A 461,373-nucleotide genomic window follows, 5' to 3' on the forward strand; every position below is an offset into this window, starting at 1 on the left:
AAAATACGCGAAGAAAAAATAATACGAATAATCTCTATAAAGATAACAAAAAAGTGGGCATGCTTGCCCACTTTTGTTTTATATACTCAATTCAACGTGAATTCATAACCTCACAAACGATATTTATGCAATAATCATCAAACCCTGTATAATTGCGCCACCATTTTTATAGAGAGATAATCATGCAAATTAACTTTACACAAGTATTGCAAGACAGTTGGAACTTCTTCCGTAATCAACAAAAAATCATGCTGCAATTTGTCGCAATTTTATTTATTGTGCAAAGCGCGAGTGCACTTTTAAGCTTTCCAGTTAATGATGAAAATAAAAATGATGTATTAAATCTCGCCAATACAGATATCACTGGTTTTATCTTTTCAGTTGCAATCACTCAAATTTTAACGAGCTTTATTGCAGCTTGGGGATTAACCTCTATCCATAAAATTAGCTTACAAAATTACCGCACTTTAGGTGAAACCTTCTCACTTAGCGTGCGCCGTTTTGCAGGTGTAATTCTGTTAGATCTGTTAATGGTTGCACCAATGTTACTTGGTCTTAGTGAAGCATTTGCTGCATTACTCACAAAAAAATCGCCTTCCATTATGTCACTTATTGCGATGATTGTTGGCGTTTGGTTCTTCGTCCGTTTAAATTTGACGGCAGTACATTATCTTTCTACTCAAGATACACTTTCGCAAACTATCCGAAAAATCTGGATGCGAGGAAATACTCGAAAAGGCGTATTGTTTATTTATACTCTACTGGTTTATTTTCTCGTGCCAGTCCTCATTTTCCAATTAAGCGCATTTTCCAATAATGCTGTGTTTGATATGGTGATAGGCATTTTCACCGCATTACTTAATATTTTTATGCTAGTAGTGACTTATCGTTTCTACAGCTTATTTATGAAGGATTAATCAATATGAAACAACTCCTTGACTTCATTCCTTTAATTTTATTTTTTGTCACTTACAAACTCGGTGGTGTACGTGAAGCAGCCATCGTATTAGTAGTCGCAACAATTTTGCAGATCGTGATTTTAAAATGGAAATACGGAACCGTTGAAAAACAACAAAAAATCATGGCAAGTGCGGTCGTTTTTTTTGGACTTTTAACTGCTTACTTTAATGAGATCCGCTATTTGCAATGGAAAGTGACAATTATCAATGCCTTGTTTGCCATTGTTTTGCTCGTCGCACAATTTCAATTTAAAACTCCATTAATCAAAAAATTACTTGGGAAAGAGCTACAACTGCCGGAAAAGGCTTGGAATACACTTAACCTCGGCTGGGCAGTATTCTTTATTATTTGTATGTTGGTGAATATTTATATCAGCCATAATATGTCGGAAGAAGCTTGGGTTGATTTCAAATCTTTCGGAATTATTGGTATGACGGTGATTGCAACGATTATTTCAGGTGCTTATATCTATCGCTATTTACCTAAAGATGATTCAAATTCAAAAGATGGAGAAAAATAATGTCTTCCAATTTTACTGATAAAAATGGCCGCCATTCCAAAGGGATTCTATTACTACGAACCTTAGCAATGCCTTCTGATACCAATGCTAACGGAGATATTTTCGGCGGTTGGATCATGTCTCAAATGGATATGGGGGGTGCGATTTTAGCAAAAGAAATCGCACATGGGCGCGTAGTTACCGTTGCGGTTGAAAGCATGAATTTCATCAAACCAATCTCTGTGGGCGATGTGGTCTGTTGCTACGGTCAATGTTTAAAAGTGGGACGTTCTTCCATTAAAATCAAAGTAGAAGTATGGGTGAAAAAAGTGGCAAGTGAGCCAATTGGTGAACGTTATTGCGTGACTGATGCGGTATTTACTTTCGTTGCGGTAGATAATAATGGTCGCTCGCGCATGATTCCTCGTGAAAACAACCACGAATTAGAAAAAGCATTAGCCTCAATTGCAGAGTTTGAGGCTGAACAAAACGCTTGTTAATAGAAGGAAATAATGATGTTCTATGTGATTTTTACTAAAGATATTCCAAATACATTAGAAAAACGTCTTGCGGTACGCGAGCAACACTTAGCTCGTTTAAAACAGCTTCAAGCAGAAAACCGTTTACTTACAGCTGGTCCCAATCCAGCTATTGACGATGAAAATCCTGGAGAGGCAGGTTTTACTGGTTCAACCGTCATTGCACAATTCGCAAATTTACAAGCAGCAAAAGACTGGGCGGCGCAAGATCCTTATGTAGAAGCTGGCGTATATGGTGATGTTATTGTAAAACCATTTAAAAAAGTATTTTAGCCCTCCTCAATTCTAATAAGCTAATATGAAAAAAGTCGCTTTAATTTCTTTCTGTATTTTGACCGCACTTTCTGCTTTTGCCGATACACCTAACACGGCAATAGCATCCATCAATCTTGAGCAAGAAAAACAAAACTGGGCGTCAATACAGCATCAAGACTACTTAAAACGTTTAAAACAACGTGAAACCTTTTTACAGGTTGAAGGTTTGCTAAAAAGTGCGGTAAAAAACCAGCAATTTTCTGAAGCGACTCAAAACATCACAAAAACCTTAATAGATTCATTGCAAGGCTACCCTTTGCAATATGATTTGCTAGCACGCTTTTGGGAGACAAAAATCGTCTTTTTAAAAAGTGATGACATTCAGGGCAAACAACAAGCAATAAATGAACTCAATGCATTAGTGCAACAAAATTACCCTTTTGTAACGCCAGTATTTCAAACCTTATTACAAAAACTATCCACGTTAGAGGAACAAAAAACCTCAGCAACGTCGGATAATGCTAAAGAAAATAACACGAATCAAAAAGAACAAAATCAAGTAGAAAATCCTAAACAGCTTGCTGAGATTATAAAGAACAGTAATCCTAGCACTTTAGATAAAAGTGTATTAATCGATGCTTTTCCTCGTTATCTAAAAACACTATCGGAACAAATAGAGAATCCAAATTTTGAGCTCTATCAGCAATGGGGTGATACTTGGCAACTCTCAGAAGATGAAATCAAACAGTGGAAAATAGCCTTTTTAAATCGTTTTTTTGATAATGAAAACACTGATTTTCAGAAATGGCGTGATGAACAAATCCGACAATTAAAAACTGATAATCTAACCGAACGCCGTTTACGAATGGCAATTTGGCAGAAGACCGACCTTTCTCTGTGGCTTAATTCACTTACAACTGAAGGAAAAGCAAAACAAGAATGGCGTTATTGGGAAGCCAAACAAGACATATCAAAAAATATAGAAAAACTAACCGCACTTTCAAAAGAGCGGGGGTTCTATCCAATGTTAGCTGCTGCACAATTAAAGCAAGCATATAAAGTCGATTTTCCAGTAGCACCAAGTTTTACCGTAGAAGAACAACTTCCTTTCGAGCAAGTTTTTGCCATGATTCGAGAGCTGAGAGAACTTGGACGAAATGGTTTAGCAAAACAACGTTGGCGAATTTTACTTGATAATGCTGATTTCACAACTCAGCTAAAACTTGCAGAATATGCTGAAAACCAACAATGGTTTGAATTAGCTGTTGATGCTTCTATTGTTGCAAAAGCGTGGGATTACCTGACCCTTCGTCTGCCAAATGCTTATTCAGAATACTTCAATGCAGCATTACAGAATTTAAATATCAGCAAAACTTTTGCTATGGCAATCGCCCGTCAAGAAAGTGCTTGGAATCCAATGGCACAATCTTCTGCAAATGCGCGGGGCTTAATGCAACTTCTGCCAAGCACGGCAAAATTGACTGTAGAGAATAATCAACTACCTTATCAAGGCGAACAAGATTTATTCAAACCATTGAATAATATTTTACTAGGTACCGCACATCTTAATGAACTCAATGGAAAATATCCTAATAATCGAATATTGATTGCAGCCGCTTACAATGCAGGGGCAAATCGAGTAGAAAAATGGTTAAGTCGTGCTAATGGAAAATTAGCATTAGACGAATTTGTGGCATCTATTCCTTTTTACGAAACTCGTGGTTATGTGCAAAATGTAGTCACTTATGACTTTTACTATCAAATTTTACAAAATCAAGAAAACCCACAAATCTTTAGCCAAGAAGAATTGAATCGGCTATACTAAACGCACTAGTTTAATAGTGTGGAATGGGAGCGTAATTATGTATATCAGCCGCAATTTAGAACAATGGAATGCATTTCTTCAAATGCTAAAAATTGCCTTTGAAGAAAATAAAGCACAGGAGTTTCTAACCTTATTATTAACGGCAGACGAACGGGATGCGGTGGGATTACGCTTACAGATTGTCTCTCAGCTGATTGATAAAAATATGCCTCAGCGTGAAATTCAACAAAATCTGAATACAAGTGCTGCCACAATCACTCGAGGTTCCAATATGATTAAAACGATGGATCCTGATTTTATGCAATGGATGAAACAACATCTTGATCTCATTGAAAAAAACTAAGCGAATTTTTACCGCACTTTCTCACTTATTTAGTCCTAAATGGTGGAAAAAAAACTGGCAGCGAGTTGTCTTTCGTTTTTTTTTCGCCGTTTTTGCTTTGTTGCTGATTTTTCGCTTTGTACCTATTCCATTTTCCGCTTATATGGTACAACAAAAAATCGCTAATCTTTTACAAGGCGATTTTCGATATCAAATCCAATATAACTGGGTCAGCCTAGAAAATATCTCCCAAAATATTCAATTAGCTGTGATTTCATCAGAAGATCAGCGTTTTCCTGAACATTTCGGATTTGATTTTGAGGCTATCCAACGAGCAATTCGGTATAACGAAAAATCTAAAAAAGGAATCCGAGGAGCATCAACCATTTCCCAGCAAACCGCTAAAAACTTAATGCTTTGGCACGGACAAAATTGGCTACGAAAAGGTTTAGAAGTTCCAGCAACTATGCTACTCGAGCTGACTTGGTCAAAAAAACGTATTTTAGAAGTGTATTTAAATATTGCAGAATTTGGGAATGGCATTTTTGGTGTGGAAGCGGCAAGTCGCTATTACTTTAAAAAATCAGCTAAAAATTTATCTCAAAATGAAGCCGCACTTTTAGCTGCTGTGTTGCCCAATCCAATCATTTATAAAGTAAATAAGCCAAGCTTATTAGTTCGTAAAAAACAAACTTGGATTTTGAGACAAATGGGAAATTTAGGTACTGAATACTTGAGCCATTTATAAAAAACCCCAATCGAATTTCTAAAGTAAAACAAACTAAAAAATATTTACTTGATACACAAAATAAAAAAACGAGTTTTAAACTCGTTTTTTTATTTATAGCATTTTTATTACAGGTTTATTACCGCAAATAATACCCAAACAGTATAAATTGTGGCTAAACCATAAAAGATAAATCCACCAGCTGGCACATGCACTTTAAGATCGTGCATACCGTGGTGAATACGGTGTAAACCACACCACATTGGGAAAATGGTTAAAACTAAGATAACTAATTTTCCGATCCAAGAATAAGCGAATGTAATTAAGTTATGTGGATCAATTAATCCGAATGGTAACAATAAACCAAGGATCAAGATTACCACAGGGAAGAAAATCGCACTGACAGTCCCGCCAGCACCAAACATCAACCATACTGGTGGTTCACCAGAGCGTTTTGGATTTTGTTCGACCATTTTTTTCTCTCCCTACATATAAACTAAAATTAATGCGATAACACTAATCACAGCTGTAACTGCCCAAAGTGCATTTCTTAACACGTGATGTGGTAAACGCTCATTTTTAACAATGATGTTCATCACTTTTGGGGTCATCACGAAATAAGTTGCAGTGTGATACAAAGTCGCAATTAATGTGATGATATTTAAGAACACCACAATTGGATTTCTTAAGAAGCCAATGAAATCAACAATACCTAAGCCAGGTACAGGATTGCTTGCAAGGCAAAGTACGCCATAAAGCAATACAATGCAGAACCATACAGCAAAGATAGAGGTTGCTTCGCGCACCATATATGCTTTGTAGAAATCCAATTTTTGCCACCAAGTAGCCGTCATTGAGCGAACATATTTTTTGCGTTTACTTACTGTTACTGACATATTCTTCCCCTTAGCCTTTTGGTTTTAGCATTGAGATAACATAATCTTTGGCACTTTCCACTTTGCCTTGGTTGATTGCTGAAGCTGGATCCACGTGTTTTGGACACACTTCAGAACAATAACCCACAAAAGTACAGCTCCAAACACCGTTTTTACCATTTAATAATGGCATACGTTGTGCTTTACCATGGTCACGGTTATCAAGGTTGTAACGGTGCGCCATTGTAATTGCTGCAGGGCCTAAGAATTCAGGGTTTAAACCAAATTGCGGACAAGCGGCATAGCATAAGCCACAGTTGATACACATTGAGAATTGACGATATTTTTCAAGCTGTGCTGGGGTTTGTTTAGTACGGCTTACTTGCAATTCTTTCGATGGATGTGGTTTACCATCTAATGCTGGCGCTTCGTTGCCAATAATGTAAGGTTTAATTGCTTCTAAACTTTCGATGAAGTGGCTTAAATCAACCACTAAGTCGCGTTCAATAGGGAAGTTTGCTAATGGTTCAATACGCATATAGCCGCTGTAATCACGTAAGAACGTTTTACAAGCCAATTTTGGTTTGTTATTGACCATCATCCCACAAGAACCGCAGATTGCCATACGGCAAGACCAACGATAAGAAAGAGACGGTTCAAGTTTATCTTTAATGTAACCTAACGCATCTAAAAGAGAGCTTTGGTTATCATAAGGTACTTGATAAGAGCTTAAATGTGGCTCTTGATCGTTTTCTGGGTTGTAGCGTAATACTTCTACAGTCATTACCGGTGAATTAGCCATTTGCTTGCTCCTTAGCTTTCGCAGCCGCTTCTGCCGCTTCTGCTTCAGCACCATAAACACGTTTTGCTGGTTGAGATTTAGTGATTTTCACCGGACTGTATTCAATACGCGGTGCATCATCGCCATTGTAGTAAGCAAGGGTGTGTTTTAAATAATTCACATCATCACGTTCAGTGTAGTCTAAGCGTTGGTGTGCACCACGAGACTCTTTACGTTCAATTGCAGAGTTGGCAATAGATTGTGCCACATCAAGGATGTAACCTAATTCTACAGTGTAAAGCACATCGGTATTGAATACGCTTGAACGGTCTGCAACACGAATACGTTTATAACGTTCTTTAAGCTCAGCAATTTTATCTACTGCTTTTTGCATGCTTTCTTGGTCACGGTAGATACCACAACCTTCTTCCATCACAGTACCCATTTCGTCACGGATTTCAGACCAAGACTCATTACCTTCTTGGTTATAAAGTGCTTCAAGGCGAGCCACAACATCTTGAGCTTGTGCATCAACTGCTGCACGGTTTGCAGGTTGTGCTTCTGCTGCACGTTGTGCTGCATATTCACCTGCAACACGGCCTAAAACCACTAATTCTGCAAGCGAGTTAGAACCTAAACGGTTTGCGCCATGTAAACCAGAAGACGCACATTCACCCACAGCAAATAAACCTTTAATGCGAGTTTCGCTGTTGAAATCCACTTCGATACCCCCCATGGTGTAGTGAACAACCGGGCGAACTGGAATTGGTTCATTAACTGGGTTTACACCTTCATAAGCACTTGCTAATTCACAAATGAATGGAAGACGTTCATGTAAATATTTTTCACCTAAGTGACGTAAGTCAAGGTGAACCACATCAACACCTTTTGCAGTTTTTAAGGTGTTGCCTTTTTTCCATTCTTGCCAGAATGCTTGTGAAACTTTATCACGTGGACCAAGTTCCATATATTTGTTTTCAGGTTTACCGATTGGGGTTTCAGGGCCTAGACCATAATCTTGTAAATAACGGTAGCCGTTTTTATTCACTAAGATACCGCCTTCACCACGACAACCTTCAGTCATTAAGATACCGGTGTTTGGTAAGCCGGTTGGGTGATATTGGACGAATTCCATATCACGAAGAGGAACACCGTGACGATATGCCATTGATAAACCATCACCAGTTACGATACCGCCGTTGGTGTTGAATTTAAATGCACGACAACCACCACCAGTTGCAATTACAACCGCATTTGCGTTGATTTGAACAAGTGAGCCTTCCATCATATTCATCGCAACCATACCGCGAGCATGACCATCATCAACTAAGATGTCTAAAACGAAGTGCTCGTCAAAGCGTTGAATTTGTGGATATTGAATGGATGTTTGGAAAAGAGTATGTAATAAGTGGAAACCAGTTTTATCTGCCGCGAACCAAGTACGCTCGATTTTCATCCCACCGAAACGACGCACGTTCACATCGCCATCTGCTTTACGGCTCCAAGGGCAACCCCAACGTTCAAGTTGAGTCATTTCCACTGGAGAATGTTCAACGAAGTATTCCACCACATCTTGTTCACATAACCAGTCACCACCGGCAACGGTATCGTGGAAGTGTTTATCGTAGGAATCTTCCTCTTTAATTACTGCGGCCGCACCACCTTCTGCTGCAACCGTATGGCTACGCATAGGATAAACCTTAGAAACTAATGCGATCTTTAAGTTAGGGTTTGCTTCTGCTGCTGCAATTGCTGCACGTAAACCGCCGCCACCAGCGCCAACAATCGCAATATCGACATTAACTGTTTGCACGATATCCTCCAATAAATGTAGAAAGTAAAAAATAGAAATCACCCTAAAAGGGTAATCTAGTGAGTTCATTCTGCCATTTTTTGTTACAAATTAATAACGTTTTTTATGCAGGGTAAGAGGAAAAGGATGATTTTGTGATCTACCTCAAAAAAGCTTAGATTGAGTTGAGAAGGGCTCTCGTTTACAATGATGTAAATTTAAAAATGGGAATAAAAATGACCGCACTTACTCATTGGCAACCTTCTGCCGATATAAAAAGTCTGCTTAAACGTGCAAAAATTATTGCTGAAATTCGTCAATTTTTTACAGAGCGAGGCTTGCTTGAAGTTGAAACGCCTGTTCTAAGTGAATTTGGCGTCACTGATTTGCACCTTTCCACATTCAGCACAGAATTTATTGCGCCTTTTGGTGAACAATCCAAAACACTTTGGCTTTCTACAAGCCCTGAATATCATATGAAACGCTTGCTTGCTGCAGGCAGTGGACCGATATTCCAAATCAGCAAAGTATTCCGTAATGAAGAGGCTGGTAATCGCCACAATCCAGAATTTACCATGTTGGAATGGTATCGACCGCACTTTAGTATGCATCGTTTAATTAATGAAGTAGATGATTTACTCCAACAAATTTTAGATTGCCCACCTGCAGAAAGTTTAAGCTACCAATTTGTTTTTCAAGAATATGTAGGTCTAGATCCCTTATCAGCAGAACGTTCAGAATTAATCGAAGCGGCGCGTAAACATAACTTTATGGCTGAAGATGATGAAGAGCGCGATACTTTATTACAGTTCTTATTTAGTGAAGTCGTTGAACCTCAAATAGGAAAAGAGAGACCTGTTGCGGTTTATCATTTCCCTTCAACACAAGCTGCCCTAGCACAAGTGAGCCCAGAAGATCAGCGGGTTGCAGAACGCTTTGAGTTTTATTACAAAGGGTTAGAACTGGCAAATGGTTTCCATGAATTGACAGATGCACGAGAACAAAGACATCGTTTTGAATTGGATAATCAACAAAGAAAGAAACATGGATTACCTACTCGAGACATTGACGAACGTTTTCTGGCTGCATTAGAAGCTGGCTTACCAAACGCATCTGGTGTCGCGCTGGGAGTCGATCGCCTAATTATGGTTGCGTTAGGTTGTGAGAAAATTAATGAAGTGATTTCTTTTTCCGTGGATAATGCCTAGACGAAAAGTGCGGTAAAAAATCTACCGTACTTTTGATTCTTAGTTACTGATCCATAATGGCAATTGTATGGTAACTGCAAGTCCACCCATCGGGCTTTTTTCAGCCCAGACCTTTCCTTGATGCTCCTGAATAACATTAGATACAATCGCTAATCCTAATCCTGTGCCGCCAGTCGTTCTAGTTCGTGTTTCATCCACACGATAAAACGGTTTGAAGATTTTTTCAAATTCATCTGGATGGACTCCAGATCCGTTGTCATCTATACGGATTCTGAGAAATTCTTCTTGTATAAAAATATGAAGTTCGATCTTATCCTTGGTGTATTTGAGTGCATTTGTCACGATATTTTCAACCGCACTTTCCAGCAATCTAAAATTGCCGTTAAGTTGTAATTTATTTTTAGGTAAACGAATATTTGTGAGAAACGTTATACCTCGTTGTTCAGCTTCAAATAATGCATCTTTTATACTCTCCGTCCAAAGTGCTTCAACATGAAAGATCTCTCGTTCAACTTGGCTGTTCATCTTTTGACGAGAGAGCAAGAGTAATTCGCTAATCATTTTGTCCATTCGCCCTATTTCTTTCTCAATACGTTTTATACTATCTGTTTCACCATATTGGTGGCGAATAAGCGCTGTAGCTAATTGTAAACGTGTAAGTGGTGTTTTAAGCTCATGTGAAATAGATGAAAGTAAAGATTGTTGATTGGAGATAAGATTATCAATCGCTATTGACATTCTATTAAAACTTCTCCCGACTTGTCGGAGTTCAAGAGGGCCCGATAAAGATAGGTTATTGTCAATTTTAAAGTTCCCCAGGGCAACGGAATTTGCAGCTTCTTGTAAACGAGATATTGGGTTGACAATAGTTTTTGTGAACCACCAGAGTAATGGTGTAGTAATTAGTAAAATTAAGAAAGCAGTCACTGCTGGGTTATCAAATAAATAATTTAAAATTTCTTGTTGTGGATTTATATGGTTGATGAAAAATAAAGCATATTCATCAGATTTATCACTAAGATAAATTTGGAAGGGGCCTATAATTTCCAAGTCACCGAATATTTTACGCTTAGGATGAGAAAAATCATCAGATACAATGGTAAAGGATAAAATCGCATTATGTTCTTCTGGTAATTCACCTAATATATTTTTAGTCTGTAAATTGACTAAAACAGGGCGAGATGGATTATATTTATCTGTTGGCAAGACTGGCGCTTTGGCAAGTAGATCGCTAAGTTGTTTATTTCGTATTGTATCCATAATCTTTTTTTGATAGCTGATCACTTCCGATTCTTTTAAAGGGGTATAAATACGAAGATCGAAGTAAGGTATTATAACAACAAGTGTCATCATGAAAAAAAACGCTATCCAAAAAATTGAAAATGTACGTATAGCTAATTGATTGATATTAAAGATTCTAGAGAGTCTCATTATTCTAGGGAACTAAAAGATATCCTCGTCCACGTAATGTTCTAAACCAAGGTAGATCATTTTCTCGGAGAGGAAGTTTTTTACGAATATTTGACATATGCATGTCAATAGAACGATCAAAAGGAGCAAGTGGTTTCCCTAATGCTTTTTCACTGAGTTCTTCTTTAGTAGCAATACCATTTGGAGATTGAGTTAGTTGATAAAATAGTAAAAATTCAGAGCTAGTTAAATTTAAATCTTGTCCTTGGTAAATAGCTCGTTGAGCAATAGGGTGTAATTCAATACCACGAAAATGTGTTACCAGCTCTTCATTTTCATCTGATTCTATGCTTTCTGTTTTAACAAGTATGCTACGACGTAAAATAGCTTTTATTCTAGCAATAAGTTCACGGTCATTAAATGGCTTGGGTAAATAATCATCAGCGCCTAATTCTAAACCGAGTATACGATCAAGGTCATCTCCTCTTGCAGTAAGCATCATCACTGGTACATTAGAGACTTTACGAATTTCTTTTAATGTCTCAAAACCACTTAGCTTAGGCATCATGACATCAAGCAAAACCAACTCGTGGCTTTCATTCAGTTTTTGTAATGCCTCTAATCCATTATTTGCTGTTTGAACATCAAACCCTTCTAACGCTAAAAGGGACGAAAGTAATTCCGTCAATTCAACATCGTCATCAACGAGCAAGAGCTTCGACATGGGCACAGTCCTTTTTATCAAACTTCTGTGTTTATACTGTCACTATATATGTACAGCTTATTTCCAGAATTTCCACCAGCTTGATTTTTGTTTCTCACCAGTTTGAATAATGGTGTTGTTCTCGCCTTGTTGCGAAACTTCTGGCAAAGGTTTATCAAGATTGGTTTCAGTCACAATACCACGTTGATCAAATTTTACAGTGAAAGTGTGTTGAACAGGTGTTTCATAAGCACGTTGTTGTAAGAACACATAGTACCAAGTCTGACTATTATAAGGATCAATTAATACAGGCGTACCCAACAAATATTGTACTTGTTGAGCTGTCATGCCTTCTTTAACTTGAGCAACGGTAGTCGCTTCTAAATAGTTGCCTTGTGGCACATCAATTCGATATACAACTTTTTCAACGGTCGAACAAGAAACGACGCTTAATGCTAAGAAGGTTGCGCCTAAAAGTGTTTTAACTTGCATTTTCTTTACCTTATTTGTGCAAAAGTACTGTTAAATAATACCCAAGTTTGAGCATATTTCCAAATTAATTCTCTGATTTTAAAGCCTTTTGTAATTGATCTTTTAAATTTGGTGGCAAACCTTTGATTGTAAGCGTATCCGTCATCGGTTCCCATTGAATTCGAGTATTTAATAAATCAGCATCGAAACTAATACTCACCCCCTTTCCTGAACCAGTGAATTTCGTTAGGGATTTTAAAGTTGAACGTACTGGCGGAATGCTATCTTCCAAGCCATAGTTTTGTTCTTCCGCAAAAGTAACAAAAGGCTGTTCATTTAGAGTGGGTAAGGAATCAGAAAGTTCCTGCAATTCAATTTCATCACCGCCAGCAAGTTGAGCTTTGCAATATTCAAACACTTGTTTTTTCACCGCTTGAGTTTGCTCTTTGTTGAGTTCACCTTGATCACAATAATCACTCACAGCTTGCAATAAACATTGATTTTGAACTTGTGGATTTAATCCTTCTTCGGCACCTAAAAAATCCATGAAAAAATCACTAATTTTTCGACCAACTCGGCCTCTTATGAAAGTTAAATAACGATTAGAGTTTGCATTCACCTGCAAATCCGTCAAATTCACTCTTGCCGCAATATCAAACTGAGTTATATCAAGATATTCTGTACGACGAATCTCTAAATGCTCATCAACTAACATGCTATAACGACTATCAAGCAATGCAATAAACAAATAATCTGTCGCTAAGAAATTATATTGACATAAAATCAAAGTACCACTTTCTGCAAAGTTATATTTACCTAACTCATCTGCAAGCAATTTTGTTGAATATTGACTAAAACCTAAAAACTCAATTTCTTGTTCTAATAAACGATTTAAATGTTGTGCAAAGATAGACTTTTCCTGAAATACGCCAAAAGCCTTCGATTTATTTTGATAGCCTTGATGAAGTTGCAACATCATTTGTTCTACTTCTGGCGTAATGGACAGCAACTCATCGCGTAATACACTTTCCATTTTTATGATGTCGCCATCCACATTTTTGACTAACTGATGCAAAACAATTTGATTAACGGTAATACTCATTTTTGTCACCTTTGAAAAATTTGTCGCAAATTATAACCGCACTTTTTAAGCAAGAAAAAAGAAATTATTTAGGTTCTACCAAATAATCGGGTATCATAAGCTAAATTTTTTGTTTTATTTTTGACATTATGGCTCAACATTCTAAATATTCTGATGCACAGCTAAGTGCAATTGTGAACGATATGATCGCGGTATTAGAAAAGCATAAAGCCCCTGTAGATCTATCCTTAATCGCACTGGGTAACATGGCAAGCAATTTATTAACCACCAGTGTGCCACAAACTCAACGTGAGGCATTAGCTCAAGCATTTTCGAATTCCTTAATTAATGCGGTAAAAACACGTTAATATGAAATGGATTAAAAAAGGCACCTTCAGCGGCAAACAATACCGCGATGACGTTTCACGAAAAATTTCGTGGGGTCATTGGTTTGCTTTTTTTAATATTATTGTTGCTATTCTTATTGGCACTCGTTATGCCTTTATCATTGACTGGCCAGATACTCTCGCAGGAAAACTTTATTTCTTTGTGAGTTTGCTCGGGCATTTCAGTTTCAACGTTTTTGCGTTGTACTTACTCGTTGTCTTTCCACTGAGTTTCATTGTTAAAAATCACCGCACTTTTCGCGGATTAACCGTGATTTTTTCCACCATTTGTACAACCTTATTATTATTTGACACCGCCGTTTTCAATCGTTTCAATCTACATTTATCCTCTATTGTATGGAATTTGCTGGTCAATCCAGAAAATGGTGAAATGTCACGCGATTGGCAAATTTTCTTTGCACCAATGCCTATAATTTTATTGGCACAAATGTTATTTTCTCGCTGGAGTTGGGAAAAATTACGTAGTCTTGAACGCCAAAAATGGCTAAAAGGCACTGGCATATTCTTAACCACAACGTTCATTGCGACGCATTTAATTTATGCTTGGGCAGATGCTTATTTATATCGTCCTATCACCATGCAACGATCTAATTTCCCTTTATCTTATCCAATGACAGCTCGTTCTTTTTTAGAAAAACACGGTTTCTTGGATGGAGAAGAATATACGCAAAAATTGGCGCAAGAAGGTCGTTTAGATGCCTTAAAAATTGATTATCCGAAAAAAGAACTCACTTACGCACCAATTACGCACAAACCTAATATTCTGATCGTAACGGTTTCGGGTTTACGCCATGATGCGATTTCTAATGAAAAGATGCCAAAACTTGCTGAATTTGCAACAAGTTCAACGGAATTCACTAATCATTACAGCACAGGCAATAGTAATAACGCAGGCTTAATTGGGTTATTTTACGGGCTAAATGCAAATTACACCGATAGCGTTTTAAGCAATCATACCCAATCTGTTTTAATCGAAAAATTACGTGCTGAAAATTATCAATTGGGTTTATTTTCTGCTACGAATTTCAAAGATAGCGTCTTCCGCCAAGCATTATTTCGTGAAATAAAACTTTCATCGAATAAAACCAACAAACTAAATAATGAAAGTGCGGTAAAAAATCTCAATGCTTTTATTAAAGCACAAAAAACAGACTCACCTTGGTTTGCTTATTTGGATTTAGCCTTGGAGGCTAAAAACCCATCAGATTATGACCGCACTTTGCAAGACATTGATTCTCTTTTAGCAAAAGCGTTAGAAAATACACCGCTTGAAAATGCATTAGTCATCATCACGTCAGAGCATGGTTTAACCTTTAATGAAATGAATGAAAAAGAGCGAGAAAACTACTTTGGGCGCGATGAGGTTCAAGTGCCATTGCTTGTATATTGGAAAGATTTACCAGTAGGCAAACACAATGGATTAAGTAACCATGCTGATATTTTCTCTGCATTAATGCAAACAGTGTTCAGCGTAGAAAACCCGTTGATGGATTATAGTCAGGGGCATAATCTCTTTGATCTTAAGGGAGATGATTGGGTGCTTGCCTCTAATTTCCACTGGAATGTAGTGATTCAACCTGATGGAACACAATATCACATTGATCGCAAAGGTAATTACAAAAAATTCGATAAAGATTATATCGAGCAATCGTCAGACAGACCGCCACTTGGAATCTTCTTAGAAGCCTTCCAATTACAAAATTTCTTCTTTGAAAAATAATCTATAAGGGCATAAAAGAATAGATTTTTTGCCCTTAAGCCTTTATACTCACGACTCAGTTTAAGACTGAAAAATGTTATTAATGAAAATCCGTGAGTTTTTCATAACATTATCATAATGCTTCTCGCCGTACTTACAGTACCTTTCAATTAATATACATTCTCGTCTTTTTATCCTTTCTTTTTTACGGAGTTTGTATGAAAAGCCACGTTCGTAGTTTTAAAACCTATATTCGCGATGAAATTATCAAAAAAGGCGGATGGGTAAATGCCCATGCACATGCTGACCGCGCTTTTACGATGACGCCAGAGAAAATTGGGATTTATCATAGTAGTAATTTGCAACAAAAATGGGATTTGGTTGATGAAGTAAAACGCACTTCCAGTGTTGATGATTATTACGCACGTTTTTGCCAATCTATTGAATTAATGATATCCCAAGGTGTAACCGCATTTGGTACTTTTGTCGATATAGACCCAATTTGTGAAGATCGTGCAATTATTGCCGCACACAAAGCCCGCGAAGTGTATAAACATGACATTATTTTGAAATTTGCCAATCAAACTTTAAAAGGGGTAATTGAACCCACTGCGCGTAAATGGTTTGATATTGGTGCCGAAATGGTAGATATGATTGGTGGCTTACCATATCGTGATGAATTGGATTATGGGCGTGGTCTAGAGGCGATGGATATCTTGTTAGATAAGGCAAAATCCCTTGGAATTATGTGTCATGTACATGTAGACCAATTCAACAATCCAAATGAAAAAGAAACCGAGCAGCTTTGCGACAAAACCATTGAACACAGAATGGAGGGACGCGTTGTTGGTATCCACGGTATTTCCATTGGCTCACATTCAAAAGAATATCGCTACAAACTTTATGAAAAAATGCGTAAAGCCAAAATGATGATGATCGCCTGTCCAATGGCATGGATTGACAGTAATCGCAAAGAAGATCTTATGCCATTCCATAATGCGCTCACGCCAGCAGATGAAATGATCCCCGAAGGTATCACTGTTGCCCTCGGCACTGATAATATTTGTGATTACATGGTTCCTTTATGTGAAGGCGATTTATGGCAAGAATTAAGCCTATTGGCTGCGGGCTGCCGTTTCCCTCACTTAGATGAAATGGTCAATATTGCAAGTATTAACGGTCGTAAAGTGTTAGGACTAGATCCAATTTAGCTTTTTATTCCGCCCAATCAAAAGTGCGGTCAAAATGGGCAATATTTAAAAGTTGATTACAAAATCTAGCTTTTAAATATTGCCCATTTTCGTTGTGCTTTTGTGTTTTTTAACTTGCCAAAAAACAAAAAACAAATAAAATGAACGCTCATTCATTTTTGAGCAATAATTGCTCCTTATTTTACTCAAGGATCTTATGTGACAAGCTAAAACAGACTTAGCTGAACAGATTTTTTCAGCGACAGATCGTTTAATGGCAAAAGAAGGGTTGAATCAACTTTCTATGCACAAACTTGCGAAAGAAGCGAATGTAGCCGCAGGAACGATTTACCTTTATTTCAAAAACAAAGATGAGTTGCTTGAACAATTTGCACACAGAGTGTTTTCAATGTTTATGGCAACGCTTGAAAAAGATTTTGATGAATCTAAGCCTTTTTTCGAACAGTATCGACAAATGTGGAAAAATATTTGGTATTTCTTACAAGAAAATCCCACTATCTTATCCAATTTAAAGCAATATGAATCTTTGCCTAATTTCAAGGATATTTGTAAAAACGTAAAAAATTGCCGTTGGGATTTATTTTGTCATCAAGCACAAAAAGCTGGCTTATTAGCGGAATTATCTGAAGATATTCTCTTTTTATTAAGTTTGAAAACGGCGATAAATTTAGCCTCTGATGCAAAATTTATCGATTTCGATCTTAAACCTGAAATTTTAGAATCTGTGATTGAACGCTCTTGGCGTGCAATTCAGAAATAATAGTTATTATTTTATAACGGAGCTTTAAACATGAGTCAAACTCAACATCAAAGACCAAAACGCTCACATATTTTCTTTATGAAAATAATTTTAGTGGTATTTGTCTTAATTTTTGCCGGTGTCATCGGTTTTAATATGATAAAAGGCGTAATGATAAGCCGAGCAATTGCAGGAATGCCAGAACCTTCAAGCCCAGTGACCGCACTTGAAGTTCAACCTAGAGAATGGACGCCTGTTATCAATACAACAGGTCTTGTGCGTCCAAATCAAGGCGCAATGCTCAGTACACAAAATGCAGGTACGATTTCTCAAGTGCTCGTGCAAAATGGACAACAAGTTAAAAAAGGCGATTTACTCATTGAACTCGATAGTTCAGTAGAACATGCAAGCCTTCAAGCTGCACAGGCACAACTCCCAGCTCTTCGTCAAACTTATCAACGTTATGCTAATTTATTGAAAAGCAATGCTGTTTCACGACAAGAAATGGATAACGCAAAAGCGGCTTATGATGCTCAACTAGCCAATATAGAATCTATCAAAGCAGCAATTGAACGCCGTAAAATCGTTGCGCCATTTGATGGCAAAGCAGGTATTGTGAAAGTAAACGTTGGTCAGTATGTGAATGTTGGAACAGAAATTGTGCGTGTAGAAGATACTAGCTCAATGAAAGTGGATTTTGCTCTTTCACAAAATGATTTAGATAAATTGCATATCGGTCAACGCGTCACAGCAACAACCGATGCTCGCTTGGGCGAAACATTTTCAGCTCGAATCACAGCTATTGAACCCGCCATTAATTCATCAACTGGTTTAGTTGATGTTCAAGCTACTTTTGATCCTGAAGATGGACGTAAATTGCTTTCAGGCATGTTCTCACGTTTACGCATTGCGCTTCCAACTGAAACAAATCAAGTTGTCGTTCCACAAGTAGCCATTAGCTACAACATGTATGGTGAAATTGCTTATTTACTCACACCATTATCTGATGAAGACAAAGAGAAAATGGCTGAGAATAAAAAATTAGATCGTTTATATCGAGCAAAACAAATCACCGTATTTACTAAAGATCGCCAAGGTATTTATTCTCAATTACAAGGTAATGAAGTAAAACCGGGTGATAAGATTATCACTGGTGGTCAACAAGGTATCGGCAATGGCAGTCTTGTAGAATGGATTGAAAAAGACATTGTAGGTGCAACAGAGCCAGTAAATAAAACTAATCTTTAATTAACTAGGAAATACGAATGAAATTTACCGACATATTTATTCGTCGTCCTGTTTTAGCGATTTCAATTAGCTTGCTTATTATTATTTTAGGTTTACAAGCTATTTCGAAATTGGCAGTGCGTGAATACCCTAAAATGACCACCACGGTAATTACGGTAACAACCGCCTACCCTGGTGCTGATGCAAATCTAATTCAAGCATTTGTTACTTCTACATTAGAAGAATCTATCGCCCAAGCAGATAACATTGACTATATGTCATCTAGCAGCGCACCAAATACATCGACTATTACAGTCAAAATGAAACTGAATACCGATCCTGCTGGTGCGCTTGCCGATGTATTGGCCAAAGTAAATGCTGTGCGCTCAAAATTACCAAGCGGAATTGAAGCGCCAACCGTAGCCTCTTCATCAGGTGGTACGGGGATTATGTATATAAGTTTCCGCTCCAACAAACTCGACTCAAGTCAAGTAACAGACTACATTAACCGCGTAGTCAAACCTCAATTCTTTACGATTGAAGGTGTGGCAGAAGTACAAGTATTTGGTGCGGCTGAATATGCATTACGTATTTGGCTAGATCCTCAAAAAATGGCGTCACAAAATCTTTCTGCACCAACAGTGATGTCTGCCCTTTCTGCAAATAATGTACAAACTGCAGCTGGTAATGATAACGGCTACTACGTCACTTACCGCAACAAAGTTGAAACAACGACCAAATCCGTTGATCAATTAGGTAATTTAATTGTTGCTTCTCGTGGTGATGATTTAGTACGCCTACGCGATATTGCCACCATTGAATTGAACAAAGAAAGTGATAATTCTCGTGCAACGGCAAATGGTGCGGATTCTGTCGTATTAGGAATCAATCCAACTTCATCGGCTAACCCATTAACAGTGGCAGAAAAAATCCGACCGCTCTTTGACAATATTAAAAAGCAACTACCGGATAGTATGGAAACTGACATTCTTTATGACCGAACTATTGCGATTAATAGTTCAATCCATGAAGTAATTAAAACTATTGTGGAAGCGACTGTTATTGTATTAGTGGTTATTTTGATGTTTATCGGATCGCTTCGCGCAATTTTAATTCCAGTTCTCACCATTCCGATTTCGTTGATCGGTGTTTTAATGATGCTACAAAGTTTAGATTTTTCTATTAACTTAATGACATTATTAGCACTTATTCTAGCTATCGGCTTAGTAGTTGATGATGCGATTGTCGTGTTAGAAAACGTGGATCGCCATATTAAAGAAGGGGAAACACCATTCCGTGCTGCAATTATTGGTACTCGTGAAATTGCCGTGCCTGTAATTTCCATGACTATCGCATTGATCGCGGTTTACTCACCGATGGCTTTAATGGGGGGCATTACTGGCACATTGTTTAAAGAATTTGCTTTAACCCTTGCTGGTGCGGTATTTATTTCTGGTATCGTGGCATTAACGTTATCGCCAATGATGAGTAGTAAATTACTTAAATCCAACGCTAAACCAACATGGATGGAAGAACGCGTAGAACATACCTTAGGTAAAGTAAATCATATTTACGAATACATGCTTGATCTCGTTATGCTCAATCGTAAATCAATGCTAGCTTTTGCTGTGGTAATTTTCTCAACGCTCCCATTTTTATTTAATTCACTTTCTAATGAATTAACACCAAATGAAGATAAAGGTGCATTTATTGCCATTGGTAACGCGCCATCTAGTGTGAATGTGGATTATATTCAAAATGCAATGCAACCATACATGAAAAATGTAATGGAAACACCTGAAGTGTCTTTTGGGATGAGCATTGCTGGCGCGCCAAATTCTAATGGCTCGTTAAATATCATCACATTGAAAGACTGGAAAGAACGCTCACGCAAGCAATCTGCAGTAATGAATGAAATCAATGAAAAAGCGAAATCAATTCCAGAAGTCTCCGTATCTGCATTTAACTTTCCTGAAATTGATACAGGGGAACAAGGCCCTCCAATCGCCATTGTATTAAAAACTGCTCAAGATTATAAATCGTTGGCAAATACCGCAGAGAAATTCCTAAGTGCGATGAAAGCCTCTGGCAAATTTATTTATACAAATTTAGATTTGACCTATGACACTGCGCAAATGACAATTTCAGTCGATAAAGAGAAAGCTGGTACTTACGGTATTACGATGCAACAAATTAGTAGTACTTTAGGGAGCTTCTTATCGGGTGCAACAATTACGCGAGTCGATGTAGATGGACGTGCTTATAAAGTCATTTCGCAAGTCAAACGTGATGACCGTTTATCGCCCGAAGCATTCAAAAACTATTACTTAACGGCAAGTAATGGGCAATCTGTGCCATTAAGCAGTTTAATCACAATGAAGCTAGAAACACAGCCAACTTCATTATCGCGCTTTAGCCAATTAAACTCAGGACAGATTAGCGCAGTACCAATGCCAGGTTCATCAACGGGAGATGCTGTTGCATGGCTACAACAATATGCGACTGACAATTTACCGCAAGGCTATACGTTTGATTTCAAATCCGAAGCACGCCAATTAGTCCAAGAAGGCAACGCATTAGCCGTCACTTTTGCATTAGCTGTTATCATCATATTCTTGGTACTTGCCATTCAGTTTGAATCTATACGTGACCCAATGGTAATTATGATTTCCGTACCATTAGCCGTAAGTGGTGCATTAGTGAGCTTAAATATTTTATCCTTCTTTGGCATCGCGGGAACAACATTAAATATCTACTCTCAAGTTGGGTTGATCACTCTCGTAGGATTAATCACCAAACACGGTATCTTAATGTGTGAAGTGGCAAAAGAAGAGCAGCTAAACCACGGTAAAACTCGAATTGAGGCAATTACTCATGCAGCCAAAGTACGTTTACGCCCAATTCTAATGACAACCGCGGCAATGGTAGCTGGCTTAATTCCATTACTCTATGCAACAGGTGCGGGAGCAGTATCTCGCTTTAGTATGGGGATAGTGATTGTAGCGGGATTATCCATTGGTACTATTTTCACCTTGTTCGTGTTGCCTGTGGTATATAGCTATGTCGCAACCGAACATAAACCATTACCGGTTTTTGATGAAAATAAAACAACCCATTAATTAAAACATAGAAAAAACAAACCGCACTTAGGTCACCCAAAGTGCGGTTTATTTTTTTAGATTATTTTTAGCCTAAAATTTTATCTAACTCTTGGCTAACTTCTTCCACTTTTTGTGTACCATCTAAACGGAAATATTGAGTATTCCCCGCTTTCGCTTCTGCTTGGTAATAATCAATTAATGGGCTAGTTTGTTTATGATATACGGCTAAACGATCTAACACAGTTTCTGGTTTATCATCTGCACGAATAATTAAATCTTCACCAGTTACATCATCCTTACCTTCCACTTTTGGTGGATTATAAACGATGTGGTAAGAACGACCAGATGCTTGGTGCACTCGACGACCACTCATACGTTCAACAATCACTTCGTCTGGCACATCGAATTCTAAAACAAAATCAATTTTAACACCTGAGTCTTTTAGAGCATCCGCTTGTGGAATAGTACGAGGGAAACCATCTAATAAGAAACCATTTGCGCAATCAGGTTGAGCAATACGATCTTTTACAAGCGCAACGGTTAATTCATCTGGTACTAATTTACCTTCATCCATTAATGCTTTGGCTTGTTTGCCAAGTTCAGTCCCTGCTTTGATTGCTGCACGGAACATATCACCAGTTGAAATTTGTGGGATACCAAATTTGTTCATAATAAATTGTGCTTGAGTGCCTTTACCTGCGCCCGGTGCACCTAAAAGAATAATTTTCATAAAAAATCTCCATTAATAAAAAACGTGATTAAGATACTGATAAAGCATAGTACGGTCAAATTTTTTATAATTTTTACCGCACTTTTATAGTGAATTGGCCGTATTATTTTCTTGATTCCAAGGAGCTACCCAAAATAAACAAAGCATGCCTGGAATCGCTAAAAATAAACAAAACCAAAAATACTGATAATACCCCACTGCTCCCACAACATAACCAGAAAGCATACCTAAAACTTTACTTGGCAAGGCTGAAAGGCTTGTAAAAAGTGCAAGCTGTGTTGCGGTATAAAGGGGATTACTCTCACGCGCCATAAAAGCCACGAAAGCTGCGGTACCAAGTCCAACGCCGATATATTCTGCCGCAATCACAACACCTAGTTTCCATAACTCGGCTGATGTAATAACATCAAAATGACCGAAAGCCGCCAACCAAATAAACCCACCAATTGTCACCATCTGTACAAGCCCAAATAGCCACAATGCACGATTAATACCCAGTTTTAACATTATCACACCACCAGCAAGCCCAGATAAAATGCTTGACCAAAGTGCGGTACTTTTTACAACAATGGCTATATCCTCTTTGCTAAACCCCATATCATAAATAAATTTGGTTTGTAGCGTTGTAGCAAAAGAATCCCCGAACTTATACAAAAACAAAAACAGTAAAAAACCGATAGCCTGAACGACGCCCTTACGCTGGAAAAATTCTTGTAATGGAATCCAAAATGCTTGATAGAACGGCTGATTAGATTGTTGCACGTTGATTTTGGGCTCTTTAGCTAAAAATAGTGTCATGAAGATGCCCGCTAACATACAAAGTGCGGTCCATAAAAAGACGGTTTCCCAAGGATAAATCGCCGCCAAATAGAGCGATAATCCACCGGGAATTAATCCCGCAATTCGATAAGCATTAATATGAATAGTGTTTCCCAAACCTAATTCATGATCACTCAAAATTTCACGACGATAAGCGTCTAACACGATATCTTGTGTGGCTGAAAAAAAGGCGATAAGCAACGCAATATTTGCTACCGTGCTAAGTTGTGTGAGTGGATCAAAAAGGCTAATGATGTAAAGTAAAATCAATAATGCTACTTGTGAAAGCAACATCCAGCTACGACGACGCCCTAAAAAACTCGGGAAATAACGATCCAATAATGGTGCCCACAAAAATTTTAATCCATAAGGCAACATCACACCGGTTACAGCACCAATAAGCTCAATTGAAAGATGTTTATCTGTCAGCCAAACAGGCAACATTTGCAATAACACAAATAATGGCAAACCAGAATTAAAACCTGTGAATACGCAAATCAACATCTTGCGCGTAAAAATTTGGGAAGAAAGGGAATTTGACATAAAGTGCGGTTAATTTTGGTTGTATTTTAGAAACTTCTGCTTTCAATTAAAGGACAAGTGTAAAAATTAGGGGGATTTTTAATTACATCCCCCAATGTTTAGCATTCTTCTTCCTAAAAAAGAAAAACAAATATTAGAGAATATTAATCTCGATACCCTTTTGGATTATTTTTCTGCCAGTTCCACGTATCTTGCATCATTTTTTCAAGACCACGCTCTGCCACCCAACCGAGTTCTTTAGCCGCTAAACTAGGATCAGAATAGCATGTTGCAATATCACCAGGACGGCGTTCTACAAGTTTATATGCAATTGTAATGTCGTTGGCTTTTTCAAAGGCTTTTACCATATCTAATACGGAATAACCATGGCCTGTACCGAGATTATAAATATGTAAACCAGCATCATTTTCATGACGTTGAAGCGCTTTTAAATGCCCCACTGCCAAATCAACCACATGAATATAATCACGCACTCCTGTTCCATCATGAGTGTCGTAATCACTACCAAATACAGAAAGTTGTGCTAATTTACCGATAGCAACTTGGCTAATATAAGGTAATAAATTATTTGGAATACCATTTGGATCTTCACCAATTAAGCCACTTTCATGCGCCCCAACCGGATTAAAATAACGCAAGATGGTCATGCTAAATTTTGGTTCCGCTTTTGCTGTATCGCGTAAAATCTGCTCAACCATATATTTAGAGGTACCATAAGGATTGGTCGTACCGCCGACCTCACAATCCTCTGTAATTGGAATAATTTTTGGATCACCATAAACCGTTGCAGATGAGCTAAATACAAAGTTCCAAACACCTGCTTTTTTCATTTCTTGAATTAATACAAGGGTGCCAGCTACATTGTTCATGTAATATTCTGTCGGCTTTTGAACACTTTCCCCTACGGCTTTCAATCCAGCAAAGTGAATAACAGAGCTAATCTCATTTTCTGCAAAAATTTTTTGTAACAAAGCACGATCTAAAATATCACCTTCATAAAACTTTGCTTCTTTGCCCGTAATTTGTTTTACGCGCTCAAGGGATTTTGGCGATGAATTGCAAAGATTATCTAATACCACCACCTCTTTGCCAGCATTTAATAATTCTACAACTGTGTGAGAACCGATATAACCGGCACCACCTGTCACTAAAATGGCCATAATGATTTCCTTATTAATTATTGAGACTAAAAAAATTATATCACTATTTTGTGTGATAAGAACGATGTCTTGTATGCCCTTGCGGTGGCACCGCACGTTTTAACCGATACGGTTTCGGCAGTTCAAGCAAGGCTTCTGTTTCATATTGGCTGACTGGGATAGAATGGCCTATATATTCTTCAATTGCGGGTAAATTCATCGCATATTCTTCGCAAGCGAAACTAATAGAAACACCACTTCCCCCAGCTCGTCCAGTACGACCGATTCGGTGAACATAATCCTCTCGATCATCGGGTAAATCATAATTGAAAACATGAGTCACATCAGAAATATGTAACCCACGAGCAGCCACATCTGTTGCTACTAAAATATCTAAATCACCGTCGGTAAATTGTTTCAATAACGATAAACGTTTTTTCTGTGCTACATCGCCAGTCAGTAAACCGACACGATGTCCATCAGCCGCCAAATAACCCCAAATTTCTTCACAACGATGTTTTGTATTCGCAAACACAATACAGCGATCAGGCCATTCATCTTCCATTAAGGTTAAGAGAAGTGCCATTTTATCCTGATTAGATGGATAAAAAAGTTCTTCTTTAATTCTATGTCCTGTTTTTTGCTCTGGTTCAATTTCAATATATTCAGGGTCATCCATATCCTCGAATGCTAATTCTCGCACTTTATAAGAAAGCGTCGCTGAAAATAACATCGTTAAACGAGCTTGCGGAGCGGGGCATTTACGCAATAAATAACGAATATCACGGATAAACCCAAGATCGAACATTCGATCCGCCTCATCTAGCACGACAACTTGGATTTCATCTAAACCAATTATGCCTTGTTTCACATAATCAATGACTCGCCCCGTCGTACCAATCAAAATATCTACGCCACGCTCAATCGCTTGTAGTTGTTTATCATAACCATCGCCACCATAGGCAAGTGCGGTCTTTAATCCACAGGCTTTTGCAAGAAATTCTGCGTCATTACTAATCTGTACTGCTAATTCTCGAGTAGGCGCTAAAATCAAAGCTCTTGGGTGAGGATATTTAAGATTAGGATCTTGGTGAGTTAAAAGATGGTGAAAAGTAGCCGTTAAAAAAGCCATTGTCTTTCCTGTACCAGTTTGAGCTTGTCCTGCGACATCTCGTCCATTTAAACTGATAGGCAAGGATAAAGCCTGAATTGGGGTACAAAAATCAAAGCCTTTTTTTGCCAAAGCATCTCGTACCATCGGATGTAGAGGAAGATCGAAGAATCGTTTTTGGCTTAAATAATCTTGTTGCATAAAAATCACATTTTAGAATAATAAAATTACGTTTAGCATAGCATGCTTAGGGAAAATCCTCAAAAAAGGACCGCACTTATAAAAATTAACCGATAGGGTTCCCTATCGGTTAATCTCTATTTAGTACTCCATTCGTCACTCACATTTGGATCCATTGCAAAATCAGCAGTATCACTTGGAATCGCTTTTTCTTCGGCCGCCCATTCGCCAAGATCGATTAACTGGCAACGTTTGCTACAAAAAGGTCGAAAAGTACTTTCATTTGTCCAACGCACAGATTTTTGGCAAATCGGACAAGGTACTTCAATCATTTCGTCAGACATTTTTATTTTCCGCTTGTTGTAAATAAAACTGGTGCAATTCTAGCACCTTTTGTTGCAAGTGCGGTAAGTTTTGAGCCAGTTCAGCATCATTGTTAATCACATCATCCGCCCATTTCAAACGCTCTTGTTGAGAAACTTGATAATTCATAATTCGTTGAATTTGCTCAAAATTATTGTTATCTCGTTGAGCTGAACGAGCAAGTTGAGTTTGTGGACTCACATCCACCACCAAAATACGATCACAAAGTGTGGTCAATTTATTTTCTATTAATAAAGGGACGACAAATAATGTGTAAGGCGCAGTTTGTTCAGCTAATTGTTGTTTCATTCGTTCACGAATAGCGGGATGCAAAAGATTATTTAACCACAATTTATCTTCATCATGGCTAAACACTCGTTCTCGTAAAGCCGCACGATTAAGTTCACCTTGTTCCGTTAAAATTTGAGCTCCAAAATGTTCAACAATTTTAGACAATAAGGGGGAATCTTTCGCGACGACTTCTCTAGCAACCACATCCGCATCCACTAGAGGTACGCCAAGATCAGCAAATAAATTAGCAATCGTTGTTTTACCACTACCAATGCCACCAGTTAAGCCAACAATATAAGTCATATTATTCCCCATAAAAAAATTTCCAATATTATACAAAATAACGCTAGTAAAAATCAGTTCTCCGAGCCAATGCTTAGTGAACCATAACAAATTAATTTATCTACATTATCATGCTTTTATATATTGAAAAATAAAAGAAAAATATAACCATGGAAAAACGACAACCCAAAGAAATGCACTAATGACAACAATAAATTTAAAACTAAAATGCAGCGTTTTATGACGAAAATGTTTCATGGCTAAATGTATTCCCATAAAGCCACCTAAAAGACTTAGAAGAAAAAACGTTTTTTCAGGGATTCTCCACTCGTTACGCACCGCCCGAATTTTATCTCTCCACATAAAAAAATAAGCGGCGATATTTATCGCCGCTAACCATATAATCAACGAAAGAAAATAAATCATTTCGGATAAACTGGAAGACGTTTACAAATTGCTAATACTTTTTCTTTAGTTTCAGCAATCACTTGTTCTTCATTTTCTTTGCCTAAAGCATCTAAAACATCACACATCCAGCCAGCTAATTCACGCACATCATTTTCATTGAAACCACGGCGAGTCACAGATGGTGTACCTACACGGATACCTGAAGTAACAAATGGTTTTTGCGGATCGTTTGGTACAGCATTTTTATTCACTGTAATATTTGCTTTGCCTAATGCTGCATCTGCTGCTTTACCCGTTAATCCTTGTTTGATAAAACTTACTAAGAACAAGTGGTTTTCAGTACCATTTGAAACCACGTCATAACCACGTTGTTTAAACACTTCTACCATCGCTTTCGCATTTTTAATCACGTTGGCTTGATATTCTTTATAAGCTGGCTCTAATGCTTCTTTGAAACATACTGCTTTCGCCGCAATAATGTGAACTAATGGACCACCTTGGTTTGCAGGGAATACGGATGATTGTAATTTTTTGTAGATTTCTTCATCGCCACAAGATGAAAGAATTAAACCACCACGTGGACCACCTAAGGTTTTATGGGTGGTCGTTGTTACAACATGTGCGTATGGTAATGGGTTTGGATATAAACCTGCTGCGATTAAGCCCGCAACGTGAGCCATATCAACAAATAAATACGCGCCCACTTCATCCGCAATTTCGCGCATTTTTTTCCAATCTACCACTTGAGAATAAGCAGAGAAACCAGCCACGATCATTTTTGGTTTATGTTCTAACGCTTTTTGACGCACATCTTCATAGTCGATTAAACCATCAGCAGTGATACCATAAAGTACAGAATTATAGATTTTACCGGAGAAACTCACTTTTGCCCCGTGGGTTAGGTGACCACCGTGTGCTAAATCCATCCCTAAAATGGTATCGCCCACATTGATTAATGCACCATATACTGCCGCATTTGCTTGTGAACCTGAGTGTGGTTGTACGTTCACATAATCCGCACCAAATAACTCTTTCGCGCGATCAATCGCCAACTGCTCCACAATGTCTGCGTACTCACAACCGCCGTAGTAACGTTTACCAGGATAGCCTTCAGCATACTTATTAGTAAACTGTGAACCTTGAGCTTCCATTACGCGTGGACTCGCATAGTTTTCAGACGCGATAAGCTCGATATGCTCTTCTTGACGACGATTTTCGTCCTGAATGGCTTGCCATAGAACCGGATCGTAATCAGCGATGTTCATACTTTTTTTAAACATTGTGTTTTCCTCGTTGTTTGCATTATTTGTGTATAGTTTACCTGTTTCCAGGCAAAAACTTAACCAAAAATTTCGACCATATTTTTCATTATTACAATGAAAAACATTCATTTATCTAAATCGAGCCTTTTTCTTTCACTAATTTTTCAATTAATTTAACTTCTTTTGTTTTCTCACCTGCACCGAGTTTACGGCATTGGCTGGTTTCTTTCGTGTAAGTATTAAAATTTGTCATCCTTGTTGGACTTTTCATTTTAATCTTCATATCCAAATGATCACCACAACGATCACAAGGTGAAACAAATTCCTTCTCATAGTCTTTAAATTCTGGAACTTGCTCTATGATTTTCACGACTTGCGGTGAATGGGCGGTTTTAAATAGACGATCCGTAAAGTCATAACTTAACTTGTCATCATTCACCTGCCATTTAGCTTTAGCTTGCAATAAATAACGCATCCAGCCTTCTTTTGTATCAATCTGAGAGATACCACGCATCAGCACAGTTTGATCCGCTCGATAAGTGACATAATCAAAATGCTCAACAGGTAAAGGGGATTTGGCTGCAGGTTTTACATGGCAAATCCAATCGCCGACTAAGGCTTGTTCTTGTTCAGTTTGCTGATGAGCTACCGTACACCCTGAGAATAATACAGCAACAAGACCACCCAATATTAATTTTCTCATGAGATATTCCTTTTATTGACAGTAGAGATAACATTCATCAATACAAAGTAGGGAAATTTTCGTTTAATCAGGAATGTGTAAAAGGCGGCAGTTACATAAATCATCACTCTCAAATTCTGATATTTCACCTGCAACCTTATTCGGAATTGGAAATAAACGTACAGTGAGTGGTTTATTTAAGCGAAATGCCATCGTTCCCGTATCGCGCATAATAGCCGCTATGCTTTCTGCCTTAACATTTCCCGCCACAGGAACCGTGTCTAAACCGATACCACATACGGCGCTATAAGTCAGTAAAGCTCGAATATCAAAATAGTGTTTTTGTGTACCTTCGGCTAAACCTAAATCTTCTGTTACCGCCAACATCAATCCAGAAAACCCAACCAATGGCACGTGTTGGATTGATTTAAAAACTTTTGTCAGTAAAGCAGAAACTTCTACTGAACCAGCCGCACCAAAATATGGCAATCCCATTAATTCATAAACTTTTGTCATGGATGCACAATTTTTAGATGGTGCCGCCGAACTATCAATGCCTGCAAATTCAAATGCACCCGACAATTTGACCGCACTTAACATATCTAGTATTTCATCTACATGATATTGCAGAGCCTGCGACATAGCTTGATAGCAATCTGCATAAAATTGATTATGAGGAGACTTTGGTACAGATTTTAATACTTCGACTAATAAATCTGGTGTTTCTAAACCAATAACAAAACTGTTTGGCAAATGACTTAGATGATAACCGGCAGGGAAATAAGGAATAAATGGCTTACAGTTAAAATTGACAGTAAAGTTAAAATTACCTTCACCACGTGGTGTGATGTTTGCAATTTTTTGTACGGCATAAACAGATTGCTCAATGAGTTCATTATCTAACACAGCATTTTCATCTAATGGCACGTTGACACAAGCATTACACAAGTCTCCATAAGCCGCGATTAACTCAGGCAATAAAGCAATTTCCTCTGTATTTCTAGCTGCACCAATAGCAAATCGAATACGAATTCCACTTTCATTAAATTTATTCAATAACTCCGTTAAATACTGTAAATCTGCTTTTGCCGTCTGCAAATTGGTTAAATCCAAATATTCACCAAAAGGATTGGTAATGACTCGAATCGATTGCAAGGTATAACCAGCTTTCTGCACAGCAGGCAATAACAAATCAACATCACGTTTCACTGAATAAAGTACTCTTTCCCATTGCGATTTATCTTTATGTAATGTTAGAAAAAAACTTATTGTGCGAATACGACATAATTCTTTATTTTTATAATCCATGCGATACCTTAACATTTAATGTAGTTATTTTTGCTGCTCACGTTCAACAGCACGATAGCCAATATCTCGACGATAAAAACGTCCAGACCATTGAATTTGCTCAGCTAGTTTTAAGGCTTTTTGTTGCGCTTCAAATACACTTTCGCCTAACGCAGTAACACAAAGCACGCGACCGCCGTTCGTGACTAACTTGCCTTCTTGTTCTGCAACGCCCGCTAAGAAAACTTTCTCATTTTCGACCGCACTTTGTGGTAAACCGCTAATCACATCACCTTTACGATAATCGCCTGGATACCCTTCCGCAGCTAATACAATACCTAAGGACGCTTTTGGATGCCACTGGGATTTCACTTCATCCAATTTTCCCTCGCAAGCCTTAAGAGAAAGCTCAACGAGATCGGATTCAAGACGAAGCATAATCGGCTGCGTTTCCGGATCACCAAAACGACAGTTAAATTCAATCACTTTCGGCTGGCCATTCGGCATAATCATTAGCCCTGCATACAAGAAACCGGTGTAAGCATTGCCTTCTGCCGCCATGCCATTGACTGTTGGATAAATCACTTCACGCATAATGCGGTCATGAATTTCTGGTGTCACCACTGGGGCTGGTGAATATGCCCCCATACCGCCGGTATTCAGACCTGTATCATTTTCGCCCACGCGTTTATGATCTTGGCTAGTCGCCATAGGTTCGACATTTTTACCATCTACCATGACGATAAAGCTGGCTTCCTCACCATCTAGAAACTCTTCAATCACCACTCGGCTACCCGCTTCGCCAAAGGCATTACCTGAAAGCATATCACGCACAGCCTCTTCCGCTTCCTGCAATGTCATTGCCACGATGACGCCTTTACCCGCCGCTAAACCATCTGCTTTTACGACAATTGGCGCGCCTTTCTCACGCAAGTACGCTAACGCAGGCTCAACTTCGGTGAAGTTCTGATATTCTGCTGTTGGAATTTTGTGACGAGCGAGGAAATCTTTAGTGAATGCTTTTGAACCTTCCAATTGTGCAGCTGCTTTAGTTGGACCAAAAATTTTCAATCCAGCTTCACGAAACGCATCAACCACCCCAATCACTAGCGGTGCTTCAGGGCCAACAATGGTTAATCCAATTTGCTTATCTTGAGCAAATTTCACTAATGCAGGGATATCTGTTGCAGAAATATTCACGTTTTCTACTTTGTGTTCCAATGCTGTACCTGCGTTGCCTGGTGCGACAAAAACTTTATCTGCTAGTGGAGATTTTGCAGCTTTCCAAGCCAAGGCGTGTTCACGACCGCCATTTCCGATGATGAGGATGTTCATAATGATCCTTGTGTTTGTGAATCACCGAGGGTAAGTATACCCACGGTCAAGCATAATTGTTCCCCTTTGGGGAACATTACTCTTGCCCTTTAGGGCAAAATTATAACTAACCTAGGGTAACTTGTTACCCTAGGTTCCTCCTGCAATATTTAATGTCTAAAATGACGCATTCCAGTTAATACCATCACCATATTATGTTCATCTGCCGCATCGATGACTTCTTGATCGCGCATTGAGCCACCTGGATGGATCACACATTGAATACCCACTTTCGCCGCTGCATCAATGCCGTCACGGAATGGGAAGAAAGCATCAGATGCCATCACACAACCTGCCACAGTCAAGCCTTCATCCTGCGCCTTAATACCCGCAATCTTAGCAGAATACACACGGCTCATTTGGCCAGCACCAATGCCGATGGTTTGGTTATCTTTGGCGTAAACAATGGCATTGGATTTCACAAATTTCGCTACTTTCCAGCAGAATAATAAATCTTTTAATTCTTGTTCAGTTGGCTGACGTTTACTTACTACTTTTAAATCATCCAAACCAACCATGCCTAAATCCGCATCTTGTACTAATAAACCGCCGTTTACACGTTTGAAATCTAAACGTTCGGAATGAGAAGTCCATTCACCACATTCAAGCAAACGAACATTTTTCTTACGTTTCACGACTTCTTGCGCTTCAGCAGAAACTTTCGGCGCAATAATCACTTCAACGAATTGACGTTCCACAATTTCATTCGCAGTTTTTTCGTCTAATTCACGGTTGAAAGCAATAATGCCGCCAAATGCAGAAGTTGGATCGGTTTGGTAAGCTCGATTATAGGCTTCTAAAATATCTTTTCCTAAAGCCACGCCACATGGATTGGCATGTTTAACGATCACACAAGCCGGCTCATCAAATTCTTTCACGCATTCAAGTGCTGCATCAGTATCAGCAATATTATTGTAAGACAAGACTTTACCTTGTAGTTGGTGAGCTGTAGCTACACTCGCCTCTTTCACATTTAAATCAACATAAAAGGCTGCATTTTGATGAGAATTTTCACCGTAACGCATGGTTTGTTTACGAACGAAGTTAAGATTTAAAGTCCGTGGGAATTGACCGCACTTAGCATTCGCATCTTCTTCCTCAGCTACATGATACGGTTTCACCATTTGTCCAAAGTAGTTGGCAATCATGGAATCATATTGAGCGGTATGTTCAAAGGCTTTAATCGCAAGGTCAAAACGGGTTTCAAGTGTTAGGCTGTTTTGGTGTTTATCCATTTCCGCAAGAATTGCGTTGAAATCATGATTATTCACCACGATCGCCACATCTTTATGGTTTTTCGCGGCAGAACGCACCATGGTTGGTCCACCGATATCGATATTTTCTACCGCATCAGCCAAGGTACAATCTGGTTTAGCCACGGTGGCGGCAAACGGATATAAATTCACGACGACCATATCGATGCCTTCAATACCATGTTGTTGCATGATGGCATCATCTGTACCACGACGACCAAGAATCCCGCCATGTACTTTGGGATGCAAGGTTTTCACACGACCGTCCATCATTTCAGGGAACCCCGTATAATCAGACACTTCAGTCACCGGTAAACCATGTTGCTCCAATAATTTTGCGGTACCGCCTGTGGAAAGTAGTTTTACACCACGCTGTACTAAGCCTTGAGCAAATTCTACGATACCGGTTTTATCAGAAACACTCAGTAAAGCCTGACGAATTAGACGATTTGTCATTACATTTTCCTTCATTAAATGGTTAAAAATAAGCGGAGTGAATTATAGCGCAAACGTTTGCGCAAATATAGAAAAGATTAAATAAAATGTAATCAGAATAAAGTGCGGTAAATTTTAAGCATAAAAAAGCCCACATAAATGTGGGCAAATAAAAGGATTAAATTATGAAACTACAACTAAACTACTTTTTAAAAAACTTGTTATCTAAGGCACAAGCACCAGCGCCAGAAAATACAAAATATAAGAAGAGTACAGAGTAAAGTAACGCAAGCTCACCGCCATTTGCAATTGGGAATAGTAAATTCCCTTTTCCAGCCACATGCATAAAGAAATACGCAAAAGCCATTTGGCCAGATAAAATAAACGCAGCTGGGCGCGTAAATAATCCTAAAATTAATAAGATTGAGCCAACAATTTCAATCACGCCACCTACAATCATCATAGAGTCACCGACTGGACCATTTCCACCCGTCATGGAAATTGGGAACTCCCAAAATTTTGCTGTGCCATGTAAGATAAACATGTAAGCAGCAGTGATGCGTAATAGCGTTAATACATAAGGGCGATATTTTTCAAGATTGTTCATTTGCTTTCCTTTTGTTTAAAGATGAATTAAAACGGCGCCATATTAATCTTTAACGGATAGTTAAACAATAATCAAAATTGAAAAATACTTTTTACCAAAAGTAAAAAATAACTAAAGTAGCTTTTCAATCCAATTAGAAAAAGAATCAGCATCCATAAAGCCGGTTACTCTACTTCCTTGAATCTCATTATTTTGCTTATCAAAAAATAAAATTGTGGGCAATCCCATCACATTAAAGCGTTCCATTAATGCTTTATTTTCAGGGCTATTCTTTGTCATATTGACTTGTAACAATAAGATATTTTGAAATTGCTCTTGCACTTTTGGATCTGAAAAAGTCAGCTTTTCAAATTCTTTACAAGCCACACACCAATCCGCGTATAAATCCAACATCACGATCGAATGCGGATTTTCCGCTAAAGTGCGGTCAAATTCTTCAATATTTTTAATTTGCTTAAATTTAACCTGAGAAACAGGCTTATTTTCTACCGCACTTTGTGTTGTAGTTTGAGTTTGCCAAATCCAATTTTGCAAAGGTTGCACGGAAATCATAGCCAAAGCAAAACTAATAATTTTAATGGCATAGCCAAAACCACTCTTAGGCATCTGCAACGCAAACCAAATAAAGAATGCTGTCGCTAATCCAGCCCATAAGCGTGGCTCCCATGCTTCAGGCAAAATACGAGAAAGTAAAAACACAGGTAACGCCAACATAACAAAACCGAATGTTTGTTTCACTGTGTTCATCCACTCACCTGATTTTGGCAAAATTTTATTACCAAACAATGTGATTAACATTAGCGGCACGCCCATACCAAGTGCGAGTAAATAAAGAGTTGCCGCACCAGTGAATAAATCACCGCTTTGCGCCACATAAAGTAAAGCACCAGAAAGTGGTGCAGATGTACAAGGTGATGCCACAAGCCCAGCAATCATTCCCATCGCAAAGGAACCGCCAAAAGCGCCCGAGGTTTGTTTTTGGCTCCATGTATTGAGTTTATTTTGTAAGCTATTTGGCAATTGAATAGTAAATAAGCCAAACATTGAAAGGGCAAGAACAACAAATAAAATAGAAAGCCCAATCATTACATAAGGATGTTGTAAGGCAATTTGAAACGGCAAACCGATAGCCGCTACTGCGAGACCTAACAAGGTGTAAGTCAGTGCCATGCCTTGAACATAAAGAAAAGCTAAACTAAACGCTCGCATCATATTTGGACGTTGTTGCTGACCGATAACAATGGCAGAAAGCAACGGTAACATTGGCAATACGCAAGGCGTAAAAGCCAGTCCCAATCCCAATAAAAAGAAACCAAAAATCGCCCATTTACTATGGAATAAACCATCAGCTAAACGATCTTGTTCAGATAAAAGTGCGGTATTTTTTTCAACTGCTTTTTCGACAGTTTTCTCTTGAGAAACGGCTAAATCCCCAATTCGTAATACTTTAGTTTCAGGCGGATAGCAAAAACCTTCGGTACATCCTTGATAAGTGATTTCAACCTGATCATCAGCATTGCTAAATGCGCCGCCAAACACGCCATTAAATGAGCGAGTAAACACCTTCACTTCACCAAAATAAGGGTCTTGGTGTAATTCAGCTGCTTGTTGAGCATGTAAAGTGAGAGAATCCGATTTACCCACTAATTCAGCACTGATCTTATCTTGATATAGATAATAGCCATCGGCAATGTCCCAATGAACCTGTAACTGACTTTTATCCGTAGATAAAGTGGCAGAGAATGCAAAAGCATCATCTACTTTCAAGAAAGATTGTTTTTTATCAAATAGACCTGCGTTAGCTGCAAGTGCGGTAAAAATCAGTGTAAAAAAAAGAAAAAGTTTTTTCATAGAATTGAAAGGAAAAGTAAAAATGCGCGAAATTCTATCACAAAGAAATATGAATATCTAAAACTATGATTTAGATCATAAAAAGGAAAATCTTATAAAAAATAACCGCACTTTTTTATTGTTACAACAATGTTACACCGCTAGAATGGAATCATGATAGCATACACCAAAATAAGTATAAGGATGGAAAATGGCTACTCCACAAATTCTCGTTGTTGAAGATGAAATCGTTACCCGAAATACGCTTAAAGGGATTTTTGAAGCGGAAGGGTATGATGTACTTGAAGCAGAAAATGGTGCAGAGATGCATCACATGTTGGAAAACCACAATATAAATTTGGTGGTGATGGATATTAATTTACCAGGTAAAAACGGTTTATTATTAGCAAGAGAGCTCCGCGAAGAACTCAACTTGCCGCTTATATTCTTAACTGGTCGTGATAATGAAGTCGATAAAATTCTAGGGCTAGAAATCGGTGCCGATGATTATTTAACCAAGCCTTTTAACCCTCGGGAATTGACTATCCGTGCACGAAATTTATTGCATCGCACAATGCCACATCAAGAAAAAGAAAATACATTTGGTCGAGAATTCTATCGTTTTAATGGTTGGAAATTAGATTTAAATAGCCACAGTTTAATTACGCCAGAAGGTCAAGAATTTAAACTTCCGCGCAGTGAATTTCGTGCCATGCTACATTTCTGTGAAAATCCAGGAAAATTACAAACTCGCGAAGAATTACTAAAAAAAATGACGGGACGTGAATTGAAACCTCAGGATCGTACCGTAGATGTCACAATTCGACGCATTAGAAAACATTTTGAAGATCATCCTAATACCCCAAATATCATTATGACGGTGCATGGTGAAGGATATCGTTTTTGTGGGGATATAGAATAAAGCCATTATTTCGATCAACTGAGAGACTATTTTAAAATTCCTTTTTGAAATTAATTTCCCATTTTGATAGAATTCACACGCTTTCATTGTGATTGTCATAATGAAAAGTGAGTTCGGATGAAGGTAGCTGGAGAGCGGGGAATTGACCCCACACCGACGATGTAAAATCTTTCAGGTGCGATGGCAGGGACTGTTACTGGACGAACCCTTGGAGAGATCCATTTTAGAAATGGACGCCGAAGGCGCAAAAGAGCGGTTAATTTTTCAATCGTTTTTCAAACGCTCAGGCAAAAGGACAGGGGCAAAAGACAATCTATCGTAAGTGTGGAAATTATCTATTTTTTCACCGCACTTTCTTTTCTATTGTATCTTTTCGTCTTCTTGTCGTGTTTATTTTTGATTTAAACGACGAGGAATCACATGACAATTGAGTCAATTCTTTCAGCTATTGATAGCTTTATTTGGGGCGCACCGCTACTCATACTCTTATCGGGTACGGGGCTCTATTTAACGCTACGTTTAGGCTTTATTCAAATTCGCTATTTACCACGTGCGCTGGGTTATTTATTTAAAAAAGATAAAGGCGGGAAAGGCGATGTGTCATCTTTTGCCGCACTTTGTACCGCATTAGCAGCAACGATCGGAACTGGGAATATTGTGGGCGTTGCAACTGCTGTACAAGCAGGTGGGCCTGGCGCTATTTTTTGGATGTGGTTGGTCGCCTTATTAGGAATGGCAACAAAATATGCCGAATGTTTACTCGCGGTTAAATATCGTGTTCGCGATAAAAATGGCTTTATGGCTGGCGGTCCAATGTATTACATTGAACGCGGTCTAGGCATCAAATGGCTAGCAAAATTATTTGCATTATTTGGTGTAATGGTGGCCTTTTTCGGAATCGGTACATTCCCACAGGTCAATGCGATCACCCATGCAATGCAAGATACTTTTAATATTCCAGTTTTAGTTACTGCAATTATTGTGACGCTTTTAGTCGGCTTAATCATTCTTGGTGGTGTAAAACGTATCGCAACCGCATCATCGGTAATTGTGCCGTTTATGGCGATTTTATACGTCACCACTTCACTGGTTATTATCCTTTTAAATATAGAAAAAGTACCAGATGCGATCTCATTAATTATTTACAGTGCTTTTAATCCACAAGCTGCGCTAGGCGGGGCTGTTGGCTTTACCGTAATGAAAGCGATTCAATCAGGTGTTGCTCGAGGCATTTTCTCCAATGAATCTGGTTTAGGAAGCGCACCAATTGCAGCCGCAGCGGCACAAACTCGTGAGCCTGTCCGTCAAGGTTTAATTTCTATGACAGGAACATTCTTGGATACCATCATCGTTTGTACAATGACAGGTATTGTATTAGTGTTAACAGGCGCTTGGAATAACCCTGAATTAGCGGGTGCAACAGTAACAAACTACGCCTTTGCACAAGGTTTAGGGGCATCAATTGGCGCAACGATTGTAACTGTCGGTTTATTATTTTTTGCATTCACAACTATTTTAGGCTGGTGTTACTACGGTGAACGTTGCTTTGTTTATCTCGTTGGTATTCGTGGCGTAAAACTATATCGTTTAGCTTATATTGTGTTGGTGGGGTTAGGCTCATTCTTACACTTAAATTTAATATGGATTATCGCCGATATCGTAAATGGTTTAATGGCCTTTCCAAATCTCATCGCACTCATTGGCTTGCGAAAAGTTGTGATTGAAGAAACAAAAGACTATTTCCAACGCTTGAAAATAAATCATCACGATCAAGATGAAATCGTAGAATAATCAAATGAAAAAAGGTGTAGATACAGTCAATATCCACACCTTTTTTCTTATCACAATTTCCCATCTTAACAACTTATCTTAGAAAGAAAAGCAACTTTCTTCAGAAATTAGACATAGATCATATTTTTAAAAATTACTTTGACATTTCCTCTTAAAGCCCTTGAAAACCCGAATTAACAAAGCTATTTTGTAATTAAAGAAAACTGTAAATCACGCAACAAAGAGGTAAATGCTATGACACTTAATATCACCAGCAAACAAATGGAAATCACCCCTGCAATTCGTGAACACGTGGAGGAAAGAATCGCGAAATTAGGTAAATGGCAAACACAGTTAATTAATCCCCATTTTGTTTTAAACAAAGTACCGAATGGATTTACTGTAGAAGCATCTATTGGCACGCCACTAGGCAATTTATTGGCAAGTGCAACCTCAGATGATATGTATAAAGCAATTAATGAAGTTGAGGAAAAATTGGAACGTCAGCTCAATAAGCTTCAACATAAAAGTGAATCTCGTCGAGCAGATGAACGCTTAAAAGATTCGTTTGAAAGCTAATATTGAAAATAAACTAAAGAAAGAAAAGCAAAAGAGCGGTGAAATTTTTCACCGCTCTTTTTTCTTAACTAGGATTAGATTTGTGTTAAATCTACATTTTTAGTTTCTTTTGACGCTAATAATGCTAATAGAGTCATGAGAGCATTGATTGCTAAATAAATACCTACGCCCATCACACCAAATGATGCATTAATTTTTAAAGAAATCATCGCTGCAATCGTTGCACCAATAATTGATGCTAAATTATAGGCGAGAGATGCGCCTGAATAACGCACCTCCGTTGGAAATAATTCTGGTAATAGCGCAGCCATTGGACCAAATGTCATCCCCATGATCGCCATACCAATTACTAAAAATGCAAATACACTCATTGGAGTACCATTTTCTAAGAAGAATGGCATTGTTAAACCGAGCACGCCAACAGCTACGGTCACCCAAATCAACCATTTACGGCGACCAATTTTATCGGCATAAACACCAGAAATACTGATAAAAATACCAAATACAATAGCACTAATTAATAACAAGCCAGTAAATGTATTTGCTGGGATACCTAAGCCAAGCGCATAACCTGCTTCAGAAATCTTTGGTGCTGTTCGAGAATACGCCTGAGCAAAAGCCGTCATAATGTAAAACAGAGAATAAGTTGCCACCATGATAAATGTGCCAATAATCATTGGTTTTAAGTGTTTAGTAAAAACAACACTCACTGGTGCATTCAATTTTTTCCCTTTTTGCTCCGCTTCCACAAATACATGGCTTTCATGCAAAGTTAAGCGAACATATAAGCCGACAGCGACCAATAAAACGGAAGATACAAACGGGATACGCCATGCCCATTCCACAAGTGCATCTTGCCCGAGGAAATAGCTAACTAAGAAGAATGTTGCATTCGCTACAAATAAGCCAATTGGGGCACCTAATTGAGGGAAAGTACCGTACCAAGCTCGTTTGCCTTCTGGCGCATTTTCTGTTGCGACTAAAGCTGCACCGCCCCATTCACCACCGAGTCCAATTCCTTGACCAACACGGCATACGCAAAGCAAAATTGGCGCCCAAATACCAATTTGAGCATAATTAGGAAGTAAACCAATTACTACCGTTGAACCACCCATTAAAACAAGTGAGGCAACCAAGGTTTTTTTACGACCAATTTTATCGCCAAAGTGACCGAATAATGCAGAACCAATTGGACGCGCAAAAAATGCTAAAGCAAGCGTAGAAAGAGAAAGTAAATCATTAGAAAGCGGATCATCGCTATGGAAGAATTGCGTATTGAAAACTAATACAGCGGCAGCCGCATAGATATAATAATCAAAAAATTCGATTGCCGTACCGACCATCGAGGCTAACGCCACTTTCATCGGATTATTACGAAGTTGTGTAGACATGTGTTTCCTTAGTAGTTTATTATAAAGAGAAAGGATTGAATCCTAGCATTTTAACTAAGGCCTAGCAATTTTTAATATGCAATTTTCTATTTTTTCAGAGAAATATTTTGAATTTTCTAAATGTGAATTATGTCCAGCGGAAGGAATGGTTACTAAATCAATTTGATTTTCTTTGGCTAAAACTTGGAACTTATGATCTCGTTCCCCACAAAAATAAAAAAATGGCAAAGAACTTAACCGCACTTTTTCACTAAAATCAGGTTGTTTAGATAGACTTGTCGCCAGCAGCATCTTGCCAATATTTTCACCGCAATTTGATTTTCGTTTTTCAACCAACTGTAATCTTTCTTCGGTAGTCAAATGGGAAAACACGGGCTGTTGATACCAATCATTCAACACTTTTTCTGGTGGTTCTTGTATAAAACGTTGCGCCCAAGCAAAATCCTGCTGAAAACGAGCCTGCTTTTCTTCGTCAGTTTTTAAACCTAGATTCGCCCCTTCTAAAATAACGCCTTGCAAATTAGATCGTTCCACCTGAGCTTGCAGCGCATAATACAAAGCAATCCTTCCACCTAGAGAATACCCAACAAGAAAATAGGGTTCATTTTTCACCGCACTTTTGATTTGCTGAGATAAATACTCTGCCGTATCTTCAAAATTTGTGACTTCAATATCTTTAGCTTGCCCGTGAAAAGGTAAATCTAGCGCAATACAATTAAAGTGCGGTAGATTTTCAATGACTTTTTGCCAGTCATTTTTTGTACCAAGAAGTCCATGAAGAAAAATGATGTTTATCATTGAAGGGATTATTGATAGAAATAATAAAATATGGCGGGACTAAAACCCGCCTACAGAATACTTAAGCACCAATCACGGCGTGACTAATTTGCTCGATTAAGCGTTTATACAAACTACTACCATCACTCGGATTTGTTTTAATTTCAATTAACGTTGCCTTGCGACGACTATAAGCCTGTTTCACAACGGAATTGAGATCCGCCCAAGTATAAGGATGAGCGTATTTGAGATCAAACATTGCCGCAATTTGAGAAAAATCACCATTATGCGGTAATCGATAGAACTGATCTTTGACTTGTTCATCCACAGGTAACATATCAAAAATCGCGCCACCATTATTATTGATCACAAAGATTACCGTTGGTTGCGTAACATTTTTGAATAATGCAAAAGAATTTAGATCATATAAAGTGGACGTATCGCCAATCACCGCAACAACAGGTTTATTTGAACCAATACCAATTCCCGCAGCAGTAGCCAACAAACCATCAATTCCACTCGCGCCACGATTGGTATAAACAGGATAACTTTCTGGTAATTGCGTTAGTGCATCAACCAGACGAACAAGTAAACTATTACCTAAAAATAAAACACCGTTATAAGGTAAAAGTGTTGGTAAACGTAATGCGAGCGAGGCTTCCGTTAAATTTCCGCCTACTTGCTGTTCAATAAAGGTCGCACAGAACTTAGATAAAGCTAACGGCTCAAGCAACCAAGGCTTTTGGCGTAAAGGTGGATGTGCACGCAACCAATGATGTGCTTTAGCATTGAATCTTGTCAATGAATGATGGTAAGGATCTAATGCTTTACCGCTTTGTTCAACCAACCAAAATTCACCTTTAAACGCCTGTAAGAATTGATTAATTCGTTTACTGATAAAGCGTGCACCGAATTGAATCACAATATCAGCTTGCAGAAGTTTTTCACAAACAGTTTGGTTTGCTAGCCAAATATCTTCATAAGGCGTCGTTGGAACAACACCAGATTGAATATCCGTCAGTAACACCCAGCCCATGGCACTTGCCCAAGAGTTAATGCCCATCACTTGTTCTGCAGGTAATTGACCAACCACAACGACACCACGTTTTGTACGCCAATGATCCCAATTTTCATGCATTAATACTTCGTTCTGTTGCGCTTCCACATTCATCCAAGACTTAGTTTGAATTAACCAGCGTTGTAACGGCAGCAGCCAAGGGTGAGAGTCTACAGCCTCATCAGTTGCATCATAAAGAGGCTCGGCAAATGGCACATTAATATGAACAACGCCACCCTGTTGTTTTTGTTGGAAGGCCGCTTGTTCAAGCAGAGAAATCAACCATTGCGCAGAGTAATCAACGTTCGGTTTAGGTAAATTAACATTTGCAACTGGATATTGACCAAACATATTTTGCTGCAAAATAGCCTGGTTTGCACCGCACTCCCAAAGTTCTGGTGGACGGTCAGCAGTTAAAACAAATAAATTCACACCTGTTTGGCGTGCTTCAATAATTGCGGGATAAAGGTTTGCAGTCGCCGTACCTGATGTCACAATAATGGCAACAGGCGATTGAGTTGCCTTAGCAATACCCAAGGCAAAAAAACCTAAACCGCGTTCATCAAAATGCGTATGACAAGTGACTGAACCCGCATTTTGCAAACGTACCGCTTCTAGAGTTAAAGGTGTCGAACGCGAACCTGGCGCGATACAAACGTGAGAAACGCCTTGGCGCACCAAGGTTTCTAAAATCACTTTCGACCAACAACGATTAAACACGCTTACCGACATTTTTTTCTCCGTTATCATTTTTCTTCTGCAAACAAGGAAATTAACCCTGCCGCTTTACGTTCAATTTCTTTCCATTCTTCCAATGGCTGCGAGCCTGCCACAATGCCCGCGCCAGCAAATACACGAATACGATGACCTTCAATAAAGGCAGAACGAATCGCTACACAAAACTCTGAACATGCATCGCTCATCACGCCCAATGTTCCCGCATACCAGCCACGATCAAAGGTTTCAATTTCTGACAAAATCATTTTGGCTTGTTGCTGTGGCAAACCCGATACGGCAGCTGTAGGATGAATCGCTTTTAATATATTTACATCTGCATAATGTGCGGTCAAATTTGCACGAATTTTACGAATCAAATGTTGTACTTTACGTAACGGTTTCAATTTCACATTGCTTACATCAAAACTTTCTACTTGCTTACATAAATTCTGTGAAATATCTTCTACGACCAACCAATTTTCTTTTAAATTTTTCTCGTCATTTAACAACCAATTGGCTTGAGATTGCGTTTCTTCCTCACTTTCAGAAACCGATGCCGTCCCCGCCAAAGCTTCGGTTAGCAACAAGTTATACTCACGAGCAAATAGGCGTTCTGGTGTAGAACCAACAAAAACTGAATGAGGGTTTTCAGCCCACAAAAAATGATAACAACCTTGATTTTGTTTTTCGCTTTCTGCTAAAAAATCGTACGCATTAATCGCTTGCTTTAAATGAAAAGTGGTTTCATTGGCTAATACAATTTTTGTCAGATCCCCACTTTTAATTTCTACCAAAGCCTGATTTACCCAATCACACCAAGTTCTTTCGTTAGCTCGAGGCTCTGTATGCAAAGGAATTTGTTTTGGCAAAGCAGAAAGTGCTGTGAAATTTTCAAAAGTTTTGAGGTGGGCTAAAGTATCATTCGCACTTTGCTCATCTGGTACAAAAAATGATACCAATGCACCTTTCTCATCCTGTTCAACAAGAATTTTTGGCAATACAAATTGTGCGGTGCCTTGAAATTGCAAACCACCTACCAATGGGAAACCACTTTCTTCAATAAACTCTTGCGCTAAATTTAACTGTGAAAATGACCGCTCTTCACCAAGAGCGGCTAATGCTTTTGGTTCATCACGAAAATGTAAATAAAATTGTGGATACGCAGATTGACCTTTCAGCCAAGCCAACAAATCGACCTTGTCCAGTTTCACCTGAAAACGGACAAGTTCATTCGTTGATTGCTGTAAATATGCGTGAATTTGCGATTTTAACTCGCCTATTGCCTGCGCTAAATCATTCATTAGATTTTGTTTTAAATACACAAAAAATTAGCCGTATTCTACCGCAGATTGTTAATGACAAAAAATTTTTTTACAAAATCTTTTCAATATTGAAAATTCAGCGTAAATTAACCGCACTTTTCTCGAAAAATTTATTAGAAACAAAAGGATTTCACTATGCGATTATTCCCAAAATCCGACAAATTAGAACACGTATGTTATGACATTCGCGGGCCAGTGCACAAAGAAGCACTACGCTTAGAAGAAGAAGGCAATAAAATTTTAAAACTTAATATCGGCAATCCCGCACCTTTCGGCTTTGAAGCACCAGACGAAATTTTAGTGGACGTGCTACGTAATTTGCCGTCAGCGCAAGGCTACTGTGATTCAAAAGGGTTATATTCTGCTCGTAAAGCCATTGTTCAATATTACCAATCAAAAGGGATTCACGGCGCGACCGTCAATGATGTGTATATTGGTAACGGCGTCTCTGAGCTTATCACAATGGCCATGCAAGCATTACTCAATGATGGTGATGAAGTACTTGTGCCGATGCCTGATTATCCGCTTTGGACTGCTGCGGTAACACTTTCTGGCGGTAAAGCTGTTCATTACCTTTGTGATGAAGAAGCAAATTGGTTTCCCGCTATTGATGATATTAAAGCCAAGGTGAATGCAAAGACTAAAGCGATTGTCATCATCAACCCGAACAACCCAACTGGAGCGGTGTATAGCAAAGAATTATTACAAGAAATTGTGGAAATCGCGCGCCAAAATAATTTGATTATCTTCGCTGACGAAATCTACGACAAAATTTTATATGACGACGCAGTGCATCATCACATTGCCGCACTTGCTCCTGATTTATTAACTGTTACGCTGAATGGTTTATCAAAAGCTTATCGAGTTGCAGGCTTCCGCCAAGGCTGGATGATTTTGAACGGACCAAAACATAATGCGAAAGGTTATATTGACGGCTTGGATATGCTGGCATCAATGCGTTTATGTGCCAACGTACCAATGCAACATGCAATTCAAACCGCACTGGGTGGCTATCAAAGTATTAATGAGTTTATTTTGCCAGGCGGACGATTACTTGAGCAACGCAATAAAGCCTACGATCTCATCACTCAAATTCCAGGCATTACTTGCGTGAAACCAATGGGAGCGATGTATATGTTCCCAAAAATTGATGTGAAAAAATTCAATATTCACAGTGATGAAAAAATGGTGCTAGATTTACTCCGCCAAGAAAAAGTGCTACTTGTGCACGGTAAAGGATTTAATTGGCATTCACCTGATCACTTCCGCGTAGTGACCCTTCCTTATGTGAATCAGCTTGAAGAAGCCATTACAAAATTAGCAAGATTTTTGTCGGATTACCGTCAATAATGTATGCGTTGACAAAATTACAAAGGGGACTAAATGTCCCCTATTTTTATTGTAAATTTCAAAAATAAAGTGCGGTCATTTTTTTGACTAAATTTACTTAGCCATTTTTATCTTTAGCGGCTTTATAAAGCTCCATCGCTTCAGGTAATAAACGTTGTAAGTTTTCTTGACGAGATTGATCACTAGGATGAGTAGAAGCTAACACATCAAGAGCACCTCGAGAACCACCAGACACTTTTACCATTTTTTGCCACAATCCTGGCGCTACCTGTGGGTTGTATCCAGAACGAGCCATTAACATTAATCCCACTTCATCTGCTTCGGTTTCAGCGCTACGAGAATAAGGTTTGTCTAAAGCAAAATCTTTAGTAAGCGAAACCAAATCAGTCACATCCGTCCCAACTGCAATAGATAATGCTGTCCCTCCAATGGCACCAACAATATTACTAACGGTTCCAAAGTTAGTTTTAGCTTTACCATGCTCTTTTAATGCATGAGCCATTTCATGCCCCATTACCACCGCGATTTCGTTATCATTAAGTTGTAAAGTATCAACTAACCCAGTATAGAATGCCATTTTACCGCCCGGCATTGCCCAAGCATTCAATTCTTTTGACTTAATAACATTAATTTGCCAGTTAAATTGCTGTCCGGTTTCATTAGCTTGGTTTGCATAATTCACCATTTTATGAAACACATGGTGAATTCGTTTTGCGGTATTTGATGAAGTATCAATTGCCCCCTGAGTACGAATTTTTCCCATTTCTTGTGCATAACTACTCGCCGCCTCTCGATTTATAGAAGCCGAATCAGCACAAGCTGTGATAAGTGAACTAGCTAATAGCGCAAAAGCAAAACTTTTAAGTTGTTTTTTCATAAGTGATCCTTTTTTGAACTGACGCAGATTATATGAATTTATTATTTTTTGTCGATATAAATATATTGCACTTTTCTTTTGCACTACTATAATAGTGCAAATTTGTTTTAGAGGCATTTTATGACACAACAAAAATCCCCCTCTCTCTTAGGCGGAGCGATGATCATCGCGGGTACAGCTATTGGTGCAGGCATGCTTGCCAATCCAACTTCAACGGCTGGTGTATGGTTTATTGGTTCGATTCTCGCTTTAATTTATACTTGGTTTTGTATGACAACATCAGGATTAATGATCCTAGAAGCTAATCTACATTATCCAACAGGTTCAAGTTTTGACACTATCGTTAAAGATTTATTAGGAAAAAGTTGGAATGTTATCAATGGTCTTTCCGTTGCTTTCGTCTTGTATATTTTGACTTATGCCTACATCACCTCAGGCGGAGGCATTACACAAAATCTGCTCAACCAAGCATTCAGTTCTGCTGAAAGTGCGGTAGATATTGGAAGAACTTCAGGATCTTTAATTTTCTGCCTTATCCTTGCAGCTTTCGTGTGGCTTTCAACCAAAGCTGTGGACCGTTTCACAACCGTGTTAATTGTCGGGATGGTGGTCGCTTTTTTCCTTTCTACTACCGGTTTATTAAGCTCTGTAAAAACAGAGGTGTTATTCAATACCGTTGCTGAAAGCGAACAAACATATTTACCTTATTTATTCACCGCACTTCCTGTTTGCTTAGTGTCTTTCGGTTTCCATGGAAATGTACCGAGTCTCGTAAAATATTACGATCGCGATGGTAGCCGCGTGATGAAATCAATCTTTATTGGTACGGGGTTAGCACTCGTAATTTATATTTTATGGCAACTTGCTGTGCAAGGTAATTTGCCACGCAACGAATTTGCTCCGGTAATTGAAAAAGGCGGCGATGTTTCTGCATTACTAGAGGCATTACATAAATATATTGAAGTAGAATACCTTGCCGTCGCATTAAATTTCTTTGCTTATATGGCGATTGCCACATCATTCTTAGGCGTAACGTTAGGCCTATTTGATTATATTGCGGATCTGTTTAAATTTGACGATAGCTTGTTAGGACGAACAAAAACCACATTGGTGACATTTTTACCACCGCTATTATTAAGTTTACAATTTCCTTATGGCTTTGTGATTGCCATTGGTTATGCAGGATTAGCAGCAACCATTTGGGCTGCAATCGTACCTGCACTTCTTGCTAAAGCAAGCCGTCAAAAATTCCCAAATGCGACTTATAAAGTTTACGGTGGCAATTTTATGATTGGCTTTGTGATCTTATTCGGTGTATTAAACATTGTGGCACAAGTCGGTGCCAACTTAGGATGGTTTGCCAATTTCACAGGATAAGTTTTACTCAATACAATAAGGGCGTATATCATGCTCCCTTTTTATTTGTAATATAGGATACGAGATGAATAATAAAACTAGCGTTTATGACAAAGAAAACTTCTTTGATCTTTATCAGAAACTCCGCGCAAATCCAATTAGTCTCAATGAAATTGTTGAAAAGCCCACCATGCTCTCACTGTTGCCTGATTTAAAAGGGAAAAAATTACTCGATTTAGGCTGTGGTACAGGAGGACATTTACAACTTTACTTAGAACGAGGGGCGGCTAAAGTGATTGGAACCGATCTTTCCGAAAAAATGCTCGAACAAGCTGAAAAAGATCTGCAAAAGTGCGGCCAATTTTCAGGGCGTTTTTCCTTATATCAGTTACCTATGGAAAAATTAGCTGAGTTACAAGAACGTCATTTTGATGTGATTACTAGCTCTTTTGCCTTTCATTATATTGAAAATTTTCCAGCATTATTATCAACTATCTATGACAAACTCTTGTCCAATGGCACATTAATTTTCTCACAAGAACATCCGATAACTACCTGCCACAAAGAAGGAGAACGCTGGGAAAAAAATGACAAAAAACAGCAAGTTGCTTATCGTTTAAATCATTATCGAGAAGAAGGGAAACGCAATAGAAATTGGTTCAAACAACCTTTTCAAACCTATCATCGAACAACAGCGACAATTATCAATAATTTAATTCATACAGGGTTTCAAATCGAGCAAATGGAAGAACCTATGCTTGCCGACCAACCGCAATGGCATAATGAATTTAAAGATTTATCACACCGACCACCACTGTTATTTATCAAAGCAAGAAAAGTGGAGAAATAAACAAAATAAACTGGTTTTTAACCGCACTTTATGGTATAAATCGCCCCGCTGTTTTTGCCTTTCAAAAGCAGCTTTTTAATTACTAACAACACACACATATCAACAAGGCTTAATCGGGGTGCCAAACGGTCGATTAGCTGATATGTGGAGGCTCAACCCCAACAAAAGGAAAATATTATGGCACAAGTTTCAATGCGCGACATGATCAACGCAGGCGTACACTTCGGACACCAAACTCGTTACTGGAACCCACAAATGAAACCTTTCATTTTTGGTGCTCGTAACGGTGTTCACATCATCAACCTTGAAAAAACTTTACCTTTATTCAACGAAGCTTTAGCGGAATTAACTCGCATTGCTAGCAACAATGGTAAAGTATTATTCGTTGGTACAAAACGTGCAGCGTCTGAAGCAGTACAAGCTGCAGCATTAGACTGTCAACAATATTACGTAAACCACCGTTGGTTAGGTGGTATGTTGACTAACTGGAAAACCGTTCGTCAATCAATTAAACGTTTAAAAGATTTAGAAACTCAATCTCAAGACGGTACTTTTGAAAAATTAACCAAAAAAGAAGCGTTAATGCGTACCCGTGAGATGGAAAAACTTGAATTAAGCCTTGGCGGTATCAAAGATATGGGCGGCTTACCAGATGCGTTATTCGTTATCGGTGCTGACCACGAACATATCGCGGTTAAAGAAGCAAACAACCTAGGTATTCCTGTATTTGCTATCGTTGATACTAACTCAACTCCAGCTGGCGTAGATTTCGTTATCCCTGGTAACGATGATGCGACTCGTGCTATCCAACTTTACGTTTCTACAGCTGCAGCAGCGGTTAAAGAAGGTCGTGGTAATGAAGCTCAAGTTGCTGAAGAATTAGCAGCTGACGCAGAATAATTTAAGTTTTGCAGTAAGGCGAAGCCCTTAATAATCAAACGATTAATTGGCATAGGGGCTAAAATTTAGCCCCTATATTTTTATCTAAAAGTGCGGTCAAAATAAACCGCATTTTCGACAGAGGATTTTAAAAATGGCTGAAATCACAGCATCATTAGTAAAAGAACTTCGTGAACGTACCGGTGCCGGTATGATGGAATGTAAAAAAGCATTAGTTGAAGCAAACGGTGATATCGAGTTAGCAATCGACAACATGCGTAAATCTGGTCAAGCTAAAGCAGCTAAAAAAGCAGGCCGTGTTGCAGCTGAAGGTGTTATCCTTGCTCGTGTAGAAAATGGTTTCGGTGTATTAGTTGAAATGAACTGTGAAACTGACTTCGTAGCAAAAGATGCTGGCTTCTTAGGTTTAGCAAACGAAGTTGCTGATTTCGCAGCAGCAAACAAAGGTACAACTATCGAAGCATTACAAGCACAATTCGAAGAAAAACGTGCTGCATTAGTAGCTAAAATCGGTGAGAACATGAACATCCGTCGTGTTGCTTACTTAGATGGTCAAGTAATTGCTCAATACTTACACGGCGCGAAAATCGGTGTATTAGTTGCAGGTCAAGGTTCTGCAGATGAACTTAAAAAAGTAGCTATGCACGTAGCTGCATCTAAACCTGAATTCGTGAACCCAGAAGATGTATCTGCTGAAGTGGTTGAACACGAACGTCAAATCCAAATCGACATCGCAGTTAACTCTGGCAAACCAAAAGAAATCGCAGAGAAAATGGTTGAAGGCCGTATGAAGAAATTCACTGGTGAAGTTTCATTAACTGGCCAACCATTCGTAATGGATCCTTCTGTATCTGTAGGTGACTTCTTAAAATCAGTAAACACCTCAGTTTCTAACTTCATCCGTTTAGAAGTTGGTGAAGGTATCGAGAAAAAAGAAGAAGACTTTGCTGCTGAAGTAGCAAAAATCACTGGCGGTAACGCGTAATTCTTTAAAGATAACGATATGTTAATAAGCCCAACTTAAGTTGGGCTTATTTATTTTATAGGATAAGTTGTGCTTAATTAACGGGCTTAAACTTTTTTAGTTACGTTTAGTAAAATAAAAAATCCACACTTTAATAGTAAACTTTTAAAGTCTGGATTTTGTAATAAAACTTCAGAAGAAATTAAGAAATTTTCTTTTCTAACACTTTTAAACGTTTATTTATTCCATCAATACCTAACGTCAGTGCCGCTGTTTTACGCCATTCTTTATTCGTTTGCAATGGAATACCAGAGGAATATACTCCAGGCTCTGTAATTGGGCGCATAACCATTCCCATTCCAGTAATCGTGACTTTATCGCAAATTTCCATATGGCCATTAATCACACTTGCACCGCCAATTAAGCAATAGCGCCCAACAGTCAAACTACCTGCCATAATAACGCCACCAGCAACCGCTGTACCTGTGCCTATATGAACATTATGTGCAATTTGACAAAGGTTATCGATAATCACGTTATCTTCAATAATCGTTGCGTCTAATGCGCCTCTATCGATACAGGTATTCGCACCAATCTCAACGTTATTACCAATTATTACTTGCCCTACTTGTGGAATTTTAATCCAACGACCACGATCATTTGCGTAACCAAAACCATCACTACCGATGACTGTTCCTGATTGAATTAAGCAATTAGTGCCAATCTCAACGTTATGGTAAACAGTTACATTAGCCCAGAGTTGAGTGCCTGAACCTATCTTAGTATTTTTACCAACAAAACAATTTGCACCAATGATCACGTTATCACCAAGTACAACACCTTCTTCAATCACTGCATTGGCGCCAATTGAAACATTCTTCCCTAAAAATGTGTCATCAAAAATTACCGCACTTTTTGCAATGCCTTGCGCAGCCTTTGGTGTGCTATCCATATATTGAGCCAAAATTGCGTAAGCTACATAAGGATCTTTAACAATAAGTAAATTACTTTCTGGAGAACAGTGTTCGACATCCTCTTCAGAAACAACCAAAATTCCTGCTTTAGAATCTTTCAATAATGCACGAAATTTTGCGTTAGAAATAAAAGTAAGTTGATTTGATTGGGCTTTATCGAGTGGAGCGATATTCTCAACAACAACATCGGCGTTACCGCGAACGGTAGCGCCGATTTGAGTTGCCAATTCTTGTAAAGAATAGGATTTTTGCATTATGAGAACCTATTATTTTTTCTCTTGAGCTTTTTCAGAAGCAGGGATAGATTTTAATACTTCTTCTGTGATGTCTTTACCCTCTACCGCAAACACAACTGAATTTGCATCAAGCACATAAGTATAACCTTTCTCTTTTGCTAAATTATTTGTAGCAGTTTGAATACTATCTAATAATTTACCACGCTCTTCTGCTTGACGTTTTTCATTTTGCGCTTGGAACTCTTGAACTTTTTTATCTTGTTCCTGCATTAATTTTTGTAATTCAGCATCTTCAGCAGCGCCTAATTTATTAATTTCCTCTTGGCGTTTTTGAATATCTGCTTGACGTAAGCGAGGCGCATCTTTTTCCAAAGCGGCAACTTTTGCTTCAACTTTCTTACGAGCAGCTACGATTTTATCATCAACTGCTTTTTTACTTGCAGCTAATTTTTCAGCTACAGGCTTAAATTCAGCATCAAGTTTATCCGCTACCGCTTGACGATCTGGGTGATTTTGGAAAATATAACCTGCATTAATAAAAGCAATTTTTTCTTCAGCTGCAGCATAGCCTGAAGCAAGTGCGATACCTAAAGCAAGTGCGGTTACTTTTGCGATGTTTTTCATTTGATAAATATCCTTAATTAAATAGTGGTTTGTTTAATATTTTCTCTACCTAATAAAATTAGGCAGAGAATGTTATCTTTGAATTCTAATGATGGAAAAAGTTCAATTTATTAGAAAGAACCACCAATACTAAATTGGAACTGTTCTACATCATCATTTTCATGTTTTTTGATCGGTTTAGCATAAGAGAACACTAACGGTCCAATAGGTGATTGCCATTGGAAACCAACCCCAGCAGATGCACGAACTCGACTAGCTTTTCCATAATCAGGTAAATTTAACGCAGCAATACTTGCGTCTAATGCTTTATCGGATTTCCATTTTGTATTCCACACACTTGCAGCGTCCACAAATAATGAGGTTCTAACAGAGTTTTGGCCTTTATCACCGACAAATGGAGTTGGCACAATTAACTCTGCACTAGCTGTAGCTATTGCATTACCCCCCACAATATCTGTGCTTGGTACCCATTTATTTTGGGTTGGATTTAAATAAATAGCATTCGGTCCAACAGCACCATATGCAAATCCACGTAAAGAGCCAATACCACCAGCAGTATAATATTGATAGAATGGCAAGCGTTTGTTACCAAATCCATTTGCATAGCCAACAGATGCTTTTGCCGACATTACCCAGCGATGATCTCGATCTAATGGATAGAATCCTTGAACATCAGCACTTAATTTATAGTATTTATTATCAGAACCAGGAGTCGTAACTCGTCCACCAAGACTTGCTTTGACCCCTTTAGTTGGGAAATATCCTCTATTGAGACTGTTATAGTTCCAACCGAATGAGAAATCAAAGTCGTTTGTTTTAATAGCATTTCCATTAAAATTCATCGATTGCATATATAAATCACGACTATATTCTCTCGCGAAGTTACTAATTTTATTATAGCTATAACCTAATCCTACATAGTAAGAGTTATTTTCATTTACAGGGAAACCTAAAGTAACGTTACCACCATAAGTCGTACGTTTATAATTAGAAGAGGTGTCATTTCTAGAGTTGTCATAGTTTTCAAAGAAAACATTTCCACCTAAACTGACTCCATCTTTCGTGAAATACGGCTCAACATAACCTAAATTTACGCTAGTACCGTAGTCATTACGTGTTCCACCAAGGCTAACTGAAGCACCAGTTCCCAAGAAATTATCTTGTTTAACACTAGCTTGATAACTAATACCACTCTCTGTACCGTAGCCAATACCAAAGTTGATACTACCTGTATTACGCTCTTTAACTTTATACACGACATCTACTTCGTCATCCGTACCTTTTACAGGATCAATTCGGTTTTCTACGGTTTCAAAGAATCCTGTACGATCTAAACGGATTTTACCTAACTCAACTAATTGCGAGTTATACCACGCCCCTTCTTGCTGGCGCATTTCTTGACGTAAAGTACTATCCGCTGAAACAGTATTTCCTTCAAAGCGTAGTTGACGAACAGTTAAACGTCGACCAGCATCAACAACAAAAGTAATAGCTAAAGTTTTATTTGCATCATCAAAATCAGGTACAGCATTCACTGTTGCAGTACCGTAACCACGTTCACCCAATTTGGCTTTAATCGCATTTTCAACATCGGCAATGTCACTTCGACGGAAAGTGTCATTTAAGTGTAATGAAGAAAGCAAGGGTTCAAGTTCTGAAGCCATCCCACCCACATTACCAACAATGCGAGCACTACGAAGGTCATACTGTAAACCTTCATTTACATCAATGGTTACATTTACTTTCGTTTTTTCATCATTTAGCTGAACATCAGTTTTAGTGATTTGTGCTTTGGCATAACCATTATTTAAATAATAATCACGAATTGACTGTAAATCTTTCTCGAACTGAGCGCCTTCAAATTTATTACCCCATAATTTCCACCAAGAATCAGGTTGTAATTCCATTTGCTCTTGCAACGTACTGCTACTAACAGATTCATTACCATTGAAAGTTAATGATGCTAATTTTGCAGTATCATCTTCATTAATCTGAATTAAAATTTCAGCACGATTATTTGGTAACGTATTGACAATAGGTTCAACGGTTGCGTTATAGCGACCTACGCTTGCATAGTGCTCTTTTACACTTTTGGCAAATTCATTTAATTTTTCTCGAATTAAAACATCACCAACTTTAAAACCGTTAGCATCTAAGTTTTGTTTAAGTGCTTCAGTGGGAATAACAGAGTTACCTCTGATTTTAACATCTGAAATGATCGATTTAGCCACAACGCTAACAACAAGCACATCGCCTTCTTGATGCGCATTCACATCATCGAATCGACCACTTACGAATAAAGAGCGGACAATATTAGCCACATCATTGTCAGTCACACGCTGACCGGCACGAACAGGTAGACTTGCTCGGATTTGTTGTTCTAAGTCGCCTTGAACACCATCCACACGAATATCTTTTGCCACAAAAGGTGCGGCAAACACAGTCGTTGTCGTACCGAATAATAAACTTGCGATTAGAAGTTTTTTCATCGATTGTATCCTATATAAATTATAGACGTAAAAAATCATTAAATAATGCAAACACTGTTAAACTTAATAACAGTGCTGCGCCAATTCGATAACAGATGCTTTGCACCCGCTCAGAAACAGGTTTTCCTTTAACAGCTTCCATTGCTAAAAAAACTAAATGACCGCCATCTAATACAGGCAATGGGAATAAATTCATAATACCTAAATTCACACTAATCAATGCCATAAAACTTAAAAAATACACCAATCCAATATTAGCGGATGCACCAGCACCTTTAGCAATAGAAATCGGGCCGCTTAAATTGTTTAATGACAAATCACCCGTGATTAATTTTCCTAACACCTTCAAGGTTAACACAGAAAGTTGGCCAGTCTTTTCAATGCCTTTTTGCAAAGAGTTAAGGATATCATATTTTAATTCAGTACGATATTCATCAGATAATTTTACGAAAGTTGGGCTTAAACCTACAAACCATTTTCCACTCTGATTACGCACTGGAGTGATAATTTTGTCAAGCGTTTCCCCATTACGTTCAACTTTAATAGAAAAAGATTCGCCTTGTTCGACCTGTTTTATAAAATCTTGCCAAGGAAGTGCGGTTAAATTTTCTTTTAAAATTTTATCACCGATTTGTAAACCTGCTTTCTCAGCTGGAGAACCTTGAACAACTTTAGAAAGCACCATTTCAACTTTAGGACGCATAGGCATAATCCCTAATGCCTCAAAAGCACTTTCTTTTTCAGGATCAAAAGTCCAATTTGTAAGATTTAAAATACGTTGTTGTTCAACATTAGAACCGAAAGGAGAAAGGGTAATTTCAACATTAGGCTCACCCATTTTTGTGGCAAGTAGCATATTGATGGTTTCCCAATCTTGAGTTTCTTCACCATCAACAGCAAGAATTTGCGTATTAGGTTCAATGTGAGCTTGTGCTGCGATTGAACTTGGTGTTATTGATTCAATCACAGGTTTAACACTTGGCATTCCATAAAGGTAGATGACCCAATAGGCAAAAATGGCGAAAATAAAATTCGCCAAAGGGCCTGCAATAATCACAAATGCGCGTTGTAATACGCTTTTACTGTCAAATGCTTGTGACTTTTGTTCAACTGGAACCGCTTCATTACGTCCATCAAGCATTTTTACATAGCCGCCTAAAGGAATCATTGAAACCGCAAATTCTGTACCATGCTTATCGATACGTTTCCAAATTACCTTACCAAAGCCAATCGAAAAACGATGGACTTTTATACCGCACTTTCTAGCAGCCCAAAAGTGACCATATTCGTGAACGGATACTAATACCGCAATAGCAATGATAAAAGAACCTAGCGACCACAAAAATGACATTCAGAATCCTTATAACACAAAGAAATAGAAGTAGCTGAAAAAAGGTACCGCAGCAGTCAAGCTATCAATGCGATCTAATACACCACCATGACCCGGAATTAATTGACTGCTGTCTTTAACTCCTGACTCACGTTTAAACATACTTTCAGTTAAATCGCCCAATACTGAAATTGCAACTGTAGCAACGGAAAGAATAATGAATCCAGAGATATTTCTCTCACCAACTAAAACATCGCCAGAGAAATGAATAAATACAAAAGCAAGCACTAACGCTGTAATTAAACCACCAACAACGCCTTCCCAACTTTTACCAGGTGAAACTTTTGGCGCAAGTTTACGTTTACCAAATACGCGCCCGCTAAAATAAGCACCAGAATCAGCCGCCCAAACAAGCACAAATACATAAAGTAATAAAAATAAGCCGTGATAAGGATCATGGGTATAGTGTTCTAAACGTAAACGCAATACCCCAGCGATAAATGGAATTAAAGTAGAAAAGGCAAATAAAAGCTGTAAAAGAGGATTTTTAGACCAAAATTTAGCTGATTGAGGATAACTCACCACAAGCAATAAAGCTAAAAGCCACCAACCAACAGCGTTCATCAATAAAAGCTGAAGATGCTGTTCAAACACACGACCAGCATCTAAATAGTTGCCCTCAGTGTAGAGCCATAAAAAAATAAAGGCGCCTAAAAAGGCTGCAACACAAAAACGCGCTAAAGGCTGTTTAAGGCGAGCAAACTGAGTCCATTCCCAAACGCCTAAAGTCGCTACTGTACCTAACGCAAGGGCAAAATAAAAAGGCGTGAATAAAAATAGCGCACATAGCACCGCTACGATTAACACAATGGCAGATAAAACTCGTTGTTTAAGCATAATTTTAATCCATTTATTGAATTATTCTGTCCCACCAAAACGGCGATGACGTTGTTGATAACAGGCGATGGCACGGTTAAATTCCGCCTCATCAAAATCTGGCCACAGCACATCGGAAAAATAAAGTTCCGCATATGCAATTTGCCATAATAAAAAATTACTAATCCGTTGTTCACCACTGGTACGAATCAATAGATCTACTGGTGGTTCATCTTGTGTAACCAAATGACGCTGAAAAGCAATTTCATCAATCTCCTCAACGCTCATTTCATTATTTTTTACTTTTTCTGCAAGTTGTTTTGCTGCTTGCACAATATCCCAACAACCGCCGTAATTTGCAGCAATATTAAGCGTAAGTGCGGTATTTTTTTCTGTTAAATTTTCCGCTTTTGCAATTTTTTCTTGCAAAGATTCACTAAAACGAGATACATCGCCAATAATTTTCAGGCGAATATTATTTTTATGTAATTTTTTCACTTCGCGGTCTAACGCTTGCATAAAAAGCGTCATTAATGCGCTGACTTCTTGCTCTGGTCGATTCCAATTTTCGCTACTAAAGGCATAAAGTGTAAGAAAATTCACGCCAGTTTGGCGAGCATAACTTACTGCTCGGCGAACTGCAGATACGCCATTGGTATGACCAAAAATACGCATTTTATTTTTTTGTTTTGCCCACCGCCCATTACCATCCATAATAATGGCAACGTGTTTTGGAATATTGTTTTGATCGAGTTCTATCATTATTTTTATTATAAAAAGATCCCTATAAATTCGGCTGTGAACTATATCATAAGTTGTATTTGCTTGCTATGGATTAGCGATCCCTAATCCACACTTTATTTTTTACATAATTCATTTTTATAATAAAGAAAAATAAACAAAACGAAGAATTTATGTCTGCGATTGAACAAAATAAAGACGGTATTAGATTAAGAATATTCTTACAGCCAAAAGCCAGTAAAGATCATATTGCTGGCATTCACGATGATGAACTAAAAATTACCATTACTGCGCCACCTGTTGATGGTCAAGCAAATGCGCATTTATTGAAATTTTTAAGTAAATCCTTCAAAGTGCCCAAAAGCAGTATTATTTTAGAAAAAGGGGAATTGAGCCGACACAAACAAGTTTGGATTCCTGACCCAAAATTAATTCCCAAAGAAATTCAAAATCTATTGTAAAAACAAAGAAAAAAATCACCGCACTTTGGACTCTCACCCTATCAATTTATGCCGTTTTACGGTATTCTATACCACATTTTCTATTGTCAAAATGCTGCAAAAGTGCGGTTAAAATTTAAGGTGATTTTATGCAAGAACAATATCGCCCCGATATGATCGAACCAAAGGTTCAACAATATTGGGCAGAAAATAAAGTTTTCAAAGCAATCAAAGACGAATCTAAAGAAAAATATTACTGTCTTTCTATGTTCCCGTATCCTTCTGGCCGCCTGCATATGGGGCATGTGCGCAACTACACTATTGGTGATGTAATTTCTCGTTATCAACGCATGCTAGGCAAAAACGTATTACAACCATTTGGTTGGGATGCTTTCGGCTTACCAGCAGAAGGTGCCGCAATCAAAAACAAAACTGCGCCAGCTAAATGGACGTACGAAAACATCGCTTACATGAAAAAACAACTTCAGCTTTTAGGCTTTGGTTTCGACTGGGATCGTGAAATCGCAACCTGTAAACCAGAATACTACAAATGGGAGCAATGGTTCTTCACTGAGCTTTATAAAAAAGGCTTAGTGTACAAAAAAACCTCAACCGTAAACTGGTGCCCGAACGATGAAACCGTACTCGCAAACGAGCAAGTACACGAAGGTTGTTGCTGGCGTTGTGATACACCTGTGGAACAAAAAGAAATCCCACAATGGTTTATCAAAATTACTGACTATGCAGAGCAATTATTAGGTGGTTTAGATACCCTTCCACAATGGCCTGACATGGTAAAAACCATGCAACGCAACTGGATTGGTCGTTCTGAAGGGGTAGAAATTACCTTTGATGTTGCAGATACCAACGAAAAAGTAGCAGTTTACACCACGCGTCCAGATACCTTTTACGGTGTGAGTTATCTAGGCATTGCGGCGGCACATCCATTAGCAAGTTTGGCAGCTCAAAACAATCCCGAATTAGCCGCCTTTATCCAAGAAGCGAAAAACGCAAAAGTAGCAGAAGCAGATCTTGCGACAATGGAGAAAAAAGGAATGGCAACGGGCTTATTTGCTATTCATCCATTGACGGGTGAAAAATTACCGATTTGGGTCGCTAATTTCGTGTTAATGCACTACGGTACTGGTGCGGTAATGGCTGTTCCAGCTCACGACCAACGCGACTTTGAATTTGCTCAAAAATACAGCTTACCAATTAAACAAGTGATCGCACCACTTGCAGATGAAGAAATTGATTTAACCAAACAAGCCTTTACTGAACACGGCAAACTTGTTAATTCAGCTGAATTTGATGGTAAAGATTTTGATGGTGCTTTCAATGGTATTGCAGATAAATTAGAAAAATTAGGTGTTGGAAAACGTCAAGTGAATTATCGTTTACGTGACTGGGGCGTTTCTCGCCAACGTTATTGGGGGGCGCCAATTCCGATGCTAACCCTTGAAAATGGTGATGTAGTACCTGCACCAATGGAAGATTTACCAATTATTCTTCCTGAAGATGTGGTAATGGATGGCGTGAAAAGTCCAATTAAAGCTGATCCTAATTGGGCAAAAACAACCTTTAACGGCGCACTAGCGTTAAAAGAAACGGATACCTTTGATACCTTTATGGAATCCTCTTGGTATTACGCGCGCTACACTTGTCCACAATATCAAAATGGCATGCTTGATGCGGAAGAAGCAAACTATTGGTTACCAGTGGATCAATATATCGGTGGTATTGAACACGCAACAATGCACTTACTTTACTTCCGTTTCTTCCACAAATTATTACGCGATGCAGGATTTGTAACCAGTGACGAACCAGCCGATAAATTATTATGTCAAGGTATGGTGCTTGCAGATGCCTTCTACTACACCAGTCCAACAAATGAGCGTATTTGGGTAAGTCCAACACAGGTGACTCTTGAACGTGATGAAAAAGGCAGAATTATTAAGGCGACCGATCCTGAAGGGCGTGAACTAGTCCACAGTGGCATGACCAAAATGTCTAAATCCAAAAATAACGGTATTGACCCACAAGAAATGGTAGAAAAATATGGCGCTGATACTGTTCGTCTGTTTATGATGTTTGCCTCTCCAGCAGAAATGACCTTGGAATGGCAAGAATCTGGCGTAGAAGGTGCGAAACGTTTCTTAGGTCGTGTATGGAATTTAGTGTATCAATATCAACAAAATCCAGCAAAAACTAGCCTAGATATCACCGCACTTTCAGCCGCGCAAAAAGCGCTTCGTCGTGAAGTACATAAAACCATTGCAAAAGTGAGCGATGATATTGGTCGTCGTCAAACATTTAATACTGCGATTGCAGCAGTAATGGAGTTGATGAATAAACTGACTAAGGCTTCCTTAGAAAGCGATCAAGATCGTGCAGTCATGGCGGAAGCATTAAGTGCAGTTGTGCGTATGCTTTATCCAATTACGCCACATATCTGCTTTGAATTATGGCAAGCGCTAGGAAATGAAAGTAACATCGATACCGCTGAATGGGTGAAAGCTGATGAAGCCGCAATGGTAGAAGATGAAAAACTCATTATTGTGCAAGTAAATGGCAAAGTTCGTGGAAAAGTGACTGTTCCTGCAACGTCTTCAGAAGAGGAAATTAAAGCTGTGGCCAAAGCAGATCCTAATGTTGCAAAATTCCTTGATGGAAAAGAAATTCTTAAAGAAATCTATATTCCATTAAAAATGTTGAATTTTGTGGTTAAACCATAATCCGTAGAATCTGTGGAATATTGATATTTCACAGGTTCTATCTTTATATTAGTGTATGGATTTTAAATTCATACACTCCACAATAAAGGTAATTTTTATGATTAAATCAATCAAAGCGTTCTTTATTGTAGCAAGCATTACCGCGCTTTCTGCTTGCGGCTGGCATTTTCAAAATGGTACATTAATTCCACAAGAATTACGTACTCTTACATTTGAAAGCCCTGATCCATACAGCGAAATGTCAGTGGCGATGCATAATCAGCTACAAGCGAACAACATTCAGCTCGTCAATTCGACTCAAGGCGTTCCTGTTTTGCGTATCAATAAATTCCGCACAAATGATGAAGTCGCCTCTGTCTTTAAACGCGGACGTGAAGCTGAAAAAGTATTGATGTTAGAAGTGGAAGCAAGCATTCGTTTAGCGAATGGTGAAAGCCACCCAATCACGGCAAAAGTCAACCGTACTTTCTTTGATAACTCTCGCGCAGCATTGGCTAAATCCGCCGAACGAGAAGTAATTTGGAATGATATGCGGGAACAAGCTGCACGTCAGCTCATTACTAAAATGGTTGCATTAGAAAAACAAGTGAAAAACAAATAATGAATCGCATCTTTCCTGAGCAACTCAATCAACATCTTTCCCAGCGTTTAGCCAAAGTTTACTTTTTGGTAGGACAAGATCCCTTGTTACTGAGTGAAAGTGAAGATGCCATTTATAAAACAGCCAGCCAACAAGGATTCGATGAGAAAAATAGCATCCAGATTGATAGCCAAACTGACTGGGCACAACTCATAGAATCCTGTCAGTCTATGGGATTGTTTTTTAATAAACAAGTCATGGTATTAAATTTACCTGAAAATTTCACCGCACTTTTACAAAAAAATCTGCAAGAATTTATTTCGGTTCTACATGAAGATATCTTGCTAATTTTACAAATTGCAAAACTAACAAAAGCAAATGAAAACCAAGCATGGTTTGTTGAACTAAACCAATATGAAACCAGTGCGATTCTTGTAAATTGCCAAACACCTACGGCTGAAAATCTCCCTCGTTGGGTAAAAAATCGTACCAAAGCGATGGGATTAGACGCTGATGATGAAGCAATTCAACAACTTTGTTACAGTTATGAGAATAACCTGCTTGCGCTCAAACAATCTCTGCAGCTTTTAGATTTGCTCTATCCTGACCATAAACTTAACTATAATCGTGTCATTAGCGTCGTCGAACAATCATCAATTTTTACACCATTTCAATGGATTGATGCTTTGCTAATGGGAAAAGCAAATCGCGCTAAACGTATTTTAAAAGGTTTACAAGCAGAAGATGTGCAACCTGTTATTTTATTACGCACGCTACAGCGAGAATTATTTACGTTGCTTGAACTTACCAAACCACAGCAACGCATTATGACAACGGAAAAACTTCCAACTCAACGAATTAAGGCTGAATTTGACCGTCTAAAAATCTGGCAAAATCGCCGACCGCTCTTTTTAAGTGCGATTCAACGTTTAACCTACCAAAAACTCTACGAAATTATCCAAGAGCTTGCCAATATTGAACGTCTTGCTAAGCAAGAATTTAGTGATAAAGTGTGGATTAAACTCGCTGATTTATCTGTAAAAATTTGTTTGTAATTGCTATTGTTTTTTTTTTGCACTAAAGCGGTATAATAAAACGCCATATCGGCAATGACTTATTAATTAACTTTCGTGAGGATATCATGATGAAAAAAACACTAGCTACGCTTATTTTAATGGGATTTGGTTTTTCAGCTTCAGCAACTGATTTGTCTGCAAGTTGTAAAACTTATTTCGCTGAAATTGATTCTTTCTTAGCATCAATGCCAGCTGCGCAAGCAAATGCGATGAAAGCTCAATATGAATCAAGCAAACAACAATTTGCATCAATGCCCGTAGCGGCACAGGATCAGGCTTGTAATCAAGCGGCAGAGCAACTTAAACAAATGAAAGCCGCAATGCCGAAATAATTTGAAAAAATCAATAGATATTATATAAACCCTAGCCTGACTAGGGTTTTATTTTATGGGATGGAGAGCTTCATTCAATAAGCGATGAATTAATTTAGCATTAGCTGGCGGAAACTGTCCTGCATCTAATGCGCGTTGCTCAACCCAAAAACCTTCTTGCCCTTCTCTCCCAAAAGGCTCACCAATCCATTCATCTACAACATAAAAGAAAAAAGAAATAATCTTTGTTGGATATTCAAATTGGAAGCGTTCGTAAAGTTCAGCATTTAATACAACAATGCCAATTTCCTCTTCCAGTTCACGTTTTAAAGCCTGTTCTGGAGTTTCTCCCGCATCCACTTTTCCACCGGGAAATTCTAAAGATTGGGCAAAATCCTGTCCTTCTAAACGCTGCGTTAAATAGATCTGCCCAAACTCATTACGAATAATCCCCGCAGCAACTTGTATAATTTTTTTATCCATTTCTTCTATCCAATAGCACGTATGAAAAAAGTGCGGTGAAAAATCACCGCACTTTGGCTAATCATTAATGGCGAGCAGCACGACTGCCATGACAATGCTTGTATTTTTTACCCGAACCACAAGGACAAGGCTCATTGCGTCCAATGCGACGATCTGAATAATCTTCAGAATCTGAATTTTGGATTGCCTGACCATTTTCATCCACAGGTAAATGATTTTGATTGATACGAGCAGCCATCTCCTGACGAGCACGTTCAGCTTCTTCCATTTCTTCTTGAGTACGTACACGTACACGCGTTAAAGTCGTAATAACGTGATGTTTTAAAGAATCCAACATTTCCGTAAACATACGGAAAGATTCTTTTTTATACTCTTGTTTTGGATCTTTTTGCGCATAACCGCGTAAATGAATACCTTGGCGTAAATAATCCATCGCCGCTAAGTGTTCTTTCCAAAGCTCATCTAAGGTTTGTAACATGACGCCTTTTTCAAAGTTGCGCATAGTTTCTTCACCAGCCAGCGCTTCTTTTCCTTTATATTCTTTTTCAGCGACTTCTACGATGCGTTCACGCAAGTTTTCTTCGTGCAGATTATTATCTTCTTCCAGCCAATGAGAAATTGGTAATTCCATACCAAACTCTTGAGCCAAACGTTCTTCAAGCCCTTTAATATCCCATTGTTCTTCCAAAGATTGCGGTGGAATATATTGATCAATCACACTATTAAATACATCGTGGCGAATGGCGTTGATAGTTTCAGAAATATCATCATTATCAAGCAAATAATTGCGTTGCTCATAAATTGCATGACGTTGGTCATTTGCCACGTCATCATATTCAAGTAGGTTTTTACGACCATCGAAGTGGAAAGCCTCAACTTTTGCTTGGGCAGATGCGATAACTTTCGCCAACATTTTCGATTCCATTGCCTCACCAGGCACGGTGAACGCTTTACGCATTAAATTGAGTTTACCTTCATTCAAATAAATGCGCATTAAGCCATCTTCCAAAGAAAGATAGAAACGAGAAGAGCCAGGGTCACCTTGACGGCCAGAACGACCACGCAACTGGTTATCGATACGGCGAGATTCATGACGCTCTGTACCGATAATATGCAAACCACCGGCTTTCATTACAATCTCGTGGTTCTTTTCCCACTCAGCTTTAAGCGCTTCAATTTGTTCTTGAGTTGGATTTTCTAATTTAGCAGCCTGCGCTTTCCAATTACCACCAAGGATAATATCTGTACCGCGACCCGCCATATTCGTTGCGATAGTCACCGCACTGGGATAACCAGCTTCTGCCACGATTTCTGCTTCTTGTTGGTGGAATTTCGCATTCAATACATTATGTTTGATGCCCGCTTTATCTAAAGCCTTAGATAATTCTTCTGATTTTTCTACTGAAATCGTCCCCACTAACACTGGTTGCTGGCGTTCTACACAATCTTTGATGTCTTCAATAATTGCATTAAATTTATATTGTTCATTTTCAAACATCACATCGGTACGATCATCACGGATCATTGGACGGTTTGTTGGAATCACAACGGTTTCCAAACCGTAAATTTGTTGGAACTCAAACGCTTCAGTATCCGCAGTCCCCGTCATACCGGCAAGACGCTCATATAAACGGAAGTAGTTTTGGTAAGAGATTGACGCAACAGTTTGGTTTTCACTCTTAATTTCAACCCCTTCTTTTGCCTCAATGGCTTGGTGTAAACCATCTGACCAACGACGCCCTGCCATCGTACGACCCGTGTGTTCATCAACAATCACGATTTCACCATCTTTCACAATGTAATCCACATCTTTTTCAAACAATGTGTGCGCACGCAAGGCAGCCATAACATGGTGAAGCAATACAATTCGACCAGGAGAATACAAAGAATCACCTTCTGGCATTAAACCTTGCGCAATCAACCAATCTTCCACTTTTTCTTGGCCACGTTCAGTTAAGTGCGCCTGTTTAGATTTAAGATCTAAAGTAAAATCACCTTCACCTTGGTATTCTTCTGTATCTTCTTTTTCTTGCTTAATTAAGTTTGGAATCAGTTTATTTACCGCAATATAAAGTGCAGAACTGTCTTCCGCTTGACCAGAAATAATCAATGGTGTACGCGCTTCATCGATTAAGATAGAGTCCACTTCATCCACCAACGCATAGCCTAAAGTACGTTGGAAACGCTCTTCTTTTGAGTGAGCTAAGTTGTCACGTAAGTAATCAAAACCAAGTTCACTATTGGTTGCATAAGTAATATCTGCTGAATAAGCGGCACGTTTTTCTTCAGGCGGTAAACCAGGAATATTTACGCCTACACTCATGCCCAAAAATTCAAATAACGGACGGTTGGTTTCTGCATCTCGGCGAGCAAGATAATCATTCACCGTAACAACATGAACGCCTTTACCTTCAAGTGCGATTAAATAACAAGGCAAAGTCGCAGTTAATGTTTTACCTTCACCAGTGCGCATTTCTGCGATACAGCGGTTAGTCAATACCATCCCACCAATAAGCTGAACATCAAAATGTCTCATACCAAGCACGCGCTTACTTGCTTCACGTACCGTTGCAAATGCTTCTGGTAAAATTTGTTGCAAAGTTTCACCCGCACTTAAACGTTGACGGAATTCATCTGTTTTTGCACGAAGTTGTTCATCTGTGAGGGATTCAAACTCAGGTTCTAATTTATTGATTTTTGCAACTTGTTTTCTTAATTTACGTAAAATACGGTCGTTACGGCTGCCAAAAATTTTCGTTAAAATGCTCATAATTTCTCTTTTTAAATATATAAGTTAAATAGTTAAATGCGTATGAAATACTTTCTTTCATGCACAATAATTTTTTTAAAATATCGCTATTTCAATAGCAATATTCTTCACAGAAAACAGAAAATTAAATAAGCAAGGGACCAGCTCGAATTGGCGCACTAATGTTCAACACTTCAGCAAAAAAGTGCGGTTGAATTTTAGGTTGTTTTTCAGTTTGACGGAAAATTGAAGGTTGAGGAATGGCTTGTCGTTGCACTGCACGTGCTACTTTTACCGTTTCCAACGCTTGTTGAATGGAAACACTCGAGGAATAATTTTCCGCATTATTTTGATTTTCAAAACTTTGTGCGTTAGGCAAAGCAAAAATCGCGATAATACTTAAAAGTAATCGCGACCAAAAATTCGGTTTGACAGTGCCTGAAATCATCGTCTCGTTGTTTATTATGAAAATTGCGTGTATTGTAGCGGAAATCTAAACTAATGTCATTTACTGAGGGCAGACTTTATGGAAAACAAGGCTGAGCGTTATCAAAAAGCAGTCAATATTATGGATGTGCTTGAGCAATCCCCCTTTGCCAAAATAATGAAAAAAGGTCTTGCCATGAATGAACTTAATCAAAAATTTAACCGCATTTTTCCACAGGAATTTCACGGCAAATTTCGTATTGGTAATATGATAGATAACTCAATTTTTATTGAAACAGCAAATGCGATCGTTCGTCAAGGAATTTTATTCAGACAGACAGAATTGTTGAAACTCATTCAAGAAGAATTTCCGCAGGTAAAACGACTTGAGATAACAATAAACCCTGGTTTTTAAAAGCTAAGAATAGGAGAAAATGGAGATTTAATATCAATCAGACTTTTTTAACAATGCTTTCTCTATTTTTTTCTCTTCGCGTCTCTTCTGAAAAAATGCGCTTAATTTCTGACTACACTCTTCTGCCAATACACCAGATGTAATCTCCAGAGTATGATTCATTTTATAATCATCAAAAAAATGGAAACGTGATCCAACCGCACCAGTTTTATAATCAGAAGCGCCGAACACAAGGCGTTTAATTCGGCTATGCAAAATTGCCCCAGCACACATTGTGCAAGGCTCTAATGTCACATAAAGCGTGGTATTCAGTAGGCGATAATTTTGAATATTTTTCGCGCCATTACGCAAGGCGATAATTTCAGCATGTGCGGTAGGATCACTTTGAACAATGGAGAGATTCCAACCTTCGCCAATAATATTCCCACTCTCATCCACCAAAACCGCCCCCACAGGAATCTCACCTAACGCTTCTGCTTTATCCGCAAGAGTAAGGGCATAGCGCATCATTTTCTCGTCAAATTCTGATCGCACTTTTGTTGCATCCATTAGACGGAAAAAGGATATTTAATCGGTTCATGAGATTGATAGCCAATGACGTTGAAATCATCCATCGTGACCCAAGTTTCTAAATCTTCAAGGCTTTTTATATCTGGATTGATTTCTAATTTTGGCAATGGGAAAGGCTCGCGTTTAAGTTGCACATCACGCATTAACTCAAGCTGATCTTCATAAATATGTGCATTCACAATTTTATGATATGCCTTGCCTGCTTTTTTGCCCGTAATCTGAGCCATAAGCGCCAAGAACGTAAACACTTGGATTTGATTGAAATTCAATCCAAGCGGAACATCACAAGAACGTTGATAACTAGTAAGATGTAAAGTATTGCCCACAAGAGAAAAAGTATGCGTGTGCATACAAGGACGAAGACAACCAAGATCAAATTCCCCTGGATTAAAGAAGGTTAAAATTTCCCCTCTATCATCAATGCCCTTTGTCAAATTATTAACAATTTTGCGTAGCTGATCGATGGTTTCACCATTAGGCTTACGCCATGCTCTGCCCTGCACACCATATACGCGCCCCATATCGTCAATACCTCTACGGTGCGAATTGGCAAGCCATGCGGCATTTTCATTCGCATTGGCATCCCAAGTTTTAGTACCAAGTGCGCGGAAATCAGCGGCATTGTCATATCCACGAATATAACCTAAAAATTCAGCAATGGCCGCTTTCCAATAACTTTTACGTGTAGTAATCAGCGGAAATTGATTGTTCGCCACATCATATTCTAAATCAGCATTAATAACGGTGAGACAGCGCTTACCTGTACGCTCATTGGCAACCCATTCACCTTCATTAACAATGCGACGACAAAGATCAAGATATTGCTTCATAAAAAATCTCCTATTTTATTACCGCACTTTTGCGTGAATAAGGCCAAGCCATAATTAAAGCGCCACCAATAATCATTGGTAAACACAGCGCTTGTCCTCTTGTAATGACGCCAAAGAAATTTTCAACTTCAGGTTCACGCACATATTCCACAATAAAACGGAAGACGCCATAACCAATTAAGAATAAGCCTGCAACAGAGCCCATTGGACGTGGCTTTTTAATAAAAATATTCAGAATCGTAAACAACACTACGCCTTCTAAAAAGGCTTCATAAAGTTGTGATGGATGGCGTGGAAGTAATAGCGGATCATTCGGGAAAATCATTGCCCAAGGCACATCCGTTTCGCGTCCCCATAGCTCAAGGTTAATGAAATTACCAATTCTACCTAAACCTAAACCAAACGGAATCAAAGGCGCAACAAAATCAGCCGTTTGCCAAAAATTACGTTTTTGTGAATAAGACGTCCAAATCATGGCAACAATGACGCCTATTAAGCCGCCATGGAAAGACATCCCACCTTCCCAAACACGGAATAAATAAAGCGGCTCTTGTAAGAAACGATCTAAATTATAAAAAAATACATCGCCAACACGTCCGCCAATAAATACGCCCATAAAACCGTTGAAAAGTAAGGTATCAACTTGATCCACTGTCCAACCGCTATTTGGGCGATTAGCACGACGAACCGCAAGCCAGCGTGCAAAAATAAAACCTAAAAGGTACATCAAACCATACCAACGTAAGCCGATATTGCTATCACCAAGAGTAAAAATAGTTGGATCAAAATGAGGCAGAAGCAAGTAATTTGAATTCATAATTTTCTCTATCTAATAAACATATCAACAGCAATGGTAATTAATAAAAGGGCAAATCCTTTCTTTAAAGTTGGCACTGGTAGTTTTGAGGTGGCTGTCGCACCAAGTTTTGACGTGAAAAACGATGTAGCAGTAATACATAACACTGCAGGGAAATAAATGTAACCTAAAGAATATTCCGGCATTGCAGCATTGCCCCAGCCACTTAACATAAAACTGAACATTCCAGAAGTTCCGAGTAACATGCCACAGAAAGCCGAGGAACCAATAGCCTTTTTCATATCGATGCCGCGAGAATTTAAAAACGGCACAATAAATCCGCCACCACCGATACCTGCAGCACTAGATGCCATACCAATTAGAATGCCTCCGATAATAGACGATTGAGTCGTTAAAGGTTTAACTGTTTTATTTGTCTTAGGTTTAATAGATAAGACCATTTTAACTGCGAGATAAACCACTAAACAGGCAAATAATTTACTAGAAATATCGCGATCAAGTTTTCCGATAAAGAAACCACAAATAAATACGCTAACCATGATGCTTGGAGCAAGGATCTTCACCGCACTCCACACAATATTACCTAACTTATGATGTCGTTGAGCCGAAGAAAAGCCAGTAATAACAATCGTTGCGAAAGAGGTTCCAAGTGCGGTAGACATTAACAAAGGTTCTGGCACGCCTACCATTGGTAGTAAGTACACCAACACAGGAACAATCATTAATCCACCGCCGATACCAAAAAGCCCCGCAAAAAAGCCAGCCACAGCCCCCACAAGCAAACAAAGTAAAATAAAGCTAAGCATTATGAATTCCTTGTTTTATTAAAAGAACGTTTTGGAAATTTTGAACCATTATATTTTTTAGGATGAGTATAAGATTTTTGCTCCAATTCTCGCGCAGGTTGATATACAGGAGGATTTACTGAGAACAACACACTCGAAAACTCTTTCATTGCTTTGCGATACACTTCTTTTTTGAACGATACGACCTGACGAACAGGATACCAAAAACTAACCCAACGCCATCCATCAAATTCTGGCGATTTGGTTGTTTGCATATTGATATTTTTTTCATCGCCAACAAGCTGCAACAAAAACCAGCGTTGTTTTTGTCCTATACACATCGGTTTGCTGTCATAACGCAACAAACGTTTTGGTAATTTATAACGCAACCAATGCTTAGATACATATAAAATGCGTATATCTTTAGGCTGTAGACCAACTTCTTCGTACAGTTCACGATACATCGCTTGCTCGGCACTTTCATTATCATTAATGCCACCTTGCGGAAACTGCCACGAATTTTGCCCACAGCGCTTCGCCCAAAGCACTTGCCCGTTGCGATTACAAATCACAATACCCACATTTGGACGGTAGCCATCAAAATCGATCACTATCGTTTTACCTTAAATTTTTCATACAAAAATAGTCTGCAGATTGTTTCATAAATCAGTGTTTTTATCAACCAAAGGGCTGGTTACACAATAAAATACACAGATTGTGGATAACATTGTGAATAACGGATTTCTGATTGTGAATTGAGCACGTAAAAACAGAGTGAGATCCTTATCACATCGAACTTAAAAATAAATTGAGTTATTTTCGATCTAAAAATCTAAAGAAAAAATAAACCGCACTTTTCACATATAAAAATGGAAGAAAGTGCGGTAAAAAAATACAATTTTTAAAGAGACGCCATTCATCAAAGATCTTTTGGTCATCTCTTTGAGTTATTCAATATTTCTGTGGATAAAATTGTGATTGAGAAAATCCATAATGTTGTATAACTCAAACAAACCTTTCCAATATAATTTCAATATAAAATTTATCCATTTAAATTCAATCATTTAGTCACAAAACATAACAATATTTGTAATACACAGAAGTCTCTAAATTTTAATGTCTAATTTTTAAACAAATTATTTTAGGCTGGCAAAATAACGTTCCCAATCGAAATATTGACCTGGATCGATCTTACGTCCTGGCGAAATATCACAATGCCCAACAATCCGCTCTTTCGTAATCTTAGGATAACTTTTCATGATTAGGTTAGTTAATTCTTGCAATGCCCAATACTGCTCATTAGTAAAAGGTTGTTCATTACTACCTTCTAACTCAATTCCAATGGCAAAATCATTACATTTTTCTCGCCCTTGAAAGCAAGATAATCCAGCGTGCCAAGCCCTTTGGTTAAAATTAACATATTGCGTGATTCGCCCATCTCGTTCAATCAAACAATGGGCAGAAACACGCATTTGATAAATTTCTTCAAAATAAGGATGAATCTTAGGATCTAATTTTCCTTGAAAAAAATCATCCACATATCCGCCACCAAATTGTTCTGGCGGTAAGCTAATGTAATGGATAACAAGAAGTGAAATATCTTGTAAATCTGGGCGTTCATCAAAATACGGAGATGGAATTTGTCGACAATCAGTCAGAAATCCTTTATCAATATCTTTTATTTTTCGCATACATTTTTCCTATTTTTACGATCAGGATCACAGAAAAAGCGCGGTCTGTTTTACAAAACAATTTTCCCTTTTCACAATATTCCAGCCAATAAAGGCTTAATGAAAGGAAAATAAATGAAACTAACTACACAAACTACCTTGAAAAAAGGGTTTACCTTAATTGAATTAATGATAGTCATCGCCATCATTGCGATTTTAGCTACTATCGCTATTCCTTCTTATCAAAATTATACCAAAAAAGCAGCGGTATCCGAATTACTGCAAGCTTCCGCACCTTATAAGTCAGATGTGGAATTATGCGTTTATAGCACAGGCAAACCTTCTACTTGCTCGGGAGGAAGCAATGGAATTGCGGCTGATATTACAACTGCAAAAGGCTATGTAAAATCAGTGACAACAAGCAACGGTGCAATAACAGTAGCGGGTAATGGTACATTAGATGGAATGAGTTACACACTCACAGCTGAAGGAGATAGTGCAAAAGGCGTTACATGGAAAACCACCTGTGGCACAACGAATGCCGATATTTTCCCTGCAGGATTCTGTTCAAAATGATCGACTTAACTAGTGCAAAACCTCGTGTAAAAGCACAAAATGGCGAGATATTTACGATCTCGCCAGAGTTATGGGGGCGTAATCAGCAACAACAGTCGTTACTCTTACGTTATTTTGCTTTACCACTTAAAGAAGAAAATAATCGTCTTTGGCTAGGTGTCGATTCTCTTTCAAATCTTTCCGCCTGTGAAACTATTGCGTTTATAACTGGCAAGCTTGTTGAGCCAGTTTTATTAGAAAGCACTCAACTTAAAGAACTATTACAGCAACTTGCCCCTAATCAACCTAAAGTGGAAGAGCAAGTTAAATATTACCAACATCAAGAACAGTCTCATCTTGAACAACAAGATGACGAGCCCGTCATTCGCTTACTTAATCAAATTTTTGAATCCGCTTTACAAAATAATGCCTCAGATATTCACTTGGAGACTTTATCGGATCATTTCCAAGTGCGGTTTAGAATTGACGGTGTTTTACAAGCTCAGCCTCCACTTAGTAAAAATTTGGCTAATCGAATTATTTCTCGCCTAAAACTGCTCGCTAAATTAGATATCAGTGAAACCCGCCTTCCACAAGATGGACGATTTCAATTTAAAACTACGTTTTCCGATATTCTTGATTTCCGTCTTTCAACGTTACCAACTCATTGGGGAGAGAAAGTTGTCCTGAGAGCACAGCAAAATAAACCTGTAGAACTCAGCTTTTCTGAACTAGGCATGACTGAAAGTCAACAGAAAGAATTTCAACGCGCACTTAGCCAACCCCAAGGATTAATTTTAGTAACCGGCCCAACAGGAAGTGGGAAAAGTATCTCACTTTACACCGCACTTCAGTGGCTAAATACGCCTGATAAACATATTATGACCGCTGAGGATCCCATTGAAATTGAGCTTAATGGAATTATTCAAAGCCAAATAAATCCACAGATTGGATTAGATTTTAACCGCCTATTGCGTGCTTTCTTACGCCAAGATCCAGACATCATTATGCTAGGTGAAATTCGTGATGAAGAAAGTGCAATGATCGCGCTACGTGCTGCCCAAACGGGGCATTTGGTACTCTCAACTTTACATACCAATGATGCAATATCTGCCATTTCCCGCTTACAACAACTCGGTATTCAACAACATGAAATTGAAAACAGTTTGCTGCTCGTCATTGCGCAGCGTCTTGTACGAAAAATCTGTCCAAAGTGCGGTGGAAATTTAATAAATTCTTGTGATTGCCATCAAGGTTATCAAGGTCGAATCGGCGTGTATCAATTTCTACATTGGCAGCAGAATGGTTATCAAACGGATTTTCAAAATTTACGTGCGAGTGGTTTAGAAAAAGTTCGCCAAGGTATAACGGATGAGAAAGAAATTGAACGTGTGTTAGGTAAAAACTCATGACTAAAAAACTCTTTTATTATCAAGGTAGTAACGCATTAAATCAGAAACAAAAAGGCTCAATTATTGCGGATACGAAACAACAAGCACACTTTCAATTAATAAGCCGCGGGCTTACTCACATCAAATTACGACAAAACTGGCAGTTTGGGGCAAAGCCCAAAAATTCAGAAATCAGTGAATTACTCAATCAATTAGCGACATTGCTACAATCCGCTATTCCGTTAAAAAACAGTCTGCAAATTTTGCAACAAAATTGCACTCAAATTATGCTCAACGAATGGCTTGAACGACTGCTTCAATCTATTGAATCTGGTTTAGCATTCTCACAAGCAATTGAACAACAAGGAAAATATCTCACACAACAAGAAATTCAACTGATTCAAGTGGGAGAAATGACAGGCAAACTTGCCGTAGTTTGTAAAAAAATAGCCACGCACCGTAGTCAATCTTTGGCTTTACAACGCAAATTACAGAAAATTATGTTATATCCCTCAATGGTATTGGGAATTTCACTATTACTAACACTCGCATTACTGCTTTTTATCGTGCCTCAATTTGCTGAAATGTACAGTGGCAATAATGCTGAGTTACCAACAATAACCGCAATATTGCTCTCTATATCCAATGTTCTTAAGCAAAATATTGGCATTTTGCTATTTTTATCTTTTAGTTTTTTTCTATTTTATTACTTCTATCTAAAACGCCTGGTCTGGTTTCATCAACAGAAAAATCAACTTATTTCTATCACGCCTATTTTTGGCACAATTCAAAAGCTTTCACGTTTAGTGAACTTTAGCCACAGTTTACAAATTATGTTGCAGGCTGGCGTACCGCTTAATCAAGCACTAGACAGTTTTCTCCCTCGCACACAAACGTGGCAAACCAAGAAAACCCTCGTAAATGACATCGTATTAGATAAAGAAGTGCGGTCAATTTTACAATGGGTTTCTCAAGGCTATGCCTTTTCTAATAGCGTAAGTAGCGATCTTTTCCCGATGGAAGCACAACAAATGTTACAAATTGGCGAGCAAAGCGGAAAACTCGCTTTGATGCTAGAGCACATAGCAGATAATTACCAAGAAAAACTTAATCATCAAATTGACTTACTCTCACAAATGCTAGAGCCATTAATGATGGTGATAATCGGCAGCCTGATTGGAATTATTATGATGGGAATGTATTTACCTATCTTTAATATGGGCTCCGTTATTCAATGATTTACTTCGCAATGTTTTTATTAGGCGGCATCTTAGGGATCGCATTGTGGTTCTACCTATCTGGTTTTATTACGCGCTTGCAGCAAGAGATTTATGTGACTTACGTTGAATTATTTCCACAAAATCGTTCTCCATTTCAACCGCATTTTGTCTCTATTCAACAAAAAAAGTGCGGTCATATTTTGAGGTATTTTTTAAGCATTGGAGTAGGATTTATATTTTTACAAATTGCCTTTAAAGATTCTATTTTTACTGTATGGTTCGGACTCACACTTCTTATTCTTTGGACAATTAGTTATCTTGATTGGCACTATCAACTTATTTCTACTACACCCTGTTTATGGTTACTTACGCTCGGTTTATTTGGAGCAGACAATAACTTTTCATTGCTTACGTTATCTGAAAGCATAAAAAGTGCGGCAAGTTTTTTTATTGTTTTCTACGCAATCTATTGGATTGCAAAATTCTATTACAGAAAAGAAGCCTTTGGACGGGGAGATTATTGGCTAGCAATGGCATTAGGAAGTTTTATTCATTTAGAAACTTTACCGCACTTTTTGTTATTAGCCTCAGTTCTTGGAATATGTTTTTCGCTTATTCATAGGAAGAAAAAAGAATTTTTACCTTTTGCCCCTTTTATGAACTTATCGGCCGTCATAATTTATTTCGTCAAATATTACGGATATTAAAAAGGGGAAAACATAATATTTTCCCCTTGTTCTTCATAGAAGTGCGGTTACTTTTACGAACGTTTCATCACTTCAAAAAACTCTTCGTTGGTTTTCGCCATCATGAGCTTATCAATCAAGAATTCCATTGCATCCACTTCATCCATTGGATTAAGAATCTTACGAAGAATCCACATTTTTTGTAATTCATCAGATGTTGTGAGTAAGTCTTCTTTACGAGTACCAGAGCGTTTAAAGTCAATAGCTGGGAATACGCGTCTTTCTGCGATTTTACGAGAAAGGTGTAATTCCATATTACCTGTACCTTTAAATTCTTCGAAAATAACTTCATCCATTTTCGAACCGGTATCAACTAGTGCTGTGGCAATAATCGTTAAACTACCGCCTTCTTCCACGTTACGTGCAGCACCAAAAAAACGTTTTGGACGATGCAATGCGTTAGCATCCACACCACCAGATAAAATTTTACCTGAAGCTGGGGTTACCGTATTGTAAGCGCGTGCTAAACGTGTAATAGAGTCAAGCAAAATTACCACATCTTTTTTATGCTCGACTGAACGTTTCGCTTTTTCGATTACCATTTCTGCCACTTGAACGTGACGAGTTGCAGGCTCATCAAAAGTAGACGCAATGACTTCGCCTTTTACTGAACGTTGCATTTCTGTCACTTCTTCAGGGCGTTCATCAATCAATAATACGATAAGCTCTACATCAGGATAATTATGCGTGATACTTTGCGCAATATTTTGCAGCAACATGGTTTTACCTGCTTTTGGCGGAGCAACAATCAAACCACGTTGACCTTTACCAATTGGTGATGCTAAATCCAAAATACGGGCGGTTAAATCTTCTGTTGAGCCATTGCCTCGCTCCATTCTTAAACGAGAGTTAGCATGTAATGGCGTTAAGTTTTCAAATAAGATTTTGCTACGAGAAACTTCAGGTTTGTCATCATTAACTTGATCAACTTTTAAAAGTGCAAAATAGCGTTCGCCTTCTTTTGGTGGACGGATTTTACCTTCGATTTTATCACCAGTTTGAAGGTTAAAACGACGAATTTGACTTGGGGAAACATAGATATCATCAGGGCCTGCAAGGTAGGAACTGTCAGCAGAACGAAGGAAACCAAAACCATCCGGTAAGATTTCTAATACGCCACCGCCGAAAATATCTTCACCGCTTTTGGCGTGCTGTTTTAAAATTGCGAAGACAATATCTTGTTTACGCAAACGAGCTAAATTCTCTAAGCCCATTTGTTCTTCGCCAAGTTTCACAAGATCAGAAACAGGCGTATTTTTAAGTTCAGTTAAATGCATAATGAATAAATATTGGAATTAATAAGAATTGATGATTCGAATGGTGAGCCAATGCTCTTTGAATGGCGCGTAAATTACCACTAAAACCCTGTACTGTCTAGCGTTTCTTTATATTTAATCTAAAAAATTACCGCACTTTTCTTTCTCTTTTTAACATAGAAGTTTAGCCGTCTAGATTGTTATTTATTTGATTTTTCATTAGAATACGGACAATTTGTAAGGTTATCGATAAGCACTAAGGTAAATTATGGCGGATTGGGACGGAAAATATATCAGCCCTTATGCAGAACATGGCAAAAAAAGCGAGCAAGTAAAAAAAATCACAGTGTCTATTCCAATCAAAGTATTGGAAATTTTGACAAATGAACGCACTCGCCGCCAATTAAAAAGTTTACGTCATGCAACCAACAGTGAATTACTTTGCGAAGCATTTTTGCATGCATTCACTGGTCAACCTTTGCCTACCGATGAAGATTTAATGAAAGAGCGTAATGATGAAATTCCCGAAGATGCCAAAGTGCTTATGCGTGAATTAGGCGTCGATCCAGAAAGTTGGGAATATTAACCGCACTTTTCATTTATCCTTTTAATCCATTCAAAATTGAACATTCAGGGCAATCATTGCCCTGACAATTATCATGCCAACGCTGCAATTCTTGTACCATTTTTTGTAACTGTTCTATTTGTTGATTCAACGTTGCAATATGTTGAGCCGTTAACGCTTTTACTTCGCGGCTGCTACGCTTAGGATTATCTTGTAGTTCTAATAATTGTGCGATTTGATGTAGTGAAAATCCCACATCGCGTGAGTGACGAATAAAATGCAACCTTTCTAAATCACTTTCTCCATAATTTCGATAGCCTGACAAACTACGCACAGCGGGTTTAATTAAACCCATTTTTTCATAATCACGGATTTGTTTCGTAGATAAACCTACTAATTTTGCGGCTTCACTAATATTCATAAAAAATTCCTTGACCTTAACCTTACGTAAAGGTTTATAGTGTAGCCATCAATAAAACAACTCACAAGGAGAAAAAATGAAAACTATCACATTAAACATAGAAGGCATGCATTGCGGCGGTTGCGTAAAAAGCGTTACTCGAGTTTTAACTGAATTAGATGGCGTACAGTCTGCTGATGTGCAACTAGAAGGGAAAGCAAATGTTACTTTTGATGAAAATCGAGTCAATGTTGCACAGTTGATTGAGGTAATTGAAGATGCCGGATTTGACGCCACAGAGTAAAAAATTTCGATTCAGATTGGTGGGATGACCTGCCAATCTTGTACCAATCGTATTCATCAATAGAACCACTAACAAGGAGTAAAAATGAAAACTATCACATTAAACATAGAAGGCATACATTGCGGCTGTTGCGTAAAAAGCGTTACTCAAGTTTTAACTGAATTAGATGGCGTACAATCTGCTGATGTCCAACTAGAAGGGAAAGCAAATATTACTTTTGATGAAAATCGAGTCAATGTTGCCAAGTTGATTGAGGTAATTGAAGATGCTGGATTTGACGCCACAGAGTAAAAAAATTTCGATTCAGATTGGTGGGATGACCTGCCAATCTTGTGCTAATCGTATTGAAAAAGTTTTAAATAAAAAACCATTTGTGCAACAAGCTGGGGTGAATTTTGCCGCTGAAGAAGCTCAAGTTGTATTTGACTCTACGCAAGTAAACGAAACTCAAATTATAGAGATTATCCATAAAACAGGTTTCTCTGCTCATATCAAACAAGCCAATGAATTGCCAATAGAAGAAAAAAATACATTAATCCCTTGGCGATTAATCGTTCTTTGGATAATCAATATTCCATTTCTGATTGGTATGCTTGGTATGATGAGTGGATCTCATCACTTGATGTTGCCCCCGATTTGGCAATTTGCATTAGCGAGCATTGTGCAACTTTGGTTAGCCATTCCATTTTATCGCGGAGCAATCGGTAGTATTCGTGGTGGACTTGCCAATATGGATGTCCTTGTCAGTACAGGAACGCTCACCATTTATCTTTATTCTGCTTTCATGTTGTTTTACCACGCCAATCATGCAATGGGACATGTGTACTTTGAAGCTTCTGTTATGGTGATTGGTTTTGTCAGTCTTGGAAAATTTCTTGAAGATCGCACTAAAAAGCATAGCCTAAATAGCTTAAGCATGCTTTTGCAACTGACACCGAAAAAAGTCACTGCTCTACGTAATGACAAATGGACTGAAATTACTCTTGACCAAGTAAATATCGGCGAAATCATTCGTGCAAATCAAGGCGAGCGTATTGCGGCAGACGGCATAATTGAAAGTGGAAATGGATGGTGTGATGAAAGTCATTTAACGGGTGAGTCTCGCCCAGAAGAAAAACAGTCAGGTGGAAAAGTATTAGCGGGGGCAATGGTAACAGAAGGTTCTATTATCTATCGGGCAAATCAACTTGGTAGCCAAACCTTACTTGGCGATATGATGAATGCATTATCAGATGCGCAGGGCTCAAAAGCACCCATTGCACGATTTGCTGACAAAGTTGCATCAGTATTTGTGCCTGCTGTATTAGTGATTTCACTTGTTACTTTTGCGTTCACTTATATTCTAACTAATGATAGTGTGTCTTCACTTATTCACGCAGTAGCCGTACTTGTGATTGCTTGCCCTTGTGCCTTGGGATTAGCTACACCAGCAGCCATCATGGTTGGTTTGGGTAAAGCGGTCAATGCTGGCGTATGGTTTAAAGATGCAGCAGCAATGGAGGAAACCGCCCACGTGGATACCGTTGTACTTGATAAAACTGGCACACTAACAAAAGGCGAGCTTGAGATTTCGGCACTATGGCAACCACAAAGTGCGGTGTATTCTGAAGACGATTTGTATCGTTTTGCAGCTGCAGTTGAACGACAAGCTAACCACCCAATTGCAAAAGCTATTGCGCAAGCAGCAGAACAAAAAATGTTAGACATTCCAACCGCACTTTTTTCAAAGATGGAAGTCGGTCAAGGCATTCAAGCCGAATTAGAACAAGTGGGAACAATAAAAGTCGGTAAACCAGATTATTGCGGTTTAATCTTGCCTAAAAATTTAGAGGATATCTGGCAAATTGCGAGCATTGTCGCGGTATCTATAAATGATGAACCTATTGGCGCATTTGCACTAACGGATACCTTAAAAAACGATAGTTTGCACGCTATTCAACGCTTACAACAGCAAAATATTGATGTAGTAATTATGAGTGGCGATCAACAATCTGTCGTGGATTACATAGCAAAACAACTCGGCATTAACAAAGCCTTTGGTGGACTCAGCCCTAGAGATAAGGCAGAACAAATTCAAAAGCTGAAAGCTCTAGGTCATGTTGTAGCAATGGTAGGTGATGGAATAAATGATGCGCCTGCTTTAGCCGCTGCAAACGTCAGTTTTGCGATGAAATCAGGTTCAGATATTGCTGAACAAACGGCTTCTGCAACACTTATGCAACATTCGGTGAATCAACTTGTAGATGCGCTTTTTATTGCAAGGGCAACCTTGAAAAATATCAAACAAAATCTATTCTTTGCTTTGATTTACAATATTCTCGGCATACCCCTTTCCGCTTTAGGTTTTCTAAATCCAGTGATTGCAGGCGCCGCGATGGCGATGAGTTCAATTTCCGTATTGATGAACGCCTTAAGATTGAAAAAAGTGCGGATCTAATTTCATTTATTTTTATAGGCAATCGGTGTCGTGCTCGCACCGATTTTTTGTCGCTGAAAATTACCGCACTTTTTATAAAAAAATTTTAACTTGATCACAATTTTAGAATTTGCTCTTTGAGATTCTCTATTTATCGGCATAACATAATACTCAAATTTTGTTAGGGCATATTTTGCTCTGCAAATTGACAAATTTAAGTAATTTATGCTTTGGAGCAAACTATGAAACCAACAGAAAAACTCAAATGGAACAAATTTGATGCAACATGGATGTTAAACCTTTTCGGTACGGCGGTTGGCGCTGGCGTCTTATTCCTACCGATTAACGCAGGGATGGGCGGATTTTGGCCGTTAGTTTTAATGGCAATTATCGTCGGACCAATGACCTATTTTGCTCACCGTGGTTTAGCCTATTTTGTACTTTCATCAAAAAATCCTGGCAGAGATATTACTGAAGTAGTTGAAGAACACTTTGGTAAAACAGCCGGTAAACTTATCACCCTACTTTATTTCTTTGCTATTTTCCCTATTCTTTTAATTTACGGGAATGGTATTACTAACACTGTCGATTCTTTCATTGTGAATCAACTTGGCATGGCGTCACCAAACCGAGCAATTCTCTCTTTTGTATTAATTACAGTATTGATTTCCGTCATGCTATTTAATGAAAAAGTGATGTTAAAAATCACAGAATGGCTTGTTTACCCATTAGTATTAATTTTATTCGCACTTTCTATTTACTTAATTCCGGAATGGAATGGTGCGATGTTACATGAATTCCCAACAGCAGGCGGTTTCGTCACAACATTGTGGCTTACTATTCCTGTATTGGTATTCTCATTTAACCATTCACCAGCAATTTCATCTTTCACTTGCTCACAATTCCGTGAATACAAAACTTTCGATGGTGCAGAACGCCATATCGGCCATACAGAAAAAGGCACCTCAACGATTTTGTTATTCTTCGTAATGTTCTTCGTATTTAGCTGTGTATTAACACTAACACCTGAAGAATTAGTGGCAGCAAAAGCACAAAATATCAGTATTTTGTCTTTCTTAGCGAATAAATTTGATAATCCATATATCTCTTATTTTGGCCCGCTTGTTGCATTCTTAGCGATTACTAGCTCATTCTTTGGTCACTATATGGGCGCACGTGAAGGCTTAGAAGGCTTATATTTGAAAATGAAAGGCGAATCTGTAAATCGTAAAAAACTCAATTACGCGACTGCACTTTTCTTCCTATTAACGTTATGGGGCGTTGCGATTATTAATCCAAGTATCTTAGGCTTAATCGAATCTCTTGGCGGCCCAATCATTGCGATGATTTTGTTTATCATGCCAATGTACGCGATTCGCAAAATCCCAGCGATGAAACGCTACAGCGGACGTTTCAGCAATGTTTTTGTAACGATTATGGGATTAATCGCTATCTCTGCGGTTGTTTATGGATTATTATAAGCGCCCTTTAAAGTTTAGCGAATTTTGAGAAATTTATGATTAGCGTATTTGATATGTTTAAAGTGGGAATTGGGCCATCCAGTTCCCATACTGTCGGTCCGATGAAGGCTGGCAAACAATTTATAGATGACTTAATTGCACGAAATCAGTTTGAACAAACAGCTGAAATTCATGTGGATGTGTATGGTTCCCTTTCGATGACAGGGAGAGGCCACAGTACGGATATCGCTATCATTATGGGGTTAGCGGGTTATTTACCACATAATGTGGATATCGATATGATTTCAGGTTTCATCGAGAAAGTGAAACAAACTGCGCTTTTACCAATTAATGTTGGTCAAAAGACAGTAAAATTTGATTTTGAAAATAATCTCATTTTCCACCGCACTTTTTTAAAATTGCACGAAAATGGCATGACAATTACCGCTCTTGATGAAAATCGCACAGAGCTTTATCGCCAAACCTATTATTCGATCGGTGGTGGTTTTATTGTCGATGAAGCCCATTTTGGTCAAGAAGAAAAAAACATAGTCCAAGTGCCTTATCCTTACAAAAATGCAGAAGATATTTTAAAACATTGCAGTGATAACGGCTTAATGCTTTCCACTGTGATGTTGGAAAATGAAATCGCCTTGCATGGTAAAGAAGCAGTCAGCGCTCATCTAGAGAACGTCTGGAAGACGATGCAAGCTTGTATCGAACATGGTATTCATACTGAAGGGATTTTACCTGGGCCATTACGAGTGCCACGTCGTGCAGCTTCTCTTTATCGTATGTTGCAAGCAAATACTAATTTATCCAACGATCCAATGCGTGTGATCGACTGGGTCAATATGTTTGCGCTTGCAGTCAATGAAGAAAATGCAGCAGGTGGACGCGTAGTCACAGCTCCAACTAATGGTGCATGTGGGATTATTCCAGCTGTATTAGCTTACTATGAGAAGTTCATCTCACCATTAACACCTGAAATCATTGAACGCTATTTATTAGCAGCAGGGATGATTGGTTCACTTTATAAAATGAATGCTTCGATTTCTGGCGCAGAAGTGGGTTGCCAAGGTGAAGTGGGTGTAGCCTGTTCAATGGCTGCTGCGGGACTAGCTGAAATTTTGGGTGGTAATCCACTGCAAGTATGTATCGCAGCTGAGATTGCAATGGAGCATAACTTAGGATTAACTTGCGACCCTGTCGGCGGTCAAGTTCAAGTACCTTGTATCGAACGCAATGCGATTGCTTCAGTTAAAGCAATCAATGCATCACGTATGGCTTTACGCCGCACCACTAATCCAAGAGTAACCTTGGATAAAGTGATTGAAACAATGTATGAAACAGGTAAAGATATGAATGCCAAATATCGCGAAACATCTCAAGGTGGACTAGCAGTTAAGATTGTTTGTACTTAAATACAAAAATCTCAATTCAATTTATCGTATATAAAGCTAAAGCCTTGATAATCAAGGCTTTAGTTTTTCTATCAAAAACGATGGTAATTATAATGATACCCGACACTTGGCACTACAGGAATAACAGGTAGCGAACTTCTCACTCGAGCTCTAACCTTATTATCACTCGCATTCAATTTTAAGTTAGTATCAACTTGACTTGCAACTCTATCTTTCTGTGCCTGAGTAACCGTATTACCACTTGTTACACGAGCATTATACTCTTGCACAGCCTTCATATCATAAACACCACCAGTTTGTTCTGGCTGAGATGAACATGCCGCTAAACCTAAAATTGCACAACTAACAAAAACTATTTTTCTCATTTAGTCCATCCTATTTACAAATTACGTCAGTTAATACTGCTCTTCCTTCGGAAACATGATTAACTGCTTTTTCTTTTAATGTCTTATTTTCTTGTAACTGAATGCGTTTAGACAAGTTTTTGTCTGTAATTGAGTAAACAGGAACATAACTTACATTCAAAGGATCCTTTCTACTATAAATTGTCGCTCCAGTTACTCCACCGTAATATTCACTTCTATTACTTGGGGAAAGATAATTGTGAGTTGAATTTGTGTAATCCACACCTCTTTTAATTTTAAAGCCTCGGCAAATTCCTGCTGGAGATTCATAAATACTCTCTGATGAGCTCATTTCATTAATTTTATAAACCTTCAATTCAATACTTTGAGCAAGATGTCGAACATCATTATCAGAGACATCTGAACTAAAGGATTTTTTATCTGTTTCATCAACATAAGTCACTGAATTAGATTTACCTTCAGCAATTGACAAGCGTGGTATAAACAAGCTAACCAGCATGCAACAGAATAAAGAAAAAGAAATATAATTTTTATAATTCATTCCAAATTTGCCTTAACATTTTTTAAAGTGATATTTCCCACATAAAATACTAACTACAACTTGTCAGTTAATAACATTGCCTTACTATACCTAAAAGGGGGATAAACTACTAGGCTATTTTTCAGGCGTAATACTTTTTGATTTTTCTTCGTTTTGAGCTTCTAAAGCATCACGCGCAGCGCGAATACTTTTTTCAATTAGTGGAACACGCTCATCATCTTTCGGCATTAAGCGTAGCATCATCGCCCAAGTCACTGCCGCCATTTTATAATCTTCCGTTTCAAAATAACGGAATGCGAGCAGACTTAACGCCTCAACATTAGTGTGATCTTGACGAATCACTTCACGCAATAAATCACCACCTTTAAGTTTATCAGTCGCGTCTTCAGAGAACATCAATACACGAGCATAGCCTAATTTATATTGCACATTATCTGGTTCAAGTTTGTTAGCCTTTTGATAGCTATCAAATGCCAAACGTGCATCACCTAAATTCATCCCAATTTGACCGAGCATCCACCATTTTTTTGCATCTGTTGGATTTTTCTGTAAATCAATTCGAAGTGCGGTAGAAAATTGCTGCATTTCTGCATCAGAAAATGGATTTTTATCTTCATCTTTCATTCGATCAAAGAAATAGGGCAATTTCGCATAAGTTTGCGCTAACATCGATTCAGCTTGCCAAGAGCCCACCATAAAATAAGAAGAGCCCGCGATAATTCCTAGCGCCAACACACCAGACACAAACCACACTTTTCCATAAGATTTGCCTGAAGAATCCACATTCTCTTGAACCTTGCTCGGCACATCATCAAGCAAGGTTTTCTGTAACTCTTGTTTGAGTTGCTCAACATTTTCAACTAAACCTTGGGAATTATCTTGCTCAATTTCTTCCAAGCGCGAGAAATATAACGCCTTATTTAAATCATCACGTTTTTGCTCATGTTTCGCTTTGAATTGACGCAATAAAGGATAAAAACAAATTAACGCCACAACTAAAGTGGTTAATATAAAAATTAATGCAAAATTCATCTATTTATCCTTGTTTAATAATTCTGCCAAACGCGCATTATCTTCATCAGTTAAAACATCTTGGGATTTCACCGCACTTTGAGCTTTTGGTTTACGTCTTAATAAAAATACCACGCCTAACAACACAAGCAATAATGGCGCGATCCATAGCACTAATGTACTCGCTGTCATGGGGGGATCATAGGTTACAAAATTGCCGTAGCGTGCCACCATATAATCCACTACGTCATTTTTCGATTTGCCTTCTTGTAAAAGCTCAAATACTTTGCCACGCATATCCACGGCGATAGTCGCATTGGAATCCGCAATATTGTTATTTTGACATTGAGGGCAACGCAAAGATTGTGTTAATTGGTGGTAATCACTCTCTTGCTGTGGAGAAGTAAAATTGAGCGCATCAATGGCTGAAAAGGCCTCTGAGCTAAACAAAAGTGCGGTCAAAAATAGCCATGTTTTTTTCATTATTGTTGCTCCGAAAGTTTGTCATAAATTGGTTTTAAAGTCTGAATCCAAACTTTCTCGTTTACATCACCGGCATAGCGATAATGAATCACGCCTTTTCCATCTACAATGAAAGTTTCTGGCGCACCATATACCCCTAAATCCAAACCGAAAGAACCTTTTTCATCTTTTAAAACAACTTTATAAGGATTGCCAAGATCTTTTAACCACTTCATTGCTTTAGCTGATTCATCTTTATAATCTAAACCGATAATTCTCACACCATCTTTGGCAAGTTTGTTTAAATATTGATGTTCGGCATAACAAGTCGGACACCAAGTAGCCCACACATTAAGCAAAACTGGCTTACCTTGTTGAAACAATTCAGTCGTGTAAGCTTTATTTTCAAAAAGCTCCGTTAAATTTTTTGCCGGCACAGGCTTTCCAACCAAAGCAGACTCTAATGCTTTAATATCTTCACCTTGCGCATTACGTTTTAATTGCACTAAAAATGCAATTGTTATCGATAAAAAGAGAATAAGAGGAACGAGTAATTTTTTTTTCATTTTTTACCGCACTTTAAATATAAAAACCAACGTTGGCTTTCCTGAAAGCCCGTATTATTCACACAAGCTAATTAAAAGTTAAGGCACACCTTAATCAAGGTGCGCCGTCATATTATTTTTTCAATAAAGCGTTAAATCGATAGCGTCGATCGAACATACACAATAATCCACCTAACGCCATAAACAAGCCACCAATCCAAATCCAGCGAATAAACGGCTTGTAATATAAGCGTAACGCCCAAGAATTATCCTCAAGTTTTTCACCGAGAGCCACATAAAGGTCACGAGTTAAACCACCAGCAATAGCGGCTTCCGTCATAGACATACGACTTACTGTGTAAAAACGTTTTTCCGCGAATAAACTTACCTCTGGTTGCCCATCTTTCGAAATATCAATTTGCGCTTTTCCACCAACATAATTTGGACCATTCGCATCCGTCACTCCGGCGAATTTAAAATCGTAACGACCAATTTGTGCGCTTTCGCCAACTTTCATTCGAACATCACGTTCTACGCTGAAGTTTTGGCTAAATGCGATACCCCAAACAGTCATTGCTACGCCTAAGTGAGCTAACATCATTCCCCAATGAGAACGAGATAGTTTTCGTACGCCCACAAAGAATGATTCACGATGTGTCGCACGTTGTTGCAATTCATAAAGCGCAAGTAACGCGATAATCACGGTCATCATTGAACCAAGTACCGAACTCACGGTAATTTTATCTTGCAAGAAATAAGGTAACGCAAAACCTGCAATCACCATAACAAATACGCTGATAACAACAGGCGTGCGAATTGCAGAAAATTGGTCTCTACGCCATTTCACCAAAGGTCCAATACCAAGCAATAATGCAAATGGTGTCATAATAATTAAGAACATTTGATCAAAGAATGGCGCACCAATAGAAATAGAACCTAAACCAAGTTGTTTGTGAACGAGTGGTAACAACGTTCCTAAGAATACAACGCAAAGTGCGGTCATTAAGAAGATATTATTTAATAACAACATACTTTCGCGTGAATAGCGTTCTGCATTATCACGAGAGCGAATTTGACTGCCTTTATACGCATAGAGCGCAAGCGAACCACCAATCACCACAACGAGGTAAGCCAAAATATACAAACCACGAGTTGGATCCGATGCAAATGCGTGAACTGAAACTAAGATGCCAGAACGAACTAAGAACGTGCCGAGCAGACAAAGTGAAAAGGCTAAAATCGCAAGTAATACCGTCCAAGCTTTGAAAGAACCACGTTTTTCTGTCACAGAAAGAGAGTGAATTAATGCAGTACCAGCAAGCCACGGCATAAACGATGAGTTTTCTACTGGATCCCAGAACCACCAGCCCCCCCAGCCAAGCTCATAATAAGCCCACCAAGAACCGAGTACGATACCTAAAGTTAAAAACACCCAAGCAGCAAGCGTCCAAGGACGCGACCAACGCGCCCAAGCTGAATCTAATTTTCCAGTCATCAAGGATGCAATCGCAAACGCAAATGCCACCGAAAAACCAACATAGCCCATATAAAGTAATGGCGGATGGAAAATCAACCCTACATCTTGCAACATTGGATTAAGTTCTTTTCCATCCACTGGGAAATCAGGGAAAGTACGCGTAAAAGGATTTGAGGTAAACAAGACGAACAACACAAAACCTACGCTAATAATCCCCATAATACCAAGCACGCGAGCAACCGCTTCTTGAGGTAAATGTTTACTCAATAAAGCAACGGCAGATGACCAAACAGCGAGTAACCAAATCCACAGCAATAAAGAACCTTCGTGAGAACCCCAGACTGCAGATAAACGATAATAAATAGGTAAAGCCGTATTAGAGTTATTCACCACATACTGCACACTAAAATCATTTACTGCAAATAAATAAAATAATGCAGCAAAAGCGATGCTTAAACTTGCAAATAAACCATAAGTCATTGGGCGAGCTAATGCCATTAATTGTGCATTGCCCTTTTCTGCCCCCCATAAAGGGAAAATCGCCAACATAAGCGATACGGCTAAACTTAAAGCCAGCGCATAATTTCCTAATTCAGCAATCATTTTGCGCCTTCTTTTTCTTGACGATCACGCGTGCTTTCGCCTTTTAAATCTGCCTCACCAATCCCCATTGGTTTATGCACTTTTTGCATTTTTTCACCTAATTCTGGTGGCACATAATTTTCATCGTGTTTAGCCAATACTTCTGTCGCGGTTAAAACAGTTGGCTGAGTTAATACCCCTTGAGCCACAATACCTTGTCCTTCACGGAAAAGATCTGGCAAAATACCTTCATATTCAACAGTGATCGCAGGGCCAATATCATTTAAATCGAACCGTACTTTTAAGCTTTTTGGATCACGCACTACCGTGCCTTCAACCACCATACCGCCAACACGAATACGCTGCCCCACTTCAGGTTTTTGATTCGGGTTATTATCCTTGCCTTGAATCACTTCAGATGGCGTATAAAACAAGTCGATATTTTGACGTAACGCATACAGCATCAATCCACTTGCAATAGCAATGCCAAGCACAACAAAAATGACTAATTTAAATCTGGATTTACGTCTTGGATTCATAGTGTGTTCCCTTTATTTACTTGTTGTAAACGTTCTTCGCGTTGTTGTTCACGCAATACATTTTGTAACACTGTCTTGCGTTGTTTTACACTTTGAACAATTAAGGCAATAACTGCCACTAAACTTACTGCATAGGATAACCATACGTAAAAACCGTAGCCACCCATATTAAAAAAATCACTCCAAGTCTGGAAAAACATAAAATATTCCTTATAAAAAATCGCTAAAAAACTAACCGCACTTTATTTCAGTGTTTGAGCCAATGCTTTAACCCAAGGACGTTTCGCATCTTCTTTCAATAATTCCACGCGATAACGCACTAAAGTAAGCCAAATATACAAGGTTAAAAAACCGAAGATACACAAAATTAATGGAACCAACATTGGAATTGCAATGGATGGTTTTTCCAGTTTCGTGATACTCGCACCTTGATGTAGCGTGTTCCACCATTCCACAGAAAAATGAATTATCGGTAAAATCACGACCGTTGTAATGCATAAAATCCCCGCCGCTTTTGCTCCTACGTTACGATCTGAAAAAGCAGAATAAAGCGCTAAAATCCCAAGATAAAGAAAGAATAAAATCAATTCTGCAGTTAAGCGAGCATCCCACACCCACCAAGTGCCCCACATTGGTTTACCCCAAATTGCGCCTGTAACAAGCGATAAGAAAGTAAACAATGCACCAATTGGCGCCATTGCAATCATTGCGAGGTGGGCTTGCTTAATTTGCCATACAAGGGCAACCACAGCAGCAATCGCCATTGAACCGTACACACCCATTGACCAAATCGCTGTCGGCACATGCACATACATAATTCGGAAACTATTACCTTGTTGGTAATCTGCCGGTGCGAACACTAACCCCCATACAATGCCAACACCGAGTAAAATAAGCGTTAAAAATGCAAATAACGGACTCAATTTACCGCAAATACGATATTGAGTTTCTGGTTTTGCATAAGGATGTAGCCACTTCCACATAAAAAATCCTTAAAAATTAAAGAGAAAAACCACCGCACTTTTATACGGTAGAATGAAATTAATTATCCAAACTAATTCGTAGTGCCGCAGCGATGGCAAAAGGCGAAAGCGTTAATGCGCCAACCATCATGGCACCTAAAATCGCCAATTGTCCCCCATAAGGTACATTTAATCCAGCTGCCTCTAATATTGATGATGCAAAAATTAAAACTGGAATAAACAACGGAACAACAAGCAAACTCAACAACACACCACCTTTTCGCAATCCCACCGTTAAAGCCACGCCAATTGCACCGATACAACTCAATACAGGAGTGCCCAGTAACAATGTCAAAACCAATGCCCACCAAATATTGACCTCAAGAGAAAGCAATAAAGCAGCAATCGGTGATAGCAAAATAAGCGGTAAACCGGTGAGCAACCAATGTGCAACGACTTTAGCCAGAGCCGTCATCGGCAAAGGCTGTGCGGTTAACATTAATTGTTCAAGAGAACCATCAATAAAATCATCACGAAACAAACGTTCAAAAGAAAGCAATGCTGAAAGTAATGCGGCTACCCATGCAATACCCGGTGCGATACGAGAAAGTAATTTAGGATCCGGTCCAATAACAAGCGGAAACAAAGTAATCACAAGCAAAAAGAACCATAGCGGATTTAAAATTTCCGCATTTTTGCGCATCGCAATTTGAAGTTCTCGTTTAATTATTTCTAAAAAAATCATTAAGTTATTCCGCTTTATAAGCCGCTAAATTCAATTTTTGCAGATGAGAACTTGGCACTTCTTGGTGGCTGGTTAACAATACGATACCACCTCCTTGAGCATGCTCATCAAAAAGTGCGGTTAGAATTTCCACGCCTTTTTTATCAATCGCAGTAAAGGGCTCATCTAAAATCCATAAGGGTGCTTGAGACAGCCATAAACGACCTAACGCGATACGCTTTTGTTGCCCAGCAGAAAGTTGTGCGGCAGGCAAATCTTCACGGCCTAACAATCCCACTTTCTCAAGCAAATCCCACAAAATGTCAGTATTTTGTTCAGCTTGACTAATTCGTTGATAAAACTGCAAATTTTCCCATGCAGTTAACTCTGGTTTTACGCCCGAAAGATGACCTAAATAAAGCAAATTCTGATGATACTGTTCACGTTGTTTAGAAATTGCTTCAGAATCCCACCGCACTTCGCCTTCTAAAGGTTGGGCTAAACCCGCAAGAATACGTAATAAACTGGTTTTACCTATGCCGTTATGCCCTTCAATTTGCACAAAATCACCGCTATTAAAATCGCAAGTCAAAGCACGAAAAAGTACGCGCTCACCACGTTGGCAGGATAAATTTTGCAGAGATAACTTGTGTGGTTCAAACATAATTGCAAAGGGAAAATAAAAAGTGGCGGTATTCTATCACAAGAGAAATATTTGACGAGATTTTAGCCCCCGAAACAGATAACTCTTTAGGTGTAGATCGATAGGTTTATTGATTTAAAACAAGGTTTAATAAATTCGTCTATTAATGTAAAAGGAAAAACATTTAATGATCTAAATCAAAATTTTTGCTATTATTTGCTCACTTTTGGTTATAGACCAAAACCCTCAACGAAATTTGTCTTTATTACATAGAAGGAATAAATTATGGCTTACACTCTACCTGAATTAGGCTACGCCTACGATGCATTAGAACCACATTTCGATGCGCAAACAATGGAAATCCACCACAGCAAACACCACCAAGCTTATGTAAACAATGCAAACGCAGCATTAGAAGGTTTACCTGCTGAGTTAGTGGAAATGTGCCCAGGTCAATTAGTTTCTAACCTTGACAAAATCCCTGCAGAAAAACGCGGCGTATTACGCAATAACGCAGGCGGTCATGCAAACCACAGCTTATTCTGGAAAGGTTTGAAAAAAGGTACTACCTTACAAGGCGCATTAAAAGATGCTATCGAACGTGATTTCGGTTCTGTAGATGCATTTAAAGCAGAATTTGAAAAAGCATCAGCAACTCGTTTCGGTTCAGGTTGGGCGTGGTTAGTATTAACTGCTGAAGGTAAATTAGCCGTGGTATCAACAGCAAACCAAGATACCCCATTAATGGGTAAAGAAGTGGCAGGTTGTGAAGGTTTCCCACTTTTAGGTTTAGACGTTTGGGAACACGCTTACTACTTAAAATTCCAAAACCGTCGTCCAGACTACATTAAAGAATTCTGGAACGTAGTAAACTGGGATTTCGTTGCAGAACGTTTTGAACAAAAAACAGCACACTGCAACTGTGCAAAATAATCAATATTGAAGAAGCCTAGCAAACGCTAGGCTTTTTTGTTTTCAGATATGCCAAATACAAAAATGCAGTGAAAATTCACCGCACTTTGTTCTTTTTTGTTTATCCCTCAATCCCTTCAAACAATGCTGTGCTTAAATAGCGCTCTGAAGCTGAAGGCAAAATAACGACAATGAGTTTATCAGCAAATTCTGGTAATTTAGCTAAACGATCTGCGGCTGCGACAGCTGCACCAGATGAAATACCTGCAAGAATGCCTTCTTCCGCCATTAGGCGACGGGCTGTGGCAAGTGCGGTATCGCTATCAACAGTTTCTACGCGATCAATAATAGATAAATCTAAATTTTTAGGAATAAAACCTGCGCCAATGCCTTGAATTTTGTGTGGGCCTGGTTTTGCTTCTTCGCCCGCTAAAGTTTGAGTAATGACGGGAGATTCCACTGGCTCAACCGCAACAGAAGTGATTTGTTTACCAAAATCTAATTTAATCGCGCGAGAAATACCCGTAATCGTGCCGCCTGTTCCTACACCAGCAACAATAACATCGACTTTGCCATCCGTATCTTTCCAAATTTCAGGGCCTGTTGTTTCTCGATGAATTTGTGGATTGGCTGGATTTTCAAATTGTTTAAGCATGACATAGCGGCTTGGATCAGAAGCAACAATTTCTTCCGCTTTCGCAATCGCGCCTTTCATTCCTTTTGCGCCTTCGGTAAGCACTAAATTAACACCCAATCCGCGCAATAAACGTTTTCTTTCTAGGCTCATTGTTTCTGGCATGGTGAGTGTGATTTTATAACCTCTAGCTGCCGCAACATAGGCCAAAGCAATACCAGTGTTACCGCTCGTTGCATCTACAATTTCTTTTCCTTTCGTGAGCGTGCCATCTTTTTCTGCTTGCCACACCATATTCGCTCCAATGCGGCATTTTACGCTATAGCTTGGGTTACGACCTTCAATTTTCACAATCACATTGCCGTTATGGCCAAAGTGTTTTAAACGCACAAGTGGCGTATTTCCGATAGAATAAGAATTGTCTGCATAAATTGTCATAATATTTCCCTTTCGTTGGACTTCGTTAATGTTGGCTTATTTATAGCACCGCACTTTTGATTAAAAAAATAGTTATTTGATCTATTTTATAACCGCAAGCTATTTAACAACCCCTGTATTTTCTGAACGAACATCAAGCCCCGTTTGAGATGAAGAATGGTTATTCATATTAAAACGTAAGCCATTACGATAATTTTCCACCCACATCACCGTCGCACCACATACTGCAACAGGCATAATTAATAAATTAATCACAGGCACAAACGTGCAACAAGTTACTAATCCACCAAACGTTAAACTTTGAGTACGTTGATTGCCAAGCGCATTTTTCATGATATCAAAAGAGACCTTGTGATTATCAAAAGGATAATCACAGTATTGAATTGCCATCATCCAACAAGTGAACAAGAAAGTAAGTACAGGCACGATGGTTTGCCCAACCAAAGGAATAAAACTTAGTAAAAACAAGGCGATAATTTTAGGCAGGCTGTAACGTAATTTTTGCCACTCTCGACCAAGCATACGAGGCACATCCCTCATTACATCCTCGAGACTATCATCATTAATATTTTCACCTGTCAGCATTTTTTCTACTTTTTCCGCTAGCAAGCCATTAAATGGGGCGGCAATAAAGCCAGAAAGTGTAGTGAAGGTAAAATAAAAGAGCAATAAAATCGTTAAAATTGACAGGGTTAACAAAATTACACTGAGAAAACTCAGCCAGTCTGGAATAAAATTCATCACCCAATCAATCGCACTGGTGATTTGGCTAATAAAAAGCCAAAATAAACCACAGAGCAAAACGGTATTGAGCAAAATTGGAATAATAACAAACCGACGTAAACCTTTTTGTGTGATGTAATGCCAGCCCATTACAAAATAATGGAAACCAGATTTTAATTCATTAGGATTCAACATTTTTCTTTCCTTTCAATAAAAATACGCCTAAAACAGACCGCTCTTTTCCATTAAAATTCCACGCATTGAAGTATTTTTTCACCTACTGAAATATGGTAGGATTAGCGCCATTAATAGCATTCTCGCTGGACTAGCACGCGTAAGGAATAAAGATGGATTTAAATACAATTTTGATTATTGTGGGCATTTTGGCACTTGTTGCCTTAATCGTGCACGGATTATGGTCAAATCGTCGTGAGAAATCAAAATATTTTGATAAAGCTAATAAATTTGACCGCACTTCTCATGTGCAAAGATCCCATACGCAAGAAGAAACGCAACCAACAAATGCTAATTTGTCTCACGTCACTACAGCGCAAGCAAATGCACCAATTCGTCATCAAGTCATGCCTAATGCAGCAGTAAATCAAGAACCTGTTGATTATAGACAAAGTGAAAAAAGTGTCGATGACATTAAGATTTCAATTCCAAATGTTCAACCTGTTTATGATATGGGAAATCATCGTTCTGAGCCGTTAAAGCCGACTCAACCACAATATGATATGCCAACATCAAATAGCGTTGCGAATATGACATTGGAACAAATTGAAGAACAAAGCAAAAATACTAGTTTCGATGGAATTAATTCATCATCACCAGAATTAAGAGCACAACTTGCGGAATTAGCTCACGAAGAACGTCAAATGGACTACAACGTATCTTTTAATGAATCAAAAGCAGAAACGACAGCTAAACTCAAACAAACAACTGGCTATATTCAACTTTATCTTATTCCAAAATCTAGCGAGCAATTCAACGGTGCAAAATTAGTACAAGCCCTTGAAAACTTAGGTTTTATCTTGGGTGAGGATGAAATGTATCACCGCCACTTAGATTTAAGTGTGGCAAGTCCAGTTCTCTTTAGCGTGGCAAATTTAGAACAGCCTGGAACATTTGATGCTTACAACTTAGTAGATTTCAGAACAATGGGAATTGTATTCTTTATGCAACTACCATCACCAGGTAATAATCTCGCTAATTTACGCATGATGATCCGCGCTGCACATACATTAGCCGAAGATTTACAAGGCATTGTGCTTACTGAAGAACAAGAAATCTTTGATGAAAATGCAGAGCAAACATATCTTGCTCGCGTGTAAATTCATACCTTAAATTTACCGCACTTTTATCTTTATTGAGACAGGCTTTATGCCTGTCTATTTTCACTCTAAACACACAAAAAGTGCGGTCATTTTTCCCCGAGAATTTTATGACAAATATTCAAACTCAAATAGACAATCTACGCAAAACCTTGCGCCAATATGAATATGAATATCACGTTCTAGATAATCCAACCGTGCCTGATAGCGAATATGATCGCCTCTTTCATCAGCTAAAAGCATTAGAGCTAGCACATCCTGAATTTCTTACTTCAGACTCCCCAACTCAACGTGTTGGTGCAAAACCACTTTCTGGGTTTAGCCAAATTCGTCATGAAATTCCCATGCTCTCTTTAGATAACGCTTTTTCTGATGACGAATTCTATGCCTTTGTAAAACGCATTGAAGATCGTTTAATCGTATTACCTAAACCGCTTACCTTCTGTTGTGAACCTAAACTTGATGGTTTAGCAGTGAGTATTTTGTATGTAAATGGAATTCTTACCCAAGCAGCCACTCGTGGTGATGGCACCACAGGCGAAGATATTACAGCCAATATCCGCACTATTCGTAATATTCCATTACAACTTCTAACAGACAATCCACCCGCTCGTTTAGAAGTGCGGGGCGAAGTTTTTATGCCACACGCAGGATTTGAGCGTTTAAATGAATATGCACTAGAACATGGTGAAAAAACTTTTGCTAACCCTCGTAATGCGGCAGCAGGCTCTTTGCGTCAACTTGATCCTAATATTACAAGTAAACGCCCATTGGTATTAAATGCTTATGGCATTGGGATTGCTGAAGGCGTTGAACTACCAAGCACTCATTATGCTCGTTTGCAATGGCTAAAATCTATCGGTATTCCAGTGAATCCAGAAATTCGTTTATGTAATGGTACGAATGAAGTTTTAGATTTTTACCGAGATATTCAAAATAAACGAAGCTCTCTGGGTTATGACATTGATGGGACAGTATTAAAAATCAATGATATAGCCTTACAAAATGAACTAGGATTTATTTCCAAAGCACCTCGTTGGGCAATTGCTTATAAGTTCCCAGCCCAAGAAGAATTAACTGTCTTGAATGATGTTGAATTCCAAGTAGGTAGAACGGGGGCAATTACACCAGTCGCTAAATTAGAACCAGTATTTGTTGCAGGTGTTACAGTAAGCAATGCCACCTTACACAATGGTGATGAAATTGAACGCTTAAACATTGCTATTGGCGATACAGTTGTCATTCGCCGAGCAGGCGATGTGATTCCACAAATTATCGGCGTATTACATGAACGTCGCCCTGATAATGCTAAACCAATTATTTTCCCAACAAATTGCCCTGTGTGCGACTCTCAAATTATTCGTATTGAAGGCGAAGCGGTGGCTCGCTGTACGGGAGGATTATTCTGTGCCGCACAACGCAAAGAGGCGTTAAAACATTTCGTCTCTCGTAAAGCAATGGACATTGATGGTGTAGGCGGAAAATTAATAGAACAATTAGTCGATCGAGAACTGATTCATACACCAGCGGACTTATTTAAACTTGATTTAACTACGCTCACACGCTTAGAAAGAATGGGCGCCAAATCTGCAGAAAATGCTCTCAATAGTCTTGAGAAAGCCAAAAGCACGACCCTTGCTCGCTTTATTTTTGCTTTAGGCATACGTGAAGTAGGAGAAGCCACTGCATTGAATCTTGCTAATCACTTCAAAACCTTAGATGCGCTTAAAGCCGCTGATCTTGAGCAACTTCAACAAGTACCTGATGTAGGTGAAGTTGTAGCAAACAGAATTTTTGTATTCTGGCGTGAAGCGCATAATGTTGCCGTTGTTGAGGATTTAATCGCACAAGGTGTACATTGGGAAACTGTGGAAGTAAAAGAAGCCAGTGAAAACTTATTCAAAGATAAAACCGTCGTTCTCACCGGCACCCTCACTCAAATGGGCCGCAACGAAGCAAAAGCATTACTACAACAGCTAGGCGCAAAAGTAAGTGGTTCTGTGTCCAGTAAAACGGACTTTGTCATCGCAGGCGACGCTGCTGGCTCTAAACTCACCAAAGCACAGGAACTAAATATTACAGTATTAACAGAAGAAGAATTTTTAGAGCATGTTAATCTTTTAAATTAGTTGAATTAAAATCATATAAACAAGAGCGGCCAAAAATCATTATATTTTGACCGCTCTTTTGTATTTAAATGTTAAGTTATCCATTTACTGACATAGTCGTTTTGTCTTCTTTCATCCTTCCTTAAATACGCAGCTGCCCGTATTAATAACGGTAATTTGATTGTGATTACAGTTTCAACACGCAGCCGCGCAGAGGTGGCTGCTGGCAATCTCGCAGTGAGAATATTGGCCTTTGGTGTTTCAACACACAGCCGCGCAGAGGCGGCTGCTTTACACAAACTTTTAAAAACGTGGCGCCCCTGTGGTTTCAACACACAGCCACCCGAAGGTGGCTGCTTTGACCCCTTGTTTTGATCGGGTCGGAAAAATGGGTTTCAACACACAGCCACCCGAAGGTGGCTGCGGATTACAAAAAGCCGTGAACAATCAATCTAAAAGTTTCAACACACAGCCGCGCGAAGGCGGCTGCAAAACCATGGGCTTCTGCTGATGCAATTCGGAAGTTTCAACACACAGCCGCGCGAAGGCGGCTGCCTAAACAACAAATAACACGAGGATCTAAAAATGGTTTCAACACACAGCCGCACGAAGGCGGCTGCGTTTGATTTTATTGATAAATTGCCCACAATTTACCGTTTCAACACACAGCCGCACGAAGGCGGCTGCCCGTAAAAAATAGATCTTTTTCGATCTCAAAATTGTTTCAACACACAGCCGCACGAAGGCGGCTGCATAAAAGGGGAGCTTGTTTTTTCTTATGGCATAAGTTTCAACACACAGCCGCACGAAGGCGGCTGCGCTGATCTTAATTCGGTAGAGAAAGTGACTCGAAGTTTCAACACACAGCCGCACGAAGGCGGCTGCAAACATTGCAACAATCATCAGTAGTAAGTAGTAAAGTTTCAACACACAGCCGCACGAAGGCGGCTGCCCTACATTAAGACGGCAAGCGGTCGCCAAAAAGAGTTTCAACACACAGCCGCACGAAGGCGGCTGCGCCCTCATGCCCAATTAAACGGTTAAAAATATCCAGTTTCAACACACAGCCGCACGAAGGCGGCTGCTTCTTTTGCACGTTGTAGATATGGTGTAACGTTGGTTTCAACACACAGCCGCACGAAGGCGGCTGCTGATGTATTCGTTCTGACTTATATCAAGAGATGGGTTTCAACACACAGCCGCACGAAGGCGGCTGCAAAATAAGTGTTGACAATTAGAAAAACCCTGCTAGTTTCAACACACAGCCGCACGAAGGCGGCTGCTGATACGGATACGCACATTGCGATTGAGAAAAGTGTTTCAACACACAGCCGCACGAAGGCGGCTGCAGCAGATAACTATCTGCTTGCTAAAAATAATAATGTTTCAACACACAGCCGCACGAAGGCGGCTGCTTTAGAACGTTTAAAGCCTCGTTAATATTCATGATGTTTCAACACACAGCCGCACGAAGGCGGCTGCTCCCTACCTAAAAAAGCAAGAAAAATCAGCGTATTAAACACTGTATTTCGCTAACTGATTTTATGATAAGGAGTTTAGTCAGTATAACGGCTGTATTGCCGTTATACAAATAGATTAAGTCATCCAAATTGTTAAAGAAAACGAAGATCGCTATCCTATCAGGATTTTAATGAGAACAATAGGTTAGCGAACTAAATGATAAGTACGTCTTTAAATATATCCACTGCCGGTTTTGCCCCATGATGCTCCACTTTATTATGCCACTTACTGCCCAAATGGTAAAAACGCAGGCTGTCACATGTGGGATCGTAGGTTTCCAATAGTTTGTTTTTCAACATAACCCACTGGTCAGGCGTGACATCGCATTCAAAGACCGAATATTGCGCCCGAACGCCGTAATCTAAGCAATGTTTTGCGATACGGCGCAATCGCGCCTGCCCGTTTGGATCGTCAAAAGAAATGTCGTAAGTAATCAGCATTAACATAGTTTATCTCATCAAAAACGGCGGATATTCTGCCAAATCCCCGCGTAAGTGCCGAGCCAGCAGCATTGCCTGAATATACGGCAGCAGCCCAATTTCTACTTCCTCACCCAAAAACGGATGAACAATCTTTTCCTGCTTTTTTGCCTGCAAAGCTTGGAATAACAGCTTACGTGCCTCTGCTTTCAAACTTACCGCGCCGCTTGTCTCGGTAACAAAATCCTGCGGTTTGATTTGCCCGCGGTTAATCAGCGACAACACCAACCTGTCCGCCCACCACGCTCGGAATTCTTCCAAAATATCCTGCGCCAAACTGTCGCGCCCCGGTCGGTCGGCGTGCAGAAAACCTACCTGCGGATCAAGCCCCACGCCTTGCAGCGCGCCGCTGATGTCCTTGCCCAAAATGCTGTACACAAACGACAACAGCGCATTCACCCCGTCTCTGGGCGGACGGCGATTGCGCCCGTCAAAAGTAAAGCCGCTTTTTTCGCTTAAAAGCTGCCCGAACACGCCGAAATAACGCGCCGCCGCATCGCCCTCAATACCGCGCACCACGTCCAGCTCCGCCACGCCCTTCAACTGCCGCAGCGAAATGTTTAAAGAATCGACCGTATCTTGAATCGCCGCATTCTCGCCGTAATTGCGAATCTGGCGCTGAAGCACCCGCTTACTCGCCTGAATCTTCGCCGCAATGATATTGCGCGCAATCGGCACAGGATTTTGCTCCGACACCCGATACTGCGTCCGCCGCAACAGCACATTGCCGCTCTGCCGCCCCTGAAGCCGCCCCAAGAAACGTCCGTTTTCGGTAAAAAACGCCAAATTCACATTATTTTCACCGCAAAACCCCAGCAAAAACGGCGACACCAGCACATTGCCAAAACAGAAAATATGCCCGATAGAATGCACTGGCAACTGCGCCACCTTCTTGCGCTCCTGCTCCACCACAAGAGTCTCCCGCTCCTTATGCAGATAGCTGCCTTGGGTGGTGATGTAGAGCGTGTTTTGCAGTTTGCGCATGGGGAAACTCCTGGGATTTTGATCGCACTTGGTAAGGGTAATAGTTGGACTGTCTAAAAAATAGTAGGTCTGATATTCAATCTGAGCAGACAGCAAAATTATTTATTTTTTAAAATATTCATTTAAGTTATCAAATATAACGTTCATGTCTTCCCGATATTTTTCTTGGATAGTTCTATCTTTATCTAGAATCCCCTGTTTTTCATTTACTGCCTTACGGGCTTCTTTAGTTCGAATGTCATCCGCAGGGATAATTTGAAAATTATAATGAGGGAATGTTTCTTTTAAACTAGCAAATTCTTTTTGTTTATCACCATCAAAAATAACAGCGACCTTTTTAAAACCAAGATCCTTTGCAATATTACATAAATTCGGAATATTTCCAGCTCCACCAGCACCCCATCCAAAAAAACTTCCTTGGATTTCTTTTCCTAATTGCTTAGCAATTTCAGGATATAAAATAACATCTTCCTGCCCTTCAACAAGAATGATTCCATCTTCCTGAAAAAAGAATTCACGAGCATCTAATCCCCAAGTATGTGGGTTATATAAATTACCATTTGCTAATTTATCAATTAGACTCCTTGAGTCATCAGACAATTGAAAAATCTTAGTTCCTTCTTTAGTAGAAATAACCCTGACTAAGGCAGCACCATTCGATAAAGCAAAAATATCTGCAAAATATGGAGAGTGTGTTGAAATAATAATTTGTCTGTCTTGAGAATATTTAACAAATAATCTACACAGACGTTTTTGCAATGATGGATGTAAAGAGAGTTCTGGTTCATCAATAATAATTACATCTCCAGGTTTAGAGTCATAAAGTGCATCAACAATAACAAAAATACTAACGATACCTTCCCCTATACCATTACTTGAATGGCTATGTTTACCGGAAATAAATTTTAAAAAATATTGTGATTGTTCATTTTGATCAATTGCCCATTCAGGCCTAAATCCCAAGACCTGTTCTAAAATATCATCATAATCATTTTTTATTTCATTATCTTTCTCTATTAAAAACAGCCTATTAGAGAACTGATCCAGCATTGAACTTCTTTTAGCTTGAAATCCATTTGAATAGATGTAGTTATCTCTAGTTGTATTGCTCTTACTAAAATATGGTTCAAAAGCTCTTCTTGACGGCACAACAAAAAATTTTACTGCTGTATTTTTATTAGTAAATTCTGTTTCGGATGATCCTTTTCGTACAGACTTCAAAATTTCATTATGTCCATTGTTAAAATTATATTGAATATTTACTTCTTCATGTAAAGAGTTCCTTGTACCATTCGGAAAACTTGGTGCAGCTCCATAGAACCCTTCTCTAGCTTTTAAACACTCAATAATTGATGATTTACCTGCATTATTAGAACCTGTAATAATTGTAAATCCACTACCAATATTAATCAGATCTGGCATAGCAAAACTGATTAATTGCTCCTGTTGAAAACCTCTATAACCTAGAATTTTCATATTTTTTAAGTACATAACTAAAACCTTTTAAATTTAATAAAAAATAAAATTACACGCACTCCCCAAACAACCCCTCCACATACCTCACACTCCTATCCCGTTTCCCCAACAACTCCGGCTGGCAAATCTCCACCAGCGAGCAGGCTTTGCAGCGTTTGCCGTAGTCGGGCGGCGGGGTTTGTCCGCTGTTTAGGAGTTCGCGGACAGCGGCGATGGTGGCGAGTGTTTGGGCGCGCAGGTCGTCTGAAAACACGACGGGGACGCGGTGGCGGGTTTGCATATACCACAGCGCGCCCTCAGAGACGATTTGCCCCGTCATTTCTTCCAAGCACAAACCTTGGGCACAAAGCTGGATTTCGTCCATCGGGTCGGGTTTTGGCTTCCCGCGTTTGTATTCCACGGGTTTCAGGCTGCCTGTTTTCATTTCCACTTCCACCAAATCCAATACGCCGCTGATGCACAGTTTCTCCGCAGATACATGCACCGTCCGCTCAAAGCGCACGCCCTTGCGCGTTTCCGGTTCGCCCGAATCCACCCGCTCGTGCAGCGCCTTGCCCTGCGCGGTCAAATAGTTCTCCGCCCACGCCTGCTCGTTGTGAATCAACGCGCATTGACGCGGACAGAAAGCGTAGTGTTGCAGGGCAGAAAGGGGAATCAGGCGCGTGTCCTGATTTTCCCCTTGGGTTTCGGTTAAAAGTGCGGTCATTTTCAGCCTAATTTACGCAGCAGCTTGGTTTCGCCAAGATTTTGATTGTCCACCCTGACAAGGTAATCGTCAAAACTCCTTGCTACTTCTGCACCGTCCTTTTTGACTACCTGAATGCGTTTGAACAGACTATCAGCAGGCGCATCACCTAGATTATTACTGTGTTCGAACACATAAAGTCCGCGTGCGTTCATTTGTCCGCGTGCGGCGGAATGGTCGTGGTCAAACATATTGACAAGTGCCTGCCAAAACAGCTCTAAATCACTTTCGGAAAAGCCTGTTTGTTTGGCGAAATGGGCAGAAATAAAGCCTTGGCAGCGGTATAAGCCGTAAGGTACGGTGAATTTGCGCCCCATGGTACGGTTGTCGCCGGTTTCACTGGCATCTTTTTCGTTGGTAACCGCCATGCGGGTAATGCTGTGTTCCAAGGTCATGACAGGATCGATAGAGCGAGAAAAAGTCAGTTGCACGGGACCGCGCACTTGTCCTGCATTTTTGCCGGTAGTCATCACTGCGCCGAATGTGCGGATGTCGTAATAACGGCTGCACATGTATTGGCGGGCAGCTTCGGTTTTCTCGCCTTTTTCTTTGCCTTTTACGTTTTCCTGCTCGTGGGCTTCGTCAATCAGGTTGTTCAAAATGCCTTTTTCGCGGATAAAGATGTCGTGATGTTCGCCATTTTGGGTCATTTGGATAAAGTTGCGGACTTTGCGTTTCAGGCAAACATCGGTTACCAAACCTTCGCCAGTTTGCGGGTCGATACGCGGCAGGTTACCTGCGTCAGGATCGCCGTTGGGATTGCCGTCTTGCACATCAAATAAAAAGACAAAGTCGTAGCGTTTTTCAATAGTCATAGCATTTGCTCCTTATGCGGTTTTCGCTTCGTTGAACAGGTTTTTCAATGCGTCTTTGGTAAACAGGAATTGGGTTTCGTGATAATAACCAATGGCGAACAAGCCTTGCTGTTCCAAATTCAAATGGTTGGGAAATCTCTGGCAATGTTCTAAAACCTGTCGGATTTCCCATTGCAGTTGTACGGCACGTCCTTCAAATTCCAGCTTGTTCAAATGGTGCGGCAACAAGCGCATCAGTGTGCCGAATACGGCAATCGGCGTACTGCTTGCCGAACCGAAATAGCGGTCAGCAATGGTGGCGTTCAAGCCGGGATTGGCTTCGGCCTGTGTTTTTTCCAGCACGGCAAACAGCCGTCCCAGCACATAGCCGATGTCTTGACGGTTTCTATCTAAGCTCATAGTTAGCTCCTTCATGTTTTTCAGACGACCCGCGCGGATTGCGCGATTGATATAGGCTTTAAGCAGACTTGCCCTGCCATAGGTAATTTTCTGTTCCGCCTTGTTGCGCTGCAAAGCAGCCTGCAACAGGCTGACGGACAAAACGCGGTTGTTGAGTGCGGCATCGGTTATTTGGGCAATTAGATCGGACGGCAGGTTTTCCATTTTGCCGTCCAACACCAAATTGCCCAGCAGGCGCGGCAACGGCATATATTCGGGGTATGGTGAGTTTTCGCCACGCACCATCTGCAAATCGTCATACCACGCCGCAATGCTTTCGGATAAGGCGGCAACGGTGGTTTCGTGCCAAAAGCGGACGACAATCCGCGCGGAATTGGGTGATAGACCTAAAAGGTAGAATTTTTCTTTGCCGTCGGGTTCTGTGTATTTCCCGTTGTACAAGCTTTTATAAAGCGATTTGACCGCATCAATATGGGCATCGGGATTGTCCTTGCCGCCGCCGTTAATCAGAGAAGCAAGATGCTCTTCCAACGGAGTTGGTTTCGCACTCCAACAGATGGCTGTTACATCGCCGATACGGAAGCGGTTTTCGCTAGCAAGCAGGGTATTTAAGGCGGTGGTGTATTCGAACATGGCTTGTTCGCCCACAGGAAAGATAAAGCCCTGCTCTTTGCCGTATGATTCAAAAGCCGACAGATTTACCGATGTAAACGGGGCGGGCTTGGCGTTCACACCTTTCACGGCGTTATGCAGCCGCGCAATCGGCGCAGGTTTGCCCGTTACTAGGCAAATGCCTTTGGGAATGTTATCGGATTGTGCCTGATTAGCTTGACTCACATATGCCTGAACCGCCTTTGATTGACAAACCAAATCTACTGCTTCGTCCACCAAGCGAAAGCTGAGATTACAGCCTTTGACTTTGGCACATTCCGCCCAATTTGCGGCCTGCATGACTTTGCTTTTTTCTTCCGCAGAAGACAGAAAGGCGACAACGGCGGCAACACCTGCATCATCGGGCAACGCCTGTTTCAATTCGTTTACATTGGTGGTAAAGCTGGCATGCTGTTTATCCGCCTGCTCCTGCCCTTTTTCTCCGGCATAGGCAAGCACATAACCGTAGTGATCCCACAATAAATTGCTTACTTCGTAGGATTTTGAACCGCTCCTGCCCAAACCTTTCGGCACTAAAAAAGTGCGGGCAACTTTTTTCTTGTTTTTCAACTCACGAGTATCTTCAAGCTGAATAAATTTACCCTGTTTGTCTATAACAATAACGAACGGGATTTCTTTGTTTTCAAACCCTTCTGGGGCAACACTGCCATCGCTTTCGGCTTTGCGTTGGTAGTATTGGGTGAGTGCGTGCAGAATCATCGTTTCACCTCCTCGCTGTCGGCTGGGGGCACAGTAATCACACCGTTTACCGCTTTGCATTGGTAAAACATTGGCTCGGCATTATTTGAATCGCGCGGATCGGATTTGCTGAAATCCATGTCGTACAGCATAAAGCCGAAATCTTGGGTAATGTCTTCGCGTGGCAATCCATCTTCGGCTTTTTCCAGCAGCCTGAAATGGCAGGGAAACTCGCGGCAACCCAAATAAGGTTGGTGGAAATACTGCCCTTTTTTCGCGCGCCGCTTGAACATTTCGGCAAATTTGACGTAGTTGTCGCCCTCACCTGCTTCGCTTGTCATGTCAAAATCGGCGTGGATGCGGTAGGCAACGTCTTTCAGCAGCATGGATGCGCGCTGCTGGCGGTTGTCTTCAATATAGAGCGAGCCGCTGCGTTCACTCATTTTGGTTCCCACTTCGTTACGTCGGATATTTGTCCACTGAATCGGTTTTAGGATTTCTATCTTCAAGACCTTCCAGCGAATGGCCGGCTTCCACAATATCGCCATTAAGATGTTTCTGGCGGCAGACGGCGTGATAACAGGGTAGCTTACCCTCTCCACCTTAAGCTCCGGCCTGGTGAAGCAAGCCAAATCGCCGCTAATTTCTAAGATAAAACTCATATCATCTCCTTATTGCTTTCATTTCATAAAACCGAATTTTCAGGTAGCCAAGCCGTATCATCAAAATCCGCACCAAGCACCGCTTTGTAATAGCCCTTATCTAACACCAACAATCCTGCTCTGGAAAAAACGGCATGTTCAGGCAACTTTTTCAGTTCGTGTTCGTACACAGTAATCGTGTAGCGTTGCAGCTTGCGGTAAACCCATTTGTGTTTGAGCGGGTCGCTTTCCAACAGACCGAACCAGCTTTCAAACGGCTCGGGCAGCGGTGGTTGGTCGGTCTGCCCGAAGGAATTGTCGGTTGGCTGCGGAAAGCGTTGTTTGTCCAAAACATCCTGCCATTCTGAAACTTCCACGCCGTCCAAATGTCGTCTGAAAAAATCGTCCAGCTCGTTTGCTTTGACGATTTGCGGAATGCCGCCTTCTTCCCAATGAGCCAATGGGATAAACGGCACAACGAGTGCCACGCCTTGGTTATCAATTAGGCGGAAACGTTCGGCTGCAGTGCGGAATTTGATTGCCAGCGGATTTTCATTTGATGATTCTGCCGTCAAGAGTCTTGCAATGTCGTGTTTATCCACATCGCCTTTGCCGTTGAAACGGCAGAAATATTCGGTAAATGCCGACGGGGAAAGCGGGTCGCCGAGCAGCCCTGCTTTCAGCATCTCTTCGGTAATGTCCTGCCCCTGTTTTAGGCTGCCGCTGGGCGCGCCTTCTTCGGCACGGAATACTACTACTTCACCCAACTGTGGCAGTTTGCCTTCACGGTTGCACCGTCCCGCCGCTTGGGCAATACTATCCAGCCCTGCCATCGCCCGATAAACGCAAGGAAAATCCAAATCCACGCCGGCTTCAATCAACTGCGTGCTGACCAGCCATAAGGACTTGTGCAAGCTGCCTGCGCGATACAGTGCCAAATATCGGCGAACCAACGCAATCACTTCGCTTCGGTGCGTAGCGCACATATTGGCGGACAAATGTAGCCTGATTCCGTTAGAAGGCAGGGCGGCAAAGAGTTTTTGGGCGTGCTTTCGCGTATTGACCACTGCCAAAACACACGGACGCGCGGCTATTTCATCGGCAATTTCCTGCCAGCTTTGCGTTTCGCCGTTTGGCGGCGGCATTTTGATGCGGACGCGGCGCAGTTTTTCCGATAAGGCGATTTTATCCGTCACAATCTCGCGCATGTCCGGCAGGCCTTCCAAAATAGTGCGACCGAATGCGTCGATATTTTTGCCAAGCTCCGGTTGGGTTGCCGTGCACAGCACAAAGGTAACGCCGTAATCGCGCGCCAACACCCGCATCATGTCGGTAATCGGCTTTTGGAAATCGCGCGGAAGCTGCTGGGCTTCATCCAAAATCACCACGCTATCGGCAATATTGTGAATCTTGCGGCAACGGCTGGTTTTCGCCGCAAACAGGCTTTCAAACAGTTGCACATTAGTGGTAACAACCAGCGGCGCGTCCCAATTTTCCGTAGCAAGACGAGTTTTCGCTGTTTCCTTATCTTCTTTCACTTCTAAATTGCTATGGTGTTCCAATACCACGTCATTGCCTAATGCTTTGCGGAAAACATTGGCGTTCTGCTCGATAATACTGGTGAAAGGAATAGCATAGATAATACGTTTTTTGCCAAATTTCAGCGCGTGCTTCAAAGCAAACCCCAAGCTCGCTAAAGTTTTACCGCCACCGGTCGGCACGGTTAAAGAAAACAAAGTGCGGTCGGTTTCTGCGGCAGAAAAACATTGCTGCAAAATGGCATGGCGTTCTTGATTTAAGAATGAATCTTTATCTGATTCCTCATGAAGTTGCGCCATATATTGCTCATATCGTCGGTGCAACTCATCCAAACCGGGAAATTTTGGGCGCAATCCAGCAGCCTGCGCAGCATCCGTATCGGCATAGCCGTTCATAAAGGCTTCGGTATCCAAAAAATCGGCATCCACCAAACAGGAAAAGAGAAAACGCAGCCAAATGTGCAACTCTTCCAGCTTTGCCCCGTCTTCCCAAAACGCAAAAAAATCCCGCATCAAGTCATCATCGGATAACGGGAAAAAATCTTTGGGCAAACCGCTCTCCGCCAAGCCCGACAAAGAGGCCTCCAATTCATTATCTGCCTGTTGCAGACGATGCTTTAAGCTCCCCTTATCATACCAATCCGCTAATCCCGCATGGTGTCCTGCAATCAGATATGCCAGCAAATGCCCGAAAAATGGATTTAGACGTTCTACCGCATATTTGGCACCGGCAGTGGAATGCGGAATTTTGTGCAACTTGGTAGATTCGACATCTTCCAAATGGGCATTTTCTTTTTCAAAGCCGGATGCATTACGGATATATTTCTGAAAAGCTTCCTGAAATTTCCCCAAATCGTGCAAAAGCCCCGCATATTCGGCAAACAACGCCCCATAACGCCCTGCAAAACGCTTGGCGAGTTGAGCGACTTTTTTCAGGTGATTTTGTAGTAAATGAGAATGCCAATTTTCTGATGAGTCTTGGCGAGCGTGGGCTATATAGTCGAAATTCACATCGATTCTCCAAATTTGAAACGTGCAAAATTTAACGAACAAGCCATATAAATAGCTTGAGGTGTTGAGAAATCGAAAATCTGTGGAATGAGGTCGTCTGAAAACTCATCGGTGGTCAGGCGCATAACGGCGGCTTGGGTGGCAAGTTCAGACGGGGCTTTCCATTGTTCTTCGGGCGCGAATATCCATACAAAGCTGTTTTCAGGTAGCCTTTTGCCTTCGCGGTTGCAGCGTCCGGCGGCTTGCGCAACACTGTCTAAGCCTGCTTCGGCGCGCATCACCAGCAGAAAATCCACATCAACGCCGGCTTCAATTAAGGAGGTGGCGATGACGCGGCAGGGTTCGCCGTTTTTCAGACGACCTCGGATCTCATCAAGTTTTTGGCTGCGGTGTTTGGCACACATTAAGGTGGTCAGATGGAATGTGCCTTCAAGGTGTTTGGCTTGGTCGTACAGGCTGCGGGCGTGGCGGCGGTTGTTGACGATGACGAGCATTTGCGGGTGTTCGGCAAGTTTGGCGAGCAGGTCGGCGTCGGTTTGTGTGCCGATGTGTTGCACGGTGGTGCGGCGCAGTTTGTCGAAAAGTGCGGTCGGTTTTGGGGCGATTTCGCGCACGTTTTCAAAGCCGCGATAGAAGCCGTTTTCGGCTTGCACAGCTGGCTGGGTGGCGGTGCACATGACGACGCTGCAGCGGTAGTTTTGCGCCAATTCTTTGATGGCTTGCATGATAGGCAGCAACAGATTGAGCGGCAGCATTTGCGCTTCGTCGAGGATGATGACGGAGCCTGCGATGTTGTGCAGCTTGCGGCAGCGCGAGGAGCGGTCGGCAAAGAGGGATTCGAAGAATTGCACGGCGGTAGTCACGACAATCGGCGCGTCCCAGTTTTCCGAGGCGAGGCACAATTTGTCTTTGGTGGCCTCATTTTGCAGTTTGCCGTCGTCGAAGGTGCTGTGGTGTTCCAACACGGCTTGTTCACCCAATTCGCCAAAGGCTTTGCGAAACTCAGCGGCGTTTTGCTCGATGATGCTGGTGAACGGAATGACGTAAATTACGCGCCGCATGCCATGCTGTTTGGCGTGTTCCAGCGCGAACGCCATGGAAGTGAAGGTTTTACCTCCGCCGGTCGGCACGGTGAGCGTGAACAGCCCTTGCGGTTGTACCGTTTGTTCTACAGCATGATCGAGAATTTCGCTACGCAGGCGGTTTAAGGCGGCATTGCGTTTTTCGGCTTTGGTTTGCTCTGGGGCTTGGGCGATACGTCGTCTGAAATTGTTGATAAATTGATTGAAATTGTGTTGTAAGGCGTTTAAATCGGGATAACCGCCGCGCTCGACGGCTTTGTTTTCTAGGTTTGAATAAAAGGCTTCGGTGTCAAGATAATCAGCATCCACCAAGCAGGAATAGAGCATTCGGGTGAAAAAGGCGTAGGAGAAAAAAGGATGATGCGCGTCGGCTTTGAGTGGCGGTGCGGACAGGTTTTGAGGGAGCTTGATTTCTTGTTGCCATAGGTTATCGAGGGTGGGAATATCTGCACCGAACTGCAACGCCAAACGATGTTTTAACGTGCGGCGGTTATCGCCTTCGCCATTTCCATTTGCCAGCCCGGCATGATGCCCCGCAATGCAAAACGCCATCAGCTTGCCGATAACATTTCCCCAACGCTCGATGGCAATTTTGGCTCCGGCAGTGGCATGATCGACTGATGAGCCACCATGCAATCGGTGATTAAAGGCTTCTGAATATTTCCCTAAGTCATGAAGCCGTCCCGTCTGGCAGGCAATTTCCTGCGCACCGAATACCCGAGCAAACTCCGCCGCCATTTCGCCCACATTGACTGAATGGCTTTGTAAGGTTTGCCAATGTTCGTAAGGTAAGAGATTGCCGAGTTCGTCTTGCGCGGAATGGGCGTAGTAGAGAGGCTTAGTAAACATAAAAATAATCCCTTATATTTATGATTATTATTTGGCCTAATCTACTCCTAATCCTCTTTTAATTCAACCATGTTTACATTGATAAATTTTGAGATTAAATCATTTATATTTTAAATAATACGCTACTAATGCCGCCCGCCAAAAGGTGGTTTTGCAAACCAAATCACAATAAACAATCCTAAGAATCCCATAGCTGATAACCAAAATATCTCATTTGCGCCAATAATAAATCCTTGCGATGTTATTTGTTGAGCGAGGTAAGCTGAAGTTTGGGCATCACTTAAACCAAATTGATTCATTTGATGGTAAAAACTTTGGGAAATTGGGTTATAAGGATTAATGTGTTCTGTTAATTGAGTATGGTGAACAGCTTCACGGTTATACCAAATAAATGTGGTTAAAGATGTCCCTACAGAACCCGCTAAAGTTCTCAAGAAGTTAAATAAGCTAGATGCAGAAGCCATTCTATGCGCAGGCAAGCCAGACAGCGTTATTGTGGTAAGCGGCATAAAGAAACAGGCCACGGCCAAACCTTGCACTAATTGTGGTAAAGCCACATCAGCAAAGGTCATTGATGGCTCGAAAGTCACCGCTCGCCAATAAAATGTTATTGCATATACAATAAAACTTATCGTCACTAAAATTCGCATATCGATCTTATAACCGAAACGCCCAATAATCGGTGAAAGCAAAATTGGGAATAATCCAACTGGGGAAGCCGCAAGCCCAGCCCACGTCGCGGTGTAATGGAAGACTTGTTGTAGCAAGAGCGGAATTAATACCACAGAACCTAAATAAATCAAAAAGGCTAAACTGGTGCATAAACACCCTACGCTAAAATTACGAGAATGGAAAAGCGAAATATCTACTACAGGATTATCATCTGTCAATTCCCAAATAACCAAAGCAATCAGACAAACAACAGCAACAACAGCTAATATAATGATTTCATTAGAATTAAACCAATCTTGCTCACGCCCCTGATCAAGCATTAATTGCAAACATCCCACGCCTAAGACAAGTAAAACTAAACCGACTTTATCAATGGGTTGATGAACAATTTCACTTTCTCGGCTACCCAAAATCTTCCAGCTGATTAGCACAACTAATAAACCAATCGGAACATTAATAAAGAAAATCCATCCCCAGTGGATATTATCACTAATCCATCCGCCTAAAATTGGACCAAAAATAGGCGCAACCACAATAGTCATTGACCAAAATGCCAATGCCATTCCACGTTTTTCTGGCGGGTAATTATTCAATAATAAACTTTGCGAAAGAGGAATCACAGGGCCTGCTACAGCGCCTTGAATGACGCGAAAAATAATTAAAGCCTCAAGATTATCTGCAATCCCACAAAGCCAAGAAGAAACAACGAATAAAAAAGTTGAGACTAAAAATAACCGCACTTCGCCAAAACGTTTTGCTAACCAACCTGTTATTGGAATAGAAATCGCATTTGCAACCCCAAAAGAAGTAATTACCCACGTACCTTGACTAAAAGATGCGCCAAGATCGCCCGCAATAGTAGGAATCGCCACATTTGCTATCGTAGAATCTAATACCTGCATAAAGGTGGCGAGAGATAAAGCCAGCGTTAATAAAATCAGGGCACCACCTTGAATAGGCGGGAATTTTTTTGCGGAATTGTCCATAACGCCGCCTTAATGGCTGTTTTGCTGAATGATAGATTCAATCAAATCTTCTACCGCACTTTCATCATATTTAAGTGTATCAGTAGCAAATAAAGTTTTCGGTTCTGATTTTTCTCGCAACATTGGACCAGATGAATCTGCAATTCTTACTTTTGCCGTTGCAGAAAGACCAATTCGTAATGGGGTTTCAGCAAATTGTTGTGGATCTAATTTAATTCGCACAGGTACACGTTGCACCACTTTAATCCAGTTACCTGTAGCATTTTGTGAAGGCAAAAGAGAAAACGCATTGCCAGTCCCCATTTCAATACCATTTATCACGCCATCAAATTCTTTATTTTTACCGTATAAATCAAAATGAATTTTCACCGGCTGGCCAATGCGCATATTCGTTAATTGGGTTTCTTTGAAGTTAGCTTCTAGCCACATTTGTTCATTAGATACCACCGCCATTAACGCGCCACCCACTGAAACGGCTTGTCCAACTTGAGCATTACGACGTGCCACATAGCCATCAATTGGACTTCTAATTTTTGTACGTTGTAAATTCAACCAAGCCTGTTTGAGTGAGCTCATTGCATTCTGTATTTGCGGTTGTTGACGTAATGGAACGTTACTCAATAAAGCCTGATTGGCCGCTAATTGATTTCTAGAAGAATTTAAATTTGCTTTGGAAAGCTCAACGGCTTCTTTTGCATGTTGGAAAGATTCTTTATCAATTGCACCCATTTTTTCAAGTTGAACTCGGCGTGCCAAATTGCCTTGTGCTTGAGCTAAAGAAATTTCATTGGCGTGCACAGCTGATTGCAATTGTTGCACAGTGAAACCGAGTTGTTCTACCTGACGTACAGCATTGGCGAGATTGCTTTTGGCCTGTTCAAAACTAAGTTTTGCATTCGTATCATCCAATTCAACTAGAATATCACCTGCATGGACTTTATCCATATTGTCAGCATTAATCTTCGCTACATTGCCCGCAACTTGTGATGACACCATCACTTGATTTCCACCCACATAAGCATCTTCTGTTTCTTCAAAATCTTTCAAGAAGAAAAACCAATACAAAGCACAAGCAATACCAATAATAATCAGGAGAAGAATAAAAATGCTTAAGCCTTTTTTACGGTTAGTTTTATTTGATACAGATTTAGTTGATGGGGTTTCAGTTGCAGTTTGCGTCATAATGCCTTCCCTAAGTTGGGATAATGTTTAAAAATGAGATATTTGAGATAACCTTTAAAACTATCAAAAATAAAAATGAAGGGTCATTATGAAACTTTAAAAAGGGGAACTCAAGGGAAATCATCATCTCTTTATTTTCTAGATTAATCAATGCTCTAAAAATATAGTCTCATTAATTTGATTTATTTTCGTGTAAGAATCAAAAATCGACAATCATAGTGATTTTGTTCATCCGCCTTACGATATTCGTCAAATTCAATTTCCCACTCATCCCAATTCACTTGAGGGAAAAAAGTATCACCATCTAGTTCTGCCTGAATTTGAGTAAGGTATAACTTATCTGCTTGTGGCAAATATTGTTTGAATAACTCTCCCCCACCAATCAACATAATTTCATCAAAATCTCTGACAAAATCGACCGCACTTTCAAGGCTATCTTTCCATACCACGCCTTCTCGTTCAAAGGGCTGACGAGAAAGTACAATATTAATGCGTTTAGGTAGCGGGCGACCAATACTTTCAAACGTTTTACGTCCCATGATAACAGGTTTGCCAGTGGTGTTCTGACGAAACCACGCTAAATCTGCAGGCAAGTGCCAAGGCATTTGGTTATCTTTACCAATCACGCTATTTAATGTCGTCGCCACAATTAAACTAAATGTCATAAATCCCCCTAAAATTTGCTGTTACTATACCTGATATTAGGTGATTTTTCATTGATTTAGTGATAACGTTAATGCCAATTTTAAGAAATTTGGAAACGACTATGAATAAAAAAACAATCGTAGTGAAATTTGGTACAAGTACCCTAACACAGGGGTCGCCAAAACTGAATTCACCGCACATGATGGAAATCGTTCGTCAAATTGCGCAATTGCATAATGATGGATTTCGTATAGTGATCGTTACTTCTGGCGCTATTGCAGCGGGTCGCCATTATCTGAATCATCCTCAATTACCCCCTACTATTGCATCAAAGCAACTGCTTGCAGCGGTTGGCCAGAGCCAATTAATTCAGGCTTGGGAAAAATTATTTGCTATTTATGATATTCATATCGGACAACTTTTATTAACTCGTGCCGATATTGAAGATCGTGAACGTTTTTTAAATGCGCGAGATACTTTACACGCACTTTTAGATAATCACATAATTCCTGTAATTAATGAAAATGATGCGGTGGCGACCGCAGAAATTAAAGTTGGCGATAATGACAATTTATCTGCATTAGTCGCTATTCTTGTTCAAGCGGAACAACTTTATTTATTGACTGATCAACAAGGTTTATTTGATAGTGATCCGCGTAAAAATCCTGGAGCAAAATTAATTCCAGTTGTAGAACAAATCACGGAGCACATTCGCTCAATCGCAGGTGGCAGTGGGACTAATCTTGGCACTGGAGGAATGATGACAAAAATCATTGCTGCCGATGTTGCAACTCGCTCTGGAATTGAAACAATTATTGCACCAGGTAATCGCCCAAATGTGATCGCTGATCTTGCTTATGAACAAAATATTGGTACAAAATTTATTGCCCATCAATCTGATCGATTAGAAAGTCGCAAACAATGGCTTTTCGCTGCGCCATCTGCAGGCATCATCACTGTTGATGAAGGGGCCCAAAACGCCATTCTTGAACAAAATAAATCCTTATTACCCGCTGGCATTGTTAACGTGGAAGGACGTTTTTCGCGTGGTGAAGTAGTCAAAATACGCACTCAATCGGGTAAAGACATTGCACTAGGTATGCCACGCTATAACAGCGATGCTCTACAATTAATTAGGGGCCGAAAATCAGCAGACATTGAAAATGTTTTAGGCTATGAATACGGTGCAGTAGCAATGCATCGTGATGATATGATTATTTTGTAATAATTCTTAATGAAAAAATCCCAACTAATTGCACCGCACTTTTAGTTGGGATCTTTTATTCAATAATGCAATTTAAGGTATCAAGATAACTCAACAATGTTAGATTAGAATTACATACCAATTACAACACAATCCGCTACACTTTTAGCTTTACTTTGCGCTTGCACTGCAGTATCCCTACTAGAAAAACCAGCTATACGAACACGGTTCCACTCGCCATTCACTTGTACTTGTGCATTTAACCCAGTCATTGATAAGCGTCCTTGCAAATTTTCAGCTTGCGCTCTATTTTTGAAAGCGCCACATTGTAAACCGAATTTTTTACCACCGTTCAAATTATCCGTAGTTTTAGGTTGTTCAACCTTTTTAGCTGTCTCAATTTTTGGTTGTTCTTGTTTTTGTGTAGATTCAGGTTGCACTGTTTCTGTTTTTACTGCTTCAGACTTTTTCGATTGCTCTACTTTTTGTGCTGCTTGTACTTGTTGAGCTTTCGCCGTTTCTACTGCACGTTGTTGCTCCGCTAATTTACGAGCTTCCTCCGCAGTTTGTTGTTCTTTTTCCATTTGAACTAGAACTTGGCGTTGTTCTTCGGTTAAACGCATATTTTGCTCTACACTTGTAAGTTTATTATCAACAGGAACAGTTCGAGTTTCTAATGCTTTGATATAACTCCAAACTTCCTCTGGACGATTAGGTAAGACACTTTTAGGTTGCGTTTTTTCTTGTTGTGTCGCAGCCTGTTGCACTACAGCTTCGCTATTTTTATTTTTCAACAAATAAAGTCCTACGCCAAAAGCCAACACAATGACTAAAGCGAGGATGATCAGAATATTCTTATTCTTTTTTGTTTTTTTCTTATTATTTGAACCGCGACGCGCGGCAAAATCTCGGTGAGCCACAATAAATTCCTAAATTTTAAGTAATATTTTAATAATTTAATAAAACTTGCTAAGTTTACTGAAAAATAGGCTTTAAATAAAGACTAACATCAATAGATTATCGTGTATAAACATAAAATAAAAATACCGCACTTATTAGATAAGTGCGGTATTTTTTCACAATATTTTGAGAAAATTATTTCTCGTCTTTGAATCCTGACTCAACGCCACTCATATCAGGTAATTGGTGCGCAATACCTTTATGACAGTCGATACAAGTTTTACCTTCAGTCTTCATTTTTTCATGCATACGTGCTGCCACAGAACGTTGATCGTTAAAGTTCATACGATCTACTTTATGACAGTTACGGCATTCTTTAGAATCGTTAGCTTTCATACGAGCCCATTCGTTTTCAGCCATTTCTAAACGATGTGCATTGAATTTTTCTAAGGTATCCACTTTTCCAGTATAGTGAGCAAATACTTCTTTCGCCGCAACAATTTTACGTTTCATTTTTGCGCCAAATTCATGCGGCACGTGACAATCTGGACAGCTTGCGCCCACACCTGTACGAGTTTGATAATGCACGCTATGCAAATATTCTGGATAAGCATCTTGAGTATGACAACTCGCACAGAACTGCTCTGTGTTAGTTTTCTCTAGACCATAGTTAAAACCAACCCAAGAAAGAATACCACCAATAGCTGATAAAATAATAATCGTACCTATCGCCATACGGCTTGGTTTTCTAAACCATTGCCAGAAACGCTTTAAGATATTTGGTTTTTTCTCAGACATATAGACCTCTTAAATTAGTTTCCGTAACCTTTCATCGGTTTGAAATCATTTGGAACAATCGGATCTACGTTTGACTGAGAAACGTGACATTGTAAACAGAAATAACGACGTGGTGATGAGCTTGAACCCACTTTACCATCACGATCCATAAAGTGAGTTGGGCTGATTCGAGTTGCACCACTCAAACGAGAATTTTCTGGACTGTGGCAATTTAAACATTGGTTCGCATTTTTTGTCACTTGATAATTTGCAACACTATGTGGAACCATTGGAGGTTGGTTTACATAGTTTAATGCTGGTAATTCACCTTGACGCGGTGCATTATGAAATGCTGGAGCAATATTTTCTGCAGCTTGCGTTAAATCTTTTCCCACTGCTGGTGCATCAGATGCCATCAGTGAGCCAGCAAAAAGTGCGGTAAATAATCCCGCTAAAATTTTAGATACCTGTTTAGTCATATTAATCACTCCCCTGAATGATCGAATCTGGTCGAAAATTTAAAAACTTTTTCAGCGCAAACGTCAATACAACGTCCGCAGCTGATGCAATCTTTGGAAAGCACAAGTAGGCTTTCGTCTTTTTTTCCATGTAAAGGTGAACGTAACACTTGGGCTTCAGGACAAACATTGTAGCAATCCATACAATTATCGCATTTTGCACGATCAATCACTTTGATACGGATTAAACTTTTTGCACCAATCACACCATAAGCAGCACCAATTGGGCAAAGGTGTCCACACCAACCATGTTCTACAATCAATAAATCAAAAAGAAAAATAACAAGTAATAGCCAACCTGTTGCACCAAAACCAAATATAAAGGCACGGCCAAGTGCAGCCACTGGATTAACCCACTCCCAAAGCAACATTCCGCTTACGCAACTGCCTAGTAAAATAAGCGCAAGAATACCATAACGTAAACCGCGCGAAATTTTTGCCGTTTGGCGAATGCCTAACTTACGGCGTAGCCACGCCGCACAGTCCGTCACAACATTTAGCGGACATACCCAACCACAAAACACCTTACTACCAAGCACTGCGTAAAATAACACAATAATTGCTGCACCAATCAAAGTGAGAGCATCAGGTAAATGTCTTGCAGCCAAGCTTTCTGCTGTAATTAAAGGGTCGCTTAATGGAATAGTATCGAACAATAAGCTTCCACTATAATCGCCTTTTAAAATCCACACGCCAAAATAAGGGCCGCTTAAAAACATCGCAAGAATGCTAAGTTGGCTTAATCGACGCCAAAACAAAAAGCGGTTTGCATACCACCAGCCCCATTTTTCTCGCGACTCTTTACCTGCAAATTTTGGTGTATTTGCCATTATTTGCCACTCCCTAAAATAGGTGCAAGCACTGGTTCTGCCGGTTCAGGAATTACAGTTGTTCCTTCTGGCGTGCGAGTTGGCAACGAAATCATATCTTTAGGCGCAAGAGAATGGCCAGCTTTCGCTTTTTCTTCCCAGCCCAAACGATAATGTTTACCTAACATACCTTTTGCAAGATCCATTGGTAAAACCTTAATCGCAGCTTCTTCTAACACACAAGCTTGCTCACATTTCCCACATCCGGTACATGCATCAGAATGTACTGTTGGAATAAATAACGCATGCTTATCAGAACGTGGATTATGTTGTTTTTCCAATGTAATCGCTTTATCGATTAATGGACAAACCCGATAACAAACATCGCAACGTAACCCTTGCCAGTTCAAGCACGTTTCATGGTCTAACAGTACTGACAGCCCCATACGCGAGTCATTAATATCTGTCGCATTGCGATCAAGCGCCCCTGTTGGGCAAGCATGAGCACAAGGAATGTCAGGGCACATTTCGCAAGGTTTATCACGCGCAATAAAATACGGTGTTCCCGCTTCTACTGGCGATAATAAAGATGCTAAATGTAGCATGTCATAAGGACAGGCTTGAACACATTGTCCACAACGAATACAAGCGGCAGAAAACGCTTTCGCATCTTGCAAAGCAAACGGTGGGCGTAATGGCACACCTTCGCGAGCAAGACTTTGATTTTGCTGCAATCCCAACAAAATCCCAACGCCAGCTAAACCACCCGCAGTACGAGTTGCTTCTTTGAGAAATTTTCTACGTTCAGGATTGACTGCTGGTTTCTTCATTTTCTTTTTAGATTTTAACCGCACTTTCATCTTCCTCTTTTATTGATAAGGTAAAATAAAGTGCGGTTGGTTTTTACATGATTTTTACGCAGCCTTTTCCACTTTTACCGCACATTTTTTGAAGTCGGTTTCTTTTGAGATAGGGTCTGTCGCATCTAACGTTAAGTTATTTGCCAGCTGACCAGCATCAAAGAAAGTGGTGAATACTAAGCCACGAGGCGGTTTATTACGTCCGCGAGTATCTAAGTAAGAAATCATTTCACCTCGACGGGATGAAATCTTAATTTTATCGCCATGGCGTAAACCACGAGCTTCAGCATCCAATGGGTGCATCCAAACAAGGTTGTTCGGCATAGCACGATGTAATTCAGGCACACGACGAGTCATAGTACCAGTATGCCAATGCTCTAGAACACGACCAGTAGATAACCACAAGTCATATTCTTTATCTGGAGACTCAGCTGCTGGCTCATAAGGCACTGCAAGAATAATCGCTTTCTTGTCTGGATAACCGTAGAATGCCACACCTTCACCTTCTTTAACGAATGGATCGTAGCCTTCACGATAACGCCATAAGGTTTCTTTACCTTCGACAACTGGCCAGCGTAAACCACGCGCTTTGTGATACATGTCAAATGGAGCCAAGTCATGACCATGACCGCGACCAAATTCAGCATATTCTTCGAATAAACCTTTGTGTACATAGTAACCGAAGTGTTCTGATTCGTCGTTTAATTGACCTTCAGCAAGTTCGCTTAATGGGAATTTATCTACTTGACCATTTTTGAAGAGAACATCATATAAAGTTTTACCTCTATATTCAGGCATTTGTGCAAGTAATTCTTCTGTCCACATTTCATCAGTCGTGAAGTATTTTGCAAACTCCATTAATTGCCATAAGTCTGATTTTGATTCACCTGGCGCTTTTACTTGTTGACGCCAAAATTGAGTACGACGTTCCGCATTACCGTAAGCACCTTCTTTTTCTACCCACATTGCAGTTGGAAGAATTAAGTCAGCAGAAAGTGCGGATACAGTTGGATAAGGATCGGATACAACAACGAAGTTGCCTTCTTTACGCCAGCCTGGTAAACGATCTTGATTAATGTTTGGACCAGCTTGCATATTGTTGTTACACATTTGCCATAGCACATTCATTTTACCATCGTTCATTGCACGATCTTGTGCAATTGTGTCCAAACCAACTTTTTCAGAAACCGTACCTTTTGGTAATTTCCAAATACGTTCCGCTGTTTCACGGTGTTTAGGATTAGTTACCACTAAGTCTGCCGGTAAACGATGAGGGAATGAACCAACTTCACGCGCTGTGCCACAAGCAGAAGGTTGACCTGTTAATGAGAATGGTCCACAACCTGGAAGTGAGATTTTCCCAGTTAATAAGTGGATATTATAAATTAGTTGGTTTGCCCACACACCACGAGTGTGTTGGTTGAAGCCCATTGTCCAGAAAGACACCACTTTTTTGCTTGGATCAGCATAAAGTTTTGCTAAAGTTTCAAGTTGAGTCTTATCCACACCAGACATTTCAGATACTTTTTCAAGTGTATATTCAGACACAATTTGTTTTAATTCTTCGAAAGAAGAATCATACATTTTGCCCGCAGTTTTACGGTTAGTATCTTTTTCTAATGGATTTTCAGGACGTAAACCGTAACCAATATTGGTTTCACCACGTTTGAATTTAGTGTGTTTGTTCACAAAATCGTGGTTTACAGCATTGTTCTGAATTAAATAATTGATGATGTAGTTCATGATCGCCAAATCGGTTTGTGGTGTAAATACCAAACCGTGATCAGCAAGTTCGAAACTACGATGCTCGTAAGTAGAAAGTACAGTTACACGAACATCAGGATTAGAAATACGGCGATCAGTAATACGAGACCACAAAATTGGGTGCATTTCCGCCATATTTGAGCCCCAAAGAACGAAAGCATCTGCATGTTCAATGTCGTTATAACAACCCATAGGTTCATCCATACCGAAGGTACGCATAAACGCAACTGCCGCCGATGCCATACAGTGACGTGCATTCGGGTCTACGTTGTTAGAACGGAAACCTGCTTTCCAAAGTTTGTTCTTCGCGTAGCCTTCCCAAATGGTAGACTGACCAGAACTGAACATACCTACTGCATTTTGACCGTTCTTTTTGAAAGCTTCTTTGAATTTTTCAGCCATTGTTTTGAACGCAAAATCCCAAGAAACAGGCGTAAAATCGCCGTTCTTATCAAATTTTCCGTTTGTCATACGTAAAAGTGGCTGAGTTACACGGTCTTTACCGTACATAATTTTCGGTAAGAAGTAACCTTTAATACAGTTTAAACCACGGTTTACTTCTGCATCTGGATCGCCTTGAGATGCCACAACACGTCCATCTTTAGTACCCACTAATACTGCACAACCGGTACCACAGAAACGACATACTGCTTTGTCCCATTTAATTTCGGATTCAGCCGCAACCACATTTTTGACTGGGATGGTTAGCCCCGCAGCCGTTGCCGCAGCTACAGCTGCGTTGGCTTTCATAAAGTCTCGACGACTTAAACTCATCGCGTTTCCCCCACGTTAAACACTGATTTATTATTAAATGTAAACTTTTTTACACACCTATAAGGCATTAGCCTTACGATAAGAGAAAAAACTTTTCCTTTATCTTTTAAGTATTTCCCTTGCTTACAAGAGAATAAAGGTATTGTTATAGTAATTTATTTCTTCTGCTCGTCTTGCTCGTGATACACCAATGACACATTAATAACACCATCAATGTCTTTCACGCTTTCCATATTATCTAGCAGAATATGTTGATCATGCGATTGCATCACTACGACCATCTTTCCAAATTTTTCATCAAAAGTTGGAATTTCAGTATGCTCAATCGCTAAAAGTGCGGTTCGAATTGCCGCAAATTTTTCCGGATTACCTTGAACAATTAGCCCAACAACATGCCAATCTTTTGCGCTTTCCAGAGATAAATTTGTATTACTCATTTTGTTTTAGATAACTAATTTTAATCGCATTCACCAGACACCCCTGTAAACAAGCCCCACAGCCGTTACAAACATCCGTATTCACTAAAGGCTGCGCCACTCCACCCATTTGCAGACGAAAACTAATTGCTCTCATCGGGCAACTGTCTTGGCAAGAACGGCACTCAATGCGATGTTGGCTTAAACAAGCCATGCCAATTTCGATTTTGTGTAACCAAGGTTTTTCATCACGAGAATGAAAAATAGGTTGTTTACACACATCTACGCATTTTCCACAAAAAGTACATTCGCCATTATCAAAACGAACTTCTGGAAAGCCTCCATCGCCTTTCACCAAAATATTGGTTTCACAAACAGAAAGACAATCGCCACAGCGAGTACATTGCTCCACAAAAATAGAATTTTCCATAGCCCAAGGTGGGCGAATTCCATCAAAGCCTTGTTTTTGCTCATTTTCTGAATGTAAAGACGTTAAGAATTTACCTCGTAAAAACTGTCTGCGGGGTAAGTTTTCAACGGTCATCGAGCGTGCCTTTTGTGAATAAATAAACAAATGCTTTTTTAAGGTGTAGAATTATGCGACGCAACAGCTACAATATAAACTACCTAAAATGGGTAGATCGTTAAATTATTGAGCTTTATTTGTGATAGATCAAAAAATCTAAAGCGTGGTGAATTTCGCTAATATTTTTAATAAAACAGCACCGCGATTTATGCCATGCTGTTTTTAAATCAAATTACTCTGCTTTTGCTGGATATTCCCACCAAATATCAAATAATTCGCTTACTTCAATTTGTTGCAAACCATTTGTTTCTAACCATTTTTTCACAGTTTCACGGTGGCTTTCATCACATTTACCAATTTTTTCTAGGCAAACTAAACCTTCCCAATGTAAATACCCGCTACCTTCGTAAGCTAGACCATTTGGTTGAATCACTTCGTTAATAAAACGATCAACGATTTCATCTACAGTTTCAATCGCAGTACCTTCTGCAAACTGGAAATTTACAAGAAAACCAAGTTCTTGGAATTCAGCAAGGTGAAGTTTTTTGCGTTGACGTTGATTGTAAGATTTAGACATGGTATTTCTCCTATTAAGGTCGTATTCATATCAGTATTCTATATTAAATTCGTGAATTTGGCATCGGATTTCTCCAACATCAATCTTCACCCAAAAGTTAATTTGCCCAAAATAGGCTTATTTCTTCACAAAGTATAAATCCCAAACACCATGACCAAGTCTGTGACCTCTGGCTTCAAATTTAGTTAAAGGTCTAAAATCTGGTCTTGGAATATAATCACCATTTTTCGAAGTGTTCACTAAATCTGTGTTTGCACTTAATACTTCTAGCATTTGCTCAGCATAATTTTCCCAGTCTGTCGCCATATGGATAAAACCATTTTCAGCTAATTTTTGCACAACTTGTGCCACAAAGTGTGGTTGAACAATACGACGTTTATGATGTTTTGCTTTATGCCAAGGATCTGGGAAAAATAGCTGCAAACCGCCAAGCGCACCATCTGCGATACTGTCACGTAAAATTTCCGTGGCATCATGACAAATCACACGTAAATTCGTTACGCCTTTTTCCACTGCATAAGCAATACAAGCACCAACGCCAGGAGTATGAACTTCAATGCCAAGGTAATTTTTGTCAGGATTAGCAAAAGCCATATCCACAAGCGATTTTCCCATTCCAAAGCCAATTTCTAATACAACTGGATTATCGTTACCATAAATCTTCGCAAAATCAAAAGGTTCCGTTTGATAATCTAAACCAAGTGTTCCCCAGTTATCATTCATCATGTTTTTCTGAAATTCGCTCAAACGACCTGTGCGGAGCACAAAACTACGGACTTTGCGTTTATAGCGGCCATCTTCGGTAAATTCTGCGGTTTCAACGGTTTTACGTTTTTGATCAGCAAAAGTTTGTGTCATAAAAATCTTATTCGTGAAAAAAATTGGCGGCGATTATACACGTTTTTCTCGTATAATAGGGCAAATTTTTTCCCAAGGTTGATTATGAAAATTGTTCGAGTGGCACTGGCTGTGCCGCTTCTTCACTTATTTGATTATCTCGTCCCCGATGATGTTTTATTACAAATCGGCATGCGCGTTCTTGTGCCTTTTGGTACGCAAAAACGCGTAGCGATTGTGGCTGGTTTTCCGACAAAATCGGACGTGCCTGAGGATAAGCTCAAAGCCATTCTTCAACCATTGGATTTAGCACCACTCTTTACCCCCGTTTATTGGGATTGGCTGCATTGGGCAGCAAATTATTATCAAGCGGGATTAGGCGATGTGTTATTTCAAGCCTTGCCTGTGAAATTGCGTAACGGCGAAAGTGCGGTGAAAAATGACCGCACTTTTTGGCGAATTACGGATGCGGGGAAAAATGCGCTTGAACAAGGCCTGTTAAAACGCTCGAAAAAGCAAGTTGAAGCCCTACAATGCTTATCTGAAACCGATCTTGAAAAAGGCAATAATGATTTTTCCTCTGCGATTTGGTCAGCCTTAAAAGCCAAAGGGTTTATTGAGGAAATTACTGTCCAAACAAAGCCCCTAAGCTGGCAACAAAGCTTAGGCGATAACCCAATTGTCAATGCTGAAAATCGTTTAACCTTAAATAAGCAGCAAGCCTTGGCATTTAGTCAATTGATCTTTCATTCTGGTTTCAACGTATGGCTGCTCGATGGAGTGACTGGTTCTGGAAAAACAGAAATTTATCTGCAGTATATTGAAGAAATTTTAAAATCGGGTAAGCAAGTATTAGTGCTTGTACCCGAAATCGGGTTAACACCACAAACGGTGCAACGTTTCAAAGCGCGTTTCAACGTAGAAATTGATGTTCTTCATTCTAATTTAACCGATACGCAACGGCTTTATGTATGGGATCGCGCCCGCTCTGGACAAAGTGCCATTGTGATTGGCACGAGATCGGCATTGTTCACGCAATTTTCTAATCTTGGTGCAATTATTTTGGACGAAGAACACGACGCGTCTTACAAACAGCAAGACAGTTGGCGTTATCACGCGCGAGACTTGGCGATTGTACTGGCTCAAAAACTAAATATTGCCGTATTAATGGGCTCCGCCACGCCAAGTTTAGAAAGTATTAATAATGTACAAAACGGCAAATACCAACATTTAGTTTTATCAAAAAGAGCGGGGAATTCTACCGCACTTCGTCATTTCGTTGTTGATTTGAAAAATCAAAACATACAAAACGGGCTTTCAAAACCCTTATTAGAACGGATGAAAGCTCACCTCGAAAAAGGCAATCAAGTGTTGCTTTTCTTAAATCGTCGTGGCTTTGCGCCCGTATTGCTTTGCCATGAATGTGGTTGGATCGCACAATGCCCGCATTGTGAAAAACCTTATACCTATCATCAGCATCAAAATGTATTGCGTTGTCATCATTGTGGTGCTCAAAAAACAATTCCTCGACAATGTGGTGATTGTGGCTCGACTCATTTAGTCACTACAGGTCTCGGCACAGAACAATTAGAAGAAACCTTGAAAACGCTATTTCCTAATTATTCTGTGGCTCGAATCGACCGCGATAGCACTGCGCGTAAAGGGAAATTGGAAGGTTATTTAGAAGATATTCAACAAGGCAAAAGCCAAATTTTGATTGGCACACAAATGCTGGCGAAAGGACATCATTTTCCGAATGTTACTCTCGTTGCCTTAGTGAATGTAGATAGTGCATTATTTTCACTGGATTTTCGTGCAGAAGAACGTTTAGCTCAACTTTATATTCAAGTTGCTGGTCGAGCTGGACGTGCCGATAAACAAGGTGAGGTGGTGCTACAAACACATTATCCTGATCACCCTTTGCTTACCACGTTATTAGCGAATGGCTACCAAGCTTTTGCAAAAGAAACCTTACAATTACGTCATTCAATAGGATTGCCGCCTTTCACTTTTCAGGCGTTATTCAAAGCACAGGCTCGACATTCTGATCTTGCAGAAAATTGCTTAAGCCAGATTGCAGATTTTTTTCAATCAAAGCAAATTACAGGATTACAAATGCTTGGTCCAATGCCTGCGCCGTTCAGCAAAAAAGCGGGGCAATATCGCTGGCAGTTATTATTGCAACATCCGTCAAGAATGACGTTGCAAAAAGCATTGCGAGAATATCAACAAGCCGAACTAGAAAAAAACAGCCAAGTGCGGTTAATTTTGGACGTCGATCCGCAAGACTTATCATAAAAAAAATGCGGTGAAAATTCACCGCACTTTCTCTATAAAATCTATTTGAAATCTTCAACATCACCTAATAGACAGGCATATTTTGCCGTATTCGGACTCGACTCCAAGGCAATTTTTAATGCCATCGTCAAAGGAACAGAAAGTAGCATTCCCACGGTTCCAAGCAGCCATCCCCAAAACAATAATGAGAGGAACACCACTAAGGTTGAAAGCCCTAATCGTTGCCCCATCATTTTAGGTTCAATAATGTTACCAACAACCATATTGATCGCAATAACACCAACTGCCACGCCAAAGCCAGCACCAAAACCGTTCAATAATAAGGCTTGCACAATAATTGGAATAGCTGCAATGATAGAACCAATATTCGGAATATAATTCAGCAAGAAACTCAAGGTTGCCCACAAAATTGCATATTGAACCCCACAGGCTTCCAACAAAATAAAAATACCAACGCCAGTAAGCAAGCTCGTGATACTTTTAATGCCGAGATAACCAATTACGCCTTGTAAAACGCGATCAATATGGCGTTCTTCTTTGGCTGCGTCATGAGGTGTTGAACTAATCACCATTGCAAATTTATGTTTCATCGTTGGTGCTTCAGCAAGCATAAAAATCACGACCAACACCAAAACAAACACATTACTCACCACACCAGAAAAATTCAGCAATACTCGGCTCACAAAATTCATAATGATGCTTGGGTCAAAATTTTCTTGGATAGTTTCACGCGAAAGCGTGAAAGGCAGATTGAAACGTTGCAACAATCCAGTTAAATCACTCACACGTTGTGAAAGCAAAACTTTATATTGTGGAATAGATTGGGTAAATTCTCTTGCCGTACTGTTAATCAGCCCGACTAAGAAGAAAAACACCAGAGAAATCAAGACGAAAAGCAAAGTAATGGCCAGCCAATGTGGGACGTGGCGTTGAGTCATCGCCTTAATCATCGGCGAACAAATTATCGCGATAAATAGCGATAGTAAAAATGGCACCACAATTTCTGCAGCCAATTTTACGCCAGCTAAGATAATAATCACCGAAGCAATGCCAAGCAAAGTGCGGTGTAAATTTAAATTATTTTGCACTAAATCGCATCCTCGTTTTCTTCGCCCGTACGAATGCGGATCGCTCGTTCAACGTTATAAACAAAAATTTTGCCGTCACCGATTTTGCCTGTTTGTGCCGTTTCAATAATAGCTTCAATACATTGATCCACAAGCTCATCGGGAACTACCACTTCCAATTTCACTTTCGGCAGAAAATCCACCATATATTCCGCACCACGATAAAGTTCTGTATGACCTTTTTGACGACCAAATCCTCGTACTTCCGTGATTGTCATACCTGAAATACCAATATCTGAAAGACTTTCGCGCACATCATCTAATTTAAACGGTTTGATCATTGCTTCGATTTTTTTCATGCTATTTCTCCAGATGTTCACGTCTTGCTGATTTAGGGCGGAAACTTTCAATGATTTCAGGCTTGGTATCAATATATAAGCCGTTAATCAGTTGCAAACAATAAGGCACTGCACTAAAAATACCTTTTACAAGCACATTTCCCTCTTTATCTTTCACACCTTCCAATGTTTCTTTAATCGCTTTAGGCTGTCCCGGAAGATTTAAAATCAGACTTTCCTTACGAATCACACCCACTTGGCGCGATAAAATTGCGGTGGGCACAAAATGCAAACTCACTTGACGCATTTGTTCGCCAAAACCCGGCATTTCTCGATCTGCTACCGCAAGGGTTGCATCAGGCGTTACATCACGTTTTGCAGGTCCTGTTCCACCAGTTGTCAGCACTAAATGGCAACCTTGTTCATCAACCAGCTCTTTTAATGTTTGTTCAATAACTGGCTGCTCATCGGGGATTAATTTTGTTTCCAAATGGAAAGGATCTACCAGTACTTGTTCTAACCAAGCCTGTAATTCTGGGATGCCTTGATCTTGATATACGCCTGCTGATGCGCGATCAGAAACAGACACCAGACCAATTTTTAAAAGTGCGGTCATATTTTTCCTTATTTTTATAAATGATTTTGACGTGATTGGATAAATCAAAAATGCGGCAAAAACTTACCGCACTTTTTAAGGGCTAGAAGAATAAAATTCCGCCCCAAACGATACCGACAATACAAAGGGCAATAAATACCGATGCAGAACCTTGATCTTTCGCACGCCCTGAAAGTTCGTGGCGTTCTGTACCAATGCGATCAACTACAGCTTCCACCGCACTGTTTAAAAGTTCCAACGCCATCACAAGTAAAACAGAAGAAATCATCAAGATAATTTCAATTTTTGTTTCACCTAAAAAGAAAGCAAGAGGAATTAAAATGCAGGCTAAAAAACATTCGTGGCGAAAAGCCGTTTCATTTTTAAACGCACTTTTTAAGCCTTGTAATGAATATTTAGTGGAGTTGATTAAATGGGTTAGCCCCGTCGTTTTATACATAACTTTTCCTATTTTTATAAACGTTTCGCCTCGATAACATCATCTAATTTTGCTAATCGAGCCAATATTTTACTCAAACTTTCAACATTATGGAGTTCAATTTCCATATCAATGGTAGCAAGCTGTTTTTTGGTATCAGCACGACTTGAGACCCCTAATACGCTAATTTTTTCATTTGCCAGAACCGTCGTAATATCACGTAATAAGCCATTGCGATCGCCTGCCACAATACGGATATTAATATGAAACCCACTTGCGTAATTTTCGCCCCAAATAGATTCCACCACGCGCTCGGGGTGAGCAGCTTGCAAATCTAAGAATTGTTCACAATCCGCTCGGTGAATAGAAATACCACGCCCCATTGTGATGTAGCCAACAATCGCATCACCAGGAATAGGCTGGCAGCAACGCGCAATATGATGCATAAGATTGCCCACACCTTCCACAATCACGTAGCCATTTTTTTTCTCAGATTTCTGCTGAGAATTCACCGCACTTTTGTTAGCAACATGGCGTAAAATTTCTTGATCAGCCTCTTCAGCGGTCACCTTAATCAATTTACTTTGCAAGAAATTGATTAAATTATTTAAACGAATATCGCCACTGCCAATGCCCGCATAAAGATCGTCCAAATTTTTCAAGTTATAGCGTGGTAACGCATAAGGTTCCACTTGCTTAATACTTAAATTTAAACGCGCTAATTCATTATCGAGTAATTCTTTACCCGCTGGAATATTTTTATCGCGATCTTGTTTTTTAAACCACGCCTGGATTTTGGCTCGAGATTTTGCGGTGTGAGTAAATCCTAAATTTGGGTTTAGCCAGTCACGGCTCGGGTTCGGATTTTTCTGAGTAATAATATCGATTTGATCACCCATTTGTAGCTGATAGGTGAATGGCACAATACGTCCAGCTACTTTTGCCCCGACGCAGCGATGACCAATTTCACTATGAATTGCATAAGCAAAATCTAATGGTGTTGAGCCTGTTGGCAAATCCACTACTTCGCCTTTTGGCGTAAACACATACACACGGTCATCAAACACTTGACTGCGCAACTCAGCCATCACTTCGCCAGAATCCGTAATATCATCTTGCCAAGCTAGCAATTTACGCAACCATGCAATTTTTTCTTCGTAGGCAGACATACTGCCTGTATTTCCTTCCTTGTATTTCCAGTGAGCCGCCACACCTAACTCTGCATCATCATGCATTTGTTGGGTTCGAATTTGCACTTCAATTGGCTTGCCACCTTTACCTAAAACAACAGTGTGAATAGATTGATAACCGTTCGGTTTCGGGTTTGCGACATAATCGTCAAATTCTTTGGGTAAGTGTTTAAATTGAGTATGAACAATCCCAAGTGCGGTATAACAATCTTGCAACTTTTGCACGATAATTCTGACCGCTCTTACATCATATAAACCGCTAAACTCAAGATGCTTTTTCTGCATTTTGCGCCAAATACTGTAAATATGTTTCGGACGACCATAGACTTCAACTTGCTCAATATTTTCGCGTAAATAACCACTCAACTCGCTAACGAAATCAGCAATATAATGTTCACGATCAAGACGACGTTCCTGCAATAATTTAGCAATAGCGCGATATTGTTCAGGATGGAGATAACGGAAGCAGTAATCTTCTAACTCCCATTTCAACTGACCAATCCCAAGACGATTGGCAAGAGGAGCATAAATATAAGAACATTCTTTGGCGGCAAGGACTTTGTCTTCCTCTGTGCAACGATGCTCCGCATCACGCAAGAAAGTAATACGTTCAGCAAGTTTGATGATCACGCAGCGGAAATCGTCCACCATCGCCAACAACATACGGCGAACATTATCCACTTGTAACGCGTTAGCGGAATGACTGGCATTGAGTTGACGGATGTTATCCATCTCCAGCACGCCTTTGAGCAATTTAGTGATCTTCGCACCAAATTTTTCTTTTAGACTTTCCCAGTCTGTTAATTTATTTGCAACGATAGGAAACAACATTGCAGTAAGTAAGGTTTCCGCATCCATATTAAGTTCGTGCAAAATTTCTACCATTTCCACGCCAGACTGGAGCATCAAGGTAGCATTCTTCATTTCATCGGGATGGGTGCTCATTAAGTCACGTGCGTAATACCACGCATCGATCAAACTTTTTTCTGTTTGTTCTGCCAGTTTTAAGCTAGCGCACCATTGTTCAATCAAAAAATCCTGCGGATTTAACAAATGAGAACCACGAACAGCAACCATAACACCCCCTTGTTGATGAAGAGCAAGCAACTTCCTGTCGCTTTTATTTTGGGTGGATATTGTACCGAATAACCGAGTTATTTTGTAGTGAATAACGTTATCGATTCCAAATGCCCCGTATGAGGGAACATATCTATCACCGCACTTTTTTCAATCTTGTAGCCAAAATCACGTAAAATTTCCGCATCACGCACTAATGTTGCCGGATTACAAGACACATATAAAATTTTCTCTGCTTTCAACTCGCACAAAGCATTTAACGCAAAAGCTGCTCCGCTGCGTGGAGGATCGAGCAAAATTTTATTGAACGACTGACGAGCCCAAGGTTGTTCAACAAAGGATTGGTCAAGATCCGCTTGGAAAAATTCAATATTCTTGATTTGGTTTCTTGCGGCATTTTGCTCCGCTTTTTGTACCATTTCAAGAACACCTTCAATTCCTACCGCACTTTTCACGCGTTTGGCGAGAGGGAGCGTAAAATTTCCCATACCACAAAATAAATCGAGCACGCAATCCTGTTGGTTCAATTCAAGCCAATCCAACGCGGTATTGACCATACGTTCATTTAATGCACGATTTACTTGGATAAAATCACGAATATCAAAATGTAATTTTATGCCATTAGAAAATTGATAATAAGGTGCATCGCCATAGATTTGTTCAATGCTTTCATCGCTTTGTAAAAACAGCATTAACTTTTCTTGTTCAGCAAATTTGAGCAATAAAGTGCGGTCAATTTCCGCAAGTTTTTTGGTGTAACGTAACAACATTGCGACGCCATTATCGGCCGCCACAAGTTCAATATGCCCAAGCTGTTTCGGCGCAGAGAATTGTTCTAAAAGTGCGGTTAATTTAGGTAGTAAATAATTAATTGCAGGTTCTGCCACTTCGCAAGATTGAACGGTAATTAAATCGTTGGTATTTTTCTGACGAAAGCCCATCTCGATTTGTTTTGAGCTCGGGTTAAACCATAAACTCAAACGCACACGACGACGATACGCCCAAGCATCGCCATAAATCATAGGTTCAAATGAAATCGGCTCTGACTGTAATTTACTTAACCGCTTAAACAATGCGGATTCTTTCGCGTTCCTCTGCATTTCAATAGGAATATGTTGCCCTTGGCAACCACCACAACGCATAAAATGAGCACATTTAGGTTCTAAACGTTCAGGGCTTTTTATTAGCCATTTTTTTGCCGTAGCATGCCCATATTGGCGTTTATCCTCCAGAATCCGACATTCCACTTTTTCGTGCGGAAGTGCATTTTCAATAAACCAAGTTTTACCATTAATTTTCGCGACGCCTAAACCTTGATAATCTAAATCAAGAATATCAGCCGTAATGGTTTGAACATTTTTTGTTTTTTGCTTTGGGGTATAAAGAAGAACCATTATTTTAGAAGTAAAATATTTTGAGTGAATAATTCTCGGCTTTTTAGCGGTTTATCGCCAAGATAAGGTTTCAGTGCAATACGAGTAAAACGTTTTGCCGCTTGACGTACCGCCTCATCGGAAAAATCAAGGGCTTCAAAGGCTAACAAATCTCTTCCATAAAAGGTGAGATTATCTTTCACTAAGGATGCAATGAAACCTTTTTCCTCACGATAACGATATGTCATTGAGAAATCCACTGGCTCGCCAGATCCTGCACAATGCAGAAAATCCACGCCGTAACCGAGAATTTGTAAAAGTTGAAATTCAAAAAGACGTAAAGTTGGCTCAACGTTGGTTTCTGTTGCTAAGCCCGTTAAGCATTTTAAATAATGTTGAAACAGCGAAAGATTCGGCGTTTCAGGCTCAATGACACGAGTCAATAACTCATTCACATAAAAACCGCTATAAAGTGCGGTTTGTTGTAAAGGAAGTGTAATTGCGGCGGGTTCAGCTTTAGTAAGGGTTTTCAATGAACTTTTTCCCGTCCAACGCAACAATAAAGGTGTGAAAGGTTGCAAAACCGACTTCCAAGATGAACGCTTTGCTCGTGCGCCCTTGGCGATCACGGTTAGGCGACCACTTTCTTCAGTAAACAAATCGACTAAAAGACTCGTTTCACTATAAGGGCGACGATGAAGAATAAAGCCTCGCTGGAGTTCGGTTTGCACAATTAATTACCGGATAAACGCTCTACGGGTTGTAATACACATTGTTCTGCTAAAACTTCACCTAAATTAGTTTTTAGCACACTGAAATCATCGCGCTCTTGCCACGCCCAACGAATATTGCCGTAATTTTTACCGCGCTCAGAAATCATTAATGTCAATTTTTCTGACATAGAATTGAAAGTCACCGTAATGTGATGCAATGATTTTTTACGTTTTTTTTGGGTGGAATGAACCACACGAACTTGCTTATCATCTTTACACAAATAAACTTTAGCCTCACCTTTTTGCAAAGCTTTATCTACTTTTTCCACCTGCATCTTTTGCGGCTCTGGCTTCTTTGGTAAACCATTTTGAGCACAACCGCTCAAGCAAAGTGCGGTTAAAATTAGAAACATTTTTTTAAACATAGAATCCTACTTGCAAAAGAAAAATGGGCGATTGCTCGCCCTAAAAATTATTTTTTATATTCATAAGAACCATCAGACTGACGAACAAATCGCGTACCGTTAGATAAACGCATTTCATTTACTCGCCCTTGACTGTTTACGGATACCGCAACTTTATCACCCGGTTTAAAGCTACTTAAAACATTGCCCGTTCCAGCTGCTTTACTCATTGCATTAACATCCGAAATATTAAGTTGATTGTCACGGAATACTTGCATAAGAGAAACGCCTTTAGGCACAGTTAATGTTTTCGCCGATGTAGTTGGTGCAGCGGATTTTGTTGCAGGTTTTGCATCAACAATTTGAACTTTAGCTTCTTTTTTAACTTGAACCGGTTTGGCTTCAACAATTGGTGCTTTTCCTGCTGTTTTAGCGACGGTTTGTTCAGTTGCTTTTGCTGGTACATGTGCTTTTTCAGCAACCTTCACTTCTTTTTTTGCGATATCTTTATGCGCAACTTGTTGTTCTACTACTTTTTTCACCGGTGGAACTGGTGCTACAACAGTTGGCGCTTTTGGCTGTTCCACTTGAGCTTGTTGAGCTTGAGTTTGTGATTGCTCAGGTTGAGCTGCTTGCATAGGTTTAGCTGAAGCTGAATCCATTGTATTTGAGGTTTGAACTGGAGCTTGAGCCATATTTTGTGACGCAACCATGTTTTGTGGCTCAGCTACGTTTTCTGCAGGTTGATTTTGAGCGGTCGCACTATTAGCCGATTCATCTGCTTTTGGCGCATTTTCAGGTTGGTTAGCTTGCTCTGCCGCCATCTGATTTTGTGCAGGAGGATTATCTAAAATCGTGGTTTCAACTGGTTGATTTTGATCTAAAGATTGGAACTGCACTGGGATTTCATTGCTGTTAGATTGAGTGAAAGACTCAACGGTGTCAGAACTTGGTTTTAATGCAAAGAAAATAATTAATAAAATGACCAACGCCAAAATAGCCATAAATAAACGGCGATGTTTTGTTGGTAATACTTGCAACACTTTCCATTTTTCTGGTTGGCTTAAAGTACGTTTTTCCGCTTGCTCAACAGTTTCTTCGGCAATAGTTTCAGTTTTAATTTCCTCTTCAACAGCAGATATTGTCTCTTCTGCAGATACAATCTGAATAACAGGCTCTTGTTCTGTTCTCAATGTTTCGCTAGAAATAAAAGGCGCGCTTTCTTGAGCAGAAGTATGCCCAAAAGTGGGTTCTTTACGCTCATGAAAATTTGTTTCTACATGATCTTTTTTAGCAAATAAACCTTTTGCTTTATCAAAAATTGACTCGCTAGGTTGCACCACTTTCTTTGGTGTAATTGGTTCAACTTGATTAAGACCTAAATCTAATTCATCTTGAGATGATTGTTCATTTTGATTTTTATTCATAGAATCCACTGGATTACTCCTGATACTTGTTGTTATTCATGTTAATTAGCCGCGGAAGTGCGGCGAAAAAATTACGCGATATTTTATCGGATCTTATTCCGCGTATAAAGTTTTATTTGGTTCGCCGGCAATTTCTCGTGCGAGTTTGGGAACAAGATAGCCAGATGTAAGAGATTGCAAAGTTTTATAAATTTGCATAGCCTCGATATCACTAATCAGAAAATGGCTCGCTCCTTGCACTTTATCTAGCAAATGCAAGTAATAAGGCAAAATTCCTGTTTGAAAAAGTTTATCGCTCAATATTTTTAGAATTTGTGCATCATCATTCACACCTTTTAGCAAAACGGATTGATTCAAAAGCGTGACATTCACGGCTTTTAATTTTTGCATCGCATGAGCAAAAACTTGGTCAATTTCATTTGGGTGATTAATGTGTGTCACCATAACAGTTTGCAAACGAGTTTCTGCTAATAAGGTACAAAATTCATCAGTAATCCGTTGCGGAATCACGACAGGCAAACGAGTATGAATACGCAAACGCTGTAAGTGCGGTATGTTTTCCAAATGTTTTATTAACCACGCTAACTCATGATCTTTCGCCATTAAAGGATCGCCACCTGAAAAAATCACTTCTTCAATTTCAGGATGCACCGCAATGTAATCTAATGCCAGTTGCCAGCTTTTTTTATTTCCTGGGTTTTCGTCGTAAGGAAAATGTCGGCGGAAGCAATAACGACAATTCACCGCACAACCACCCTTCGCCATAAAGAGCAAACGGTTTTGATATTTATGCAGAATATTCGGCACCGCATTGGCATTTTTTTCTTCTAAGGGATCCGTACTAAATCCTTCGGCTTGTACAAACTCTAGATCAGAACACATCACTTGCAAGAAAAGGGGATCTTGCGGATTACCTTTTTCTATTTTATCAATAAAAGGTTGTGGTACGCGAAGCGAAAAAAGTTTCCGCGCAGCAATAGATTGCTCAAAATCATCTTCTGGTAAATTTAAGGCTTTTAGCAATAATTTAGGATCTGAAATCGCATTTTTTAGAATTGTGAGCCAATTTTGTTCTTCTCTAATGACGGGTTCTTGGGTTAAAATACGCACTTTTCAAACCATCTCTAATTTTTAGGATATTAAAAATATGGCTACATATACTACCAGTGATTTCAAACCAGGTCTAAAATTTATGCAAGACGGTGAACCTTGCGTAATCGTTGAAAATGAATTCGTAAAACCAGGTAAAGGTCAAGCCTTCACCCGTACTCGTATTCGTAAATTAATTTCAGGCAAAGTATTAGACGTAAACTTCAAATCTGGTACTTCGGTCGAAGCTGCTGATGTTATGGATCTTAACTTAACTTATTCATACAAAGACGATGCATTCTGGTATTTCATGCACCCAGAAACATTTGAACAATACTCTGCTGATGCAAAAGCTGTAGGTGATTCAGAAAAATGGTTATTAGACCAAGCAGATTGTATCGTGACTTTATGGAATGGTGCGCCAATTACTGTTACTCCACCAAACTTTGTTGAATTAGAAATCGTCGATACAGACCCAGGTCTTAAAGGCGATACAGCAGGTACTGGCGGTAAACCAGCAACATTAAGCACTGGCGCAGTAGTAAAAGTGCCTCTTTTCGTTCAAATCGGTGAAGTAATCAAAGTAGATACTCGTTCTGGCGAATACGTATCTCGCGTAAAATAATTGTTTAGATGACAAAAGTGCGGTTAATTTCTGCGATATATTATGTCGCAGTAATAAAAAGCACTACAATTCATGCGATAAAAATGCCTTTCCGTTCATAAATAGGAAAGGCATTTTTTACATTCAAACTATATCTCAGTAGGTTTATTCATTACCAAATCATTCCATCATCACTTTCATAAAGACTATTTAATTCTGTCATCATATCATTTAAATGAATATTTTTAGATAAACTTGGATGCGCTTGTACCATCAATTTAAGTTCTAATGTCACTAGAATTTAAAATAAGATATCTATTTGTGAGATGTACCTTCATAACGAAACTCACGGATGGTGTCGCTGTAATCACAGCCATAACTCAAGCAAATGATATAAAAGTAGCAACTCAAGCCCTAAAGGAAGAAAGTGATGCACTCAACTTATAACTAAAATAAAAGACAAGCTATTGTCATAGGGCAAAATTTAGAGCCCATAATTTTATTTAATATAGGGTAATTTTAAGCGGTTAAATCTTTATATCAGAACCAGATAAACTGAATTTCTAGTTAGGATTTGACCGCACTTTCCTTTACAAGCCAAATATTTTCTCTACAATACCCCACCTAACGATTTGCCTAGCGCAAATCCCTGACCTGAAATCAGACAAAAGAGAATATTATGACAACCCAATTCAAACCGGAATTACTCTCCCCTGCGGGCTCCCTTAAAAATATGCGCTATGCCTTTGCGTATGGTGCTGATGCCGTTTATGCTGGCCAACCACGTTACAGCTTACGTGTACGTAACAATGAATTTAATCACGCCAATTTAAAAATCGGGATTGATGAAGCCCATGCGCTTGGCAAAAAATTCTATGTAGTGGTGAACATTGCACCGCATAACTCCAAACTCAAAACCTTTATCAAAGATTTACAACCTGTGATCGACATGGGCCCAGATGCCTTAATTATGTCTGACCCAGGCTTAATCATGTTGGTGCGTGAAAACTTCCCTGATATTGATATTCACCTTTCTGTACAAGCAAATGCGGTAAACTGGGCAACGGTGAAATTCTGGAAACAAATGGGATTAACCCGTGTGATTTTATCGCGCGAATTATCTATTGAAGAGATCGCTGAAATTCGCCAACATGTGCCCGATATCGAACTCGAAATCTTCGTACACGGTGCGTTATGCATGGCGTATTCTGGCCGTTGCTTACTTTCTGGCTATATCAACAAACGCGACCCAAACCAAGGTACTTGCACGAATGCTTGTCGTTGGGAATACAAAATGGAAGAAGGCACGACGGATGAACTAGGCAACATCGTGCCTAAAATCGATCCTGCTCAACAAATTGAAGTGAAAAATGTGGCGCCAACCTTGGGCGAAGGTGCGGTAACAGATAAAGTTTTCCTTTATACAGAATCACAAAAGCCTGATGAGCAAATGACGGCGTTTGAAGATGAGCACGGCACTTATTTTATGAACTCAAAAGATCTGCGTGCAGTACAACACGTGGAAAAATTGACCGCACTTGGTGTGCATTCTTTAAAAATCGAAGGCCGTACTAAATCATTCTATTATTGCGCAAGAACCGCACAAGTTTACCGCAAAGCCATTGATGATGCGGCAGCAGGAAAACCATTCGATGAAAGCTTAATGGATACGTTGGAATCCCTTGCTCATCGTGGTTATACCGAAGGTTTCTTACGTCGTCATACGCACGATGAATACCAAAATTACGAATACGGTTATTCTATTTCCGATCGTCAACAATTTGTCGGTGAATTTACCGGTAAACGTAATGAACAAGGTATGGCTGAAGTGGCAGTAAAAAATAAATTCTTGCTTGGTGATGAAGTGGAAATGATGACCCCACAAGGCAACATCGTCTTTAAGATTGAAAAAATGCTCAATCGAAAAAATGAAACGGTTGATGCCGCACTAGGTGATGGGCATTTTGTGTTCTTAGATGTACCACAAGATATCAACTTAGACTACGCCTTATTAATGCGTAATTTAGTCAATAGTAATACAAGAAATCCACATAATTAAATGACAAAAAATTATTTGTTAAGAAAATGTTGCATTTTTGTATTTTATTATTATAATACGCCACATACCTGATTTGTTAATTCAACAACTCATAGTATGACTCCAAATATTTTTGCCCTTTCAGCTTTTGAAAGGGCTTTTTTTACTCGGAGTATTCTGCAACCTCAAACCAACTTTCTAGAATCAAACAAGCAGAGATCCCATCTACTTTGCCTTTTTTTAAGGCACGAAAACCGCCTCTGTCAAAAATTTCACTGCGTGCCTCAGTTGTTGTTAAACGTTCATCTTGTAGCTGAACATTAACACCAAAACGACCTTGTAAACGATTTGCAAATTTACGAGCACGCAAAGTGAGATCTTGCTCTGTTCCATCCATATTTAAAGGCAAACCAACTACAACAACATCTGGTTTCCATTCTTTCAAGCATTTTTCGATCGCATCCCAGTTTGGAATACCATCTTGCGCCTTAAAAGCAGGTAAGGCTTGAGCGGTGCCAGTAATACTTTGCCCTACAGCACAGCCAATACTTTTGGTACCAAAATCAAAAGCAAGTGCAGTAATCCCCATTAGCTATGCCCCACTTGTGCAAACACAAAATTATGTGGGTGAATACCAAGCAATTGATTCGCCGCAACATAGCGCTCATCATAAGGCATATCAAATAAAATCTGATCGTTCGCAGTAGCGACTAACCAAGCATTATCAGTGATTTCTTTTTCTAATTGCCCTGCCTCCCAGCTAGAGCACCCTAGAGCGATAAGATATTTTTCTGGTGCAAGTTCAGAAGCTAGCGTCTCTATTACATCAGCAGAGGTTGTCATTGAAAGATCATCCGTGATTTTATAAGTATGCTGGAATTCATTCGGTGTATTCTTATGTAGAATAAAACCTCTTTCGCTATGCATAGGGCCACCTGCTACCACCATTTCATTGCTAAAAGTGCGGTCATTTTTCATCATAAAATTGAGTTTTGAATAAAGTTCCGCAATGCTTAAATCCGTTGGCTGATTAATCACTAACCCCATCGAGCCTTGCTCATTATGCTCGCACATAAACACCACAGTACGATTAAAATAATCATCTAAATGTGGCATCGCGATCAAAAATTTCCCTTGTAACTCCATCATTCACCTAAATCTCCAAAACAAATCTGTAGTGCACTAATCGCCGCAAGCGATGCAGTTTCAGTACGCAAAACACGCTTTCCTAATAAAATTTCAGTAAATCCTTGCTGTTCAGTTTGTGCAATTTCTTGTACAGATAATCCACCTTCTGAGCCAATTAATAAGCGAACACCTTCAACGGGAATATTCGGTAACGTTTTAATCGAATATTGCGCTCGTGGATGTAAATTCAATTTTAGCGCTCCGTCATTTTCTGCACACCAATCTTGTAATTTCATCAGTGGACGAATCTCCGGCACAATATTACGGCCACACTGTTCACAAGCAGCAATCGCAATTTTTTGCCATTGTTGAATTTTTTTATCCATGCGTTCACCATCAAGTTTTACGCCACAGCGTTCTGACCATAATGGCGTAATCACGTTCACTCCCAATTCCACCGATTTTTGAATGGTAAATTCCATTCGCTCTCCGCGAGAAATCACTTGCCCCAAATGAATTTTTAAATTGGATTCTTTATCCGCAAGCTCACGCCCCAAAATCGCTACCTTTACAGTTTTTTTATTCGACTCAATAATTTTGGCTGGATAAATATGATTAGAACCATCAAAGAGTTCAATTTGCTCGCCCTCTATCATTCTTAACACGCGCCCTACATGGTTTGCCGCGTCTTCGGAAAGTTGACATTGAGTTTGATTTTCAAGGGATTCTGGATGATAAATTCTTGGTATGCGCATAATGTTTATCTATATGAATGAAAAAGTGCGGTTAAAATTCACCGCACTTTTGATATTGAAATTAATCCGAAAGGTTCTGCGGCAATCGCTCTAGAATAGCTTTCCAATAAGTTGAAGAACGTAAATTATGTTTACGAATACAATCCACCACCGCATCAGCATTTCCCGCAAGGCAAATTTGTTGCATTTCTAAATAGAACGTTTTTGTAAGTTCTCGGTGTTTTTCTTCTTTAAAAAATAAAAAACCAATTCGTTGATAGACCCCTTTCAAACTATTAAAAATTAAACGATAAAAGGGTTTGTTAGCCACTACGGTAAATTGACGAAATAATTTGTAATCAAATTCTGTGTAATCTTGCGCCGTATTTTGTAATTGATCTAATTCGGCAAAAAGTGCGGCAGATTGTTGAGGAGAATTTTTTACTGCCTCATAAATATAAGATTCAGACATTTTACTGCGTAAAGACAACATATTGTCAATAATCAAAGGTGCTGACTGCATATCTAAACCGATTAGCGTTTCAATAATATTCGGCCCTGCTGTGTCCCAAATATTATTTACTTTTGTGGGTTTACCGTGCTGAATCGTCAACCAACCATCACGCGCCAAACGTTGTAAAACTTCACGTAAAGTTGTACGAGTTACACCAATCTTATCAGCCAAATCACGCTCTGAGGGTAAATTGCTGCCCGCTGGGAAAACATCTTGCCAAATGCTTTTCACTATATATTCTTCAGCTAAAGCGGCGGGGCTTTGGGCTTTCAAAATGTCATTATCATGTTGCATAAATTAAAAAATCAGATAAAAATCAAAAAAAAATGCAATTTTATAAAAAAATTACTTACTTTTTATTATCCTTTAAAGGGGGATATATTACAATGTTAGCGCAATAAAAAAATAATGGAGTGCTCTATGACAAACACACAAGCCTTTATGAAAAACTTTCTTGGCGCGAGCCCAAATTGGTACAAACTCGCCATTGTCGTTTTTCTCATTGTTAATCCAATTATTTTCTTTTTTATCAGCCCCTTTCTTGCGGGTTGGTTGCTCGTTGCTGAATTCATTTTTACGTTAGCAATGGCATTAAAATGCTATCCGTTGCAACCCGGTGGCTTATTAGCGATTGAAGCTATTATTATAGGGATGACTAACGTAGAACACGTAAAAACGGAAATTATGGCAAACTTTGAAGTGGTATTGCTATTAATGTTCATGGTGGCAGGGATTTTCTTCATGAAACAACTGCTTCTTTACGTATTCACGAAATTACTTGTCAAAATTCGTTCAAAAATCGCGCTTTCTTTAGCTTTCTGTTTTAGCGCAGCCTTCCTATCAGCCTTCCTTGATGCATTAACGGTTGTTGCCGTAATTATCAGCGTAGCAATGGGATTCTATGGTGTTTATCACAAAGTCGCATCAGGTAATAATTTAATTGATGCTGTTGATATTGCCGATGATGGAAAAATTGCAACACAACATCACGAAACCTTAGAAAAATTCCGTTCATTCTTACGTAGTTTGATGATGCATGCGGGCGTCGGAACCGCACTTGGTGGCGTAATGACAATGGTGGGTGAACCACAAAACTTAATCATTGCCGAACAAGCCAAATGGAACTTTATCGAATTTTTCTTCCGCATGGCGCCAGTTACTGTTCCAGTATTTATCTGCGGATTGCTCACTTGCTTCTTAGTCGAAAAATTCAAATTATTTGGTTATGGTGAAAAATTACCTGAAGACGTATGGAAAATCTTGTCAGATTTAGACCGCACTAATTCAGAGAAAATGTCCAAACAAGACAAAATTAAATTAGGCGTCCAAGCGTTAATCGCTATTTGGTTAATTCTTGGGTTGGCGTTCCATCTTGCGGCGGTGGGCTTAATTGGTTTAAGTATCATCATTTTTGCTACAGCATTCACAGGTGTGACTGACGAGCACACTATCGGTAAAGCATTCCAAGAATCCTTGCCTTTCACTGCATTGCTCGTAGTATTCTTCTCAGTGGTTGCCGTAATTATTGATCAAAAACTTTTTGCGCCAATCATTCACTTCGTACTTTCTTCAGAAGAAAATACACAGCTTGCCTTATTCTATGTATTTAACGGCTTGCTTTCTTCTATCTCTGATAACGTATTCGTCGCAACTGTTTACATCAATGAAGCCAAAGCAGCATTAACGAATGGCGTAATTGCTCCGCACCAATTTGAATTGCTCTCTGTTGCAATCAATACAGGGACAAACTTACCATCAGTAGCGACACCAAATGGACAAGCCGCATTCTTGTTCTTATTGACTTCATCGCTAGCGCCATTAATTCGTCTTTCTTACGGAAGAATGGTTTATATGGCTTTACCTTACACGATTGTACTTTCACTCATTGGTTTACTAGCTATTGAATTTATCTTACCAGCCGCCACTATTTGGCTAGCAAGTTTAGGCTTAATTTTGCCAATCTAAGGAGAAGAAATGCTCGCGCTTTTAAAACGATTCTCTGAAAAACGTTCTGCATGGTTACTGCTGGCATTCTCAAGTTTAGCACTAGAATCCACCGCACTTTACTTCCAATATGGAATGGGATTACAACCTTGTGTACTTTGCGTGTATGAACGTTTAGCAATAATTGGGTTGTTTATTGCGGGCATTATAGGTTTACTTCAACCTCGCGCTTTAATCATTCGATTAATCGCTTTGGCATTAGGCTTATTCAGTGGCATTAAGGGATTGTTGGTTTCATTCCGTCATCTTGATTTACAAATGAATCCTGCCCCTTGGAAACAATGTGAATTTATTCCAAACTTTCCTGAGACTTTACCGTTTCACCAATGGTTTCCATTTATGTTTAGCCCGACTGGCTCTTGTAATGAAAGTCAATGGTCATTATTAGGTGTGACTATGGTGCAATGGTTGGTATTTATTTTTGCAGTATATGTGATAATTCTTGCTTTATTATTAATAGTGCAAGTAGTCAAAACACGAAAACAAAGAAGAATATTTAATTAAAAAAATACGGTGAAATTTCACCGTATTTTTTATTCGCTAGATTTTGTTATTTTTTATCTGAAGGCTGTGCTCTGCCATAATTCACACAAATAATCTGAGTAGCATTATAAAGCGTTGTATCAGGTGTTAAACTTAACGTATGTTTCTTTTGCTTTTTAGGTGCTGCACGTAAACCCTGTCCCCAAAACTCATCATAGAAATCAGTTCGCACTTGAGTTAAATGATAATTTGCACAATTCAAAATCTTGTACTGACGAACAGAACGTGCATAACGTCTAGGCTCAGGATAAACATACAATCCCTTATCTAAATTTACCACTGCATCAAAATGTACAATTTGTGGCTCTTGATTATCCACCCAGATCGATTCACTATCGATATAATAATTTGCATTCTTCACTAAACGTACATATCCGCTTCGCACATCAGTCGGTGGTGTCAGCTTCACATCATTTTGTTCAGCCTTTTGAGTTTGCGCAGAACAGGCAGTAAGTAACCCAAATGATAATATTAAAATCAGTTTTTTCATTATTCACTCCTTATGTTAGTTGACATTCACTCTAGAATTTTACAGTGTGCCCATAACCTTCTAGGATTGTTTTAATATGTTCTAACAATTCTTTGGTTGGCGGTAATACCTCTTCAAGCTCATAATCTAACCCAAGGGTTTTCCATTTATGCGCACCTAATCGATGATAAGGAAGAAGTTCAACTTTTTCAATATTGGTCATACCTTCAATAAACTGACCTAATAAATGCACATCGTGATCGCTATCGGTATAACCAGGAACAACAACATAACGAATCCATGTACGTTGATTACGTTTTTGCAAATATTTTGCAAATTCAAGGGTACGTTTATTTGGTACTCCAATAAGATTTTGATGAACTTGATCATTAAGCTCTTTTAAATCGAGTAAAACAAGATCCGTTGCATCTAATAATTCATCAATAATATGATCATAATGACGTACAAAACCATTTGTATCTAAGCAAGTATTAATCCCTTCCTCTTTACAAGCACGGAACCAATCGCGCACAAACTCTGCTTGTAACACAGCCTCACCGCCTGATGCCGTGACACCACCGCCAGTAGCATTCATAAAATGGCGATAAGTCACGACTTCTTTCATTAAATCTTCGACACTGATTTCTTTACCACCTTCAAGATCCCAGGTATCACGATTGTGGCAATATTTGCAGCGCATCAAGCAGCCTTGCATAAATAAAATAAAACGAATACCTGGCCCATCTACAGTGCCACAGGATTCAAAAGAGTGAATTCTTCCAAGAACTGACATACATAAATTTCCTAAAACTAGATATAGCTAAATTTTACCAAATATTTAGTCTATAAAAAATGAGCCTGATTTAAATCAGGCTCATTATTAAAATATATTTATCAAAGTGCGGTCATTATTCGCTGACTTTTTGAAAAGTTTGCACCACTGGTGCTTGTTCACAATATTCGACCAGTACAGGTACAATTGAGGTAAAGTGTGGCGTTGCAAAATGTTGTTCTAAATCGGCTTTGCTTTTCCATTGCTCAATAAAAACATAATGATTAGCTTGCTCGCTATTTTGTTGTAATTCATAAGATACGCATCCTGTTTCTTGACGAGTATGCTTAATTAATTCTTGGCATTGGGTTAGAAAATCATTAATTTTTTCCGCTTTTACTGAAAATTAGGCAATAACTGTTAGCATAATTTGCTCTCCTATATATAAAAATAAACCACTCACAAAATTAGTTTGTGAGTGGTTTATATTAAAACATAATATTATTTACTTAGAAAGACTCAGTAAATGTACGGGTTACGACGTCTTGTTGTTGCTCTTTAGTTAAAGAGTTGAAACGTACTGCGTAACCAGATACACGGATGGTTAATTGCGGATATTTATCCGGATTTTCCATTGCATCTAACAACATTTCACGGTTTAACACGTTTACGTTTAAGTGTTGACCGCCTTCTACTGTTGCTTCGTGGTGGAAGTAACCATCCATTAAGCCAGCAAGATTACGGCGTTGTGCTTCTGCATCTTTACCTAACGCATTTGGTACGATTGAGAAGGTATAAGAAATACCATCTTTCGCGTAAGCAAATGGAAGTTTAGCCACAGAAGTTAATGATGCTACCGCACCTTTCTGGTCACGACCATGCATTGGGTTTGCACCTGGTCCGAATGGTGCACCAGCACGACGGCCATCTGGAGTATTACCAGTTTTCTTACCATAAACTACGTTAGAAGTAATGGTTAATACTGATTGTGTAGGCACTGCATTGCGGTAAGTTTTAAGTTTTTGAATTTTCTTCATGAAACGTTCAACTAAGTCACAAGCGATGTCATCAACACGGTTGTCGTTGTTACCATATTGTGGATATTCACCTTCGATTTCGAAGTCGATCGCTACGTTGCTTGCTACAACATTGCCATCTTTATCTTTGATGTCGCCACGAACTGGTTTAACTTTCGCATATTTAATTGCTGAAAGTGAGTCTGCTGCAACAGAAAGACCAGCGATACCACAAGCCATAGTACGGTATACATCACGATCATGTAATGCCATTAATGCTGCTTCGTATGAATATTTATCGTGCATGTAGTGGATGATGTTTAAGGCAGTTACATATTGTTTTGCCAACCAATCCATAAAGCTATCCATACGGGTCATTACTGTATCAAAATCTAATACTTCATCAGTAATTGGTGTAGTTTTCGGACCTACTTGCATACCTAATTTTTCATCGATACCGCCGTTGATTGCGTATAACAATGTTTTCGCTAAGTTTGCACGCGCACCGAAGAATTGCATTTGTTTACCAACAACCATTGGTGATACACAACATGCGATTGCGTAGTCATCATTGTTGAAGTCTGGACGCATTAAATCATCGTTTTCGTATTGAACTGATGAGGTATCAATCGATACTTTCGCACAGAAACGTTTGAAGTTTTCAGGTAATTGTTCAGACCAAAGAATCGTTAAGTTTGGCTCTGGAGAAGTACCCATGTTGTAAAGGGTGTGTAAAATACGGAATGTATTTTTGGTTACTAATGTACGACCATCTAACCCCATACCTGCGATGGTTTCAGTTGCCCACATTGGGTCGCCTGAGAATAATTGATCGTATTCAGGAGTACGTAAGAAACGAACCATACGGAGTTTCATGACTAAGTGGTCAACTAATTCTTGCGCTTCAGTTTCAGTAATTTTTCCTGCTTGTAAATCACGTTCGATATAGATATCGATAAAGGTTGCAGTACGACCGAATGACATTGCCGCACCATTTTGTGATTTGATTGCAGCAAGATAAGCAAAGTACATCCATTGAATGGCTTCTTGAGCATTAGTTGCCGGGTTAGAAATATCATAACCATAGCTTGCAGCCATTTGTTTTAATTGGCCTAATGCGCGGTGTTGTTCTGCGATTTCTTCACGTAAACGAATTGTTGTTTCAAGATTTACGCCATCTTCTAAATCTTTTTGTAAAGAAGAGAATTGTGCGTATTTATCTTTCATTAAGAAGTCAACACCGTAAAGCGCTACACGACGGTAGTCACCAATAATACGACCACGACCATAAGCATCTGGAAGACCAGTTAATACACCAGATTTACGACAACGTAAAATATCTGGCGTATAAACATCGAATACACCTTGGTTATGTGTTTTACGGTATTCAGTGAAGATTTTTTTCACTTTTGGATCAAGTTCACGACCATAAACTTTACAAGAACCTTCCACCATTTTGATACCACCGAATGGCATAATGGCACGTTTTAAAGGTTCATCAGTTTGAAGACCAACGATTTTTTCTAAATCTTTGTTAATGTAACCTGGTGCGTGAGAGATAATGGTAGATGGAGTATGTTCATCAAAATCTAATGGCGCGTGAGTACGGTTTTCAATTTTAATTCCTTCCATCACAGATTCCCAAAGCTTAGTTGTTGCTTCAGTTGGACCTGCTAAGAAAGAGTCATCGCCTTCATACGGGGTATAGTTTTTTTGGATAAAGTCACGTACATTGACATTTTCTTGCCAATCACCACCAGCAAAACCAGCCCACGCCAATTTTTGCGCTTCATTAAGTTCTGACATAGTCATTTCCTTTGTTAATTAATAAATAAGTAAATCTTTAATGAGTTTTGGTTAAATAACGTTGGAATACACCCATGCAAATTGCCCCGCCGACAATATTTCCCAACGTTACGGGAATTAAATTCTTCACAATGAAATGATACAAATCTAAATCTGCGTATTTCATCGGATCAACGCCGATTTGTTGCCAAAATTCAGGAGTACTAAAATGTGCGGTAATAATTCCCATCGGAATCATAAACATATTTGCCACACAGTGTTCAAATCCTGACGCAACAAACAAACCAATCGGCATAATCATAATAAAAGCTTTGTCTGTAACAGTCTTACCAGAATAAGACATCCAAATCGCCACACACACCATAATGTTGCATAAAATACCTAGATTAAATGCTTCAAACCACGTGTGATGAATTTTATGTTGGGCGGTTGCAAGAATTGTTAAACCCCATTGGCCATTTGCTGCCATGGTTTGCCCCCCAAACCAAATAACAGCCGCAATAAATAAACCGCCCACAAAGTTGCCTAAATATACTACAATCCAATTTCGGATCATTTGCGTTGTGGTTATCTTACCACCAACACGGGCAACTAATGTTAAAGTAGAAGAGGTGAATAATTCAGATCCTAATATCACCACCATAATCACACCTAATGAGAATACTAACCCACCCACTAATTTGGTCAGCCCCCAAGGTGCTCCGGCACTAGCAGCTTGTGTTGTCGTGTAAAATACAAAAGCTAAAGCAATACAAGCTCCAGCACTAATGCCAGACATAAACGATAAAAATGGACGTTTATTTGCTTTATAAGTAGCTGTACTTTCTGCATAATCCGTTGCTTCAACAGGTGTGAGCGCAACAGAAGACAGTTTTTGAATTTCTGATGCCATAATCAAACTCCAAATATTAAAAAATTTGATGAAAATTTAATACTTCTAATATGTTTACAACTTCAAATACTTCTACCACCGAGGACATTTTACTCTTTTAATTTTTCATTTCAAAGAAATGCTACGATTTATTCTAACAAAATTTGATATTTTGCAAGATTTTTTCAGATAAAATAACCATAACTCTTTAGTGATAGTTTTTAGGTAAAAAAATAACCGCACTTTTATCAAAAAAGACAAAAGTGCGGTTAATTTTCTGGTTATTTTAGCAATACTCAGGACACATTAAGGTACAAAATAATGAGGTATAAAATGACTATCATTACCCGTCACAGCCGTAAAATCTTCGCGTAATCCCATACCGCAAGCCACATCACCCACAACCCAAGAGCCGATAATGGGATACATTCCATCAAAACTCGGTAATTCAAATTTTTGTTGATAAACATAACCTGAATTACCATAAAACGTAGAGTGTTCGCTTCCTTTCGCTGCAAATTCTACGCCATTGTTTTTCTCATAATAGAAGACATTGGCACCTTCTCGACCTAACAATGGTTTTTTCACCCACATTGATAAATCTTTTGGTAATTCGAAGGGCGTAAAATAAGCAGGCAATAAATTCGGATGATTAGGATAACGCGCCCAAAGTTTTGCCAATAGTGCTTTATTACTTAACAACATTTTCCACGCAGGCTCAATAAATCGTGTTTCAGCGGTTGTAATATGGCGAGCAAACTCAGCGTGGCTTAGCCATTCCAGTGGATACAATTTAAATAACATTTCAATAGGCTGTTCATTTAAATCTACAAATTTTTCTGTTTCGCTGTTATAGCCAATATCTTCCACTGCTAATTGATGAATATTCCAACCTGCGTTATAAGCCACATCAGCTAAATAATCTACATTGCCCCAATCTTCACGGCCAGCATCCTGCATGGCACTCAAATGGAAATCTGTTTTGCCGCTTTGTTGTTTCAAAAATTGGAAATGTTTTATTAATTCTTCATGAATCCAGTTAAATTGATCACGATGTTTCAGTCCCTCAATTTGCTCCAACCACTGCCATTGAACAACCGCAGCCTCCAACAAAGATGTTGGCGTATCGGCGTTATATTCAAACATTTTTAGATTATCGCCATCATAGCCAAAATCAAAGCGTCCATATAAATAAGGATCTTGATTACGCCAAGAGGTTTCAATAAGCTGTTTTTGCAACTCCGTAAAATGATAATTTTCATAATCGCCTTTTTTAATTTCATCCGCCGCAAAATCTAAACACATTGAATGTAATTCGTTAGTTGTATCCTCAATGCGATCAATTTCCGCTAAGGTAAATTCATAGGCGACATTATCAGACCAATAATGAGATCCATCACTAGAAGGCAAGTTATAATAATCAAATCCAACATTAAGTAGCTGTTGCACCATATCTGGTCGAGTCGGAAACCCAGTTACACGTTTCATTTAGCCTCCACTGCTACGATTAGTATTATTTGGGCTACTAAAACCACCACGAGATACAGGTTTGCTATTCATGCTTCCTGCATTTCCTTTCACGAGCATTGGTTTTCCAACAGAACGATTTGTTTGCGGTTGCACAACTTGCCCTGTTGGCGTAGTGACAGCTCGATTTCCAGGATGATAACTTGGGCCAAGGAAACTACTGATTGCACGAGCCGCCATATACCCCATAACGCCACCAGCAATCGCGGCCGCTAAAGAAGGATCGGTACTTTCAGCTTTTGCAGTCGATTCGGCATTGTTCTCGCTTTGATTAGCTTGTGCATTATTTTCAGCTGGATTTTTTACCGCACTTTCTGCATTACCGTTATCACGAATATTTAAACCAAGCCCCTGCTGTGGTGTGGTTTCAGTTCTCTGAGTGCTCTCGGTATTTTTATCTGCCTCACAAAGCTCAATTTTTTTCCAATCCGCTAAACAATCGTCTAAAGACTGATACACATCACGTTGTACTTGTTCTTCTGAACAGCCCCCTAATAAGGCCACAATAGATAAACTAACTAAAATCTGATTTTTCTTTTTCATTGTTCTCAATTTTTATCGAATGGTTTTCACGCCTAGCCATTGCTCGGCCTGTTTATTGGTAATTTCTTCACGAGTCCACATACTCATTAAATCTGGTTGTGGATATTTATTGCTGTTATAGCCGACTAAACGAGCAAAATCAAATACGGCATGAGGATAGCCATTAATAAGCAAAAATGCTAAATAACCACTCTCATCCCAACAAATTTCAAGTTTGCGAGCCTCATGATGATTAGAGGTTGAATCAACATTATACACGTGCAACATATCCACTATCGGTTGAGCATTTTGACGCATATCAAGTGCATAAAAATAGCCCGTTTCACCGTCATCTTCAAACATCACTGCCAGGTGATCATGCACAGTCGAGAGTGTACCTACTTGCTTTGGTTGACCGAGAAAGAGTTGATCTTCGAGGGTTAAGTGTAACATGGTATTTCCTCTTGAATTGAAGTTTTTGATAGACTAATCATCTATTGCTATAATATTAATATCTCTATCTAATTCTATCCATATGACCTCAGCTGGTAGATTTGGTAAATTGTATTCTTCAGGATTCAAATCACTTTTTCTAAGAGGTATTATTGATAAGTTTGATTTTATATTGAAACTTATATCTGTGATCCTATAAAGATAATCCAAAATACGGGCTTCTTTATAAAGATTAAACTCTTCTTCATATTGTATTTCTAAATATTTGAATAGATGTTGTCTAATTTTATTTTTGTTTTCATAAATTTTTTTAACCCATTTATTACATTTAAATGTAAATAGGTTTGTTTCTTTATGAAATATTTTATTTATTCTATTTAATAATTTATGTTCAAATTCAATTTGATAAATCAACATCGAATCGATTTGGTATTCTTGGCAATTATACCATTCACCTAACAGCACAGCAGAATTGATATCATTAGGTAATGCATCAAACATAGATGTATTATCATCTATAGAAACTATTTGTAAATTTTTGCCATTAAATACAACATTCTCTAGAATTTTATCAGATAAAAATAATGCTTCTTTTCTAGTTTTTGCTAGTGCTAATTCATAAATATTATCTTCATATTCTTGTTGTATAAGATAAGCAGTAGCCCATTCGGTTAATACGGAAAAATAATTGATGTCTCTTTCAACACAATAATATCTTCTGTATAGCTCTAGTTTTGCATTCATAATTTTTACGGAGTTTAATTAGTTAATCAGATAATATCTAGATAAAAATAATAGGCAAGCTATTGCTTTGCAATTTTATAAAAAAACACCGCACTTTTATGCAAAGTGCGGTGCTATTTTACATTAAATTAAGCAAAAATTATGCTTGACCTTTAACCGCTTTTAAACCTAAGAACGGAGCTGGTGTACCAGCACGCTCTAATGCTTCTTCGATACGGATTAATTGGTTGTATTTCGCAATACGGTCAGAACGGCTCATAGAACCAGTTTTGATTTGACCTGCTGCTGTACCAACCGCTAAATCAGCGATAGTCGCATCTTCGGTTTCACCTGAACGGTGAGAGATTACAGCGGTGTAACCTGCATCTTTAGCCATTTTGATTGCTGCTAAAGTTTCAGTTAAAGAACCGATTTGGTTGAATTTGATTAAGATAGAGTTTGCGATACCTTTTTCGATACCCTCTTTTAAGATTTTGGTGTTAGTAACGAATAAGTCGTCGCCCACTAATTGAACGCGGTCGCCTAACACTTTAGTTTGGTATGCGAAACCATCCCAGTCAGATTCATCTTGACCATCTTCGATAGACACGATTGGGTATTGTTTGGTTAATTCTTCAAGATAGTGTGTGAACTCTTGAGAAGTGAATGAACGGCCTTCGCCTTTCATTTCGTATTTGCCGGTTTCTTTGTTGTAGAACTCAGATGATGCGCAGTCCATTGCTAAGGTGACATCTTTATCTAATACATAACCTGCTTTTTCTACAGCTTCTTTGATACATGCTAAAGCGTCTGCGTTAGATGCTAAGTTAGGTGCGAAACCACCTTCATCACCTACAGCAGTGCTCATGCCTTTAGATTTTAATACTTTCGCAAGGTTGTGGAATACTTCAGCACCGATACGAAGTGCTTCGCGTAATGTTTTAGCACCAACTGGTTGAATCATGAATTCTTGGATATCAACGTTGTTATCTGCGTGCTCACCACCGTTGATGATGTTCATCATTGGTAATGGCATAGAGTAAACGCCTGGCGTGCCGTTAAGTTCTGCGATGTAAGCGTAAAGAGGTAAACCTTTAGATGCAGCTGCTGCTTTTGCGTTTGCTAAAGATACCGCTAAGATTGCGTTTGCACCGAAGTTAGATTTGTTTTCAGTACCGTCTAAATCGATCATGATTTGGTCGATTTCAGCTTGGTTAGACGCTTCTTTACCCACTAATGCATCTGCGATAGGACCGTTTACTGCTGTAACTGCTTTTAATACACCTTTGCCTAAGAAACGAGATTTGTCGCCGTCACGTAATTCTAATGCTTCACGAGAACCAGTAGATGCACCTGATGGCGCAGCTGCTAAACCAACGAAACCACCTTCAAGATGAACTTCAGCTTCTACAGTTGGGTTACCACGAGAGTCGATGATTTCACGACCAATGACTTTAACGATTTTTGCCATTTTTATTTTCCTCAATTAAGTTAATTAAAACGGGTTAGGCGAGCCTAAAACAGGCGATATGATAAAGCTATTTTGAGATTTTGTCTTGTAAAAAATGCGTATGCTTTGATCTTTATCTATTTTTACAAAATAAAAGAGCGGTGAAAAAATTTGTCGTTTCTCACCGCTCTTTTTACTCTAATTTAATCAATTACTTCACAGATTGTTTGTGATTTTCATAGGCTGCTTTTACAAAGCCTGCAAACAACGGATGGCCATCACGAGGCGTAGAAGTAAATTCTGGATGGAATTGGCAAGCGACAAACCAAGGATGATTTGGAACCTCGATAATTTCTACCAATTTTTTATCTGCAGATAAGCCAGTTACTTTCAATCCTGCTTTTTCAATTTGTGGAAGTAAGATATTGTTCACTTCATAGCGATGACGGTGACGCTCTTCAATGGTTTCTTTGCCATAAAGCTCGCGGGCGCGGCTGCCTGACACCAAATGACATTGTTGTGCGCCTAAACGCATTGTTCCGCCAAGATCAGATTCATCGGTACGTACTTCAGTATTACCATCTGCATCTTGCCATTCCGTGATTAATGCAACCACAGGTTGTTCGCAATCTTTATCAAATTCAGATGAATTTGCTTTAGTTAAACCCGCTACATTACGTGCATATTCAATCAATGCGATCTGCATACCCAAGCAAATGCCCAAGTAAGGAATTTTGTTTTCACGTGCATATTGTGCGGTACGAATCTTACCCTCCACACCACGATAACCGAATCCACCAGGAACAAGAATGCCATCAATACCTTTTAATACTTCAACACCTTTAGTTTCAACATCTTGGGAATCAATATATTTAATGTTAACGCTTAAACGATTCGTTAAACCTGCATGTTTCAACGCTTCATTTACAGATTTATAGGCATCAGGTAACTCTGTATATTTACCCACCATACCAATGGTCACTTCACCCACTGGATTAGCTTGTTTGTAAAGCACTTGCTCCCATTCAGACAGATCCGCTTCAGGGCAAGTTAAACGGAAACGTTCACAGACGAAATCATCTAAACCTTGAGATTTTAATAATGCTGGGATTTGATAAATAGAATTTACATCTTTTAATGAAATGACAGCACGTTCTGGAACGTTACAGAATAAAGCAATTTTCGCACGTTCATTTGGTGGAATCATGCGATCTGAACGGCAAATCAACACATCAGGTTGAATACCAATAGAAAGTAATTCTTTTACCGAATGTTGGGTTGGTTTAGTTTTTACTTCACCCGCCGTTGGAATATAAGGCACTAAAGTTAAGTGCATAAATAACGTATGTTCACGACCAACTTGAACGGCTAATTGACGTAATGCTTCTAAGAATGGGAGTGATTCAATATCACCAACGGTACCGCCCACTTCAACAATCACAACATCATGACCTTGAGCGCCAGCAATGACGCGATCTTTAATTTCATTGGTAATATGTGGAATCACTTGAATTGTTGCACCAAGATAATCGCCACGACGCTCTTTACGTAATACTTCAGAATAAATTTTACCTGTGGTGAAGTTATTACGTTTAGTCATTTTCGTGCGGATAAAACGCTCATAGTGACCCAAGTCTAAATCTGTTTCAGCGCCATCTTGTGTAACGAAAACTTCCCCATGTTGGGTTGGGCTCATCGTACCCGGATCCACATTAATATATGGATCTAATTTCATAATAGTTACGTTTAAACCACGAGCTTCTAAAATTGCCGCCAATGATGCTGCCGCAATGCCTTTACCTAACGATGAAACAACACCGCCAGTGACGAAAATATAATTTGTAGCCATAGGAAACCTAATCTGTATTGGGATATAAATGATTATAGCTAATCATCTTACAGACAAAATCAACCAAAAGTGCGGTCAAAAATCGAAGATAACTAGCTATCAAAGACGGGACGGTAGTTTACCTGATTTGGTCAATGAACTCAATTAGAAAACCACAATTAGCATGTAAAGCCTTGTTAGACTTCTATCCTCTAGGATGAAATCTTTCATGCAATCGTTTCAATCTCTCTTTTGCCACGTGAGTATAAATCTGTGTTGTGGATAAATCTGTGTGCCCCAGCAACATTTGCACCACACGTAAATCCGCACCGTGATTCACTAAATGGGTAGCAAAAGCATGGCGAAGAACGTGAGGAGAAAGTGCATCAGCATCAATATCCGCGAGAATGGCATAATGTTTTACACGATGCCAGAAAGTTTGACGAGTCATTTGCTGTGCGCGCTGACTTGGAAACACAATATCAGAACTCTGCCCATTTAAGAGAACAGGACGACCATAAAGCATAAATTGACGAACCCAATAGGCAGCTTCTTCCCCCATTGGCACAATACGTTCCTTGTTTCCTTTACCAATCACTCGCACCACGCCTTGTTGCACGCTCATGTTTTCAATCGTAAGCGAAACTAACTCCGTGACACGAAGCCCCGTCGCATAAAGCAACTCTAACATTGCTTTATCACGCAATTCCAAAGGGACTTCAACATCTGGCGTATTGAGCAAATCAGACACTTGTTGCTCAGTTAAATATTTTGGCAAGCGACTGGGTAATTTAGGCGAACTTAGCACCGCACTTGGATCATCAACTCGGTATTTTTCCCGATATAAATATTGGAAAAGTTTACGCATTGCACTTAACATTCGCGCGGTGCTCGTGGCTTTGTAACCTTTCTCTAGACGTTCACCCAAAAAACCTTGCAAATCAACAGCATCTAAAGTTTCCAAAGACAAGTCATTTTTATCCAACCAATCACAAAGTGCGGTTAAATCCAAGCGATAAGATTGAACGGTATTTTCTGAAAGCCCTTTTTCAATCCAATATTCGTTAAGAAACAAATCAATAAGCGCAAGATTTTTCATATTACGTTTCTACAAGGCAAGCGATGCGTCCTATTTATGCTGAACAATCAAAAAGGCATTTAATTTGCGTGGAATCACAAAAAATGCTGCCGCCGCAATAATACTCATAAATACAAATGTCATCGCTGGAGAAGTTGGATAAATCATACCTGCAATCGCAGTGAAAATAGCAATAAGCACACCATTCGATAAACCATTATACAAACCTTGCAACTTCGCAATATGGCTTTGCGGTTGAGTGGTGATATAGCGAACAATCGCATAATGGCACACGGCATAAGTCAAACTATGCATAAGTTGTAATAAGAATATCAACCAAAAATCTTCAATATATCCCATTACAGCCCAGCGTCCAACGCACGCAAACGCAGAAATATAAAGTAGTACACTGATAGAAATATTTTGAAACAAGCGACGAGAAAAGAAAAATAATACAATTTCTGCTAATACGCCAATGCCCCAAAGTAAGCTAGTTTGAGAAACGGAGATCCCAATACTTGTCCAATAAATTGTGCTATAAACATAATAAGCCGCATGAGAGCCTTGAATGAGACCTACTGCTATCATGACTCGTAATGTAATAGGATTTTTCAGTAAAGCAATAAACCCAATATTATTTTGAGCGCCATCTTCAGGTATTTCATCTTTTGGGGGAATAGTTGGTTTTAAAAGCTGAATGATGGTATAGAAGGATAAAAGTGCGGTTAAAATCCACACGATATTTTGCTCGCCAACCCACCCAATCATGCCACCGAATACCACTACGCCAAGGATAAAAGCAGAAGAGCCAATTAAACGTACTTTGCCGTAATCCAAGCCGATTTGGCGTTGCCAAGTGGATGCCAACGAATCCCCAATCGGCATTCCCGCTGAATTCACAGAAGCATACAAACCGATAGCAATAAACAACAACCAAAAATTATGTGCAACTAAACTCATAGCCGCCATAATAATGGCTGACGCTAACGCCAATAGACGTAAGGAACTAATAATATGATTGGCTTTTTTAATTAACGATGAAAAAAATAACCCGCCCGCAAATCGGAAAATATAAGCACTCCCGATCACTAAACCAATCATTTCTTCACCATATTGTTGCGATTTCAACCATGCTGGGAAGAACGGCAAAAATACGCCATAAGCGCAGTAGTAACCTAGAAAGCTCAGCGCGAGCCAATAAAAAGGACGAACTTGCATCAGAATAAAGTTTCCATTTCTTGTGAACGAGACAAACAAGCTTGCATGGCTTGCTCTATTGTTTGATTAAAATGTTGTGCATCAAATACTGCTAACGCCGCCGCAGTGGTGCCACCTTTCGAGGTGACATTTTCTCGTAAAGTTGAAAGTGCAATTTGCGGATTTTCTGTCACCATTTTTGCTGCACCAAGCATAGATTGCTGCACTAATTCACGCGCAGTTTTTTCATCTATATTCATTTTGATTAAGGCCTGCTGCATCGCTTCCAGCATCAAAAAGAAATAGGCAGGGCTACTTCCTGAGGCGGCAGTTACTGCGTGCATTTGAGTTTCATCATCCACCCAAACTGTTCTTCCCACAGCTCCCAATAAATCTTGTGAAAAAGTGCGGTAATTTTCACTCGTATTTTTCGGTGCGAATAACCCCGCCATGCCTTCTCCCACCAATGCGGGCGTATTTGGCATGACACGCACTATCGATTTTATACTTGGAATTAATGCGTTCAAGCGTTCAGTTGAAATACCCGCAGCAATGGAAATTAATAATTTATCGGAAAAATCCACCGCACTTAGTCGCGAACAAACATCAGCCATCATTTGAGGTTTTACCGCAAGCAACACAACCTCAGCTTTGGTTGCACTTTCCACATTATTTTCTGACGTTGCCACGCCAAGATTAGCAAAAAATGCTCTTTTTTCCTCATTCGGATCATTCACAATAATTTGCTCGGCAGGATAACCTTGTTTCAACAAGCCAAGAATAATAGCCTGCGCCATATTGCCGCCGCCAATAAAGGCAATCAATTTGTGTTGCATAACTGTCCTACTCATTACAAATAAAAATAAACGTTGATATCCCTATAACAAAAAAATTTTGGGGCTGTACTAGATACCTAGACTAAACTCACCTTAACCAATCGTTTTAAAATTGAAATTTGAGATTTTACATCACTGTGATTAAAACGCCATTCATATTCCTTTCAATAGAGCTCAAAATGTGCTTTAGGAATACCATTAAATTTGCGTAAATGACGTTTTGTTTGATTCCCAAAATTCTCAATTCCGTTAATGTGGTTATGATTTTCAGCAAAATGCGTGCTGTGATTGATGCGAAAGTGACTAAATTCACTTACATCAAGAACATCATAACTACGAGTATCTGTGTAAACGATGCTATCAGGCTTGACCTTCTCACGAATAATGGGCAATAAAGTTGCTAATTTTCTGTTCGGAACTGCTACGGTATAAACTTTACCATTACGCTTGAGAAGCCAAAATAAGCCACTTTACCTGCTGCACCTCATCCACATTTACCTTTTCGGGCACCAAAAAAATAACTTTTATAGGCGTCAATTTCACCCTCAAACATCTCTAAATTAGTGCTTGATTGGTAAATCAGTAAACGTAAATGATGAAAATAATACGCTGCAGTGTTCTTATTGATATTAATTAACTTACTTGCTGTTCTCGTGGTGACTCCGCAATAAATAGCTCAATAAATTTATATTGTTTATGCTGAATTAAACGGCTTTTTCTCATTGAAGTATTTTGACTCAAATAGGATTTTATTTCGTTATCTAGTACATCCCCCCAAATTTTTTAGTTCGTCTACATAATTTTAACTAACTATTGAATCATTTTTTACATCATTGTAGAATCCTCCCCCTTCTCTACCAAGAAGTAGATATGCATTACATAATTTTTAAAGGTTATTAAATATGAAAAATTATTTATTTTCTTATTGTACAGCGCCTCTCATTTTAATTTCTAATGTTGCATTAGCAGATTATCCTAGAACATTTGCTGACTTAGCAAAACTGACTGACAAATATAAAGTTATTCCGGCTGATTTTAAAGAAGAGTACCTTAGATTTCTTGATCCAGCCAATAAAGATGCTCCCGATTATGATGTAACACATGACTTAGATAAGTATGTTGAAAATGGATGTGGAAAAGAGTCATTTGAGATCTGTATAAATAATGAAGGCCCAGTATTAGATCTATCAAAGTTTGTTTCAAATCCTAATAAAGCAACAGACAATCCGACTCCTGCGGGAGATAAGGGCCCTGTGGGAGATAAAGGTCCTGCGGGAGATAAAGGTCCTGCGGGAGATAAAGGTCCTGCGGGAGATAAAGGTCCTGAGGGAGATAAGGGCCCTGCGGGAGATAAAGGTCCTGCGGGAGATAAAGGCCCTGTGGGAGATAAAGGTCCTGCGGGAGATAAGGGCCCTGCGGGAGATAAAGGTCCTGAGGGAGATAAAGGCCTTGCAGGAGATAAAGGCCCTGTGGGAGATAAAGGTCCTGCGGGAGATAAAGGTCCTGCGGGAGATAAAGGTCCTGCGGGAGATAAAGGTCCTGAGGGAGATAAGGGCCCTGCGGGAGATAAAGGTCCTGCGGGAGATAAAGGCCCTGTAGGAGATAAAGGTCCTGCGGGAGATAAAGGTCCTGCGGGAGATAAAGGCCCTGAGGGAGATAAAGGCCCTGTGGGAGATAAGGGCCCTGTGGGAGATAAAGGTCCTGCGGGAGATAAAGGCCCTGTGGGAGATAAAGGTCCTGCGGGAGATAAAGGTCCTGAGGGAGATAAAGGCCCTGTGGGAGATAAAGGTCCTGAGGGAGATAAAGGTCCTGTGGGAGATAAGGGCCCTGTGGGAGATAAAGGTCCTATAGGAGATCAAGGACCTAGGGGAGAGCAAGGCTTACCTGGTGAGTCTTTCAAAGATAGAGAATTAAATAAGAAAAGAAAAGCTGGCACTGCTTCCGCTATTGCTACAGCAGGCTTGTTACAGTCGTATAAACCAGGTCAATCTGTTTTTACAGCAGCAGCAGGACAATATCAAGGCCAATCTTCTATTGCTGTCGGTATTTCACACTTATCTGAAAACGGAAAATATGGTATAAAATTATCGATAACTACTAATTCTCAAAAAGAAATGGGAAGCAGTATAGGTATTGGCTACTTCTGGTAAATTAAAATTATTAATTTTTCTCATACTAAAGAATCAAAATCTCCATTAGATTAATTATCTCAATGGAGATTTTTATTATGTATTGCTCTCTTAGTTCTGATATACAATAAATCACAAATAGCGCACAAAAAAAGTAACCCATTAATTTAATGATTAAAATAATATATGGTAAAATACTATGAATAATAAATTTTGGTTCAAAAATTTAATGACTTATAGGCTGACTAAACCGCTAGATTGGGATCTTGCACAGCTACAAACTCAACTGGAAGATTGTCAATTCCATCCTTGCGGTGCTCAAGATCAAAGTAAATTTGGCTGGTCAACCCCATTAAGAGGTTCTGATTTACTCTATTTTTCTGTAGGAAAGCAAATTCTATTAGTGGCGAAAAAAGAAGAAAAAATCTTGCCAGCAAATGTGGTCAAACGTGAATTAGATGACCGTATTGAAAGCCTTGAACAAAAAGAAAATCGCAAACTTAAAAAGGTAGAAAAACAAACATTAAAAGATGATGTCGTGATGAATTTATTACCTCGTGCGTTTAGTAAAAATCAGCATACGGCACTGTGGATTGATACGGAAAATAATCTTGTTCATGTTGATGCCGCATCAAGTAAACGGGCGGAAGATGCGCTCGCATTACTGCGCAAGTCCTTAGGATCGCTCCCTGTCGTGCCTTTAGCCTTTGCTAATGAACCTAGCACGATTTTAACCAATTGGATCCTTCAAGATAGCTTACCGCATTGGTTACTTGCATTAGAAGAAGCCGAGCTTCGTGGCAGTCAGGAAGACAGCGTTATCCGTTGCAAAAAACAACCTTTAGAAAATGAAGAAATTCTCGCCCTTCTGCAAGATGGCAAAAAAGTAGTAAGTAAATTAGCCTTAGAATGGGAGGATACTTTAACCTTCGTTTTTAACGAGGATTGCACCCTCAAACGTTTAAAATTTACAGATAGTGTACGCGAAAAAAATGATGATATTCTGAAAGAAGATTTTGCACAGCGTTTCGATGCAGATTTTGTACTGATGACAGGTATTTTAGCCAAACTCACCGAAAATTTATTAGATGAATTTGGTGGCGAAAAAACTAGACTATAAAATCATATTGCAAATTTACCGCACTTTTCATTGAACAATGTTTGCCTAGACAGAGGTTAAATCAAACATAGACAAAAGCCTTTCCCAAAATATGAGGAAAGGCTCTTTTATCGTTAAATTATTGCTCAGTATTTGAGTTGCTTGGCTTGCGTCGTTTGCCGATATTTTTCGTATCCTTATGACGTAATTTCACTTTTTTCTTCGCCTCTGTTTTTTTCTTTTCTTCGCGTTTTTCTTTAATACGTGCCTTTTGTTTTTTGCTTACAGATTTCACTTCGCCATCTTTTGGTGGCTTAGTGCGAGGTTCTAAACCTTCTAAAATGCGCGCCTTTAAAATTTCCTCGGTATAGCGTTTGATTTTACCTAGCAACTTGTAATCATGAGCTTCGACAAAAGAGACCGCCGTGCCCTTTTTTCCTGCTCGCGCGGTACGTCCAATTCGATGCAAATAAGTATCCGCACTATAAGGCAAATCAAAATTCATAACGTGGCTTACATCATCAATATCAATACCACGCGCCGCCACATCCGTTGCAACCAATACCGTCACAATACCTGATTTCAACTTATCAATCGCATTATTACGTTGAGTTTGTGCCATTTCACCTTCTAAATACGCAGAACGAATACCTCGTTTACGCAATGTTTCAGAAAGTTCTCGCGCATCTTCACGACGGCGAACAAACACAATTCCACGCGTCACTTCTTCAGTTTCAATAAAACGCGCGAGCAATTTGATTTTGTGTTCATTGCTGTCTGCGTGGTAATACCATTGGTTGATTTTTTTTCTCTCTCGACGGCTTGGTTCCGCATCTACTTTAACGGGATTATTCAATAAACGCTCCGCAAAATCGACCAATAGCTCCCCTTCTAAGGTTGCAGAAAATAACAAGGTTTGTTTTCGCCAACGGGTTTCAGCTGCAATTTTTTCCGCATCTTGCCCAAATCCCATTTGTAACATTCTATCGGCTTCGTCAAAAATCAGCATTTCAACGGAACGGCAATCAAAATTTTCTTCCTTAATGTATTGCAATAAACGACCAGGCGTAGCCACCACTAAATCTTGATTGGTATTGAATACATCGCCGTGATTTTGATACGCCACACCACCTGTAATTGTCGCAATATTTAAATGGGTGAACTGCGCTAATTCTTCCGCTTGTTCAGCTACTTGCATTGCCAGTTCACGGGTTGGCGTTAATACCAAAATACGCGGCGGGCCTGGTTTACGGCGTGGATAATCCAATAAATGTTGTAGCGCAGGTAATAAAAAAGCAGCAGTTTTCCCTGTTCCCGTTGGTGCAGAGCCTAATACATCACGCTCTTCCATTGCAGCTGGAATGGCTTCCATTTGAATAGCTGTTGGGCGGGAATAACCTTTTTTTTCAAGCGCCTTTAAAAGCTCAGGAGAAAGATCGAATTGTTCAAATTGGGATAAATTCATTATTGTGCGGTTCTTTGTTAAAATTGGCGCGAATTATACCCGAAAAGCACCTAAAAGTGCGGTCAATTTACGAAAAATTTATGAGCGGATTTACCTTTAAACAGTTCCATATCAATCAAAATTCTTGTGCGATGAAAGTCGGCACTGATGGCATTTTGTTAGGTGCTTGGGCTGATGTAAAACATTGTAAAAATATTTTAGATATGGGCAGTGGTACAGGGTTATTGGCTTTAATGTTGGCACAACGAACTGAAGAAAACTGCCAAATTCAAGCTGTTGAGTTGGATCCCATTGCGGCCAAACAAACACAAGAAAACATCAATAATTCAGTGTGGAAAAATCGCATTCAACTTATTCAAACGGATATACAACATTTTTTACAAACCACTGAACAAACTTTTAATTTAATTGTGGCAAATCCACCTTATTTTGAACAAGGTATTGCTTGTAAGAATGAGGAGAGAGAATTGGCTCGTTATACCAAGCAAAGCCACTTAAATTGGTTAGAATGGGCAGCAACGCGCTTATCGGAAAATGGGAGAATAAGTTTTGTTTTGCCTTATGATGCAGGCAAAACGCTTATAAAATCCACCGCACTTTTTTGCATAAAACAGACGAATGTCATTACTAAAGTGGGAAAAACGCCCCAAAGAATGCTACTTACCTTTGCCAAACAGCCAGAAGTTTTAACGCAAGATCAATTGGTGATTTATGATGCGGATAATCAATACACTGAAGCGTTTATTGAATTGACTAAAGACTTTTATTTGAAATTTTAAAGGGGAGAAAATTCTCCCCTTGAACTGATAAAAAGCGCTTAATTACCATTCATAACCATAAGCCGCTCCAACCATAACATCTTTCTTACCTGACATATTGGATGCTCCACTAAATTTAACAATATGTTTACCATTATCTGCCAAACGAGAATATCCAACTGCTAAAGCTTGTTCTCCACGATAATACGTGGTGGCGGTACTTATAGATGATCTACCTGAAGTATGTGGCTGAGGCAGCAAACCCATTGCACCCGCAATAGCAACTCCTCGACGTCCGCGACGATCAACTTCATCCATTTTATTGTTTAATTGATTAATTGAACGTGTATTTTGTGCCACAGATTGATTAGTTTCATATAATTGCTGACCATTTACCGCCTCTTTTGATATTGCAGAAATCTCACCAGCAGCCACATTCACTACTTTATTTCCTCCATTATTTAAGCCGTTTTCAGTAATAGAAACAGTTTTATTGCCTGTATTAATGGTTACGCCATTGGTGTTCATAACTGTATTGCCAGTGTGGACTTCTTTAACATTAACGATGTCATTTGGTGTAAGGTTATTACCATCTCTGCCGTCTCTGCCATCTCTACCGTTTTGTCCATCTTTGCCATCTCTACCGTTTTGTCCATCTCTGCCGTCTCTACCATTTTGCCCTTTCAAATCAGGATTAGTTTTAATAGCATCGCTATCTAATTCCATAAATAGAACCTGATTATTCTTTTCATCTCTTTTTAGCGATGCTTTTAAGCCATTACCAAAAGAAAAACGAAGATTCGTTAAATTAAACGGTGTACCTAGTTGTGTAAGTGGTGCGCCAATATTAAAGTTAGCACCATTAACACTTCCGCCGTTATAGAACTGTACAGGCGCGGCAGCCAAGGCTTTTAATTGTGCCACATTCACTGCATCAGTATCTTCTGAACCCGCAGCGACATTTGTGATTTGGCGAGTGATACCTAAATCAGAATTACCTACAGATACTGCACCAGCAGAACTTCTCCAAGTATTGGCGTCATTGTAGTTGGCTTGAATCTCTGCTAGTGCCAATTTTTTAGCTGCAATGGCATCATCACGATTCTTACGCATCTTTGTCGTCGTTTCAGAAGCCTTATTACGAATATCTTCAGTTTTGCCATATAAACGGTCATATTCTGATACCTTTAAGGTTTCATTATACGAAAAAATCTTCTCGTCTAATTCAATAATCTTTGCTCGTAAGTTGTTATAAGCTTCTAATTTCTCAGTTGATAAAACAGTACTCATATCTTTTAGTAGCGTTTCTGGTTTAGTCGCATTATATGCTGTAGATGCATAGCCTAATGGATCAAAACCAATTACATCGCTTTTTGTATTTGCTAAGGAGTTATCCCCTAGGGCTACTGTCGAATCAAATGTAGCCATAGCACTTGGACCAAGAGCGACAGAATTAACGCCCGTTGTTTGAGCTCCTGTACCAACAGAAACAGAATTCACTGCTTTTGTTTGTGCCCGATACCCAAAAGCAACACTATTGTTATACAATGATTCTGATTCTGAACCAATAGCATTAGAGTAGAGCCCACGAGCATGAGCGTGAAGACCAATGGCATTAGAACCATATCCCCATGCACCATGTTGATGATCTTTTGTATCATTTTGTACACCAATTGATACTGAATAATGACCTATCGCCCTTGAATGAGTCCCTAGAGCTGACGAAAAGGTACCTTGTGCATGTGATGATGTGCCAATAGCTGTACCATAAGCCCAGATTCGTCCATCAATTTCATCTGTATTTGCATGAGCACCATTACCGATGGCTGTAGCACCTGTTGGCTCTTTTTTTGATCCAGATTTACCTGTTACTGCTCCTGCACCAACAGCAGTATTACCTGAATAAACTCCTCCGTCATGATTCATTGAATCTGCACCAATGGCAATAGAAAGACCCGCTTGAGAACTCGCATTCCGACCGATAGCAATAGAGCCTCTAAAATCAGAATCACCTATTTTCACTTTAGCGCCTGAACCAATAGCGACAGCTTCTGTCATCCCTGCATTAGAACCATATCCTAGTGCTATAGATGTATAGCCCATAGCTTTCGCAGCTGATCCGATAGATGAGCTAAAGTCACCTGTCGCTTCTGCTGCAAAACCATTTGCTAATGCTTGTTTTCCCGTCGCCTTAGCCTTATATCCTGTTGCGATACTTGCATAGTTAGTTGCTTTTGATTCAGCACCTAGCGCAACAGAATAGGAACCAGAAGCTAATGATTCATCACCAATCGCAATAGCTTTTCCTCCTGTTGCACCAAATGGGTTGGCTAACCCAAAACGAGCTAATTCTGGATTATTTGGATGTAATTTTTTTTGTTCATTAAGTTTTTTACGTGCTTCCGCAACACTTTTTGCATAAGCAATAAAATCATCACGTTTTTTCTTATCTTGAATAAGTTGTTTGAGTCGGGCGTCATCTTTAATAAGTTCTGCTAGTTTTGTTTCACCCTGTGTTGCATTAGTAAGTTCAGAAATGATCGTTTCATCGGTGATATTGCTTTTAATCGTACTATCATAATTCAGAAATTCTCTTAATTTATTTGGATCATCATAGAATTTCTTCATTTCTTTTTCACTGGTATGCACACCAATCGCAATTGCTCGTTCTCCTACCGAATAAGCATCTGCGCCAACTGCAATACCATATTGATTAGTTGCCTCCGCGTATGCACCTAACGCAGTTGTATTAATTTCGGTGGCTTGAGAATTTGTCCCCATAGCTATTGTATCAGTTTTAGTAGCTTTGGCGCCTAAGCCTATCGCGGCTGAATTACTGCCACTGGCTTCAGAATTCACTCCCACAGCAGTAGATTGATTGCCTGTTGCTTGTGTATTCATACCTACAGCAGTACCAGATAATGCCGCTTGAGAGTTTTTTCCCACAGTTGCACTACCGTTAATATTTTCGCCCATTTTTTGTTCTAATTGGGTAATTCGACTAATTAACGTGTTGTATTCTTCTTGTGTGAGAGTGATATTATCTGCCCATGCTGGAGCACTTAAAGCAGAAAAGAGAGAAAGGGAAATAAGAGAAATTTTTGCACTAAAGTGCGGTTGATATTTATTGTGTTTTGCAAAATTATTGCCTGTAGGATTGTATATCATTGATTATTCCTTATTTAATGACATTTGTTACAAACTTCGCTGTTGTTATATAAAAAGTGTACAAATTATATACACACCTATGAACAGAAATCAATGAAGTCATTGGAAATATAAAAACTGCATGATCTGTATCAAGGATGAATATACTCTAGGCTAGTTTTAATTCTATACTTTAAGGGAAATAGACACTTCACCAAAGGTTAAACTATTACCATAGTTAGCAATAAATATATCTATGCCAAACTAAAAGTTCACTTAAAATACCACTTCGCTAACAATACACCCGCATTCACTGCAATGTTTAAGCCTGATTTAATTGGACTTGCGAGCGTTAAACGTACTTGTGTGTCTTCTGGCGTCGCTAAACTTTCCGTAGAACTTTCACTTAGCACAAAAGCCACTTTATTTTTTAACCGCACTTTATCCAACGGCTCGCCTTGTTTATTGTGCGATACGTGAATAATTTGATAGCCTGATTTGCGCAATTGCATTAAAGCTGAATCGATATAATCCGTTTCTAACACTCGAATATATTCTGCGCCACCTTCTGCTACGCGCATTGAGGCTGCCGAATACAGATTTTCCACATTATCGGCGACAATATTTTTCACGCCAAAATAAGCACAAGTACGCAATACGCCACCAATATTTTGCGCATTATTCACGTTGTCTAATAGCACTAAACAATCCTCTTCACGAGGAATATCCAAATACCCTTGCAACGTGAAAGCACGCGGTTTCTTCACCAATAAGCAAATGCCACCATGATGTTCTGTTCCGCTCACTCGAGCTAATTCTTCACTATCTACAACATGATAAGCCTTCTTGTTTTCGGCTAAATAACTCAATACCTCGCCAATTTTGTGTGACATTTGTACGGTTGCCCACAATCGAACAATACTTTCAGGGCGTTCTGCAAATAAAGCTAAACAGGCATTTTCACCGTAAACCTTCATTTCTTCCGCACGGTTTTTCTTAATTTTTTCAGGCGCACGAGGAGAAAGCGCACCCGTTTTCTTTTCTTTTGTTTTATAAACCGTACCCGTACTTTTTATCGTCACTTGAACTTTAGATTGTTCTGTATTTTTATTTGATGGCGCACGAGATAAAGAAAGTTGCGTAATTTTAGTTTCTCTCACTTCTTGTTTATCACGAGAAAACCGAGATTTTTCGTTTCTATTTCCATTAAATTTATCATTAGAGTGCGGTCGATTTTGAGTTGGTTTTTCTCTGTATTTTTCACCTACTGATCGCTCTTGGAAGGATCTGCCGGCGGATTGAAAAGACGATTTGCGCTTGTCGTTCATAGGGTTTCCCTGAGTAAAAATGAATATTTTTTAGCCAAAAAATGCTAAAATTTGTGAGCATTATAACGAAAAAAAGCCTTTTTTCTATTAATAAGCGCATGAAATATTGTAAACTAACGCACTAGTCTTTAATCACGAGATGGATTATGTTAATCAATAAAACCAAACGAGCTGAACAAAATTTAAATAATTTGCCATTCCTTGCTTTGCAAGCTGAGCAAATTGAATTTTTGGGTAGCCCGGCTGAATTTAAAACTCAAATTATTGAATTAATCAGAAACGCAAAAAAACGTATTTATGTCACCGCACTTTATTGGCAAAAAGATGAAGCGGGGCAGGAAATTCTCGATGAAATTTATCGCGTGAAGCAAGAAAATCCACACTTGGATGTAAAAATTCTCATAGATTGGCATCGCGCACAACGCAATTTATTAGGGGCGGAAAAATCGGCCACCAATGCAGATTGGTATTGCGAGCAACGCCAAACTTATCAGTTGCCTGATGATCCGAATATGTTCTTTGGCGTGCCAATTAATACACGCGAAGTTTTTGGTGTATTGCATGTCAAAGGCTTTGTATTTGATGATACGGTGCTTTATAGCGGTGCAAGCATTAATAATGTTTATCTTCATCAATTTGAAAAATACCGTTACGACCGCTATCAAAAAATCACTCATGCCGAATTAGCTGATTCGATGGTGAATTTCATCAATGATTACTTGTTAGATTTCAGTGCAGTTTATCCACTTGATGTCACCAACCGCCCTCGCACCAAAGAGATCCGAGGCAATATTCGCGCTTATCGTAAAGACCTTGCACAAAATGGTGAATATTCATTAAAAAGTGCGGTGAAATTACCGAATGTTTTAAGCGTATCGCCACTGTTTGGCTTAGGCGCATCAGGCAATGAATTAAATCAAGTAATTGAAGATTTATTCTTGCAAGTGCAAGAAAAATTGGTGATTTGTACGCCATATTTTAATTTCCCACGCACATTGCAACATAAAATAGCAACATTATTGGAAAGCGGTAAACAAGTAGAAATTATTGTTGGAGATAAAGTCGCAAACGATTTTTACATTCCACCAGAACAACCATTCAAAATGGCGGGGGCGTTACCTTATCTTTATGAAAGTAATCTTCGCCGTTTCTGTGAAAAATTTGAGACTCAAATTGAAAATGGTCAGCTTGTGGTTCGTTTATGGCGTGATGGCGATAATACCTACCACTTAAAAGGTGTGTGGGTAGATGACCGCTATATTTTACTTACGGGCAATAATCTTAACCCTCGAGCATGGCGTTTGGATGCAGAAAATGGCTTATTAATTTACGATCCACAACAACAGCTTTTAGCTCAAGTGGAAAAAGAGCAAAACCAAATTCGCCAACATACAAAAGTATTAAAACATTACACTGAATTAGAAGAATTGAATCAATATCCAGAACCAGTACAAAAACTTTTGAAAAAATTTGCACGAATTAAAGCAGATAAATTGGTGAAAATGATTCTGTAATGCTGAATGATACTTTTTATACCTAATAATAAAGCCTTATAAAAATGATCTGCCCCCAAAAGTTGGACTAAATAACCAACTGATTAAGGTGCAGATTTTTTATGGCTATTCAACAATAGTAGTATATCGAGAAAAAATCGTTTAGATGTCGAGCAATGGAAGCTACTTTGGTGATTAAAAACAGAGTGCTACGAGAGAAAATAGTTTGATACTTTTGAGTAGTTCAAAAACGATTCTCGAGTACATTCATTATTACAATCATGAGCGTATTCAATGAGAACTGAAAAGACTAAGCCCTGTGGATTACAGAACTCAGTTCTTGATTTAATACTCTAACTTTTGATAAGCAGATCACATTAGCTGAGCTTTTTCTTTAGAATAATCCTAATTTTTTCATTTGTTCAATGACGGGTTCGACTTGAATCTCTGTCATCAAATTTTTCCCTTTTAGTTTAGTTGCCCAAGGTAGTTCAGATGACGGTTTGCCAAATTCTTTTTGGGCATTTTCTTCATATACTGATACCACGTTATCTAAATTATTATAAGGTGCAGTACGCAAAGGATTGTGATAGGCATACAAGCCAATAACGGGTGTACCTTGTGTTGTCGCAATATGGGCTGGACCAGAATCTGGCGAAAGCACCAAATCAACCTTAGAAATTAAAGCGGTAAGCTGTTTTAGGTTTGTTTTTCCTGCAATATTGGTTGGCGTGAAATGACAAAGTGCGGTAATTTTTTCGACTATTTCTAATTCACGTTTGGCTGGTGAACTGCAGAAAATTACATTGATATTATGCTGATGAGCAATATTGGCAACCTCTGCATAACGTTCGATTAGCCAATCTTTTTCTGCTTTGCTAGAACAAGGGGAAATTAATAAATTTTTACGAGAGAAATCAATAAATTGATCGGCAAATTTATAATCATCTTCTGAGATAGCTAATTCCCATTTCGGCTCTGATTTCGGTACGCCAATATATTCAGAGAAAGCCATAAATCCATCTAATACATGGGGAGATGAGGGATCTGTGATACGACGATTTACAAATAGCCATTGTCCTTCGCGAGAACGTTTTTCTCCAAATCCAATTTTGTATTTAGCGTTAATTCCTAAAGAAAGGATTGATGCACGAAATGCTGTTTGCATATTTAATAGCGCATCAAATTGTTTATTTTTTAGTTTTTTCCAGAGTAATAAAACACCTTTCCATCCCGCTTTTTTATCGTAAGGAATGAGCGTGACATTAGGAATGCCTGAAAGTAAACCCATTTCGGTTTTGCCTACAATCCAAGTAATTTCTGTTTGAGGATAATATGCCTGAATGTGCTGAACCACTGCTAAGGCATGACAGACATCGCCTACAGCTGATAATCGGAGAATACAAAGGGATTTTGGAGCTTCGGTAAAAAGTGGCATTGGCATTCCTTTCTCATTTAACTTGCGCCTATTTTAAAGTAGAATGAGTCCATTTTCTATTCATAACAACATTCCAATGCACCAATTCCAACAAGATAACCAATATTTTATCTTTAATTTTGACCGCACTTTTGAGCAATCAACCGAGTTTTTCCGAGCGGAATTTTGGCAAAAACAAGAGCGAGTGATAGGCAGTGCAAAAGGTCGAGGCATCACTTATTTCTTGCATACAGAAGATTGGTTTGGCGTAAATTGTGCGTTGCGTCATTATTATCGCGGTGGACTTTGGGGTAAACTGAACAAAGATCGTTATCGTTTTTCTACTCTTGAAACTACCCGTAGTTTTGCTGAGTTTCATTTGTTGCAACGTTTGTATGAAGCGGGGTTACCTGTGCCTAAACCGATTGCTGCACGTATTCAAAAAGGCAAGTTAGGTATTTGCTATCAAGCGGATATTTTGACCGAGAACATCGAAAACGCGCAGGATTTAACCGCACTTTTACAAGCACAAACATTGCCAAAAGAAACTTGGATGCAAATTGGTCGTTTGATTCGAAAACTACATGATTTACAGATTTGCCATACAGACCTGAATGCACACAATATTTTGCTTCAACAAACTGAACAAGGGCAAAAATGTTGGTTGATTGACTTTGATAAGTGCGGTGAAAAATCTGGAGATTTTTGGAAAGTGCAAAATCTGAATCGTTTAAAACGTTCCTTCGAAAAAGAAATTGAACGAATGAATATTCAATTTACTGAGCAAAACTGGGCTGATTTAACAGCAGCTTATTATCAATAAAAGGACTGATTATGAAACAAAAAATCGTACTTGCTACAGGCAATAAAGGCAAAGTGAAAGAAATGGCTGATGTCTTGTCTGATTTTGGTTTTGAAGTGATTGCGCAAACAGATTTAGGCATTGAAAGCCCGGAAGAAACAGGCTTAACTTTCGTCGAGAATGCGTTATTAAAAGCACGCTATGCATCAGAAAAATCAGGTTTGCCAGCTATTGCAGATGATTCAGGCTTGGTGGTTTCCGCACTTAATGGTGCGCCTGGTCTGTATTCTGCACGTTATGCTGGTGAAGAGGGCAATGATGCTAAAAACCGTGAGAAATTATTGGTAGAGCTTGCTCATGTTGCACACGATAAACGCCAAGCCAAATTTGTGAGCTGTATCGTGTTTTTACAGCATCCAACAGATCCATCCCCAATTATTGCCGAAGGTGAGTGTCATGGTGTGATTGGTTTTGAAGAAAAAGGTGAAAATGGTTTTGGTTATGACAGTTTATTCTTTAGCCCAGAACAAGGTTGCACATTTGCTGAATTAGAAACCGCTGAGAAGAAAAAAATTTCTCATCGTGCACGAGCATTGAAAGTATTAAAAAGTAAGTTATAAGCCAGTTAAATTACAATGATAAAAGGCACGCATATTTTTATATGTGTGCCTTTTTATATGGATTTTACCTATAGCGGAAAAGCAACATTATTCAGCATGTTCACTTAAAAAACCGCCACTTTGATGATTCCAAAGTTTAGCGTACAGACCATTACGCTCCAGTAATTCAGCATGGGTACCTTGTTCAACAATTTGCCCTTTATCAAGCACAATCAGGCGATCCATTGCGGCGATGGTGGATAAACGATGGGCAATGGCAATCACAGTTTTATTTTCCATCATCTTATCGAGACTTTCTTGTATTGCCACTTCTACTTCTGAATCCAGCGCGCTTGTGGCTTCATCTAACAATAGAATTGGCGCATCTTTTAACATGACACGAGCAATAGCAATGCGCTGACGCTGACCACCAGAAAGTTTTACACCTCTTTCACCCACATGGGCATCGTAGCCTTTTCTGCCTTGAGCATCAGTGAGGAGTGGAATGAAATCAGCGGCTTCTGCTCGTTCAGCTGCTAAAACCATTTCTTCATCTGTGGCATTAGGTCGTCCATAAATAATATTGTCACGAACAGAGCGATGTAGCAGCGAAGTGTCTTGAGTCACTAAGCCAATTTGGCGGCGTAGGCTTTCTTGTTGCACATCTAGTACATCTTGCCCGTCAATGGTAATCGCACCTTGTTGTGCTTCATAGAAACGCAGCAACAAGTTCACAATTGTAGATTTTCCAGCACCAGAACGGCCGATCAGCCCGACTTTTTCACCAGGTTTGATGGTGAGATTGAAATGATTGAGCAATGGTTTTGTCGGATCATAAGCAAAGGTAATGTCGTTAAACTTAATTTCCCCTTGTGTCACTTGTAACGGCGATGCTTGAGGTTTATCTATAATAGTGTGAGGTTTGGTTAAAGTATTCATTCCGTCGTTTACGGTTCCGATATTCTCAAACAAACGGGCAGATTCCCACATAATCCAACGAGACAGCCCATTTACTCGTAATGCCATTGCCGTTGCCGTTGCTATTGCACCCACGCCAACTTGACCATTTTTCCATAAAATAATTCCGAGTACGGCGGTGCTTAGTGTAAGTAAAATATTAGCTGCATAGGTGAGCGTGTCCAGTGATGTGGCTAAACGCATTTGGGCGTGTACTGTCACCATAAAATCTTCCATGGAACGCTTGGCATAAGCGGCTTCACGTGAACCATGAGAGAATAATTTTACTGTAGCGATATTGGAATAAGCATCTGTAATGCGTCCTGTCATTAACGAGCGTGCGTCCGCTTGTCGTTGTGCAGTTTTTGATAATTTAGGAATGAGGGTTCGTAGGATAAAAACAAAAATCGTAATCCAAGCAATAAATGGCAGTAAGAACCAAGAATCTAATGCTGCGAGAACTAATCCTGATGTAATAAAATATACGATGACATATACAAACATATCCGCAAGTGTGAGCACTGTATCACGAACAGCCAGTGCGGTTTGCATGACTTTGGCAGACACTCTGCCGGCAAATTCATCTTGATAAAAACTCAAACTTTGTCCAAGCATTAAACGATGGAAATTCCAACGTAATCGCATTGGAAATACGCCTTGTAAGGTTTGTAAACGTACGGTAGAGGCTAAAAATCCCCACATGATGCTAACAAGTAATAGGGCAGCCATACCAATTAATAAATGACCTTTTTCTTGCCATAATGTCTCAGGCGTGAATGTTCCTAACCAATCTACAAGCGTTCCCATAAATTGGAATAATACGGCTTCCATTACACCAGTACCCACCGTTAGCACTGTCAGTAAGAGAATCCAGCCTTTCATTCCTTCCATGCTAGACCAAATAAAGCGCAATAAACCTTTTTTAGGTGTTGTTGGATTACCTTCCGGATAAGGATTTAAACGGTTTTCAAACCACGAAAAAATTTTATTAAACATATCTTTTCCTTAAAAAGAAAAGGCAACAGATGTTGCCTTTCAAAAAACTTGGCGATTATAGCGCAAAAATTCTCCAATTTATAGGCTGGCAGATTTTCTGTATTGGCTTGGTGAGAGTTGGTAGTAATTTTTGAAGGCTTTACTAAAATGCGCCTCCGATTGATACCCAACTTCTAAAGCAATAGCAAGTACGGATTGTTGGGATTGCTTTAATAAAAACGCTGCCGATTGTAACCGCACTTGAGTAATAAAACGCCCTGGCGACATACCAAGTTGTTGTTGAAAAACACGAATAAAGTTTGCACGAGACATTGCAGAAAGATCAGATAATTGTTCAATTCGCCAATCTTCTTGAGGGCGTTGTAATATCGCACCTAGCACCGCATTTAATCGCTTGTCTTGCAACGCGAGTAGCACACCGCCTGTAATTAAATTCTCTTGAATCGCATGGCGTAAAATATAAATTAAAAGCACATTCGAAAGTGCATCGACGACTGATTTTGTACCTGCATCGTTTTTTTGTGCTTCTTGTAAAAAAAGCTGAACCAAAGGATGAATCGGTGTATCACATAAATTGAGATGCAAATATTCAGGCATAGAAGCTGTGAGGAGAGCATCTTGCTGATAATAAAATGCACCGCAGAACATTTTTAAATCAGGTGTACCTTGCCCTACTTGATATAATTCAAATGTACCTTGCCAGCTTTTTTTCAATGACGCGTCCTTTGTTTTATCAGACGAATGACGCATAAAGTGCGGTTGATTTTGGGGAAGGAAAAAGATATCACCTTCCTTTAAATGAAATTGCTTTTGTCCGAGTGTAAGCCAGCATTCGCCTTGTTCAATAAGATGGAATACGCCTTTTCCTGCATCTTTTTCTTGATGGGCAACTTGCCATTCACCTTGAAATTCACAGCGAATATTAATTTCCCCACGCACTTGTGCTAAATGGATGAGTTTATCTAAATAATCCATAATGAGATGTTAGCGATAAAAATTGAGATAAATAAGCAAGTATCATAATCCAATCTGTCTATAATTTGCCACACCAGTTCGTTATTAATTCAATATATTTAGGAGAACATTATGTTTGCAGATTGGAAAGAAGAAACATCACACGTTAAAAAATCATTTGGTGCGTTAGGTAAACAATATCCAAAAATGTTACAAGCTTACCAAGCATTAGGTGCAGCAGCGGCAGAAGGCAATGTGCTTGACGCTAAAACTCGAGAACTTATCGCATTAGCAGTTGCTGTAACAACTCGTTGCGAAAGCTGCATTAGCGTACACGCAGAAGAAGCTGTAAAAGCAGGTGCAAGTGAAGCTGAAGTCGCAGCAGCATTAGCAATGTCTATCGCATTAAATGCAGGTGCTGCTTATACTTATTCTTTACGTGCATTGGAAGCATATAACGTACAGAAAGGTTAATTACCCGTCATTCCATAGAGTTAAGTTAATTAAAATTTTAATCTGCCCCTAAAAGTTGGACTAAATAACCAACTGATTAAGGGCAGATTTTTATGGCTAAATACAATTAATCCGTCAAGCAATAAGTTATTAGTTATTAGTTTTTATCTTCAAAACGGTAAAATATCTTACTTACTGGCAACCTATTCAACTTACTGAATAAGCATCAGATAATTGAAGAAAGTAATTTAACCGCTACGATGGAAAACTGTTTAAAACTTTCAAACAACTAGAAAAAACAATTCACAATACATTGCTTGTTAGAATTATAAGCATATTGGACATTATAACTAATCTGTAGATTACCCAGTTCAATCCTTGATTTAATAATCTAGCTTTTTAGGGAAAAATCACTTTTACTCTTGCGTATTATTCATCATCTAAATCTAAGGGCTCTTGCGAAAGTATAATTCCTGTCAGATCTGCGTAAATATAATCTTCTGGGAAAAAGGTTACGCCACCAAAGTTCACTGGAATATCGCTCTCACCGGCAGTGCTTTCATCTGCACTGACTGGAATTGGCGCAAGGGCATGAATACCAATATCGAGGTTTTCTAATTGCTGAATTTGGCGTACTGCACCATATACAATAATGCCTTCCCAACCATTATCAACAGCAAGTTGAGCCAATTCTGCATCAATCAAACCACGGCGTACCGCACCACCGCCATCAATAACAAGCACTCGACCTTCACCGTTTTCTTCTAATACTTCAGCAATTAATCCATTACTTTCAAAGCATTTTACCGTAGTGACTTTACCGTAAAAATTACTTACGCCACCAAAGCTTGAAAAAATTGGCTCCACTACATCTACTTGTTCTGCATAAAGATCGCAAAGTTCTGAAGTATCAATAAACATAACTTTCCCCTATCGATTGTTGAAATTTTGTTTGCTTTAGTATATGCCGATTTAGCCGATAAGCAAGCCTAAACTAAACAAGATATTGATTAATAACGAAATCATAGACATTTGAGCCAACATTGGACGCAATTCACTTGGCTGCTGACTGCGATAAACAAAGATCGCATGTTTAGCTAACAATGGCATTGCCAATACAAATAAATAATTTGTCCAAGAGATGGCCGTTGCTACCGCAAATGCTAAATAACATAGGGCGGCCACACTTAATAAAATACAATGATAAACACGCCCTTTATACGCACCTAAACGGACGGCTAGGGTATTTTTGCCCGCTTTCGCATCCTGTTCAATATCGCGTAAATTATTGATATTTAATACCGCACTCGCCAATAAGCCAGAACCAATAGCAGGCAAAATAATGTGGCTATCAATACTGTGAGTTTGCAAATAATAAGTGCCACCAACACCAAGCAAACCAAAAAATACCAATACAGAAATATCGCCCAATCCCATATAGCCATAAGGTTTTGCCCCAACCGTATAAGTAATGGCTGCAACAATAGCTAAAATGCCAAGCCCAGCGAAAGCGAATAAATCCGAGAGAGTTTCATAAGCAATACCAATCAAGAAACTTCCTGAAAGAAAACTTGCCACCACCATTAGAATTAATCCCCATTTCAGTTCTTTTGCTGAAATGGCGCCTTTTTGAATGCCACGTAATGGCCCAATACGCTCTTCAGTATCTGAACCTTTTTGATGATCCCCATAATCATTGGCAAAATTAGAAAGCACCTGCAATAAAATTGTTGTGAGTAAACAAAGCGCCATTACAAGCCCATTAAAACCTTGTGGATTCGCCCAATAACCTAATGCCGAACCCGTGAAAATCGATGCCAACGCTAAGGGCAAAGTTTTCGGTCGGGCCGTTTCCCACCACATTTTCAATTTTTCATTTGTCATTTTTTTTTGACCGCACTTTTGATTACAATAAGCCGCGTATTCTACACTAAGACACCCAATTTATGAATGATTTAACCTTATCGCCTATCGCCATTATCCACACACCTTATAAAGAAAAATTCTCCGTACCACGCCAACCTAATTTAGTTGAAGACGGTGTAGGCATTGTAGAACTCTTACCGCCGTATAATTCGCCTGAAGCTGTGAGAGGATTGGAACAATTCAGTCACCTTTGGTTAATTTTTCAGTTCGACCAAATCCAACAAGGAAAATGGCAACCCACCGTACGCCCTCCGCGGTTAGGCGGTAATCAACGAGTTGGCGTGTTTGCTTCGCGCGCAACGCACCGCCCAAATCCTATCGGTTTATCCAAAGTCGAATTACGTCAAGTAGAATGTATCAACGGTAATGTTTTTCTCCATTTAGGTGCGGTGGATTTAGTGGATGGCACGCCGATTTTCGATATCAAACCCTATATTGCCTATGCGGATAGTGAGCCAAATGCGCAATCGAGCTTTGCTCAAGAAAAACCACCTGCAAAATTGACTGTTGAATTTACCGAGCAAGCCAAAAGTGCGGTAAAAAAACGAGAAGAAAAACGACCGCACTTAAGTCGTTTTATTCGCCAAGTGCTAGAGCAAGATCCTCGTCCAGCCTATCAACAAGGTAAACCGAGTGATCGTATTTATGGTATGAGTTTGTATGAATTTAATGTGAAATGGCGAATTAAAGCAGGTACACTGAATTGTGTAGAAGTGATTGAAATAGAAAAAGACAAATAGATGTAATATGTAAATAAGGCAGGGAATCCCTGCCTTAGTCGATTTAAATGCCTTATTTTAGGAAAAACTGCCCTTTAGCTAATTTAATAACTGTCATTAGAACTAATAAGCCAATCATTAAATTCGAGAAAACAAAGGCAAAAATAGACACGCCTTGTAAAACATTACCATCATAGAAAGCGATAGCACTGTTTGCCATAGACGCCAATCCGAATGAGAATCCCCATAAGCCAATGTTAAGTCCTTTTTCCACAATCCAAGGGAATAATCGCAATAAGAAAAATAATTGCAAGAATCCATATCCCCAAAGGATTTTAACTAAAGTATCCACTTCGCCATGATTGAGTGACAAATAAGCGGATGCGCCCACAAATGCAGGGGCCAGAATAATGCCCATTGTGGCTCTAAATGGCGGCTCAAGAGATGAAATTCGCAAATGTTGTAATAATACGGGCTCAAAAATAATCCATGCAACCATTCCAGCACCGAAGAACAAATAACCTAAATCATGGTAACCAAGTAATGCCAATGAACTTGCACTTGTGAAATTTGCCGCTACCGCAGGCAAATAAAACGGAGGACGAGTAGATTTTTGTTCAAATACACCACCTTGCCATAATTCACTGATACGCAATGATGAGAAAAGTAACTGTCCTACAGTACCAACCCAAATCATCACTTCAGCTATTAAAGGATTCCAACGATAAATAATATCGCCCACTAACATGGTTGTAATAGGAATCAACGCAATAAAGGAAAAGCGAACTGGGCAATGATACTCTGCACGAACTTCATCAAAGTAATAACGAAGTTTATACGCATACATTAAAATAAATAAAATCCAGACCGCACTTGCTACGATGCCAAGAACATCACTTACCATTCTTGCAGCAGGAAATAAGTTTTCTAGATGAAGCCAAGCCAAAGATAAAGCGGCTAAACCAAGAGGAATACCGAAATATCCCGTTGGAAGAGGAAAAGGTTTTGTTGTACTCATAATATTATCCTTATTTTGAAAAATTTGAGCGAAGTGTAGCACAGCCATCAACAACAGACTTTTCTAAAAATCTCAAATTTTTGTGAAATTTCTATAAAGAAACACACTTATTGTTCTGGAATAAAATGTCTACTAATTTTCATACAAATAAAAAACCCGAACTTTCATTCGGGTTTTCTTATATAGGGAATTAATTATTCCGCATCATCTGCCATATTAAGCATTTCAGCTAAGTTTGCACTTGCATCGTCTGCAGTCATGACAAATTCATCAGCGATAGCAGCTTCATCTTCTTCAGATAATTTCGCTACGACATCATCTACTAAACGATGTTTGTGACGATTTTGATGATACGCAAAACCTGTACCTGCAGGAATTAATCGACCTACGATTACGTTCTCTTTCAATCCACGTAATTCATCACGTTTACCTGCCACTGCTGCTTCGGTAAGAACACGAGTAGTTTCTTGGAACGATGCGGCAGAGATGAAGGATTCAGTCGCAAGAGACGCTTTGGTGATACCCAATAATTCGCGCTCAAACTCAACTGGTGGTTTGCCTTCTGCTTCACGTTGACGGTTAACGATTTTCACGCGAGCGACTTCGACTTGTTCCCCTTCAAGGAATTCAGAGTCGTAAGCTTTGGTAATTACCGCTTTACGTAACATTTGACGAACGATAACTTCGATATGTTTATCGTTGATTTTTACCCCTTGTAAGCGGTAAACATCTTGCACTTCGTTCACGATGTATTCAGTTACTGCACGCACGCCACGTAAACGTAAAATATCATGTGGTGTTTCAGCACCATCAGAAATTACGTCACCACGTTGTACCATCTCACCTTCAAATACGTTGAGCTGACGCCATTTTGGAATCATTTCTTCGTAAGTTTCACCTTCCGCAGGAGTAATTAATAAACGGCGTTTACCTTTGGTTTCTTTACCGAAAGATACGATACCAGAAATTTCAGCCAAAATAGCAGGCTCTTTTGGTTTACGCGCTTCAAATAAATCCGCAACGCGTGGTAGACCACCGGTAATATCTTTAGTACCCACGGATTCTTGCGGAATACGTGCTAATGGTTCACCCACTTTTACTGCTGCGCCATCGTCTAAACTTACGATTGCTTTACCAGGTAAGAAGTACTGTGCAAGAACATCAGTTTCAGGTAAGAAAATATCGTTGCCATTTGCATCAACCAATTTAATGGTTGGACGTAAATCTTTACCAGCTGTAGCACGTTCACCCACATCTTGAACCACGATTGATGATAAACCTGTTAATTCATCAGTTTGACGCGTTACAGTTAAGCCATCAATAATATCAACGAATTTCACAAAACCAGATACTTCAGAGACAACTGGCATTGTATGTGGATCCCAATTTGCGATAGTTTCACCAGCCGTTACATCTTGACCGTCACCTTTGCTTAACACCGCACCGTAAGGCACTTTATAGTGTTCTTTAGTACGACCAAATGCATCGGTAATAGTTAATTCAGTATTACGAGATGTTAATACTAATTTACCTTCATCATTAGTAACGAATTTCGCATTCATTAAATGTAATGTACCAGTGTTTTTAACTTGTACACTAGATTCTTTCGCTGCCGCAGATGCCGCACCACCGATATGGAACGTACGCATGGTTAACTGTGTACCCGGCTCACCGATAGATTGAGCAGCAATAACACCCACAGCTTCACCTTGGTTAATTAAATGACCACGCGCAAGATCACGACCATAACATTTCGCACATACACCAAAATCAGTATCACAAGTTACAACAGAACGTACTTTTACGCTGTCTACAGAGTTTGCATCCAACACATCACAGAGTTTTTCATCTAATAACGTGTTACGAGGAATTAATACTTCTTCTGTACCTGGTTTTAAAATATCTTCTGCCGCTACACGACCTAACACTAATTCACGAAGTGGCACTTTTTCATCACCACCTTCGATTAATGGGGTCATGACTAAGCCTTCGTGCGTACCACAATCATCTTCTACGATCACTAAGTCTTGTGCTACATCAACTAAGCGACGAGTTAAGTAACCTGAGTTCGCGGTTTTTAATGCGGTATCCGCTAAACCTTTACGCGCACCGTGGGTTGAAATAAAGTACTGTAATACGTTCAAACCTTCACGGAAGTTCGCTGTAATTGGAGTTTCGATGATCGAACCATCTGGACGAGCCATCAAACCACGCATACCTGCTAACTGACGAATCTGTGCTGCGGAACCACGCGCACCAGAATCAGCCATCATAAAGATACTGTTAAAGGATGCTTGTTTTTCAGGATTACCTTCGCGATTGATGACTTCTTCTTGAGATAAATTTTCCATCATCGCTTTCGCTACGCGCTCATTCGCCGCGGCCCAAATATCGATTACTTTATTATAGCGTTCGCCAGCAGTCACAAGACCTGATTGGAATTGCTCTTGGATCTCAGCCACTTCTTCTTCCGCTGCAGAAATAATTTCGTATTTCTTCGCTGGAATTTCCATATCATCAATACCAACTGATGAACCAGAACGTGCCGCATAAGCAAAACCGGTATACATAATTTGGTCTGCAAACATTACCGCTTCTTTTAAACCTAAACGACGATAAGCTTCGTTAATAAGTTTAGAAATGGCTTTTTTACCTAATGTTTGGTTGAACAATGAATAAGGCATACCTTGTGGTGCAATCATCCATAAAATCGCACGACCGATAGTTGTATCAGTCAGCGTGGTTTTCGCATCAAATTCACCAGCTTCATTCTTCACATATTCAGTAATACGTACTTTCACGCGAGAATGTAATTCGGCTTCACCTGTACGATATGCTTTTTCAGCTTCGCGCGGATCTTGCAATAACATACCTTCGCCTTTACCGTTCACTTTTTCGCGGGTCATATAGTAAAGACCTAATACCACGTCTTGTGATGGAACGATAATCGGATCACCGTTTGCTGGCGAAAGAACGTTGTTGGTTGACATCATTAACGCACGCGCTTCTAATTGAGCTTCAAGCGTTAATGGAACGTGTACCGCCATTTGGTCACCATCGAAGTCCGCGTTGAACGCCGCACAAACGAGTGGGTGTAATTGAATCGCTTTACCTTCGATTAAAATCGGTTCAAATGCTTGGATACCCAAACGGTGAAGTGTTGGCGCACGGTTCAATAGAATTGGGTGTTCACGAATAACTTCTGCAAGAATATCCCAAACGATCGCATCTTCACGCTCAACCATTTTCTTAGCCGCTTTGATTGTCGTAGCATAACCACGGCTTTCTAATTTAGCGTAGATAAACGGACGGAATAATTCCAAGGCCATTTTCTTCGGCAAACCACATTGGTGTAAGTGCAAGTATGGACCAACAGTGATTACAGAACGACCTGAATAGTCAACACGTTTACCTAATAAGTTTTGACGGAAACGACCTTGTTTACCTTTGATCATATCCGCTAATGATTTTAATGGACGACGGTTAGAACCCGTGATTGCACGGCCGCGGCGACCATTATCTAATAATGCATCAACAGATTCTTGTAACATACGTTTTTCGTTGCGCACAATAATATCTGGCGCAATTAAATCTAATAAACGTTTTAAACGGTTGTTACGGTTGATTACACGACGATATAAATCGTTCAAATCTGAAGTCGCAAAACGACCACCGTCTAATGGTACTAATGGACGTAAATCTGGTGGAAGAACTGGTAATACAGTCATCACCATCCACTCTGGTTTATTACCAGATTGAACAAATGCTTCTAATAATTTTAAGCGTTTAGTAATTTTTTTACGTTTAGTTTCAGAATTAGTTTCTTGTAATTCTTCACGTAATTTTTCACATTCAACTTCAAGATCCATACCTTTTAAGAGGTCTTGAATCGCTTCAGCACCCATTTTCGCTTCGAATTCATCTTGCCAGCGATCTTCAGCATCAAGGTATTGTTCTTCAGTTAATAACTGGCCGCGCTCTAAGTCCGTCATACCTGGCTCGGTCACGATGTACATTTCAAAATAAAGTACACGTTCGATATCACGCAATGGCATATCTAAAAGTAAACCAATACGAGACGGCAATGATTTTAAGAACCAAATATGTGCAACTGGCGATGCAAGTTCAATGTGGCCCATACGTTCACGACGAACTTTAGTTTGAGTGACTTCAACACCACATTTTTCACAAATCACACCACGGTGTTTTAAACGTTTATATTTACCACATAAACATTCGTAATCTTTTACAGGCCCGAAGATACGCGCACAGAAAAGACCATCACGTTCAGGTTTGAACGTACGGTAGTTAATGGTTTCAGGTTTCTTCACTTCACCAAATGACCAAGAACGGATCATATCTGGGGAAGCTAACCCAATTTTAATCACATCAAAATCTTCACTGGTTTTTGACTGTGCTTTTAAAAACTTAACTAAGTCTTTCACAAATGTTCTCCTGTCGGAGTTAAAGGTTTAAAGTGCGGTTAAAAATTTCGATGTTTTTCCACCGCACTTCGGCGATTTTTCTTTCGTAAAGCGAGTGAAGCAGAAATTCTTCACTCCCCTACTGATTACTCTTCGTCTAACTCGATATTTAAACCAAGTGAGCGGATTTCTTTCATAATTACATTGAAAGATTCCGGTGTGCCTGGGTCCATGTGTTGGTTACCACTTACGATGTTTTTATACATCTTCGTACGACCATTCACATCATCCGATTTCACCGTTAACATTTCTTGTAAGGTATAAGCTGCACCATATGCTTCAAGTGCCCATACTTCCATCTCACCGAAACGTTGGCCACCGAATTGAGCTTTACCACCCAATGGTTGTTGTGTAACAAGGCTATAAGAACCAGTTGAACGAGCATGCATTTTGTCATCAACTAAGTGGTTCAATTTGAGCATGTACATATAACCTACAGTTACTGGGCGCTCGAATTTCTCACCTGTACGACCATCATATAAAGTGATTTGACCTGAAGTTGGTAATCCACCAAGTTTTAATAGCTCTTTGATTTCAGCTTCAGCTGCACCATCAAATACTGGTGTCGCAACCGGTAAACCTTTACGTAGATTTTCAGCTAAGCGCAATACTTCTTCATCTGTGAAGGTACTTAAATCCACTTTTTGTGAGCCATTACCTAAGTCATACGCTTTTTGGATATAACCACGTAATTTTTCCACTTCTTGTTTTTGTTTAAGCATTGCATTGATTTGATCACCAATACCTTTCGCAGCTAAACCTAAGTGGGTTTCAAGGATCTGACCGATGTTCATACGAGATGGTACGCCCAGTGGGTTCAATACGATCTCAACTGGTTGGCCATTCTCATCGTATGGCATATCTTCAACTGGGTTAATTTTCGAGATAACACCTTTGTTACCATGACGACCCGCCATTTTATCACCCGGTTGGATATGACGTTTCACCGCGAGGTAAACTTTAACCACTTTTAACACGCCCGGTGCAAGATCATCACCTTTGATGATTTTCTTACGTTTCACTTCAAGTTTATGTTCAAACTCTTTGCGAAGTTCTTCGTATTGCTCTGCAAGCTGTTCTAATTGATTTTGTTTTTCTTCATCTGCAATGGTTTGTTCTAACCATTTAGTGCGATCTAATTTATCTAATTGCGCGGCATCAGCACCACTAGAAATAAGAAGATTACGAACACGAGCAAATAAGCCAGCTTCTAAAATCTCTAACTCTTCAGTTAAATCTTTTTTCGCTTCACGAAGCTGCATTTCTTCAATTTCTAATGCACGTTTATCTTTTTCTACGCCATCACGAGTGAAGACTTGAACATCAATAACCGTACCTGATGTACCGTTTGGCACACGTAATGAAGAATCTTTCACATCAGAGGCTTTTTCACCAAAGATTGCACGTAAAAGTTTTTCTTCTGGGGTTAATTGAGTTTCACCTTTAGGCGTTACTTTACCTACTAAGATGTCACCACCTTTAACCTCTGCACCAACATAAACAATACCAGATTCATCAAGTTTGCTTAACGCAGACTCACCTACGTTTGGAATATCTGCAGTAATTTCTTCTGCACCTAACTTAGTATCACGCGCAACACAAGATAATTCTTGAATATGGATGGTAGTGAAGCGGTCTTGTTGTACAACACGCTCAGAAACTAACATTGAGTCTTCGAAGTTATAACCGTTCCAAGGCATGAACGCCACGCGGATATTTTGACCTAGTGCTAATTCACCTAAGTCTGTTGAAGGGCCATCTGCTAAGACTTCACCACGATTAATTGGATCGCCTAAATTCACACAAGGAATTTGGTTGATACACGTATTTTGGTTAGAACGGGTGTATTTAATTAAGTTATAAATATCGATACCCGCTTCGCCTGCTACAGTTTCGTCTTCATTTACTTTAATAACGATACGAGAAGCATCGACGTACTGAACTGTACCACCACGTTTTGCAACAACCGCAACACCTGAGTCAAGTGCGATTGGTTTTTCCATACCTGTACCAACTAATGGTTTGTCAGCACGTAATGTTGGAACTGCTTGACGTTGCATGTTCGCCCCCATCAACGCACGGTTCGCATCGTCATGCTCAAGGAATGGAATTAATGCAGCCGCGACAGATACCACTTGTTGTGTCGAAACGTCCATATAGTGAATATCTTCAGGTTTATATAAACCTGATTCACCACGTTCACCACGTGCAGTAACGAAAGCATCAGTAAAACGGTTATTTTCGTCTAAGTTTGAGTTTGCCTGTGCAATGATATAGTTTGCTTCATCAATTGCAGATAAGTATTCAATTTCTTCAGTAACTTGACCATCAACTACTTTACGATATGGCGTTTCTAAGAAACCATAATCATTAGTACGTGCAAACGCAGAAAGTGAGTTGATCAAACCGATGTTTGGACCTTCAGGGGTTTCAATCGGACATAAACGACCATAGTGGGTATTATGTACGTCACGCACTTCAAAGCCTGCGCGCTCACGAGTTAAACCACCTGGACCTAATGCAGAAATACGACGCTTGTGCGTCACTTCTGATAATGGGTTGTTTTGGTCCATAAATTGCGAAAGTTGTGAAGAACCAAAGAATTCTTTCACCGCTGCAGAAATTGGTTTTGGATTAATTAAGTCTTGCGGTGTGATTGCATCTAAATCACCTAAAGATAAGCGTTCTTTCACCGCTCTTTCTACACGCACTAAACCAATACGGAATTGGTTTTCCGCCATCTCACCTACACTACGGATACGACGGTTACCCAAGTGGTCAATATCATCCACTTCGCCGCGACCATTACGGATGTCGATCAATTTACGCATTACCGCAATAATATCTTCATTGCTTAAAGTGCCAGCGCCTTCACCTTCTGCGATCGCTAAAGAACGATTAAATTTCATACGACCGACAGCAGATAAATCATAACGCTCTGCAGAGAAGAATAAATTATTGAATAACGCTTCTGAAGATTCTGGTGTTGGTGGTTCCCCCGGACGCATCATGCGATAAATTTCATAAAGCGCACTGGTTTTGTCATAAGTTGGATCTACACGTAGCGTTTCGGAAATATATGGACCGTAATCTAAATCATTAGTAAATAAAGTTTCGATCGTGGTATAACCTGCTTGCGCTAATTTTGCAAGAGTCTCTAAAGAAATCTCACCATTTGCAGGGCAAATAATTTCGCCAGACTCTAAATCAACATAATCTTTCGACGCAACTTTACCTAAAATATATTCAGAAGGTACAACGACTTGTGAAATTTTATCTTTTTCTAATGCTTTGATATGACGTGCGGTAATACGACGACCACGTTCAACATAAACTTTGCCATTTGCTTCAATATCAAAAGAAGCTGTTTCACCACGTAAACGTTCTGGCACTAAAGTCATTAACAATTTATCGCCAGCGATTTCAAAGGTAATTTTATCAAAGAATAAGTTTAAGATTTCTTCAGTGGTATAGCCTAATGCACGAAGAATGATTGTTGCCGGTAATTTACGACGACGGTCAATACGAGCAAATAAGTTATCTTTTGGATCGAATTCAAAATCTAACCAAGAACCACGGTAAGGGATAATACGTGCGTTATAAAGCACTTTACCTGAAGAATGAGTTTTACCTTTGTCAGAATCAAAGAATACACCTGGACTACGGTGTAATTGTGAAACGATAACACGCTCGGTGCCATTAATTACGAAAGTACCGTTATCAGTCATTAATGGGATTTCACCCATATAAACTTCATTTTCTTTAATATCTTTAACTGCGCGTGAAGAAGATTCTTTATCGTAGCTCACTAAACGTAATTTTACACGTAAGCCTGCTGCATAAGTTGATCCACGAATTTGACACTCACGTACATCAAATTCAGGTTCTTCTAAACGATAATCTACATATTGTAATTCTGTATAGCCATTATTGCTTACAATAGGGAATACAGAACGGAATGCCGCTTCTAAACCTTGCTGACCTTCAGGATCTTTTTGAATAAATTTATCAAAAGAATCCAACTGAATGGTTAATAAATAAGGAACATTTAAAACTTGCGGACGTTTACCGAAATCTTTACGAATTCGTTTTTTTTCAGAATAGGAGTAACCCATTGGTTTTCCTCTGCTAACTGTTCAGTGACCTAGCCACAAACTAACTGTGACGTGAATGACCGTTAAAATGACCGCACTCTGAACCTTACTTCTATAGTGGGGTGACAACTCAAATTACATAGGACGACAACTTGAGCAAAACAACGACAAATAACGGTGAATTTATCATTGTATAGATGTGCTTTCTATCAAAACACGGTTAAATTAAACAATAAAAGGTCAAAATTGATTAAAAATCAATCTAAATCTTTGCTAATTTTAAGGCGGTAAATTTTAAATGAATGCAGCTTTCTCGTCAAGTTTAAAACTTATGAATAAATTTTATGAAATAAAAAACCGCACTTTAAAAAAGTGCGGTTTAAAATCTATCAATTCTTTAAATTATAAAGAAGTTTGATCAACAGCAACACCTGCACCCATAGTGGTAGAGATGCTTACTTTCTTGATGAAGATACCTTTAGCTGTAGTTGGTTTTGCTTTGTTTAAAGCTGCCAATAATGCTTGAAGGTTTTCTTTTAATTGAACTTCAGAGAAGTTTGCTTTACCAATAGTGGTGTGGATGATACCGTTTTTATCATTACGATAACGGATCTGACCAGATTTAGCATTTTTAACTGCTTCAGCAACGTTTGGAGTTACAGTACCCACTTTAGGGTTTGGCATTAAACCACGTGGGCCTAATACTTGACCTAATTGACCAACAACACGCATTGCATCAGGAGAAGCGATAACAACATCAAAGTTCATTTCGCCTTTTTTGATTTGCTCTGCTAAATCTTCCATACCTACTAAATCAGCACCAGCTTCTTTAGCTGCATCTGCGTTAGCACCTTGAGTGAACACAGCTACGCGTACTTCACGACCAGTACCGTGTGGTAATACAGTTGCACCACGAACGTTTTGGTCAGATTTACGAGGATCGATACCTAAGTTTACTGCAACGTCAACACTTTCAACGAATTTAGCGGTTGCGAATTGTTTTAATACCGCGATCGCTTCGTTGATTTCGTATGCTTTAGTAGAATCTACGCCAGCTTTGATTGCTTTCATTTTTTTAGTCAATTTAGCCATCGTATTATTCCTCCACCACTAAGCCCATAGAGCGAGCAGTACCAGCAATTGATTTCATTTTGGTTTCGATAGACGCGCCAGTCATATCTGCTGCTTTAGTTTCAGCGATTTGACGAACTTGATCTAAAGTTACTTTACCCACTTTATCTTTGTTCGGTTTACCTGAACCAGATTTGATACCTGCAGCTTTTTTCAATAATACTGCTGCTGGTGGAGTTTTAGTTACGAAAGTAAATGAACGGTCTGCATATACAGTGATAACAACTGGAATTGGTAAACCTTTTTCTAAGCTCTCAGTACGAGCGTTGAATGCTTTACAGAATTCCATGATGTTCACACCTTGTTGACCTAATGCAGGACCAACTGGTGGTGATGGGTTTGCCATACCAGCTGCAACTTGCAACTTAACGTAGGCTTGGACTTTTTTTGCCATTTTAGTTTTCCTCTAATTGGGTAATAACGCTATTAAATAGCTCCCCGATAATTTTCAGTGCAACATTCATTGCACCACACAAAAATATGAGCCGCGAACGGCTCATAATGGGCGCGGATTATATTAAAAGTACGGTTGTTTTTCAAGCACTTCTTAAATCCACTATAAGAAATTATTGTGCATCACCAATTAAGACTGAATCCAATGCAATTTCAATCATATCATTGAATGTTAATTGGCGTTCTTCCGCAGTCGTTTGTTCATGCGTACGAATGTGATCAGATACGGTACAAATCGTTAATGCTTTTGCACCATATTCTGCAGCTACACCATAAATTCCAGCGGCTTCCATTTCCACGCCTAAAATGCCGTATTTTTCCATTACATCGAACATTTCAACATCAGGTGTATAGAATAAATCCGCCGAGAATAAATTACCTACACGAACGGCCTTGCCTTTTGCTTTTGCAGCTAGAACAGCGGCTTGTACCATATCGAAGTCAGCAATAGCTGCAAAATCGTTATCTTTGAAACGAATACGGTTTACTTTTGAATCGGTACATGCACCTAAACCGATAATTACATCGCGCACTTTTACGTCCATACGAACAGCACCACAAGAACCTACACGGATAATTTTTTTCACACCGTATTCGGTGATTAATTCTTTCGCGTAAATAGAGCAAGATGGAATCCCCATACCATGGCCCATAATAGAAATCTTACGACCTTTATAAGTCCCAGTAAAACCAAGCATATTACGAACATTTGTTACTTCTACTGCATCTTGCAAAAACGTTTCTGCAATGTATTTTGCACGAAGTGGATCGCCTGGCATTAAAACAACATCAGCAAATGCACCTTCAGGCGCGTTAATATGTGGAGTCATAATTTTCCTTCCTTTTTTCAAATATAAAAATAAAAAGTGCGGTCATTTTTCACCGCACTTATCCGAGAATTAAAGCGCTGCAGCACCGAGACCAATGAACAAGCCAGCAATCGTTGCACTCATTAAGTTTGCTAAAGTACCCGCGATTACCGCTTTTAAGCCTAAACGAGCAACATCACTACGACGGTTTGGCGCCATTCCACCTAAACCACCGATTAAGATTGCAATTGAGCTGAAGTTAGCAAAACCACAAAGTGCGAAAGTAATAATTGCTTTGGTTTTTTCAGTTAATACAATCGCAGAATCTGGTTGCAAGTATTTTGCAAATTCGAGGTAACCTACGAATTCGTTAACCGCTAATTTCATACCGATCATTTGTCCTGCGATACCCGCTTCGGTACCGTCAGTTACACCGATTAAGTATGCTAATGGTTTAAAAATTAAACCAAAGATAGATTGTAAAGTTACGTCGCCATAGCCGAACCAGCCACCAACGCCACTTAAAATACCGTTAATTAATGCAATTAAACCAACGAATGCGATTAACATTGCACCTACGTTTAAGGCAAGTTGCATACCTGCACTCGCACCCCCCGCCATTGCTTCAAGTACGTTAGTTGGTTTTTCTGAATCATTGTCTTCTGGTTGTTTATCAGAGAATTGTTCTGTTTGTGGGAACATTAATTTCGCAAATAACAAACCTGCTGGTGCCGCCATAAATGACGCAGCGATTAAGTATGTCAATGGCACGCCCATTCCAGCATAACCCGCCATTACTGAACCCGCGATAGATGCTGTACCACCTACCATGATGGCAAATAATTCAGATTGGGTCATATTTTTAATGTAAGGACGAACCACCAATGGTGCTTCAGTTTGACCAACGAAAATATTAGCCGCAGCGGACATGGATTCTGCTTTTGACGTACCCAATGCTTTTTGCAATGCACCACCCAATACTTTAATCACCACTTGCATAATACCAAGGTAATAAAGCACAGAAATTAAGCCAGAGAAGAATACAATAATTGGTAATACTTTCACTGCAAAAATGAAACCTGAAGGTTTGCTTGGATCAGCTAAACCGCCAAATACAAAGTTAATACCTTCGTTACCGTAAGCAATAACATTTGATACTGCATCAGCAGTTGCACCAAGTGCTTGTTTACCTGCTGGCACATATAAAATAAGGGCGGCAAATCCAACTTGGATTGCTAACGCCCCGAGCACGGTTCTGATACTAATCGCTTTACGATTATTGGAAAGTAACACGGCAATAGCGATTAATACGACCATTCCCAAAATGCTGCTTAACACACTCATTTGATTCCCCTAGATTGGTTAAATTAATAAAAAATCGGCTTATTCTACTTGTTTTCTCACAAAAAGTCGGGGGTTTTCACCGCTCTTTTTTGTAAACGACTACAAAATAGTCAAAACCTTGTTAATTCCACATTGACGCGCATAAGCAGCCAATGCATTAGTTTCTTCCGCACTTGGAATATGCGTTGATAACCCAGTTTCATCGCGCGCACCTTTACTATGCACGCGGATAATTTTTAATGCCACATCAGGATAATTTCGTAAAAGTAGCGCAACTTTGCTCACCAAATGTTCAGCATCAAAAAAATGCTTTAAAAAAACTAACCGCACTTCTTCCACTTTATTTACCGGCAACAAGGCAGCCAGATTTTGTAAATTTCGCTCAAGTTTATCGTTTTTTATGTGTAAACGTTCCGGTATCACTTGCTGTGGCACGATTCCTGTTTGATTTTGTCGGTCAAAACAGAGCGTTTGTAAACCTGCGCCTTCTCCTTTCAGATCGAATAAAAATTTATCAGTGACATCGATTAACGAACGAATACGATCAAACTCAAAAAAGCCACTACTATCCAAATAACAGGTTAATCCCTGCGAACGTAAAGCCTCAAAGAGCGGCACCAGTTTTTTGTGATGGATAGTCGGTTCACCGCCTGAAATTGTTACGCCACGAATAAATGGAACCGCCTCCATAACCTGTTCATACAAATACTGCAAACTAACCAATTTCGCATTTTCCGTATAACGAGGAATAGTTTCCGGATTATGGCAATACAAGCAATTTAGCTTGCAACCTTGCAGAAAAATACTCGAACGGTTGCCTTGCCCCTCTACATTTGAAAAAGGAATAATCCGATGTAACGGCACAAAAATCTCAGAAAGTGCGGTCATTTTTCCAATTATTTTTCAGCAGTGACATCTTTTTCATCGCGTAATTGGCGATCAAACACGTTGGTACATTCATCTGTACCCGAGCCATACCAAGTCGTATCGCGTAATGCGACTTCGCCTTTACGGTATTTTTCAACTTCGCTTTTCTTCACCAGATAACCTGTAACACGAATTAAATCTGTATTTTTCAAATAGGTGGTAATGTAGCGATAGCCCAAAGAGAATGCACCATCAATAATATCCACCACCGCATCGCAGTGATCCACATAGGTTTGATCAAAGGCGAATAAATCCCCTGTACCAGATGGGAAATATTTATGGAACGGTGCAGACTGTTTCAAATGCGCAAGTAACGTTGGTTCTTCGCCTACACGAATACGGTGAGCCGGTGCGTTGCGTTTGTCTTCTTCGTGGTTACTTGCGCCAACTTGCGCATGTAATAAATAACGATTGCCAGTGCGTTCTGCATAAACCCCTTCATGTGCATCAGTGATTTCTTTAAGTTTATCCATAATTGCTGTCGCAATTTCATCACCACGAGCACTTTTACCAAAGGTTTCATTTAATCCTTCACATTGCAATAAATGGTTTGCTGCATCTGCCAAGCCCACAATTGCAAACATTCCCGTAAAATTAGTGCGTTTGATAAAGCCTTCTTTTTCGAGGAATGAACTGTTAAAGAAATTACTTTCTTCCACTACAAATTTGTGTCGTTTATCCATCGTTGAAAGAGCACATTTCGCCACACGTGGTAATAATTCATTCAGCATTTCATCCGCACTTTTACACGCGCGAGCAATCGTGCCTAGACGTAAACGCGTTAATGTGTAAGCACCGCCACATTCAGGCAGTGCGTTATAGCAACTTGCTACGCCGTATTCTTCACCTAGATCGGAAATATAATAAGCATCGTTTGCAAAAGATGGTTTAGAAACTAATAAACAGGCTTTTGCTGCAAGTTCAGCAAACTCACGGCTTGTTTTGGATTTATCATAACGAATGGTCATATTCGGTGTTGGCGCTTCAAGCTCAATCACTGCGCGTAAAATCAAGCGGCCCGCTTTCGTATCATAAGGTCCAATATTGGCATGACAGAATGAATCAGGCACAGTTTTGTCGATATGATTTAAGAAACGTTTAATTTTGATGTAGTCTTTTTCTTCATCAGTAATGAAAGGTTCAAGCAATACATCAAGACGGCCAACATAAACGGGATAAGTTGTGATAGATGGTACGTGAGAGTAAAGAATCAATAATCCATCAAGTGCCTCATCAAGATCTTTTGGTGGCGGCAACTCTAAAAATTCACAGCCCTTTTGGATATACACATTGTAATCAGGCAGGATATAACGAGGACGATAAATGGCGTAACCTTCACATAAATCACAGATCATCTGATTCTGTAAAAAGCCCCATTCTTCATCGGTATAACCAAGCAAATCTCGAGGATCAAATAAACGCTCGGCAATATTGCCTAATGTCATTAATTTTTGATGATAAGTCAGATTATTGGCTTTTACAGTATCGAGAATATCTTGAAGTGAAGCTAACATAACGTCCCCCTTTGAAAATGGTTTTATATTGTACGCAATGGTAACAAAATAGACAATTTTGAAAATGTGAGCGAGATCACATTTTCAGAAATAAAAACTGAAGCAAACGGTTAACTAGTAAAATAAGAAAGATCTAAATTTAGATAAGTGAAAAAAGATTTTGACTGGCAGAATAATGAAGCTCCGCCAGTTTTAATTTGATTGGTGAATTTTAAATGTTACGGCTTGAATAACACATTTTCTTAACAAAAGGGATTATCTCTTGTAATGCTTGTTGAATAGAAATTAGCCCAAGATTCATTTGAGTCTCTTTTCCTGCGGGTGGACAAAATGCAAGATACTTATCGACATCATTAATCGGTTTCCAGCGTCTCGGCTGAGAAGAACGGCTATTTGGATAAAATCCGATAGTCGGAATATTAAACGCACTACTCAAATGCAATGGCCCAGTAGATCCCGCAATAAATAAATCCGCACAAGCTAAAGAATGAGCAAAATCCACTAAACCTTTATTCTTATCGTAAATGACTACACGTGAATCATCCACCAAATTTGCCAATTCATGGGCTTTTTCACTTTCGCCAGGCCCTGCTGTCAGCACAACATTGCAATCAAACTCAGCCAATAAGCCTTTAATTAAATCTGCATATTGCGCTAAAGAAAGATTCGTTGCTGAGCCACCAGAACCACTATGCACAAAGATCCATTTTTTATTTGCGAAAAGCCCTAAATGCTCTTGCAAGAAAATTCGTTGATTTTCCACCGCACTTTTCTCAAAGGTTAAATAAGGCGGTTTAGGTTCAACAACTGGCATATTATGCTTTTGTAAAAAAGCACGAGCGAGATCTTGATTATACTCGGCTTCCGATTTTTCAGAACGAGAACGGCGTTGTGTTAAACGGTGATTATAGAGAATTTGAACCCATTTAGTCGCAGGTGCAAGGCGATATTTAATTCCGCTTTTCCAAGCGAGTTTTCCATTATGGGTATTGGAAAAGAAACTAATCATTCCATCAAACTGCTGTGCTTTGATTTCCTGCACAAGACGATTGAAATCCGTTTTATCATTTTTTTTGCTATCAATAATGACATGATCAATAAACGGACAAACTTCCGCTAGAGGCGCTGTGTAACTCGGCACAAGTGCGGTTAATTTTAAAGAAGGATTCGATAATTTCAGCATAGCAAAAGCGGGCCATGCTTGCATAAAGTCGCCTAATTTATCGTTACGAATAACTAAGATCTTTTCCATAATTTCTCCGCTAAAATAAAAAACCGCACTCGAAAGTGCGGTCGTATTTTATGTTATTTTTGTGGATTATAAAACATCAACACAATTTAAGTCTTCGAAAGATTGCTCTAAGCGTTTAGACATAGATTCTTCCATTTTACGTAGCCATACACGTGGATCGTAGTATTTTTTGTTTGGCGCATCTGGGCCTTCAGGGTTACCTAATTGACCTTGAAGATAAGCTTCATTTGCTTTATAGAAGTTCAAAATACCATTCCAAGATGCCCATTGAGTATCGGTATCAATGTTCATTTTGATTGCACCGTAGCTAATTGCTTCACGGATTTCTTCGCGGCTAGAACCAGAACCACCGTGGAAGACGAAGTTAATTGGTTTCGCAGGAAGATTACGTTCTTTGGCAACAAACTCTTGTGATGCACCTAAAATAGATGGTTTTAATTTTACGTTACCTGGTTTATACACGCCATGTACGTTACCAAATGCTGCAGCAACCGTAAAGTTAGGACTTACTGGATTTAATTGGTCGTAAACATAAAGCACGTCAGATGGTTGAGTATATAAACGAGACTCATCAACACCAGAATTATCTACGCCATCTTCTTCACCACCGGTAATACCGATTTCGATTTCAAGGGTCATCCCCATTTTATCCATACGAGCGAGGTATTCACGGCAGATTGCCATGTTTTCTTCCATTGGCTCTTCAGAAAGATCAAGCATGTGAGAAGAGAATAATGGACGACCAGTTTCTGCGAAGTGTTTTTCACCCGCTTCAAGTAAGCCATCGATCCATGGAAGTAATTTTTTCGCAGCGTGGTCAGTGTGAAGAATAACAGGAACACCGTATTCTTTCGCTAAAGTATGAACGTGTTTCGCTCCAGCAATCGCACCAAGCACATCAGGACGAGCACCACTTGCAGGTTTAACGCCTTTACCTGCATAGAACGCAGCACCACCGTTAGAAAATTGAATAATAACTGGCGCTTTTACGCGTGCAGCAGTTTCTAACACGGCATTAACTGAGTCAGAACCTACGCAGTTTACTGCTGGGATAGCAAAGTTATGCTCTTTTGCATAAGCAAAGATTTTTTGCACATCTTCACCTGTTACGACACCAGGTTTCACGATATCTAATAATTTAGCCATACTTGTGTTTCCTTTTTATGTTTAGCGGGACAAGCCCGCAATTTGAGAATTTTTTGACTTTTTATTGATGGCGATATTTTAATGTTCGCCATCGATATGTCACATAGAAAAAGTGCGGTTAGTTTTTCGCACGTTTTTCAAGAATTTCTACTGCTGGTAATACTTTGCCTTCTACGAATTCTAAGAACGCACCGCCACCCGTTGAAATGTAAGAGATCTTGTCTGCAATACCGAATAAATCGATAGCTGCTAAAGTATCACCGCCCCCTGCGATAGAGAATGCATCGCTGTTTGCAATCGCGTGAGAAATGATTTCAGTCCCTTTACGGAAGTTAGGGAACTCAAATACGCCAACAGGACCATTCCATAAAACGGTTTTTGCATTTTTGATGATCTCTGCTAATTGTGCTGCAGATTTATCACCGATATCGAAGATAGATTCGTCATCTTTTACTTCAGTCACTGATTTTTCTGTTGCAGGTGCAGTTTCAGAGAATTCAGTACCAACACGTACATCAACTGGAACTGGAATATCAGTGCTTGCTGCTAATTCTTTTGCTACAGGGATTAAATCTGCTTCATATAACGATTTACCCACATTGTGGCCCGCTGCTGCAATGAACGTATTTGCAATACCACCGCCTACGATAATTTGGTCAGCAATTTTTGAAAGAGAGTTTAATACTTCTAATTTAGTGGAAACTTTAGAACCGCCTACAATCGCGACCATCGGACGAGCAGGCTCTTTTAATGCTTTGCCTAATGCATCTAATTCTGCAGCAAGTAATGGACCTGCACAAGCAACCGGTGCAAACTCCGCTACGCCGTAAGTTGATGCTTGCGCACGGTGAGCGGTACCGAAAGCATCCATCACGAATACATCACAAAGTGCGGCATATTTTTTACCTAACTCAGGATCGTTTTTCTTCTCACCTTTGTTCACGCGAACGTTTTCTAAAACAACGATTTCACCTTCTTTAACATCCACACCGTTTAAATAGTCTTGTTCTAAACGAACGTTAAAGCCTGCGTTTTTTAAGTAATCAACAACTGGTTGTAAAGAATCTTCTGGTTTGAATTCACCTTCAGTTGGACGACCTAAGTGAGAAGTTACCATCACTTTCGCGCCTTTTTCTAAGGCTAATTTTAAAGTAGGAATGGTCGCACGAATACGCGCATCTGAGGTCACTTTGCCATCTTTTACTGGCACATTAAGATCCGCACGGATAAATACACGTTTACCGGCTAAATCTAAATCGGTCATTTTGATTACTGACATAATCTATCCTCTTGTTAAGTTAAAATTAAAATTGAAAACTTTTCGTATTATACCTACTTCGCGCTAGGTTGTAACGATTTAGATCAAAGAAATTCTTATTTGCTTTGGCAATTCATTACCTGCCATTTTTTATCATAACAAATGAATAATTCGTTTTGACTTGCACCTAAATAAGCATTTTTTAATTGTGGATTATGCTGTTTCATCCAACGAAAAAGTTCATTACGGCTTAAATGTTGATTCGGTAATTTTAATGAGCTAAATAAATCCTGCTCCTTATCAAAATATTGCTGGGCAGAATCAAACGCACAGCTACCATGTTTTTCCCATTCACCTTGCAATAATTGTTCACCTGGTGAAATAGCCAAATATTGTGCTAATAAATCTTTTGGCAAGGCTGGTAAATCGCCCTTGCAAAAACGTGGATGATCCGTTACTGAAAGTGCATTTGCATTTTGAGGCCATAGTCCATGAACGACCCAACCTAAAGTGCGGTTACTTCCACATTGATATTGAGAGGAGGAAGGCAACTGATTACCATATTTTTCACGCTGAATATCACAAAATCCAGGCGACCAAGATAATGCCAACATATAATAATCGACAGGCGCCTTTGCATTTTGCCCGATAGGATCATTACGCATAATCACATCATAATTGGCAAAAACATTCGGATTTTTCACCGCACTTTTTTCAAGATCCGTCCGCTTTGTCTCAAATTTAGGCTCAAATGCTTTTGTTTGCTTAGTTTGTTCAATTACGGGAGAAGGTGATTGATTTTTAGTTTTGGTTGAATCGGTAAAATACTGCCAAATTGCTAATACAACGAGGACAATAAGCGAAAGGGTGGAAGTGAATTTTTTCATAAATTTTGTTTAGTTTTTGTCAATCAAGTTTTTGTCGGCTATAATTCGCCGCTTTCAACTTTCTATTAAGGATCACAATGGCATTACTCATCACTAGCAAATGTACCAACTGCGATATGTGCTTACCAGAATGCCCAAACGAAGCCATTTCCATTGGCGATGAGATTTATGTGATCGATCCTGTACTTTGCACGGAATGTGTCGGCCATTACGACACGCCAACCTGCCAAAAAGTTTGCCCAATCACAAACTGTATTAAGCCCGATCCTGAACATCAAGAAACCGAAGAACAGCTTTGGGAACGCTTTGTGATGATTCATCATTCAGATAAATTGTAATTTTTAAAGCAACTGAAATATGACTTATTATCTTCTAAAAGAGTGCGGTTAATTTTTGAGCTTATTTTTATTATCAAAAAACTGAAATTTTTTACCGCACTTTTATCTATAAAAAGAACTACATTGAGTTACTTTTCTTCACATTATCCCGCTACGGCCGGTAAATATCCCCATTGAATTAAAAATGGAATGACCATAATCACGACGCCAATCAATAACGCAAACACCAAAGCAAAATTACCGCCAGCAACACGATATGGCAATGTTGGATTTTCAATACGTGTACGCCATGCCAAGCCAATTGGTAAAATTAAGCAATAGAACGAACACAACAAACCAGCGTAACTTAATGCAGTAATAAATCCTTCAGGATAAAACAATGCAAATACAAGTGGCGGTAAAAATGCGGCAATGGTTAATACAACGCGATTATTTGGCAAATGATAGCGTTTGAATAAATCACCTAAGCCTTCAAACACTCCAAGCATTACGCCTAAGAATGAAGTAATTAAAGCGAGTGATGAGAACACGCGAACCACTTCCCCCATAAAATGAGAGCCTGTAATTTCACGTGTTGCATTCACTAATCCATTTAGCGTTGGATCAGCTTGTAAAATACGCACAAATTCACTTTGACTTAATACACCATGGGTTGCTAACTGCCAGACTAGGTAAGCGGCTAATGGAATCGCGGTACCTATCAAAATGGCATGACGGAATTTTTCTACACTTCCACCTAAGTAGCTATTTACACTCGCCATAATGACGTGGAAGCCGAAAGAGGTAAAAAATATCGGCGCAGCAGAAACTACAAAAGCGTAATCCAAAGGCAATGCCATTAAATTATCTGTTGCCACTTTTGGAAGCATCATAAACAGTACAAAAGCAAAGGCGACTAGCTTACCAATAAATAACACGCGAGTTAAACCATCCACGCCTTTCGTTCCTACAACGACAAAAGAACCTAATACAACAGTAAAAATAATAATCGCCGTTTTAAGTGACATCGCTTCCATTCCAAAAGCAGTTGGCAAGCCTGAAAGCAGAGATCCACCACCAGTAATATAAGCGGCTGAAAGCGCATAAAGTAAAATTAACAAACTCAACGTTGCTAAAATTCGTCCCGGAACCCCAAAATATTTTTCAGCAAGCGTGGCGACACCATCATCCAACTGATCCGCTGTTTGATACACTTCTACAAACAACAATCCACTGTAAACCAACAAAGCCCACAAGCCTACGAGCAATAACACGGTATAACCAAAGCCCATGCCAGCTGATGTAAGCGGCATAGCAAGCATACCTGCTCCAATGGTTGTGCCTGCAATAATCAGTGCACTCCCAAATGTTTTATTCTGTAACATAAAATTATCCTTATAGTGTTGTGTTTGAAAACTAATTTAAAGTTGACCGCACTTTTCTTTATAGTGTAAGCGGCAAACAGAAAGGTAAGAGTCATTGCCCCCAATTTGAATTTGCGCGCCTTCTTTAATGACCTCACCTTGATCATTTAGGCGCAAAACAAAATTAGCCTTTCGGCCACAATAACAAATTGTTTTTAATTCTTCGAGTTGATCCGCCCAAGCCAGTAAATATTTACTTCCTTCAAAAAGTTCCGCTTGGAAATCTGTACGCAAGCCATAACAAAGCACAGGGATTTTGAGTTTATCTACGACATCGCTCAACTGGTAAACTTGTTGCTTGCTAAGAAATTGAGCTTCATCCACCAACACACAATGCACTTTTTCTTTTTTTAAGTGCTCATTGATTTCATCAAACAAATTAGTTTCCGAGCGAAATAAAAAGGCGTCTTGCGAAATACCAATACGCGATGTGACTTTTCCCACGCCAAAACGATCATCAATCGCAGCCGTATAAACTAATGTGTTCATATCACGCTCACGATAGTTATAGGAAGATTGCAGCAATGTCGTAGACTTACCAGCATTCATGGTGGAGTAGTAGAAATAGAGTTTTGCCATTTTTTCTCCTAAATTGCCGGTAATTCCGTCATTGCCCAACGAGGCTTAACATCAATAGCCAGATCGCTATACTGACCTTGTTTTAAACGTAAAAAACCTGTGTAAGCAATCATCGCACCATTATCTGTACAAAATTGAGGTTGAGGATAAAACACTTCGCCACCTAAATTTTGCATTAAGTGCGCAAGCGTTTCTCGGAGTTTTTTATTTGCGCTCACCCCTCCCGCAATCACTAAACGTTTATAACCTGTTTCTTTCAATGCACGCTTACATTTAATGGCAAGTGTATCCACCACCGCATCTTGGAAAGCATAAGCAATATCCGATTTAGTTTGTTCTGTTAGTTCCCCCTCGTTTTTAATTGCTTGATTAATCGTATTCGCGGCAAACGTTTTTAAACCTGAAAAACTAAAATCAAGGCCTGCACGATCTGTCATTGGACGTGGAAATGTGAAACGATTTGGTGTGCCTTTTTCTGCTAAACGAGAAAGTGCCGCACCACCTGGATAATCTAGTCCAAGTAATTTTGCTGTTTTATCAAAGGCCTCACCTGCTGCATCATCAATGGATTCGCCAATCACTTCATATTTCCCTACGCCATCTACACGCACTAATTGAGTGTGACCACCCGATACCAACAGAGCAACAAAAGGAAAGTGCGGTGAATTGTCATCAAGCATTGGCGCAAGTAAATGCCCTTCCATATGATGAACACCAATAGCAGGAACATTCCACGCATAAGCTAAAGAACGTGCAATCGTAGCGCCGACAAGCAATGCGCCAACAAGCCCAGGACCACTCGTATAAGCAATACCATCAATATCGCTCGCCGTTAACTTAGCTTCTTCCAACGCAGCTTTAATGAGAGGAGCTGTTTTACGAATATGATCGCGCGATGCCAATTCAGGAACCACACCACCATAATCTGCATGCAGGGCAATTTGAGTATAAAGTTGATTAGCAATTAATCCTTTTTCTTCATCATAAATTGCCACGCCCGTTTCATCACAGGAGGTTTCAATGCCTAAGATTTTCATTGATTTTCTTAATTTATTACCTAAAATGTTGCGCGATTTTACCCTGTTTAAGCGGTTTTAACCAGTTGAAACCACAAATATTAAGGTGAATTGGCATTCTTTCCTTTACTTTTTCCCTAAAAGTAGATTAGAATTGCGTCCTTTATTAAATTTACCATTTGCACAGTGGTGCGTTGGTGAAAATAACATTTTAAATTGCAATTAAATTAAACTCATTGAGGTGATTGGCTTATGCCTGTAATTAAAGTACGTGAAAACGAATCATTTGACGTAGCTTTACGTCGTTTCAAACGCTCTTGCGAAAAAGCGGGAATCTTAGCTGAAGTACGCGCTCGCGAATTTTACGAAAAACCAACTACAATTCGTAAACGTGAAAATGCAACGCTTGCAAAACGTCACGCAAAACGCAACGCTCGCGAAAACGCGCGCAATACCCGTTTATACTAATTTATAGTATTTTCTGACTCGAGTTAAGACAAACCGTGAATCCTTCGGACTCACGGTTTTGTTACTTTAAGCACAATAAAAATCTACGCCAAAAACGACCGCACTTTCACACCACGATCACGGAGGCTCGACAATGAAAGGTTCTATTCCACGCCCCTTTATTGATGATTTGCTGACAAAGTCCGATATTGTCGATGTGATTAACGCGCGCGTAAAACTAAAAAAAGCCGGCCGCGATTATCAAGCCTGCTGCCCTTTCCATCATGAAAAAACACCATCTTTCACGGTTAGTCAAAAGAAACAGTTTTATCATTGCTTTGGTTGTGGCGCACATGGTAATGCGATTTCCTTTTTAATGGATTATGACAAGCTTGAATTTGTAGAGGCGATTGAAGAACTTGCAGCGATGGCAGGGCTTGAGGTACCTTACGAAAAACGCACTAATAACAGCGGGAAACCTCAAGCTAATTATCAAACCAAACGAAATCTCTATGAATTAATGCAAGAGATTGCCAAGTTTTATCAAAGCCAATTGCCATTAAATACACAAGCGCAAGAATATTTACAACAACGTGGGCTTTCGTCTGAAATTATTGAGCGTTTCCAAATTGGGTTTGTACCGAATGCGATGGATACGGTACTGCGTAAATTTGGTGTTAATCGTGAAGAACAACAAAAACTCATTGAGTTAGGCATGCTTTCTCGAAATGATCGGGGTAATATTTACGATAAATTCCGAAATCGCATTATGTTTCCTATTCGCGATAAACGCGGTCGTACAGTGGCTTTTGGAGGGCGGGTATTAACGGATGAAAAACCGAAATATCTGAATTCACCAGAAACCATTACTTATCATAAAGGTAACGAGCTTTATGGTTTGTACGAAGCCTTACAAGCCAACGATGAACCAAAACAATTACTTGTTGTTGAAGGTTATATGGATGTGGTCGCATTAGCACAATTTGGCGTGGATTATGCGGTGGCTTCTTTAGGTACATCCACGACATCAGAACAAATTCAACTTATTTTTCGTTCGACTGAGCAAGTTGTTTGTTGTTACGATGGTGACCGTGCAGGGCGTGATGCGGCTTGGCGGGCATTAGAAAATGCGTTGCCTTATTTAGAAGATGGCAGACAACTCAAATTTATTTTCTTGCCAGAGGGAGAAGATCCTGATACTTACATTCGCCAATATGGCAAAGAAAAATTTGAAGAATATATCGAAAGTGCACAATCTTTAAGTGAGTTTATGTTTACTCACTTAAGCCCACAAGTTGATTTTTCTAGCAAAGAAGGGCGAGGAAAATTAGTTGCTCTGGCTGCGCCGTTAATTCGCCAAATTCCAGGAGAAATGCTGCGCTTATCGCTGCGCAATATGTTGGCTCAAAAGCTAGGAATTTTTGATCAAATGCAGTTGGAAAATCTTATTCCAAAACAATTAGAACACGCCAATACACAACAAAAAGTTGCTAATAATAAGATCAAGAAGACACCAATGCGAATGGTCATTTCATTGCTTCTTCAAAATCCTGAATTAGTAAAACGTATGTCTGAAAGCGGTGTGCAAGCATTACGTGCAGAAGCTGGTTTTGAAATTCTGGAAAAATTGACCGCACTTTGTCGCCAACGAGAAGGGATTACTACAGGGCAGATTTTAGAGCACTTCCGTGATACGTCTTACAGCAATCCCCTTGAAATACTGGCAACTTGGGATCATTTATTAGACGAAACAGAAATGATCAATGCATTTTCACAAAACTATCGTCGCTTAAATATTCAAGCCATTGAGCGAGACATTGAAATGCTTATTGCTAAAGAACGATCTGAAGGGCTTACTGACGAAGAAAAAACAGTGCTCGTTCACCTTTTGTCTGGGAAAGAACAGCAGAAAAAACAGTTAGTTAATCCACAATAACAATGATAAAATTCTAAGTTCGTAACAAGAATTATATTGCTACTATCACATCAAGCAAAACGGATATAAAAATGGAAAAAAATCAACAATCTACGGCTGAACAATATTCAGAACAAATTGAACAACTGATGGAATTAGGTCGCACTCAAGGTTATTTAACCTATGCAGAAATTAATGATTTATTACCAGAAGATGTCATCGACCCTGAATATTACGATAAGTTGCTACAAACGCTACAAAATGATGCAGGGATCCCCGTCTTAGACGAAGCCCCAGAAAGCGATGAGATGATGTTGAATGACACCATTCCAGATGAAGATGCGGTAGAAGAGGCAACCCAAATTCTTTCAAATGTAGAATCTGAAATCGGTCGAACAACCGATCCTGTCCGTATGTATATGCGTGAAATGGGAACGGTTGATCTTCTTACTCGTGAAGATGAAATCAGCATTGCAAAACGTATTGAAGAAGGAATTGATGAAGTTCAAACATCCATTGCTGCCTATCCTGAAGCTTTAAATGGGTTGCTAAAAAATTATGATGATGTGGAAAAAGGAAACTTCCGTTTAGCTGACTTAATTACAGGTTTTGTCGATCCAAATGCAGAAATAGAAGAACATAATGTCATTGATGAAAACTTTTCTGAAGACGGAGAGGAATCAGAAAGTGCAGATGTTGAAGACAATGAAGATGAAGACGAAAGCGAATCAGAATCTACATCAGATTCAAGCGAATCTGATAATAGCATCGATCCAGAGGTCGCAAGAGAAAAATTCCAACAGCTAAAAGAGCAACACAGCAAAACGCTTGCTGTTATTGAAAAACATGGTCGCTCAGGAAAACGTGCCCAGGATCAAATTGCACTGCTTGGTGAAATCTTTAAACAATTCCGCTTAGTACCAAAACAATTCGATTTACTCGTTTTATCAATGAAAGAAATGATGAAACGTGTGCGCTACGAAGAACGTCAATTACAAAAAATATTAGTTGATATTGCAGGAATGCCAAAAGATGATTTTGAAAAACTCATTATGACTAATGGCAGCAATACTGAATGGGTACAAAAAGCCTTAAAATCAAGCAAACCATGGGCAAAACGCTTACCAAAATATGAAGAACGTATCCTAGAAGCATTAAGTAACTTAGCTAGCATTGAAGAAAATACGAAACTTACCATTACCCAAATGCGCGATATCTGTGATGCAGTCGCTCGAGGTGAACAAAAAGCTCGTCGTGCTAAAAAAGAAATGGTAGAAGCTAACTTACGTTTAGTAATTTCCATCGCGAAAAAATATACGAACCGCGGTTTACAATTCCTTGACTTAATTCAAGAAGGGAATATTGGTTTAATGAAAGCTGTAGATAAATTTGAGTATCGCCGTGGTTATAAATTCTCTACATATGCGACTTGGTGGATTCGCCAAGCCATTACACGCTCTATTGCGGATCAAGCTCGTACAATCCGTATTCCGGTACATATGATTGAAACAATCAATAAACTTAACCGCATTTCTCGCCAGTTATTACAAGAAATGGGACGTGAAGCAACGCCAGAAGAATTGGCTGAACGCATGGGTATGCCGGAAGATAAAATCCGTAAAGTATTGAAAATTGCAAAAGAGCCAATTTCTATGGAAACGCCTATCGGTGATGACGATGACTCACATTTAGGTGATTTTATTGAAGATTCAACCTTAGAACTTCCTTTAGATTCTGCAACAGCACAAAGCTTAAGAGTTGCTACTCACGAAGTTCTTGAAGGCCTAACACCACGAGAAGCAAAAGTATTGCGCATGCGTTTTGGTATTGATATGAATACTGACCATACGCTTGAAGAAGTGGGTAAACAATTCGATGTCACACGTGAACGCATTCGTCAAATTGAAGCAAAAGCGTTACGTAAATTACGTCATCCTAGCCGATCAGAAACATTAAGAAGTTTCCTTGACGACTAAAAGTTACAAATAAAAAGGAGCTATAGCTCCTTTTTTATTACGTTAAACTAATAATAAAAAACCCGATCTAAGACCGGGTTTTATTTTGCCTATCTGACAAATTATTCTGCAACAACGATTACATCTAATGTTGCAAATACTTCACCGTGAAGTTGGAAACGAACATCGTGGTCACCAAGAGTACGGATTGGACCGTTTGGTAAACGAACTTCACTTTTCGCAATTTTAACGCCTGCTGCAGTTACTGCTTCTGCCACATCACGAGTAGTGATTGCGCCGAATAAACGACCTTCATCACCTGCTTTAGATGCGATAGTCACAGAACCTAATGCAGTAACTTCTGCTGCACGAGCTTGAGCCGCTGCAAGATTTGCTGCTGCTGCCGCTTCTAATTCTGCACGACGTGCTTCAAAGTGTTCAATGTTAGCTTTAGTTGCCATAACTGCTTTACCTTGTGGGATTAAGAAGTTACGTGCAAAACCTGATTTAACATTTACTTGATCGCCCACTTGACCTAAGTGAACAATTTTATCTAAAAGAATTACTTGCATTACCGTGTCTCCTTAATTACTGATGATTGTCAGTGTATGGAAGTAACGCTAAATAGCGAGCGCGCTTGATTGCACGAGCTAATTGACGTTGGTACTTCGCACGAGTACCGGTAATACGGCTAGGTACAATTTTGCCGCTTTCTGAAATATAGTTCTTTAATGTAGCGATATCTTTGTAATCGATTTCAACAACATTTTCCGCTGTGAAACGGCAGAACTTACGACGACGGAAATAACGTGCCATTTGGCTGTCTCCTAATCTATAAATTCGATTTGCTCGGCATGCAATACTAACTGCGTTAAACCATTTGAGGTTTTATGTGAAGTAATAAACCCCACCACAAGAAGTTTACTGCCGACCGTAATGCTTTGAGTTTTTTCTATTAACTGATTGCCACTGACCTGAACTGGCATCTTTAACCACGCTTGGCGTGATAAACCACTTTCGACTTGTTCGGAACGATGTTCTAGCCAAAATTGGCAATGCGCAATCCCGTTAGGGCTTTTGCTTCGCTTGGGTAATTGACACACTGTGCCGATTAACGAGAAGCGATTATCAAGTTTTGAATTACTCTTCAGCATCCTCAAAATCGTTGTTTTCAACTTCAGCTAAAGGTTTACGTTCTTCTTTAGCCGCTTTCATTGGGGACGCTTCTGTTACGGCGTGCTTAGTATGGATAACAAGACTGCGTAATACAGCATCGTTATAACGGAAAGTCGTTTCTAGCTCGTCGATGACTTGTTGAGGCGCTTCTACATTCATAAGCACATAGTGTGCTTTGTGTAATTTATTAATTGGGTACGCTAATTGGCGACGACCCCAATCTTCTAGGCGATGAACTTGACCACCAGCTTCTTTTACAGAACCGGTGTAACGTTCGATCATACCTGGTACTTGCTCGCTTTGGTCCGGATGAACCATAAACACGATTTCGTAGTGACGCATTACTGCTCCTTACGGGTTAATCAGCCTTTGACGTAGATCAGCCACCAATCTGCAAAGGCAAGGAACGAAAAATTCAATGTGGCTAAGGGTTGCGGATTATACCGATTTTTTTACGTTCCGCAACCAGTTTGAGTTCTTTTTGAACAAAAAAAGAAGGCCGATATTATTATAACAATATCGGCCTATCTCAAATCTTCTGTGATTAACGACTGCGGAAAATAATACGACCTTTACTTAAATCATAAGGGGTCATTTCTACAGTCACTTTATCCCCAGTCAAAATACGGATATAGTTTTTACGCATTTTTCCAGAAATATGCGCAGTAACCACGTGACCGTTTTCCAACTCCACGCGGAACATAGTATTCGGTAAAGTCTCTAAAATTGTGCCTTGCATTTCAATGCAATCTTCTTTCGCCATTGTATCCTCTAAAAATAATCGATTTTTTATCCGCACTTTAGGCGGAAAAGTTAAGAAAAACTGACGGATTATAGCCGTTTTTAGCTTTCTACGAAAGAAAAAATAATATTGTTCATAAAAAACTCAACTTGGCATAAGTTAACAATGATTTACAAAGCCAAAACAAGCCCTATAATAACCGTACTTTTCTTATTAAATAGTACTTATGAATTCAAAAAAACACTTAGGCCATACGGCTCGTAAACGCTTTGGTCAAAACTTTTTGCATGATACTTCTGTAATTCAAGGTATCGTGGCAGCGATTTACCCACAACCTAATCAATTCTTAGTGGAAATTGGTCCGGGACTTGGTGCATTAACAGAGCCTGTTGGTGAACTTGTCGATCATCTGACTGTGGTAGAGCTTGACCGAGACCTTGCTGAACGTTTACGTCACCATCCATTTTTACATCAAAAGCTCACCGTTATTGAAACGGATGCGATGCAATTTGATTTTGGTGAGCTTTATACAAAAGAGAATTTAGCAGAAAAAGGGCAAAAATTACGTGTATTTGGTAACTTGCCTTACAACATTTCCACCCCATTGATGTTCCACTTGTTTAAGTATCATGATGTGATTCAAGATATGCACTTCATGCTGCAAAAAGAAGTGGTCAAACGCTTATGTGCTGGACCAAATAGCAAAGCTTACGGCCGCTTAACTATTATGGCGCAATATTTCTGCCAAGTGATGCCTGTACTTGAAGTGCCACCTTCTGCATTTAAACCTGCACCGAAAGTGGATTCAGCCGTTGTACGTTTAATTCCTCATAAAGAATTGCCGCACCCTGTAAAAGATTTATATTGGTTGAACCTTGTTTGCTCCCAAGCGTTCAATCAACGCCGTAAAACGCTGCGCAATGCACTCTCAACATTATTTTCACCTGAAAATCTAACCGCACTTGGTATTGATTTAAATGCACGTGCAGAAAATTTAGCTATCGCAGATTATGCACGCTTAGCGAACTGGTTAGCGGATAATCCTCCAGCTGATATTAATAAAGATGAAATCTTAGATTCAGAAGAGTAAAAAGAGCGGTCAAAAATGGCAACCTATTTCGTCGGTGATTTACAAGGCTGTTATGATGAATTACAGCTTTTATTAGAATGTGTAGATTTCACCCCTACGCAAGATAAACTTTATCTTGTGGGGGATCTTGTGGCGCGTGGGGATAAATCACTTGAATGTCTTCGTTTCGTAAAATCACTTGGTAATGCGGCGCAAACCGTACTAGGGAATCACGATTTACATTTAATTGCGACCGCACTGGGTATTAAAAAAGTAAAACCGCGTGATCGTGTCGATGCCATTTTTAATGCACCCGATTTTGATGATCTCATTTACTGGTTACGTCATCAGCCATTACTTGTACATAATGAAAAGTTAAACTTCCTGATGGCACATGCTGGTATTTCGCCTGATTGGGATTTGGAAACTGCGAAATCTTGTGCAGCTGAAGTTGAACAGATTTTACAGCACGGCGATTTTCATTATCTCATTGAAAATATGTATTCTGAACAGCCTGATCGCTGGTCGCCAGATTTACAGGGCTTAGCGCGTCATCGTTACATTATTAATGCTTTTACTCGAATGCGTTTTTGCTATTTAGATCATCGCTTTGATTTTACCTGTAAATCCCCTTTAAAAGATGCGCCAACTGAGCTCACGCCTTGGTTTAATTTAGATAATCCACTTTATAAACAAATTCCCATTGTATTTGGACATTGGGCAAGTTTAGTAGATGAGCCTACACCACAAGGTATTTATGCACTAGATACGGGATGCGTGTGGAATAATCGAATGACTATGTTGCGCTGGGAAGACAAACAGTTCTTCACACAAAGTGCGGTCAAAAATTACAGTGATTTTTAAGGAAACGCTATGCTCTCGCTTACGGCTGAATCTTGCGAACTGTTCAATATTCCTTTCTACCAATTCGCCCAAATGAAAAAATTCTGTCCGGAAGATATTCCAGCAATTAAAGCTGATTACAAATTACATTGGGATAACTGGAAAGCGATTATTCAAGAAGTCACAAAGCAACTTGGCATGCCTTTTGCAAAACCACATATTGAAAGTTGGACCAATGGTTGGCAGGTACGCGCACATTTCTTCGCTTATTTTAAATACGAGTTTAACCAAAATTCTGCAGCAATCTTTTCTGTACTATTAAATCGTCGCCGACTAAGAGTATGTTTAGATTGGCATTGCTATCGTGCTGATCGCTCACAAATTAATGTGCAACAATATAATCAGTGGCTTGATCAATTTGATTTCAAACAATTTGCTGATTTTGATATTTGGCGAGAAGATGAAAGCGAATATGATGATTTTCGCCAAGTGAAGAGCATTTCTGAAAAAGATCTTCTCTTGCGTTCAGATGAGGATTTTTGGTGTATTGGAAAAAGCATTGAAAAAGCTGAACTTCATCAAATTGATCCCGTTTCATTTATCACAAAAACTATTCAACAATTGAAACCGCTTTACGATCGCTGTCATCAATAAAGTGCGGTCAATTTCCATTAAATTTTTTCGTCTTGTTTATTTGTTATGCTATTATTACATTAGTTTAACATTTTTAACAATTTTTCTTTTTAGGAGAGCTTTATGAAAAACGTCGTGATCATTGGCGGTGGCGCTGGCGGCATTGAATTAGCGACATTTTTAGGCGACAAATTAGGTCGCAAAAAACAAGCTAAAGTGACGCTTGTGGATCGCAATGCGACCCACTTGTGGAAACCCTTATTACATGAAATTGCCACAGGTGTGATGGATGATGGTACAGATTCTCTGAGCTATCGTGCACACGGTAAAAACCACCATTTTAGCTTTGAGCAAGGCTCAATCACACGTATTAATCGTGAGCAAAAATATGTTGAACTTGCCCCCGTTTATGGGCAAGAAGGCGATATGCTCGTGGTTGCGCGCCGTATTCCTTATGATTACTTAGTGATTGCGATCGGTAGTAAATCGAACGATTTCAATACAAAAGGCGTGGCTGATAACTGTATTTTCTTAGACAGCTCTGATCAAGCACTTCGCTTCCAACAAAGAATGTTGGAATTATTCCTTAAATTCTCTGAAAACCGTGTATTAGACGATATTGGTGAAGAAGAATTTAAACAGAAATTAGTGGATGAAAGCAAAGTCAATATTGCGATTGTTGGCGGTGGTGCTACTGGTGTGGAATTAACTGCGGAGCTTTATCATGCCACGGAAGATTTATCTTCTTACGGCTATGGCAAAATTGATAACTCATGTTTACAAGTCACTCTCGTTGAAGCGGGACCTCGCTTACTGCCAGCACTACCCGAAGATTTATCCGCTGCGGTATTAGACGAGTTACAAGAAATGGGCTCGAACGTGAAATTAAATACAATGATCACCGAAGCTCAACCAAATACCCTTATCACCAGAGATGGAGAAGAAATTAAAGCAGATCTCATCGTTTGGGCCGCAGGCGTTCGCACTTCAACAGTGACACAGCAATTCGATGGATTAGAACTCAATCGAATCAATCAATTAGTGGTAAAAGACACGCTTCAAACAACCGTTGATGACAGTATTTTTGCCATTGGTGACTGTGCAGCATTAACGCAGGCAAACGGTAAATTAGTCCCGCCAAGAGCTCAAGCCGCACATCAAATGGCAAAAGCTTGTGCAAAAAATATCTTTGCACTTTTTGAGCAAAAACCATTAAAAGCATTTAAATATAACGATAAAGGCACCTTGGTTTCTCTTTCGAGCTTTACTGCATTAGGCAGTATTTCAAATAAATTTGGGAAAAATCCCCTTACCGTTCAGGGTAAATTTGCACAATTTGCCTATGTATCTTTGTATAGAATGCACCAACATGCTTTACATGGTTGCATTAAAATTGGATTGATTATTCTGGTTGATAAACTTAATCGTTATTTAAAACCAAGATTAAAATTACACTAATCTTTAAAAACAAAAGTGCGGTGAAAAATCACCGCACTTCTTATCGAAATTTAACTTCTTGTACAATACGCTTAGCTGCTGCTATTGGCAATTGCCCGATAAACGTAATTTCTTTTCCGCTACTCACTTCACTATAAATCGTATAGGCCCCTTGTTTCCAAGTATTTTCAGGTAATACATTAGAACCAGCATTAGAAACAAATAGCGTAAAAGTGAACAAACCATCGCTATATAGCGCACTATCTATCACTTCATTTTCTAATGTTTCTTGAGTATATCGAATTAAAGAAAAACCTTGTGGCAACCAACCTGCAGACCAAGTTGTATCTGAACTTTGTTCATTTTTACTTTCTTTCAACAAAGGAGGCATTGAGACTTTGTTAATATACTCCGTCAACCCTCTTAGTCTATCGTCGATATAAAGCGTCACAACTCTAAACTGATCAAGTAATTTACCTTCACTATCAAGCATATCGCCACGTAATAATAAACCATTTTCTTCATCGACAAACACTAAATACTGATATCGGAAATCATCTTTAGGGACGATACGGATCGTGTCAGCAAAACGCCCAGCCACTCGATCTTTGCCTAATTTTATAAAATCATAAGCTGAAGAAAGTTTATCAAAATCAGCACGAACAACGGCCGGCATTGCATCGACGATATTGCCACTATTAAGCGTAAATGCTTGAGTATTTGGCTGAAAATAACTGACTAAATTATCACGTTGAATAATTTCTTGTTGACGCCCATCAAGCGTCACTAATTGCGCATAAGTTTTATTATCTTTCTTAATATGACGATAGCGAAAGGAATCCATATTTGATGGAGTTGTTTGAACAAAGGCAATTTCATAATTGAGATTATCCAATGCTTGTGTCATTTTATCTAAAGACTGCTTTGCAGAAAGAGCTTCAGCAGAAGCAATGCTACTTAATAGTAAAGAAAGAGAAAGTGCGGTAAATTTTAACGCGATTTTTTTCATAAAAATAAATTTAAAGGATAAAAATTCACCACGCTAAATAACATATTAGGTGGTGAATTAACATAAACTAACTGAACTAATCGTATTATTTCTGACTATTACTGCTTACATTTAATGCATCGGCATGCATACGACGTTGTAATTCATAGTTCTGTAACATTGCACCAATACGGCGACTTTTTTGTTCAAGCTGATTTGATGTCAATGTATCTTTACTCGGCGCATTATAGCTAACCTCTTGAACCGCATTATTAAATGGCAAGGTTTGTAATACTGGTGTCTCAGGTAAATTAGAGGCATCGTTTTTATTATTGAAAGATTGAACACCAAGTACCGCCACCAAACATACACCAGCAGCAACAGCAACTTGTGTCATTGGCGCAAAGAAGGCTTTTAATTTTTGCATAAATGCAGAATTATGTGCATCTTCTGGTTCAGGTTGAGACACGGCAATGACATCGACTTTCTTCACTTCTTCAGATTCAATTAAACCTGCCATTTTAGTGGTAAAATCAGCCCCTAGAAACAAAGCACTTTCTTTACGCATCACTGCACGTACAGCATGGAATGCCTGCCAAGATTCTTGTAATTCTTTGTCTTTCAATAAAGCATCTGTCAAGCCAGCCTCGACTTGTTCGCCATCCATATAGGCTGAAAGTTGCTCTTTTTGCATAGTAAACTCCGACATTTTTATTCGCGTTGCATCAGTGGCTGAATTTTATTCTCAATAATTTCCCTTGCGCGGAAAATACGAGAACGAACAGTACCAACAGGGCAATCCATAATTTCTGCAATCTCTTCATAGCTTAAGCCTTCTAGCTCTCGCAAGGTGATTGCTGTTTTTAAATCTTCTGGCAAACTGTGAATCGTACTAAACACGATTCGTTCAAGTTCACTAGATAACATCTCATTTTCGGGTGTATCTACATCCCTCAAGTGCGTACCCACATCATAATTTTCAGCATCCTCAGCTAAAATATCTTCATTAGGTGGACGACGCCCTTGAGCCGTTAAATAATTTTTTGCCGTATTGACGGCAATTCGATAAAGCCATGTATAGAAAGCACTTTCGCCACGAAAAGATTCAATTGAGCGATAAGCCTTTATAAAGGATTCTTGCACCACATCAGGAATATCGTTACGTGATACATAGCGAGTCAAAAGCCCCGCCACTTTATTCTGATAACGAGAAACCAACAAATTGAAGGCTTTCTTATCCCCTTGCTGCACTCTTTCTACCAAAGCCTGATCTGTTAGCTGTTCAGCCATATTTCTCCTATGCCAATATCTAACACGCCTTAATATTCAAGACAGCAAGCTCTTGTTGCAATCTCAGACACAAGTGTGTGAAAAAAGTTCATACGTATCGTAATAATTTTAATTAGTTGTGATTTTTTGTACGTTTTGGATATATTCCACCATAGATTGAATTTCTGAATCTGATGATTGGTCACGATTAAAAAACCAAGAAAATAGCTGCAGATCTGTACTTGCTAATAAACGAATAAATATATCTTTTTTGTCATCTGTTAATTCATCAAAATGCTTCAAATAAAAAGGCATAATGATTTTATCCAACTCCAACATTCCTCGGCGGCAATCCCATTCAATACGGAGTTTATTATATTTTTCCATTTTTAATTCCTTAAATTTTAGGGAGCGATTATAGCCTAAAAAATAACAATAAAAAAAGGTTGGCATATTTACCAACCTTTATTTTTCAATTTCATTATTTATTCTTTAATAAATCACGAATTTCTGTGAGCAAATCTTCCGATGTAGGACCTGATTTTTTCTCTTCTGGTTTTCTCACTTTATTAAGTGCCTTAATCATCATAAAGATTGCAAAAGCAATAATAATGAAATCGATCACATTCTGAATAAACACACCGTAGTTTAAAGTAACAGCTGGAACATCGCCTTGTGCTTGAGCTAATACAAATTTCATATCTTTGAAATCAATGCCACCCGTTAAAATACCAAGCACAGGCATAAAAATATCACTAACAAGTGAACTTACGATCTTACCAAACGCACCGCCGATAATCACACCGACAGCCATATCTACAACATTACCGCGCATTGCAAATTCGCGAAATTCTTTAATAAAACTCATAATAATTTTTCCTTTAGAGATTGAATAAAAGAGCGCCTATTATAATGAGTCGCTCTTAAAAGTAAATAAATCGTTAAATGAAGAATGCACTTGGCTGGAACAATTTTTCAATTTCAGGCACATTCTTCTTATCACTCAAATAAATCACCACATGATCTCCTTCTTCAATCACAACTTGGCGTCGTGCAACAATTACATCATTACCACGCAATAAAGCACCAATAATTGTCCCCATAGGCAAACGCAAGTCACCTATTTTGCGCCCGACCACATTGGAGGTGCTTTCATCACCATGCGCTACAATTTCAATGGCTTCAGCAATACCATGTCGTAATGTAGCCACATTTTTTACATCCCCTTTACGAACATGACCAAGCAAAGCAGAAATTGTTGCTTGCTGCGGTGAAACCACAATATCAATACTTCCACCTTGAATCAGATTTATATAAGCAATTCGTTGAATCAGCACCATTGCCTTCTTGGCACCCAAACGTTTTGCCAATAAAGCGGACATAATATTCGCCTCATCATCACTACTCAATGAAAGGAACACATCGACATTTTCAATATGTTCTTCAAACAATAAATTTTGATCAGACGCATCACCATAAAAAACCAAGGTTTTTGAAAGTTTTTCAGCTAACAAATTAGCCCGTTCTTCATCACGCTCAATTAATTTTACGGTACAAATATTTTCCAAACATTTCGCTACGCCAGCGGCAACATTTCCGCCACCAACAATCATTACGCGTTTATAAGGTTTTTCTAAGCGTTGAATTTCACTCATTACTGCTTTTATGTGCTCAGTTGCACAAATAAAAGTAATTTCATCACCGGCTTCAACAATAGTAGACCCCTGCGGGCGAATCGGTTTACCGTTACGTAAAATAGACATAATACGACAATCAATATGTGGCATATGTTCACGAAATGCGGAAAGCGCATATCCAACCAAAGGACCACCATAATAAGCTCTTACCACAACCATGCTAATACGATTATTAGCAAAATAGGCAACTTGTAATGCCCCTGGATAAGCAATTAAGCGTGTAATTTCATCTGTCACAAGATTTTCAGGCGAAATCAAATGATCAATAGGTACATTCTCATCATTGAATAACTTATCTTTTTCACGCAAATATTCTGAATTACGAATACGGGCAATACGAGTTGGTGTATTAAATAATGTATAACCCATTTGGCAGGCTACCATATTGATTTCATCAGAGGCTGTTACGGCAACCATTAAATCGGCATCGGCCGCACCTGCATCTCGAAGCACTTTTGGTGATGATGGCGAGCCTTGCACAACTCGCAAATCATGCTTTTCTTGTAAGGCTTGTAACTGTGGGGACTCGTTATCAACGAGTGTGATATCGTTATCTTCACTAACCAAATTTTCGGCAAGCGTTGTTCCTACCTGACCTGCGCCCAAAATAATAATTTTCATCGTTTACTCCGTTCGTTCTAATACAAGAGGACGAATGCCTATTTCTGATGAATTTAGACCGCACTTTAATGCGTTAATTTGACGACAAATTTCATCTGTCACGCCATTAGCCTGCGTCATTTGTTCTTCAGTAATCTCCTCTGGCGCTTTTTGGAATAAAATCGCATCCAATAGCCGTTCTGCATGCATTCCATCTCTGCAGTAATGAAGTACGCCAACATCATTAAATAGCGTTGCAACTTTAGCTATCTTAGTTGTCGCAATACCAAGAGCACCATCTTCACCGCCTAATTGACGAAATAAGTCATCTTGTGGGAAACCACCACATGCCAAGAAAAAGGCTCGACGAAAAACCACGCTCCCACCACAGGTCATTCGCATATGTTGCCATGCAAACTCAAAATTAGGATGTTCAGCGTAACGCGTGGGCAAATCAATTGGTTTTAATGCTAAACGTACCACTGAGGTATCTGGTTGAAAATGAAAAGTCGCCGCGGCAACTTCTAATGCGCCCTGTTCATAAACATCATCAGCGTCTAAAAAAGCAATAAATTCATTACTTGATTGCAAAGCGCCCCAATTGCGCGCTTTCGCCACTCCGCTATTTCTCGACATAGACTCGACAACTATCTTTTCTGGATATTGCGCAGCCCATTCTTGCGCTAAAGCTAACGTGCTATCTTTAGAACCATCATCAACCAACCAAATTTTCCCTAAATAAGTTTGAGACAATACAGATTGCACTGCGCGAGATAGCGTTTGTTCTGCATTATAGCAAGGAATAATGACATCAATATTGGCAAACATTTTAGCCTCTAAGCACGTTTACATAACTTCGCATAATAGAACCCATCGCCACTATTTGGTTGCGGAATAAATTGAAAACCCACCGCACTTTTATCATCACCAAAAGGTAATGACAATAACTCCGCATCCGCGTGAGCATTTAAAAATGCTTGGATTTGTTCGCAATTTTCTTCTGGCAGTACAGAACAAGTAGCATAAAGCAAAACACCGCTTGGCTTCAGTTTTTCCCAAAGCGCACTCAGGATTTTCTTCTGTAATTCAACGAGCTGAGCGATATCGCTTTCTTTACGTAACCATTTTATATCGGGGTGGCGTCGAATCACTCCTGTTGCAGAACAAGGTGCATCAAGTAAAATTCGGTCAAATTTCACCGCACTTTTACCGATTTCAGCTAAACATTCGTCAGGTTGACTCGCATCACCACACACCACTATCGCTTGCTGATTTAAACGTTCAAGATTTTCTTCTACTCGTTTTAAGCGATGAGATTCTACATCTAATGCAATCACATTAGCTTGAGGTGCCAATTCCAAGATATGAGTTGTCTTACCACCCGGTGCCGCACAAGCATCGAGGATCCATTCCTCATTTTTTGGCTCAAGCAACGTTGCCGCCCATTGAGCACTCAAATCTTGCACCGTAACTGCCCCTTCTTCAAAGTGCGGTAATTTTTGCACAGCAATCGGTATATCTAAACATAGCGCGTTAGAATGGTGACTTGTTTTTGCAGAAATACCTTGTTCTTCAAGTAAAGTGCGGTAAGTTTCGAGGGCGTTTTTTTGTGAATTCACTCGTAGCCACATTGGTGGTTTCTGATTGTTCGCCTCAATGATCTCACGCCAATTCGGATAGGCTTTTTTTAATTTATTCACGAACCATTCAGGGTGAAACGTTTGCCAATTTTTATCGATAATTGCCAAAATTTCATCTTGCTCACGTAAAAATCTACGCAAAACCGCATTCACTAATCCTCTAAAACTATCAGATTTTAATGATTTTGTTGCGTTCACAACTTCATCAACTGCCGCATGAGCAGGCACTCGCATATAAAGCAATTGGTATAATCCCACAAGTAACAGGCAATGAACAATGCGAGTTTTACCTTTAAGCGGCTTATCCACAAGACGTTTGATAATTTGCTCTAAGCGAGGCAATACGCGACACACGCCAAAACAAATTTCTTGTAGTAAGGGCAAATCTTGAGCTTTTACAGAAAGTTGCACTTCTGGAATTAACACCGACAAGGATTTACCTTCATCTAATACTTGCAAAATTAAGTTTGCTGCAATAGCCCTAGTCGAAAGTGCGGTCATTTTTACTGAGTTTTTTGCTTTGATAGTTTTAGAAGAGAATTTTTTCATTATGCAAGCACCTTACCAATAGTAAACCATTCTGCACGACCATTTAATAAATCTTGTGCAGACATAGGCTTTTTACCTGCAGGTTGTAATTGCAATAAGTTTAAGACGCCATCGACAGTCGCAATTTGAATGCCATTTTTATCCGCACTCAAAATAGTTCCCGCTGGTTTATCTTGATGAGGCAATACTTCCGCTTGATACACTTTTAAAGTTTGTGCATTGCCATCCTTATCTTCCGTTGAAAAATAAGCAATCGGCCAAGGATTAAAAGCACGAATATTACGCTCAAGTTGCATTGCAGGAAGTGTCCAATCTAATTGAGCCTCTTCTTTAGAAAGTTTTTCTGCATAATTACTTTGGCTGTCATCTTGTTTTTCGGCTATAAATTTACCGTTTTCAAGATTATCTAAAACATCGATTAATGCTGATGGAGCAAGCTCCGCCAGTTTGTTATAAAGACTTGTTGAAGTTTCAGTCGGTAAAATATCACAATAGACTTTGTGTAACATATCACCTGTATCTAAACCTTCATCCATTTGCATAATGGTTACACCAGTTTGTGCATCACCAGCCCAAATTGAGCGCTGAATGGGTGCTGCACCTCGCCAACGTGGAAGAATAGAACCATGCACATTCAAACAACCTAAACAAGGGGCATCTAATACAGCTTTCGGTAAAATTAATCCATAAGCCACAACAACCATTACATCTGCATTTAACGCTTTTAGTTCAGACTGCGCCTCTTCTTTACGTAAAGATTTAGGTTGATAAACGGGAATGTTATTTTGCTCAGCAAGTTGCTTGACAGGACTTGCTTGTAGTTTTTTACCGCGACCAGCTGGTTTATCAGGTTGAGTATAAACAGCGATCACATTATGTTGAGAATTTAGAATGGCTTGTAAATGCTGTGCAGCAAAATCTGGCGTACCAGCAAAAATAATATTAAGTGATTTCATAATGTTCTACGTTATGGTAATTGATAGTAAAAAATGCGGTTAAAATCAACCGCACTTTAATTAAGAATCAGAAGCTTATTGTTTCGCAATTTGTTTTTTATATTTCACCAATTTTTCTTTAATACGTTGGCGTTTAAGTGGAGAAAGATAATCAACAAATAAAATTCCGTTAAGGTGATCGATCTCGTGTTGAATACAGATCGCAAGCAAGCCATCCGCATCTAAAGTAAATTCTTTACCATCACGATCTAACGCTCTCACTTTCACTTTTTCTTTACGAGGAACCAACGCACGGAACCCTGGAATGGATAAACACCCCTCTTCAATTCCCGTTTCTCCTTCAGAAGCCAAAATTTCAGGATTAATCAAGACAAGCTGATTTTTTTTATCACCTTCAACATCAATAGTAATAATACGTTGCAAAATATCTACTTGAGGTGCAGCTAAACCAATACCTTCCTCTTGATACATCGTATCAAACATATCATCAACAATCTTACGAATTGCATCATTAACTTCACTAACAGGCTCACAAACAACCTTTAAGTGATCATCAGGATAAATTAATACATTAAGTGCGGTCATAATTTCTCTTGTTTTTAATGGTAGAATTTTAGCGGGATTGTAGCACTAATGCGTATTTTTCTCACTAATAAATATAAACTTTATCTAAACTGATTTTGTTAAACCAAAAAACAAAAACCCCATATCTTTCGACACGGGGTTCTTCTTTTTTATTTAATTTAACTTAGATAAGTATTTGGTAACCTGGCGGTGCCCTACTCTCACATGGGGAAGCCCCACACTACCATCGGCATTACAGCGTTTCACTTCTGAGTTCGGTATGGTGTCAGGTGGTTCCACCGCACTATCGCCGCCAGGATAATTCTTTGATAACGTTTATTTTAAATTCTATCTATGTTCTTCATTGGCCACAAGCTGAACGTTTAGTTAATTTCTTTTTCTTTCACTCTGTTTTCCAAAAACACTTGAGCGTTGTATAGTTAAGCCTCTCGGGCAATTAGTATGCGTTAGCTCAATGTATCACTACACTTACACACCGCACCTATCTACGTCTTAGTCTTAAACAACCCTTACAGATTTATAATCTGGGAGAACTCATCTCTTGGCAAGTTTCGTGCTTAGATGCTTTCAGCACTTATCTCTTCCGCACTTAGCTACCCGGCAATGCGTCTGGCGACACAACCGGAACACCAGTGGTGCGTCCACTCCGGTCCTCTCGTACTAGGAGCAGCCCCAACCAATTCTCCAACGCCCACGGCAGATAGGGACCGAACTGTCTCACGACGTTCTAAACCCAGCTCGCGTACCACTTTAAATGGCGAACAGCCATACCCTTGGGACCTACTTCAGCCCCAGGATGTGATGAGCCGACATCGAGGTGCCAAACACCGCCGTCGATATGAACTCTTGGGCGGTATCAGCCTGTTATCCCCGGAGTACCTTTTATCCGTTGAGCGATGGCCCTTCCATTCAGAACCACCGGATCACTATGACCTACTTTCGTACCTGCTCGACTTGTCTGTCTCGCAGTTAAGCTTGCTTATACCATTGCACTAACCTCACGATGTCCGACCGTGATTAGCAAACCTTCGTGCTCCTCCGTTACTCTTTGGGAGGAGACCGCCCCAGTCAAACTACCCACCAGACACTGTCCGAGACCGCGTTCCGCAATCTTCGTTAGAACATCAAACGTTAAAGGGTGGTATTTCAAGGACGACTCCATAATCACTGGCGTGACTACTTCTAAGTCTCCCACCTATCCTACACATCAAAATTCAATGTTCAGTGTCAAGCTATAGTAAAGGTTCACGGGGTCTTTCCGTCTAGCCGCGGGTACACCGCATCTTCACGGCGATTTCAATTTCACTGAGTCTCGGGTGGAGACAGCCTGGCCATCATTATGCCATTCGTGCAGGTCGGAACTTACCCGACAAGGAATTTCGCTACCTTAGGACCGTTATAGTTACGGCCGCCGTTTACTGGGGCTTCGATCAGGAGCTTCTCTTTCGATTACACCATCAATTAACCTTCCAGCACCGGGCAGGCATCACACCCTATACGTCCACTTTCGTGTTTGCAGAGTGCTGTGTTTTTAATAAACAGTTGCAGCCAGCTGGTATCTTCGACCGGTTCAACCTTCGCCCGCGAGGGACTACAATCTACGCCGGCGCACCTTCTCCCGAAGTTACGGTGCTATTTTGCCTAGTTCCTTCACCCGAGTTCTCTCAAGCGCCTGAGTATTCTCTACCTGACCACCTGTGTCGGTTTTCAGTACGGTTTAGATAAACCTGAAGCTTAGTGGCTTTTCCTGGAAGTGTGGTATCGGTTACTTCAGCTCCGTAGAGCCTCGTCATCATCTCTCAGTGTTTAATAGAAGTCCGGATTTGCCTAAACTTCCCACCTACCAACTTAAACGCACATATCCAACAGTGCGATAACCTAACCTGCTCCGTCCCCACATCGCAGTTTATCCAAGTACAGGAATATTAACCTGTTTCCCATCGACTACGCTTTTCAGCCTCGCCTTAGGGGCCGACTCACCCTGCCCCGATTAACGTTGGACAGGAACCCTTGGTCTTCCGGCGAACGGGTTTTTCACCCGTTTTATCGTTACTTATGTCAGCATTCGCACTTCTGATACGTCCAGCAGCCCTCTCGAGCCACCTTCATCCGCTTACAGAACGCTCCCCTACCCAACAGACTTACGTCTGATGCCGCAGCTTCGGTGCTATATTTGAGCCCCGTTACATCTTCCGCGCAGGCCGACTCGACTAGTGAGCTATTACGCTTTCTTTAAATGATGGCTGCTTCTAAGCCAACATCCTAGCTGTCTAAGCCTTCCCACTTCGTTTCCCACTTAATATAGACTTTGGGACCTTAGCTGGCGGTCTGGGTTGTTTCCCTCTCCACGACGGACGTTAGCACCCGCCGTGTGTCTCCTGAGTATCACTCTTTGGTATTCGTAGTTTGCATCGGGTTGGTAATCCGGGATGGACCCCTAGCCGAAACAGTGCTCTACCCCCAAAGGTGTCCGCTCAAGGCTCTACCTAAATAGATTTCGGGGAGAACCAGCTATCTCCCGGTTTGATTGGCCTTTCACCCCCAGCCACAAGTCATCCGCTAATTTTTCAACATTAGTCGGTTCGGTCCTCCAGTTAGTGTTACCCAACCTTCAACCTGCCCATGGCTAGATCACCGGGTTTCGGGTCTATACCTTGCAACTATTCGCCCAGTTAAGACTCGGTTTCCCTTCGGCTCCCCTATTCGGTTAACCTCGCTACAAAATATAAGTCGCTGACCCATTATACAAAAGGTACGCAGTCACCCTTTCAGGCTCCCACTGCTTGTACGTACAAGGTTTCAGGTTCTATTTCACTCCCCTCACCGGGGTTCTTTTCGCCTTTCCTTCACAGTACTGGTTCACTATCGGTCAATCAGGAGTATTTAGCCTTGGAGGATGGTCCCCCCATCTTCAAACAGGATATCACGTGTCCCGCCCTACTTATCGTTAACTTAGTACCACAGCCTGGATGTCGAGTACGGGGCTATCACCCTGTGTCGCTAAGCTTCCCAGCTTATTCCTCTATCTCTGCTGCTATCATTAACAGGCTCTTTCGCTTTCGCTCGCCGCTACTGACGAAATCTCGGTTGATTTCTTTTCCTCGGGGTACTTAGATGTTTCAGTTCTCCCGGTTTGCCTCACCTACCTATGTATTCAGTAAGTGATAGTAGATTCTTCATCTACTGGGTTTCCCCATTCGGATATCTTGGATTAAACGCCTCTTATCGACTCATCCAAGCTTTTCGCAGATTAGCACGTCCTTCTTCGCCTCTGATTGCCAAGGCATCCACCTTGTACGCTTAGTCACTTAACTATACAACCTCAAATGTTTTCAATCACTTTAAGTTTTCACTTGAAAGTGCGGTCAATTTGATGCGTATCTTCATTCAACTAAACACTTGATTGCTTTTGTTCAATCAAGATTTTATGCAAAACAGGTTTTATTTTTAGATTTCCCTTTTCAGTTCCCTCTTTCACTTTCCTGCCTTGCCTACTCAGACTTTCTCTCGAAAATCTCTTGTTTTCAGCTTGTTTCCAATTTTTTAAAGAACAGTAAGATAATCTAACAAAGTTATCTTTAATTGGCGTCCCCACGGGGATTCGAACCCCGGTTACCGCCGTGAAAGGGCGATGTCCTAGGCCTCTAGACGATGGGGACATCAATTAAAGATACTCTATCTTATTCTTATCTTTCAACGTTGCTTTCGCTTCGTTTCAAATCTTGTCTACAACAATCAGCCAATCTGTGTGAGCACTCGCTGTCTCTCGTCTTTGGTAAGGAGGTGATCCAACCGCAGGTTCCCCTACGGTTACCTTGTTACGACTTCACCCCAGTCATGAATCATACCGTGGTAAACGCCCTCCAAAAGGTTAAGCTATCTACTTCTGGTACAACCCACTCCCATGGTGTGACGGGCGGTGTGTACAAGGCCCGGGAACGTATTCACCGCGACATTCTGATTCGCGATTACTAGCGATTCCGACTTCATGGAGTCGAGTTGCAGACTCCAATCCGGACTTAGACGTACTTTCTGAGATTCGCTCCACCTCGCAGTTTCGCCACCCTCTGTATACGCCATTGTAGCACGTGTGTAGCCCTACTCGTAAGGGCCATGATGACTTGACGTCATCCCCACCTTCCTCCAGTTTATCACTGGCAGTCTCCTTTGAGTTCCCGACCAAATCGCTGGCAACAAAGGATAAGGGTTGCGCTCGTTGCGGGACTTAACCCAACATTTCACAACACGAGCTGACGACAGCCATGCAGCACCTGTCTCATGGTTCCCGAAGGCACTCCCGTATCTCTACAGGATTCCATGGATGTCAAGAGTAGGTAAGGTTCTTCGCGTTGCATCGAATTAAACCACATGCTCCACCGCTTGTGCGGGCCCCCGTCAATTCATTTGAGTTTTAACCTTGCGGCCGTACTCCCCAGGCGGTCGATTTATCACGTTAGCTACGGGCACCAAGCTTTAAGCCCAATCCCCAAATCGACAGCGTTTACAGCGTGGACTACCAGGGTATCTAATCCTGTTTGCTCCCCACGCTTTCGCACATGAGCGTCAGTACATTCCCAAGGGGCTGCCTTCGCCTTCGGTATTCCTCCACATCTCTACGCATTTCACCGCTACACGTGGAATTCTACCCCTCCCTAAAGTACTCTAGTTACCCAGTCTGAAATGCAATTCCCAGGTTAAGCCCGGGGCTTTCACACCTCACTTAAATAACCGCCTGCGTGCCCTTTACGCCCAGTTATTCCGATTAACGCTCGCACCCTCCGTATTACCGCGGCTGCTGGCACGGAGTTAGCCGGTGCTTCTTCTGTATTTAACGTCAATGATGTCTACTATTAGCACACATCCCTTCCTCAATACCGAAAGAACTTTACAACCCGAAGGCCTTCTTCATTCACGCGGCATGGCTGCGTCAGGGTTCCCCCCATTGCGCAATATTCCCCACTGCTGCCTCCCGTAGGAGTCTGGACCGTGTCTCAGTTCCAGTGTGGCTGGTCATCCTCTCAGACCAGCTAGAGATCGTCGGCTTGGTAGGCCTTTACCCCACCAACTACCTAATCCCACTTGGGCTCATCTTATGGCATGTGGCCCGAAGGTCCCACACTTTAATCTTTCGATATTACGCGGTATTAGCTACAGTTTCCCGTAGTTATCCCCCTCCATAAGCCAGATTCCCAAGCATTACTCACCCGTCCGCCACTCGTCAGCAAGAAAGCAAGCTTTCTCCTGCTACCGTTCGACTTGCATGTGTTAAGCCTGCCGCCAGCGTTCAATCTGAGCCATGATCAAACTCTTCAATTCAAGTTCAATCGCTCAATACTGCTGACATAAAATGTCACTACTTAAAAAGTATAATGAATTTCTAGTTAGCACCTATTAAGACTTCAAAATTAAAAAATATTTTTAAAACAAGTCAATCAACAAGTGCCCACACAGATTGTCTGATATATTGTTAAAGAGCAAAAAACAACGACGCACGTGCAAACTTAAATATTTCACAACAGTGCGTCGTTGTGTGCGGTGCATTATAGGGATTTTCAAAACCCTTGCAAGTACTTTTTGTAAAAATATTTAAAAAAATGATCTTTTGATGGAAATATAAACGGTTCCCTCAAAAGTGCGGTCAAAATTCGAAATATTTATTAAAAATTAAACCTCAGCTAAGATCTCCAGAATGCAGGTGTAAATAATGCTAAAAGAGTAAAAATTTCTAAGCGCCCACATACCATTGCGATAGTTAAAATCCATTTCGCACTATCTGGAATGGCGATCATATTACTACTAACAGCACCTAATCCTGGCCCTAAATTATTTATACTCGCCAACACAGCATTAAAGGCATTGAAAGGTTCAACGCCACAAGCAATGACACCGAGTAAACAAATTAAAAATACTAAAATATAAGCCGAAAAGAATGCCCAAATACTACCAATCACTCTTTCATCTAATACATTTTTTCCCCATTTAATTGGATAAACCAAATTAGGATGGACTACGCGTTTGAGTTCTCGTTTTCCTTGTAGGTAAAGCACTAATACACGCGCAACTCTTAAACCACCACCAACAGATCCAGCACACCCCCCCATAAAAGATGCAGAGATTAACAATACGGGCACAAATGAGGGCCAAGCGGAAAAATCAGACGTTGTGTAACCTGTTGTGGTAGAGATAGAGACAGCCTGAAACAATACCTGCTCAAAATCTTGCCATGAAGTCTTAAAGTAACTGTATCCCCACATTACTGAAGTACAAACCCCAACTAAAATAACTTGGATACTGATAAAAAAACGAAATTCAGGATCACGTAAATAAATTTTGAAGAAATTTTCACGTCCAATCGTTGAAAAAGCACGGAAATGTAGACCAAAGTTACAAGCAGAAACTAATAAAAATAAAACCGTAATTCCGTTAATCAATGGGCTATTGAAATAACCGATACTGGCATCATGCGTTGAAAAACCGCCAATAGAAACAGTCGAGAAACTGTGGGTAATCGCATCAAAAACACTCATTCCTGCCAACCAATAAGCTAAAGCGCATGACAAGGTTAAAGAAAGGTAAATCATCCACAAAACTTTTGCGGTTTCAGTAATCCGAGGGCGAATTTTTTGTTCCTTCATTGGACCAGACATTTCTGCACGGTAAAGTTGCATTCCGCCAATGCCTAAAAGGGGAATGATCGCAATCGCTAATACAATGATCCCCATCCCACCAAGCCATTGTAAAAACTGTCGGTAAAACAAAATTGCTTTTGGTAAATTATCCAATCCAGTCATCACGGTGGCACCTGTCGTCGTTAGGCCCGAAAAAGCCTCAAATACAGCGGAAGCCACCGTTAAGTGTGGTGCATCAAACAATAGAAGCGGCAAAGTAGCCAAGCCGCCAAGTACAAACCAAAAAGCCACAACAATCAAAAAACCATCACGGGATCGTAATTCTTGTTTATGGTGATGGCATGGCCACCAAAGCAATGTGCCCGCCGTCAAACTCAACATAAAAGCCTGCATAAATGCCTTACCGCCACCATCGCCATAAATCAGTGCGACAAATGCTGGAATCAGCATCGTGCCAGAAAAACACATCACAAGAATACCAATAATTCGGATAATCGATAAAATATGCACTATTATTCGCCTGTTTCTAAAAGTTGGATGACTAATCTGCCCGCAGACTTTTCCGTTAATTCTGAAGAAAAAACATCGACTGTTTTTTCACTAATACCTAAAATCAAATGAATATTTGCCTGAAAATCTTGAGATAAAATCTCAACCTGATATTTTTCACAAAGTTGTTGGACTAAATTTAGCTGGCCATAATCACAATCAAGTTTGAAAGGGGTTCGTTCAACTTTAATTTCGCTTTCAATCAGCTTTAACGCTTGTTGTACGCCATTACCGTAAGCACGAACTAATCCGCCTGTTCCAAGCAAAATACCACCATAATAGCGAACTACCACCGCACTAATTTCACCTAATTGACTACCTTGCAATGCACTCAACATTGGCTTTCCTGCCGTTCCAGCAGGTTCGCCATCATCAGAAAAACCAAGTTGTAGAGAATCTGTTGGCTTGCCTGCTACGGCAGCCCAACAATGATGCCGAGCATTTGGATGTTCTTGTTTAATCTTTGCCCAAAAAGCTCTTGCATCTTCTAAACCTTCGGTATGCTGTAAATAAGTAATAAAACGGCTTTTCTTAATTTCTTCTTCAAAAACAACCGCTCTTTTAGGAACGAGGTATTCCGCCATTTATTTTTTCAAGGTAATTTCAATAGCACTAGTCTATCACTGATGACTGGGATTTGTCGAAATTTTGCCGTAAGTGCGGTATGATATGGCTCTGTTTTTCAAAAGAAAAAAGAATATGTCTGAAATTTCCGTCACACAAACCCTAGATACTTTAGGATTACGTTGCCCAGAACCTGTCATGCTTGTTCGTAAAAATATTCGTCATCTTAACGATGGAGAAATACTTTTGATTATTGCTGACGATCCTGCAACAACAAGAGATATTCCAAGTTTCTGTCAATTTATGGATCACACATTACTGCAAAGTGAGGTGGAAAAACCGCCGTTCAAATATTGGGTGAAAAAAGGAAAATAAAAAATCGGCCGCATTAAAGTGCGGCCGATTTTTTGTAATTATTAAAGATTGCGTAAGGCTTCAATACGCTTTTCGAGTGGCGGATGGCTCATAAAGAGTTCACTTCGTTTTCCATTAATCATAAAGGCATTTAAAGACCCTTCGAGATTTTGTGGTTCGTGAAGTTGTTGCAAACGTTGCAGTGCCATAATCATTTTTTCTTTGCCTACTAAACTTGCTGAACCAGCATCTGCACGGAATTCGCGGTAACGGGAGAACCACATTGCGATAATACTCGCAAGCACACCAAAGAGCATTTCCAATACCATCGAAACCAAGAAATAAATACCTGAACTGCGCGTTTCCTCTCCATTATTGTTACGCGAACTTGCTACCGCTGTTGCAATAACGCGCGATAAGAAAATCACGAAAGTATTCAATACGCCTTGTAATAACGCCATAGTCACCATATCCCCATTGGAAATATGGGAAATTTCGTGCGCTAAAACAGCTTCAGCTTCAGCCTCAGTCATGTTGTTTAATAATCCAGTGCTTACTGCCACCAAAGAATTGCTTTTCGTCGCGCCTGTCGCAAAAGCATTCACATCGGGTGAATGATAAATTGCCACGTCTGGCATGGGAATACCTGCTTTCTGTGCTTGGCGACTAACGGTATCAATTAACCAATGTTCAGTTTGATTACGAGGTTGAGTAATCACTTCTCCATCTACAGAACGTAATGCCATCGTTTTAGACAGGAATAATGAAATTAATGAACCAACAAAACCAAATAGCAACGCCATAATTAAAATGCCGCCGGTGCTATTTCCAGCAATACCAGTCACACTTAAAATAATACCTAATACCAGCATTACAGCCATATTGGTTGCCAAGAAAAGAAGAATACGCATCATAATGTGTTCTCTCAAAGTTAGGGTTAGTATTTCCTTAGTGGGGAAAATTCACAAAAAATTCAAGGTGTAATGTAAAATTTTTGTTATCAGCATACAAACAAAAAGCGCGGTCAAAAACATGCGAGTTTATGACCGCACTTTTAAGCAGAAATTACCAAACAGAAAATTATTTTCTTACAGCAATCGCTTCAATTTCTAATCCTACATCTTTTGGTAAACGTGCAACTTCTACGCAAGAACGAGCAGGGAAGTTAGGGTGATTATTTTCTTTAAAGAAACGTTCGTATTCTGCATTAACCGCTGCAAAATCATTAAGATCTTTCACAAAAACAGTCGTTTTTACAATATCTGCAGCGGTTAAACCCGCTTTCTCAATAATCGCTTTCACATTTTCTAAAGATTGACGTGCTTGTGCAACGATGTCAGCGGGCACTTCGCCTGTTGCAGGATTCACGGGAATTTGCCCTGAGGTTAAAACTAAATTGCCAAGATCAACCGCTTGAACATAAGGGCCGATAGCTGACGGTGCTTTTTCAGTATGAATAATTTGAGTCATCATTTTCTCCTTGGTTGATAAAAGTGCGGTTATTTTTCACAGCACTTTTTCGTTTATTAATCAATTTCTTTTAGCACGTCATCAGAAAGCGATTCTTTATTTTCTGTTGATTTGCCATCACTCACTTTAAATTGTAAATTTTGGTAATACGCTTCTCTAAAGGTTACATATGGATCTTGTGCTTGGCGTAACAACTCCGCGTTATCGATATTTTTCGCACGGGCATCCACCGCTTGCACACCATATTTCACTAACGACCACGGACCACCCACCCATTCCCAGAATGGATACATATAAGCCGCATCAACCACCGCGCCCGTTAATTGGCGTGGCGTTGTTGCATTATAAATCGGTAGCACAATATAAGTCCCAGCATCTACGCCGTAGCTACCTAAAGTTTCCCCAAATCCACGTTGATTATCTACGCGCAGCTCTTTGCTTGCGCTCGCAAAATCAATAAAGCCACCTAGACCAAATACAGTGTTAATCCAAAAGCGATTAAAGTGAACAAATGCTTTTTTCGGTTCACCTTCAATTAAGCGGTTCACAAAGCTTACTGGCTCATCAAGGTTATTTGCAATGCCAGCAAGACCTGAAGAAATAGGCTTAGGCACATAGTTATTCCAACCTTTTGCAGCGGGTTCTAACACATAGCGATCCATAACGTTATAGTTAAATTTCCACATGGTTCGATTGAACCCTTCAAGGGTATCATTACGCTCACTCGCTTGTTTTGTGTCGTTCTTATTTGCACAACCTGTCAGCACAATTACGCCGAAAAGTGCGGTCAAAATCGTCTTTATTTTCATTTTGAATCCTTATATAAATGTGGGCTTATTCTACCTAATTTGCCAAGTAACAACAAAATAAATATTGCCTATAAAACATATAAAAAGTGCGGTAAAAAACCATTATTTTTACCGCACTTTCTCATTCCTAACATAAAACTAATTTCGTTTTCTGACCTTTCAGATAATTAACAATTCCTTCAGGAACATCATCCGTAAACAAATATTCCACATCACTTAATTCACCCAATCGAACAATCGCTTGGCGCGTAAATTTAGAGTGATCGGTCACTAATAAGGTCTGACGTGAACTTTCAATAATCGCTCTCTTGACTTGTACTTCGTGGTAATCATAATCCAATAATGAACCATCAGCATCAATCGCGCTAATCCCTAAAATCCCGAAATCTAGGCGAAATTGAGAAATAAAATTCACTGTAGCTTCGCCGATAATTCCACCATCCATTCGTAATGATCCGCCCGCCATGACAATATCAAAACTTTCATTTTGGCGTAAAAGATGAGCGGCATTCAGATTGTTCGTCACAATTCGGAGTTTTTCGTGGCCAAGCAATGCATTGGCGACAGCCTCAGGCGTGGTACCAATATCAATAAACAACGATGCGCCGTTAGGAATCAACTTCGCAACTTCCTGTGCAATATTATTTTTTTGTAATGAAAAGAATTGTTTACGATCCACATAATCAGAATTTTCTGCAGAAGATGGCGATGCCGCGCCACCATGATGGCGACGAATTAAATCTAACTCTGCCAAAATATTCAAATCACGGCGAATTGTTTGAGGGCTAACATCTAAGGCAGCAACCAATTCTTCCGTGCTTAAATAGCCGGATTGTTCCACCAGTTTAATAATTTGTTGATGCCGTAACGACTGCTTCATAGAAAACCCTTTATCCAAATTGAATACACCTACTGTAGCGAATTTTTACGTAATTTGCTATCGATAAATCCCCAAATCAAGCCGACAATCAAGCCTGAAATATGCGCTGCATTTCCCATTTCAACACCAAATAATGGGCTAACAAAACCTAATGCGATCCCCACTAATAACATTGTGAAAAAACCTTCTGGCAAATCAAATAAATGATGATTCAATTTATCACGTATAAATACATAACCTAGAACCGCATATACAACACCAGAAAGCCCAAAGAAACCGGGGCCAGACACATAATTTTGCACATACCCTGTTATAGCGGAAGCTACAACATACAACATCAATAATTTGACCGAACCAAAAGTGCGCTCAATCATTCCACCGAAAATAAAAAACCAAGACAAATTAAACAAAATATGCAAATTAGATAAATGTACCAGTGTATGTGAGATATAACGCCACGCTTCGCTATCTTGCTCTTCGTAAGCGGGGTAATGCATCAAATACATAATATCGTCTTCAAAACCCAGCTGTTGAGCAATATAAATAAGCGCGCAAAGTGCGGTGAGAATTAGCGTGATTTTTCCCTGTTGAGCTAAAAAGTTTTTCATTCGTGATCTCAAGTTTCTACGCAAATTTAAAAATCTGACTTTGCATTAAAGGTCATTATTTCCCCAGTAATGGGGTGGGTAATCGTCAATTCTTCTGCGTGCAAACATAATCTTGGCGACATAGCTTTAGCCTGAGGATGAGAGTAAAATTTATCGCCTAGAATTGGATGCCCCAATGCTAACATGTGCAAGCGTAATTGATGAGATCTGCCTGTCACGGGCGTCAGTTTCACGCGAGTACTGTTATTGGGCAAACGTGCTAAAACTTCGAATTTTGTGACCGCTCTTTTTCCTAAAACGAAATCCAAACGTTGGCGAGGTCGATTTTCCCAATCACAAATCATTGGCAAATTTACCTCGCCATAATCTTTCTCCAAATGTCCCCAAACAATCGCTTGATAATGTTTTTTTGGTTCACGTTCGCGAAATTGACGTTTTAATTCACGATCCGCCGCCTTACTTAAAGCAAACACAATAATACCGCTCGTTGCCATATCCAAACGATGAGCTGGCTCACAAAAACCGAATTTTTCTTTCACTCGACTCATTGTACTATCGTAATATTGTGGTTGATTGCCCGGCACGGAAAGCAAACCGCTAGGTTTGTTCACCACGCACAAATGATTATCTTGATAAATAATATCTAAATAAGGTTCAAGAGGCGGATTGTATTCAATCAATGCCATTTTTATTCCTTGTTCGTCACAATGACACGCAAGCAATCCAAACGCCAATTTGCTTTAGAAAGCTCATCCAGTGATTGTGTTCGTTGTTGTTCCAAAATATCAATTTCGCTTTGGCGAATATTTTTATTCACGGCTCGCAAAGCCTGTAAACGGTTAATTTCTGCGCTTAATTGTTGATCTGCTTGATTTTTAGCCTCAGAAATAATCAGTTCAGCTAAAGATTTTACGAGTTGATCGCCTCGCGTGATCAAGGCTTCAATATTGGCCCGTGCCATTTTCACCATTTGATTAGCAATATTTTTACCAAGTGGTTTCAATTTGCTATGCAATGTTTCAAAAGCAACTTGCTCACCAATGTTATTTCCTTTGTTATCAAGCAGCAGACGAATAGGCGTTGGCGGCAAGAAACGATTAAGCTGTAACCCTTTTGGCGATTGGCTTTCCACCACGTAAATCAATTCAATTAATAAGGTTCCAGCGGGCAGTTGTTTATTTACAAGCAATGCCATTGCGGCTTTGCCAATATCACCAGAAGCAACAAGATCAATACCCTGACGAATCATAGGATGATCCCAAGTCAAGAATTCCATTTCTTCACGAGCAAGGGCAAGTTCTCGATCAAAGGTAACCGTCACACCTTCTTCTTTTAAACCCGGAAAATCAGGCACAAGCATTGTCCCAGTTGGACTAATTACAATACTATTAGCCCCAAGATCTTCTTGCTCTACGCCAATAATATCAAACAATTTTAAGGCAAAATTTACAAGCTCAGGCGAATTATCTTCATCAGCAATTTGATCCGCTAACGCTTGTGCTTGCTCACCGCCATGAGAATTTAGCTCTAATAAACGATCGCGACCTTTTTCTAACTCAATCTTGAGTTTTTCCCGTGCTGTTTTAGTTTGTTTTAATAATTCAAAAAATTCATTCTCTGAAAGTGCGGTAAAATTTGACCGCACTTTTTCCAACTCATCGGCAAACTGAGAAAATAATGCCATTCCCATTGGACAAGTTTGTTCAAAAGCATTCAATCCCTCATTGTACCAACGAGCCAAACGACTTTGAGGCGAATCTTTCGCACAAGGCACATAAATTTGTACATCACGTTTTTGTCCAATACGATCTAATCGGCCAATACATTGTTCCAATAAATCAGGATTTGTCGGTAAATCAAATAACACTAAATTTGCTGCGAATTGGAAGTTACGCCCTTCCGAGCCGATACTCGAACTGAGTAAAACCTGCGCGCCGGTTTCTAAATCCGCAAAATAAGCCGCAGCTCTATCTCGTTCAATAATCGACATTTTTTCGTGGAACACTGCGGCACGAATCGCCTCACGTTCACGTAAAATTTGTTCTAACTGAATCGCCATGGCCGCAGTCTGACAAATCACAAAAATTTTTTCATCGCGATGTAGTTTGAGGAAATCAATCAGCCAATCAATTTTATCATTCTCTTCAGAGAGTGTAATTTGGTGGTAAACACGTTGCGGAAAACCTTTCACGCCTTGACGTGTATTGCGGAATAACATTCGCCCCGTGCCATGACGATCAATTAAGGCTTGGATCAGTTCCTGGCGGGCACGATGTTGTTCTTCATCATTATTTGATGCAATCGCTTTAAAAAGTGGCTCAACATCTTGTTCAAGCAACAAATCAGAAATATGATTTTTTTCTACCGCACTTAATACCTTATTTGCCAGCAAAGATTCAACGGCATTAACCACAGGTTGGTAGTGTTCCTGCTCTTTCACAAAGGTTTGATAATCAAAGAAACGTTCTGGATCCAGTAAGCGCAAACGAGCAAAATGACTTTCTTGCCCAAGTTGTTCTGGAGTTGCAGTGAGTAACAAGACGGATGGAATGATACGAGCAAGCTGTTCAACTAATAAATAAGCAGTACTTGGCGAGGTTTCAGACCACACCAAATGATGTGCTTCGTCCACAATTAAGCAATCAAATTGAGCATTGAGCGCCTGCTCCACTCGGTTTAGATGAATTTCTAACCAATTCAGCGAACAAATAATTAAGCTTTCAGTTGTAAACGGATTAACGGCATCAAGATCAAAATCGTTGCAACGTTCTTCATCAAAAAGTGCAAAATGCAAATTAAAACGACGAAGCATTTCTACCAGCCATTGATGTTGCAACGTTTCTGGCACGATAATAAGAACACGTTGCACTTTCTCAGCAAAAAGTTGATTCTGCAAAATCATTCCTGCTTCAATGGTTTTCCCTAAACCAACCTCATCCGCCAACAACACGCGAGGATTAACTCGATTACCGACTTCAGCGGCAATATGAAGCTGATGAGGAATTAAACCCGCACGCGTTCCGCGTAGACCACGCAATGACGATTTAAATTGTGCTTGTTGATGACAAAGCGTGCGATAACGCAATGCAAAATGACTGCTACGATCAATTTGCGCTGAAAACAGACGCTCTTTCGCTTGGCTAAAAGAAATAATCGATGAAATATCGCGTTCTTGCACAATGACATCTTCACCTTGTGGATTTTTAACTAAATAAAATAGCAAACCGTTCATATTTTGAACGTCTAAAATCTTACCTTGCCAGCCTGCTTGATGGGATAATGTTTCACCTTTGCTAAATACAATTCGGCTTAAAGGCGCTTGTGCAGCAGCATATATACGCGTTTCATCCGCCGCAGGGAAATAAATCGTGACAGTTCTTTGATCTAATGCGGTAATGATACCTAATCCTAAAGCGTTTTCACTTTCACTCAACCAGCGCTGACCAATAGCAAAGGGCATAATAATTCTCTTTCTGATTTTTATTGATAAAATTTGGGGGCGTATTGTAGCTTGCTTAAATAGCAAAAGAAATTAATAAAAGAGAATAAAAAATGGATTGAAGAAATAAATGGCACGCCCTAAAGGATTCGAACCTTTGACCCACGCCTTAGAAGGGCGTTGCTCTATCCAGCTGAGCTAAGGGCGCATTCAAAGGATTTCTTTTGTACGGAATTTCAAGACAATATAAAAGAAGTGGTCGGCGAGATAGGATTTGAACCTACGACCCACTGGTCCCAAACCAGTTGCGCTACCAAGCTGCGCTACTCGCCGACGAGTGCAGTCAATTATAGGTTTGTTTTTATCTCAGTCAATTAATTTTTTGATTTTTTAATTTAATTGTTCAAAATTATTCCACTTTAGGAAAAATGCCCCCTTTTTCGTTGTAAAAAAATCATTGTCCGCTAAAATAGCAAACGCTTTCTTTCCCATCATTCAAAAGGACAGCCCAATGACCGCACAAATCATCTCTGGTACCGCACTTTCAAAAAAAATTAAAGCCGATGTGGCAGATAAAATCACTCATTACATTAAGCAAGGAAAACGCGCGCCTGGGCTTGCAGTCATTCTCGTGGGTGCCGATCCTGCTTCGCAAATCTATGTCGGTAATAAACGTAAAAGCTGTGAAGAAATTGGCATTATCTCTAAATCTTATGATCTGCCAGATACCACCACGCAAGAGAAATTGTTAGCAGTTATTGACCAGCTTAATGCAGATAAAAATATTGATGGTATTTTGGTACAGCTACCGTTACCCAAACAAATTAACACGGAAGCAATAATTGAACGCATCGACCCAACAAAAGATGTAGATGGTTTCCATCCTTACAATGTTGGGCTTTTATGCCAACGCATTCCAACTTTACGTGCCTGCACCCCTTATGGCATAATGAAACTATTAGAAACAACGGGCATTGACTTACATGGCAAACACGCAGTAATTGTAGGCGCATCCAATATTGTCGGCCGCCCAATGTCTTTAGAATTATTATTGGCAGGCGCAACCGTCACAGTAACTCATCGATTTACCAACGATTTAGAAAGCCATGTTCGCCAAGCAGATATACTTGTCGTCGCGGTAGGTAAGCCGAATTTGATCCCCGGAGATTGGATCAAAGAAAGTGCGGTAGTCATTGATGTCGGAATTAACCGCCTAGATGGAAAATTAGTAGGCGATGTAGAGTTTGACAAAGCAGCCGAAAAAGCGGCATATATTACCCCCGTTCCTGGCGGTGTTGGGCCAATGACCGTTGCAATGTTAATGAGCAATACGCTTTACGCTTATGAACACAACAAATAGCTTTGTATAAAAGAATCCTATCACAAGAAAAATGGGTTAAAGCCTGATTAGCTTTAACCCATTTATTTTAATCACTAAAGAATTCTGTAAATAATCAAATCTAAATTAGTTCAACCAGAACATATAGCCTACAGTCGAAATCACAATAATACACACCAAATTCAATACGAAACCAGCTTTTACCATTTCACTTTGTTTCACTTGACCAGAACCGAATACAATAGCATTTGGTGGCGTTGCAACTGGTAGCATGAAAGCACAAGATGCACCAAGACCAATAATTAATGCTAAACCAATTTCTGGCATACCCAATGATTGGGCGATAGAAATAAAGATTGGTACGAGTAGTGCCGCACTTGCTGTATTAGAGGTAAATTCAGTTAAGAAAATAATGAATGTAGCAACTAACAAGCCAATAAGATAGAAATGTTGTCCTTCAATCATAAAGACAATGCTATCAGCTAAAATCTTGCTTGCTCCGGAATCCTTCAATACTGCACTTAATGTTAATCCACCACCGAAAAGCATTAATACGCCCCAATCGGTACTTTCTTGAATTTGTTTCCAGCTTGCAATGCCCGTAGAACAAATCACAATAGCTGCTAATAAAGCGACAACACTATCGAAGCTCGCAATATTTTTCTGCAAACCAAGTAAGCCTGAAATCAGCGGATTAATTTGCCCACTAAATACCCAAGTTAAAGCAATTACAACAAAAATAACAAGCGTTAATACACGCACTGAATTCATTTCAATGCTTTCAAAAGATTGCTCAAAATTAATATGAAGTTTTGGCTTAAAAATAATGTAAAGTGTACCAATCATCAGTGGTAACAAAATAATCATTATTGGTAAACCATACCATAACCAATCTGCAAAAGTTAAATGCAAGTTACTTGCTACAATCGCATTCGGTGGACTGCCCACCAAGGTTCCCATACCACCAATTGATGCACTATAAGCTATCCCTAACAACACAAATACATAAGTATTATGTTCTTTCTCACGATCAAGTTGGCTTAAAATTCCCATTGCGAGGGGTAACATCATGGCTGCAGTTGCCGTGTTACTCATCCACATAGAAAGGAAGGCTGTAATCAAAAAGAGATAAATAATGGCAATAAATAAATTACCACGCGCTAATGCCATAATCTTATTAGCAATCATTTTATCAAGTTTTTGAATATGCAAGGCTGTAGCCAAAGAAAAGCCACCAAAGAATAAAAAGATCGTAGGATCAGCAAAAGCCACTAAAGCTTGCTTAGTACTCACTAAATCTAGCGCAATCGCTAATAATGGCACCAATAATGCGGTAACCGTAACATGTAATGCCTCGGTTAACCAAAGCACTGCGACAAAAGCCAATAACGCTAAACCAGCACTAGCCTTTGGCTCATAAGGTAGCACGTTTAATAACACAAAAAACAGCACTATATCTAAAATAAAAATAATGCCATTTTTATGATTTTTGAAAGATTTCATCTCAGTCATAAAGCTCCTCCGTTAGTGTTCTAACTCGAACGGACTACAATGTTAAATGAATGTTAATAAGTTGCAATGCTCAATTTTCAGAAATGTGATCTAGTGCAATAAATTTCGATAAAAAAAGTGCGGTTATTTTTTATACCTCCTAAAAGTTTGACAAAGCGACCTACTGATTAGAGTTCAGATTCTTTATGACTAAACTAAAAGGACTAAGCTCTGTGGCTTACAGAACTCAGTCCTTAATTCAACAATCTAACTTTTTAGGGGCAGCTCAGTTTTAGCTAACCGCTTTTGATCATGAGAGAATTATAAAATCTCTTTTGCTTTTGCTACCACGTTATCCACGGTGAAACCAAAGAGTTTGAATAATTGATCTGCTGGTGCTGATTCGCCGAAGCTATTCATACCCACTACGCGACCTTCAAAGCCAACGTATTTATACCAGAAGTCCGCAATACCCGCTTCAATCGCAACACGTTTGGTTACAGCCGCAGGTAATACGCTTTCACGGTAAGCTGCATCTTGTTTATCAAAACGGTTAGTGCTTGGCATAGAGACTACACGTACTTTTTTACCTTCGGCAGCCAATACATCTGCTGCTTTCACTGCTAATTCCACTTCAGAACCTGTCGCAATGAAGATTAATTCAGGTGTGCCTTCACTGTCTTTTAACACATAAGCACCGCGTTTAACTGCATCTAATTGTGCAGAAGTGCGGTCCATTTGTGCTAAGTTTTGACGGGTAAAGATTAATGCACTCGGACCATCTTTACGCTCAACTGCTTGTTGCCATGCAATAGCTGACTCTACTTGGTCACATGGACGCCATGTTTCAAGATTTGGAATTAAGCGTAATGATGTGGTTTGCTCAACCGGTTGGTGAGTTGGACCATCTTCGCCTAAACCGATCGAGTCATGAGTATAAACGAATAAAGAACGTTGTTTCATTAATGCCGCCATACGCACCGCATTGTGAGCATATTCGTAGAACATTAAGAAGGTTGCGCCGTAAGGAATGAAACCACCGTGTAATGCAATACCATTCATGATTGCTGACATACCGAACTCACGCACACCATAGTTAAGGTAGTTACCGCCTACGTTTTCGTGTGCACGAATTGGTTTAGAACCGCTCCATAACGTTAAGTTAGAGCTTGCTAAGTCTGCAGAACCACCTAAGAATTCAGGTAATACGTGAGCATAAGCTTCGATTGCATTTTGTGATGCTTTACGGCTTGCAATGCTCGCTGGGTTAGCTTGTAATTTTTCAATGAACGCTTTAGATTCAGCCGCCCAATTCGCTGGTAATTCACCGTTTACACGACGTGTGAATTCTGCAGCCAGTTCTGGATATGCTTTTGCATAAGCGGCAAATTTTTCTTCCCAAGATTTTTCTGCTGCTGCGCCTTTTTCTTTCGCTGACCATTCAGCATAGTACTCAGCTGGAATTTCAAATGGACCATACTCCCAGCCTAGTGCTTTACGGGTTAATGCGATTTCTTCATCACCTAATGGTGCACCGTGACAATCATGAGAACCAGATTTATTTGGTGAACCGAAGCCGATGATGGTTTTACAAATAATTAACGTTGGTTTTTCTTTTTCTGCTTGAGCAAGAATGGTTGCGGCACGAATTTGTTCTGCATCGTGACCATCTACATTACGAATCACTTGCCAGCCATAAGCTTCAAAACGAGCTGCGGTATCATCGCTGAACCAGCCATCAACATGACCATCAATCGAAATGTTGTTGTCATCGTAGAATGCGATTAATTTACCTAAGCCTAATGTGCCTGCTAAAGAGCAAGCTTCATGGGAAATCCCTTCCATTAAACAGCCATCGCCTAAGAATACATAAGTGTGGTGATCGACAATTTCATGGCCTTCACGGTTAAATTGGCCAGCTAAGGTTTTCTCAGCAATCGCCATACCCACTGCATTAGTGATACCTTGGCCTAACGGACCCGTTGTGGTTTCAACACCTGGTGCATAACCATATTCTGGATGGCCTGGGGTTTTAGAATGTAATTGACGGAATTGTTTTAAATCTTCGATAGAAAGATCGTAGCCTGTTAAATGTAATAAGCTATAAATCAACATTGAACCGTGGCCGTTAGAAAGCACAAAACGGTCGCGATCAGCCCATTTAGGATTGTTTGGGTTATGTTTTAAGAAATCACGCCATAATACTTCAGCGATATCCGCCATTCCCATTGGTGCACCTGGGTGGCCTGATTTTGCTTTTTGTACTGCATCCATTGATAAGAAACGAATTGCATTGGCTAATTGTCTACGAGTTGCCATTTTGTTCTCCTGTTATAATTCGCTTTGAAAAAATAATCTTGCGCATTCTACCTTATTTCTGAAGGAAATTTAGCAAAAATCCGCACTCAATTTAATAGTTTGTGACAATAATCAAATTCTACGGCGACGCTGGTGAAAACGCGTGCTACTCGATTTTACTTTCAAATTTACCGCACTTTTTTTCTCTTTGTGTTTGCGATAAGCCCGTCGATAGTGACTTAAAAAATAATGAATAGAGCTTGCCATCACCGCGCCAAGTAAAAAGATAATAATGAGCTCACCATATAATTGGTGAAAGATTTGATTAATTTTTGATTGGTTAGATTGCGTATATTGCGCATCAATGGTGACACGTAAAAATCCTTTAATGCCACTTTGGGCGTAAAGTGGCTCTACAATTTGTTGGTTATTTTCATCGGGTGAATTACGAGTCTCGCGACTTTGAGCCAGTAATTTTCCTTCGCCATCATATAAGCTGGCATCTAAAATAAAGTCTTCTTTGACTATTTGATCAAGATTGTCCGTTAATTGCTCTGTTTTGGCATTGTTTGTCAGTAAAACTGAAAATAAATTGGCTTGTTGACGAACCAAAATATGTGAGATGTTTGCCACTTGGTTTACGCTAGCAAATTGTGAACTCAGCTTAAATTGTTTTACACCAAATAAGATAACGCCAAGTGCAGTTAGGATTAGCACAATAATCGTTGCAAGCATGGTTGATTTGATTAGTTTTTCTTTAATTATTTGCACTTTTTCAACTCACATCGGTTAAAATCTTTTCAGTCGCCACAATTTACAGGATTTTTATGCAAATTCAACGTTTCGAAAGCATTACTCAAAAATACCCACAATTTCCTACCGCACTTTTAGTTAATGAGGAACCTATACAGAACGGAGAGCCTTTTATCTTATACGGCACAAAGTTGGACATAACTAATCTGGAAAAATTTCAACAAAAGTGCGGTCAAAATTTTCAGATTTTTGATGTTTGGATGGTAGAGCAAAATATTGTTGTTTTATTGAAAGGTCAATGGTTTGCTGAGTTTGTTAACTTTGCTCATGACGTTGAAGTAGATATAGCTAAATTAGGTTTTAGCCCTAAATTGTCTCAAGCTGGGTTGTTGGTGATGGATATGGATTCTACCGCTATTCAAATTGAGTGTATTGATGAAATTGCGAAATTAGCGGGAGTAGGCGAACTTGTTTCTGCGATTACGGAAAGTGCAATGAGAGGTGAATTAGATTTCGAACAAAGTTTGCGTCGTCGAGTGGGTACATTAAAAGGTGCGCCAGAAAGTATCTTACAGCAAGTTAGAGAGAATTTACCGCTAATGCCTGGATTAGTTGAAACGATCCAAACCTTACAGAAATATGGTTGGAAAACCGCAATTGCTTCAGGCGGATTTACTTATTTTGCGGATTATTTGAAAGCCTTATTACAGCTTGATTTTGCTGCATCAAATCAATTTGATATTGAAGATGGAAAACTCACAGGCTTAGTTAAAGGTGATGTGGTTGATGCCCAATACAAAGCTAAAACATTACAACATTTGTTAGAGGAATACAGTATTGATTCACAATATTCTATTGCTATTGGTGACGGGGCAAATGACTTGGCAATGATGAATGTGGCTGGGCTAGGTGTTGCGTTCCATGCTAAACCTAAAGTGCAACAACAAGCGCAAATTGTGGTAAACTTCGCCGACTTAACCGCACTTTTATGCCTTTTAAGTGCCAATGATCGAATTTAATAAAATGGGAGAAGACTATGCCATCTTTTGATATTGTTTCTGAAATCACTTTACACGAAGTCCGTAATGCAGTGGAAAATGCCAACCGTGTACTTAGCACGCGTTATGATTTTCGTGGTGTAGAAGCGGTAATTGAATTAAATGAAAAAAATGAAACGATTAAAATCACCACAGAATCTGATTTCCAACTTGAACAATTAATTGAGATTTTAATTGGATCTTGTATTAAACGTGGTATTGAGCACAGTTCTTTAGATATTCCAGCAGAAAGCGAACACCATGGTAAACTTTATAGTAAAGAGATTAAACTTAAACAGGGTATTGAAACGGAGATGGCGAAGAAAATTACTAAATTAGTAAAAGATTCTAAAATCAAAGTTCAAACTCAAATTCAAGGTGAGCAAGTGCGTGTGACAGGTAAGTCACGCGATGACTTACAGGCAGTCATTCAACTTGTTAAAGGCGCTGAATTAGGCCAACCATTCCAATTTAATAATTTTAGAGATTAGTTTTCAAATAAGGGCGAAATGTTGCCATAGTTTTTTGATAAAACTTGACGAACACCGCTTTCAAGCGTAACATTCGCCCGATTTTTTAACGAGAAGGACACACACTTTGGACAGTCATAGTCGATACCGAATATCGCTCTAGACGCCCGCCTTTTTATTATCGGCGCGCGTTCGCCGGTAAATTTACCGTTGTTTCGGCATCTCTTAACGAAAACTTTGCGATTTTTCACCGCACTTTCGTTTCTTCTTTAATTTGTTCACTGTTAGCTGTTCATAATCCTATAAGGAGTATGAAATGATCAACGCGTTTGCTATCAATGATTCCCGCTTGGTTCGCATTGACGAAGACCAAACTGATCTCAATACTGCCATTTGGCTTGATTTACTTGAGCCAACAGGCGAAGAACGTGAAATGCTACAAGAAGGCTTAGGTCAAAGCTTAGCATCTTTTCTAGAATTGGAAGATATTGAAGCTTCCGCCCGTTTCTTTGAAGACGAAGATGGTTTACACCTTCACTCATTTTTTTATTGCGAAGATGAAGACAATTATGCTGATTTAGCGAGCGTCGCTTTTACTATTCGTGATGGCCGTTTATTTACGTTGCGTGATCGCGAGCTACCAGCATTCCGTTTATATCGTATGCGTTCACGTAGCCAGCGCTTGTTAGAATGTAATTCTTATGAAGTTTTACTGGATTTATTTGAAACGAAAATTGAGCAATTAGCGGACGTGATTGAAAACGTTTATGCAGATTTGGAAGAGTTGAGTCGCGTTATTTTAAACGGGAAACAAGATGAAGCCTTTGATGAGGCATTAAATACACTCACGGAACAAGAAGATACGAGCTCAAAAGTTCGTTTGTGCTTGATGGATACTCAACGCGCACTAGGTTTCTTGGTTCGCAAAACGCGCTTACCAACTAATCAATTAGAACAAGCACGAGAAATCTTACGAGATATTGAATCTTTACAGCCGCATAATGAATCCTTGTTCCAAAAAGTAAACTTTTTAATGCAAGCTGCAATGGGTTACATCAATATTGAACAGAACAAAATTATGAAATTTTTCTCAGTTGTTTCTGTGATGTTCCTTCCTGCAACATTAGTTGCATCCACTTATGGTATGAACTTTGATTTTATGCCTGAATTACATTTTAAATATGGTTATCCAATGGCAATTGGATTAATGATCGCAGCCGCATTGACACCATATATTTATTTCAGAAGAAAAGGATGGCTATGATGGAATTATCCCAAACCGCATTATTTATCGGGTCAATTATTAATCTTTACGCACTTGTATTGATCTTACGAGCTTGGTTACAGTTTGCTCGAGTGGATTATTACAACCCTGTTTCAACATTTGCAGTAAAAATGACTGATCCAGTATTAAAACCTCTACGTAAAATTGCGCCTACTGTTAAAAATATCGATACTTCTGCTTTACTGTTAGTATTTATTATCGGTATGTTGAAAGGTATTATTTATTTTGGTTTATCAGTAAATGTACTCTTAGTATTGGGTGTGTTAACTGTATTGAAAAGCATTGGTTTAGCAATTTTTTATGTGCTTTTTATTGAGGCGGTTTTAAGTTGGTTTAATCGTGGAAATAGTCCTGTGATTTATGCGTTTTATCAACTCTCAGAACCTCTTTTAAAACCTATCCGTCGATTCTTACCAACATTAGGGATGATTGATTTTTCCCCTATGGTCATCGTATTTATCTTATTGTTCTTAAATAACCTAATGCTTGATATGTTAGGTGGACTTTGGATGATTGCTGGTTAGAGATTAATAGGCTGTAAATAATAGGTTATCAATTTTATCCTCAAAATAGTGAAAATCGTAAGAGCATTAAAGATTAGCTTTCCATTTCTGATATCGTTTAGTTTAGCTCATAGTATTACCGATAATTTACTAAAACAAGACGTTACGGTGGATCAACCTAATAAAAAGAGAACAATATTTCGTTTATAGCCTAATAAAATAAAAGAATTTCTCGATTAAAATTCTAACGATTTTCTAGCGCTTTTTTCACTGGGGCAAAGCTACGACGATGTTGCGGTAACGCGCCAAGTTCAGCTAATTTTTCCAAATGTAATTTGGTCGGATAGCCTTTATGATGGGCAAAAGCGTATTCTGGATATTGCTTGTCTAATTCTTCCATTTCTTGGTCTCGTGCTACTTTCGCCAAAATAGAGGCTGCACTGATTTCCGCTACAAGGCTATCACCTTTTACGACGGCTTGCGCTGGAATATCTAAGTTTTTTGGGATCTTATTGCCATCAACCAACACAAAGTGCGGTTGAATTTTTAAAGATTTTACTGCTCGAGTCATTGCCAGCAAGGAGGCTTGCAGGATATTTATCTCGTCAATTTCGTTAGCTTCAGCTCGACCTAATGCCCACGCAAGGGCTTTTTCTTTGATTTCTTCAGCAAGGGCTAAACGTTTTTTCTCTGAAAGTTTTTTAGAATCAGCGAGGCCTTCAATTGGATTATTAGGATCTAAAATGACGGCTGCCGTTACAACCGCCCCAACTAGAGGGCCTCGCCCAACTTCATCAACGCCAGCGATCAATTCATAGCCTTGTGGATATTCAAACATTTTCTGTTCCTTCTAATAAATCAATGACTGCTTGGGCCGCTTGCTTATCGGCATTGCATTGAATTTTTTGGTGTAAATCCGTGAAGTGCTGAATTAAAACATGGCGATTTTTTACCGCACTTTCATCATCAGAAAGATAAGCAGATAGTTTTTCAGCGAGCAATTCTGGCGTGCATTCTTCTTGAATCATTTCAGGAACAAGCATTTCATTCGCAAGCAAGTTTGGTAAAGAAATATAATCGGTTTTCACTAAACGTTTTGCTAAGAAATAGGTCAGTGGTTTCATTCGATAACCAACCACCATGGGTGATTTACAAAGCATTGCTTCAAGCGCAGCTGTTCCTGAAGCAAGCAATGTTGCATCAGCTGCGATCATTGCTTGTCGTGCATTGCCATCAATTAAATGCAGGTCTAGATTTGGCGCAATTTTAGCTTTAATGGCTTCAAATTGAATTCGTCTTTTTTCGTTCACCAAAGGAACGAGGAATTGTAAATCAGGAAATTGTTCTTTTAACAATAAAGCAGTTTTCAAGAAAGGCTCAGCCAGAAATTCCACTTCTGAACCACGGCTTCCAACTAGGATAGCTAAATAGCGTTGTACGGGATCAATCTGTAGCATTTGGCAGGCTTCGGCACGGTTTGGTTTGAGCGGAATAGCATCTGCCATTGTATGTCCAATAAAACGGCAAGGTACGTTAAATTTATCGTAAAAGGCTTTCTCAAAAGGCAAAAAGGCAAGAACTTGATGAGTCGCTTTGGCAATTTTGTGAATGCGATTTTGACGCCATGCCCATACAGAGGGGCTCACGTAATGGATAGTTTTAATTCCGTTTGCTTTGAGCTTGAGTTCTACATCCAAATTAAAATCAGGTGCATCAATGCCGATGTAAACATCAGGTTTTTCTTGTAACATAGTTTGAATGACATTTTTGCGAATTTTCAACAGTCGAGGAAGATGTTTCAAAATTTCAGCCAAGCCCATGACTGAAAGTTCTTCCATATCGACAAGCGTCTCACAGCCTTCAGCCAACATTCTTGGGCCAGCAATGCCAATAAAGCGAGCATTAGGATAATGAGCTTTGAGCTGGCGAATTAAACCAGCACCGAGAATATCACCAGATACTTCTCCTGCAACAAGAGCAATGGTTGGATTTGTTTTGTTCATCAAATTTATCCTAAAAAATAACCGCACTTTGGCGTGCAAAGTGCGGTTGGATACAGAGATACTTTATTAACGAATAATACCGCGAGTTGAACGTTTGAAAAATTCAACGAAGAAACTGATCGCTGAATCGGTTTCTGCAATTTGCTCAATTTCTGGTAACACTTCTTCGAGCGTTTTGCCACTACGATAGATCATTTTATAAACGTTACGGATTGCGTGCATGGTTGGTTTATCAAAACCACGACGTTTTAAACCTTCTAAGTTTACACCAAATGGACGGGCGTGGTTGCCTTGTGCCATAACGTAAGGAGGTACATCTTGGCTTACCATAGAACCGCCTCCTAACATGACGTGTGCGCCAACGATCACAAATTGGTGAATGGCTGACATGCCACCAACAATGACGAAATCATCTAATTCTACGTGACCTGCAAGCGTTGCATTGTTTGCCAAAATACAGTTGTTTTTAATTTGGCAATCATGTGCAACGTGAACATTCACCATTAATAAATTGTTATTGCCAATAGAGGTTACGCCACCGCCTTGGATGGTTCCACGATGGATTGTCACATGTTCACGGATTCGGTTGCCATTACCAATAATCGTTTTGGTTGCTTCGCCGTTATATTTTAAATCTTGGTTCACTTCACCAATGCTAGCGAATTGATAAATTTCGTTATCTTCGCCAATAACCGTATCGCCACGTACAACAACATGAGATTTCAATACAGTGCGAGCTTTAATTTCAACGGTGCCTTCAACAATACAGAAAGGCCCGATAACAACACCGTCACCAATAACTGCGCCTTCTTCAACTAAGGCTGTAGGATGGATTTTTGCATTTGGGTGGATCATATTTACCCCCTTAATTAACGACGAGCGCACATTAGTTTTGCTTCACAAGCAATTTCACCGTTTACGGTTGCAACACCAGTAAATGCAGTGATACCACGGCGTTCTTTAATCACTTGAACGTTTAATTCCATTTGATCTCCAGGTAACACTGGGCGTTTAAAGCGCGCTTCATCAATACCTGCGAAATAGAATAATTCACCGCCTTTTAATTCGTGAGTTTTAAAGGCTAAAATGCCCATTGCCTGTGCCAAAGCTTCTAAAATTAAAACGCCCGGTAAAATTGGTTCGCCAGGGAAGTGACCTGTGAAACAAGGCTCATTGACGCTGATATTTTTAATCGCTTTTAACCATTCGCCTTCTTTAAAATCCAATACGCGATCCACTAATAAAAATGGATAGCGATGTGGTAATAAAGTCATAATTTCTTTTGATTCGATCACTCTTGGTTGTTGTTCTGACACGTTGACACCTTACAAAAAATAAACAAATAAAATCTCTCGGATTATACGATATTTACGACTAAAAATAAAACGCACTCAATATAGCCTAGTGTTTAGGACGAATATCAATGGCTGGATCGTCATCTTTACGATATTTTTCATCAATTCGTTTTTGCAATCCAAAGTCATTTTTATCCGATTCGTTAGAAAATAAATCTTCTGTTTGCGTTAATTGAGGATTTTGAATTCCTATCCAATTTGCGATTCCTTCTAAGAAGTTCAAACCTGATTTAAACACCTTATATTCTTTGCGTTCGGTGTCATCCGACGAAATTTTGAATAACGGAATATTATGATGTTCTCGACTGAAACAGTTTTGATTGAACAAAAGTATATTGTTTTTTTCATCCTGTTGGTGGCACAAACCGTGATCTGAGAAATAAATCATTGAGAAAGTGCGGTGATTTTTCTTCGCGTTTTCTGCAAGCTGATCATATACACGTTTTAAAAATTCATCAGTTTTCTTAATAGACGACACATAGCAATTTAAGTAACCATATCTCGGATTAAGATCTTTATCGTTAAAGATTTTTGGATAATCTTCGACACGGTCACAAGCCATTGGATGTGAGCCATAAATATGCAACACAATAAAACGTTTTCCTTGAATAGGATCTTCTAGTACTTGGGCGAATTTTGGTAATAAATCAAAATCACTAAAGTTAGTAGAATTAAAGCTCCCGCCTTTTTTCAAGAAAAAGGTTTCATCAGATTTTGATGCAAGGGATGAAACTGGCGTATCAAATTCACCGAGCATACCTTGATTAGAAAGCCAATAAGTTTTCACGCCTGCAGATTTGATGAGATCGACTAAACTCAAACTATAATTGGGTTCCCATTTTTCTTTGTTAGGGAGGGTTAACATAAGTCGAAGTGAGGCAACAGTATTTGTTCCCGCTGAACGAAAACCATCAATCAGCGTGCCTTTAGCGCTAGACATAAACGGTGTGTTCTCAATCGGATAGCCGTAGGCATGGTGATAATCTTTACGCGCACTTTCACCAAGAACAATCACATAATCATCATAGCGTGAATTTTCTAATGTTGATTTTCCCCAGTTATCAGATTGGGACATTTGTTTTAGTTTTTGCACTTCATCTACAATTTTTAATGTGGAACTTACTATTTCTTTAATCGGTTCAGCAAGCGGCATGTTGTAGGCAAAGAGCAATGTCGCCAAGGCAATAAATGTTTTATTACGATAAAATTTTATGTCAAATTTCACCGCACTTTTGTACTGAAGAAAAATCAAAATAGGAATAGCGAAAGCAATTAAGTAACTACTCACTGGGATTTGCAATAGAAATTCCTTCGTTTCCAACATATCTGTTGCGAAAAGCGAGGCGATATATTGATAGCTTGGCGGGCCAAAATTTAGCCCTGTAGGCGTATAAAAAGCATGCAGTAATGCAAGCGGTAGCAAAATAAAATAGAAGGATTTTTTACTGCTGCTTAATAAGAGAATAGTTGTTGTCGCAAGCAGAATAAGAGCTACACTTGGTTCTGTAAACATTCCAGAACCGATTAAAATAAAATAACCCGCTAATGCGGCACAAATCATCGCAAAAAGTGCGGGCAAAATTTGGCTTGTTTTTTTCGTGTTCATAATTGTCTTCCCTGAAAAGAAAATGTCTCTATTATCCACCTTTCACTCAGAATTTCCATATTTAACTTCTTCACTCTTGAGCGGTTATTTTATAGAATAAGCCAATTTTTTAAGCCAGAGGGAAAAAACAATGAGCCAACCAATTTATAAACGTATTTTATTGAAATTAAGCGGTGAAGCATTACAAGGAGAAGATGGTTTTGGTATCGATCCTGCGATTCTCGATCGTATGGCTGTTGAAATTAAAGAATTAGTGGAAATGGGCGTGGAAGTCGGTGTTGTTCTTGGTGGTGGTAACTTATTCCGTGGTGCAAAACTAGCAAAAGCGGGGATGAATCGCGTGGTGGGCGACCATATGGGAATGCTTGCTACGGTAATGAATGGTTTGGCAATGCGTGATTCTTTATTCCGTGCTGATGTGAATGCAAAATTAATGTCCGCTTTCCAATTAAATGGTATTTGCGATACTTATAACTGGTCTGAAGCAATCAAAATGTTACGCGAAAAACGCGTAGTCATTTTCTCTGCGGGAACAGGAAGTCCATTCTTTACCACTGATTCTGCTGCTTGTTTGCGTGGCATTGAAATTGAAGCTGATGTTGTGTTGAAAGCGACTAAAGTTGATGGCGTATATGATTGTGATCCTGCGAAAAATCCTGATGCAAAACTTTATAAAAATTTAAGTTATGCAGAAGTGATCGATAAAGAATTACAAGTGATGGACTTAGCGGCGTTTACTTTAGCTCGCGATCATGGCATGCCGATCCGAGTGTTCAATATGGGTAAACCTGGTGCATTACGTCAAGTAGTGACTGGTACCGAAGAAGGCACCATTATTTGTTAGTGAATATTGAAAAGTAAAACGGTAGGAAAATTCCTACCGTTTTTATTTGGCTCTAGCCTAGAGATTATAACAATCCGCCTTGACCTAATGCTGGGTCAGTTTCACGTGCTTTTAATGCATCTTCAACTGTTAAGCCCAATGCTTTTGCAACGCCTTCACCATATGCAGGATCACACCAGTGACAGTTACGGATATGACGGTATTTGATGAACTCAGGTGCATCTCCCATTGCAGCCGCAGTATTGTTGAACAATGCTTGTTTTTGCTCTGGATTCATTAAGTTAAATAATGCACGCGGTTGGCTGAAGTAATCATTATCATCGTTACGATAATCCCAGTGTGCTGCATCTCCGTTGATACGAAGTGGTGGTTCAGCAAAGTCTGGTTGTTGTTGCCATTGGCTGAAGCTGTTTGGCTCGTAGTGCGGTAAGCTACCGTAGTTGCCATCTACACGGCCTTGGCCATCACGTTGGTTGCTATGAACAGGGCAACGTGGACGGTTTACTGGAATTTGACGGTAGTTCACACCTAAACGGTAACGTTGTGCATCCGCATAGTTGAATAAACGAGCTTGTAACATTTTATCTGGGCTTGCACCGATACCTGGAACTAAATTACTTGGTGCAAATGCAGATTGTTCTACATCAGCAAAGAAGTTTTCTGGGTTACGGTTAAGTTCAAATTCACCCACTTCAATTAACGGATAATCTTTTTTCGGCCATACTTTGGTTAAGTCGAATGGATGATAAGGTACTTTTTCCGCATCTGCTTCTGGCATAATTTGTACGAATAGCGTCCATTTCGGGAAGTCACCACGTTCAATTGCTTCATATAAATCACGTTGGTGACTTTCGCGGTCGTTTGCAATCACTGCTGCCGCTTCCGCATCAGTTAAGTTTTTGATGCCTTGTTGTGTATGGAAATGGAATTTTACCCAGAAACGCTCGCCCGCTTCGTTCCAGAAACTGTAAGTATGTGAACCATAACCATGCATATGACGATAGCTTGCAGGAATACCACGATCACTCATTACAACGGTTACTTGGTGTAATGCTTCTGGTAATAATGTCCAGAAATCCCAGTTGTTTGTTGCCGAACGCATATTAGTGCGAGGATCACGTTTTACCGCTTTATTTAAATCTGGGAATTTACGTGGATCACGTAAGAAGAACACTGGGGTATTGTTACCCACTAAGTCCCAGTTACCTTCTTCGGTATAGAATTTTAATGCGAAACCACGAATATCACGTTCCGCATCAGCTGCACCACGTTCACCTGCAACAGTGGTAAAGCGTGCGAACATTTCTGTTTTTTTACCCACTTCACTAAAAATTTTTGCGCGAGTATATTTAGTAATATCGTGTGTAACAGTAAAGGTACCAAATGCACCAGAACCTTTTGCGTGCATACGACGCTCAGGAATGACTTCACGCACGAAATCGGCTAATTTTTCGTTAAGCCATAAATCTTGTGAAAGTAATGGACCACGCGGACCAGCTGTTAAACTGTTTTGATTGTCTGCAACAGGGGCGCCATTTCCCATAGTTAGGTTAGTAGACGATAAATGCGAAAAAGGGCATTGAGAACTCATTATTAACTCCTTGTATGTATGAAATAAGTAGGGTTGAAATAAATTTCGTGAACATCATACAAAAAGGTTTTAACGATTGAAATCTATTAAATCAATCAAAAAAAACTATGCAAGGTGACAGGGTTTTGAGATTAGATGTATTTTTATTGGTTTTATTATGCAACAAAAAAGCCTTGAAATTTAAAATTCCAAGGCTTTCTTATAAACTGGTGATAATCTTCACTTAAATTAACATTGTAATAAATTGATTTATAATAACTTTATTCCTGCGATATGTGTTCAGTGTTACTATTGGTGTTACTAAAAAACAAAATGGTAAATAATCTATAATACTCAAAGCATTGATACTTTGCTCTTTAACCCAATTATAGCATGATGAGAGAAAAATATCTAAATAGGTAAAATATAGCACCGTATGCCTGTTTTTTAATCAAAATTTTTTAAAAATTTCCTCAATGAAAACATTAGTTAAATATGAGGATGAATTAGCTCACTCTTCCATACTATAAAGCGAAATATTTACTTAAAAAAATACTTGCTGGCAACCAGAAAGAGGTATAGGATGGTTACATTAAATTTTAGTTAGAGCAAAAAATAAGGATTTCTTATTAATATATGAAATGGAGGCTATACGCCTTATCAAAAAGTGATGATATAGATCACTTTTTTTAAACGAAACAATATAAGGGTATTACTAGCTAAATAGTAATACCCTTTTTATATAAGAGGACTTTACCATGGATAGAATAATCAGGGTAAAAGAATTTTTAACTATATTAGGAGTATCTAAAAGTACATTCTATATTTGGCAGGATAAAAACTCTGCTTATTATAAACCTAATTTTCCTAAAAAAGTTAGCCTAGGTGCTAACTCCGTAGGCTACTTTGAATCAGATATAAATAAATACTTAAACGAAATTAAAAAAACAAATGAGGTGTGCTATGGTTAAAATAGTAGATGATAAGATTTTTTCAATTATTAATAGAAAATTGCCATTAGAGAAAGGTTTTAAGAGATTAACTAGTAATGCTAGAAATGTCTTATACACACTAATCATAAAAAGTAAAAATAAAGAAATAATGATAACTACTTTCAACTCAGAATCTGTTTTTAACTTAAAAAGAGATTTATTTATTAAAGCTCTAAATGAGTTAATAAAGGTAGATTATTTAAAAAAAACTGAAGTAGATAATATCTATATATTAAAAATTTAAATCAAAGCCACTATTTAGTGGCTTTTTATAGAGGCAAATTATGAATAATAAAAATGTAAATTTTCCAGATGAGTGGAATGGATGGAGATTAAAAAATAATGAGATTGATTACAATATAGATGATAATAACTATATACTTTCTAGATATAACTATTTACGTGATTCAATCGACGATAGCAGTTACAAACTTAAGGATAGTATAGATAGTTATTCAAATAGGCAAATCCTAGCTTGGGGTTGCGGCTCAGGGAAAACCACAAATTTAAAGGTTCTTTGTGCTAATACTGATAAGTCTACTTTGATTATTGTAAAAACAAATGAAGAAATTAAAAGGCTTGTATTTGATGTTAAAGTATTAAATCCTAAACAGTCTATTTGTGGAATTTATAAAGGAAGCGATACATTAACAGAATTAGAATGTAATATTTATGCTTTGTCAAAATATAGAATAGTAGTAACTAATAACTGGAGGGCTTTATATGAATCAAACAATATATTCATTAACTATGATGATCCCATAAAGAAAGAGATAACAAAGAGAGAATTAGTTATCTTTGATGAATTCCAGACCCCTTATATGGATATAGTAGTAAAACATGAGAAATTATTAGTAGAACTTTGTAAGAGAGAGTTGATATACGGAAAAGAGATAAGGCTAAACAAGGAGACAATTAAGAATATAATAAATTTTGACAAAAATATATTTAAGGAATTATTTAATAATTTACCTGATATAAAAAATGAAAAACTATATCATGAAAGAGTTAGCTGGCTATTCAATAAACTTATAGTATCTTTAGGAGATCTATCTAATACAGATATATCATCAGACATTACTATACATCAAGATATTAATGATTTCATAGATAATAATACAAAATTAATTATTTTAGATGCTACAGCAGACTTTTTATTTGAAGGTAGTAATAATTGGAATATCGAAAAGTACAATCAAAGTAAGGTATTTATCAATGATAATATCTATTATGATACGTTGTTATCAATGCGAAGGACAAGAAAAAGTGAAAATAAACATAAGGAAGATCTTATTTCAGATATAAAAAAACTAGAAAGATACATTTCTACTATCAATAGTAATAAACATCTTATCGTAACGTGGAAAAACACAGACCACATAGAAAATTTAACTAGCTTCATAAAAGAAAACATCAGTAAAGACTTAAAAAACAAATGTGAGGTAATTCATTATAATTCAGGGAAATGTAGAGCCACCAATGAATTTATTGATTGTGATTCAATTATCTTTTTTGGCGAATGGTTTAATAATGCATTTCATGCAGAAAGACTTTCTGAAGTATTAAATACTAAAATAGAATCTAAAGATCTAGTAAAATCAGAAATAGTTCAAGCAATTTTTAGAACTCAAGCAAGAATAGGAAAGCCAATATCTATAGCATTTTTCTACAATTATAATGAGAAATTATTAGATAGATACGATCCATTTGAAGAAAGTATTAATAGTATATTGAATATAGAAGATAGTGATTTTAAAAGAATGGCTACAATGAGAAGAATCTTAAATATAATGGAAACTGAATTGAATAAGAATACACTAAAAAAAGTCAAAAATTTCATTTGTAAAATGAATATTTTAGATTTACAAAATGAAATTATGGAAATTAAAACTAGCCTTAAAGAATTAAATGATATTGTTGATCATAAATTTAAATCTAGGAGAGATGTTATACCACTTCAAAATGCTCTTATGAAATACCTTAATATACATTTAACTTTATAAAATAAAAGCCTAATAGGGAGCTAATCTATTAGGCTTTATTTTTTATTGAATAGTTACATAAAAATCTTTTCCATTATCACTACTTTCAATTTTATAACGTACAGGTGCTTTTATACCACTGTTATATTGATTTCTATAAGCTTCTATTGCTTGTTCATGTTCTCTAACCATTTTATCTAACTGTTCTTTAGTTTCAGATAAATATTTATCCCTTTCTTGTTGATAATAAATTTTTACTCTATTAATATCTTGAGGGTAAGATTCTTCTAAAATACTAAGATTATCTTCAATATTCTTAACCTTATCATCCCTTTCTTGATTGAATCTATTTTTATGATGATTGTAATTATTAGAAAGTTCATTTTTGTTACGTTCTAAAGATTCAGATACTTCTTTATCACTTGCTCCTGCTCTTTTATAGTTTTTAGCATCTAATTCGATTTGGCTAGACATTCTTTTATAATGATTTTCATTTTCTAGTAATTTTTGTTCTGAATCAGAAATAGCTTTATTTTTATCTGAAGAAAGACTGTTCTTTTTACTAGAATATTCATTTTCTAATTCAGATATCTGTTCTTTTTCTCTTTTATCCATTTTTAATGAAAATTCATTAAATGCATTTTTTAGCATTATTTCTGTTTTTTCATATTCAGCTTGTTGCTCATTTCTTATATCATTTAGAACAGATTGAATATCTTGCTCACTTATCTTTCCTTCCAAATTAGCTACACATAGATAGTTATCTAACTCTTTATCATGCTTATTTGTTCTAATATCATTTAGCTTAAAAGAAATCTTATCATAAACTCTTGACCAAGAAGATAAATTTGGATTGCTTAATCTTAATTCTTCTTTCATAAGATCAAAAATGATTTTTTGAGCATCGCTACTAGAACAATTTGGAGTCTCTTGTTTACAAGCACTAATTATAAATGCAGATAATAATAGTGGAATACTATATACTTTTTTCATATTTAACACCTTTTATTAAAATAATTATTAATTAATATAATCAGAGGGTTCAAATCCTCTATCTTGTAATTCATTAAACATTAACTTATCTAAAATTGGAAGGATCAAATTATAATAAATTTCTCGTTTAGACCATAATGGATCTTGCTGATATTGCTCTGAGATTTTAATAGCATTAAACATAATTACTACAACTAGTTGAGCTATCCATTTATTTTTTACTCCATGCTGCTCTAAATATTTGAATGCTTTGTCCCCATTTGAAACATAACCTGTATTTGTTAGAGTAACTAACACATTTCCATTTACTAATTGTTCTCTATAAATCAGTTTAGCTAATTCATATAATCTTACAATATTTGCACCTTTAGTAAGGTAATCTGACTGCTCAAATAAAGCGGAATCTTGAGCCATATTCCCAGTAGTTTGCATCTCAATACTTGAACTATTTTCTTCACTCGATGAATAACTTGCTTGATTAAAACATTTTTCTTCTTCAACCTTACTTAAATTAGAAGCTATGCATTCTTGAGTAGTATAACCATCATATTTATTTTCTGCATATGCATGGTTAAAAAATAAGAAAGGAATAAATATAGACAAAATAGTCTTAGGAATATTAAAATCTTTCATTTTTTCTCCCAAAATTAGATAATATTAATTTGATAAAATTTAAGTAGTTCTACCTATATGAAGAAAAACACTTGATTTTGCATGAAGTTATGCTAATTTTCAGCATTCTATTTTATAATTTGTTGCATTCCACCAACAAATAGGGTATAAGCGAGCCACTTTTTGTTGGTGGAGTAAAAGGTTTTTTTATGAGTGTAAATGACAAAATTAGAACAATTAGAGAAACAAGAAATTGGTCTCAAGAAGATATGGCTGAGAAAATGAACATGTCTAAGAACGGCTATGCAAAAATTGAACGTGGAGAAACTAAGCTCAATCTTCATAAATTGGAGCAAATTGCCAATATCTTTAATATTGATGTTTTAGAACTAATCAAAAATGATGATAAGAATGTATTGTTCTTTATGAATGATCATAATACTAACTACTACGGTTCAAATGAGAATTTGACATCAGAAATTGATCTATTAAAGCTAACTATTTCACATAAAGATGAGCTATTGAAACAAAGAGATCTAGTGATTGAACAAAAAGATAGCGAGATTTCAGCATTGAAAGAGATTATTTCTTTGCTTAAATCAAAATAGACACTATCTATAATATACTTATTTTATCTAATTTATTTAAGTATCAAAAAACGCTGTATAACCTATCTAAATCACTGCTAGCAGCATTATTTCTGACAAGATGAGTTACCCTACGAGTTTTTTTATCTTTGCTGCTATAAGCGTCTTTAGCATTATATTGACTATATATTCTATATCCGAGATATTTCCTATTTTTAAGAGCCCATCTTATTAGAACTCTATTTAATTAATAAAAATTATAGATCAAGGGCTGATGATGAGAATCATCAGCCTTAGACCTTTATATAGATCTAAAATAATGATCATCTTCAAAAACTCAATTAAGAGATCTTTATATAGTAAAAGCTACAATTTATGTTTGTAGCTTTTACATAGGTAAGTAATCATATCTATTAAATATAGATAGATATTCATAAAGTGAGTTTTCTTTTTAACTAATTTATAAATATATTTAGTTGTTTTTTTTATTATTAATAGAGGCAGGTCAAAAAAAAACAACTCCGTTTAATGACAATTTCTCCTAAGAAATTTAATATTGAGAACATTTCTCAATGTGATCTCCCCATATTTGCATAATATCCCTTCTTTGCGCTAAATAATTAGCATGATTATAGGCTAAGCTAACTTGGCTTCCTGTTTTATGTGCTAGACAAGCTTCAGCATGCTCATGTTGAACTCCTTGTTCTGCTAAAAAAGTTCTAGCCAATCCCCTTAATCCGTGTGCAGTCTGTTTATCTTTGTAACCCATCCTTTTTAGTGCCATATTAACAGTAGATGAACTCATTGCTTTCTTCAAATTACTTCTATGAGTAAACAAATATTTATTATGACCCGTTATTGGTCTTAGCTGTTCTATCAAAGCCATTACTTGAGATGATAATGGTACTGTATGTGGAAACCTCACTTTCATTCTTTCAGCAGGAATAGTCCATTCTTTTTTATCAAAATCAAATTCACTCCATGAAGCATTACTTGCTTCATTAGGTCTAACCATGGTTAATAATTGAAATAAGATTAATAATTGAGTTTTCTTTTCAATCTTAGCACTATGTATTGATTTTATAAGGTTAGGAATTTCTTCAATAGTTATTCTAGGGTTATTTCTTTGACGAACAGACTTGAATGTAGAGCTAATTTTTAGGCAAGTATTACTTTCAATTAACCCACTATTAACCGCAAAATTTAAGATTTCATTTAGATGACCGCATAGTCTATTAACCATATCTGGAGATCCATTTTCCTCCACTTTCTTTAACATTGGGACTACTAAAGAAGGCTTAATTTCTTTAATAGAATATCGACCTATCAAAGGAAAAAGATGAAGCTCTAAGTTTCGCCAATATTTATTGATCGTTTTCTCTTCAACTTCTGAACTTTTTTTCTCTTTCCAACGTTCTGCAACTTTCTCAAAAGAACTTTGAGTATCCATAAGCCGCTTTCTTTCTAGTTCTTCTCTATGTTTTTTAGGATCAATTTGTTGAGCTAATAATTTACGACAATCATCTCTTAACATTCTAGCTTCAGCTAAGCTAACTATCGGATATGTACCTAGCCCTAAATTAGTCCTTGTACCAAGAATAGGTCGTATATAGTTAAATAGCCATAATTTAGAGCCGTTAGGCTTAATTCTTAGTAAAAGCCCATGACCATCGCATAAGATATACTCTTTTTCTTTTGGTTTAGCTTTTTTTATCTCCGTATCTGTTAAGGGAGCAGCTCTTCTTGCCATTAGATACCTCCAAAATGAAGTAACACTAAAATCTTAGAAATTTATTTTATAAATCATTAAGTTATAAGTGATTTAGTAACACTATATGAGTCTATCATACCATGGTGTTACTATTAGTGTTACTAAAATTTGTGGATTTGGTCAGTTTCTATCGGACTTGTTAGAACAACAAAAAAGCCTTGATGCATTATATATCAAGGCTTTATCGGACTATATCATACTATATAGAATTAGAATTTGGTGGAGATAATCGGGATCGAACCGACGACCTCTTGAATGCCATTCAAGCGCTCTCCCAACTGAGCTATATCCCCATAAAAGACAGCGACATGATAAAATTTGACTATGTGGCTGTCAATACGATTTTATTATGCGTTTGTTATCCGATTAAATATTAAGCGTTTTGTGCATGAATAAAATCAATAGCGCGCTGAATACGTGTAAGTACACGATCTCTGCCGATACCGACTAGGGTAACATCCATTGATGGAGATTGACCAGAACCTGTCACCGCGACACGTAATGGCATGCCAACTTTACCCATGCCCACTTCTAGTTCAGCAGCCGTTTGCTCAATCGCTTCGTGAGTAGAATGTAAATCCCAGCTAGAAAGTGCGGTTAATTTTTCTTTCACCTTTGCAAGCGCTTCAGCAGCATTGCCTTTGAAATGTTTTTTCGCTGCAGCTTCATCAAAGGTTTCAAACTCTTCAAAGAAGTAGCGGCTTGAGCTAGCCATTTCTTTTAGGGTTTTGCAACGTTCCGCAAGCATGGTGACTATTTCAGTTAATGCAGGACCATTGGTTGTATCAATGCCTTGATCTTTATAATGCCATTCAAGGTGTGTAGCCACATATTCTGGCGGTAATTCACGGATATAATGTTGATTCAACCATTGTAATTTTTCGGTATTAAATGCGCTAGCTGATTTGCTAACGTGATCTAATTCGAAATAGTTGATCATTTCTTCGCGACTAAAAATTTCTTGGTCGCCATGTCCCCAGCCTAAACGCACAAGATAGTTGATTAAAGCTTCTGGTAAGTAACCATCATCACGATATTGCATTACGCTCACTGCACCATGTCGTTTAGATAATTTTTGACCATCATCTCCATTAATCATGGAAACATGCGCATAGGTTGGAATTGGTGCACCAATTGCTTTTAAAATGTTAATTTGACGTGGCGTGTTGTTGATATGATCTTCGCCACGTACCACATGAGTGATGCCCATGTCCCAGTCATCCACGACTACGCAGAAGTTATAAGTTGGTGAACCGTCTGTGCGACGAATAATAAGATCATCAAGCTCACTGTTGCTGATTTCAATACGGCCACGTACGGCATCATCAAATACTACCGAGCCTTCAGTTGGATTTTTAAAACGTACAACGTGGGGTTCATCAAGTGAATGGTTGTGATCGTGTAAGCAGTGACGGTCATAACGTGGTTTTTCTTTATTTTGTTCTTGAGTATGACGAAGTTCTTCTAAGCGATCTTTAGTACAGTAACAACGATATGCTAAGCCTTGTTCAATCATTTCATCGATCACTTGGTTGTAACGATCAAAGCGTTTAGTTTGGTAATAAGGACCATGCTCCCACGGAAGATTTAACCATTCCATTCCTTCAATAATAGCAGCCGTTGCTTCTGGTGTTGAACGCTCTAAATCAGTGTCTTCAATTCGTAATACAAATTCGCCGTTATTATGTTTCGCATATAACCAAGAATAAAGTGCGGTACGTGCGCCACCTACATGTAAATAACCTGTAGGACTAGGAGCAAAACGAGTACGCACTTTTACATTTGGATCTAAATCAAAAGGAGCATCTAGTTTCATTTTTATAACCTATCTTCCAATAAAATATTAGTCGTTATTCTACTACGACTTGTTTTACTTCTAAATAAAAAAGCGGATTTTATGCTTATTTTTACGACAATTAAACAAAATTTAATAAAAAGGTATTGACTGAAAATGCATTCTCCCTATAATGCCAACCCACAACATTAAGGGCGATTAGCTCAGTTGGGAGAGCACCTCCCTTACAAGGAGGGGGTCACTGGTTCGAGACCGGTATCGCCCACCACTTCTCTAAAAAGTGTTCTTAATGTTACTAAGTTTGACCTAGCGGGCGATTAGCTCAGTTGGGAGAGCACCTCCCTTACAAGGAGGGGGTCACTGGTTCGAGACCGGTATCGCCCACCACTTTTCTAAAGTGTCCTTTCCGCTCAAACTTTCCCTTTACATTTAAACGCTTTCTAGTGGGCGATTAGCTCAGTTGGGAGAGCACCTCCCTTACAAGGAGGGGGTCACTGGTTCGAGACCGGTATCGCCCACCACTTAAAAGTGTTTAAATAAACCGAAAATTTAGGGTTTTACCTTAATATTATCGGGCGATTAGCTCAGTTGGGAGAGCACCTCCCTTACAAGGAGGGGGTCACTGGTTCGAGACCGGTATCGCCCACCACTTTATTTTCAAATTATCCAAATAATTTTCTTTTACCGTTCAATCTATTACGTTTACGTGATAAAGTGCGCAGACATTGTCATGTCTCATTTTAGTCTGTTATGCATCATAGGGAAAATTCATGATCGCTTATATTTTCTTAGCTTTATTCACGATTGCGGCAGTAATTTTTATTGTAAACTCCCATTATCGTTGGACTTATTTCTTTGCTATTACGCTTTTTACTTTTTTATTTGGCAGCATGCTTATGGTTTCCAGCCAATGGCAACGTGCTTTAAATTTTTCATCTGTGCTTTTTGTGGTGCTGATGTTGTTTCACCGTTTAAAAATTCATTATTACAAACAGCCTTTGCTAATTTCAGATTTCTTTCTTGTGGTAGATTGGCGAAATTGGGAAACCTTAATTCATTATAAAGGTGCGTTATTTGGCGTTATTGGACTACTTGCGTTATTAGGTTATGCGATTTTTGGTTTTAATGATGTAGAGTCTTTAGGGGGATTAGGTAATACCATTGGGGCGTTATTATTTATCGTTAGCTTTAGCTTGATGTGGCATTATTCTAAAAAGCCAAGTGCGGTGCAAGTTTGGTTAGATTCTTTGCCTGATGATGGTCGTGATGTATTTTTAAATTTACCAATGTCTTGCCGCGGTATTTTTTTCAAAGTGCCAAATTTTGAAGGTAATAGCCAAAATTTTATTGAAAAAATGACCGCACTTTCATCTGATACAAACAACCTATCTGAAACAAAACCCGATATTGTAGTGACATTAATGGAATCTACGCTGAACCCTCATCAATTTGCTTTTAGTCAGCAATCTATTCCACCACTTTCCATGTTTGAACCCCAAAATGATACGGTATTTGCTTCACCGTTGCGTGTACATACTTTTGCTGGCGCAACGTGGAAATCAGAATTTGCTTTTTTAGCTGGTGTGCCTTCGACTGATTTTGGCGCGTTAGCAAGTGGCGTTTTTTATTCTGTTGTGCCGCATTTACAATCAGGTTTAGTGAAAAATCTAAAAGCACAAGGATATTTTTGTGTTGCCTTATCTCCTTTTACAAAAGGTAATTACAATGCGAAATCCGCTTATGATCATTTCGGTTTTGATTTGATGTTACAGCCGCAAGATCTTGGTTATCCTGCGCCTATCAGTAAAAATCTTTGGGATATTAGTAGTGAAGAAATGATGAAGTACACCCGAATGATTTTGGAAAAACAGCATCCAGCGTTAGAAAATGTAGATCAGCCGATGTTTGTTTATGTGTTGACTATGCGAGAACATGGTCCATATGAATTGGGCATGGAAAATACATTTAATCTTCAAATGCCTAATTTAGGGGCTAAAAGTATTTCTGCATTGAATGACTATACTCAACGTATTGTCGCATTGAATGATGCGATTGAAGGAATGAATAACTATTTACATGAACGTAAAAAGCCTTTTGTTCTAGGTTATTTCGGTGATCACCAAGTGGCATTTGATAATGTTATCCCTCCGAAGAAAGGGGATTATGCACAGCCTGATTATGTGACCCAATTTGTTGTAAGAAGTAATTGTGCGAGTCAATTTAAGCAAGAGCAACGTTTTTTAGATCTCGCTTTTGCTGGAGGCGTCTTGATGAATGTAGCTGGATTATCAGCAGAAGATGAATTTATGAAAGCGAATATAGCAATGTGTAAATTAAGTCACGGAAAATTGGAAGATTCTTCTAATCCTGAATTCGTGAACGACTATCGTCATTATCTCTATCAAACCTTAAAAATTGCAAAATAGCTAAATAAAAGGCTAATGTTGATCTATCCCTAAAATAAAGGACTAAGCTCTTTAATCTTCATAGCTTAGTCCTTAATTTAATAGTCTAACTTTTTAGAAGTCAGAGCATATATAACATCCTCTTATTATCACATGTAAAAGTGATTAAAAACGAATTTCAACAGAGCCTGCAAAATTACGGCCAGGGGCATAAAAACGCTCTAATCCTTTTCCTTCTGTATCTACAGAGTCAGTTGTACTGATTTTATTAATACCGCGTAAAGTATCCCAAGTATGGTATTTACGATTAAGCATATTATAAACGCCAGCGCCTTATTTTATATATCGTACGTTAATTTAGTATAGCAAATAAAATAGTGAGGAGCTTTCCCTATGAGTAAAATCAAACTTTCAATCATTGCACTTTCTTGTGCTCTCGCATTAAGTGCTTGTTCTTCTAGTTCAAAAGGTGGTTCAGATAATTCGGATCAAATTCGTCAAACAGAGAATGAATTAAATCAAAGAATTTCTGCTGCTAATAAGAAAGCTGAAGAGGCGGTTAAGAAGGCTGAAACCGCAATTAATACAGCAAAGGCAAACGGTCAGCAAACTGAAGAAGAGAAAAAAGCGGCTGAAGCAGAGAAAAAAGCCGCTGAAGAGGCTCTAAAAGCTGCCGAAGAGAGATTAAAAAAACTTGAAAATTTACAAGCTGATGAAAAAGCCCGTATTCCTCTAAGTGATAAAGTTTTCGGTGGTATTAGTGGGGAAATGAAAGATACTATTTCTGGTGGTACAATAAATCTTGAGAAAAATGAGTTAAATTCTGCATTAACAAATGACATTCGTGATCTAGCAATTAGAGATAAAGACGGTAGATTTGTGTATGTGCCTGTTGTTAGAAGAGCTAATATAGATCCAGATGGCTGGGACGATGAATACCGTGACCCATATCATATGGTAAAAGAGGGGCAGAGTATTTTAAGTAATTCTGATTTTCAGTCTAGTGCATTTGGTACATATTTTCATAATTTAACTGATAATCAATATTTCTACGCTCAAGGAAATCCAACAGCACTAGCACAAATCCCGACAGCAGGCAAAGTAGAGTACGATGGCGGTGCTGCTTATAAGAAAGATGGGGATGATAGTCAAAGAACTGGAATGACTGCTACAGCAGATTTTGCTAACAAAGTTATTGATATTAATATCAAAGAAAAACCTAATTTCGTACCAGAAATGAACTTTGGTGGTAAAATCACTGGAAACAGTTTTGCGGGTGAAGTGAATGGTATTAAAACTCAAGGCGGTTTCTTCGGTGAAAATGCCCAAGAAATGACAGGTTTATTTACTAATGAAGCAGATAAATCCCGTGGTGCATTTCGTGGGATTAAAAAATAACAGCCATTAATTTATAAATCATAAAAAGGAAATATAACCTTGCCCCAACAAGGTTATATCCATTCAATTCAAGGATTAGGTTTTATAGTTTACAAATCTAATCCTTTTTGTTTAACTAAAATAACAAAGCACGGGCGTTAAGTCCGTGCTTTAAACTTATCTTAAAATCAACCGCACTTTATTCTACGGTAACAGACTTCGCTAAGTTACGAGGTTGATCTACGTCAGTACCTTTAATTAAAGCCACATGATAAGAAAGCAACTGCATTGGGATTGTATAAAAAATCGGTGCAACGATATCATTGACTTTTGGCATCGTGATGATTTTCATTCCTTCACTTGGTGTAAAGCCCGCTTCTTTATCGGCAAATACATATAATTGGCCACCACGAGCACGAACCTCTTCAATATTCGATTTTACTTTCTCTAATAATTCATTATTTGGCGCCACAACAATTACCGGCATATCGGCATCAATCAACGCTAATGGACCATGTTTTAATTCTCCCGCCGCATACGCTTCCGCATGAATATAAGAAATCTCTTTCAATTTCAAAGAGGCCTCTACTGCTATTGGATAAAATGCTCCACGACCTAAGAAAAGCGCATGATGTTTTTCAGCAAAATCCTCAGCTAATGCTTCAATTTCTGTATCAAAAGCTAACGCTTTTTCAATTTCTGCAGGTAAAGATTGCATTGCTTTGATAATCTCATGCTCTTTTTCTGCAGAAATATGACCTTTAACTTTACCAAGTGCCGTCACCAACATTAATAACGCCGCGAGCTGTGTCGTAAATGCTTTTGTTGATGCTACCCCAACTTCAACACCAGCGCGAGTCATAAATGCAAGATCTGATTCGCGAACTAGTGAAGATCCAGCAACATTACAAATTGTTAATGCTGCCATGTAGCCCTTTTCTTTCGCTAAACGAAGTGCGGCTAAAGTATCGGCTGTTTCGCCAGATTGAGAAAGTGTAATCAATAAGCTATTTGGACGGGTAACAAATTTGCGATAACGAAACTCTGATGCAATTTCAACATCACAGCTCACTCCAGCCAAAGATTCAAACCAATAACGCGCCACCATACCTGCATTATAAGATGTGCCACAAGCAACAATTTGAATATGCTCAACTTTTTCTAAAATGCCTTTTGCACCATTACCGATTGAATCGACGATCACATTTTCATGATTGATACGCCCTTCCATTGTATTGATAAGTGCGGTTGGCTGTTCGTAAATTTCTTTCTGCATAAAATGACGGAATTTACCTTTCTCTGCTGCGTCATTTTCAAGATTAGATTCGTGAACTTCGCGATCAACTTTATTTCCGTAAGTATCATAAATATCAACTGTACGACGTGTAATTTCTGCAATATCCCCTTCTTCTAAAAAGATAAAACGGCGGGTAACACTTAAAAGTGCAAGTTGATCTGAAGCTAAGAAATTTTCACCAATACCCAAGCCAATCACTAGCGGACTACCAGAACGAGCTGCGACTAAATGTTCAGGATGACGGCTGTCCATTACCACCATACCATATGCGCCAGTGAGTTGTTTTACTGTTTTTTTCACAGCGTCTAAAAGTGAATCCGTGCTACGCATTTCCCATTCAACCAGATGAGCAATCACTTCAGTGTCTGTTTGCGATAAAAATACATAACCACGAGATTTTAATAATTCTCGAAGTTCTTCATGATTTTCAATAATACCGTTATGTACTACGGCAAAAGTGCCTGACGCATGGGGGTGCGCATTGGTTTCTGATGGTTCACCATGCGTCGCCCAACGCGTATGCGCAATCCCTATACCACCAATCAATGGTTTCTCCGATACTGCCTCATCTAAAGCTTTAACTTTACCTAAGCAACGCACGCGTTGTAATTCATGATGTTCATTTACCACTGCAACGCCTGCAGAATCATAACCACGATATTCCAAACGATGTAAACCATTAATTAAGATTTCCGCTACATCACGTTGCGCTACCGCGCCGACAATACCACACATAAGCTTTCCTTATTGTTAATTAAATAAAAAATACGTCTACTTTTTTAACCGCACTTTATACGCAAATTACTTCTACGCCATGAGCTAAAATGGCTTGTTTATCTTGTTCTGACAATCCTGTATCAGTAATAAGCACATCAATTTGTTGCCAAGTTAATTCTAAATTTGGCATTTTCCGACCAATTTTCTGAGATTCTACCATCACAACAACTTCGCGAGAAACTTCCGCCATCACCTGGCTTAATCCTACAAGTTCATTAAAAGTCGTAGAACCTCGCGCTAAATCAATGCCATCGGCACCAATAAAAAGTTGGTCGAAATCGTAAGAACGTAGCACCTGTTCAGCTACTTTTCCTTGAAACGATTCCGAACGAGTATCCCAAGTTCCACCAGTCATCAGCAACGTTGGCTCATTTTCTAATGCTCTCAATTCTGTTGCCACCGAAAGTGAGTTCGTCATGACCACTAAGCCTTGTTTTAAATTAAGTTGTTTAATCAAAGCCGCCGTAGTACTTCCGCTATCTACGATAATACGGTTATGATCACGAATACGTTCGGCGGCGGCTTTCGCTATGACAAACTTTCGTTTCGTAAGTTCATCATTTTCGTTTTCATCAATAATTTCTTTCGGCATTAAAATTGCGCCACCGTATTTACGCAATAAAAAACCATTTGTTTCTAGCGCACTTAAGTCTTTACGAATAGTCACTTCAGATATATCAAAAAGCTGCACGAGCTGTTCTACACTCACCTCTCCCTGTTCTTGCAAAAGTTGCATAATTGTATGGCGACGTTGTTTAGTATTACGAGGCTGGCTACTTTTTTTCATAAAGCTATCCTTAAATGCAATAAATTTCGGTTCGAAAGTTTATTTAAAGAAGATTGTTTTGTAAAGTAAATTTTAGGTAACAAAAAACCCTGCTTATTGGCAGGGTTTAAAATCATTCAAATATTAATTATTTGATTGCATCTTTTAATGCTTTACCCGATACAAATGCTGGTACTTTAGATGCTGCGATTTGGATTTCAGCACCAGTTTGAGGATTACGACCAGTACGCGCAGCACGTTCATTTACTTTAAATGTACCGAAACCGATTAATTGTACAGGTTCACCTTTTTTTAGGCTTGCAGTAATCGCGTCTAAAGTAGCTTCTAATGCAGCTTTAGCTTGTTTCTTGTTTAATTCTGCAGCACTTGCAATTGCATCAATTAAATCTGTTTTGTTCATAAATTTGTACCTTCTGTTAAATAAAAATTTGACTCTTTAAAATACGCCAGCGGACCAGCCGCAAAAGCTGTGCAAAGGATAATCTAACTTTCTCTTAATTAAAAGAAAGATTTATAAAATTTGTGACGAATATCACGTTATTGATGAAATTCTATACCAATATTAGATATCCCCTCGGCTCGGATCTCATTTTTTAAATCTAAAATTAATTCAATATCACGTTTTTCACATTCTTTAAGTAAACGATAAATCTGCCATTGCACATCGAGTTCCGCTTGAATATCTTCACTTTCTTTAAGTTCACTTTCCGACCAATCTCGCTCCGTTTCAGTCTCCAATAAACTCGTTACCGTTCCTAAAGAAATTAAGCTAATTTCCACTGCTCTTTCTAATGTTTCACCCGCGATAATAGCATGTAAAATTTCAGCTAAAGCCTGACAAGCATCTAACGCTGGCACAACACCAAAACTCTCGTAATCATTCACATCAGGAATAATCGTTTCCAATTTATCTAACTGATTTTCAAAGTTGATCTTCGCATCTTTAACCGTTAAATATTCCCACACCAAATTAAGAATATTTTGATACGTTTTGGTTTCAGCGCTAAGCTCGTTCATTTGACAGAACAATTTGAAATTTGGTGCCATACGTTCACATAAAGCAGCCATAAAAGTAAGATGTTGCCAACTTTCTAAGTTTTCTAAACGTTTATGAATCGGGTTTCGCATCTTATTTCCTTAATTCGTAAGAGTTGGAATATTTATGAATCGCATTTATGTTCCGCTTTACAGAGTTCAAGCGTCACATAAATTAATTTGCGAGCGATAGTACCTGTTGGCGGTAATTCAGGCAAGGGTTGATCATAAGAAAACCACTGCGCATCATGAATTTCATTTTCCTGCAAAGTAATTTCACCGCTCTCATAATCAGCCAGAAAACCGACCATTTGAGAATTCGGAAATGCCCAAGGTTGGCTACCAAAATAACGAATATTTTTTATCAAAATCCCTGTTTCCTCAAAAACCTCTCTACGCACCGCTTGTTCAAATGTTTCACCAACCTCTACAAAGCCTGCAAGAGTGGTATACATTCCTCCATTCGGGTGATAATGACGTTTGTGATTAGCAAGCAATATTTCTTTGCCACGTCGAACCGCAACAATAATGGACGGGCAAATTACAGGATAAGTTCGATACCCGCAGTGAGTGCATTGCACGGCAAGCTCTTCTTGAATTTGTAGTGTTTTATGACCGCACTTTCCACAAAATTTATGGGTTTTCAGGAAATGATTAATTTCCACACCTCGGCTTAATACATGGAATTCATCCTCTGGCAGAGAAAGTAATCCACGCAAACTTACATATTCTCGTTCATCACTTTCTTGCTCAGCCACAAGCCACAACGGATGATTTTTCCATTCACCGATTTGCATTGCCTGCAATCCTTCGATTCCAAGGGTTTTAGCCGTACCACAAGGCAACTCATTATTCAGCAAATAAAGGTTCGAACCTTGAGTAAGCAACCAATAACCAAAATCATCTGGATGAAGTGTTTTCATTTTTTACTCCATAAAAATAACCGCACTTTAAAAAGTGCGGTTATTATAAATCTTCTTTTTACCACTCACTAATAATAAGAGTGCTCTCCACGCTGATGTTCGGTTACATCTTTTGCACCTTTTAATTCATTCGGGAATAGGCTAATAAGTTGTTTTTCTACGCCATCTTTTAACGTAACATCCACCATTGAGCAACCATTACAGCCACCACCAAATTGTAAAACTGCATAACCATCTTCAGTAATTTCAATTAAGGTGATACGTCCACCATGACTTGCAAGCTGTGGATTAATTTGAGTTTGAATTACATATTCAACACGTTCAATTAATGGCGCATCATCAGCCACCTTACGCATTTTGGCATTCGGTGCTTTTAAGGTCAGTTGCGCACCAAGCTCTTCGGTAACATAATCAATTTCGGCTTCTTCTAAGAAAGGCAAGCTGACCTCATCAATAAATGCAGAAAAAGTGTCGTATTTCATTTCAAAATCACTTTCTTCCACGGCATTAGGTGGGCAATAAGACACGCCACATTCCGCATTAGGCGTGCCAGGATTAACTACGAAAATACGAATATTCGTTCCTTCTTCTTGGGTATCTAAAAGTTTTCGAAAATGCGCTTGTGCGGCATCAGAAATAGCGATTTGCTGAGTTGCTTGTTCCATAATAATGTCCTAAATACTTGAGAGAAAGTATCAGGAATAATACGCCCATCACGCTTTTTTTTCCAGTGCTTTATATTAAGCTCGCGCCAACCCCCACACTTGGATCTCCTCCACGCCCAATTTTCGCAACAATTTTGAGATTTCATTGAGTGTAGAACCAGTAGTAATTACATCATCCACCAACGCAACACGACGATAGGCAAATTCATTTTTCGAAACAGTAAGAGAAAAGGCATTTTTTAAATTCTGACGACGATCTTTCGCACTCAAACCACGTTGAGTATGGGTGTGTCTCACGCGTTTTACGATATTATTCAAATTAGGAATATCCAGCCAACGACTTAATTGCCGAGATAATAAATCTGCCTGATTATACCCCCGTTGCCATTGGCGAAAATGATATAAAGGCACTGGAATGATTGCTTCTGGCAATTTAAGCTGATGTGTTCGTTTAGCATCACGCACCGCAAGATATAAAAGCCGAGCCAAAGTGCGGTCAATCCAAAATTGATTTTGAAATTTAAAACGGTGAATCAATATAGAAAGTGGCTCAACATAATGCCCAATAATGACCATCTTATCCCAACTAGGTTCTTGTTTAAGACAATTACCACAATGTAGCGCATAATATTGCAATTCCGCACCACAATGGCCACAATAAGGAAAAGATTTAATTTGTTTTTGGCAACATGAACATAGCCCATTTTTTGCGATATGAAGATTGCCACGACAGTGGATACAGCGAAAATTAAAAAAATTCATCGTCTAAAAAAGTTATTTTTTGCCCGCACTTTTTTGTTTCAACGCATCTAACGTTTCTCCAGCTTTTAAAATATGCGGCGTCACGAAAATCACGAGCTCACGTTTTTGATGTCGTTCACTTTCTTTACTAAACAATCGTTTAATGCCAGGTATATCGCCAAGTACTGGTACTTTATCTTCGCTTTTTGTGATCGTATCGTGGAACACACCGCCAAGTACAATGGTTTCCCCATCTTTGGCAAAAACCTGAGTATTAATTTCTTGCTTATCAATAGAAACCACCTCGTTTTGTCCATAAGCGACACGAGAACCTGGTGAATTTTGGCTCACTAATAAATCAAGCAAAATATTGTTATCTTTAGAAATATGTGGCGTTACTTCCAAACCTAGCACCGCTTCGCGAAATTCGACAGATTGCGTATCGTTACGAGTATTACTCACAACATAAGGAATTTCTGTACCCTGTTTAATGCTCGCACTTTTCTTATTCGTAGTGAGTAAGCGAGGACTTGCGATAATTTCCACATTATTTTCACGCTCTAAAGCGCTCAATTCTAAATCGAGCAATCGCCCATTAATTTTCGCGACTTGTAATGCTATTGATCCAGCAGGTGTCGTCGTTGTCGCAAAATTCACATTAAGATTATCCGTAATATTTTCAAAGCCATTGCCGGCTAAGCTACCCGCTACACGCCCCGCATTTTCCGTTAGATTAAAAATCCCCCACCGAACACCAAGTTCTTTCAAACTCTCATCCGTAATTGTCACAATACGTGCTTCAATAGCGATCTGCTCAATAGGTTTATCCATTTCAGAAATTAGTTTTTTTATGTTTTGCACTGAACGAGGCTCATCCTGAATAACCAGTAAATTACTGCGATCATCAAAGGTAATGCTCCCAGCAGGAGAAAGCAAAGAGCCACTTCCTGTCGTTAAGGATTTCATTAATTCAGAGGCTTTAGCAAAATGGAGTTTTACCGTGTGACTCACTAAGTGCGGTTCATTTGTAGTAAGATTTCCTGCAACTTGACCTTTGCTTGATTGCCCTCCATTCAGATAGTAAATACCCTCATCTTTATTCAAAGTAAGCTTCTTACTTTTAGCTACTATTTGTAGCAAACGGGGCATATCAATATTATCTAATTTCAAAGAAATATTGCCTTCTAACGTCTCATCCATCACTAAATTGACATCATGTTGAAAAGCTAATTGCTCCAGTGTTTGGGCTAAAGGCGCTTGAGATAAACGAATAAAAAAACGTTCGTTATCTTTTTTAGGATTAGCAAAAACGATTAATGGCAAACAAAAACACACTAAAAAATAACCGCACTTTAAAAGACATTTCTTCATAATCTTCCTTTAAAAACTTAATTCTTTCTGTTCGGTGCTATCACATTGCTCACCGAGCTTACGCATAAATTGCACTTTATTTTGATGAATTTTTTCCACTAGATAGCCCTCTTTAGCCACATCAACGCCCTCTAAAACGCTGTAAATTTGCAAATTCTGATCCAGCAATAACGCCAAGGCTTTATCTTTAGAAATCACTACACCCACCAATTTTAAAGCGTTCAAAGGAATCTCAGCCGCTTGGCGATTTTCATCCGCTCCACATAGATTATTAGGTACATCTGAGGAAATTATTTCTGTCTGCTCGAGTACTGGTTGTGCGTTATCAAACTGAGAACTGTTACGCTGTGTTTTATCGAAAGGATCTTGTCCCCAACTACAATTCATAAAAAATAATATAATCAGGAAAAACCAATGTTTCATTTTGTCTCCTTATCTAGCTGAAAAATGATCTCGGTTTGCAATGGGCTGTCTTCGGGTTTCATAAATTGCAACCGGCTTACAAAAAGCTGTGACGTATTAGCCAAAAGTGCGGTTAAAAATGTCTTCGTTTTTTCAAAATGACCTACAAGCTGTAAATGCAAAATAGGCTGTTGCCCCATTTCCCAACGTAAATTCTGAGATAAACCGTTACGCGCAGCTAAACGTTGAATTTGTTTATTCAAAGGCATAATTTGTGCAGCCAGTTCTGGAGAAAGTTTTCGACTTTCCGACTGCTGCTGTAAAGAAGTTAAAATTTTCTGTTGATGCAACAATTCTGAACGTTTCACCGCTAACTCATTTTCAATTTCATGGAAACGTGAGCTCCCCTCTATATAATCTAAAACGGGGCGAAAAATCACCGCACTTAATAACAATAAAAAAGTTAAACCGTGCACATAAAAAGGCTGACTCAGCCATTTTCCAAAAGGACTAAAAGGATCGTTAAAAAAGGCTTTCACTTTTCCTCCCCTTGTTCCACATTAAAGCGAAAAAACAATGTATGTTGTTCAGGCTGAACTTGACTTAATTTCACATTGGGGAAATGTTGCTTTAAAAATTGATGTACCGACTCAAATTCCATCTGGTCTTGCGCTCGACCTTCCAAACTTAAGTTATGGGCATCTTGTTTAAATCGGTTTAATTCGCCTGTCTGAAGAGGCAATTCACTTAATCGTTGCAAACTATTTTGAACTTGCTCATTCGTGAGAGGTTGTAAAACTTCACCAACTTTCACCGCACTACGTAACTGATCAATTTGCATGGTAGTTTTATGAAGCTGTTGATTAAGTTGTTCAAACGACTTTTGCTGTGCCTGCAAATTTTGTTTCTGTTGTTCAATCAAATTACTAAAAGCCAACATTAAATTGATAGCAAGCAAGATAAATAAAGCGATATAAAAAGCTAAACGACGTAAGCGCTTTTGATGTTGATAAATACGCCAAGGCAATAAATTCATTGACATTTAGCTACTCACTTTTTGTTGATGTAAATCTTTTTGCCATAGTGCGTTACCAAGTGCGATAAAAGGTAAATCCATTTCTATTCGATGCCAGTGTTCTGGTAATAGCGTATAACTTGAAGGAATTTGATAAACAAAAACTTGTTCAAATTGCCCCTCAAAACGTTCGGTAAATTGCTCATAAAGTGCGATCAAATTTTCGTGAGATTGTAAAATTTGCGATTGCTGCGCTCTTTCACAAATCGCCAAACAATAGTCATCTTCTTGAAATAAAAATAAGGTATTTTCTGACCGCACTTGTTCATTCAACAAATACTGAAATGCACGCAAGATGCTATGAGGAACAACATCTAACACATTAATTTTAAATGGTTGAAAATTTTGCAAATAAGTTTGAGCACTCACCTCTCGAATTGCTGTAATCTCTAAACGAAAACCTTGCTTTAAGGGAGTAGAAATATAATCAAACCACAATTCCTCTAAAGGAATGGGCAACTCTTTCTCAATCACAAATTTACATTGTTGATGACATTCTTGTGCATTTAACACTTGTGGCAACATTAATACTTTCGACCAAGTCAAGTGAGCAGAAATACTTGCCACAAACCGCAAAGAAAAGGTTTTCCCTTGAAATTGTGTTTTTAAATATCGCAAAAAACGATTTTTTAAATCGCTATCATTGATAGAGGCTTGATAACATTGTGGCTGTTCAAGTTCATCAAGCCACACAAAATCAAAATTACCTTGTTTACGGTGAATACCAATTTGTAAAGTGCGGTGATTTTTCCGGGAGAATTGCATATTCTTTCCTATTCTTTAAAGGCTGAATCTTTTATACTTAGCAGCTAAATCATAGGTCTCTTGACAAGAATATTCATTAACGAAGCGAGAATTTTACGATGCGGATCGCAAAATTAATATTTAGCACCTTATTAACTTTATGTATTTTAGGTTTAGTCGCAGGCGGAATGCTGTATTTCCACCTAAAATCGGAATTGCCCTCAGTAGAAGCATTAAAAACCGTTGAATTACAACAGCCAATGCAGATTTATACGGCCGACGGTAAATTAATTGGTGAAGTGGGTGAGCAACGACGTATTCCAGTGAAATTAGCAGATGTGCCACAACGCTTAATTGATGCATTTTTAGCGACAGAAGATAGCCGCTTTTACGATCATCACGGATTAGACCCTATCGGCATTGCCCGTGCGTTATTTGTTGCAGTGAATAATGGTGGGGCATCACAAGGTGCAAGTACGATCACCCAACAATTAGCGCGTAACTTTTTCTTAACCCCAGAAAAAACTATTATTCGTAAAGCTCGTGAAGCCGTGCTTGCGGTAGAAATTGAAAATACCCTCACTAAACAAGAAATCTTAGAGCTTTATTTAAACAAAATCTTTTTAGGCTATCGTTCTTATGGTGTTGCAGCTGCTGCACAAACCTATTTCGGTAAATCATTAAATGAATTGACGTTATCGGAAATGGCCATTATCGCAGGTTTACCAAAAGCACCTTCAACCATGAACCCACTTTATTCTTTAAAACGTTCAGAAGAACGCCGCAATGTGGTGCTAAGCCGAATGTTGGATGAAAAATACATCAGCAAAGAAGAATATGATGCTGCATTAAAAGAGCCTATTGTCGCGAGTTATCATGGTGCAAAATTTGAATTTCGTGCTGATTATGTCACTGAAATGGTACGCCAAGAAATGGTTCGCCGTTTTGGTGAAGAAAATGCCTACACCAGTGGTTATAAAGTATTTACCACTGTACTTTCAAAAGACCAAGCTGAAGCCCAAAAAGCCGTACGTAACAACTTAATTGATTACGATATGCGTCGTGGGTATCGTGGTGGTGCGCCTTTATGGCAAAAAAATGAAGCGGCTTGGGATGATGAACGTATTCTAGCATTTTTACGTAAATTGCCAGATTCTGAACCATTTATTCCGGCGGCTGTGGTTGGCATGGCAAAAGGTGGGGCTGATCTATTATTAGCATCTGGTGAAAAAATGACACTATCCACTAATGCAATGCGTTGGACTGGCAGAAGCAATCCTGTAAAAGTAGGTGAGCAAATTTGGATTCGTCAACGCACTAATGGTGAATGGCAATTAGGACAAATTCCAGCAGCTAACTCTGCATTAGTATCGCTTAACTCAGATAATGGTGCGATTGAAGCTATTGTTGGTGGCTTTAGCTATGAACAAAGTAAGTTCAACCGTGCGACACAATCCTTAGTTCAAGTGGGTTCTTCTATCAAACCATTTATTTACGCAGCGGCATTAGAAAAAGGCTTAACACTTTCTAGCGTACTACAAGACAGCCCAATTTCTATTCAAAAACCAGGACAAAAATTGTGGCAACCAAAAAACTCACCTGATCGTTACGATGGTCCAATGCGGTTACGCGTAGGATTAGGTCAATCCAAAAATATGATTGCTATTCGCGCTATCCAAACGGCAGGTATTGATTTCACAGCAGAATTTTTACAGCGTTTTGGCTTTAAACGTGATCAATATTTTGCAAGTGAAGCCTTAGCGCTTGGCGCAGCCTCTTTCACACCATTAGAAATGGCTAGAGCTTATGCGGTGTTTGATAATGGAGGCTTCCTCATTGAACCTTATATCATTGAAAAAATTCAAGATAACACGGGTAAAGATCTATTTGTTGCAAACCCTAAAATTGCTTGTATTGAGTGTAATGATATCCCTGTGATTTATGGTGAAACGAAAGATAAAATCAACGGCTTTGCGAATATTCCTTTAGGCGAAAATGCCTTAAAACCATCAGATGACAGTACAAACGGTGAAGAAGTTGATCAACAACCTGAAACTGTGCCTGAATTGCCAGAATTACAGTCAAATGTCACCGCACTTAAAGAAGATGCGATTAATTTAATGGCGGATGCAAAAAATGGTTCATCTAAAACTGAATATGCCCCTCGAGTAATCAGTGGTGAGTTAGCATTTTTAATCCGCAGCGCCTTAAATACTGCGATTTATGGTGAACAAGGTTTAGACTGGAAAGGAACTAGCTGGCGTATCGCACAAACCATTAAACGTAGCGATATAGGTGGAAAAACAGGTACTACCAACAGTTCAAAAGTGGCTTGGTATGCGGGATTTGGTGCAAACTTAGTAACCACAACTTATGTCGGGTTTGATGATAACAAACGTGTACTTGGGCGTGGAGAAGCAGGTGCAAAAACTGCAATGCCAGCTTGGGTCGCTTACATGAAAACTGCATTGAGCGACAAACCAGAACGTAAATTACCATTACCACCAAAAATTATGGAAAAAAGTATTGATACTATGACAGGTTTGCTTTCTCCATCTGGTGGACGAAAAGAATACTTTATTGTAGGTACTGAACCGACACGCACCTATCTTTCGGAAATGCAAGAGCGTGGTTATTATGTTCCTACAGAGTTACAGCAACGCTTAAATAATGAAGGTAATACGCCAACGCCTGCTGCACAACCAGAAGAACTCTTCTAAAAATGACCGCACTTTAAGTGCATAATCAGGCGAGTCAATTGGCTCGCCTTCGTTATTAAACAAAGGATATATTATGCTGAGTTATCGTCACTCATTCCATGCGGGCAATCATGCTGATGTCTTAAAACATATCGTCTTAATGCTTATTTTGGAAAACCTTAAACTTAAAGAAAAAGGCTTTTTTTATTTGGATACGCACTCTGGTGTGGGTCGTTATCGTTTATCCTCAAACGAATCAGAAAAAACGGAGGAATATAAAGAAGGTATTGGACGCTTGTGGGATCAAACAGACTTACCCGAAGATGTTGCTCGTTATGTAAAAATGATCAAAAAACTCAATTATGGTGGTAAAGAACTACGTTATTACGCTGGCTCACCGTTAATTGCCGCGGAATTGTTGCGCCCACAAGATCGCGCACTATTGACCGAGCTTCATCCTAGCGATTATCCAATACTTCGCAATAATTTTAGTGACTACAAAAATGTCACCGTGAAATGTGACAATGGCTTTCAACAAGTCAAAGCAACGCTACCGCCAAAAGAACGCCGTGGCTTGGTGTTAATTGATCCACCTTATGAATTAAAAGAAGATTATGATCTTGTCGTCAAAGCCATTGAAGAAGGCTATAAGCGTTTTGCTACTGGCACTTATGCGATTTGGTATCCCGTTGTATTACGCCAACAAACTAAACGTATTTTTAAGGGCTTAGAAGCAACAGGGATTAGAAAAATTCTAAAAATTGAACTCGCCGTTCGCCCTGATAGCGATCAACGAGGCATGACAGCAAGCGGTATGGTGGTAATTAATCCACCTTGGACATTAGAAACCCAAATGAAAGAAATTTTGCCTTATCTCACAAAAACATTAGTTCCAGAAGGTACAGGAAGCTGGATTGTCGAATGGATTACACCAGAATAACCATCTCTTCCCATTCTAAACCCTACTAAATTTCACCGCACTTTACTTCAAAAGTGCGGTGAAATTTTCTGAGATTTTAAATACCCCAAATCATTAACCCCACTGTTCCCAAAAGCCCATTTTTTCGCTAGAATGCACGCAATTTTGACTTAATAAAGGATAACATTATGTTTGGAAAAGGCGGTTTAGGCGGCTTAATGAAACAAGCCCAACAAATGCAAGAAAAAATGCAAAAAATGCAGGAAGAAATCGCGCAACTAGAAGTAACGGGTGAATCTGGTGCAGGTTTAGTGAAAATCACAATTAATGGTGCACATAACTGCCGTCGCATTGACATTGATCCGTCTTTAATGGAAGACGATAAAGAAATGTTAGAAGATTTAATCGCAGCTGCTTTTAACGATGCGGTACGTCGTGCAGAAGAATTACAAAAAGAAAAAATGGCATCGGTTACTGCTGGAATGCCATTACCTCCAGGAATGAAGTTTCCGTTTTAATTATTGGGCGCGTGAATATAAGATTCACGCGTCATCTCTCATTTGCCTCTCATTAAATCACTATGCAAAGCAGCCCACTTTTAGAACACCTTATTGAAAACTTGCGTTGTCTTCCAGGCGTAGGGCCTAAATCTGCGCAACGTATGGCTTATCATCTTTTACAGCGTAATCGTAGCGGTGGAATGAATTTAGCTCGAGCACTCACAGAAGCTATGTCTAAAATTGGCCATTGTTCACAATGTCGAGACTTTACGGAAGAAGACACTTGCAACATTTGCAACAATCCACGCCGTCAAAATTCAGGTTTGCTTTGTGTCGTTGAAATGCCAGCAGATATTCAAGCGATTGAGCAAACGGGGCAATTTTCAGGACGTTATTTTGTTTTAATGGGACACTTATCACCACTTGATGGTATTGGACCTCGTGAAATTGGCTTAGATTTACTGCAAAAACGTTTAGTAGAAGAATCTTTCCATGAGGTAATTCTTGCGACAAACCCAACAGTGGAAGGCGATGCAACAGCAAACTACATCGCTGAAATGTGCCGCCAGCACAATATCAAAGTGAGTCGTATCGCTCATGGCATTCCAGTCGGAGGCGAACTGGAAACTGTGGACGGCACAACGCTTACTCACTCTTTTCTTGGTCGTCGTCAAATCGACTAATCTTCTCATACCATTATGCGTTTATTTATCGCCGAAAAACCAAGCTTAGCTCGCGCTATTGCTGATGTGCTCCCAAAACCCCATCAACGTGGGGATGGTTTTATTCAATGTGGCGATAATGATGTGGTAACTTGGTGTGTAGGGCATTTGCTCGAGCAAGCAGAACCCGATGCCTATGATCCTAAATTCAAACAATGGCGTTTAGAACACCTACCTATCATTCCTGAAAAATGGAAACTTTTACCGCGAAAAGAAGTTAAAAAACAACTTTCTGTGGTAGAAAAACTAATCCATCAAGCTGATACACTTGTTAATGCAGGAGACCCTGATAGAGAAGGACAATTACTTGTAGATGAAGTGTTCAGTTATGCCAATTTATCCGCCGAAAAACGCGATAAAATTTTACGCTGTTTGATTAGCGACCTAAATCCAAGTGCGGTAGAAAAAGCGGTTAAAAAATTACAACCCAACCGTAACTTTATTCCTCTTGCCACATCCGCTCTCGCACGAGCTCGCGCCGATTGGCTTTATGGCATTAATATGACAAGAGCCTATACCATTCGTGGTAGACAAACTGGCTATGATGGCGTGCTGTCTGTTGGCCGAGTGCAAACCCCAGTGCTAGGCTTAATTGTACGTCGAGATTTGGAAATTGAACATTTCCAACCCAAAGACTTTTTTGAAGTAGTAGCTTGGATTAATCCAGAGAATAAAGAAGAAAAAACTCAGGAGAAATCAACCGCACTTTTTAGTGCCTTATGGCAACCAAGCAAAGCTTGTGAAGATTACCAAGATGATGACGGCAGAGTGCTATCTAAAGGATTAGCAGAAAACGTTGTAAAACGTATTACAAATCAACCAGCAGAAGTCACCGAATACAAAGACGTTCGTGAAAAAGAAACGGCGCCCTTGCCTTATTCCCTTTCTGCGTTACAAATTGATGCAGCGAAGCGATTCGGTATGTCTGCTCAAGCCGTATTAGATACGTGCCAACGCCTATATGAAACTCATCGTTTGATTACTTATCCACGTTCTGATTGTCGCTATTTACCCGAAGAACATTTTGCCGAACGCCATAACGTATTAAATGCAATTTCAATCCATTGTGAAGCTTATCAACGCTTACCAAATGTCATTTCAACTGAACAGAGAAATCGCTGTTGGAATGATAAAAAAGTAGAAGCTCACCATGCAATCATTCCGACTGCCAAAAATCGCCCAGTAAATCTAACACAAGAAGAACGTAATATTTACAGCCTTATCGCTCGCCAATATTTAATGCAATTTTGTCCTGACGCAGAATATCGTAAAAGCAAAATCACATTAAATATCGCCGGCGGTACTTTTATAGCTCAAGCGCGAAATTTACAAACAGCTGGATGGAAAGAATTGTTAGGCAAAGAAGACGACGCAGAAAATCAAGACCCCTTATTACCAATAGCAAAGAAAGGACAAATTTTGCATTGTGAACGCGGAGAAGTGATCAGTAAAAAAACTCAGCCGCCAAAACCTTTCACGGATGCAACCTTGCTTTCTGCAATGACGGGGATTGCGCGATTTGTACAGGATAAAGAACTCAAAAAAATTCTGCGAGAAACGGATGGATTGGGTACAGAGGCTACTCGCGCTGGCATCATTGAATTACTTTTTAAACGCGGTTTTTTAACGAAAAAAGGGCGAAATATTCATAGCACAGAAACTGGGAGAATTTTAATTCAGGCATTACCAAATATTGCCACCCAACCAGATATGACGGCCCATTGGGAATCGCAACTCACAGACATTAGTCAAAAACAAGCAACCTATCAGCAATTTATGCATAACTTGAATCAAATGTTGCCTGATTTAGTCCGTTTTGTAGATCTTAATGCATTAAGACAATTAAGCCGCATTAAAATGATTAAATCCGATAGAGTGAAACCTAAAAGTGCGGTAAAAAAATCGAGTAAATCAAACGGTGAAACTGATTAAAGTTAAACCAATTAATATTTTTTTTATGCAAAGCACTTGCGAGAAAATTGAATTTTCTATAACATTCACGACCAGTTTTCTTGCAAAATTGCAAATTAGAGAGAAAAAATGTATCAAGTTCTTTTATTTATTTATGTTGTTGTCGCGATTGCCTTGATCGGGTTTATTCTCGTTCAACAAGGTAAAGGAGCGAACGCTGGCGCATCTTTTGGTGGTGGCGCATCAGGTACAATGTTTGGCTCTGCTGGTGCAGGTAACTTTTTAACACGTACTAGCGCGATTTTAGCAACCGCATTTTTTGTTATTGCTCTTGTTTTAGGTAACATGAATTCACATAAAGGCAATATTCAAAAAGGTGCTTTTGACGATTTATCACAAGCTGCAGAGCAAGTTCAGCAACAACAAGCAGCTCCAGCGAAAGACAATAAAAATAGCGACATCCCACAATAAAATAGGATTAGCATAAAAAATTAACGCTCTGGTGGTGGAATTGGTAGACACGCTATCTTGAGGGGGTAGTGACCATAGGTCGTGCGAGTTCAAGTCTCGCCCAGAGCACCATTTGACTGAACGTAACCCCGCGACTAATCGCGGGGTTTTGTTTTATCTACTATTATTGGATTTATCTTATTTCCCTTCTCATATTCCATCACAATACGATCTCCAGGATTCAATATCAAAAACAACAAACTATAGAAGATAAAACCTGATTATTAGATATAGCAAAGAGTTTTCCTTGAATGCCATCTAAAGGCCTTATTTCATTATTACAAGCTATACAACATATCAAAGAAATTATCCCTTCTATAACAAGATCTAATCCTTATAAATGTACACAAGGTCCATATGAATGTTTTTCTTTATTAATTCAGCTCATCAATGTAAATACAAAAGAAAGAAGATAAAGAAAAAAGGATAGGAAGAAAGAGAATTAATTCTGATGCTTAATAACTTCTGTTTTAAACAGGGAAATAATTTATGTGCTGGAATAAGAGATAGCAAAAAGCCGCTAAAATTCTTTAGCGGCTTTTCTGAATTTGGCTCCTCCTGCGGGACTCGAACCTGCGACATATGGATTAACAGTCCACCGTTCTACCGACTGAACTAAGGAGGAAATGGTGCCTCGAGGCGGAATCGAACCACCGACACGGGGATTTTCAATCCCCTGCTCTACCGACTGAGCTATCGAGGCGTTATCATTATTGGCTACTGCCTGACAACGGAGCGTATTAAACTATTTTTTCGGGATTCGGTCAACACCTAAATTTAAAAAAATACAAAAAAACGTTGCGTTTGAATAGTTAATCATCAATATGTTTATTAAAACAACGAAATAATAAAATTATTTCAAAATAAACCGCACTTATTATAAAAAATGCTCGATGGCATTTCCCAACGAGCATTTTTGATTATCTGAAAAAATTCAATTATCGTCTGACACGGAATTTTTTCTGTGCCTTATCAACTTTCAACAAATAATTGCGAGCCTGTGATGATGGGTGAGCCGTCGTTAGAATTCGATAAACTTGCTCTGGATACATTTGGTTTATTTTGTAAATCGCCATATCCTTATCATTATCAAAAACACGTAATACAGCACCCGCACCGCTATTATAAGCAGAAATCATTGCAAAACGTTTTGAGGTTGGATTCGTAATTCCATCTAAATATTGATTTTGTAAAATCCATAAATAAGATACGCCAGCATCAATATTATTCGCAGGATCATATAAATAACGCGTTGATGGTTGACCGCCCTTTCCTTTCATTGCAAACACATCTCGACCTGCAGTATGAGGCACGACTTGCATTAATCCAATAGCATTTGCATAGCTAATCGCATATGGGTTAAAACTCGATTCTGTTTGCATAATACCTAAGATCAAACTTTCATCAATGCCATAACGTTCAGCCGCTTTACGAACCAATGGTAAATATTTCTGTGCACGCACTTCTACGTGATTTGCAATCATTGGAATCGCAACAAATTGCACGGTATGCCCGTTTTGTAATCGACGAGTTTGTAATTTATTTTGAATCAAGTAAGTGGCGAAATTACTTGCGATAACTTGATTAGCAATTTGTTGCCCTTGATGATCCACAACCTGACCTAAAAGGAATGGGCGAGAGCTAATCGGCACATCTCCAGATGCAAATAAATCAATACCTTTTGCATCCGCCCCCATTAACAAGGTATGGACAATCGCATTGTGTAATCGATTGAGATCTTGCTGGGTTTCAATAACGATATTACCTTCATCAAAACTCACGTGGCTACGCGTATAAAAAGAATCTGTATATTTCACGTAATCTTTTCGACTAGCTACTAACAATTCATTTACGCCCCAAATACGGTCAATATTATGCGAGAATTGCCCTGTGAGGATATCTAAGCCTTGCGTGTCTTTTGCAAAGGACTCATCATAATTCATGCCTCCACGATTCAACGAATCGCTACAAGCATACAAAAGCGGTAATAATGCTAATACTAAATACTTTTTCATTGTATAACAGCCAATTAATTTGATGGAGGAACATAACCTTCAATATGAACATCTTTACCTTCAAACAAAAAATTTACCATTTCTTGTTCTAACAATTTACGGTGTTCCGCATTCATCATATTGAGTTTTTTCTCATTCACTAGCATCGTCTGTTTCTTAATCCATTCACCCCAAGCTTTCTTACTCACTGAATCAAAAATTCGTTTACCTAATTCTCCAGGATAAAGTTGGAAATCTAAACCTTCCGCTTCTTGTTTGAGATACTCACAAAAGACCATTCTTGCCATAATAATTCCTTGCAAATTGTATTAAAAGATTCTTCACAGGCTGAGCCAGCCCGATCTGTTCAGGATTTTGCGGATCATACCAATATTTGACCACACTTGATAGATTTGATTGATATTCTTTTGGGCTTTCCATGATTTTGCGCCAATCTAAATTCACTTGCTCAATATTAATTCCACCGTCCATTTCTGCATAAATAGGATGGATATCTAAATGAAAATGGCTAAAGGTATGACGAAAAGCTGGCCATTCTTGATAATAGCTGACTTTTTCTTGCGCTAAAAAATTAAGTAACGAAGCTTTATCTTCAAATTGTGGAAAACAAAATAATCCGCCCCATAACCCCGAGTTTTCTCGCTGCTCTAAGCACACTTTGCCATTTTTAGATAAAATCAAAAAATAAGTGTCTTTTTCAGGCATATCTTTTTTAGGCTTTTTGGCAGGAAACGTTTCCCAACTATGATTTTGATAAGCTAAGCACTCCAAATTTAATGGGCAAAGCTCACATTTTGGTTTGGTTCGCGTACATACCATCGCGCCAATATCCATCATAGCTTGATTAAAATCCGCCACACGATCTATGGGTGTAACCTGTTCCGTCAACGTCCACAAATGATTTTCTACTTTTTTCTCACCAGGCCACCCTTCAACAGTAAAATAGCGAGCTAACACTCGCTTTACGTTGCCGTCTAAAATTGGATAAGGCTGATTTAATACGGAAGATAAAACGGCCCCAGCTGTCGAGCGCCCCACGCCTGGTAACGCCCAAACCTGGTCAAAATTTGTTGGGAAATTTCCATTAAATTCATCCCGCACTTTCTGAGCAGCCTTATGCAAATTACGCGCCCGAGCGTAATAGCCTAAACCAGACCATAAATGCAAAACTTCGTCTTGCGAAGCATTGGCAAGTGCGGTGATATTTGGAAATGTTTTAATAAATCGCTCAAAATAAGGAATGACTGTCGCGACTTGTGTTTGTTGTAACATCACCTCAGAAAGCCACACACCATAAAGCGTTTTATCTTGTTGCCACGGCAAATGTTTGCGGCCAAATTTGTCATACCATTTCAGCACCGATTGTGCAAAAGGTGCGTTACTTGAAGATTTTGCTAACATAAAAGAAAAGTGCGGATTAAAAATCCGAATGATTTTACACGAAAATAGGGCTTGTTTATCTGTATTTTTTCAGTATAATCCGCGATCTATTTGGTGCCAATTATGGCGTATTATTAACTCACGCGGTGTGAGGAGAAAGTTCTTATAGCGGCGTGGCTTCATTTTGAGGTTTTCTATGAAACAAGGTATTCATCCTGAATATAAAGAAATCACAGCAACCTGTTCTTGTGGTAATGTGATCAAAACTCGTTCAACTTTAGGTAAAGACATCAATCTTGATGTATGTGGTAACTGCCACCCATTCTACACTGGTAAACAACGTGTTGTTGATACTGGTGGTCGTGTTGAGCGTTTCAACAGCCGTTTCAAAATTCCAAGCACAAAATAATTTGGACTTGTTTAAAAAACCCCGCCAATTTGCGGGGTTTTGTTTTATCAATAAGATAAAATGTTGCTCATTTCAACAAACTAGTTTACAAACTCATCGCATTCTCAACCTGAACGAAAAAGCCTTTATCATTCAAAATAATGCTGTAATCTGTTTGATAACTTTTTCCATCCGTCACTACTAAAGCATGGCAGCTTCGAATGCCTTTTTGTGGATAAAATTGCGTTTCTCTTGCTTGAAGAATTTGTTTCACCATCATGCTGGTTTTGGTTGAATCGCCTTGCTGCTTAAATGCATCAGATAGCACTTTTGACACAGAAAAATCATTACACTGTGGTACGATCACGGGCTTATAAACTGATTTCTCCTTTATAGCTTTTTTATGTTTTGCTGAAACAACTGTTGTCGGTTTTTTCTCAATAGATGTCTTAGGTTTCGAACTAATTTCCTTTACCAAAGCTTTAGGCTTTTTGTCTGTCAATTTCACAGCTTGTTTTTTATTTTTAGTACTCATTTTCTTGGTTAGAACTAATTTAGTTTCTTTTGTTTTTTTAGTTTGTTGTTTTTTATCTAAAGATTTGGTTACTACAATTTTTTTATTTATTTGATTTTTATGTACTGGTGCTGCAGTAACTGATGTTGTAAAAAATGGCAACCACACCAAAATGAACGTTATCAATTTTCTCATTCATGTCTCCTTAAACGTAAAGTGCGGTTAAAATTAACCGCACTTTGAATGTTAAATTAAAAAAGTAAAGCGATAAATTAAAGGTAGTAATGTTCTACGTAATTTAATTTATCATCTAGTTTTAATACTAAAGGTTGACCTGTTGGAATTTCAAAATCCATAATTTCAGCATCAGAAATACCGATAATATGTTTTGCCAACGCACGGAGTGAGTTACCGTGAGCAACAACTAAAACACGTTTGCCAGAAAGCATTGCTGGTGCAATTTGGTCTTCCCAGAATGGAAGTGCACGCTCTAAAGTAATTTTTAAGTTTTCTGCATTTGGCACTACGTCGGATGGAATATTTGCGTAACGACGGTCATTGTGTGCAGAATTTGGATCTTGTGGATCTAGATCTGGTGGAGAAATGTCATAAGAACGACGCCAAATATGAACTTGTTCGTCACCGTATTGTTCCGCAGTCGCTTTTTTATCTAAACCTTGTAAAGCACCATAATGACGTTCATTTAAACGCCAGTTTTTCACTTGAGGAATCCATAATTGATGGGATTCTTCTAATACGATGTTACAAGTTTTGATTGCACGAGTTAGCACAGATGTAAATGCGATATCAAACTCATAGCCAGCATCTAATAATTTTTTGCCCGCTACTTTTGCTTCTTCTACACCACGTTCTGTTAAATTTACATCACGCCAGCCAGTGAACAAGTTTTTCGCATTCCATTCACTAAAACCGTGACGGATAAATACTAATTCCATAAGAATCTCCTAAAATTTAAGTAAAAGATAACTCACACTTTATAGCAAAAATTGAGTATGTTTAAAAGCAGAAAGGCGAGTTTTCCTGATCTTTAGCAAAAAATAGAGGCTAAACTTTTTCGCCTTTTAACAAATATGATAAGATTTGTGCGATTTTAAGAATTTAGGAAAAATTATGCTGTATTCGGGATTAAACAAAAAAATATCGCCATTTTTCACCGCACTTTTTAGCTGCGGTTTGTTGATTTTTTCCCCAATAAGCCATGCCTCCGATCTTAACCAGATTCAAAAGCAAATTAAGCAACAAGAATCTAAAATTGCTGAACAAAAACGCGTGCAAGCTAAGTTACAAGCTAATTTGAAAAACCATGAAAGTAAAATTAATGCTGTCGTGGGTGAACTGCATGAAACAGAAATAAGCTTGAAAGAAATTCGTAAGCAAATTTCTGACTCAGATAAACAACTCAAACAATTGGAAAAACAAGAATCTGAACAAAAATCACGCTTAGCGAAACAAATGGATATGATTTATCGATCAGGTTTAAATCCTTCCGTCATTGAAAGAATGTTTTCTAAAAATGCGGAAAAAGCAGAACGCATGAAAGTGTACTATCAACATTTAAACCAAGTTCGAATAGAAATAATTGATAGTTTAAAAGCAACACAAGCTCAAATTGTATCCCAAAAAGAATCAATTTTAGGTCAGCAAAAAAATCATCGAGATCAACTTTTAACGCAAAAAAAACAGCAACAAGAATTACAAAAATCACAACAAGAACGTCAATCTATGCTAAATGAACTTAATAAGAATTTGGCGAGAGATCAAAATAAATTGGATAGCCTAAAGGCTAATGAACAAGCGCTCCGTCAAGAAATTCAACGTGCAGAAAAAGCGGCTTTAGAACAAGAAAAAAGAGAGCGTGACGCGCTTTCACAGCGACAACAAGCTGAAGAAAAACGGACTTCAAAACCTTATCAACCGACAGCACAAGAACGTCAATTGCTTAACAGTACAAGTGGTTTAGGGATTGCCAAAAAACAATATTCAGCACCAGTTTCAGGGCCAACTTTACATAATTTTGGAACTATTCAGGCAGGTGAAGTTCGTTGGAAAGGTATGGTTATTGGTGCCTCATCTGGAACTGCAGTCAAAGCCATTGCAGCTGGACGTGTCATTTTAGCTGGGTATTTGAATGGCTACGGTTATATGGTCATCGTCAAACATGGTGAAACCGACTTAAGTTTATATGGTTTTAATCAAGCCGTATTGGTAAAAGTTGGTCAACTTGTTTCTGCGGGACAAACTATTGCTCAAGTGGGCAATACTGGTGAAATTTCGCGTTCCGCACTCTATTTTGGAATTAGCCGAAAAGGCACACCAGTGAATCCAACTGGATGGATTCGTTAATGAAACTTCTCATAAAAAGTGCGGTGAAAAATTTCATCGTTTTTTCTATCGCACTTTATACTTCCATCTCCCTTGCGCAAAATAAACTTGCTATTGTTATTGATGATGTCGGCTATCATCTCAAAGAAGATGCTGCTATTTTTGCAATGCCGCGTGAAATTTCCGTCGCCATTATTCCTGCTGCGCCTCATGCTCGAGCACGTAATCAAGAAGCCAAATCTCAAGGCCGAGACATTTTAATTCATATGCCGATGCAACCTATGAGTGCGGTGAAAATAGAGGATGGAGGACTACATTTAGGAATGTCTTCAGCACAGGTCAATGATCGGGTAAATACAGCCAAAAATATCGTGAATGATGCAATTGGCATGAATAATCATATGGGTAGTGCAGCTACAGCCGATCCCCAATTAATGACTTATTTAATGACCGCACTTCAAGAAAAACATTTATTCTTTTTAGATAGTCGAACAATAGGAAAATCTGTAGCTGGAAAAATAGCAAAAGAACAAGGGGTTCGTTCATTAGATCGCCACGTATTTTTAGATGATAGTAACGAACTAGCTGACGTTCAACATCAATTTCAAGCTGCAATTCAATATGCAAGGAAACATGGTACCGCGATTGCGATAGGACATCCTCGTCCAAATACAATAGCGGTGTTACAAGCAGGTCTTAACAATTTACCAGCAGATATCCAACTTGTCGGAATGGGCAATTTATGGCGTAATGAAAAAGTAATCCCGCCTAAACCATTTATTTTATTATTTACAGAAATGCCTGCGCCAACTTCAATGGAACCTTTTAAGCCCGTAGGATTACTACGTGGAATTCCAAAATAACAATCCGCACGTAAAACGTGCGGATTGTTATTTAGAAAGTGCATTTCTTAATTTACCTTGATGTCTTTCTAATAATGCCTTCGCCTCTAATTTTGATAAATTACTTAAAATCATCATAATTGCAAGCTTGGCATTTTGCTCTGCTTCAATTAATGTCTGCTCAGCGAGCACTTTATCGCAATCTGTTGCTTGCATCACAATACGCACAGCGCGTGCTTTAAGCTTTTCATTACTGGCTTGTACATCGACCATCAAATTTTCGTAACATTTACCCAATAAAATCATACTTGCCGTAGTCAGCATATTCAGTACCATTTTTTGTGCTGTGCCAGATTTTAAGCGGCTAGAACCCGTCAATATTTCAGGACCAACAATAGTCTCTATCGCAATATTGGCTATCTCAGCCATCGCTGATTTTGGATTGCTCGCAATAGAAATTGTCAAAGCACCAATAGATTTAGCGTACCGAAGACCTGCAATAACATAGGGTGTCCGGCCACTTGCAGCGATGCCTACTAATACATCATTTTTTGAAAAATTTATGCTTTGTAGATCCTCAAGTACAGCTTTCGTATTGTCTTCCGCCCCTTCTACGGGATGGCGGATAGCATGTCCGCCCCCCGCAATAATACCTTTGACCATTTCCGAAGACACACCAAATGTCGGGGGGCATTCTGACGCATCCAATACGCCGAGACGACCGCTCGTCCCAGCCCCAATATATACTAGACGCCCGCCCTGTTTAAAAGCATGAACGATTTTATCTACCGCTAACGAAATCTCTGGCAAACATGCTTCAATAGCTAAAGGAACTTGTTTATCTTCCTTATTCATTAATCGAACAATATCTAAAGCACTTTGACGATCAATATCAACTGAGTTCGGATTTCGTTGTTCCGTAATTAACGTGGATAAACTTTTTAATATAATGTCATTCATATTTTGACCTTAGTCTTTAGGAAAAATAGCCCCCAAACTAACCGCACTTTTTGCGCCAGTTACGCTAGGCAGGTTTGCTGGTAAATTGTTCATTCGACAATAAGCCAACCAAGCAAAAGCAGCGGCCTCTACATAATCAATATTAAAACCTTGCTCTGTCGTTGTACCAACCTGCCAATCGAGTAAATTATCATGCAATCCACGCATAATTAAGCTATTCTTTGCACCGCCGCCACATACTAGTAAACGTTTTGGTAAATCTGTTTGAAGTTGATTTAGTGCATTAACAATGCTTGTTACCGTCAATTCAACAAGCGTCGCTTGCACATCTTCTGGGGATAATGTGATTTTGGAGCAAAGCTCGGTAAGTTTTTCAGATGTTTTTTCTATTTTGCCAATTAACCAATCAAAATTAAATAATTCTCTCCCTGTACTTTTTGGGGCTGATAAAGAGAAAAAAGGTTCATTTAATAATTCATTAAGCAGAACTTGATTCACTTTACCTTTTGAAGCCCAATCACCATTTTTGTCATAGCGAAGACCTTGGTGTTTTTCTATCCATTGATCTAATAATGTATTACCTGGCCCCGTATCAAAGCCAATTACAGGTTGATTAGGAAACAATATGGAAACATTACTAATCCCACCAATATTTAAAACAACTGTGGCAAAATTAGGATTTGAGAATACAGCTTTGTGGAAAGCGGGTACAAGAGGAGCCCCTTGTCCGCCTAAAGCCATATCTTTACGACGAAAATCACCAATAACAGATATTCCCGTTTTCGCTGCCAATAAATTCATATCGCCTAGTTGCATCGTGAAAGGAAATGCTGAAGCAGGAGAATGCCATACAGTCTGCCCATGACAACCAATAGCTTCAATTTGGCTTGGAATAAGATTATATTTTTGTAGAAAAGTATTTACACAATCGCAATACAATAAAGCAAGCTCATGATCGAGTTCGCCTAAATTTTGTAGAGTTGTTTCACCAGCTTGAATGAGTTTGGTTAATTTATGACGTAAATTTTCTGGCATGGGAAAAAAATCAGATAAGATAAGTCGAGGCTCTAGAGAAAAATCAGCGAGAACAATATCTACTCCATCTAGACTAGTTCCAGACATCATGCCAAGATAATATTGAGGTTTCATACTAATTATTTTTATATTTAAAATTTGATAATTATATATCTAATTCAAAAAGAAAAATAAAAAGAATTATTAAATAATATGAAAAAGGTATGAGTATAAAGATATTTTATGATTAATCGAAAAGAATATTTTAATGGCAGGGGCGGAGAGGCTCGAACTCCCAACACCCGGTTTTGGAGACCGGTGCTCTACCAATTGAACTACGCCCCTATTGGTATGAATAAATTGGCGGAATGGACGGGACTCGAACCCGCGACCCCCTGCGTGACAGGCAGGTATTCTAACCAGCTGAACTACCACTCCGCTAAATGTAGTAATTGGCAGTGCCTTACTCTCACATGGGGATACCCCACACTACCATCAGCGTTACAACATTTCACTTCTGAGTTCGGTATGGTATCAGGTGGATCTATTGCACTATCTCTGCCAAAAATTTTTATTTTTTTAATTTACTCAATGAATAAACTAAAAAAATAAACCTGGCGGTGCCCTACTCTCACATGGGGAAGCCCCACACTACCATCGGCATTACAGCGTTTCACTTCTGAGTTCGGTATGGTGTCAGGTGGTTCCACCGCACTATCGCCGCCAGGATAATTCTTTGATAACGTTTATTTTAAATTCTATCTATGTTCTTCATTGGCCACAAGCTGAACGTTTAGTTAATTTCTTTTTCTTTCACTCTGTTTTCCAAAAACACTTGAGCGTTGTATAGTTAAGCCTCTCGGGCAATTAGTATGCGTTAGCTCAATGTATCACTACACTTACACACCGCACCTATCTACGTCTTAGTCTTAAACAACCCTTACAGATTTATAATCTGGGAGAACTCATCTCTTGGCAAGTTTCGTGCTTAGATGCTTTCAGCACTTATCTCTTCCGCACTTAGCTACCCGGCAATGCGTCTGGCGACACAACCGGAACACCAGTGGTGCGTCCACTCCGGTCCTCTCGTACTAGGAGCAGCCCCAACCAATTCTCCAACGCCCACGGCAGATAGGGACCGAACTGTCTCACGACGTTCTAAACCCAGCTCGCGTACCACTTTAAATGGCGAACAGCCATACCCTTGGGACCTACTTCAGCCCCAGGATGTGATGAGCCGACATCGAGGTGCCAAACACCGCCGTCGATATGAACTCTTGGGCGGTATCAGCCTGTTATCCCCGGAGTACCTTTTATCCGTTGAGCGATGGCCCTTCCATTCAGAACCACCGGATCACTATGACCTACTTTCGTACCTGCTCGACTTGTCTGTCTCGCAGTTAAGCTTGCTTATACCATTGCACTAACCTCACGATGTCCGACCGTGATTAGCAAACCTTCGTGCTCCTCCGTTACTCTTTGGGAGGAGACCGCCCCAGTCAAACTACCCACCAGACACTGTCCGAGACCGCGTTCCGCAATCTTCGTTAGAACATCAAACGTTAAAGGGTGGTATTTCAAGGACGACTCCATAATCACTGGCGTGACTACTTCTAAGTCTCCCACCTATCCTACACATCAAAATTCAATGTTCAGTGTCAAGCTATAGTAAAGGTTCACGGGGTCTTTCCGTCTAGCCGCGGGTACACCGCATCTTCACGGCGATTTCAATTTCACTGAGTCTCGGGTGGAGACAGCCTGGCCATCATTATGCCATTCGTGCAGGTCGGAACTTACCCGACAAGGAATTTCGCTACCTTAGGACCGTTATAGTTACGGCCGCCGTTTACTGGGGCTTCGATCAGGAGCTTCTCTTTCGATTACACCATCAATTAACCTTCCAGCACCGGGCAGGCATCACACCCTATACGTCCACTTTCGTGTTTGCAGAGTGCTGTGTTTTTAATAAACAGTTGCAGCCAGCTGGTATCTTCGACCGGTTCAACCTTCGCCCGCGAGGGACTACAATCTACGCCGGCGCACCTTCTCCCGAAGTTACGGTGCTATTTTGCCTAGTTCCTTCACCCGAGTTCTCTCAAGCGCCTGAGTATTCTCTACCTGACCACCTGTGTCGGTTTTCAGTACGGTTTAGATAAACCTGAAGCTTAGTGGCTTTTCCTGGAAGTGTGGTATCGGTTACTTCAGCTCCGTAGAGCCTCGTCATCATCTCTCAGTGTTTAATAGAAGTCCGGATTTGCCTAAACTTCCCACCTACCAACTTAAACGCACATATCCAACAGTGCGATAACCTAACCTGCTCCGTCCCCACATCGCAGTTTATCCAAGTACAGGAATATTAACCTGTTTCCCATCGACTACGCTTTTCAGCCTCGCCTTAGGGGCCGACTCACCCTGCCCCGATTAACGTTGGACAGGAACCCTTGGTCTTCCGGCGAACGGGTTTTTCACCCGTTTTATCGTTACTTATGTCAGCATTCGCACTTCTGATACGTCCAGCAGCCCTCTCGAGCCACCTTCATCCGCTTACAGAACGCTCCCCTACCCAACAGACTTACGTCTGATGCCGCAGCTTCGGTGCTATATTTGAGCCCCGTTACATCTTCCGCGCAGGCCGACTCGACTAGTGAGCTATTACGCTTTCTTTAAATGATGGCTGCTTCTAAGCCAACATCCTAGCTGTCTAAGCCTTCCCACTTCGTTTCCCACTTAATATAGACTTTGGGACCTTAGCTGGCGGTCTGGGTTGTTTCCCTCTCCACGACGGACGTTAGCACCCGCCGTGTGTCTCCTGAGTATCACTCTTTGGTATTCGTAGTTTGCATCGGGTTGGTAATCCGGGATGGACCCCTAGCCGAAACAGTGCTCTACCCCCAAAGGTGTCCGCTCAAGGCTCTACCTAAATAGATTTCGGGGAGAACCAGCTATCTCCCGGTTTGATTGGCCTTTCACCCCCAGCCACAAGTCATCCGCTAATTTTTCAACATTAGTCGGTTCGGTCCTCCAGTTAGTGTTACCCAACCTTCAACCTGCCCATGGCTAGATCACCGGGTTTCGGGTCTATACCTTGCAACTATTCGCCCAGTTAAGACTCGGTTTCCCTTCGGCTCCCCTATTCGGTTAACCTCGCTACAAAATATAAGTCGCTGACCCATTATACAAAAGGTACGCAGTCACCCTTTCAGGCTCCCACTGCTTGTACGTACAAGGTTTCAGGTTCTATTTCACTCCCCTCACCGGGGTTCTTTTCGCCTTTCCTTCACAGTACTGGTTCACTATCGGTCAATCAGGAGTATTTAGCCTTGGAGGATGGTCCCCCCATCTTCAAACAGGATATCACGTGTCCCGCCCTACTTATCGTTAACTTAGTACCACAGCCTGGATGTCGAGTACGGGGCTATCACCCTGTGTCGCTAAGCTTCCCAGCTTATTCCTCTATCTCTGCTGCTATCATTAACAGGCTCTTTCGCTTTCGCTCGCCGCTACTGACGAAATCTCGGTTGATTTCTTTTCCTCGGGGTACTTAGATGTTTCAGTTCTCCCGGTTTGCCTCACCTACCTATGTATTCAGTAAGTGATAGTAGATTCTTCATCTACTGGGTTTCCCCATTCGGATATCTTGGATTAAACGCCTCTTATCGACTCATCCAAGCTTTTCGCAGATTAGCACGTCCTTCTTCGCCTCTGATTGCCAAGGCATCCACCTTGTACGCTTAGTCACTTAACTATACAACCTCAAATGTTTTCAATCACTTTAAGTTTTCACTTGAAAGTGCGGTCAATTTGATGCGTATCTTCATTCAACTAAACACTTGATTGCTTTTGTTCAATCAAGATTTTATGCAAAACAGGTTTTATTTTTAGATTTCCCTTTTCAGTTCCCTCTTTCACTTTCCTGTCTTGCCTACTCAGACTTTCTCTCGAAAATCTCTTGTTTTCAGCTTGTTTCCAATTTTTTAAAGAACAGTTGATAAAACTTTTCAGTTATCATCGTTAAATAAACTAAATAAATAAATTTACTTAACGATGATAAGTGGTGGAGATAAGCGGGATCGAACCGCTGACCTCCTGCGTGCAAGGCAGGCGCTCTCCCAGCTGAGCTATATCCCCATGTCATCGTTTATTTATCACCTTATTCACCTTCATCACTCACTCAGTTTGAGTGGTGGGTCTGAGTGGACTTGAACCACCGACCTCACCCTTATCAGGGGTGCGCTCTAACCACCTGAGCTACAGACCCAAGGGAATAACGGCTTTCTGCTCGATATTGTCTACAATATATCAATCAATCTGTGTGGACACTTATTGTCTCTCGTCTTTGGTAAGGAGGTGATCCAACCGCAGGTTCCCCTACGGTTACCTTGTTACGACTTCACCCCAGTCATGAATCATACCGTGGTAAACGCCCTCCAAAAGGTTAAGCTATCTACTTCTGGTACAACCCACTCCCATGGTGTGACGGGCGGTGTGTACAAGGCCCGGGAACGTATTCACCGCGACATTCTGATTCGCGATTACTAGCGATTCCGACTTCATGGAGTCGAGTTGCAGACTCCAATCCGGACTTAGACGTACTTTCTGAGATTCGCTCCACCTCGCAGTTTCGCCACCCTCTGTATACGCCATTGTAGCACGTGTGTAGCCCTACTCGTAAGGGCCATGATGACTTGACGTCATCCCCACCTTCCTCCAGTTTATCACTGGCAGTCTCCTTTGAGTTCCCGACCAAATCGCTGGCAACAAAGGATAAGGGTTGCGCTCGTTGCGGGACTTAACCCAACATTTCACAACACGAGCTGACGACAGCCATGCAGCACCTGTCTCATGGTTCCCGAAGGCACTCCCGTATCTCTACAGGATTCCATGGATGTCAAGAGTAGGTAAGGTTCTTCGCGTTGCATCGAATTAAACCACATGCTCCACCGCTTGTGCGGGCCCCCGTCAATTCATTTGAGTTTTAACCTTGCGGCCGTACTCCCCAGGCGGTCGATTTATCACGTTAGCTACGGGCACCAAGCTTTAAGCCCAATCCCCAAATCGACAGCGTTTACAGCGTGGACTACCAGGGTATCTAATCCTGTTTGCTCCCCACGCTTTCGCACATGAGCGTCAGTACATTCCCAAGGGGCTGCCTTCGCCTTCGGTATTCCTCCACATCTCTACGCATTTCACCGCTACACGTGGAATTCTACCCCTCCCTAAAGTACTCTAGTTACCCAGTCTGAAATGCAATTCCCAGGTTAAGCCCGGGGCTTTCACACCTCACTTAAATAACCGCCTGCGTGCCCTTTACGCCCAGTTATTCCGATTAACGCTCGCACCCTCCGTATTACCGCGGCTGCTGGCACGGAGTTAGCCGGTGCTTCTTCTGTATTTAACGTCAATGATGTCTACTATTAGCACACATCCCTTCCTCAATACCGAAAGAACTTTACAACCCGAAGGCCTTCTTCATTCACGCGGCATGGCTGCGTCAGGGTTCCCCCCATTGCGCAATATTCCCCACTGCTGCCTCCCGTAGGAGTCTGGACCGTGTCTCAGTTCCAGTGTGGCTGGTCATCCTCTCAGACCAGCTAGAGATCGTCGGCTTGGTAGGCCTTTACCCCACCAACTACCTAATCCCACTTGGGCTCATCTTATGGCATGTGGCCCGAAGGTCCCACACTTTAATCTTTCGATATTACGCGGTATTAGCTACAGTTTCCCGTAGTTATCCCCCTCCATAAGCCAGATTCCCAAGCATTACTCACCCGTCCGCCACTCGTCAGCAAGAAAGCAAGCTTTCTCCTGCTACCGTTCGACTTGCATGTGTTAAGCCTGCCGCCAGCGTTCAATCTGAGCCATGATCAAACTCTTCAATTCAAGTTCAATCGCTCAATAAACTGCTTAGCTATAAATAAAAACACTACTTAAAAAGTAATTATGAATTTTCAGTTAAGCACCTATTAAGACTTCAAAATTAAAAATATTTTAAAACAAGTCAATCAACAAGTGCCCACACAGATTGTCTGATACATTGTTAAAGAGCAAAAAACAACGACGCACGTGGAAACTTAAATACTTCACAACAGTGCGTCGTTGTGTGCGGTGCATTATAGGGATTTTCAAATCCCTTGCAAGTACTTTTTTTTAAAAATATTTAAAAAAATGATCTTTTGATTAAAGCGCAAGCGATTAGAGCAAAATATAGATATTTTGAGCTATTTTTTTAATCGTTTTAAAATTCTAGGGAGATCAACGATAGAATCTAACACATAATCTGCTACTCTCTCGCCGTCCTCTGTTACTGGTTTACCTGTACGAACTAATACATTCATTTTCACCTTCGCGCCAATTCCCGCTTTTAGATCTTCAACTTTATCTCCAACCATAATAGATTGCGTAGGATCGATCTTTAATTCTTTGATCGCTTGCAATAGCATGCCTGATTTAGGTTTCCGGCAATCACAGTCTTCTTTATATTCACCTTTTCCCTCGGGATGATGTGGACAATAGTAAATACCATCCAAATCCACATCTTGCTCAGCCAATGACCAATCCATCCATTCTGTTAACTGTAAAAACTGCTCCTCAGAAAAATAGCCACGCGCAATTCCAGATTGATTGGTAACCAACACCAACATATATCCCAGTTTCTTTAATTCTCGCAATGCATCAATCGCACCATCAATAAACTTAAAGTTATCAATTTCGTGTACATAACCGTAATCAATATTTAACGTACCATCGCGATCTAAAAAAATAGCCTTATTCATTCTCTTACCTTTCATACGTATCAAATTGACGAAAATTATCTATTTAATCCAAGCAATTAGCAAATATAACTCATAACCAATCTGTCTAAAAAAGATAATCTGACATATTGACATAGCAATCTAGACGTCTAGAATACCGAAACAGATTTAAAAATAGCAAATAAAAAGGGCTTATATGATTAAGCTAAGCAATATAACGAAGATTTTTGAGCTGCCTAGCAAGAAATTGACTGCGCTTGATAATGTCTCATTAAACATCGAAAAAGGTCAAATTTGCGGAGTAATTGGCGCATCTGGCGCAGGAAAAAGTACGTTAATTCGCTGTGTGAACTTATTAGAAAAACCAACTAGCGGTTCCGTTATTGTGGACGGCGTAGAATTAACAGGACTTTCTGATCGCGAGTTAGTACGTGCTCGTCGTCAAATTGGAATGATTTTTCAGCATTTCAATTTACTAAGTTCTCGCACCGTATTTGAAAACGTGGCATTACCCTTAGAATTGGAAGGTGAGCCAAAAGCAAAAATCCAAGAAAAAATTACCGCACTTTTAGATCTTGTTGGTTTAAGTGAAAAACGTGATGCTTACCCAAGTAATCTTTCTGGTGGGCAAAAACAACGTGTAGCCATTGCTCGCGCCTTAGCCAGTGATCCTAAAGTCTTATTATGTGATGAAGCCACTAGCGCACTAGATCCTGCAACGACACAATCTATTCTGAAATTATTAAAAGAAATTAACCGCACTTTAGGTATTACGATTTTGTTAATTACCCATGAAATGGAAGTTGTTAAACAGATTTGTGATCAAGTTGCTGTCATTGATCAAGGTCGCTTAGTTGAACAAGGTACTGTCGGTGAAATTTTTGCAAACCCTAAAACAGAACTAGCACAAGAGTTTATTCGTTCGACCTTCCACATCAGTCTACCTGATGAATATTTGGAAAATCTTACTGAAACGCCGAAACATAGCAAAGCGTATCCAATTATCAAATTTGAGTTTACGGGTCGCTCAGTCGATGCACCGTTACTTTCTCAGGCATCAAAAAAATTTGGTGTGGAACTCAGTATCTTAACCTCACAAATCGATTATGCTGGAGGCGTGAAATTTGGTTATACCATTGCTGAAGTAGAAGGCGATGAAGATGCTATTACGCAAACCAAAGTTTATTTAATGGAAAACAACGTGCGCGTGGAGGTGCTTGGTTATGTTCAATGATTTTTTGGCAACATTCAGCCAGCAATTAACACCTCAAATGTGGGGTGTTGTTGCAACAGCAACTTATGAAACGGTTTACATCAGCTTTGCTTCTACTCTACTTGCCGTAGTAGTCGGCGTGCCAGTAGGCGTGTGGACTTTTTTAACTGGAAAAAATGAGATCTTACAAAACAACCGCACCCATTTTGTGTTAAACACGATCATTAATATCGGGCGTTCTATTCCATTTATTATTTTGCTCTTAATTTTATTACCTGTAACACGTTTCATCGTTGGAACTGTATTAGGTACAACGGCAGCAATTATTCCATTAAGCATTTGTGCGATGCCATTCGTTGCTCGCTTAACTGCTAATGCATTAATGGAAATTCCAAATGGTTTAACCGAAGCTGCTCAAGCAATGGGGGCTACTAAATGGCAAATTGTACGTAAATTCTATTTGCCAGAAGCACTACCGACACTAATTAATGGCATCACGCTTACGCTAGTTACTTTAGTTGGTTATTCTGCAATGGCGGGAACACAAGGCGGCGGTGGCTTAGGTAGCCTCGCTATCAACTACGGCGTATATCGCAATATGCCTTATGTCACTTGGGTGGCAACCATTATTATTGTGCTATTCGTTATGATTAGCCAAAAACTCGGCGATACACTGGCTAAAAAAGTGGATCATCGTTAATTAAACACAACTCTTAACTTAAACAGGAAGGAAATCCTATGAAATTAAAACAACTTTTTGCAATCACTGCAATCGCATCAGCTCTCGTTTTAACAGGCTGTAAAGAAGACAAAAAACCTGAAGCTGCAGCTGCACCACTTAAAATCAAAGTTGGTGTGATGTCAGGCCCTGAGCACCAAGTTGCAGAAATTGCAGCAAAAGTCGCTAAAGAAAAATATGGTTTAGACGTTCAATTCGTTGAATTCAATGACTATGCATTACCAAATGAAGCTGTATCTAAAGGTGATTTAGATGCAAACGCAATGCAACATAAACCTTATTTAGATGAAGATGCAAAAGCGAAAAATTTAAATAATTTAGTTATCGTGGGTAATACTTTCGTCTATCCATTAGCTGGCTATTCTAAAAAAATCAAAAATGTGAATGAATTACAAGAAGGTGCTAAAGTTGTTGTTCCTAACGATCCAACAAACCGTGGCCGTGCATTAATTCTTCTTGAAAAACAAGGTTTAATCAAATTAAAAGATGCAAATAACCTTCTTTCAACTGTATTAGATATTGTTGAAAATCCGAAAAAATTAAACATCACTGAAGTAGATACCTCTGTTGCAGCACGCGCATTAGACGATGTTGATTTAGCTGTAGTAAACAATACTTATGCGGGCCAGGTGGGCTTAAATGCACAAGATAACGGTGTATTTGTAGAAGATAAAGATTCTCCATATGTGAACATTATTGTTTCTCGTACCGATAACAAAGACAGCAAAGCTGTTCAAGATTTCGTAAAATCTTACCAAACAGAAGAAGTTTACCAAGAAGCTAAAAAACACTTCAAAGATGGTGTTGTAAAAGGTTGGTAATTTCTACCGCACTTTAACTCATTACTAAATCCCTTGCTGAGCAAGGGATTTTTTATATCTTATCTTCTACGACCAATTAATTTCCTAAAATTAAAGATCACACAAGTAACAATACCTTGATAAATTCAAGGCATGAAAAAACCGCACTATAGAAGTGCGGTAATTTTTTTAATTATCCTTAATCAAGGATTAATGTATTTTTTCTACTTGACCAAATTCTAGTTCAACTGGTGTTGCACGACCAAAGATTGATACAGAAACTTTTAAGCGACCTTTTTCATAATCCACTTCTTCTACTGTACCATTAAAGTCTGCAAATGGACCTTCCGCTACACGAACTTCTTCACCAGGATGATACTCATTGCGATGACGCGGTTTATCTGTGGTTTGCTCTAGACGGTTTAAAATAGTATCCGCTTCTCGTTTAGAAATTGGAGCAGGTTTATCAGGTGTACCACCAATGAATCCCATAACACGCGGAACACTTTTCACCAAGTGCCATGTTTCATCATTCATTTCCATTTCTACGAGTACATAGCCAGGGAAAAACTTACGTTCACTTTTACGACGTTTACCTGCAACATTCTCAACAACTTCTTCAGTTGGAACTAACACTTCACCAAATTGGTCTTCCATTTGTTGCTGTTTAATGTATTCACGCAAAGTTAAAGCCACTCGGCTTTCAAAACCAGAAAACGCCTGTAATACATACCAACGTTTTTTTGATACAGTTGTTTCTTCAGTCATTTTAGAATCTCAAATCAGTTAAGAAATTAATTACTGTCACAATAATCGAATCTGTCGCCCAGAAAAATAAGGATGCAATGATTGTTACCCCAATTACGATTAATGTAGTTTGACGCGCTTCTTGGCGAGTTGGCCATACCACTTTTTGCGCTTCTATTTTTGAATCTTTAAAGAATGTACGAGCTTTTGTACCTTGATTAGTAATTGCTGCAAATGCAAAAGCAATCACTAATGCAATGACTACACCCACTACACGAATAGGTAATGAATATACTTTTTGGAAATAAACATTACCAATTGCAGCTGCAGCAAAAAAGACTGCGACTAAAATCCAAAGAAGGGTATTTAATCCTTTAGATTTACCTTCTACCACCGTCTCTGGTACATTTTTCTTTTTATCAACAATTTCAGTTGCCATAAATTGAATCCGTTATTTACTTAGGAAAATAAGAATAAAGTTATAAGAACGTGCAATTGTAGCATTTTCTTTTCGCCTTGCCTATTGAAAATCATCAAGCAAAATAGAAAACATAAGGAAAAACAACCGCACTTTTCTATTAAGAATGATATTCTAATTTTGGAGCAGTATTATCTACAATGGTACTTTCATCCACGACTACTTTACGTAAATTTTCGATAGATGGTAAATCATACATCGTATCAAGTAATACAGCCTCGACAATAGAACGTAAACCACGTGCGCCTGTTTTTCTTTCAAGCGCTTTCTTAGCCATTGCTTTTAAAGCTTCTGGAGTGAATTCTAACTCCACATTTTCAAGTCCAAATAAAGCTTGATATTGTTTAGTTAAGGCATTTTTAGGCTGTGTAAGAATTTGCACAAGAGCCTCTTCATCTAATTCACTTAGTGGAGAAATCATGGGTAAACGCCCAATAAATTCCGGAATTAAACCAAACTTCATTAAATCATCTGGTTCTACTTGGCGGAATAATTCAGAAAGAGACTTTTCTTCTTCATCCTTTTCTACTTTCGCACTAAAACCGATACTCGTACTTGTTTGTGTACGTTTACTGATAATTTTATCTAATCCCGCAAATGCGCCACCGCAGATAAAGAGAATTTTTGACGTATCCAATTTCACCATTTCTTGCTGCGGATGTTTACGCCCGCCTTGAGGAGGAATAGACGCTACAGTACCTTCAATGAGTTTCAACAATGCTTGTTGTACACCTTCGCCAGATACATCTCGAGTAATTGATGCGCCTTCTGATTTACGGCTAATTTTATCGATTTCATCAATATAGATAATGCCTTGCTCTGCTTTTTCAGTATTATACTCACAGTTTTGTAAAAGCTTTTGTAGGACATTTTCTACATCTTCACCCACGTAGCCAGCCTCAGTCAATGTTGTTGCGTCAGCCATCGCAAAGGGCACATTTAAGCGACGAGCTAATGTTTGAGCAAGCAATGTTTTACCGCTACCCGTTGGACCAATAAGCAAAATATTACTTTTACCGAGCTCAACATCGTTATTTTCATGATTAGTTCGTAAGCGTTTATAATGATTGTAAACTGCGACAGAAAGCACTTTTTTCGCATAATCTTGGCCAATAACATAATCATCTAGATGAGCACGAATTTCGTGAGGAGTTGGTAATTTCTCCTCATTTTCTGCCGCACTTTCGTCTACACTTTCATCATTACTTTCTTCAAGCATTGAATGACAAAGTTCAATACACTCATTACAAATATAGCCGTCTGTACCAGCAATTAATTTATCTACTTCGCTTTTTTCTTTTCCGCAAAAAGAGCAATGTAAATCTTTATCTTTGTCTGACATGTGTTTCCTTAACGTTTAATTAAAACTTCATCAACTAAACCATACGCTTTTGCTTCTTCAGCTGACATAAAGTTGTCGCGATCTGTATCTTTCTCAATTCGTTCGATACTTTGCCCAGTATGGAATGCTAGACGATCGTTTAAGGTGTGTTTAATTTTCAAAATTTCTTGCGCATGAATTTGAATATCGGATGCTTGACCACGGAAACCACCCAAAGGTTGGTGAATCATCACACGCGCATTTGGTAACGCAGCTCGTTTACCAGCGGTTCCGCCAGCAAGCAAGAATGCGCCCATTGAGCATGCCTGACCAATACAAAGTGTACGAATATCTGGCTTAATAAATTGCATTGTGTCGTAAATAGCCATACCTGCGGTCACAGAACCACCAGGAGAGTTGATATAGATATTGATATCTTTAGTTGGATCTTCAGACTCTAAAAAAAGCAGCTGAGCCACAATGAGATTTGCCATACGATCTTCAACTTCACCACTTAGGAAGATCACACGCTCTTTTAATAAACGGGAATAAATGTCGTATGAACGCTCGCCACGCGAAGTCTGTTCAACAACCATAGGAATTACACTCATTTTCTTACCTTTTTCACTAAAATTGCTAATTATTTTACTCTAAATAACCTACAAATAAAAATGCGGTCGCTTTTGTTAAAAAGAGCGGCCGCACTTTTACTCAATCATAACGATATTAATTAATCATTATGCTTGTGGATTCATAATTTCATCAAATGAAGAAACTTTTTCAGTAACTTGAGCTTTAGCAAGTACTGCATCCACCGCTTGTTCTTCTAATACTACATTACGAATATTGTTCATTAACTCTTCGTTTTTGCTATAGTATTCAACAACCTCAGCTGGTTGCTCGTAAGCTGATGCAATATCTGCAATCATTGCTTTAGCGCGTTCTTCATCAGCTTTTAATTCATTAGACTTAATCACTTCAGAGAATAATAAACCTACTTGAACACGACGAGTTGCCTCCGCTTCAAATAATTCACGTGGTAACTGTGCAGCCTGTTGTGCATTACCGCCAAAACGTTGAGCCGCTTGATTGCGTAATACATTAATTTCTTCTTCTACAGCAGAAGCTGGAACTTCAATTGGATTTTGCTCAATTAAGCCATTGATTACTTGTTGTTTAACACGTGAAACTAATGCATTTTTCAATTCACGTTCCATATTCTTACGAATTTCTACACGTAAATCTGCAACAGATTTAGTATTCGGACCGAACTTAGCAACAAACTCATCTGTTAACTCAGGTAGCACCATGTTTTCTACTTTTTTCAAGGTGATTGCAAATTTTGCCGCTTTACCTTTTAAGTTTTCTGCATGGTATTCAGCAGGGAAAGTTACATTAATATCAAATTGCTCACCAGCTTTATGACCTACAATACCATCTTCAAAGCCAGGAATCATACGACCTTGCCCCATAAATAATACGAAGTCAGATGCTTTACCGCCTTCAAACTCTTCGCCATCTACAGAACCAACAAAATCAATAGTTACGCGATCATCTGCTTTTGCTGCAGAGTCCATTTCTGCCCAAGTTGCTTGTTGTTTACGTAACACGTCAACCATTTTATCAATATCAGCTTCTGTGATTTCAACAGTTGGTTTTTCAACCTTAATATTCTCTAAACCTTGTAATTTAACTTCTGGATAAACTTCAAAAGTTGCGGTGAAAACTAGATCTTTACCTTCTTCAAAAGTTTCAATACCAAAAGTTGGACGACCTGCAATATTGATCTTTTCTGCAATCACGGCATCAAAAAAATGACGTGGTAATAAATCGTTTAATACATCTTGACGGATTGATGCACCGAAACGTTGTTCGATAATATGACTAGGAACATGGCCTTTACGAAAACCATCTACGCGCACATTTTTTGATGCACGTTTAAATTCTTCACGAACTGCTTTAGATACAGTTTCAGCTGGAACGGTGATCGCTACACGGCGTTCTAAACCTTGGGTTGTTTCAATATTTAATGACATTTGTTACCTCAATTAATTTGCACTCGGTAAAAATCCACACCGAACACGTTTGTTAAATAAAATAAGACGCTCAATTATAACGAAAGAAATGTAACCAGTCGATAAAATACTGATTAAAAAATCACGTTTTGATAACTTTCAAATATCACCCATAAACAAAAAGTGCGGAGAATGTTCCCCGCACTTTCTTTTGTCTTCTCTCTGTCTTTAAGACATTCAAGAATACATCAATTATTTGATGATTTTCGCAACAACACCAGCACCTACTGTACGGCCACCTTCACGGATTGCGAAACGTAAACCTTGGTCCATCGCGATTGGGTGGATTAAGCTTACTGTCATCTTGATGTTATCACCTGGCATTACCATTTCCACGCCTTCTGGTAATTCGATAGTACCAGTTACGTCTGTTGTACGGAAATAGAATTGTGGACGGTAACCTTTGAAGAATGGAGTATGACGACCACCTTCTTCTTTTGATAATACGTACACTTCTGATTCGAAGTCAGTGTGTGGTGTGATTGAACCTGGTTTCGCTAATACTTGACCACGTTCGATTTCTTCACGTTTTGTACCACGTAATAATGCACCGATGTTCTCACCTGCACGACCTTCGTCAAGTAATTTACGGAACATTTCAACACCTGTTACAGTAGTTTTCGCTGTATCTTTGATACCTACGATTTCTACTTCATCACCAGTACGGATGATACCACGTTCTACACGACCAGTTACTACTGTACCACGACCTGAGATTGAGAACACGTCTTCGATTGGAAGAAGGAACGGTTGGTCAATCGCACGCTCTGGCTCTGGGATGTAAGTATCTAAGTGGTTTGCTAACTCAAGGATTTTTTCTTCCCATTCTGCTACGCCGTTTAATGCTTGTAATGCAGAACCACGTACGATTGGAGTGTCGTCACCTGGGAAGTCATATTGAGATAGAAGTTCACGAACTTCCATTTCTACTAATTCTAATAACTCTTCGTCATCTACCATGTCGCATTTGTTTAAGAATACGATGATGTATGGAACACCTACTTGGCGACCTAATAAGATGTGCTCACGAGTTTGCGGCATAGGACCATCAGTTGCTGCTACTACTAAGATTGCACCATCCATTTGTGCCGCACCAGTAATCATGTTTTTTACATAGTCGGCGTGTCCCGGACAGTCAACGTGTGCGTAGTGACGAGTTGCTGTATCATATTCAACGTGTGAAGTGTTGATGGTGATACCACGCGCTTTTTCTTCTGGCGCGTTATCGATTTGGTCGAATGCACGAGCTGCACCACCGAAGTGTTTAGATAATACGGTAGTGATTGCTGCTGTTAAAGTTGTTTTACCGTGGTCAACGTGGCCGATTGTACCCACGTTTACGTGCGGTTTTGTACGTTCAAATTTTTCTTTAGACATTGCTAATGTTTCCTAGAAAGTGCGGTATAAAACAATGATGTTTTACACCGCTGGTTTTACAAAAAATTATTTTTTACGCGCTTCAATTACTGCAGCTGCAACGTTTGTTGGCGCTTCAGCATATTTTAACGGTTCCATTGAGTAAGATGCACGACCTTGAGTTTGTGAACGTAAGTCTGTTGCATAACCGAACATTTCAGAAAGTGGAACTTCAGCATCGATCTTAACAACGAACTCATTCGCTTCTTGACCGTTAACCATTGCACGACGACGGCTTAAGTCACCAATTACATCACCAACATATTCAGGTGGAGTTTCTACTTCAACTTTCATGATTGGCTCAAGTAATACTGGGTTTGCTTTTGCGAATGCTGCTTTAAATGCTAAAGATGCTGCAAGTTTAAATGCTAACTCAGATGAGTCCACATCGTGGTATGAACCGAAGTGTAAACGTACACCAAGATCAACTACTGGGTAACCCGCTAATGGACCAGATTTAAGCTGTTCTTGGATACCTTTATCAACGGCAGGAATGTATTCACCAGGAATTACACCACCTTTGATTTCGTTCACGAACTCGTAACCTGGACCTTCTGGATCTAATGGATATAAGTCGATAACAACGTGACCATATTGACCACGACCACCAGATTGTTTTGCGTGCTTACCTTCCACATCGTTAACACGAGTGCGGATAGTTTCACGGTAAGACACTTGTGGTTTACCGATGTTAGCTTCCACTTTGAACTCACGTTTCATACGGTCAACGATGATATCTAAGTGTAATTCACCCATACCAGAGATGATGGTTTCACCAGATTCTTCATCAGTGTGAACACGGAATGAAGGGTCTTCTTGTGCTAAACGACCTAATGCTAAGCCCATTTTTTCTTGGTCAGCTTTAGTTTTTGGTTCTACTGCAACAGAGATTACTGGCTCTGGGAATTCCATACGCTCAAGGATGATTGGTGCTTCAATTGCACATAATGTGTCACCAGTGGTTACATCTTTTAAGCCGATTGCAGCTGCGATGTCACCTGCACGAACTTCTTTGATCTCTTCACGTTTGTTTGCGTGCATCTGTACGATACGACCGAAACGTTCACGTTTTTGTTTCACAGAGTTCATTACTGTGTCACCAGAGTTAATTACACCTGAGTACACACGGAAGAAGGTTAAGTTACCTACGAATGGGTCAGTTGCAATTTTGAATGCTAATGAAGAGAATGGTTCTTCATCGCTTGCGTGACGCTCACCTTCAGTTTCATCAAGGTTGATACCTTTGATCGCTGGAATATCAGTTGGTGCTGGTAAGTATTCAACAACGGCATCTAGCATAGCTTGAACACCTTTGTTTTTGAACGCAGAACCACAAGTTACTAAGATGATTTCGTTTGCTAATACACGTTGACGTAATGCAAGTTTGATTTCTTCTTCAGAAAGATCTTCACCGCCAAGGTATTTTTCCATTAATTCTTCAGATGCTTCAGCCGCTGCTTCAACAAGGTTTTGACGCCATTCTTCGCAATCTGCTTGCATATTTGCAGGTACATCTTCATAGGTGAAGGTCATACCTTGGTCAGCTTCGTTCCAGTTGATCGCTTTCATTTTGATCAAGTCAACAACACCAGTAAAGTTATCTTCTGCACCAATTGGAAGTTGAAGAGGAACTGCGTTAGCACCTAAACGAGTTTTCAATTGCTCAACTACGCGTAAGAAATTTGCACCAGTACGGTCCATCTTGTTTACGAACGCAATACGTGGCACTTGATATTTGTTAGCTTGACGCCATACAGTTTCAGATTGTGGTTGAACACCACCAACCGCACAGTAAACCATTACCGCACCATCAAGAACACGCATAGAACGTTCTACTTCAACAGTAAAGTCTACGTGTCCTGGAGTATCGATAACGTTGATGCGGTGTTGTTGGAACTGTTGCGACATACCAGACCAGAATGCAGTTGTTGCCGCAGAGGTAATGGTAATACCACGCTCTTGTTCTTGTTCCATCCAGTCCATCGTTGCTGCACCATCGTGCACTTCACCGATTTTGTGGCTAACACCAGTATAGAATAAGATACGCTCAGTAGTAGTGGTTTTACCCGCATCAATATGCGCACTGATACCGATATTACGATATCTTTCAATAGGGGTTGTACGAGCCATTATTATAACCTTGTTTATTTAATATCAGTTTATATAAGGGTAAGGCTTCATCAATGATGAAGCCCTTTAAATTCAAAAACTTATTACCAACGGTAGTGAGCAAATGCTTTGTTAGCTTCAGCCATACGGTGAACATCTTCACGTTTTTTCACTGCTGCACCTTTATTATCTGAAGCATCAGATAATTCGTTTGCAAGGCGTAAAGCCATTGATTTATCACCACGTTTACGTGCTGCTTCAACGATCCAACGCATACCTAATGCGTTACGACGTACAGGGCGCACTTCAACTGGTACTTGGTAAGTAGAACCACCAACACGACGAGATTTAACCTCAACAGTTGGACGTACGTTTTCAAGTGCAACTTCAAACGCTTCTAAAGGCTCTTTACCTGTGCGTTGTGCTAAAGTTTCTAAAGCACCATAAACGATTGATTCAGCAACGGATTTTTTACCGTCTACCATGATTACATTAATAAATTTTGCAAGTAACTCTGAACCGAACTTCGGATCTGGAAGAATCTTGCGTGCTTCAACACTACGACGACGTGGCATTGCGAATTTCTCCGTATTTTAATCTTCAGGATATCCAAAACCCATCAGCAATATTTCTCTTTGAGAAAATTTGCAGCGCAAAGCGCTTTTTGACTGGAGTTTATGGTTTAAATTGTTTTGCTAATTTAGACGTTTGGCCTTACTTAACGGAGAACCATTAAGCTTTAGGGCGTTTAACGCCGTATTTAGAACGACCTTGTTTACGATCTTTAACGCCTGCGCAGTCTAATGCACCGCGTACTGTGTGGTAACGCACACCTGGTAAGTCTTTAACACGACCACCACGGATTAATACAACACTGTGCTCTTGAAGGTTGTGACCTTCACCACCGATATAAGAAGTTACTTCAAAACCGTTAGTTAAGCGGATACGACATACTTTACGTAACGCTGAGTTTGGTTTTTTAGGAGTTGTAGTATATACACGAGTACATACACCACGTTTCTGCGGGCAAGCCTCTAATGCAGGAACGTTGCTTTTTACAACCTTTTTCACACGCGGTTTGCGTACTAGCTGGTTGATAGTTGCCATTAAAAAAGCTCCAGTTTAAATGTTATTCAATAATAGAATGTTGTTCAAAAAATCTACTCCCATACAGAAATAGACGGCGAATTTTAATCGTTCTGAGGTTTATTGTCAATAATTAAACAGCGCCAAAGATCCGTGAAAGGATCTTTCGTTGCGTACAAAAACGCTTCCCAAATTCACCGCACTTTTTTATTCAAAATGCCAAACCAATTGCCCCAGCGAAATGACAGTCTTATAATTCCTACTTAATTAGTATTAAATTACAATCATTATGTTACGCTCGCTCAAATTTCACTTACGCTATTTCTTCCATAAAAAGCTACGCCAAACACACAGAATTTCCCATAAAAGTTTAGAATTTATCTGCCTAATTATAGGTGCAACATTTGTCTCACTCTTTTCATTTGGCTTTGCTAAATTATCCGATCTTGGTCTAGAACTAAACGCCCACTGGTCATCTAAATATCCTATTGCAGTTTGGTTTGTGTTACCCCTAGGCATGGCTTGCCTGACTTGGTTTACGAAAAAATATACTCCCTATGTTGGAGGAAGCGGTATTCCGCAAGTCATTGCATCAATTAATCTTCCTCATAGTAGCTATAAAACCAAATTAGTTGAATTCAGCCAAACTATTTGGAAAATTCCTCTTACCTTTCTGGCTATGCTTATCGGTGCATCGGTTGGGCGTGAAGGTCCATCAGTACAAGTTGGCGCAGCTGTCATGCTGGCGTGGGGAAATTATTGTAGAAAACATAATTTAGCGTTTAAAGGATTAAGCACCAATGAATTACTTGCCACAGGTGCAGCAGGTGGACTTGCGGCTGCTTTTAATGCACCTTTGGCTGGAGTGATATTTGCAATTGAAGAACTTGGACGTGGAGTAATGTTACGTTGGGAACGACGCGTATTGATGGGGGTATTAGCTGCTGGTTTTATTCTTGTCGCGATTCAAGGAAACAGCCCTTATTTTCCAAGTTATCAAGGGACCACATCTGTTTCTTATCTCTATCTTTGGCTTGCAATTTGTGGGGTGGTTTGTGGCATTCTAGGTGGCCTATTCGGACGACTATTAGCAAAAGGTATCGCAGGATTATCACCTGAAAAATGGCGTGGCTGGGTTCGCCAACATCCTATTTATATTGCTTTATTATTGGGTTTAGTGCTTGCCGCACTTGGCAGTTACACTCACGGACAAACCTATGGCACTGGCTATGAGGTTGTTGCACGCGCCTTAGAAGGGCAAGCTATAGAGCCTGAAATTGGCACCCTTAAACTTTTGGCAACGGTGACCACTTATTGGAATGGTATTGCCGGTGGTATCTTTACCCCATCACTGACAACAGGAGCCGGTATTGGCGCAATGCTTTGGGATCTCAGTGGCGGTATGGTCGATCAACGTTTTTTAGTGATTTTATGTATGGCGGCGTTTTTAGCTGGCGGCACACAATCACCAGTTACAGCTAGTGTTGTTGTAATGGAAATGACAGGCGCACAACCCGTTCTCATTTGGCTCTTGATTTCCAGCATTATTGCATCCATAATCTCGCGCCAATTTAGCCCAAAACCATTTTACCACTTTGCTGCAGGCCGTTTTCGCCAGCAAATGCAATCTCGCCAAGCCGAAGAATTACGCAGCAAAACCGAATAAGAGAAATAAAAATGCCTCAAAATCTACCGCACTTTTACCGCGGCCGTTTTTCTGTTGCGCCAATGTTAGATTGGACAACGCGCCATTGTCGTTATTTTCATCGCCAATTTTCAAAGCATGCGTTACTTTACACTGAAATGGTCACCGCACCTGCGATTATCCATGCCAAATACGATCACTTGGATTTTGATCTACAAGAAAATCCCGTTGCGTTACAGCTGGGAGGAAGCGATCCTGAACAACTCAAATATTGTGCAAAACTTGCTGAGGAACGAGGCTATCACGAAATTAATCTTAATGTAGGATGCCCTTCTGATCGCGTACAAAATGGAATGTTTGGCGCTTGCTTAATGGCGAAAGCAGATTTGGTAGCAGACTGTGTAGAACAAATGCAAAGTGCGGTCAAAATTCCAGTCACTGTGAAAACGCGTATTGGCATTGATGAATTAGACAGCTATGAATTTTTATGTGATTTTATTGAAAAGGTTCAAGGAAAAGGTTGCCAAGAGTTTATTATCCACGCACGAAAAGCTTGGCTTTCAGGGTTAAGCCCTAAAGAAAATCGAGAAATTCCGCCATTAGATTATGCTCGGGTGTATCAACTAAAACGTGATTTTCCACATCTAACTATCGCAATTAATGGTGGTATAAAAACTATTGAAGAAATGAAACAACATTTGCAATATGTGGACGGCGTGATGATTGGGCGAGAGGCCTATCAAAATCCAAGTTTACTTGGGCAAATTGACCAAGCTTTATTTGATCCTAACGTACCAATTGTTACCGCCCATGAAGCGGTACAGTCAATGCTTCCTTATATTGAGCAACAACTTAACCAAGGCATACACCTTAATCATATCGTCCGTCATATGTTAGGCGCATTCCAAAATTGCAAAGGTGCTCGTCAATGGCGACGCTATTTAAGCGAAAATGCGTTTAAGCAAGGCGCAGGAATTGAAGTGGTTGAAACCGCCTTAACCTTTGTAAAAAGCTAATCCTAAAAACAAAATAAGCCGCAAAAGTGCGGCTTATTTTTCAGCTGTTTTTCTTACGCAATACGCATTTGAAAAATCACCAATTCAGCTTGGCAACAGAAAGTAAAATCTGCCTTTAATAAATAACCATCATCCACTTTTGTAATTTCAGATTGAATTTCACAAGGTTCACTTTCTACATCACGCGCTTTCTGAGTAAAAAATGCGAGCGCTTCTTGCGCTTGTTCTTCACTGTCATAAACATATTCAATAACCTGACTACAATCACGATTATCGAAAAGTGATTTCATATCAAATGTGTTACAACCTACACATTCAATCGGTTTTTCAGTTTGAATTGCCATAATATTATCCCTTTTATTCAGATTATTTTGCAGCAACAAATCCTACTGCTTCATACACTTTCGCCAAGGTTTCTTGCGCTTTTGCACGCGCTTTTTCCGCACCTTGTCGTAAGATATTATCTAATAAAGCTTCATCATTACGATATTGATGGAAACGTTCTTGTAAACCAGCAAGTAAAGTTGATACTTCATCCGCTACTGCTGTTTTTAAATGTCCGTACATTTTGCCTTCAAATTCTTTTTCAAGATCAGCAATTGGCTTATCCGTAACCGCAGAAAGAATATCTAAAAGATTGGATACACCCGCTTTATTTTGTACATCATAACGAATGACCGGCGGCTCATCTGAATCTGTTACGGCACGTTTAATTTTCTTCGCCACAGATTTTGGATCTTCCAAAAGTGTCACTACATTGTTGCGATTATCATCTGATTTTGACATTTTCTTTTCAGGATCTTGCAATGACATAATACGCGCGCCTGCTTTTCCAATGAAAATTTCAGGAATGGTAAAAATATTGCCATAAAGCGCATTAAAGCGATTTGCAATATCACGCGTAATTTCTAAGTGTTGTTTTTGGTCATCTCCAACAGGCACGCTTTTTGCTTGATAAAGTAAAATATCCGCCGCCATTAACACAGGATAATCAAACAAACCCACGTTAATATTTTCTGCATAACGCGCTGATTTATCTTTGAATTGCGTCATTCGGCTCATTTCACCGAAATAAGTGTAGCAGTTTAACACCCAGCTTAATTGCGTGTGTTCTGGAACGTGAGATTGAACAAAAATAGTACTTTTATTTGGATCAATTCCGCACGCTAAATAAAGTGCAAGCACATCAAGCGTTGCTTTACGAAGGGCAACAGGGTCTTGACGAACAGTGATCGCATGTAAATCAACTACGCAGAAAATACATTCATAATCCTCTTGCATTTTCACCCAGTTGCGCAACGCGCCCAAATAATTTCCGATAGTTAATTCACCAGAAGGCTGCACGCCACTAAAAACAATTGGTTTTGCCATAATCAATCCTTAATACCTTAAAACTGTTCGCACATCATACCAGAAACTCTAGGCTTTTTTAATGTTCGAGTTCAAAAGCTAGGTTAAAAATGCTATATTTAACGGAAACGTTTTCCTAATATTTTCTAATGAAAAACTACCACGATATTGTTCTTGCCCTTGCTGGAGTGTGCCAATCAGCAAAATTGGTTCATCAACTTGCAACAGAAAGTCGAGCTGATTCAGATACATTTTTAACCGCACTTAATAGCATTTTCATTACCCAACCACAACGAATTGAAGATGTTTTTGGTGGAGAAGTTCGTCATTTAAAATTAGGTCTAGGAACCTTAATTCATCAACTCAATGCGCAAGGCGATCAAAATTTAACTCGCTATTGGCTAAGCCTTTTGGCATTAGAAGGAAAATTATCGAAAAATCCCGATGCCAAACAAACATTGGGCAATCGAATTTCTCGCCTAAAAGAACAAGAAATTCATTACGCTCGCGATAGTGAAACAATGCTATCTATAATGGCAAATATTTACAGCGACGTTATTAGCCCATTAGGCAAAAAAATTCACATCCTAGGCTCACCTGATTATTTGCGACAAGAACTCGTGCAAAATAAAATCCGTGCGGTTTTACTTGCAGGCATTCGATCTGCTGTGCTGTGGAAACAAATGGGCGGAACAAAATGGCAAATTTTATTTTTCCGCAGAAAATTACTTGCCACCGCAAAACAGATTTATTCTTCTATTTATTAATACAATTCTGGAGCAAACATTTATGCAACTCTCTACACTGACCGCACTTTCCCCTCTTGATGGTCGTTATCAAGATAAAGTAACTCCATTACGCACTATTTTTAGCGAATTCGGGTTAATGAAATTCCGTGTAGCTGTGGAAGTTCGTTGGTTACAAAAATTAGCTTCAACGGCAGAGATTACTGAAGTACCGCCATTTTCTACGCAAACAAATACTTTTTTAGATGGAATTGTGGCTAATTTTAATGAGACCGATGCTGCGCGTATTAAAGAAATTGAACGCACAACCAATCACGATGTGAAAGCCGTTGAGTATTTTCTGAAAGAGAAAATTCAAAATGAAGTGGAACTAATGAACGTTTCCGAATTTATTCATTTCGCTTGCACCTCAGAAGATATTAACAACCTCTCTCACGCATTAATGTTAAGCACCGCTCGTGACGAAGTGATTTTACCAGAATGGAAAAAACTGATTGATGAAATCACTCGTCTTGCAGAAGAATATAAAATGATTCCATTACTTTCTCGCACACATGGCCAACCAGCTTCACCAAGCACCGTGGGCAAAGAAATGGCGAATGTCGTTTACCGTCTAAAACGTCAATTTAAACAACTCCAAAACGCGGAAATCTTAGGTAAAATCAATGGTGCGGTAGGTAACTACAATGCGCATTTATCGGCATATCCTAATGTTGATTGGCATAAATTCAGCGAAGAATTTGTCACTTCATTAGGTATTCAATGGAATCCTTATACCACTCAAATTGAACCACACGATTACATCGCTGAATTTTTTGATGCTGTAGTCCGCTTTAATACCATTATCATTGATTTTGATCGGGATTTATGGGGATACATTGCATTAAATCACTTTAAACAACGGACTATTGCAGGCGAAATCGGTTCTTCTACCATGCCACACAAAGTCAATCCAATTGATTTTGAAAACTCAGAGGGCAATCTAGGGTTAGCGAATGCAGTAATGACTCACTTAGGTCAAAAGTTACCAATTTCCCGCTGGCAGCGTGACTTAACGGATTCAACCGTATTACGTAATTTAGGCGTAGGATTAGGTTATTGTTTGATCGCTTATGCTTCAACCCGAAAAGGCATCAGTAAACTTGAAGTAAATCAACCGCACTTATTAGAAGAACTCAATCAAAACTGGGAAGTTTTAGCTGAACCAATTCAAACCGTAATGCGCCGCTATGGAATAGAAAAACCTTACGAAAAATTAAAAGAATTAACGCGAGGTAAACGAGTGACAGAACAGGCTATGCGTGAATTTATTGATAAGTTGGATATTCCACAAGAAGAAAAATTACGTTTACAAAAATTAACACCCGCTACTTATATTGGGGCTGCAGTGGAATTAGTAGAGAAACTATTATAGGAATTTGGCTCTTTTTCCAACAATATTCTTTACAAGAACATAGTTTTTCTCTATAATCCTGCGCCTATGTTAGTCAATCTAACAAATTTCTGGTTGGTGCTTGACCTATTCAAGCCCCATCCAAGACCGTAGGGGAGTAATCTTAATTATCCTACGTAGATGGTGAACAGAATAAGAATTTTTCTTGCTTCTGGGCGCCGAAGTCATCCTAGTCTTAGGATTAGGTAAATTAATTCCGAGTAATCGGAGTGTATTCAGGAGCTAAAAGCCAATGGCATTAAATCTTCAAGACAAACAAGCAATTGTTGCTGAAGTAAATGAAGCAGCCAAAGGTGCACTTTCAGCAGTAATCGCGGATTCTCGCGGTGTAACTGTTGAGAAAATGACTGAATTACGTAAATCAGCACGTGAAGCTGGCGTTACAATGCGTGTAGTTCGTAATACTTTATTACGTCGCGCAGTTGAAGGCACAGATTACGAATGCTTAAAAGATACGTTTGTAGGTCCAACACTTATCGCGTTCTCTAACGAACACCCGGGCGCAGCTGCTCGTTTGTTCAAAGAGTTTGCTAAAGCAAACGATAAGTTTGAAATTAAAGGTGCAGCCTTTGAAGGTAAAATCCAAGATGTTGAATTCTTGGCAACATTACCAACTTACGAAGAAGCGATTGCACGTTTAATGGGCACAATGAAAGAAGCTGCAGCAGGCAAACTTGCTCGCACCTTCGCGGCATTACGCGACAAATTACAAGAAGCAGCTTAATCATTAAGCGTTTCTTACTTCATCTAACTTTATTTATTTTAGGAATTGATTGTTATGTCATTAACTAACGAACAAATCATTGAAGCGATTGCTTCAAAAACTGTAACTGAAATCGTTGAATTAATCGCAGCGATGGAAGAAAAATTCGGTGTTTCAGCAGCGGCAGCAGTAGCAGCAGCTCCAGCAGCAGGCGGCGCAGCGGCAGCAGAAGAAAAAACTGAATTCGACGTAATTCTTGCAGCAGCTGGTGCTAACAAAGTAGCAGTAATCAAAGCAGTACGTGGTGCAACTGGTTTGGGCTTAAAAGAAGCTAAAGATTTAGTTGAATCTGCTCCAGCAGCATTAAAAGAAGGTGTTTCTAAAGAAGAAGCTGAAGCACTTAAGAAAGAATTAGAAGAAGCTGGTGCACAAGTAGAAGTTAAATAATTTCTATTTTAACCACTTTAAAATTCAGAAAACCGATGGGAAACCATCGGTTTTTTCCTATCTAAAAAGCCGTAACTTCCTTAATTTAAAAACTTATCATCTTCTCCTTTCTACGATAAAATATCTCCCATTATTATTGATAAATAAAGAGAAAATCTATGACTACAAAAGCATTAAGTGCGGTAATTTTAGCAGCCGGAAAAGGAACGCGCATGTATTCCGATTTACCTAAAGTTCTACATACAATCGCTGGTAAACCAATGGTAAAACATGTAATTGATACTGCTCATCAATTAGGCACAGAAAATATTCATTTAATCTATGGCCACGGTGGGGACTTAATGCGTACCCATCTTGCAAATGAACAAGTAAATTGGGTATTACAAACAGAACAACTCGGCACAGCACATGCAGTTCAACAAGCGGCACCTTTCTTTAAAGATAACGAAAATATTGTTGTACTTTACGGCGATGCGCCATTAATAACTAAAGAAACATTAGAAAAATTAATTGACGCGAAACCAGAAAATGGCATTGCATTGCTTACCGTAAATTTAGATAACCCGACAGGCTATGGACGAATTATCCGTGAAAATGGGAATGTTGTAGCAATTGTAGAACAAAAAGATGCGAATGCTGATCAACTAAATATTAAAGAAGTAAATACTGGCGTTATGGTATCCGATGGTGCAAGTTTCAAAAAATGGCTAGCTCGTGTAGGCAATAATAATGCTCAAGGCGAATATTACTTAACGGATCTTATTGCTCTCGCAAACCAGGATAATTGCCAAGTTATTGCAGTACAAGCAACAGATATCATGGAAGTTGAAGGCGCAAATAATCGCTTACAATTAGCCGCACTTGAACGTTATTTCCAAAATAAACAAGCCTCTAAATTATTACTTGAAGGCGTAATGATCTACGATCCCGCTCGTTTTGACCTACGTGGAACATTAGAGCATGGAAAAGATGTGGAAATCGATGTTAATGTTATTATCGAAGGTAATGTTAAACTCGGTGATCGCGTAAAAATTGGCGCAGGTTGCGTATTGAAAAATGTTGTTATTGACAATGATGTAGAAATAAAGCCCTATTCTGTGCTAGAGGATTCTGTAGTGGGAGAAAAAACCGCAATTGGTCCATTTTCTCGTTTACGCCCAGGTGCAGAACTCGCAGCTGAAACGCATGTCGGTAACTTTGTAGAAATTAAAAAATCTACTGTTGGTAAAGGTTCTAAAGTAAATCACCTAACCTATGTTGGCGATTCAGAAATCGGCTCAAATTGTAATATTGGTGCAGGTGTCATCACCTGTAACTACGATGGCGCAAATAAATTTAAAACGATCATCGGTGATGATGTATTTGTGGGATCTGATACGCAATTAGTCGCGCCAGTAAAAGTCGCAAATGGTGCAACTATTGGTGCTGGGACAACAATTACACGTGATGTTGGCGAAAATGAATTAGTGATTACACGAGTTCCTCAACGCCATATTCAAGATTGGCAACGACCAACAAAGAAAAAATAAAATAGCATAAAAAAATCCTACGTTTTATCGTAGGATTTTTTTATAAACCGATTTTACAAATCATAATTAAAACTACATAAAAAATGACCGCACTTAATACCAATAATTTAAAAGCCAATTTAGGCTTTCTCTGATGTAGGCGATATAAAATTCGAGCTACCGCCGCAAGAATAATAGGATAAATCCAAAAAAATATTGAGAATAAATTAACTTGCCAAGTTTCTAAGTTTGAATTTTTCTCAAATGTAGTGGAAAGCAACAGAGCCATCGGACATAACAATACAGGGGCACAAAAAACAGCTAATCCCCAAGAAAATAAACTAAAGCCACGAGGCAAAGATTGTCTTGTCATAATTTAAAAATTTTACAAATAAAAGATAACTACAATATAACAAATACTGTGATTATTAGAAAGTAATTGGAAATCTATAGACTTGAATAAAGTGAAATGGCGCACCCGAAAGGATTCGAACCTTTGACCGCTCGGTTCGTAGCCGAGTACTCTATCCAGCTGAGCTACGGGTGCGTAGATGATGCTTTAATTATTCATAACCACTTTAATAAGATAGAGTCGCTTTAAAATGGCGCACCCGAGAGGATTCGAACCTCTGACCGCTCGGTTCGTAGCCGAGTACTCTATCCAGCTGAGCTACGGGTGCAGAATAAATAAAATAAACAATATGGCGGTGAGAGAGGGATTCGAACCCTCGATGGAGCTTTTTAACCCCATACTCCCTTAGCAGGGGAGCGCCTTCAGCCTGCTCGGCCATCTCACCACAATCGGTGTGAGCGGTATAATACGTTTTTTAGAAAATATGTCAAACCATTTTTTGAAAAACACACCTGTTTGAATATTTTATCTACACATTAAATATGTTATTGAATAAAAATCTACTCATTATTCAAAAATACTAAAATCTTAGATATTGTTTCCCGTCTCAATTCCTCTTGCTCAAATAACACCTCATGTTTAGCGTTTAATACAACTTTACATTGAGCATTCTGAAAAAGTGCGGTTAATTTTTCAAGATTTTTGTTATCTACTATTTTTTCTTTTTCGGCTTGTAAAATTAGGATTGGAATTTCAATCTTAGGAATAACTTTCGACAAGCGTTTAATTGCATTCAAACACAAATGCACCCAACGGAACGTTGGTCCGCCAAGATAAATTGCTGGATTTTTACGATTTACACGATTCATCCATTTCATTCTGGTTTTACAGAAACTTAGTTCATTGTATTCCAAATGGGCTTGTTGATAAGGCCCTTTTCCAAAAACATAACGCTCGCCTTGTCCTAAAATATTCATTAGGGCAATAATCAGTTCATCTATAATTGGATGTTTTAAAGGAATGCCGTAAAAAGGCGAAGAAAGTATCGCTTTATTAATGCGATGATCACAATTTGCCAAATAATACGTCGCAATCAATGCGCCCATCGAATGAGCAAGCAAATGCTGCATTGAATAGCTGAAAAGTTCGGTCACTTTTTCGATGATTTTCGCCATATCATCAACATAGAAACGAAATTCGTCTAAATGCCCTTTTTCAGAATCCTTCAGCAAATGGGTTGAATATCCTTGACCTCGGTGATCAAATAGCAACACATCATAGCCTTGATGATAAAAATCATAAGCTGGCTCCGACCATTTCAACATATTTTCAGCACGACCACTCACCAAAATCATCAATTTTCTATCCGCACTTTTAGCGTGTGTTAAATGACGATAAGCGATTTGAACATTATTTTTGCTAATGAAATATTGCGTTGGAAATTGATTGAAAAAAGATAACAGTTCGGTAAAGGCAAATTGAGTAAAGTTGGATTCTCGATTCATAAGTTTTTAGATGGGATACATAAACGCATACAAAAGAAAGAAAAAGTGCGTGAGATTTTACGTCACGCACTCTGCCAATTATGCCACCAATTGTTTTAAGATACGGCGAACTGGCTCTGCAGCACCCCATAATAATTGGTCACCCACAGTAAAGGCAGCCAAATATTCAGGCCCCATTGCCAATTTACGTAAACGCCCCACTGGCACGCTTAATGTACCTGTTACTTTCGCTGGCGTTAATTCACGTAATGTGGTTTCTTTGTCATTTGGAATCACTTTCACCCATTCGTTGTGAGACGCTAAAATTTGTTCGATTTCTTCTAATGGTAAGTCTTTTTTCAGTTTGATGGTGAACGCTTGGCTGTGGCAACGTAATGCACCAATACGTACACATAAACCATCAACAGGAATTGGATTGTCGCTTAAACCTAAGATTTTGTTGGTTTCTGCATAACCTTTCCATTCTTCTTTAGTTTGTCCTGTTTCTGGAAGAAGTTTGTCAATCCAAGGGATTAAACTACCACCTAATGCCGCACCAAAATTATCCGTTGGGAAGCTATCAGAACGCATTTCTGCAGTCACTTTACGTTCAATGTCTAAGATTGACGAAGCAGGGTCTTTTAATTCACTCGAAACCGCTTGTTCTAATAAGCCCATTTGTGAAAGTAATTCACGCATATTTTTTGCGCCAGCACCTGAAGCCGCTTGATAAGTTGCCACAGAAATCCATTCCACCAAATCTTTTTCAAATAGACCGCCGATAGCCATCAACATTAAGCTCACGGTACAGTTACCGCCCACGAAAGTTTTAATGCCTTTTTTTAAGCCTTCAGAAATCACGTGTTGGTTTACCGGATCAAGCACAATAATTGCATCATCTTTCATACGTAATGCAGACGCAGCATCAACCCAATAACCATCCCAACCTGTTGCTTTTAATTTTGGATAGACTTCATTAGTGTAATCGCCACCTTGGCAAGTCACGATAATGTCTAATTTTTTGAGTTCTTCAATATCGAATGCATTTTTAAGTTCGCCTGCATCCTTGCCACCAAATACAGGTGCTTTTTGACCTGCTTGTGAAGTTGTAAAAAATACGGGATTAAGATTCGCAAAATCATTTTCCTGCGACATACGATCCATTAATACGGAACCGACCATTCCGCGCCAGCCGATAAAGCCTACATTTTTCATTGTTGTTTCCTTAGTTTGTTGTGTTTGAATAGAATTATTAATTACAAGATAGCGTTAGCAAAATCAAGTATTTTTCATGGAAATTTACATTTTGCGAAAGAAATTAAATAAGAAATAAAAAAGAGCGGTCAATTTAAAAGAAAATTTAACTTGACCGCTCTTTTCTAGTTATCTACGTCAACACTTATCACGCCTTCTTCCGCTTTCAACAATGCATACGCATCTTTCAACATTGTGGAATCAATGGAAAAACAGCGAATTTGTAACCGCACTTCACCACTACTTTGATCTTTCACCTGTATATGTTCAATACGATACTGATTGTTTACTAACAATTGGGTGACTTTTCCAATGCTTTCCGCACCATTGACGAGAATATTGAATTTTGTCCGACGACGTTGTGATTTACGATGAACCCAACGTTGTACCAGCGGACTTAATCGAATAGAGACCAAAATCATCACAGTGGCGATAACCGCATCGAACACGAAACCTGCCCCAGCAGCAATACCGATCCCCGCAGAAGCCCAAATAATCGCCGCAGTGGTTAAACCTGAAATCGCATCATTTTTCTTATGCAAAATCACACCAGCACCTAAAAAACCGATGCCGCTAATCACTTGAGCCGCAAGACGCATCGGATCCGTACGAATATTTTCTGAAACTTGCGCATAATGCTCTGCGGCTTGAATCGAAACAATGGTTAGCACACAAGTGGTGACGGCAATAATGGCGCAAGTTTTCACGCCCACAGGTTTGCGCTTAAGCTCACGCTCTAAGCCAATAACACTACCAAGCACCATCGCCAATAGCATTTTGCTAAAAATAATCAAATGATAAGGATCGAAAAGTGCGGTCAAAAGTAAAGATGAATTTTCCATAATGATAAAAATAAGTCCGACATAATCGTTTATTCTACATCACTTAGCTTAAAATCTTTACCCTTTCAAGCCTTTAATTTATCGCCTTTCTTTCGAAAATTGAGTAAAATCTTGCGTTTGAAATTTTATAGAGCGAAAGAACGGTTATTTTTATGCAAAATTCAACCCCAAGCATTGGCTTTGTAAGCCTTGGTTGCCCAAAAAACTTAGTAGATTCTGAACGAATCTTAACGGAACTACGCACCGATGGTTACAACATTGTGCCAAGCTATGAAAATGTTGATTTAGTGATTGTGAACACTTGTGGCTTTATTGATAGTGCGGTGCAGGAATCACTCGAAGCGATTGGCGAAGCATTAGAAGAAAATGGGCGAGTTATCGTGACTGGCTGTTTGGGGGCAAAAGAAGACCAAATTCGTGAAGTGCATCCTAAAGTTTTAGAGGTCAGCGGCCCACACAGTTATGAAGCAGTGATGGCGCAAGTTCACAAATATGTGCAAAAACCAACACATAATCCTTACACCAGCTTAGTACCAAAACAAGGCGTAAAACTCACACCAAAACATTATGCCTATTTGAAAATCTCTGAAGGCTGTGATCACCGTTGTACGTTCTGCATTATTCCATCTATGCGTGGTGATTTGGAAAGCCGTTCTATTACGCAAGTTTTGGACGAAGCAAAACGTCTAGCCGAAGCAGGCGTAAAAGAATTGCTTGTGGTATCACAAGACACTTCCGCTTATTCCATGGATTTAAAACGCCAAGAGGGCGGAGTAAAAACGGCTTTCTGGAATGGCATGCCAATTAAAAATGATTTAATGACCCTTTGTAAACAGCTTGGCAAACTTGGCATTTGGGTTCGCTTACATTATGTGTATCCCTATCCACATGTGGATGATTTAATTCCATTAATGGCTGACGGCACGCTCTTACCGTATTTAGACATTCCATTACAACACGCCAGCCCGAAAATCTTAAAAGCAATGAAAAGACCGGGCAGCATTGACCGCACTTTAGAACGCATTAAACAATGGCGTGAAATTTGCCCAGATTTAACATTACGCTCCACCTTTATTGTAGGTTTCCCAGGCGAAACAGAAGAAGATTTCCAATTATTGCTCGATTTCTTAAAAGAAGCCCAACTTGATCGCGTAGGCTGTTTCAAATTCAGCCCAGTTGAAGGTGCACCTGCAACAGAGATGGCTGACCAAGTACTAGAAGATGTGAAAGAAGAACGTTTCCATCGTTTCATGCAATTACAACAAGAAATTTCTGCAAATCGTTTAAAACAAAAAATCGGCAAAACTCTTGATGTATTAGTAGATGAAATTGACGAAGAAGGCATTATTGGCCGCTCAAAAGCTGATGCTCCTGAAGTTGACGGGTTAGTTTATGTCGATAATTTAAGCGGAATCAATGTCAAAGTCGGCGACGTGATTAAAGTAACCATCACAAATTCTGATGAATATGATTTGTGGGGAAGTTGTTAAATAACAACAATCTTAACGAAATAAACAAAAAATCCATCTTCGTATTGAAGATGGATTTTTTCTTAGCCGAACACTTTTTCCAAGTGTGCTTGGTAGTCTGCTAAGTATTGTTTTACTTGTGGATTTTTAATCACATCGTTACATAAGAATGTCGGCAGACGGGTCAAGCCGATGAACTCGTTGAGTTTGTGGAAGTGCATATACAACGCATCCACGCCTTTGCCTTCGAAGAAGTCGCCTTCGCGAGTGAAGGCTTCAATCGGCGCATTCCAAGTAAGCGAAAGCATGTGTTTTTTGCCTTGTAACAAACCACCTGTGCCATAGCCTTCTGTCGGATTAACACGATGACGTCCATCACTGTGATAAAGCTTGCCGTGTCCATCGGTTAATACTTCGTCTATGTATTTTTTCACTGTCCAAGGCTCGTGCATCCACCAACCTGGCATCTGCCAAATCACGGCATCCATCCACAAGAATTTTTCGATTTCTGCTTCAACATCATAGCCGGCATCAATCACGGTTTCTTTTACATTGTGTCCAAGTGCGGTCAAAACTTCTTTCGCTTTTTTGTGAAGTGTGTGGTTCAACTCGCCATGTGAATGACCAAACTCTTTTCCACCGTCTAGTAATAAAATATTCATCTTTGCTCCTAAAATAAAGAATTCAAAAAGGGATTTTATTATGCTATTTTATACTTAAAAAGTGCAAAAATAAAAAAACTCTTTTGCGTTAAACAGAATAATAAAATGAAAACAACTTCTGAAGAATTAACGGTATTTGTACAAGTAGTCGAAAATGGCAGTTTTAGCCGTGCAGCCAAGCAGCTAGCGATGGCAAATTCTGCGGTAAGCCGCGTGGTGAAAAGACTAGAAGAAAAATTAGGCGTAAACCTAATCAACCGTACCACGCGACAACTAAGACTAACAGAAGAAGGTTCGCAATATTTTCACCGAGTGCAGAAAATTCTGCAAGAAATGGCTGCGGCAGAGGCTGAAATGTTGGCTGTAGACGAAATACCACAAGGCATACTACGCGTAGATTCCGCTATGCCGATGGTGTTACATCTGCTAGTGCCACTGTCAGCAAAATTCAACGAACGCTATCCACACATTCAACTTTCGCTAGTTTCTTCCGAAGGCTATATCAATCTAATTGAACGCAAAGTCGATATTGCCTTACGAGCTGGAGAATTGGATGATTCTGGGTTACGTACTCGTCATTTGTTTGATAGCCACTTCCGCGTAGTCGCCAGTCCAGAATACTTGGCAAAACACGGCACGCCGCAATCCACCGAAGATCTTGCCAACCATCAATGTTTAGGCTTCACCGAGCCTACTTCTCTAAATACATGGGCAGTTTTCGATGCTCAAGGAAATCCCTATAAAATCTCACCGCATTTTACCGCCAGCAGCGGTGAAATCTTACGGTCATTGTGCCTTTCAGGTTGTGGTATCGCTTGCTTATCAGATTTTTTGATAGACAATGACATCGCTGAAGGAAAATTAATTCCCTTACTTGTTGAGCAAACCTCCAATAAAACGCTCCCCTTCAATGCTGTTTACTACAGCGATAAAGCCGTCAACCTTCGCCTACGTGTGTTTTTAGACTTTTTAGTAGAAGAACTAAAGGGATAATTAAAATTCATAAGAATCAAATTTTAACGTCAATTTGCAAAAATACTTTAAAACCTGACCGCTCTTTTCCTCCTATCTTTTCATTTTGAGCTAGATTTTCTAACATCCTTTCAAAATCGCCCTCAATCTATCAAGTTGATTTTGTGTTTTTTCTTGTTTTTGTTCGGTGGTTAGTTTTGGTTTATCGCGTTCCCACAGTACATCATCATTGGGTAATTCAGCTAAAAATCGGCTCGGTTCTGGGCGAACTAATTCACCATATTGACGGCGCTCACGACATAAGGAAAAAGTGAGTTCTTTTTGCGCTCTTGTGATCCCCACATAAGCCAAACGGCGTTCTTCTTCCACGTTGTCTTCATCAATGCTAGTTTGGTGGGGCAAAATGCCCTCTTCCATACCGATCAAATAAACATAAGGAAATTCCAATCCTTTAGAGGCGTGCAATGTCATCAGTTGAACTTGATCGCTCTCATCATCATCTTCGCCTCGCTCCAACATATCCCGTAATGTCAGGCGGGTTACTACTTGATTAAGATTCATCGGCTCATTGGTTTCATTGCCTTTTAACATATCCGCAACCCAGTCAAATAACGTGGCAACATTCTTACTTTGCATTTCTGCCGCTTTAGGGCTTGTTGCGTATTCATACAAATATTCTTCGTAATGAATCGCGGATAACATTGAACGTAGCGCACGTTCTGGTTCAGAACGTTGAATTTCATCATTAAGTTCTACAATCCAACGGCCAAATTTTTGCAATGAATCATAGGCTTTTGGTGTAATGCGTTGAATAAGTTCAAACTCAAAAATAGCATCAAATAAACTGATGTGTTTTTCTTGAGCCAACTCTCCAAGTTTTTGTAACGTCGCGGTGCCAATTTCACGTTTCGGTGTATTCACAATACGCAGGAATGCGGCATCATCATCTTGATTCACCACCAAGCGCAAGTACGCCATCATATCTTTGATTTCTGCACGGGAGAAAAAAGAAGTACCGCCTGAAATTTTGTAAGGAATACGGTTTTGCATCAGTACTTTTTCGAGTAATCGGGATTGATGATTACCTCGATACAAAATCGCATAATCTTTATATTTGGTTTTACGGCTAAAACGATGGGCGATCAACTCGGCGACAATCCGCTCTGCTTCGTGTTCTTCATTTTTTGCTTCGATAACAAGCAACCTTTCCCCTTCGCCAATGGTTGAAAAAAGTTTCTTATTAAACACGTGGTCATTGTTATCAATCAAGATATTGGCGCAATGCAAAATGCGTTGGGTTGAACGGTAATTTTGCTCTAGCTTAATCACTTGCAAACGAGGGAAATCATCGCGTAAACGCACCATATTTTCTGGTCGTGCGCCACGCCACGAATAAATAGATTGGTCATCATCGCCCACCACAGTGAAACAAGCACGATCACCCACTAAAAGTTTAATCAGCTCATATTGACTGGTGTTGGTGTCTTGATATTCATCCACCAACAAATAACGAATTTTTGCCTGCCATTTTGACCGCACTTCTTCATTTTGCTTGAACAATAATGTCGGAAGCATAATCAAATCATCAAAATCAAGGGCGTTGTAGGCTCGAATTTGTGCGGCGTAACGCTCATAACATTTTGCAAAAGTTTGATATTTTGCATCACGCGCCAACGCAAATGCCTGTTTTGGCGAAATTAAATCGTTCTTCCAGTTAGAAATCACTGAAATTAACTCACGCAATAAATCCTTATCTTCTTTTAACACATCAGCGGTTAGCTCTTTTAACAACGCAAATTGATCATGTTCGTCAAACAAGGTCATATTTGATTTAAAGCCCAACGCTTTATATTCGCGCTTAATAATGTCAAAACCGAGCGTATGAAAAGTAGAAACAAGCAAGCCTTTGGATTGTTCTTTGCCAATGGAATGAGCAACACGCTCTTTCATCTCGCGTGCGGCTTTGTTGGTGAAAGTAACAGCAGCAATTTGTTTTGGAGAATAACCGCACTTTTCAATTAAATGGGCAATTTTATTAATGATTACGCGAGTTTTGCCTGAGCCAGCACCAGCAAGCACAAGACAAGGGCCTGTCGCATATTCAACGGCTTGTTGTTGTTGAAGATTGAGTTTCATAAGAATTATTGAGTCCACGCATAGGGCAGTAATACAGTGTCTAATAAAAATGAGAGAGGCAAATCTAAGATTGGAAATCCCCATTGTTGAGCCATTTCAAGATCATAAGCAGCCCCAGCATAGGCGGTATATTTTTCTGTGGGATCGATAAGTTTAATCACGGAACCACAACCAGATAAAGCGATAAGTGCGGTCAAAAAAATAAAGGTTTTTATCATCGTGCTTTTAACGCATTAAACACAGACACAGGTACTAGCTCAGCAACATCACCACCATGCAAATAAATTTCACGCACAATGGTGGAAGAAACAAACGCCCATTTTTCTGCTGGTGGGAAAAACAGACTATCTACGCCTTTTGTGAGTAAACGATTAAGCGCAGCCAATTGAAGTTCATATTCAAAATCTGTTGTCGTGCGTACGCCGCGAATAATGGCGGAAATATTGTGCTGTTTAATCACATTTGCCAACAAATCAGAAAAACCAAACACCTCAACATTGGATAAATGCGCAACAGATTGACGAACAAGCTCCACACGCTCATCCAAAGAAAATAGTGGCTTTTTGCTTGGGCTGTTCGCCACCGCCACTAAAACACGAGGAAAAATCACCGCACTTCTTTCAATAATGTCTAAATGACCGTTCGTAATCGGGTCAAAAGTACCGGGATAAATCACGCTCGTCATACATTGCGCTCCAAATAAGGTTTTAATAAATCTAACAAACGCTGTAATGCCCCTCGGTTTTCCATCAGCACCTCATAGCCTGCATTGCCTAAACGTTCGCTCGCTTCTTTTGAATTTAATAAGGCTTCTACCGCACGTTCTAAGGCATCTGCTGTGGAATTAACTTCCAGCACACCTTGTACTTCCACCAACATTCGAAATATCTCAGGGAAATTGAAAGTATGCTTGCCAGTAATCACTGGCATTTTAAATGCAAGAGGTTCCAGTGGATTGTGTCCACCATGTTTCACAAGGCTTCCACCCACAAAAGCAATATCAGAAACGCCATACATCAACATCAGTTCACCCATGCTATCACCCAAAATCACTTGAGTATTCTCATTTGGTAACTCATTTGTCGAACGGCAAATAAATTGGAATTTTTCCTTTTTAAGTAAATCAGCCACCACATTAAAACGCTCTGGATGGCGCGGAACGAGCAATAACAATAAATTTGGGTATTTTTCCAATAATTGACGATGTGCTTGTAAGATAATTTGCTCTTCGCCTTCATGGGTACTCGCAGCAATCCAAATCGGATGATTTTTTACCCAAAGTGCTCGTAAAGCATCAATCTTTTCGCGTAACTCATCCGTGATGGCAAGATCATATTTAATATTGCCCGTCACCTTCAATTTATCTTTGCGATAACCTAAACCCAAATAACGATTGCTACTAATTTTGTCTTGAGGTGCAATTAAATCAATTTGTGAAAACATATTTTGCAAACGCGGTTTAATTTTTCCATAACGACGCGCAGAACGGGCAGACAAGCGTGCATTTGCCACCACAAAAGGGATGCCACGGCGAGAAAATTGTTGGATTAAATTTGGCCAAAGTTCGGTTTCAATCACAATACAAAGTTTTGGCTGAACAAAGTCAATAAAACGATTAATGGCACAAGGTATGTCATAAGGCAAATAGCAATGGAAAACGCTATCGCCAAAAGCCGCTTTGACACGATCAGAACCCGTAGGGGTAACTGTAGTGAAAGTAATAGGTAAGTGCGGGTAATTTTGTTGGAGTTTTTGCACAAGTGGCGTAGCAGCAATAACCTCGCCCACTGATGCCGCATGAATAACAATACCACCAGTTTCAGGCGGTGTCAGTAAAGCATAAAAACCATAACGCTCACCAAGCCTTTTTCGGTAATTCGGTGCCTTAAATCCGCGTAGCCACATAAAGAGTAGCACTAACGGTTGAATCAGATACATCAAGCTCGTATAAAAAAAACGCCACATAAATGAAATTCGGTTATACTTGAAAAGATTTCGGCTAGTATAGCAAAAAAAGGATTGAAAATATGCCTACAATTAGCGTTGCGATGATTGTAAAAAATGAAGCACAAGACCTCGCCAATTGCTTAGACACCGTAAAAGATTGGGTGGATGAAATTATCATTCTAGATTCCGGTAGCACAGATAACACTAAAGAAATTGCGCTCAGTTATGGGGCGAAATTCTATGAAAATAGAGACTGGCCTGGCTTTGGTAAACAACGCCAATTAGCCCAACAATATGTAACCAGTGATTATGTACTCTGGTTAGATGCAGACGAACGCGTTACACCCAAGCTACAACAGGCTATTTTAAGTGCGGTTAAAAATGATCGAGAAAATACCGTTTATGAAATTCCACGAGTGAGTGAAGTCTTTGGACATGAAATTCGCCATTCAGGATGGTATCCCGATTATGTGATTCGCCTCTATCGCACAAACTATGCGCAATATAACGATTCATTGGTACATGAAAAAGTCGAATTTCCTGCTGGGACAAAAGTAGAAAAATTGACAGGTGATTTAGAGCATTTCACTTATAAAAGCATTCATCATTATCTAGTGAAATCCGCAGGTTATGCAAAAGCATGGGCAGACCAACGTCAAGCTAAAGGAAAAAAAGCGACACTTTGGCAAGGAATCACCCACGCACTCGGCTGTTTTGTGAAGATGTATTTGTTAAAAGCGGGTTTTTTAGATGGCAAACAAGGATTTTTATTAGCTGTGTTATCGGCGCATTCAACCTTTGTAAAATACGCCGATTTATGGGAGCGCGATCAGCATACACACTAGCGAGTTTTGCAAGGACAATTATTTAAATGATCGTCTACCAACCCCATGGACTGCATAAACGCATAGCACGTGGTTTCGCCAACAAAGACGAAACCACGTTTCTTTAAGGCTTTAGAAAGTGCTTTAGATGCTTCTGTTTTAGTTGGTACAGTTCGCAAATCAGGCACATCATTGACAATCGGTTTATGATTCACAAATGACCAAATAAAATCACTGAAATTTTCACCGCACTTTTCCATCGCCAAATAAGCTTTCGCATTTTTAACGATGGCTTCTAACTTAGCTCGATGGCGAATTAATCCTGTATTTTGCATACAAGCATCAATATCAAGTGCGGTCATTTTTGCAATTTTTTTCGGATTAAATTGATGAAAAGCCTCACGGTAAGATTCACGTTTTTTCAAAACCGTAATCCACGAAAGTCCCGCTTGTTGCCCTTCCAAACAAATTTTTTCAAATAGCTTTTGGCTGTCGAATTCAGGCTTTCCCCATTCCTTGTCATGATAATCAATATAAATAGGTTGTTCGCCAACCCAAGGGCATCGAGTAATCATAACATCTCCTTTTTAAGCTGCTCATAAACCGCGACAAAATCTGGCATTACGCCTCGCCATAAATGGAAAGAATGGGCGGCTTGCGCGACCAACATTCCAAAGCCATCGCTAACATTGCTTAAACCTAAACTTTTGCATAATGCGATAAATGGCGTGTCTATGCCTTTCGCATATTGCATATCGTAAAAAGCCGAGCCCAATTTTAAAATTTCAGTATCAACTGGAGCTGTTCCACCACTTAATCCAGCTGAAGTCGCATTAATCACTAAATCATAAGTTTGTAGCGGAATAGAATCCATTGAGGCCGCTTGAATATTGCCGTAAGGCTGAAATCTTTCAGCTAATTCTTTGGCTTTCGAAAAAGTGCGGTTGGCAAGGACAATATTTTGTTGAGCTTGTAAAAGTGGCAATAATACGCCTTTTGTTGCTCCTCCCGCTCCTAACATTAATATACGCTGATTTGGGTGAAGCCAATTTAAACGTTGTAAATCTGTCACCAAACCGATCCCATCAGTGTTATCCGCATAAAGCTTTCCATCATCGAGTTTTTTTAGCGTATTGCAGGCTTCCGCCAGTTTTGCTCGTTGGCTATATTCGTCTGCCAGTAGATAAGCTCGTTCTTTAAAAGGCGAAGTAATATTGCAACCTTTCGCCCCCTCATCGAAAAATGCCAAAAGCTGTTGTTCAAAAGCATCAAGATCGCCTAATTTTGCAATGTATTCTATGGTTTGATGGGTTTGTGCTGCTAACTGACTTTGAATTAATGGCGATTTACTTTGCACAATCGGATTGCCCCACACAGCATAAAGATCCATAAATTATCCTTGTCTAAAAAGTTGATTTGTGCGCAAGTCTCGAATTTCTGATGGATTACGCGCATCTCCCACAATTTCATCTAATACTGGAAAATCCGCACCGAATTGTAACCGCACTTCATCGGAGGTGCGGCAAGGTGGCTCTCCTGTTAGGTTTGCACTCGTTGAAGTTAATGTAAAACCCGTGAGTTCACATAAGGCTTTCACAGATGGGTGATCGCACAAACGTATTGCAATGCTATCAAATTTGCCTGTGAGAAAATGCGGAGTGGTGGATTTAGCTGGCACAATCCAAGTAGTTGGGCGTTCATATTTACCTTGCAGGCGAAAAAGCTGTTCATCGTTAATCTGCTCAAAATCGACAAAAGGACGGAAAAAATCCAAGCTAGGCGCCACTAAAATCAGCCCTTTTTCCACTGGGCGTTGCTTTAAATCAAGTAATTTTTTTACCGCACTTTCACTTTGCGGATTACATCCCAAGCCAAATACAGCTTCAGTGGGATAAGCGACCACTTGATTTTGTCGAAGGGCCTCAGCGATTTGTTCTCTATTCATTTTACTCTTTTACTTTTATTGCTCAAAAATATAACGGCAAGTTTTATTTGCACACTGGAAAATTTGTTTTTCCCCATCTTCGACTTTTAACAAAGAAAGTGGGAAATGGCACATTGGGCAAGGCACGGTATAAGGCTTGGCAGGCAAAGAAAATTTACATTTAGGGAAATTATCACAGCCGTAAAAAATTTTTCCTTGGCGACCTCGACGAGAAATCAAATGCCCCGTTTTACATTCAGGACAAGTAATTTTTTCCTCAGATTCAGATTCTTCCCGCACCACAAAATCACATTCAGGATAATGGCTACAACCAATAAACATCCCAAAACTGCCTTGTTTCAACTGCAATAAATTACCGCACTTTGGGCAAATTTCATCAAGTGTTTTTAATACTTTATGCTCCGCCCGTTGCAAAGGACGCAAATAATCACATTCAGGATAAGCAGAGCAACCTAAAAACAGCCTTTTTTTGCCTTGTTTAATTTGTAAAGGCGCACCACATTGAGGGCAATATTCCTGTTGTTTGCTATGATGAAAAAGGCTTTGATTCATAATCTATCCTTATGCTTGAAGCATTTCTTCCAATTCTTCCTGTGCGGTCATCCATTCCGTTTCGACATCATCTAATGCTTTCTTCACATCCACTTGTTGAGCCAAAAGTGCGGTCAATTTTTCTTTATTTTCGGCATTATATAATTCGGCATCGGCCAGTTGATTTTCTATGTTCGCAAGCTCAGAAGAAAATTTATTCATTTTTTCTTCTAATTGCGTGATTTTTTTACGTAATGGCGCAGTTTGTTGGCGTAACTCTGCTTCACGGCGTTTTTGTTCCTTACGATTTTGAACCGAATTTTCATTATCGCCAACGTTTTCCGAAACTTTATTTTCAGATGTGCTATTTTGTTCATTCAGCCACTTTTGATAGTCTTCTAAATCGCCTTTAAATTCTTCCACTTTTTTATCGTGAACCAAATAAAATTCTTCCACGGTATTACGTAATAAATGACGATCGTGAGACACCACCACCAAAGAACCTTCGTAATCCACCAACGCTTCCGTTAATGCCTGACGCATATCCAAATCCAAATGGTTAGTTGGTTCATCAAGTAATAACAAATTCGGGCGTTGCCAAACAATCAAAGCCAACACCAAGCGGGCTTTTTCTCCTCCAGAAAAAGATTTCACTGCTTGATTTACTTTATCACCGTGGAACGCAAAACTGCCCAAATAATCTCGAACCTGTTGCTCCGTTTGCTCAGGTGCGAGTTTTTGCATATGCCACAGAGCAGACTCGTCTGCGCGCAAAGTATCTAATTGATGCTGAGCAAAATAGCCAAGTTGCACGCCTTTAGCTAATTGTACTGTACCGGAAAGAGCGGTGAGCTCGCCGGCTAACAATTTGATTAAGGTTGATTTTCCTGCACCATTTTTCCCGAGCAAACCAATGCGCGAACCCGGTACTAAATTCAGCTTAATTTTACTTAAAATTTCTACCGCACTTTCACCGTTGCCATAACCTGCGCTCGCCTGCTCAATCATCACTAAAGGATTCGGCAAGGATAGTGGTGGACGGAATTCAAAAGTAAAAGGATTATCCACATAAGCCGGTGCAATCAGTTCCATACGCTCTAAGGCTTTCATGCGGCTTTGTGCTTGTTTGGCTTTGGTCGCTTTGGCTTTAAAGCGGTCGATATATTTTTGTAAATGAGAGATCTTTTGTTGTTGCTGACGATACATCGCTGTTTGTTGAGCCAGTTTAGTTGCTCGTTGCACTTCAAAGGAAGAATAATCACCCGTGTATTCGTTGAGTTTCTGGTTTTCGATATGGAGAATTTTCGTCACAATCGGATCGAGAAAATCACGGTCGTGAGAAATTAATACCAAGGTGCCTTGATATTGTACTAACCAACGTTCTAACCAAATAACCGCATCCAAATCCAAATGGTTCGTCGGTTCATCAAGTAATAAGAAATCTGACGGACAAAGCAGAGCTTGCGCCAAATTCAAACGCATCCGCCAACCGCCCGAAAAAGCCTTCACTGGCTGGCTGGCTTCTTCTTGACTAAATCCTAAACCATGCAATAAAGAAGCTGCGCGAGATTGAATTGTCCACGCATCCAAGGTTTCTAATTGCCCGTGAATACGCGCAATCGCATGGCCATCATTACGTTCATTGGCTTCATTAAGTTCCTGCTGCAAACGGCAATATTCACGATCCCCTTGAATCACATAATCAATGGCGGGAATATCCAATGCAGGCGTTTCTTGATTCACCCAAGAGACCCGCCAATTTGCTGGATAATTTATCTCTCCGCCCTCTGGCGTTAATTCTTTTTTTAATAAGGCAAAAAGCGAAGATTTTCCACAACCATTCTTCCCCACCAAACCGACTTTTTGCTTGGGGTTAATCGTAGCAGAAGCATTTTCGAGAAGTTCCGTTTGCCCTCGTTTTAAGGACAGATTACTAAATACAATCATTGTTGAAATACATCTTAATTTAACGCAAATAAACCGTATTCTACAGAATATATAAAACAGAACAAAATTTAGTTAAAAGACATTTTTTATTGTTTTTCAATCAAACTCTATTTCCCCTCTTTATTAAACAATAACGGAGGATATTTTGAAAAAATTTCTATTTACCCCCTAACATTTAGCCTTTTCTCTATTATTTACTCTGCCACTTTATTCTCATATTGCAAATTCTTCTCCTTCTACTACAGGTGAAGGTAATCTTGTTACGGGAAAAAATGGCGTCATAACTGGTTATAATAATACTGTGACAGCAACAAATGGCTTGACGCAAACTATTGCTGAAAAAACTGCTGCAGAAAAAGAAATTTCTAATATAGACACAAAGATTGAAGTGAATGAAAAAACACAAAATTATCTTAATAATAGAATTAGTGAGCTAACTAGAATAATCAATCAAATAGGTAGAAAACCTATAATTTAAGTTCAATTGTGTAGAGCTGACTCATAATAAAATCTACACCTCAATTCTTGGTTTGTTTAGCCCAACTTTTGGGAAATAGTTCCAAATTCACCGTACTCTTTTATATAGCTAAGATAAAAAAGGAGCATCAAATGATGCTCCTAAAATTTAAATCTAACTTAAGCGTGCTCTTCCGCTTTTTCAACCGTTCCTTTGACAGTCAAACAAATTTCCGTTGAAATCAAATGAGAAAGCGTTGAGGCCAAATATTCTATTTTTTCAAGATTGCCATTGCCTGATTCATCAAAATAACCTTGCTCTTTCAAATTTGCAATGAACATAGAAAAGACGGCTTTATCAAAGAACTCTGGCGCATTAATACCATGCAATACAGATAAACGTTGTGCAACAAGTTGACTTTCTTTCTCAAGTTCTGCACGTGAAATATCTGGTTGTTTTTGCAAAATTGTCACCGTAATGTAGTAACGCTGCAAGATTTCACGCATTCCCGCAGACCAAAGTTGTAAAATACGTACTTTTGATTTATTGATAGATAAGAAATTATCATTAGAGTTAATCACCTGTTGGCGCGCAAATTCATCAATAATTTGGTGAATTTGAGTTTTTAACTCTTCTTCACTAAAGTGCAAGAATAACTCGCCTTTTAAGAACGGATAAATCTTGCCGACAGCTTCAACTAATAAATCTTTTTGAATCGCCTCATAATGCAGGATGGTGCTTGCAACTAAAGATGGCAATACAAATAAGTGTTGAATATTATTGCGATAGTAAGTCATCAAAACGGCTGATGCGCGTTCCAAACGCACAATTTCCCCAAAGTTATCCTTTTCGACTAACACACCAACACGATCAAGCGTTAGTACATGATTTAACATCATTTCAGGCGTAGCCGTTGGCAATACAACATCTGCGGAATAAGGCACGTTTTGTAGTAATTGTTGATAACTTGCCAGTTGTTCTAAAAGTTGCTCACGAGAAAGTGCACGCTGACGAGAAGACAATAATGCCGTCCCAACTAAATTCATCGCATTCACCGCGGCAGCTTTATTAATGTTCACCATTACTTGTTTTGATATAGAATCAACTGCTGGAGCAAACCATTGTGGTTTTTCTTCGTGGTTTTGCTCTTTCCAATCAGGGAAATGTTGATTCAAGTAGTTGGAAAGTGTAATTGGCTCACCAAAATTCACAAAACCTTGACCAAGATTACGTAATTTTTTTATTACTCGAAGAACCAAACCTGCATTTTCTTTTTCTTTCGCCGCACCACGTAATTCTTTTGCGTAAGTATCTACTTCTAATACGTGCTCATAGCCTACATAAACTGGCACAACAGAAATTGGACGAGTTTGATTATGCTGCAACGCTTGAAGAGTCATCGACATCATGCCTGTTTTTGGCGCAAGTAAACGGCCAGTGCGAGAACGACCACCCTCAATAAAATATTCTACCGAATAACCACGATGGAATAACTCTGATAAATATTCGCGGAAGATTGCAGAATATAATCTGTTTCCTTTAAAAGTGCGGCGAATAAAGAATGCGCCCCAACTGCGGAACATTCTACCCACAGGCCAGAAATTTAAATTAATTCCTGCTGCGATATGAGGCGGAACAAGCCCTTGATGATAAAGCACGTAAGAAAGCAATAAATAGTCGATATGACTACGGTGACAAGGCACATAAACAATCTCATGACCTTCAAGTGCTAATTTACGTACACGATCTGCATTTTGTACATCAATACCAGAATAAAGTTTATTCCAAAGCCAACGTAAAAAACGATCAGCGGCTCGTAAACTTGAATGGCTTACATCTGCTGCGATTTCATCCAAAATCTTATGCGCTTCTTTTTGCGCTTTTTCAATACTGATATTTTTCGATTTTGCTTCATCTTCAATCGCACGTTGAATCGCTTCTGATTGCAATAATTTATTAAACATAGCTTGGCGATTCGGTAAACGCGGGCCTGTCGCAGAAATGCGCTGTTTGGCAAAATGCATTTTTGCCACTCGAGCCAGCTTTTGCGCAATTTTTTCATCCGAGCCATGCTCATTCACCATATAACGTAATGAAACGGCTTGAGAAAAACGCACAAAAGTATCACGACCAAACCAAATAGCAGCAAAAGTTTTTTGCATGCCATTTAACAAACGCAAGTTAGGCAAACCGGATTTATCTTCATGCCCAGGAGAACGCCCCCAAAGAACAGAAACTGGAATAAGTTGCACATCTAAACTCTCAGAAGTGCGGTGTAATTCGAGGTATTTATTGAAAATCGTGGTGGTTTCATCTTTCGCACCTTTCGATTTAAAAATGCGGCGTCCCTCATCTAAATACACATAACGAGGCAACTTCACACCATCAATTTCATTTTTCTCAGCAGGATCAGGTAAACCTAACGCTAAACAATTTCGACGGAAAATAACGAAATCGGTTTGAGAGGTATAAGGCAAAACATAAACAACAGGTTGATGAATATTGAGAGAAAGCTCTTCTATCGGATTGGCTGGAATTGGATTATTTTTCACTAATACTGACAGAGGCAAGCTCAATAATTGACGATACATATTTACAAAATTTGCCATGATAAATTTTCTCTTTGTTGTAAATTTGAAATATTTTAACACATCCGATCTCAACCGCTTTAAAAAATTTAGTGACAGAATGTGACCTAATACACAGATTTAAAAAATAACTATTGCAACTTCACGTAATCTGTATACAATACCAGTTATCTGTATTTAAAAACAGGAGTGTATATGAGACCATTAACAGCTCGCCAACAAGAAGTGTTGGATTTATTAAAACGTCATTTAGAAACAACAGGCATGCCACCAACACGAGCCGAAATCTCTCGAGAATTAGGCTTTAAATCACCCAATGCTGCAGAAGAACATTTAAAAGCACTTTCACGCAAAGGTGCGATTGAAATTATTCCAGGCGCATCTCGCGGTATCCGCATTTTAGACAATAGCGCAAATGAAGAATTTGATGGTTTACCACTCGTTGGCCGCGTAGCTGCTGGAGAACCGATTCTTGCAGAACAACATATCGAAGCAACTTATCGTGTAGATGCCGATATGTTTAAACCACAAGCAGATTTCTTACTAAAAGTTTATGGTCAATCCATGAAAGACATTGGTATCTTAGATGGTGATTTATTAGCTGTACATAGCACCAAGGATGTACGTAATGGACAAATTGTCGTTGCCCGTATTGAAGATGAAGTGACGGTAAAACGCCTTGAGAAAAAAGGTTCTATCATTTATCTACACGCAGAAAATGAAGAATTTGATCCAATCGTGGTAAATCTTGAAGAACAAGAAAACTTTGAAATTGAAGGTATTGCAGTAGGGATCATTCGCAATAATGCTTGGATGTAATCTGAGTAAACTAGCAAATAAAGTGCGGTAAAAATTTCCTGTGTTTTACAGCACTTTTCTTAATCTAAAATTCTGAATTTGCCATTCTTTTTACCGCTCTCTATAATGCAATCAATCTTGAATTTAAATAAAGGATGGAAAAATGCAGTTTTCCAAAATGCACGGATTAGGCAACGATTTTGTTGTGGTTGATGGTGTTACTCAAAATGTTTTTTTTACGTCAGAAACCATTCAACGCTTAGCTGATCGCCACCGTGGAATTGGTTTTGATCAGCTTTTGCTTGTTGAACCACCTTATGATCCCGAACTCGACTTTCATTATCGCATTTTCAATGCCGATGGAAGTGAAGTTTCGCAATGCGGAAATGGTGCCCGCTGTTTTGCTCGTTTTGTGACATTAAAAGGGCTAACTAACAAAAAAGACATCGCGGTTAGCACGCAAAAAGGCAATATGGTTCTAACAGTAAAAGACGATAACCAAATTCGTGTGAATATGGGTGAGCCTATTTGGGAGCCAGCAAAAATTCCATTTACCGCAAATAAATTCGAGAAAAATTACATCCTACGCACGGATATTCAAACCGTCTTATGTGGTGCCGTTTCAATGGGCAATCCTCATTGTGTTGTACAAGTAGATGATATTAAAACAGCAAATGTTGAACAGCTCGGTCCCTTGCTAGAAAGTCACGAACGCTTTCCCGAACGTGTCAATGCTGGTTTTATGCAAATCATCAATAAAGAGCATATTAAACTTAGAGTTTATGAACGCGGTGCAGGAGAAACGCAAGCCTGTGGAAGTGGCGCTTGTGCAGCTGTTGCAGTTGGAATTATGCAAGGTTTATTGAACAATCGAGTTCAAGTCGATTTGCCAGGCGGTTCATTAATCATTGAATGGGATGGCATTGGTCATCCACTTTATATGACTGGCGAAGCAACCCATGTATATGATGGTTTTATAACCCTTTAATCTTCTTATCCCCATCAAATTCTTAAAGATGGGGATTTTATTTTCAGCTCACGCAAACGTTTTCGTTTCTAAAAATATCCTTTATAATACCCCTCGATTTTCATTCCTATCCTCATTAAAGGCCCCCCTTATGTTTCAAACTTTTCGTAGCTCACCCGCCCTTTCTGAATTCCGTATTCAAGGTTTAATGCAAAAATTCCAACAAAATCAATTACTGGTAAAATCGGTTTACGCGGAATATTTGCATTTTGTGGAATTAAATCGACCGCTTGTTAGCGAGCAAGAAGCTAAGTTAAAAGCATTGTTACATTACGGCCCGACCTTGGCAGAACACGATGCCAAAGGCGAAACTTTTATCGTGATTCCACGCGTTGGCACGATTTCTTCTTGATCTTCTAAAGCGACGGACATTGCGTATAATTGTGGTTTAAGTGAAGTGGAGCGTATTGAGCGTGGTTTGGCGTATTATTTTGAGTTAAGCCAACCGCTTGATGAAAAAACAACAGAAAAATTGACCGCACTTTTACACGACAGAATGATGGAAACTGTGGTGCGTCGTCCTGAAGATGCGGAAATTTTATTCCGTCATCAAGATCCGAAACCGTTTAAAACCGTGGATATTTTAAAAGGCGGACGTGAAGCCTTGGTCACAGCTAACGTAGAATTAGGTTTAGCACTGGCCGAAGATGAAATTGATTATTTGGTGGAAAACTTCACCCAATTAGGGCGCAATCCGCACGATATTGAACTTTATATGTTCGCGCAAGCCAACTCTGCCAAATACCGCTACAACATTCCGATTGCTGAATCAAACCCAGATTGGGTGTTTGATGACTTTTCGAAGTTATTAGAGATTCTTTAATTTATTAATTATTATCTAGTTTTTTTATAAAAATAAAGCAAGCGAAAGCTTGCTTTATTGTTTTTTTATTAATTATTGTTTCTTGGCACCAAATACTGCGCCCCAGCTATTATCTTTAGATTGTATTAAACCGGCCAGTTCTTTTGCTTGTTCACCATAAAATTTACCCTCTACTGGTGATGTAGGCATCGAGTAATTAATAGAGGAGCTCGCATATCCGCTTAAATTATTTCCTGAAATATATCCATCTATATTTATAGCTCGGATATCATTAATATCTAATGAACCATTAAATGATTTATTACCAAAGTCAACATTAAATTGTGAATTAGCAGCATAGGAATCTTTACCATTTAGTGTTGGAATATCGGCAATGATAATAGCCTTACCTAAATAGGATGCTTGACCACTTGTCGGCATATCGGATGTAGGGTTTCCATTATAGAATAAATAACTATTGCTATTACCGTCTAAACTATTAGCTATACCAAAACGAGTGTCAGAATAACTACCACAGCATGTTTCTAATTTTCTTCCATTTGCGGTAATTTTTGACCAACTACCTGATTGAATCCCTGGATATCCAATTACTACATTAGTACCATCAACATTGATACTAGTGGTGTTATAGTTATCTATAGCTATGCGCTGACCAGAAAAGTTATTATTGCTACCAGATATTACAAGGGCAGCACCTGTTTCTGTTTTTTGTGTTTGTTGGGTTTCATTGCTATTAATAGGAGCGCCAGAGCTATTTTGTTCTACTTGATTGTTAGTCGGTGCAGTATTTTCGTGATTGTCATTATTGCTACCATTACCGCTACTACAACCAGATAATGCGAAAGCTATCAATAATGTTGAACCAAATTTTAAAACATGATTTAAAGAAAACATACTAATATTCCTTATTGAAAAAGTAGCCATAAAATACCTTCAAGGGTATCAGACTGGACTGTATCATTAGAAATTCAATTTGTCTATAAGTTAGTTAATTTTATAAGGTTAAGTGTTTTAATTTAAAAGTAAATTACAATACTTATATTTTATTAAACCTCCCACCAAATCAACGCCCATTTGCATTGTCCGTGTTTTATCGGTTCATTGTTTATTTGTTTTTGTTGATAGAATTGAGACAAACTTTGTTTTTCTTTTTCGGTGAGATTGCCGAGAGAAAACTCCACAGAATTTAATAAATCTTCAAAGGTTTCGCCTTGGAAATGGCCTGATTCGGTTTCAATAAAACTCACATTCGCGTGAATGCCTTTTTGGTAAAGGCGATTAACTAAATAAATATAAGTTGGGAAGCCTACATCATCACAGCCAATAGCTTCAAATACACCTTCATCGAGAAAATGGCGTTGTGTCACCGAGGTTAAAAAGACGCGTTTTTTTGCCTTACTTTGCAGCTTTTCAATCATGTCATCCAAATCATCTACAAGCGTAGAGCGAGAGGCGAGTATCACATCCGCTTGAGGCACATCATCCCAGTTATCCGACCATGATTTATGTAGAAGGGTAATATTATTCAGTTGATGCTTTTCTTTATATTGCTGAACCATCTCTAACATGCCTTGGCTGTAATCGAGGGCATACACAGCTTGGCATTGTTGGGCTAAAGGAATAACAAACGTTCCGGGGCCACAGCCGATATCTAATACGGTTTCATCAGGTTGCACATTCATGGCTTTGAGTAACGTTTCATTATAACGGCTTGGTTTGCCCACTAAATTCTCAGCCATTTTAGTGGCTTTTTTATCCCACTTTGTTGGTGGAAGATTATAGTGATTACAGGCTTTTAGATGTTGTTGATAGAGATCGTTGAAATTGATGTCGTTGATGATCATTGTGACGCCCCAAAGTGCGGTTAGTTTTCAGATTGTTTTGAATTGCTTGCTGATTATATGCTTTCTCCCACTGAAAATCATTTGAAAATGATTGACGCAAACGTTTTCGTTTTGGTGTTTTTCCTTTATAATAGCCCGCGATTTTCACCTCAAACACAACTCAAAGGTACCCGTATGTTTCAAACTTTTCGTGGCTCACCCGCCCTTTCTGAATTCCGTATTCAAGGCTTAATGCAAAAATTCCAACAAAATCAATTACCGGTGAAATCGGTTTATGCGGAATATTTGCATTTTGTGGAATTAAATCGACCACTTGTTAGCGCTCAGGAAGCAAAACTAAAAGCGTTGTTACATTACGGTCCAACTTTGGCAGAACACGATGCCAAAGGCGAAACTTTTATCGTGATTCCACGCGTTGGCACGATTTCTTCTTGGTCTTCTAAAGCAACCGATATTGCGCATAACTGTGGTTTAAGTGAAGTGGAGCGCATTGAGCGAGGTTTGACATATTATTTTGAGTTAAGCCAACCGCTTGATGAAAAAACAACAGAAAAATTGACCGCACTTTTACATGACCGAATGATGGAAACAGTGATGCGTCGTCCTGAAGATGCAGAGATCTTATTCCGTCATCAAGATCCGAAACCATTTAAAACCGTGGATATTTTGAAAGGTGGACGTGAAGCCTTGGTCACAGCTAACGTAGAATTAGGTTTGGCACTGGCAGAAGATGAAATTGATTATTTGGTGGAAAACTTCACTCAATTAGGGCGCAATCCACACGATATTGAACTTTATATGTTCGCGCAAGCCAACTCTGAGCACTGCCGCCATAAAATCTTTAATGCAGATTGGATTATCGACGGCAAAAAACAGGATAAATCCCTGTTTAAAATGATTAAAAATACCTTTGAGAAAACCCCTGATTTCGTGCTTTCAGCCTATAAAGATAATGCTGCGGTGATGGAAGGTTCAAAAGTCGGCCGTTTCTTTGCTGACCAAGATGGGCAATATCGCTATCACAATGAAGATGCACATATCTTAATGAAAGTGGAAACCCACAACCACCCAACCGCAATTTCACCATTCCCGGGTGCTGCAACAGGTTCAGGCGGTGAAATTCGTGATGAAGGCGCAACAGGTCGTGGGGCAAAGCCAAAAGCAGGTTTAACTGGTTTCTCCGTATCAAACCTTATCATTCCAAACTTTGAACAACCTTGGGAAAATCCGCTTTCTAAACCAAACCGTATTGCTTCAGCCTTAGATATTATGATTGAAGGCCCATTAGGTGGCGCAGCATTTAACAACGAGTTCGGTCGCCCTGCGTTATTAGGTTATTTCCGTACCTATGAAGAGAAAGTTAATAGCTTCAATGGTGAAGAAGTGCGTGGTTATCACAAGCCGATTATGTTAGCGGGCGGTATCGGTAATATTCGTGGCGAACACGTTCAAAAAGGTGAAATCCCTGTTGGTGCGAAATTGATCGTATTAGGTGGCCCAGCCATGAACATCGGCTTAGGCGGTGGCGCAGCGTCTTCGATGGACAGCGGGAAATCAAAAGAAGATCTAGATTTTGCCTCTGTTCAACGTGAAAACCCAGAAATGGAACGCCGTTGCCAAGAGGTGATTGACCGCTGCTGGCAATTAGGTGATGAAAACCCAATTCTCTTTATCCACGATGTGGGTGCGGGTGGTTTATCCAACGCAATGCCTGAATTGGTTCACGATGGTGAACGTGGCGGTAAATTTGATTTACGCTCCATCCTTTGCGATGAAAAAGGCATGTCGCCATTAGAAATTTGGTGTAACGAATCGCAAGAACGTTATGTCTTAGCGGTTGCGCCAGAAAAACTCGAATTATTTACCGCACTTTGTGAACGTGAGCGCGCGCCATTTGCGGTCATTGGTGAGGCAACGGAAGAGAAACATTTAACCTTACACGATAACCATTTTGACAATAATCCAATTGATTTGCCAATGAATGTGTTATTAGGCAAAACCCCGAAAATGACGCGTGAGGTTTCGTCAAAAACTGTCGAAAATCGACCGCTTGCAACAGAAAATATTCAATTAAAAGAAGCGTTTCATCGCGTATTACGCTTACCGGTGGTGGCAGAAAAAACCTTCTTAATCACTATTGGCGACCGTTCGGTAACCGGTATGGTGGCGCGTGATCAAATGGTCGGCCCATGGCAAATTCCGGTATCTGATGTGGCAGTCACCACCGCATCATTAGACAGCTATCACGGCGAAGCCATGGCAATGGGCGAACGTGCACCCGTGGCATTATTAGATTTTGGGGCATCTGCACGTTTAGCGGTGGCTGAATCCATTACCAACATTGCGGGCACCAACATTGGTGATATTAAACGCATTAAACTGTCTGCAAACTGGATGTCTGCGGCAGGTCATGGTGGTGAAGACGCTGGCTTATATGAAGCGGTAAAAGCAGTCGGTGAAGAGCTTTGCCCGGCATTAGGCATTACTATTCCAGTGGGTAAAGACTCCATGTCGATGAAAACCACTTGGGAAGAAAATGGCGAGAAAAAATCCGTCACCGCACCGCTTTCTTTAGTGATTTCATCTTTTGCCCGAGTGGAAGATGTCCGCAAAACCGTGACACCTCAATTACGCATAGACAAAGATGCAAGCCGTTTATTGTTGATTGATTTAGGCGAAAGAAAAAATCGCTTAGGCGCGACCGCACTTGCGCAAGTATATAAACAATTAGGTGACAAACCAGCCGATGTGGTAAATGTCGCCACATTGAAAAACTTCTTCGATGCAATGCAAGCATTAGTGGCTGAGCGTAAATTATTGGCTTACCACGACCGTTCAGACGGTGGTTTAATTACCACGCTTGCAGAAATGGCATTTGCGGGTAACTGCGGTGTAGATGTGGATATCTCTGCATTAGGCGATAATGATTTAGCCGTGTTATTCAATGAAGAATTAGGTGCAGTGATCCAAGTATCAGAAAGTGAATTAAGCGCCGTGCGTGAGGTATTAAAAGCCCATGACTTGCTTGGCTTAACTTATGAACTCGGTTCTGTAAGCTCAGAAGATCGTTTTGAAATCACGCGCGGTAGCAAAAAATTATTAAGCGAAAAACGCTCTGAATTACGCGGTATTTGGGCAGAACTCACTCACCAAATGCAACGCTTACGTGATAACCCTGAATGTGCCGACCAAGAATTTGAAGCGAAAAAAGCAACAGACAATAAAGGTTTATCTACTCACTTAACCTATGATGTGAATGAAGATATTGCCGCGCTGTACATCAGCAAAGGCGTGAAACCGAAAGTAGCCGTATTGCGTGAACAAGGCGTAAACAGCCACGTTGAAATGGCAGCAGCGTTTGACCGTGCAGGCTTTGCAGCGATTGATGTTCACATGAGTGATTTAATGACAGGCCGTTACAACTTAAACGACTTCAACGCGATGGTGGCCTGTGGTGGCTTCTCTTACGGTGACGTATTAGGCGCAGGTGGCGGCTGGGCGAAATCCATTTTATTTAACCCACAATTACGCGATCAATTCAGCCAATTCTTCGCCAATGAAAACACCCTTTCATTAGGGGTATGTAACGGCTGTCAATTTATCTCCACTCTTGCGGACATCATCCCAGGTGCAGAAAACTGGCCACGTTTTGTGCGTAATAAATCAGAACGTTTTGAAGCGCGTGCCGCGATGGTGAAAATCAACGACACCAACTCATTGTGGTTTAACGGCATGGCTGGCTCACATATGCCGATTGCCGTTTCTCATGGTGAAGGTCGCGTCGAATTCAAAACACCTGAGAATTTGACCGCACTTCAAGCCCAAAACTTGATTGTGGCGCAATATATCGACAGCCATGTAAACGTGACTGAAGCTTATCCAGCCAACCCGAATGGTTCGGCATTAGGGATTACCGCCATTTCTAACGTGGATGGTCGTATCGCTGCGATGATGCCACATCCAGAACGTGTATTCCGTGCCGTGAGCAACTCATGGTATCCAGAAGATTGGTCTGAAGATGGCGCTTGGATGCGAATTTTTAGAAATGCGAGAATAAATTTCAAATAATGTGAAATTGCTCACAGAAAATTAATACAGAATAAGAGATACTGGGCAAGTCAGTATCTCTTTTTTATACTGAACAATTCTTGGATATTTTGTCCGTAATATCAATTGAACTATATGAGGAGTTCTTAATGAGTAGTTTAGTTACATTGCTAGCTAATATTGTTGCACCATTGCAACGTCAATTTATTAACTTTATCCGCATTGCTATTTGTGTAGTGATGGTTTGGATTGGTGGCTTAAAAGTTTGCCAATATGAGGCAGATGGTATCGCACATTTTGTGTCAAATAGTCCTTTCTTAAGCTTCCTTTATAAAAATGGAGCAAATATAGTAGAAAATGATAAGGGTGTTTTGGTAAAAGAATATACCTTATATAAAAACCCTGAAGGCAAAATGGTCGCAAAAAATATTGAATGGCATAAAGCTAATGGCACCTATACAGCTTCTTATATTATTGGCGCGATAATCGTCACCATTGGTATTTTAGTATTAGCAGGCATTTGGTCTCCGACACTCGGGCTATTTGGAGGCCTACTCACGTTTGGTATGTCGATAGTCACACTGTCCTTCCTGATATTTACGCCAGAAACCTGGGTGCCTAATTTAGGTGGGGACTTCCCAACACCTAATTATGGCTTCCCATATCTCTCAGGTGCTGGCCGACTCGTGATTAAAGATATTATTATGATGGCAGGCGGTTTAGTTGCTGCAGCAGAATGTGCGAAACGTTATTTAGAGAATAAAAAGCAATTTGCTTAATTGTTTTGTTGTAAAAGGCTTGCTATGTAAATGGCAAGCTTTTTTGTTATTAAGCTATAAAAAGCTTTAGAAGAAGGAATTGGTTAATGATATTTATAGTCGATTGTTAAAATACTGCATATCTAAAAGCTATTCTGTATTGTGAGTAACTCATGGTATCTGGAATACTGATCTGATGGTGGAGCTTGTAGGGAGAGATTTTTAAGAATGTAAAATTAAACTTCAAATAATGTGAAGTTGCTCACAGAAAATCAATATAAAAAAGAGATACTAAGCAAATTAGCATCTATTTTATACTGAATGAAATTAGTAATAAAAGTAATGCTGATAATATCTAAATTGTTGATTATTTGCACAGATGTAAAAATATCTTATTTTCAATTAGCAACCATTATATTACTAATATTTATTTTAATCTGGTTGTTGAATATTATTTTTCAGAATAGTTGATATATTATTTATAATAAGGGTTTATATGGTATTTAATTCCCACTCGGTGATTTGTGAACATTTAAATACTGGAAAGTTACGTACTTATCTAGTTGGATTTGATTTAAATCAATATAGATATAATGATTTTGTTAATGTTTTATTAGATGCGCTTGTTGATTTTACTTTTGGTTATCACGAAGGTATTCAGGAAGTTTATAAGAGAAGAGTTTTAATCGATGCTGCAAAATCTATATATAGCATTAAAACATATAAGAAATACAAAGAAGATTATATAGATAAAGATAATGAACTAGATGATGAAGATATAAATGAAGACAATAAATATCTTAAGAGAGGAGAGTTTGGTGAACTAATACTTCATGTATTATCTCGCGACTTTATGGAGACAATTCCATTATTATCTAAAATTTATTTTAAAGATAGTGATGGCGTAACTGTTCATGGATTTGATTTGGTTCATATTGGTCCTGATCTATCTGGAAATGGGGACTCTCTTTATCTAGGAGAATCCAAGCTATATTATAGAAAAAATGGAAATAGTGGCAAGAATGGAATTAAAGATCTTATTAATGATATAAAACAACATTTTGATATGGATTTTCTAAATAGAGAAATAGCTCTTATATCAAGAAAAGATAAATACAAGAATCATGAAGATTATATAGATAGGAATACTATAGATGAATACAAAGAGTTTATTAAGAAAAAAGATGAATGGTTTGATAAATTTTCAAAAGTCCAAATTGGACAATTAAAAATGCAGGATTTTATTAAATCAGTAACAATCCCATTATTATGTACTTACCAGTCAAAATTATATGAAAATTATAATGATGAAAATGATGATAATTTTATAAAAGAATATGAAGATGAGATGAATTCTTTATATTCTTATCTTAATGATGAACTAGAAAAAATTGAGGTTAATGATGGCCAAGTAGATAGGACAAAGTTAAATATAATATTATTGTTATTTCCTATTAAATCTAAGAAAGAGCTTTTAAAAAAATTACATGAGAAATTATTCAATCAACAAAATTCGTAAGATTTTATCTAAAGTTGTCAAATTTGAAATAACATTTGAAGATAGTTTCTTTCTTGCGCAAGCATGTTCTTTTTTAATTAATTCAAAGAGATATAGCTTTGCTAGAAATATAATTATCTTTGTTCTGGATAATTGGCATAATATACCAACATCTTCACATTGTATATGGGGTGATTTAGTTGAATTAGTAGGATTTTATCCTTATTTACCTAGGGTTGAAAATACAATTTCTAATAACTTAATTGGAGAGATTAGATTTTCTCTACATCGTTCAGAAAATATTAAGGATAAATATTTTCATGAGGAGCAATTATTCGCTCTTCAAATTTTGAATTCAGATAAAAATCTTGTTCTTAGCGCTCCTACAAGTTTTGGTAAAAGTCTTTTGATTGAAGAAATTATTGCATCAGGAAAATATTCAAATATAGTTATAATACAGCCTACATTAGCTCTCCTTGATGAAACAAGAAAGAAACTAAAAAAATATAGTGAAAGTTATAAAATAATAATAAGAACATCTCAAGAACCAGATAGAAATAAGAAAAATATATTTTTATTTACTGCGGAGAGGGTTAATGAATATAAATATTTTAATAATGTAGATTTTATTATCTTAGATGAATTTTATAAGATAAGCGGATATAGAGACGATGAGCGTTCAGCATCTTTAAATAATGCATTTTACTATCTATGGAGGGAGTTCAAGCCTAAGTTCTATATGTTAGGACCAAATATAGATGGAATATCTGATGGGTTTGAAGAAAAATTTAATGCTATTTTTTATAAGACATCTTATTCCTTAGTAAGAACAGAGAATATAGATATATACAAAAAGTATAGCGGTTTTGGAACGTCAAATAGAGGTAAGAAATATGAGTTAAAAGAAAAGGTTCTTTTTGATTTATTATTAACATTAAGAGAGCAGCAAACGATAATATATTGTTCATCACCTAGTAGGGTTAATACTTTATCATATAAATTTTATAAATATTTAGAATCAAAAGGATTTGAGTTTAGCGATGTTAATTACTCTCTGTCTGAGTGGATTGAAAAATATGTATATGATGATTGGTTTGTTTTGTCTTTGCTTAAATTTGATATAGGCATTCATGATGGAACACTCCCTAAGCATATAACATCATCAATAATAAATTACTTTAATCAAGGTAAAATAAAATTTATATTTTGCACATCTACGATTATTGAAGGTGTAAATACTAGCGCAAAAAATGTTATATATTTCGATTGTTATAAGGGAAATAAAAGAAATATAGATTATTTTGATTATTCAAATATAAAAGGAAGAGCAGGAAGAATGATGCAACACTATACGGGTAAAGTGTATAATTTTAATCCTCCTCCTAATAGAGAAAAGGTTACTATAGATATACCTTTTTTTGAGCAAAATCCAATTAAGGATGAAACTTTAATTCAATTAGATAATGATGATGTTAAAAATAAAGAATCTAATCAATATCTTAAAATCTGCGATATTAATGAGTCTGAAAGAAAAGTAATTAAAGGTAATGGTGTTAGTGTTTTTGGTCAGAAAAATATCATTGATATACTTAGAAATGATTTTATGGATAAGAAAGAATTAATTATTTGGGAGAAATATCCAAGTTATGAACAGCTAAAATATATTTTGACTTTGTGTTGGGATAATCTTACTTTAGCTAGTGAAACAATTCGTCCGATGACTATTGATAAATTGGTAAAATTGACTTTTGATTATTGTCTATATGGAGATATAAAGAGTTTAATAAATAATACTTTTGAGTATAATCATAGGAAGGAAAAAAAAGACCCTTTAAATTCTGCAATCAGAGAATGTTTCCAGATCCAGAAACATTGGTTTCAGTATAAAATACCTAAATGGCTAAGAGTTTGTAATGAATTACAAAAATTAATTGCCATAGAAAATAATATTGAGCCAGGTAATTATTTGTTTTATGCAATGAGCCTTGAAAATGATTTGCTTTCAAGTAATTTATCTTTGTTACTTGAATTATCTATACCTGCTTCAGCAGTTAGAAAGTTAGAAAAAAGAATACCTCATAATATACAAGAAGATGCTGTACTTAATTTTATAAATGATAATAAGTTGTTCGATGATAAAACTTTATTAAGCTATGAGAGAGAAAAAATTCTTGAAAACATATGATAAAATTAAGCACAAGCCCCTTACTAGGGGGATAATCGTAAATAGCGGTATTGAGATCCATAAAAAATAGAATAGATAACTTTATTTAAGATAAAATAGAGCAGCCAAAAATCATAACAAATCTTGACTGCTCTTTTTATTACTTTTACTTACGTATTATTTTTGTTTTTTCAAAACTCAACGCCAGTGTCTGGGAAGTCGGTGAATACACCAGTTGCGCCAGATTTATTCAATAACGCATCGTACATTTAATCTACGTCAGTGAAGCATTCAGGTAAAGAATCTTTACGCATGGTATATGGGTGTAATTCCACTTTATTTTTCCAAATGACTTTGACCAACTTTACAATCTTGCATTAGAATACGAACCTTTGATTTTTGCTGTAAGGAATAAAAATGGAAGAATCTCCAGAATTAGAAAAATTGCCACGAATTATTACTGGTGTATTAAAAATCGTGCTTTGCACGGCATTGATTGCGTTAGCGATTGTACTCATCATTGCCCTTGGAAAAATCACTTATACTTTAGCAATGATGGTGCTTAATACTTCGACTGTCGTGCCTTATGATGTAGCTGAACAAGCAGTGATGTTTTTCTTATATTTCGGGTTTATTGGTTTGATCGTGCAGTATTTTAAAAGCGGCTATCACTTCCCTTTGCGCTATTTTATTTATGCAGGGATCACCGCGATGTTGCGTTTAATCATTGTTAATCATGAAAGCTCGGTAGATACCATCTTATTTGCAGGTGCAATTTTGATTATGGTGATCGCACTCTGTTTGGTGTTATATTCTAATAAACTGAAAAATATATAGTTTTAGATTCAAAGCAACAAAAAACGCACTTCACTTGAAGTGCGTTTTGTCTTTTAAGTTGAGTCACTCAGATTTGCTTTCTAAAAGTGCGGTTGAATTTTCTTCTGTTTTTTCTTCCGCACTTTCTAGGGCGACATCTTGAATTGCCATCACTGATTTCAAACTCTTTTGACGAACTTGCTCAGCTAATGCTTTATCACCCGCTTGTTCAAATACATAAGATGCCATCATCAAATCATTTGGCTCTAACTGTTCAGAACAAGCCATCACGTTTTTGAATACGTCTGCGGCTTTAGCAAATTCATTGTTACGAACATATAAATAACCCAAAGCACGATTGATACAGCATTTTTGTTTTTCATCTGCACGTTTTGCACGTTTTTCGATTAACTTGAGAAGTTTACTATTATCTTCTGGTTGTAAACGTGTAATTTGAGTACAAAGTTCTTTGCTAATGCTGGTGTTATCACCAATTTTCTTCAATACTTCGACAGTAAATTCTGATGCTGATTCATGATCATTACAATCAATTAAACGCTGAATTAAACCCACTTTGAGATCAATATTATTACGACGACTACGAGACTGAGCATCCCACCATTCGAGCAAACCATCTACGCCTTCTTCATTCATTTTCTCATCGAGCAAACCATTTTCTGTTTGATAACGAAGATCTTTAAACTCTTCAGCACTGAATAAACCACTATTTTCAACCCCATCTAGAATCTTATCAAGGGCTTGATAAGCTTTAGAACGAAGATAAATTTCTACTGCAAGTTTTAACACTTCTTTATTGCGACCAGCCATTTCTAGCAAACTATCCACAGAACTGCGAGCTGCTGGCAATTTGTTTTGTTGCAATAAAATACGCGTACGGGCAATTTCCACCAGCAAATTATCTGAACCAGCTAATTCAGTAGCTTCAATCAAATAGCGATTTGCACTAAATTCATCACCACGTTGTTGTGCCGCTTCAGCCGCTTTGATGAGGTTTAACACAGGCTCAGCAGAATGTTTGGCATTCTTACCAATCAATTTTTCTGCTTTGGCGTAATCCCCTTCATTCATCTTCATCAAACCTTCAAGGGTTTGTTTCTGCGCTCTCACACGTTTACGGCTAGAAAACCAATTATAAGAACCACGACTTAAACGTAGAAAACGTGTCACGATCCATTCCAAACCATAAATAATCGCTAAAGCAATCACGAAGAAAATCACTAATGTCGTAATCGACATTTCAACGATATTATTCGTTGTTTCAATACGAACATAGCCTTGCTGACCAGAAAGATAAGGCCCTGCAATCAACCCAGCAAGCAATGCTAGCATTAAAAAAAGCACTCTAAACATAGGCTATCCTTATTTTTGTGGCTCAGCTTTTGCCGGTTGAGATTCTTGTTTTTCTGGTGCAGATGCGTCTGTTGCCGCACCTTCAGCTTTAGGCATAGTTTCAATGGCTTTATCCGCTTCAATTTCCACCTTTTGAACATCTAACGGTGCACGATTGAGATATTTATCAAGCAAGGTCAAACTTTGTAATTGCCCTGGCACATCGACATAAATAGAAGAATCAGCCAGCTCATCTACTGATTTTAAGAAATTTTGCGTCACTTCTGCATTCGTATCAAAATAGCTACGAACCCAAGAAGCAACCGCATCTAAAGATTGTTTATAAAGTTCATCTTGCTGGCGTGGCACGGCCATAATAGCAAGTTGTAAACGTAAACGAATGTTCTCACGCAGATAAATATCTTGGTTTGGCGCAAGCAATTCTTTTTTATCCGCACTTTGTTTTGGCGAAATACGAATGAAGTGATTTAGGAAAGAAGTTGCGCTCTTTTCCACATTTTGCTGCCAATCTGCAATATCATCAGATAATTTACCGCTCTTTTCTGGCGTTTCATCAAAATTCACATTCAGTGCTTGTAACTCATCCACCGTATTGGCAAGCTGTGAAAGTTTTTGCATTACTGCATTTTGGTCTACGCTTGAAAGTGAAAGAAGTTGTTTTAAATCTTGGTTGATTGCAGTACGAATCGCATTCGCTTGTGAATTGTTTACCTTAACGAGAGTTTCATCAGCCAATTTTAATAAAGAAATAGCTGTATCAACATCGTTATCTAAAACAAGTTTACGTAAGGCATTATTTAACAAGAAATCTGCTTCGGAAAATAACCAGTCACTCGGTTGTTGTGCACCAGCCAGTTGACTAACTTGTTTTACTTGAGCTTGTAGTGCAGCAATTTCGCCTGTTTTGCCTGCAACTAATTGCTCAAGTTGCTCTACTTTAGCTTGTGCGGTTTTTAAGCCTTGTTCTAATTGTGTAACCTGTTCACTATTATCAGACACTGGGGCAGAAACAGCTACACCACTTTGGCTTTCAAGTGCGGTTAATTTTTTCTGAATTTCAGCTACTTGTTGCTGACCAAAATAATAACCAGCCCCACCCACACCTAGCGCAATGAGAATCGCCAATAAACTCAACGCTGTGCCCGTTTTTTTCACAATAGTTTGTGTAACCGGCTGCATCGTTTCAGTTTTTTCAACCACCGTTTCCGGCATATCACCGACTTGTTCAGTGAGGTCGTTAGATTGATCTTTTGCCATATCAATTCCTTAATAAGTCAGATTGAGTAAGGTATTCAATAAATTCAAATTATTGCCCTTTAGGAAAATCACAATATTTTTCCCTTAGGCTTATTTTTAAAATCTGTAATGCGTTCGCTTTGACAAGAAAAATACGGAGCAGTTCTTCCACCAACTGTAAAGAAATGTAAATCCTTACATTAGTGAAATTAAGTAATTTACGCAATTAAATTGAGGGTTATCCTATCACTCTTAGGTTAGAAAGTCATTTTGATTGTTGATATAAGAAACACCTCAGATATGAGAAATTGAATTAAAAATAAGATTTCTCGTCATTTATTTTGCTTTCTGATGATTTAAAGTCTCGGATTCTTCACAAACTGTGATTTGCATCACAAATTTTTGCATTTATACTCCCTAAGTGGTAAATTGTTCACCAATTTTTGTTGTTCTGGTAGGGACACCGCGTGGAATGTAATCTAGCACAAGCAAAACAATGGGTTAGCGCCTTGGATCAACGCCGTTTTGAGCGTGCATTACAAGGTTCAGGCGATGCATTCCAACACGTTTTAGCGGTTGTTCCTTTACTTTTACACCTAAACCATCCACAACTTCCAGGATATGTTATTCACGCCCCCTCAGGTATTGCAAGTTTCCTCGCATCTGATTATCAAAAAAAATGGCTAACCAATGAATACGCTATTCACTATGCCGATCATAAGCCTTCAACACTCAAAAGTGCGGTAAATTTTCACGAAGTTTTACCACCAATTCTAGGCGTTTATTTAATGGGTAGCTTTGGCTCAATAAGTCAAACCTCTTCATCAGATCTTGATACTTGGATTTGTGTCCGAGACGACTTAACTCCTGATGAACACGCTCTTCTTATCCAAAAAACTAAACGGATTAGTGAATGGGCAATGCAATTTAATGTGGAAATTAATTTTTATTTAATGGATCAACAACGTTTCCGCAATGAACATTATGCTGACCCACTAACTATTGAAAATAGCGGCTCTGCGCAATATATGTTATTGCTTGATGAATTCTATCGATCCGCTGTACGCTTAGCAGGTAAACCTCTACTTTGGTTGCATTTATGGGTGGAAAATGAAAAAGACTATGAAAAAGAGGTGGCGCGTTTAATTACGGAAGGGGAAATTGATCCAAATGATTGGGTAGATTTCGGCGGTTTAGGACAATTTTCTGCAAACGAATATTTCGGTGCTAGCTTATGGCATCTTTATAAAGGGATTGATTCGCCTTATAAATCTGTGCTCAAAATTTTGTTGTTGGAAGCCTATTCCAAGGAATACCCAAACACTTGCTTAATTGCCCGCACTTTTAAGCGAGATTTACTTGCTGGTAATACCGATCCAGATCACCATTTTGATCCTTACATTGCCATTCTTGCAAAAGTAACCCGATATTTAACCGCACTTTCTGAATTTAAACGTTTGGATTTTGTGCGCCGTTGTTTCTATGTGAAAGCAACGGAAGATTTTGCGCGTTACCAAACCAATAATTGGCGTATTCGTTATATGGAAATCCTTGCGCAAGAATGGGGATGGTCTGCAGAAACGGTAAAACATCTCAATAAGCGTCCATTTTGGAAAATTAAGGCAGTAAAAGAAAACCACGATAACATAATGAAATTTTTAATGTTGAGTTATCGTAACTTAGTGGAATTTGCTCGAAAGCATCACATTCACTCGAGTGTCGTGCCACAAGATATCAACATTCTTTCTCGCAAACTTTATACTGCTTTTGAAGAGCTTCCCGGCAAAGTGTCCTTACTCAACACACAAATATCTCACAATTTATCAGAAGCACACCTGACTTTTGTGGAAGTTCGCGGCAATAAACATTTTAAAGATGGTTGGTACCTTATCAATCAACCAACACACCATATTATGTTCTCTAAAGAACGTGTGATTGAATACGGAGAAAGCCTAAATAAATTAGTCTCTTGGGCTTATTTCAATCATTTACTCACTGAAAAAACCGAATTGTCAATTTTTAGCAAGAATGTGACTTTAAGCACATTGCAACGCTTTGTCACTAACTTACGTCAGTCTTTTCCAAGCACCATCGCTAAACAACCTAAAAATAGCGATTTATTAAATCAATGCGAAATTCGTAGCTTGTTTATTGCCATAAATCTCACCGCCGATCCAACATCCAAAGTAGAAGAAGTATTAACCGGTATTTCATCGCGAGATTTATTTAGTTTTGGATCGCTCGAACAAAGCCTTGTGGGCAGTATTGATTTTACTTATCGCAATGTGTGGAACGAAATCCGAACGCTCCATTTTGAAGGGCAAAATGCCATTTTGCTTGCGCTAAAAGTACTTTCTAACAAAATTTATCGTGGCGTTAATCGCCCAGATTCCATCCAAGTATATTGTTATAGCGAACGTTATCGCCAAGATTTACGCCAATTAGTGATGGGATTAGTAAATCGATACGTTAGCATCCAAGTTGGTGATATTCAACAACCTTGTCAAACATCACGCTTACGCGTAGCGGGTAAAAACTGGCAATTATTTTTTGAAGATCGCGGGATTAGCTTACAAGAAATCGGAAATGAATCAGTCTGTAATGAAGCTGAAAATGCGGTGGATTTTGACGAAGTTTTACAAACACCAATTGAAGATGGCGAGACAAACCAAAAAAGTCGTCGCTATCCACCAGAAATGGATGCCTTCGCAAGTGAAGGATTCCTACAATTCTTTTTTGAAGATAATTCCGATGACAGCTTCAATGTTTACATTTTAGATGAATCTAATCGTCTCGAAATCTATCGCCGCTGCGATGGTGAAAAAGATGAAAAAGTGCGGGAGATTAATCAACTTTATCAAAATGCTAAACTAGAAGGCGATAAAAATCCTTACAATATCGTTCAACGTAATTTTAACTACCCTCAATTTTATCAACTAAAAAATGGAAAAAATGGCATATCCATTGTGCCGTTTAAATTCCGCCCAGTAAATAAGTAATATCCTCGTTAGAAATTATTTCTAGCCTGTTTCACTTTTGTTTTTTAATAGATCTTTCCGTATATACACAAATTCAGCTATGATTAACATATATCATCAACGCGTAGTCTGAAAGCTGGCAACAGGAGGAAAAATGACATTAGATGTGTGGCAACATATTCGCCAAGAAGCCAAAGAACTTGCCGAAAACGAACCTATGCTTGCCAGTTTTTTTCATTCTACGATTTTAAAACATCAAAATCTGGGCGGTGCACTAAGTTATTTATTGGCGAACAAATTAGCTAATCCTATTATGCCGGCTATTTCTCTCCGAGAAATTATTGAGGAAGCCTATCAAGCCAATCCTTCGATCATTGATTGTGCTGCTTGCGATATTCAAGCTGTCCGCCACCGAGACCCAGCTGTAGAATTATGGTCCACTCCATTGCTTTATTTAAAAGGTTTCCATGCGATTCAAAGCTATCGAATCACCCATTATTTATGGAATCAAAACCGTAAATCTCTTGCCCTTTATTTACAAAACCAAATTTCCGTGGCTTTCGATGTCGATATTCATCCCGCAGCAAAAATTGGTCACGGCATCATGTTCGACCATGCAACAGGTATTGTTGTGGGGGAAACATCTGTAATCGAAAATGATGTCTCAATTTTGCAAGGCGTAACGCTTGGCGGTACAGGAAAAGAATCAGGCGATCGTCATCCTAAAGTACGAGAGGGTGTCATGATTGGGGCGGGAGCAAAAATTCTCGGTAATATTGAAGTGGGTAAATACGCCAAAATTGGGGCAAATTCCGTTGTGCTTCATCCTGTACCGGAATATGCCACTGCCGCTGGTGTACCTGCTCGCATTGTGAGTCAAGATAAAGCGGCAAAACCTGCTTTCGATATGAACCAATATTTTATCAGCATTGATGATGGAATGAATTTAAACATATAAGGAGACACCATGATCAACAAAGATACCCAACTCTGCATGTCTTTATCGGGTCGCCCAGGTAATTTCGGTACTACCTTTCACAATTATTTGTACGACAAACTAGGCTTGAATTTCATTTATAAAGCCTTCACCACGCAGGATATTGAACACGCTATCAAAGGCGTGCGCGCATTAGGCATCCGTGGTTGTGCAGTGTCAATGCCATTCAAAGAAGCTTGTATGCCATTTTTAGATGAAATTCATCCGTCAGCACAAGCTATTGAATCTGTAAACACAATCGTGAACGATAATGGCTTTTTGCGTGCATATAACACTGATTACATTGCCATCGTAAAATTAATTGAAAAATATCACTTAAATAAAAATGCTAAAGTCATTGTTCATGGCAGTGGTGGTATGGCAAAAGCCGTTGTGGCGGCCTTTAAAAATTCAGGTTTTGAGAAGTTAAAAATTTACGCACGCAACGTAAAAACAGGTCAATATCTCGCCGTACTTTACGGCTACGAATACATTGATTCTTTAGAAAACCAAAAGGCTGACATTTTAGTTAATGTTACGCCAATCGGCATGAAAGGAGGCAAGGAAGAAATGGATTTAGCCTTTCCAAAAGCGCTCATTGATAATGCTAGTGTCGCGTTTGATGTAGTCGCCATTCCTGCTGAAACGCCCTTTATTCGTTATGCTCAAGCACAAGGAAAACAAACCATTTCTGGCGCAGAAGTGATTGTACTTCAGGCTGTAGAACAATTTGAACTTTATACACATCAACGCCCAAGCGATGAATTAATCGCTGAAGCCGCGGCGTTTGCTCGAACAAAATCTTAACATCAAAAGTGCGGTGATTTTTCACCGCACTTCTAATCTTTAATAAAACCAAATTCTCCGCTTTCATCCATTTTTAAAATTGACGCGTAATTTTTTCGCCAATCCCCTAATACAATTCGGGTAAATCCTTCTTGTTGATGAATCGCCTCACGGTGTGTGTGTCCGTGAATTAATAAATTTACACCAAATTCTTGTACTTTTTCTGTCGTGAAGGCTTGATTTACATCCATGATTTCCTGTGATTTGGCTTGTTTATCTTGATTACTCTTCGCCCGAATTTTCTCCGCAATTGTCACCCGCACTTTTAATGGCAAGCACAAAAACAAACGCTGCAACCATTTTTGATGAACTCTGCGGCGAAATTGTTGGTAAGCCTCATCATCAATGCAAAGTGTATCACCATGACAAAGTAAGATTTTTTTATCATAAAGTGTGATTAATTGATAATCAGGCAAAAGCTGAACACCTGTATCTTTCGCAAAACGTTCACCAATTAAGAAATCACGGTTGCCGTGCTGAAAATAACATTGCACATCTTGCTCGCTTACAGATTTAATTAAATCTTTAACTTGTTGAATCAATGTAGATTGCTCGTCATCACCAATCCAAAAATCAAAAAGATCACCTAAAATGTAAAGCCGTTCAGCTTGTGGGGCAAGACTCTGCATAAAATTGAAAAAAAGTGCAGTCAATTCAGGCCGATTTTCGCTTAGATGCAAATCAGAAATAAAATAGCTATGTTTCATAAAAATTCCACGATTTTTGTTTAGATTAGCACATATTGATATTGAATTTGCTATACTTTAACGAAATTTTGTATAGGACATCCTCATGTTAAAATTACTTCGAATTTTCCTCGTATTAATCTGCTGTATTCTAATTTGTGTACTGGGTACGATTTATTCTTTTATCCGCTTTAAAAATCCAAGCAACGTAGGCATTGTTGCACGTTGGTTTGGGCGTTTATATCCACTTTTTGGCTTAAAAGTAGAACATCGTATTCCTCAAAATCAAGAGCAGATTGGACGTGCCATTTATATCGGTAATCACCAAAACAATTATGATATGGTGACAATCTCTTATATGGTGCAACCTCGCACAGTAAGTGTGGGTAAAAAAAGTTTAATTTGGATACCCTTCTTCGGCATTCTGTATTGGGTAACAGGCAATATTTTCTTAGATAGAGAAAACCGCACAAAAGCACACAGTACGATGTCGCAGCTCGCACGACGAATTAATGAAGATAATTTATCTATTTGGATGTTCCCAGAAGGCACTCGCAGTCGCGGTCGCGGTTTATTACCCTTTAAAACGGGTGCATTCCATGCGGCAATTTCAGCAGGTGTACCGATTATTCCAGTCGTTTGCTCAACCACGCATAATAAAATTAATTTAAATCGCTGGGATAATGGCAAAGTGATTTGCGAAATAATGGGTCCAATCGATGTTTCAGGCTATACCAAAGACAATGTTCGAGATCTTGCGGCTTATTGTCATGATCTAATGGAAAAACGCATTGCCGAACTTGATGAAGAGATAGCAAAAGGAAACTAAAATGCCACGCCTTTCTCGCCGTCAATTATTAAGAACAGCTGCGATTTCTACCGCACTTTCCACTGTGCCAGCACCATTGTTAGCGGCAAGCCGTGAAAAATTAGTTGTGCCACCACTAATTGAAGTTCGTCACGGTCGCCCGATTGTATTAACAATGCAGGAAATGAATTATCCCCTAGATGGCTCACACAATGTGACAGTATGGGGATTCAACGGTAATTATCTTGGCCCAACCATTAAAATCAAATCAGGTAGCTTTGCTAAACTTAATTATCATAACAATTTGCCACAATCCGTTGCCTTATCTATTCAAGGCTTACAAGCATCGGGTGAACTGTTTGGTGGAGCGGCTAGAATACTAAAAAAAGGCGAGTCCTGGGCACCCATCGTGCCTATTGAACAACCCGCAGCAAGCTGTTGGTATCGTTCCGCAACATTAGCCAACTCAGCCTATCAAACCTATCGTGGTTTAGCTGGAATGTGGTTGATTGAAGATGAACAAAGCCTAAAAGCGAATCTTCCCAATAAATATGGCGTTGATGACATTCCATTGATTTTACAAGATATGGAATTTAATAATGATGGTCTCCAATTATTCAAACAAAATCAACCGCACTTTGTAGGCAATCGCTTATTAGTAAATGGTATTGAAGCACCATATTTAGATGTCGCACGCGGCTGGATTCGTTTACGTTTGCTCAATGCTTCATTAGCTCGTGCTTATGATTTGCGCTTAGATAATGATCAAGAAATACTACTTATTGCACAAGATTTAGGTTTCTTACCACAGGCTAAATCGGTCAAATCTTTGGTTCTCTCGCCAGGAGAACGCGCAGAAATACTGGTTAATATGAATGAAATTGACAACGTATCTCTCATTAGCGGAAGTAAACGTGGCTTGTACGACAAAATGAAAAATATGTTGATCTCAAGCGATGAACTCGCTGATAACACAGTGCTTGAATTACGAGCCCAAGGACAAATATCCGCATTTAACAAACAACCAAACCTCACTTTCGGAACGGATGCGCCAGCAATGTTACAACAAGCCGTTGCACAAACTCGAGAATTTAATATTGATGTCACAAACGGTTTAATTAACCAAAGACGTTTTGACCCACGCAAAGTTGATGTAATAGCCCGAAAAGGAACAATTGAACGCTGGATTTTAAATGCAAATTTACCTGTTGGATTTACTATTCAAGGTGCCAAATTTGTGGTGGAAAGCCAAGGAGAACATCAATTCCAAGCTGAAGAATTAGCTTGGAAAGATACAGTTTGGGTAAAAAACAAAACTCAAATTTTAGTGAAATTTGATCAAGCATCTTCTGGCAACTACCCATTCTTATTTGGGGTATCGAATTTAATGCTAGAAGATATGGGATGTATTAGCGTACTGGTGGTACAATAGCTTTAACTATCCTAAAACACCATGAATTTTAATCATTCATACTTTATTTAAATAATGAAAAATCATTAATATTCGCCGTACTTTCTTTATACGTAAATCCGTATTTACAATGTCCGATGTTCCAAAATAACCGCAACTAATACTTTATCTTTCAATCTATGATAAGTCTGGAGCCCCCAACTGATTTAGGTAAAAGATGGTTAATAGCTGGAAATTTGAGAAAAGGATCCTTAAGGCCAATATACAATCCAAGTTCAAGTAGGTAAGATTGTTTATGCTCCGTTGACATTTAACGTTGTAAAATAAGAAAAACTCGGCTTTTGCTGAGTTTTTTAATTTTATGCACGTAAAGTTATAGAAAAATCTAGATACATCCCATCAACAGTTTATTGAAAAATATTACTAGCCTTGACCTTTTTCCAGTATAATCTGACCAATTTTCTGACAAATTAAAACAAGACGATGAATAAAAAATACGCTTTAAGTTCACTTGCTATTTTGACCGCACTTTATAGCCAACAAAGTTTGGCGGATTTACATGAACAATGTTTAATGGGCGTGCCAAAATTTAGCGGTGAAATCATGACGGGCGATGTGAATTCTCTGCCTGTATATATTGAAGCAGATAATGCAGAAATTAATCAGCCAAATAATGCTACCTATCGAGGTAACGTAGATTTGAAACAAGGCAATCGTCATTTGTTAGCACAATCCGTGCAGGTAAAACAATCAGGCAACCAGCCAACACCTTTACGCATGGCTTATGTCCGCGATGGATTTGATTATAAAGATAATCAGATCAATATGTTGGGTAAAGATGCGGAGTTTAATTTAGATAGTCATGATGGCAATTTAACAAATTCAGAATATGAATTTGTCGGTCGTCAAGGTCGAGGTAAGGCTGATGATATAACATTAAGTAATAATTATCGCGTAATGAAAAGCGCCACCTTTACTTCATGTTTGCAAGGTAATAATACTTGGGCTATAGATGCGTCAGAAATTCGTCAATACGTGAAAGAAGAATATGCTGAAATGTGGCATGCTCGTTTCAAAGTGCATGGTGTTCCTGTCTTTTATACCCCTTACTTACAATTACCCATTGGAGATCGTCGTCGTTCTGGCTTATTGATTCCAAGTGCGGGGACATCTAACCGAGATGGTCTTTGGTATGCACAACCAATTTATTGGAATATCGCACCTAATTACGATCTTACTTTTACCCCGAAATATATGTCTCGCCGTGGTTGGCAAGCAAATGGGGAATTTCGCTATTTAACCCCTATTGGCGAGGGTAAAGTCGCAGGAGAATATTTAGGTAACGATCGTTACTCTGAATATTCTAGTGATAATCGAAAACGTCATTTGTTCTATTGGAATCACAATTCTAGCTTTTTACAAAATTGGCGCTTAAATATTGATTATACCCGAGTAAGCGATAAACGTTATTTCAGTGATTTTGAGTCCGTTTATGGTCGCAGTACTGATGGCTACGCAAACCAATATGCTCGCGTAGCTTATTATCAACAAAATTATAATTTTTCTCTTTCTGCACATCAGTTCCAGATTTTTGATGAAGTGGACATCGGCCCTTATCGTGCAATGCCACAATTAGATTTCAATTACTACAAACATGATTTGGCTAATGGATGGTTAAATTTCAAATTACATTCACAAGCTGTTCGGTTTGATAATGACAGTGAATTAATGCCAACTGCATGGCGTTTCCATGTAGAGCCTAGCCTAAATTCTTTAATGTCAAATAAATACGGCAGTTTGAATATTGAAACTAAACTTTATGCGACTCGCTACGATCAGAAAAAAGGTTCAGGAAAAAATGCAGAGGACGTGCAAAAAACTGTAAATCGAGTTATTCCGCAATTTAAAGTTGATTTACAAAGCGTATTAGCACGCGATACAACGTTCTTAAAAGACTATACACAAACTTTCGAACCGCACGTGCAGTATTTATATCGTCCTTACCGAAATCAAAGCAATATTGGTTCAAAACTTAATAATGAATATTTAGGATTTGGTTACGATTCAGCATTAGTACAGCAAGATTACTATTCTCTATTTCGTGATCGCCGTTATAGTGGTTTAGACCGAATTTCATCGGCAAATCAAATTACCTTGGGTGGCACAACGCGTTTTTATGATATTGGTGGCGAAGAACGCTTTAATTTATCTGCAGGTCAAATTTATTACTTAAGTAATTCTCGTATTGATGAAAACCCAGCAAATAAAACCCCGACTTCCTCATCAGATTGGGCCTTAGAATCTAATTGGAAAATGAGTGATAAATGGCATTGGCGTGGTAGCTATCAATTTGATACTCATACTAACTCAACATCATTAGCGAATACATCACTAGAATATAATCCTGAAAAAAATAATTTAATTCAGTTAAATTATCGATACGCTAACCAGGAATATATTGACCAAAACTTAGGTAAATCAGTTAACGCATATCAACAAGATATCCAACAAGTGGGATTGGTTGTAGGCTGGGAAATTGTGAATAATTGGGCTGTGGTAGGGCGCTATTATCAAGATCTCGCCTTACAGAAACCAGTAGAACAGTATATTGGCGTCCAATATAACAGCTGTTGTTGGGCTGCTGGTATCGGAGCTAGACGCTACGTCACAAGCCACCAAAATCAAAAACATAATGAGGTCGTTTACGATAATAGCATTGGCGTAACCTTAGAATTAAGAGGTTTAGGCACCAATGACCATCAAAGCGGTATTCAAGAAATGCTAGAAAAAGGAAAACTACCTTATATTCGAGCATTTAGTTTAAATTGATTGGTTTACAAAAAAGATACTTAAGAAATTTGATGAAATTAAGCGGAAATACCTACCCCTAGGATTAATATCCAAAGACTTTTCCGTTGAGCATGTAGTTATAAGCTCTATAACTATCTAAAAATTCTAGCATATAGTTTTTATAGTCGGACTTTAGCGCTCTATAACAAAAAAATCGCACCTTTAACAGTGCGATTTTTTCTTATATTAATTTAGGACATTCTGCCGTTTTCTATACCAATAACCTGATCACAAATTGCCATCGTAGACTGGCGATGACTGACGAGAATAATCAATTTCTCAGCTTTAACATCGAGTAATGATTTCAAAATCATCGCTTCGTTTAAGCTATCCAAATTACTGGTCGGTTCATCGAGTAAAATAATCGGTGCATTATGTAAGAATGCACGCGCAATACCGATACGTTGTTTTTCACCATCAGAGAGGTTGCCGCCCAATTCCGTCATTTTCGTTTGATAACCTTCTGGCAAGCTTAAAATGAAATCATGAATTGAGGCTTTCTTTGCTGCTTCCATAATTTCTTCTAATGTTGCATCACGGCGAGCAAGACGAATATTTTCCTCGATGGTTTCGTTGAAAATGTAGGTTTGCTGGGTAATGTATGCCATATTGTCACGCAAGCTACGAGTGTTGATATTCGGTAAAGTTTCGCCGTTAATTTTAATGCTACCTGATTTAGGATCGTAAAAACGCATCAGTAATTTCAACAAGGTACTTTTACCGCTACCGCTTCTGCCGTGAATCCCCAAGATTTCACCTTTTTTCACAGATAAGCTGACATCCAATAAAATCTGTTCTTCGCCATAAGCGAAGTTTACATTCTCGACATCAATGCGAGAAACATCTTTTAAATCGACCGCACTTTCTACATCTTTTAATTCTGGCTCTTCCGCTAATAAACTTAATACTCGCTCACCTGAAGCCAACGTTTGTAACAAGTTGCTTGAAAGGTTACTTAAGGCGATAACTGGCCCGTAGCTCGACATCAATAAAATCACGCCGATTAAAAAGGCAGAAAAATCAATCTTATCTAGGCTAAACAAAATTAAGCCAGTGAATAACATAATGATGTTAAATGCTGATACTGCTACTTCAGTATAAACACGCACTTTTGCTTCTTGGTCTTTAATGCGTTCGAAAGCTGTATCAATTTTTTGACTACGTTGTTGGATTTCTTCTAAACGTTGTTGTGCATAGCCAAAAAGCTGAATTTCTTTCATACCACGCACACTGTCGAGGAAGAAATCATTCATTTCGCCTACCAATTCACGATAGCGTCTGCCATCTTCTCGCGCCAATTTGGTGGTGATAATCGGTAAAATCACGCCAACTGTTAAATAAGCGGCTAATGCCACAAGCACAAACCAGCCTGAAAGATGCGCAAAGACCAACAATAAAATCGCAGAGGTAAAGAACGCAATCATAATTGGTGCAATGGTGTGTGCATAGAATACTTCGAGTAATTCTATATCGTTGGTCACCAATGACACTAATTGTCCTGCTTGTTTATCTTGCAACTTCACAAAAGCTAGGCGACGCAAAGAAGAAAACACTTTGTCACGCAATAATGCCAGTAATTTAAAAGCAATATAGTGCCCAGACATTTGCTCTAAATAACGCAACGCGCCACGAGCCACCGCCAATACGATAAGTGCGGTCAAAATTCCAGAAAAAGTTAAATGGGTGTCAAAGTTAAGAAGATTCACTAACCCCATCGCACCCAGCACCATAATAAAGATGGCAGCCAGGAAACCGAGCGTTCCCATGGTGATGGTAAACGCCATAATGTGCGCAAGTGGAGTCACTAATTTCAATAAATGCCCCATCACAACAAAACCATTTTTACGCATTTGCCACCTCTCTAATTTGTTCTAAATCTTTTTGTTGTTGGAACATTTCTGCATACGCACCTTGTTTTGCCATTAAGGTTTCGTGTGTGCCTTGCTCAATCAATTTGCCTTGGTCAAGTACGTTAATACAGTCCGCATTTACCGCATTTGCCAAGCGGTGAGAAATCATCACAATGGTTTTTTGTTGTTTAAATTGTTGAATGAACTGCAGAATAATTTCTTCGCTTTCCACATCAATGTTACTGGTCGCTTCATCAAAAATATAAAGCTCGGCATTGTGTAATAAAGCACGCGCTAAGGCTAAACGTTGAATCTGACCGCCTGATAAATTTGCGCCACGGCTTAATAGCGGCATATCTAACCCGCCATTTTCGCGTACAAATTGGGCAAGATTTACTTGTTCTAAACACGCATAAATTTGCTCGTCTGTGGCATCAATTTTCGCCATCGTCATATTTTCACGCAGCGAACCTTTAAACACGTAGCTGCTATGGCTCACCAACGATACTTTTTGATAGAAAGAAGTGCGGTCAATTTCTGAGGCGTTTTGTCCATTAAACAAAATCTCACCTTGTTGCGCTTTATTAAAGCCCATCAACAACGAAACTAAGGTTGATTTGCCGCAACCACTTTTACCCACAAATACAGAAAGTTGGTTTGGTTGAATCGTTAAAGTTAAACCTTGAATTGCTGGTTTTTCTGCAGAGTACGCAAAATGTAGATCTTTAATTTCCACTTGAACGTTATTTTTTGCTTCAAAATCCACCGCACTTTGTTGGTTTTCCACTGGCGTATCAAGCAATGTGAAAATCTTATCCGAAGCTGCTTTACCATTCATCGCCACATGGAAGAATGAACCCAGCAAACGAAGCGGAATAAAAAACTCAGAGGAAAGTAGAATAAATAAAATCACGCCTAACACGCTGAGTTGTGCATCTTGGAATTGCAATAGTGCGGTTAAAATCCCGATTGCTGCGCCACCATAAGCGAGCAAATCCATCAGTGATACCGAGTTAAGTTGCATAGTAAGCACTTTCATGGTGATTTTGCGGAAATGCTCTGCTTCTTCATCCATTGCTTTCGCTTTATAAGCATCATCTTGATAGATTTTTAACGTGATTAAACCTTGTAGGTTATCTAAAAAGCTGCTGCCTAATCCCACATAAATGGACCAATATTTTGCCAAAAGTTTTTTCGCAATTTTATTCACCGCAATAATCGACATCGGAATAAGCGGCACGCAAATTAATAAAATAATGGCTGTTTTAAAGCTGAAAAAGATCAGGAAGGCAAAGAGAGTAAGTGGAGCAAGCAAGCTATAAAAAAGCTGCGGCAAATAACGCCCAAAGTAGATTTCAAGCTGTTCTACACCTTCTGATGCCACTTGGATAATGCTTGAAGTGGATTGTTGATTCACTTGATTAAGTGGCATAGAAGCCAATTTACGATAGATAAGGCTACGCAATTCATGCTTCACTTTTGTGCTGGCAAAATAAGACGCCTGCACCGATTTTTTACCGGCAAAAGCACGTAATGCCAATGCCGCAATTAAAATCACACCTAAACCCACCGCACCTGACATCGTCAACTCTTTAAAATAAGCGGCTTGTAAAATATAAGAAAACACGACGGCACTAATAATCCCGCCAACTAACGCCACCCAATTCCACAACACAGTGACACCAATCCATTTTTTACTATCGGCCACCGTGTTAATTAGGCGTTTATCTATCATCATAATGATTACTCCTAAAAAGAAGTACGCAATCAATGCGCACTTTTCATTTAATGGTGAAAATTAAAACGATTGCGTATGCTTTCTAACATGAACAATCGATGGCTTGCATTATAGAGAACAAGCGCATTTAAATATAGAGCATAATGAGAATAATTTTTATTGTTTGATATTGATCAAAAACAAAATTTTCTGATTGTGAGAAAATACTTTTCCTTGTAATATATTTGAGAATTATTATTATTTACTTTCCCATGGAGTTAAACATGACCAATTTTAGATTAAATCTGCTTGCATATTCCGTTATGCTTGGACTGACAGCAGGAGCTGTTTACGCCAACGAGCTTGAACAATTGCAGGAAATTAATGTTTCAGGGAATACAGAAACAATAAATGTGAAAGAAAAAAAAGTTGGTGAAACCCAAATTACAGCTAAGAAACTTTCTAAGCAACAGGCTTCAGATTCTCGAGATTTGGTACGTTATGAAACTGGTATTAGTGTTGTTGAAACAGGAAGAACTGGAGCAAGCGGTTATGCGGTTCGAGGAGTTGATGAAAACCGTGTAGGTATTATGGTAGATGGACTTCGTCAAGCTGAAACTTTAAGTTCACAAGCATTTAAAGAGCTATTTGAAGGCTATGGAAATTTTAATAATACTCGTAATGATATAGAAATAGAGAATGTTAAAACAGCGACTATTACCAAAGGTGCTGACTCTTTAAAATCAGGTAGTGGGGCATTGGGTGGTTCGGTTATCTTTGATACAAAAGATGCTAGAGATTATCTAATAGGAAAAGATCATTACTTTAGTGTTAAACGTTCTACTCAAAGTATGAATAGTCAAGATACGATGTCTCTTACTGCTGCTGGCCGATATAAAGGGTTTGATGCGTTAATTGTTCATACTGAGCGTAATAGCAATGAAATGAAGAATTATGGTTATGAAAGTTATGACGATAAGGTTGTTGGAATTAAAAGAGAAAAAACAGATCCTTATTCCATTTCCCGTAATAGTACGTTAGTGAAATTAGGGTTTGAACCAACAGAAAATCATCGATTTAGTGTAGCTGTTGATAAATCAACATTAAAAACTGATGGACAAGATTTATCTTATTCATTACGTCCTAGTTCTTATGTCAATACTGAAACCAGTCAAGGAGAACGTTTTATTCACGATAAATCTAAACGGGAAAATATCCAATTTTCTTATGAAAACTTTACACAAACTCCATTTTGGGATCACTTTAAACTAACTTATTCCTCTCAAAAAATTAAAAATAAAGCTCGTAGTGATGAATATTGCGCATCAGCTAATTGTGCTGGAGTGCTAAATCCGCAAGGATTACATTTAGATGATTCAAATGGTGTATATAAGATTTTAGATAAAGATAACAAAGAACTCACTGGAGAATATGATTGGGGCACAACATATAAAAACTCTAGAAATGAAGATGTTACTAATGATATTTTTGAGCGCCCTGTAGAGTCTTTATCAATAGATTGTGATAAGTTAGATTGCAATAAGAAATTTAGAGTGTTCTCTGCAAATAAATTAGATGGAGAGTATGGTTATACTGAAAATTATAAATTTGAAGATAGAAGAATTAATATTAAAACTCTACCTAATGGTAAAAAATATGGTCAACTTGAATTAGCTTCAAGACCTAGCCCTTTTGACTCAACCCTAACACAATATGAAGAAGCCTTTTATTTGCTTCCTAAATCTGCAGGATATAGTAGAAATGATTACAATGATCGTGATTTAAATACAAATACAAAACAATTTAACTTTGACTTTGATAAATCTTTTTCTGTAATAAAAACGGATCATGCTTTACGATATGGTGGATTATACTCAGAAACAGAAAAAAGCATGGTTAATCTTCAGGGTTACAAAGGTGGAAATGTTCAATGGTGGGCTGATGACTTTATTTGTAATAAATTAGAGAATGGAATAAGAACACCCTCTCCTCAATATTATCCTATCAGTGATTGTACGGGAGCCTTAAAGGAAAGTAATTTAGGTAAAACAAGTTACTTGATCCCAGTTAAAACTAAAAACCATGCATTTTATTTAGGTGATAATTTTACAGTAACAAATTGGCTTGGTTTTGATTTAAATTATAGATATGACAATGTCAGACATTTACCGCATTATCGCTTAGGACAAGATCCTGAAATTCCACGTGGATTATTAGCTGGTACAATGATCCCTATTCCAGATAGTGCATTAACTGGAGGCAATGGTTGGTATAATTATAATCATGCCGATTATATAAAAAATGTACAAGACAATTTAAATGCAATTCAAAAATCAACAGCATTTAAGCACCATTCCTATAATTTAGGATTAAACTTGGATCCAACAGATTGGTTAAGAATACAGTTTAAATATTCTAATGGTTTTAGAGCGCCAACGCCTGATGAAATGTATATAACATTTAAACATCCTCAATTTTCACTTTTACCAAATACTAATTTAAAAGAAGAAAAAGCTAAAACAAAAGAAATCGCCTTTACTTTTTATAGAGAACGTAGTTATTTCACTACTAATTTATTCCAAACCGATTATAAGAATTTTATTGATTTGGCATATTTAGGTGAACGTCCAATTGATCAAAGTAAATCGTCTTATTATCCATTCTATCAGAGTTTGAATCGTGATAAGGCAAAAGTAAACGGAATCGAAATTTCTACTCATCTAGAAATAGGGGACCTTATTGAAAAATTAGAAGGATTCCATTTGGGTTATAAATTGACTTATCAAAAAGGTCGAATAAAAGATGGTAAACCATTAGAGGGATATAAAAATTTATTAGAACATAACCCTAAATATATGAATATGGCCTTGCAAGACCAGCCAATGAACGCTTTGCAACCGACCACATCCGTATACAATTTAGGTTATGATTCACCTAATAAAATATGGGGATTAGATTTTTATATTACCGACGTTTCAGCTAAAAAGGCAAAAGACAGCTTTAACCCTCAATGGCATAGCATGATTGAACGTCAAGCAGAAAATATTAATACTGGTGCAATTGAAACAGTGCCAGCAAAAACAGTAAATGGTAACGAAAAAGTTATTGACAGAAGAGCATTATGGCGTAATAAACATTACACAGTGATAGATGCCATTGCTTACTGGAAACCAATTAAAAACCTTACATTTACAGCTGGTGTTTATAATTTAACAAATCAAAAATATCTTACTTGGGAATCTGCCCGATCCATTAGAACTATCGGTACAATCAATCGAATAGATACTGAAACAGGTATAGGCTTAAATCGTTTTTACGCACCAGGTAGAAATTATAGAGCATCTATTCAATTAGAATTTTAGATGTACTCTTATCTAAACCGCACATAATAATAGTAGTGATAGTAAATGTGCGGTTAATTTAAATACATAATTTAATTTACATGTCATCTTTAACGAGGGAAAAAATGACCAATCTTAGATTAAATCTGCTTGCGTATTCCGTTATGCTTGGGCTAACGGCAAGTGTTGCTTATGCTGATGAACCAACTCAACAGCAACTTGAGGAAATTAATGTATCTGGTTCTACCGAACATAGTGATACGAAAACACCTCCAAAAATTGCCGAAACTGTGAAAACAGCTAAAAAATTAGAAAAAGAACAAGCGCAAGATGTTAAAGATCTCGTGCGTTATGAAACAGGAATTACTGTCGTAGAAGCAGGACGCTTTGGAAATAGTGGCTTTGCAGTTCGAGGAGTGGAAGAAAACCGTGTAGCAGTTCAAATAGATGGACTGCATCAAGCAGAAACCATCTCTTCACAAGGGTTTAAAGAATTATTTGAAGGATATGGAAATTTTAATAATACGCGTAATAGCGCAGAAATAGAAACGCTAAAACAAGTTACAATTCGAAAAGGAGCTGATTCTTTAAAATCTGGTAGTGGCGCATTAGGTGGTTCTGTTAGTTTTGATACAAAAGATGCTAGAGATTATTTACTTAACAAAAATTACTACGCTTCCTATAAAAGAGGCTATAACACAGCAGATAACCAAAATCTTCAAACGCTCACTCTTGCTGGGCGTTATAAGTATTTTGATGCAATTGCTGTAATTACATCACGTAAAGGTCATGAATTAGAAAACTATGGTTATAAAAATTATAACGATAAAATTCAAGGAAAAACGAGAGAAAAAGCAGATCCTTATAGAAGAACCCAAGATAGTGCACTTTTAAAAATTGGTTTCCAACCAACAGAAAATCACCGTTTCTCAGTTGTTGCAGATTTATATAAACAAACTTCTAAAGGTCATGATTTTTCTTATACTCTAAAACCAAATACACAGTACATGACATATGATGAAGAAGAATTACGTCATACTAACGATAAAGTAGAACGTAAAAATATCGCTTTTGTTTATGAGAATTTTACTGAAACACCATTTTGGGATACATTAAAAATCACCTATTCCCACCAAAAAATTACTACAAGCGCAAGAACAGACGATTATTGCGATGGGAATGATAAATGTGCATTATCGAGTAATTTGCTTGGAATGAAATACAATCAGGATAATCAACTTGTTGGGAAGGATGGTAATTCTGTAAAATATAAAGATATTGATAAAGAGATAAAAGAGACAGGAGTGGCAGGATCAGCAGAACTAACTAAACCAGGAAAATGGGCATGGCAAAAAGTAGATTGGGATGCTGTTCGAGCAAAACATCCAGGTAAGACAGTCTATGGATATTGTATTGATGATGAAATGGATAAGTGTACTTACGAGGTAAAAACTCTTCAAAAAGAAAATACTTTTGAAATCAATGGTAAAAAATACGATCTTTTATCTGAAGCAGATAAAAACGTTATCTCTGATGAACAAAGATTGCCGACTAACATCAGCTATCTTTTTAGCTGTGATGGATTAAATTGCGATAAAAAAACAATTCAAGGATTTAACAAAAATGGAACTACTGTAGATATTCCTTTTGATGTGATTGAAAAAAATGGCAAAAAATATGCCAAAACAGAAGTTACAGCTAATGATCAGCGATCTGGTCCATACCTATTTATGCCAAATCAAAAGGGTTATCAGGCGAATCTTTGGTCGCAACGTGACTTAACAAGTGAAACCAAACAAATTAACCTTGACTTAACAAAACATCTAGAGTTAGGTAAAACACAGCACGATTTGTCTTATGGTGGTCTGTGGTCTGAAATGAAAAAATCAATGACCAATCTAGCTGGAGATGCCCCTCTAAATGTAAAATGGTGGGCTCAATATCCACATAATTGTGATATCTTTTTAGCTCCTTCTACAACAGGTGCTAAACCAACGTTAAATCCAGAACGGACGAGTACATTATGTAATAATGTCAATGTGTTCTCTTTCCTAATTCCAGTGAAAACGAAAACAGGCGCGTTATATTTTATTAATGATTTCCGTGTGAATAACTATATCGCTTTTAATTTAGGTTATCGTTATGATCGAGTGAAATATGAACCAGAATATATTCCTGGAAAAACACCAAAAATCCCTGATGATATGGTGACAAATCTTTATATCACCACACCAGAATTTAATGCAAGTCAAGCAGATTCAGATGCTGATGAATTATTAAAAAAAGAAGCCAATGCTGCAGCAAATATTAAAGAAATTGCACAACCGAAAAAATTTTCTGCAAGTTCCTACTCTTTTGGTACAACACTTGATCCGTTAAATTGGTTACGTTTACAGGCAAAATATAGTAAGGGATTCCGAGCACCAACAAGTGATGAAATCTACTTTACATTTAAACATCCAGATTTTTCTATTCGACCAAATAGAGATCTTCAACCAGAAACAGCAAAAACCAAAGAGTTATCTTTAACTGTGCATAATCACATGGGATATATTACAACTTCTGTTTTTGATACTCGATATCAAAACTTTATTGATTTATCCTATCAAGGGAGTCGTGACGTTCATGGGCACTCAAAACTAATACCATTTCATTTTTATCAAAATGTAAATAGACCAAATGCTAAAGTAACTGGTTTTGAAATTGCTTCACAAATATCCTTAGGAAATATTACTAAATTATTCAATGGTTTCAGTTTAAGCTATAAATACACCTATCAAAAAGGCAGAATAAATGGCAATATACCAATGAATGCAATTCAGCCTAGAACAGCTGTTTATGGAGTAAGTTATGTTCATCCTGATGATAAATATGGTCTAGATCTTTATATCTCTCATGCATCAGCTAAAAATACAGAAGATACTTATAATATGTTCTATAAAGAAGAAGGTAAAAAAGAAACTACAATCAAATGGAGAAGTGAATCTTATACAACCATTGATTTGTTAGGATATATCAAACCAATTAAAAATCTTACTTTAAGAGCTGGTGTGTATAACTTAACTAATAGAAAATATATTACTTGGGATTCTGCTAGATCAATTAGACCATTTGGTACAAGTAATATGATTAATCAAGATACAGGCTTAGGTATCAATCGTTTCTATGCCCCAGGTAGAAACTATAGAATGTCAGTTCAATTTGAATTCTAATTGTATCTAAAAGCACAAAAGTGCAGAGAAAATAATCTGCACCTCAAACGTTGGACTAAATTACCAATAATTGAGGTGCAGATTTTATTATAGCCAGACAGTATAGCTATAAAAATATTCGCTAATGAAATAATGGAAAGTTTCTTTGAACCATTAAAAACGGGATGTTTTATGGCTGGCTATTTAACCGTAGAGAGAAGATAGTTGATGTAGTAAGGGATTATTTGGTGGAGGGAATTGTCGATGAATTCAACTGCATTAACGTCATTTACCGAACCACCATATTGAATGATCACTTGATCTGCTACAGCTTGTGATTTTGCTGCGATGTGGCCACGGATAAATGCATGAACAGCTTGTACTTGTGCTGGGGTCGCAGATTTACCAGTACCGATCGCCCAGATTGGTTCGTATGCGATCACTGCACCTTTGAATGCTTCAACACCTAATGTGTTGATTACTGCATCAATTTGACGCGCGCACACTTCTTCTGTTTTGCCAGCTTCGTTTTCAGCTTCAGTTTCACCGATACATAATACTGGTACTAAACCAGCTTCTTTTAATGCACCAAATTTTTTCGCTACGAATTCGTCGCTTTCTTTATGATAAGTGCGGCGTTCAGAATGGCCAATAATGATATATTTTGCATCAAGATCTTTGGGGCTGACGTAGATTAGCCCTAAATACCACACCATTTTCTCAATATTTTAAGCTGTTCTTTTGGTGCTCCAAAGTTAAACCTAAATTCACATTCCTTCAAGAATAAAGGAAAGTTTTTTCGGTCAATTCCATTATATTTTCGAAGGATTCTCTTCGCCTGACTCCAGAAATTTTTTATTCCATTTATGTGGTTTTGTTTCACCGCAAATAGTTCGGAATGATTGATTCGTTCGTGGTGAAATTTGCTCACATCAAGGGCATCATAGAGTCGATAAGTATCGGTATAAACCCAGCTATCAGGCTTAATTTTTCTCACAATAACAGGCATTAATGTCCCTGTTTTGGTATTTTCTACCACTACTGCAAATACTTTTCCTTGTCGCTTTAACAAACCGAATACGGCAACTTTTCCTGCTGCACCTCGACTCGTTTTCCTTTACGATGACCGCCAAAATATCTTTCATCAAGCTCAATTTGACCATCAAAAACCTCATCGGCTTCAAGGGCTAAATGATAGCTAATGACTTCACGAATTTTTCGGTAAAACAAAATCGCTGAATTGGCTTGGATACCGAGTAAATCAGCCGCTGCTCGGGCTGTCACTTCTAATACAAAAAATTCAAGGAGCTTATTTTGTATAGATTTCTTTAATTTATAATGAGTTATCTTCATTTTTATAGACTAACACACTTGCTAATCTACGTCAGCCCCTTAATTTTATACAGTAGAGAAGAGATACTTGATACAGTAAGAGATTATTTAGATTACTGTAATCATCGATGAATTTAACTGAAATAAAAGGACTGACGACAATATAATATAGTCGTCAGTCTTTAAGTGAATAAGCTAGTTTTTAGAATCAGTTCAAAACTCTAATTAATTTTACTTATTAAGCTTTACCCAACTTTTCTTTCAAAAAATTGAGCAACTGATCTTTACCAATCATTTCTTTTTCACCGGTACGGCGGTTCTTATATTCAATTTCACCGTTCTCTAAGTTTTTCTCACCGATTACAATCATATACGGCACACCGATAAGTTCCATGTCTGCAAACATCACGCCTGGGCGTTCTTTACGATCATCAAAAATCACATCTACGCCTTGTGATTGTAAAGTGCGGTAAAGTTCTTCAGCATATTTTTGCACGGTTTCAGATTTGTGCATGTTCATTGGCACAATCGCTACAGTAAATGGTGCAATTTCATCTGAAGGCCAAATAATACCGCGATCATCATGATGCTGTTCAATCGCTGAAGCTACCACGCGAGTTACGCCGATGCCGTAGCAACCCATTGTCATCACAAGAGGTTTACCATCTTCGCCTTGAACGGTCGCTTTCATTGCTTCAGAGTATTTTTTACCAAGTTGGAAAATATGTCCCACTTCAATACCACGTTTAATTTGAAGCGTGCCTTTACCATCTGGACTTGGATCACCTTCTACTACGTTACGTAAATCAAATACTTCTGGCATTGCTACATCGCGTTCCCAGTTCACATTGAAATAATGTTTTCCATCGATATTCGCGCCACAACTAAAATCAGACATTAACGCCACAGTGCGGTCAATAATTGCAGGAATATTTAAATTCACAGGGCCTAATGCCCCCACACCCGCACCAATTTTCGCTTTGATATCAGCTTCATCTGCAAACTCAAGAGGAACTGCCACTAATGGGTGTTTTTGTGCTTTAATTTCATTTAATTCATGATCACCACGAATAATTAAAGCAACAAGCGGTTGATTTTCGTCTGCACCTTTCACAATCAACGTTTTCACGGTTTTCTCAATCGGTAAATTGAATTGTTCTACTAACTCCGCAATGGTTTTCGCATTTGGCGTATCAACCAATGTCATTTCTGCGGTTGGCGCTTGACGCTCACCGATAGCTACAGCTTCAGCAAGCTCAATATTCGCGGCAAAATCCGATTCTGTTGAGAATACAACATCATCTTCACCACTTGAAGCCAACACTTGGAATTCATGAGACGCAGAACCACCAATAGACCCTGTATCCGCTTGTACCGCACGGAAATCTAAGCCTAAACGGTTAAAAATGTTACTGTACACTTGATACATCACATCATAGGTTTCTTGCAAACTTTCTTGTGTCGTGTGAAATGAGTACGCATCTTTCATAATAAATTCACGCGAACGCATTACACCAAAACGAGGACGCACTTCATCACGGAATTTAGTTTGAATTTGGTATAAATTAAGTGGAAGTTGTTTGTATGAAGAAACTTCTCGACGCACTAAATCTGTAATCACTTCTTCGTGAGTTGGCCCAAGTACAAAGTTACGGTTTCCGCGGTCTTCAAAACGAAGGAGCTCAGGGCCATATTGCTCCCAACGACCAGACTCTTCCCATAATTCCGCCGGTTGCACAACAGGCATCAACACCTCGATAGCGCCGCCTTTATTCATTTCTTCGCGAATAATCTTCTCTACTTTTTTCAATACGCGAATACCCGTCGGCAACCAGTTATATAAACCTGATGCCATTGGGCGAATCATACCTGCACGGAGCATTAACTGGTGGCTCACCACTTGAGCATCATTTGGTGTTTCTTTAAGGGTGGAGAATAAATATTGACTTGTACGCATTGTTTAACCTTAGATTCTAAGAACTGAAAAAATTGGCGCAAGTATAACAAAAAGTGCGGTGATTTTTAACCGAACTTTCGATACCTACTGATTATTTTGCGCTTTCGCCAAAATTGCTTTATGTTCCTGAATCAATACCATAAAAGGCTGGCAAAACCGCTCTAATTTGATAGAGCCCACGCCATTAATTTGCAACATTTCAATATTGCTTGTTGGCATATACTGAGCCATTTCTTGCAAAGTCGCATCATTAAAGACAATGTACGGTGGAATATTTTCTTTATCGGCAATTTGTTTGCGTAAGAAGCGCAGGCGTGCAAATAAATCCTTATCGTAATTTGCAACACTTTGGCGTTGTGGATTATGGGCAATCTTACTGATTGCAGAAATACGAGGCATTGCCAGTTCTAATGGTTCTTCACCTTTCAAAATCGCTTTTGCGCTTTCAGTAAGTTGCAACGTTGGATTTAATTCACCAATGACCTGTTGCACAAAACCCAAATGAATAAGCTGACGAATGACAGACTGCCAATGCTCTTTGCTTTTATCTTTTCCAATGCCATACACTGAAAGTTTATCATGTTGGCGTTCAATAATTTTCTGATTGTGCATTCCACGCAACACCGCAATCACATAATGTGCACCGAAACATTGCCCCACTCGATAAATAGTAGACATTACTTTTTGGGCATCGACTAATCCATCATATTTTTTAGGAGGATCAAGGCAAATATCACAGTTATTGCATGGTGTTTGTCGATGCTCACCAAAATAATTGAGAAGAACTAAACGGCGACAAGTCTGGCTTTCTGCAAATTCACCAATAGCTTCTAATTTATGCTGCTCAATCTGACGCTGTGGAGTTTCTGGTTTTTCTAAGAGAATTTTTTGTAACCAAGCGTAATCCGCAGGCTCATAAAACAAAACGGCCTCTGCAGGTAAATCATCACGTCCTGCTCGCCCCGTTTCCTGATAGTAGGATTCAATGCTGCGAGGTAAATCAAAATGGGCAACAAACCGCACATTGGATTTATTAATCCCCATTCCAAAAGCAATGGTTGCGACGACTACTTGAACATTATCACGCTGAAAATCCTGTTGCACGCACTCACGCACTGCTGTTTCCATTCCCGCGTGGTAAGCAGCAGCAGAGACGCCTTTATTGCGTAAACTTTCCGCAATTCGTTCAACCTTGTTTCGGCTGTTGCAATAAATAATCCCACTCTTGCCCTTTTGGGCCAACACAAAACGTATCAGTTGCTCCATTGGTTTATATTTTTCTTCCAAAGTATAACGAATGTTTGGTCGATCAAAACTACCAATATATTTATGCGGATTTTCCAGATTGAGGTGAGTCAAAATATCTTGGCGAGTCGCATAATCGGCTGTCGCGGTGAGCGCCATAATCGGCGCATGAGGGAAACTAGCTTTTAAACCACCAAGCTGGGTATATTCAGGGCGAAAATCATGCCCCCATTGAGAAATGCAGTGTGCTTCATCAATCGCAATAAAGCTGACTTTACTATAAGAAATAAGTTGAAAGAAACTGTTCGTCATCACTTTTTCTGGCGACACATAAAGCAGTTTAAGTTGCCCAGAAATCAGTTTATTTTGAACTTGTTGCTGCTGTTCTAAAGTCTGACTAGAATTAAGAAAATCTGCCTCAATTCCATTAGCTTGCAGCTGATCCACTTGATCTTTCATCAAGGAAATCAGCGGAGAAATCACTAAAGTTAAACCATCAAAACACAGCGCTGGAATTTGATAACAAAGCGATTTGCCATTCCCTGTTGCCATTACCACCAAAGCATCTTGTCCGTTTAAAGCGGCATGGATGACTTCTTCCTGCCCTTTACGGAAAGATTGATAACCGAAAACCGATTTCAAAACAGAAAGTGCGGTCGGTTTTTCTATTATTTTTGGTGATAAATGAGAATCAAGCATCTTAGAACTGCACGTTCTCGCCATGTGCAGCACAAGCTTCGACTAAACAATCCCAAAAACGCTTTCCGTCATTAGAAACCCAGTCGCCATTTTTAAAAGCAAAATGAAAACCACCTAATTTACTCGCAATCCAAAGCTCAAGTAATGGTTCTTGCTTGTTAATCACTATTTGTGTGCGATTATCAAAAGTGATTGTAAATACCGAACCTTGCGTTTCACAATCTACATCCGCACCTTGCGCTTCTAATTCTTCTTCAATTTTTTGCCAAACTTGTTCAATATTTTGGTGAAATTCTGCAATATTCATAAAATGTTCCTGTTTAAATCTGATAGAATGCGGCAAATTATAAAGCCTTTCTTAAGCTTGTGAAAGGCGGATTTACCGATAAGTAAGAGAGAGAAAAATGAAAAAACTACTATCAATTTTAGTGCTTAGTGCAATTTGCATTCTAGCAACAGGATGCGGCGTAAAAGGTCCTTTATATTTCCCAGAAAAAGAACAAGCACAGCAAACCAAATAAGCGATTATCCAATTACAATCCCAAAATAAAAAACAGGAACACAACATGAATTTCTTCCAATATAAAAATAATAAGCTTTATGCTGAAGATATTCCGGTTCAACAACTTGCTGAACAATTCGGTACACCTCTTTATGTATATTCTCGCGCAACACTTGAACGCCATTGGCATGCTTTTGACTCAGCCTTAGGTAAGCGTCCTCACTTAATTTGCTTTGCCGTAAAATCTTGCTCGAATATCGGCGTATTAAATATCATGGCAAAACTGGGTTCTGGTTTCGATATTGTCTCACAAGGAGAACTTGAGCGTGTACTTGCCGCGGGTGGCGATGCATCAAAAGTAGTTTTTTCGGGTGTAGCTAAATCCCGAGAAGAAATTATACGGGCACTAGAGGTTGGAATTCGTTGCTTTAATGTGGAATCAGTTTCTGAACTCAAATACATTAACCAAATTGCAGGCGAGATGGGGAAAATAGCACCAATTTCTTTGCGTGTGAATCCAGATGTTGATGCGCATACACACCCTTATATCTCAACAGGATTAAAAGAAAATAAATTTGGTGTAAGCGTAAATGAAGCTCGAGAGGTATATAAATTAGCCTCAACGCTGCCAAACATAAAAATAACAGGGATGGATTGCCACATAGGCTCGCAGCTCACTGAATTACAACCATTCTTAGATGCAACAGATCGCTTAATTATCCTAATGGAACAATTAAAAGAGGATGGGATTAAATTAAAACATCTCGATCTAGGCGGTGGTTTAGGCGTGACTTATACGGATGAAATGCCTCCGCATCCAAGCGATTACGCAAATGCGTTATTAGAAAAACTAAAAGATTATTCCGAACTTGAAATTATTCTTGAACCAGGCAGAGCAATTTCTGCAAATGCAGGAATTTTAGTAGCAAAAGTACAATACCTAAAAAATAATGAAAGTCGTAATTTCGCCATTACCGACACAGGAATGAACGATATGATCCGCCCTGCATTGTATGAGGCTTATATGAATATCGTAGAAATTGACCGCACTTTAGTAAGAGAAAAAGCCATTTATGATGTTGTCGGGCCAGTTTGTGAAACGTCAGATTTCTTAGGCAAACAACGAGAACTTTCTATTGCTGAAGGTGATTATATAGCTCAATGCTCAGCAGGCGCCTATGGAGCAAGCATGTCATCAAACTATAACTCAAGACCTCGTACTGCAGAAGTTCTAGTAGATGGAGATAAATCCTATTTAATTCGTCGTCGAGAAACCTTACAAGAACTTTGGGCATTAGAGTCGACCATTTAATCTTTCTTATCCTAAAAGAGCGGTAAAAAAATTATCTATTTTTCTACCGCTCTTTTTCCATCCATCAATAAACTTATCTCAAACGGTAAGTTTGTGAGATAAATCAAATTTTTTTCTATTCTAGATTGGCATAGAATTGAATTCTTTATAGAATACTACGTTTTTTAAAGTGGACTTTTTCCACTAAAGGGGAAATTATGCAAGAAAAACTAAAGGTTTTATTGATTGACGACCATCCGTTAATGCGTCGTGGCATTAAACAACTTGTAGAATTAGACGATAATTTTGAAGTAGTGGCTGACGTAGGCAGCGGCACAGAAGGGATTTCTGTGGCATTACAAACATCACCTGATGTGATCATTTTAGATCTCAACATGAAAGGACTTTCTGGGTTAGATACACTCAAAGGATTACGCTCAGAAGGTGTTGATGCACGAATCTTAATTTTAACAGTGTCTGATGCAAAAAATGATATTTATACTTTGATTGATGCAGGTGCAGATGGTTACTTGCTAAAGGATACGGAACCAGATACGTTGCTAGACCAAATAAAGCGCATTGCACAAGGTGAAGTCATTCTGAGCGATTCTATTAAAAATTTACTGTTAGAACGTACTCATGAAGAAAATCCATTAGACAGCCTAACTGATCGTGAAATGGGCGTACTTCGTCAAATTGCGACAGGTCTATCAAATAAACAAATTGCAGCACAACTGTTTATTTCAGAAGAAACCGTGAAAGTACATATCCGTAATTTATTGCGCAAATTAAATGTACATTCTCGCGTTGCTGCAACGGTATTATTTTTTGAACAAAATCGTTAACAAAAATAATCATAAAAAATGCGCTAGGATGAACTTAGCGCATTTTTCTTTACAGTCACACTATTTACATTAATTCAATAGATTTAATATCTTCTAATAATATATACAATTCTTTTTTAATATCTTGTTCAAATTGTACTTCTGCACTTTCTCGATCTAAATCTAGACGCATTCTTTCTCTTTTATCAAGCAATTTACGAGCATCATGTGTAGGCATATCACGCACAACTTCATATAAGTTAGCCATCGCAGGATAAGCAGATAAATTCTTACCAAAAGGCCTTAATAGAATTGTAAGACGGAGCACTCCCTCTGAAGTATTACATTCTCCAGATTGCATTGCTCGAGCAATAACATCAATGCTTTCTTTTAATCGTATAGTGCGCTGACGCTTGGCTTTATTAATCAATTTCTTTTGGATTTTTAACTGTTTTAATAAATATATTGCATATAAACTCAATCCAATCACCAAGAAAAATGCAACTACAATAAATAGCCAAATCATAACTTATCTAAATTGGTTAATATCAATACGCTCGAAAGTTCGGTATAAATCATCTTCACTTTCATCTTCGTCTTCAATGCCAAGTTCTTCCATTAATTCAGAAATTCTATCTAAGCATTCATCTACAAATTGTTGATCTGCTTTACTAATAGTTTTACCTTCATCTAAAGCATCCAATAATTCATTAAGAATTTCATTATTTTCCAGATTTTCAAGCTCTTTCATTGGATCTTGTTTTTTCACCTGTTTTATTACAGGAATTAATTGACCTTTTTCAGGCTTATTAATAAATTCAACAACCAACTGTATCTTTTTCTTACTACCGATTTTTGGATCTCTAATTTCATTTTGAAGTTTATTCGATTTTTCTTCAACCGCACTATGACGAGATCCTGAAGCTAAACCTTTGTGCTTACGTTTTTTCTTATCTTCACGAGCTTTAGCGTCCAATTCATAACGTGTAAGCTTTTTACCAGAGCGTGCCTTTGTTATATCTATTTTTTTATCTGCTTTTCGAATTGGCATAATATCGGTAATTCGACGTGTTTTTTTCTTACGAGCCATAAGGTATCCTTCCAAAAATTTTGCGGATTGTATCACTAATGCGTATTTTTCTCACTAATAAATATAAACTTTATCTAAACTGATTTTGTTAAACCAAAAAACAAAAACCCCATATCTTTCGACACGGGGTTCTTCTTTTTTATTTAATTTAACTTAGATAAGTATTTGGTAACCTGGCGGTGCCCTACTCTCACATGGGGAAGCCCCACACTACCATCGGCATTACAGCGTTTCACTTCTGAGTTCGGTATGGTGTCAGGTGGTTCCACCGCACTATCGCCGCCAGGATAATTCTTTGATAACGTTTATTTTAAATTCTATCTATGTTCTTCATTGGCCACAAGCTGAACGTTTAGTTAATTTCTTTTTCTTTCACTCTGTTTTCCAAAAACACTTGAGCGTTGTATAGTTAAGCCTCTCGGGCAATTAGTATGCGTTAGCTCAATGTATCACTACACTTACACACCGCACCTATCTACGTCTTAGTCTTAAACAACCCTTACAGATTTATAATCTGGGAGAACTCATCTCTTGGCAAGTTTCGTGCTTAGATGCTTTCAGCACTTATCTCTTCCGCACTTAGCTACCCGGCAATGCGTCTGGCGACACAACCGGAACACCAGTGGTGCGTCCACTCCGGTCCTCTCGTACTAGGAGCAGCCCCAACCAATTCTCCAACGCCCACGGCAGATAGGGACCGAACTGTCTCACGACGTTCTAAACCCAGCTCGCGTACCACTTTAAATGGCGAACAGCCATACCCTTGGGACCTACTTCAGCCCCAGGATGTGATGAGCCGACATCGAGGTGCCAAACACCGCCGTCGATATGAACTCTTGGGCGGTATCAGCCTGTTATCCCCGGAGTACCTTTTATCCGTTGAGCGATGGCCCTTCCATTCAGAACCACCGGATCACTATGACCTACTTTCGTACCTGCTCGACTTGTCTGTCTCGCAGTTAAGCTTGCTTATACCATTGCACTAACCTCACGATGTCCGACCGTGATTAGCAAACCTTCGTGCTCCTCCGTTACTCTTTGGGAGGAGACCGCCCCAGTCAAACTACCCACCAGACACTGTCCGAGACCGCGTTCCGCAATCTTCGTTAGAACATCAAACGTTAAAGGGTGGTATTTCAAGGACGACTCCATAATCACTGGCGTGACTACTTCTAAGTCTCCCACCTATCCTACACATCAAAATTCAATGTTCAGTGTCAAGCTATAGTAAAGGTTCACGGGGTCTTTCCGTCTAGCCGCGGGTACACCGCATCTTCACGGCGATTTCAATTTCACTGAGTCTCGGGTGGAGACAGCCTGGCCATCATTATGCCATTCGTGCAGGTCGGAACTTACCCGACAAGGAATTTCGCTACCTTAGGACCGTTATAGTTACGGCCGCCGTTTACTGGGGCTTCGATCAGGAGCTTCTCTTTCGATTACACCATCAATTAACCTTCCAGCACCGGGCAGGCATCACACCCTATACGTCCACTTTCGTGTTTGCAGAGTGCTGTGTTTTTAATAAACAGTTGCAGCCAGCTGGTATCTTCGACCGGTTCAACCTTCGCCCGCGAGGGACTACAATCTACGCCGGCGCACCTTCTCCCGAAGTTACGGTGCTATTTTGCCTAGTTCCTTCACCCGAGTTCTCTCAAGCGCCTGAGTATTCTCTACCTGACCACCTGTGTCGGTTTTCAGTACGGTTTAGATAAACCTGAAGCTTAGTGGCTTTTCCTGGAAGTGTGGTATCGGTTACTTCAGCTCCGTAGAGCCTCGTCATCATCTCTCAGTGTTTAATAGAAGTCCGGATTTGCCTAAACTTCCCACCTACCAACTTAAACGCACATATCCAACAGTGCGATAACCTAACCTGCTCCGTCCCCACATCGCAGTTTATCCAAGTACAGGAATATTAACCTGTTTCCCATCGACTACGCTTTTCAGCCTCGCCTTAGGGGCCGACTCACCCTGCCCCGATTAACGTTGGACAGGAACCCTTGGTCTTCCGGCGAACGGGTTTTTCACCCGTTTTATCGTTACTTATGTCAGCATTCGCACTTCTGATACGTCCAGCAGCCCTCTCGAGCCACCTTCATCCGCTTACAGAACGCTCCCCTACCCAACAGACTTACGTCTGATGCCGCAGCTTCGGTGCTATATTTGAGCCCCGTTACATCTTCCGCGCAGGCCGACTCGACTAGTGAGCTATTACGCTTTCTTTAAATGATGGCTGCTTCTAAGCCAACATCCTAGCTGTCTAAGCCTTCCCACTTCGTTTCCCACTTAATATAGACTTTGGGACCTTAGCTGGCGGTCTGGGTTGTTTCCCTCTCCACGACGGACGTTAGCACCCGCCGTGTGTCTCCTGAGTATCACTCTTTGGTATTCGTAGTTTGCATCGGGTTGGTAATCCGGGATGGACCCCTAGCCGAAACAGTGCTCTACCCCCAAAGGTGTCCGCTCAAGGCTCTACCTAAATAGATTTCGGGGAGAACCAGCTATCTCCCGGTTTGATTGGCCTTTCACCCCCAGCCACAAGTCATCCGCTAATTTTTCAACATTAGTCGGTTCGGTCCTCCAGTTAGTGTTACCCAACCTTCAACCTGCCCATGGCTAGATCACCGGGTTTCGGGTCTATACCTTGCAACTATTCGCCCAGTTAAGACTCGGTTTCCCTTCGGCTCCCCTATTCGGTTAACCTCGCTACAAAATATAAGTCGCTGACCCATTATACAAAAGGTACGCAGTCACCCTTTCAGGCTCCCACTGCTTGTACGTACAAGGTTTCAGGTTCTATTTCACTCCCCTCACCGGGGTTCTTTTCGCCTTTCCTTCACAGTACTGGTTCACTATCGGTCAATCAGGAGTATTTAGCCTTGGAGGATGGTCCCCCCATCTTCAAACAGGATATCACGTGTCCCGCCCTACTTATCGTTAACTTAGTACCACAGCCTGGATGTCGAGTACGGGGCTATCACCCTGTGTCGCTAAGCTTCCCAGCTTATTCCTCTATCTCTGCTGCTATCATTAACAGGCTCTTTCGCTTTCGCTCGCCGCTACTGACGAAATCTCGGTTGATTTCTTTTCCTCGGGGTACTTAGATGTTTCAGTTCTCCCGGTTTGCCTCACCTACCTATGTATTCAGTAAGTGATAGTAGATTCTTCATCTACTGGGTTTCCCCATTCGGATATCTTGGATTAAACGCCTCTTATCGACTCATCCAAGCTTTTCGCAGATTAGCACGTCCTTCTTCGCCTCTGATTGCCAAGGCATCCACCTTGTACGCTTAGTCACTTAACTATACAACCTCAAATGTTTTCAATCACTTTAAGTTTTCACTTGAAAGTGCGGTCAATTTGATGCGTATCTTCATTCAACTAAACACTTGATTGCTTTTGTTCAATCAAGATTTTATGCAAAACAGGTTTTATTTTTAGATTTCCCTTTTCAGTTCCCTCTTTCACTTTCCTGCCTTGCCTACTCAGACTTTCTCTCGAAAATCTCTTGTTTTCAGCTTGTTTCCAATTTTTTAAAGAACAGTAAGATAATCTAACAAAGTTATCTTTAATTGGCGTCCCCACGGGGATTCGAACCCCGGTTACCGCCGTGAAAGGGCGATGTCCTAGGCCTCTAGACGATGGGGACATCAATTAAAGATACTCTATCTTATTCTTATCTTTCAACGTTGCTTTCGCTTCGTTTCAAATCTTGTCTACAACAATCAGCCAATCTGTGTGAGCACTCGCTGTCTCTCGTCTTTGGTAAGGAGGTGATCCAACCGCAGGTTCCCCTACGGTTACCTTGTTACGACTTCACCCCAGTCATGAATCATACCGTGGTAAACGCCCTCCAAAAGGTTAAGCTATCTACTTCTGGTACAACCCACTCCCATGGTGTGACGGGCGGTGTGTACAAGGCCCGGGAACGTATTCACCGCGACATTCTGATTCGCGATTACTAGCGATTCCGACTTCATGGAGTCGAGTTGCAGACTCCAATCCGGACTTAGACGTACTTTCTGAGATTCGCTCCACCTCGCAGTTTCGCCACCCTCTGTATACGCCATTGTAGCACGTGTGTAGCCCTACTCGTAAGGGCCATGATGACTTGACGTCATCCCCACCTTCCTCCAGTTTATCACTGGCAGTCTCCTTTGAGTTCCCGACCAAATCGCTGGCAACAAAGGATAAGGGTTGCGCTCGTTGCGGGACTTAACCCAACATTTCACAACACGAGCTGACGACAGCCATGCAGCACCTGTCTCATGGTTCCCGAAGGCACTCCCGTATCTCTACAGGATTCCATGGATGTCAAGAGTAGGTAAGGTTCTTCGCGTTGCATCGAATTAAACCACATGCTCCACCGCTTGTGCGGGCCCCCGTCAATTCATTTGAGTTTTAACCTTGCGGCCGTACTCCCCAGGCGGTCGATTTATCACGTTAGCTACGGGCACCAAGCTTTAAGCCCAATCCCCAAATCGACAGCGTTTACAGCGTGGACTACCAGGGTATCTAATCCTGTTTGCTCCCCACGCTTTCGCACATGAGCGTCAGTACATTCCCAAGGGGCTGCCTTCGCCTTCGGTATTCCTCCACATCTCTACGCATTTCACCGCTACACGTGGAATTCTACCCCTCCCTAAAGTACTCTAGTTACCCAGTCTGAAATGCAATTCCCAGGTTAAGCCCGGGGCTTTCACACCTCACTTAAATAACCGCCTGCGTGCCCTTTACGCCCAGTTATTCCGATTAACGCTCGCACCCTCCGTATTACCGCGGCTGCTGGCACGGAGTTAGCCGGTGCTTCTTCTGTATTTAACGTCAATGATGTCTACTATTAGCACACATCCCTTCCTCAATACCGAAAGAACTTTACAACCCGAAGGCCTTCTTCATTCACGCGGCATGGCTGCGTCAGGGTTCCCCCCATTGCGCAATATTCCCCACTGCTGCCTCCCGTAGGAGTCTGGACCGTGTCTCAGTTCCAGTGTGGCTGGTCATCCTCTCAGACCAGCTAGAGATCGTCGGCTTGGTAGGCCTTTACCCCACCAACTACCTAATCCCACTTGGGCTCATCTTATGGCATGTGGCCCGAAGGTCCCACACTTTAATCTTTCGATATTACGCGGTATTAGCTACAGTTTCCCGTAGTTATCCCCCTCCATAAGCCAGATTCCCAAGCATTACTCACCCGTCCGCCACTCGTCAGCAAGAAAGCAAGCTTTCTCCTGCTACCGTTCGACTTGCATGTGTTAAGCCTGCCGCCAGCGTTCAATCTGAGCCATGATCAAACTCTTCAATTCAAGTTCAATCGCTCAATACTGCTGACATAAAATGTCACTACTTAAAAAGTATAATGAATTTCTAGTTAGCACCTATTAAGACTTCAAAATTAAAAAATATTTTTAAAACAAGTCAATCAACAAGTGCCCACACAGATTGTCTGATATATTGTTAAAGAGCAAAAAACAACGACGCACGTGTAAACTTAAATACTTCACAACAGTGCGTCGTTGTGTGCGGTGCATTATAGAGATTTTCAAAACCCTTGCAAGTACTTTTTGTAAAAAATTATTTAAATGAACAAATTTTATTCGTCATCTAATTTTCTATAACCTTTTAAGCCATTCTTTCTCAAAACTTCGTTTAACTTTTTCAATAAACGCTCTTTTTCCGATTGACTTAAAAATTGACTATTTTTATTTTGCAAAGCACATACTAACTTCCAATAAAAATCTAAAGTTGCTCCACTTCCGCTTTTCTTTAATTCCACCAATGCATTTTCTGCACCAATTTCTCTTAGCATAGCAACATCAGTAATGCCAGCTTTTATTAGCGCTCTTTCGTGCTTGATTGTTAAATTGGGTAAATCCTTTAATCTATTTAGCTTTCTTAAAGTACGATCTAACTTCTGATCGCGAATTTGCTGAATAGAAAGAATAATCAACTTTCTACACAACATATTATTACGCATCACCTGCTCTGAAAGTGCGTAATATTGAGAAAGTACAAATCTCTTATTCAACTCATTTGTTGTAAATGGTTCACAACCTAATTTACTTAATTGAATAGCAAGTTCATCCTCACCACGTAGATAAAGTTTTTTATTCTGCCAAATGGCAAACATTGTCTCTTCCTTGTGAAACAAACCGTAACCTGTAAAAAGATTTTTAAAGGTTACATTTCCTACTAACTGATCTAATATAGAGCAAACATTATCTATATGCTCGTCTTTTATATTCATATAAATCTCCTATGAATAACAATTTTAAAGATGGTCAGTAGAAGTACTTCTGATTTGGTTTATATCATGAAGTTTTTAATCTGACTAAGAATAAATTTCAGATTTGTGAAGCTGATCGTAAATTTGAAATTTATTTTTATGTAAACAATTGGTTTATATATAAATATACTATATTTAAAAATTTTCTTACCATTATGATGTTTTGTATATAATTCAACCTAACAATTCAATTAACAAGCTTTTATCCCCCTCTCATTTTAAGGTTTAGATCTGCTTTTTTTGGAATACAGATCCCATATTTTTCCAAATATGAATTTTTTTTCTTGACCTGTACATCAATACAGATATAATCACAAAAACTTGAACATTCAAACAGGAATTCACTTATGGCGACTAAAGAAGAAAAACAAAAAGCACTAGCTGCAGCATTAGGACAAATCGAAAAACAATTTGGTAAAGGCTCAATTATGAAGTTAGGTGATACCAAAACGTTGGATGTAGAATCTATTTCTACCGGATCACTTGGCTTAGATGTTGCACTAGGAATTGGTGGTTTACCTATGGGACGAATTGTAGAAATTTTCGGGCCTGAATCATCTGGTAAAACAACATTGACTCTTTCCGTCATTGCTCAAGCACAAAAAGCGGGAAAAACCTGTGCATTTATTGATGCAGAACACGCCCTTGATCCTATTTATGCAGCAAAACTTGGGGTGGATGTAAAAGAACTTTTTATTTCTCAACCTGATAATGGTGAACAAGCGCTTGAAATCTGTGATGCATTAGTTCGATCTGGCGCAATTGATGTAATCATTGTAGACTCCGTTGCCGCACTGACACCAAAAGCTGAAATTGAAGGGGATATGGGTGATTCCCATATGGGGCTACAGGCTCGTTTAATGTCACAAGCTTTGCGTAAACTTACTGGCCAAATTAAAAATGCAAACTGTTTAGTTGTATTTATTAACCAAATCCGAATGAAAATAGGTGTGATGTTTGGTAACCCTGAAACCACCACTGGCGGTAATGCATTAAAATTCTATTCTTCTGTTCGCTTAGATATCCGTCGCACTGGTTCTGTAAAAGATGGCGAAAATATTATTGGAAATGAAACCCGCGTAAAAGTAGTAAAAAACAAACTAGCGGCACCATTCCGTCAAGTAGATTTCCAAATTCTTTATGGCGAAGGTATCTCAAAAGCAGGGGAATTATTAGAACTTGGTGTAAAACACAAGCTTGTAGAGAAATCAGGTGCATGGTATGCCTATAATGGAGAAAAAATTGGCCAAGGTAAAACTAACTCAATGAAATGGCTCAATGAAAATCCAGAAAAAGCTGATGAATTAGAAGCACGTTTACGCGCAGAATTAGTGGCTAATCCAGAACAAGCTTTAATGGCTGACATTGAACAATCTGAAAATAGTTCAGAATCAGAAAGTGATTTTGAATAAATCAAATCATCAACGCCAAAAGTGCGGTCATTTTTAACCGCACTTTATATCAATTCAATAAAAAATAAAGGAATCATTCCTTGTCATCCCTTGCTTTTAATTACATAGTTAATCTTCTTTCTCGCAGAGAATATAGTGAATTCGAGCTCCGCAATAAAATGCAGGAAAAGAACTTTTCGGAAGAAGAAATTGATGATGCATTATCTTTATGCCAGGCAAAAAATTGGCAAAGTGATCGTCGTTTTTCAGAAAATTATCTAAATTCACGCGTACAAAAAGGTTATGGTGTAGGAAGAATTCGACAAGAATTACTCCAATTAAAAGGTGTGTCTTCTGATATTATTGATGAAGTTTTAATGGAGTCAGAAATTGATTGGTATGAAATGGCTGAGAACTTGTTACGTAAAAAATTCCCAAATTACAACGAACAGCAAATGCCTAAAATGAAACAAAAAATTTGGCAATATATGCTATCACACGGATTTCGTAGCGATGAATTTGCTGATTTAATTGGGAAAAACCAAAGTGAATGGGATTAATTTAAAAGTTGAGAACAAATTTTATATATCCAAATGCCTAATGTTGTCATAGCTAAACATCCGAATAAATGCATAGCCAGTACACTAAATCCATTTAACCATTTATCATAAAAAAATAATTCCACAACTTCGGAAGAAAAAGAAGAAAATGTGGTTAGCGATCCTAAAAAACCGGTAATTAAAAATAACCGCCATTCAGAATTAATTTGTGGAAATTGCCAAAAAAGCCCAAGTAATACACCAATAATTAAGCAACCAAGCAAATTAGCGATTAAAGTTCCAAAAGCAAATGAGGAAAATAAAGGATTAAATAACAATCCTATAGCCCAACGCAATGACGCACCTAATATTGCACCACAACTTATGAATAATAATGCCTGCATTAATAATCTAATCCAAATTGGGTTCGCAAATAACGAGCGACTGATTCTTCTTTATTTGAGCCAATAACTTCTAACTCTAGACAAGCTTTTTTTAAACGAGCATCTGCATCTTGCATGATACAGCCTTTACCAGACCAAGAAAGCATTTCTACATCATTCATTCCATCACCAAAAGCAATACAGTCTTTTAACTCATAGTCGCGTGATTCGAGTAAATGTTTTAATGCATCCCCTTTTGAAACATTCTTATTCATTACTTCCAAACAAGCTAATGCAGAATAAACAATTGTCGTTACGTCACCAAACTTATCTCGTAAATAAGTTTCTACTTCAACTAAATCCTCAGGAGTTTTACCAATAAAAAAGACTTTTTCTGTCTCACGTCCATGATGTTTAGAGAAATCGACAACGTTATAATCAAATCCAGATTCTTTGTGGAACTGACGCATTGCAGGAATATCTTTATTAGTAAACCAACCTTCATCTTGATAGCTATTCATGCATACTTTGGAAGTATCAAATGGCGTTTTGTAAAGCTCAAGAACTAATTCTTCAGGCAAGCTGTTGCTATAAAGTAAATTACCCTGTAAATCCCGCACACGAGCACCATTTGATGTAATCATAACCGCACGTTCCGCACCAATTTTTCCAAGAATAGATGACACATCGGTATGGTTACGCCCCGTTGCCAAAATGATATCCACACCGTTTTGCTCTAATGCTCTCAGCGTATCAATGGTAAGATCACCGACTAAATGTTCAGGAGTTAAAAGGGTGCCATCTAAATCAGACACCATTGCTCGAAAAGGTAAATTCATAAAAACCTCAAAAAATAATTTGCGGTTATCATATCACTAAATATACAAATTGCCCTTGTCTAAGATCAATGTATAAAAAACCGTAATAAAAATAACCGCACTTTATTAAGGATTAAGGCATTAAATCAACTGATATATTTCCTTTCATTTGACAGCAGCACGCTAAAACATAACCTTGTTTAATTTCATCTTCTGTCAGCGGTCCGTTTGAACTCACTTCATAATCCCCGCTCACCACTAAAGTTTTACAAGAACCACAAATACCTTCTCTACAGGCGGCAATAATCGGTGCTTTATGTTCTTCCAAAGCAGTTAATAAGGTTTTTCCAACTGGTACAGAAAAAGTTTGAGGTACTGGATTAGTAATAGAAAGCGTCACTTGTTTACTATTATCTAACATACAATTTTCTGCTGAAGAATGGAATTGCTCCAAAAAGAAACGCTCAGATGGGATACCAAGGGATTCTGTCATCGCACGTAAATCACGCATATAACTTTCTGGGCCACAAGTCAGCACTGTATAATCAGCTATATTGGGTACAAGTTCAGATAACATTTGACTATTTAAACGTCCAGCGATAAAGCCATCATCTGCATCAACAGAAGCATTAATAAATAATTTTAACTGTGGAAATTGTTCTTTCAGTAATGCCCATTCTCGTTTGAAAATAACATCTTTAGGTGAATGGACACTATAGAATACAACCACATCTACACCCGGTTTATTTTTTAATAACCAGCGAGTCATAGACATGATTGGCGTAACGCCACATCCACCAGCCACAAGTAAATATCGATCACTTACAATGCGGGTACAGGTAAATTTACCCATTGGATCAGATAGCCAAATTTGATCACCTTCTTTAATTTCGGATGTAATCCAATTAGAACCAACTCCATTTTTAATACGACGAACGGTTAAAGTAACAAAACGGCTCATTCCTGGCGTAGACGATAGTGTATAAGCTCGTACAATATTTGGTGTATTACGAATACTGACTAAAGCATACTGACCAGGCTCATAAGGGTAAAAATCTTGTGCTATTAATTCAATTGTATAGACATCATCAGTTTCCTGATGAATGGAATGCACCTGCATTTCGTTATAACACAACGGATTCTGATTATTTGACATAGAATTTTCTCTTTGAAGATAGAAAAAAGTGCGGTGGATTTTTAAAATGTTTATAAAACTAATACTACAAATTAAAAAATCGACCGCACTTTTCTATGAAATATTATTTAGCTAAAGCTTCTGCCATATCTTGTTCAGGCGTAGTCAAACCGCGCAAACCGAATTTTTCATTTAATAATGCCATCACATTATCATTTAAAAATGCTGGTGCAGTCGGCCCTGTATAGATATTTTTTACACCTAACGCCAATAAGGTAAGCAAAATAACAATAGCTTTTTGCTCAAACCAAGAAAGTACCAGCGTTAATGGCAATTCGTTAACGCCAACACCAAGTTTTTGTGAAAGATTTACAGCAAGCATTATTGCAGAATACGCATCATTACATTGCCCAACATCTAACAAGCGAGGTAACCCATCAATAGCGCCAAAATCTAATTTATTAAAACGATATTTACCACAACCTAAAGTTAAAATCGCACAATCTTCCGGTACTTGACGAGCGAAATCAGTGTAATAGCTACGTTCACCTTTGCTACCATCACACCCGCCCACTAAGAAAACATGACGTAATTTTCCACCAGCAACAAGATTAATCACCGCATCTGAAGCATCTAATAAAGTTTGGCGACCAAACCCAACGGTAATTTTGTGTTCTAATTCATCATAAGGGAATCCCGCCATTTCTTGCGCTTTCGCGATAACTTGACTGAAATCACGATCTTCAATGTGCGTTACACCAGGCCAGCCCACAATACTACGGGTATAAATACGATCTGCGTAATTACCAACATTAGGATCAATAATACAGTTAGAGGTCATAATTACGGGACCAGGGAATTTCGCAAATTCTTTCTGCTGATTTTGCCAACCACTTCCATAGTTACCAACCAAATGATTGTATTTTTTCAATTCCGGGTAACCATGAGCAGGTAACATTTCACCATGAGTATAAATATTTATCCCTGTGCCTTCCGTTTGTTCTAAAAGTGCTTTTAAATCTTTTAAATCATGACCAGAAATTAAAATACATTTTCCTGATACAGGCTTCACATTTACCGTTGCTGGAACAGGATGACCAAATGCTTCTGTTTCACCTGCATCTAATAAACTCATTACTTGAAAATTCATATTACCGATGCCAAGCGCCTTTTCTAACAATTCATTTAGATCGCTTGGATTTGTTCCTAGCCACGCCATAAACTCATGGAATTGACGATATACCTCATTATCAAATTTACCTAAAACATGGGCATGTTCCATATAAGCAGCCGCACCTTTTAAACCGTATAAACAAAGCATACGCACGCCATGTACTTCTTCCCCAATCAAAGTGCGGTCAGAATTTAGGGCAAAATTCGCTGCTTGTTTTGTTAAATCAGAAATCGTTGCGCCTTCAAGCTGTAAATGAGCCAATGGATGGTTTATATCAATACTTGGATTTAGTGTTCGGCAACGTTTCATTAAATTATCGCGATAAGCGATGGCTTGTTGCGCATATTCAACTATACGTTGAGAATCAAAGTTTACATTAGTCAAAGTAGAGAAAAATGCTTGTGCCGTAAAAGCATCAATTTCATTATCGATAATAGCTAAATCTCTCGCTTGAATAGCCCAAGCAGATAAGCTTTGCAGAGTTGCAACAAGAAGGTCTTGTAAATCAGAAGTTTCCGCAGTTTTACCGCACATTCCTTGAGAGTAACTACAACCGTTACCCACAGGTGTACGCATTGTTTGTTCGCATTGTACGCAGTACATAATTAAGTCCTTTTGATTAGAATAGAAAGTTTCGTTATAAACCCGATAAAATCACTCAGATTTATAAAAAAATGATAAAACCTTTTTTCTACTAGATACAAAAGGAAATTTTGATTAATTAGAATTTGTTTGATCTAGATTAAATTAATACCAATAACGAGTTAATCTATTTTTATTTGAAAGAACATAAATTCTAACAATACTAAAAACCACGCAATAAAGTTCTATATATTGGCATTACCAGTTGAAAAACGATAACAAATTTCATTTTATTTCTCTTATAATGCAACTGTTCGAACGACAAGCAGTATCTCGAATGATGTATGTTTATTCCCCAATGGATAGTCAAAAAACAAGGAGATTATTATGGCTTTCAATATGAAAAACAGACATTTACTTAGTCTTGTTCATCACACAGAACGTGAAATTAAATATCTCTTAGATCTCTCCCGAGATTTGAAACGAGCCAAATATGCCGGCACAGAACAACAAAAATTAAAAGGCAAAAATATCGCGCTCATCTTTGAAAAAACCTCCACCCGCACACGCTGTGCATTCGAAGTCGCTGCTTATGACCAAGGCGCACAAGTTACCTACATCGACCCTAACTCTTCCCAAATTGGCCACAAAGAAAGCATGAAAGATACCGCTCGCGTATTAGGCAGAATGTATGATGGCATTGAATATCGTGGCTTTAAACAAAGTATCGTTCAAGAACTTGCTGATTATGCTGGTGTGCCAGTATTCAATGGCTTAACCGATGAATTCCATCCAACACAAATGCTTGCCGACGTACTTACCATGATTGAACATTGCGACAAACCATTAAGTGAAATTAGCTATGTATATATTGGGGATGCTCGCAATAACATGGGTAATTCACTTTTATTAATTGGTGCAAAATTGGGTATGGATGTTCGTATTTGTGGACCTAAAGCATTATTACCAGAAGCAAGTCTTGTGGAAATGTGCGAAAAATTTGCGAAAGAAAGTGGCGCTCGTATTACTGTAACTGAAGATATCGACAAAGCTGTGAAAGGTGTAGATTTTGTCCATACTGATGTGTGGGTTTCAATGGGTGAACCATTAGAAACTTGGGGCGAACGCATTAAATTATTACTTCCTTATCAAGTCACACCTGAATTAATGAAACGCACTGGTAATCCAAAAGTTAAATTTATGCACTGCTTACCAGCCTTCCATAACAGTGAAACCAAAGTTGGTCGTCAAATTGCTGAAAAATATCCTGAATTAGCTAATGGTATTGAAGTGACTGAAGATGTATTTGAATCTCCAATGAACATTGCATTTGAACAAGCAGAAAACCGTATGCACACAATTAAAGCAGTAATGGTTGCAAGTTTGGCATAAGGAGGCAGTATGAGAATAGTGATTGCATTAGGCGGTAATGCGTTATTACGACGCGGAGAGCCGCTGACAGCCGAAAATCAACGACAAAATGTTCGCATTGCTTGTGAGCAAATTGCTAAAATTTGGCCAAATAATGAATTAGTAATTGCGCACGGTAATGGCCCACAGGTGGGTTTGCTCGCCTTACAAGGTGCTGCCTATACTGATGTGCCAACCTATCCTTTAGATGTATTAGGTGCAGAATCAGTAGGAATGATTGGTTATATGATTCAACAAGAACTCGGTAATTTAGTTCCATTTGAAGTGCCATTTGCAACTTTATTATCTCAAGTAGAAGTTGATATCAACGACCCAGCTTTTAAAAATCCAACTAAACCAATAGGCCCAGTTTATACGAAAGAAGAAGCTGAACGTTTGGCAAAAGAAAAAAATTGGTCTATCGCACAAGATGGTGATAAATATCGTCGCGTTGTGCCAAGTCCATTGCCAAAACGTATTTTTGAAATTCGTCCGGTCAAATGGTTGCTTGAAAAAGGCAGTATTGTAATTTGTGCGGGTGGCGGTGGTATTCCGACCTATTATGATGAGCACCATAATTTACAAGGCGTTGAAGCCGTTATAGACAAAGATCTATGTTCGGCTTTACTTGCAGAAAATCTTGACGCTGATTTATTCATCATCGCAACTGACGTTTCCGCAACCTTCGTAGATTGGGGTAAACCAACTCAAAAAGCAATTTCAGTCGCATCACCTGAAGCCATTTCAGAACTTGGTTTCGCTGCAGGTTCCATGGGGCCGAAAGTACAAGCCGCGATCAACTTTGCGAAACAAACAGGAAAAGATGCAGTAATAGGCTCTTTATCTGATATTGTGGACATTGTGAAAGGAAAAGCTGGTACTCGTATTACGAAAAAAGCTGAAGGCATATCCTATTATGCTTAAATAATAAAAGAACTTTGAGAAATCATTCTCAAAGTAAAAAGTGCGGTCGGTTTAACCGATTTTTTTACCAACCGCACTTTAAACGTTAAACATAAGGAGCTCGCTATGGATGCGTCCAAAAAGAAGAAAACGTTTAATTTCCCATCAGCGTTTACTATTTTATTTGCAATATTAATTCTCGCTGTTGGATTGACCTGGGTAATTCCATCCGGTTCATATTCAAAATTAATATATAATTCTACTAACAATGTTTTTGTAGTCAAAGCTTACGGCGTTGACGATAAAACTTATCCCGCCACAACAGACACTCTTGATAATCTCAATATAAAAATTAAACTCTCCAACTTCACCGAAGGCGTGATCAAAAAACCAATCGCTATTCCTGGTACCTATCAACGTGTAGAACAACACCACAAAGGCATTGAAGACATCACCAAAAGTATGGTGGAAGGCACCATCGAAGCCGTTGATGTCATGGTCTTTATCTTCGTATTGGGAGGGATGATTGGTGTCATTAACCGTACTGGTTCTTTTAATGCTGGTTTGATGGCTCTCGCGAAAAAAACCAAAGGTAATGAGTTTTTTATTGTATTCAGCGTATCCGTCTTAATGGTGTTAGGCGGCACAACATGCGGTATTGAAGAAGAAGCAGTGGCATTCTATCCAATTTTGGTGCCAGTATTCTTGGCTCTGGGATATGATGCGATAGTCTGCGTAGGGGCTATATTCCTTGCTTCATCTATGGGAACTGCATTCTCTACAATTAACCCATTCTCCGTTGTTATCGCATCAAATGCAGCGGGTATTCAATTTACTGAAGGTATTGGTTTCCGTGCTCTAGGTTTAGTTTTAGGGGCAACTTGCGTAATCGCATATCTTTATTGGTACTGTAAAAAAATCAAAGCTGACCCAAGTTTTTCTTATACTTACGACGATCGCGAAGAATTCCGTCAACGTTATATGAAAAACTTTGATCCAAACACAACTATCGCATTCTCAGCTCGTCGCAAATTAATCTTAACGCTTTTCTGTATTGCATTCCCTATTATGATTTGGGGGGTAATGGTTGGCGGATGGTGGTTCCCTCAAATGGCTGCGTCTTTCCTTGCCATTACTATCATCATTATGTTTATCAGTGGCTTATCTGAAAAAGATATTGTGGAATCTTTTACTGAAGGTGCATCAGAATTAGTAGGCGTATCCTTAATTATCGGTCTTGCTCGTGGCGTAAACTTAGTACTCGAACAAGGTATGATATCTGACACTATCCTTGATTATATGTCTAATGTGGTTAGCGGTATGCCAGGTAGCGTATTCATCTTAGGTCAATTAGTCGTATTTATTTTCCTAGGCTTAATCGTGCCGTCTTCTTCAGGCTTAGCCGTGCTTTCAATGCCAATAATGGCGCCACTTGCTGACTCAGTGGGTATTCCACGCGATATCGTGGTTTCCGCTTACAACTGGGGACAATATGCAATGCTATTCTTGGCACCAACAGGATTAGTGTTGGTGACACTTCAAATGTTGCATATTCCATTTGATAGATGGGTTAAATTCGTCATGCCAATGATTGGATGCTTATTGCTAATTGGTTCCATTTTATTGGTAGTACAAGTATCTTTATATAGCGTTTAACTAATTAGCCAAACTGCCGCCTAGATCACAGTTTTTCTAGGCGGTTTCTTTTATACTAGGTTATCTTTTTTGTTAGCATAAAAAGGATTTACTATGCTTAAAAAATATTTCGATAATATCGATACTCGTATTCTTAAAGCATTACAACGAAATGGTCGATTACAAAATAATGAACTGGCCAACGAAATAGGTCTATCCAATTCAGCTTGTTTACGTCGAGTTAATCACTTGGAAGAAAGTGGCGTAATTGATAACTATGTAGCCTTATTAAATCCTAAAAAAGTAAACTGTAATCTCATCGTTTATGCATTAGGCTCTTTCTTTGAAGAAGATCCAGAATTAAAAGAGCGGTTTATTTTTGAAGTGAAATTAATCCCTCAAATTACCGAATGTCATTTTATGGCTGGTAGCTTTGATTTCTTATTGAAACTCAATGTATCCGATCTTGATCAATTTAATTACATCAAAAACACCTATCTCAATTCTAGGCTTGGCATTAAAACCTTAAAATCAGAAGTTACTCTAAAAACGGTCAAATCAACAACTGAGTTGCCTTTATAAAAATCCAGCTTTTATGCTGGATTTTGTTTTTAGCTTCGGCATAATAGCAATAACTTTTCATCCCTAAAAAGGATTATAAATATGAAAAACATGTTACTGCTCAGTAGCTCAAAATACAAGAACACAGGTTATCTTGAACACACTGTACATTGGTTACAAAATTTCTTGGCTGATTATCGTGGTAAAACAATTGCTTTTGTGCCCTATGCTGGGGTACGCCGCACTTTTGATGAATATGAAAAAACTGTGCAAAATGCACTTTCTGATTTAGGGATGAATATTGTTTCCGTTCATCATGGTAAACAGCATCGAGATATCATTGAACAAGCAGATGTCATTGCTATTGGCGGCGGGAATACATTTTGTTTGTTAAAACAGCTTTATGAACACAATTTGATTGATATCATTCGTGAAAAAGTAAATAACGGTACACCTTATTTTGGTTGGAGTGCTGGCGCCAATGTAGCGGGCGCATCTATTATGACAACTAATGATATGCCGATTACTTATCCTCCTTCATTTCAAGCATTACAGCTTTTTACTCATCAAATTAATCCGCACTTTATTTCAGGTAAAATGCAAGGCCACAATGGTGAAAGCCGAGAAGAACGTTTGGCAGAATTTTTACTCGTTAATCCAACTGCATTTGTATATGCATTACCTGAAGGTTCTGCGCTTCATATACAAAATGAAATGGCAACTGTATTGGGTGAAAATCCTATTTTGTGCTTCAGTGAAAATATGGAATGTGGCACATTTGACATCAATACAACTTTTTCTTATTAACTTAAAGGGAACATATAATGGAATTATTTAAATCCATCGTTGCAGTGATTGGCATTATTGCCACAATTTATTTTCTGATTAAAAAAGCCGAAACCAGAACCGTTTTAATTGGTGTTGGTTTAATAATGTCCATTCTGACGCTTAATCCAATGGGCGCATTAGATGCTTTTGCTAAAAGCATGACATCTGGCGGATTAATTATGGCTATCTGTTCTAGCATGGGTTTTGCTTATGTAATGAAATACACTCAATGTGATACTCATTTGGTACATTTACTTACCAAACCATTAAGCGGATTAAAATTCTTCTTAATTCCTATTGCAACAGTCATCACCTTTTTCATCAATATTGCTATTCCTTCTGCTGCTGGTTGTGCTGCTGCGGTTGGCGCAACATTAATTCCCGTTTTAAAAAGTGCGGGTGTTCGACCAGCTACTGCTGGGGCAGCTATTTTAGCTGGGACTTTTGGATCAATGATGAGCCCGGGTTCTTCTCACTCAGCAATGATTAGTGAAATGTCAGGCTTAACTATCGCTCAAGTAAACCTTTCACATGCGCCATATAACATGATTGCAGGAGCAATAGGTGCGGTTGTTTTAACAATTCTTGCGCTTGTTTTTAAAGATTATGGTGAACAACATCGCCAAGCTTATCTTGCAGAACAAAAAGAAAGTGAAATTAAAGTTGTTGAAGGCGTCAATGTACTTTATGCCCTTGCACCATTAATACCATTAGTTATTTTAGTGATTGGTGGAACGTCATTACAACAAGTACCGGGTCTTGAATGGACTAAAATGGGTGTTCCTCAAGCGATGTTGATTGGTGCAATTTATGGCATTATCGTAACTCGCATTTCCCCAGTAAAAATTACTGAAGAATTTTTCAATGGTATGGGAAATTCTTATGCAAACGTACTTGGTATCATCATTGCAGCCAGTGTTTTTGTAGCAGGATTAAAATCTACGGGCGCAGTAGATGCTGCAATTTCTTTCTTAAAAGAATCCAACGAATTTGTACGTTGGGGTGCAACAATTGGACCATTCTTAATGGGCTTAATTACAGGCTCTGGCGATGCAGCAGCGATTGCCTTTAACAGTGCTGTCACACCACATGCAGTAGAACTCGGCTACACCCATGTAAATCTTGGTATGGCAGCAGCCATTGCTGGTGCAATTGGTCGTACAGCTTCACCAATTGCAGGCGTAACTATTGTTTGTGCAGGCCTTGCGATGGTAAGCCCAGTAGAAATGGTAAAACGTACCGCACCAGGAATGATACTTGCTGTTTTATTCTTAGCATTATTTATGTTGTAGAAATAGTAAAAAATTGACCGCACTTTATTTAAGTGCGGTCTGTTTTTATAGACTTTTAAAGGAAGAAAAAATGAACTTAGATTTAAATCAACTTGTTAAATGGCGCCGTGAATTTCATCGTTTTCCAGAAATTGGTTGGAGTGAATTTTGGACAACTTCTCGCATTGCGGATTACTTGGAAGACTTAGGTTGTTTTGAAATTTTTCTTGGTAAACAAATTATAAATCCAGACTTTGTTCGTGGACGAAAACAAGCTGTAATAGATAAAGGTTTAGCTAATGCAAAAACCTATGGAGCCAATGAAAAATGGCTCGAAAAAATGGAAGGATATACTGGTTGTGTGGCATTATTTGATTCAGGTAAACCAGGGAAAACTATTGCATTACGTTTTGACATAGACTGTGTGAATGTAACGGAAACTCGCTCACCAGAGCATATTCCAAATAAAGAAGGTTTTGCCTCAATTAACGATGGTTTTATGCATGCTTGTGGACATGATTCACACATTACAATAGGTTTAGGCGTAGCATTATGGATCGCTCAGAACAAAGATAAACTCACTGGAAAAGTAAAAATTGTATTTCAACCAGCAGAAGAAGGTGTTCGAGGTGCAGCAGCCATTGCACAAAGTGGCATAATTGATGATGCAGATTATTTTGCTTCTTCACACATTAGTTTTTGCGCGAATACAGGCACTGTTATTGCTAATCCAAGAAATTTTCTTTCCACTACAAAAATTGATATTCGCTATAAAGGTAAACCAGCCCACGCAGGTGCTGCGCCCCATTTAGGTCGTAATGCTTTATTAGCTGCAGCGCATACAGTCACTCAACTTCATGGTATTGCACGCCATGGTGAAGGCATGACAAGAATTAATGTAGGTGTGCTAAAAGCGGGTGAAGGACGAAATGTCATTCCATCTTCTGCTGAATTACAATTAGAAGTGCGGGGAGAAAATAAAGCAATTAATGAATACATGACTGAACAAGTCATGCAAATAGCCAAAGGTATCTCCATAAGTTTTGATGTCGCATATGAAACTGAAATTGTAGGTGAAGCCGTGGATATGAATAATGATGTTGAACTTATAAAACTCATCGAAGAAATATCTCTTGAACAACCACAAATAAATAACGTAAATTCAGATTATGCTTTCAATGCAAGTGAAGATGCGACTATTTTAGGTAGACGTGTACAAGAACACGGAGGCAAAGCTATTTATTTCATTCTTGGTGCAGATCGCACAGCAGGTCATCATGAAGCTGAATTTGATTTTGATGAAAATCAATTACTTACTGGGGTTAATATTTATACTTCTTTAGTACAAAGATTATTAGTTTAATTAAATAAAAATATTTTTACTCCTTTCTTTTAAGAATCCTCTATTTTTCTTAGAATAAAGGCAATATCTACTCACCTTATAAGGAAAACTCAATGATTAATAGACGTCATTTTATTCAAATCGGTGCAAGCAGTATTCTTGCATTAAGTGCAAGCCGTTTTGCGACAGCAAAAGGTAAACATGATGTAGATTTACGTATTGTTGCCACTACTGACGTTCACAGTTTCTTAACAGACTTTGATTATTATAAAGACGCCCCAACCGAGAAATTCGGTTTTACTCGTGCTGCAAGCCTTATTCGTCAAGCACGTGCTGAAGTAAAAAATAGCGTATTGGTTGATAACGGGGATTTAATTCAAGGTAACCCTATTGCTGATTATCAAGCTGCTCAAGGCTATAAAGAAGGCAAATCTAACCCTGCGGTGGATTGCTTAAATGCTATGCACTATGAAGTAGGAACCTTAGGTAACCATGAATTTAACTATGGCTTAGATTATTTAGCTGACTGTATCAAACAAGCTAAATTCCCAATTGTAAATGCCAACGTAGTAAAAGTAGGAACTGAAGAACCTTATTTCACACCTTATGTCATTCAAGAAAAATCAGTTGTTGATAATCAAGGTAAAACACATAAATTAAAAATTGGTTACATCGGTTTTGTGCCACCGCAAATCATGGTTTGGGATAAAGCGAACCTTCAAGGTAAAGTTGAAACTCGTGATATTGTAAAAACAGCACAAAAATATATCCCTGAAATGAAGAAAAAAGGGGCAGATATTATCGTTGCATTAGCTCACACTGGCCCATCTGATGAACCTTATCAAGAAGGCGCTGAAAACTCTGCATTCTATTTAGCGGATGTTCCACATATTGATGTGGTTATTTTTGGACACTCACACCGTTTATTCCCAAATAAAGAATTTGCGAAATCACCAAATGCAGACATCGTAAATGGTACAGTAAAAGGTGTACCAGAAAGTATGGCAGGCTATTGGGCAAATAATATCAGTGTAGTGGATCTAGGCTTAACAGAACACAAAGGTAAATGGATTGTTACCTCTGGAAAAGCGGTTCTACGTCCAATTTATGATGCAGAAAATAAAAAAGCACTTGCAGAAAATGACCCAGAAATTACCGCACTTTTAAAACCAGTTCACGAAGCGACACGTAAATTTGTTTCTCAACCTATTGGTAAAGCAACAGATAATATGTACAGCTATCTTGCATTAGTACAAGATGATCCAACTATTCAAATTGTAAACCAAGCACAAAAAGCCTATGTAGAAAAAGTTGCACCAAGTGTTGCAGCAATGGCTGGCTTACCTATTTTAAGTGCAGGCGCACCATTTAAAGCGGGTGGTCGTAAAAATGACCCTACAGGTTATACCGAAGTAAATAAAGGTGAATTAACTTTCCGTAATGCGGCAGACTTATATCTCTATCCAAATACATTAGTAGTTGTTAAAGCAACAGGTGAACAATTAAAAGAATGGTTAGAATGCAGTGCAGGTATGTTTAAACAAATTGACCCTGCAAGTGATAAACCACAATCATTAATCGATTGGGAAGGGTTCCGCACTTATAACTTTGATGTGATTGATGGTGTCAATTATGAATATGATCTAACCAAACCTGCTCGTTACGATGGTGAATGTAAATTAATTAACCCAGAATCACATCGTGTAGTGAACCTCACTTATCAAGGTAAACCAGTTGATCCAAAAGCAGAATTCTTGATTGCAACGAATAACTATCGTGCTTACGGTAATAAATTCCCAGGCACTGGCGATCAACATATTGTTTACGCATCACCAGATGAAAACCGTCAAATTTTAGCTGATTACATTAAAGTAACCAGTGAAAAAGAAGGTTCTGTAAACCCTAGCGCGGATAAAAACTGGCGCTTTACGCCAATTAAAGGCAACGATAAATTAGATGTTCGTTTTGAAACCTCACCAAGCGAACAAGCAGCTCAATTCATCAAAGAAAAAGCACAGTATCCAATGAAACAAGTGGGTACAGATGAAGTTGGATTTGCTGTATATCAAATTGATTTATCTAAATAATAATTAGAAAAATAAAATGCCGTCTGAAGATCAAAATTTAGGCGGCATTTTTTCTTCTAAAGTGCGGTCAAATTTTTCAGTATTTTTACAAATTACATTCGCTTTTCAATCCTTCTATTGCTTTACATTCCTCTTCATTATGTTCACTTTCGGTAACAATAGACTGTAAAAAATCTTTGATTTCTAATAATTGAGATATTTTATTTTCCACTTGAATCAGTTTATTAAGTACTAATTGATCTGCTTGATAATGATCTTTCATACTAAATTTAATACGATTGAGTGCCTTAATATTCTCTAAAGAGAAACCCAACGTTCGACATTTTTTGATAAATTTTAATTGTTCTACACTTTCTTCATCATAATATCGATAACCATTAGCCAATCGCTTAGATGGCTGCAATACTCCTTGCTTTTCATAGTAGCGGATAGTTTCAATATTAGTATGCGTAGATTTACTTAATTCACTAATTTTCATTATTTCCTCAAGCAATTTTTTACTTTAATGAGAATGGTCATCTAATAACAAATTTGTATTACTATCATACAAGGATTTAACTGCTCTAGAAACTGTGGAAATACCGCTGTATAAGACAAAAAGACTTAAAATACCACTAGCCACTACATCAACCCATTGCCAATTTAACCAATAAGCACTTATTCCTGCAATAATAGCAACAACCGAACCAAATAAATCTACTAAAACATGCAAATACGCTGCACGAATATTCAAATTATGGCGATTACTTTTTAGCATTATAAAAGCTACCAACAAATTAATCCCAAACCCTAGTAAAGCTACACCTAACATTGGCAAAGCGGCTATTTCTATCGGAGCCTGCCAACGTGTTACAGCCTCGATGAAAATCCAAATAGCGACCCAAACTAATGAAATTCCATTGATTAAAGCTAACCATTTTTGCCATCTTAGACTTAAAAATAATCCAATCCATGCTAAAAAAATAGATAAACTATCATTTGCCATATGCCCAGCATCAGCCATCAAAGTAAGGCTATTAAACCAATATCCCCCTAGAAATTCAACAACCATATAAAAGGTAATAATTGCAAAACTAATGCCTAATACCATTTTATTTTTAGAGATTTGACTATGAGGGCAAGATGAATGCTGCTGATATTCTTTAGGAGTATAATTTTTTACTATAGAAACTTCTTTCATTTTATTTCCTTAACCATTTGATTTGAAGGAAGCATAAAACCTGTAGTAACTACAAAGTCAAATAATAAAACGTGCATTTAATAAAATTAATTGTTTAAAAAAACTAAATTATAGGGATTTCAATAAAAATTCATTTTTACCTGTGGATAACTCATAAATAATCTGTCATAAAACTGTTTTTACTCACTTGGTAACTTTTAGAAAAGATAAAGTTGTTAATAACTTTCCATTTTACACACAAGATTTTTAAAGAAAATGATCGCATTTTCACAAGATCTTTGGATCCTATAACACCTGTTTCCATAAGGATCGAATAAGGTTACTCACAATCACAAAAGATCTTAATAGTAACAATAATAAGATCTTTATATATAAAAAGAGATCTTATTTACTAATACAAACGTGATCTTTCAAAGGATCAATAGATCCATTATTTTTTGTCAGGTGTTTTAAATTTCTGTAGAATAACGCCAATTTTTTGATCCGAATAAATAGAGATAGATATGTTTTACACTGAAACTTATGATGTGATTGTGATCGGTGGTGGTCATGCGGGTACAGAAGCCGCGCTTGCACCAGCTCGTATGGGATTTAAAACCCTTTTATTAACACATAATGTAGATACTTTAGGGCAAATGTCTTGTAACCCTGCAATTGGTGGGATCGGTAAAGGTCATTTAGTAAAAGAAGTCGATGCAATGGGCGGTTTAATGGCTCATGCTGCAGATAAAGCAGGGATCCAATTTCGTACTTTAAATAGCAGTAAAGGCCCAGCAGTACGTGCTACTCGAGCTCAAGCTGACAGAGTTTTATATCGTCAAGCTGTTCGTACAGCATTAGAAAATCAACCTAATTTAGATATTTTCCAACAAGAAGCGACCGATATTCTGATTGAGCAAGATCGAGTTACAGGCGTTAGCACAAAAATGGGATTAACTTTTCGTGCTGAATCAGTGGTATTAACTGCAGGTACTTTCTTAGCCGGTAAGATCCACATAGGTTTGGAAAACTATGAAGGTGGTCGTGCAGGGGATCCTGCTTCTGTAAACCTTTCACATCGATTAAGAGATCTAGGATTACGTGTAGATCGTCTTAAAACAGGTACACCACCACGTATTGATGCGCGTACGATCAATTTTGATATATTGGCTAAACAGCATGGTGATGCCGTATTACCGGTATTCTCTTTTATGGGATCAGTGGATGATCACCCTCAACAAATTCCTTGTTATATCACCCATACCAATGAACAAACCCATGAAGTTATCCGTAATAACTTGGATCGCAGTCCAATGTATACCGGTGTGATTGAAGGGATTGGTCCACGTTATTGCCCATCCATTGAAGATAAAGTGATGCGTTTTGCAGATCGTAATTCACATCAAATTTATTTGGAACCAGAAGGCTTAACCAGTAACGAAGTTTATCCAAACGGGATCTCTACCAGTTTGCCGTTTGACGTGCAGATGGGCATTGTGAATTCTATGAAAGGTTTGGAAAAAGCGCGCATCATTAAACCAGGTTATGCCATTGAATATGATTATTTTGATCCGCGCGATTTAAAACCAACATTAGAAACTAAAGCTATTTCTGGTTTATTTTTTGCGGGTCAAATTAACGGTACAACAGGTTATGAAGAGGCGGCGGCACAAGGCTTATTGGCGGGGATTAACGCAGGTCTTTACGTACAAGAAAAAGAGGCATGGTATCCACGCCGTGATCAATCTTATACAGGTGTATTGGTGGATGACCTTTGCACACTTGGTACCAAAGAACCATATCGCGTATTTACTTCTCGTGCAGAATACCGTTTGTTATTACGTGAAGACAACGCAGACATTCGTTTAACGCCAATAGCCTATGAATTAGGTTTAATTGATGATGCTCGCTGGGCGCGCTTTAATCAAAAAATGGAAAATATTGAACAGGAACGCCAACGCTTACGCAGCATTTGGTTGCATCCACGTTCTGAATATTTAGAAGAAGCCAATAAAGTACTTGGCAGTCCACTTGTGCGTGAGGCCAGCGGTGAAGATTTATTGCGCCGTCCAGAAATGACCTACGATATTTTGACTTCTTTAACGCCATATAAACCGGCAATGGAAGATAGAGAAGCCGTAGAACAAGTGGAAATTGCCATTAAGTATCAAGGCTATATTGAGCATCAACAAGAAGAAATCGAAAAACAAAAACGCCACGAAAATACAGCTATTCCGGCTAACTTTGATTACAGCAAAGTGTCTGGTTTATCTAATGAAGTACGTGCGAAGTTGGAACAGCATCGTCCAGTTTCCATTGGTCAAGCAAGCCGAATTTCAGGTATCACCCCTGCAGCAATATCAATTATTCTGGTGAATTTGAAAAAACAAGGAATGCTGAAGCGTGGGGAATAAAGTTTTCTTAATTTAAATGTAAAAGTGAGGTGAATTTTCACCGCATTTTTTTATATTACAAATTAAAAAAATGTAATTAGTAGGCTAAATTTTTGCTGAAATAAAAACACTAAGGATTTTAACCGCACTTTCAAGTAGAATGACGACAAACAGACAAGATAGATAGAAAAATGAAAGCAAAACTCGAAAATTTACTCGCTCAAGCAGAAATTCAATTAACAGATCTACAAAAAGATCAGCTGATTCAGTTGGTACAATTACTCCATAAATGGAACAAGGCTTATAATTTAACCTCTGTACGTAATCCGCAAGAGATGTTAGTGAAGCATATTTTAGATAGTCTTGTTGTAAGCCCTTATTTACAAGGCGATCGTTTCATCGATGTCGGTACAGGCCCTGGCTTGCCTGGTCTACCTTTAGCAATTATTAATCCTTCTAAACAATTTGTTCTCCTTGATAGTTTAGGCAAACGTATTAGTTTTATTAGAAATGCAGTACGTGAGCTTGGGCTCACTAATGTAACTCCTGTTTTGAGTCGAGTAGAAGAATATCAACCTGAAGATAAATTTGATGGCGTATTAAGTCGCGCTTTTGCTTCGTTAAAAGATATGACAGATTGGTGTAATCATTTACCAAAAGAAAATGGATATTTTTATGCATTAAAAGGTATTTATCAGGAAGATGAAATTAATGAATTGAATGAAAAATATACTATTCAAGAAGTGATTGAATTACATGTTCCAGAACTTATAGGTGAACGACATTTAATCGTTTTGCGTTAAATAGTTACAATTTTGTAAAAATTTTTCTAAAAGTGTGATTTATATAACACTTTTTATGTGTTTTTAAGTTGAATCTAAAGCCAGCAAAGGTATAATCGGCGGGCTGAAATTATTTTGTAAAAGTGATGTCGTACATTTTATCTCACGCTAAAAAAAACTACAGAAAAGCTATTGTTATTGAGAGTCTTTTGCTTGTAGTTTTTTATTTGCTTATTTATGGATGGCAACGCCAAAGTGCGGTAGATTTTGGCTACGGTTTTTTAAGTGCCTTTTTACCTTTTTGTACATTCATATTTATCATTTTTTACAGAAAACAAAATTTTTCAACAAAACTGACCGCACTTTATCGTGCTGAAGCAATAAAGTTTGTTTTAACGATGGTTTTTATCATTATTGCCATTAAGTGGTTATTCGTTGTCAATTTTATTGCGTTTTTTGTTGGTTTTTTATTGGCATTAGTGCTGAATAATATTATTCCACTTATTCTCAATAAAATTTAACTTTGGGTTATTCTTCTTCAGAACAAAGGATCGATTATGTCTGGACAAACTTCAATTGAATATATCCAACACCATTTAACTTATCTTACAACAGGCGAAGGTTTTTGGACGTTTAATCTTGATACGTTTTTCTTCTCTGTATTATGCGGTCTCCTTTTCTTAGCTATTTTTCGTAAAGTGGCTAAAAAAGCAACAATAGGTGTACCAGGTAAACTACAATGTGCTGTTGAAATGGCTGTAGAATGGATTGATGGTGTGGTAAAAGAAAATTATCACGGTAAACGAGATGTGGTAGCGCCGTTGGCTTTAACCATTTTCGTATGGGTGATGATTATGAATACTATTGATTTAGTACCTGTGGATTATATTCCTCAGTTGTTTGCTATTATTACAGGTGATCATCATATTCCTGTACGAGCTGTACCGACTACGGATATGAATATGACATTTGCAATGTCGATTTCAGTATTTATATTGATCCTTTTTTATACGATTAAATCTAAGGGTATTAAAGGTCTCGCAAAAGAATACACTTTACACCCTTTTAATCATTGGGCATTTATCCCTGTTAATCTTCTTCTTGAATCCGTGACGTTGATCTCAAAGCCTGTTTCATTAGCACTTCGTTTATTCGGAAATATGTATGCTGGTGAGCTGATCTTTATTTTGATTGCCGTGATGTATTCAGCCAATGCGTTTGTGGCTGCACTGGGTGTGCCATTGCAGTTGGTGTGGGCGATTTTCCATATTTTGGTTATCGCATTACAAGCCTTCGTCTTTATGATGCTTACTGTGGTTTACCTGAGTATTGCATATAATAAAGCGGAACATTAATTTTTATTTTTTATTTAACAACTCAACTCTCAACAACGGAGAAAATTTATGGAAACTGTAATTAGTGCAACAATCATTGCTTCTGCGATTATGCTTGCTTTTGCTGCGTTAGGTACTGCGATTGGCTTTGGTCTTCTTGGCGGTAAATACCTTGAGTCTGCCGCTCGTCAGCCTGAATTAGCTAATTCACTACTTACTAAGATGTTTATTGTTGCAGGTCTTCTTGATGCGATTGCGATGATCGCGGTAGGTATCGGTTTATATTTCGCATTCGCAAATCCATTTGCTGCATTATTAGGTTAATAAACAACAAATTTCCTAATTAACGAAGGAGGTATGTTGTGAATATTAATGCAACATTAATTGGTCAAACCATCGCCTTTATTATTTTTGTATGGTTCTGTGTGAAATTTGTTTGGCCACCAATTATTAATGCGATTGAAACACGTCAAAGCCAAATTGCGAACGCTTTAGCGTCAGCCGAAGCAGCTAAAAAAGAGCAAGCAGATACGAAAAATCTTGTTGAACAAGAACTTTCAGCTGCAAAAGTACAAGCTCAAGACATTTTAGATGCAGCGAATAAACGTCGCAATGAAGTATTAGACGAAGTGAAAGCAGAAGCCGAAGAACTAAAAGCAAAAATTATTGCTCAAGGTTATGCAGAAGTAGAAGCAGAACGTAAACGTGTTCAAGAAGAATTACGTCTTAAAGTAGCTTCATTGGCAGTGGCTGGTGCTGAGAAAATTGTGGGTCGTTCTATTGATGAAGCGGCAAACAATGACATTATTGATAAATTAGTTGCAGAGTTATAAGAGGCTTAGCTTATGTCAGAATTAACTACAATAGCTCGCCCTTATGCAAAAGCTGCATTCGACTTTGCCATTGAACAAAGTGCGGTCGAAAAATGGACTGAAATGCTAGGTTTTGCTGCAGCCGTAGCTGAAGATGAAACGGTAAAAGCTTACTTAAGTAGTTCTCTTTCTGCACAGAAATTAGCTGATACAGTAATTTCTATTTGTGGCGAACAATTGGATCAATATGGGCAAAATCTTATTCGGTTAATGGCTGAAAATAAGCGTTTGAGTGCTATTCCTGCGGTGTTTGAAGAATTTAAACATCACGTAGAGGAGCACCAAGCTATTGCAGAAGTTGAAGTAACATCTGCGCAACCATTGAATGCAACACAAATCGAAAAAATTGCAGCTGCAATGGAAAAAAGATTAGCTCGCAAAGTGAAATTAAATTGCAACGTGGATAATGCACTTATTGCTGGTGTGATTATTCGTACAGAAGACTTTGTGATTGACGGAAGTAGCCGTGGGCAACTTACTCGTCTCGCAAACGAGTTGCAATTATAAGAGGAATACAAGATGCAACTAAATTCAACTGAAATTAGTGAATTGATTAAAAAACGCATCGCTCAATTCGACGTGGTAAGTGAAGCGCGTAATACAGGGACAATTGTTTCTGTAAGCGATGGTATTATTCGCATCCACGGTTTAAGCGATGTGATGCAAGGTGAAATGATCGCCTTACCAGGTAATCGTTATGCGATGGCACTTAACCTTGAACGCGATTCTGTTGGTGCTGTAGTTATGGGACCTTACGCAGATTTAGCGGAAGGTATGGAAGTTCAATGTACAGGTCGTATTCTTGAAGTACCAGTTGGTCGTGGTTTATTAGGTCGTGTAGTTAATACGCTTGGTCAACCAATCGATGGTAAAGGCGAAATTGAAAATGATGGTTTCTCACCAGTAGAAGTGATTGCGCCAGGTGTTATCGATCGTCGTTCTGTTGATCAACCTGTTCAAACCGGTTATAAAGCTGTTGACTCAATGGTGCCAATCGGCCGTGGTCAACGTGAATTAATCATCGGCGACCGTCAAACGGGTAAAACTGCGTTAGCAATTGACGCTATTATTAACCAACGTAATTCTGGTATTAAATGTATCTATGTTGCGATTGGTCAAAAAGCCTCTACTATCGCAAACGTCGTGCGTAAATTAGAAGAACATGGTGCGCTTGCAAATACTATCGTGGTAGCCGCATCTGCATCTGAATCAGCAGCGTTACAATATTTAGCACCTTATGCTGGTTGTGCGATGGGTGAATATTTCCGTGATCGTGGTGAAGATGCGTTAATTGTTTATGATGATTTATCAAAACAAGCCGTAGCTTATCGTCAAATTTCATTATTATTACGTCGTCCACCAGGTCGTGAAGCCTATCCTGGTGATGTTTTCTATTTACATTCTCGTTTACTAGAACGTGCTTCTCGTGTAAACGAAGATTACGTAGAAAAATTCACTAAAGGCGAAGTGAAAGGAAAAACTGGTTCTTTAACCGCACTTCCGATTATTGAAACTCAAGCTGGTGACGTATCTGCGTTTGTTCCAACCAACGTAATTTCTATTACCGATGGTCAGATCTTCTTAGAATCTAACTTGTTTAACTCAGGTATTCGTCCTGCGGTAAACCCAGGTATTTCGGTATCTCGTGTTGGTGGTTCAGCGCAAACTAAAGTTATTAAGAAATTAGCGGGTGGTATTCGTACCGCGCTAGCTCAATATCGTGAATTAGCAGCGTTTGCACAGTTTGCATCAGATCTTGATGATGCGACTCGTAAGCAACTTTCTCACGGTGAAAAAGTAACTGAATTATTAAAACAAAAACAATTTGCTCCATTATCTGTTGCAGAACAAGCGGTTGTATTGTTTGCTGTTGAATTTGGTTATTTGGATGACGTGGAATTATCAAAAATTGCAAGTTTTGAGACCGCACTTTTAGATTATTCTAACCGTAATCACGCTGAGTTTATGCAAGAGCTTACTAAAACCGGTAACTATAATGACGAAATCAAAGATACATTAAAAGGTATTTTAGATAGTTTTAAAGCGAATAGTGCTTGGTAGTAACGGAGAGATAAGATGGCAGGTGCAAAAGAGATAAAAACCAAAATTGCCAGTGTACAAAGTACACAAAAAATTACTAAGGCAATGGAAATGGTGGCAACCTCGAAAATGCGTAAAACGCAGGATCGTATGGCTGCATCTCGTCCGTATTCTGAAACTATCCGTAACGTTATTAGTCATGTGTCTAAAGCAAGTGTCGGTTATAAACATCCGTTCTTAGTTGAGCGTGAAGTGAAGAAAATCGGTATCTTGGTTATTTCAACAGATCGTGGTATGTGTGGTGGTTTAAATGTTAATTTATTCAAAACCACACTTAACCAAATCAAAAATTGGAAAGAACAAAATATTTCTACAGATTTGGGCTTAATAGGTTCAAAAGGGATTAGTTTTTTCCGTTCCTTTGGATTTAATATCAAAGGTCAACTTTCTGGTTTAGGCGATACGCCCGCTCTAGAAGAATTAATTGGTGTCGCAAATACAATGTTTGATGCTTATCGTAATGGTGAAATTGATGCAGTTTATATTGCATACAATAAATTTGTTAATACGATGTCGCAAAAACCTGTTGTACAACAATTAGTTCCTTTACCAGAATCTAAAGACGATCATTTAAATGAAAGACAACAGACTTGGGATTATCTTTATGAACCAGAACCAAAAGTACTATTAGATAGTCTTTTAGTTCGTTATTTAGAATCTCAAATTTATCAAGCGGTTGTAGATAATTTAGCTTCAGAACAAGCGGCTCGAATGGTAGCAATGAAAGCAGCAACTGATAATGCAGGTAATTTAATTAATGATCTGCGGTTGGTGTATAACAAAGCTCGTCAAGCAAGTATCACAAATGAATTGAATGAAATCGTAGCCGGTGCGGCAGCGATTTAAGAAAAGAGGAACGGTAATGTCAGCAGGAAAAATTGTACAAATCATCGGTGCGGTGATTGACGTTGAATTTCCACAAGATGCAGTGCCAAAAGTTTACGATGCATTAAAAGTTGAATCAGGTTTAACACTTGAGGTGCAACAACAATTAGGTGGCGGTGTGGTACGTTGTATCGCATTAGGTGCTTCTGACGGTTTAAAACGTGGTTTAAAAGTAGAAAATACGAATGATCCGATTCAAGTACCGGTAGGCACAAAAACCCTTGGTCGTATTATGAATGTATTGGGTGAACCAATTGACGAACAAGGTCCAATCGGTGAAGAAGAGCGTTGGGCTATCCACCGTTCTGCACCAAGCTATGAAGAACAATCAAACAGTACGGAATTATTAGAAACTGGTATCAAAGTTATTGACTTAATTTGTCCATTTGCTAAAGGTGGTAAAGTTGGTCTATTCGGTGGTGCGGGTGTAGGTAAAACCGTAAACATGATGGAATTAATTCGTAACATCGCGATCGAACACTCAGGTTACTCTGTATTTGCGGGTGTAGGTGAACGTACTCGTGAAGGTAACGACTTCTATCATGAAATGAAAGATTCTAACGTATTAGATAAAGTATCTTTGGTTTATGGTCAGATGAATGAGCCACCAGGTAACCGTTTACGTGTTGCGTTAACTGGTTTAACCATGGCAGAAAAATTCCGTGATGAAGGTCGTGATGTATTATTCTTCGTGGATAATATCTATCGTTATACCCTTGCTGGTACTGAAGTATCTGCGTTATTAGGTCGTATGCCATCAGCGGTAGGTTATCAACCAACCTTAGCTGAAGAAATGGGTGTGTTACAAGAACGTATTACATCAACCAAAACAGGTTCTATTACCTCTGTACAAGCGGTATATGTACCTGCGGATGACTTAACTGACCCATCTCCAGCAACAACTTTCGCACACTTAGACTCAACCGTTGTATTAAGTCGTCAAATTGCATCTTTAGGTATCTACCCTGCGGTTGACCCATTAGATTCAACTTCACGTCAGTTAGACCCACTTGTTGTTGGTCAAGAACATTATGATATTGCTCGTGGTGTACAAGGTATTTTACAACGTTATAAAGAATTGAAAGATATTATCGCAATTCTTGGTATGGACGAATTATCTGAAGAAGATAAATTAGTGGTAGCACGTGCGCGTAAAATTGAACGTTTCTTATCACAACCGTTTTTCGTTGCTGAAGTATTTAACGGTACTCCGGGTAAATATGTTCCATTAAAAGAAACCATTCGCGGCTTTAAAGGTATTTTAAGCGGTGATTACGACCATATCCCAGAACAAGCGTTCTATATGGTAGGTTCAATCGACGAAGCGCTAGAAAAAGCCAAAAATATGTAATCACTTCAAGTCATTTGAAGGAGAACAAAAATGGCGACATTTAATTTAACAATAGTAAGCGCAGAGCGAAAAATCTTTGAAGGTGAAGTAAAACAAATCCAAGCAACAGGTGTTGAGGGGGAATTAGGTATTCTCCCTGGACACACTCCATTGCTAACGGCAATTAAGCCAGGGATTGTTAAATTTACTCTTCAAGATGGAAATGAAGAAGTTATCTATGTTTCCGGTGGTTTTTTAGAGGTTCAACCAAATATTGTTACGGTGCTAGCAGATGTTGCTATCCGTGGTAGTGAATTAGATGCAGATCGTATTCGCGAAGCAAAACGTAAAGCTGAAGAGAACATTGTATCTCATGCATCAGATGTAGATCATGATTTACTGGTTGCGAAACTTTCTAAAGAGTTAGCAAAACTTCGAGCTTATGAGTTGACTGAAAAACTCTTGAAAACAAGACGATAATAAAAAAAGTATGATGAAAAATGATCTGCACCCCAAAAGTTGGATTGAACAAACTAACAATTGAGGTGCAGATTTTTTTATGGGTAAATACTACACAATCGAATTTAAATGATAGGTTCTCCAATCTATTCTGATTAAATAAAGCCTATGAAGTCATTTTACATTCAGGCCAAAGCTTGGCTGTATCAAATAGTGGCTTATTGTCAAATATTGGCTGAAAATAGCATTATTCAAAGTATGTAGAGAAAAGGGAATTGCTCGGGCAATGTTGTGATGGAAAGTTTCTTTAGGCTATTAAAAACAGAATATTTTTATGATTGGGAATTTAATAGTAGAGAGATGATAGTTGATGCAGTTAGGGATTGTTGAGATTAGTATAATTACCGACAGATTCAACTAAAATTAAAAGGACTGAGTTCGATAAAATATCGTCATCCGTCCTTGAGTAAATAGTGTAGGCTTTTAATTTTTACCGTATTTTTATTTTTTACGTTTTGCTCTTGGATGAGCTTGATCGTACACTTCCGCCAGATGTTGAAAATTTAAGTGAGTATAAATTTGAGTGGTGGAAAGATTGCTATGCCCAAGCAATTCTTGAACGGCGCGTAAATCAGAACTGGCTTCCAACATATGCGTCGCAAAAGAATGACGTAATTTGTGCGGATTAAGATGGCTATTTAAGCCTTGACGAATGCCCCAAGTTTCCAAACGTTTTTGAATCGCTCGATGAGAAATACGATTTCCAAGCTGGCTAACAAATAATGCCTCATCTTTTGGGTTAAATAATGCCCGCACTTTTAACCATTCTTGAATTGCATGCGAAGCGTAACGCCCAAACGGCACCACACGCTCTTTGTTGCCTTTCCCAATAACACGCACTTCCCGCACTCGGGTATTAATGCTGTTTAAATCTAAGCCTTGTAATTCAGATAAACGTAAACCTGAACTGTACATTAATTCCAAAATAGCACGATCACGAATATCAATTGGCTCTTTGCTATCGTTGGCAAGCAACTGTTGAACTTGCTCTCCATCCATATTTTTCGGTAAATGCTTGCCTTGTTTCGGTGCGGAAATGCCTGTGGCGGGATTCACTTTCAATTCGCCTTGTTGCACCAAAAAACTGAGAAATCTGCGCAATGCGGATAAACGCAAAGCCAAGCTTTTTTCTTTTAAGCCTTGTTTTTTGCTTTCTGCCAAAATAAAGCGCACCACGCTGGGTGTTACTTGTGCCCAAGCATGAATGTCTTGTTGCGCTAAAATTTTGATGATGGCATCAAGTTGATGTTGATAATTAGTGAGCGTGTGAGGGCTCATTTGGCGTTCAATCCGCAAATAATCCCAATAACGATTTAACGCGGTTAGCATTACAAACTCAATTCAAATAAACGTTCTTTCGGGTTCAATTTAAACCCTTCCGATTCCAACATTGAATATTGATTTTGCGCTAATTCTGCCACTAAACGATTGGATTGCGTGAAATGCACAAAGTCTTTTGCTTTAGAAATCAGCGCCGCATAAATTTCCGTTTGTTGAGCATGTTCCAACACAAAAATATCGGTGATTTGCCAATAGCGTTGTAATTGTAAAGAAGAAAGGCGAGGGAAAAGCTGCACAAAGCCAATAGCCTTTTCATTTTCATCCACCGCAATAAAAAACAGACTTTCATTAAAACGCATACGATTAGTTAAAAAAGCCAAGGTGCGTTCTGGATTCTCTGCTTGTCCATAGGCTTGGCGATAGGCTTCAAAAAGAGGAAGAAGCACGTCAATATTCCATTGTTCGGCTTTGAAAAGTTTCATAATTGGTTATTTTTTATTGGTTCCATACAGGTAATTGTAGCTTTTTAGCACAAGATAATCATCTTTCTATGAGAATTTTTTTAATTTTATGATCTTCTGCAAAGAATCGTGGTGAAATTTTGGTATAGTAAGCAAGTTAATTTTATCAACTATGGAGAAACAAAAATGGCACGTCGTCCTTTAGTGATGGGTAACTGGAAATTAAACGGTTCCAAAGCGTTCACCAAAGAATTAATCGAAGGATTAAAAGCAGAATTACATGATGTAACAGGTTGTGATGTGGCAATTGCCCCACCAGTGATGTATTTAGGTACGGCTGAAGCAGCACTTTCTGGTTGTGGTTGCAGCTGCGGCGGTAAAAGTGTGATTCAGTTAGGTGCACAAAACGTAGATATCAATGTGAAAGGTGCATTTACTGGTGATATTTCTAGTGAAATGTTAAAAGATTTTGGCGCAAAATACATCATTATCGGCCACTCTGAGCGTCGTACTTACCACAAAGAAAGCGACGAATTTGTAGCGAAGAAATTTGGTGCATTAAAAGAAGCTGGTTTAGTACCAGTATTATGTATTGGTGAAACTGAAGCTGAAAACGAAGCAGGTAAAACAGAAGAAGTATGTGCACGTCAAATTGATGCCGTCATCAACGCATTAGGCGTAGAAGCATTTAATGGTGCAGTGATCGCATACGAACCAATTTGGGCAATCGGCACTGGTAAATCAGCGACTCCAGCACAGGCACAAGCTGTTCATGCATTTATCCGTGGCCACATCGCAGCAAAATCACAAGCTGTAGCAGATCAAATGATCATTCAATACGGTGGTTCGGTAAATGACGCTAATGCAGCAGAATTATTCACTCAACCAGATATCGATGGTGCATTAGTGGGCGGTGCTTCACTTAAAGCGCCTGCGTTTGCAGTCATCGTGAAAGCAGCGGCAGCAGCGAAAAACTAATTTTTATTTAATTAGAATAATATGTATTTAAGTCGCTTTACATGTGACTTAGGTCGTCATTAGTTTTTGTAATTATCTAAGTATCATATTATATTTACCCCTAACTACAAACCGCACGTTTTACGTGCGGTTTGTTATTTTTAGAAGCAATTAGCAAGCTTGTTTGCCATAAGCATCTTGGCGAAGAATGTGACGAACACCTTCATCAAATTCTGCTAATACGCGATCTGCATCTTTCGGATCTTTACCGCGCGCATCCAAGTAGAATTTAATTTTTGGTTCAGTACCTGAAGGACGAGCAATTAAGCGTCCGCCATTTTCCAAGTTAAATACAAGGATATCGCTTTGACGATCTGTTTTAGTATGATCGATAAATTGCGCTACTTTCACGCCTGCGATTTCTGCTGGTGGATTGTTACGAAGTGCGGTCATTAATTTTCCGATTTCTGAAAGATCGCTGACTCGAATAGAGATTTGTCCACTCACATAAGCACCAAATTCTTTGGTAAATTCATCAGCATAATCTGCTAAAGTTTTGCCTTGTTTTTTCAAGTTACGCACAAGATCTAAGAACACGATTGCCGCAGAAATACCGTCTTTATCGCGTACTTTGTCGGGGTCAACTAAATAGCCCAATGCTTCTTCAAAACCAAACAATAAGCCAGATACTTTACCGATGTATTTGAAACCAGTTAAGGTTTCTTCTGATTGGAAACCGTATTTTTTTGCAATTTCAGCGAGTGCGGGAGAAGAAACAAGCGAGCAAGCCAATGTGCCTTGTTTGCCTTGATATTGTTTTGCCAAGTACCAACCTAAGAAACAGCCTACTACGTTGCCGTGTAGTGATTTCCAGTTACCTTGTGCATCAGGCACTGCAACAGCTAAACGGTCTGCATCTGGGTCATTAGCAATGATAAATTCAGCATTCTTTTCTTTTGCTACTTTAATTGCTAAATCTAACGCGCCTTTTTCTTCTGGATTTGGGAAATTCACAGTTGGGAATGTGCCATCTGGCCAAACTTGATCTGCGACTACGTGAGGTTGTGGTAAGCCTGCTTTTGCTAGCGTTTTACTTAACACTTCATAGCCAACACCGTGCATAGCGGTATAAACATAGTTAATGTCGCAAGCTGGCTCTTTAGCTAATGATGCAGTTTTTGCAATGTATGCATCTACCACTTCATCATTTAACACTACATAATTATCGCTACGTGGTAAATCTTGGATATTGCCAGCCGCAACTTTATCAATTAATGCTGCGATGTCTTTATCTGCCGGTGAAACGATTTGACCGCCACCATTTGCTTTGCCCAAATATACTTTATAGCCGTTATCTTCCGGTGGATTATGGCTTGCTGTCACCATTACACCCGCAGTGGTATCAAAATATTGGATAGCATAAGCTAAAACTGGAGTCGGTAATTTGCGTGGTAATAAATAAGCTTTTACGCCTGCACCAGCCATAATTTCAGCTGTGTCACGGGCAAATACATCAGAGTTTTTACGGCCATCGTAACCAATTACGATTGATGGTTCTTTATCGTAACCTTTTAAATATTCCGCTAAACCGCCAGCAGCTTGAGAAACTAAAACTCGGTTCATCCCCATTGAGCCAGCTTGTAAACGGCCACGTAAACCTGCCGTACCAAATTGTAAACGACCATCAAAACGCGCATGTAATTTTGCTTCTGCCGCTTTATCTCCGCCTTTTGCCGCATCTAAAAGTGCGGTTAATTCTGCACGAGTTTCTGCGTCAGGATCTTGGTTTAACCAATTTTGCGCTACATGAAAAAGAGTTGTCATAGGATCATCCTTATTCTCTTGAAATAAATAAATCGCTGCTAGACTAGCCGAAATCACCCAAAATGGGAACGGATAATTATCAAAATTTTGATCTAATTAACATTTTTTATTCACGCAATCGGTTATCTGAGCTAATTAGGAAAGCCGTTTGTTGCATAGGCATTTATTTGAAAAATTCGCTATAATACCGCCTCAATATTTACGGCAAAATTTAACCGCACTTTAAGGATTTTCAATGTCATCCCAGCCTCGTTTCGTCCATCTTCGCACGCACACAGATTTTTCGATGATTGACAGTATTGTCAAAGTGAAGCCTCTTGTGAAAGCTTGTGCTGCCAATGAAATGGTCGCAATGGGATTAACGGATTTTGCTAATTTTTGTGGTGTGGTGCGTTTTTATGGCGAAATGCTTTCTTCGGGTATGAAGCCTATTATTGGCGCTGATGTTAAAGTGAAAAATGCACTATGCGGTAATGAAATGTTTGATTTGACGCTTTTGGCAAAGAACAACGAAGGCTATAAAAACATTACATTATTGCTCTCAAAAGCCTATCAGCGCGGTTATGATGACTATCCTTATATCGATCAAAATTGGTTAATTGAACACCGAGAAGGGCTGATTATTTTATCTGGTGGCACGCAAGGCGATGTGGGTAAAAAATTGTTGAAAGAAAACGCTGCAGAAATTGAAAGTGCGGTTGCTTTTTACCAAGAATTTTTTGCTGATCATTTTTATCTTGCACTTACGCGCACTGGCAGACCTGATGAAGAACGTTATATCCAAGCAGCATTAAAATTAGCTAAAAGTCATGGATTGCCTTTGGTGGCGACGAACGATGTAATGTTTTTGAAATCTGATGATTTTGAAGCTCATGAAATTCGTGTTGCGATTCGTGATGGCTATACATTAGATGATCCTAAACGTCCAAAACGTTATACCCCACAACAATATTTCCGCAGCGAAGAGGAAATGTGCAAGTTATTCGCTGACATACCTTCCGCTCTCGAAAATACCTTATTAATTGCGCAGCGTTGTAGTGTGACTTTGCGCCTTGGTCAATATTTCTTGCCTCAATTCCCGACTGGCGATTTAAGTACAGAAGATTTCTTGGTGCAAAAAGCTAAAGAAGGTTTGGAAGAGCGTCTAGCTTTTTTATTCCCTGATGAAAAAGTGCGGTTAGAAAAAAGATCAAAATATGATGAGCGCTTGCAAGTTGAGTTGGATGTGATTAACCAAATGGGATTCCCTGGTTATTTCTTGATCGTAATGGAATTTATTCAGTGGTCGAAAGATAACGATATTCCTGTTGGGCCGGGTCGTGGTTCTGGTGCGGGTTCATTAGTGGCTTACGCATTAAAAATCACTGATTTAGATCCGCTAGAGTTTGATTTGCTTTTTGAACGTTTTTTAAATCCAGAACGCGTGTCTATGCCCGATTTCGACGTGGATTTCTGTATGGATGGTCGAGACCGAGTAATTGAGCATGTTGCTGAAACCTATGGCCGCGGCGCGGTATCTCAAATTATCACCTTTGGTACGATGGCAGCGAAAGCTGTTATTCGTGATGTGGGGCGCGTATTAGGGCATCCGTATGGTTTCGTTGATCGTATTTCGAAATTAATTCCGCCAGATCCTGGTATGACGCTTGCGAAAGCATTTGAAGCCGAGCCACAATTACAGGTAGCCTACGACAGCGATGAAGAAGTGCAAGCGTTGATTGATATGGCGCGTAAGCTGGAAGGTGTGACGCGTAATGCAGGTAAACATGCTGGTGGCGTGGTCATTTCACCAACCTTAATTACTGATTTTGCACCACTCTATTGTGATAATGAAGGCTTACATCCTGTTACTCACTTTGATAAAAATGATGTGGAATATGCGGGGCTTGTGAAATTCGACTTTCTGGGCTTGCGTACTCTCACCATCATTAAATGGGCATTGGATATGATTAATGCTCGTATGGTGCGTGAGGGCAAGCCTCGAGTAGATATTGCATCTATTCCACTTGATGATCCTGAATCTTTTGAATTACTTAAACGTTCCGAAACTACAGCCGTGTTCCAGTTGGAATCGCGAGGAATGAAGGATTTGATTAAGCGCCTGCAACCTGACTGTTTTGAAGATATCATCGCGTTGGTGGCATTGTTCCGTCCTGGTCCGTTGCAATCAGGCATGGTGGATAACTTTATCGACCGTAAACATGGACGAGAAGAAGTATCTTATCCTGATGCGGAATATCAACATGAAAGCTTGAAACCTATTCTTGAGCCGACCTACGGTATTATTTTGTACCAAGAACAAGTGATGCAAATTGCGCAGGTGTTGGCTGGCTATACGCTGGGTGGGGCTGACTTATTGCGTCGAGCAATGGGTAAAAAGAAACCAGAAGAAATGGCAAAACAGCGCTCAGTGTTTAAAGAAGGGGCGGAGAAAAACGGTGTTGATGGCGAGCTATCTATGAAGATTTTCGACTTGGTAGAAAAATTTGCTGGCTATGGTTTTAATAAATCTCACTCCGCTGCTTATGCCTTGGTATCTTACCAAACCCTTTGGTTAAAAACTCATTTCCCTGCGGAATTTATGGCAGCGGTAATGACATCTGAAATGGATAATACGGATAAAATCGTAGGTTTATACGATGAATGTCTGCGTATGGGCTTAAAAGTAACGCCACCAGATATTAATATCGGCAAACACCATTTTAGCGTTAATGAACAAGGTGAAATTGTATATGGGATTGGCGCGATTAAAGGTGTGGGGGAAGGCCCGATTGACGCACTTGTGACGGCAAGAAATGAAGGGGGAATTTTCAAAGATTTATTCGATTTATGCGCTCGTGTAGATTTGAAAAAAATTAACCGCCGCACCTTTGAAAGCCTAATTATGTCAGGTGCCTTTGATAAATTAGGCCCACATCGCGCCGCACTTTCTAAGAATTTGGAAGACGCGCTTAGAGCTTCCGATCAGCATGCGAAAGATGAAGCAATGGGGCAAACGGATATGTTCGGCGTGCTGACAGAAACCCATGAAGAAGTGGAAAATGCTTACGCTAATACACCACCTTATACCGAAAAACAAATCCTTGATGGTGAACGAGAAACCTTGGGGCTTTATTTAAGTAGCCATCCTGTTAGCCGTTATTTGAAAGAACTTTCTCATTACACTTCAACTCGCTTAAAAGATCTTGCACCAAATCGTCGTGGACAAATTAGCACTGTGGCGGGGCTAGTTGTGGCATCGAGAATTGCGATGACGAAAAAAGGCAATCGGCTAGGTATTGCTACATTGGATGACCGTTCAGGTCGCTTAGATTTAACATTATTTGGTGAAAGCCTAGAACAATTTGGTGAGAAATTACAAAAAGATACAGTGATTGTTGCTTCTGGACAGGTTAGCTTTGATGATTTCTCTGGTGGCTTAAAAATGACGGTGCGCGAGTTAATGACCTTAGATGAAGCTCGTTCCCGTTATGTCAAATCCTTAGCTATTAGTCTTTCTGAGCATCAAATTACACCAAGTTTTATTAAACTACTTAAAGCATTACTTGAGCCGGTGAGTGGTGGAACGTTGCCGATTAATGTGTATTATCAAAGTCCGAAAGGTCGTGCGTTGTTACGTTTGGGCGTGCAATGGTCGATCATTCCAACAGATGAAATTCTGACGGAATTGGTGAATTTACTTGGCGAAAGTGCGGTGGAATTAGAGTTTGAATAATACAAAGGCGCGAAAAATATCACGCCATTTTTATAAGATTAACGTAAGAAATAACGATAAGATTTGCTTTCTGTTACATCTTCAAAAACATAATTGAGTTGGGCAAGTGCCAGTTCAAATTCTGCTTGTTCGCGTTCTTCAATTTGGAAACCAGCAAGGATATTTCCATAGTCCGCGCCGTGGGCACGATAGTGGAATAATGAAATATTCCAACGATTTTGCAAGGTTTCTAGAAATTTCAATAACGCACCTTTTTGCTCTGGGAATTCGAACGTATATAAGCGTTCGTTATCATTTGATGCGCGACCACCCATTAAATAGCGAACATGCGTTTTCGCAATATCATCATCAGACATATCCTCAACATCAAAACCATTTTTAGTGAGGTCTGCAATAATATCTGCTTTTTCTTGCTCATTTATCGTTCTTACCCCAACAAACACGCAAGCACGTTTATCATCTGCATAACGGTAACTGAATTCGGTTACAGCTCTGTTACCTAATACATAAGCAAATTTTAAGAAACTACCGGGTTGTTCATGCATGGTTACTGCTAATAAAGCTTCTCGGTTTTCACCAATTTCACAACGTTCAGATACATAACGTAATGTGTGGAAATTTAAGTTCGCGCCAGACAAAATTGCCGCCATATTTTTGCCTTCAATATGGTTTTGTTTGGCATATTTTTTCAAACCAGCTAAACCTAATGCACCTGATGGTTCTGCAACAGCACGAACGTTTTCAAACAAATCTTTCATTGCTGCGCATACTTCGTCACTATCGACCAATACCATATCATCAAGATATTGTTGGCATAGGCGGAATGTTTCGTCACCAATGCGTTTTACGGCAACACCATCCGCAAATAATCCAACATGGATTAAATCTGTTGGTTCACCTTTATCGAGAGCGGCTTTTAAGCATGCAGAATCCTTTGATTCTACACCGATGATTTTAATTTCCGGCATAAATTGCTTAAGCAACATTGCCACACCCGCAGCTAAGCCACCACCACCGACTTGTACAAACACATAATCCAAATCTGCCACTTGTTGTAGCATTTCCATCGCTAACGTGCCTTGTCCTGCGATCACTAATGGATGATCGAATGGAGGAATAAATGTCATATTTTTTTCTTTTGAAAGCTCAATAGCTTTTGCTTTGGCTTCATCGAAATTAGCACCATGCAACAACACCTCGCCACCAAAACCACGCACAGCATCCACTTTAATGCTTGGCGTGTTTTGTGGCATGACGATCAATGCTTTTAAGCCTAATTGTTTCGCTGATAATGCCACGCCTTGTGCATGGTTACCCGCAGAGGCCGCTATTACGCCTGCTGCTTTTTGTTCTGCTGAAAGGCTAGAAATCATTGCGTAAGCGCCGCGTAGTTTAAAGCTATTTACTGGTTGGCGATCTTCGCGCTTGATCCAGATATTATTGTGCAGTCGTTCAGAAAGTTTTCCCATTTTTTGTAAAGGGGTCACTTGAGCAGCTTCATATACGCGCGAACCAAGTTTAACAATGGCATTGATATAATCTGATTGAGAAGGTTGAGGATTGGTGAGTAGGTTTTTCATAGTGTTTGTTTTGATGATGAAGTGCGGTTGGTTTTTCCTTTGTTTTATCCCCCTCTTATGAAGGAGGGGGAACCGTTAAATTATTTTAATAATGTTTTATCGCGTACCGCACCTTTGTCCGCTGAGGTGGCAAAGTGACCGAATACTTTCAATGCGAAAGATACTTCACGTTCACGGTGAGCGGGCAGCCAACCTTTTTGATCTTGTTCGGCTCTGCGTGCTGCGAGTTCTTCATTACTGATTTCTAAGTTAATTGCACGATTTGGAATATCAATGTTGATAATATCGCCATCGCGTACTAAGCCGATTGCACCGCCAGAAGCAGCTTCTGGTGATGCGTGTCCAATAGATAAGCCTGATGTACCACCAGAGAAACGACCATCCGTTAATAAGGCACATTTTTTACCTAAGCCCATCGATTTTAAGTAACTGGTTGGATATAACATTTCTTGCATACCAGGTCCGCCTTTAGGCCCTTCGTAACGGATAACAACGACATGACCTTCTTTGACTTTGCCACCTAAAATGCCTGCAACTGCATCTTCTTGGCTTTCAAATACGATTGCACGGCCGGTGAATTTCCAAATAGATTCATCTACGCCAGCGGTTTTAACGATACATCCGTCTTCAGCGAGATTACCGAATAATACGGCTAAGCCACCTTCTTGTGAAATCGCATTTTCTTTATTGCGAATACAACCGTTTACACGATCATTATCGACGGTATCCCAACGGCAATCTTGTGAGAATGCTTGAGTTGTACGGATGCCTGCAGGGCCTGCACGGAAGAATTTATGTAATTCTTCATCTTGATTGCGAATAATATCGTATTGGTCTAGTTGTTCTCCCATGCTCATTCCAAGCACGGTGTGTGTATTTTTATGAATTAATCCAGCGCGATCTAATTCACCTAACAATCCCATAATACCGCCTGCACGGTGTACGTCTTCCATGTGGTATTTATTGGTGTTTGGCGCAATTTTGCTTAAACAAGGTACTTTGCGCGATAAACGGTCAATATCTTCCATTTTAAAATCTACGCCTGCTTCTTGTGCTGCCGCTAATAAGTGTAAAACAGTATTACTTGAACCACCCATTGCGATATCGAGGCTCATTGCATTTTCAAAGGCATCAAAAGTACCGATTGAACGAGGCAATACACTTTCATCATTTTGTTCATAATAGCGTTTGCAAAGCTCAACAATTTGACGACCTGCTTTTAAGAATAATTCTTTGCGGTCTGCGTGAGTCGCCAACATAGAACCATTACCAGGTAAAGATAAACCTAAGGCTTCAGTTAAGCAATTCATGGAGTTAGCGGTGAACATGCCTGAGCAAGAACCACAAGTTGGACACGCACTGCGTTCAATGGCATCAATGCGTTCATCTGACACATTTGGATCGGCTGCCTCAATCATCGCATCAACCAAATCTAAGCGGATTAATTGATCAGAAAGTTTAGTTTTACCCGCTTCCATTGGGCCGCCTGAGACAAAAATTGTCGGAATGTTTAAGCGCATTGCCGCCATTAACATTCCCGGGGTGATTTTGTCACAGTTGGAAATACATACCATCGCATCAGCACAGTGCGCATTGACCATATATTCCACGCTATCAGCGATTAAATCACGGCTTGGTAAAGAATAAAGCATTCCACCGTGACCCATTGCGATACCATCATCCACCGCAATGGTATTAAATTCTTTTGCTACACCGCCCGCTTTTTCAATTTCAGCGGCAACAAGCTGTCCCATATCTTTTAAATGCACATGCCCTGGCACAAATTGGGTGAAAGAGTTCACCACCGCAATAATCGGTTTACCAAAGTCATTTTCTTTCATTCCTGTTGCACGCCATAAGGCACGTGCGCCTGCCATATTACGACCTTGTGTACTGGTCGCTGAACGTAGTTTTGGCATAAATAATCTCTCCGAGTAAATTTTTGTTAGGGTAGCGTGCAATATTTTGCACTTAATTTTTATTTTATTTCGTTTACATCTGGCAATTTCGCCAACTGATTCACTAACAGATCTAAAGTGCGGTCAGATCTTACGGTGATTTTTAACCGCACTTGGGTTTCATTCAGTGTCATTTCCATCGTTGTAACGGTAAACCCGCGGTGACGTGCCACGCGTAAAATGCGTTCCAATACTTCTGGACGATGGCGAGCGACGAGTTCAAGTTTATATTCATTCATTAGTTCATCTCCTCTACCATATCCGCGTTACATGCACCCGGTGGCACAAGTGGCCATACACATTCATCAGGTGGAATACATACTTGTAATAAATAGGCTGTTTTGCTATTTAATAATCGGTTGAGTGCTGCATCCACATCATCGGCTGACTCAATACGTTCTGCAGGAATACCGAACGCATTAGCAAGCATCACAAAATCTGGATTGTCATCTAAAATGGTTTCACTGCGACGTTTATTCCAGAATAAATCCTGCCATTGACGAACCATACCTAAGCGTTGGTTATCCAGTAGCAAAATTTTTACTGGTAAATTACCGCGTTTGATTGAACCCAATTCTTGTATGTTCATCATGAGTGAGCCATCACCCGTAACCAAAATGACTTCATCTTGCGGGCGTGCTTTTTTTGCCCCTACTGCAGCAGGTAAGCCAAAGCCCATTGTGCCGAAACCTGCGGATGTAATGTAGTTCTCTGGCGCAAAATGCTTCATGTGTTGAGCTGACCACATTTGATGCTGACCTACATCGGTACAAATTACTGCATTATTTGGTTTTCGATTAGATAGAGTGTTGAGTAATGCCCAAGGATCAATCGGACGATTGTATTGATTTTCAATATAAGTGAAATCTAATTTTGCTTTTAAATCTTTGATTTGTTCACGCCAAGGTTCAATATCAAGCTCTTGTTTGAGAGCATTAAGTGCTTGGATTAAATCTCCTTGTAGGGCAACATCTGCACGGCGTAATTTATGGATTTCCGCTGCATCAATATCACAATGAATCACTTTAGCATGAGGCGCAAAAGTATCGAGTTTACCTGTTACACGATCGTCAAAACGAGCGCCACATACAAGTAATAAATCGCTTTCTTGCACGGCAAAATTAGCAGCTTTTGTACCATGCATACCAATCATTCCCATATACACATCATCATTTGGATCAATTGCACCTAAACCTTTTAAAGTGGAGACTGATGGCATTTGGGTCTGGGCTAAAAATTCGCGTAAGGCAGGTACAGCCTTCGCCATACCAACGCCACCACCCACATAAAGCACCGGTTTTTTAGCATTTTTTAATAATTCTTTTGCTTCAGCGAGTTTATCTGTCGAAAGTGCGGTCGGTTTTTCTAGTGTTTTAACGTAGGCTTCTACATTCGCAGGTACTTCACCGATTTGGATATCACGAGGCACATCAATAAGAACTGGTCCAGGACGTCCGCTTTGGGCAATTTCAAAGGCTTCCGCAAAAACATCGGCTAATTCATCCGCACTTTGCACGATAAAACTGTGTTTGGTACAAGCAAGGGAAAGCCCAAGAACATCCGCTTCTTGGAACGCATCTGTGCCGATTAATGGAGAGGAAACTTGACCAGTAATGGCTACAACTGGAATGGAGTCCATCATGGCATCGCCTAATCCAGTAACTAAATTGGTGGCACCAGGGCCTGATGTTGCAATACAGACGCCCACTTTTCCTGTGGAACGAGCATAACCAATCGCTGCGATGGCTGCACCTTGTTCATTACGACAAAGTAAGTGATCTAAGCCTGCGTCATAAAGGGCATCGTAGGTTGGCATGATTGCGCCACCAGGATAGCCGAAAAGAGTCGTGACATGGTGTGCTTTCAGGCACTCCATGATGAGTTGTGCGCCTGTCATTGTGTTTGTTTCCTGTTGTTTTTATTTTGGGATAAGTTCAGCATTGTAGCGAAATTTCGAGTCATTGGTAGGGTTTGGGGCGAAAAAAACGAAAAAAGTGCGGTGAAAATTGGCTTTTTTTGAATATTTATGTTCTTTTTATTAAAAAATCCGTGAATTTTTACCGCTCTTTTGGCTTATTTATTGACTGATGATTAGATTTCATTATATTGAAACTCTTTTTATTTTTTTACATAGGATAATTTATGGCGCACTCAGCCCAAAAAGCGCAGAAGCGTGAGACTTTTTCTGGTCGTCGAGCATTTATTATGGCCGCGATTGGTTCGGCCGTCGGTCTTGGTAATATTTGGCGTTTCCCTTATACCACTTATGAAAATGGTGGTGGAGCATTTATGATCCCTTACCTTATCGCATTATTAACTGCAGGGATTCCTCTTTTATTCTTAGATTATGCAATTGGTCACCGCAATCGTGGTGGTGCACCACTTTCTTATCGCCGTGTTAGCCCGCACTTTGAGGTATTTGGTTGGTGGCAAATGATGGTGAATGTCATCATCGGATTATATTACGCTGTGGTATTAGGCTGGGCGGCAAGCTACACCTATTTTTCTTTCACTGGCGCATGGGGCGATAAACCAATCGATTTCTTCATCGGTGAATTCTTAAAAATGGGCGACATTAAAAACGGTGTGAGTTTTGAATTTGTCGGTATGGTAACAGGCCCATTAATTGCAATGTGGATTGTTGCGTTAGGCGTGCTTTCTATGGGCGTTCAAAAAGGGATTGCTAAAGCATCTTCTGTATTAATGCCAGTGCTCGTTGTGATGTTTATGGCGCTTGTGATTTATTCCTTATTCTTACCAGGTGCGACAAAAGGTTTAGATGCATTATTTACGCCAGATTGGTCGAAACTTTCTAATCCAAGTGTGTGGATTGCAGCCTATGGGCAAATCTTCTTCTCTCTTTCAATCGGCTTTGGGATTATGGTGACTTATGCCTCTTATCTTAAAAAAGAATCCGATTTGACTGGCAGCGGCTTGGTTGTAGGTTTTGCTAACAGTAGCTTTGAAGTGTTAGCGGGTATCGGCGTATTTGCAGCATTAGGCTTTATTGCAACAGCGCAAGGTCAAGAAGTCAGCGAAGTGGCAAAAGGCGGAATTGGTTTAGCATTTTTTGCGTTCCCAATCATCATCAATAAAGCACCATTTGGTGAAGTGCTAGGCGTATTGTTCTTTGGATCATTAACCTTTGCGGCATTAACTTCATTCATCTCTGTAATTGAAGTAATTATCTCTGCAATTCAAGATAAAATTCGTATTAGTCGTGGGAAAGTAACGTTTATCGTGGGCGTACCAATGATGTTCGTTTCTGTCATTTTATTCGGCACGACAACTGGCTTACCAATGTTAGATGTGTTCGATAAATTCGTAAACTATTTCGGTATTGTTGCAGTAGCGTTTGCTTCTTTAATTGCGATTGTGGCAAATGAAAAACTCGGTTTATTGGGTAATCACTTAAATGAAACGTCATCTTTCAAAGTTGGTTTCTTCTGGCGTTTATGCATTGTATTAACGAGTGGTGTTTTAGCATTCATGCTTTTCAGCGAAGGGGCAAAAGTCTTCTCTGAAGGTTACGAGGGTTATCCAAACTGGTTCGTAAACACCTTTGGTTGGGGGATGTCCATTAGCTTGCTTGTCGTGGCATTCTTCCTTTCTCGCTTAAAATGGAAAAGCGAAATTAAGTTAACCGTTGATGAAACTAAAGGAGAATAAAATGAGTACTGGTGCAATTATTATGATGATCGTGTCTCTCGCTTTGGTATGGGGTGGATTGGTTTACGCTCTGATTCGATTACCAAAAGAAGAATAATCATTAATCTGACCGCACTTTAATCTGTCTCCAAAAATTTGGGCTAAATAACCAATTGATTAAGGTGTAGGTTATTAACAAACATTATTCGATATTATTTAAGGGGCTGAAGCAGATTAACATAATTGCTAATCTACTTCAGCCTATAATATTTTTAATGTTTATGTAATATTAATGCTAATTTTATATAAAAAGCTTTGTAAGCTTATATATAAGATATGGTAGATAAGAATAAAAAAGCGACCTACTTTCACATAAGTCGCTTTTGGGGATAACCTAACTAAGTATGTTTAGGTCTGAAGAAAATCATCGTAAAGATTTGCCAGAAGAAAGCTAGTGCACCGAAGATGAATACCACATCACCACCTAAACGAACCCAACGTAAGGTATCGAATAATGGTTGTTGCATAAAGTCTTCACTACGTGCATACCATAAGCCTTCAGAGATACTTGCATATCCTTGGATAACACCGATAGGTAATAAGCTTGATACGATCATGAGTACTAAACCACCGTTTAATAACCAGAAGCCCCATTTCATTAACTTATCGTTAAATGGTGTATCCGGACGTAAATAACGCGCGATTAAGAATACAAAGCCTAATGCTAAGAAGCCATACACACCGAATAATGCAGCGTGCGCGTGAACGGCAGTCGTGTTTAAGCCTTGAACATAGTAGAGTGAAATTGGTGGATTGATTAAGAAACCAAATACACCCGCACCTAACATATTCCAGAATGCGACGGCTACGAAGCAGTAAAGAGGCCATTTTAAGCGTTCCATCCAAGGTGCTTTTTGTTTCATTGCCCAATGTTCCCAAGCTTCATGACCTAATAACACTAATGGAACCACTTCAAGTGCTGAGAATGACGCACCTACTGCGATAATTGGTGTGGTTGCACCTGCGAAGTATAGGTGGTGGAACGTACCAGGAATACCGCCGATTAAGAACAATGCCGCTTCAGTAATGGTTGCCACAGTCGCAGTACGACGTGAAACTAAACCTAAACTTACGAAGATGAATGAAAGCGCCGCTACAGAGAACACTTCAAAGAAGCCTTCTACCCATAGGTGAACTACCCACCAGCGCCAGTATTCCATCACAGAAATGTGAGTGTGCTCGCCGTAGAATAATGCAGGGCCATAGAATAAGCCGATTGCAATAACAGAAGCGAAGAATAACGCTAATAAGTTTTTATCACCCGGTTGTTTGAATGCGTTCACTGTACCGCGAAGCATTAAGACTAACCAGAATAAGATACCTGCAAATTTCACCGCTTGCCAGAAACGACCTAAGTCAATGAATTCGTAACCTTGATGGCCGAACATGAAGCTCCATTCTTCAGGAAGAATATGAGCAATCGCTAAGTAGCTACCAGTGAATGAACCTATTACTAATACTACTAATGCCCAGTATAGAATATCTACGCCTAATTTCTGGAATTTTGGATCTTTACCGCCATTAATGATTGGTGCAAGGAATAAACCGCCCGCTAAGAATGCCATCGCAATCCAGAATAAGGCTGATTGAATATGCCAAGTACGTATTAATGAATAAGGAAAATATTGCGAAATATCAATACCATAGAATTCTTGACCTTCAACGGTATAGTGAGCAACAATCGCACCTAAGTTTACTTGCAGTAAGAATAATGCAAGCACGGTAAAGAGATATTTGCCTAATGCGCGTTGAGAGGGGGTAAGTTGTAACTTTGTAAGTGGATCGAACTCAGGTGTTGGTGGTTCTTTTTCATCTTCACGTTTTTTGAATGACCAAATCCATACCACAAAACCAATACCTGCAATTAGGAATACCACGCTCGCAATTGACCAAATCACGTTTTCTGGTGTTGGCACATTATTGATTAATGGTTCATGTGGCCAGTTATTGGTATAGCTTGCATTTGTATTTGGGCGTTCAGCTGAAGCAGTCCATGCTGTCCAGAAGAAGAATTTTGTTAAGTCTTTACGCGCTTGTAAGTCAGGAAGGGTATTATCCTTCATGGCGAAGTGTTCACGAGTGACTTTAGTGGCAGGATCATCGCCGTATAAAGAAATGTAGTATTGTGCTGTTTTTTCCATTGCCGCTAAACGGGTATTTGAAAGCACAACGGTGTCATTTTCAACTTTGCTGCTACGGTATTCTTTAGTTAAACGTGCTTTTAATAAAGCTTGTTGTTCTTCATTAAGATCTGCAAAGTTTTTACCAAATTCTTTATTTGCAGTGATATCTAACCAGTTGGTTAATTCACGATGTAGCCAATCTGCAGTCCAGTCAGGCGCTTGGTATGCACCATGTCCCCAAACAGAACCCACCTGCATACCACCAGTGGTTTGCCAAGCGGTTTGACCATGTAAAATATCATCGTGAGTGATCACTTTTTCGCCCGATTCAGAAACATATTGTTGCGGAATTGGTGGTGCTTCACGATAAACTTCAAACCCATAGTAACCGAGAATGGAGAATGCTCCAATCAATACGGCGACTAATAGGTACCAGAACTTTTTATACTGTCCCATTTTATCACTCCTAGGTTATTGAAAAATTAACTTCCTATTTAAAATCATAGGTAAATATTTTACATAAGCAAAATACCTGACTAATTATATCGGGTATTGTGGTGCTAAAATAATACCTATAACAAAGTAATTGACTAAAATGGTAGGTTATTTTGATTGAGATCATCAAAAAAGTGCAGTTAAAAAATGTTTTAACAGTTCTTCACTTCCCAAAAGCATTGCTTTATATGATTAAGTTTAAGTATGTAAGAAAAGATTTAAAAATTTGAGTTTGGTGTAAGATATCAATGTTTAAGTTAATTTATGCGCAGTCTAAATTTATAATGATGGACTTACTTTGACTAAGTGCAGTTATTTTTTATGCCCGTGGAGTTAGAATGAAAAAATATTTTTTGTCATTATTTGCCTTACCTGTTTTTTGTTTTGCTCAAGAAGAACCCATAAATCCCGCATTGCTTGGCTTGGGGCAGGCTTTCTTTTTTGATAAATCACTTTCTCACAATAAAACACAGAGTTGCTCTACTTGCCATATGCCAGCAGCCGCTTTTGCGGATTTACGTGAAAATGATATCGATAAAATGGTTTCACAAGGTGATGATCCAACAAAGTTTGGTAATCGCAATACACCAACGGCCATTTATGCAAAATATTCCCCTGATTTTCATTTCGATGAAAAAATTAAGGATTATGTTGGCGGCCAATTTTGGGATGGTCGAGCAAAACATTTAGCTGAGCAGGCGGGGGGGCCTCCTCTCAATCCTGTCGAAATGGGCATGAAAGACAAAGCCAGTGTGGTAAAACGTATTGCCGAAAATCAGGCAGTGAAAGATTACATTACCAAGCATTGGGGCGAGGAAATTTGGCAAGATGATGAGAAAATTTACGCCATTATGGAACAGGCACTTGCTGCATTTCAGCAATTAGATTTGTTTTCTCAATTCAGTTCTAAATATGACCGCACTTTGGCAGGGGAAGATAAATTTACTGACCAAGAAGCATTAGGCAAGGCGTTATTTTTTGATAAAGAAAAAACAACTTGCAGTAATTGCCATCAAATGAATGAAAAAGATCATCGTGAAGAAACTTTTACAAATTATCGTTATTTCAATCTTGGTGTGCCGAAAAATGAGACGTTGATTGCTCATAATAAATTAGGCGAAGATTGGGTGGATAATGGATTGTTAGATAATCCAATGGTGAAAGGTGATATCGCTCAAAAGGGCAAATTTAAAGTGCCGACATTGCGTAATGTCGCCGTTACCGCACCTTATATGCATAACGGCGTATTTAAAGAGCTGCGTACTGTATTATTATTTTTAGATAGCCATAATAATCCTGAGCGTAAGATAAATCCTGAAACGGGTAAACCTTGGTCGGCAGCAGAATATGCGCCAACGATAAGCCATAGCGATCTTAAAGGTAAACCGCTTACTGATGCAGAAATTGATGCATTGGAAGCGTTTTTGAAAACGTTGACTGATGCAGCCTACGATAAGAGCGGTGAGTAAGATAATTTCACTGTGCTTAAAGCTAAAATTTAACTCACATTTCTATGTTACAATTTATAGCATCATTTTAAGGGGGATATATGTCAGAGAATTTGTGGCTTTTTAGCTTGTTAGCCGTCGTTATTTTGTTAATTTTATTGCTTATTCTACGCCAGCAAAAATATACATATCTTCATCAAGAATTATCGAAAACGACTCAAGATTACAATCAGCTTGCTAGTAAATTTGATGAACTTAGCAGCATCAAAAATCAGCTAGAGCAGCAAACCATCAAAGCTCAAACAGAAAGCCAAGGCTTGTTAGTTCGACTCAATGAGCGTGATGAAAAAATTCATTATCTCACTCAAGAACTGGATGAGGAACAATCTCGTCATTCCTCCATCGCGGAGCAAATTACCGCATTAAAAGAACGCTTCGGGATTGCTTCTGCGCAAGCAGAAAGTTTGAATGCCCAGTTGCAGCATAGCCAAAGCCAGTTATCTCGTAAAGAACAGGAGCAACAACATTTAACCGAAAAATTGACCGCACTTTCTCAAGAATTAACAGGATTAAAAACAACGTTAGCAGAGAAAGAAAAACATTTTTCAGCGCAACAGCAGAACTTTGAACAATCTAAGCAACAGTTGGGCGTGGAATTTCAAAATCTAGCCAATCGGATTTTAGATGAAAAAAGTCGATCATTTAGTCAATCAAATCAAACTGCCTTGGAAACGTTGCTCAAGCCTTTCCGTGACCAAATTGAAGGTTTCCAAAAACGTGTCAATGAAATTCACTCCGAATCCGTGAAAGGTAATGCAGGCTTGGAAGCTGAAATTAAAAAAGTGCTGGAAATTGGTCTGAATATGTCGCAAGAGGCGAGTAATTTAACTTCTGCACTGAAAGGCGAAAAGAAAACTTTAGGTAACTGGGGTGAAGTGCAATTAGAACGAGCTTTGCAATTGGCTGGACTTGAAGAAAATATGCATTATCGTGCTCAAGCACATTTTAAAGATGAACAAGGCGGACGCAATTACCCTGATTTTGTGTTGAATTTACCCGATGAAAAACACTTAATTATCGACAGCAAAATGTCCTTAGTGGCTTACGAAAGTGCGGTGAATTCTGACGATGATTTTGAACGAGAGCGTTTATTAAAAGAACATATATCCGCATTGAAAAGCCATATTAATGATCTGCATAAAAAAGATTACAGCAATCTTATTGGTATGCGTAGCCCGAATTTTGTTCTTATGTTTATTGCGGTGGAGCCCGCATATATTGAGGCTTTAAAATCAGATCCTGCTTTATTTAATTATGGTTATGAACGTAATGTCATTATGGTTTCTCACACCACCTTAATGCCGATTTTACGCACTGTAGCAAACCTGTGGCGCATCGAACGCGGTAATGCCGAGGCAAAAGAAATTGCTGAAAAAGCGGGTGAAATTTATAACCAAATTTGCTTGGTCGCAGAACGTTTAAGTAAGCTCGGCAATACGCTTTCCACTGTCAGCAACCAATACAACAGCACCGTCACTGCACTTGTTGGCCAACAAGGCTTGGTGGGCAAAGTAGAACGATTTAAAACCCTTTCCGCAAAAGCGAATAAAACGATGCCGGAAGTGGAGTTATTGAATAATCAGATCGATTTGGCTAGGTTGGATACGTTGAACTAAGATAATTTCAAATAATTTATTCTCCGATTGAATGTGAATTTGGTCGGAGAATTTTTTATTTTATCTAAACAAAAAATTTTGTGATTAATATCTCAAATTTGAAATTTCTCAGTTGTTTTTCTGTTTTTGTTCTTTATATTTATCTTATCGAAACGTTTCGATAAAGGTGGAAAGAGGAAATATATGAAAAAAACGATGTTATTAAATGCACAACTTTCTCGTTGTATCGCTTCTCTTGGTCACACAGAAAGTTTGACGATTTGTGATGCGGGGCTTCCTATTCCATTAAGTGTGGAACGTATAGATCTGGCATTAACTGCGGGAGTGCCAAGTTTTTTACAAACTTTAGATACAGTGATCACTGAGATGTATGTCGAGCGAGTAGTGATTGCTGAAGAAATTAAAGAAAAAAATCCTGAAATTTTTACCGCACTTTTATCTAAACTTAGTCAAATTGAGACTAATCAAGGTAATAAGCTTCAGATAGAGTTTGTATCACATGAAACTTTTAAAAAATATACACACCAAAGCAAAGCGATTGTTCGAAGTGGTGAGTGTTCTCCTTATGCCAATATAATTTTATATTCTGGCGTGCCATTTTAATTTGGGTGAAATTATGAAAACCTTACTTAAAATTTCTGGCATTGATAAATCTTTCCCTGGCGTGAAGGCTTTAAGTAATGCCTGTTTATCAGTTTATTCTGGTCGAGTTATGGCATTGATGGGGGAAAATGGTGCAGGTAAATCGACTTTAATGAAGGTGCTGACTGGTATTTATTCTAAAGATACTGGCACCATTGAGTATCTCAGTAAGGAAGTGACCTTTAAAGGCCCAAAAGAATCACAAGAGGCGGGTATTAGTATTATTCACCAAGAGCTGAATTTGGTCGGCAATCTCACTATTGCTGAAAACATTTTCCTTGGTCGTGAATTTAAAACCTCATGGGGGGCAATTAATTGGCAAAAAATGTATACCGAGGCAGATAAACTGTTAGCTCGTTTAGGTGTAACCCATAGTAGTAAAAAATTATGCTCAGAACTTTCTATTGGTGAACAGCAGATGGTTGAGATTGCAAAAGCACTAAGTTTTGAATCTCAAGTAATCATTATGGATGAACCAACGGATGCATTAACCGATACTGAAACAGAGTCTTTATTTAATGTTATTCGTGAACTTAAAGCTGAAAATCGTGGCATTGTTTATATTTCCCATCGTTTAAAAGAAATTTTTCAGATTTGCGATGATGTAACGGTTCTGAGAGATGGGCAATTCATTGGTGAGCGTATAGTAGCTGATATTGTCGAAGATGATTTAATTGAAATGATGGTAGGGCGTCGCTTAGATGAACAATATCCACACTTGGAGCGAAAAAAAGGTGAATGTGTGTTGAGTGTAGAGCATCTGAGTGGTAGTGGTATTTATGATGTTTCATTTACGCTTAATGCTGGCGAGATTGTGGGCGTTTCCGGTTTAATGGGCGCAGGAAGAACTGAGCTTGGAAAGTTACTTTACGGTGCATTACCAAAAACAAGCGGTAAAGTGCGGTTAAAAAATCAGGATATTGAGAATCGCAGTCCGCAAGATGGTTTAGATAATGGCATTGTGTATATATCCGAAGATCGTAAAGGTGATGGCTTGGTTTTAGGCATGTCGGTGAAAGAAAATATGTCGCTCACATCACTCGATCATTTTTCACAAAAGGGCAGTATTCGCCATCAAGCGGAAAAAATGGCAGTCGATGATTTTATTTTGATGTTTAATATTAAGACCCCTAGTCGTGATCAACAGGTAGGTTTACTGTCTGGTGGAAATCAACAAAAAGTGGCAATTGCTCGTGGATTAATGACTCGCCCAAATGTGTTGATTTTAGATGAACCTACTCGTGGTGTAGATGTTGGTGCTAAGAAGGAAATTTACCAACTTATTAACGAGTTTAAGAAGGATGGTTTGAGTATTTTGATGATTTCATCGGATATGCCAGAGGTGCTTGGTATGAGTGATCGAGTGTTGGTAATGCGTGAAGGTAAAATTAGTGCAGAATTTTCTCGTGAAGAGGCAACACAAGAAAAGTTATTAGCGGCAGCTATTGGTAAATAAGAGTAGGTAAGTATGATGAAAAATGAAACATCTAATTTTCAAATAGGAAGATTTTTGATTGAACAGCGTTCTTTTATTGCGTTGATTATTCTTATCGCAATTGTATCAGTGATTAATCCTGATTTTTTTAGCGTAGATAATATTTTGAATATTTTACGTCAAACTTCAGTTAATGCGATTATTGCAGTTGGGATGACCTTTGTTATCTTAATTGCGGGAATAGATCTTTCTGTTGGATCTGTATTGGCATTGACTGGTGCTATTGCAGCCTCAATGGTAAGTATTGAATTGCCTATTTTTTTAGTAGTTCCTGTTGTTTTATTTATTGGAACACTTCTTGGTGGTGTAAGTGGTGTAATTGTTGCAAAAGGAAAAGTTCAGGCTTTTATTGCTACCTTGGTTACCATGACCTTACTGCGTGGTATAACAATGGTTTATACAGATGGTCGTCCTATTACGACAGGTTTTTCTGATAATGCGGATATATTTGCTGGTATTGGTACTGGATATTTCTTAGGTATTCCAGTACCAATTTGGGTTATGAGCGCCGTGTTTGCCGTGGCTTGGTATATTTTGAAACACACACCAATCGGTCGCTATATTTATGCTTTAGGTGGAAATGAGGCAGCGACCCAACTTTCTGGTATTAACGTCAATAAAATCAAAGTATTTGTTTTTGCTGTCAGTGGTTTTCTTTCTGCATTAGCAGGTTTAATTGTTACTTCGCGTTTATCCTCAGCACAACCGACTGCTGGTGTGTCTTATGAATTGGATGCTATTGCTGCTGTTGTTGTTGGGGGAACGAGTTTGATGGGTGGTAAGGGGCGTGTAATGGGAACCCTCATTGGCGCATTAATTATTGGTTTTTTAAATAATGCATTAAATTTATTAGATATTTCATCTTACTATCAGATGATAGCAAAAGCGTTGGTTATTTTGGTTGCCGTTTTAGCCGATAACTATCTTGGTACAAAAAAACTGTAATTCACTTCAAGGAGAAATTATGAAAAAACTAACCGCTCTTACTTCTGCTGTATTATTAGGTTTGGCTGTTACTGGTTCAGCATCTGCGCAAGACACGATCGCTTTAGCCGTGTCTACATTAGATAACCCATTTTTTGTCACATTGAAAGATGGCGCACAGAAAAAAGCTGATGAATTAGGCTATAAATTAGTCGTGCTTGATTCACAAAATGACCCAGCTAAAGAACTTGCTAATGTTGAAGATTTAACAGTGCGTGGTGCAAAAGTACTATTGATCAATCCAACTGATTCTGAAGCTGTTGGCAATGCAGTGGCGATTGCAAACCGTAATCATATTCCAGTTATTACACTAGACCGTGGTGCAGCTAAAGGAAAAGTAGTAAGCCATATCGCATCTGACAATATAGCAGGCGGAAAAATGGCTGGGGATTTCATTGCACAAGAATTAGGTGATGGAGCTAAGGTTATCCAACTTGAAGGTATTGCTGGTACATCTGCAGCGCGTGAACGAGGTGAAGGTTTTAAACAAGCCATCACTGCACATAAGTTTAATGTATTAGCTAGCCAGCCTGCGGACTTTGATCGTACAAAAGGTTTGAATGTAACGGAAAATTTGCTTGCCTCAAAAGGAGATGTGCAGGCTATTTTTGCTCAAAATGATGAGATGGCATTAGGTGCATTACGGGCAATTAAAGCATCTAACAAAAAAGTCCTTGTTGTGGGATTTGATGGTACAGATGATGGTGTTAAAGCGGTGAAAGGTGGAAAAATGGCTGCAACTATTGCACAACAACCTGATCTTATTGGTTCATTGGGGGTTGTTACAGCTGATAAAATCTTAAAAGGCGAAAAAGTGGAATCAAAAATCCCAGTAGATTTAAAAGTAATTAGTGAATAGTTATTGCATAACTTTTATCTCCCCCTTGCTTATATGCGACAGACTGCATTAATGGCAGGGGGAGTTCCAGTTTCTTCAGATCCAAATTTATAAAGACAAATTTTAATTGTTCAAGGAGTTTAATATGAACAAAAAACTCACCGTTCTTGGCAGTATTAATGCTGATCATGTGATTTCTGTTCCTTATTTTTCTAAGCCTGGCGAAACATTAACTGGTGATAATTACCAGCTTGTCTATGGCGGAAAAGGTGCAAATCAGGCGGTGGCTGCTGCTCGGTTAGGGGCAAATGTAGAGTTTATTGGATGTGTTGGCTCCGATGTTATAGGCGAAACAATGAAAAATGCATTTTCACAAGAGGGGATTGATACGACAAATATTCATTCTATTTCTCAAGAAATGACGGGGATGGCATTTATTCAAGTAGCTCAATCAGGTGAAAATAGCATTGTATTAGCTCGTGGATCAAATGCACATTTAGATGAAAAATTGGTGCAGCATAGTGAAGCAAAAATTGCTCAATCTAATTATTTGTTAATGCAGTTAGAAACGCCTATTTCAGGTGTGGAGCTCGCTGCAAAAATTGCTCAAGAAAATGGTGTGAAAGTCGTACTTAATCCTGCGCCTGCGAGAGATTTATCGGATACCTTATTAAGTATGATTGATATCATTACACCAAATGAAACAGAAGCTGAAATCCTTACTGGCGTACGAGTGAGTGATGAACAAAGTGCGGTGGAAGCTGCGCAAGTTTTCCATAAAAAAGGAATTGATTGTGTCATGATTACATTAGGTGAGAAAGGTGTGTTTGTTAGCCAAAATGGTGAAACTCGTATAATTAACGGTTTCCGTGTAAAAGCAGTAGATACAACGGCTGCGGGTGATACATTTAATGGTGGATTTGTTACAGCCTTGCTAGAAGGTCAATCCTTTGAAAATGCCATTAGATTTGGTCAGGCGGCAGCAGCGATTAGTGTAACACGTAAAGGCGCTCAACCATCTATTCCTACTCGTCAAGAAACATTAGAATTTCTGGCTCATGTTTAAAGTGCAGTCAATTTTTTAGGTGTTTTATGGCAACAATGAAAGATATTGCTCGATTGGCGCAAGTATCTACGTCTACTGTTTCTCATGTGATTAATGGATCTCGTTTTGTCAGTGACGAAATTCGAGAGAAGGTAATGCGTATAGTTGTTGAACTTAATTATACGCCTTCTTATATAGCTCGTAGCTTAAAGGTAAAAGCGACAAAAACGATAGGGTTGCTTGTTACAGCGACTAATAATCCTTTTTTCTCTGAAGTTATGGCTGGAGTGGAGCAATATTGTCAGAAAAATCAATATAATCTTATTATTGCTACAACGGGTGGTGATGCTAAGCGTTTACAGCAAAATCTACAAACCTTAATACATAAACAAGTAGATGGTGTATTACTGATGTGTGGCGATAGTCGTTTTCAAGCGGATATGGAGCTTACAGTATCTTTGCCTTTAGTTGTGATGGATTGGTGGTTTACCGAGTTAAATGCAGACAAGATTTTAGATAACTCAGAACATGGCGGTTATCTTGCAACGAAATCTATGGTTGATGCGGGACACCAGAAAATTGGCATTATTACGGGTAATCTCAGAAAGTCAGTAGCTAAAAATCGTTTGCAGGGATATAAGAAAGCTTTGTCTGAAGCTAATATAGTTTTAAATCCTGATTGGATTGTAGAAAGTCATTTTGATTTTGAAGGAGGGATAGTTGGGGCGCAAAAACTGCTTGCGTTATCAGATAGACCGACGGCTATTTTCTGTTGTAGCGATACTATTGCCATTGGCGCCTATCAGGCAATTCAGAATCAAGGTTTACGTATTCCGCAAGATATTTCTATCATGGGATACGATGATATTGAATTAGCTCGTTATCTTTTCCCTTCTTTATCTACAATCAGTCAACCTAAAGCTGAATTAGGTAAGCTTGCTGTTGAGACTTTATTGCAACGTATACAAGAACCCAATGAAAATTACCGTACTTTAGTGTTAGAGCCGACCTGTATTTTGAGAGAATCAATTTCCTCCCCTTCAAATGTAAAAATAAAATAAGAATAACTCGATTTCTTTATTGCTATTTTCAAAAAAACTGCTATTTTCTTGCGGTTTTTTTGTTTATTTAACCCACTATTTAATTTAGGAATAAAATCTAATGGAAGAAAACAAACCTGTTGATCCTTATGCGAAATATAACGAACAATCAAATATTATCGCGAAAATAATTTTTGCTAGTCGCTGGTTGCAAGTGCCGATTTATTTGGGTTTGATTGTCACCCTTGCGATCTACTCTTATAAGTTTATTAAAGGCTTGTGGGCATTGGTGATTAATGTCAATGAGATGGATTCCAACACGATTATGTTGGGTGTGTTGAATTTGATTGATGTCGTGATGATCGCAAACTTGCTGGTGATGGTGACTATTGGTGGCTATGAAATTTTCGTTTCCAAATTGCGTACTCGTAATCACCCCGATCAGCCGGAATGGATGAGCCATGTAAATGCGACGGTATTAAAGGTTAAACTTTCTATGTCTATTATCGGCATTTCATCTATCCATATGTTGCAAACCTTTGTGAACGCAAGCAATACACCAGAAAAAACCATGATGTGGCAATTGTTGTTGCACTTGGGCTTTTTAGTGTCGGCAATTGCCTTGGCTTATACGGATAAAATTTTGTATAGCACAAGCCATAAAACGCATTAAAAATTCGCCGCACTTTATCTAAATATAAAAACGTCGTTCATGATTGAACGACGTTTTGTTTTATGGAGATCAAGAAGTGCGGTAGGTTTTTCCTTGTTTTTTAACCCACCACAAATGGCAAGTAACCCGCACGAATCGCAAATGGAATAGATGTAATGATTACGCCTAATATCAATACGATAATTAAAGTCAGATTTCCTCCCCATACTTTGTATGGCAAGTTTGTGTGAGCTCGACGAGCTTTCCAAACCAGACTCACTGGCAATACTACGGCATAGAATGCAAACATTTGACCTGCGTAGCCTAGCGCTAAAATAAAACCTTCAGGATAGAAAAGCGCAAAGACAAGTGGTGGAATGAACGTCATTAAGCCAAGTGAGATGCGCCCTGCAGAAATATTAAAAGATCGTTTTAATAAATCTTCGATACATTCCAACAAGCCAAGCCCTACGCCTAAGAAAGAAGTAACAAGTGCTAAAGTCGAGAATAATTTTACTGCCCCAGCAATGACATTACTACCAGTGATAGCTAGTGTTGCTTTTACTAAACCATTTAAGGTTGCATCTTCTTTTAAGAGTTGTAAGAACTCATTTTGTGTGAGCAAGCCATGCGTTGACATTTGCCACAAAATATAAGCGCAAAGGGTAATTGCTGAACCTGCTAAAATAGAAATGCGTAATGCTTTTACATTGCCACCTAAGTATTTATTTAAACTTGGAATAGAACCGTGGAAACCAAATGCCGTGAAAAATACAGGGCTTGCAGAGATAATTAAAGCGTTATCAATTGGCGTCGCCATTAAGTTATCAAATTTGATTGCTGGCAACATTAAGCTTAACACCACGGCAAAGGCTGCAAGCATCACAAAAAATAACACGCGATTAATTTTATCTACGCCATGTGTGCCGATGACGATAAATGAACCGAAAATCACGGTAAATAATAAGATGCTAACTTTATCACCAAAACTTTCTGGTAATAAATCTTTTAGTAGTGAACCGCCACCGCTGATATAAGCGGCAATTAATGCGTATAAGAAAATAATTAGTACTGCCGTGGCAATAATGCGTCCTGCTTTACCAAAATATTGCTCAGCGAGTGTGCCGATGCCCGCATCACTTTCCGCAGTTTGATAGAGTTCAACGAATAAAAGAGCGCTAAAAGTTAATAATGCCCAAAGCCCTAATAATAAGACTAAAGTAAAGCCGAATCCGATACCAGCGGAAGTGAGTGGCATTGCCAACATTCCCGCGCCAATCATCGTACCGGCAACGAGAAGTGTGCTGCCTACAGTTTTGTTCATGTTTGCTTCCTTATTGTGTAATAATAAATTTACGGTGATTGTATTTTAAAATTTACAGTGTGTAAACAACAGAATACAAAATATCTTTATTATTTACCGCACTTTTCTTTTCCCTTTCTGTGTTCATCTCGTTACAATACTTAGCGAATCAACTAAGACAACATAGGAGAGCTTATGATTTACAGTATGACCGCCTTTGCACGCCTTGAAGTGAAAAAAGATTGGGGCGATGCAGTATGGGAAATTCGTTCCGTCAATCAACGTTATTTAGAAAATTTTTTCCGTTTGCCAGAGCAATTTCGCGGATTAGAAAACACGTTGCGTGAAAAACTTCGTCAGAGTCTTACTCGCGGTAAAATTGAATGTTCTTTGCGCATTGAAACAAAAAAACAAACAAATGCTGAATTGAATTTAAATAAAGAGCTTGCGAATCAAGTGATTCAATCTTTGCAATGGATTAAAGCTCAGGCTGGAGAAGGTGAAATTAATTTGACAGACGTGTTGCGTTATCCTGGTGTGGTGGAAGCGCAAGAGCAAGACCTAGATGCCATTAGTCAAGATTTGTTGACAGCCTTTGATGATTTACTGACAGATTTTATTGCAATGCGTGGTCGTGAAGGAGAAAAACTGAACGATATTATTCAACAGCGCTTGGATGCCATTGCGGTGGAAGCGGATAAAGTGCGGTCACAAATGCCGGCAGTTTTACAATGGCAACGTGAACGTTTATTGCAACGTTTTGAAGATGCTCAAATTAATCTTGATCCGCAACGTGTGGAACAAGAAATGATTTTATTGGCCCAACGCGTTGATGTGGCGGAAGAGCTCGATCGTTTACAAATGCACGTGAAAGAAACCACGAATATTTTGAAAAAAGGTGGTGCAGTTGGTCGTAAATTAGATTTTATGATGCAAGAGTTGAATCGTGAATCAAATACGCTTGCGTCCAAATCCATTAATGCAGATATCACGGCTTCTGCAGTTGAGCTGAAAGTGCTTATTGAACAAATGCGTGAGCAAATCCAGAATTTAGAATAGGAAAGTAGAATGTCTCAATTTATTTCTCTTACTCAATATCAACTGATTGAGGCACATGGTGCGGATGCAGAAAAATATTTGCAAGGGCAGTTAACCACGGATGTTGTGCGATTAGCAAGTGGCGCAACGACACTTACGGTTCATTGTGATCCGAAAGGCAAAATGAATGCAATTTATCGTTTATTTAAAGTGAGTAGTGAACAATTCTTTTTGCTTATTAAGAAAGATCTATTGCCAAGTGGTCTAGATGCCTTGAAAAAATATGCGGTTTTTTCAAAAGTGAGTTTTGATTTACGAGATTGGCAAATCATCGGCTTAATAGGTGAAAAATGTGGAAAAATTACACCGCACTTTTCATGGGAAATTGATGGGCAACGTTCAATTTTATTGAATGAAATCGAATTGCCAGTGAATTTTAGTGGCGATGAAAAAATTTGGGATGTAGCCGATATTCAAGCGGGATTGCCAAATTTAAGCCCGCAAACGCAAAATGAATTTATCCCACAAGCGCTAAATTTACAGGCTATTGAGCAAGCCATTTCTTTTACTAAAGGTTGCTATATTGGGCAAGAAACGGTGGCTCGTGCGAAATATCGTGGTGCGAACAAACGCGCAATGTTTGTCTTTAAAGCACAAACCCAGCAGGAAGTGGAAATTGGTAGTGAAATTGAAATGCAGATTGAATCAAATTGGCGAAAAACAGGGACGATTACAAGTGCGGTCAATTTAGACGGTGTTTTATGGTTGCAAGTTGTGATGAATAACGACATTGATTCGGAACAACAATTTAGATTGCCGAATAGTGAAATATTGTTAGAGCGAGTGCAATTACCTTATTCGATTACTGAATAATAAAGTAAAAAAGATCAGGTATTAACCTGATCTTTTTCTATCTAATAAAGTACTCGCGCACGAATTGTGCCATCGATTTCCTTCAATTTCGCCAGTAATGGTGATGCATCATTCGTTTCTACATCAACGACAACATAACCAATTTTCGGGTCAGTTTGTAAATATTGCGCTGCAATATTGAGGCTGGCTTCGACGAAAATTTGGTTCAGTTTGTTCAATATACCAGGACGATTTTCGTGAATATGCAATAGGCGTTTTGTTCCCTCGTGCTCTGGTAAAGATACTTCAGGGAAGTTGACGGAAGAAAGCGTTGAACCATTGTCTGAATATTTAACAAATTTGCCTGCTACTTCAAAACCGATATTTTCCTGTGCTTCTGCTGTTGAACCGCCGATATGTGGAGTTAAAATCACATTATCAAATTCGCGTAGCGGTGAGACAAATTCTTCATTAATTGACGCAGGTTCAATTGGGAATACATCAATGGCGGCACCGTGAATTTTCCCGTCTTTTAAGGCTTGAGCGAGCGCATCAATATCTACCACTGTGCCCCGCGCGGCATTGATCAAAATTGCACCTTGTTTTAATTGTGCGATACGCTCAGCGTTCATTAAGTTTTTGGTAGATGGTAACTCTGGAACATGTAATGAAACTACATCGCAAGAACTGAGTAATTCCTCAAGGCTACGAACCTGTTTGGCATTACCGAGCGGAAGTTTATTTTCGATATCGTAGAAATGTACATCCATACCTAATGATTCCGCAATAATACTTAATTGTGAACCAATGTGGCCGTAACCAATAATGCCCAATTTTTTACCCCGCACTTCATGAGATCCCGTCGCTGATTTATTCCAGACGCCACGATGTACTTCGGCATTAGCCTGTGGCACATTGCGCATAAGTAATAAAATCTCACCTAATACAAGTTCTGCAACGGAGCGAGTGTTTGAGAATGGGGCATTAAATACAGGGATTCCACGCGCTTTTGCTGCGTTTAAATCCACTTGGTTGGTACCAATACAGAAACATCCCACTGCGATTAATTTGGGTGCGGCCTCAATCATTTCTGCCGTTAAATGGGTGCGAGAACGCAATCCGATAAAGTGTGCATCTTTAATGGCTTTTTTTAATTCATCACCATCTAGTGCTTTTTTATAGTAATCAATATTGGTATAGCCTGCCGCATGGAGCGTATCAAGTGCGCTTTGATGCACACCTTCAAATAATACAAATTTGATTTTTGATTTGTCTAGAGAGACTTTGTTTGTCATGTTTGCTTCCTTATGATTTTTATTATGAATTAGTCAATAATTTTAGCGCCTTCAGGCGTCCCGACGATCACAACGTCTGCGCCACGTAACGCGAATATCCCGTTAGTGACGACACCCGCAACGTTGTTTAATTCTTTTTCCATTTCAACTGGATTTAAAATAGTGAAGTTGTGTACATCTAAAATCACATTGCCGTTGTCAGTCACAACGCATTCACGATATTCAGGTGCGCCACCAAGTGCGGCTAATTTTCTGCCTACTTGTGAACGAGCCATTGGAATAACTTCAACTGGTAATGGGAAGGTAGAACCTAACACATCCACTTGTTTACTCGAATCTACAATACAAATAAATTTTTTCGCCAATGCAGCGACGATTTTTTCACGAGTGAGCGCTGCGCCACCGCCTTTAATCATCATTTTTTGTGGATTGATTTCATCTGCACCATCCACATAAATATCTAAACTAGAGACATCATTTGCATTAAATACTTCGATACCTTGTTTACGTAATAATTCTTCTGATGCTTTTGAAGCTGCAACTGCGCCTTGAATTTTATCTTTGATTGTACCTAAAGCCTCAATAAAGCAGTTCACCGTGGAGCCACTTCCCACGCCAACAATTGTGTCAGCTTTTACATATTGTAATGCGGCTTGTGCGGCGAGTTTTTTCATTTCTAATTGATTCATTTCTTTTCCTTATTTAAATAAGTAAACGATTGCGTTACTTTATTACGAGAGTATTTAATAAACAAGTATAATTTTTCAGCAATGAGAGGTTTAACGGATGAGCTACGATTCCGTTAAAAATAATTCCAATAGTTCGTTGAGAAATAATTTGCCATGCTCAGTGATTTGCCAAGAATCAGCGTTTTCCACAATATAGTTTTGTTGAATAGCAAAATCAATTTGATTTTTCACCGCACTTTGCGATAAACCTGTGTAATCTTCAAATTCTTGTTTGGGTACCGCTTCTAATAAACGAAAGCGATTCATAAAAAACTCAAAAGGGCGGTCAATTTCTGGCACATTTTTTTCTTCGTAAAGATATTCACCACGCAAATAACCTTTCGGGTGCTTGGTTTTAGAAAAGCGGGTAATTTCGCCATTAGGGAAGGTCAGTTTCCCATGTGCGCCACAGCCAATGGCTAAATAATCCCCAAACCGCCAATAATTCAAATTATGTTTACATTGAAAACCAGCTTTTGCGTAAGCAGACGTTTCATATTGCTGGTAGCCCGCTGTGGTTAAAAGTTGGTGGCCTTGCTCAAAAATATCCCAAAGTTCATCATCATCTGGTAATTTAGGTGGGCGGTAAGCAAACATCGTATTTGGCTCAATAGTAAGCTGATACCAAGAAAGGTGAGGAGGAGATAGCTCAATAGCTTGGCGAAGATCATCTAAGGCCTCTTCTAACGTTTGGTTCGGCAAACCATGCATTAAATCTAAATTGAAACTTTTTAGCCCAGAAACTTTCGCTAAATTGACCGCACTTTTTGCCTCTGCTGCATTATGAATCCGCCCAAGACGCTGTAATTTGTCATCATTGAAACTTTGAATTCCCATAGAAATTCGCGTAATGCCTGCTGATACATAACCTTCAAAGCGTTCAGATTCTACTGTGCCAGGATTAGCCTCTAATGTGATTTCAATATTATCTTCAAAATCAATCTGCTTTTTTATTTCTTTTAAGAGATACTCAATACTTTCTGCCGAGAACAAACTTGGCGTACCGCCACCAATAAAAATTGAATGGAGTTTTCGTTGTTGAATAGAATCGTTAAAGCGATGTAAATCGGTCTGCAGATCTTGCAAAAGGTGATGAATATAGCCTTGTTCTGGTATATCGCCTTTTTGTGCGTGAGAATTAAAATCACAATAAGGGCATTTTTGAACGCACCATGGAATGTGTACATAAAGGGAAAGTGGAGGAAGTTTGAGCATGCTGTTATTAACAAGTTTTAAATGTGAGAACAGTTAGAAAAAGTTCAAATTAACGTTGTGTCAATATGAAACCTTAGCTGACGCAGTGAATGTTGATAAAAAGGGCCTGTTTTCACAAGCCCTAAAACGTTCAATTAATTGACCGCTCTTGTTGTCTTACTGGTCGCTTTACGGCGGGGTGATTTTGCCGCTTTAGCTTCAATTTTGACAAACTCAATGCCTTCAGGCGGGTTTTCCAACGCAAGACCAAGAACTTCATCAATGGTTTCTACTGCATGAATCGCAAGATTTTGTTTTACGTTTTCTGGAATTTCTTCGAGATCTTTAACGTTCTCTTTTGGAATTAATACGGTTTTAATTCCACCACGATGTGCCGCAAGAAGTTTTTCTTTTAATCCACCGATTGGTAATACTTTACCGCGTAAACTGATTTCACCTGTCATGGCTACATCAGCACGTACAGGATTACCTGTTAAACAAGAAACTAATGCCGTACACATTGCAATACCAGCACTAGGGCCATCTTTTGGTGTCGCACCATCTGGCACATGAATGTGAATATCGCGTTTCTCATGGAATTCAGAATTGATACCCAATTTTTCAGCACGAGCGCGCACAACAGTCATGGCCGCTTGGATGGATTCTTTCATTACATCACCTAATGAACCGGTAAATGTGAGTTTTCCTTTACCAACAACGGAGGCGGTTTCAATAGTGAGTAAGTCACCGCCCACTTCTGTCCAAGCTAGGCCTGTCACTTCACCAATGCGGTTTTGCGTGTCGGCTTTGCCAAATTCAAAGCGTTTGACACCAAGATAATCGTGCAGATTATCTGAATTTACGGTGATAGATTTAAGTTTTGGATTTACCAATAAATTTTTCACTGCTTTACGGCAGATTTTTGAAATTTCACGTTCTAATCCACGAACGCCCGCTTCACGAGTGTAATAGCGGATAATATCTAAAATTGCACTTTCTTCGACGGTAAGTTCGCCTTTTTTCAAACCATTACGTTCAATTTGTTTCGCTAACAAATGACGCATCGCGATATTAAGTTTTTCATCTTCTGTATAACCAGAAAGACGAATAACTTCCATACGATCTAATAATGGGCCTGGAATGTTCATGGAGTTTGATGTCGCCACAAACATCACATCAGAAAGATCATAATCCACTTCTAAATAGTGATCGTTAAACGTGGTGTTTTGCTCAGGGTCGAGTACCTCAAGCAATGCTGACGCTGGATCACCTCGCATATCGGAGGCCATTTTGTCGATTTCATCAAGCAAGAATAATGGATTTTTCACCCCCACTTTTGCCATTTTTTGAATTAATTTACCCGGCAATGCACCAATATAGGTTTTACGGTGACCACGGATTTCTGCCTCATCACGAACACCGCCTAATGCCATACGTACATATTTACGACCAGTTGCATTGGCAATAGACTGACCAAGAGAGGTTTTACCTACGCCTGGAGGCCCCACTAAGCAAAGAATAGGTCCTTTCACTTTGTTTAAACGTGCTTGTACTGCAAGATATTCAAGAATACGTTCTTTCACTCGTTCTAAACCATAGTGATCGGCATCTAATACTTGTTGTGCTTTCGAAATGTCTTTTTTCACTTTAGAACGTTGATGCCAAGGCACTTGGATCATCCATTCAATGTAGCTACGAACAACGGTCGCTTCAGAAGACATGGCTGACATCATTTTGAGTTTTTGTAGCTCATTTTCCACTTTATCGCGTACGTCCGCAGGCATGCCTGCCGCTTCTACTTTTTGACGAAGTTGTTCAACTTCATCAATCGTATCTTCATTTTCGCCATTATCCATTTCTTTGCGAATGGCTTTAATTTGCTCGCTTAGGTAATAGTTACGTTGGCTTTTCTCCATTTGTTTTTTTACGCGGCCGCGAATACGTTTTTCAACTTGGAGAATGTCCGCTTCTGATTCCATCATACCAAGCAGATATTCTAAGCGGTCTTGCACGTTAGCAAGTTCCAACACGCTTTGTTTATGGCGAACACTTACCGGTAAATGAGCAGCCATTGTGTCTGATAAACGATCTGCATCACCAAGACGATGAAGTGCATTTAATACATCTGCAGGGATTTTTTTATTTAAAGTGAGATAATTTTCGAATTCAGAAAGTACCGCTTTTTTCGCAACATCTAACTCTTTTTCATCACCATAAGTGGTTTCGATAGGGGTAATTTTGGCAGAAAAGCACTTTTCGCCATCTTCAAGGCTGTTAATTTTCGCGCGATTTTGACCTTCAACTAGCACTTTCACTGTGCCATCAGGTAATTTTAGTAACTGAATAATATTAGCAATGGTACCCACATCAAATAAATCTTCAGGGGTTGGCTCTTCCAAATCTGCTTCTCTTTGAGATACCAAAAGAAGTTGCTTATCATCGTTCATCGCTTCTTCAAGGGCATTAATTGATTTTGCACGCCCTACAAAAAGTGGCATCACCATATAAGGGAAAACGACGACATCGCGTAATGGCAATACGGGCATCGTACGTTGGGTATTCTTCGCCATAATTTATCTCTCTTAATTCTTTCCGATAATTTGGGTAAATATTGGGGTAGGGAAAAAGGAATTCAAGGAAAAGATTATAACAAAATCTGAGTTGTAAAGTGGGTTTTAAACAAAAAAGAATTTTGGCAAATGAAGTGATAATCGCTAAAATGGCTGATAATTTTATTAAATTTCACAAAATATTGAGTTATGTCCACGAAAAATAATTTTATTTTCCCCACTTACGTTCAAATGTATCCTTACTCCAAGGATCGCCCTTTTCTCAAACAAGTGCGGGAAAAATTACGTTATTATGGCTATAAATGGTTGTATCAAAAGCAATGTAGCCAATTAGTGGATTTTCTTAATACAGAAACTCAATGGCAGCCTCTATTTACACAAGATTATTATCGTGTAAATACCGTGTTGACAACTTTTTGCGATAAACGCTTTTCTGCTTCAGAACGTTTAACGGCGATTACGGAGAATTTACGTTTGGCAGAAGAGAAAATGGGACGTTCGCTTTGCCAACAATTATTGGAACAACAAAATATCGTGTTAACACAATTAACTGATGATTTGCGTTTATCTTTGAGTATCAACAATATTGATCCCTTCGAAGGATATTTTTCTATTAATATTCGTAATCAACATAATGAGCGAGTATATGATGCGTCTTTCACTTTTTTGAGCCCGAATAAATTGCTTATCGCCTCGATTCAAGGCCCCTCAAGTGACAATGCTCAAGAGCTTGTGAAACAGGCTACGAAAGCATTGCACGGTATGCGTCCAATGTTTCTGTTAGTCAATGCATTCAAAATGCTCACTGAAAAATGGCAATGTGAGCTAGTGGGCATTCCGCACAAAGCACAGGGAAAATATCGTCTTTCTGCGCGCAGTAAGATTTTGTTTAATTACGATGAGTTCTGGCAAGAGAATCAAGGGGAATATAGCAATAATTATTGGCAATTGCCTTTAGATATTGAACGCAAACAGTTAGAAGATATCGCAAGTAAAAAACGTTCTATGTATCGTAAACGTTATGAAATGTTAGACCAAATGGCATTGGATATTCAGCAACTTTAACGAAGAAAGTGCAATGAAAAGGGGAAAAAGACCGCTTATGTTTGAGAATTTTGTAGCTTGAATAGGAAGAGCTTTATCTAAATGCGTTGAGAAGACGCAGGCTTCAAGAGGAAGCCGAGCAACGGAAATTATCCAAATGTTAAGAACGTCTTATCCATTAAAATAGCAATTAAGCTTTGTATGATTAGTTCGTAGTATTTTCTTTTCCCAATTTCAAATTAAGCTAGATAAAGCTCTTAAAGCTGCCATTAAAAAGAAATATTCTGATTAAATAAAGCCCGTTGTGTCATTTTATATTTAAACCAAGGCTGGCACAGAACAAATTGTGGCTTATCGTCAAATAAAGGTAGAGAGGAGATAGTTGATGCAGCCTGGGTTAGTATAGTCACCGATGGATTCAACTAAAATTAAAAGGATTGAGTCTGATACAATATCGAAAACAATCCTTTAAATAACAGCCTAACTTTTGGGAGGTAGATTATTTTTTTACTGCGCTTTTGAGCTATTTTCTCAATTTAACTAACTCTACCTGATGGTTTTCACCTTTTTTTAGAATTAAATTTGCTCGCTCACGGGTTGGAAGAATGTTTTGATTGAGATTTAACCCGTTAATTTCATCCCAAATTTTACTTGCCGTCGTAATGGCCTCTTCTTTTGATAAACTTGCGTAATGTTTAAAGTAAGAATTAGGATCATTAAATGCACTTTCTCGGAATTTTAAAAAACGTTTGATGTACCATTCTTTCAGCAATTTTTCTTCTGCATCGACATAAATAGAGAAATCAACAAAATCTGACACAAAGGTTTGATTGGTTTTGTTATTGCCTGTTTGAAGAACATTTAATCCTTCTAAAATGAGAATGTCGGGTTTATCTACCACATCAAATTCATCGGGAATAATATCGTATGTTAGATGAGAGTAGATCGGTACTGTAACATTACTTTTACCTGATTTTACATCTGCTAAAAAGCGAATGAGTTTAGGCGTGTCATAAGAAACGGGAAAACCTTTCTTTTGTAAAAGATTCTCTTGTTTAAGTTTTTCTAATGGATAAAGAAACCCGTCTGTTGTGATGAGATCAACTTTTCTTTCAGTCGGCCAATGAGAAAGTAGAGATTGTAGAATACGTGCAGAAGTACTTTTTCCCACGGCAACACTGCCAGCAATACTAATTATGTAAGGTGTTTTGACATTATTTCTGCCTAAAAAACGATGTAGTACCGTTTGGCGATGTAAATTTTCATCAATGTAATAGTTAATAAGACGAGTTAACGGTAGGTAAATCGTACTTACTTCATCTAATGAAAGGTCTTCATTAAAACCTAAAAGTGGTTTGAGATCCTGTTCTGTCAATTTTAATGGAACGGATTTACGTAATTCCGCCCATTGTTCACGATTAAAGCTTAAAAAAGGTGTTTGCTGAGTTGAAAATTCCACAATAATTTTATTTGATAGCTAAATAAACGAAGAAAAATATACTCTATAACCAGCATGTTCGCATTTATTTTTCAGTAAATTTAATAAGATTTGGTTAAAAATTCACATTTTTGCTTGTGATTTAAACGAACACGCAAAAAAAATAATTTTTTTAGAAAAAAAACTTGTCACGAAAAGTTTTTTCCATATAATACGCCTCACTTGCTTACGACACGCCGACTTAGCTCAGTAGGTAGAGCAACTGACTTGTAATCAGTAGGTCATCAGTTCGATTCCGATAGTCGGCACCATTCTTTCGTACACAAGTATTCATTTAGCGTGGAGGGGTTCCCGAGCGGCCAAAGGGGGCAGACTGTAAATCTGTTGGCTCAGCCTTCGAAGGTTCGAATCCTTCTCCCTCCACCATCTTTTAGATGAATCCTGATGGGACAGACGAATTTAGGACTTGCGGGCATCGTATAATGGCTATTACCTTAGCCTTCCAAGCTAATGATGCGGGTTCGATTCCCGCTGCCCGCTCCAAACGCTGATATAGCTCAGTTGGTAGAGCGCACCCTTGGTAAGGGTGAGGTCGGCGGTTCAAATCCGCCTATCAGCACCATCCTTCAATTCTCTTTCCTTCATTTAGAATAAACAATTTTATTGGTTAATGTGGTTTTATTTACCCATCGATAACCGTGTCTATTTAGAGGGACTCTTTAAATGTCTAAAGAAAAATTTGAACGTACAAAACCGCACGTAAACGTGGGTACAATCGGCCACGTTGACCACGGTAAAACAACTTTAACAGCAGCAATCACAACCGTATTATCTAAACACTACGGTGGTGCAGCTCGCGCATTTGACCAAATCGATAACGCGCCAGAAGAAAAAGCGCGTGGTATCACCATCAACACTTCACACGTTGAATACGATACAGCAACTCGTCACTATGCACACGTTGACTGTCCAGGACACGCCGACTATGTTAAAAACATGATTACTGGTGCGGCACAAATGGATGGTGCTATCTTAGTAGTAGCAGCAACTGATGGCCCTATGCCACAAACTCGTGAGCACATCTTATTAGGTCGCCAAGTAGGTGTACCTTACATCATCGTATTCTTAAATAAATGCGACATGGTAGATGACGAAGAGTTATTAGAATTAGTAGAAATGGAAGTTCGTGAACTTCTTTCTCAATATGACTTCCCAGGTGACGATACTCCAATCGTACGTGGTTCTGCATTACAAGCATTAAACGGCGTAGCAGAATGGGAAGAAAAAATCCTTGAGTTAGCAAACCACTTAGATACTTACATCCCAGAGCCAGAGCGTGCGATTGACCAACCGTTCCTTCTTCCAATCGAAGACGTGTTCTCAATCTCAGGTCGTGGTACAGTAGTAACTGGTCGTGTAGAACGTGGTATCATCCGTACTGGTGATGAAGTAGAAATCGTAGGTATCAAAGATACAGCGAAAACTACTGTAACAGGTGTTGAAATGTTCCGTAAATTACTTGACGAAGGTCGTGCAGGTGAGAACATCGGTGCATTATTACGTGGTACAAAACGTGAAGAAATCGAACGTGGTCAAGTATTAGCGAAACCAGGTTCAATCACACCACACACTGACTTCGAATCAGAAGTGTACGTATTATCAAAAGAAGAAGGTGGTCGTCATACTCCATTCTTCAAAGGTTACCGTCCACAATTCTATTTCCGTACAACAGACGTAACTGGTACTATCGAATTACCAGAAGGCGTGGAAATGGTAATGCCAGGTGATAACATCAAGATGACAGTAAGCTTAATCCACCCAATCGCGATGGACCAAGGTTTACGTTTCGCAATCCGTGAAGGTGGCCGTACAGTAGGCGCTGGCGTTGTTGCGAAAATCATCAAATAATTGATGTATTCTTGAATGTCTTAAATACAGAAAGAAGACAAAAGAAAGTGCGGGGAAATTCTCCGCACTTTTTGTTTATTCCATATCTGATACTTCGTTGAGTATTTACTAAATTATTTGATTTTTATAGTGATAGCTGTGGTGAATAATTTTCAGTGATTCCAACAAGTTCTTCTATTGAAATTAATTTTATCTTACTGATTTGAGGTAAAAGTGCGGTGAGATTTCTTGCTAAAACATCTTGTTCTAACATCATATAATTCGCCTTACATCTAGCAAAATAATCAGGGTATTTTACTGCCAATAACACACCATCTTGCCATAATACTACCGCATCTTTTTCTGTAATATATGAAAAATAGTTATCTAGTTCATTTTTAGGATAATCTGATTGAGAAAATGTATAAAGCATAATATTCCTTAGAAAGTGAACAATTTTTCTGCTTGACTAAGCTTTTCTATCAATAAAGAGCGGTCAATTTTTTCACAAGATAGGATGAGTTGCTTATCCTCTAGCTTAAATTTCTGTAAAGACTCTGTGCATATAAAGCGTTGTTCTACATCATATAAATCTAATAATTTAAAGGTTCTAATGAAGTCTTTCTGTTGAATGAGTTCAGGTTGTTGATGATTAATAAGATTTAGTACACCATCATCTATAAAAAATACGCCAATATCATCTGGCTCACAAAAAGCTGTTGCGGCAAGAATTGCATCTAAGCCTTCTTGTGAAATGGATGTGCCATGTGGGGATGTGCGAAATAAAAAGGCTATTTTCATAGGGTTATTACTCGATCTGCTTTTAAACTTGCTGTCATAAACTCACCAAGGCCTGCAATTATGAATCCTTCTGCAAGATTGTAGTGATCTGTGGTTGATGTCGTTAAGTTATCAACAACACCTCGTCGTTGAGATGCTGCAACACATAAATGCAAAGGAACATTGTGGGTGATGGAAAACATTTGCCAATGTTTTTGTAAATTAACTTCATCATTAGCTGGATACACTAATGCATTTCCGTTACTTACTCCATCTTGAAAGAAAAAAATCTGTGAGATTTCGTGGCCTTTTTTGATTAAGGCGTCTGCAAATTGATAAGCTAAAAATGCCCCTTGCTTTCCGTAAATAGGGCTTTTGACGGCGATAACATAGCGCATTATTCTTGCTCTTGTTTGATTTGGCGGATGTAGAGGTAAACCGTATGTCGGGAAATATCTAAGCGTTCTGCGACTAAATTAATCGCATCTTTAATATCAAAAATGCCTTTTTCGTAAAGAGAAAGGACGATTTGTCGGTTTTTAGTATTATTGGCAACAGAGCGATCCGCATTGACTTCTTCTATTGTTTTTTCAATAGTCTGCGCAACCAAGTCTTCAACTGAACTCGCAAAGTTCACTGAAGATGTTTCATTCGTATGCTCCGTTGGCATAAAGCATTGCAAAAATTGAGACACGGGTA

General features: G+C 39.0%; 409 protein-coding genes, 23 tRNA genes, 10 rRNA genes, 7 pseudogenes, 1 CRISPR repeat array and 1 riboswitch (2 of these 451 running past the window's edge). Of the genes and pseudogenes, 168 read left to right on the forward strand and 281 right to left on the reverse strand.

Features of this window, described 5'->3' with window-relative positions; genetic code table 11:
- The 8 genes from mglC to mtgA form a co-directional block, all read left to right on the forward strand.
- Positions 1–22, forward strand: partial view of a galactose/methyl galactoside ABC transporter permease MglC gene (mglC, locus tag AC6H0J_RS00285; protein ID WP_005628313.1) — the 3' portion only. Its footprint begins 989 nt before the window's first position; only the last 22 of its 1,011 coding nucleotides appear in the window; the start codon falls outside the window, past its left edge; it ends in the stop codon at positions 20–22.
- A gap of 160 nt (positions 23–182) precedes the next feature.
- Positions 183–917 (forward strand): hypothetical protein, encoded by a 735-nt coding sequence (locus AC6H0J_RS00290; protein ID WP_497512686.1) that lies wholly within the window; start codon positions 183–185, stop codon positions 915–917.
- 5 nt (positions 918–922) lie between these two features.
- Entirely contained in the window at positions 923–1,480 is a 558-nt protein-coding gene (locus tag AC6H0J_RS00295) for a septation protein A (protein WP_005636812.1), read from the forward strand.
- Positions 1,480–1,959 carry an acyl-CoA thioester hydrolase YciA gene (yciA, locus tag AC6H0J_RS00300; protein WP_114892557.1) on the forward strand — a complete coding sequence of 160 codons (480 nt, stop codon included), beginning with the start codon at positions 1,480–1,482 and terminating at the stop codon, positions 1,957–1,959. Before AC6H0J_RS00295 ends, yciA begins: the two co-directional genes overlap by 1 nt.
- A gap of 15 nt (positions 1,960–1,974) precedes the next feature.
- A complete protein-coding gene (locus AC6H0J_RS00305) occupies positions 1,975–2,271 on the forward strand; it encodes a YciI family protein (RefSeq protein WP_497512687.1) in 297 nt (98 codons plus the stop codon).
- A gap of 25 nt (positions 2,272–2,296) precedes the next feature.
- Entirely contained in the window at positions 2,297–4,078 is a 1,782-nt protein-coding gene (locus tag AC6H0J_RS00310; RefSeq protein ID WP_497512688.1) for a transglycosylase SLT domain-containing protein, read from the forward strand.
- A gap of 37 nt (positions 4,079–4,115) precedes the next feature.
- Positions 4,116–4,421, forward strand: coding sequence for a trp operon repressor (gene trpR / locus AC6H0J_RS00315; protein WP_005629736.1), 306 nt, complete (start codon positions 4,116–4,118; stop codon positions 4,419–4,421).
- Positions 4,408–5,148: a monofunctional biosynthetic peptidoglycan transglycosylase gene (mtgA, locus tag AC6H0J_RS00320; protein ID WP_118817121.1), complete on the forward strand. Its 741-nt coding sequence runs from the start codon at positions 4,408–4,410 to the stop codon at positions 5,146–5,148. The genes trpR and mtgA overlap by 14 nt, the downstream gene beginning before the upstream one ends.
- Positions 5,149–5,255: 107 nt before the next feature.
- Here the strand turns inward: mtgA and frdD are convergent, their stop codons facing one another.
- Genes frdD through frdA form a run of 4 tightly spaced genes read right to left on the reverse strand, consistent with a single transcriptional unit; the run spans position 5,256 to position 8,596 of the window.
- Positions 5,256–5,600, reverse strand: coding sequence for a fumarate reductase subunit FrdD (gene frdD / locus AC6H0J_RS00325; RefSeq protein WP_005628980.1), 345 nt, complete (start codon positions 5,598–5,600; stop codon positions 5,256–5,258).
- Between the two features lie 12 nt (positions 5,601–5,612).
- Positions 5,613–6,023 (reverse strand): fumarate reductase subunit FrdC, encoded by a 411-nt coding sequence (frdC, locus tag AC6H0J_RS00330; protein ID WP_005628979.1) that lies wholly within the window; start codon positions 6,021–6,023, stop codon positions 5,613–5,615.
- 10 nt (positions 6,024–6,033) lie between these two features.
- Positions 6,034–6,804: a succinate dehydrogenase/fumarate reductase iron-sulfur subunit gene (locus AC6H0J_RS00335; protein ID WP_118817122.1), complete on the reverse strand. Its 771-nt coding sequence runs from the start codon at positions 6,802–6,804 to the stop codon at positions 6,034–6,036.
- Positions 6,797–8,596 carry a fumarate reductase (quinol) flavoprotein subunit gene (frdA, locus tag AC6H0J_RS00340; protein WP_032825757.1) on the reverse strand — a complete coding sequence of 600 codons (1,800 nt, stop codon included), beginning with the start codon at positions 8,594–8,596 and terminating at the stop codon, positions 6,797–6,799. The genes AC6H0J_RS00335 and frdA overlap by 8 nt, the downstream gene beginning before the upstream one ends.
- A gap of 215 nt (positions 8,597–8,811) precedes the next feature.
- On the opposite strand from frdA, the gene epmA reads away from it, so the two are divergent.
- On the forward strand, positions 8,812–9,783 hold the full coding sequence (epmA, locus tag AC6H0J_RS00345) for an elongation factor P--(R)-beta-lysine ligase (protein ID WP_497512689.1): 972 nt from the start codon (positions 8,812–8,814) through the stop codon (positions 9,781–9,783).
- A 39-nt stretch (positions 9,784–9,822) separates the two neighbouring features.
- Here epmA and cpxA read toward each other — a convergent pair whose 3' ends face one another.
- The 4 genes from cpxA to yejK form a co-directional block, all read right to left on the reverse strand.
- Positions 9,823–11,214: an envelope stress sensor histidine kinase CpxA gene (cpxA, locus tag AC6H0J_RS00350; protein WP_118817125.1), complete on the reverse strand. Its 1,392-nt coding sequence runs from the start codon at positions 11,212–11,214 to the stop codon at positions 9,823–9,825.
- 4 nt (positions 11,215–11,218) lie between these two features.
- Positions 11,219–11,917 (reverse strand): response regulator, encoded by a 699-nt coding sequence (locus tag AC6H0J_RS00355; RefSeq protein ID WP_497512690.1) that lies wholly within the window; start codon positions 11,915–11,917, stop codon positions 11,219–11,221.
- Between the two features lie 57 nt (positions 11,918–11,974).
- The gene (gene bamE, locus AC6H0J_RS00360; protein ID WP_005625994.1) at positions 11,975–12,388 is read right to left on the reverse strand and encodes an outer membrane protein assembly factor BamE; all 414 of its coding nucleotides are present in this window, start codon (positions 12,386–12,388) and stop codon (positions 11,975–11,977) included.
- 64 nt (positions 12,389–12,452) lie between these two features.
- A complete protein-coding gene (yejK, locus tag AC6H0J_RS00365; RefSeq protein ID WP_118817126.1) occupies positions 12,453–13,469 on the reverse strand; it encodes a nucleoid-associated protein YejK in 1,017 nt (338 codons plus the stop codon).
- 128 nt (positions 13,470–13,597) lie between these two features.
- On the opposite strand from yejK, the gene AC6H0J_RS00370 reads away from it, so the two are divergent.
- The 6 genes from AC6H0J_RS00370 (at position 13,598) to acrB (ending at position 21,850) form a co-directional block, all read left to right on the forward strand.
- Positions 13,598–13,816: a YejL family protein gene (locus tag AC6H0J_RS00370; RefSeq protein WP_005625990.1), complete on the forward strand. Its 219-nt coding sequence runs from the start codon at positions 13,598–13,600 to the stop codon at positions 13,814–13,816.
- A gap of 1 nt (position 13,817) precedes the next feature.
- Positions 13,818–15,575 (forward strand): DUF3413 domain-containing protein, encoded by a 1,758-nt coding sequence (locus tag AC6H0J_RS00375; protein ID WP_005625988.1) that lies wholly within the window; start codon positions 13,818–13,820, stop codon positions 15,573–15,575.
- Positions 15,576–15,772: 197 nt separating this feature from the next.
- Positions 15,773–16,765 carry an amidohydrolase family protein gene (locus AC6H0J_RS00380; protein WP_497512691.1) on the forward strand — a complete coding sequence of 331 codons (993 nt, stop codon included), beginning with the start codon at positions 15,773–15,775 and terminating at the stop codon, positions 16,763–16,765.
- Between the two features lie 229 nt (positions 16,766–16,994).
- Complete coding sequence (acrR, locus tag AC6H0J_RS00385) at positions 16,995–17,525, forward strand: efflux transporter AcrAB transcriptional repressor AcrR (RefSeq protein WP_497513574.1); 531 nt, start codon at positions 16,995–16,997, stop codon at positions 17,523–17,525.
- A 30-nt stretch (positions 17,526–17,555) separates the two neighbouring features.
- Positions 17,556–18,752, forward strand: a complete 1,197-nt coding sequence (acrA, locus tag AC6H0J_RS00390; protein ID WP_046939070.1) for a multidrug efflux RND transporter periplasmic adaptor subunit AcrA — start codon at positions 17,556–17,558, stop codon at positions 18,750–18,752.
- A 17-nt stretch (positions 18,753–18,769) separates the two neighbouring features.
- On the forward strand, positions 18,770–21,850 hold the full coding sequence (gene acrB / locus AC6H0J_RS00395) for a multidrug efflux RND transporter permease subunit AcrB (RefSeq protein WP_497512692.1): 3,081 nt from the start codon (positions 18,770–18,772) through the stop codon (positions 21,848–21,850).
- Positions 21,851–21,917: 67 nt separating this feature from the next.
- On the opposite strand, the gene adk is transcribed toward acrB, so the two are convergent.
- The 14 genes from adk to AC6H0J_RS00465 form a co-directional block, all read right to left on the reverse strand.
- Positions 21,918–22,562, reverse strand: coding sequence for an adenylate kinase (gene adk / locus AC6H0J_RS00400; RefSeq protein ID WP_005631284.1), 645 nt, complete (start codon positions 22,560–22,562; stop codon positions 21,918–21,920).
- Positions 22,563–22,646: 84 nt separating this feature from the next.
- Positions 22,647–23,924, reverse strand: coding sequence for an MFS transporter (locus tag AC6H0J_RS00405; protein ID WP_497512693.1), 1,278 nt, complete (start codon positions 23,922–23,924; stop codon positions 22,647–22,649).
- Positions 23,925–24,067: 143 nt separating this feature from the next.
- Complete coding sequence (galE, locus tag AC6H0J_RS00410; RefSeq protein WP_114892544.1) at positions 24,068–25,084, reverse strand: UDP-glucose 4-epimerase GalE; 1,017 nt, start codon at positions 25,082–25,084, stop codon at positions 24,068–24,070.
- Between the two features lie 43 nt (positions 25,085–25,127).
- A complete protein-coding gene (gene rhlB / locus AC6H0J_RS00415) occupies positions 25,128–26,375 on the reverse strand; it encodes an ATP-dependent RNA helicase RhlB (protein ID WP_497512694.1) in 1,248 nt (415 codons plus the stop codon).
- Between the two features lie 116 nt (positions 26,376–26,491).
- Entirely contained in the window at positions 26,492–26,698 is a 207-nt protein-coding gene (gene yacG / locus AC6H0J_RS00420) for a DNA gyrase inhibitor YacG (protein WP_005627554.1), read from the reverse strand.
- A complete protein-coding gene (gene coaE / locus AC6H0J_RS00425; protein ID WP_032825596.1) occupies positions 26,691–27,311 on the reverse strand; it encodes a dephospho-CoA kinase in 621 nt (206 codons plus the stop codon). The genes yacG and coaE overlap by 8 nt, the downstream gene beginning before the upstream one ends.
- A 108-nt stretch (positions 27,312–27,419) precedes the next feature.
- Complete coding sequence (locus tag AC6H0J_RS00430; RefSeq protein WP_005627552.1) at positions 27,420–27,716, reverse strand: DUF1294 domain-containing protein; 297 nt, start codon at positions 27,714–27,716, stop codon at positions 27,420–27,422.
- A complete protein-coding gene (gene glyA / locus AC6H0J_RS00435) occupies positions 27,713–28,978 on the reverse strand; it encodes a serine hydroxymethyltransferase (protein ID WP_497512695.1) in 1,266 nt (421 codons plus the stop codon). Before glyA ends, AC6H0J_RS00430 begins: the two co-directional genes overlap by 4 nt.
- 115 nt (positions 28,979–29,093) lie before the next feature.
- Positions 29,094–29,663 carry a hypothetical protein gene (locus tag AC6H0J_RS00440; protein WP_046952715.1) on the reverse strand — a complete coding sequence of 190 codons (570 nt, stop codon included), beginning with the start codon at positions 29,661–29,663 and terminating at the stop codon, positions 29,094–29,096.
- Between the two features lie 63 nt (positions 29,664–29,726).
- The gene (locus AC6H0J_RS00445; RefSeq protein WP_497512696.1) at positions 29,727–30,950 is read right to left on the reverse strand and encodes a DUF711 family protein; all 1,224 of its coding nucleotides are present in this window, start codon (positions 30,948–30,950) and stop codon (positions 29,727–29,729) included.
- A gap of 24 nt (positions 30,951–30,974) precedes the next feature.
- Positions 30,975–32,264 carry a phosphoribosylamine--glycine ligase gene (purD, locus tag AC6H0J_RS00450; RefSeq protein WP_118817138.1) on the reverse strand — a complete coding sequence of 430 codons (1,290 nt, stop codon included), beginning with the start codon at positions 32,262–32,264 and terminating at the stop codon, positions 30,975–30,977.
- 149 nt (positions 32,265–32,413) lie between these two features.
- Complete coding sequence (gene purH, locus AC6H0J_RS00455; RefSeq protein ID WP_497512697.1) at positions 32,414–34,012, reverse strand: bifunctional phosphoribosylaminoimidazolecarboxamide formyltransferase/IMP cyclohydrolase; 1,599 nt, start codon at positions 34,010–34,012, stop codon at positions 32,414–32,416.
- A gap of 181 nt (positions 34,013–34,193) precedes the next feature.
- Positions 34,194–34,598 carry a DoxX family protein gene (locus AC6H0J_RS00460; RefSeq protein WP_118776928.1) on the reverse strand — a complete coding sequence of 135 codons (405 nt, stop codon included), beginning with the start codon at positions 34,596–34,598 and terminating at the stop codon, positions 34,194–34,196.
- 111 nt (positions 34,599–34,709) lie between these two features.
- The gene (locus tag AC6H0J_RS00465; RefSeq protein ID WP_497512698.1) at positions 34,710–36,449 is read right to left on the reverse strand and encodes a protein-disulfide reductase DsbD; all 1,740 of its coding nucleotides are present in this window, start codon (positions 36,447–36,449) and stop codon (positions 34,710–34,712) included.
- A 190-nt stretch (positions 36,450–36,639) separates the two neighbouring features.
- Between AC6H0J_RS00465 and arcA the strand changes: the two genes are divergently transcribed.
- The 3 genes from arcA to raiA all read left to right on the forward strand — a co-directional run bounded on the left by arcA (position 36,640) and on the right by raiA (position 39,699).
- Entirely contained in the window at positions 36,640–37,350 is a 711-nt protein-coding gene (gene arcA, locus AC6H0J_RS00470; RefSeq protein WP_005627543.1) for a two-component system response regulator ArcA, read from the forward strand.
- 198 nt (positions 37,351–37,548) lie between these two features.
- A riboswitch (glycine riboswitch) is annotated at positions 37,549–37,659 on the forward strand.
- A gap of 111 nt (positions 37,660–37,770) precedes the next feature.
- The gene (locus AC6H0J_RS00475; RefSeq protein ID WP_009499740.1) at positions 37,771–39,141 is read left to right on the forward strand and encodes an alanine/glycine:cation symporter family protein; all 1,371 of its coding nucleotides are present in this window, start codon (positions 37,771–37,773) and stop codon (positions 39,139–39,141) included.
- 234 nt (positions 39,142–39,375) lie between these two features.
- Positions 39,376–39,699 carry a ribosome-associated translation inhibitor RaiA gene (raiA, locus tag AC6H0J_RS00480; RefSeq protein ID WP_497512699.1) on the forward strand — a complete coding sequence of 108 codons (324 nt, stop codon included), beginning with the start codon at positions 39,376–39,378 and terminating at the stop codon, positions 39,697–39,699.
- Between the two features lie 74 nt (positions 39,700–39,773).
- On the opposite strand, the gene AC6H0J_RS00485 is transcribed toward raiA, so the two are convergent.
- The 4 genes from AC6H0J_RS00485 to AC6H0J_RS00500 form a co-directional block, all read right to left on the reverse strand.
- Entirely contained in the window at positions 39,774–41,090 is a 1,317-nt protein-coding gene (locus tag AC6H0J_RS00485) for an MFS transporter (RefSeq protein ID WP_046942200.1), read from the reverse strand.
- 54 nt (positions 41,091–41,144) lie between these two features.
- Entirely contained in the window at positions 41,145–41,888 is a 744-nt protein-coding gene (gene menH / locus AC6H0J_RS00490) for a 2-succinyl-6-hydroxy-2,4-cyclohexadiene-1-carboxylate synthase (protein ID WP_118817146.1), read from the reverse strand.
- 61 nt (positions 41,889–41,949) lie between these two features.
- Positions 41,950–43,656, reverse strand: a complete 1,707-nt coding sequence (menD, locus tag AC6H0J_RS00495) for a 2-succinyl-5-enolpyruvyl-6-hydroxy-3-cyclohexene-1-carboxylic-acid synthase (protein ID WP_118817147.1) — start codon at positions 43,654–43,656, stop codon at positions 41,950–41,952.
- Between the two features lie 14 nt (positions 43,657–43,670).
- On the reverse strand, positions 43,671–44,942 hold the full coding sequence (locus tag AC6H0J_RS00500; protein WP_192885332.1) for an isochorismate synthase: 1,272 nt from the start codon (positions 44,940–44,942) through the stop codon (positions 43,671–43,673).
- Between the two features lie 156 nt (positions 44,943–45,098).
- On the opposite strand from AC6H0J_RS00500, the gene AC6H0J_RS00505 reads away from it, so the two are divergent.
- Entirely contained in the window at positions 45,099–46,313 is a 1,215-nt protein-coding gene (locus tag AC6H0J_RS00505) for a pyridoxal phosphate-dependent aminotransferase (RefSeq protein WP_497512700.1), read from the forward strand.
- A gap of 97 nt (positions 46,314–46,410) precedes the next feature.
- Here AC6H0J_RS00505 and AC6H0J_RS00510 read toward each other — a convergent pair whose 3' ends face one another.
- Entirely contained in the window at positions 46,411–47,190 is a 780-nt protein-coding gene (locus AC6H0J_RS00510; RefSeq protein WP_005627527.1) for a M48 family metallopeptidase, read from the reverse strand.
- A gap of 120 nt (positions 47,191–47,310) precedes the next feature.
- Between AC6H0J_RS00510 and mtr the strand changes: the two genes are divergently transcribed.
- The 4 genes from mtr to tsf all read left to right on the forward strand — a co-directional run bounded on the left by mtr (position 47,311) and on the right by tsf (position 51,281).
- Positions 47,311–48,567 (forward strand): tryptophan permease, encoded by a 1,257-nt coding sequence (mtr, locus tag AC6H0J_RS00515; RefSeq protein WP_497512701.1) that lies wholly within the window; start codon positions 47,311–47,313, stop codon positions 48,565–48,567.
- A gap of 64 nt (positions 48,568–48,631) precedes the next feature.
- Positions 48,632–49,396 carry a class I SAM-dependent methyltransferase gene (locus AC6H0J_RS00520; RefSeq protein WP_497512702.1) on the forward strand — a complete coding sequence of 255 codons (765 nt, stop codon included), beginning with the start codon at positions 48,632–48,634 and terminating at the stop codon, positions 49,394–49,396.
- 177 nt (positions 49,397–49,573) lie between these two features.
- Positions 49,574–50,296, forward strand: a complete 723-nt coding sequence (gene rpsB, locus AC6H0J_RS00525) for a 30S ribosomal protein S2 (protein WP_118817152.1) — start codon at positions 49,574–49,576, stop codon at positions 50,294–50,296.
- 133 nt (positions 50,297–50,429) lie between these two features.
- Positions 50,430–51,281 (forward strand): translation elongation factor Ts, encoded by an 852-nt coding sequence (gene tsf / locus AC6H0J_RS00530; RefSeq protein ID WP_005627519.1) that lies wholly within the window; start codon positions 50,430–50,432, stop codon positions 51,279–51,281.
- A 181-nt stretch (positions 51,282–51,462) separates the two neighbouring features.
- Here the strand turns inward: tsf and lpxD are convergent, their stop codons facing one another.
- The 6 genes from lpxD to uppS form a co-directional block, all read right to left on the reverse strand.
- Positions 51,463–52,488, reverse strand: a complete 1,026-nt coding sequence (lpxD, locus tag AC6H0J_RS00535) for a UDP-3-O-(3-hydroxymyristoyl)glucosamine N-acyltransferase (RefSeq protein WP_118817153.1) — start codon at positions 52,486–52,488, stop codon at positions 51,463–51,465.
- A gap of 12 nt (positions 52,489–52,500) precedes the next feature.
- Positions 52,501–53,094, reverse strand: coding sequence for an OmpH/Skp family outer membrane protein (locus tag AC6H0J_RS00540; RefSeq protein ID WP_118817154.1), 594 nt, complete (start codon positions 53,092–53,094; stop codon positions 52,501–52,503).
- Positions 53,095–53,204: 110 nt separating this feature from the next.
- The gene (gene bamA / locus AC6H0J_RS00545) at positions 53,205–55,583 is read right to left on the reverse strand and encodes an outer membrane protein assembly factor BamA (protein WP_497512703.1); all 2,379 of its coding nucleotides are present in this window, start codon (positions 55,581–55,583) and stop codon (positions 53,205–53,207) included.
- A 19-nt stretch (positions 55,584–55,602) separates the two neighbouring features.
- Entirely contained in the window at positions 55,603–56,934 is a 1,332-nt protein-coding gene (gene rseP / locus AC6H0J_RS00550) for a sigma E protease regulator RseP (RefSeq protein ID WP_118817156.1), read from the reverse strand.
- Positions 56,935–56,943: 9 nt separating this feature from the next.
- Positions 56,944–57,810 carry a phosphatidate cytidylyltransferase gene (locus AC6H0J_RS00555; RefSeq protein ID WP_118817157.1) on the reverse strand — a complete coding sequence of 289 codons (867 nt, stop codon included), beginning with the start codon at positions 57,808–57,810 and terminating at the stop codon, positions 56,944–56,946.
- Positions 57,811–57,831: 21 nt separating this feature from the next.
- Positions 57,832–58,551: a polyprenyl diphosphate synthase gene (uppS, locus tag AC6H0J_RS00560; RefSeq protein WP_497512704.1), complete on the reverse strand. Its 720-nt coding sequence runs from the start codon at positions 58,549–58,551 to the stop codon at positions 57,832–57,834.
- A gap of 152 nt (positions 58,552–58,703) precedes the next feature.
- Between uppS and yggU the strand changes: the two genes are divergently transcribed.
- From yggU to AC6H0J_RS00585, 5 genes are all read left to right on the forward strand, one after another.
- Entirely contained in the window at positions 58,704–58,991 is a 288-nt protein-coding gene (yggU, locus tag AC6H0J_RS00565) for a DUF167 family protein YggU (protein ID WP_005627500.1), read from the forward strand.
- A gap of 128 nt (positions 58,992–59,119) precedes the next feature.
- Positions 59,120–61,705: a leucine--tRNA ligase gene (gene leuS, locus AC6H0J_RS00570; protein ID WP_497512705.1), complete on the forward strand. Its 2,586-nt coding sequence runs from the start codon at positions 59,120–59,122 to the stop codon at positions 61,703–61,705.
- Between the two features lie 97 nt (positions 61,706–61,802).
- Positions 61,803–62,306, forward strand: a complete 504-nt coding sequence (locus AC6H0J_RS00575; protein ID WP_005627491.1) for an LPS-assembly lipoprotein LptE — start codon at positions 61,803–61,805, stop codon at positions 62,304–62,306.
- The gene (gene holA, locus AC6H0J_RS00580; RefSeq protein WP_005627489.1) at positions 62,306–63,340 is read left to right on the forward strand and encodes a DNA polymerase III subunit delta; all 1,035 of its coding nucleotides are present in this window, start codon (positions 62,306–62,308) and stop codon (positions 63,338–63,340) included. The genes AC6H0J_RS00575 and holA overlap by 1 nt, the downstream gene beginning before the upstream one ends.
- An 89-nt stretch (positions 63,341–63,429) precedes the next feature.
- The gene (locus AC6H0J_RS00585; protein ID WP_032825592.1) at positions 63,430–63,693 is read left to right on the forward strand and encodes a DUF5339 domain-containing protein; all 264 of its coding nucleotides are present in this window, start codon (positions 63,430–63,432) and stop codon (positions 63,691–63,693) included.
- 48 nt (positions 63,694–63,741) lie between these two features.
- Here AC6H0J_RS00585 and mutT read toward each other — a convergent pair whose 3' ends face one another.
- From mutT to secM, 3 genes are all read right to left on the reverse strand, one after another.
- Positions 63,742–64,155, reverse strand: coding sequence for an 8-oxo-dGTP diphosphatase MutT (gene mutT / locus AC6H0J_RS00590; RefSeq protein WP_005627484.1), 414 nt, complete (start codon positions 64,153–64,155; stop codon positions 63,742–63,744).
- A 64-nt stretch (positions 64,156–64,219) separates the two neighbouring features.
- Positions 64,220–66,925: a preprotein translocase subunit SecA gene (gene secA / locus AC6H0J_RS00595; RefSeq protein WP_118817159.1), complete on the reverse strand. Its 2,706-nt coding sequence runs from the start codon at positions 66,923–66,925 to the stop codon at positions 64,220–64,222.
- A gap of 124 nt (positions 66,926–67,049) precedes the next feature.
- Positions 67,050–67,352 (reverse strand): secA translation cis-regulator SecM, encoded by a 303-nt coding sequence (secM, locus tag AC6H0J_RS00600; protein WP_118817160.1) that lies wholly within the window; start codon positions 67,350–67,352, stop codon positions 67,050–67,052.
- Between the two features lie 78 nt (positions 67,353–67,430).
- On the opposite strand from secM, the gene AC6H0J_RS00605 reads away from it, so the two are divergent.
- Positions 67,431–67,745, forward strand: coding sequence for a DUF721 domain-containing protein (locus tag AC6H0J_RS00605; RefSeq protein ID WP_005627477.1), 315 nt, complete (start codon positions 67,431–67,433; stop codon positions 67,743–67,745).
- Between the two features lie 33 nt (positions 67,746–67,778).
- Here AC6H0J_RS00605 and tadA read toward each other — a convergent pair whose 3' ends face one another.
- From tadA to ampD, 6 genes are all read right to left on the reverse strand, one after another.
- Positions 67,779–68,294: a tRNA adenosine(34) deaminase TadA gene (gene tadA, locus AC6H0J_RS00610; RefSeq protein WP_005627475.1), complete on the reverse strand. Its 516-nt coding sequence runs from the start codon at positions 68,292–68,294 to the stop codon at positions 67,779–67,781.
- Positions 68,294–69,145, reverse strand: a complete 852-nt coding sequence (locus AC6H0J_RS00615) for a thymidylate synthase (RefSeq protein ID WP_005627473.1) — start codon at positions 69,143–69,145, stop codon at positions 68,294–68,296. The genes tadA and AC6H0J_RS00615 overlap by 1 nt, the downstream gene beginning before the upstream one ends.
- Before the next feature lie 10 nt (positions 69,146–69,155).
- Positions 69,156–69,962, reverse strand: coding sequence for a prolipoprotein diacylglyceryl transferase (gene lgt / locus AC6H0J_RS00620; protein WP_497512706.1), 807 nt, complete (start codon positions 69,960–69,962; stop codon positions 69,156–69,158).
- 8 nt (positions 69,963–69,970) lie between these two features.
- Positions 69,971–70,768, reverse strand: a complete 798-nt coding sequence (locus tag AC6H0J_RS00625; protein ID WP_005627469.1) for a sulfite exporter TauE/SafE family protein — start codon at positions 70,766–70,768, stop codon at positions 69,971–69,973.
- The gene (gene rppH / locus AC6H0J_RS00630; protein WP_005627467.1) at positions 70,768–71,358 is read right to left on the reverse strand and encodes an RNA pyrophosphohydrolase; all 591 of its coding nucleotides are present in this window, start codon (positions 71,356–71,358) and stop codon (positions 70,768–70,770) included. The genes AC6H0J_RS00625 and rppH overlap by 1 nt, the downstream gene beginning before the upstream one ends.
- Before the next feature lie 525 nt (positions 71,359–71,883).
- On the reverse strand, positions 71,884–72,438 hold the full coding sequence (ampD, locus tag AC6H0J_RS00635) for a 1,6-anhydro-N-acetylmuramyl-L-alanine amidase AmpD (protein ID WP_005627465.1): 555 nt from the start codon (positions 72,436–72,438) through the stop codon (positions 71,884–71,886).
- 114 nt (positions 72,439–72,552) lie between these two features.
- Between ampD and ppdD the strand changes: the two genes are divergently transcribed.
- The 4 genes from ppdD to AC6H0J_RS00655 are packed head-to-tail and all read left to right on the forward strand — an operon-like array spanning position 72,553 to position 76,290.
- Entirely contained in the window at positions 72,553–72,993 is a 441-nt protein-coding gene (ppdD, locus tag AC6H0J_RS00640; RefSeq protein WP_005627463.1) for a prepilin peptidase-dependent pilin, read from the forward strand.
- Positions 72,990–74,384, forward strand: coding sequence for a GspE/PulE family protein (locus AC6H0J_RS00645; RefSeq protein ID WP_118817161.1), 1,395 nt, complete (start codon positions 72,990–72,992; stop codon positions 74,382–74,384). The genes ppdD and AC6H0J_RS00645 overlap by 4 nt, the downstream gene beginning before the upstream one ends.
- Positions 74,381–75,601 carry a type II secretion system F family protein gene (locus AC6H0J_RS00650; RefSeq protein ID WP_046952736.1) on the forward strand — a complete coding sequence of 407 codons (1,221 nt, stop codon included), beginning with the start codon at positions 74,381–74,383 and terminating at the stop codon, positions 75,599–75,601. The genes AC6H0J_RS00645 and AC6H0J_RS00650 overlap by 4 nt, the downstream gene beginning before the upstream one ends.
- A complete protein-coding gene (locus tag AC6H0J_RS00655) occupies positions 75,598–76,290 on the forward strand; it encodes a prepilin peptidase (protein ID WP_046952737.1) in 693 nt (230 codons plus the stop codon). Before AC6H0J_RS00650 ends, AC6H0J_RS00655 begins: the two co-directional genes overlap by 4 nt.
- A 53-nt stretch (positions 76,291–76,343) precedes the next feature.
- On the opposite strand, the gene rho is transcribed toward AC6H0J_RS00655, so the two are convergent.
- Positions 76,344–77,606, reverse strand: coding sequence for a transcription termination factor Rho (gene rho / locus AC6H0J_RS00660; protein ID WP_005629550.1), 1,263 nt, complete (start codon positions 77,604–77,606; stop codon positions 76,344–76,346).
- 247 nt (positions 77,607–77,853) lie between these two features.
- On the opposite strand from rho, the gene metJ reads away from it, so the two are divergent.
- Positions 77,854–78,171, forward strand: coding sequence for a met regulon transcriptional regulator MetJ (gene metJ / locus AC6H0J_RS00665; protein WP_118817162.1), 318 nt, complete (start codon positions 77,854–77,856; stop codon positions 78,169–78,171).
- Between the two features lie 13 nt (positions 78,172–78,184).
- Here the strand turns inward: metJ and cueR are convergent, their stop codons facing one another.
- On the reverse strand, positions 78,185–78,571 hold the full coding sequence (gene cueR / locus AC6H0J_RS00670) for a Cu(I)-responsive transcriptional regulator (RefSeq protein WP_005629546.1): 387 nt from the start codon (positions 78,569–78,571) through the stop codon (positions 78,185–78,187).
- A gap of 76 nt (positions 78,572–78,647) precedes the next feature.
- Here cueR and AC6H0J_RS00675 point away from each other — a divergent pair, with 76 nt between their 5' ends.
- The 5 genes from AC6H0J_RS00675 to AC6H0J_RS00695 all read left to right on the forward strand — a co-directional run bounded on the left by AC6H0J_RS00675 (position 78,648) and on the right by AC6H0J_RS00695 (position 84,154).
- Complete coding sequence (locus AC6H0J_RS00675) at positions 78,648–78,854, forward strand: heavy-metal-associated domain-containing protein (RefSeq protein WP_065250239.1); 207 nt, start codon at positions 78,648–78,650, stop codon at positions 78,852–78,854.
- An 84-nt stretch (positions 78,855–78,938) separates the two neighbouring features.
- Positions 78,939–79,145 carry a heavy-metal-associated domain-containing protein gene (locus AC6H0J_RS00680; RefSeq protein ID WP_118817163.1) on the forward strand — a complete coding sequence of 69 codons (207 nt, stop codon included), beginning with the start codon at positions 78,939–78,941 and terminating at the stop codon, positions 79,143–79,145.
- On the forward strand, positions 79,120–81,291 hold the full coding sequence (locus AC6H0J_RS00685) for a heavy metal translocating P-type ATPase (protein ID WP_497512707.1): 2,172 nt from the start codon (positions 79,120–79,122) through the stop codon (positions 81,289–81,291). Before AC6H0J_RS00680 ends, AC6H0J_RS00685 begins: the two co-directional genes overlap by 26 nt.
- Positions 81,292–81,512: 221 nt before the next feature.
- Complete coding sequence (locus tag AC6H0J_RS00690; protein WP_118817165.1) at positions 81,513–82,751, forward strand: HAAAP family serine/threonine permease; 1,239 nt, start codon at positions 81,513–81,515, stop codon at positions 82,749–82,751.
- A 35-nt stretch (positions 82,752–82,786) separates the two neighbouring features.
- Positions 82,787–84,154: an L-serine ammonia-lyase gene (locus AC6H0J_RS00695; RefSeq protein ID WP_497512708.1), complete on the forward strand. Its 1,368-nt coding sequence runs from the start codon at positions 82,787–82,789 to the stop codon at positions 84,152–84,154.
- Positions 84,155–84,225: 71 nt separating this feature from the next.
- On the opposite strand, the gene AC6H0J_RS00700 is transcribed toward AC6H0J_RS00695, so the two are convergent.
- The 11 genes from AC6H0J_RS00700 to ccmA form a co-directional block, all read right to left on the reverse strand.
- Positions 84,226–84,519, reverse strand: coding sequence for a hypothetical protein (locus AC6H0J_RS00700; protein ID WP_118817167.1), 294 nt, complete (start codon positions 84,517–84,519; stop codon positions 84,226–84,228).
- Positions 84,520–84,529: 10 nt separating this feature from the next.
- Complete coding sequence (locus AC6H0J_RS00705) at positions 84,530–85,060, reverse strand: DUF8095 domain-containing protein (RefSeq protein ID WP_118817168.1); 531 nt, start codon at positions 85,058–85,060, stop codon at positions 84,530–84,532.
- A gap of 114 nt (positions 85,061–85,174) precedes the next feature.
- A complete protein-coding gene (gene ccmI, locus AC6H0J_RS00710) occupies positions 85,175–86,092 on the reverse strand; it encodes a c-type cytochrome biogenesis protein CcmI (RefSeq protein ID WP_118817169.1) in 918 nt (305 codons plus the stop codon).
- The gene (locus AC6H0J_RS00715; protein WP_118817170.1) at positions 86,093–86,554 is read right to left on the reverse strand and encodes a cytochrome c-type biogenesis protein; all 462 of its coding nucleotides are present in this window, start codon (positions 86,552–86,554) and stop codon (positions 86,093–86,095) included.
- Complete coding sequence (locus AC6H0J_RS00720) at positions 86,554–87,099, reverse strand: DsbE family thiol:disulfide interchange protein (protein ID WP_118817171.1); 546 nt, start codon at positions 87,097–87,099, stop codon at positions 86,554–86,556. Before AC6H0J_RS00720 ends, AC6H0J_RS00715 begins: the two co-directional genes overlap by 1 nt.
- A 112-nt stretch (positions 87,100–87,211) precedes the next feature.
- Positions 87,212–89,158 (reverse strand): heme lyase CcmF/NrfE family subunit, encoded by a 1,947-nt coding sequence (locus AC6H0J_RS00725; protein WP_118817172.1) that lies wholly within the window; start codon positions 89,156–89,158, stop codon positions 87,212–87,214.
- Complete coding sequence (gene ccmE / locus AC6H0J_RS00730) at positions 89,155–89,676, reverse strand: cytochrome c maturation protein CcmE (RefSeq protein WP_118817173.1); 522 nt, start codon at positions 89,674–89,676, stop codon at positions 89,155–89,157. The genes AC6H0J_RS00725 and ccmE overlap by 4 nt, the downstream gene beginning before the upstream one ends.
- Positions 89,673–89,876: a heme exporter protein CcmD gene (gene ccmD / locus AC6H0J_RS00735; RefSeq protein WP_046952747.1), complete on the reverse strand. Its 204-nt coding sequence runs from the start codon at positions 89,874–89,876 to the stop codon at positions 89,673–89,675. The genes ccmE and ccmD overlap by 4 nt, the downstream gene beginning before the upstream one ends.
- Positions 89,877–89,918: 42 nt before the next feature.
- Positions 89,919–90,659, reverse strand: coding sequence for a heme ABC transporter permease (locus tag AC6H0J_RS00740; protein WP_118817174.1), 741 nt, complete (start codon positions 90,657–90,659; stop codon positions 89,919–89,921).
- Positions 90,660–90,717: 58 nt separating this feature from the next.
- On the reverse strand, positions 90,718–91,383 hold the full coding sequence (ccmB, locus tag AC6H0J_RS00745) for a heme exporter protein CcmB (RefSeq protein WP_118800717.1): 666 nt from the start codon (positions 91,381–91,383) through the stop codon (positions 90,718–90,720).
- Positions 91,384–91,387: 4 nt separating this feature from the next.
- On the reverse strand, positions 91,388–92,026 hold the full coding sequence (gene ccmA, locus AC6H0J_RS00750) for a cytochrome c biogenesis heme-transporting ATPase CcmA (RefSeq protein WP_005637212.1): 639 nt from the start codon (positions 92,024–92,026) through the stop codon (positions 91,388–91,390).
- Positions 92,027–92,290: 264 nt separating this feature from the next.
- Here ccmA and sodA point away from each other — a divergent pair, with 264 nt between their 5' ends.
- On the forward strand, positions 92,291–92,938 hold the full coding sequence (gene sodA / locus AC6H0J_RS00755) for a superoxide dismutase [Mn] (protein ID WP_118817175.1): 648 nt from the start codon (positions 92,291–92,293) through the stop codon (positions 92,936–92,938).
- A 100-nt stretch (positions 92,939–93,038) separates the two neighbouring features.
- Here sodA and cysK read toward each other — a convergent pair whose 3' ends face one another.
- Positions 93,039–93,989 (reverse strand): cysteine synthase A, encoded by a 951-nt coding sequence (gene cysK, locus AC6H0J_RS00760; RefSeq protein ID WP_118817176.1) that lies wholly within the window; start codon positions 93,987–93,989, stop codon positions 93,039–93,041.
- Between the two features lie 99 nt (positions 93,990–94,088).
- The gene (cysZ, locus tag AC6H0J_RS00765) at positions 94,089–94,907 is read right to left on the reverse strand and encodes a sulfate transporter CysZ (protein ID WP_118817177.1); all 819 of its coding nucleotides are present in this window, start codon (positions 94,905–94,907) and stop codon (positions 94,089–94,091) included.
- 152 nt (positions 94,908–95,059) lie between these two features.
- Here cysZ and zipA point away from each other — a divergent pair, with 152 nt between their 5' ends.
- Complete coding sequence (gene zipA / locus AC6H0J_RS00770; RefSeq protein WP_118817178.1) at positions 95,060–96,046, forward strand: cell division protein ZipA; 987 nt, start codon at positions 95,060–95,062, stop codon at positions 96,044–96,046.
- Positions 96,047–96,156: 110 nt separating this feature from the next.
- On the forward strand, positions 96,157–98,175 hold the full coding sequence (gene ligA, locus AC6H0J_RS00775; RefSeq protein WP_497512709.1) for an NAD-dependent DNA ligase LigA: 2,019 nt from the start codon (positions 96,157–96,159) through the stop codon (positions 98,173–98,175).
- 171 nt (positions 98,176–98,346) lie between these two features.
- Positions 98,347–99,636: direct repeats of the CRISPR family, unit length 32 nt; unit sequence GTTTCAACACACAGCCGCACGAAGGCGGCTGC.
- A gap of 191 nt (positions 99,637–99,827) precedes the next feature.
- Here the strand turns inward: ligA and cas2 are convergent.
- The 12 genes from cas2 to folA all read right to left on the reverse strand — a co-directional run bounded on the left by cas2 (position 99,828) and on the right by folA (position 114,549).
- Positions 99,828–100,121, reverse strand: coding sequence for a CRISPR-associated endonuclease Cas2 (gene cas2, locus AC6H0J_RS00780; protein ID WP_118817180.1), 294 nt, complete (start codon positions 100,119–100,121; stop codon positions 99,828–99,830).
- Between the two features lie 3 nt (positions 100,122–100,124).
- Entirely contained in the window at positions 100,125–101,138 is a 1,014-nt protein-coding gene (gene cas1c / locus AC6H0J_RS00785) for a type I-C CRISPR-associated endonuclease Cas1c (RefSeq protein ID WP_118817181.1), read from the reverse strand.
- A 102-nt stretch (positions 101,139–101,240) separates the two neighbouring features.
- Entirely contained in the window at positions 101,241–102,629 is a 1,389-nt protein-coding gene (locus tag AC6H0J_RS00790) for an ATP-dependent nuclease (protein WP_118817182.1), read from the reverse strand.
- A gap of 34 nt (positions 102,630–102,663) precedes the next feature.
- Positions 102,664–103,320 carry a CRISPR-associated protein Cas4 gene (cas4, locus tag AC6H0J_RS00795; protein ID WP_118817183.1) on the reverse strand — a complete coding sequence of 219 codons (657 nt, stop codon included), beginning with the start codon at positions 103,318–103,320 and terminating at the stop codon, positions 102,664–102,666.
- 2 nt (positions 103,321–103,322) lie between these two features.
- Positions 103,323–104,174: a type I-C CRISPR-associated protein Cas7/Csd2 gene (gene cas7c / locus AC6H0J_RS00800; RefSeq protein WP_118817184.1), complete on the reverse strand. Its 852-nt coding sequence runs from the start codon at positions 104,172–104,174 to the stop codon at positions 103,323–103,325.
- 12 nt (positions 104,175–104,186) lie between these two features.
- Positions 104,187–105,944 (reverse strand): type I-C CRISPR-associated protein Cas8c/Csd1, encoded by a 1,758-nt coding sequence (gene cas8c / locus AC6H0J_RS00805; protein ID WP_118817185.1) that lies wholly within the window; start codon positions 105,942–105,944, stop codon positions 104,187–104,189.
- A complete protein-coding gene (cas5c, locus tag AC6H0J_RS00810; RefSeq protein WP_118817186.1) occupies positions 105,941–106,585 on the reverse strand; it encodes a type I-C CRISPR-associated protein Cas5c in 645 nt (214 codons plus the stop codon). The genes cas8c and cas5c overlap by 4 nt, the downstream gene beginning before the upstream one ends.
- 23 nt (positions 106,586–106,608) lie before the next feature.
- Positions 106,609–109,113 (reverse strand): CRISPR-associated helicase Cas3', encoded by a 2,505-nt coding sequence (cas3, locus tag AC6H0J_RS00815; RefSeq protein ID WP_118817187.1) that lies wholly within the window; start codon positions 109,111–109,113, stop codon positions 106,609–106,611.
- Complete coding sequence (cas3, locus tag AC6H0J_RS00820; RefSeq protein ID WP_497512710.1) at positions 109,110–111,044, reverse strand: CRISPR-associated helicase Cas3'; 1,935 nt, start codon at positions 111,042–111,044, stop codon at positions 109,110–109,112. Before cas3 (AC6H0J_RS00820) ends, cas3 (AC6H0J_RS00815) begins: the two co-directional genes overlap by 4 nt.
- Positions 111,045–111,169: 125 nt before the next feature.
- Positions 111,170–112,702, reverse strand: a complete 1,533-nt coding sequence (locus AC6H0J_RS00825; protein ID WP_118817188.1) for a DHA2 family efflux MFS transporter permease subunit — start codon at positions 112,700–112,702, stop codon at positions 111,170–111,172.
- Positions 112,703–112,711: 9 nt separating this feature from the next.
- Complete coding sequence (locus AC6H0J_RS00830; RefSeq protein ID WP_118817189.1) at positions 112,712–113,884, reverse strand: EmrA/EmrK family multidrug efflux transporter periplasmic adaptor subunit; 1,173 nt, start codon at positions 113,882–113,884, stop codon at positions 112,712–112,714.
- A gap of 182 nt (positions 113,885–114,066) precedes the next feature.
- On the reverse strand, positions 114,067–114,549 hold the full coding sequence (gene folA / locus AC6H0J_RS00835; protein WP_118817190.1) for a type 3 dihydrofolate reductase: 483 nt from the start codon (positions 114,547–114,549) through the stop codon (positions 114,067–114,069).
- 101 nt (positions 114,550–114,650) lie between these two features.
- Between folA and proB the strand changes: the two genes are divergently transcribed.
- Entirely contained in the window at positions 114,651–115,754 is a 1,104-nt protein-coding gene (gene proB / locus AC6H0J_RS00840; RefSeq protein WP_118817191.1) for a glutamate 5-kinase, read from the forward strand.
- Between the two features lie 110 nt (positions 115,755–115,864).
- Here proB and ftsN read toward each other — a convergent pair whose 3' ends face one another.
- The 10 genes from ftsN to trmB form a co-directional block, all read right to left on the reverse strand.
- Entirely contained in the window at positions 115,865–116,653 is a 789-nt protein-coding gene (gene ftsN, locus AC6H0J_RS00845) for a cell division protein FtsN (RefSeq protein ID WP_046938665.1), read from the reverse strand.
- Positions 116,654–116,828: 175 nt separating this feature from the next.
- Positions 116,829–117,431, reverse strand: coding sequence for a cytochrome c3 family protein (locus tag AC6H0J_RS00850; protein WP_005632140.1), 603 nt, complete (start codon positions 117,429–117,431; stop codon positions 116,829–116,831).
- Positions 117,432–117,445: 14 nt separating this feature from the next.
- Positions 117,446–117,889, reverse strand: a complete 444-nt coding sequence (locus AC6H0J_RS00855) for a nitrate reductase cytochrome c-type subunit (RefSeq protein WP_005636511.1) — start codon at positions 117,887–117,889, stop codon at positions 117,446–117,448.
- Between the two features lie 5 nt (positions 117,890–117,894).
- On the reverse strand, positions 117,895–118,758 hold the full coding sequence (gene napH, locus AC6H0J_RS00860) for a quinol dehydrogenase ferredoxin subunit NapH (protein ID WP_046938664.1): 864 nt from the start codon (positions 118,756–118,758) through the stop codon (positions 117,895–117,897).
- Positions 118,758–119,597: a ferredoxin-type protein NapG gene (gene napG, locus AC6H0J_RS00865; protein WP_497512711.1), complete on the reverse strand. Its 840-nt coding sequence runs from the start codon at positions 119,595–119,597 to the stop codon at positions 118,758–118,760. The genes napH and napG overlap by 1 nt, the downstream gene beginning before the upstream one ends.
- Positions 119,598–119,651: 54 nt before the next feature.
- On the reverse strand, positions 119,652–122,135 hold the full coding sequence (gene napA, locus AC6H0J_RS00870; protein ID WP_118817195.1) for a nitrate reductase catalytic subunit NapA: 2,484 nt from the start codon (positions 122,133–122,135) through the stop codon (positions 119,652–119,654).
- A gap of 155 nt (positions 122,136–122,290) precedes the next feature.
- Positions 122,291–122,572, reverse strand: coding sequence for a chaperone NapD (locus AC6H0J_RS00875; RefSeq protein ID WP_046952772.1), 282 nt, complete (start codon positions 122,570–122,572; stop codon positions 122,291–122,293).
- Positions 122,565–123,095 carry a ferredoxin-type protein NapF gene (napF, locus tag AC6H0J_RS00880; RefSeq protein ID WP_046952773.1) on the reverse strand — a complete coding sequence of 177 codons (531 nt, stop codon included), beginning with the start codon at positions 123,093–123,095 and terminating at the stop codon, positions 122,565–122,567. Before napF ends, AC6H0J_RS00875 begins: the two co-directional genes overlap by 8 nt.
- 214 nt (positions 123,096–123,309) lie before the next feature.
- The gene (locus AC6H0J_RS00885; RefSeq protein WP_005632159.1) at positions 123,310–123,654 is read right to left on the reverse strand and encodes a YggL family protein; all 345 of its coding nucleotides are present in this window, start codon (positions 123,652–123,654) and stop codon (positions 123,310–123,312) included.
- Positions 123,655–123,771: 117 nt separating this feature from the next.
- Entirely contained in the window at positions 123,772–124,512 is a 741-nt protein-coding gene (trmB, locus tag AC6H0J_RS00890; RefSeq protein ID WP_005627037.1) for a tRNA (guanosine(46)-N7)-methyltransferase TrmB, read from the reverse strand.
- Positions 124,513–124,596: 84 nt separating this feature from the next.
- Between trmB and priA the strand changes: the two genes are divergently transcribed.
- Complete coding sequence (priA, locus tag AC6H0J_RS00895; RefSeq protein ID WP_118817196.1) at positions 124,597–126,789, forward strand: primosomal protein N'; 2,193 nt, start codon at positions 124,597–124,599, stop codon at positions 126,787–126,789.
- Positions 126,790–126,830: 41 nt separating this feature from the next.
- Here priA and AC6H0J_RS00900 read toward each other — a convergent pair whose 3' ends face one another.
- The 10 genes from AC6H0J_RS00900 to epmB all read right to left on the reverse strand — a co-directional run bounded on the left by AC6H0J_RS00900 (position 126,831) and on the right by epmB (position 136,522).
- Positions 126,831–127,877, reverse strand: a complete 1,047-nt coding sequence (locus AC6H0J_RS00900) for an AI-2E family transporter (protein WP_005627039.1) — start codon at positions 127,875–127,877, stop codon at positions 126,831–126,833.
- Positions 127,877–128,215: a nitrogen regulatory protein P-II gene (gene glnB / locus AC6H0J_RS00905; protein ID WP_005627040.1), complete on the reverse strand. Its 339-nt coding sequence runs from the start codon at positions 128,213–128,215 to the stop codon at positions 127,877–127,879. Before glnB ends, AC6H0J_RS00900 begins: the two co-directional genes overlap by 1 nt.
- A gap of 1 nt (position 128,216) precedes the next feature.
- Positions 128,217–128,810, reverse strand: coding sequence for a molybdopterin adenylyltransferase (gene mog, locus AC6H0J_RS00910; protein ID WP_005627041.1), 594 nt, complete (start codon positions 128,808–128,810; stop codon positions 128,217–128,219).
- A gap of 82 nt (positions 128,811–128,892) precedes the next feature.
- Positions 128,893–129,249, reverse strand: coding sequence for a diacylglycerol kinase (locus tag AC6H0J_RS00915; protein ID WP_005627042.1), 357 nt, complete (start codon positions 129,247–129,249; stop codon positions 128,893–128,895).
- A 14-nt stretch (positions 129,250–129,263) separates the two neighbouring features.
- Complete coding sequence (gene relA, locus AC6H0J_RS00920) at positions 129,264–131,495, reverse strand: GTP diphosphokinase (protein ID WP_032825528.1); 2,232 nt, start codon at positions 131,493–131,495, stop codon at positions 129,264–129,266.
- A 77-nt stretch (positions 131,496–131,572) separates the two neighbouring features.
- Positions 131,573–132,889: a 23S rRNA (uracil(1939)-C(5))-methyltransferase RlmD gene (gene rlmD / locus AC6H0J_RS00925; protein WP_005627044.1), complete on the reverse strand. Its 1,317-nt coding sequence runs from the start codon at positions 132,887–132,889 to the stop codon at positions 131,573–131,575.
- Positions 132,889–133,599, reverse strand: coding sequence for a DNA repair protein RecO (gene recO, locus AC6H0J_RS00930; RefSeq protein WP_005627045.1), 711 nt, complete (start codon positions 133,597–133,599; stop codon positions 132,889–132,891). Before recO ends, rlmD begins: the two co-directional genes overlap by 1 nt.
- Before the next feature lie 2 nt (positions 133,600–133,601).
- The gene (locus AC6H0J_RS00935) at positions 133,602–134,006 is read right to left on the reverse strand and encodes an Opacity-associated protein OapB (RefSeq protein WP_118817202.1); all 405 of its coding nucleotides are present in this window, start codon (positions 134,004–134,006) and stop codon (positions 133,602–133,604) included.
- Between the two features lie 47 nt (positions 134,007–134,053).
- A complete protein-coding gene (gene oapA, locus AC6H0J_RS00940) occupies positions 134,054–135,421 on the reverse strand; it encodes an opacity-associated protein OapA (RefSeq protein WP_005627046.1) in 1,368 nt (455 codons plus the stop codon).
- An 84-nt stretch (positions 135,422–135,505) separates the two neighbouring features.
- A complete protein-coding gene (epmB, locus tag AC6H0J_RS00945) occupies positions 135,506–136,522 on the reverse strand; it encodes an EF-P beta-lysylation protein EpmB (RefSeq protein ID WP_005627047.1) in 1,017 nt (338 codons plus the stop codon).
- A gap of 37 nt (positions 136,523–136,559) precedes the next feature.
- Between epmB and efp the strand changes: the two genes are divergently transcribed.
- The gene (gene efp, locus AC6H0J_RS00950; protein ID WP_005627049.1) at positions 136,560–137,126 is read left to right on the forward strand and encodes an elongation factor P; all 567 of its coding nucleotides are present in this window, start codon (positions 136,560–136,562) and stop codon (positions 137,124–137,126) included.
- 151 nt (positions 137,127–137,277) lie between these two features.
- Here efp and AC6H0J_RS00955 read toward each other — a convergent pair whose 3' ends face one another.
- Positions 137,278–137,400, reverse strand: a complete 123-nt coding sequence (locus AC6H0J_RS00955; RefSeq protein ID WP_497512712.1) for a hypothetical protein — start codon at positions 137,398–137,400, stop codon at positions 137,278–137,280.
- Between the two features lie 384 nt (positions 137,401–137,784).
- On the opposite strand from AC6H0J_RS00955, the gene trhP reads away from it, so the two are divergent.
- On the forward strand, positions 137,785–139,164 hold the full coding sequence (trhP, locus tag AC6H0J_RS00960) for a prephenate-dependent tRNA uridine(34) hydroxylase TrhP (protein WP_118817203.1): 1,380 nt from the start codon (positions 137,785–137,787) through the stop codon (positions 139,162–139,164).
- Positions 139,165–139,306: 142 nt separating this feature from the next.
- Here trhP and ruvX read toward each other — a convergent pair whose 3' ends face one another.
- From ruvX to fadR, 4 genes are all read right to left on the reverse strand, one after another.
- Positions 139,307–139,732 carry a Holliday junction resolvase RuvX gene (gene ruvX / locus AC6H0J_RS00965; RefSeq protein ID WP_005646895.1) on the reverse strand — a complete coding sequence of 142 codons (426 nt, stop codon included), beginning with the start codon at positions 139,730–139,732 and terminating at the stop codon, positions 139,307–139,309.
- Complete coding sequence (locus tag AC6H0J_RS00970) at positions 139,732–140,292, reverse strand: YqgE/AlgH family protein (RefSeq protein ID WP_118817204.1); 561 nt, start codon at positions 140,290–140,292, stop codon at positions 139,732–139,734. Before AC6H0J_RS00970 ends, ruvX begins: the two co-directional genes overlap by 1 nt.
- Positions 140,289–141,026, reverse strand: a complete 738-nt coding sequence (gene rsmE, locus AC6H0J_RS00975) for a 16S rRNA (uracil(1498)-N(3))-methyltransferase (RefSeq protein ID WP_005627723.1) — start codon at positions 141,024–141,026, stop codon at positions 140,289–140,291. The genes AC6H0J_RS00970 and rsmE overlap by 4 nt, the downstream gene beginning before the upstream one ends.
- Before the next feature lie 61 nt (positions 141,027–141,087).
- On the reverse strand, positions 141,088–141,813 hold the full coding sequence (fadR, locus tag AC6H0J_RS00980; RefSeq protein WP_005627721.1) for a fatty acid metabolism transcriptional regulator FadR: 726 nt from the start codon (positions 141,811–141,813) through the stop codon (positions 141,088–141,090).
- A 126-nt stretch (positions 141,814–141,939) separates the two neighbouring features.
- Between fadR and nhaB the strand changes: the two genes are divergently transcribed.
- Both nhaB and dsbB read left to right on the forward strand, forming a co-directional pair.
- Positions 141,940–143,484, forward strand: coding sequence for a Na(+)/H(+) antiporter NhaB (nhaB, locus tag AC6H0J_RS00985; RefSeq protein ID WP_032825605.1), 1,545 nt, complete (start codon positions 141,940–141,942; stop codon positions 143,482–143,484).
- A gap of 9 nt (positions 143,485–143,493) precedes the next feature.
- Positions 143,494–144,027, forward strand: a complete 534-nt coding sequence (gene dsbB, locus AC6H0J_RS00990; RefSeq protein ID WP_005627716.1) for a disulfide bond formation protein DsbB — start codon at positions 143,494–143,496, stop codon at positions 144,025–144,027.
- Positions 144,028–144,073: 46 nt separating this feature from the next.
- On the opposite strand, the gene AC6H0J_RS00995 is transcribed toward dsbB, so the two are convergent.
- The 15 genes and pseudogenes from AC6H0J_RS00995 to AC6H0J_RS01065 all read right to left on the reverse strand — a co-directional run bounded on the left by AC6H0J_RS00995 (position 144,074) and on the right by AC6H0J_RS01065 (position 159,337).
- Entirely contained in the window at positions 144,074–144,556 is a 483-nt protein-coding gene (locus AC6H0J_RS00995; protein WP_005627714.1) for a surface-adhesin E family protein, read from the reverse strand.
- A gap of 31 nt (positions 144,557–144,587) precedes the next feature.
- On the reverse strand, positions 144,588–145,328 hold the full coding sequence (pflA, locus tag AC6H0J_RS01000) for a pyruvate formate lyase 1-activating protein (RefSeq protein WP_005627712.1): 741 nt from the start codon (positions 145,326–145,328) through the stop codon (positions 144,588–144,590).
- 115 nt (positions 145,329–145,443) lie between these two features.
- Positions 145,444–145,734, reverse strand: a pseudogene (locus AC6H0J_RS01005) (putative quinol monooxygenase).
- A gap of 82 nt (positions 145,735–145,816) precedes the next feature.
- Positions 145,817–148,129, reverse strand: a complete 2,313-nt coding sequence (pflB, locus tag AC6H0J_RS01010) for a formate C-acetyltransferase (protein WP_192885333.1) — start codon at positions 148,127–148,129, stop codon at positions 145,817–145,819.
- Between the two features lie 37 nt (positions 148,130–148,166).
- Complete coding sequence (focA, locus tag AC6H0J_RS01015; RefSeq protein ID WP_005627709.1) at positions 148,167–149,021, reverse strand: formate transporter FocA; 855 nt, start codon at positions 149,019–149,021, stop codon at positions 148,167–148,169.
- Between the two features lie 285 nt (positions 149,022–149,306).
- A complete protein-coding gene (locus AC6H0J_RS01020) occupies positions 149,307–150,488 on the reverse strand; it encodes a glutathionylspermidine synthase family protein (protein WP_005627708.1) in 1,182 nt (393 codons plus the stop codon).
- Positions 150,489–151,070 (reverse strand): DUF1190 domain-containing protein, encoded by a 582-nt coding sequence (locus tag AC6H0J_RS01025; RefSeq protein WP_005627707.1) that lies wholly within the window; start codon positions 151,068–151,070, stop codon positions 150,489–150,491.
- A 12-nt stretch (positions 151,071–151,082) separates the two neighbouring features.
- A complete protein-coding gene (locus AC6H0J_RS01030) occupies positions 151,083–151,502 on the reverse strand; it encodes a DUF2251 domain-containing protein (RefSeq protein ID WP_046952787.1) in 420 nt (139 codons plus the stop codon).
- 33 nt (positions 151,503–151,535) lie between these two features.
- Positions 151,536–152,246, reverse strand: a complete 711-nt coding sequence (locus AC6H0J_RS01035) for a hypothetical protein (protein WP_032825602.1) — start codon at positions 152,244–152,246, stop codon at positions 151,536–151,538.
- Between the two features lie 139 nt (positions 152,247–152,385).
- Positions 152,386–153,696 carry a phosphopyruvate hydratase gene (gene eno, locus AC6H0J_RS01040; RefSeq protein ID WP_497512713.1) on the reverse strand — a complete coding sequence of 437 codons (1,311 nt, stop codon included), beginning with the start codon at positions 153,694–153,696 and terminating at the stop codon, positions 152,386–152,388.
- Positions 153,697–153,886: 190 nt separating this feature from the next.
- Complete coding sequence (pyrG, locus tag AC6H0J_RS01045; RefSeq protein WP_005627701.1) at positions 153,887–155,524, reverse strand: glutamine hydrolyzing CTP synthase; 1,638 nt, start codon at positions 155,522–155,524, stop codon at positions 153,887–153,889.
- 184 nt (positions 155,525–155,708) lie between these two features.
- Positions 155,709–156,602, reverse strand: coding sequence for a site-specific tyrosine recombinase XerD (gene xerD / locus AC6H0J_RS01050; RefSeq protein ID WP_005627699.1), 894 nt, complete (start codon positions 156,600–156,602; stop codon positions 155,709–155,711).
- Positions 156,603–156,632: 30 nt separating this feature from the next.
- Positions 156,633–157,799, reverse strand: coding sequence for a 3-phenylpropionate MFS transporter (locus tag AC6H0J_RS01055; protein WP_005627697.1), 1,167 nt, complete (start codon positions 157,797–157,799; stop codon positions 156,633–156,635).
- Entirely contained in the window at positions 157,799–158,614 is an 816-nt protein-coding gene (proC, locus tag AC6H0J_RS01060; RefSeq protein ID WP_497512714.1) for a pyrroline-5-carboxylate reductase, read from the reverse strand. Before proC ends, AC6H0J_RS01055 begins: the two co-directional genes overlap by 1 nt.
- A 77-nt stretch (positions 158,615–158,691) precedes the next feature.
- Positions 158,692–159,337, reverse strand: a pseudogene (locus AC6H0J_RS01065) (IS1595 family transposase).
- 179 nt (positions 159,338–159,516) lie between these two features.
- Between AC6H0J_RS01065 and AC6H0J_RS01070 the strand changes: the two are divergent.
- The gene (locus tag AC6H0J_RS01070) at positions 159,517–160,764 is read left to right on the forward strand and encodes a YadA-like family protein (RefSeq protein WP_497512715.1); all 1,248 of its coding nucleotides are present in this window, start codon (positions 159,517–159,519) and stop codon (positions 160,762–160,764) included.
- Positions 160,765–160,942: 178 nt separating this feature from the next.
- On the forward strand, positions 160,943–161,863 hold the full coding sequence (gene rdgC, locus AC6H0J_RS01075; RefSeq protein WP_497512716.1) for a recombination-associated protein RdgC: 921 nt from the start codon (positions 160,943–160,945) through the stop codon (positions 161,861–161,863).
- Positions 161,864–161,981: 118 nt separating this feature from the next.
- Here the strand turns inward: rdgC and srmB are convergent, their stop codons facing one another.
- The gene (gene srmB, locus AC6H0J_RS01080) at positions 161,982–163,307 is read right to left on the reverse strand and encodes an ATP-dependent RNA helicase SrmB (protein WP_005627692.1); all 1,326 of its coding nucleotides are present in this window, start codon (positions 163,305–163,307) and stop codon (positions 161,982–161,984) included.
- A gap of 80 nt (positions 163,308–163,387) precedes the next feature.
- Between srmB and AC6H0J_RS01085 the strand changes: the two genes are divergently transcribed.
- Positions 163,388–164,086, forward strand: coding sequence for a tRNA1(Val) (adenine(37)-N6)-methyltransferase (locus AC6H0J_RS01085; protein ID WP_005627691.1), 699 nt, complete (start codon positions 163,388–163,390; stop codon positions 164,084–164,086).
- Positions 164,087–164,128: 42 nt separating this feature from the next.
- Here AC6H0J_RS01085 and AC6H0J_RS01090 read toward each other — a convergent pair whose 3' ends face one another.
- Together AC6H0J_RS01090 and AC6H0J_RS01095 are read right to left on the reverse strand one after the other, a co-directional pair.
- The gene (locus tag AC6H0J_RS01090) at positions 164,129–167,233 is read right to left on the reverse strand and encodes a YadA-like family protein (RefSeq protein ID WP_118817208.1); all 3,105 of its coding nucleotides are present in this window, start codon (positions 167,231–167,233) and stop codon (positions 164,129–164,131) included.
- A gap of 251 nt (positions 167,234–167,484) precedes the next feature.
- Entirely contained in the window at positions 167,485–168,540 is a 1,056-nt protein-coding gene (locus AC6H0J_RS01095; protein WP_118817209.1) for a tRNA/rRNA methyltransferase, read from the reverse strand.
- A gap of 146 nt (positions 168,541–168,686) precedes the next feature.
- Between AC6H0J_RS01095 and pssA the strand changes: the two genes are divergently transcribed.
- Positions 168,687–170,054 carry a CDP-diacylglycerol--serine O-phosphatidyltransferase gene (pssA, locus tag AC6H0J_RS01100; protein WP_005627686.1) on the forward strand — a complete coding sequence of 456 codons (1,368 nt, stop codon included), beginning with the start codon at positions 168,687–168,689 and terminating at the stop codon, positions 170,052–170,054.
- 174 nt (positions 170,055–170,228) lie between these two features.
- Positions 170,229–170,331: pseudogene (locus AC6H0J_RS01105) on the forward strand (IS3 family transposase); the annotation flags it as partial.
- Positions 170,332–170,427: 96 nt separating this feature from the next.
- Here AC6H0J_RS01105 and AC6H0J_RS01110 read toward each other — a convergent pair.
- Positions 170,428–171,471: a glycosyltransferase family 9 protein gene (locus tag AC6H0J_RS01110; protein WP_497512717.1), complete on the reverse strand. Its 1,044-nt coding sequence runs from the start codon at positions 171,469–171,471 to the stop codon at positions 170,428–170,430.
- Positions 171,472–171,547: 76 nt separating this feature from the next.
- Here AC6H0J_RS01110 and AC6H0J_RS01115 point away from each other — a divergent pair, with 76 nt between their 5' ends.
- Entirely contained in the window at positions 171,548–172,273 is a 726-nt protein-coding gene (locus tag AC6H0J_RS01115; protein ID WP_118817246.1) for a 3-deoxy-D-manno-octulosonic acid kinase, read from the forward strand.
- 11 nt (positions 172,274–172,284) lie between these two features.
- Positions 172,285–172,872 (forward strand): RdgB/HAM1 family non-canonical purine NTP pyrophosphatase, encoded by a 588-nt coding sequence (gene rdgB / locus AC6H0J_RS01120; protein ID WP_005627680.1) that lies wholly within the window; start codon positions 172,285–172,287, stop codon positions 172,870–172,872.
- 87 nt (positions 172,873–172,959) lie between these two features.
- Here rdgB and AC6H0J_RS01125 read toward each other — a convergent pair whose 3' ends face one another.
- Positions 172,960–174,804, reverse strand: coding sequence for an ABC transporter ATP-binding protein (locus AC6H0J_RS01125; RefSeq protein ID WP_005627677.1), 1,845 nt, complete (start codon positions 174,802–174,804; stop codon positions 172,960–172,962).
- A 78-nt stretch (positions 174,805–174,882) separates the two neighbouring features.
- Positions 174,883–175,779 carry a cupin domain-containing protein gene (locus tag AC6H0J_RS01130; RefSeq protein WP_005627674.1) on the reverse strand — a complete coding sequence of 299 codons (897 nt, stop codon included), beginning with the start codon at positions 175,777–175,779 and terminating at the stop codon, positions 174,883–174,885.
- Positions 175,780–175,890: 111 nt separating this feature from the next.
- Between AC6H0J_RS01130 and AC6H0J_RS01135 the strand changes: the two genes are divergently transcribed.
- Positions 175,891–176,232, forward strand: coding sequence for a carboxymuconolactone decarboxylase family protein (locus AC6H0J_RS01135; protein ID WP_005627672.1), 342 nt, complete (start codon positions 175,891–175,893; stop codon positions 176,230–176,232).
- A gap of 408 nt (positions 176,233–176,640) precedes the next feature.
- On the opposite strand, the gene rraA is transcribed toward AC6H0J_RS01135, so the two are convergent.
- Together rraA and menA are read right to left on the reverse strand one after the other, a co-directional pair.
- Positions 176,641–177,132: a ribonuclease E activity regulator RraA gene (gene rraA / locus AC6H0J_RS01140; protein ID WP_005627670.1), complete on the reverse strand. Its 492-nt coding sequence runs from the start codon at positions 177,130–177,132 to the stop codon at positions 176,641–176,643.
- A gap of 51 nt (positions 177,133–177,183) precedes the next feature.
- Positions 177,184–178,095: a 1,4-dihydroxy-2-naphthoate octaprenyltransferase gene (gene menA / locus AC6H0J_RS01145; protein WP_005627668.1), complete on the reverse strand. Its 912-nt coding sequence runs from the start codon at positions 178,093–178,095 to the stop codon at positions 177,184–177,186.
- Between the two features lie 62 nt (positions 178,096–178,157).
- Here menA and tsaA point away from each other — a divergent pair, with 62 nt between their 5' ends.
- Positions 178,158–178,877 carry a tRNA (N6-threonylcarbamoyladenosine(37)-N6)-methyltransferase TrmO gene (gene tsaA / locus AC6H0J_RS01150; RefSeq protein WP_005627666.1) on the forward strand — a complete coding sequence of 240 codons (720 nt, stop codon included), beginning with the start codon at positions 178,158–178,160 and terminating at the stop codon, positions 178,875–178,877.
- 52 nt (positions 178,878–178,929) lie between these two features.
- Here tsaA and tehA read toward each other — a convergent pair whose 3' ends face one another.
- The 13 genes from tehA to AC6H0J_RS01215 form a co-directional block, all read right to left on the reverse strand.
- A complete protein-coding gene (tehA, locus tag AC6H0J_RS01155; RefSeq protein WP_032825599.1) occupies positions 178,930–179,874 on the reverse strand; it encodes a dicarboxylate transporter/tellurite-resistance protein TehA in 945 nt (314 codons plus the stop codon).
- A 194-nt stretch (positions 179,875–180,068) separates the two neighbouring features.
- Entirely contained in the window at positions 180,069–184,319 is a 4,251-nt protein-coding gene (gene rpoC / locus AC6H0J_RS01160) for a DNA-directed RNA polymerase subunit beta' (protein WP_005633056.1), read from the reverse strand.
- A 125-nt stretch (positions 184,320–184,444) separates the two neighbouring features.
- Positions 184,445–188,473, reverse strand: coding sequence for a DNA-directed RNA polymerase subunit beta (gene rpoB, locus AC6H0J_RS01165; protein ID WP_005627659.1), 4,029 nt, complete (start codon positions 188,471–188,473; stop codon positions 184,445–184,447).
- 381 nt (positions 188,474–188,854) lie between these two features.
- Positions 188,855–189,544, reverse strand: coding sequence for a 50S ribosomal protein L1 (gene rplA / locus AC6H0J_RS01170; protein ID WP_005627655.1), 690 nt, complete (start codon positions 189,542–189,544; stop codon positions 188,855–188,857).
- A gap of 4 nt (positions 189,545–189,548) precedes the next feature.
- The gene (gene rplK / locus AC6H0J_RS01175) at positions 189,549–189,977 is read right to left on the reverse strand and encodes a 50S ribosomal protein L11 (protein WP_005627653.1); all 429 of its coding nucleotides are present in this window, start codon (positions 189,975–189,977) and stop codon (positions 189,549–189,551) included.
- 172 nt (positions 189,978–190,149) lie between these two features.
- On the reverse strand, positions 190,150–190,866 hold the full coding sequence (gene deoD, locus AC6H0J_RS01180) for a purine-nucleoside phosphorylase (RefSeq protein ID WP_005627650.1): 717 nt from the start codon (positions 190,864–190,866) through the stop codon (positions 190,150–190,152).
- A gap of 69 nt (positions 190,867–190,935) precedes the next feature.
- Positions 190,936–192,189, reverse strand: coding sequence for a NupC/NupG family nucleoside CNT transporter (locus tag AC6H0J_RS01185; RefSeq protein ID WP_005627647.1), 1,254 nt, complete (start codon positions 192,187–192,189; stop codon positions 190,936–190,938).
- Positions 192,190–192,288: 99 nt separating this feature from the next.
- Positions 192,289–193,077 carry a 4Fe-4S cluster-binding domain-containing protein gene (locus tag AC6H0J_RS01190; protein ID WP_005627646.1) on the reverse strand — a complete coding sequence of 263 codons (789 nt, stop codon included), beginning with the start codon at positions 193,075–193,077 and terminating at the stop codon, positions 192,289–192,291.
- A gap of 8 nt (positions 193,078–193,085) precedes the next feature.
- Positions 193,086–194,630, reverse strand: coding sequence for a YjjI family glycine radical enzyme (locus tag AC6H0J_RS01195; protein ID WP_005627645.1), 1,545 nt, complete (start codon positions 194,628–194,630; stop codon positions 193,086–193,088).
- 211 nt (positions 194,631–194,841) lie between these two features.
- Positions 194,842–195,882 carry a glycosyltransferase family 9 protein gene (locus tag AC6H0J_RS01200; RefSeq protein WP_497512718.1) on the reverse strand — a complete coding sequence of 347 codons (1,041 nt, stop codon included), beginning with the start codon at positions 195,880–195,882 and terminating at the stop codon, positions 194,842–194,844.
- Between the two features lie 66 nt (positions 195,883–195,948).
- On the reverse strand, positions 195,949–197,028 hold the full coding sequence (gene fbaA, locus AC6H0J_RS01205) for a class II fructose-bisphosphate aldolase (protein WP_005627643.1): 1,080 nt from the start codon (positions 197,026–197,028) through the stop codon (positions 195,949–195,951).
- Between the two features lie 118 nt (positions 197,029–197,146).
- Positions 197,147–198,307, reverse strand: a complete 1,161-nt coding sequence (gene pgk / locus AC6H0J_RS01210) for a phosphoglycerate kinase (protein ID WP_005627642.1) — start codon at positions 198,305–198,307, stop codon at positions 197,147–197,149.
- Positions 198,308–198,402: 95 nt separating this feature from the next.
- On the reverse strand, positions 198,403–199,173 hold the full coding sequence (locus AC6H0J_RS01215) for a ribonuclease T2 family protein (protein WP_046952802.1): 771 nt from the start codon (positions 199,171–199,173) through the stop codon (positions 198,403–198,405).
- 77 nt (positions 199,174–199,250) lie between these two features.
- Here AC6H0J_RS01215 and AC6H0J_RS01220 point away from each other — a divergent pair, with 77 nt between their 5' ends.
- Positions 199,251–199,511: a YfhL family 4Fe-4S dicluster ferredoxin gene (locus AC6H0J_RS01220; RefSeq protein WP_005627640.1), complete on the forward strand. Its 261-nt coding sequence runs from the start codon at positions 199,251–199,253 to the stop codon at positions 199,509–199,511.
- Positions 199,512–199,654: 143 nt separating this feature from the next.
- Here AC6H0J_RS01220 and AC6H0J_RS01225 read toward each other — a convergent pair whose 3' ends face one another.
- From AC6H0J_RS01225 to tsaD, 3 genes are read right to left on the reverse strand one after another with little or no spacing between them, the layout of a single operon-like run.
- The gene (locus tag AC6H0J_RS01225) at positions 199,655–200,875 is read right to left on the reverse strand and encodes an aromatic amino acid transporter (RefSeq protein ID WP_005627639.1); all 1,221 of its coding nucleotides are present in this window, start codon (positions 200,873–200,875) and stop codon (positions 199,655–199,657) included.
- A gap of 36 nt (positions 200,876–200,911) precedes the next feature.
- Positions 200,912–201,493 carry a thymidine kinase gene (locus AC6H0J_RS01230; protein ID WP_005627636.1) on the reverse strand — a complete coding sequence of 194 codons (582 nt, stop codon included), beginning with the start codon at positions 201,491–201,493 and terminating at the stop codon, positions 200,912–200,914.
- 8 nt (positions 201,494–201,501) lie between these two features.
- Positions 201,502–202,530: a tRNA (adenosine(37)-N6)-threonylcarbamoyltransferase complex transferase subunit TsaD gene (tsaD, locus tag AC6H0J_RS01235; protein WP_005627634.1), complete on the reverse strand. Its 1,029-nt coding sequence runs from the start codon at positions 202,528–202,530 to the stop codon at positions 201,502–201,504.
- Between the two features lie 231 nt (positions 202,531–202,761).
- On the opposite strand from tsaD, the gene rpsU reads away from it, so the two are divergent.
- The 3 genes from rpsU (at position 202,762) to rpoD (ending at position 206,847) form a co-directional block, all read left to right on the forward strand.
- Positions 202,762–202,977 carry a 30S ribosomal protein S21 gene (gene rpsU / locus AC6H0J_RS01240; protein ID WP_005627632.1) on the forward strand — a complete coding sequence of 72 codons (216 nt, stop codon included), beginning with the start codon at positions 202,762–202,764 and terminating at the stop codon, positions 202,975–202,977.
- Between the two features lie 133 nt (positions 202,978–203,110).
- Positions 203,111–204,892 carry a DNA primase gene (gene dnaG, locus AC6H0J_RS01245; protein ID WP_005627630.1) on the forward strand — a complete coding sequence of 594 codons (1,782 nt, stop codon included), beginning with the start codon at positions 203,111–203,113 and terminating at the stop codon, positions 204,890–204,892.
- A 71-nt stretch (positions 204,893–204,963) separates the two neighbouring features.
- The gene (gene rpoD, locus AC6H0J_RS01250) at positions 204,964–206,847 is read left to right on the forward strand and encodes an RNA polymerase sigma factor RpoD (protein WP_005627628.1); all 1,884 of its coding nucleotides are present in this window, start codon (positions 204,964–204,966) and stop codon (positions 206,845–206,847) included.
- A 101-nt stretch (positions 206,848–206,948) separates the two neighbouring features.
- Here the strand turns inward: rpoD and rplI are convergent, their stop codons facing one another.
- From rplI to infA, 5 genes are all read right to left on the reverse strand, one after another.
- Positions 206,949–207,398, reverse strand: coding sequence for a 50S ribosomal protein L9 (gene rplI / locus AC6H0J_RS01255; RefSeq protein ID WP_005627626.1), 450 nt, complete (start codon positions 207,396–207,398; stop codon positions 206,949–206,951).
- Positions 207,399–207,414: 16 nt separating this feature from the next.
- Positions 207,415–207,642 (reverse strand): 30S ribosomal protein S18, encoded by a 228-nt coding sequence (gene rpsR / locus AC6H0J_RS01260; RefSeq protein WP_005598105.1) that lies wholly within the window; start codon positions 207,640–207,642, stop codon positions 207,415–207,417.
- An 11-nt stretch (positions 207,643–207,653) separates the two neighbouring features.
- Complete coding sequence (gene priB / locus AC6H0J_RS01265; protein ID WP_005627623.1) at positions 207,654–207,980, reverse strand: primosomal replication protein N; 327 nt, start codon at positions 207,978–207,980, stop codon at positions 207,654–207,656.
- A complete protein-coding gene (gene rpsF / locus AC6H0J_RS01270) occupies positions 207,967–208,344 on the reverse strand; it encodes a 30S ribosomal protein S6 (protein WP_005627620.1) in 378 nt (125 codons plus the stop codon). Before rpsF ends, priB begins: the two co-directional genes overlap by 14 nt.
- A gap of 202 nt (positions 208,345–208,546) precedes the next feature.
- Entirely contained in the window at positions 208,547–208,765 is a 219-nt protein-coding gene (gene infA, locus AC6H0J_RS01275) for a translation initiation factor IF-1 (protein WP_005627617.1), read from the reverse strand.
- Positions 208,766–208,970: 205 nt separating this feature from the next.
- Here infA and rsmA point away from each other — a divergent pair, with 205 nt between their 5' ends.
- From rsmA to AC6H0J_RS01295, 4 genes are all read left to right on the forward strand, one after another.
- Positions 208,971–209,834: a 16S rRNA (adenine(1518)-N(6)/adenine(1519)-N(6))-dimethyltransferase RsmA gene (gene rsmA, locus AC6H0J_RS01280; RefSeq protein ID WP_005627603.1), complete on the forward strand. Its 864-nt coding sequence runs from the start codon at positions 208,971–208,973 to the stop codon at positions 209,832–209,834.
- Positions 209,835–209,849: 15 nt separating this feature from the next.
- A complete protein-coding gene (gene apaH, locus AC6H0J_RS01285; RefSeq protein ID WP_005627602.1) occupies positions 209,850–210,677 on the forward strand; it encodes a bis(5'-nucleosyl)-tetraphosphatase (symmetrical) ApaH in 828 nt (275 codons plus the stop codon).
- 9 nt (positions 210,678–210,686) lie between these two features.
- Complete coding sequence (locus AC6H0J_RS01290) at positions 210,687–211,310, forward strand: glucose-6-phosphate 1-dehydrogenase family protein (RefSeq protein ID WP_005627601.1); 624 nt, start codon at positions 210,687–210,689, stop codon at positions 211,308–211,310.
- Between the two features lie 102 nt (positions 211,311–211,412).
- The gene (locus tag AC6H0J_RS01295; RefSeq protein WP_005627599.1) at positions 211,413–212,747 is read left to right on the forward strand and encodes an NAD(P)/FAD-dependent oxidoreductase; all 1,335 of its coding nucleotides are present in this window, start codon (positions 211,413–211,415) and stop codon (positions 212,745–212,747) included.
- Positions 212,748–212,787: 40 nt separating this feature from the next.
- On the opposite strand, the gene rseB is transcribed toward AC6H0J_RS01295, so the two are convergent.
- The 16 genes from rseB to AC6H0J_RS01375 all read right to left on the reverse strand — a co-directional run bounded on the left by rseB (position 212,788) and on the right by AC6H0J_RS01375 (position 228,772).
- Positions 212,788–213,735, reverse strand: a complete 948-nt coding sequence (gene rseB / locus AC6H0J_RS01300) for a sigma-E factor regulatory protein RseB (RefSeq protein WP_005627597.1) — start codon at positions 213,733–213,735, stop codon at positions 212,788–212,790.
- A gap of 85 nt (positions 213,736–213,820) precedes the next feature.
- Positions 213,821–214,408 (reverse strand): sigma-E factor negative regulatory protein, encoded by a 588-nt coding sequence (locus AC6H0J_RS01305; RefSeq protein WP_005627596.1) that lies wholly within the window; start codon positions 214,406–214,408, stop codon positions 213,821–213,823.
- Positions 214,409–214,425: 17 nt separating this feature from the next.
- Entirely contained in the window at positions 214,426–215,004 is a 579-nt protein-coding gene (rpoE, locus tag AC6H0J_RS01310) for an RNA polymerase sigma factor RpoE (protein WP_005627595.1), read from the reverse strand.
- Between the two features lie 108 nt (positions 215,005–215,112).
- Positions 215,113–215,370: an FAD assembly factor SdhE gene (locus AC6H0J_RS01315; RefSeq protein WP_005627593.1), complete on the reverse strand. Its 258-nt coding sequence runs from the start codon at positions 215,368–215,370 to the stop codon at positions 215,113–215,115.
- Between the two features lie 94 nt (positions 215,371–215,464).
- Positions 215,465–215,851 (reverse strand): large-conductance mechanosensitive channel protein MscL, encoded by a 387-nt coding sequence (gene mscL, locus AC6H0J_RS01320; protein WP_005627591.1) that lies wholly within the window; start codon positions 215,849–215,851, stop codon positions 215,465–215,467.
- Between the two features lie 73 nt (positions 215,852–215,924).
- Positions 215,925–217,301, reverse strand: coding sequence for a Trk system potassium transporter TrkA (gene trkA / locus AC6H0J_RS01325; RefSeq protein WP_118817225.1), 1,377 nt, complete (start codon positions 217,299–217,301; stop codon positions 215,925–215,927).
- A gap of 3 nt (positions 217,302–217,304) precedes the next feature.
- Positions 217,305–218,108 (reverse strand): glycosyltransferase family 2 protein, encoded by an 804-nt coding sequence (locus tag AC6H0J_RS01330; RefSeq protein WP_005627588.1) that lies wholly within the window; start codon positions 218,106–218,108, stop codon positions 217,305–217,307.
- 8 nt (positions 218,109–218,116) lie between these two features.
- Positions 218,117–219,469, reverse strand: a complete 1,353-nt coding sequence (gene rsmB, locus AC6H0J_RS01335) for a 16S rRNA (cytosine(967)-C(5))-methyltransferase RsmB (protein WP_005627587.1) — start codon at positions 219,467–219,469, stop codon at positions 218,117–218,119.
- On the reverse strand, positions 219,469–220,425 hold the full coding sequence (gene fmt / locus AC6H0J_RS01340; RefSeq protein WP_497512719.1) for a methionyl-tRNA formyltransferase: 957 nt from the start codon (positions 220,423–220,425) through the stop codon (positions 219,469–219,471). The genes rsmB and fmt overlap by 1 nt, the downstream gene beginning before the upstream one ends.
- A 75-nt stretch (positions 220,426–220,500) precedes the next feature.
- Positions 220,501–221,010: a peptide deformylase gene (gene def, locus AC6H0J_RS01345; RefSeq protein WP_005627576.1), complete on the reverse strand. Its 510-nt coding sequence runs from the start codon at positions 221,008–221,010 to the stop codon at positions 220,501–220,503.
- 181 nt (positions 221,011–221,191) lie between these two features.
- Positions 221,192–221,307, reverse strand: a 5S ribosomal RNA gene (gene rrf, locus AC6H0J_RS01350).
- 118 nt (positions 221,308–221,425) lie between these two features.
- Positions 221,426–224,324: ribosomal RNA gene (locus AC6H0J_RS01355) — 23S ribosomal RNA — on the reverse strand.
- A gap of 269 nt (positions 224,325–224,593) precedes the next feature.
- Positions 224,594–224,669: transfer RNA gene (locus tag AC6H0J_RS01360), tRNA-Glu, on the reverse strand.
- A gap of 117 nt (positions 224,670–224,786) precedes the next feature.
- Positions 224,787–226,326, reverse strand: a 16S ribosomal RNA gene (locus AC6H0J_RS01365).
- The 16S, 23S and 5S rRNA genes sit together here with 1 tRNA gene alongside, the layout of an rRNA operon.
- Before the next feature lie 359 nt (positions 226,327–226,685).
- Positions 226,686–228,149 carry a TrkH family potassium uptake protein gene (locus AC6H0J_RS01370; protein ID WP_005629751.1) on the reverse strand — a complete coding sequence of 488 codons (1,464 nt, stop codon included), beginning with the start codon at positions 228,147–228,149 and terminating at the stop codon, positions 226,686–226,688.
- A 2-nt stretch (positions 228,150–228,151) separates the two neighbouring features.
- Positions 228,152–228,772 (reverse strand): YigZ family protein, encoded by a 621-nt coding sequence (locus AC6H0J_RS01375; RefSeq protein ID WP_005629753.1) that lies wholly within the window; start codon positions 228,770–228,772, stop codon positions 228,152–228,154.
- A 115-nt stretch (positions 228,773–228,887) separates the two neighbouring features.
- Between AC6H0J_RS01375 and tusA the strand changes: the two genes are divergently transcribed.
- On the forward strand, positions 228,888–229,127 hold the full coding sequence (tusA, locus tag AC6H0J_RS01380; protein WP_005630802.1) for a sulfurtransferase TusA: 240 nt from the start codon (positions 228,888–228,890) through the stop codon (positions 229,125–229,127).
- A gap of 41 nt (positions 229,128–229,168) precedes the next feature.
- Here the strand turns inward: tusA and htpX are convergent, their stop codons facing one another.
- The 9 genes from htpX to AC6H0J_RS01425 form a co-directional block, all read right to left on the reverse strand.
- Positions 229,169–230,023, reverse strand: a complete 855-nt coding sequence (htpX, locus tag AC6H0J_RS01385) for a protease HtpX (RefSeq protein WP_192885354.1) — start codon at positions 230,021–230,023, stop codon at positions 229,169–229,171.
- Between the two features lie 163 nt (positions 230,024–230,186).
- Positions 230,187–230,576: a RidA family protein gene (locus AC6H0J_RS01390; protein WP_005629596.1), complete on the reverse strand. Its 390-nt coding sequence runs from the start codon at positions 230,574–230,576 to the stop codon at positions 230,187–230,189.
- Between the two features lie 56 nt (positions 230,577–230,632).
- Positions 230,633–231,385, reverse strand: a complete 753-nt coding sequence (locus AC6H0J_RS01395; protein ID WP_005629599.1) for an MlaA family lipoprotein — start codon at positions 231,383–231,385, stop codon at positions 230,633–230,635.
- Positions 231,386–231,512: 127 nt separating this feature from the next.
- Positions 231,513–232,265: a DeoR/GlpR family transcriptional regulator gene (locus AC6H0J_RS01400; protein WP_005643940.1), complete on the reverse strand. Its 753-nt coding sequence runs from the start codon at positions 232,263–232,265 to the stop codon at positions 231,513–231,515.
- A 29-nt stretch (positions 232,266–232,294) separates the two neighbouring features.
- Positions 232,295–232,873 (reverse strand): rhomboid family intramembrane serine protease, encoded by a 579-nt coding sequence (locus AC6H0J_RS01405; RefSeq protein ID WP_005629606.1) that lies wholly within the window; start codon positions 232,871–232,873, stop codon positions 232,295–232,297.
- Positions 232,874–232,899: 26 nt separating this feature from the next.
- Positions 232,900–233,559, reverse strand: coding sequence for a bifunctional tRNA pseudouridine(32) synthase/23S rRNA pseudouridine(746) synthase RluA (gene rluA, locus AC6H0J_RS01410; protein ID WP_005629608.1), 660 nt, complete (start codon positions 233,557–233,559; stop codon positions 232,900–232,902).
- Positions 233,560–233,561: 2 nt separating this feature from the next.
- Positions 233,562–236,333 (reverse strand): RNA polymerase-associated protein RapA, encoded by a 2,772-nt coding sequence (gene rapA / locus AC6H0J_RS01415; protein WP_118817507.1) that lies wholly within the window; start codon positions 236,331–236,333, stop codon positions 233,562–233,564.
- Between the two features lie 110 nt (positions 236,334–236,443).
- Positions 236,444–236,520 (reverse strand) — tRNA-Arg (locus AC6H0J_RS01420).
- A gap of 48 nt (positions 236,521–236,568) precedes the next feature.
- A tRNA-Pro gene (locus AC6H0J_RS01425) sits at positions 236,569–236,645 on the reverse strand.
- A 178-nt stretch (positions 236,646–236,823) separates the two neighbouring features.
- On the opposite strand from AC6H0J_RS01425, the gene folD reads away from it, so the two are divergent.
- Positions 236,824–237,672, forward strand: a complete 849-nt coding sequence (folD, locus tag AC6H0J_RS01430) for a bifunctional methylenetetrahydrofolate dehydrogenase/methenyltetrahydrofolate cyclohydrolase FolD (protein WP_005629614.1) — start codon at positions 236,824–236,826, stop codon at positions 237,670–237,672.
- A gap of 105 nt (positions 237,673–237,777) precedes the next feature.
- Here the strand turns inward: folD and AC6H0J_RS01435 are convergent, their stop codons facing one another.
- The 3 genes from AC6H0J_RS01435 to AC6H0J_RS01445 all read right to left on the reverse strand — a co-directional run bounded on the left by AC6H0J_RS01435 (position 237,778) and on the right by AC6H0J_RS01445 (position 242,211).
- Entirely contained in the window at positions 237,778–239,163 is a 1,386-nt protein-coding gene (locus tag AC6H0J_RS01435; protein ID WP_005629617.1) for a DASS family sodium-coupled anion symporter, read from the reverse strand.
- A 300-nt stretch (positions 239,164–239,463) separates the two neighbouring features.
- On the reverse strand, positions 239,464–241,461 hold the full coding sequence (gene tkt, locus AC6H0J_RS01440) for a transketolase (RefSeq protein ID WP_046952883.1): 1,998 nt from the start codon (positions 241,459–241,461) through the stop codon (positions 239,464–239,466).
- A gap of 111 nt (positions 241,462–241,572) precedes the next feature.
- Positions 241,573–242,211, reverse strand: a complete 639-nt coding sequence (locus tag AC6H0J_RS01445) for a YtjB family periplasmic protein (protein ID WP_005629621.1) — start codon at positions 242,209–242,211, stop codon at positions 241,573–241,575.
- 56 nt (positions 242,212–242,267) lie between these two features.
- Here AC6H0J_RS01445 and serB point away from each other — a divergent pair, with 56 nt between their 5' ends.
- From serB to AC6H0J_RS01465, 4 genes are all read left to right on the forward strand, one after another.
- Entirely contained in the window at positions 242,268–243,212 is a 945-nt protein-coding gene (gene serB / locus AC6H0J_RS01450) for a phosphoserine phosphatase (protein ID WP_005629623.1), read from the forward strand.
- Between the two features lie 17 nt (positions 243,213–243,229).
- Positions 243,230–243,721: a YajQ family cyclic di-GMP-binding protein gene (locus AC6H0J_RS01455; RefSeq protein ID WP_005629625.1), complete on the forward strand. Its 492-nt coding sequence runs from the start codon at positions 243,230–243,232 to the stop codon at positions 243,719–243,721.
- 295 nt (positions 243,722–244,016) lie between these two features.
- A complete protein-coding gene (corA, locus tag AC6H0J_RS01460; RefSeq protein ID WP_005629627.1) occupies positions 244,017–244,964 on the forward strand; it encodes a magnesium/cobalt transporter CorA in 948 nt (315 codons plus the stop codon).
- Positions 244,964–245,509: a YggT family protein gene (locus AC6H0J_RS01465; protein WP_497513577.1), complete on the forward strand. Its 546-nt coding sequence runs from the start codon at positions 244,964–244,966 to the stop codon at positions 245,507–245,509. Before corA ends, AC6H0J_RS01465 begins: the two co-directional genes overlap by 1 nt.
- A 223-nt stretch (positions 245,510–245,732) precedes the next feature.
- On the opposite strand, the gene rnhB is transcribed toward AC6H0J_RS01465, so the two are convergent.
- From rnhB to AC6H0J_RS01490, 5 genes are all read right to left on the reverse strand, one after another.
- On the reverse strand, positions 245,733–246,326 hold the full coding sequence (gene rnhB, locus AC6H0J_RS01470; protein ID WP_005629714.1) for a ribonuclease HII: 594 nt from the start codon (positions 246,324–246,326) through the stop codon (positions 245,733–245,735).
- Positions 246,319–247,491, reverse strand: a complete 1,173-nt coding sequence (gene lpxB, locus AC6H0J_RS01475; protein WP_005629712.1) for a lipid-A-disaccharide synthase — start codon at positions 247,489–247,491, stop codon at positions 246,319–246,321. Before lpxB ends, rnhB begins: the two co-directional genes overlap by 8 nt.
- Positions 247,492–247,557: 66 nt before the next feature.
- A complete protein-coding gene (gene lpxA / locus AC6H0J_RS01480; RefSeq protein ID WP_005629710.1) occupies positions 247,558–248,346 on the reverse strand; it encodes an acyl-ACP--UDP-N-acetylglucosamine O-acyltransferase in 789 nt (262 codons plus the stop codon).
- Positions 248,347–248,360: 14 nt separating this feature from the next.
- Positions 248,361–248,765 (reverse strand): 3-hydroxyacyl-ACP dehydratase FabZ, encoded by a 405-nt coding sequence (fabZ, locus tag AC6H0J_RS01485; protein WP_044233196.1) that lies wholly within the window; start codon positions 248,763–248,765, stop codon positions 248,361–248,363.
- Between the two features lie 127 nt (positions 248,766–248,892).
- A complete protein-coding gene (locus tag AC6H0J_RS01490; protein WP_497512720.1) occupies positions 248,893–250,452 on the reverse strand; it encodes a phosphoethanolamine transferase in 1,560 nt (519 codons plus the stop codon).
- A gap of 130 nt (positions 250,453–250,582) precedes the next feature.
- Between AC6H0J_RS01490 and pyrH the strand changes: the two genes are divergently transcribed.
- Positions 250,583–251,296, forward strand: a complete 714-nt coding sequence (gene pyrH, locus AC6H0J_RS01495) for a UMP kinase (protein WP_497512721.1) — start codon at positions 250,583–250,585, stop codon at positions 251,294–251,296.
- Between the two features lie 64 nt (positions 251,297–251,360).
- Here the strand turns inward: pyrH and AC6H0J_RS01500 are convergent, their stop codons facing one another.
- Positions 251,361–252,887, reverse strand: coding sequence for a catalase (locus AC6H0J_RS01500; RefSeq protein WP_497512722.1), 1,527 nt, complete (start codon positions 252,885–252,887; stop codon positions 251,361–251,363).
- Between the two features lie 737 nt (positions 252,888–253,624).
- Here AC6H0J_RS01500 and AC6H0J_RS01505 point away from each other — a divergent pair.
- Genes AC6H0J_RS01505 through AC6H0J_RS01515 form a run of 3 tightly spaced genes read left to right on the forward strand, consistent with a single transcriptional unit; the run spans position 253,625 to position 255,861 of the window.
- A complete protein-coding gene (locus AC6H0J_RS01505; RefSeq protein WP_048953513.1) occupies positions 253,625–253,837 on the forward strand; it encodes a helix-turn-helix transcriptional regulator in 213 nt (70 codons plus the stop codon).
- Positions 253,830–254,102 carry a hypothetical protein gene (locus tag AC6H0J_RS01510; protein WP_048953516.1) on the forward strand — a complete coding sequence of 91 codons (273 nt, stop codon included), beginning with the start codon at positions 253,830–253,832 and terminating at the stop codon, positions 254,100–254,102. Before AC6H0J_RS01505 ends, AC6H0J_RS01510 begins: the two co-directional genes overlap by 8 nt.
- Before the next feature lie 40 nt (positions 254,103–254,142).
- Positions 254,143–255,861, forward strand: coding sequence for a YonV C-terminus-related protein (locus AC6H0J_RS01515; RefSeq protein WP_497512723.1), 1,719 nt, complete (start codon positions 254,143–254,145; stop codon positions 255,859–255,861).
- 42 nt (positions 255,862–255,903) lie between these two features.
- Here the strand turns inward: AC6H0J_RS01515 and AC6H0J_RS01520 are convergent, their stop codons facing one another.
- Together AC6H0J_RS01520 and AC6H0J_RS01525 are read right to left on the reverse strand one after the other, a co-directional pair.
- Positions 255,904–256,833 carry a hypothetical protein gene (locus tag AC6H0J_RS01520; RefSeq protein ID WP_497512724.1) on the reverse strand — a complete coding sequence of 310 codons (930 nt, stop codon included), beginning with the start codon at positions 256,831–256,833 and terminating at the stop codon, positions 255,904–255,906.
- 27 nt (positions 256,834–256,860) lie between these two features.
- Positions 256,861–257,466 (reverse strand): hypothetical protein, encoded by a 606-nt coding sequence (locus AC6H0J_RS01525; RefSeq protein WP_497512725.1) that lies wholly within the window; start codon positions 257,464–257,466, stop codon positions 256,861–256,863.
- Between the two features lie 188 nt (positions 257,467–257,654).
- Here AC6H0J_RS01525 and AC6H0J_RS01530 point away from each other — a divergent pair, with 188 nt between their 5' ends.
- Positions 257,655–258,053, forward strand: coding sequence for a helix-turn-helix domain-containing protein (locus AC6H0J_RS01530; RefSeq protein WP_046949302.1), 399 nt, complete (start codon positions 257,655–257,657; stop codon positions 258,051–258,053).
- A 529-nt stretch (positions 258,054–258,582) separates the two neighbouring features.
- On the opposite strand, the gene AC6H0J_RS01535 is transcribed toward AC6H0J_RS01530, so the two are convergent.
- The 3 genes from AC6H0J_RS01535 to gltX form a co-directional block, all read right to left on the reverse strand.
- Positions 258,583–259,782, reverse strand: coding sequence for a tyrosine-type recombinase/integrase (locus tag AC6H0J_RS01535; RefSeq protein ID WP_497512726.1), 1,200 nt, complete (start codon positions 259,780–259,782; stop codon positions 258,583–258,585).
- A gap of 238 nt (positions 259,783–260,020) precedes the next feature.
- Positions 260,021–260,096, reverse strand: a tRNA-Ala gene (locus AC6H0J_RS01540).
- 80 nt (positions 260,097–260,176) lie between these two features.
- Positions 260,177–261,619 carry a glutamate--tRNA ligase gene (gltX, locus tag AC6H0J_RS01545; RefSeq protein WP_497512727.1) on the reverse strand — a complete coding sequence of 481 codons (1,443 nt, stop codon included), beginning with the start codon at positions 261,617–261,619 and terminating at the stop codon, positions 260,177–260,179.
- A 171-nt stretch (positions 261,620–261,790) separates the two neighbouring features.
- Here gltX and AC6H0J_RS01550 point away from each other — a divergent pair.
- The 5 genes from AC6H0J_RS01550 to lpt6 all read left to right on the forward strand — a co-directional run bounded on the left by AC6H0J_RS01550 (position 261,791) and on the right by lpt6 (position 264,024).
- Positions 261,791–261,866: transfer RNA gene (locus tag AC6H0J_RS01550), tRNA-Val, on the forward strand.
- A gap of 43 nt (positions 261,867–261,909) precedes the next feature.
- Positions 261,910–261,985: transfer RNA gene (locus AC6H0J_RS01555), tRNA-Val, on the forward strand.
- Positions 261,986–262,043: 58 nt separating this feature from the next.
- Positions 262,044–262,119, forward strand: a tRNA-Val gene (locus AC6H0J_RS01560).
- 52 nt (positions 262,120–262,171) lie between these two features.
- Positions 262,172–262,247, forward strand: a tRNA-Val gene (locus tag AC6H0J_RS01565).
- A 121-nt stretch (positions 262,248–262,368) separates the two neighbouring features.
- Positions 262,369–264,024: a phosphoethanolamine transferase Lpt6 gene (gene lpt6 / locus AC6H0J_RS01570; protein WP_118817497.1), complete on the forward strand. Its 1,656-nt coding sequence runs from the start codon at positions 262,369–262,371 to the stop codon at positions 264,022–264,024.
- Between the two features lie 144 nt (positions 264,025–264,168).
- On the opposite strand, the gene AC6H0J_RS01575 is transcribed toward lpt6, so the two are convergent.
- Positions 264,169–264,318 (reverse strand): hypothetical protein, encoded by a 150-nt coding sequence (locus AC6H0J_RS01575; protein WP_162790467.1) that lies wholly within the window; start codon positions 264,316–264,318, stop codon positions 264,169–264,171.
- A gap of 78 nt (positions 264,319–264,396) precedes the next feature.
- Between AC6H0J_RS01575 and AC6H0J_RS01580 the strand changes: the two genes are divergently transcribed.
- Positions 264,397–265,401: a transferrin-binding protein-like solute binding protein gene (locus tag AC6H0J_RS01580; RefSeq protein ID WP_497512728.1), complete on the forward strand. Its 1,005-nt coding sequence runs from the start codon at positions 264,397–264,399 to the stop codon at positions 265,399–265,401.
- A 178-nt stretch (positions 265,402–265,579) separates the two neighbouring features.
- On the opposite strand, the gene glmS is transcribed toward AC6H0J_RS01580, so the two are convergent.
- The 12 genes from glmS to AC6H0J_RS01640 form a co-directional block, all read right to left on the reverse strand.
- Positions 265,580–267,412 carry a glutamine--fructose-6-phosphate transaminase (isomerizing) gene (glmS, locus tag AC6H0J_RS01585; protein ID WP_497512729.1) on the reverse strand — a complete coding sequence of 611 codons (1,833 nt, stop codon included), beginning with the start codon at positions 267,410–267,412 and terminating at the stop codon, positions 265,580–265,582.
- Between the two features lie 55 nt (positions 267,413–267,467).
- Positions 267,468–268,241, reverse strand: a complete 774-nt coding sequence (locus AC6H0J_RS01590) for a DeoR/GlpR family DNA-binding transcription regulator (RefSeq protein ID WP_005639139.1) — start codon at positions 268,239–268,241, stop codon at positions 267,468–267,470.
- Positions 268,242–268,368: 127 nt separating this feature from the next.
- Positions 268,369–268,641 (reverse strand): HU family DNA-binding protein, encoded by a 273-nt coding sequence (locus AC6H0J_RS01595; RefSeq protein WP_005641275.1) that lies wholly within the window; start codon positions 268,639–268,641, stop codon positions 268,369–268,371.
- A gap of 137 nt (positions 268,642–268,778) precedes the next feature.
- Positions 268,779–269,369, reverse strand: a complete 591-nt coding sequence (locus AC6H0J_RS01600) for a YjaG family protein (protein ID WP_497512730.1) — start codon at positions 269,367–269,369, stop codon at positions 268,779–268,781.
- A gap of 32 nt (positions 269,370–269,401) precedes the next feature.
- Entirely contained in the window at positions 269,402–270,199 is a 798-nt protein-coding gene (gene nudC / locus AC6H0J_RS01605; protein WP_497512731.1) for an NAD(+) diphosphatase, read from the reverse strand.
- 68 nt (positions 270,200–270,267) lie between these two features.
- On the reverse strand, positions 270,268–270,864 hold the full coding sequence (nfuA, locus tag AC6H0J_RS01610) for a Fe-S biogenesis protein NfuA (protein WP_497512732.1): 597 nt from the start codon (positions 270,862–270,864) through the stop codon (positions 270,268–270,270).
- A gap of 75 nt (positions 270,865–270,939) precedes the next feature.
- The gene (locus AC6H0J_RS01615; RefSeq protein WP_497512733.1) at positions 270,940–271,626 is read right to left on the reverse strand and encodes a ComF family protein; all 687 of its coding nucleotides are present in this window, start codon (positions 271,624–271,626) and stop codon (positions 270,940–270,942) included.
- Between the two features lie 12 nt (positions 271,627–271,638).
- A complete protein-coding gene (locus tag AC6H0J_RS01620) occupies positions 271,639–272,976 on the reverse strand; it encodes a type IV pilus secretin PilQ family protein (protein WP_497512734.1) in 1,338 nt (445 codons plus the stop codon).
- 9 nt (positions 272,977–272,985) lie between these two features.
- On the reverse strand, positions 272,986–273,399 hold the full coding sequence (locus AC6H0J_RS01625; protein ID WP_118785463.1) for a competence protein: 414 nt from the start codon (positions 273,397–273,399) through the stop codon (positions 272,986–272,988).
- Positions 273,396–273,917 carry a competence protein ComC gene (gene comC, locus AC6H0J_RS01630; RefSeq protein WP_497512735.1) on the reverse strand — a complete coding sequence of 174 codons (522 nt, stop codon included), beginning with the start codon at positions 273,915–273,917 and terminating at the stop codon, positions 273,396–273,398. The genes AC6H0J_RS01625 and comC overlap by 4 nt, the downstream gene beginning before the upstream one ends.
- Positions 273,914–274,420, reverse strand: coding sequence for a competence protein B (locus AC6H0J_RS01635; RefSeq protein WP_497512736.1), 507 nt, complete (start codon positions 274,418–274,420; stop codon positions 273,914–273,916). Before AC6H0J_RS01635 ends, comC begins: the two co-directional genes overlap by 4 nt.
- Positions 274,421–275,218 carry a competence protein ComA gene (locus tag AC6H0J_RS01640; protein ID WP_497512737.1) on the reverse strand — a complete coding sequence of 266 codons (798 nt, stop codon included), beginning with the start codon at positions 275,216–275,218 and terminating at the stop codon, positions 274,421–274,423.
- Between the two features lie 98 nt (positions 275,219–275,316).
- On the opposite strand from AC6H0J_RS01640, the gene AC6H0J_RS01645 reads away from it, so the two are divergent.
- The 7 genes from AC6H0J_RS01645 to AC6H0J_RS01675 all read left to right on the forward strand — a co-directional run bounded on the left by AC6H0J_RS01645 (position 275,317) and on the right by AC6H0J_RS01675 (position 282,530).
- Positions 275,317–277,917 carry a penicillin-binding protein 1A gene (locus tag AC6H0J_RS01645; RefSeq protein WP_497512738.1) on the forward strand — a complete coding sequence of 867 codons (2,601 nt, stop codon included), beginning with the start codon at positions 275,317–275,319 and terminating at the stop codon, positions 277,915–277,917.
- 73 nt (positions 277,918–277,990) lie between these two features.
- A complete protein-coding gene (locus tag AC6H0J_RS01650) occupies positions 277,991–278,836 on the forward strand; it encodes a 23S rRNA (adenine(2030)-N(6))-methyltransferase RlmJ (protein WP_497512739.1) in 846 nt (281 codons plus the stop codon).
- A 167-nt stretch (positions 278,837–279,003) separates the two neighbouring features.
- Entirely contained in the window at positions 279,004–279,333 is a 330-nt protein-coding gene (locus AC6H0J_RS01655) for a YbaB/EbfC family nucleoid-associated protein (RefSeq protein WP_005629464.1), read from the forward strand.
- A 62-nt stretch (positions 279,334–279,395) separates the two neighbouring features.
- The gene (gene recR / locus AC6H0J_RS01660; RefSeq protein ID WP_005626527.1) at positions 279,396–279,998 is read left to right on the forward strand and encodes a recombination mediator RecR; all 603 of its coding nucleotides are present in this window, start codon (positions 279,396–279,398) and stop codon (positions 279,996–279,998) included.
- A 15-nt stretch (positions 279,999–280,013) separates the two neighbouring features.
- Complete coding sequence (locus tag AC6H0J_RS01665) at positions 280,014–281,969, forward strand: DNA topoisomerase III (RefSeq protein WP_497512740.1); 1,956 nt, start codon at positions 280,014–280,016, stop codon at positions 281,967–281,969.
- Between the two features lie 108 nt (positions 281,970–282,077).
- Complete coding sequence (gene secG / locus AC6H0J_RS01670) at positions 282,078–282,419, forward strand: preprotein translocase subunit SecG (RefSeq protein WP_005691381.1); 342 nt, start codon at positions 282,078–282,080, stop codon at positions 282,417–282,419.
- A gap of 25 nt (positions 282,420–282,444) precedes the next feature.
- Positions 282,445–282,530: transfer RNA gene (locus tag AC6H0J_RS01675), tRNA-Leu, on the forward strand.
- A 477-nt stretch (positions 282,531–283,007) separates the two neighbouring features.
- Here the strand turns inward: AC6H0J_RS01675 and AC6H0J_RS01680 are convergent.
- The 5 genes from AC6H0J_RS01680 to mutY all read right to left on the reverse strand — a co-directional run bounded on the left by AC6H0J_RS01680 (position 283,008) and on the right by mutY (position 285,874).
- Positions 283,008–283,083, reverse strand: a tRNA-Asn gene (locus tag AC6H0J_RS01680).
- Positions 283,084–283,085: 2 nt separating this feature from the next.
- Positions 283,086–283,161: transfer RNA gene (locus AC6H0J_RS01685), tRNA-Phe, on the reverse strand.
- Between the two features lie 235 nt (positions 283,162–283,396).
- A complete protein-coding gene (gene mltC / locus AC6H0J_RS01690; protein ID WP_032826606.1) occupies positions 283,397–284,473 on the reverse strand; it encodes a membrane-bound lytic murein transglycosylase MltC in 1,077 nt (358 codons plus the stop codon).
- Positions 284,474–284,487: 14 nt separating this feature from the next.
- Entirely contained in the window at positions 284,488–284,760 is a 273-nt protein-coding gene (locus AC6H0J_RS01695; RefSeq protein ID WP_005625838.1) for an oxidative damage protection protein, read from the reverse strand.
- Positions 284,738–285,874: an A/G-specific adenine glycosylase gene (gene mutY, locus AC6H0J_RS01700; RefSeq protein ID WP_046953237.1), complete on the reverse strand. Its 1,137-nt coding sequence runs from the start codon at positions 285,872–285,874 to the stop codon at positions 284,738–284,740. Before mutY ends, AC6H0J_RS01695 begins: the two co-directional genes overlap by 23 nt.
- A gap of 175 nt (positions 285,875–286,049) precedes the next feature.
- Here mutY and rpmE point away from each other — a divergent pair, with 175 nt between their 5' ends.
- The gene (rpmE, locus tag AC6H0J_RS01705; RefSeq protein WP_005625828.1) at positions 286,050–286,262 is read left to right on the forward strand and encodes a 50S ribosomal protein L31; all 213 of its coding nucleotides are present in this window, start codon (positions 286,050–286,052) and stop codon (positions 286,260–286,262) included.
- A gap of 85 nt (positions 286,263–286,347) precedes the next feature.
- Here rpmE and AC6H0J_RS01710 read toward each other — a convergent pair whose 3' ends face one another.
- Together AC6H0J_RS01710 and AC6H0J_RS01715 are read right to left on the reverse strand one after the other, a co-directional pair.
- On the reverse strand, positions 286,348–286,950 hold the full coding sequence (locus AC6H0J_RS01710; RefSeq protein WP_046953238.1) for a hypothetical protein: 603 nt from the start codon (positions 286,948–286,950) through the stop codon (positions 286,348–286,350).
- Between the two features lie 77 nt (positions 286,951–287,027).
- Positions 287,028–287,711: a 2,3-diphosphoglycerate-dependent phosphoglycerate mutase gene (locus AC6H0J_RS01715; protein ID WP_118817478.1), complete on the reverse strand. Its 684-nt coding sequence runs from the start codon at positions 287,709–287,711 to the stop codon at positions 287,028–287,030.
- Positions 287,712–287,886: 175 nt separating this feature from the next.
- On the opposite strand from AC6H0J_RS01715, the gene envC reads away from it, so the two are divergent.
- Both envC and AC6H0J_RS01725 read left to right on the forward strand, forming a co-directional pair.
- The gene (gene envC, locus AC6H0J_RS01720; RefSeq protein WP_005625826.1) at positions 287,887–289,119 is read left to right on the forward strand and encodes a murein hydrolase activator EnvC; all 1,233 of its coding nucleotides are present in this window, start codon (positions 287,887–287,889) and stop codon (positions 289,117–289,119) included.
- Positions 289,119–289,961 carry a divergent polysaccharide deacetylase family protein gene (locus tag AC6H0J_RS01725; RefSeq protein ID WP_005625825.1) on the forward strand — a complete coding sequence of 281 codons (843 nt, stop codon included), beginning with the start codon at positions 289,119–289,121 and terminating at the stop codon, positions 289,959–289,961. Before envC ends, AC6H0J_RS01725 begins: the two co-directional genes overlap by 1 nt.
- Before the next feature lie 27 nt (positions 289,962–289,988).
- Here AC6H0J_RS01725 and murQ read toward each other — a convergent pair whose 3' ends face one another.
- From murQ to gmhB, 11 genes are all read right to left on the reverse strand, one after another.
- Complete coding sequence (murQ, locus tag AC6H0J_RS01730; protein ID WP_005625824.1) at positions 289,989–290,900, reverse strand: N-acetylmuramic acid 6-phosphate etherase; 912 nt, start codon at positions 290,898–290,900, stop codon at positions 289,989–289,991.
- A gap of 9 nt (positions 290,901–290,909) precedes the next feature.
- Positions 290,910–292,049 (reverse strand): anhydro-N-acetylmuramic acid kinase, encoded by a 1,140-nt coding sequence (locus tag AC6H0J_RS01735; RefSeq protein ID WP_046953239.1) that lies wholly within the window; start codon positions 292,047–292,049, stop codon positions 290,910–290,912.
- Positions 292,050–292,183: 134 nt separating this feature from the next.
- Positions 292,184–292,259, reverse strand: a tRNA-Trp gene (locus AC6H0J_RS01740).
- Positions 292,260–292,275: 16 nt separating this feature from the next.
- Positions 292,276–292,352, reverse strand: a tRNA-Asp gene (locus tag AC6H0J_RS01745).
- 12 nt (positions 292,353–292,364) lie between these two features.
- Positions 292,365–292,480: ribosomal RNA gene (gene rrf, locus AC6H0J_RS01750) — 5S ribosomal RNA — on the reverse strand.
- Between the two features lie 46 nt (positions 292,481–292,526).
- Positions 292,527–292,642 (reverse strand): 5S ribosomal RNA (gene rrf / locus AC6H0J_RS01755).
- A gap of 118 nt (positions 292,643–292,760) precedes the next feature.
- A 23S ribosomal RNA gene (locus AC6H0J_RS01760) occupies positions 292,761–295,659 on the reverse strand.
- A 307-nt stretch (positions 295,660–295,966) separates the two neighbouring features.
- Positions 295,967–296,042: transfer RNA gene (locus tag AC6H0J_RS01765), tRNA-Ala, on the reverse strand.
- Positions 296,043–296,095: 53 nt separating this feature from the next.
- Positions 296,096–296,172, reverse strand: a tRNA-Ile gene (locus AC6H0J_RS01770).
- Positions 296,173–296,254: 82 nt separating this feature from the next.
- Positions 296,255–297,794 (reverse strand): 16S ribosomal RNA (locus tag AC6H0J_RS01775).
- Positions 297,795–298,132: 338 nt separating this feature from the next.
- Entirely contained in the window at positions 298,133–298,687 is a 555-nt protein-coding gene (gmhB, locus tag AC6H0J_RS01780; protein WP_497512741.1) for a D-glycero-beta-D-manno-heptose 1,7-bisphosphate 7-phosphatase, read from the reverse strand.
- 175 nt (positions 298,688–298,862) lie between these two features.
- Here gmhB and metN point away from each other — a divergent pair, with 175 nt between their 5' ends.
- The 3 genes from metN to AC6H0J_RS01795 are packed head-to-tail and all read left to right on the forward strand — an operon-like array spanning position 298,863 to position 301,439.
- Positions 298,863–299,900 carry a methionine ABC transporter ATP-binding protein MetN gene (gene metN / locus AC6H0J_RS01785; RefSeq protein WP_497512742.1) on the forward strand — a complete coding sequence of 346 codons (1,038 nt, stop codon included), beginning with the start codon at positions 298,863–298,865 and terminating at the stop codon, positions 299,898–299,900.
- Positions 299,890–300,579 (forward strand): methionine ABC transporter permease, encoded by a 690-nt coding sequence (locus tag AC6H0J_RS01790; RefSeq protein ID WP_065246294.1) that lies wholly within the window; start codon positions 299,890–299,892, stop codon positions 300,577–300,579. Before metN ends, AC6H0J_RS01790 begins: the two co-directional genes overlap by 11 nt.
- Positions 300,580–300,617: 38 nt before the next feature.
- Complete coding sequence (locus tag AC6H0J_RS01795; RefSeq protein ID WP_005639292.1) at positions 300,618–301,439, forward strand: MetQ/NlpA family lipoprotein; 822 nt, start codon at positions 300,618–300,620, stop codon at positions 301,437–301,439.
- 189 nt (positions 301,440–301,628) lie between these two features.
- On the opposite strand, the gene nusG is transcribed toward AC6H0J_RS01795, so the two are convergent.
- From nusG to rpsL, 9 genes are all read right to left on the reverse strand, one after another.
- A complete protein-coding gene (gene nusG, locus AC6H0J_RS01800) occupies positions 301,629–302,186 on the reverse strand; it encodes a transcription termination/antitermination protein NusG (RefSeq protein WP_005628071.1) in 558 nt (185 codons plus the stop codon).
- Between the two features lies 1 nt (position 302,187).
- Positions 302,188–302,604, reverse strand: a complete 417-nt coding sequence (gene secE / locus AC6H0J_RS01805) for a preprotein translocase subunit SecE (protein WP_005628069.1) — start codon at positions 302,602–302,604, stop codon at positions 302,188–302,190.
- Positions 302,605–302,743: 139 nt separating this feature from the next.
- Positions 302,744–303,985, reverse strand: a complete 1,242-nt coding sequence (clpX, locus tag AC6H0J_RS01810; protein ID WP_005628067.1) for an ATP-dependent protease ATP-binding subunit ClpX — start codon at positions 303,983–303,985, stop codon at positions 302,744–302,746.
- 8 nt (positions 303,986–303,993) lie between these two features.
- Positions 303,994–304,605 carry an ATP-dependent Clp endopeptidase proteolytic subunit ClpP gene (gene clpP, locus AC6H0J_RS01815; protein ID WP_258183412.1) on the reverse strand — a complete coding sequence of 204 codons (612 nt, stop codon included), beginning with the start codon at positions 304,603–304,605 and terminating at the stop codon, positions 303,994–303,996.
- A gap of 96 nt (positions 304,606–304,701) precedes the next feature.
- Positions 304,702–306,000 carry a trigger factor gene (gene tig / locus AC6H0J_RS01820; RefSeq protein ID WP_497512743.1) on the reverse strand — a complete coding sequence of 433 codons (1,299 nt, stop codon included), beginning with the start codon at positions 305,998–306,000 and terminating at the stop codon, positions 304,702–304,704.
- A 231-nt stretch (positions 306,001–306,231) separates the two neighbouring features.
- Positions 306,232–307,416, reverse strand: coding sequence for an elongation factor Tu (gene tuf / locus AC6H0J_RS01825; RefSeq protein ID WP_118865560.1), 1,185 nt, complete (start codon positions 307,414–307,416; stop codon positions 306,232–306,234).
- Positions 307,417–307,482: 66 nt separating this feature from the next.
- Positions 307,483–309,585, reverse strand: a complete 2,103-nt coding sequence (gene fusA, locus AC6H0J_RS01830) for an elongation factor G (RefSeq protein ID WP_140527489.1) — start codon at positions 309,583–309,585, stop codon at positions 307,483–307,485.
- Positions 309,586–309,668: 83 nt separating this feature from the next.
- Positions 309,669–310,139: a 30S ribosomal protein S7 gene (gene rpsG / locus AC6H0J_RS01835; RefSeq protein ID WP_005626581.1), complete on the reverse strand. Its 471-nt coding sequence runs from the start codon at positions 310,137–310,139 to the stop codon at positions 309,669–309,671.
- Positions 310,140–310,296: 157 nt separating this feature from the next.
- The gene (gene rpsL / locus AC6H0J_RS01840; protein WP_005543325.1) at positions 310,297–310,671 is read right to left on the reverse strand and encodes a 30S ribosomal protein S12; all 375 of its coding nucleotides are present in this window, start codon (positions 310,669–310,671) and stop codon (positions 310,297–310,299) included.
- Between the two features lie 268 nt (positions 310,672–310,939).
- Between rpsL and AC6H0J_RS01845 the strand changes: the two genes are divergently transcribed.
- Both AC6H0J_RS01845 and dusA read left to right on the forward strand, forming a co-directional pair.
- Complete coding sequence (locus AC6H0J_RS01845) at positions 310,940–312,316, forward strand: chloride channel protein (protein WP_497512744.1); 1,377 nt, start codon at positions 310,940–310,942, stop codon at positions 312,314–312,316.
- 11 nt (positions 312,317–312,327) lie between these two features.
- Complete coding sequence (gene dusA / locus AC6H0J_RS01850; protein WP_497512745.1) at positions 312,328–313,311, forward strand: tRNA dihydrouridine(20/20a) synthase DusA; 984 nt, start codon at positions 312,328–312,330, stop codon at positions 313,309–313,311.
- A 53-nt stretch (positions 313,312–313,364) separates the two neighbouring features.
- Here the strand turns inward: dusA and AC6H0J_RS01855 are convergent, their stop codons facing one another.
- A complete protein-coding gene (locus AC6H0J_RS01855; protein ID WP_005665629.1) occupies positions 313,365–313,655 on the reverse strand; it encodes a YfcZ/YiiS family protein in 291 nt (96 codons plus the stop codon).
- A 22-nt stretch (positions 313,656–313,677) separates the two neighbouring features.
- Complete coding sequence (gene trpS / locus AC6H0J_RS01860; protein ID WP_497512746.1) at positions 313,678–314,682, reverse strand: tryptophan--tRNA ligase; 1,005 nt, start codon at positions 314,680–314,682, stop codon at positions 313,678–313,680.
- Positions 314,683–314,810: 128 nt separating this feature from the next.
- Between trpS and hflD the strand changes: the two genes are divergently transcribed.
- The 5 genes from hflD (at position 314,811) to glmU (ending at position 319,539) form a co-directional block, all read left to right on the forward strand.
- Positions 314,811–315,428, forward strand: a complete 618-nt coding sequence (gene hflD / locus AC6H0J_RS01865) for a high frequency lysogenization protein HflD (protein ID WP_497512747.1) — start codon at positions 314,811–314,813, stop codon at positions 315,426–315,428.
- 22 nt (positions 315,429–315,450) lie between these two features.
- Positions 315,451–316,821, forward strand: coding sequence for an adenylosuccinate lyase (gene purB, locus AC6H0J_RS01870; RefSeq protein ID WP_497512748.1), 1,371 nt, complete (start codon positions 315,451–315,453; stop codon positions 316,819–316,821).
- A gap of 271 nt (positions 316,822–317,092) precedes the next feature.
- A complete protein-coding gene (gene rplJ, locus AC6H0J_RS01875; protein ID WP_005626605.1) occupies positions 317,093–317,584 on the forward strand; it encodes a 50S ribosomal protein L10 in 492 nt (163 codons plus the stop codon).
- Between the two features lie 54 nt (positions 317,585–317,638).
- Entirely contained in the window at positions 317,639–318,010 is a 372-nt protein-coding gene (gene rplL / locus AC6H0J_RS01880) for a 50S ribosomal protein L7/L12 (RefSeq protein ID WP_005626607.1), read from the forward strand.
- Positions 318,011–318,168: 158 nt separating this feature from the next.
- On the forward strand, positions 318,169–319,539 hold the full coding sequence (glmU, locus tag AC6H0J_RS01885; protein WP_497512749.1) for a bifunctional UDP-N-acetylglucosamine diphosphorylase/glucosamine-1-phosphate N-acetyltransferase GlmU: 1,371 nt from the start codon (positions 318,169–318,171) through the stop codon (positions 319,537–319,539).
- 40 nt (positions 319,540–319,579) lie between these two features.
- Here the strand turns inward: glmU and AC6H0J_RS01890 are convergent, their stop codons facing one another.
- The 7 genes from AC6H0J_RS01890 to AC6H0J_RS01920 all read right to left on the reverse strand — a co-directional run bounded on the left by AC6H0J_RS01890 (position 319,580) and on the right by AC6H0J_RS01920 (position 323,450).
- Positions 319,580–319,891, reverse strand: a complete 312-nt coding sequence (locus AC6H0J_RS01890) for a DUF5389 family protein (protein ID WP_118796397.1) — start codon at positions 319,889–319,891, stop codon at positions 319,580–319,582.
- Between the two features lie 97 nt (positions 319,892–319,988).
- Positions 319,989–320,065, reverse strand: a tRNA-Arg gene (locus AC6H0J_RS01895).
- Between the two features lie 56 nt (positions 320,066–320,121).
- Positions 320,122–320,198, reverse strand: a tRNA-Arg gene (locus AC6H0J_RS01900).
- Between the two features lie 22 nt (positions 320,199–320,220).
- Positions 320,221–320,315 (reverse strand) — tRNA-Ser (locus tag AC6H0J_RS01905).
- 115 nt (positions 320,316–320,430) lie between these two features.
- Positions 320,431–321,375, reverse strand: coding sequence for an alpha/beta fold hydrolase (locus tag AC6H0J_RS01910; protein WP_497512750.1), 945 nt, complete (start codon positions 321,373–321,375; stop codon positions 320,431–320,433).
- Positions 321,376–321,453: 78 nt separating this feature from the next.
- Complete coding sequence (asd, locus tag AC6H0J_RS01915) at positions 321,454–322,569, reverse strand: aspartate-semialdehyde dehydrogenase (RefSeq protein ID WP_005626617.1); 1,116 nt, start codon at positions 322,567–322,569, stop codon at positions 321,454–321,456.
- Between the two features lie 164 nt (positions 322,570–322,733).
- A complete protein-coding gene (locus AC6H0J_RS01920) occupies positions 322,734–323,450 on the reverse strand; it encodes an MgtC/SapB family protein (RefSeq protein WP_005626619.1) in 717 nt (238 codons plus the stop codon).
- Positions 323,451–323,602: 152 nt separating this feature from the next.
- On the opposite strand from AC6H0J_RS01920, the gene rimO reads away from it, so the two are divergent.
- Positions 323,603–324,940: a 30S ribosomal protein S12 methylthiotransferase RimO gene (gene rimO, locus AC6H0J_RS01925; protein ID WP_005626621.1), complete on the forward strand. Its 1,338-nt coding sequence runs from the start codon at positions 323,603–323,605 to the stop codon at positions 324,938–324,940.
- Between the two features lie 62 nt (positions 324,941–325,002).
- Here rimO and AC6H0J_RS01930 read toward each other — a convergent pair whose 3' ends face one another.
- Positions 325,003–325,581: an NAD(P)H-dependent oxidoreductase gene (locus AC6H0J_RS01930; RefSeq protein WP_005626623.1), complete on the reverse strand. Its 579-nt coding sequence runs from the start codon at positions 325,579–325,581 to the stop codon at positions 325,003–325,005.
- Between the two features lie 105 nt (positions 325,582–325,686).
- On the opposite strand from AC6H0J_RS01930, the gene yafC reads away from it, so the two are divergent.
- Entirely contained in the window at positions 325,687–326,574 is an 888-nt protein-coding gene (gene yafC / locus AC6H0J_RS01935; protein ID WP_046953183.1) for a DNA-binding transcriptional regulator YafC, read from the forward strand.
- A 99-nt stretch (positions 326,575–326,673) separates the two neighbouring features.
- Here yafC and rep read toward each other — a convergent pair whose 3' ends face one another.
- The 4 genes from rep to waaA are packed head-to-tail and all read right to left on the reverse strand — an operon-like array spanning position 326,674 to position 330,654.
- Positions 326,674–328,689 (reverse strand): DNA helicase Rep, encoded by a 2,016-nt coding sequence (gene rep, locus AC6H0J_RS01940; protein ID WP_046953184.1) that lies wholly within the window; start codon positions 328,687–328,689, stop codon positions 326,674–326,676.
- A 5-nt stretch (positions 328,690–328,694) separates the two neighbouring features.
- Positions 328,695–328,907, reverse strand: coding sequence for a YceK/YidQ family lipoprotein (locus tag AC6H0J_RS01945; RefSeq protein WP_005626628.1), 213 nt, complete (start codon positions 328,905–328,907; stop codon positions 328,695–328,697).
- Positions 328,904–329,374, reverse strand: a complete 471-nt coding sequence (gene coaD, locus AC6H0J_RS01950; RefSeq protein WP_005626630.1) for a pantetheine-phosphate adenylyltransferase — start codon at positions 329,372–329,374, stop codon at positions 328,904–328,906. Before coaD ends, AC6H0J_RS01945 begins: the two co-directional genes overlap by 4 nt.
- Complete coding sequence (waaA, locus tag AC6H0J_RS01955; RefSeq protein WP_005626632.1) at positions 329,371–330,654, reverse strand: lipid IV(A) 3-deoxy-D-manno-octulosonic acid transferase; 1,284 nt, start codon at positions 330,652–330,654, stop codon at positions 329,371–329,373. Before waaA ends, coaD begins: the two co-directional genes overlap by 4 nt.
- A 62-nt stretch (positions 330,655–330,716) precedes the next feature.
- Here waaA and AC6H0J_RS01960 point away from each other — a divergent pair, with 62 nt between their 5' ends.
- Complete coding sequence (locus AC6H0J_RS01960; RefSeq protein ID WP_118817514.1) at positions 330,717–331,481, forward strand: glycosyltransferase family 2 protein; 765 nt, start codon at positions 330,717–330,719, stop codon at positions 331,479–331,481.
- On the opposite strand, the gene AC6H0J_RS01965 is transcribed toward AC6H0J_RS01960, so the two are convergent.
- The 5 genes from AC6H0J_RS01965 to AC6H0J_RS01985 are packed head-to-tail and all read right to left on the reverse strand — an operon-like array spanning position 331,478 to position 335,883.
- Positions 331,478–332,035, reverse strand: a complete 558-nt coding sequence (locus AC6H0J_RS01965; RefSeq protein ID WP_118817515.1) for a DNA-3-methyladenine glycosylase I — start codon at positions 332,033–332,035, stop codon at positions 331,478–331,480. The genes AC6H0J_RS01960 and AC6H0J_RS01965 overlap by 4 nt on opposite strands.
- Positions 332,032–332,850: a shikimate dehydrogenase gene (gene aroE, locus AC6H0J_RS01970; protein ID WP_118817516.1), complete on the reverse strand. Its 819-nt coding sequence runs from the start codon at positions 332,848–332,850 to the stop codon at positions 332,032–332,034. The genes AC6H0J_RS01965 and aroE overlap by 4 nt, the downstream gene beginning before the upstream one ends.
- Before the next feature lie 3 nt (positions 332,851–332,853).
- Positions 332,854–333,405 carry an L-threonylcarbamoyladenylate synthase type 1 TsaC gene (tsaC, locus tag AC6H0J_RS01975; RefSeq protein WP_005626640.1) on the reverse strand — a complete coding sequence of 184 codons (552 nt, stop codon included), beginning with the start codon at positions 333,403–333,405 and terminating at the stop codon, positions 332,854–332,856.
- Between the two features lie 15 nt (positions 333,406–333,420).
- The gene (locus tag AC6H0J_RS01980; RefSeq protein WP_005626642.1) at positions 333,421–333,957 is read right to left on the reverse strand and encodes a DNA topoisomerase family protein; all 537 of its coding nucleotides are present in this window, start codon (positions 333,955–333,957) and stop codon (positions 333,421–333,423) included.
- Between the two features lie 9 nt (positions 333,958–333,966).
- On the reverse strand, positions 333,967–335,883 hold the full coding sequence (locus tag AC6H0J_RS01985) for an ABC transporter ATP-binding protein (RefSeq protein WP_118817517.1): 1,917 nt from the start codon (positions 335,881–335,883) through the stop codon (positions 333,967–333,969).
- Between the two features lie 301 nt (positions 335,884–336,184).
- On the opposite strand from AC6H0J_RS01985, the gene AC6H0J_RS01990 reads away from it, so the two are divergent.
- Positions 336,185–336,361 carry a hypothetical protein gene (locus AC6H0J_RS01990; RefSeq protein ID WP_155397211.1) on the forward strand — a complete coding sequence of 59 codons (177 nt, stop codon included), beginning with the start codon at positions 336,185–336,187 and terminating at the stop codon, positions 336,359–336,361.
- Positions 336,362–336,519: 158 nt separating this feature from the next.
- Here AC6H0J_RS01990 and plsB read toward each other — a convergent pair whose 3' ends face one another.
- Positions 336,520–338,949, reverse strand: coding sequence for a glycerol-3-phosphate 1-O-acyltransferase PlsB (gene plsB, locus AC6H0J_RS01995; RefSeq protein ID WP_005626326.1), 2,430 nt, complete (start codon positions 338,947–338,949; stop codon positions 336,520–336,522).
- 174 nt (positions 338,950–339,123) lie between these two features.
- Between plsB and lexA the strand changes: the two genes are divergently transcribed.
- The 3 genes and pseudogenes from lexA to AC6H0J_RS02010 all read left to right on the forward strand — a co-directional run.
- Positions 339,124–339,747, forward strand: a complete 624-nt coding sequence (gene lexA / locus AC6H0J_RS02000; RefSeq protein WP_005632942.1) for a transcriptional repressor LexA — start codon at positions 339,124–339,126, stop codon at positions 339,745–339,747.
- Between the two features lie 142 nt (positions 339,748–339,889).
- Positions 339,890–340,714, forward strand: coding sequence for a diaminopimelate epimerase (gene dapF / locus AC6H0J_RS02005; protein ID WP_005626330.1), 825 nt, complete (start codon positions 339,890–339,892; stop codon positions 340,712–340,714).
- A 130-nt stretch (positions 340,715–340,844) separates the two neighbouring features.
- Positions 340,845–341,546: pseudogene (locus tag AC6H0J_RS02010) on the forward strand (phosphoribosylformylglycinamidine synthase); the annotation flags it as partial.
- 102 nt (positions 341,547–341,648) lie between these two features.
- Here the strand turns inward: AC6H0J_RS02010 and AC6H0J_RS02015 are convergent.
- Positions 341,649–342,500 (reverse strand): Slam-dependent surface lipoprotein, encoded by an 852-nt coding sequence (locus AC6H0J_RS02015; protein WP_497512751.1) that lies wholly within the window; start codon positions 342,498–342,500, stop codon positions 341,649–341,651.
- A 122-nt stretch (positions 342,501–342,622) separates the two neighbouring features.
- Positions 342,623–343,420 carry an SAM-dependent methyltransferase gene (locus tag AC6H0J_RS02020; protein ID WP_005625648.1) on the reverse strand — a complete coding sequence of 266 codons (798 nt, stop codon included), beginning with the start codon at positions 343,418–343,420 and terminating at the stop codon, positions 342,623–342,625.
- Positions 343,421–343,594: 174 nt separating this feature from the next.
- On the opposite strand from AC6H0J_RS02020, the gene purL reads away from it, so the two are divergent.
- The 4 genes from purL (at position 343,595) to AC6H0J_RS02040 (ending at position 351,908) form a co-directional block, all read left to right on the forward strand.
- Complete coding sequence (gene purL, locus AC6H0J_RS02025; protein ID WP_497512752.1) at positions 343,595–347,488, forward strand: phosphoribosylformylglycinamidine synthase; 3,894 nt, start codon at positions 343,595–343,597, stop codon at positions 347,486–347,488.
- 128 nt (positions 347,489–347,616) lie between these two features.
- Entirely contained in the window at positions 347,617–348,246 is a 630-nt protein-coding gene (locus AC6H0J_RS02030) for a YkgB family protein (RefSeq protein WP_497512753.1), read from the forward strand.
- Positions 348,247–348,721: 475 nt separating this feature from the next.
- A complete protein-coding gene (locus AC6H0J_RS02035; RefSeq protein ID WP_497512754.1) occupies positions 348,722–349,744 on the forward strand; it encodes a HamA C-terminal domain-containing protein in 1,023 nt (340 codons plus the stop codon).
- Positions 349,713–351,908 (forward strand): DEAD/DEAH box helicase, encoded by a 2,196-nt coding sequence (locus AC6H0J_RS02040; RefSeq protein WP_497512755.1) that lies wholly within the window; start codon positions 349,713–349,715, stop codon positions 351,906–351,908. The genes AC6H0J_RS02035 and AC6H0J_RS02040 overlap by 32 nt, the downstream gene beginning before the upstream one ends.
- Before the next feature lie 170 nt (positions 351,909–352,078).
- On the opposite strand, the pseudogene AC6H0J_RS02045 reads toward AC6H0J_RS02040, so the two are convergent.
- A pseudogene (locus AC6H0J_RS02045) lies at positions 352,079–352,246 on the reverse strand (glycerophosphodiester phosphodiesterase family protein); the annotation flags it as partial.
- 58 nt (positions 352,247–352,304) lie between these two features.
- On the opposite strand from AC6H0J_RS02045, the gene psiE reads away from it, so the two are divergent.
- On the forward strand, positions 352,305–352,724 hold the full coding sequence (gene psiE / locus AC6H0J_RS02050) for a phosphate-starvation-inducible protein PsiE (RefSeq protein ID WP_005625591.1): 420 nt from the start codon (positions 352,305–352,307) through the stop codon (positions 352,722–352,724).
- Between the two features lie 63 nt (positions 352,725–352,787).
- Here psiE and AC6H0J_RS02055 read toward each other — a convergent pair whose 3' ends face one another.
- Positions 352,788–354,074: a heme biosynthesis protein HemY gene (locus AC6H0J_RS02055; RefSeq protein WP_497512756.1), complete on the reverse strand. Its 1,287-nt coding sequence runs from the start codon at positions 354,072–354,074 to the stop codon at positions 352,788–352,790.
- 9 nt (positions 354,075–354,083) lie between these two features.
- On the reverse strand, positions 354,084–355,331 hold the full coding sequence (locus AC6H0J_RS02060) for a uroporphyrinogen-III C-methyltransferase (protein WP_497512757.1): 1,248 nt from the start codon (positions 355,329–355,331) through the stop codon (positions 354,084–354,086).
- A gap of 446 nt (positions 355,332–355,777) precedes the next feature.
- Between AC6H0J_RS02060 and AC6H0J_RS02065 the strand changes: the two genes are divergently transcribed.
- The 3 genes from AC6H0J_RS02065 to AC6H0J_RS02075 all read left to right on the forward strand — a co-directional run bounded on the left by AC6H0J_RS02065 (position 355,778) and on the right by AC6H0J_RS02075 (position 360,071).
- The gene (locus tag AC6H0J_RS02065) at positions 355,778–358,309 is read left to right on the forward strand and encodes a class I adenylate cyclase (RefSeq protein ID WP_497512758.1); all 2,532 of its coding nucleotides are present in this window, start codon (positions 355,778–355,780) and stop codon (positions 358,307–358,309) included.
- A gap of 133 nt (positions 358,310–358,442) precedes the next feature.
- A complete protein-coding gene (gene cysE / locus AC6H0J_RS02070; protein WP_497512759.1) occupies positions 358,443–359,246 on the forward strand; it encodes a serine O-acetyltransferase in 804 nt (267 codons plus the stop codon).
- A gap of 9 nt (positions 359,247–359,255) precedes the next feature.
- On the forward strand, positions 359,256–360,071 hold the full coding sequence (locus tag AC6H0J_RS02075) for a shikimate 5-dehydrogenase (protein ID WP_005625579.1): 816 nt from the start codon (positions 359,256–359,258) through the stop codon (positions 360,069–360,071).
- Positions 360,072–360,103: 32 nt separating this feature from the next.
- Here AC6H0J_RS02075 and lpxH read toward each other — a convergent pair whose 3' ends face one another.
- Positions 360,104–360,817: a UDP-2,3-diacylglucosamine diphosphatase gene (gene lpxH / locus AC6H0J_RS02080; protein WP_005625577.1), complete on the reverse strand. Its 714-nt coding sequence runs from the start codon at positions 360,815–360,817 to the stop codon at positions 360,104–360,106.
- A gap of 85 nt (positions 360,818–360,902) precedes the next feature.
- On the opposite strand from lpxH, the gene AC6H0J_RS02085 reads away from it, so the two are divergent.
- From AC6H0J_RS02085 to lptD, 3 genes are all read left to right on the forward strand, one after another.
- Entirely contained in the window at positions 360,903–361,625 is a 723-nt protein-coding gene (locus tag AC6H0J_RS02085) for a 1-acylglycerol-3-phosphate O-acyltransferase (protein ID WP_046953195.1), read from the forward strand.
- A 1-nt stretch (position 361,626) separates the two neighbouring features.
- Positions 361,627–363,036 carry a multicopper oxidase domain-containing protein gene (locus AC6H0J_RS02090; protein ID WP_046953196.1) on the forward strand — a complete coding sequence of 470 codons (1,410 nt, stop codon included), beginning with the start codon at positions 361,627–361,629 and terminating at the stop codon, positions 363,034–363,036.
- A 462-nt stretch (positions 363,037–363,498) separates the two neighbouring features.
- Positions 363,499–365,844 carry an LPS assembly protein LptD gene (lptD, locus tag AC6H0J_RS02095; protein WP_005625569.1) on the forward strand — a complete coding sequence of 782 codons (2,346 nt, stop codon included), beginning with the start codon at positions 363,499–363,501 and terminating at the stop codon, positions 365,842–365,844.
- A 212-nt stretch (positions 365,845–366,056) separates the two neighbouring features.
- Here lptD and AC6H0J_RS02100 read toward each other — a convergent pair whose 3' ends face one another.
- Both AC6H0J_RS02100 and AC6H0J_RS02105 read right to left on the reverse strand, forming a co-directional pair.
- Positions 366,057–367,715, reverse strand: a complete 1,659-nt coding sequence (locus tag AC6H0J_RS02100) for an ABC transporter ATP-binding protein (RefSeq protein ID WP_118817527.1) — start codon at positions 367,713–367,715, stop codon at positions 366,057–366,059.
- Complete coding sequence (locus tag AC6H0J_RS02105; protein WP_005625565.1) at positions 367,708–369,453, reverse strand: ABC transporter ATP-binding protein/permease; 1,746 nt, start codon at positions 369,451–369,453, stop codon at positions 367,708–367,710. The genes AC6H0J_RS02100 and AC6H0J_RS02105 overlap by 8 nt, the downstream gene beginning before the upstream one ends.
- A 263-nt stretch (positions 369,454–369,716) precedes the next feature.
- Here AC6H0J_RS02105 and AC6H0J_RS02110 point away from each other — a divergent pair, with 263 nt between their 5' ends.
- Both AC6H0J_RS02110 and AC6H0J_RS02115 read left to right on the forward strand, forming a co-directional pair.
- Entirely contained in the window at positions 369,717–372,794 is a 3,078-nt protein-coding gene (locus AC6H0J_RS02110; protein WP_192885355.1) for a TonB-dependent hemoglobin/transferrin/lactoferrin family receptor, read from the forward strand.
- 104 nt (positions 372,795–372,898) lie between these two features.
- The gene (locus tag AC6H0J_RS02115) at positions 372,899–375,985 is read left to right on the forward strand and encodes a TonB-dependent hemoglobin/transferrin/lactoferrin family receptor (RefSeq protein WP_497512760.1); all 3,087 of its coding nucleotides are present in this window, start codon (positions 372,899–372,901) and stop codon (positions 375,983–375,985) included.
- A 248-nt stretch (positions 375,986–376,233) separates the two neighbouring features.
- On the opposite strand, the pseudogene tpiA (AC6H0J_RS02120) reads toward AC6H0J_RS02115, so the two are convergent.
- From tpiA (AC6H0J_RS02120) to cyaY, 5 genes and pseudogenes are all read right to left on the reverse strand, one after another.
- Positions 376,234–376,644 (reverse strand): annotated as a pseudogene (gene tpiA, locus AC6H0J_RS02120) (triose-phosphate isomerase); the annotation flags it as partial.
- Positions 376,645–376,664: 20 nt separating this feature from the next.
- Positions 376,665–377,317, reverse strand: a pseudogene (locus AC6H0J_RS02125) (IS1595 family transposase).
- A 217-nt stretch (positions 377,318–377,534) separates the two neighbouring features.
- Positions 377,535–379,253, reverse strand: a complete 1,719-nt coding sequence (gene proS, locus AC6H0J_RS02130) for a proline--tRNA ligase (protein ID WP_118817530.1) — start codon at positions 379,251–379,253, stop codon at positions 377,535–377,537.
- Positions 379,254–379,337: 84 nt separating this feature from the next.
- The gene (gene recQ, locus AC6H0J_RS02135) at positions 379,338–381,197 is read right to left on the reverse strand and encodes a DNA helicase RecQ (RefSeq protein WP_046953200.1); all 1,860 of its coding nucleotides are present in this window, start codon (positions 381,195–381,197) and stop codon (positions 379,338–379,340) included.
- Position 381,198: 1 nt separating this feature from the next.
- A complete protein-coding gene (gene cyaY, locus AC6H0J_RS02140; RefSeq protein ID WP_005635590.1) occupies positions 381,199–381,504 on the reverse strand; it encodes an iron donor protein CyaY in 306 nt (101 codons plus the stop codon).
- Positions 381,505–381,601: 97 nt separating this feature from the next.
- Between cyaY and lptM the strand changes: the two genes are divergently transcribed.
- From lptM to AC6H0J_RS02155, 3 genes are all read left to right on the forward strand, one after another.
- Positions 381,602–381,718 carry an LPS translocon maturation chaperone LptM gene (lptM, locus tag AC6H0J_RS02145; protein ID WP_005626022.1) on the forward strand — a complete coding sequence of 39 codons (117 nt, stop codon included), beginning with the start codon at positions 381,602–381,604 and terminating at the stop codon, positions 381,716–381,718.
- 45 nt (positions 381,719–381,763) lie between these two features.
- Positions 381,764–383,011 carry a diaminopimelate decarboxylase gene (gene lysA, locus AC6H0J_RS02150; RefSeq protein ID WP_046953201.1) on the forward strand — a complete coding sequence of 416 codons (1,248 nt, stop codon included), beginning with the start codon at positions 381,764–381,766 and terminating at the stop codon, positions 383,009–383,011.
- Between the two features lie 197 nt (positions 383,012–383,208).
- Complete coding sequence (locus tag AC6H0J_RS02155) at positions 383,209–383,835, forward strand: response regulator (protein WP_118817531.1); 627 nt, start codon at positions 383,209–383,211, stop codon at positions 383,833–383,835.
- Positions 383,836–383,899: 64 nt separating this feature from the next.
- Here AC6H0J_RS02155 and AC6H0J_RS02160 read toward each other — a convergent pair whose 3' ends face one another.
- The 7 genes from AC6H0J_RS02160 to tfoX form a co-directional block, all read right to left on the reverse strand.
- Positions 383,900–384,340: a DUF2489 domain-containing protein gene (locus AC6H0J_RS02160; RefSeq protein WP_005626031.1), complete on the reverse strand. Its 441-nt coding sequence runs from the start codon at positions 384,338–384,340 to the stop codon at positions 383,900–383,902.
- A 3-nt stretch (positions 384,341–384,343) separates the two neighbouring features.
- The gene (yihI, locus tag AC6H0J_RS02165; protein ID WP_118817532.1) at positions 384,344–384,904 is read right to left on the reverse strand and encodes a Der GTPase-activating protein YihI; all 561 of its coding nucleotides are present in this window, start codon (positions 384,902–384,904) and stop codon (positions 384,344–384,346) included.
- 171 nt (positions 384,905–385,075) lie between these two features.
- Positions 385,076–385,191: ribosomal RNA gene (rrf, locus tag AC6H0J_RS02170) — 5S ribosomal RNA — on the reverse strand.
- Positions 385,192–385,309: 118 nt separating this feature from the next.
- A 23S ribosomal RNA gene (locus tag AC6H0J_RS02175) occupies positions 385,310–388,208 on the reverse strand.
- Positions 388,209–388,477: 269 nt separating this feature from the next.
- A tRNA-Glu gene (locus AC6H0J_RS02180) sits at positions 388,478–388,553 on the reverse strand.
- A gap of 117 nt (positions 388,554–388,670) precedes the next feature.
- Positions 388,671–390,210: ribosomal RNA gene (locus AC6H0J_RS02185) — 16S ribosomal RNA — on the reverse strand.
- 287 nt (positions 390,211–390,497) lie between these two features.
- Entirely contained in the window at positions 390,498–391,151 is a 654-nt protein-coding gene (gene tfoX, locus AC6H0J_RS02190) for a DNA transformation protein TfoX (RefSeq protein ID WP_118817558.1), read from the reverse strand.
- A gap of 386 nt (positions 391,152–391,537) precedes the next feature.
- On the opposite strand from tfoX, the gene recA reads away from it, so the two are divergent.
- Both recA and recX read left to right on the forward strand, forming a co-directional pair.
- Positions 391,538–392,602, forward strand: coding sequence for a recombinase RecA (gene recA, locus AC6H0J_RS02195; protein WP_005629765.1), 1,065 nt, complete (start codon positions 391,538–391,540; stop codon positions 392,600–392,602).
- A gap of 80 nt (positions 392,603–392,682) precedes the next feature.
- Complete coding sequence (gene recX / locus AC6H0J_RS02200; RefSeq protein ID WP_046953369.1) at positions 392,683–393,141, forward strand: recombination regulator RecX; 459 nt, start codon at positions 392,683–392,685, stop codon at positions 393,139–393,141.
- Here recX and crcB read toward each other — a convergent pair.
- The 4 genes from crcB to hcp form a co-directional block, all read right to left on the reverse strand.
- Positions 393,138–393,524: a fluoride efflux transporter CrcB gene (gene crcB / locus AC6H0J_RS02205; RefSeq protein ID WP_046953370.1), complete on the reverse strand. Its 387-nt coding sequence runs from the start codon at positions 393,522–393,524 to the stop codon at positions 393,138–393,140. The genes recX and crcB overlap by 4 nt on opposite strands.
- Positions 393,524–394,342, reverse strand: a complete 819-nt coding sequence (locus tag AC6H0J_RS02210) for a Cof-type HAD-IIB family hydrolase (protein ID WP_005627260.1) — start codon at positions 394,340–394,342, stop codon at positions 393,524–393,526. Before AC6H0J_RS02210 ends, crcB begins: the two co-directional genes overlap by 1 nt.
- Before the next feature lie 112 nt (positions 394,343–394,454).
- Positions 394,455–395,477 (reverse strand): NADH oxidoreductase, encoded by a 1,023-nt coding sequence (hcr, locus tag AC6H0J_RS02215; protein WP_497512761.1) that lies wholly within the window; start codon positions 395,475–395,477, stop codon positions 394,455–394,457.
- Positions 395,478–395,580: 103 nt separating this feature from the next.
- Positions 395,581–397,233: a hydroxylamine reductase gene (hcp, locus tag AC6H0J_RS02220; RefSeq protein ID WP_005636095.1), complete on the reverse strand. Its 1,653-nt coding sequence runs from the start codon at positions 397,231–397,233 to the stop codon at positions 395,581–395,583.
- Between the two features lie 366 nt (positions 397,234–397,599).
- Here hcp and AC6H0J_RS02225 point away from each other — a divergent pair, with 366 nt between their 5' ends.
- The 8 genes from AC6H0J_RS02225 to cpdB all read left to right on the forward strand — a co-directional run bounded on the left by AC6H0J_RS02225 (position 397,600) and on the right by cpdB (position 407,249).
- Positions 397,600–398,604, forward strand: coding sequence for an ornithine carbamoyltransferase (locus AC6H0J_RS02225; protein ID WP_005636096.1), 1,005 nt, complete (start codon positions 397,600–397,602; stop codon positions 398,602–398,604).
- 9 nt (positions 398,605–398,613) lie between these two features.
- Positions 398,614–399,546 carry a carbamate kinase gene (gene arcC / locus AC6H0J_RS02230; protein WP_005627271.1) on the forward strand — a complete coding sequence of 311 codons (933 nt, stop codon included), beginning with the start codon at positions 398,614–398,616 and terminating at the stop codon, positions 399,544–399,546.
- Positions 399,547–399,651: 105 nt separating this feature from the next.
- Entirely contained in the window at positions 399,652–401,181 is a 1,530-nt protein-coding gene (locus tag AC6H0J_RS02235) for a YfcC family protein (RefSeq protein ID WP_111407842.1), read from the forward strand.
- A gap of 93 nt (positions 401,182–401,274) precedes the next feature.
- Positions 401,275–401,742 carry an Lrp/AsnC family transcriptional regulator gene (locus tag AC6H0J_RS02240; RefSeq protein WP_049355585.1) on the forward strand — a complete coding sequence of 156 codons (468 nt, stop codon included), beginning with the start codon at positions 401,275–401,277 and terminating at the stop codon, positions 401,740–401,742.
- Between the two features lie 81 nt (positions 401,743–401,823).
- Positions 401,824–402,528, forward strand: coding sequence for a dipeptidase PepE (pepE, locus tag AC6H0J_RS02245; protein WP_165818746.1), 705 nt, complete (start codon positions 401,824–401,826; stop codon positions 402,526–402,528).
- Between the two features lie 17 nt (positions 402,529–402,545).
- Entirely contained in the window at positions 402,546–403,841 is a 1,296-nt protein-coding gene (gene dcuC / locus AC6H0J_RS02250; protein ID WP_005635328.1) for a C4-dicarboxylate transporter DcuC, read from the forward strand.
- A 70-nt stretch (positions 403,842–403,911) separates the two neighbouring features.
- The gene (locus AC6H0J_RS02255; RefSeq protein WP_032828060.1) at positions 403,912–405,183 is read left to right on the forward strand and encodes a M20 family metallo-hydrolase; all 1,272 of its coding nucleotides are present in this window, start codon (positions 403,912–403,914) and stop codon (positions 405,181–405,183) included.
- A gap of 92 nt (positions 405,184–405,275) precedes the next feature.
- A complete protein-coding gene (gene cpdB, locus AC6H0J_RS02260; RefSeq protein WP_497512762.1) occupies positions 405,276–407,249 on the forward strand; it encodes a 2',3'-cyclic-nucleotide 2'-phosphodiesterase in 1,974 nt (657 codons plus the stop codon).
- Between the two features lie 85 nt (positions 407,250–407,334).
- Here cpdB and AC6H0J_RS02265 read toward each other — a convergent pair whose 3' ends face one another.
- The gene (locus AC6H0J_RS02265; RefSeq protein WP_005635322.1) at positions 407,335–407,727 is read right to left on the reverse strand and encodes a MerR family transcriptional regulator; all 393 of its coding nucleotides are present in this window, start codon (positions 407,725–407,727) and stop codon (positions 407,335–407,337) included.
- Positions 407,728–407,751: 24 nt separating this feature from the next.
- The gene (locus tag AC6H0J_RS02270; protein ID WP_005638352.1) at positions 407,752–408,429 is read right to left on the reverse strand and encodes a cation diffusion facilitator family transporter; all 678 of its coding nucleotides are present in this window, start codon (positions 408,427–408,429) and stop codon (positions 407,752–407,754) included.
- Positions 408,430–408,932: 503 nt separating this feature from the next.
- Here AC6H0J_RS02270 and mnmG point away from each other — a divergent pair.
- The 12 genes from mnmG to AC6H0J_RS02330 all read left to right on the forward strand — a co-directional run bounded on the left by mnmG (position 408,933) and on the right by AC6H0J_RS02330 (position 418,953).
- Positions 408,933–410,822 carry a tRNA uridine-5-carboxymethylaminomethyl(34) synthesis enzyme MnmG gene (gene mnmG, locus AC6H0J_RS02275; RefSeq protein WP_005638354.1) on the forward strand — a complete coding sequence of 630 codons (1,890 nt, stop codon included), beginning with the start codon at positions 408,933–408,935 and terminating at the stop codon, positions 410,820–410,822.
- A 170-nt stretch (positions 410,823–410,992) separates the two neighbouring features.
- The gene (rsmG, locus tag AC6H0J_RS02280) at positions 410,993–411,604 is read left to right on the forward strand and encodes a 16S rRNA (guanine(527)-N(7))-methyltransferase RsmG (RefSeq protein WP_005638356.1); all 612 of its coding nucleotides are present in this window, start codon (positions 410,993–410,995) and stop codon (positions 411,602–411,604) included.
- Positions 411,605–411,729: 125 nt separating this feature from the next.
- On the forward strand, positions 411,730–412,104 hold the full coding sequence (locus AC6H0J_RS02285) for an ATP synthase subunit I (RefSeq protein WP_005638359.1): 375 nt from the start codon (positions 411,730–411,732) through the stop codon (positions 412,102–412,104).
- Between the two features lie 36 nt (positions 412,105–412,140).
- Positions 412,141–412,938, forward strand: a complete 798-nt coding sequence (gene atpB / locus AC6H0J_RS02290) for a F0F1 ATP synthase subunit A (protein WP_005638361.1) — start codon at positions 412,141–412,143, stop codon at positions 412,936–412,938.
- A 48-nt stretch (positions 412,939–412,986) separates the two neighbouring features.
- A complete protein-coding gene (gene atpE / locus AC6H0J_RS02295) occupies positions 412,987–413,241 on the forward strand; it encodes a F0F1 ATP synthase subunit C (RefSeq protein WP_005632219.1) in 255 nt (84 codons plus the stop codon).
- A 38-nt stretch (positions 413,242–413,279) separates the two neighbouring features.
- Positions 413,280–413,750, forward strand: a complete 471-nt coding sequence (atpF, locus tag AC6H0J_RS02300; protein WP_005638363.1) for a F0F1 ATP synthase subunit B — start codon at positions 413,280–413,282, stop codon at positions 413,748–413,750.
- A 12-nt stretch (positions 413,751–413,762) separates the two neighbouring features.
- Complete coding sequence (atpH, locus tag AC6H0J_RS02305; RefSeq protein WP_005649413.1) at positions 413,763–414,296, forward strand: F0F1 ATP synthase subunit delta; 534 nt, start codon at positions 413,763–413,765, stop codon at positions 414,294–414,296.
- Positions 414,297–414,308: 12 nt separating this feature from the next.
- A complete protein-coding gene (gene atpA, locus AC6H0J_RS02310; protein WP_005629241.1) occupies positions 414,309–415,850 on the forward strand; it encodes a F0F1 ATP synthase subunit alpha in 1,542 nt (513 codons plus the stop codon).
- Between the two features lie 15 nt (positions 415,851–415,865).
- Entirely contained in the window at positions 415,866–416,735 is an 870-nt protein-coding gene (atpG, locus tag AC6H0J_RS02315) for a F0F1 ATP synthase subunit gamma (protein ID WP_005632226.1), read from the forward strand.
- A gap of 16 nt (positions 416,736–416,751) precedes the next feature.
- Entirely contained in the window at positions 416,752–418,125 is a 1,374-nt protein-coding gene (atpD, locus tag AC6H0J_RS02320; RefSeq protein ID WP_005629235.1) for a F0F1 ATP synthase subunit beta, read from the forward strand.
- 30 nt (positions 418,126–418,155) lie between these two features.
- A complete protein-coding gene (locus AC6H0J_RS02325; protein ID WP_005629232.1) occupies positions 418,156–418,584 on the forward strand; it encodes a F0F1 ATP synthase subunit epsilon in 429 nt (142 codons plus the stop codon).
- Positions 418,585–418,857: 273 nt separating this feature from the next.
- Positions 418,858–418,953, forward strand: a complete 96-nt coding sequence (locus AC6H0J_RS02330; RefSeq protein ID WP_114892481.1) for an IS3 family transposase — start codon at positions 418,858–418,860, stop codon at positions 418,951–418,953.
- A 111-nt stretch (positions 418,954–419,064) separates the two neighbouring features.
- Here the strand turns inward: AC6H0J_RS02330 and xerC are convergent, their stop codons facing one another.
- Positions 419,065–419,952 carry a tyrosine recombinase XerC gene (gene xerC / locus AC6H0J_RS02335; RefSeq protein ID WP_005644230.1) on the reverse strand — a complete coding sequence of 296 codons (888 nt, stop codon included), beginning with the start codon at positions 419,950–419,952 and terminating at the stop codon, positions 419,065–419,067.
- Positions 419,952–420,386, reverse strand: coding sequence for a GNAT family N-acetyltransferase (locus AC6H0J_RS02340; protein ID WP_005629228.1), 435 nt, complete (start codon positions 420,384–420,386; stop codon positions 419,952–419,954). Before AC6H0J_RS02340 ends, xerC begins: the two co-directional genes overlap by 1 nt.
- A gap of 165 nt (positions 420,387–420,551) precedes the next feature.
- Here AC6H0J_RS02340 and tpiA (AC6H0J_RS02345) point away from each other — a divergent pair, with 165 nt between their 5' ends.
- Entirely contained in the window at positions 420,552–421,343 is a 792-nt protein-coding gene (gene tpiA, locus AC6H0J_RS02345) for a triose-phosphate isomerase (protein ID WP_005629227.1), read from the forward strand.
- A gap of 150 nt (positions 421,344–421,493) precedes the next feature.
- On the opposite strand, the gene AC6H0J_RS02350 is transcribed toward tpiA (AC6H0J_RS02345), so the two are convergent.
- Positions 421,494–423,146, reverse strand: coding sequence for a phospho-sugar mutase (locus tag AC6H0J_RS02350; RefSeq protein WP_497512763.1), 1,653 nt, complete (start codon positions 423,144–423,146; stop codon positions 421,494–421,496).
- A 235-nt stretch (positions 423,147–423,381) separates the two neighbouring features.
- Here AC6H0J_RS02350 and dnaE point away from each other — a divergent pair, with 235 nt between their 5' ends.
- Positions 423,382–426,861: a DNA polymerase III subunit alpha gene (dnaE, locus tag AC6H0J_RS02355; protein WP_005629224.1), complete on the forward strand. Its 3,480-nt coding sequence runs from the start codon at positions 423,382–423,384 to the stop codon at positions 426,859–426,861.
- A gap of 38 nt (positions 426,862–426,899) precedes the next feature.
- Here the strand turns inward: dnaE and ilvA are convergent, their stop codons facing one another.
- The 4 genes from ilvA to ilvG all read right to left on the reverse strand — a co-directional run bounded on the left by ilvA (position 426,900) and on the right by ilvG (position 432,296).
- Positions 426,900–428,441 carry a threonine ammonia-lyase, biosynthetic gene (gene ilvA / locus AC6H0J_RS02360; RefSeq protein ID WP_046953385.1) on the reverse strand — a complete coding sequence of 514 codons (1,542 nt, stop codon included), beginning with the start codon at positions 428,439–428,441 and terminating at the stop codon, positions 426,900–426,902.
- Between the two features lie 80 nt (positions 428,442–428,521).
- The gene (gene ilvD, locus AC6H0J_RS02365; protein WP_005629222.1) at positions 428,522–430,360 is read right to left on the reverse strand and encodes a dihydroxy-acid dehydratase; all 1,839 of its coding nucleotides are present in this window, start codon (positions 430,358–430,360) and stop codon (positions 428,522–428,524) included.
- A 59-nt stretch (positions 430,361–430,419) separates the two neighbouring features.
- Positions 430,420–430,638: an acetolactate synthase 2 small subunit gene (gene ilvM / locus AC6H0J_RS02370; protein ID WP_005629221.1), complete on the reverse strand. Its 219-nt coding sequence runs from the start codon at positions 430,636–430,638 to the stop codon at positions 430,420–430,422.
- Positions 430,638–432,296: an acetolactate synthase 2 catalytic subunit gene (ilvG, locus tag AC6H0J_RS02375; protein ID WP_005629218.1), complete on the reverse strand. Its 1,659-nt coding sequence runs from the start codon at positions 432,294–432,296 to the stop codon at positions 430,638–430,640. Before ilvG ends, ilvM begins: the two co-directional genes overlap by 1 nt.
- Before the next feature lie 245 nt (positions 432,297–432,541).
- Between ilvG and AC6H0J_RS02380 the strand changes: the two genes are divergently transcribed.
- Positions 432,542–434,068: a sodium-dependent transporter gene (locus tag AC6H0J_RS02380; RefSeq protein ID WP_497512764.1), complete on the forward strand. Its 1,527-nt coding sequence runs from the start codon at positions 432,542–432,544 to the stop codon at positions 434,066–434,068.
- A 1-nt stretch (position 434,069) separates the two neighbouring features.
- On the forward strand, positions 434,070–434,165 hold the full coding sequence (locus tag AC6H0J_RS02385; protein WP_005629210.1) for a methionine/alanine import family NSS transporter small subunit: 96 nt from the start codon (positions 434,070–434,072) through the stop codon (positions 434,163–434,165).
- Positions 434,166–434,445: 280 nt separating this feature from the next.
- Here AC6H0J_RS02385 and AC6H0J_RS02390 read toward each other — a convergent pair whose 3' ends face one another.
- Positions 434,446–436,686, reverse strand: a complete 2,241-nt coding sequence (locus AC6H0J_RS02390; protein ID WP_497512765.1) for a nitric-oxide reductase large subunit — start codon at positions 436,684–436,686, stop codon at positions 434,446–434,448.
- A 377-nt stretch (positions 436,687–437,063) separates the two neighbouring features.
- Between AC6H0J_RS02390 and AC6H0J_RS02395 the strand changes: the two genes are divergently transcribed.
- The 9 genes from AC6H0J_RS02395 to AC6H0J_RS02435 all read left to right on the forward strand — a co-directional run bounded on the left by AC6H0J_RS02395 (position 437,064) and on the right by AC6H0J_RS02435 (position 446,566).
- Complete coding sequence (locus AC6H0J_RS02395; RefSeq protein ID WP_497512766.1) at positions 437,064–438,194, forward strand: cytochrome-c peroxidase; 1,131 nt, start codon at positions 437,064–437,066, stop codon at positions 438,192–438,194.
- A gap of 80 nt (positions 438,195–438,274) precedes the next feature.
- Positions 438,275–439,849: a DNA recombination protein RmuC gene (locus AC6H0J_RS02400; RefSeq protein WP_497512767.1), complete on the forward strand. Its 1,575-nt coding sequence runs from the start codon at positions 438,275–438,277 to the stop codon at positions 439,847–439,849.
- A gap of 183 nt (positions 439,850–440,032) precedes the next feature.
- A complete protein-coding gene (gene rbsD / locus AC6H0J_RS02405) occupies positions 440,033–440,452 on the forward strand; it encodes a D-ribose pyranase (RefSeq protein WP_497512768.1) in 420 nt (139 codons plus the stop codon).
- A gap of 13 nt (positions 440,453–440,465) precedes the next feature.
- A complete protein-coding gene (gene rbsA, locus AC6H0J_RS02410; RefSeq protein ID WP_497512769.1) occupies positions 440,466–441,947 on the forward strand; it encodes a ribose ABC transporter ATP-binding protein RbsA in 1,482 nt (493 codons plus the stop codon).
- Positions 441,948–441,962: 15 nt separating this feature from the next.
- The gene (rbsC, locus tag AC6H0J_RS02415) at positions 441,963–442,931 is read left to right on the forward strand and encodes a ribose ABC transporter permease (protein WP_497513580.1); all 969 of its coding nucleotides are present in this window, start codon (positions 441,963–441,965) and stop codon (positions 442,929–442,931) included.
- Between the two features lie 19 nt (positions 442,932–442,950).
- The gene (gene rbsB / locus AC6H0J_RS02420; protein ID WP_497512770.1) at positions 442,951–443,829 is read left to right on the forward strand and encodes a ribose ABC transporter substrate-binding protein RbsB; all 879 of its coding nucleotides are present in this window, start codon (positions 442,951–442,953) and stop codon (positions 443,827–443,829) included.
- Positions 443,830–443,953: 124 nt separating this feature from the next.
- Entirely contained in the window at positions 443,954–444,874 is a 921-nt protein-coding gene (rbsK, locus tag AC6H0J_RS02425; protein WP_133499266.1) for a ribokinase, read from the forward strand.
- Positions 444,875–444,900: 26 nt separating this feature from the next.
- Positions 444,901–445,914 carry a substrate-binding domain-containing protein gene (locus tag AC6H0J_RS02430; RefSeq protein ID WP_497512771.1) on the forward strand — a complete coding sequence of 338 codons (1,014 nt, stop codon included), beginning with the start codon at positions 444,901–444,903 and terminating at the stop codon, positions 445,912–445,914.
- Positions 445,915–446,014: 100 nt separating this feature from the next.
- A complete protein-coding gene (locus AC6H0J_RS02435; protein ID WP_005635695.1) occupies positions 446,015–446,566 on the forward strand; it encodes a TIGR00645 family protein in 552 nt (183 codons plus the stop codon).
- A 100-nt stretch (positions 446,567–446,666) separates the two neighbouring features.
- On the opposite strand, the gene AC6H0J_RS02440 is transcribed toward AC6H0J_RS02435, so the two are convergent.
- Positions 446,667–447,869: an aromatic amino acid transporter gene (locus AC6H0J_RS02440; RefSeq protein ID WP_497512772.1), complete on the reverse strand. Its 1,203-nt coding sequence runs from the start codon at positions 447,867–447,869 to the stop codon at positions 446,667–446,669.
- 174 nt (positions 447,870–448,043) lie between these two features.
- Here AC6H0J_RS02440 and AC6H0J_RS02445 point away from each other — a divergent pair, with 174 nt between their 5' ends.
- Together AC6H0J_RS02445 and ygfZ are read left to right on the forward strand one after the other, a co-directional pair.
- Complete coding sequence (locus tag AC6H0J_RS02445; RefSeq protein WP_046939605.1) at positions 448,044–448,907, forward strand: YicC/YloC family endoribonuclease; 864 nt, start codon at positions 448,044–448,046, stop codon at positions 448,905–448,907.
- Positions 448,908–448,916: 9 nt separating this feature from the next.
- On the forward strand, positions 448,917–449,759 hold the full coding sequence (gene ygfZ, locus AC6H0J_RS02450) for a CAF17-like 4Fe-4S cluster assembly/insertion protein YgfZ (protein ID WP_497512773.1): 843 nt from the start codon (positions 448,917–448,919) through the stop codon (positions 449,757–449,759).
- Between the two features lie 41 nt (positions 449,760–449,800).
- Here the strand turns inward: ygfZ and serA are convergent, their stop codons facing one another.
- The 4 genes from serA to lon all read right to left on the reverse strand — a co-directional run bounded on the left by serA (position 449,801) and on the right by lon (position 455,525).
- Positions 449,801–451,033 carry a phosphoglycerate dehydrogenase gene (serA, locus tag AC6H0J_RS02455; protein WP_497512774.1) on the reverse strand — a complete coding sequence of 411 codons (1,233 nt, stop codon included), beginning with the start codon at positions 451,031–451,033 and terminating at the stop codon, positions 449,801–449,803.
- A 29-nt stretch (positions 451,034–451,062) separates the two neighbouring features.
- The gene (rpiA, locus tag AC6H0J_RS02460) at positions 451,063–451,722 is read right to left on the reverse strand and encodes a ribose-5-phosphate isomerase RpiA (RefSeq protein ID WP_497512775.1); all 660 of its coding nucleotides are present in this window, start codon (positions 451,720–451,722) and stop codon (positions 451,063–451,065) included.
- A 102-nt stretch (positions 451,723–451,824) separates the two neighbouring features.
- On the reverse strand, positions 451,825–452,976 hold the full coding sequence (gene hemW / locus AC6H0J_RS02465) for a radical SAM family heme chaperone HemW (protein WP_497512777.1): 1,152 nt from the start codon (positions 452,974–452,976) through the stop codon (positions 451,825–451,827).
- A gap of 134 nt (positions 452,977–453,110) precedes the next feature.
- Positions 453,111–455,525, reverse strand: coding sequence for an endopeptidase La (gene lon / locus AC6H0J_RS02470; RefSeq protein ID WP_497512778.1), 2,415 nt, complete (start codon positions 455,523–455,525; stop codon positions 453,111–453,113).
- 189 nt (positions 455,526–455,714) lie between these two features.
- Here lon and AC6H0J_RS02475 point away from each other — a divergent pair, with 189 nt between their 5' ends.
- The gene (locus AC6H0J_RS02475) at positions 455,715–456,590 is read left to right on the forward strand and encodes a VirK/YbjX family protein (RefSeq protein WP_497512779.1); all 876 of its coding nucleotides are present in this window, start codon (positions 455,715–455,717) and stop codon (positions 456,588–456,590) included.
- Positions 456,591–457,092: 502 nt separating this feature from the next.
- On the opposite strand, the gene coaA is transcribed toward AC6H0J_RS02475, so the two are convergent.
- A complete protein-coding gene (coaA, locus tag AC6H0J_RS02480) occupies positions 457,093–458,028 on the reverse strand; it encodes a type I pantothenate kinase (protein ID WP_114892476.1) in 936 nt (311 codons plus the stop codon).
- Between the two features lie 214 nt (positions 458,029–458,242).
- Between coaA and AC6H0J_RS02485 the strand changes: the two genes are divergently transcribed.
- From AC6H0J_RS02485 to tuf (AC6H0J_RS02505), 5 genes are all read left to right on the forward strand, one after another.
- Positions 458,243–458,318 (forward strand) — tRNA-Thr (locus AC6H0J_RS02485).
- Between the two features lie 30 nt (positions 458,319–458,348).
- A tRNA-Tyr gene (locus tag AC6H0J_RS02490) sits at positions 458,349–458,433 on the forward strand.
- Between the two features lie 42 nt (positions 458,434–458,475).
- Positions 458,476–458,550 (forward strand) — tRNA-Gly (locus AC6H0J_RS02495).
- Between the two features lie 3 nt (positions 458,551–458,553).
- A tRNA-Thr gene (locus AC6H0J_RS02500) sits at positions 458,554–458,629 on the forward strand.
- 101 nt (positions 458,630–458,730) lie between these two features.
- The gene (gene tuf / locus AC6H0J_RS02505; RefSeq protein WP_005646706.1) at positions 458,731–459,915 is read left to right on the forward strand and encodes an elongation factor Tu; all 1,185 of its coding nucleotides are present in this window, start codon (positions 458,731–458,733) and stop codon (positions 459,913–459,915) included.
- A gap of 124 nt (positions 459,916–460,039) precedes the next feature.
- Here the strand turns inward: tuf (AC6H0J_RS02505) and AC6H0J_RS02510 are convergent, their stop codons facing one another.
- The 4 genes in view from AC6H0J_RS02510 to AC6H0J_RS02525 are tightly spaced (at most 8 nt apart) and all read right to left on the reverse strand, a layout consistent with a single transcriptional unit that may run on beyond the window.
- A complete protein-coding gene (locus AC6H0J_RS02510; RefSeq protein ID WP_005629652.1) occupies positions 460,040–460,327 on the reverse strand; it encodes a DsrH/TusB family sulfur relay protein in 288 nt (95 codons plus the stop codon).
- Positions 460,328–460,335: 8 nt separating this feature from the next.
- Entirely contained in the window at positions 460,336–460,695 is a 360-nt protein-coding gene (gene tusC / locus AC6H0J_RS02515; protein ID WP_005629655.1) for a sulfurtransferase complex subunit TusC, read from the reverse strand.
- Positions 460,692–461,072 (reverse strand): sulfurtransferase complex subunit TusD, encoded by a 381-nt coding sequence (tusD, locus tag AC6H0J_RS02520; RefSeq protein WP_118817394.1) that lies wholly within the window; start codon positions 461,070–461,072, stop codon positions 460,692–460,694. Before tusD ends, tusC begins: the two co-directional genes overlap by 4 nt.
- On the reverse strand, positions 461,072–461,373 hold the 3' end of the coding sequence (locus AC6H0J_RS02525) for a helix-turn-helix transcriptional regulator (protein ID WP_005629659.1). 364 nt of this gene lie beyond the right edge of the window; the window shows 302 of its 666 coding nt (coding positions 365–666); the start codon falls outside the window, past its right edge; the stop codon is at positions 461,072–461,074. The genes tusD and AC6H0J_RS02525 overlap by 1 nt, the downstream gene beginning before the upstream one ends.

It is taken from the genome of Haemophilus sp. THUN1691 (assembly GCF_059704425.1).

Excerpts from the sequence above, each read along its gene's own strand:
- AC6H0J_RS00290 (WP_497512686.1), top strand. The coding sequence starts at position 183 with ATGCAAATTAACTTTACACAAGTATTGCAAGACAGTTGGAACTTCTTC.
- AC6H0J_RS00295 (WP_005636812.1), top strand. The coding sequence starts at position 923 with ATGAAACAACTCCTTGACTTCATTCCTTTAATTTTATTTTTTGTCACT.
- yciA (WP_114892557.1), top strand. The coding sequence starts at position 1,480 with ATGTCTTCCAATTTTACTGATAAAAATGGCCGCCATTCCAAAGGGATT.
- AC6H0J_RS00305 (WP_497512687.1), top strand. The coding sequence starts at position 1,975 with ATGTTCTATGTGATTTTTACTAAAGATATTCCAAATACATTAGAAAAA.
- AC6H0J_RS00310 (WP_497512688.1), top strand. The coding sequence starts at position 2,297 with ATGAAAAAAGTCGCTTTAATTTCTTTCTGTATTTTGACCGCACTTTCT.
- trpR (WP_005629736.1), top strand. The coding sequence starts at position 4,116 with ATGTATATCAGCCGCAATTTAGAACAATGGAATGCATTTCTTCAAATG.
- frdD (WP_005628980.1), bottom strand. The coding sequence starts at position 5,600 with ATGGTCGAACAAAATCCAAAACGCTCTGGTGAACCACCAGTATGGTTG.
- frdC (WP_005628979.1), bottom strand. The coding sequence starts at position 6,023 with ATGTCAGTAACAGTAAGTAAACGCAAAAAATATGTTCGCTCAATGACG.
- AC6H0J_RS00335 (WP_118817122.1), bottom strand. The coding sequence starts at position 6,804 with ATGGCTAATTCACCGGTAATGACTGTAGAAGTATTACGCTACAACCCA.
- epmA (WP_497512689.1), top strand. The coding sequence starts at position 8,812 with ATGACCGCACTTACTCATTGGCAACCTTCTGCCGATATAAAAAGTCTG.
- cpxA (WP_118817125.1), bottom strand. The coding sequence starts at position 11,214 with ATGAGACTCTCTAGAATCTTTAATATCAATCAATTAGCTATACGTACA.
- AC6H0J_RS00355 (WP_497512690.1), bottom strand. The coding sequence starts at position 11,917 with ATGTCGAAGCTCTTGCTCGTTGATGACGATGTTGAATTGACGGAATTA.
- bamE (WP_005625994.1), bottom strand. The coding sequence starts at position 12,388 with ATGCAAGTTAAAACACTTTTAGGCGCAACCTTCTTAGCATTAAGCGTC.
- yejK (WP_118817126.1), bottom strand. The coding sequence starts at position 13,469 with ATGAGTATTACCGTTAATCAAATTGTTTTGCATCAGTTAGTCAAAAAT.
- AC6H0J_RS00370 (WP_005625990.1), top strand. The coding sequence starts at position 13,598 with ATGGCTCAACATTCTAAATATTCTGATGCACAGCTAAGTGCAATTGTG.
- AC6H0J_RS00375 (WP_005625988.1), top strand. The coding sequence starts at position 13,818 with ATGAAATGGATTAAAAAAGGCACCTTCAGCGGCAAACAATACCGCGAT.
- AC6H0J_RS00380 (WP_497512691.1), top strand. The coding sequence starts at position 15,773 with ATGAAAAGCCACGTTCGTAGTTTTAAAACCTATATTCGCGATGAAATT.
- acrA (WP_046939070.1), top strand. The coding sequence starts at position 17,556 with ATGAGTCAAACTCAACATCAAAGACCAAAACGCTCACATATTTTCTTT.
- acrB (WP_497512692.1), top strand. The coding sequence starts at position 18,770 with ATGAAATTTACCGACATATTTATTCGTCGTCCTGTTTTAGCGATTTCA.
- adk (WP_005631284.1), bottom strand. The coding sequence starts at position 22,562 with ATGAAAATTATTCTTTTAGGTGCACCGGGCGCAGGTAAAGGCACTCAA.
- AC6H0J_RS00405 (WP_497512693.1), bottom strand. The coding sequence starts at position 23,924 with ATGTCAAATTCCCTTTCTTCCCAAATTTTTACGCGCAAGATGTTGATT.
- galE (WP_114892544.1), bottom strand. The coding sequence starts at position 25,084 with ATGGCCATTTTAGTGACAGGTGGTGCCGGTTATATCGGTTCTCACACA.
- rhlB (WP_497512694.1), bottom strand. The coding sequence starts at position 26,375 with ATGCAACAAGATTATTTAAGCCAAAAACGATTCTTCGATCTTCCTCTA.
- yacG (WP_005627554.1), bottom strand. The coding sequence starts at position 26,698 with ATGTCTGACGAAATGATTGAAGTACCTTGTCCGATTTGCCAAAAATCT.
- coaE (WP_032825596.1), bottom strand. The coding sequence starts at position 27,311 with ATGACTTATATTGTTGGCTTAACTGGTGGCATTGGTAGTGGTAAAACA.
- AC6H0J_RS00430 (WP_005627552.1), bottom strand. The coding sequence starts at position 27,716 with ATGATTTATTTTCTTTCGTTGATTATATGGTTAGCGGCGATAAATATC.
- glyA (WP_497512695.1), bottom strand. The coding sequence starts at position 28,978 with ATGTTTAAAAAAAGTATGAACATCGCTGATTACGATCCGGTTCTATGG.
- AC6H0J_RS00440 (WP_046952715.1), bottom strand. The coding sequence starts at position 29,663 with ATGAGAAAATTAATATTGGGTGGTCTTGTTGCTGTATTATTCTCAGGG.
- AC6H0J_RS00445 (WP_497512696.1), bottom strand. The coding sequence starts at position 30,950 with ATGGATTATAAAAATAAAGAATTATGTCGTATTCGCACAATAAGTTTT.
- purD (WP_118817138.1), bottom strand. The coding sequence starts at position 32,264 with ATGAACATCCTCATCATCGGAAATGGCGGTCGTGAACACGCCTTGGCT.
- purH (WP_497512697.1), bottom strand. The coding sequence starts at position 34,012 with ATGACAAATCGTCTAATTCGTCAGGCTTTACTGAGTGTTTCTGATAAA.
- AC6H0J_RS00460 (WP_118776928.1), bottom strand. The coding sequence starts at position 34,598 with ATGAACAATCTTGAAAAATATCGCCCTTATGTATTAACGCTATTACGC.
- AC6H0J_RS00465 (WP_497512698.1), bottom strand. The coding sequence starts at position 36,449 with ATGAAAAAACTTTTTCTTTTTTTTACACTGATTTTTACCGCACTTGCA.
- arcA (WP_005627543.1), top strand. The coding sequence starts at position 36,640 with ATGGCTACTCCACAAATTCTCGTTGTTGAAGATGAAATCGTTACCCGA.
- AC6H0J_RS00475 (WP_009499740.1), top strand. The coding sequence starts at position 37,771 with ATGACAATTGAGTCAATTCTTTCAGCTATTGATAGCTTTATTTGGGGC.
- raiA (WP_497512699.1), top strand. The coding sequence starts at position 39,376 with ATGACACTTAATATCACCAGCAAACAAATGGAAATCACCCCTGCAATT.
- AC6H0J_RS00485 (WP_046942200.1), bottom strand. The coding sequence starts at position 41,090 with ATGTCTACACAACTTCGTAATAATCCGATGAAAGTGGCGTTAGCCTCG.
- menH (WP_118817146.1), bottom strand. The coding sequence starts at position 41,888 with ATGATAAACATCATTTTTCTTCATGGACTTCTTGGTACAAAAAATGAC.
- menD (WP_118817147.1), bottom strand. The coding sequence starts at position 43,656 with ATGTCGGTAAGCGTGTTTAATCGTTGTTGGTCGAAAGTGATTTTAGAA.
- AC6H0J_RS00500 (WP_192885332.1), bottom strand. The coding sequence starts at position 44,942 with ATGAATGATTTAGCGCAGGCAATAGGCGAGTTAAAATCGCAAATTCAC.
- AC6H0J_RS00505 (WP_497512700.1), top strand. The coding sequence starts at position 45,099 with ATGCGATTATTCCCAAAATCCGACAAATTAGAACACGTATGTTATGAC.
- AC6H0J_RS00510 (WP_005627527.1), bottom strand. The coding sequence starts at position 47,190 with ATGAAAAAACAACTTAAAAGTTTTGCTTTTGCGCTATTAGCTAGTTCA.
- mtr (WP_497512701.1), top strand. The coding sequence starts at position 47,311 with ATGACACAACAAAAATCCCCCTCTCTCTTAGGCGGAGCGATGATCATC.
- AC6H0J_RS00520 (WP_497512702.1), top strand. The coding sequence starts at position 48,632 with ATGAATAATAAAACTAGCGTTTATGACAAAGAAAACTTCTTTGATCTT.
- rpsB (WP_118817152.1), top strand. The coding sequence starts at position 49,574 with ATGGCACAAGTTTCAATGCGCGACATGATCAACGCAGGCGTACACTTC.
- tsf (WP_005627519.1), top strand. The coding sequence starts at position 50,430 with ATGGCTGAAATCACAGCATCATTAGTAAAAGAACTTCGTGAACGTACC.
- lpxD (WP_118817153.1), bottom strand. The coding sequence starts at position 52,488 with ATGCAAAAATCCTATTCTTTACAAGAATTGGCAACTCAAATCGGCGCT.
- AC6H0J_RS00540 (WP_118817154.1), bottom strand. The coding sequence starts at position 53,094 with ATGAAAAACATCGCAAAAGTAACCGCACTTGCTTTAGGTATCGCACTT.
- bamA (WP_497512703.1), bottom strand. The coding sequence starts at position 55,583 with ATGAAAAAACTTCTAATCGCAAGTTTATTATTCGGTACGACAACGACT.
- rseP (WP_118817156.1), bottom strand. The coding sequence starts at position 56,934 with ATGTCATTTTTGTGGTCGCTAGGTTCTTTTATCATTGCTATTGCGGTA.
- AC6H0J_RS00555 (WP_118817157.1), bottom strand. The coding sequence starts at position 57,810 with ATGCTTAAACAACGAGTTTTATCTGCCATTGTGTTAATCGTAGCGGTG.
- uppS (WP_497512704.1), bottom strand. The coding sequence starts at position 58,551 with ATGATAGAACTCGATCAAAACAATATTCCAAAACACGTTGCCATTATT.
- yggU (WP_005627500.1), top strand. The coding sequence starts at position 58,704 with ATGTCTGCGATTGAACAAAATAAAGACGGTATTAGATTAAGAATATTC.
- leuS (WP_497512705.1), top strand. The coding sequence starts at position 59,120 with ATGCAAGAACAATATCGCCCCGATATGATCGAACCAAAGGTTCAACAA.
- AC6H0J_RS00575 (WP_005627491.1), top strand. The coding sequence starts at position 61,803 with ATGATTAAATCAATCAAAGCGTTCTTTATTGTAGCAAGCATTACCGCG.
- holA (WP_005627489.1), top strand. The coding sequence starts at position 62,306 with ATGAATCGCATCTTTCCTGAGCAACTCAATCAACATCTTTCCCAGCGT.
- AC6H0J_RS00585 (WP_032825592.1), top strand. The coding sequence starts at position 63,430 with ATGAAAAAAACACTAGCTACGCTTATTTTAATGGGATTTGGTTTTTCA.
- mutT (WP_005627484.1), bottom strand. The coding sequence starts at position 64,155 with ATGGATAAAAAAATTATACAAGTTGCTGCGGGGATTATTCGTAATGAG.
- secA (WP_118817159.1), bottom strand. The coding sequence starts at position 66,925 with ATGAGCATTTTAACGAAAATTTTTGGCAGCCGTAACGACCGTATTTTA.
- secM (WP_118817160.1), bottom strand. The coding sequence starts at position 67,352 with ATGATTTCAGGCACTGTCAAACCGAATTTTTGGTCGCGATTACTTTTA.
- AC6H0J_RS00605 (WP_005627477.1), top strand. The coding sequence starts at position 67,431 with ATGGAAAACAAGGCTGAGCGTTATCAAAAAGCAGTCAATATTATGGAT.
- tadA (WP_005627475.1), bottom strand. The coding sequence starts at position 68,294 with ATGGATGCAACAAAAGTGCGATCAGAATTTGACGAGAAAATGATGCGC.
- AC6H0J_RS00615 (WP_005627473.1), bottom strand. The coding sequence starts at position 69,145 with ATGAAGCAATATCTTGATCTTTGTCGTCGCATTGTTAATGAAGGTGAA.
- lgt (WP_497512706.1), bottom strand. The coding sequence starts at position 69,962 with ATGAATTCAAATTACTTGCTTCTGCCTCATTTTGATCCAACTATTTTT.
- AC6H0J_RS00625 (WP_005627469.1), bottom strand. The coding sequence starts at position 70,768 with ATGCTTAGCTTTATTTTACTTTGTTTGCTTGTGGGGGCTGTGGCTGGC.
- ampD (WP_005627465.1), bottom strand. The coding sequence starts at position 72,438 with ATGCGAAAAATAAAAGATATTGATAAAGGATTTCTGACTGATTGTCGA.
- ppdD (WP_005627463.1), top strand. The coding sequence starts at position 72,553 with ATGAAACTAACTACACAAACTACCTTGAAAAAAGGGTTTACCTTAATT.
- AC6H0J_RS00645 (WP_118817161.1), top strand. The coding sequence starts at position 72,990 with ATGATCGACTTAACTAGTGCAAAACCTCGTGTAAAAGCACAAAATGGC.
- AC6H0J_RS00650 (WP_046952736.1), top strand. The coding sequence starts at position 74,381 with ATGACTAAAAAACTCTTTTATTATCAAGGTAGTAACGCATTAAATCAG.
- AC6H0J_RS00655 (WP_046952737.1), top strand. The coding sequence starts at position 75,598 with ATGATTTACTTCGCAATGTTTTTATTAGGCGGCATCTTAGGGATCGCA.
- rho (WP_005629550.1), bottom strand. The coding sequence starts at position 77,606 with ATGCATTTAACTGAACTTAAAAATACGCCTGTTTCTGATCTTGTGAAA.
- metJ (WP_118817162.1), top strand. The coding sequence starts at position 77,854 with ATGGCGGATTGGGACGGAAAATATATCAGCCCTTATGCAGAACATGGC.
- cueR (WP_005629546.1), bottom strand. The coding sequence starts at position 78,571 with ATGAATATTAGTGAAGCCGCAAAATTAGTAGGTTTATCTACGAAACAA.
- AC6H0J_RS00675 (WP_065250239.1), top strand. The coding sequence starts at position 78,648 with ATGAAAACTATCACATTAAACATAGAAGGCATGCATTGCGGCGGTTGC.
- AC6H0J_RS00680 (WP_118817163.1), top strand. The coding sequence starts at position 78,939 with ATGAAAACTATCACATTAAACATAGAAGGCATACATTGCGGCTGTTGC.
- AC6H0J_RS00685 (WP_497512707.1), top strand. The coding sequence starts at position 79,120 with ATGCTGGATTTGACGCCACAGAGTAAAAAAATTTCGATTCAGATTGGT.
- AC6H0J_RS00690 (WP_118817165.1), top strand. The coding sequence starts at position 81,513 with ATGAAACCAACAGAAAAACTCAAATGGAACAAATTTGATGCAACATGG.
- AC6H0J_RS00695 (WP_497512708.1), top strand. The coding sequence starts at position 82,787 with ATGATTAGCGTATTTGATATGTTTAAAGTGGGAATTGGGCCATCCAGT.
- AC6H0J_RS00700 (WP_118817167.1), bottom strand. The coding sequence starts at position 84,519 with ATGAGAAAAATAGTTTTTGTTAGTTGTGCAATTTTAGGTTTAGCGGCA.
- AC6H0J_RS00705 (WP_118817168.1), bottom strand. The coding sequence starts at position 85,060 with ATGAATTATAAAAATTATATTTCTTTTTCTTTATTCTGTTGCATGCTG.
- ccmI (WP_118817169.1), bottom strand. The coding sequence starts at position 86,092 with ATGAATTTTGCATTAATTTTTATATTAACCACTTTAGTTGTGGCGTTA.
- AC6H0J_RS00715 (WP_118817170.1), bottom strand. The coding sequence starts at position 86,554 with ATGAAAAAAACATGGCTATTTTTGACCGCACTTTTGTTTAGCTCAGAG.
- AC6H0J_RS00720 (WP_118817171.1), bottom strand. The coding sequence starts at position 87,099 with ATGAAAAAAAAATTACTCGTTCCTCTTATTCTCTTTTTATCGATAACA.
- AC6H0J_RS00725 (WP_118817172.1), bottom strand. The coding sequence starts at position 89,158 with ATGATTGCTGAATTAGGAAATTATGCGCTGGCTTTAAGTTTAGCCGTA.
- ccmE (WP_118817173.1), bottom strand. The coding sequence starts at position 89,676 with ATGAATCCAAGACGTAAATCCAGATTTAAATTAGTCATTTTTGTTGTG.
- ccmD (WP_046952747.1), bottom strand. The coding sequence starts at position 89,876 with ATGTTTTTCCAGACTTGGAGTGATTTTTTTAATATGGGTGGCTACGGT.
- AC6H0J_RS00740 (WP_118817174.1), bottom strand. The coding sequence starts at position 90,659 with ATGTGGAAGTGGCTACATCCTTATGCAAAACCAGAAACTCAATATCGT.
- ccmB (WP_118800717.1), bottom strand. The coding sequence starts at position 91,383 with ATGATTTTTTTAGAAATAATTAAACGAGAACTTCAAATTGCGATGCGC.
- ccmA (WP_005637212.1), bottom strand. The coding sequence starts at position 92,026 with ATGTTTGAACCACACAAGTTATCTCTGCAAAATTTATCCTGCCAACGT.
- sodA (WP_118817175.1), top strand. The coding sequence starts at position 92,291 with ATGGCTTACACTCTACCTGAATTAGGCTACGCCTACGATGCATTAGAA.
- cysK (WP_118817176.1), bottom strand. The coding sequence starts at position 93,989 with ATGACAATTTATGCAGACAATTCTTATTCTATCGGAAATACGCCACTT.
- cysZ (WP_118817177.1), bottom strand. The coding sequence starts at position 94,907 with ATGTTGAATCCTAATGAATTAAAATCTGGTTTCCATTATTTTGTAATG.
- zipA (WP_118817178.1), top strand. The coding sequence starts at position 95,060 with ATGGATTTAAATACAATTTTGATTATTGTGGGCATTTTGGCACTTGTT.
- ligA (WP_497512709.1), top strand. The coding sequence starts at position 96,157 with ATGACAAATATTCAAACTCAAATAGACAATCTACGCAAAACCTTGCGC.
- cas2 (WP_118817180.1), bottom strand. The coding sequence starts at position 100,121 with ATGTTAATGCTGATTACTTACGACATTTCTTTTGACGATCCAAACGGG.
- cas1c (WP_118817181.1), bottom strand. The coding sequence starts at position 101,138 with ATGCGCAAACTGCAAAACACGCTCTACATCACCACCCAAGGCAGCTAT.
- AC6H0J_RS00790 (WP_118817182.1), bottom strand. The coding sequence starts at position 102,629 with ATGTACTTAAAAAATATGAAAATTCTAGGTTATAGAGGTTTTCAACAG.
- cas4 (WP_118817183.1), bottom strand. The coding sequence starts at position 103,320 with ATGACCGCACTTTTAACCGAAACCCAAGGGGAAAATCAGGACACGCGC.
- cas7c (WP_118817184.1), bottom strand. The coding sequence starts at position 104,174 with ATGACTATTGAAAAACGCTACGACTTTGTCTTTTTATTTGATGTGCAA.
- cas8c (WP_118817185.1), bottom strand. The coding sequence starts at position 105,944 with ATGATTCTGCACGCACTCACCCAATACTACCAACGCAAAGCCGAAAGC.
- cas5c (WP_118817186.1), bottom strand. The coding sequence starts at position 106,585 with ATGAGTTTTATCTTAGAAATTAGCGGCGATTTGGCTTGCTTCACCAGG.
- cas3 (WP_497512710.1), bottom strand. The coding sequence starts at position 111,044 with ATGTTTACTAAGCCTCTCTACTACGCCCATTCCGCGCAAGACGAACTC.
- AC6H0J_RS00825 (WP_118817188.1), bottom strand. The coding sequence starts at position 112,702 with ATGGACAATTCCGCAAAAAAATTCCCGCCTATTCAAGGTGGTGCCCTG.
- AC6H0J_RS00830 (WP_118817189.1), bottom strand. The coding sequence starts at position 113,884 with ATGACGCAAACTGCAACTGAAACCCCATCAACTAAATCTGTATCAAAT.
- folA (WP_118817190.1), bottom strand. The coding sequence starts at position 114,549 with ATGACATTTAGTTTAATTGTGGCGACGACATTAAATAGCGTGATTGGT.
- proB (WP_118817191.1), top strand. The coding sequence starts at position 114,651 with ATGAATAAAAAAACAATCGTAGTGAAATTTGGTACAAGTACCCTAACA.
- AC6H0J_RS00850 (WP_005632140.1), bottom strand. The coding sequence starts at position 117,431 with ATGTCTGAGAAAAAACCAAATATCTTAAAGCGTTTCTGGCAATGGTTT.
- AC6H0J_RS00855 (WP_005636511.1), bottom strand. The coding sequence starts at position 117,889 with ATGACTAAACAGGTATCTAAAATTTTAGCGGGATTATTTACCGCACTT.
- napH (WP_046938664.1), bottom strand. The coding sequence starts at position 118,758 with ATGGCAAATACACCAAAATTTGCAGGTAAAGAGTCGCGAGAAAAATGG.
- napG (WP_497512711.1), bottom strand. The coding sequence starts at position 119,597 with ATGAAAGTGCGGTTAAAATCTAAAAAGAAAATGAAGAAACCAGCAGTC.
- napA (WP_118817195.1), bottom strand. The coding sequence starts at position 122,135 with ATGAGTTTAAGTCGTCGAGACTTTATGAAAGCCAACGCAGCTGTAGCT.
- AC6H0J_RS00875 (WP_046952772.1), bottom strand. The coding sequence starts at position 122,572 with ATGAGTAATACAAATTTATCTCTGGAAAGCGCAAAAGATTGGCATGTT.
- napF (WP_046952773.1), bottom strand. The coding sequence starts at position 123,095 with ATGACCGTTGAAAACTTACCCCGCAGACAGTTTTTACGAGGTAAATTC.
- AC6H0J_RS00885 (WP_005632159.1), bottom strand. The coding sequence starts at position 123,654 with ATGTCTAAATCTTACAATCAACGTCAACGCAAAAAACTTCACCTTGCT.
- trmB (WP_005627037.1), bottom strand. The coding sequence starts at position 124,512 with ATGACACAAACTTTTGCTGATCAAAAACGTAAAACCGTTGAAACCGCA.
- priA (WP_118817196.1), top strand. The coding sequence starts at position 124,597 with ATGAAAATTGTTCGAGTGGCACTGGCTGTGCCGCTTCTTCACTTATTT.
- glnB (WP_005627040.1), bottom strand. The coding sequence starts at position 128,215 with ATGAAAAAAATCGAAGCAATGATCAAACCGTTTAAATTAGATGATGTG.
- mog (WP_005627041.1), bottom strand. The coding sequence starts at position 128,810 with ATGACCGCACTTTTAAAAATTGGTCTGGTGTCTGTTTCTGATCGCGCA.
- AC6H0J_RS00915 (WP_005627042.1), bottom strand. The coding sequence starts at position 129,249 with ATGTATAAAACGACGGGGCTAACCCATTTAATCAACTCCACTAAATAT.
- relA (WP_032825528.1), bottom strand. The coding sequence starts at position 131,495 with ATGGTTGCTGTTCGTGGTTCTCATTTGTTAAATCCGCAGGATTTTTTG.
- rlmD (WP_005627044.1), bottom strand. The coding sequence starts at position 132,889 with ATGGTTCTTCTTTATACCCCAAAGCAAAAAACAAAAAATGTTCAAACC.
- AC6H0J_RS00935 (WP_118817202.1), bottom strand. The coding sequence starts at position 134,006 with ATGTTTAAAAAAATGTTTCTAATTTTAACCGCACTTTGCTTGAGCGGT.
- efp (WP_005627049.1), top strand. The coding sequence starts at position 136,560 with ATGGCTACATATACTACCAGTGATTTCAAACCAGGTCTAAAATTTATG.
- trhP (WP_118817203.1), top strand. The coding sequence starts at position 137,785 with ATGACAACCCAATTCAAACCGGAATTACTCTCCCCTGCGGGCTCCCTT.
- ruvX (WP_005646895.1), bottom strand. The coding sequence starts at position 139,732 with ATGGGGATTACTGCACTTGCTTTTGATTTTGGTACCAAAAGTATTGGC.
- AC6H0J_RS00970 (WP_118817204.1), bottom strand. The coding sequence starts at position 140,292 with ATGATGGAGTTACAAGGGAAATTTTTGATCGCGATGCCACATTTAGAT.
- rsmE (WP_005627723.1), bottom strand. The coding sequence starts at position 141,026 with ATGCGCATACCAAGAATTTATCATCCAGAATCCCTTGAAAATCAAACT.
- fadR (WP_005627721.1), bottom strand. The coding sequence starts at position 141,813 with ATGCAACATGATAATGACATTTTGAAAGCCCAAAGCCCCGCCGCTTTA.
- nhaB (WP_032825605.1), top strand. The coding sequence starts at position 141,940 with ATGACAAACACACAAGCCTTTATGAAAAACTTTCTTGGCGCGAGCCCA.
- dsbB (WP_005627716.1), top strand. The coding sequence starts at position 143,494 with ATGCTCGCGCTTTTAAAACGATTCTCTGAAAAACGTTCTGCATGGTTA.
- AC6H0J_RS00995 (WP_005627714.1), bottom strand. The coding sequence starts at position 144,556 with ATGAAAAAACTGATTTTAATATTATCATTTGGGTTACTTACTGCCTGT.
- pflA (WP_005627712.1), bottom strand. The coding sequence starts at position 145,328 with ATGTCAGTTCTTGGAAGAATTCACTCTTTTGAATCCTGTGGCACTGTA.
- pflB (WP_192885333.1), bottom strand. The coding sequence starts at position 148,129 with ATGTCAGAACTTAATGAAGCGCAAAAATTGGCGTGGGCTGGTTTTGCT.
- focA (WP_005627709.1), bottom strand. The coding sequence starts at position 149,021 with ATGGCATCAGAAATTCAAAAACTGTCTTCTGTTGCGCTCACACCTGTT.
- AC6H0J_RS01020 (WP_005627708.1), bottom strand. The coding sequence starts at position 150,488 with ATGAAACGTGTAACTGGGTTTCCGACTCGACCAGATATGGTGCAACAG.
- AC6H0J_RS01025 (WP_005627707.1), bottom strand. The coding sequence starts at position 151,070 with ATGAAAAAGAAAAATCAGATTTTAGTTAGTTTATCTATTGTGGCCTTA.
- AC6H0J_RS01030 (WP_046952787.1), bottom strand. The coding sequence starts at position 151,502 with ATGTTACACTTAACCCTCGAAGATCAACTCTTTCTCGGTCAACCAAAG.
- AC6H0J_RS01035 (WP_032825602.1), bottom strand. The coding sequence starts at position 152,246 with ATGAATGCAAAACTAGAGCTATACAGAAGATATTATTGTGTTGAAAGA.
- eno (WP_497512713.1), bottom strand. The coding sequence starts at position 153,696 with ATGGCAAAAATCGTTAAAGTCATTGGTCGTGAAATCATCGACTCTCGT.
- pyrG (WP_005627701.1), bottom strand. The coding sequence starts at position 155,524 with ATGGCTACAAATTATATTTTCGTCACTGGCGGTGTTGTTTCATCGTTA.
- xerD (WP_005627699.1), bottom strand. The coding sequence starts at position 156,602 with ATGAAAAATCTTGCGCTTATTGATTTGTTTCTTAACGAATATTGGATT.
- AC6H0J_RS01055 (WP_005627697.1), bottom strand. The coding sequence starts at position 157,799 with ATGCAAGTTCGTCCTTTTTATTGGCTCGCGCTGAGCTTTCTAGGTTAC.
- proC (WP_497512714.1), bottom strand. The coding sequence starts at position 158,614 with ATGCAACACAAATTGATTGCCTTTATTGGCGGCGGCAATATGGCGCAG.
- AC6H0J_RS01070 (WP_497512715.1), top strand. The coding sequence starts at position 159,517 with ATGAAAAATTATTTATTTTCTTATTGTACAGCGCCTCTCATTTTAATT.
- rdgC (WP_497512716.1), top strand. The coding sequence starts at position 160,943 with ATGAATAATAAATTTTGGTTCAAAAATTTAATGACTTATAGGCTGACT.
- srmB (WP_005627692.1), bottom strand. The coding sequence starts at position 163,307 with ATGAATTTATCCCAATTTGAACAATTCGATCTTTCTCCTGAGCTTTTA.
- AC6H0J_RS01085 (WP_005627691.1), top strand. The coding sequence starts at position 163,388 with ATGAGCGGATTTACCTTTAAACAGTTCCATATCAATCAAAATTCTTGT.
- AC6H0J_RS01090 (WP_118817208.1), bottom strand. The coding sequence starts at position 167,233 with ATGATATACAATCCTACAGGCAATAATTTTGCAAAACACAATAAATAT.
- AC6H0J_RS01095 (WP_118817209.1), bottom strand. The coding sequence starts at position 168,540 with ATGAACGACAAGCGCAAATCGTCTTTTCAATCCGCCGGCAGATCCTTC.
- pssA (WP_005627686.1), top strand. The coding sequence starts at position 168,687 with ATGTTAATCAATAAAACCAAACGAGCTGAACAAAATTTAAATAATTTG.
- AC6H0J_RS01110 (WP_497512717.1), bottom strand. The coding sequence starts at position 171,471 with ATGCCACTTTTTACCGAAGCTCCAAAATCCCTTTGTATTCTCCGATTA.
- AC6H0J_RS01115 (WP_118817246.1), top strand. The coding sequence starts at position 171,548 with ATGCACCAATTCCAACAAGATAACCAATATTTTATCTTTAATTTTGAC.
- rdgB (WP_005627680.1), top strand. The coding sequence starts at position 172,285 with ATGAAACAAAAAATCGTACTTGCTACAGGCAATAAAGGCAAAGTGAAA.
- AC6H0J_RS01125 (WP_005627677.1), bottom strand. The coding sequence starts at position 174,804 with ATGTTTAATAAAATTTTTTCGTGGTTTGAAAACCGTTTAAATCCTTAT.
- AC6H0J_RS01130 (WP_005627674.1), bottom strand. The coding sequence starts at position 175,779 with ATGGATTATTTAGATAAACTCATCCATTTAGCACAAGTGCGTGGGGAA.
- AC6H0J_RS01135 (WP_005627672.1), top strand. The coding sequence starts at position 175,891 with ATGTTTGCAGATTGGAAAGAAGAAACATCACACGTTAAAAAATCATTT.
- rraA (WP_005627670.1), bottom strand. The coding sequence starts at position 177,132 with ATGTTTATTGATACTTCAGAACTTTGCGATCTTTATGCAGAACAAGTA.
- menA (WP_005627668.1), bottom strand. The coding sequence starts at position 178,095 with ATGACAAATGAAAAATTGAAAATGTGGTGGGAAACGGCCCGACCGAAA.
- tsaA (WP_005627666.1), top strand. The coding sequence starts at position 178,158 with ATGAATGATTTAACCTTATCGCCTATCGCCATTATCCACACACCTTAT.
- tehA (WP_032825599.1), bottom strand. The coding sequence starts at position 179,874 with ATGAGTACAACAAAACCTTTTCCTCTTCCAACGGGATATTTCGGTATT.
- rpoB (WP_005627659.1), bottom strand. The coding sequence starts at position 188,473 with ATGGGTTACTCCTATTCTGAAAAAAAACGAATTCGTAAAGATTTCGGT.
- rplA (WP_005627655.1), bottom strand. The coding sequence starts at position 189,544 with ATGGCTAAATTGACTAAAAAAATGAAAGCAATCAAAGCTGGCGTAGAT.
- rplK (WP_005627653.1), bottom strand. The coding sequence starts at position 189,977 with ATGGCAAAAAAAGTCCAAGCCTACGTTAAGTTGCAAGTTGCAGCTGGT.
- deoD (WP_005627650.1), bottom strand. The coding sequence starts at position 190,866 with ATGACTCCACATATTAACGCGCCTGAAGGTGCATTTGCTGATGTTGTT.
- AC6H0J_RS01185 (WP_005627647.1), bottom strand. The coding sequence starts at position 192,189 with ATGAGTGTGTTAAGCAGCATTTTGGGAATGGTCGTATTAATCGCTATT.
- AC6H0J_RS01190 (WP_005627646.1), bottom strand. The coding sequence starts at position 193,077 with ATGACCGCACTTTCTGAGATTTTTGTGCCGTTACATCGGATTATTCCT.
- AC6H0J_RS01195 (WP_005627645.1), bottom strand. The coding sequence starts at position 194,630 with ATGTTAGCTTCACTTCAAGATATTCTCGATACTGTAAAAGCCAATAAT.
- AC6H0J_RS01200 (WP_497512718.1), bottom strand. The coding sequence starts at position 195,882 with ATGGAAAAGATCTTAGTTATTCGTAACGATAAATTAGGCGACTTTATG.
- fbaA (WP_005627643.1), bottom strand. The coding sequence starts at position 197,028 with ATGGCTAAATTATTAGATATCGTGAAACCTGGTGTCGTAACAGGTGAA.
- pgk (WP_005627642.1), bottom strand. The coding sequence starts at position 198,307 with ATGTCAGTAATCAAAATGACCGATTTAGATTTAGCCGGTAAACGTGTA.
- AC6H0J_RS01215 (WP_046952802.1), bottom strand. The coding sequence starts at position 199,173 with ATGAAAAAATTCACTTCCACCCTTTCGCTTATTGTCCTCGTTGTATTA.
- AC6H0J_RS01220 (WP_005627640.1), top strand. The coding sequence starts at position 199,251 with ATGGCATTACTCATCACTAGCAAATGTACCAACTGCGATATGTGCTTA.
- AC6H0J_RS01225 (WP_005627639.1), bottom strand. The coding sequence starts at position 200,875 with ATGTTACAGAATAAAACATTTGGGAGTGCACTGATTATTGCAGGCACA.
- AC6H0J_RS01230 (WP_005627636.1), bottom strand. The coding sequence starts at position 201,493 with ATGGCAAAACTCTATTTCTACTACTCCACCATGAATGCTGGTAAGTCT.
- tsaD (WP_005627634.1), bottom strand. The coding sequence starts at position 202,530 with ATGAAAATCTTAGGCATTGAAACCTCCTGTGATGAAACGGGCGTGGCA.
- rpsU (WP_005627632.1), top strand. The coding sequence starts at position 202,762 with ATGCCTGTAATTAAAGTACGTGAAAACGAATCATTTGACGTAGCTTTA.
- dnaG (WP_005627630.1), top strand. The coding sequence starts at position 203,111 with ATGAAAGGTTCTATTCCACGCCCCTTTATTGATGATTTGCTGACAAAG.
- rpoD (WP_005627628.1), top strand. The coding sequence starts at position 204,964 with ATGGAAAAAAATCAACAATCTACGGCTGAACAATATTCAGAACAAATT.
- rplI (WP_005627626.1), bottom strand. The coding sequence starts at position 207,398 with ATGCAAGTAATTCTTTTAGATAAAATTGTTCACTTAGGTCAAGTGGGC.
- rpsR (WP_005598105.1), bottom strand. The coding sequence starts at position 207,642 with ATGGCACGTTATTTCCGTCGTCGTAAGTTCTGCCGTTTCACAGCGGAA.
- priB (WP_005627623.1), bottom strand. The coding sequence starts at position 207,980 with ATGCTGAAGAGTAATTCAAAACTTGATAATCGCTTCTCGTTAATCGGC.
- rpsF (WP_005627620.1), bottom strand. The coding sequence starts at position 208,344 with ATGCGTCACTACGAAATCGTGTTTATGGTTCATCCGGACCAAAGCGAG.
- infA (WP_005627617.1), bottom strand. The coding sequence starts at position 208,765 with ATGGCGAAAGAAGATTGCATTGAAATGCAAGGCACAATTTTAGAGACT.
- rsmA (WP_005627603.1), top strand. The coding sequence starts at position 208,971 with ATGAATTCAAAAAAACACTTAGGCCATACGGCTCGTAAACGCTTTGGT.
- apaH (WP_005627602.1), top strand. The coding sequence starts at position 209,850 with ATGGCAACCTATTTCGTCGGTGATTTACAAGGCTGTTATGATGAATTA.
- AC6H0J_RS01290 (WP_005627601.1), top strand. The coding sequence starts at position 210,687 with ATGCTCTCGCTTACGGCTGAATCTTGCGAACTGTTCAATATTCCTTTC.
- AC6H0J_RS01295 (WP_005627599.1), top strand. The coding sequence starts at position 211,413 with ATGAAAAACGTCGTGATCATTGGCGGTGGCGCTGGCGGCATTGAATTA.
- rseB (WP_005627597.1), bottom strand. The coding sequence starts at position 213,735 with ATGAAAAAAATCGCGTTAAAATTTACCGCACTTTCTCTTTCTTTACTA.
- AC6H0J_RS01305 (WP_005627596.1), bottom strand. The coding sequence starts at position 214,408 with ATGCAAAAAGAGCAACTTTCAGCCTATATGGATGGCGAACAAGTCGAG.
- rpoE (WP_005627595.1), bottom strand. The coding sequence starts at position 215,004 with ATGGCTGAACAGCTAACAGATCAGGCTTTGGTAGAAAGAGTGCAGCAA.
- AC6H0J_RS01315 (WP_005627593.1), bottom strand. The coding sequence starts at position 215,370 with ATGGAAAAATATAATAAACTCCGTATTGAATGGGATTGCCGCCGAGGA.
- mscL (WP_005627591.1), bottom strand. The coding sequence starts at position 215,851 with ATGAGTTTTATTAAAGAATTTCGCGAATTTGCAATGCGCGGTAATGTT.
- trkA (WP_118817225.1), bottom strand. The coding sequence starts at position 217,301 with ATGAAAATTATTATTTTGGGCGCAGGTCAGGTAGGAACAACGCTTGCC.
- AC6H0J_RS01330 (WP_005627588.1), bottom strand. The coding sequence starts at position 218,108 with ATGTTTGCCAATATTGATGTCATTATTCCTTGCTATAATGCAGAACAA.
- rsmB (WP_005627587.1), bottom strand. The coding sequence starts at position 219,469 with ATGAAAAAATTCTCTTCTAAAACTATCAAAGCAAAAAACTCAGTAAAA.
- fmt (WP_497512719.1), bottom strand. The coding sequence starts at position 220,425 with ATGAAATCACTTAATATTATTTTTGCTGGTACGCCAGATTTTGCTGCA.
- def (WP_005627576.1), bottom strand. The coding sequence starts at position 221,010 with ATGACCGCACTTAATGTATTAATTTATCCTGATGATCACTTAAAGGTT.
- AC6H0J_RS01375 (WP_005629753.1), bottom strand. The coding sequence starts at position 228,772 with ATGGCGGAATACCTCGTTCCTAAAAGAGCGGTTGTTTTTGAAGAAGAA.
- tusA (WP_005630802.1), top strand. The coding sequence starts at position 228,888 with ATGTCTGAAATTTCCGTCACACAAACCCTAGATACTTTAGGATTACGT.
- AC6H0J_RS01390 (WP_005629596.1), bottom strand. The coding sequence starts at position 230,576 with ATGACTCAAATTATTCATACTGAAAAAGCACCGTCAGCTATCGGCCCT.
- AC6H0J_RS01395 (WP_005629599.1), bottom strand. The coding sequence starts at position 231,385 with ATGAAAATAAAGACGATTTTGACCGCACTTTTCGGCGTAATTGTGCTG.
- AC6H0J_RS01400 (WP_005643940.1), bottom strand. The coding sequence starts at position 232,265 with ATGAAGCAGTCGTTACGGCATCAACAAATTATTAAACTGGTGGAACAA.
- AC6H0J_RS01405 (WP_005629606.1), bottom strand. The coding sequence starts at position 232,873 with ATGAAAAACTTTTTAGCTCAACAGGGAAAAATCACGCTAATTCTCACC.
- rluA (WP_005629608.1), bottom strand. The coding sequence starts at position 233,559 with ATGGCATTGATTGAATACAATCCGCCTCTTGAACCTTATTTAGATATT.
- rapA (WP_118817507.1), bottom strand. The coding sequence starts at position 236,333 with ATGCCCTTTGCTATTGGTCAGCGCTGGTTGAGTGAAAGTGAAAACGCT.
- folD (WP_005629614.1), top strand. The coding sequence starts at position 236,824 with ATGACCGCACAAATCATCTCTGGTACCGCACTTTCAAAAAAAATTAAA.
- AC6H0J_RS01435 (WP_005629617.1), bottom strand. The coding sequence starts at position 239,163 with ATGACTGAGATGAAATCTTTCAAAAATCATAAAAATGGCATTATTTTT.
- tkt (WP_046952883.1), bottom strand. The coding sequence starts at position 241,461 with ATGGCAACTCGTAGACAATTAGCCAATGCAATTCGTTTCTTATCAATG.
- serB (WP_005629623.1), top strand. The coding sequence starts at position 242,268 with ATGCAAATTCAACGTTTCGAAAGCATTACTCAAAAATACCCACAATTT.
- AC6H0J_RS01455 (WP_005629625.1), top strand. The coding sequence starts at position 243,230 with ATGCCATCTTTTGATATTGTTTCTGAAATCACTTTACACGAAGTCCGT.
- corA (WP_005629627.1), top strand. The coding sequence starts at position 244,017 with ATGATCAACGCGTTTGCTATCAATGATTCCCGCTTGGTTCGCATTGAC.
- AC6H0J_RS01465 (WP_497513577.1), top strand. The coding sequence starts at position 244,964 with ATGGAATTATCCCAAACCGCATTATTTATCGGGTCAATTATTAATCTT.
- rnhB (WP_005629714.1), bottom strand. The coding sequence starts at position 246,326 with ATGTTTGAATATCCACAAGGCTATGAATTGATCGCTGGCGTTGATGAA.
- lpxB (WP_005629712.1), bottom strand. The coding sequence starts at position 247,491 with ATGAACAAAACAAATCCAACCATTGCTCTTGTTGCAGGAGAAGTATCT.
- lpxA (WP_005629710.1), bottom strand. The coding sequence starts at position 248,346 with ATGATCCACCCAAATGCAAAAATCCATCCTACAGCCTTAGTTGAAGAA.
- fabZ (WP_044233196.1), bottom strand. The coding sequence starts at position 248,765 with ATGACTTTATTACCACATCGCTATCCATTTTTATTAGTGGATCGCGTA.
- AC6H0J_RS01490 (WP_497512720.1), bottom strand. The coding sequence starts at position 250,452 with ATGAACACGAAAAAAACAAGCCAAATTTTGCCCGCACTTTTTGCGATG.
- pyrH (WP_497512721.1), top strand. The coding sequence starts at position 250,583 with ATGAGCCAACCAATTTATAAACGTATTTTATTGAAATTAAGCGGTGAA.
- AC6H0J_RS01500 (WP_497512722.1), bottom strand. The coding sequence starts at position 252,887 with ATGAGTTCTCAATGCCCTTTTTCGCATTTATCGTCTACTAACCTAACT.
- AC6H0J_RS01505 (WP_048953513.1), top strand. The coding sequence starts at position 253,625 with ATGGATAGAATAATCAGGGTAAAAGAATTTTTAACTATATTAGGAGTA.
- AC6H0J_RS01510 (WP_048953516.1), top strand. The coding sequence starts at position 253,830 with ATGGTTAAAATAGTAGATGATAAGATTTTTTCAATTATTAATAGAAAA.
- AC6H0J_RS01515 (WP_497512723.1), top strand. The coding sequence starts at position 254,143 with ATGAATAATAAAAATGTAAATTTTCCAGATGAGTGGAATGGATGGAGA.
- AC6H0J_RS01520 (WP_497512724.1), bottom strand. The coding sequence starts at position 256,833 with ATGAAAAAAGTATATAGTATTCCACTATTATTATCTGCATTTATAATT.
- AC6H0J_RS01525 (WP_497512725.1), bottom strand. The coding sequence starts at position 257,466 with ATGAAAGATTTTAATATTCCTAAGACTATTTTGTCTATATTTATTCCT.
- AC6H0J_RS01530 (WP_046949302.1), top strand. The coding sequence starts at position 257,655 with ATGAGTGTAAATGACAAAATTAGAACAATTAGAGAAACAAGAAATTGG.
- AC6H0J_RS01535 (WP_497512726.1), bottom strand. The coding sequence starts at position 259,782 with ATGGCAAGAAGAGCTGCTCCCTTAACAGATACGGAGATAAAAAAAGCT.
- gltX (WP_497512727.1), bottom strand. The coding sequence starts at position 261,619 with ATGAAACTAGATGCTCCTTTTGATTTAGATCCAAATGTAAAAGTGCGT.
- lpt6 (WP_118817497.1), top strand. The coding sequence starts at position 262,369 with ATGATCGCTTATATTTTCTTAGCTTTATTCACGATTGCGGCAGTAATT.
- AC6H0J_RS01575 (WP_162790467.1), bottom strand. The coding sequence starts at position 264,318 with ATGCTTAATCGTAAATACCATACTTGGGATACTTTACGCGGTATTAAT.
- AC6H0J_RS01580 (WP_497512728.1), top strand. The coding sequence starts at position 264,397 with ATGAGTAAAATCAAACTTTCAATCATTGCACTTTCTTGTGCTCTCGCA.
- glmS (WP_497512729.1), bottom strand. The coding sequence starts at position 267,412 with ATGTGTGGTATTGTCGGCGCGGTAGCGCAACGTGATGTAGCGGAAATC.
- AC6H0J_RS01590 (WP_005639139.1), bottom strand. The coding sequence starts at position 268,241 with ATGAAAAAAAGTAGCCAGCCTCGTAATACTAAACAACGTCGCCATACA.
- AC6H0J_RS01595 (WP_005641275.1), bottom strand. The coding sequence starts at position 268,641 with ATGAACAAAACAGATTTAATTGATGCAATTGCAAGTGCTGCAGAATTA.
- AC6H0J_RS01600 (WP_497512730.1), bottom strand. The coding sequence starts at position 269,369 with ATGCGAAACCCGATTCATAAACGTTTAGAAAACTTAGAAAGTTGGCAA.
- nudC (WP_497512731.1), bottom strand. The coding sequence starts at position 270,199 with ATGAAAACACTTCATCCAGATGATTTTGGTTATTGGTTGCTTACTCAA.
- nfuA (WP_497512732.1), bottom strand. The coding sequence starts at position 270,864 with ATGGAACAAGCAACTCAGCAAATCGCTATTTCTGATGCCGCACAAGCG.
- AC6H0J_RS01615 (WP_497512733.1), bottom strand. The coding sequence starts at position 271,626 with ATGAATTTTTTTAATTTTCGCTGTATCCACTGTCGTGGCAATCTTCAT.
- AC6H0J_RS01620 (WP_497512734.1), bottom strand. The coding sequence starts at position 272,976 with ATGAAGAAATGTCTTTTAAAGTGCGGTTATTTTTTAGTGTGTTTTTGT.
- AC6H0J_RS01625 (WP_118785463.1), bottom strand. The coding sequence starts at position 273,399 with ATGAAACATTGGTTTTTCCTGATTATATTATTTTTTATGAATTGTAGT.
- AC6H0J_RS01635 (WP_497512736.1), bottom strand. The coding sequence starts at position 274,420 with ATGTCAATGAATTTATTGCCTTGGCGTATTTATCAACATCAAAAGCGC.
- AC6H0J_RS01640 (WP_497512737.1), bottom strand. The coding sequence starts at position 275,218 with ATGCAATTCTCCCGGAAAAATCACCGCACTTTACAAATTGGTATTCAC.
- AC6H0J_RS01645 (WP_497512738.1), top strand. The coding sequence starts at position 275,317 with ATGCGGATCGCAAAATTAATATTTAGCACCTTATTAACTTTATGTATT.
- AC6H0J_RS01650 (WP_497512739.1), top strand. The coding sequence starts at position 277,991 with ATGCTGAGTTATCGTCACTCATTCCATGCGGGCAATCATGCTGATGTC.
- AC6H0J_RS01655 (WP_005629464.1), top strand. The coding sequence starts at position 279,004 with ATGTTTGGAAAAGGCGGTTTAGGCGGCTTAATGAAACAAGCCCAACAA.
- recR (WP_005626527.1), top strand. The coding sequence starts at position 279,396 with ATGCAAAGCAGCCCACTTTTAGAACACCTTATTGAAAACTTGCGTTGT.
- AC6H0J_RS01665 (WP_497512740.1), top strand. The coding sequence starts at position 280,014 with ATGCGTTTATTTATCGCCGAAAAACCAAGCTTAGCTCGCGCTATTGCT.
- secG (WP_005691381.1), top strand. The coding sequence starts at position 282,078 with ATGTATCAAGTTCTTTTATTTATTTATGTTGTTGTCGCGATTGCCTTG.
- mltC (WP_032826606.1), bottom strand. The coding sequence starts at position 284,473 with ATGAAAAAGTATTTAGTATTAGCATTATTACCGCTTTTGTATGCTTGT.
- AC6H0J_RS01695 (WP_005625838.1), bottom strand. The coding sequence starts at position 284,760 with ATGGCAAGAATGGTCTTTTGTGAGTATCTCAAACAAGAAGCGGAAGGT.
- mutY (WP_046953237.1), bottom strand. The coding sequence starts at position 285,874 with ATGTTAGCAAAATCTTCAAGTAACGCACCTTTTGCACAATCGGTGCTG.
- rpmE (WP_005625828.1), top strand. The coding sequence starts at position 286,050 with ATGAAACAAGGTATTCATCCTGAATATAAAGAAATCACAGCAACCTGT.
- AC6H0J_RS01710 (WP_046953238.1), bottom strand. The coding sequence starts at position 286,950 with ATGAGAAAATTGATAACGTTCATTTTGGTGTGGTTGCCATTTTTTACA.
- AC6H0J_RS01715 (WP_118817478.1), bottom strand. The coding sequence starts at position 287,711 with ATGGAATTAGTATTTATCCGTCACGGTTTTAGTGAATGGAATGCGAAA.
- envC (WP_005625826.1), top strand. The coding sequence starts at position 287,887 with ATGCTGTATTCGGGATTAAACAAAAAAATATCGCCATTTTTCACCGCA.
- AC6H0J_RS01725 (WP_005625825.1), top strand. The coding sequence starts at position 289,119 with ATGAAACTTCTCATAAAAAGTGCGGTGAAAAATTTCATCGTTTTTTCT.
- murQ (WP_005625824.1), bottom strand. The coding sequence starts at position 290,900 with ATGAATGACATTATATTAAAAAGTTTATCCACGTTAATTACGGAACAA.
- AC6H0J_RS01735 (WP_046953239.1), bottom strand. The coding sequence starts at position 292,049 with ATGAAACCTCAATATTATCTTGGCATGATGTCTGGAACTAGTCTAGAT.
- gmhB (WP_497512741.1), bottom strand. The coding sequence starts at position 298,687 with ATGAATAAGGCTATTTTTTTAGATCGCGATGGTACGTTAAATATTGAT.
- metN (WP_497512742.1), top strand. The coding sequence starts at position 298,863 with ATGATTAAGCTAAGCAATATAACGAAGATTTTTGAGCTGCCTAGCAAG.
- AC6H0J_RS01790 (WP_065246294.1), top strand. The coding sequence starts at position 299,890 with ATGTTCAATGATTTTTTGGCAACATTCAGCCAGCAATTAACACCTCAA.
- AC6H0J_RS01795 (WP_005639292.1), top strand. The coding sequence starts at position 300,618 with ATGAAATTAAAACAACTTTTTGCAATCACTGCAATCGCATCAGCTCTC.
- nusG (WP_005628071.1), bottom strand. The coding sequence starts at position 302,186 with ATGACTGAAGAAACAACTGTATCAAAAAAACGTTGGTATGTATTACAG.
- secE (WP_005628069.1), bottom strand. The coding sequence starts at position 302,604 with ATGGCAACTGAAATTGTTGATAAAAAGAAAAATGTACCAGAGACGGTG.
- clpX (WP_005628067.1), bottom strand. The coding sequence starts at position 303,985 with ATGTCAGACAAAGATAAAGATTTACATTGCTCTTTTTGCGGAAAAGAA.
- tig (WP_497512743.1), bottom strand. The coding sequence starts at position 306,000 with ATGTCATTAAATATTGAAACAACCCAAGGTTTAGAACGCCGTGTAGCG.
- tuf (WP_118865560.1), bottom strand. The coding sequence starts at position 307,416 with ATGTCTAAAGAAAAATTTGAACGTACAAAACCGCACGTAAACGTGGGT.
- fusA (WP_140527489.1), bottom strand. The coding sequence starts at position 309,585 with ATGGCTCGTACAACCCCTATTGAAAGATATCGTAATATCGGTATCAGT.
- rpsG (WP_005626581.1), bottom strand. The coding sequence starts at position 310,139 with ATGCCACGTCGTCGTAGTGTTGAAGCACGCAAGATTCTTCCAGATCCG.
- rpsL (WP_005543325.1), bottom strand. The coding sequence starts at position 310,671 with ATGGCAACTATCAACCAGCTAGTACGCAAACCGCGTGTGAAAAAGGTT.
- AC6H0J_RS01845 (WP_497512744.1), top strand. The coding sequence starts at position 310,940 with ATGTTACGCTCGCTCAAATTTCACTTACGCTATTTCTTCCATAAAAAG.
- dusA (WP_497512745.1), top strand. The coding sequence starts at position 312,328 with ATGCCTCAAAATCTACCGCACTTTTACCGCGGCCGTTTTTCTGTTGCG.
- AC6H0J_RS01855 (WP_005665629.1), bottom strand. The coding sequence starts at position 313,655 with ATGGCAATTCAAACTGAAAAACCGATTGAATGTGTAGGTTGTAACACA.
- trpS (WP_497512746.1), bottom strand. The coding sequence starts at position 314,682 with ATGGCAAAACCAATTGTTTTTAGTGGCGTGCAGCCTTCTGGTGAATTA.
- hflD (WP_497512747.1), top strand. The coding sequence starts at position 314,811 with ATGAAAAACTACCACGATATTGTTCTTGCCCTTGCTGGAGTGTGCCAA.
- purB (WP_497512748.1), top strand. The coding sequence starts at position 315,451 with ATGCAACTCTCTACACTGACCGCACTTTCCCCTCTTGATGGTCGTTAT.
- rplJ (WP_005626605.1), top strand. The coding sequence starts at position 317,093 with ATGGCATTAAATCTTCAAGACAAACAAGCAATTGTTGCTGAAGTAAAT.
- rplL (WP_005626607.1), top strand. The coding sequence starts at position 317,639 with ATGTCATTAACTAACGAACAAATCATTGAAGCGATTGCTTCAAAAACT.
- glmU (WP_497512749.1), top strand. The coding sequence starts at position 318,169 with ATGACTACAAAAGCATTAAGTGCGGTAATTTTAGCAGCCGGAAAAGGA.
- AC6H0J_RS01890 (WP_118796397.1), bottom strand. The coding sequence starts at position 319,891 with ATGACAAGACAATCTTTGCCTCGTGGCTTTAGTTTATTTTCTTGGGGA.
- AC6H0J_RS01910 (WP_497512750.1), bottom strand. The coding sequence starts at position 321,375 with ATGAATCGAGAATCCAACTTTACTCAATTTGCCTTTACCGAACTGTTA.
- asd (WP_005626617.1), bottom strand. The coding sequence starts at position 322,569 with ATGAAAAATGTAGGCTTTATCGGCTGGCGCGGAATGGTCGGTTCCGTA.
- AC6H0J_RS01920 (WP_005626619.1), bottom strand. The coding sequence starts at position 323,450 with ATGGAAAATTCATCTTTACTTTTGACCGCACTTTTCGATCCTTATCAT.
- rimO (WP_005626621.1), top strand. The coding sequence starts at position 323,603 with ATGCAAAATTCAACCCCAAGCATTGGCTTTGTAAGCCTTGGTTGCCCA.
- AC6H0J_RS01930 (WP_005626623.1), bottom strand. The coding sequence starts at position 325,581 with ATGAATATTTTATTACTAGACGGTGGAAAAGAGTTTGGTCATTCACAT.
- yafC (WP_046953183.1), top strand. The coding sequence starts at position 325,687 with ATGAAAACAACTTCTGAAGAATTAACGGTATTTGTACAAGTAGTCGAA.
- rep (WP_046953184.1), bottom strand. The coding sequence starts at position 328,689 with ATGAAACTCAATCTTCAACAACAACAAGCCGTTGAATATGCGACAGGC.
- AC6H0J_RS01945 (WP_005626628.1), bottom strand. The coding sequence starts at position 328,907 with ATGATAAAAACCTTTATTTTTTTGACCGCACTTATCGCTTTATCTGGT.
- coaD (WP_005626630.1), bottom strand. The coding sequence starts at position 329,374 with ATGACGAGCGTGATTTATCCCGGTACTTTTGACCCGATTACGAACGGT.
- waaA (WP_005626632.1), bottom strand. The coding sequence starts at position 330,654 with ATGTGGCGTTTTTTTTATACGAGCTTGATGTATCTGATTCAACCGTTA.
- AC6H0J_RS01960 (WP_118817514.1), top strand. The coding sequence starts at position 330,717 with ATGCCTACAATTAGCGTTGCGATGATTGTAAAAAATGAAGCACAAGAC.
- AC6H0J_RS01965 (WP_118817515.1), bottom strand. The coding sequence starts at position 332,035 with ATGATTACTCGATGCCCTTGGGTTGGCGAACAACCTATTTATATTGAT.
- aroE (WP_118817516.1), bottom strand. The coding sequence starts at position 332,850 with ATGGATCTTTATGCTGTGTGGGGCAATCCGATTGTGCAAAGTAAATCG.
- tsaC (WP_005626640.1), bottom strand. The coding sequence starts at position 333,405 with ATGAATAGAGAACAAATCGCTGAGGCCCTTCGACAAAATCAAGTGGTC.
- AC6H0J_RS01980 (WP_005626642.1), bottom strand. The coding sequence starts at position 333,957 with ATGAATCAAAGCCTTTTTCATCATAGCAAACAACAGGAATATTGCCCT.
- AC6H0J_RS01985 (WP_118817517.1), bottom strand. The coding sequence starts at position 335,883 with ATGATTGTATTTAGTAATCTGTCCTTAAAACGAGGGCAAACGGAACTT.
- plsB (WP_005626326.1), bottom strand. The coding sequence starts at position 338,949 with ATGGCAAATTTTGTAAATATGTATCGTCAATTATTGAGCTTGCCTCTG.
- lexA (WP_005632942.1), top strand. The coding sequence starts at position 339,124 with ATGAGACCATTAACAGCTCGCCAACAAGAAGTGTTGGATTTATTAAAA.
- dapF (WP_005626330.1), top strand. The coding sequence starts at position 339,890 with ATGCAGTTTTCCAAAATGCACGGATTAGGCAACGATTTTGTTGTGGTT.
- AC6H0J_RS02015 (WP_497512751.1), bottom strand. The coding sequence starts at position 342,500 with ATGGCTACTTTTTCAATAAGGAATATTAGTATGTTTTCTTTAAATCAT.
- AC6H0J_RS02020 (WP_005625648.1), bottom strand. The coding sequence starts at position 343,420 with ATGATCATCAACGACATCAATTTCAACGATCTCTATCAACAACATCTA.
- purL (WP_497512752.1), top strand. The coding sequence starts at position 343,595 with ATGTTTCAAACTTTTCGTGGCTCACCCGCCCTTTCTGAATTCCGTATT.
- AC6H0J_RS02030 (WP_497512753.1), top strand. The coding sequence starts at position 347,617 with ATGAGTAGTTTAGTTACATTGCTAGCTAATATTGTTGCACCATTGCAA.
- AC6H0J_RS02035 (WP_497512754.1), top strand. The coding sequence starts at position 348,722 with ATGGTATTTAATTCCCACTCGGTGATTTGTGAACATTTAAATACTGGA.
- AC6H0J_RS02040 (WP_497512755.1), top strand. The coding sequence starts at position 349,713 with ATGAGAAATTATTCAATCAACAAAATTCGTAAGATTTTATCTAAAGTT.
- psiE (WP_005625591.1), top strand. The coding sequence starts at position 352,305 with ATGGAAGAATCTCCAGAATTAGAAAAATTGCCACGAATTATTACTGGT.
- AC6H0J_RS02055 (WP_497512756.1), bottom strand. The coding sequence starts at position 354,074 with ATGTTTAGAGTGCTTTTTTTAATGCTAGCATTGCTTGCTGGGTTGATT.
- AC6H0J_RS02060 (WP_497512757.1), bottom strand. The coding sequence starts at position 355,331 with ATGGCAAAAGATCAATCTAACGACCTCACTGAACAAGTCGGTGATATG.
- cysE (WP_497512759.1), top strand. The coding sequence starts at position 358,443 with ATGACATTAGATGTGTGGCAACATATTCGCCAAGAAGCCAAAGAACTT.
- AC6H0J_RS02075 (WP_005625579.1), top strand. The coding sequence starts at position 359,256 with ATGATCAACAAAGATACCCAACTCTGCATGTCTTTATCGGGTCGCCCA.
- lpxH (WP_005625577.1), bottom strand. The coding sequence starts at position 360,817 with ATGAAACATAGCTATTTTATTTCTGATTTGCATCTAAGCGAAAATCGG.
- AC6H0J_RS02085 (WP_046953195.1), top strand. The coding sequence starts at position 360,903 with ATGTTAAAATTACTTCGAATTTTCCTCGTATTAATCTGCTGTATTCTA.
- AC6H0J_RS02090 (WP_046953196.1), top strand. The coding sequence starts at position 361,627 with ATGCCACGCCTTTCTCGCCGTCAATTATTAAGAACAGCTGCGATTTCT.
- lptD (WP_005625569.1), top strand. The coding sequence starts at position 363,499 with ATGAATAAAAAATACGCTTTAAGTTCACTTGCTATTTTGACCGCACTT.
- AC6H0J_RS02100 (WP_118817527.1), bottom strand. The coding sequence starts at position 367,715 with ATGCGTAAAAATGGTTTTGTTGTGATGGGGCATTTATTGAAATTAGTG.
- AC6H0J_RS02105 (WP_005625565.1), bottom strand. The coding sequence starts at position 369,453 with ATGATGATAGATAAACGCCTAATTAACACGGTGGCCGATAGTAAAAAA.
- AC6H0J_RS02110 (WP_192885355.1), top strand. The coding sequence starts at position 369,717 with ATGACCAATTTTAGATTAAATCTGCTTGCATATTCCGTTATGCTTGGA.
- AC6H0J_RS02115 (WP_497512760.1), top strand. The coding sequence starts at position 372,899 with ATGACCAATCTTAGATTAAATCTGCTTGCGTATTCCGTTATGCTTGGG.
- proS (WP_118817530.1), bottom strand. The coding sequence starts at position 379,253 with ATGCGTACAAGTCAATATTTATTCTCCACCCTTAAAGAAACACCAAAT.
- recQ (WP_046953200.1), bottom strand. The coding sequence starts at position 381,197 with ATGCTTGATTCTCATTTATCACCAAAAATAATAGAAAAACCGACCGCA.
- cyaY (WP_005635590.1), bottom strand. The coding sequence starts at position 381,504 with ATGAATATTGCAGAATTTCACCAAAATATTGAACAAGTTTGGCAAAAA.
- lptM (WP_005626022.1), top strand. The coding sequence starts at position 381,602 with ATGAAAAAACTACTATCAATTTTAGTGCTTAGTGCAATTTGCATTCTA.
- lysA (WP_046953201.1), top strand. The coding sequence starts at position 381,764 with ATGAATTTCTTCCAATATAAAAATAATAAGCTTTATGCTGAAGATATT.
- AC6H0J_RS02155 (WP_118817531.1), top strand. The coding sequence starts at position 383,209 with ATGCAAGAAAAACTAAAGGTTTTATTGATTGACGACCATCCGTTAATG.
- AC6H0J_RS02160 (WP_005626031.1), bottom strand. The coding sequence starts at position 384,340 with ATGATTTGGCTATTTATTGTAGTTGCATTTTTCTTGGTGATTGGATTG.
- yihI (WP_118817532.1), bottom strand. The coding sequence starts at position 384,904 with ATGGCTCGTAAGAAAAAAACACGTCGAATTACCGATATTATGCCAATT.
- tfoX (WP_118817558.1), bottom strand. The coding sequence starts at position 391,151 with ATGAATATAAAAGACGAGCATATAGATAATGTTTGCTCTATATTAGAT.
- recA (WP_005629765.1), top strand. The coding sequence starts at position 391,538 with ATGGCGACTAAAGAAGAAAAACAAAAAGCACTAGCTGCAGCATTAGGA.
- crcB (WP_046953370.1), bottom strand. The coding sequence starts at position 393,524 with ATGCAGGCATTATTATTCATAAGTTGTGGTGCAATATTAGGTGCGTCA.
- AC6H0J_RS02210 (WP_005627260.1), bottom strand. The coding sequence starts at position 394,342 with ATGAATTTACCTTTTCGAGCAATGGTGTCTGATTTAGATGGCACCCTT.
- hcr (WP_497512761.1), bottom strand. The coding sequence starts at position 395,477 with ATGTCAAATAATCAGAATCCGTTGTGTTATAACGAAATGCAGGTGCAT.
- hcp (WP_005636095.1), bottom strand. The coding sequence starts at position 397,233 with ATGTACTGCGTACAATGCGAACAAACAATGCGTACACCTGTGGGTAAC.
- AC6H0J_RS02225 (WP_005636096.1), top strand. The coding sequence starts at position 397,600 with ATGGCTTTCAATATGAAAAACAGACATTTACTTAGTCTTGTTCATCAC.
- arcC (WP_005627271.1), top strand. The coding sequence starts at position 398,614 with ATGAGAATAGTGATTGCATTAGGCGGTAATGCGTTATTACGACGCGGA.
- AC6H0J_RS02235 (WP_111407842.1), top strand. The coding sequence starts at position 399,652 with ATGGATGCGTCCAAAAAGAAGAAAACGTTTAATTTCCCATCAGCGTTT.
- AC6H0J_RS02240 (WP_049355585.1), top strand. The coding sequence starts at position 401,275 with ATGCTTAAAAAATATTTCGATAATATCGATACTCGTATTCTTAAAGCA.
- pepE (WP_165818746.1), top strand. The coding sequence starts at position 401,824 with ATGAAAAACATGTTACTGCTCAGTAGCTCAAAATACAAGAACACAGGT.
- dcuC (WP_005635328.1), top strand. The coding sequence starts at position 402,546 with ATGGAATTATTTAAATCCATCGTTGCAGTGATTGGCATTATTGCCACA.
- AC6H0J_RS02255 (WP_032828060.1), top strand. The coding sequence starts at position 403,912 with ATGAACTTAGATTTAAATCAACTTGTTAAATGGCGCCGTGAATTTCAT.
- cpdB (WP_497512762.1), top strand. The coding sequence starts at position 405,276 with ATGATTAATAGACGTCATTTTATTCAAATCGGTGCAAGCAGTATTCTT.
- AC6H0J_RS02265 (WP_005635322.1), bottom strand. The coding sequence starts at position 407,727 with ATGAAAATTAGTGAATTAAGTAAATCTACGCATACTAATATTGAAACT.
- AC6H0J_RS02270 (WP_005638352.1), bottom strand. The coding sequence starts at position 408,429 with ATGAAAGAAGTTTCTATAGTAAAAAATTATACTCCTAAAGAATATCAG.
- mnmG (WP_005638354.1), top strand. The coding sequence starts at position 408,933 with ATGTTTTACACTGAAACTTATGATGTGATTGTGATCGGTGGTGGTCAT.
- rsmG (WP_005638356.1), top strand. The coding sequence starts at position 410,993 with ATGAAAGCAAAACTCGAAAATTTACTCGCTCAAGCAGAAATTCAATTA.
- AC6H0J_RS02285 (WP_005638359.1), top strand. The coding sequence starts at position 411,730 with ATGTCGTACATTTTATCTCACGCTAAAAAAAACTACAGAAAAGCTATT.
- atpB (WP_005638361.1), top strand. The coding sequence starts at position 412,141 with ATGTCTGGACAAACTTCAATTGAATATATCCAACACCATTTAACTTAT.
- atpE (WP_005632219.1), top strand. The coding sequence starts at position 412,987 with ATGGAAACTGTAATTAGTGCAACAATCATTGCTTCTGCGATTATGCTT.
- atpH (WP_005649413.1), top strand. The coding sequence starts at position 413,763 with ATGTCAGAATTAACTACAATAGCTCGCCCTTATGCAAAAGCTGCATTC.
- atpA (WP_005629241.1), top strand. The coding sequence starts at position 414,309 with ATGCAACTAAATTCAACTGAAATTAGTGAATTGATTAAAAAACGCATC.
- atpG (WP_005632226.1), top strand. The coding sequence starts at position 415,866 with ATGGCAGGTGCAAAAGAGATAAAAACCAAAATTGCCAGTGTACAAAGT.
- atpD (WP_005629235.1), top strand. The coding sequence starts at position 416,752 with ATGTCAGCAGGAAAAATTGTACAAATCATCGGTGCGGTGATTGACGTT.
- AC6H0J_RS02325 (WP_005629232.1), top strand. The coding sequence starts at position 418,156 with ATGGCGACATTTAATTTAACAATAGTAAGCGCAGAGCGAAAAATCTTT.
- AC6H0J_RS02330 (WP_114892481.1), top strand. The coding sequence starts at position 418,858 with ATGGAAAGTTTCTTTAGGCTATTAAAAACAGAATATTTTTATGATTGG.
- xerC (WP_005644230.1), bottom strand. The coding sequence starts at position 419,952 with ATGCTAACCGCGTTAAATCGTTATTGGGATTATTTGCGGATTGAACGC.
- AC6H0J_RS02340 (WP_005629228.1), bottom strand. The coding sequence starts at position 420,386 with ATGAAACTTTTCAAAGCCGAACAATGGAATATTGACGTGCTTCTTCCT.
- tpiA (WP_005629227.1), top strand. The coding sequence starts at position 420,552 with ATGGCACGTCGTCCTTTAGTGATGGGTAACTGGAAATTAAACGGTTCC.
- AC6H0J_RS02350 (WP_497512763.1), bottom strand. The coding sequence starts at position 423,146 with ATGACAACTCTTTTTCATGTAGCGCAAAATTGGTTAAACCAAGATCCT.
- dnaE (WP_005629224.1), top strand. The coding sequence starts at position 423,382 with ATGTCATCCCAGCCTCGTTTCGTCCATCTTCGCACGCACACAGATTTT.
- ilvA (WP_046953385.1), bottom strand. The coding sequence starts at position 428,441 with ATGAAAAACCTACTCACCAATCCTCAACCTTCTCAATCAGATTATATC.
- ilvD (WP_005629222.1), bottom strand. The coding sequence starts at position 430,360 with ATGCCAAAACTACGTTCAGCGACCAGTACACAAGGTCGTAATATGGCA.
- ilvM (WP_005629221.1), bottom strand. The coding sequence starts at position 430,638 with ATGAATGAATATAAACTTGAACTCGTCGCTCGCCATCGTCCAGAAGTA.
- ilvG (WP_005629218.1), bottom strand. The coding sequence starts at position 432,296 with ATGACAGGCGCACAACTCATCATGGAGTGCCTGAAAGCACACCATGTC.
- AC6H0J_RS02380 (WP_497512764.1), top strand. The coding sequence starts at position 432,542 with ATGGCGCACTCAGCCCAAAAAGCGCAGAAGCGTGAGACTTTTTCTGGT.
- AC6H0J_RS02385 (WP_005629210.1), top strand. The coding sequence starts at position 434,070 with ATGAGTACTGGTGCAATTATTATGATGATCGTGTCTCTCGCTTTGGTA.
- AC6H0J_RS02390 (WP_497512765.1), bottom strand. The coding sequence starts at position 436,686 with ATGGGACAGTATAAAAAGTTCTGGTACCTATTAGTCGCCGTATTGATT.
- AC6H0J_RS02395 (WP_497512766.1), top strand. The coding sequence starts at position 437,064 with ATGAAAAAATATTTTTTGTCATTATTTGCCTTACCTGTTTTTTGTTTT.
- AC6H0J_RS02400 (WP_497512767.1), top strand. The coding sequence starts at position 438,275 with ATGTCAGAGAATTTGTGGCTTTTTAGCTTGTTAGCCGTCGTTATTTTG.
- rbsD (WP_497512768.1), top strand. The coding sequence starts at position 440,033 with ATGAAAAAAACGATGTTATTAAATGCACAACTTTCTCGTTGTATCGCT.
- rbsA (WP_497512769.1), top strand. The coding sequence starts at position 440,466 with ATGAAAACCTTACTTAAAATTTCTGGCATTGATAAATCTTTCCCTGGC.
- rbsC (WP_497513580.1), top strand. The coding sequence starts at position 441,963 with ATGAAAAATGAAACATCTAATTTTCAAATAGGAAGATTTTTGATTGAA.
- rbsB (WP_497512770.1), top strand. The coding sequence starts at position 442,951 with ATGAAAAAACTAACCGCTCTTACTTCTGCTGTATTATTAGGTTTGGCT.
- rbsK (WP_133499266.1), top strand. The coding sequence starts at position 443,954 with ATGAACAAAAAACTCACCGTTCTTGGCAGTATTAATGCTGATCATGTG.
- AC6H0J_RS02430 (WP_497512771.1), top strand. The coding sequence starts at position 444,901 with ATGGCAACAATGAAAGATATTGCTCGATTGGCGCAAGTATCTACGTCT.
- AC6H0J_RS02435 (WP_005635695.1), top strand. The coding sequence starts at position 446,015 with ATGGAAGAAAACAAACCTGTTGATCCTTATGCGAAATATAACGAACAA.
- AC6H0J_RS02440 (WP_497512772.1), bottom strand. The coding sequence starts at position 447,869 with ATGAACAAAACTGTAGGCAGCACACTTCTCGTTGCCGGTACGATGATT.
- AC6H0J_RS02445 (WP_046939605.1), top strand. The coding sequence starts at position 448,044 with ATGATTTACAGTATGACCGCCTTTGCACGCCTTGAAGTGAAAAAAGAT.
- ygfZ (WP_497512773.1), top strand. The coding sequence starts at position 448,917 with ATGTCTCAATTTATTTCTCTTACTCAATATCAACTGATTGAGGCACAT.
- serA (WP_497512774.1), bottom strand. The coding sequence starts at position 451,033 with ATGACAAACAAAGTCTCTCTAGACAAATCAAAAATCAAATTTGTATTA.
- rpiA (WP_497512775.1), bottom strand. The coding sequence starts at position 451,722 with ATGAATCAATTAGAAATGAAAAAACTCGCCGCACAAGCCGCATTACAA.
- hemW (WP_497512777.1), bottom strand. The coding sequence starts at position 452,976 with ATGCTCAAACTTCCTCCACTTTCCCTTTATGTACACATTCCATGGTGC.
- lon (WP_497512778.1), bottom strand. The coding sequence starts at position 455,525 with ATGGCGAAGAATACCCAACGTACGATGCCCGTATTGCCATTACGCGAT.
- AC6H0J_RS02475 (WP_497512779.1), top strand. The coding sequence starts at position 455,715 with ATGTCCACGAAAAATAATTTTATTTTCCCCACTTACGTTCAAATGTAT.
- tuf (WP_005646706.1), top strand. The coding sequence starts at position 458,731 with ATGTCTAAAGAAAAATTTGAACGTACAAAACCGCACGTAAACGTGGGT.
- AC6H0J_RS02510 (WP_005629652.1), bottom strand. The coding sequence starts at position 460,327 with ATGCTTTATACATTTTCTCAATCAGATTATCCTAAAAATGAACTAGAT.
- tusC (WP_005629655.1), bottom strand. The coding sequence starts at position 460,695 with ATGAAAATAGCCTTTTTATTTCGCACATCCCCACATGGCACATCCATT.
- tusD (WP_118817394.1), bottom strand. The coding sequence starts at position 461,072 with ATGCGCTATGTTATCGCCGTCAAAAGCCCTATTTACGGAAAGCAAGGG.